Genomic DNA, 452,119 nt, shown 5'->3' with positions numbered 1-452,119 from the left:
CGCAAGACATCCGGCGCATGGTTGGGCTCTGAACCCTTGACTTCGTATTGCCTGAAGTACTCGCGCCGCGGGCCCGGCCAAACAGGGCCGATCAGATCATTGGCGCCATCAGTTCGACTTCTTCGCCGTCTTTAACAGCTGAGTAAAAACAGCTGCGGCGGTTGGTGTGACAGGCAGGTCCGGTTTGACGTACTTTCACAAGCAAGCTATCACGGTCGCAATCAAAGCGAAATTCGACCAATTCCTGTACATGACCCGAGCTTTCGCCTTTGACCCAAAACGCCTGTCGCGACCGGCTCCAATAGGTCACGCGACGAGAGTCCAGCGTTCGCATCACGGCCTCGGCGTTCATCCAGGCCATCATCAGCACATCGCCGCTTTCTGCGTCTTGGGCAATGGCAGGTATCAGGCCGGCCTCATTGAATTTTAGTGTCGCAGCATCAAATCCCATGTCGTCAAACCCTTTGCATATCGGATCGCCTCCTCTATCTAGAAAACAGACGACAAAGGAAACAGCCATGTCCGGCGAAAATGACCTGATCAAACTCTATTCGGGGCGCATTCTGGCGCTGGCGGCTGAAATTCCGCATACGGACCGGCTGGCAGCGCCTGACGCGACGGTCAAAAAACGCTCACCTCTGTGCGGATCGACCGTGACCGTGGACATCACATTGCATGACGGGCGCATCACCGAATTTGCGCAAGACGTCAAAGCCTGTGCCCTGGGTCAGGCCTCGGCCTCGGTTGTGGGGGCCAATGTGATCGGCCGCAGCCGCGACGAGATCGAAACCGCACGCGACGCGCTCAAGCGCATGTTGAAAGAAGACGGACCAACGCCGCCTGCGCCGTTTGACGGATTGGAAGTGCTGCGCCCGGCGCGGGACTACAAGAACCGCCACGCGTCGATCCTGTTGGCAGTAGAAGCGACGCTGGAAGCAATGGATCAGGCCGCTCAGGCCAACTGCGCCTGAATTCCCGCACCCCCACGAAAAAAAACCGCCGCACTTCCATAGGGAAGGCGGCGGAGGTTTGGTGCGTTCTTGTGTAGGACCCGGGGCCTTCGATTAGAGGGTTTGAGGCAGAACCCTAAGTCGGACTTGGGACAGGCAGTGTCAGTCTCGATGCATCAAAGTTGGGACAGGATGCGGTGAAGGAACCGGCACAAGAACGCTGGCAGAAATTCAGGCAATCCCCGGCACATGCAGGGCAACAAGCATCATCACGACCAGCACGAGAACACCCACAGAATCCTGAATCAACGTGGCACGGGAATTGCGGATCACGGTTTTGATCTGGGTCATCATGGGGCGGCTCCTGCTCGGATATTGCTTTTGTTGCCTCTTTGTTCTCATATCCTTAACGACCTGTAAAGAACTTTTTGAGAACATTTGCGAACAAAAAGAGCCTGACGGGACTAACCTACTGAAATCAAACGGATCGCCTGATCCTGTTCCATCAGCCACAAGAGAACACGCGCCGCCTGACCTCGGGGGCTGGTCAGGTCGGGATCATCATTCAACAATTTCCGTGCATCACTTTGGGCCACGGCCATCAAAGCCGCCTGTGCCTCCATATCCGCAATTCGGAACCTTGGCACTCCTGATTGCGCTGTTCCGATCAAATCACCAGCGCCGCGCATTTGCAGATCAACTTCGGCGATGCGAAAGCCATCTGTACTCTCACGCAATGTGGTCAGACGCTTTTGTCCGCCTTCGCTGAGAGGTGACTTGTACATCAACAAACAAGTCGATGCCTCGGATCCACGCCCCACCCGCCCGCGCAGTTGGTGCAATTGAGCAAGCCCAAAGATCTCTGCCCGTTCAATCACCATGATCGAGGCGTTTGGCACATCCACCCCAACCTCAATCACGGTTGTAGCCACCAGAACGCTGGTCTTACCGGCCACGAAACGTTCCATTGCCGCGTCTTTCTCGGCCGGCGGCATTTGGCCGTGCACCAATCCAACTACTTCATCCCCTAATGCAGCCCGAAGGTGTTTAAACCGTTCTTCGGCGGCGGCCAGATCCAGGCTCTCACTTTCGTCCACCAGCGGGCAGACCCAATAGGCCTGTTTGCCTTCACTCACAGCCTTGCGCAGGTGTTCGACCACCTCATCCATACGCGACGTGGTCACCATCGCTGTGGTGATCGGCTGTCGCCCGGGTGGTTTTTCATCCAGCACTGAGACATCCATATCACCGTACTGGGCCAGCGCGAGGCTGCGCGGGATCGGCGTGGCGGTCATCACCAGAACATCCGCCCCAGCGCCCTTTTTGCCCAGCTCCAACCGCTGGCGCACGCCAAACCGGTGTTGCTCATCAACGATGGCCAGTCGCAAATCGGCAAAGTGCACGTCGTCCTGAAACACCGCGTGGGTTCCGACAAGAATGTGGATGTCGCCACGCGCCAGAGCGGCCAGCTTGGCTTTGCGTTCCTTGCCCTTGTCCCGTCCTGTCAGAATTCCCAGAACCACGCCTGCGCTTTCGGCCAAGGGGCGCAGGCCCTGTAGATGCTGACGCGCCAAAATTTCGGTTGGGGCCATCATCACCCCCTGCCCGCTGGCCTCCACCGCCACCAAGAGCGCCATAAAGGCCACAAGCGTTTTGCCAGCACCCACGTCGCCCTGAAGCAAACGGTTCATGCGCAGCGGCGCTGCCATATCGCGGGTGATATCCTCGATCGCACGGCCTTGCGCCCCGGTGGGCGTATATGGCAACTGACCCAGTACCCGGCTTTGCAGCTTGCCCGTGCCTTCGCTGATTATCCCCTTGGCGCGTTGCAATTTCGCCCGTGCCAGGGCCAGCGTCATCTGATGGGCAAAAAACTCATCATAGGCCAATCGCTCGCGGGCCGGTGTGGTTGCGGACAGGTCTTTCAGCGATTGCGGGTTGTGCGCGGCCAGAACTGCCGCCCTCCAATCGGGCCATTTCGACTGAGATTTCTGCGTCGGATCAATCCATTCGTCCAGATCAGGGCTGCGGGCCACGGCCGATTGGGCCGCCTTGGACATGGTTTTGAGCGTCACACCCGAGGTCAGCGCATAGACCGGTTCAAAAGCGGGAATATCACCAGCCTCGTCCAGCGGTAACACGTGATCCGGGTGCACCATCTGCGCGACCCCATCGAACAGCTCAACCTTGCCAGAGACTATGCGCCGCTCTCCTTGAGGCAGCAGCCGTTGCAGGTAATCCCCACGCGCGTGAAAGAACACCAGCTGGAATGCCGTGCGGCTGTCTTCGACCGTTATACGATAGGCGCCCCCACGATTGCGCGCCGGGCGGTGCGCGCAGATCAACACCTCAACTGTCACCACGTCGGGGGCGTCGACGTCCAAAACCGAGTCTCGTTTCTGCCGGTCAACGCCGGAATACGGCAGTGAAAACACAAGGTCGCGCGGTTTTTCAACATCAATCTGAGCCAGATGCTGTGCGGTTTTGGGCCCAACCCCGTCAAGCGTGGTCAGGTCCGCAAAGAGCGGGAAAAGTTGCTCAGGTCGGCCCGTCATAGCCCCTCTATCAGGTCCAGCCAGGCCTGTTCATCAATGGTTTCCACGCCCAGATCCGCAGCTTTCTTGGCTTTTGACCCTGCCCCCGGGCCCGCGACCAGAATGTCTGTTTTGCCAGAGACCGACCCTGAAACCTTGGCCCCAAGACTTTCGGCGCGTGCCTTGGCCTCGGCGCGGGTCATCTGTTCGAGCGTTCCGGTAAAGACCACAGTTTTTCCGGCGACCGGGCTTTCGCTGGCGGGTGCGTCGGGAGGGATCACCGTCAAATGAGACACAAGGCGATCAATGGCCGCGCGCTCAACAGGGTTGGCCATGGCATCGGACAGGGATTGCCCAACCGTGCTTCCAATCCCGTCAATTCCAATAAGGTCATCCCATGCGGCACGGGACTCCGCGGCCACATCAAGGGACAACTCTGCCCGGTCGCGGCTATCTTTGATCCGGGCGCGACGGCCTTCGGCGTTTGCGGCCACGCGTTCCTTTGCCTCTGCCTCATCTGCAGCCCGGTTCGCGAGTGCGGCCGGACGCGCGAGATCCAAGGCTGCCACCAAGGCGTCCCATTCGCTGTAATGCAAGGCGAGATCCTTGGCAGCGACTTCACCCACATGACGAATACCAAGTGAAAACAACAGACGTGCAAAGGGGATACGGCGCTTATCGTCAATCGCGGCAAAGAGGTTGGCGGCACTCTGTTCGCCCCAGCCATGTCGGTTCTTGAGCCGGGTCAGCGTCTCGGAATCTCGAGCCTCCAACGTGAAAATGTCCGATGGTTCGCGGATTGGCAGAGTCTCGTCGTCGTAAAACATCTCAATCTGTTTGGCGCCCAGTCCCTCGATGTCAAAGGTCTTGCGACCCACGAAATGCCTTAACTTTTCCACGGCCTGAGCCGGGCAAATCAAACCACCGGTACAGCGGCGCACCGCGTCGCCTTCTTCGCGCACAGCAACCGAGTCGCATTCAGGACACAGCGTCGGGAACGCAAATGGTTCACTGTCATCGGGTCGCTTAGACAGGTCGACGTCGGCCACTTTCGGGATCACGTCACCGGCGCGGTAAACCTGCACCCAATCCCCGATACGAATATCTTTGCCGCCGCGGATTTCGGCGCCTTTGCTGTCGCGTCCTTCAATATAGTCTTCGTTGTGTAGGGTGGCGTTGGAGACCACGACGCCGCCCACTGTCACCGGCGTCAATCGCGCGACCGGTGACAAGGCTCCAGTGCGGCCAACTTGAATGTCGATCGCTTCCAGGCGTGTCCAGGCCAGTTCGGCGGGGAATTTATGCGCCACTGCCCAGCGGGGGGTCGTGGCACGAAATCCGAGCCGCGATTGCAGGTCCAGACGGTCCACTTTGTAAACGACGCCGTCAATATCATAGCCCAGAGTTGCCCTGCGCTGTTCGATCATGCGGTAATGCGCGATCATTGCTTCGGGTCCGTCGCAAAGCGCGGTCAAATCATTGGTGACAAACCCAAATTTTTTCAGTCGCTGAATCGCCTCCATCTGCGTTTCTGCTAGGGGGGCGCTCAGTTCACCCCAAGCATAAGCAAAGAAACGCAAAGGGCGCAACCGGGTGATCGCCGCGTCCAGCTGCCGGAGAGATCCGGCGGCGGCGTTGCGAGGGTTGGCAAAGCGGGTGTTCAGCCGTTTGCCTTCGGCGGCACGTACCGCATTTTCAGCTTCGATCCGGGCGTTCAGCGCATCAAAATCCGCGTGGCTCATATAGACTTCACCGCGCACTTCCAGAACGTCTGGTGCACCCGTGACGTGCTGGGGAACATCGGCAATCGTGCGCGCATTTTCGGTGACATTTTCGCCAACAGCACCATCCCCGCGCGTCGCGGCCTGAACCAAATGCCCGTTCTCATAGCGCAATGACAGGCTAAGCCCGTCTATCTTAGGCTCAGCCGTATAGGCCAACGCGCCGGTCTCTAGCCCCAGGTACTTGCGAATGCGATCATCAAAATCCTGCACGTCGCTGTCTTCAAACGCATTGCCCAAAGACAGCATCGCAACGGCATGGGTAACCTTGCCAAAGCCTTCGGAAGGTGCGGCGCCCACCTGATCTGACGGACTGTCACTGCGTTTGAGATTGGGAAACGCGGCCTCAATCGCGGCGTTGCGGCGTTTCAGGCGGTCATATTCGGCATCAGACAAGTCCGGCGCATCGGCGCCGTGATAGGCCGTGTTCGCCTCAGACAGACTCTCGGCCAGACGAGCAAGCTCGTCACGCGCCTGCTGTTCGGTCAATTTGAAAATGTCGATCTCGGCACTCACCGCTGCGCTCCCCGTCACTTTTGACTAGTGATAGGCGGCGGCAGCGGTCAGGTCCAGACTCAGTCAGGCCCGAAGTGCCAAACGTTCCTGATCTTCCAGCTCACCGGTCTGCGGGTCGCGCAGCACATAACCCCGCCCCCACACGGTTTCGATTTGGTTATCACCGCCCGTGGCTTCGCTGAGTTTCTTGCGCAGCTTACAGATAAATACATCGATAATTTTCAGCTCTGGTTCATCCATGCCGCCATAAAGGTGGTTCAGGAACATCTCTTTGGTCAGCGTCGCGCCTTTCCGCAGCGAAAGCAGCTCAAGCATCTGGTACTCTTTGCCGGTCAAATGCACAGGTTTGCCCTGAACGTCGACCGTCTTTGCATCAAGATTCACGGCGATTTCACCCGTTCGGATAATAGATTGCGAATGCCCCTTGGAACGTCGAATGATGGCGTGAACGCGCGCCACCAGTTCTTCGCGGTGGAATGGTTTGGTCAAGTAATCATCAGCGCCAAAACCAAATCCCTTAATCTTGCTTTCCGTGTCGTCCGCCCCTGAGAGGATCAGGATTGGCGTTTCAATCCGTGCCAACCGCAGTTGGCGCAGAACCTCATGCCCTGTCATATCGGGCAACCCAAGATCCAAAAGGATCAGATCGTAATCATAGAGTTTTGCCAGATCGACCCCTTCTTCACCAAGATCGGTGGCATAAACCTTCAAGTTCGCATGAGTGAGCATCATTTCGATGCTTTTCGATGTGGCAGGGTCATCCTCGACCAGCAAGACACGCATAACAAGGTCCTCATAACAAGTTCGGTTCGCCGTTAACCATGTCGAACAAAGGTTAACCGCCGGTTACTGTTATAGGGAAACTTATATATGCAATCTAAGGTTGTCTATACTTTTGCACGTTGGTGGCTTTCAGTGCCTCAATTCCATGCTGAGCGACTGCGCTGACCCATTCCTGAAACTCTTCCTCGCTTAGGCCATAGCGCTTAAGAGCATCACTTTGTGAAATCAGCCCGTAGAGCACCCCTCGCACCACCGCAGTTTTGCGCGATGCAACCCAGCGGCGTGTGTTCACTGGTGGCAAATCGGCCAATGTCATCACTTGCCCATCCGCTGTCGTTACCGTTCTTGGCCCTTCAACTTTTTTCAAAAACATACCCAAACCCTCACTTTGAGCACATGCTCGCGCATCAGGCTTAACGAGGCGTGAAACCACCCCTTGAGAGTAGTTAGGATTTTCCTATATTCTTGACGACTTCTGGTTGGAGCGACTCACATGGCGCTGGATAGCGACACAAAACTGAACTCATTGGGCTTTGCCAAACCACCCTCGGAAACCCGCGTGGTGGTGGCGATGTCAGGCGGCGTGGATTCGTCCGTTGTCGCGGCAAAGCTGGCGGATGAGGGCTATGACGTGGTTGGCGTCACGCTCCAACTGTACGATCACGGTGCAGCGCTTGCCAAAAAGGGCGCCTGCTGCGCGGGCATCGACATCCACGACGCCCGCCGCGTGGCCGAGGAAAAGGGCTTTCCGCACTATGTCCTGGATTACGAAAACATCTTTCAGGACGCGGTGGTCGATGAATTTGCCGACAGCTATCTTGCCGGCGCGACTCCGGTGCCGTGTATCCGGTGCAACGAGCGCGTGAAATTCAAAGATCTTCTGGAAACCGCCAAGGATCTGGACGCCGATTGTATGGCCACGGGTCACTATATTCAGCGTATGGTTGGTGCGGGTGGGGCCGAACTTCATTCGGCAGAAGACGCGCAGCGCGACCAAAGCTACTTTTTGTTTTCAACAACGCCGGAACAGCTGGAATACCTGCGCTTTCCGCTGGGCCATCTGCCGAACAAGGACGCGACGCGTGCTCTGGCCGCCGAGTATGGCCTGGCCGTGGCCGACAAGCCCGACAGTCAGGACATCTGTTTTGTGCCCAATGGTGACTATGCGTCGGTGATTGAAAAACTGCGTCCCGGCGCAGCAGAACCCGGTGACATTGTTGACCCGGACCGCAAGGTTCTGGGACAGCATGGGGGCGTCCTTCATTACACCATCGGGCAGCGGCGCGGCCTTGGTATCGGAGGTCTTTCAGAGCCTCTCTATGTGGTGAAACTGGACGTTGACGCCAAGCAAGTGGTTGTCGGACCGAAAGAGATGCTCTCGACCCGCATTATCCCTGTGCGCGAGATCAACTGGCTGGGCGATGAGCCCTTTGACAGTCGCGCGGAATGGCATGTGGCGGTTAAGGTCCGCTCTACCCGCCCACCACGCGAAGCGATTATCCGTCCAACGGGGCCGGATACGGCCGAAGTTGAACTGCTGACCCCCGAAGAAGGCGTGTCACCGGGTCAGGCTTGCGTGTTCTATGACACCGAGAGCAGCCGCATCTTTGGCGGCGGCTGGATTTGGCGCGGGTATTAAGATCAGACAGCGTCGGTGGCTGTGTTGGACAGCACATAGAGTCCCACGGCGATCATCGCATAGGGGCCTAACCGCTCGAGCCGTGCCAACAGGTGCTGGCTTTTGTGTACCGAGGCCGAGAGCGCCAAAGCCAGCGTACCAAGCCCGACCAATGCCATGCCAGCTCCGATCAGAACCGAGATCCGGTAGCCTGGAAGCGTGTCAGCCAAGAGTGGAGCAAAAACTGCAAGGCTGTCAGTGGAAAGCCCAAGGAACAACACCAGATACGCGAGGATCGTCCCTTTGGACCGAGGCGCCGGAACGCTACCTTCGGACGCCTTCCATTGGCCCCAAAGACCCCAAAGCCCCAAGGCCAGTGGGATCACGCCCAGATATCCCGTCCACGACGAAAAGGTGATCTCGGCCCCTTCGGCAAAGCCAGCGGCGATGGCAAGCACGATGAGCTGCGCCCCAAGAAATCCGGCCAAGGCCGACGTGCGACCCTTGGTCAGCAAGAGCGGCACCAGCACAGCCAAATTGTCGAGATTGGTCGCCAGAAGCGTCACTCCGCCCGAGGCAGCCAGACCAATTTGCACCCACATGTCGTCTTAGCCTTCCAGCCCTTCCAAGACCGCGCGCGCGGCACGCAATCCGGGATTTGCCTGACCTTTGCCCAGCGACTCCATCGTCAACGCCATCGCGCTGCGCTGTGGGCCGGGATTGTCGAGAACTTCCAACAAGGCAGGCGCAATCGCCTCTGGCTGAAACGCCGGGCCGAGGAATTCTGGCACTGCCCGCGTGTCGGTCACCAGATTGACCAGCGTGACCGTGTCGATCAGCGCCATGCGGCTCATGATCTGCCAACTCATCCAATTCATATCATAGGCGATGACCATGGGCGTGTCGCTGGCAGCCAGTTCCAAAGACACCGTGCCCGACGCCGCCAACGCAACGTCGCCCGCCCGAAACGCTGCCCGTTTTCGGGCCAGTGCGGCCTCTTCCGACAGGCCAGCCGGATCAAGAATTACCGGCGGATGCGGCCAAGTTGCTGTCAGCTCTTTCACCAGCCCAGCGACCGGCCCCGCTGCGGGCAACACAACCTGCAATTCGGGTTTGACCTGTTTCATTCGCGCGACCACCTCGCCAAAGGCTGGTGTCAGCCGCGAGACCTCGGCACGGCGAGATCCGGGCAAGGCGATCAACAAGGGCGCGTCACCAATGCCATGGTCTGCACGAAAGGCTGTGACCTCGGCGTCGCTGGCCACAGGTTCGTTGACCACCGGATGCCCGACAAAGTCACAGCGCATGCCCGCGGCCTCCATAAAGGGCGGCTCAAACGGTAAGAGGGCAAGCACCTGATCCACACCACGTGACATTTTTTGCGCCCGTTTCGGACGCCATGCCCAGACCGAGGGCGCCACGTAGTGCACGGTGCGGAGGCTACTGGCCTTTTTTACCTCGCGCGCGACCCGCAGGCAGAAATCTGGGCTGTCGATGGTGACCAAGACGTCCGGCTTTTGCTCCAGAACCGCATCCGCCGTCTGGTGCATCCGCTTCAAGAGATGGCGGTACTTGGGCAGCACCTCGGCAATGCCCATGACGCTCAGCTCGTCCATCGGGAACAGGCTGGACAGGCCTTGCGCCGTCATCAACGGGCCGCCAACACCAGAAAACGTCACCTCAGGACACAGGGTTTTAAGCCCCTCCATCAAGGCTGCGCCCAACCTGTCGCCCGACAATTCGCCTGCGATCAGGAAGACGTGCATCAGAGCACCCGGCCCATGAGAAACAGACCGGTCTCTTCCAGGGCCTGACGCGTGGCATCGTGATTGACGATCAGAACCTTACCGGCAGATGTCACAATTCCGGCAAGCCCTGCAGCCGCCGCGTTGTGAACCGTGTCTGGCCCGACCACGGGCATGTCGACGCGCAGGTCCTGTCCACGCTTTGGGGCTTTGACCAACACGCCGCCAGGTCCACGGCGCAAATGCGCGGGCGTTTCGGCAACAAAGCGCAAAAGCGCGTCAGTGCCTTGCAGGGTTTCGATCCCCAGACACAGCCCTTTGGACACCACAGTGCCCTGCCCCACATCCAGCGGTGACAGGGCCAAAAGGATATCTGCCGCCCGGCTGGCATCGGACATGTGGTCAGCGGTCGGCTCGGGGCCCGCAAATACCCCGTCGGGCACAGTCATGCCGGGCAACAACTCATGCGCGCCAACGACGATGAACCCCTGCTCTTCAAAGACGGCGATGATCAGGCGCAAAATGGCGTCATCCCCACCTTGCATCGCGGCCATCAGGCGCGGCGCAAGCTGCATCATGAACGGATCAAGTTGGCCCGGATCCAAAGCAGGGCGCGCCATGGCGCCCGCCAGAACAACACGGCTGACACCGCGCGCCTTTAGATCGTCAAACAGGCTGGAGAGCTTTTCAAAGCGATGCTCGGCAACAGGCGCCTCCATCGCGTTCTCGACCCCGTGAAACACCACGCGCACAGCGTCGGGATGCGCTGCGGCCAGCATGACGGGCAAAGCCCCATCACCCGAGAGAATGGCCAGATCCTGCATCGTTTTCTTTACCCCGGTGTCAGGTAGGAACGGTCGGTTTCGCCCAATACAAAATCAACGATTTCCTGCACGTATTCGCTGTCGAACTCTTCGCCCATGCGACGGGTGCGCTCCTGAAAGGCCCCCTCGCCCTGCGCCATCATCTGGAACGCAGCCCGCAAGGCGGTGATGTCCTCGCGGCTTACACCCCGGCGTTTCAATCCAACGAGGTTCAGGCCGTCCAGTTTTCCCCTTGGGCCCTGAACCAATCCATGTGGGATCACGTCGTTGGTAACCATCGACAGAGCCCCGACAATGGCGCCTTTGCCGATCCGCACCCATTGGTGAATTCCTGAAAGGCCACCGATTATGACATCGTCTTCGATCACACAGTGTCCGGCAACGGCGACCGAGTTCACGATCACAACCCGATTGCCCACATGCGCATCGTGGGCGATGTGGCAGCCCGCCATGTAAAGCCCGTCGTCCCCAATTCTGGTCACAGCACCCCCACCTTGGGTGCCGGTGTTCATGGTTACATGCTCACGGATGCGGTTGCGTTTGCCAATCTCAAGCCGGGTCTCTTCGCCCTTGAACTTGAGGTCCTGTGGAATTTCGCCAATGACGGAAAAGGGAAAGATCTCGGTCTCTTCGCCGATCCGTGTACCACCGCTGACCACCACGTGGGATTTGAGCACGACTCCGCGCTCGAGCACAACACGAGGCCCGACTACACAGAACGGCCCAACGACGACATCCGCGCTGATTTGTGCACCGTCCTCTATGACCGCGCTAGGGTGAATCTGCGCCTGTGGAGAAATGGCCATGCGCGTTACTCCTTGGGGAGGTCCATCATCGCCGTGAACTCGCATTCGCATGCCATTTCACCATCGACAGTCGCCACGCCAGAAAACTTCCAAACTTTGCCACCCGGTTTTCCACGCATCGTTTCAAGGCGCATTTCCAACACATCTCCCGGCACTACCATGCGACGGAACTTACACTTGTCGATCGACATGAAATAGACAAGCAACTCTTTGTCTTCCATGCCCATTGCAACCCCCACCATTACGGCAGCAGTCTGGGCCATCGCTTCGGCAATGGTGACGCCTGGCATGATTGGTTTGCCTGGGAAGTGCCCCTGAAAATGTGGTTCGTTCATGGTGACGTTCTTGATGCCGGTCGCCGACTTGTAGCCATCGATATCAATCACTTTGTCCACCAATAGGAACGGATAACGATGCGGAATAATCCGTTGGATCAAGCCAATATCAGCGTTTTGCAAAGTGTCGGACATTAGGGTCTCCCGGTGGATCGTGAACGTTCAGTTTGTACCTAGCCCTAGCAATCCATGCCGGGATGAGCAAGCACGCAGCCTATTGGTCGCCCGCGTCTCGGCTGCCGTCGCCAATTGCTCGGTTCAATCGCTCAATGGCTTGCTCGGTAATATCGACCGCATCAGTCGATACAAGTATGGTCCGGCGCTCAATAATCATACCTGCCCCAGCCTCGCGCATCAGTTCAATCAAGATCGGCCGCGCCGCCTGAATGAACACCGCTTGCTGACGGTCCCGCATTTCAGTGATGGCCCGACCCTTGGCATCCTGTTCGCGTCGAATATCTTGCACACGCGCATCAAAGGCATCAGCAATAGCCTGAAAATCCTCAGATGACATGTCTTTGCGTAAATCTGTGAGACGCTTTTCTTCGGTGGTCAATTCAGATTCGATGCGCCGGTTTTCTGCAAGCAACACCGACTGCTCGGCCTCTATATCCCGGGCGACCCGCTGACCAAAGTCAGACTCTGAAAACAGCCGTTCTGAATCAACCGCTAGGATCGGGCTTTGCGGTAACGCTCCTGACTGGGATTGTGACTGACTTAATGCTGGTGACGCAAAAGCCACCAGCAAAATGGCGATGCGAAGAAACCCTTTCAAACACATCGCCACAGCAATCAGAATTCAGCAGAGATCGTAAAGTCGAAATTGCGTTCCTCATCAAACTCTTCTTTTTGAAGCGCCTTAGTGAAGTTGAAACGCAAAGGACCAATAACCGTATCCCAGAAGAGCGAAAATCCGATCACGTGCCGCAAACTCATATCTTCGTAAAGAATTGTGCCGACACCGGACGTCCCGCCGTCCAGACCCCAAACAGTGCCGACGTCATAAAACAAACCACCATTTATCCCAAGTTCTGTCGGCAATCCCAAGGGGAATTCCGCCTCAAAACGGGCAACGGCGTAATAAGTGCCGCCTAAGGGATCATTCTGCAAAGTGCCACCGTCATATTCGCGTGGGCCGACGCCAAACGGTTCAAAACCACGAAGTTGGCGCGAGCTTAGGAAGAAGCGGTCAGTCGAGCGGCTGTCATTGTTGGGCGAGTACAAGGCCCCACCCTCAAATGTGGCACGCAGTGTAACTTCTTCCTGAAGAACTTTGGTTTCGGCAGACACCAATGCGGTCGTTGAGATGAACTCATAATCGCCGCCCAAGCCGCCAAAATCCTGCGAGAACTGCAATCGCACACCGCTATTGGGGTCTAGGCCAACACCACGTGTATCGTAACTGTAGGTGTACCCAACCGAGCTCTGCCAGACGCTGCCAACAGCGGCTTCCTGATCAATGACCGAACCGGGGATCGATGACACTGAATCCAGTTTCATCTTATTGTTCTTTCCGGTGTATCGCAGTCCCAACCGGCCGTACTCGCTAACCGGGAACTGCAGAGACGGGCGGAATTCGCCAACTGTATTGGTCCAACGCACCTGATCGGGCTCTCGATCTACGTAACGCAAAGCGAATCCGGCGCGAAGATCACGCCCCAAGAACGACGGCTCGTAGAAGGAGAAACGATAGTCGTTTTCCTCAGCAGCAGTTGAAAAGCCAAGACCAAGGGATTGTCCCCGCCCAAGGAAGTTCCGCTCGTCAAAGGAGACAACCAAACCGATCCCAAAGTCAGTCGAATACGTACCACCAAATTTCAGTGATCCGGTCGGTTTCTCGACAACGTCGACGTCGACAACAACCTGATCAGGCGTGGACCCTTCGCGGGCATTGACCTCGGCTGTTTCGAAGAAATTCAGGGCTCGGATGCGTTCGGCACTTTCGCGGATTTCCCGTGGATTAAACGGATCACCTTCCGCAATCCGGAACTGATTGCGGATCACCTTGTCCAGCGTTGCAGTGTTGCCCTCGACGTCAATCCGTTCAACAAAAATTCGTGGTCCGCGAACAAGCGCAAATTCGACGTCAAGCGTTAGCTCCCGCTCATTTCGCGTAATGATCGGGTCAACACGAACAAAGTCCTGCCCCTGCCGCAGCGCCAGTTTTTCAAGCCGTGTAATTGAACTTTCAACAAGCAATGGCGAGTAAACCACACCAGGTTTGATTTTCAGTTCGTCTAAATACTTGGCCGCGTCAATTGAATCAATTTCGCTGCGGACGGTGATTTCACCAAAGCTAAACTGCTGACCTTCCTGAACGTTGAACGTCAAGAAATACCCATCACGTTCGCGAGACAGTTCTGCGTTAACACCCGTCGTGCGGAAATCGACATAACCTCGCGACAGATAGAAGTCACGAAGGACCTGTTTGTCGAACTCAATGCGATCAGCAACAAACGTATCTTGACGGATGACAGCCCTCAAAAGCCCAGCTTGTTTAGAATCGACGATCCGGCGCAATCTGCGATCAGAATAGGCTTGGTTGCCGACAAAACTAATGCGCTCAACTTCAGTTGTATCGCCCTCGAAAACTTCGAAAACCAGGTCAGCCCGGTTGTCACTGCGCCGGATGATGCGTGGTGTCACCCGCGCCGCAAGTCGACCAGCCTGAGCATAGGCTTCGGCGATGGTCGCCGCATCTCGTTCGGCGACGGTGGGGTTCAAAACTTGGCGCGGCTTTGACTCTAGAAACGGTTCCAGAGCGTCATCCTTGAGGCGCGCGTTACCCTCGATACTGATCCGGTTGATAGTGGGGTATTCTACGACTTTGATGGTCAGTTGATTACCACGCGGTGTCAGTTCAACCGTTTCAAAAAGGCCACTCTCCAAAACCCGCTGGTAGGCGGCATTTAGTTGGCCTGCGCTAACCGTTTGTCCGGTATCGATTCCTGCATAGGTGCGGATCGCAGTGGATTCGATCCTCTGGTTTCCTTCAACCTTGATGGAATTGAACGTGTATTGCTGCGCAGCGGCCAGGCTCGGCAACACAACCAAAGCCGCTGAAATTAAAAAGAAAATTGCAATAATAAAGCGCCGCATTCCGGTCTCGTCGCGGACCGCTGCTTGCGTCACTGCCCTCTTATGGTTGCTCATACCCCAGATCCTGTGTGACATCCCTGTTGAGATGTGACTAACGAGTCTGAGCTGAGTTGTCAAAATGGCAAAGAGTCTATCCGGTCTGATGAGTTATCCACAGGCTTATCCACAAACGTGAAAGGACCCGCCTGCAAAAGCAAAACGGGTCACTCATCACCGTGGATCACGGGTTTGTTCAGAACAGTCCGCGCGAGCCGACGTAAGCCGCTAACATCAACCCCGCCAAGATCGCGGAGGGAAACAACAGGCGGTCCCAGTTGATATCCAACAACAGACTTATCGCTTTGTAGCCTTGCTCAATTGTGTGCATGGGTCCTGTCCCACTCTCTCATTGCTTTCCCAAGAAGTAGCCAAAGATTATGGCAAGAATGGGGCAGCTAGATGAAAGCTTGTTGTCGGGACACTGTCCAAGCGCCTAACAGCGCACGATATCGTTGAGCAGACCAAACGCCATAAGGCTCATGACGATCATAAGTCCAAGCGTCATCAGAACCCGTACGACACCGTCACTGGGCGGACGCCCTGCCACCGCTTCGTAGGCATAAAACACGAGGTGGCCGCCATCCAGCATGGGGATTGGAAACAGGTTCAGCATTCCGATGGCTGCTGAGAGCACCGCGATAAACCAGATAAAGCTCTGCACGCCCTGGCTGGCCATGGCACCCGACGTTTGCGCGATCCCAACCGGGCCTGAAAGGTTGCACGACGAAATCGCGCCAGTGATCATATGGTAGAGGCCCGAGATTGATCCCTGGATAATCCGATTAGTTTGAACCACCCCGCCATACAACGCGCTACCAAGCCCCAACGTCTCGGTCGCAGGCTCAAATGCCAAACCGCCGCCGATCCCGATCCGCCACGAGGTTTTGAACCCACCTTCGGCTTGCGGTTCATCCACGCGCCGCGGCGCCAAGGCAAACTCCAGCTCTTCTCCCATGCGCCAGACGGTCAGCAACAGAACTTCACCATTGCCGGTTTCAACCGCTTCCTTCAGCTCAGAAAAACCGACAATAGCCTGCCCGTTTACGGACGTTATGACATCGCCGACCTCAAGCCCGATTTCATAAGCGGCTGAGCGCGGTGACAAAGACAAAACGATCGGCGGATACGGGTAAGGCCCCTTCACGTCCAACACATCAGAACCGCGCTGGACGTTAAACGCCAAAGGCTGCTCTAGCGGGATCGCGTCCACAAAGGCGCTAAACCCTTCGCTATCTTCCAGGCCGGGGTTTTCCAGCCCTGCAATCGATAGAATTTCGTCGCCCGGCAACAACTCATGCGCCTGCGGAAGGCCATGCATTCCGCCAACCACCAATTTGTCGCCCACCTCGCCTTCACTCATAAAGACGGCGGCAAACACAAGTATCGACAGGATAAAGTTAAAGATCGGTCCCGCAGCAACTGTCGCTGTACGCGCCCACAAGGGGGCGCCATGCATCGTGTGACGGCGTTCTTCGTCGGTCATGGTCGACATCGACTCACCGTCCTTGCCCGAGGCAGCATTGGCGTCGCCCTTGAACTTGACGTACCCGCCCAGCGGAATGGCGGCGATCTGCCATTTGGTGCCGCGTTTATCGACCCGCGAATAGAGCACCGGACCAAAGCCCAATGAGAACACATCCGCTCCGATCCCTGTCCACCGTCCGACAATGTAATGGCCGTATTCATGGATCGCGACAATGATCGACAATGCGATAACAAAGGCGATCAGGATCCAGAATGTATTTCCAAAGCCGGAAAGCAGGCTAAAAATATCCACGTGTGTTCTCTCTTATTGCCGCTCTGCGATGACCGTTTCAGCCGTCTGACGGGCGATGTGGTCCGTTTCGTGCACGGTATCAAGGGTCATTTCGGCATTAATATGACATGCGCCGCCCCAAAGACGCGTCAAAACCTCTTCAACGACGCCAGCCATATCAAGGAACCCAATACGCCCTTCAAGGAAACCATCCAGAGCGATTTCCTTGGACGCATTAAAGGCCGCACCGCTCAGCCCGTCCGCCTCCATGACCTCATGAGCCAACCGCAGAGCGGGATAACGCTTAGGATCGGGCGCACGGAAATGCATCTGGCCGATCTTGGCAAGATCCAGACGTTCAACGGGCAGATCCCGGCGTTCAGGCCAATGCAGCGCGTATCCAATGGCGTGGCGCATGTCCGGAGGGCCGACATGTGCCATCAGCGCTCCGTCCTTAAACCCCACCAACGCGTGGATCATCGATTCCGGATGCACCAGAACCTCAATCATGTCATGCGGACACCCAAAAAACTCTTTGGTTTCAATTAACTCAAGTGCCTTATTAAACATGGATGCGCTGTCGATTGTGATGCGCTGCCCCATGTTCCAATTGGGATGAGATGACGCCTGTGCCGGTGTTGCACGCGCCATATCTTCAAGGCTCCAGTCGCGAAACGCGCCGCCGCTGGCTGTGATGATGATGCGCTCGACACTCGAGAAATCTTCGCCAACCAGCCCCTGAAAAACCGCCGAATGCTCACTGTCCACTGGAAGAATACGCGCGTTGTGTTTTTGGGCTGTACCCATGATCAGGGCCCCTGCGGTAACCAGAGACTCTTTGTTGGCCAGCGCCAATGTTGCGCCTTGTTCCAGGGCACAAAGCCCGGGTTTCAGGCCTGCCGCACCGACAATCGCGCTCATCACCCAGTCAGCCGGGCGACTTGCCGCGTCATCTATGGCATTTGATCCTGCGGCAGCTTCGACACTGCTTCCAGTCAAAGCCGCGCGCAAATCCTCGAACAAGTCTTCGTGAGCGGTGACCGCAACCTCGGCTTTTAGCCGGATTGCGTCGTCCGCCAGTTGCGCGATATTGCGCCCGCCGCTCAGTGCAACGACGTCATAGGCATCAGGATCACGGTCAATCAGGTCAATCGTGTTCTGTCCGATAGACCCGGTCGCGCCAAAGATCGAAACCTTGCGCATCTACTGGCCTGTCGGAAGCCCGACAATGGCCCCCATCAGCATGACAAACAAGGCCGCCCCCATCAGAGCGTCGAACCGGTCCAGCAATCCACCATGACCCGGGATCAGATGAGATGAGTCTTTGACGCCGGTACGCCGTTTGATGGCGCTTTCAGCCGCGTCCCCCATTTGCGAGAAGAAGGCCGTGGCCACGCTGACAAGGATCAAAGGCCAACTGCCAAAAAACGCACCAACTGCTGCGGCGGCCACCCAGCCCCCAACCGTGCCCGACCAGGTTTTCTTAGGGCTGACCTTGGGCCAGAACTTTGGACCACCAACGATGCGGCCGACGAAGTACCCGGCGACATCCGTCGCGATCACAACCAGTACCAGCCAAACAATCAGGCGAATGCCATTGAAGTCGCGAAGCAACATCAAACCCGTGCACGCCAGCATCAAGGTAACGGCATAAGCGCCATATATTAAACGATCTTTTTCGATTTGGGTCGCGCCAACTATTGCAGGTGCCAACAGAACTGGCAGCATCGCTTGGTGCGGCATTTCAGGTCCAATAAACAGGACAACTGCACTCAATACCCCCATTGGAATGGGCAACCGCGAGCTCGGAGATGTCATCATCCGGGTGAGTTCCCAGATCATGCCACCGCCAACTGCAGCGACAAGGGCATGGAACCAATAGCCACCCAGCCAAACCTCAACGGCACCGATTGCCACCATAACAATGGCCGACAGAATACGCGGCCCGAGATCGGCCCATTTCTCGGAAACTGCGCTCATGCTTTGATCCCGCCAAACCGGCGATCACGACTGCCAAAAGATACAAGCAACCGATGAAATTCTTCAGCTGAGAAATCAGGCCACAAGGTTTCAACGAATTCATACTCGGCATAGGCCGATTGCCATAATAGAAAATTCGAAATGCGTGCCTCTCCGCTTGTGCGGATCACCAGATCTGGGTCGGGCAGCACGCGCGTATCGAGGTATTTTGGCAGGGTTTCTTCATTTACGTCCTCGGGACGCAGCTTGCCATCTGCCACGTCACGGGCCAACCGCTTGGTGGCGCGGGCAACCTCGTCCCGGCTGCCGTAGTTTAGCGCAACGGTTAGGTTGGTTCCCGTGCAATGGCTGGTCAGCTCTTCGGCTTCATCCATTAGGCTACACAGTTTTTGGTCCAGCTTCACCCGGTCGCCAATAAACCGTACTCGAACATTGCGGCGCACGAATTCCTGCATTTCTTTGAAGATGTACCTCCGGAACAAGCTCATCAATCCCGCCACTTCGATTTGAGTTCTCTTCCAGTTTTCAGTCGAAAAAGCGAATATTGTCAGGTACTTGACGCCATTTTCCGGGCATGCCTCAACAATTTCCCGGACACGGCGAGCGCCGGCGTGGTGGCCAAACAGACGCGGCCGGTTCCGGGCCTGCGCCCAACGTCCATTGCCATCCATGATGATGGCGACATGGCGTGGACCGCCGGTTTCTTGGAATTCAGACCCCACGTTCGGACCCTCCGATACGCGCGATTAAACCTGCATGATCTCGCCTTGCTTGTTTTCAAGCGCAGCGTCGACATTCTTAATGTAAGTATCAGTCAGATCCTGTACTTCGGATTCCCAGATTTTCTGATCGTCCTCGGACATGTGACCATCGGTCTTGCCCTTCTTGATTTGATCCATACCGTCACGGCGCACGTTGCGGATCGCAACGCGGGCATGCTCGCCATATTGCGCAGCCACACGCGCCAATTCTGTCCGGCGTTCTTCGTTCAGTTCCGGAATGGGCAGCATCACGATCGTGCCGTTGGTTTGCGGGTTAATCCCGAGGCCAGAGTTCATAATCGCCTTTTCAACGGCGGAGACCAGAGACTTGTCCCAAACGTTGATCGTCACCATGCGCGGCTCTGGCACGTTGACGGTACCAACTTGGTTGATTGGCGTTTTCTGGCCATAAGCCTCGACCATCACAGGTTCCAGCATACTGGCAGACGCGCGGCCCGTCCGCAGCGAGGCAAATTCGGTCTTTAGCGCATTCATGGCGCCATCCATCCGGCGTGTCAGGTCATCAATATCAAGTTCAAAATCTTCGGACATGGGTTTGCTCTTGTGTTTTGCGACCAGATGGCCGGGATCATTTCGGTTAGTTTAAAGCGATCAGCCAACCTTTGTATAGGTGCCCTTGCCAGCAAGAATACCCCGGAAGCCACCCGGTTCATCCAGGCTAAAAACAATAATCGGTAGATTGTTGTCACGCGCCAAAGCAATGGCGCTGGCATCCATTACACCCAGGCGCTTGGCCAGAACATCATCATAGCTGACATGATCGTAGCGGACGGCGTCATCGAACTTTACCGGGTCCTTGTCATAAACCCCATCAACCTTGGTGCCTTTGAAAATTGCCTCGCAGGCCATTTCATTGGCGCGCAGTGTTGCTGCGGTGTCCGTCGTGAAATACGGGTTACCAGTCCCTGCTGCAAAGATGCACACGCGCTGTTTCTCAAGGTGACGCACGGCGCGGCGACGAATGTAGGGCTCGCAAACCTGATCCATTGGAATGGCCGAGATAACACGTGTGAACACCCCAATGCTCTCAAGTGCCGACTGCATCGCCAGTGCGTTCATCACGGTCGCGAGCATTCCCATGTAATCTGCCGTGGTGCGCTCCATGCCCTGTGCCGATCCGCTGAGACCACGGAAGATATTGCCACCGCCGATGACCATGCAAATCTCAACACCGAGGTCATGCACGGATTTCACTTCTTCAGCGATGCGCTGAACCGTCGGCGGATTAAGACCAAAACCCTGATCTCCCATCAGCGCCTCCCCCGAAATCTTGAGCATCACACGTTTGTAGGTGGTGTCGGTCACGGGGGTCGCGTCAGTCATGTTGCACTCCGGCTTCGCAAGGATTTAGGATCGCGCGCAAAATGTCGGAAAACCGGGTCAGGTTCAATGCGCGATTCGAGCACTATGCAGAAAATACCGGAAATGAGGCCATGAGCGCCCTTCCAAAGATCGCGACAGAGCAGCCGGTGTTGATCGCAGGCCCCACTGCGAGTGGAAAAAGCGCGCTGGCTTTAGAGATTGCCGAAGATCAGGGCGGCGTGATTGTGAATGCCGACGCGATTCAGGTTTATGACAATTGGCGTGTGCTAACCGCACGGCCATCGGCCGAAGACGAATCGCGCGCGCCTCACCTGCTCTATGGACACATCCCCGGCGACGCGGACTACTCCGTAGGCCATTGGCTGCGCGAGGTGGCTCCGCTGCTGACTGAGGGGGCGCGTCCGATCATCGTTGGTGGGACCGGTCTTTACTTTGCGGCATTGACTGAGGGATTGGCCGACATTCCGCCCACCCCTGCACACATTCGCTCCGAAGCCGATGCCCGCGTGCGTGACGAAGGTTTTGCCACACTACTAGAAGAGCTTGACCAAGAGACGGCCAGCCGGATTGATCGGCAAAACCCCATGCGCGTTCAAAGGGCGTGGGAGGTGCTGCGCACGACAGGGCGCCCGCTGGCTGAGTGGCAGGACAACACTCCACCTGCCCTTTTGCCTCTTTCAGACTGTGTCCCGATCCTGTTTGACGTCGACAAAGACTGGCTGAATGACCGGATTGCGCGGCGCTTTCAAATGATGATCGATATGGGCGCGCTGGACGAGGCCCGCGCCAACCTAGACACATGGGACCCGACGCTCTTGTCCAACAAGGCCATTGGTACGCCAGAACTGATTGCACATCTTCAAGGTGACATGGCCCTTGACGAAGCTGCCGAGGCTGCGACCATCGCCACGAGACAGTTCGCCAAGCGCCAACGCACATGGTTCCGCGCAAGAATGAAGGCCTGGCACAAATTCCAACCGCATGTGCTCTGAGCAATCCGCGTCCAGAACGCCACCACCGTCGCGCGCTGCATCTCGACCCAGATACACGCGGTTCGCAATTCTGGGTTTATTTCAGCGTCAGTGTATATTCCGGCCTGTCGCGCATAATCTCTTTTAGTCCGAATGACACAAGTTCTTCATCGTCCTTGCACGTGTAGTTGTCCCTCAGGATGTGCTTGAACTTGTTGTTCGGAACGCAGAACTTCCTGTCATCGTTTCCACTCCAATAGTAGCCGTCGTTGTCCTCGGCATAAAAAAGAAACTTTGCGCTGGAATACCGCCCAAAATTGCCATTGAACAGTTTGGAGCAATCACCATTGGGAATGTTACGCCACCCGGCAATGGTCCAGCTGTCATCGGTGTCCCCGGCCCGCCAAGCGTAAGCAACATCGACACTTGCCCCGGTTTCATTGCATATCGTGGCAGAATAATCGTCATTTCGTCTGCTTGAACTGTCGCTGTCGTCCGCAACGGCGCTGCTTGAGATGAGCGCGAAAGATGCAGCTGCCAGACAGGTTGCCCACTTTGATTTCATTTGCAAATTCCCCCTTACCTTCCAGAAGAATCAAAAATCATGCATTTTGGATTCGCAATATCTTTGTTGCGGTCGTCTGGTCTTCTTGTCCTTGCTCAGAGCATTTTTCGTCGCAGAACTTCTTTACGAAGTTTTCGGCGAGCCTCCGCTTGCGTCTTGCGCCTGCCTTGCCGAATCCGAACCGTGCTGGCATATCTGGGCGCCAATGTCCGAGAAGTCTTTACATATTCCATCATTCATGACCCGGCCCGGTCCAGGGATTGCCGCGCCAACAGGGATTGGAATGACGGCATCGGACCTCACTCAGACCAGCACCGCGACGCCGACGGCGCCCGTATCTGCGGTTAATGACAACCAAATTCGCATCATGACACTGGCGCAGATGACTCATAGCGGGACCTGGCAACTGGAACAGCTGCATCTCCGCGATCATCACCTTCTCTTGTGGATCACCCGTGGTCAGGGGCGGCTGCTGTTGCATGGGTTGCGCCGTGGGTTTGGCGCGCACAACGCAATTTTTATCCCGGCTGGAAAACTGCTTGCGATCGAGACCGGACGCCACATTCAGGGACAGGCGCTGATTATTCCGAACGACGGGCGCGTGCTGTTGCCCGACAGAACACAACAACTTCGGCTGCAAGACGGCCTCGCGCAGGCTGAACTGACCGGACTGCTAGAAGACTTGCGACGCGAAATTCATGAAAACCGCACCTACCTGACGGAATCGCTGACAGCGATAGCCTCGTTGGTTTCAATCTGGCTGCGTCGCCAGATGCAACTGCATGGCGCCCCACCCCGCGCCTCCTCTGCCGAGCGAATCGTGCGGCGGTTTGCGGATATTTTGGCCGAAACTTACTCTTCTGGTCGCCCAATGCAGGACTATGCGCGGGATCTGGACATAACGCCGACCCATTTAACCCGTGTATGCCGTCAGAGTTCAGGGTTGACTGCGGCAGATATGCTCAGCCAGGTCGTGCAGCATCAAGCTCGCATGATGCTGATCAAAACTTCTATTCCAATCAATGAGATAGCCGATAGTCTCGGCTTTGGAAGTGCCGCATATTTCACCCGCTTCAGCCAACAGCACTTTGGAGCGTCACCCAGTCAGGTCCGTAAGGCAGCGAGCCCACGCGACATCGCCTGACCGGGTAAGATTGTCGGGTTCCGACAGACCCAATGTCGCTTTTAGACCATTATTTGCCGATCAAGAACATTGACGTGTACCCCTTTCTCGTGCCGAATGCCCGTTACAAAATTTCTAAGCTGGGGCTCTGCACCGGCAAAAGAATGAATAACAGCGGTTGCCGCCGGTCTATTTGGCAGGATGATCGTACATCAGGGGGAAATACATGCTCGCACTCGCAAGCTGTTTCGTTGTGGCCAGTATTGGGCTGACGTGGGTTTTCCAAACCCAACCAAAGGCTGAGTCAATGGTGCAAAAATCTACCCGACGTTCCTCAGAAAAGACCTAGACGAACTGACACGCCGCCCCAATGTGGGCGGCTTTCATGCCTGTGGGGGAGACCGCATGGGGCTATCGAAACAGACCAACAGGGAAATTCATGGGACTGTTTATTCTTAGAAGGGTCGGAATGATGATCGTCACGGCAATTTGCCTGACCTTCATCGTGTTCTTTATGACCAACCTCTATCCAAACCTCGAAAAACTGGCAAAGACCCAAGGTAACTTCCGCATGTCGGAAGAGGCCGTGGAAAGCTATCTTGTTGATCGCGGATATTTGCAGCCAACACCGGTTAAATACTTGCAATGGCTGGGCGTCTTGCCCGGCTTTAAGCTGGTCAAAGAAGACGGCACTGTTCTGGGCAAATGCGTCCGCCCCGGTGTGTCAGCAGAAGACACCCCAAATTATTGCGGTATTTTGCAAGGTGATTGGGGTTGGTCGACTGTGTCCAAGGCGCCTGTCGGTGAAACCCTTGGCAAACGTCTGGCCAACACTGGCAAGCTGATGTTCTGGGTGATGGTCGTTATGGTCCCCTCAGCGCTGATCATTGGTGTTCTGGCAGGCATGAATGAAGGTAGCCGTACAGACCGTACGCTTTCGACCGTGTCGATCGCCTCTACCGCGACGCCCGAATATGTCTCGGGTGTTATCTTCATTGCGTTGCTGGCCTCAACAAGATTTGGTCTCGGACCCATCCTCCATGATTGGGGGTTGATCGAGGGCAAGGCCCTGTTCAAAGGCTCTGCCAAGACTGCAATGGACAATGTGACGTTGCAGAACTTTACCCTGCCCGTTCTGACCGTTGCGCTTTATGGCATGGGGTATATCGCCCGTATGACGCGCGCTTCGATGGCTGAGGTCATGACCGCACAGTACATTCGAACTGCCCGCCTCAAAGGCGTTAGCTTCCGCAACATCGTGATGAAACACGCGCTGCGAAATGCGCTGATCGCGCCCTTCACCGTTATCATGCTGCAGTTTCCCTGGCTGCTCAACGGCGTGGTGATCGTGGAAACGCTGTTCTCATACTCTGGCTTTGGCTGGCAGCTTGTGAACGCCGCGGGCAACAATGATATCGAGATGCTTCTTGCGGTCTCGGTGGTCTCGGTCGTCGTCGTTCTGGTGACTCAGCTGATCTCGGATATCGGCTATGTTTATCTGAACCCACGCATCCGCATTTCATAAGGAGGACCAGACTCATGGAACAATTGACCTGGACTGGTGCCCTTGGCCCATTTCTCAACCCGATATTCACTTACGTGGCCTACGCGTTCATCCTTGCGGTTGTCGCGCAGATTGTTGCCTCGTTCGTGTTCAAACCTGCCGCTGTCGGCGCGGTCATGGCCGGAACCGTAGCGGTTGGCCCCAAAGAATACGCCGACATGGCAGCAAAGTATCTGCTGCTCGCACTCATCGTCCTAGTCCTAATCTACCTTGCCGCAGGCATGGTGATGCCCTTTGGCAAGGCTGGGATCATCGGCGCCATCTCAGCTCGGTTTGCGCCGGTCTGGATCGCGCTTTTTGTGACCTTCACACTCTCGACTGTCTACAAGCGGCGGCTGGGACTGTACGGCAAATTGTTTGACTCGATGATCGGGATGATCGGCTTTGCCTTCGTGATGTTTTGGGTCTACACGGCGATCTTTGTCGGCGTGTTCAACATGATCAGCACCGGTGACGCGCTGACGCAGGTCTCGGGCATGAAGAACAAATTGCCTGGCACGCCCATTCGCGGTGTGGATCCTGAAACCTGCGGCACAGGTTGTTGGTATCTCTTAGGTGGTGACAACCTTGCGCGCGACGTCTTTAGCCGGATGGTGAATGGATCGGTCATCGTGATCGTGATTGCGCCCTTTGCAACGCTGTTTGCCTTTATGGGCGGCATCACTCTGGGCCTGCCGGCGGGTTATTTCGGCGGCAAGCTGGATACTTTCCTGTCCTTCCTTGCGAACCTGATCCTTGCCTTCCCGGTGATCCTGTTGTTCTACCTTTTGGTGACACCTGAGATCGTGGCGACAGGTATCCCGCATTACATGGCAATGGTTCTGTTCTGCTTCCCGATCGTGTTCCTGACGGTTCTGATCAACTCTCGCTTTTACACACGACCGTCGCTGCGCACGCCGCTGCTGGCGGGGATACTGGTTCTGGCGGTTTGGTTGTATCTTTCGGCCATCTCAGCACCCGGAACAGTCATCAATGTGTTGCCGGAATCCATGGACCTGTTCAACATTTCCAGCGGCATCCTCGTGGTGTTCGTCTCGGTGGTCTTTGTGAACTCGCCCACCGTGTTCAGGATCGTGCGGGGCCTCGTCTTGGACATCCAGACCCGCGATTATGTGGCGGCGGCGCAGACCCGCGGAGAAGGTCCTTGGTACATCATGCTTTGGGAGATCCTGCCCAACGCACGCGGTCCACTGATCGTCGATTTCTGTCTGCGGGTTGGCTATACCACCATCCTTCTTGGCACCTTGGGATTCTTCGGCCTTGGCCTGCCGCCGGAAAGCCCGGACTGGGGAACGACGATCAACGACGGGCGCAAGCTGTTGTCGATCTATCCGCACCCTGCTCTGGTCCCTGCCTTTGCCTTGTTGAGCCTGGTTCTGGGCCTCAACCTCTTGGCGGATGGTCTGCGTGAGGAAAGCCTGCGGGATTAATACAATGAAGACCGGGGGCCAGCCCCCCGGTCGCTCAACGTATTTGACCCGAGATAAAGAATAACGGGGCCAAGCCCCCAGAGCTCCAACAGGGAGACTGAACAATGAGTAAACTAGGTGATTATGACGGCCCGATCCTTGAGATCGACAAGCTGTCGATTTCATTCTTTACCCGCCTGCGCGAAATTCCCGCGGTGATGGACTTTTCGGTCCGTGTACAACCGGGCGAGGCCGTGGGTCTGGTCGGTGAATCCGGATGTGGTAAATCCACCGTGGCGCTGGGCGTCATGCAAGACCTTGGCAAGAACGGTCGCATCGTTGGCGGAACGATCAAGTTCAAGGGGCGCGATCTGGCCGAGATGTCCGATGAAGAGTTGCGCGACATCCGTGGCAACGAGATCGCCATGATCTATCAAGAGCCGATGGCCTCACTGAACCCAGCCATGAAGATCGGCAAACAGTTGATGGAAGTGCCTATGATCCACGAAGGTGTGGACGAGAAAGAGGCTTATGCTCGCGCACTTGAAGTGGTCACGGACGTGCGTCTGCCCGACCCCGAGCGCATGCTGAACTCATTCCCACACCAGCTTTCGGGTGGCCAACAACAGCGGATCGTGATCGCGATGGCGCTGATGTCCAAACCGTCGCTGTTGATTTTGGATGAACCGACCACCGCACTTGACGTGACAGTTGAGGCCGCCGTGGTCGAGCTGGTAAAAGATCTGGGCAAGAAATACGGCACGTCCATGTTGTTCATCTCACACAACCTTGGTCTGGTTCTGGAAACCTGTGACCGGCTCTGCGTGATGTACTCAGGAGAGGCGGTTGAGCGCGGCAGTATCGAAGACGTGTTCGACAACATGCAGCACCCCTATACACAGGCGCTGTTCCGGTCGATCCCCCTGCCCGGCGCTGACAAGAACGCCCGTCCGCTGGTGGCCATTCCGGGCAACTTCCCGCTGCCTCACGAACGGCCCAACGGTTGTAACTTTGGTCCACGCTGCGATTACTTCGAAGAAGGCCGCTGCGATGCCGGTGAAATCCCTATGGTCAACGTCCAAGGGTACGAACGCCACTCAACCCGGTGCCTGAAGTTGGAAGAGATCGATTGGAACGCCCCAATCGTGGCTGCCGAAGTCAAAGAAAAAGGCGAAATTGGCAAGGTCGTCCTCAAAATGGACAACCTCAAGAAATACTATGAGGTTGCAGCCAACGCGCTCTTTGGTGGCGGCGACAAAAAAGTGGTCAAAGCCAACGAAACGCTTTCGTTTGAGGCCCGCGAGTCCGAGACGCTTGCCATTGTGGGCGAGTCTGGCTGCGGTAAGTCGACATTCGCCAAGGTTCTGATGGGGCTCGAGACCGCCACCGAAGGGGAAATCCTCTTGGATGGCAAGAATATCGAGCAAACTTCGATCGAAGACCGCGACACCCAAACCGTCGCTGACGTTCAAATGGTTTTCCAAAACCCATTTGATACGCTGAATCCGTCGATGACGGTGGGACGCCAGATCATGCGCGCGCTGGAGATCTTTAAGATCGGCAACAGCGAAGCCGACCGGCGCAACCGCATGCTAGAACTGCTCGATCTGGTAAAGCTGCCGCGCGAGTTTGCAGATCGCATGCCGCGTCAACTTTCGGGTGGTCAGAAACAGCGCGTCGGCATTGCGCGCGCCTTTGCAGGTGGCGCACGCATCGTGGTGGCGGACGAGCCAGTGTCAGCGCTCGACGTGTCTGTTCAGGCGGCCGTAACCGACCTGTTGATGGAAATTCAGCGTGAAGAGAAAACCACGCTTTTGTTCATCAGCCACGACCTGTCGATTGTGCGCTATCTCTCGGACCGGGTGATGGTGATGTATCTGGGCCATGTGGTCGAGTTGGGCACCACAGATCAGGTGTTCTCACCCCCGTATCACCCCTACACCGAGGCGCTGCTGTCTGCGGTCCCCATCGCGGACACCTCGGTTGAGAAAACACACATCGTTCTCGAAGGTGACATTCCTTCGGCCATGTCGCCGCCTCCGGGCTGCCCCTTCCAGACGCGGTGTCGCTGGAAGTCCGAAGTGCCGGGCGGTCTGTGCGACCAAGAGGTGCCACCGGTCAAAACGCTGGCAGACGGCCACCAGGTCAAATGCCATCTGGCCGAGGATATCCTCGCCAAGATGGAGCCGGTCATCAAGATCGCTGCAGAGTAACAATCAGGATAAAACCCTGTTTTTGGGATTGGGGCCTTCGGGCCCCTTTCTTCTTTCTGGACGCCCGGCTATCGTCGCCTCATGTCACGCTTTGCCCCCATGCCCGACCCGCCCTATTACGCCGTCATCTTCACGGCCCAACGTACCGAAGGCGATCATGGCTATGGTGCCATGGCTGACAAGATGGTGGACATGGCAGCGGAACAACCCGGTTACCTTGGGATCGAGACAACCCGCGATGCCGCCGGGTTGGGCATCACGATCAGCTATTGGGAAGACGAGAACAGCCTGATGGGCTGGAAACAAGTCTCGGAGCACCTCTTGGCTCAGAAACTGGGCAAAGACAGATGGTATTCCTATTACACGCTGCGCGTTGCCAAGGTGGAACGGGCCTACGACGGCCCCGAGGGGCGCTAAGCTCTTACAGAACCTGAGACAGGAACTGACGCGTGCGCTCTTCTTTGGGCGCATCGAACAGCTGGTCCGGCGTGCCAGCCTCAAGGATTCGACCGCGGTCCAGGAAACAGACTTTATCGGCCAGTTCGCGTGCGAACCCCATTTCATGCGTCGCGAAGATCATAGTGATGCCTTCGGCCCGCACCGCGCGCAGCACGTCCAGCACCTCAGCGACCAGTTCCGGGTCCAGCGCTGACGTAATCTCATCAAACAGCAAGACCTCGGGCTGCATGGCCAGCGCACGGATGATGGCCACGCGCTGTTGCTGCCCACCTGACAATTGATCCGGGTAATGCCCCATGCGATCGGCCAGCCCAAAGCGTTCAAAAAGTGTGGTGACAGGCGCCTCAAGCTCCGCCTTGCTAAGGCCCTTTAGCCGGCGCGGGGCCAGCATCACATTGTCCGTCGCGCTCATATGCGGGAACAAGTTGTACGACTGAAACACAAGTCCAATACGCTTGCGAACTGGTTGCGGGTCCAGTCCCGGTTCGGAGATATCGACGCCATCCAACAGGATTTCTCCGTCGTCAATTGGCTCCAGCAGGTTGATGGTTCGCAACAGGGTCGACTTGCCTGATCCGGATGCTCCGATCAGACAAACCATCTCGCCCTTGGCGACATCCAGATCAATACCTTTCAGCACGTGATTGTCCCCAAAGGCTTTCTGAACGTTGGTCATGCGCAATAGCGGTGTCATTGTTCCAGCCTCCGACGCTTGTGCATCAGGTAATCGGCGTATCTTGTCGCCGGAATCGTGATGGCCAGAAAGATCAGCGCCGCACCAACATACGGTGTGAAATTGGCATAAAGCGATTTGTAGACACCGGCCTGACGGAAGATCTCTACCGGTCCAACAAAGGACAATAGCGCCACGTCTTTTTGCAACGCCACGACAAGGTTCATATTTGCTGGCACCACGTTGCGCAGTGCTTGCGGCAGGATCACAAACCGCATTGTGTCTGACGTCGTTAACCCCAGCGACAGGGCTGCAGACCGCTGGCTTTTGTGGATCGATTCAATGCCGGATCGGATAACTTCGGCTACATAGGCCGCATAGACCAGGATCAGCGCCAGCGAGCCCCAGATATAGGGTGAATTCCAGGGTCGCGGCAGTCCCAAACCGGGAATACCAAACCCAATGAGGTAGATCACGAGGATCACAGGAAGCCCGCGAAACACATCCGTATAGATGGTTGCGAATAGTCGCAGAGGGTATAAAGCCGGTCGCTGAATATCCCGGCAAATCGCGACCGCCAGCCCTAACAGGGCGATCAGTGGCAGCGACCACGCAAAAATCGCAATATCCAGAAGAAACGCATTTAGAAGCCCTGGAAACGTCTTGGCAAAAACACCACCATTGAAAAAGCTGCGCTTGACCGCCTCCCACCCTGGTGCCAGTGGCACCAGAATGACGATGGCGGCCACAACGGCCAAGGTCGAAAGCGCCGCAATCCGCATAGAGCGTTTGCGCAACGCGGCCTCGTAAGCCGCCCGCTTACCCTGCGGTGCGGGCGGTTTGATCGTTTCAGTCATTCTGATCGCGGTCCCGGATTACTTGATAACAGGTACGCCGGTCGCGGCTTCCAGCCATTCGGCTTCGAGTTCCGCCAGTTTGCCCGAGTCTGTCAGCGCTTGGATCGCCTCATCTACGCAGGCTTTGATTGGGTTGCCATCCTCCATCAGCGCCCCGAACTGATCCGGGTTCTGCGATCGATCGGCAGGAAACTGGCCCAGCAATGCCCCATCGTTCACAACAACAGCAGACAGGTACAGCGCTGTTGGCAAATCGAACAAGGCCGCATCGATCTGGCCCGCCTGCATGGCTGCCGTGACATCCGCGTTGTCGCTGTAAAGCAGTGTCGACTTTGTCGGGCCGACAACATCGTCGATCATGGTCGCGCCCGTCGTGCCCGCCATCGCACCCCAGATCAGATCCTTTAGCGCATCAGGAGCCGGGTCTCCGACCTTTTCAGCAATACTCTTTGTCGAGAGAATGGCCATTGGTGAAGAATAGTATGGGAGCGAAAAATCAACCATTTCCTCGCGTTCTGGAGTGATCGAGTATTGCTGCATGTTAAAGTCAAAGTTCTTTGAACCCGGCTGAATCGCTTCATCAAAAGATGTCCGGACCCAAGTCACTGCACTGTCGTCAAAGCCCATTTCATTGGCAATCGCATAGGCCACAGCGGCTTCAAATCCCTGTTTGCTTTCAGGGGCATCGTCCATCACCCAAGGGTAATAAGCCGGGTTTCCGGTCGCGATCGTCAGAACGCCGTCGGTCAGGGTTTTACCAACACTGCATTCGGCGCCAGCCGAAGCAGATGTGGCTACGAATGCCGCGCAGACGGCCGTCAGAACTCGTTTCATGTCAGATGCTCCCAGTGAAGTTGGATTTTGATTTCATGTCGCCACCTTTACCGGCCAGAGTCCAGATGTTTTTCTGGGTCATTCGCCCTGTCGCTGGCCGTCAGTCGCTTAACAAATGCTCATAGCGGGCATCGGTCAGCGTTCTCATGAAGGCCACAAGCGAATCGACATCGGTATCACTCAGGTCTTCACCTTTTATGAGTTCTGAGACCGCCAGCGTTTTGGGAACTTCGGGTATGCGCCAGCGTATGCCGGTGGCTGGATTGATTTGGCGGTGCTTCTCAAAGCTTGTGTATTTCAGATAGAAACGCACCACGGTCTCTAGGTCCTCAAAGACGCCATTGTGCATGTAAGGCCCCGTGACCGCGACATTGCGCAGCGTTGGGACTTTGAACCGTCCCGCTTGCGCCGGGTGGTCTACGTCGGGGTGCTCCAAAAGCCCGCGATCGACATAATTGTCTGGTTGCCCAGTGGCTTCGCGTACCGCGACATTCACCGGTGTTCCGATGTTGTGGTAGCCATAGTTGGTAAAGGTTTCGCGGCGGTCATCCGCGCGCAGCTGTGCCTGATGACAGAGGCTACAGTTTGTCCTGTCGGGATCAAAAAACAACATCCGGCCACGCTCTTCTTGTGCGCTGAGGCGTATTTCACCTTTCAGAAACCGATCATACTTTGAGTCAAACGGGGCAAATACATCTGTGCGCTCAAAGGCGGCAATCGCTTGGGTCATGGCGTCAAACGCAGCGTCCGGGTCCCGCCAGATGTCTGGGTCAAAAAGGGTGGTGAAGGCGGCGACATAATCGAGGTTACGTTGCAGACGATCAACGATGCTGGCGCGGTCTGGCATCGCCATTTCAATTGGGTTCAAAGGCGGCCCTGCGGCTTGCTCTTCCAACGACGCCGCGCGCCCGTCGTGGAAAAATCCTCCTTCATAGTTACCGCTTTCCGTGCGGCGAAAGTCTGGCGTCAGAGCGGCGTAAGTCAGAGTTGGCGCATTGCGGTCTCCCAAAGAGATATCATCGTCGCCGAGGGAGACAGCGCGACCCACTTCGGTTTCGCGGGGATCGGTAAATGCCCGTTCCGGATCGTGACAGCTGGCGCAAGCCAATGTGCCATTGGCTGATAGATCTGTGTCAAAAAACAAAGCTTCGCCAAGAGTTTCCAGCGACCAATCCCCGCCCTCGGCCATCACAAAAGACGCGCTCATCAGGTTTAAAGACAGGGTCAAGACAAGAACGTGTTTCACCAGCGGTGCTCCGGGTCAGATTGGCACAGATCTATCGTGCCATCCCTGCGGCGCCCTTGACCAATGACAATTCTGGGGTGACCTCCACGCAGATCAACTGCCCAGGATCACCCGAACATAGTTTTGAGTTTCTTTGTAGGGCGGCACGCCGCCATATTTGCGCACAGCCTGCGGACCCGCGTTATACGCTGCCAGCGCCAGGCGCCATGAGCCAAAACTGCTGTATTGCCGGGCAAGATACCGCGCGCCGCCATCAAGGTTCTGATAGGGGTCCAATGGATCGACATTCAGGTGTCTGGCCGTCTCGGGCATCAATTGTGCAAGGCCCAAAGCGCCTTTGTGAGACTTAGCCGTCGCGTTCCAGCCAGATTCTTGCTGGACCAGCTTCAGGAACATGTCGACAGGCACACCATTGCGCAAGGCCGCCTCGCGCGCCATCGCAAGATAAGGGCCATTGTATTTGCCTTGAAAGCTGCCATCACCCCATTTGGACGGCGTATAGACCTTGACCGGCTCCAAGCGCACCGCCGAGCGATATTGGTCCTTGGCCCGAGTATCGAGAACTTTGGTCTGAGAGCGGAACGTGGCCGACGCGGACTTGGACTTAAAGACCTGCGCCACTACGGGCCCTGACAGGCACAGGGATGCCAAAACAACGCAAAACACTGTGCGCGTACTGCCTCTGACAGCCTCAATTTTGTTCATCATGCCCGGCCCCACCGTAGATGTTGCGGGACTATATACCCAAAGTTTTCCCAATTTCCAGTTTCCTGAATCACTGTATTCCGTGAAAGCGCTGAAATTTGCCGACGCCTTGAAGCATTTTTCTTGCCAAAGTGACCCCATTAACCTTGTTCTAACCTTGTTCAGATGGTCTATGCTGAGCCGAACAACACAAGATTCTGAAGGAGCGGGCACATGACCGGATCGGTGAACAAAGTCATTCTGGTGGGCAATCTAGGAAATGATCCCGATGTGCGCACGTTCCAGAACGGCGGCAAGGTCTGCAACATCAGTGTTGCAACCTCGGAAACCTGGAAAGACCGCAACACCGGTGAACGCCGTGAACGGACCGAATGGCACCGCGTTGCAATCTTTCAGGAAGGTCTGGTCCGCGTGGCCGAGCAGTACCTGCGCAAAGGGTCCAAGGTTTACATCGAAGGTCAGCTGCAGACCCGCAAATGGCAAGACCAGTCCGGCAATGACCGCTATTCAACCGAAGTCGTCCTGCAGGGCTTTGGCGGCACGCTGGTAATGCTGGACGGCCGCAGCGGCGGTGGTGACGGCGGCGGCTTTGGCGGTGGTGGTCAAGGTGGCGGCTACGAACAAGGCGGTTATGGCGGCGGTTACGATCAGGGTGGCGGCCAGCCCAGTGGCGGTCAGGGTGGTGGCAATGCGCCTTCCCGCGACCTTGATGACGAAATCCCGTTCTAAGCCGGACCTTACCGATGACAGATTTTCCCGACTTTGACCGCGCTCTTGAAGCGCGGCTCGTTGCCTATTGTGCAATCGACAGCCAAAGCGATGAGATGTCCCCTACGCAACCCAGTACAGCCATTCAGCTGGACATGCAGCGCCACCTCATGGCCGAATTAGAGCATATGGGTGCCAGCGACATTGAACTGACTGAGTATGGCGCGGTTCTGGCAACTGTACCCGCCACGTCCGACACTGCGCCAGACATCGGGTTTTGCGCGCATGTGGATACGGCCCCGCAGTTCAATGCGACAGATGTAAAACCGCGTGTCTTTCGCAAATGGGATGGTCAGGACATCACCTTTCCTGATGCCCCCGATCTGGTGCTGAGCCCCAAAAACCTGCCTTATCTGGCCAGCAAGGCCGGCGATGACATCATCACGGCCTCGGGACTGACTTTGCTGGGCGCGGACGACAAGTCCGGTGTTGCGATCATCATGACCATGGCGGAACACCTTTTGTCGACGCCCGGGATGACCCACGGGCGTATCCGTTTGGCCTTTACCCCGGATGAAGAAATTGGGCGCGGTGTGGATGACCGGCTGCCTGCGGATATGGGCGTCGATTTTGCCTATACCTTGGACAGTTCGCGCGTGGGCAGCCTCGAATATGAGAGCTTTTCGGCTGATGGCGCCATCGTCAAAGTCACCGGTGTTTCGGCACATCCCGGGTATGCCAAGGACAAGCTGGTGAACGCGCTGCATGTGGCCGCCGATATTGTGGCACGCATGAACGTAGATGGCCAAACGCCCGAAACCACCTCGGGCCGCGAGGGATTTGCGCATGTCTATGCGATGGAAGGCGGATCATCTGACGCTGAATTGCGGGTTCTTTTGCGTGATTTCGAATTGGACGGGCTGGCAGCCCAAGGGGACCGTTTGAATGCGGCCTGCGCGGCGGCTGAATCTGCATTTCCTGGCGCAGTAGTGACCTGTGATATTTCCAAACAATACCGCAATATGCGCTATTGGCTTGAGAATGACATGACCCCCGTCGATATCGCCAAAACCGCCTTTGAGGCCGAAGGGGTCAAGCCTAAAGTGGACATCATCCGCGGTGGCACGGACGGGTCTCGGCTAACCGAATTGGGTGTGCCCTGCCCCAACCTATTTACGGGCATGCAGGAAATTCACGGACCGCTAGAGTGGATCAGTGTACAGGACATGGCCGTCTCAACACGGATATGCCTGAGACTGGTGCAGCACGCCGCCAAAACCTGAGTAAAAGCCAGAGACTTCGCTGCGTTTCTGTTTGGGTTTGCACAGATCAGGAAGCCATTCGTGGCTTTCCTTTGCTCAAACCCGTCGTTTCAGCTCATCCTGCAATAGCTTCAGGACCGCGTCTTTGGGCACATCCGACGTGACAAAGGCCTGTCCGATACCGCGCGCCAGAATAAAGCGCAGCTGGCCATCGATGACTTTCTTGTCTTGCGCCATAAGGTCCAAAAGCGCTTGGGCATCAGGCAGGTCGCCAGGAATGTCCTTGAGGTCGACCTTCATACCCATTTCGGCAAGATGTTGGCGCACGCGGCTGGGATCTTCTTGCGAACACAGGCCCAAGCGATAGCTCAACTCAAATGCCAGCGCGCAACCGATTGCCACGCCCTCGCCGTGCAATAGTCTGTCACCGAATCCCGTGGCGGCCTCAAGCGCGTGGCAGAACGTATGACCAAGGTTCAAAAGCGCTCGGTCCCCTTGCTCTGTCTCATCGCGGGCCACAATCTCGGCTTTCATCTCGCAAGAGCGTTTGACGGCGGCGATACGCGCCGCCTCGTCGCCAGCCGCAAGTGCCGGGCCCTGCCCTTCAAGCCACTCAAAGAATTCAGAATCTCCGAGCAAGCCGTATTTCACCACTTCGCCATAACCAGCCAGAAAATCACGTGGTTTTAGCGTACCCAGAACGTCAATATCGGCCAAAACCAGCGAAGGTTGGTGAAAGGCGCCTATGAGGTTCTTGCCTTGCGGGGCATTGATCCCGGTTTTGCCGCCGACCGAACTGTCAACCTGCGCCAAGAGCGAGGTTGGGATTTGCACAAAACCAACACCGCGTCGCAGCACAGCCGCGGCAAAGCCGGTCAGATCGCCAATGACCCCGCCCCCAAGCGCCACAACCAGGTCGCGCCGCTCGACCTTTTCGGCAAGCAACCATTCGACCGTGCGTTCAAAGTGCGGCCAGCTTTTTGTGCTCTCACCCGCGGGCAAGACCAAGGCTTCCATAGTGATCCCGGCAGCGGCCAACCCGTCTCTCAGGCTCTCCAGATGCAAGGGCGCCACATTCTCGTCCGTAACAACCCGGACCTGTGGACGCGCCAACATCGGTGCGATCAAGGCCCCGGCCTGGGCCAGAAGACCCGGACCGATATGGATGTCATAGGCGCGATCACCCAAGCCAACGTGGACAGTTTCACTCATGTGTTGGTCTCCAGAACATCTGGTCGTGTCAAAAGAACGTCGATCACCTGTCCGGCCATATCTTCGATTGAGAACGCGGCATCTGCTTTGACCGAAAGGTCCGCCAAGGTATAGATCGGAACACGTTGATTGTAGATCTCAGTGAGCGTGGCCTTGGGGTTATCGGTGCGCAGCAAGGGCCGTGTGTCCTTGTGCTTAACGCGGTTCCACAACAGCTCGAGGTCCACATCCAGCCAGACCGCAACACCCTTTTCAGAGATCATGCTGCGATTGCCGTCGGCCAGATAAGCGCCGCCGCCTGTCGACAGGATACCGCGCTCTTCATCCAACAGACGTTCGATCACCTGTGCTTCTTTGCGGCGAAAGAACGGCTCTCCATCACGTTGGAATATCTCGGCAATACTCATGTTTGCGGCTTTGACGATCTCGGCATCAGAATCCAGAAAGGACGCGCCCAACCGTGCGGCCAGCGCCCGGCCAACAGCTGTCTTGCCCGCACCCATCATGCCAATGAGAACAACCGTCTTTTTTAGCGTAAATGCCATGCGCCCCGTCGTGCATCAGCCAAAATCGGCTGAGCCTTGCCCAAAATTCAACTTTGGCCATTGAATGACGTGATCTTGCGCAAAAGGCCAGTTATAAGTTGGAAAAAACAACAGGCAGAACAAGAGCAGTTGCTGGGGATAAGCATGCGCAAACTCTTCATTTTTTTGATGATCCTCGTGGTTTTGGCGGGGCTGGGTCTTGTGGCCTATGCTTATGTCGGACCGATCCTGGGCGCCGATTTCTCGGCGCCCCAACAAGAGATTCGCGTTCCCGTGACGCTGACACCTGCAGATGGCAGCTAAAAACGCCCTTTTGCTCTGCGCGCTGGGTGCGGTTGCAACCTGGGGTGTTCCGGCGGCTAGAGCACAAGACAACCCGCCGCTTTCGGCCATTGAATGGCTGAACCAGACACCCACCGTGACGCTTGATCTGGGGTTAGAAGAACCGCCGGTGACTGCCACGGGTCAGCAACCTGACATCACCGTCGACACGCTGGACGCTCCGGGGCGCGATGCGGTTGGGCTGTTGCCCAGCCATGTCACGGGTCTACCGGATTCGTTGTGGCAGCACAGCCGCGCCGAAACGCTGGCTCAGTTGATTGCGGAGCAGCCAACAACTCAAGTTCCTGCAATGCAGGCGCTGCTATATACCTTGCTGCTGGCCGAAGCCAATGCGCCGTGGGACGCCGGTGAAAACGACCTGTTGTTGCTCGCGCGCATCGACAAACTGATTGAGATGGGCGCGCTGGAACAAGCCGCCGCACTGTTGGAGCGCGCTGGCCCAACGACTCCGCCCCTGTTCAGCCGTTGGTTCGACGTGACGCTGTTGATGGGACAGGAAGACGCCGCCTGTGCGGCCCTTGTTGCCTCTCCAAGATTGACCTCGGACTACGCGGCGCGGATTTTTTGTACGGCGCGCGCCGGGGATTGGAATGGCGCAGTCCTGATGTTGGAATCTGCCAATGCTTTGGATCTGATTACCGACGAAGAAGACGCCCTGCTTGTGCGGTTTCTTGACCCCGAGCTTTTTGAAGGCCAGCCCATCCTTGTGGCCCACTCCGCCCCAACCCCTTTGATTTACCGCCTTTACGAGGCAATCGGCGAACCGCAACCGTCGCGCGGGTTGCCGCGTGCATTCGCACATGCAGATTTGCGCGGCATTGTTGGCTGGAAGCCCCGGCTTGAAGCCGCGGAACGACTGGCGCGCACCGGCGCGTTGCCGGAAAACCGATTGCTTGGCATCTATTCTGAGGGAAAACCCTCGGCCTCTGGCATGATCTGGGACCGGGTCGCGGCGATACAGGCTTTTGATGACGCTCTGACGTCGGGCGACAAGATGGCGGTTGCCGACACGCTTCCGCGCGCCTGGACCGCCATGCAAAGCGTACACCTTGAGGTGGCCTTTGCGCGGCTCTATGGCTCACGCCTTCTCGCGCTGCCCTTGCAAGGCGTGACCAAACGTCTGGCGCGCGACATTGCCTTGCTGTCTCCCAGTTACGAACAAGCATCACATGCGGGGCCACGTGATTTCCTTGCTGGATTGGCGCAAGGCACCCCGCCCCGCACCCCAACAGATCCACAACAGCGTGCCATTTCCGACGGTTTCCACGAGGCCCGCGTGCCACAAGAAATCAGCGCGATGTTGGCGCGGGGTCAGCTGGGCGAAGTGATTTTGAACGCGATGTCGCTGATGGCCGATGGCGCCTATGGCAACCCCGCCGCCCTGACCGACGCACTTGCCATTTTACGCGCTGTCGGGCTGGAAGACACCGCACGACGGGCCGCCATGCAGGTCGCCCTGATCGACACGCGGGGATGAGCGATGAGTGACTTGCGCTGGATATCCTCGTTTATTGATGCCCAGGCTGCAGAACTCGGGGCCTCGCCCAACACGCAAGAGGCTTATGCTCGCGACCTTCGGGATTTCTGGGAGTGGTGCAGTGGCAAAGGTCATTCATTTGAAACGTTGGCACGCGAAGAGGTTGAGGCCTATCTGATCAGCTGCGAAGCACAGGGGCTCGCCAAATCAACCCGCGCCCGCAGGCTGTCGTCAATCAAACAAATGTTCCGCTTTGCTTTTGAAGAAGGGTGGCGCGAAAACAATCCCGCCCTGTTGATCCGGGGTCCCGGCAAATCCAAACGCCTTCCAAAAACGCTGGATGTGAGTGAAGTCGACAACCTGTTGGAAGCCGCGCGCAACTCTGGCCGGACCGAAACAGACCGCCAGCGCAACACCTGCCTGATGGAATTGCTCTATGCCACGGGGATGCGGGTCAGCGAATTGGTGTCCCTACCCGTTTCGGCAACGCGGGGCGACCCGCGCATGCTGTTGATCCAAGGGAAAGGTGGCAAAGAACGCATGGTGCCACTGTCACCACCTGCGCGCGAAGCACTGGCCGCGTGGCTGATGGCTTGGGACGCCTTGGCCGAACAATCCAAAGCGCAAGGTCAAAAGGCTTCGCCGTTTTTGTTTCCTTCTCGGGGGAAGTCCGGTCATCTCACACGGCACAGGTTCTACGCGCTGATCAAGGAACTTGCGGTCGCAGGCGGCGTGTCTCCGGCCAAGGTCACGCCCCACACACTGCGTCATGCCTTTGCAACGCATCTTTTGGCAAACGGTGCCGATCTGCGGTCGATTCAAACCCTCTTGGGGCATGCGGACATTGCGACGACCGAGATCTACACGCATGTGCTGGATGAACGGCTCAGCGAGTTGGTGCATACGCATCACCCGCTGGCGAAATCACCAAAATAGACCGCCAGACGCTTGAATGCGGCGCCTTGCGACCCCATAACGCCTGTCATGGACAGCACAATTTCTGACACGGCATCGCTTGCCGGCACCCTTGGCACCTCAGCCTTTGACAGCGCCTTTTGGATCACCTGTGGTGCCATTCTGGCATTGCTGGTTTTGTCGGGGTTCTTTTCTGGCTCGGAAACCGCGTTGACCGCTGCGTCGCGCGGCAAGCTGCGCAGCAAAGCTGATAAGGGAAATCGCGGCGCCAAACGAGCGTTGTCGATCACCGAGGACAACGAACGTCTGATCGGGTCAGTATTGTTGGGCAACAACCTTGTGAACATCCTCGCCGCGTCTCTTGCGACAGCAGCATTTACCAAGGTATTTGGTGAATCCGGAGTGGCACTGGCCACGTTGGTCATGACCCTCTTGGTACTGATCTTTGCCGAAGTTCTGCCCAAGACCTATGCTATTACCCGCCCAGAAGAGGCCGCCGCCACGGTTGCACGCCCTATTGGCCTGTTGGTGACAATCTTTGCTCCGATCGTGTCCGCCGTGCGCTGGTTCGTGCGGCTGGTGCTACGCGTTTTTGGTGTTGAGACCGATCCCGACAGCCACATCCTTGCGGTGCGCGAGGAAATTGCAGGCGCAATCCAGCTTGGCCATTCCGAAGGCGTGGTGGAAAAAGAAGACCGCGATCGAATCCTGGGCGCATTGGATCTGAGCGATCGCACGGTCGAAGAGATCATGTTGCACCGCTCAGGTATTGAAATGCTGGATGCGGATGACGATCCGGTCAGCATCCTCAACCAATGTCTTGAAAGCAACCACACCCGCCTGCCCGTCTTTAAGGATGATCCGGAAAACATCATCGGTGTAATCCACGCCAAAGACCTGTTCCGGTCTATGTACCGTCGTGTTGCCGATGCGGACACGACCTTGGAAAGCCTTGCCGCCTTTGATCTGCAAGAAGTGGCTAAGAAACCTTACTTCGTGCCTGAAACCACATCACTTGACGATCAGATGCGCGAGTTTCTGCGACGGCATTCGCACTTTGCCCTGGTGGTTGATGAATATGGCTCTCTACAGGGTCTGATTACGCTTGAGGACATTCTGGAAGAGATCGTTGGCGAGATTGCCGACGAATTTGACACCGATGAAGAGCCAGAGATTGCCAGATCCGAAGATGGGCAATTTCTGATCGATGGCGCCATGACCATCCGCGATCTCAACCGCGCGACCGACTGGCAATTGCCCGATGACGAGGCCAACACCGTGGCTGGTCTGGTGATTCACGAGGCCCAGATGATCCCGACCACCGGACAGGTGTTTTCCTTCCACGGCTTTCGCTTTGAAGTTATGGCGCGAGAAGCCAACCGGATCACCACCTTGAAGATCCGCCCGCTCTGAAGGCCCGCACCGCGGGCCTGCCTGCGGCGCGAGTATTTTTGGCATTACGAAGGCCAAAGGTCACAAAGACTGATAGGTGCCTTCACGAAATCCCATGTAACTTGTCGCAATAATGCTTGCAGCCGCGTGCAATTTGGCATCTGTGGAGCTTAACAAGTGAAAGGCTTCAAGCTCATGGACAACGTCCGCGGCATTTTTCTCATCATTTTCGCAATGGCAGGGTTCGCGATTGAGGACATGTTTGTCAAAATGCTCTCGGCCCCCATGCCGACAGGCCAAATCCTGATCGGCCTTGGGCTGGGTTCAAGCTTGATCTTTGCCGCGCTCGTGAAACTCAACCGGGAGCGCCTGTTTGCCCCCGCGGCTTGGGGACGCCTGCCATTGATACGCGCTTGCACTGAAGCCGTGGCCGCCGCAGCGTTCGCGGGTGCGTTGGCGCTGGTAGATATCTCGACCGTCGCCGCGGTGTTTCAGGCGATGCCTCTGGTCATCACGATGGGGGCTGCGCTGTTTCTGGGCGAACAAGTTGGCTGGCGGCGATGGACCGCCATCCTGCTTGGGTTTATCGGCGTGCTGTTGATCATCCGCCCGGGGATGGACGGGTTTGAACCAAATTCTCTGATCATCTTGATCGCGGTTTTCGCAGTCGCGGCGCGCGATCTTATCACCCGCCGCATCGATAGTGCCGTTTCGTCCTATGTGATCTCTTTTCAGGGATTTTCCTCGCTTGTGGTTGCAGGGTTGGTGATGCTGATTTTCACAGAAAAACCCTTGGGCGCTTTGGGCGTGTCAGAGGCACAGATGTTTGCAGGGGCCATCCTGTTTGGCGCCGCCGGGTACTGGGGCATCGTCACGGCCATGCGGGTTGGTGAAGCTTCAGTCGTGGCACCCTATCGCTATACACGCCTACTGTTCTCGCTGGTGATCGGTGTGTTTGTTTTTCACGAGCGCCCTGACTGGCCAACGCTGGCAGGGGCCGCACTGATTATCGGCACTGGGCTTTACACCTTCCTGCGTGAACGCCAACTGGCACGCCCGATTGAGCCCGCCCATCCCGACTTTCCCGCAGATTGACCCTCACCAACTGCGGAAATGTGTCACTGTTAGCCCTAACCGCTGCCCTTTAGCTATGTTAGCGCTATCAATGCTGGTTTACTTTCGCGCCTTCCCTGTTATAGCTCAGCGCGAAAACTGGAACCCAGTCCAAGGACCGATCTATCATGAGCACCATCATCGACATTCACGCCCGCGAAATTCTTGACAGCCGGGGCAACCCGACTGTTGAGGTCGACGTGATCCTGGAAGACGGCACAATGGGCCGCGCTGCAGTCCCCTCTGGCGCGTCAACCGGAGCGCATGAAGCCGTGGAAAAGCGTGATGGCGACAAGGACCGGTATCTGGGCAAAGGCGTTCTCGAAGCTGTCGCTGCCGTAAACGGTGAGATTGCCGAAGAGCTGGTTGGCTTTGATGCGACAGAGCAGGTTGCCATCGATATGGCGATGATTGAACTGGACGGCACCCCGAACAAGGGCCGCCTGGGCGCTAATGCCATCCTTGGCGTGTCGATGGCCGTGGCCAAGGCCGCCGCAGACTTTACCGCGCAACCTCTGTTCCGCTATGTCGGCGGCACCTCGGCACGCGTATTGCCCGTTCCGATGATGAACATCATCAACGGTGGCGAGCATGCGGACAATCCGATCGACATTCAGGAATTCATGATCATGCCGGTCTCGGCATCAAATATCCGCGAAGCCGTACGGATGGGCGCCGAAGTCTTCCACACCCTGAAGAAAGAGCTGACCGCTGCAGGCCTGTCGACGGGCATCGGCGATGAGGGTGGATTTGCGCCCAATATCGGTTCGACCCGCGACGCGCTGGACTTCATCAAAACGTCGGTCGAAAAGGCCGGCTACAAACTGGGTGAAGACATTTATCTCGCGCTCGATTGCGCGTCATCTGAGTACTATGTGGACGGCAAATACGAGTTGAAAGGCGAAGGCAAATCGCTGACTTCAGCCGAGAATGCCCAGTATCTGGCCGACCTCTGCGCAGACTATCCGATCATTTCGATCGAAGACGGTATGGATGAGGACGACTGGGACGGCTGGAAACTGCTGACCGAGATGATCGGCGACAAGGTGCAACTGGTGGGCGACGATCTGTTCGTGACCAACCCAGTGCGTCTGGCCGATGGCATTGCCCAAGGTGTCGCCAACTCGATGCTGGTCAAAGTGAACCAGATCGGGTCGTTGACCGAAACGCTCAAAGCTGTCGATATGGCCCACCGCGCACGTTACACCAACGTGATGTCGCACCGCTCGGGCGAAACCGAAGACGCCACCATCGCCGACCTCGCTGTCGCCACCAACTGTGGCCAAATCAAAACTGGCTCACTGGCGCGCTCGGACCGGCTCGCCAAGTATAACCAATTGATCCGCATCGAAGAATTGCTGGGTGAAACTGCCGAGTACGCGGGGCGCTCGATCTTGAAGCAAAGCTAAGTTAAGTTTCCTGAAAGAGACCTGAACACTGAAAACCCCGCCACACCGGTGGGTTTTTTTATTGGAACCGCGACGGACGGTAAGGACCCAGGAGGTCTGGTATGACACCTGTTTGCAACTCTGCACTAACCATCTCAGCCATGACCGCCGCCAGCGTGATGCCACTGTGCATGACACTCACGTAAAGCCCCTCGAGACCTGTTGGACCGACCACAGGCAGACCATCCCCCGGCACGGGGCGCCAGGCCAGTGTGACCTCTTCCAGAGACAAATCATGCTGCGGGAAATAGTGGCGAATACGATCCAGGGCTGAGTTGGCTATCTTGTCCGGCGTCTGCGTAATCTCTTCGGTGGTGTCTGCCTGATGGCCAACAGAGGTTGGCATCATGATCCGGCCATCGGCGAGTTGGCGAATTTCCCCCTCTGGCGTCACCAACACAGTGTCCAGCACCTTGGGGATCGGCACGGTCGTCAGCAACAGACCCGGACGCGGCAGCATCGGCAAGGCAACGTCTAGCGGAGACAACAACGGGTGACTTCCGACACCGGCAGCCAGCGTCACGCGGTCTGCCGGTATCACTCCTTGCTGTGTCCGGACACCCGTCACGCGCCCGCCTACTTCACAAATCTCAAGGGCTTTGACTCCGGTCAAAAACCGCGCTCCAAATGTCGCGGCGTCTCGGGCCAGGGCCTGTGTCACGGCGCTTGTCTCTGCAACACCCTCTTGTGGGAAGACCAGCGCCTCATCCGGAAGGCCGCTGATCCCGGGCAGCCTGTGTTGCAAGGCCTCTGCTTGCAGATGCGAGACCTCATAGCCCAAGCCACGCAATCTGTCGCGCTGAGCGGCAAGGGCCGCTCCTTGTTCTTCCCAACACACCGCGCCGCCCCATGAAATCGGCAAAGCCCCGCGTTCCGCTTCAAGCCGGCGCCATGCGGCGATGCCCTCGCATCGCAAGTGATAGTGGTGTTCATTGGCGTGAAAACTGGCATTGATCCAGCCAAACGATCGACCGCTGGAGTCGCCCGCAACACGTCCTGCATCCAGAACAACAACATCCGATCCGCCGGCAGCCAAGGCACATGCAATGCTGCACCCAATGATACCGGCGCCAATCACAATTGTTTTCTGAGCAGTCATATCAGGCCCTCCCCCATCAAAGGGCTATCGGCGGCAGCGCGGCATGGCAAGCACGATCCCCAAGAACAACACCGTTTGCAAGCCACCGCCCTGGCGCCATATGATGCCACTATGCAAAAGAAGCCAGCGCCCCAGGCCTTGATCTTTGATGTCTTTGGCACCTGCGTTGATTGGCGCAGGTCAATCGCGCAGACCGTGACCGAAGTATTGCCGGAAGTAGATGCGTTTGCGTTTGCCGACGCCTGGCGCGGGGAATATGACCCGGCAATGGCACGTATTCGAGCTGGCAATCGCGGCTATGTCGCCTTGGATGTGCTGCATCTTGAGAACCTGCTGCGGGTGGCTGAGCAGTTTGGCGTGACTTTGGAGGACGCAGAGTCGTTAAACTCGGCATGGGAACGATTGATGCCCTGGCCCGACGTGCTTCCGGGGCTTGAAAAGATGGCTGAAACCGCGCTCATAGCGCCCTGCTCCAATGGATCAATTGCCCTGATGGCGCGCATGGCGCGGCATGTGGGATTGCCTTGGCATGCCATTCTGGGTGCCGAACTGGCGCAAAACTACAAACCGCATCCATCCGTCTATCTTGCCTCTTGTGCAGCGCTGCAACTCGATCCTTCTGAGGTGGTCATGGTCGCCGCGCATAACGGAGATCTGCACGCGGCGCGCGGCGCGGGACTGGCAACAGCGTTTGTTCCCCGCCCCGTTGAACATGGCCCCAAGCAAACGACCGACCTACACGCTGAGGGGGATTGGGACTATCTCGCGCCGGATTTCGTCGCGCTGGCTGAAATGCTTTGAACCGCTCACGCAACGTCAGGGTTTTCCACGGTTCACCCCATCCTTAGTTTTGGCACATGACGCCAGAAATCCAGAAAACGCCGATTGGCCCATTCACGGCAACCGCATTGCGCTTTCCATCCAACGGGGCGCCTGTACATTTTTATCACGCAAACGGATTTGGGGCCGACTGTTACACGCCCTTTCTGACCCAAGTTGCACCGCGTTGCAGTCTCTCGGCTTTGAATATGCGTCCGCTTTGGCCAGATGGTCCGGCCCCTGTGCCCCGTCGTGGATGGGAACAGTATGGCGATGACCTGATCGCATGGCTTGAGGCAACACAATCCGAACCGGTTTGGGCCATCGGGCACTCGATGGGGGCCGCAACAACAGCGATGGCTGCCAACAAACGCCCTGATCTGTTTCGTGGACTGGTTTTGGTCGAACCTGCGGGTGTCACCTATCGCCTGTATCGGATGTTCCGGCTCGTTCCCTACCGCATGCGCCGCCGTATGGATCCAGCCCATAGCGCATTTCACCGCCGCAGCCATTGGCCCACCCGCACTGAAGCGCTCCAGGAGTTTCGTCGAGTTGGTGCCTATAAACGTTTTTCTGACTATGACTTAAAGAGCCTTGTTGAAGCGGTGACCGTTGCCGACAACACCGGGTTTCGATTGGCCTTTCCGCTGGACTGGGAAGCGCACAACTACGTGATGCCGCCCTATATTCTTCCGACCCTCAAACGCCTGAGCGTGCCAACACGGATCATTGCAGCGAAACCGTCACTCTTTGTCGATCCGAGCATTCTTAAGTCTCTTGCCAAGGCCCGCCCCGACATTCCAATCACCACGCTTTCAGAACACGGCCATCTGTTGCCTCTCGAGGCACCGTTTCCAACTGCTGACGCCGTAAATGCAGCTCTCGACGTCTTGCAGAGTGATGCCAATTCGGCGACAACACACGCATGACTGCTGATGAGATCATTGCCCGCCTGAACCTCGCCCCACATCCTGAAGGCGGACATTATCGACAGACATGGATTGCCCCGTCCGATGAGGACAGTCGCCCGGCTGGTACCGCGATCTATTTCTTGTTGAAAGGCGGAGAGGCCAGCCATTGGCACAAAGTGGATGCCACGGAGATTTGGCATTTTTACGCCGGCGCGCCGTTGGTTCTTTCAATTGCCGAGACCAATGCCGGCCCACGGCAGGACTTGACTTTGGGGCCAGATCTTTCAGCGGGCCAACAGCCACAACTGATTGTCCCAACGCATCACTGGCAGGCTGCAGCCACAACCGGGGACTGGACACTTGTCGGCTGCACGGTTTCACCGGCATTTCAATTCCAAGGGTTCACTTTGGCGGAACCGGGCTTCGATATTCCCTAGCCCTGCGGTTCGCTGACCACGCCACCTCCGACCAAAGCACGCACGCCTGTCGTTGTGGGGCATGACGTGGGCAGCCCTCGCGCCACACGTACGGCGAGATAGGCAAAGGCCTGCGCTTCAAGCATGTCACCGTCCAACCCCACCGCCTCAACCGGACGAACGGGGCAATCCAGACTGACCTGCAGCATCTCCATCAAGACCGGGTTGTGACGCCCACCGCCGGTGACCAGTACCTCTTTAGGGGGGGCCGGACAGTGAGGCATCGCAGAAGCAACACCAGCTGCACACATCGCCGTCAAAGTGGCGGCAGCATCTGCGTCCGACAATTCGCGCACCAAACCAACCATTTCCGCAAAATCGTTTCTGTCCAGAGACTTGGGAGGCATTCTTGCAAAGTACGGCTCGGCCAGAAACAGCTCTAACGCGCCTGTCTCAACCTCGCCGTTCAACGCGATTTTGCCATCAAGGTCGCAGTCCAACCCCAATCTTTCCCGCATCAAGTCATTGATCGGTGCATTCGCAGGCCCAGTGTCAAAGGCCAACAATGCCCCCTCGTTCTCTGGGGCGTCTTTGGATGGATCAACCCATGTGATGTTGCCCACGCCACCAAGATTGAGAAAGCAGACTGGCGCCTGCGCCTTGATCCACTTGGCACAGGCAAAGTGAAAGAACGGGGCCAAGGGCGCACCCTCTCCGCCCAATTGAACATCTGCACTGCGAAAGTCCCAAACCACTGGCAAATCCAAGGTTCGCGCCAGATTTTGGCCATCACCCACCTGACACGTCCCGCGACCACGCGGCTCATGTGCCAGGGTCTGACCGTGAAACCCAACAAGGTCGATGCCATTGAAACCCTGCAGCACTTCGATATGCGCCGCCTCGACCACCTCGGCTGCAGCTTCAGCCTTGGCACCGGCCCAAGTGCCCAGGGCTGCGTTCAGAACTGCGCGTTCTTCATCCCGGTAAGCGCGGTAGCCTGTATCCCCAAAACCGAAAATCCGCTCGCCGTCAGTTTCGACAACCGCAGCATCCACGCCGTCCAACGACGTTCCTGACATCGCCCCCAGTGCCGTCCAGCCCGCTTCACCCGACTTGGCCCTTAACATGGCCCTACCTCATTCTTGTTTGCATCAATGTGTTGGCCATCCGCACTCTATTGTCCACCAAATGTCAACGGTCCGGCATATAGCTACATATTCCTCACATCATTTCAGAATTGACTTTGACCTGACGCTATTTAGCGCTACCCTCGATCATATTTTAGCGCTACCCTCGATCATATTAAGGTGCGATTTCCGCTCAATGGCCAGCAACGTTTCTGCTCCAGAGTATTGTTTACAAAAAAATAATGTCGTTTCGGGGAGATTGAGAATGACAAGACTTCTAACCAGCGTGTTGGCGCTTGGGATCGGCGCGTCCGCTGCTTTCGCCGACGCCGTTCCCACCGAAGAAGCTGCACAAGGCGCCTTTGGGGACAAACCCTATTCACCGTATGCCAATCGGGATATTCCGTTGTTCCCGCTTTGGGGCGAAACGCACCTGCACACCGGCCTGTCGCTGGACGCTGGCGCCTTTGGGAACATTCTTGGACCAGATGACGCGTGGCGTTTTGCCAAGGGTGAGCAGGTCACATCGTCGACGGGCCAGCCCTTACGACTCAGCCGCCCCTTGGACTGGATGGTTCTGACCGATCACACAGACCTCATGGGCTTTGCACCGGACCTGCAAGCCGGAAAGCCTGAAATTCTCGCCGATCCGAAGGGATTGGAGTGGTATGAAGGCTATACCGCAGGTGGCGAGGCCGCCGGAAAATCCGCCTTTGATCTGATCACCAACTTCTCGCAAATGACGCTGCCTGAAGCGATTGTCGATGCCTATAGCCCTGGCGCTGATGCCTTTGCCTTTACTTGGGAAAAAATCGTTAACGCGGCTGAGGAGCACAATGATCCGGGCAAGTTCTCGGCCTTTATTGGCTTTGAGTGGACGTCCGTGCCCAAAGGCTTCAACCTGCACCGCAACGTGATGCTGCGCGATGGCGCAGTACGCGCTTTGCAGGTGGTGCCACCAGTCACGCAACCTCCCCTAGGCAGCACCGATCCACTGGATCTCTATGAATGGCTAGAAACCTATCAGGAAAAAACCGGTGGTCGCGCTGTGGCTTTCTCACACAACGGCAACCTGTCCAACGGCTGGATGTTCCCGACCGAGGGCACTTATGCCGGTGGAGAAGTTGATCAGAACTATGTTGATCTGCGAGCAAAGTGGGAACCACACTACGAGATCACCCAGATCAAAGGTGATGGCGAGGCGCACCCGGTCCTGAGTCCGGAGGATGCTTTTGCGGACTACGAGAACTGGGACATCGGTAACCTTGACCTTACTGAGCTCAAGACGCCTGAGATGCTTAAGGGTGAGTATGCCCGTGAAGCCTTGAAACAGGGCCTTGCATTGGAAGCGAAATTTGGGACAAACCCTTACAAATTCGGTGTGGGTGGGGCGACCGACAGCCATACTTCTCTGACAACCGCAGAAGAAGAAAACTTCTTTTCCAAATCCGTCAGCGTGGAACCCTCTCCGACACGTATCCAGCACCCGTTCATCAAGAGTGATCTGGGCGAAATTCCTGGACACAAGCTGGTTGCATCAGGCTACACAGCCGTATGGGCCACGGAAAACACCCGCTCGGCGATTTTTGATGCGTTCAAGCGACGCGAGACCTACGCCACCACCGGCCCCCGTATCGGGCTGAGATTTTTTGGTGGCTGGGACTTTACCGAGAACGATCTGCGCACCCGCACACCGGCTGTGACCGGCTATGAAAAGGGTGTTCCGATGGGATCCGATCTGCGCCCGAATGAAGGTGACGGCGCACCAAGCTTTATGCTTTTTGCCCTGCGTGATCCGATTGGTGCCAATCTTGACCGCATGCAGATTGTCAAAGGCTGGCTGGACGCCGAAGGCGCGTTGCATGAAAAAGTCTACGACGTGGCGTGGTCGGGCGACCGTCAGCCGGATTCAAAAGGTAACGTGCCCGAAGTCGGCAACACCGTAGACATCGAAACCGCAAGCTGGACCAACACCATAGGCGCGTCTGAGCTGACGACGGTCTGGACAGATCCGGATTTCGATGCCAACGAGCGTGCGTTTTACTATGTGCGCGTGCTGGAAATTCCAACGCCGCGCTGGGTCGTTTATGACAAATTGCGCTTTGGAATTGAGCTGCCACCAGAGGCGCAGCTGATTCATCAGGAACGCGCATATTCGTCGCCAATCTGGTACACACCCAGCTAAATTTCTAATATTCTAGCTAACAGGGGCCGCCTTAAGGGTGGCCCCTGATTCTGAAGAATTGATTATCATGACTGGTGAGCCCATGCGCCTGCTGCGAGAACCCTTGTTTCACTTTGCCATTCTGGGGGCCGCGTTGTTCGTCTGGTTCAACCAGATCAACCCACCCTCGCCCGAAGTTGCAGCACCCGATCAGATCCTCGTTGATACGCAAGACGTCGAGCGGCTTGGCCTGCGCTTTGAAGCGACGCGCCAGCGGCCTCCGACACCCGAGGAAACGACCCAATTGGTCGACGCTGCGATCCGTCAAGAAATCATGGTACGTGAAGCCCGCGCCTTGGGCCTGGATATCGGGGACGAGGTCATCCGTAACCGGCTCGTCCAAAAGATGGTGTTTCTACTCGAGTCTGGAGCCACCTCGCAGGCGCCGGATGATGCCGTTCTGGAAGCCTATCTTGGTGAAAACCCCGAAAAGTTCGTGCAACCCGGTTGGATCGCCTTTGAACAAGTCTATCTTGGGCAAGCTCCGGACCCTGAAACGGTTGCGAAAATCCGACAACAACTCGACGCGGGCGTCGACCCGCTACAACTGGGTGAACGCAGCCAGCTGCCCGCCTATGTACCCCCATCAAGATCAACGCAAGTTGACGGTGTCTTGGGCCGAGGGGTCTTTGCAAAGATTGAGCCCCTCCCGTCGGACGAATGGGCCGGCCCCATCCAATCTGGCTTTGGCGCGCATTTCGTCCGGATTACAGATCGCGAAGCCGCATCAACGCCACCACTAGCCAAAATCCGTGACAAGGTGCTCGCGGAATGGATGCGTGAAGCCGCCGACGCGCTTTCGGCCCAAAGATACGAAGCACTGCAATCCAAGTACGAGATCATTCGTCCTGAATTGGCAGGAGCCTCGGAATGATCGACAGGATTGTTGCCCTGGCCCTCACCGCTTGGCTGCTTTCTGTGGGCGCCGTTTTAGGACATGCACTGGAACCGGGTTTTTTGAGCCTCAAACAGCTTTCAGACACGTCCTGGCAAGTCGTGATGCGCAAACCGGATGTTCAGGGTCGCCCTATGGACATTGCCGCCACTTTGCCAGTGACTTGCAAAGCACCATTTTCACCGGTCCCGGTTTATGATGGTTCGGCCTGGATCAGCAGTTGGGTTGCCGATTGTGCAGCCCCAATCGTTGGCGACACCATCACAATTGACGGGCTGGTCGCGCAGCGCACGGATGTCTTGGCACGGGTCGAATACCGCGACGGCCGCTTTGACACCATTCGCTTAACGCCAGATGCCCCCAGTTTTGTGCTGACGGCGGCTCCGACAGCATGGGGCGTGCTCAGCAATTACCTCGCGTTGGGGTTTGAGCATATCCTCGAGGGCTGGGATCACCTGTTGTTCGTCTTTGCCCTATTGCTCTTGATCCGCGACACATGGCGGCTGATCGGGGCAATCACCGCCTTTACCATCGCGCATTCCATCACGTTGGGGCTGGCCGCCCTTGGCTATGTCAGCTTGCCCGGCCCGCCGGTCGAAGCCATCATCGCACTCTCCATCGTGTTTCTTGCCATTGAGGTTTTGAAACGTGATCCCAAAGCTCCGCGCCTGTCGGAACGCGCACCCTGGGTGGTGTCGTTCGGCTTTGGCCTGCTGCACGGGATGGGCTTTGCCGGAGCGTTGACCGAGATTGGCTTGCCTGCCACCGATATTCCTCTGGCGCTCTTGGGGTTCAACCTTGGTGTTGAATTGGGTCAGATCAGCTTTGTCATTGCCGTGATCGCTGTGCTGGCAGTGCTGCGTCGCGTCGTTACGCAATTTGTCCAAACCGGAGATACGCTCTCGGCACAGGCCTTTGCCCTCACGACCTATGCGGTTGGTGGCGTCGCGACCTTCTGGCTTGTCGAACGCATCTCGGGCTTTTGACCTCACGGGCTTTACAAGCAAGGGTCAGTTTGACAAGTACGAGCCTGAACTTTCCATCGGCTCGACATGGGCCAAGACACAAGGCCAAAAACCATGACCTACCACCCCAAGTCCGACTTTATGTCGGTGATGATCGAACGCGGTTTTCTTGCTGACTGCACCGATTACCAGGGCCTCGACGAGGCGCTGACCAAGGGCGTGGTTCCGGGATATATCGGCTTTGACGCTACGGCCAAGTCGCTGCATGTCGGATCACTGATTCAAATCATGATGCTGCGTTGGCTGCAAAAAACCGGCCATAAACCGATCACCCTGATGGGCGGCGGCACGACCAAAGTCGGCGACCCGTCTTTCCGTGCCGATGAACGCCCCCTGCTCACGCCAGAGATGATCGACGACAACATCAGCGGCATCAAACAGGTCTTTGCCAAATACGTCACATACGATGACAGCCCGACTGGCGCGTTGATGCTGAACAATGCCGAGTGGCTGGACGATCTGAACTACCTCGACTTCCTGCGCGACATTGGCCGTCACTTCTCGGTTAACCGTATGTTGTCGTTCGAATCCGTAAAATCGCGCCTTGATCGCGAACAGTCGCTCTCGTTCCTCGAATTCAACTACATGATATTGCAGGCCTATGACTTTTTGGAGCTGAACCGCCGCTACGGGTGCCTGGTGCAGTTCGGTGGTTCGGACCAATGGGGCAATATCGTTAACGGGATCGACCTGACGCGCCGCGTGATCGACAATCAAATCTTTGGCCTGACCTCGCCCCTCTTGACCACGTCAGACGGCAAAAAGATGGGCAAATCAGCCGATGGCGCGGTTTGGCTCAACGCCGACATGCGTAGCCCTTATGAATTCTGGCAGTTCTGGCGCAACACCACAGACGCCGACGTGGGCCGCTTCCTGAAGCTCTACACCGAGATGCCACTCGACGAATGTGACCGTCTCGGTGCACTTGCAGGGTCTGAGATCAACGACGCTAAGATCATCCTCGCGAACGCTGTGACCACCCTGTGCCACGGGGCCGAAGCCGCCTCGACGGCCGAGGCCACCGCGCGCGAAGTGTTCGAAAAAGGTGGCGTTGGTGACGATCTGCCCACACTAACGGTCTCGGCGGCTGATCTGCCTGTCTCGATCGTTCAGTTGATCGTAAAGTCCGGCCTTGCCAAGTCCGGCAAAGAGGCCAAGCGTCTCATTTCTGAGAACGGCGCCAAGCTGGATGATGCGCCTCTGAGCGATGCGGGGTTGATGATTGACGCCGCTACGCTGTCCTCACCGATCAAGCTCTCGGCCGGCAAGAAACGCCATGCCTTGGTGCAACTCGGTTAAGCCAACAAGAAAAATCCAAATGGAAGGGTCCTCACGGGGTCCCTTTCTTCATTTTGGCACAAATACTTCGGGGTGAATGGGCGCTTGACGCCCAGAGGGGCAGCGCCCCTGAAATCACTGGACACATGGCTTACCGTCCTGTTATTTGAACATACGTTCATTTCACGCCACAACGGGAGACCCCCATGAACATTGCCGACACCTGCGCCGTTATTACCGGAGGGGCTTCGGGCCTCGGAGAAGCCACCGCTCGTCAATTCGCTGCAAGCGGCGCCAAGGTCGCGCTGTTTGACCTGAACGAAGAGGTCGGGGAAAAGGTTGCTGCAGAACTGGGTGGCACGTTCCACAAGGTCAATGTGACGGATGAGGACTCGGTCGCCGCAGGCATTGCTGCCGCACGGGACGCGATGGGCACCATTAACGCCGCCGTGAACTGCGCAGGCATCGCGCCTGCCGCCACAACCATCGGCAAAAAAGGTCCCCACCCGCTGCATGTCTTTCAACAAACCATCGACATCAATCTGGTTGGGTCTTTTAACGTCGCACGCCTGGCCGCGGAAGTGATCGCCGAGAATGCCGCCGCCGATGATGGCGCGCGCGGGGTGATCATCAACACCGCCTCGATCGCCGCGATGGACGGCCAACGCGGGCAAGCCGCTTATGCGGCTTCCAAAGGCGGTATCGTCGGCCTTTCGCTTCCCATGGCCCGCGACCTCGCGCGCTCTGGCATTCGCGTCATGGCCATTGCACCAGGCATCTTCCTGACACCGATGCTTATGGGCCTGCCACAAGAGGTACAAGACCAACTGGCCCAGGACGTCACCTGCCCCAAACGCCTTGGCCGCCCCGAGGAATACGCCAAACTGGCCCAATTCATCGTCGAGTCCGGCTATCTGAACGGCGAAGTCATCCGCATTGACGGCGCGTTGCGGATGCAGTGATTGCTCCGACCAAGACACAGTGTAAGCCCTCGTTTCGCGGCGAGGGCTTTCCTTTTTGCCAGAAAACCAAAACTGGCTGCGAAACTTCGCTCTTGACCTCAAGCTGACTTGAACCTTTAGAACGTGCACCCGACCAACCAACATACGGGTTTCTCCCATGCACGTTCTTATCGTTTTCGACCATCCAGATCCCAAGTCCTTTAGCGCAGCCATCGCGCAAGAATTCATGCGCGGTGCAATATCCGCCGGTCACACCGTCGAGCTAGCAGATCTCAATGCCGAAGGCTTTGACCCACGCTGGACCCAAGTTGACATCGACAGCGATGAAAGCAACGGGTCCGCGCCTCCAGACATTCTCAAGGAACAGGACAGGATTGCGCGAGCCGACGCGATTTGTCTGATTTTCCCGCTGTTCTGGTGGGGCATGCCGGCCACGCTCAAGGGCTGGGTAGACCGGGTGTGGACTTGGGGATGGGCCTATGACCAACTGGACGATCCAAACAAGTCATTGCAACGCAATCGAAGCGGCCTCTTGCTTGTTCCGGCAGGCGCAAAGTCCCATGAAATGCGCGACAAAGGCTATCAAGACGCTTTGGAGACATCCTGGGTCGATGGTACCTTTGGCTACTTCGGGTTTTCCCCGCGAAAGTTGGAATTGCTGTGCGGCTCAACCGGATCCTTAGAGCGCAGGAAAAATCTGTTAGCCCGAGCGTATCAGGCGGGTCTTACCATGCCTCCTCCGGATCCGGACCGATAAATAGACGTTGCACGCGACACCTGCTTTCATCAAACTCACTCCATGCCCTTGCAAAACCGTGTCCAACCTACCGGAGAAATCCTCGCGCACCCTGCGCGTGGTGCCTTCATGGGCAACCGTGGCGTACTTCATGATGATCATCGGCATCTGACAAACGCGCGATGGCGACACAAGGCCTGGGTATGTTGCGTGACAGAATTCAAGGAACGTAAGCGGACGCTGATGACGCCCAATCGGTATACCGAATTGTTCTTTCACGACGAAGCCGTGGCCCTTGCAGCGGGGCATCGCCCCTGTGGGGAGTGTCGGCGCGCGGATTATGTCGCCTTTCTTGATGCAGCGAGTCACAAAGGCAAAGTCGCGGCGTTCGACTCGCGACTGCATGCAGCACGTGCAATCCCAAGGGTGTTTCAACAAAGACGCCATGTGGCCAATGCCAAAGACCTGCCGGATGGCACGTTTTTTATATCGGATCATGGGGCCAGCCTGATTTGGGAAGATGGAATTATTCTTTTTGATCCAAATGGTTATGGCGAAAATCTAAAGAGACCAGTAGGTTCCGTAGAGGTCCTGACGCCGGAACCAACACTAGAGGCCCTGCGCGCCGGGTACGTCCCGCAGGTCATCAGGTAAGTCGGACAAGTTTGTCCGACTTAAGCGGTTAGTTTTCGGCTTTTTCTTCTAGCGTCAGCCAGTCTTCTTCTGCTTCAGACAGGGCGGTTTGCCGCTCTACCAATGCTTCTGTGGCCTTTTGGAATTTTACGGGCTCTTTACTGAAGAGATCAGGATCCATCAGGAACTCTTCTAGCTTGGCAATCTCAGCTTCCAAACGTTGCATGATGCCCGGCAATGCCTCAAGGCGGTGTTTCTCGGTGAAACTCAGTCCTTCTTTGGCCGTGCTTTCTTGCTTTGACTTCTCGGCCTTAGTTTTTGATTTCTCTGCCTTTTGTGGAGCGTCCTTTTGGCGTTGTGCCTGATAGTCACTCCAGCCGCCGGCGTAAACGGTTGCCCGGCCATTGCCCTCCATCGCAACCGTGGTTGTCGCCACCCGGTCGAGGAAATCCCGGTCGTGGCTGACCAAAAGCACGGTACCATCGTAATCGTCGAGTATTTCCTGCAGCAGATCCAACGTTTCCACGTCCAGATCGTTGGTAGGTTCATCAAGCACCAAGAGGTTGCTTTCGCGCGCCATCAGCTTGGCCAGAAAAAGCCGCGCTTTTTCTCCGCCTGAAAGCGAGCGGACCGGCGCGCGGGCTTGCCCTTCGTCAAACAGAAACTCTTTGAGATACCCCACCACATGCTTGGGGTTTCCGCGCACCATGACCTGATCCGCTTTGCCCGACACCCGCATATCCGGGTCACCGGTCAGACTGTCCCAAAGGCTCATGTCCGGGTCGAGCTGGGACCGGGATTGGTCAAAGATAGCGGGATGAAGATTGGTGCCCAAACTCAAGCTGCCCTCATCCGGTGCGATCTGACCCATCAGCATTTTAATGACCGTGGTTTTGCCGACACCATTGGGCCCCACAAAGGCCACGCGATCACCGCGCTGGATGGTAATGGAAAAATCACGCACAATCTGTTGCGCATCAAAACCCTTGGACAAGCCTTTGGCATCAATCACTTTCTTTCCGGATTTTGGACCGGAAGCAAGCTCCATTGCTGCAGACCCTTGGCGTTTGATCTGTGAGGAACGTTCGGCGCGCAGCGCAATCAGAGCACGCACGCGGCCCTGATTGCGTTTGCGCCGGGCGCTGATACCTTCAACCGCCCAACGGGCCTCGGATTTGATTTTGCGATTTAGTTTGTGACGCTGCATATCCTCGTCGTCCCAAACCTTGTCGCGCCATTCTTCAAAGGCCTCGAATCCCTTTTCCTGACGCCGCACCGCACCCCGATCAATCCAGAGCGTTGCGCGTGTCAGGGCGCGCAAAAACGCCCGGTCGTGCGAAATCAGCACGTAGGCCGCGCGGGTATTGGCCAGTTCGTTTTCGAGCCAGGCAATCGCTTCGATGTCCAGATGGTTTGTGGGTTCGTCCAGCAGCATCAATTCCGGCGCCTCGGCCATCAGTCTTGCCAGAGCTGCCCGGCGACGTTCGCCTCCAGAGGCCGTGTCCACGGGGCGATCTGGATCAAATTTCAATCCTTCGCCTGCCCGCTCGACCTTGTAAAGCTCGCCTGGGTCCAATGCAGCGCTGGCAAAGTCGCCAAGTGTCGCAAATCCAGACATGTCCGGATCTTGCTCCATATAGCCGACTGAAACGCCTGCAGGCACAACGATATCGCCCTTGTCGGCCTCAACCAGCCCAGCCATGACTTTCATCAGGGTCGACTTGCCCGATCCATTGCGCCCAACCAGAGCCACCCGGTCACCGGGCTGAACCACAAGGTCCAAGTCGTCAAAAATCGGGTCACCGCCAAAAGTCAGCGATATTCTGTTCATCTGCAATAAGGGTACACGTGCCATGCGCCGGTGCTACTAGCCCGAACTATGAGCGTCAACCACTCTCTTTGGGCTCATTGTATCTGAAATGACTTAAACCGTGAGAGCTCTCAGAAGTCGTTTGCGCTCAGGTGGAATAGCACCCACTTCAAGTCCGGTAAAAACATGCAAAGTGTTCAGCTGAGCATCAACCACGGCATGGTCACTGACCCAGCCCCCCATCAGCAAATACGTGCGTAGCAAAGGCGGCATGCGCAGCAAGGCACGCTTGGGATCGGATTTGCGCCGCAACCGTGCAGCAAAGCGAAACACATTAGGGGCTTTGACCTTTGGCGACCAACGTTTCGGCGCGAGATGGTGATCCCGAAGCATTGCGAAAGCGTCAAAGTATTCCCCCGCATCCGTGCCAGAGAACGAGGAGCACCCGAATAGCATTTCCACTTTATTTTCATCGACATACGCGGTCATCGCTCCCCAAGCTACGCGCAAAATGTCGGCATCCTGAAGGTCAGGGTGAATGCAGAAGCGCCCCATCTCTACCATGCGGCCCTCAAAGTCGCACAACGCGCTCAACTCATAGTATTGCGCCGAATAACTGCGTTCGATTTCACTGCCGCACGTCAGTGCCAACGCCCGAAAGCAGCAGACTAATTGCCCTGTGGTACTGTCCTCAACCAGAAAGTGCGTACAAAGCGGATCATAGGCGTCAACGTCCGGCGCCCCGGCTTCGGTCGCAAGAAATGCCAGTTTGCGCAACCGTTGCGCCGCGCGCACATCATCTGCGCTTTCGGCAATTCGTGCTATGTATCGCCCGTGGTCCATCGTCATCGCCTTTGTCTCGCGCCGACTTATCCTCTCAACATAGCGAGGCATGTGTAACGGCGAAATGTCGGCGCCTCAGATCAGAAACCGACCGGACCGAAATTGCCGATATTGCCAAGGATTTGCTTGATAAAGCCCGGGTTTTCGACGTCGTTGTCGGTGATGCGCCGTGTCAAAGGCACCACGTTGCCGTCTTCGAGTGTAAACTCTTCGATGTTGCGAACCCGACCATTAGAATCAAACGTAATGGCAAGGAGACGGCGGTCGACAACTTTCGGTTTACGCGCACCATAGTGACGGATCTGAGTCCGCACATAATAATAGCCGCTTTCGTTCAGAACGCCCGAGGCAGACGGGGTGCCAACCGCTTCGGCGACACTTTCACGGGTATCGACGCCAACCTTGATCTTTTCAAGGTCTTCGGGCACAGGCACATACCCGTGGTTGCGATACTGCGTTGTACAGGCGACAAGCCCGACAAAACACAGAGCCAGCACTGCCCAACGCATTCGATTTAATCCACCGGTCATAACTGCCCTCTTGCCTTGGCTTCTGACGCCTTTTATCCCGATTACAGAATGAATGCCTTTGGTTCAAGTGAATGAAGCGATCACCCGATGACTGATACAGCAAATCAAGCCACCCAATTCCGTGTCGCCGACCTGCGCCAAAACCGCGAGACTCGGTTTGACCTTCGTCCTGACGCCAACTCATGTGAGGCTCTGGCAAAAGAATTAGGGGTGTTAGGGTTAAAAAAATTGCGCCTTGCGGGAAGTCTTCAGGCCTTGGGCAAATCCGATTGGGAAATCAAAGCCACCTTGGGTGCCACGGTCACACAGCCCTGCGTCGTCACTTTGGAGCCCGTGACAACACGCTTGGACGTGCCAGTTGAACGCCGTTTTATCGCCGGATTGGAATCGCCTGCGTCTGATGACGACGATGAGGACATTGAGATGCCCGAAGACGAAAACGCCGAACCTTTGGGAAGTATGATCGATATTGCCCAAGTCATGGCGGAAGCTCTGGCGCTGAACTTGCCGCTCTACCCTCGCAAGGACGAGGCAGACATAGGTGAAGCGGTGTTTACCGAGCCCGGAAAAACCGCCATGCGAGACGAAGATACGCGACCTTTTGCCGGTCTCGCCGAGCTGCGAAACAAGCTATCTGATGACGATCAAAAATAGAGCTTGCGTCAGCGGAGATTCGCAGTATTTTCGCGCGCTCATTGGAATTTAGAGTTGGACTTGGGCGCGCAGACCGCGTAATGCCTCGGGACGCTCAGGAAAACGGGCACGATGCATCGGCATCCCGCCCCAGAAATCGAAGGTTGCGACATGGCTGTCCAGCAGAACAAAGTATCGAAATCGCGCCGCAACAATCGCCGTGCACATGACGCACTGGTTGCAGCGAACCCGAATGAATGCCCAAACTGTGGCGAACTGAAACGCCCTCACCACGTTTGCGCGTCCTGCGGCCACTATGACGACCGTGAAGTCGTTGCGATGGTCGAAGACGTCGATCTGGACGAAGACGCGGCATAAGAGACGGGGATCCGGCCCGCATGACCGCTGAGAACACATCACGGAAAGCGGGTGCCGGGCGCACCATCATCTCTATTGACGCCATGGGTGGCGATCGCGGGCCGGCAGCTGTAGTTGCCGGCATTTCGCGTTCTGCCAAGAAGAACCCTGATATCGGGTTCATTCTGCACGGCCCTGCCAAAAAACTAAAAAACCTGGTCGCCAAGAAGAAGCACTTGGTTGATCGGGTTGAGATTCGCGACGCGAGTGGTGTTGTCTCAATGGAAGACAAGCCTCGTGATGTGATGCGCAATGGCAAGGACACTTCGATGTGGGCCGCCATTGACTGTGTCCGTGATGGTGAGGCAGACGCAGTTGTGTCCTGTGGCAACACGGGCGCGCTGATGATGCTGTCGGTGGTTCGTCTGCGCAAAATCCCCGGGGTCACCCGCCCGGCAATTGCCGTCCTATGGCCATCGCGGAATCCACAGGGTTTCAACATCATGCTGGATGCCGGTGCTGACATCAGCGCCGATGAAAATGACCTGCTGCAATACGCGCTGATGGGAGCGTCCTATGCCCGCAACGGCATGGAGTTGGCCCGTCCGCGCATCGGCCTGCTGAACGTTGGTACCGAAGAGCACAAAGGCCGTCCTGAACTCAAACTGGCGCATGAAATGATCCAGGAAAACGCCGATGCGGCGAATTTTGAATTTGTTGGCTTTGTGGAAGGACGCGATCTGCCTGGTGACTCGGTTGATGTGATCGTCACCGACGGGTTTACCGGGAATGTGGCATTGAAAACCGGTGAAGGCACTGCAAGCCTCGTTGGGGAACTGCTGCGCGAAGCCTTTAAATACACGCCGCTGTCTCGACTTGCCGCCCTACTCGCCTATCCGTCGCTCCGCCGTCTTAACAAACGCATTGACCCTCGCCGCGTGAATGGCGGGGTCTTTTTGGGGCTCAATGGCACGGTGGTGAAATCCCATGGCGCATCGGATGCGACGGGTGTGTCCGCGGCGATCAAACTGGCCTTTAAACTGGGGCAGTCAGGCTTTGCCGAAAAACTGGCAGCGCGGGTTGCATCCGCAGTGAGCCTGCCCCAAGATGCCGCGACGTCAGCGGACGACAGCCAATAACGGGACCCAAATATGACATTACGCGCCGTGGTCAAAGGCGTTGGGCACTATCTGCCCGAACGAGTTGTACCCAATTCCGAGTTCGAAAACTTTCTCGATACGTCGGATGAATGGATTCGCTCGCGCTCGGGCATTGAACGGCGTCATTTTGCGGCCGAGGGTCAGACCACCTCGGATCTGGGATTTGAGGCCTGCAAAGCGGCCCTGGCCGATGCAGGTATGGATGCCGACGATATTGACGGTATCGTCGTCGCCACATCGACCCCGGACCTGACCTTTCCATCTGTCGCCACGATGTTGCAAAACAAACTGGGCATGACACGCGGCTTTGGCTTTGATGTGCAGGCAGTTTGTGCCGGATTTGTCTATGCACTGACCAATGCCAATGCGTTGATCCTGTCGGGTCAATGCAAGACCGTTTTGGTCGTGGGCGCTGAAACCTTCAGCCGGATCATGGACTGGGAAGATCGTGCCACCTGCGTGCTGTTCGGAGATGGTGCAGGCGCACTGGTGCTGCAGGCCGAAGTTGGCAATGGCACCAGCGATGATCGCGGCATCCTGTCCGCAGATCTGAATTCCGACGGCCGCTACAAAGAGATGCTGTTCGTGGATGGCGGCGTCTCGACCAACGGAGAGTCGGGCAAATTGCGCATGCAAGGCAATGCGCTGTTCCGGCAGGCGGTCGAAAAGCTGACCTCGACCGCACACACGGCCTTGGACAAGATTGGCCTCACCGACGACTCGGTCGATTGGATCGTCCCTCACCAGGCCAATATCCGCATCATTAAGGGCACCGCCAAAAAGATGGGCGTGCCGATGGATCGTGTGATTGTCACGGTGCAGGACCACGGCAATACCTCGGCTGCATCGATTCCCTTGGCCCTCTCTGTCGGGGTTGCAGAGGGCCGGATTAAGACCGGAGATCTGCTTGTGACCGAGGCGATTGGTGGCGGTTTGGCATGGGGTTCAGTGGTCCTTCGTTGGTAATCCACCCCTTTTTCGCCCCAAACCTCTGAACAATTAGCGCTAAACCGCTGTTTCCAAGCGGTTCTTGTTGACTCGCAATTTTGCTTCCTCCTAATGTTGGGTCTAACTAATAGGGGGACTGACTATGAGCGAAAAGACTTTGACCCGGATGGACCTGAGCGAAGCGGTGTTCCGCGAAGTCGGTCTTTCGCGAAATGACTCGGCACAATTGGTCGAGTCGGTGCTCAACCATATGTCTGATTCACTGGTCCGCGGTGAGCAGGTCAAGATCTCCTCATTCGGCACGTTCAGCGTTCGCGACAAAGCCGCACGCGTCGGTCGCAACCCCAAGACCGGTCAGGAAGTTCCGATCAGTCCACGCCGCGTTCTTACCTTCCGTCCTTCGCATCTTATGAAAGAACGCGTCGCAGCCGGAAATAAGAGCTAAGGCAGGGTAAGCGCGATGGGCAAATCCAAAGACGCCTTTCGCACGATCAGCGAAGTTGCGGACTGGCTTGATACTCAGGCCCATGTCCTGCGTTTTTGGGAAAGCAAGTTTTCCCAAGTTAAGCCCGTAAAACGCGCTGGCGGACGGCGGTACTATCGCCCCGCAGACATGCGCCTGTTGGGCGGCATCAAGAAACTTCTGCATGACGACGGCATGACCATAAAGGGTGCGCAGAAACTGCTGCGCGAAAAGGGCATTAAGCATGTCTCTGCCCTGTCACAGCCCTTGGACGACGAAATCGAAGAAAAGACAGTGGCCGCAACGGTTGAAACCGAAGTTCAGCCCCCCGAGATTTCACCGGCTGAGGTCTTGGAGTTTGCCAAGCCCACCGAAGCACCAGAGGTAGATGAAGAGGATCTGAGCGAGGTCGCTGGCGATTTGTTCCCCGTTCAGGCCGCATCGAAAGCCGAAGGCGTGCAGGATCAGGATACTGCAACTGAACCAAGCGACGACACATCAGCTCCAACGCCCGAAGATCTTCCGTCACAGGACGAGATGCCCGCATTTTTGCAACGGGTCACTTTCGACACGGTCTCAGACGCTCCGGATGAGATAAAGGCCGACGACGCAGCTCCGGTTGAGTCTGATGACAACCAAGGGGATGCATCAGAAGACTCTGTCGCCCCCACCGCTGACGCGATCGCCGCAAAAATCGCAAGCGATACCCCTGCCCCCGAAGCCAAAAACAACAAACAATCAGAGCAGACCAATATGGAACCCGGAAAATCCCTGTTGCCCGACGTCGTTGCCACCCATGCAATCGACGCCAAAAACCGTTCCGAAGTGGGCGATTTGTTGACAAGACTTGCAGCCCTGCGCGAGCGGATCGCTGAAACCGGAAATGCCTAGGCAGGTTTCGCATTTTTTGACTTGCTCCCGTCCCCAAATTCGCTATGAACGCTCTCACGTCGGGCTATGGCGCAGCCTGGTAGCGCGTCCGTCTGGGGGACGGAAGGTCGCAGGTTCGAGTCCTGCTAGCCCGACCAATCAAAACCGCCCGTGTGCCGTAAGGCCCGGGCGTTTTTTGTATCCAGAGGGATGATGATGACCGGCGTAATACCCAGCCAAACGATTGAAAATATGCTAGTTTCTGGAGAGATCATTACAGATCTTCCAGCGGTAGATGGACAGGTTCAACCGGCCAGCCTTGACCTGCGTCTTGGCACCGTAGCCTACCGGGTGCGCGCCTCGTTTCTGGCAGGGCAAGATCGCAGCGTTGCAGATCGGCTGGAAGAGTTTGAAATGCACCGCATTGACCTCAACGGTGGTGCGGTTCTGGAAAAAGGCTGTGTCTACGTTGTGCCGCTGATGGAGAGCCTGAACCTGCCCGACGACGTGCAGGCCGTGGCCAATGCCAAAAGCTCAACCGGACGACTTGATCTGCTGACCCGCACAATCACCGACGGGGGTACCGAGTTTGATCGCATTCAATCCGGTTATCAGGGTCCACTCTATGCAGAGATCTGCCCGCGTTCATTCTCTGTCCTGGTGCGCCCCGGCATGCGGCTGAATCAAATCCGCTTTCGTCAGGGGCAAAGCATTCTCAGCGATCCCGACCTGCATGTGCTGCACGAACGCTCGCCATTGGTTGACGGCGACGCCGTGATTGACGAGGGGTTAGGGTTTTCGGTTGATCTGAAGCCTGCGTCCGGCACCTTGGTCGGCTATCGCGCCAAACCCCATACCGGCGTTATTGATCTCGATAACATTGGCCATTACGACCCATCGGAATACTGGGAAGAGCTGCATGCTTCGGATGGCATGATCATCCTTGATCCCGGTGCGTTTTATATCCTCGTCAGCCGCGAGGCAGTTCACATCCCCCCCGCCTATGCCGCAGAAATGGCACCCTTTTTGGCCATGGTTGGTGAGTTTCGTGTGCACTACGCGGGCTTCTTTGATCCCGGTTTTGGTCATGACGCTGCCGGAGGCGCAGGCTCGCGCGGAGTGCTTGAAGTGCGCTGCCACGAGGCACCTTTCGTGCTGGAACATGGGCAGGTTGTGGGCCGTCTGGTTTATGAGCGAATGGCCGACATTCCCGACCAGCTCTATGGCGCCGGTATCGCATCAAACTATCAGGGCCAGGGCCTTAAGCTCTCCAAGCACTTCAAGACTGTCTAACCCCGCGGTTGCTTTTTGCCTCAGATTTCTTAGCCTGTAGTCTTAGGGTTTGGGGGATGACAATGCGCAACTTTGGTTTTCGGACGCTCGTGGCTTGCTTGGCCATAAGTGGAGTTACGCCCGCGGTTTTGGCGGATGAGAGTAGCTTTGAACGCTGTGCACCCCTGTATCAAAAGGCGGCTGCGCACCGGTTGGAATGGGATGCCTATAAGCACGCAGAAGACCGTCTTTTCGACATTCGTGACTATATTGTGCGCCGGCGTGATATCGAAAGAGACGAAGTTGACCGGCTGGAGGCCATTCTCAAAATCATGCAGGACAGCGACGAGGTTTGGGACAAGTACCACCGGGCTTTTGATCGCTATGAGCGAGCTGAAAACGATTTAGAGAGCTTCAGCAACGAGGCCAGCGACATGTATGAAGAGGCCAGATGGCACTATGACCGCAGTCAGGAAACGTATTCAAGGATCTCTCAAGAGTGCCCCGACAAGATGAATTCCAGTTTTCTGGAGACGCGATGTTCCCAAGGAAACAGTGGTTACGACGCGATCTGTGATGCCTTTGGCATGTGACATCCCGATTTCATTTGACGTGATCCCCCTGTGACAGCTCGGGGCTGATCCCTGCTTGAACTCCGCGCTCCAAGTGAGTGGACAGAACGACATAAGTGCGCGTGCTGCGAACCCCTGGCATGTCATAGATACGCCACAGAAACCCTTCCATCGCCTCGGGGCAATCCATGCGCACCTTGAGGATCAGACCGGTGTCTCCGGTAACGGCATGCACCTCTTCGACTTCGGGCAACCGTGACAATTCCAAAATACCTTCGGTCTTGCCCCACCCTGCGGCCTCAACATGGACAAAGGCCAGAAAGTCCTTGCCCAAAGACGGTCCATGCAGATCCGCACTGGTGCGTTTAATCACGCCAGTGGCCCGCAAGCGTTTAACGCGCTCATGCACGGCAGGCGCAGATAGGCCAACTTCACGCCCCAAATCCGCATAAGAGCGGGTGGAGTCCTCGGACAGGGCACCTAATATTTTTCGATCCAACGCATCCAGCGGCTTGGACCGCGGGGCATTCTGCCGAAGATTATCTGTTTCTTTCCCGGTCTCAGTCATGGTCTCTTTCCTGAACACAATCTCCCCTTTAGGAGAGGTACCGAACCACATTCATCAATTCAAGGCTCTGACGGATGATCCTTTTGCTTATGCTCTGTGTCGGATTGATTGGCGCCAACTCATTGGTGTTGTCACCAATCGCCGCTGAAGTGGCCCAAGGCCTTGGAGTTGGCAGTGCCGCCGAGGTCATGACTGCGGCTGCAATCTATGGTTTTGGCGTCGCTCTGTCGGCCTTGTTCCTGGCCCCTCGCGCAGATCGCATTGGCGCGCCCAAAGCCCTGAAACAAGGGTTGATTCTGGTCATTCTTGGTATGGCTGCAAGTGGCTTTGCACCTTCTCTTCTGATCCTGAGCCTTGGTCAGGGCTTGACTGGGGCTGGCGTCGGCATTGCTCTCCCGGCGATTTATTCGCTTGCGGCGATTATCGCGCCGAAAGGGAAAGAAGCACGCGTTATGGGGCTGGTTCTGACAGGATGGACGCTCTCAATGGTTGGCGGTGTCACGCTTGCAGCGTTCATCGCTGATTTCTGGGGCTGGCGATCCGTATTTGGCCTGCTTGGCATCGGCATCGTGGCCATCTTTGTGCCAGTACACTATGCAAACTTCCCGCCTCACACTGTCAGTGACGTGACAACCTCGCCATTTAGCGCCCTCCAGGTACCCGGAATTTTGCCCGCATTGTTTTCGGTGCTGATGCTGGGAACAGGCTTCTATGGCGTCTACAACTTTCTCGGCGCCCATCTGACCGACAATCTGTCCCGCAATGTCAGCGATGCGGGATTGCTGACGTTGTCGTATGGGCTTGGATTCGGAGCGTCGACCTTACTGGACCCCTGGCTGGACCGCGTCGGCCCGCGCAGGGGGCTCTTGGCCGTATTCAGTGCTCTGGGACTGTACTATCTCGCAATGACTTTCTGGAGCGACACATACTATGTGCTCGTTGCGATGATGTTTGGTTGGGGCATCGTACAACACCTTGGGCTGAACCTGACCGTGGGTCGTCTCAGCCAATTGGATGCCTCTCAACGTGGCGCCGTGATGGGACTAAACTCGACTGTCATGTATCTGAGCGTATTTGGCGCAACATTGGCGTTCCGCCCGCTTTTTGAGGGCGGCGGATTGACGTTGTGCCTGATCGGCGCGTCGCTGCTTGCATTTCTCGGGGCCAGTGAAGCGCTGTTCGCGCGGCTGCGTGCTCGTCGCGATCTAATTCTGGAAAACTCTTAGAAGCGGGTCATTCTTCGCACCATGCGCGCGGATTGTTTCGCGCGTTTGGCGTCAAACTTAGGAGCCGCTTGTTTGGGTTGCCCACGGTCTTGCTGCGGCGTGGCACGACCCGCTGCGTCTGAACGGCTCATGGCTTTAGTGCCTGATTTAATGCCATAATTTACAGCTTTGCGCATAAATACACGCATGACCATGTTCATCAATTGGTTCGCATTCATTGGATGCCACCCTACTTTTCTTGACTGCCTCACCCATAATGTAATGTGAAATCGTGCAGAATTTAAGGCATCGCGCGGTAAACCGCCGCTCCAGAGCCTTAGGCATCAATCCTCGAACAGTTCTGACTGCCCTTCGCTGGCCTCTTCTTCTGCGTCTTCGCTCTCGCCCAGTTTGGGCATACTGCCCGGAGGGGGGCGGTTTTCCAACAGACCCGCGGCGCGCAGTTCTTTGAGGCCCGGCAAATCACGGGCGCTCTCAAGACCAAACTCGTCAAGGAACTGAGGCGTCACGACAAAGGTCACAGGACGCCCCGGCGTCATCTTGCGACGTCCAAAGCGGATCCATTCCATTTCCAAGAGCTGATCGACGGTACCCCGGCTGACACTCACGCCGCGAATTTCTTCGATCTCGGCGCGCGTGACAGGCTGGTGATAGGCAATGATCGCCAGCGTTTCGATCGCAGCGCGGGATAATTTCCGCGTTTCGACCATCTCTTTTTGCATCAGGAACCCAAGATCAGGGGCCGTGCGCATGGCCCAGGCATCACCGACTTTGGTCACATGCACGCCGCGCCCCTCGTATCGCTTGCGCAGATGCACCAGGGCCTCAGCGGCGTCGCAGCCATGTGGCATGCGGTCGTTCAGTTCTTTGACCGAAACCGGTTCTGCGCTGGCAAAAAGGATGGCTTCGCACATGCGTTCCTGTTCGGCCATTGGTGGCGCTTCAAACAGGCTTTCTTCTTTTTCTTCAATATCTTCAGGCATGGTCTTCATCTTTTTTGCGCAGCTGAATGGGTGCGAAACTCTCAGACTGGCGAATTTCGACTTTGCCTTCTTTGGCCAACTCCAGAGAGGCGGCAAAAGTCGAGGCCGTTGCTGAACGCCGTTTTTGTGGATCGTTCTCCCAGCCTGCGGGCAGGTAGCTCAATATGTCCGTCCATTCGCCTGCATAGCCAATCAGGCCGCGCATGCGTTCCAGGGCTTCTTCCATTGTAAAGACCGAATCCCGGTCCATCGTGAAGGGGCGAAAGTCATCACGGGTGCGAATGCGGGCATAGCCCTGCATCAGATCCAAAAGCGTCGCGGTATAGGTCACCCGGCGAATACGGGTGACATCCTCGGGAATGCCTCGGGCAAAGAAATCACGCCCCAGACGATCACGGGCCATGATCTTGGCGGCTGAATCCCGCATAGCCTGAAGGCGCTCAAGCTGAAAAGCGAGGTGTGCAGCCAGTTCTTCACCGCTTGGCCCCTCTTCTGATGGATCGGGTGGCAGTAATAGGCGCGATTTTAGAAACGCCAGCCAAGCCGCCATCACGAGGTAATCTGCCGCCAGCTCAAGCCGCAACTGTTTCGCCTTTTCTACAAAGGCGAGGTACTGCTGGGCCAGCTCAAGGATCGAGATTTTCCGCAGGTCCACTTTCTGTGTGCGCGACAAGGTCAGCAACAGGTCAAGCGGCCCTTCAAAGCCGTCCACGTCGACGATCAGCGCCTCGGCGGCAAGCCGTGCAGCCACTGCATCCGTCTGGAGTTCACTCGAGAATTCTTCGGCCATGCCCCTGCCTGTCAGATCAGGGTTTCAAGTTCGGCAGTGAGCGCCGGAATGTCAAGCGCGGGGCGCTCAGGGGCGGTGTCCAAAACCCTTTGAGCGCGAGCCTGAGAGGCGTGCCCCATATCCCCTATTGCGCTGGCCACAGCGATCCGTTCCGCAAGAGTTCCGTTGCAATGCAACACGGCATCACAGCCTGCCGCAATGGCGGCCGCGGCGCGTTCGGGCACGGTACCGGACAGGGCCTCCATTGAGATGTCGTCGGTCATGATCAGGCCGTCAAAGCCAATCTCGTCACGGATCAAGGACATCATAACCGGCGAAATCGTCGCCGGACGCGGGTCGATGTCTTCAAAGATCAGATGAGCGGTCATCCCCATGCTGAGATCATTCAGTGCACGAAAAGGTGCAAAATCCTGTTCAAGTGCTGCACGCGGGGCCGTGACACGCGGCACATCAAGGTGGCTGTCCACTTCGGCGCGCCCATGCCCCGGAATGTGTTTGACGACAGGCATCACACCACCATCCAAATGACCATCCGCCACCGCGCGACCCAAACGCGCAACCATGTCAGGGTCACTGGCATAGCAGCGGTCTTTCAGAAATGGGTGCGTCACATCGCAGGCCACATCGACAAGGGGCGCGCAATTGGCATCTACACCGCCTTGCCGCAGCTCATCGGCCGTAATCACACTGCGCAGATACATAGCGCGCTCGGCATTCGGATGCGCCTTTTGCACAAACTCAAGCGGTGGCAGCCACTGGGTGGCCAACGGTGGGCGCATGCGTTGAACACGCCCGCCTTCCTGATCGATCAAGACCGGAGCATGATGTCCGACGCAGTCGCGCAGTTCGTCCGTGAGGGATCGCATCTGTTCGAGACCGTCGATATTGCGCGCAAACAGAATGAACCCAAACGGATTAGCATCGCGAAAAAACGCACGTTCTTCGGGGGTCAAACGCAGCCCATCACAGCCGAAAATGGCCGCGTTAAAGCGGCTCAACGGACCGTGACCGGAATGCAATCGGCGCGCTCAGCCTTGAGCGCAGAGCACAGGCGCCGCGCATCGCTGAGGTCGGCAAACCCCATTGCGCGCAAACGGTAGAACACACGCCCTCCACTTGTAGCCTGTTGGATTACACGTGTCTTGTTGCCCAGATAATCATCGAACCGGACCGTCAACTTATCCCATTCACTGGCCGCGATGTCTTCGCTTGCGAAGGCGCCAAGCTGAACCAGATGCGTCCCTGCCGGGATCGCATCTGCATCGATCGCTTTGGGCGCAGCAGTCGTGTCTGCTGGCGCCGCAGAAGCCAATCGTGTGTCAGTGTTTCCGAGCCCTTCCGGGCGCAGAACCGGACGCAAGGAATGGCTGACGCCGTTGGTAAAGACCACCGGTTCGGCTTCCGGCTCTGTGGCTGCCGGCTCGGGCGTCGTAGTCGTTTCCGGCGTTGCCAGAGAGGTTTTGACCGGCTCAACTTCATCATTGGGATCACTGGCCAAAGGTGATGTCTCGGCGGCAATCTGGTTGGCCAACTCAGAAATCGCATCGATTTTGTCCGCAGACAGGGGCGGAGGAGCCACGATATCGCTGGTGTCTTGTGGCGCGGGCGCCTCGCGTGTTGTCGCGGGCTCAACCTGCGGCACACTTGCGGCGACCAGTCTTTCGTCTTCGGCGGTCAGATCAATCGGCTCTGGCGCCAGAACCAGACGGTCCGCAGGAGCAGCCGCAGCGCCATCCGCCGCAACCGCATTCACAGCCAACCCCTGATGCTCTGCCTGGCGTCCACCGGGATCATCTGGTTGAACACGCATCGGTCCTTCGACCGCTCGCACGACAGGAACGCCGCTCACGTCACGTACCAAGAGCTTGTAGCCCCACACACCTGCACCGGCGACCAGCGCCAGCGACGCCACGGCGCCGAACAGATTGATTAGGGGACCAAGTGTCCGGGGTTCTTCAGGAGTCATCCCCTGCCCCGACATCGGAATCTCTGCCATTATCGCCTCACTGCCACGACGATACAGTGTCGTCGGGGTTGTCTTGCCTATGCCTCTAACCCCGCGCGATGTGCAGCTTGATCACCGCATCTCCTGCGCAGGAGTTACGCCGAGAATACCAAGACCAGCAGAAATAACAACGGCTACGGCGCGCGCTAGGGCGATTTTCGCCTGTGATGTGGCCGGATCGCCCTCTTGGATAAAGCGCAGCGATGTCTCTTCGTTGCCCTTGTTCCAAAGTCCATGCAGTTCGCTGGCCAATTCGTAGAGGTAAAAGGCGACGCGGTGTGGCTCATTGGTACGCCCGGCAATCTCAACCAGACGCGGCCATTCGGCGAGTTTTTTGGCCACCGTGATCTCGGCCTCATGGTCGAGTTTTGCAAGGTCAGCGGCGGCGAGCGTCGCATCATCCGCAGCAATGCCAGCCTCGGCCGCCTTACGCAGCACCGAGCAAACCCGCGCATGGGCGTATTGGACGTAAAACACCGGGTTGTCTTTGGACTGCTCCAGTACTTTGTCAAAATCAAAGTCCAGCGGCGCGTCGTTCTTGCGTGTCAGCATGTGGAACCGGGTGACATCCGCACCAACCTGATCGACAACATCCCGCAGCGTGATGAAAGTACCGGCGCGTTTGGACATCTTGAACGGTTCGCCGTTCTTGTAGAGCTTCACCAGTTGCGTGAGCTTGATGTCCAGTGGCACACGGCCATCAGACAATGCCGACACGGCCGCCTTCATACGCTTGACATAGCCACCATGATCGGCACCAAACACATCAATAAGGGCATCGAAGCCTCTGGAAACCTTATCATAATGGTAAGCAATGTCTGGCGCGAAATAGGTCCATGCGCCATCGGATTTCTTAACCGGGCGGTCCACGTCGTCACCGTGTTCGGTCGACTTGAACAAGGTCTGCTGGCGTGGCTCCCAATCTTCGGGTTTCTTGCCCTTGGGTGGTTCAAGCACGCCTTCGTAAATCAGGCCCTTGCTCTCAAGCGTCTCTAGCGCAGCCTCAATCCGGCCCGTGCCATAGAGTGATTTCTCGGAATAGAACAGGTCCATCTCGACGCCCAGTGCCTTCAGGTCGGCACGGATCAGATCCATCATTGCTTCGGTCGCATAGTCGCGAACCTCGACCAGCCACACACCTTCGGGTTGGTTGACATAGGCGTCACCCACCTTGTCCTTCAGCGCCTCGCCAACCGGCACCAGATAGTCGCCGGGATAGGTCCCGTCCTCGAACGCGACCTCTTGGCCGTGCGCTTCGAGGTACCGCAGATACACAGAGCGCGCCAAAACATCGACCTGCGCGCCACCATCGTTGATGTAATACTCACGGGTGACGTTGAAACCGACGAAATCCAGCAATGAAGCCAGTGCATCGCCAAACACGGCCCCACGGGTGTGCCCCACATGCAGAGGCCCGGTCGGGTTGGCCGAGACATACTCAACATTTACCTTTAGGCCCTGCCCCATGTCCGAACGACCAAAATCTGCGCCGGACTCGATCGCCGATTTGACAAGACCCTGCCACAATGTCGGCGCCAGATGTAAGTTCAAGAACCCCGGGCCGGCCACTTCGGCACTGGTCACACGCACATCTTCGGCCAGCTTACCGGCAAGAGCTTCGGCGATGTCGCGCGGCTTCATTTTCGCGGGCTTGGCCAGCACCATGGCCGCGTTGGTTGCCATGTCGCCATGCGCCGCATCGCGGGGTGGCTCAACGGCCACGTTCTTGAAATCCAGATCGCCCGGCAACGAGCCTTCGGACTGCATGGTTTCCAAAGCGCTGATAACCAGCGCGCGTATGTCGGTGAAGAGGTTCATATGACCCATCCTGAATGGTTTGGCCGGGTTTTACACCCGTGGGCGGTCAGGTCAACCGAAGAGCCGCTCATGCTCCTGCAAAGCATAGCGATCGGTCATCCCGGCAAGGTAATCTGACACGATCCGTGCCACATGGGTTTTGTCTGGCGCCGCTGCGATGTCCGGTTGCCATTGGTTCGGCAAAAGATCGGTCTGATTCAAAAACAACGGGAACAGATCCTCAACTACGGTTGTGACTTCGGCGCGTTTTTCCATGACGGCTGGAGCCCGGTACATGCGGGTGAACAGAAAATCGCGGATTTGCCGCAGATCGCGCCACAGTGAGGGTGAAAACTGGATCACAGGCGCGCCATAGGCACGGATATCTTCCACAGACTTAGCATCGCTTTGAGTGAGCAGCGCTTGCGACGTGTCGATCACATCAGCCACCATTACGCCAAAGACGCGGCGCAAGGCCTCGTGGCGGCGACGCACCGGATCAAGGTCGGGGTAGCGGCTGTCAACGTCAGCATAGGCCTGCCCGATGATCGGCAAGTCGGTGATATCTGCTTCGGAAAACAGCCCCGCTCGCAAGCCGTCATGCAGGTCGTGGTTGTTATAAGCAATGTCATCGGCAAGTGCTGCAACCTGGGCTTCGGCGCTGGCATAAGTGTCCAGTTCAAGATCGTGCAGCGCGTTGTAATCGGATAGCGCATAGGGCAGATCTCCGACAACGGGACCATTATGTTTTGCAATGCCTTCAAGGGTTTCCCAGGTGAGGTTCAACCCATCAAACCCGGCATAGTGCCGCTCAAGCGAGGTGACAATGCGGATGGCTTGTGCGTTGTGATCAAAGCCACCATAGGGCTGCATCAGCGCGTCCAAAGCGTCTTCGCCGGTGTGACCAAACGGCGTGTGGCCCAGATCATGGGCCAGCGCGATGGCCTCAGTCAGTTCCGGGTTCAAGCCCAGAGCTCCTGAAATGGTGCGTGCCACTTGCGCGACCTCAATCGAATGGGTCAACCGTGTGCGATAGTAATCACCTTCATGCTCCACAAAAACCTGTGTCTTGTGTTTCAGCCTCCGAAAGGCCGACGCGTGAATAATTCGATCGCGATCCCGCTGAAAGCAAGAGCGAAAGGTGCTTTCCTCTTCCGCGACACGCCGTCCCCTGGCTGTCATCGGATCCGAGGCATATGGCGCTCGCATGGTTGTTGGTCCTTGTCGCCTGTCCCTTTGATTTCTATATTGCAGCTTGGCTGTCATGGAAACCGGCCAAATTCGCGCGAACCGCCTGTCAGGAGTGACAAAATGAACCTTCCGCCAAAAGTCACGGACCGTGCCTTTGAACGTCTTGCAGAGATTGGCGCCGCCGATCAGGGTCAGGCCCTGCGTGTCGCGGTCGAAGGCGGCGGCTGTTCCGGCTTTCAATACGAGATCAAGCTGGACGAACCTGCCGCGGACGACATGGTACTGGAAGGTAATGGTGAGCGGGTTGTGGTTGATGAGGTGTCGTTGCCATTTCTGGCCAATGCGGTGATCGATTTTAGCGAAGAATTGATCGGCGCGAGGTTTGTGATTGAAAACCCTAACGCCACAAGTTCTTGCGGATGCGGCACAAGTTTTTCGATTTAATTCAATTTCTTATCTGGAAAACCTTATGCGACGTATCCAAGAGAAACGTGGCAAGGACACCTGTGTATCCGGCTGCATTTGATCCCAGACCAGAAACACACCTGACCCAATGACGATGGCCACACCAAGGTAGATATTGGTGGCGGGCACCTCGCCAAAGAACACCGCGCCTAGCACAACCATCCAGACAAACTGCAAGTTCATCAGCGGCGTGACCGTGTAGGCTTTTAACAGACGCAACGACACCACCAAAAGCCGGCGGGCGGCAAACAAGAACACTGCATAAGCGGCGACCCAGACCAAATCGCTCAGAGGCATCGGCACAAAAACAAACGGCAGTACAAGAGCCATTGAGATCGACAGCGCAAGATTGGTGAACAGCACCTGTGACAGGGCGTTGTCTTCGTGACGGCCAATATAGCGCGCCAGAACCATTGAAAGTGTGCCGCACAGGCACGCGATCAGCGCGATGCCATGGCCAAAAGACACCGAAGACAGCCCAGCGGGGAACAGGCACAGCACACCGACAAAACCCGCCGCCAGCGCAGCCCAGGCCATGGGGCGGACGTGTTCAGACAATATTGGTGCCGAAAACAACCCGGCAAAAATTGGCATCAAGCCAATGAAAACAAAGACTTCCGCAAAGGGAAGATAGCGAAATGCGTAGAAAAAGGCGGCCGATCCAACAATCGTCAGGGCAGCCTTTAGAGCCATCGCGCGCGGGCAGGAGGTTCTGAGGGGTTGGCGTGTGCCCCCTGCCCGCGACGATACCCAGGCAAGGCCGACCACGATGGCACCACTCAGGGCAAAGAGTTGAGGTGCCGCATAGCCCTTGGCTATGAACTTTGTGATGGCGTCTGCCGAGGAAATCATCAGCGTGTAGAGCACCGCCAAACCGGTGCCCACGAGCGCTGTATTGTTAAAGCGTGTCATGCGTGCCCCGCCATTGAGCGACCGGAGCGAGCAAAGCCTTAGAAAAAATCACCAAATTTGTCACAGGAGGTCTCAGCCCAGCCAACAACCGCCTGCGCATCCTCTGAGAGATGGTCCAATACGACCCGGCGCATCACCTCCCAATCACCGGAACGATCAGGCAGTTTATACATGCATTCCGACAATTCACGCAGCGGACCTGCAACCCCGTCAGGGCGGAAGAACGCCATACGTTCGGATTTGACCGGCTTGGCAAAACTCTTGTGACCACAGACCGACATCATCCAGTTGCAAACCAGAAATTCATGGTAGCCGTCCATCGGCGTTGTCTGGCCACCGGTCTCAATCGCAAAGCGATGCGTGTGACGTACCAACCAGTTTTCCCAGACGACTGGCACGTCAAACCCGCCATACCGTAGTGCGATGCAAACCTCGGCCAAAAGATCCGCGTTTTGTTCTAAAAAGGCCAAAAGCCCGGTAAATTCCAGCGAGGTACGTATGTCACCGTCAAGCTGCGGGTCTTTGCGACCATATTCCGAGAGATAGAAAACCGCATGTGTCAGTTCATAGGCGGCCTTTTTGTTGGGCATGGAAAAGGTTGCAGACCGGGCAATGAAACGACGCATCCGTTCTTCGAGACTGCTGTCATTTGCCAGTGGGTCACATCCACGACGTGCCATAAGGCGGCGCGCCTCCATGCGCTGAAGATCAGAAAGTTCAGCGTGCGCAAACCCTTGTTCTGAGACCCATTTCGTGAGTTCTTCGCCTTTGGATCCATCCATTCCTAGGTCTTCGAGATCCAAACAGATCGACAAGAGAAACCGATAATACTGCGGAAAGAACCGCAGGCGGTCTTCGCCCTTGTCATAAAAGCCGCGATAGGCATCCAGCGCAACTTCGTTTGCCGACGCCCCAGAACATTCCAGAATGTTCAGAAGTTCGGCGTTTTCTTTAAGCCAGAACACATCGTCACCAAACCGACGGTAGCTGGCAAAACTGGCCATCAATGCCGCGTGATGGTCAGGCTGAGATTGCCGCTGGGACGGGACGTTGAGTTGAACAATGTTGGTCATGTCAGTCACCGTGGTATAGAGGGGGCGTCTCTCGGCGCCCCGTTCCCGTTGCAATCGGTCTTAAAGGCCCGAGGTGAAAAGCGCATTGCCTTCACCCGCTTCGGCTTCGGCCTTTTCTGTTGGCACTAAACCAGACGTAAAAATCTGCACCAGTCCGCTGGTGAACATTTCAGTGCCTTCGCCGGTTTCCACCGCATCGCCGGTTGCCGCGAGGCCCGAAGTGTACATTTCCACCAGTCCCGACGTGAACAGATCGGTGCCATCGCCGGCCTCTGTTGCGCTGCCGGTGGCGGCCAGGCCCGAGGTGTACATTTGTACAAGGCCGGATGTGAACATCTCGGCGCCATCACCGGCCATTGCGTCCTGTGCCATCTCTGGCGATAGACCAGACGTGAACATTTCCGTGTTCATACCGTCATGAATGCTTGTGCCAGAACGCTGCACCGCACGGTTTGCAAAGGTTTCGTTAACCATTTCAACAGATTTTTTTGCGAGCATAAGAAAGACCCTCCGAGTTAGGTTTCGTTTTGAAGTTTTGAGCCTCTTCAGGCTTGCACGTTAAACGGGTTTGCAAAATAATTTTTCTCGCATTTGGTGTTAGATCAATTTCAATCTCAGAACCACAAATCCCCCAACCATCTGTTTTTAAATTAAATTATTTGCATGTTGCTGGCTGCATTTTTTCGCCTTTTTTGCGCCTCATTTTCGCCACATTTCGAAAACTCAACCATAAAGTGTATCCGAATCTATCTGGGGGGATGCCGAATCCGAGCCCGGAATCGCACTGCCGACTCGAGAGATTCTCTACTCCTCTCGTCGCGGTGGCTTGTCTCTCCTCACGGAGTGAGGATAAATCTTAACAAAATCTGAGCAGGGAGAGCGCCGTGAAAATCGCCACATTTAACATCAATGGCATCAAGGCGCGGATCAACGCCCTACCCGACTGGCTGGATGAAGCGCAGCCTGACGTAGCTTTGCTCCAAGAGATTAAGTCTGTGGACGAAGCTTTTCCGCGAGAAATCTTTGAAGAACGTGGCTATCAGGTCGAAACCCACGGCCAAAAATCCTTTAACGGCGTCGCCATCCTGTCAAAACTCCCTCTGGAGGACATCACACGCGGCCTGCCCGGCGATGACAGCGACGAACAGGCCCGCTGGATCGAGGCTACCGTTATGGGGGATGTCCCTGTGCGGGTCTGTGGTCTCTACCTGCCGAATGGCAACCCCTGCCCCGGCCCCAAGTACGACTATAAACTTGCCTGGATGGAACGGCTTCACGCGCGCGCGCAGGAACTGCTGGCGATGGAAGAACCCTTCCTGATGGCCGGCGACTACAACATCATCCCCCAAGACGAAGACGCCCGGCGCCCCGAGGCGTGGCAGGAAGACGCCCTTGCCCGACCCGAAAGCCGCGCCGCCTTTCGGCGTCTGATGAATCTTGGCTTCACCGAGGCATTCCGCGCTCGTGTGCACGGCGCCGGTCACTATAGTTTCTGGGATTATCAGGCCGGGGCGTGGAACCGTGACGATGGCATTCGTATCGACCACTTTCTGCTCAGCCCGCAATGTGCCGATCTGCTGCGTGATTGCCAGATCGACAAAGAAATCCGAGGACGTGAAAAGCCCTCAGACCATGTCCCGGTCTGGGTTGAGTTGGCGGCCTAATGCGTCGGGATCAGTTCAAGTCATTGTCGAGCCAGTACTTGGTCCCTGTTGCCGTCGCAGCCACGCGCCAACCATTTTTGGATAGGTAATAGAACGAGCGACCTTCGACAAAGCGGGCTTGTTCCATGTCGTTGTCATTGCCCGTCATGCTGCTGGCTTCGGCCGTGGCGTCATAACCGTTGCGCACGAAATCATCAAAATGCCCGGCGGTTTCGAACAAGATCACGATCTGCCGCTCAAAGCCCCCAATGCCAAACGCCACCCCGAGGCCCCCTGTTCCCATGCTCATATATGAGCGCGCACCGCTTTCTTTCACGACCGCAACGCCACGACCATACCCGGCCGCCGCCCCTAGAATAGCAACTTGGCGCGCATCAAACACGGCATACCCATAGCTCTGATCATAAAGGATTTGCGCCTGCGGGTTCTCGGCCAGGAGTGCTGCCAGGGTTCTGGTTGCCCCGCTGTCAATACGCGCGCGGGTTTCAGCTGGTGTCGCCTCATCCGAAAGCATCTCAGAGGTCGAAGACACCGTGTTATCGATGGCTGTGCCGACATCATTTGCCGTGTTACCAACCGCTGTTCCCACATCATTCGCTGTATTGCCAACCGCCGTACCGGCGTCAGATGCGCCTTTCTTGACCTTGTTCCAAAGGCTTTCGGATGAGGCCATACCGGGTAAAAAGCAAATAAGGGACACACTCAGCAAGAAACGGGTCATTGGGCACTCCTCTGTCAAAGACTTGCGCAAAACCTAGCACGGATCACGAGAAGGCAAAGTGCTAAACGTTTGAGGTCGATTTGGGCAGAGGCGTTTGAACCGACTTTAGTTGTCTTTTGTCACGTCGTGACGATAGATCCAATCAAACTGCTGCAATAGCCGTTTTGGAGCCAGCTTGGACACCGCTCGCAGCCCCAGATGGGCACCCATACGAATAGGTGGGAAACTGAGGTGGTATTTCCAAGCATTTCCGCTGGCGGTCTCGATCACCTTGGTGGCTCGTTCAACGCGACGGGATTGATACGATTCAAGACCCACAGTCATATCATCGGCCTTGGCCAAAGCATCTGCCAGCACCCAGGCATCTTCCATCGCCATAACGGCCCCTTGGGCCATGAACGGCAGCGTGGGGTGCGCAGCATCCCCTAGGATGGCAACATTTTCGCCGATCCACTTCGGAGCAACAGGATGGCGGAACAGCCCCCAAAGCCCGACCTTGTCCACGCGCGCCAGCATTTTTGCAGCCTCACCGCTAAAATCTGCAAAAGCTTCACGCAAATTCGCAGGATCATCTTCGTGCATCCACCCTTCGTCTGCCCACTGCATGCGCTCCTGCACCATCACCAGATTGATGAGTTCACCACCACGCAAAGGGTAACTGACCATGTGCCGTTTTGGCGCCATATGCACACGCGCAACTGCCGGATGGTTCAGGTCATTGGGAATGGTCGCCCGCCAAGCCACCTGACGTGTAAAGAACGGGGCAATCGTGCCGTTCAGTGCCTTGCGCACGTAAGAGTGCAATCCATCCGCACCGATCGCCAGATCAGCTTTCATCACAGCGCCATTGGTCATCTGGATTTCGGGCACGACGCCGGGCCTCACAGTCTCTACATGCTGCAACAGCCGCAGACGGACGCCCGCGGCGCGCGCTGCCTCGGCCAACAGGTCAACCAGATCAGCGCGGTGTATGAAAAAATAGGGTTGGTCCTCGGGCAGCAGCCCGAGATCCAATCGCGCCACCAGGTTTGAGGCACGATAGTCGCGTAATTCGACTGCCTGCCCCCGAACCGCAATCGCGCGAAACGCGTCACCTAGCCCCAGCGCCTGCATCACGGCAAAGCCGTTGGGGCTGACCTGAATGCCAGCACCGACTTCGGTAATCGCCGGAGCTTGTTCCAAAATGGTCACCTTGGCGCCGCGCGCCTGAAGCGCTAAAGCCGCCGTCAGGCCGCCAATACCGCCGCCAACAATGGTGATTTTCTTGCCCGAAATACTCATAGCTGCCTTTTGAAACGAAAAACGCCGGGGATAAAGACCCCGGCGCAATGTATCTTTGTGATGATCCGCCAGGATCAATCGTCGCGATGGACCTTTTCACGACGCTCGTGACGTTCCTGAGCCTCAAGGCTCATGGTCGCAATCGGACGTGCGTCCAAACGCTTGAGTGAGATCGGCTCACCGGTGACGTCGCAATAGCCATACTCGCCTTCGTCAATGCGGCGCAGAGCCGAATCAATTTTGGCAACCAGCTTGCGCTGACGGTCACGGGTACGCAGTTCCAATGCACGATCAGTTTCTTCGCTGGCGCGATCTGACACGTCAGGAATGTTGCGTGTGCTTTCCTGAAGCCCCTCGATCGTGTCGCGGCTGCCATCCAGCAATTCTTCGCGCCAATCAACCAGTTTGCGGCGGAAATACTCGAGCTGACGCTCGTTCATGAATGGTTCATCTTCTGCGGGACGGTAGTCGTCGGGCAGGAAGTTCTCAGCTTTCATGTCTGCTCCCTCGATGTGGCTAACGTCCGTCGCTAAATTTCCTTCAGACATCAGACCCCCCTTCTCTATGGCCACGGCATTACTCCTGTTTCAGAAGATTGTCACTACCCTTAAAGTCGCAATGCGGTGAATTTTTGTCCTCATTAAAGCGTTTTGGGAAAACGCAAATTTTTTGGTCACTGTCAACCTCTGGTGGCCACTGTTGCTTAGTTCGCAGCGTCAAAACTTCTGGGACTTCACGTCAATTCAGAAACGCACTAGGGTGCGCCAAAGTTTGAACGCACGCGCAGGAAACATCCTATGAAATTCGAAGGCACGAAAAGCTACGTCGCGACGGACGATCTGAATGTTGCAGTCAACGCAGCCGTAGCGCTGGAACGACCGCTTCTGGTCAAAGGCGAGCCCGGTACAGGCAAGACGGAATTGGCCCGTCAGGTCTCAGAAGCGTTGGGGTTGCGCATGATCGAATGGAACATCAAGTCCACCACCAAAGCGCAACAAGGCCTGTATGAATACGACGCCGTCAGCCGTCTACGGGATTCCCAACTGGGCGAAGAGCGCGTCCATGACGTGAAGAACTACATCAAAAAAGGCAAGCTTTGGGAGGCCTTTGAAGCAGACGAAAAAGTCGTCCTGCTGATTGATGAGATCGACAAAGCCGATATTGAGTTTCCTAACGATCTTTTGCAGGAACTCGACAAGATGGAGTTCCATGTCTACGAGACCGGTGAGACGATCAAGGCAAAACATCGCCCGATCATGATCATCACATCGAACAATGAAAAAGAACTGCCTGACGCCTTTTTGCGCCGTTGTTTCTTTCACTACATCCGCTTTCCCGATCACGACACGATGCGCGCCATTGTCGAAGTGCATCACCCGGGCATTAAAGAGCAGTTGCTGACAACGGCCCTGACTCAGTTCTTTGAGATTCGCGAACAACCAGGGCTGAAAAAGAAACCTTCCACTTCAGAAGTATTGGACTGGCTCAAGCTGCTGCTGGCCGAAGACCTGGATGCCGAAGATCTTGCCCGCGATGGCGCCAATGCGTTGCCCAAATTGCACGGCGCCCTGTTGAAGAACGAACAAGACGTGCACCTCTTTGAACGCCTGGCTTTTATGGCGCGCTCAGGACGCTAACGCTGCAAACATGACCTTTAGAAAAGGCCCGCCGTTCTGCCGGCGGGCCTTTTTGGTTTCGTCGCTGCGCGTCAGGATCAATTTCCGAGGAACGCCCTAATATCGGCCGTGTATTCGTCCGGTGCTTGGAACATCGAGAAATGGCTCACGTTTTCCTGCAACACGAGAGTTGCACCGGGAATTGTTGACGCAATCATCTCTGCGTGCGCCATCAAAATGGCTTCGTCATACTGGCTTTGCACAACAACGGTTTTCACAGGAACCGAACCCAGTGCGTCCACGCCACCCGGCTTTTCAGTGCCCCACATGGCTGCCACACCGCCCAGAAAATCCTCAAACCCTTCGGGCGTAGGGGACAATTTGGCGTAATCCGCAGCCATAGCTCCGACGTAGGCGCCAAAGGTCTCGTTGGTTTCAACGGACGGATCGATGCCATCTAAGGTCACGTTGCCTGCATGTGCAAAGTGGGTGGCCAGTCTTTCTGGATTTGTCTGGCTGATCGAATAGCCAATATTGGCTCCATCAGACCATCCCACCAGATGCACCTTTTCAACGCCAAGATGATCCATCAGCGCGAGGTAATCCGAGGCCAAAAGCCCGTAGGAGTAGTCGCTGCCATCGTTGGTTGATCGCCCGTGTCCACGCGTATCTGCGACGATGACTTTGTAGTCTGCCATCAGATCGGCCACTTGGGCGCTCCAGATATCGGCATGAGCCAATCCACCGTGAATCATCAGGATGGGCGTGCCCTCTGCCTCGCCGTAGACGGCATAGTACATCTCAATACCGTTAACCGCTGCCGTTCCGCTGTTTGAGGTTTCGGGCATGGCCGCGGGTTGTGGAATAGAGGTCCACCGGCCCTCGGCGAGCGCCAGTGTTGCTGTAACCGCAACGATGGCGGCTGTGACCAGAGTTCGGATCATGACTTGCTCCCTGAATGTTTGTCTCATTTAATGATTGAAACACGCTAACAAGAGATTGGACCTTGGCGTTAAACCGTCAGCGCAATGCGTCTGGACATGAAGATGAAGAATTCGAAAGCGATTTCAACAAGTTGGTTCCCACGTTACGCATTTAGCGCAGCGTCTCCCAATCTATTGGATTCGATTTATTCGGATTTTGATCAGCAGTCCGAGCGGCTTTCCGGCCATGACCAATCTTACACACAGCTCACAGCAGGCGCCTTTCAGGGGCGATTTCTGAGCGGTCAGCTGGGACCGGATGTTGCGATTCACATCGAGTATTGCAACCAATCTCTTGAGCAAGAAGTCGTCAGCCCGCCTGACTGTTTCACCTTTGGCGTTCAGCTCAATTCGGGCCAACCGTTCCGTATCAACGGTCACGTGACGGATGCGACCGACATGTTTGTCATGTCTCCGGGGGCCTTAATGCATGTGGTCAGCCCGCAAGATGGCAGTGCTCTGGCGATCAGCGTGCAAAAAGACATGCTTTTGGCCCATTGCGCCTTTACCCCGGCCTTGACTGATTGGCTTATCGGGCTCAACGGGGATTTGGGTTTTCTGCCACAAAGCCCGTTGGCGCAACGCATGCGCGATGACTGTGTGCAGGCGCTAGAGAACGCGACGCAGATCACCCAAGCTGCGGGCTTGAGCACCTTAGGGCATGCGTTGGTGGCCAGTCTTGCAGCGCAGCTTGCGCTCTATTGGCCAAGCAGCGCGAGTGCTTCACATCAGGACGCCGTGCCGTCATTTGTTCGCTTCCGCCAGCATAGCCTTAACCTCTCTTCAACGCCCTTGTCTTTACCGGCCGACCCCTCTCTGGTCGCCGGAGCATCCGCCTCGCGACGTAGCCTGGAACAGGCATTCTCGACCCATGTGGCCATGGGACCGCTGACCTATCTTCGTGTTCAAAGGTTGCACGCAGTTCGCCGTGCGCTTGCGGCGCCGGAAAATGCCACTAGCACAATTGGCGATATCGCGGCGCAGTTTGGGTTTTGGGATTGGAGTCGGTTTTCGTCTCAGTTTCGCCGGCACTTTGGGATTTTGCCCTCGCAAGCCCGAACAGAATTTGGCGTCTAACTTACTGTCGTTCTTGTCTTGTTTCGGGTGCTGGATCATAGTGCCCCGACCTAACACCACAAAGTCGCCTTAACAGTTTCATACCAGTGTCCGGTTTTTTCGGCTATTTGTAAGCGGCGGATGAGGAGAGTCCCTGTGTCGACAGAAAAAAGCGCGAACATTAGACCCTTGGTTGCCGGGGATGAATCGCAGTGGCGCGCACTCTGGACCGGATACCTTGAGTACTATGAAACCTCGGTTCCTGAAGAGGTCTACCAAACCACTTTTGCGCGACTTCTTGGGGACGATCCTCAGGACTTTTCATGTTTTGTTGCAGAGCAGGATGGTCATCTGATCGGATTGACCCATTATCTGTTCCACAGACATGCGTGGAAGGTTGAGAATATCTGTTATCTCCAAGACCTCTATGCCGCACCAGAAGCCCGCGGCACCGGCGTTGGCCGGAAGCTGATCCAAGCAGTTTATGACGCCGCAGATGCAGCAGGCGCATGCAATGTCTATTGGTTAACTCAGGATTTCAACAAAACGGCCCGGACACTTTATGACCGGATCGGCAAACTCACCCCATTCATTCGGTATCAACGCTCATAATGCGCAAGACCTTTATTCTCCCTCTTGTTTTGGCCTTAAGTGCCTGCATGTCTTCGCCCCCAAGCGAGACTCCAAGCCGTGCAGACGTTGACGGTGGCACTCTTCCGCCAATGAAGATTTTTGCAGCTCCGACCGTGACGGCACCAAACCGGTCGAACCGCGACATTGCCCGTGACTTTCTGGATCTGTCTTTCATGATGGAAAGTGGTCGGGAACTGCCGATCCTTACGCGCTTTCAGGGGCCGATCACTGTTCGCGTTACCGGCAAGGCACCGGCCAGCCTGCAACCTGACCTGACCCGCCTGCTCTACCGGCTGCGCACCGAGGCCGGAATTGATATCACGCAGACAAAATCCGGCAACGCCAACATCACAATCGAAGCGGTGAGCAAATCAGAAATTCGCCGCAATCTTGCGCATGCCGCCTGCTTTGTTGCGCCCAATATCTCAAGTCTGTCGCAATACCGCTCGGCCAAGCGAACAGCCAAGACCAATTGGGGTTTGTTGGAAAACCGCCAGAAGCTGGCAATTTTCCTGCCCAATGACACCAGCCCGCAAGAAGTTCGCGATTGCCTGCACGAGGAACTGGCCCAAGCACTTGGGCCGCTCAACGACCTTTATCGCCTGTCGGACAGTGTCTTTAACGACGACAACGTGCATGCGGTTCTGACTGGGTTCGACATGACGATCCTTCGGGCTTATTACGACCCGGCCCTGCAAAACGGCATGACCCGAGGCCAGGTCGAAGCCCGCTTGCCCGCCATTCTGGCGCGTATCAACCCGCGTGGCGAAGGTCGCTCACCACGCTTTGCCAAATCGACCAACCGTGAATGGATTGATGCCGTGCAACGTGCGCTTGGCCCTGGCACTGGCCCAACAGAGCGACGAAATTCTGCCAATCGAGCCTTGAATGTGGCTCAGGCCGAAGGGTGGAACGATCATCGCCTTGGCTTTTCCTACTTCGCCCTGGGTCGACTCATGCAGGCGTACAGCGCCGAACGCGCGCTCAACTATTTCCTCTACGCCGATCGCGTATATGCGCAGACGCCCAACACCGCCCCACACCGCGCCTTTGTCGCCACACAACTGGCGGCATACGCCATCTCTGCCGGAAATGGCCAAGAGGCGCTTCAGTTGATTGATCCGCATCTCAGCGTGGCCGCGGCCCACGAGAACGCAATTCTGCTGTCAACCTTGATGCTGCTCAGAGCCGAGGCGCTCGATCTTTTGGGGCGTACAAGCGAAGCCAAAGCCGTCCGGCTGGACAGTCTGGGCTGGGCGCGATACGGCTTTGGTCCGGACTGGGCCGTGCGCGCAAAACTGCGTGAAATCGCATCGCTCAGCCCTGTCAAAAGGAGATACTGAGCCCCATGATCGTTCTCGGCAGCGCCATTCTAGGCGCTATCCTCGGCGCCCTGCAGGCGAAAAAACGCAAAGGCAAACCGCTTGATCTGCTGCAATATGCGGCCATTTATGCAATGATTTTCGCGGTTGTCGGCCTCTTTATCACGATCATCTTGCATCGTATGGCGGTCTGACGCATGTTTCTGCCGCTCTTTGAAAACCTGAGAGACGGAGGCGTGCCTGTTTCGTTGCGCGAATACCTGAGCTTTCTCGAAGGGGTCAAGGCCGGGTTGACCACCTATGACGTGGACTCGTTTTATTATCTGGCGCGTTCGGTCATGGTCAAAGACGAGCGTAATCTTGATAAGTTTGACCGCGCATTTGCTGCGACCTTTTCGGGGTTAGAAAACATCAGCATGCAGGATGTTTTGAACGCTGTTGATGTTCCCGAGGAATGGCTGCGCAAGATGGCCGAAAAGCACCTCTCGCCGGAGGAGATGGCCGAGATTGAATCGCTTGGTGGCTTTGAAAAGCTGATGGAGACGTTGCAAGAGCGTCTCAAGGAACAAGAAGGTCGCCATCAGGGAGGCAACAAATGGATCGGCACGGCCGGGACATCGCCCTTTGGCGCCTATGGCTACAATCCCGAGGGCGTCCGGATCGGCCAGAAAGAAAGCCGCCACCAGCGCGCGGCCAAAGTCTGGGACAAGCGAGAGTTTAAAAACCTTGATGACTCGATCGAGCTGGGCACACGCAACATCAAGGTTGCCCTGAAACGCCTGCGGCGTTGGGCCCGTGACGGCGCGCATGAAGAGTTGGACCTGGACGGCACCATCCGTGCCACGGCAGAGCATGGCTACCTTGACGTGCAAACCCGCCCTGAACGGCGTAATGCGGTGAAAGTTCTGTTGTTTTTGGATATTGGCGGATCAATGGATCCGCACATCCGCGTTGTAGAAGAGCTGTTCTCCGCGGCCAGTTCCGAGTTCAAACACATGGAGCATTTCTATTTCCACAACTGCCTGTACGAGGGTGTGTGGAAGGACAATCGTCGCCGCTGGGATCAACAGACCCCGACTCACGAAGTGCTGCGAACTTACGGCCCAGACTATAAGTGTATCTTTGTTGGCGACGCCTCGATGAGCCCCTATGAGATCGCCTATCCCGGTGGCGCCAACGAACATTGGAACGCCGAAGCCGGGCAGGTCTGGCTGGAACGCGCCCGCGAGCAATGGACGTCAAATCTTTGGATCAACCCGATCCCGGAAAAACACTGGCAATACACTCAGTCGGTAAAAATGATCCAGAACATCTTTGAGAACCGCATGGTGCCCATGACGTTGCAGGGGATCGAGCAAGGCATGAAGGAACTGACACGCTAGGGTCGGTCTTGACGCAAGGCCTGCGATCCGGTCATGCATCCCATAGCCGTATTCAAACACAGGCAAACCTATGGCCGACTGGCTGACAGACGCATTGCTGACATATGGCCCACTTTTGGTGGGGCTTTGCACATTTGCTTGCTGCCTGATTGTTCCCATCCCCGCCTCTTGGCTCATGCTGGCAGGTGGCGCACTCGCGTCTGGCGGCGCGATGTCCCTGCCCTTGCTCATGATCGTGGCCTTTGCCGGCGCAGTTTTGGGCGATCAAACGGGCTATTTCACGGGCGTGGCCATTCACGACCGCGTTCAGGCCTTTGCACAGCGGCATCGACGCAGCGCTCAGCTTTACAGGCGCGCCCAAGACTTGACGGACACCCGCGGTGGGCCGGGTGTGTTTTTCAGCCGCTGGTTACTCTCGCCGCTTGGTCCTTATGTGAATCTGATTTCAGGGGCCGCCGATATGACATGGGCGCGGTTCACGCTTTGGGCGTCACTGGGCAAACTGGTCTGGGTCGGGCTTTATTGCGGGCTCGGGTTTCTGTTTGCCCACAACCTTCCAAAGGTCGCGCGTCTCTTGGGCGGCGTGACATGGGCTTTGACGGGGTTGGCCATTGTTATAGTTGCGGCCGCGATCTACTGGCAAAGGCGTCAGAAAACCAAAGGGTGACTTGCCCCCGCGCGCGCGCTGCCCCATATCAGAGACATGTTGCGTTTTGCCCCCATTCTGCTTGCGATTATCTACGGATTGATCATGTTTCGCTTTTCAGCTTGGCGCACCTCGCGCGAGTTGGATGCAAAATCTACCGAGCTGGTTGATCCCACGTTGGTGCCGTTGATCAAAGATATGGCCAAAGCGCTTGATCTGCCCCGTATCAAGGTAAACATCTACGAAATCGAGCCCGTGAATGGTCTTGCCGCCCCGGATGGCCGAATCTTCATAACCCGCGGGTTTTACAACAAATTCCGCACTGGTGAAGTCACAGCGTCAGAAATGGCCAGCGTTATTGCGCACGAGTTGGGTCACGTTGCCTTGGGCCACTCCCGTCGCCGTATGATCGATTTTTCCGGGCAGAATGCCTTGCGCACGGCCCTGGCGATGGTCTTGGGGCGTTTCTTGCCCGGGATCGGCGTATGGATTGCAAACAGTGCCATTTCGCTGCTGGCGGCGCGTCTGTCACGCAGTGATGAGTTTGAGGCCGACGAATATGCCTCGGCATTGCTGACAAAGGCCGGAATTGGCACAGGCCCGCAAAAATCGCTGTTTGAAAAGCTAGAGCACCTAACCGGAGCGCATGGTGCCAAGACGCCTGCGTGGATGTTGAGCCACCCCAAAACGCCAGAGCGGATCAAGGCCATCGAGGCTTTGGAAACCAAATGGGGTATCTCGTAGGTCGGACAGCCTGTTCGGCCTACCCGAGCGCTTTAGCCAATCGCGGTAAACGCGCCTTTTTCAACAGCTTTCGCATGTCCCAGGTCTCGCCCGAGAGCCGATCAGCTTCAGCGCGGACCTTTTCTGCAACCTGTTCAACAGCCACTGGTGAGATGTCCCAGATCCCCCGCAACAGCGTATCGGGGTCAATCCGTTCCAACCCTTCTTCGGCCAGCAATCCACGCGGAAAATCCTTGGCATTCACTGTGACAATGGCATCTGCGGAACTGGCGATCGCAGCTGCTAGCACATGTACATCTGCGGGGTCGGGCAAATACAAACGATCCTCAAGCGAGGGCTTCCACGTCACCTCAGCGTTTGGCCAAGTGGCCCGCACCAGCGCAATTTCACCGCGTGCCTGAGCTTCGCCCGTAGGTCCGATTTTCCGCGCCGCACGCGCCCATTCCTCAAGAATACGGGTAGACCAGATCGGCTGAAAAGCTCCGGTCTGAGCCACTCCCAATAGCATTTCACGCATCACCGTGGGATAGATCACACAGGTATCCAGCAGGAGCCGTTTCACAGTCGGAAAAACAGTGCTTTGAGATAGCCGCTTTCGGCCAATTGCGGCATCAATGGGTGATCAGGGCCCGCAAAGCCTGTGTGGATCAATTGAGCTTGGCGCCCTGCCCGACCAATGCCGCGCACGGAAGCGCCACGAAATTTGGCGAGATCTGCCGCATGCGAACAGGAGCACAGCACCAGATAGCCGCCTTCGCGCACCAGTGGCGCCGATAAACGGGCAACGCGCTCATAGGCGCGCAAACCTTTTTCCAACGCCGGTTTTGACGGCGCAAAGGCTGGGGGGTCGCAGATGACCACGTCAAACTGTTCTCCCTCTTCCGCCAAGGCGGCAAGGGTCTCAAAGGCGTCGCCTTTGCGGGTGCTAAAGCGATCCCCAAAACCGGATACCTCAGCGCCCTGCTCTGCCAAGGCCAATGCCGGCGAAGACCCATCCACAGACAGCGCCGATTGAGCCCCCCCAGCCAAGGCTGCCAAAGCAAACCCACCCACATGGGAAAACACATCCAGAACCTTTGCATCTTTGCAAAGGTCAGCGGCAAATCCGTGATTGGGTCGTTGATCATAGAAAAGCCCGGTTTTTTGCCCCCCGGTCAGATCGGCCATATAGGTCGCGCCGTTCATTGTGACGGGGACCGGCGCATCAGGCGCGGACCCGATCAGAGTGGCACTGTCATCATCAAGCCCCTCAAGGCCACGCGCCCGACCGGACCCGCTCTTGAGCACAGTTGTGACGCCCGTGACGTCAACCAACGCCTGCACCAGTGGCTCTAACAAAACTTCAGCCCAGGCCGCGTTTGGCTGCACGACGGCAACATCGCCAAATCTGTCGATGACCACACCGGGCAAGCCATCAGCTTCGGCGTGGATCAGGCGGTAAAACGGCGCATCATAGATCCGCGAACGCAATTCAAATGCGCGGGACAGTTTTGCGGCCAGCCAAGCCTGATCAATCGACGCCTCAAGGTTACGATCCAGAACACGTCCCATGATGCGCGAATTTGGGTTCACGGCCACCAGTGCCATGGGGCGGCGGTCAGCATCCTCCAGAATGGCGATGCTTCCGGGCGGAATGTTGCGGGTACGGCGGTCAACAACCAACTCGTTGTCATAAATCCAGGGAAAGCCGTGACGAATGGCACGGGCATTGGCCTTGGGTTTCAGGCGGATCACAGGAAAAGAGGACGGCGTCATGCCGTCCTCTTAAAGATGTCTCGTAGCACTGAAAAGAGCTATTCAGATCAGATCGGCTGTACCGGTGTCATAGGGACCACCGTTGCAGTCACCCGACCCTTGGGTTCAACCCACCCAGTCGCAAGCGTCATCTCGTCTTGGATCACACGTGCCAGGTGGTTGGTGATGCGGAATTTCTGGGTCAGACCACGCGATTCAGCTTGGATCGCTTTTTCGCCGCCATAGCCAACAAGGTCAGCCCGGATCGTACGTGGCCCACGAACGACATTGCCAGTGGCCGCGTCGCGAATGGTCATAACGAATTCCAGCTCGTGTGTCCCACCAATCGAGTAACGGGTTTTTTCCGTCAAGGCGTGGAACTCTTTAACTTCGATTTCGACGATTACGGGCATTGCGCCGTTAAGCTGTCCACCACCCAATTGGATCGCGTCCTCGAAGATGGCTCCAACTTGCTGATAGCGGTTGCCATAGGGGTCACCGCGCCAAACGATATCGACCTTGGGTTTATAGGAGTTCTTTTCCGAAACAGTCAGGGTCGTCGGCACGTTTACGTCGAAGCCAGCAAGTGCGAAAGACGGCGCCGGAGCAGGCAACTCAGACTGAGTTTGCTCAATCGGCGTGTTTCGTGTTGCGGTCTCAACCGAGGCACAGGCCGAAAGGCCAAGCCCAAAAATCATCATTGCTGCTGTCAGTCGAACACGTTTCATGTCCAGTCTCCTTTGGACCCCCAGGTCCATTTACACGCGATCAATCTGCGCGCGAAATAGGGCAAGAATGAGACAAATTGTGTTCGATTCAGTGGAATTTTCGATGCAAATTTCCCGAAAATCCCTTGTTTCTATAGGCTAATTTCGATCCCGAGACCGCCAGCCACCGCGCCGTTTTGGACGGCAGATTTGGACAAGACCTTGCTCAAGTATGCTAGTCATGGGGTGGTCAGGTTGCGCCTCGCCGTAGATGGCCAGCATCGCATTCAGGCCATCGCGCGTGTCCAATCCCGACGGGATCGACAGGGCCCAATCCAAAAAGATCGACCGGCACTGAGACTCGATAATACCTTCAATCTGATAGGACTCCCGAATTAGCCCCTTGGGATCCCAGTCAATTTCGGCCATCGGTCTATTCCTTTGTCAACGCCCGTCCCAGAGCCATGTCGATGTGTTGTCCAGCGCGGGCTGCGGCCTGACCCAAAGCCGTTTCCAACTCTGACATCGTGCCCATCCCGGTTTCTCGCAAAAGAAACGCTGCACCACCTTCACCGATCACCTCAGGGGACAAATCCTGTTCACTCAGCAGCTTAGCCGCCACCTGTACCTGCCAGAAAAGCGCATAGTCGTCTTTGAGTGCTGTACTTTCCGCGGCATCGAGCCACCCAATCGCGACACCTGAACGCAAGGCTTGCGGGACAGTTCGGCGCGGGCTGCCCGCCAACAGCGCCGCCGTTTGCGACAAAAGCTCGATATCCTGCATCCGTCCCTTGCCGATTTTGGCCTCCCAGATCCCGCTGGGTGCTTTGGCCGAAGCAATCTTGTCGCGCATATCGGCCACATCTGTGCGGATCTTGGCGTCATCGCGTGGCAAGGCCAAAACACTGCGACGAAAGGCTACGATTTCACTCATCAAAGCGCCATCACCAGCCACCGGGCGCGCGCGGGTCAATGCCAGATGCTCCCACGTCCATGCCTCGTTCTCCTGATAATTCTTAAACGACGCGACTGAGGTGGCCACCGGTCCTTGCGTTCCTGAAGGCCGCAGCCGCATGTCGATCTCGTAGAGCCGCCCCTGGGCCATCTGAGCGGACACAGCCGTGACCATCGCTTGCGTCAAACGGGCATAATACGCACGGCTTGCCAGCGGACGGCGGCCTTCGGAGAAGTCGACACCGTCCGCGTCGTAGATCACAATCAGGTCCAGATCGGAATCCGCGTTTAGACGGCGCGCACCAAGTGAACCCATGCCCAGGACGACCGCACCGCGCCCCGGCATCTCGCCGTGTTTTTCGGCAAACTTGGCGACGACAACGGGCCAAAGCGCCGCGAGGCACGCACTGGCGAGATCGGCATAGTGCACCCCGGCTTCATCCGCAGAAATCACCCCACGAAGGTGATGAACACCGACACGGAAGTGCCACTCTTTGGCCCACCGACGCGCCGCGTCCAATTTACCTTCGTAATCGTCTCCTGCACTGATCAGCACATCAGCTAACTCTTCGCGCAGCCCCTGTTCACTCGGCCAAGCCTTAAAGAACGACCCTCCGATCACGGCATCGAACACGCCAGAATTTCGGCTGAGGTGCCGCGCCAGTGCCGGGGCTGTCCCAACAATATCCACAAGTAAATCAATGAGTTGCTGGTTTGCCTCAAGCAACGCGAAAAGCTGTACGCCCGCAGGTAGACCTGCCAAAAACCCATCCAGTGCCAGCAGCGCCTGATTGGGATGGGCGGTCTCCGCGAGGCGGTTCAGAATCTCAGGCTTCAGGCGTGCAAAGCTTTCGACCGCGCGTTCCGAGCGCAGGGCAGGATAGGTTTGCCAGCGATCAATCACGTCGCTGTCAAACTCATGCGTTGTCACGGTGTCGCCGGCATCAGGGGCAAAAAAGCCTTCGGTGAGTTCATGCACCTCGGTCAGACGGTCATGGATGTCCCGCGTCATTTCATCCAGATCACGTCCGGACAGACAGGCCAGGCGCTGCATGTTCTCATCGGATTTTGGCAAGTCATGGGTTTGCGCATCATTGACCATCTGGATCCGATGCTCGACCACGCGATGCGCGCGATAGTGATGCGATAGAATTTCAGCCGTTTCAGACGGCACCCAGCCCTTCTCGGCCAATCGCCCCAAAGCTGGCACTGTACGATTGTCGCGCAGGTATGGATCACGTCCACCAGCAATCAACTGGCGTGTCTGGGTAAAGAATTCGATTTCCCGGATGCCGCCGCGCCCCAGCTTCATGTTGTGGCCCGGCAAAGTGATGTCTCCGCCCAAGCCTTTGTGCTCACGAATACGCAAACGCATGTCGTGGGCATCTTGAATGGCGGCAAAGTCCAGATGTTTGCGCCAGACAAAGGGCGTCAGGGTCTTGAGAAATTTTGCGCCCGCATCAAGATCACCTGCTGAGGGCCGCGCCTTGATATAGGCCGCGCGCTCCCATGTGCGACCAAGGCTTTCATAGTAGCGCTCGGCCGCTTCCATCGCGAGACAAACAGGTGTCACCGCCGGATCGGGACGCAAACGCAGGTCGGTACGAAAGACATACCCGTCGCCGGTCAGATCGCTGAGCATGGCCGACATCTTGCGGGTCGCACGCACAAAAGAAGAGCGCGCGTCGTGAAAGTCATCCGGGTCAAAGCGGGTTTCGTCAAAGAGGCAGATCAGATCGATGTCGGACGAGTAGTTCAGCTCGTGCGCGCCCATCTTGCCCATCGCCAAGGTGACCATGCCGCCCGCAGTGGCCACATCATCTTCGGTCTGGCCCGGCAGTTTCTTGCGCTTGATCTCGTTGGCAATGGCGGCCTTTAGCGCCAGATCGCTGGCCAGATCGGCATAGTCCGTCAGGGCACCTGTGACTTGCTCCAGCGCCCAAACGCCTGCAAGATCAGCTAAAGCGGTGAGCAGCGCCACTCGACGTTTACCGCGACGCAACTCGACCGCAAGGCGGTCCGGCGCCATCTCTCCAAGGTCAGAAAACAGTGTTTTCAGCGCGGTTTCGGGATCGTCAAACGCCTCGGGAAGCCAATCGTTTTCTTTTTCGATCAACAGCTTGAGATACGGGCTGCTTCCCGAAGTTCCGTGGATCAGCTCTTTCAATTCAGTTGGCAGATCTGGCACCAATTCCACCGTTTCGTCGCCACGGTCAGTGTCATAAGCAAATGGAAGGCGGATGATGCGGGACTGAAAATTCATGCCAGCAAATGGACATGTTGCAGCGGCTTCGTCAATGGGGCGAAGGGCCTCGGGCGACAGCTTGTCGCCGCCTCTGGCGCGCCGTAAGGTCCCGTTATGCGCTGTCTCATTGTTCTTGCACACCCCCTGCCCCAATGCCTGAATGCTCATCTGGCCCAAGCTGTCCACGATGCGCTGACCGACGCCGGTCACGATGTGCAGTTCCTCGATCTTTACCGCGAGGGCTTTGATCCAGTGCTGACACCAAACGAACGTAAAGCGTACTATCAGGACACATTTTTGGATCAGGCGGGATTGGCCGACATCGAGATGTTGGTAATGGTGTTTCCCACGTGGTGGTTCGGATTGCCTGCAATTCTCAAAGGATGGATCGACCGCAGTTTCCTGCCCGGCGTGGCCTATGACCACGCAAGCGACCTGTCTGCCCTGACACCACGATTAACCAATATGAAGCATGCTTTGGCGATCACGACACTGGGGGCACCGGGATGGGTTGACCGCCTCATTCTGCGACGCCCGGTCTACCGCGCTTTGAAATGGGGTCTGATCAAGGCCTGCGCGCCCAAGGCGCAATTTCGTATGCTGTCGCTCTATGCCTCTGAGACGGTCGAGACAAAGCGTGTCGCAAAGTTCGAAGCAAAAATACAGGCAGCCCTAACGCGGATGACTTAGGTCACAGGCGTGTCCTGCGAAAAGCGATTGATCCACTGACCATCAATGCTCTCCCAGAGGGATGAAATCAGCATGGCCTGCCACTTGGTTGCGTTCGGTGTGCGATAATCGGCGCGGTATGCCAAAAGCACGCGACCGGGTCCAAATTCCATCAGGCGCGTCTCGGACAGTTGGAACTCTGCCATACTGGGCCCGTCTGAAAGCTGTTCCATGTGCCCGGCACGATCCGAAAAACCGCTTGGATAGACACCGAGGAAATCCGCACTCAACAGTGCGCCATCCGCTTCGGAATCACCGGACACAAGCGCTTGCCAAACTCGTGTCTCCAACGCGACGCAATCTTCTAAAGTAATATTATCCATGCCGACACTCTGGGTGGCACGGGTCTGCGGGTCAACGATGTTTACAAACCCAGTGCCCTTGGGTTTTCTAGAGCGACCCCCATGGAGACCGTTCGAATGAGCAAAAGCCTGAAACGCGTGCGTGCCGCCCTTGAAGCAGCTGGCCTTCCGAATGATGTGCGTGAGACGGACAGGGCCCGGACCGCACAAATGGCCGCGGAATCCATTGGGTGCGTGCTCGACCAGATTGCGAAATCCATCATCTTCCAAGGTGACTCAAGCGGAGAAGCTATTCTGTTTCTCACGGCTGGCGGCAATCAGGTCGATACGGTCAAGGCCAGTGCCTTGGCAGGTGAACGTCTGGGCAAGGCCGATGCCGACCTGGTGCGTGCGCAAACCGGCTTTGCCATTGGCGGCGTCAGCCCGGTCGGACACATCACCCCGATACGCGCTTTTATCGATTTAAGGCTGTTGGAGTTTGATATAGTCTGGGCCGCTGCTGGCACGCCGAACCATGTTTTTCACATCGATCCAAGCCTTTTGCCGGGATTGACTGGTGCGAAACCAGCAGATTTCATCGTATAACCCACCCAAAAACTCACTATTATTTGTTTTTTTACAATATCTTATTCAGATAATGTAAAAAACATTCACATAGCCACTTGCAAAAGCACCTCCACATGCCGATTTTGGGGATGTGAAGACGATTTACATTACAGACCACGGAGAGAAAAACATGACACCTTCTGCCACTGCCCCCGTCGCTTCCAGCCCAACCGGTTGGTTTACACGCAGCGTGGCCTGGCTTGACAGCAAAGGCAAAGGCGCTTGGATCGCCGCGATGATCCTAGGCTTTATCCTGTTCTGGCCCATCGGCCTGGCCCTAGTTTTTTACATCACCTACACCAATCGCTGGAGTTCAACCATGTTCAACAAGTCCTGCAGCCGCCGCCACCGTCATGCGATGCACGTGATGACCCCAACAGGCAACCGCGCCTTTGACGCTTACCGCGAAGAAACGCTGCGCCGCCTCGAAGACGAGCAGAAAAGCTTTGAAACTTTCCTCGAACGTCTGCGTGAAGCCAAAGACAAGGCCGAGTTCGACGAGTTTATGGACGAACGCGCCACAGCCGCCGCAGCAGAACGTGAGGCTCCGCAGGCTTAAGCCTGCCCCCACAAAAGACCCAGTGGCCCCGATCGGGGCCACTGAACTATTGTTGACATAGGACCCTACCCCAAAATGAGCACGACCGCCCAAATGGACTTTCAACTTCCAGATCCTGACACACAACCAGCGTTCTATGCAGATGTTCCCACAAAACGGTTGATCGCCTGGGTGATCGATCTGGTTGTCATCGTGGCAATCTCATCGGTGGTGGCGCTCTTTACCGTTGTGGGCCTGTTTTTCTTTGCGTTCATCCTGCTTATCGTCGGGTTTATCTATCGCACGATCACTTTGAGCACGCACTCGGCCACGTGGGGCATGCGCCTGACATCGATTGAGTTTCGCGACCGCACCGGGCGCCACTTTGACTTTGGCAGCGCCTTTTTACACACGCTGGGGTACCACGTGTCGATCTCGATCTTTCCGCTGCAACTGATCTCGATCGGGCTGATGTTGATGTCGTCTCGCGGCCAAGGTTTGACCGACCACGTTATGGGATCTGTCGCAATCAATCGTGCGGCACGCTACTAGGCCCTTGGCCTCGGGAAAATCCGTGCTATCGTCCTGATTGAGCTACTGATCAGGACGATATGCGTCACACACTTCCTCTTGCCCCGCAGTTCTACGTGACCGCGCCCCAGCCCTGCCCTTATCTTGAGGGGCGGATGGAGCGGAAGTTGTTTACGGCGTTGCAGGGTGAACATGCCGCGGCCCTGAACAACACTCTGTCGCATCAGGGGTTTCGTCGCTCACAGAATGTGCTTTATCGCCCGTCCTGTTCAGATTGTTCTGCCTGCCTTTCAGCGCGTATCAATGTGGCTAAATTTTCCTCATCGCGTAGCCAAAAGCGGATTATCAAGCGCAACAGCCATCTGGTGCGCAGAGCCACGTCACCTTGGGCAACCGAAGACCAATATGATCTGTTCCGCACCTATCTGGACAGCCGCCACGCTGACGGTGGAATGGCGGACATGGATGTCTTCGAATTCGCCGCGATGATTGAGGAAACCCCGATCCGCAGCCGTGTTGTTGAGTATACCGACCATGACAGCCATGATCTGATTGGTGTGTCGCTGACGGACATCCTCGATGATGGGGTCAGTATGGTCTATTCGTTTTACACGCCGGATGTTCCGCGCCAGAGCCTTGGGACCTATCTGATCCTGGATCACATAGAGATCGCGCGAGAGGCGGGATTACCTTATGTTTATCTGGGCTATTGGGTGCCTGGCAGCACCAAGATGGGCTACAAAAGAAATTTCTCGGGGCTGGAAGTTTACTCCGATGGACACTGGCAGGACATTGGCGAGCCAGAGCGCTTTGACAGCAAGCGACACCCGCTGCTGACAGACCCAATTGCCGAGCAGGTTGCCAATCTGTCTTTGCCCGACATTCGCGCACCCAAGGGCTGATCGTGCGTCACTTGCATGCCTTTTCTCTGATCGTTCCAGACTATGACAAGGCGCTGGGTTTCTATGTTGGCACCTTAGGATTCGACCTGCGCGAGGACACTGATCTTGGCGGCGGCAAACGCTGGGTTGTGATCGCACCGGATAGAACGGCCCAGACCAGCATTCTTTTAGCTCGCGCTGCGGACGACGCGCAAAGTGCCGTCATTGGCAATCAATTCGGCGGGCGTATCGGGTTGTTTTTGCACACCGATGATTTTGCCCGCGACCACGCAGATATGCTGGCCAAGTGTGTCACCTTTGAAGAGGAACCGCGTCACGAGCCTTATGGGACGGTTGCCGTGTGGCGTGACCCGTTTGGCCATCGTTGGGATTTGCTGCAGTTATCCTCCTGAGCCGATCCACCGCGATTCTAAGATCCGAGTGCGCAAACGAAAACGGGGGCCCAAAGGCCCCCGCTTGTACTTTGTCTATCCTCATCCGGGTCAGTTCGGGATCAGGTCCGGCAGGAAGGTCACGATGATCGGGAAGGACCACAACAAGGCCAGCCCCACCACCTGGATCAACACGAACGGAATGATACCTCGATAAATATGCCCGGTTGTCACCTCTTTCGGAGCAACGCCGCGCAGATAGAACAGCGCAAAGCCAAAGGGTGGCGTCAGGAACGAGGTCTGCAGGTTCACGGCGATCATGATGGTGACCCATTTCGGATCGAAAGTACCACCGTAGATCACCGGCCCGACGATCGGGATCACGATGTAGATGATCTCGAGGAAGTCGAGCACGAAGCCCAGCACGAAGAGCACCAACATCACGATCAGGAACACCGTGAACTCGTTGTCAAAGCTCTTGAGGAACTGCTGGATATAGTGCTCGCCACCAAAGGAAATCACCACCAGATTGAGCAACTGCGAACCGATCAGGATGGTAAAGACCATCGAGGTCACCTTGGCCGTTTCTCGTACCACCGGGGTCAGGATGCCGCCCTTGAACAGGACGTAGCACGAGAACAAAAGACCAAAGGCTGCGTAGAGATAGGCCGCATAGGCGAAGAAGAACGCCACCCAGCTTTCAAAGCTCACGTCGCCTTGGTTGATCCGCAAGTCAAAGTTAATGCCGATCAGGATACACAGCATGATCGCGACCGTAGAGAACAGGATCACTTTGCCACTGCGCTCTTCGTCCTGAAGACGACGGTAGGCCGCCAACATCAACGCACCCCCTGCCCCAAGCGCCGCTGCCGGCGTTGGGTTGGTGATGCCACCAAGGATTGAACCCAGAACAGCCACGATCAGAACCAGTGGTGGGAAGACCACACGGATCAATTCGTTCTTGGACATATAGCCTGCTGCGTGCGTACAGCCATACATCGTCAGAGCGAAGGGGATCAGCCACAGCACCACGCTGGCACCTGCACTGGTCGAAGGCGAAATCAGCACGATATCGACGATAAAGGCCAGGATTACCCCAACCGCGCCGATGATCAGCGGACGACGGTCTGCCGACGGGCTCACGCCGCGGGCAAAGACCAGAACCAAGGCTGCCATGACCATCAGGATCGAGATACCTGTTCCAATCGGGGCCGCGTTGGCCTCTTTGGTGGCGACGCGTTCGGCGATCTCTTCGTCCGACAGTTTCACACTCTGCTGAACACCGCCATCGGCTTCAATCGCGGCGGATTCAGCCACGGCCTCGTCCCAGGCTTCTTGTCCGTGCAGTTCTATCATCGACGCCTGACAGGCCTCGCTGACATTTGTGCGCAAAGAGGCGGCCTCACCGATGTCAGTATATGAGTCGACCTGCAAAGACTGCGAACCGATCACGTTGACATTGCCCAAGACAAAGAAACCCGCGATGAGCAGCACCGGAATACCAAGGAACCAGGTGAACGCTTCGTTACGGCTCACTGGTTCGGCATTGGTTGATCCCATTGCCACAGCAGGTGCTTTCGACGGATTGAATAGCGCGTAGCCAAAGGCATAGAGCGCATAAAGCAACGCCAGCATGACACCGGGAACCAGCGCCGCCTGGAACAAGGTTCCGACCGACACAACCGCTGGCTCACCCAGATAGGTCAGCGCATCGGTACATCCCGCAGTCTGCGCGCGTGCTTCTTGGGCAGCTGAATAGAGATCGCCTGCCAATGTACCCAACAGAACAATCACGATTGACGGCGGAATGATCTGCCCCAACGTGCCCGACGCGGCAATCACCCCCGTCGAAAGCTCAGGAGAATATCCGTTGCGCAACATGGTTGGCAGGGACAACAGCCCCATTGTGACCACGGTCGCACCAACGATCCCTGTCGAGGCCGCAAGAAACGCTCCCACAACAACAACCGAAACGGCCAGACCGCCAGGCAGCGGGCCAAAGACGCGCGCCATTGTGGTCAGAAGGTCGTTTGCAATTTTAGACCGCTCAAGCGTGATGCCCATGAGGACGAACATCAAAACAGCCAGAAGGGTTTCGATCGATTGACCCGCAAGAACACGCTCGTTGATCCGGTTCACGATGAAGGAAACGTTGCGATCCATCGCAACTTCCCATCCGCGTGGGAACACAGCTTCTTCGATACGCGGCAAGTCTGGGTATCGGAAGACCGAGATCGTATCGGCCTTAATCCCTTGCGAGACAAGGTCCGCATACATGGCTGACGATGTATCAATCGCCTGGTGAATCAGGATCCCGGCACTGTCGAGTGCTGCGATGATCCCGAAGGAAATAATCCCCGCTCCGCCGATGGCGAAAGCCACCGGAAAGCCCGAAAGGATGCCCCCGAAGAGGCAGAGGAAGACGATAATCAGGCCGATCTCGACCCCATCAAGTCCAAACAACATAGTAACTGCCCCTTAACTCAGTGTGTGCCTTCGTAGGCTTCTTCACCCTCGCCCAGCGTATCGCGGTCGAGGTATTTGCCGTCGCTTTCCATGCCTTCCTTGCGCTCAAGATACGAGCGATAGAAGAAGGCGATTGCGTGCAGGAAGACCATGCCAGCAAAGGCGACGAGAAGGATTTTGAACAGGAAGTACGCGGTAAATCCGTTCGGCGACGGGCCAATAAACTCGACGTTCCAGCGCATAGCGCGAGATTTCAACAAGAGACGGTCCAGCGTATCTGAAGCCGAGGGTTTCGGAACAATCAGGTGGCGCCACATGAAGTACCAGCCGTAAAGCCATGTCAGCACGGCCATGGGCATCATAAAGAACAAAGACCCGAACATGTCGATCGTCTTTTTAACCCGGTGCGACACTGCCGAATAGACCAGATCCACTCGCACATGTCCGCCTTGGACAAAGGTGTATGTCGCGCAAAGAGCAACGACCAACGCATTGTAAAGCTTCAATTCTTCAGCGTACCAGCTGATGTCGAACTGGAGCGGAACGCCGAACCCGAACACGATGTCCGGCCGGGTGAAAATCCGCTGCATAAACACGATGATGATCTGCTGCAGAACCATCAGAAGTCCTGCCCAGGCAAAGAAACGCCCGGTGGTGTTAGCAAACCCTTCCAGCACCCGAACACAGAGCCACATGAAAGAATTGCGCCACATTCCAATCGCGGTCACCACGAGGAACAGTGTGAACACAACAAAGAAAAACTCGACCGATCCGCCGTAATAAACAAACCGCATCACCGCTTCTTTATTGGACCAGTCCAGCCAGAGTTGCGGGTGCGTGATCGCATATCCGAAGTTGTAAAAGGCCATGCCGATGTTCTGGATGAACCACCAGATACCATCCAGAAGCGCGCCGAAGCCTGAGCCGCCGTCGTCCTGCATCTTGTCCCCCTAGGAAATTGTTGGTGGAGCAGGCGATTTTTGTTTTGACCTGCTCAGACCTGTTTGTGGGTCCCGGTACTCCGGAACCCACCTGTGTTTTGAAAGGGTGGCTTAGCCGCCCAGAACGCGGATACGCTGCTGAACGTAGTAGCCGTCCGATTTGTTGATCCAGCTTGCCGAGGTGGCCAGCGAAGCTTCGAACGAAGCACGGATCTCTGCGAACAGTTCGTCGCCCATGTTTTCGTCCATGACTTCGGCAGAAGCCGCGCCAAACGCATCCCAAACATCGTCCGAGAACTGAAGGGTCTTGACGCCCTGAGCCTGCAGACGGGCCAGTGCGGCACCGTTGTTGGCCAGAGTTTCCGACAGCTGAAGCTGCGTGGTCGCCATAGAAGCGTAGCGCATGATCGCTTTGTGCTGATCGCTCAACTCGTTCCAAACGTCGAGGTTCATGTTGGCTGCAAGCGCCGAACCTGGCTCGTGGAAACCAGCAGTGTAGTAGATCTTGGCAACTTCCTGGAAGCCGGCGCGTTCGTCAGCCATTGGGCCAACCCACTCCAGACCGTCCAGCGCGCCCGAAGAAAGCGCCTGATACAGTTCACCACCGGGGATGTTCTGAACAGATGCGCCCAGTTTACCCAGCACTTTACCGCCCAGACCAGGCATACGGAACTTGAGACCGTTGAAGTCTGCTGCCGAGTTAATTTCTTTGCGGAACCAACCACCCGACTGCGAGCCGGAGTTACCAGCCAGAAGGCCTTTGAGGTTGAAGATTTCGCCCAGCTTGTCGTGCAGCTGCTCACCACCACCGTGATAGTACCAGTTCGAAACTTCCTGTGCCGTGCCACCAAATGGAACCGCGGTGAAGTATGCATAACCAGGGTGCTGACCAATGAAGTAGTAGTCAGCCGAGTGATACATATCAGCTTGGCCCGACGACACGGCGTCAAACACTTCCAGCGCGCCAACCAGCTCGCCCGGTGCTTTCTTGTCGATGGTCAGCTGACCGTCCGACATTTCGCCAACCATGGTTTGCAGGTAGGTTGCGGCATCATCAAGAACAGCAAAGCCACGTGGCCATGATTGCACCATGGTCAAGGTGCGTTTGCCTGTTGCGTACGCCGGAGCCGCCAGAGTGGTAGCAGCGGCCGCGCCGCCCAGAGCAGAAGTCTTCAGAAAAGAACGACGATCCATATAGGTAATCCTCCCAGAATTAGTTCAGTCCGACATGCCTTTTGGCACACGGACGGATCGTTGCAAGTGACGGAAGGTTAGCTTTGCCTCTGACTTTAGGGAATACCAAGTACTACGTATTCTCAGACCGAACTGGCAGATTTTCTGACCAATTCCCTCCGTATTACTGCGTAAATCATGCATGAACCGCCTAAAAACTGGCAATCAGCGCTATGATTCGCACCGATTCCCTATTATCGAATCACAATGCGCAAACTGATGACGCTCCTGCGCCTGTCTTATGGGCAAAAGCTGTTTCTGCTGGCCACCGTACCGCTCATTCTGGCGGTTGCGGCGATTTCGCTCTTGGTGGCGAACCAGTCACGACAGCTGGCCGAGCGCGAGATTGCGACCTTGGAAGATCAGTTGATCGAAGCCAAAAAGGCCGAATTGCGCAACTATGTGACCCAGGCGCGTAACGGCTTTTATTATGTCTATGGTAGCGCCGCTCCAGACGATGAAGACGCCAAACGTCAAGTCATGCAGATCCTGGCAGCCATGATCTATGGCACCGACGGGTTCTTTTTTGTCTACGACTATGACGGCAAAAACCTCGTGAGCCCGCGCCAAACTGATATGATCGACCGGAATTGGTCCGGCCTGACAGATAGCGAAGGTACGCCTGTTGTGGACGAGTTGATCGCGATTGCCCGACAGGGTGCGGGATACCACAGCTATCTTTGGCAAAAGCCATCAACCGGGAAAGAAGCGCGGATGATCACCTATGTGACGTCTTTTCCCAGCTGGCGTTGGGCCGTGGGTACGGGGGTTTTCATTGACGATGTCCTGGCTTCGGTTGCCAAGGCGCGCGCAGATGTTGAGACACGCGTGCGTCAGACATCAATGTACATTCTGGCTATCACGCTGGCGGCTCTTTTGCTGGTGTTCATGTCTGGCCTCTTCATCACCATTCGCGAGCGCAGGTTGGCAGAAACCAAGCTCAAAGAACTGACTCAAAGGGTCTTTGATGCCCAAGAAGAAGAGCGCGGACGCGTGGCCCGTGAGTTGCATGACGGGATCAGCCAGCTTTTGGTTGGCGTAAGGTATGCACTGGACAGCGCTCGACGGCGACTTGGCGCGGGTGATCGCAGCGGTGAAGACATGTTGGACAAGGGCATCGACCATCTCTCAGGAGCCATTCAGGAAGTGCGCAGGATCAGCCGTGATTTGCGCCCCGGAGTGCTGGATGATCTTGGCTTGGGCCCTGCCCTCAAGGCGCTGACCGATGACTTTGCTACCCGCACCGGAATTGATGTGGACTTCAACACGGTGGTGTTTCGCAATCGTCTGGACCAAGACGCCAAGATTGCGCTCTACCGGATTGCTCAAGAAGCTTTGACCAATATCGAACGTCATGCCGGTGCCAGCAAGGTCACCATCGACGTGCGCGGCCACAAGAAAGGCGCCACGCTGCGCATTGCCGACGATGGCGGTGGCATCCCGTCCGAGACGACCTCGCAACCCGGCTCGGGACTTGGCTTGCGCAACATGCAGGAGCGTGTGGAACAGCTTGAAGGAACATTGCGCATCTTCTCGTCACGCTCGGGAACGGTTATCGTGGCCGAAGTTCCGCTGACACATATGCTGCAACCACAGGAAAACGCGACCGAGACCAGAAAGGCCCGCGCATGAGTGAACAGACCACAGTTGTTATTGTCGATGATCACCCAATGGTCGCCGAGGGTATTCAATCCGTGTTGGAGAGCTACGGTGATATTGCGGTGATCGCCACCCTGACCAATGGTCGCGAAGCCGTGGAACAAATGCGTGGTCTCAACCCGGATGTGGTGTTGATGGACCTCAACATGCCCGAGATCGGTGGGTTGACCGCAACCGAGATGCTGCTCGAGGCGAACCCCGACACGCGCATTTTAATCCTGTCGATGCATGACAGCCCGGAATACATTTCAACCGCTTTGGGCCATGGCGCGCGCGGCTACATCCTCAAAGATGTGCCAACCGAAGAGATCAAGATTGCCATTGATACGGTGATGCAAGGCGAACGTTACCTGTGCACTGGCGCCAAGGGATCTTTGGAACCATCGGGCGATGACATGCGCGAAAGCCTGACCAGTCGCGAGCAGACAGTTCTATTGCAACTGGCCCAAGGCAAGTCGAACAAAGAAGTTGCAAGTGCCCTCAATATCTCGGTTCGCACGGTTGAAACCCACCGCAAAAACATCAAGCGCAAATTGGGGATCAGCTCGACCGCCGGGCTGACGCGCTATGCAATGGAGCACGGCGTGCTGCAAGGCACGGGTGTAGGCCTTTAACGCCTAGAAGTGAGACCTGAAAGCTAAACCTGCTCAAGGGGCGCCGCCCCTCTCGTCGGTTTTAACGGGCAAAGCGAACGCTCACTCCGAAAAGCTTTTTTGGCCAGGAGAAGCAGAATCAGCACCCAACTTTCCTGTTTCTTCAGATCACACCTCGATCTGCGCAACTTTCGGAAAGATTTTCGACCCGAAGCGACACTTTCTGTGAGATTATTGCACTGCAGCGCAGATTTCCCTGTTGACGCCCTCTCCTGCCCTTAATAATGTCCGCGCACGCATTTTGAAGGAGCGCTTGCTGTGGAACAGCTAGTCGTCATCGTGGGAAATTGGCGCATGGGCCGGTAACGGACACCATAACGGTTCCCCATGCGCCCCCGTCAGACGATCGGGGGCTTTTTTATGCGTATGAAAACTGTGACGTTGTAAACGGAGAGACACATGACACGTCAGATGACCGGAGCGAGAATGGTAGTTCAGGCCCTTAAGGATCAGGGTGTGGACACGGTATTCGGATATCCCGGCGGGGCAGTCCTACCGATTTATGACGAGATCTTTCAGCAGAACGATATTCGTCACATCTTGGTGCGCCACGAACAGGGGGCCGTACATGCCGCCGAAGGCTATGCCCGCTCAACCGGCAAGGTTGGTGTCGCGCTTGTGACCTCTGGTCCCGGGGCCACTAACGCGGTAACCGGCCTGACTGATGCTCTGATGGACTCAATCCCGATTGTTGTGCTTTCTGGCCAGGTTCCGACATTCATGATTGGCTCGGACGCCTTTCAGGAAGCGGACACTGTTGGCATCACCCGCCCCTGCACCAAGCACAACTGGCTGGCCAAAGACACGGCAAACCTGTCTGGCCTCATCCATGAGGCGTTCCATGTCGCGCGGTCCGGTCGTCCGGGACCGGTTCTGGTCGACATCCCCAAGGATGTGCAGTTTGCCAGCGCCGATTATACCCCGCCTCAGGCGGCGAAAACCTCGCATTACCAACCTCAGATGAAGGGCGATATCGAGGCGATCACCGAACTCGTGGAAGCGATGGAAAAGGCCGAACGGCCTGTGTTCTATACCGGTGGCGGCGTTATCAATTCGGGCACGGCCGCGTCACAGCTGCTGCGCGAGCTGGTCGACACCACAGGCATTCCGATCACCTCGACCCTGATGGGTCTGGGGGCATACCCGGCATCTGGCAAGAACTGGCTGGGCATGCTGGGCATGCACGGATTGTACGAAGCCAACATGGCGATGCACGGCTGTGATCTGATGATCAACGTCGGGGCGCGCTTTGACGACCGGATCACCGGGTTGATCGAAGCGTTTTCGCCCAAGTCGAAAAAAGCACATATCGACATCGACCCCTCGTCGATCAACAAGGTCATCAAAACCGATATCCCGATCGTTGGCGACGTTGGCCATGTTCTCGAGGATATCCTCAAGGTTTGGAAAGCCCGCGGTCGCAAGACCAACAAAGAGGCGCTGACCAAATGGCACGGCCAGATCGACAAATGGCGTGAAACAGATTGCCTGAGCTTCAAACAGGAAGGCAAGATCATCAAGCCGCAATATGCGCTGCAACGGCTTGAAGCGCTGACCAAGGATCACGACCGCTACATCTGCACCGAAGTGGGCCAACACCAAATGTGGGCCGCACAATACTTGGGCTTTGAAGACCCCAACCGCTGGATGACCTCCGGTGGTCTGGGCACGATGGGCTATGGTTTCCCTGCGTCTATCGGTGTGCAGATGGCGCATCGCGATGCGCTGGTGATCAACGTGGCGGGCGAAGCCTCCTGGTTGATGAATATGCAGGAAATGGGGACCGCGGTTCAGTTCCGCTTGCCCGTGAAACAGTTCATCCTGAACAACGAACGTTTGGGTATGGTGCGCCAATGGCAGGAACTCCTGCACGGTGAACGCTATTCACACAGCTGGTCCGAAGCCCTGCCCGACTTTGTGAAACTCGCCGAAGCCTTTGGCGCCAAAGGGATTTATTGCGACAACCCAGATGATCTGGATGACGCGATCATGGAAATGATCAATCACGATGGTCCAGTGATCTTTGATTGCCTCGTTGAAAAGCACGAGAACTGCTTCCCGATGATCCCGTCGGGCAAGCCGCACAATGAAATGCTTCTGGGCGAGGCTTCGACGCAAGGCGCGATCGAAGCTGGCGGCGCGGTTCTAGTGTAAGGAGAACGGAAATGGCTGCTCTAAAAATCAAAAAAGGCTCGAACAAGCACTCCGCCTATAACCTGCGCCCAACGTTTTCTGACGTGCAGGAATCTCATACGCTGGCAATGCGGGTCGACAACGAACCAGGTGTCCTGGCGCGGGTGATCGGTCTGTTCGCAGGCCGCGGATACAACATCGAAAGCCTGACCGTGGCCGAGGTGGATCATCTGGGTCACCAGTCGCGCATCACCATTGTGACCACAGGCACGCCGCAAGTGATCGAGCAGATCAAGGCACAGCTGGGTCGGATCGTTCCGGTTCACGAGGTGCATGACCTGACCGTAGAAGGCGCTGCAGTTGAGCGCGAACTTGGGTTGTTCAAGGTTACCGGCAGCGGAGAAAAGCGCGTCGAGGCCCTGCGGCTGGCCGATATCTTCCGCGCCAATGTGGTGGATTCAACGCTGGAAAGTTTTGTGTTTGAAATCACCGGGGCGTCAGAGAAAATTGACGCTTTTGCCGACCTGATGCGCCCCTTGGGTCTGGTAGAAGTCGCCCGGACGGGAGTTGCGGCCCTATCACGCGGTGCCGAATAACAGTCAGAACCGATCAAGTGTTAAAAAAAGGGGACCAATAAACGGTCCCCTTTGCGTTTAGACAGCAACCAGTTCGCGGTCCGCTCTCTCAGTAACATGGGGGGTAAACAGAATCACGTCTGCCGAAGCTTGCGGCTTGGTCGCAGACCTGCCCATTTCATTTGGCTGGCGTGGCTTCGCAGCCTCTTGCAGCGCACCCGCCAAGCCCTCGTACGCCCCTTGTTCGATACGCCGAGGATTGTGGGCATAGCGCAGGTGCTTTTCTTGCTGAAGTTCGAAATGAACCAAGTCTCCGGCGTCCAAGTCCACCAGTTCTCGAGGCATGTAATTGTCCCCGTTAAAAAAAGCTAAATCGCCTTGATCTTCGCACCAGATAACCGCTTTTTTATCCGCATTATCACTCCACAGAACCACGCCAAGCATCTGAGTTCTAACTCCTTTTTGCCCTCCCTATGAGTTTCACAAAAGTTTCCCGACCTGCACATTGAAATTTGGGCGTCGGACACAACGAAATTGTGTCGACAAGACAAACTCCTGGTGCCAAACTGCATCACAGTGGCGCCAAATAGCGTCAATCTGCGCCAAGTATCGGATACAGTTGCGCCTTAAGCGCGAGTAAAACAAAAAAAATCAACCGGAGATTGCATTGACAAACGCCTCGGGAACCCAAGATTCTCAACCGTCTCCAGCGGAACTTCGGAAAATTTTCGGTGCAAACCTGCGGATTCTGGCGGACCGATATCCGTCTGTTTCCCAGCTGTGTCGGGAACTGGGCATCAATCGCACGCAATTCAATCGCTACCTCTCGGGCGAGAGCTTTCCACGACCTGACGTTTTGCACCGGATGTGCCAGTTTTTTGATGTGGATGCCCGCATCCTTCTGGAACCCATCAACAGCTTGTCCACCGAACGTGGTGTGCTCAATCATCCACTCATCGCTGACTTTGTCGGGACTGGAATGACTGACATTCCACAAGATGTCTTTCCGGACGGGTTTTATCGGTTTTCAAGACTGAGCTTCACCGAAGCTGATCTGATTATCATCGGTCTGGTCTATGTATTTCGCCAAGACAAACATACGTTTATCCGAGGTTATGAAGCCAAAGAAGGTATGCGCCAACAAGGGCTTCCCACAGATCAGAAAACGCGAGAGTTCCGCGGAGTCGTTTTGCCGCAGGAAGACGGTCTTGCCGCGCTTGTGTCCCACAAGAACACGATGGCGACTTCGTTCAACTATCTCAGCCGGGTCGCATCGTTTCAAAATCACTATTGGATTGGGTACGCCACTCGCACCGTACGGGAAACTGTTACCGGTTGCCGTGCGGCCCGTCTGGTCTATGAGCATCTTGGGTCAGACACTGGCGCCGTGCTAAGTGCTGCACGCTCGGTCGGGTTTTGCAAACCCGATGAGCTGATCCCCTATCACCGCAAGTTATTGCAACTGGATCGCCCGTTTTCCTGACGCCTATTAGCCCCGGTCAGAAACGAATTCGTGTCGCGAATCGCATTGTCGAGTCGCAGATCAGCAATTGACTGATGCAATTGCGCGTATGATTTGAGTCGCGGGAAACAGGAGCACAGGATGACACAGCCAAACCTTTCCGGGGTCATGCGCCCTATTGAGACTGCCAATGGTCTTGGCAATAAGTGGTACACTGACGCGAGCTGTTTCGAAGATGAGAAACAGGCCGTATTGCAGTCTACCTGGACCGGCCTCGCTGTCGCAGCGGATGTCCCGGAACCCGGCGACGCGGTGCCACTAAGCTTTCTGGGCATGCCTCTTTTGTTAATCCGTGACAAAGAGGGAGAAGTTCGGGTCTTTTACAACACCTGTCGCCACCGTGGCATGATCCTTGTTGATGAACCGCGTAAAATCGAAGGGGCCATCCGCTGTCCCTATCACTCCTGGTGCTACGCGACGAATGGGCGTCTGGTCACCACGCCGCATGTGGGCGGCCCAGGCCAAAACACGCATGATTGCATGAAACGCGAAGACCTTGGCCTGATCGAAGTGCGCAGCCATATCTGGCGCGACGTTGTATTCGTCAACGTCTCTGGCGACGCGCCAGCCTTTGAAGAGGTGCACGCGGATCTTCTCAAGCGCTGGTCGGAAGTGGAAAAGCCGCTTTATCACGGCGGCTCGGACAGCCGATTTGATCTGGAAGTTCAAAGCAACTGGAAACTCGCAGTTGAGAATTTCTGCGAGGCTTATCATCTGCCGTGGGTCCATCCGGGGCTAAACGCAATCTCGCGACTGGAAGATCATTACAACATTAACGAAGCAGGCCTCTACTCGGGTCAGGGCACGTTGGTCTATCAACAGCTCAAAGGCGACGATGGCACCACTTTCCCGGATTTTGAGGGACTCTCAGACCAATGGGACCAAGGCGCCGAATACATCGCCGTCTATCCCAACGTGTTGCTTGGCGCGCAACGCGATCATGCTTTCGCCATCGTACTGGAACCCTTGGCACTGGACCGAACTGTTGAGCATATTCACCTCTATTATGCCACGCCGGAAACCGATGCAGACATGCGGGGCAAAAACACCGAACAATGGCGGGTGGTTTTTGAAGAAGACGTTTTTGTTGTCGAAGGCATGCAGCAGGGTCGCCATGCACTGGGGTTCGATGGCGGGCGGTTCTCCCCCGCAATGGATGGGCCGACCCACTGTTTCCATTCCTGGGTCGCGTCGCGCCTGTCAGACCGTGACCTGCCGCAGGCGGCAGAGTGACGGACAGTCTCGACCAACGCTTACTGAAGGCCCATGCGAGCCATGACAGGGCGGCACTGGTCTCACTCTACACCGAGGCCGCAGATCAGGCGCAGGATGAGACTGAACTGGGGTTCTTCCTGACGCATGCCTATGTGTTTGCGTTGGAGATAAACGATGCACGCGCGGATGCGCTCCGCCAGCGCCTTAGACACATGGGGCGCGAGCAATAAACGGTGGTCAGGTAGTTTCTGCCAAATCCTCTTCGTCCACACCGGCCTCTTTCATCAGAGAATAGAGATGCCAGGTCGCGTGCCCCAACAGCGGCAAAACAATGAAAAGGCCCATAAACCCGGGAAGAAGCGACAGAAAGGTGAGCCCTGCAATAAGGGCCGCCCAAAATATCATTGGAATGAAGTTCTGTGAAACGGCCTGAAAACTGGTGATCATGGCGGTGACAAAGTCCACCTCGCGATCCAGCAACAAGGGCAAAGAGATCACGGTTATCATGTACAACAGCAACGCAAAGAGCGCGCCAACCACCGATCCAACCACCAACATCACCAAACCATTGCCGGTCAGGTAGACTTCAAAGGATGTTGAGACATTGGTCATGGTTGAAAGGCCCAGGAACAGTGCAAAAATCATATGCGCCAGAAAGAACCAGAACAGAAATACAATAATGATCACCGCACAGATAGACGGCAGTTGCCGTTTCCCCTGCCGCCCGATCACGCCAAAAATCGCGTAGATGTCCATCGCGCGCCCTTGTTCAAGACGCCGCGAGACCTCGTAAAGTCCCACTGCAGCAAAGGGGCCGATCAAGGGAAAGCCAATCGCGGCAAACACCAGCCAATAGGTATGACCGGTTTCCACCGTAAGCCACGTCAAAAACCAGCCAGCGATCACATAGAACGCCGAAAACACGAAACCATATCCGGGCCGAGCCAGGAAATCCTTCCATCCGCGCGCCAACGCCCCCCGCAACATCGCGAAAGTCACCTCTCCCAGCGGGGGTACGCCCAGTTCTGGCTTATCCGGCATCCACTCCTCCCAAAATGCATGTCGCCCAATGTTATGTGATAAGACCCTCTGGGCTTACACAAATCAACTGTTCTGAATATGAGCCCGACACTTTTGCGGCCAACCAGTAGTGTCGTGATAGGCTTGTGCCCAATTCAACAGGTCACGATCGCGTCCTTTGGCTGTGAACAGTTGTACCCCCATCGGCAATCCCCTGTCGCCAAAGCCAATCGGCAAACTGATGGCAGGCACGCCGGCCAGGCTGACAGGGACAACAACTTCCATCCATCGATGGTAGGTGTCCATCACCTGCCCATTGATTTCACGCGGCCAAGGAATGTCTGCATCAAAGGGCCAGACTTGGGACACGGGCAGCGCCAACGCGTCATAACGTTGAAGCACGTCCGCCAGAACTTCATACCAACGCGCCCGCAATGCACCTGCCTGGCTGATCTGCGACGCGGTTAGCGCCAGACCTCTTTCGGTTTCCCATTGCGCCTCTGGTTTCAGTTGTGCGCGGCGCTCTGAGTTTGAATAATCCGCAGCCAGTTCTGCCGATACGGCCCAATGGCGCAAGGTTGTCCAGCTGGACCATAAATCTTCAGCGGCAAACGGGGCGTCCAGCCCCTCCACATGAAAGCCAGAGCCTTTTAGCCCCGCTTCACACATCTCAAGAATGCCCGGTTCCATCGGATAGGCGCTGCCCCAATCACCGAGCCACCCGACCGATACGTTGGACAGCGACTGCGGCGGCTCAAGCGTCCAGTCCTGCACAGGGGCATTGTGTGGAACCATAGGGTTGGGCGCGGCAATCACCGACATCATCAACGCCATGTCACGTGGGCTGCGGGCCATCGGTCCGAGGGTGGAGAGTTGTTGAAGAAACGTTTCGCTTCCCGGTTCGCGGGGCACCACGCCCCAACTGGGGCGAAATCCATAGACATTGCAAAAGGCTGCCGGGTTGCGCAAAGACCCCATCATGTCCGATCCATCCGCCAGCGAAACCATTCCCGTGGCCAGTGCCGCCGCGGCGCCTCCGGACGAGCCCCCTGCTGCGCGCGTGGTGTCATAGGGGTTGCGTGTCACGCCAAAGACCGGATTGTAACTGTGCGAACCGAGACCGAACTCTGGGACATTGCTTTTGCCAACAAAGATCACGCCAGCAGCATGTAGCCGGGCTACCAATGTATCATCCTGCTGGGGTACCTGATCGGCATAGAGCGGCGAGCCTTGCGAATTAGGTAGGCCGACCAACGCGGCGAGGTCTTTGACGGCAAAAGGCAGACCATGAAGCGCGCCGCGCTCTTCACGCTGAACTTGATCGGCCGCGCGCGCCTCATTCATCAGTGTTGCGGAATCACGCAGCGATACCAAGGCGTTGACGCTGCCATTCACGGCTTTGATCCGCGCCAAGGTCTCGGCCATTAGCGCTTCACACGTCATTTCACCTGCGTGCAGCGCAGCCAGAATCTCCACCGCGTCCCGGTCCAGTATGTCCATTACTGCCTCCCTCAATGACAACAGGCTACCGTCCTCGCAGCTGCATGCAAGGTCCAGGCTTCTTTTGGCTCTAAATATCCCGGGGTGAATTGGCACCGGACCTTGTCCGGGGCCAAGAGGGGCTGGCCCCTGCCCTAGTCCTCGGATTGCGCGTCGGCGCGGCTCTTGCCAGAGGCGTCCATCGCAAGGGTGGCCGCCATGATCCCATCCAGATCACCATCCAGCACGCCCTTGGTATCCGAGGTCTCAAAGTTGGTGCGCAGATCTTTGACCATCTGATAGGGCTGCAACACGTAAGACCGGATCTGGTTACCCCAGCCCGCATCGCCAGCGTTCTCATGCACCTCATTGACCAGAGCAGACCGCTTATCCAATTCCATCTGATACAACCGAGACTTCAGCGCCTTCATGGCAATGTCACGGTTCTGGTGTTGGGATTTTTCCGAGCTCGTGGTCACGATACCCGTAGGATGGTGGGTAATCCGCACCGCCGAGTCGGTGGTGTTTACGTGCTGACCACCTGCGCCTGACGAACGATAGGTATCGATCCGGATGTCTGCGGGGTTCACTTCAATTTCGATATTGTCATCGACCACAGGGTAGACTTTTACCGAGGTGAAAGAGGTATGGCGCTTGGCGGCACTGTCAAAGGGCGAAATACGCACCAGACGATGAACACCGCTTTCAGATTTCAGCCACCCATAGGCATTGTGCCCCGAGATTTTGTAAGCGGCAGATTTGATGCCCGCTTCTTCACCGGCTGTCTCTGATTGCAGCTCGACCTTGTAGCCTTTTTTCTCAGCCCAACGCACATACATACGCGCCAGCATCGACGCCCAGTCACAGCTTTCGGTACCACCAGCGCCCGAGTTGATCTCAAGAAACGTGTCATTGCCGTCCGCTTCGCCGTCCAGCAAGGCTTCGAGCTCTTTTTCCGCAGCCTTCACAGCCAGTTTGGTCAAAGCCGCTTCGGCGTCGGCGACGACCTCTTCGTCTTCTTCCATTTCACCCAGTTCGATCAGTTCGACATTGTCGTTCATGTCAGTTTCAATCGATGTACAGGTCTCAATTGCATCAACCAGGTTCTGACGCTCGCGCATCAGTTTTTGTGCGGCTTCCGGATCGTTCCACAAGTCAGGGTCTTCGACGCGGGCGTTGAATTCTTCCAACCGAAAAGACGCCGTCTCCCAATCCATCCGCTGGCGCAAAAGCTCCAGAGATTTCTCGATCTTGGCAACAGTGTTCTGGGCTTCGGCGCGCATCGGGTCGGATCCATTCAAATTTGGTCAGGCTTGGGTGATAAACCACCCCATGAGCGCGGGCAAGGCACCAGTCGGTCTCGCAAAGCGATTGCTTCAAAATGCTGGAAGATGTGCCAGACGGAGTGATGCCCGTTAGTAAAGACCACCCGAACTCATGGTGCCAAACGTCGCTTTGGGTCCAACCACAGTGGTTTCGCCATCTGACGTCGTGACTTCGGTTCCGGTTGCATGCACCTCGTCGAACAATGGCAGGTTCGATCCCATCGCAAAGCCACCGTCAAAAGTGATACCAAAGATCGGCTCTTCGCCATCACGGAAGTACTCCGCCACAACACTCGGACCGGACGCATCATTGGCCAAACGCGCGCCAGAGTAGCGGTCGATCTTGATGAAATGTCCGCCCGGAGGCACGCGGAACTTACCGCCACCGTATTTCTTGATGGCCTCACTCATGAACTCTTGGAAAACCGGGCCACAGGTGGTGCCCCCATAGGTCCCTGCCCCCAAAGGACGTGGGCGGTCATGGCCGATGTAACAGCCTGCAACAACAGTGCTAGAAAAGCCGACAAACCAGACGTCTTTGGCTTCGTTAGTGGTGCCGGTCTTGCCCGCGATTGGCACAGGCAGCTGGACCTGACTGGAGGCCGTGCCGCGCGTCACAACACCCTGCATCATTGAAGTCAGCTGATAGGCAGTCACCGCATCCATCACCCGCTCGCGATTGGTCACAATACGCGGGCCACGGTTGGTGGCGATATCAGCCCGATCACAATCGGTACATTCGCGCTGGTCGTGACGATAGATCGTCTTGCCATAGCGGTCCTGTACGCGGTCCACCAGGGTTGGCTCAACCCGTTCACCACCGTTGGCGAACATGGCATAGGCCGCAACCATCTGGAAAAGCGTGGTTTCCTCAGACCCGAGTGAGTTGGCAAGGAATTTCCCCATATCGTCATAAACGCCAAAGCGTTCTGCATAGTCGGCCACGACTTCCATGCCGACCTCTTGCGCCAGACGAATGGTCATGAGGTTCCGGCTCATTTCAATACCGGTTCGCAGAGGGGTTGGCCCGTAGAACTTGTTGGTCGAGTTGCGCGGGCGCCATACGCCTTGCGGCGTATCAATTTCAATCGGCGCATCAATCACGATGGTCGCCGGGCTGTAACCGCTGTCCAGTGCCGAGGCGTAGACAAAGGGCTTAAAGGATGAACCGGGCTGCCGTTTGGCTTGTGTCGCGCGGTTAAAGACCGAATCCTGATATGAGAAGCCACCCTGCATCGCAATCACGCGGCCGTTGTTGACGTCCATCGCCATAAAGCCGCCCTGCACTTCCGGGACCTGCCGCAACGACCAGCGTACGAACTCGCCGCTCTCTTCTTTGGTAATCGCGCGCACCAACACAACGTCACCAACATCAACGAGATCTCCGGCCACTTTGGCCTTACGTCCACGGGTGCCATCTTCGTTCAGCTTACGCGCCCAGGTTACATCCTTGGCAGGAATCCAATGACCATCATCGTCGTCCTCAACACCTTCGATCCCGATGCGGGCATCGTTATTGCCAACCTCCAGCACAACTGCCGGATACCAATGGCCTTCGAGGTCTACATCGCGCGAAACCTCCAGTGCCCCAAGTGCTTCGCGCCATGTGGCCTCATCGGCCAATTGTTCCGCGGCCAGCTTTAAACCTGTTCCACGCCACAAGCCGCGCGAACGGTCATACTTTTCAAGTGCATGACGCAGCGCACGCGCCGCAATCTCTTGCATCTCTGGATCAATAGTCGCGCGCACGGTCATGCCACCGGTGAAGAATTCCTCTTCCCCAAAATCCACGCTCAATTGGCGGCGAATTTCATCGGTGAAATAGTCGCGCGGCGGCAGAGCAGATTTGAAACTGTCAAAGTCGCCATTTTGCACGGACCGCAGTGGCAACGCCTTTTCCGCTTCATAGGCCGCTTCGGTGATGTAACCGTTCTCGGCCATTTCTTTCAGAACAAAGTTGCGGCGCGACAACACGCGGTCATAATTGCGAACCGGGTGGAATTTGCCCGGCGCCTTCGGCATGGACGCCAATGTTGCCGCCTCATGCGGTTCAAGATCTGACAGGGATTTGTTGAAATAGGTCTGTGCGGCAGCGGCCACACCGTAAGAGTTCTGACCCAGGAAAATCTCGTTCAGGTAAAGCTCCAGAATTTGATCTTTGCTCAGTGTCTCTTCGACCCGTGTCGCCAAAATGATTTCTTTGATCTTCCGCTCGATCTTGCGGTCACCAGACAGGAGGAAGTTTTTCATCACCTGCTGCGTGATTGTCGAGGCGCCACGAACCGTCTGACCGCGCGAGCGAATGGCTTCGACCCCTGCTGCGGCAATCCCGCGGGCGTCATACCCTGAGTGATGATAAAAATTCTTGTCTTCCGCAGAGATGAACGCCTGTTTCACGAGATCGGGGATTTGATCTGAAGGCACAAACAACCGGCGTTCGCGGGCGAACTCATCAATGATCCGACCTTCGTTCGAATAAATACGGCTGATCGTTGGGGGTTTATATTGCGCCAAGCTTTCGTGGCTCGGCAAATCCCGCCCATACATCCACAGGACCGCCCCGATAGACAGAGCAACCACGGCGAGACCCATCGTCACAAAAGTGAAGATGCTGCCGAGAAATGTAAGAATGGCTCTTAGCACATTATGCTCCGGTATCGTGTACGTGGTCCTGAAAAACAGGTCTTTCGGTCTCTATATATTCCGTCGCGCACGGGGTCAAAACACATCGCCGACATCACTGCGCGCCTTTTTGCCAATAGGCTTGCCATTTCCCCAACGTCACTGGCGTGACAGACCCCGCAGGATTTTGTCTTCGGCGCGCCACGTCAGCAGGCCATCCCGGATCGCGCCAGCCATAATCGCGCGCCAAATCGGGTCTTGCAGGCGCTCCATATCTACATCTGACGACAAAAAGCCAACTTCGATCAAAACCGATGGAATGTCGGCGGCCTTAAGTACGGAAAACCCTGCCCGGCGCAGCGGCTTTTTGTTCAATGAGCCGCTGGCTTCGCGGATCGTGTTCACCAAGGCGCGCGCCAGAATGTCTGTCCGAGGCTGTGTTTCTTGACGGGCAAGGTCCAACAAGACATCGGCAACGCGATCATCGGCGCCACTGAGATCAACACCGGCAAGAATGTCCGAGCGGTCATGTCGCTCGGCCAGTATCTCCGAAGCTGCATCTGACGCCTCTTTGGACAGCGTATAAACCGTTGCGCCGCTGGCATGGCCCTTTTGCAAGGCGTCTGCGTGTAGCGAAATGAACACATCCGCACCTGCCTCATGAGCAATCGAAACACGACGCTCAAGCGAGACAAAAACGTCTTCGTCGCGGGTCAGGATCACTTCAAAACTGCCGGTCCGTCGCAAGGAATCGCGTACTTCACGGGCAAAGGATAACATCAGGTCTTTTTCCTGAGCGCCATCACGTTCTGCGCCGGGATCAATTCCGCCGTGGCCTGGGTCGAGAACAACCACAATCGGGGCCCAGTCGGGGCGCTCTTCGCGCGCCTCACCTACGTCAGCAGGCTCTGGCAAATCCCATCGTGGGTCGCGTGGGGCACCGGACTTGCTGGCGTAGTCTTCTTCAGTCGAGGGCATCAAGGACAGCTGCAAAAGCGCCTGCCCCGAGCTCTCGTCCAAGGTCATCCCTGCGGTTTCGACAACAAGTGGGCTGTCCAAATCAAGCACCATACGGCTCCAGCCGGGACGAAACTGGCCATGACGCACCTGTCCAATGCTCTCAACCTGTCCGAGCGCGTCCGCATCAAACCCCTGCCAGTCAATCTCGCGAAAATCCAAAACCAACCTGCGCGGGTCATCCAGTTGGAACACGCGCCACGGCACCCCCTGCGACAGGCTAAGCGTCAGGTCGACGCGATCCCTCCACGTATTTGTCAGGCTGCTTTTCTCAGCATCCACGCGGGCAAGGCCACTCAGATCCTGGGCGGCGGCCACGGTTGCGATCCACAACATCGCGAAAACTGCTAAAACTCTGCTCATTACCCTTGTCCGTTCGGGACTTTCGCGCAGTCTAGCCCAGCCAACGGCGCGGAACCAGCCCTGACCCAAGACGCCGCGGCTAGATAGCCCCGCGCGCGGTCATGAACCGTTTTAGTCGCGCAAGCCCTTCGGCAATGTCTTCGGTCGCCCGTGCATAAGAAAACCGCAGGGTCGTTGCCCCGCGCACCGGATCAAAATCCAGCCCCGGCGTGACGGCAACCCCGGCCTCTTCCAGAATTTCGCTGGCAAAGGCGCGGCTGTCTTCCGTGTAGCGGCTGACGTCGACGTAGACGTAAAAAGCCCCATCCGGTGGTGCAAAGCGATCAAACCCGGCTTTTGGCAATCCTTCGATCATCAAAGCCCGGTTCTTGCGATAGACTGCCATGTTGGCCTCAAGCTCTTCGTGGCAATCCATCGCGGCCAATGCGGTCACCTGACTGGCATGTGGAGGGCAGATAAACATGTTTTGCGCCAAACGCTCGATCAGACGCACGTGATCCTGCGGTACGACCATCCAACCTACGCGCCAACCAGTCATAGAAAAATACTTGGAGAATGAGTTGATGATGTACGCGTCATCTGTGACCTCAAGCGCGGTCACTGCCTTGGCTTCGTATTCGATGCCGTGATAAATCTCGTCGCTGATAAAGGCAGCCCCCTTTGCGGCTGTGGCGTCATAAAGCGCCTGCATGGCTGAACGGTCCAGCATGGTGCCGGTGGGGTTGGCTGGTGACGCAACCATCAGACCTTGCACATCCATGTTTGCAAAATCAGACGGCACTGGCTGCAAGCGGTTCGCGTCGGAGGTCTGTAAATCAACGGGTTGCAGCGACAAGGCTTTGAGGATTTGCCGGTATGACGGATACCCCGGCGCGCCGATCGCCACTCGGTCACCGGCCTCAAACAGCGCCGTGAAAGCGAGCAGAAAAGCCCCGGATGACCCTGGCGTGACGATCACACGATTGGGATCAAGGTCGACGTTGTACCACTCCCCATAAAGCTGCGCGATACGGGTGCGCAAGGCAGGCAATCCCAAAGCTACCGTATACCCGAGAGCGTCGCCCTGCATTGTCTCAGTCAACGCGTTTTGGGCGCCGCGCGGTGCGGCAGTACCGGGTTGACCCACTTCCATATGGATAATGTGACGCCCGTCGGCCTCGGCCAGACGGGCAGCTTCCATGACATCCATCACAATAAAGGGATCGACCTCTGAGCGTCTTGAGTTCCGCATGTTTTTCGTTCCTATTGGCCCCATGATCTTTCACCGTGAAACGGCGTTGCCGTCAATCCATACCTTTCGGCTTTCGGCGGCTTTGTTGCTGAGCGCAGTCTTGGTTCTGGTGACATTGCCAGCCCGGGCTGCCGGGCTCATACGGGATCCAGACATTGAGTTCGCTCTGACCAAAGTTGCCGAACCGATCCTATTGGCCTCGGGTTTGGGGCCAGGTGTTCGAATTATTTTGGTCAATGACCGTAGCCTCAACGCTTTTGTCATCGACAGCCAGCATATCTATATTCACCTCGGCCTTTTGAACCGGCTCGATAAACCTGAGATGTTGCAGGCTGTGATTGCTCATGAGGCCGCGCATATTACCAATGGCCACATAACTCGCCGACATTTGAACCTCGACAGCGCACGTAATGCCGCCGGGTTGGGCATGGCCCTGGCTCTTGCCGTCGCAGCGGCCACCGGCAGTGCTGATGCCGCCGCGGGGCTTGCTCTTGGCACCCAATCGGCGGCTCAACGCAACTTTCTGGCACACACACGCGCAGAAGAAGCCGCTGCGGACCAGTCGGGCGTTCGCTATATGGCGCGAGGCGGCGTGGACCCCCGCGGCGCCGTGGCCGTACACCAATTGTTTCGGGGACAGGAATTGCTGAATGTTTCGCGTCAGGACCCGTACATTCGTTCGCACCCGCTGACACGGGACCGGGTTCGCGCAATGCAGAACTTTGTCGATGGCTACACCGGCGAGGTCAAACCTCAGGCCGAGGCGCAATACTGGTTTGCACGGGCGCGCGGCAAAGCCTCGGCTTTTACGCGGTCGCCTAAATGGACTTTGCAGCGTTCTAAAGAAAGTCCGACCGAGGACATTCGAGCCATGCGCGAAGCTGTGGCCTATCTGCGTCTCTCCGACGCGTCTCGGGCCGTCTCGCGGATAAACCAAGCGCTGGAGTTGCGACCAAACGATGCGTTCTATTATGAACTCAAAGGGCAAATACTGCTGGAAACACGGCAGTTTAGCGCCGCAGTTGATGCCTACGAGCGGTCGGTGGAACTCGCTCCGCGAAACGCGCTGAACCTTGCGGGATATGGCCGCGCCTTGATGGCAGCCGGAAGAGACAAGGAGGCGTTAGATGCCCTTGAGCGTGCCCGTGCCCGAGATTTTAGGGATGCGCGGTTGCTGCGTGATTTGGGGCAAGCCTATGCCAAAAACGGCCAAAACGGCATGGCATCCTTGTCGACCGCCGAGCGATATGCTTTGCAGGGCCGGCTAAAAGATGCCGAAATTCATGCGCGTCGTGCTTCGGGCCTTTTGCCGCGTGGCTCTAGTGCGTGGCGCCGTGCAGAAGACATAATGATTGCTGCCGAAAGAACAGGTAAAAGACGATGACCTTTAACATACGGAGATCCAGATGATCCGATCCCTCTCACTTGCGGGCGCGTTCGCCCTGACCGCGCTGCCCGGATTGGCGCTTGATTTGGACAAGATGACCGACGAAGAGCGCGAAGTTTTCCGTGCCGAGGTTCGCTCATACTTGCTGGACAATCCAGAAGTCATCATGGAAGCCGTAGACCTGCTCCAACAGCGCGAGGCTCAGGCAGAAGCCGCGCATGATTTGGCGCTGGTCAAAGCCTATTCCGGAGAGATTTTCGACGATGGGTACAGCTACGTTGGCGGCAACCCAGATGGCGACATCACGCTGGTAGAATTTGTCGACTACCGCTGCGGCTATTGCCGGAAGGCTCACGAAGAGGTCAAGCAGCTGGTTGAAAATGATGGCAATATCCGCCTGATCTACAAGGAACTTCCAATCCTTGGAGAAGCCTCCGTTCTGTCATCACGCTTTGCCGTGGCTGTAAAACAAGTTGCGGGGTCAGAGGCTTATGCGATGGCGCATGATGCCCTTATCTCAATGACCGGTGAGCCCAGCCCAACAGCCCTGTCACGTTTGGCTGACGCTTTGGGATTGGATGCGACAGCCGTGTTGGCGCATATGGACAGTGCTGAGGTGACGGATGAAATTCGTGCCACCCGCGCCCTGGCTCAAAAACTAAGCATTTCAGGCACGCCGACCTTTGTCATGCAAGACCAGTTGCTGCGCGGCTATTTGCCTTTGAACACCATGACTGCGCTGGTCGAAGAAAAGCGCGGGTAAGTCCAGCATTTTTGGATCAGAGGGGCGCTGCCCCTCTGGACGCCCCGAAAGGCGTGCATTCACCCCGGAGTACTTCCGGCAATACGAAGTGTGGAGGATCAGAGGTCTTCGGGCTGGCTTTCGATTTGACCCGCTTCGATCTCGGCAGCGCGGCGTTCAACCTGTTCTACGATGTGGTCGACCATTTGGTCATTTGACAACTTGTGGCTTTGCTTGCCCGCCAAATAGACCATTCCGGACCCTGCCCCACCGCCGGTGAAGCCGACATCCGTCATCAGTGCCTCGCCGGGACCATTCACCACACATCCAATGATCGAAAGTGACATGGGCGTGTGGATATGCGCCAAACGGGTTTCCAAGGCTTCAACGGTCTTGATGACGTCAAACCCTTGCCGCGCACAGCTGGGGCAGGAAATGATATTGACCCCACGGTGGCGCAAACCCAGGGATTTCAGAATTTCGAACCCGACCTTGACCTCTTCAACCGGATCAGCGCTCAACGAGACACGCATCGTGTCACCGATGCCCATCCACAAAAGCTGACCCAAACCAATCGCAGACTTGATTGTCCCACTAACAAAACCACCCGCTTCGGTCACACCCAAATGGATCGGGGCATCCGTCACATCGGCCAACTGTTGATAAGCGGCGGCGGTCATGAAGACATCGGACGCCTTCACACTGATCTTGTATTCCCGGAAATCGTTGTCTTCGAGTATGCGGATGTGTTCGAGCCCGGACTCGACCATCGCATCAGGACAAGGCTCGCCATATTTTTCAAGAAGGTGCTTTTCCAGCGACCCGGCGTTGACGCCAATGCGAATGGAACACCCGTGGTCCTTGGCGGCCTGGATCACCTCTTTGACGCGTTTCTCATCGCCGATGTTGCCAGGGTTGATACGCAGGCATGCCGCCCCCGCCTCGGCGGCCTCGATGGCACGTTTATAGTGGAAATGAATGTCGGCGACGATTGGCACCGGGCTTTCGCACACAATTTCTTTCAGTGCTTGTGTCGACGCTGCATCCGGGGTTGAAACCCGCACGATGTCAGCGCCCGCCTCGGCAGCGTCCAGAATCTGTCCCAGCGTGGCTTTGACATCCGAAGAGTCCGTGTTGGTCATTGTCTGCACGGCGATCGGAGCGTCGCCACCAACCGGCACGTTGCCGACATGGATCTGGCGAGATTTACGCCGCTCAATGTTGCGCCACGGGCGAATGTGGTTGATCGACATGAAAAAGCCCCTCACCGACTAGGATCAGGGCTTATGTAGGCCGGTTCCCCAAGGGGGGCAATGGGGATTACTCGTCCGTTACGATTGCCGCGTCTGCTTCGGCCACGATCCGCGCCAGTTCAGGGTCACCGCCCAAATCAGCCAGATCATAAGTCTCTTGCAGTTGGTCGAGATCAAGCGCCAGATCGCCAATACGGTCTGCGCCATCGCCCGCCGGACCATACAGCGCGCCGTTGAGCTTGAAATAGACCGAGCCACTCATCCCAGCTGTCAGAACCGGAGCTTCTTCGGTTTGGGGCAATGTGAACTCTTCGCCGGCGTTGAGGATTTTTTCCAACAGAATTGACCCGTCAGCAGCTCGGACACGAACCCAGGCAGGGCGTACAGCCATCAATGTCAGTTCAGGTGCGTCGCTGGCCAGAACCTGCGGCACAGCGCGGTCAAGCTGTTCTTCGGCTTCCGCGGTTGAGAACGGAACATCCTGCGCAAAAAGACCAGTGGCGGAAGGGTCTAGCGTAGAGATCGGTGCGTCGCGTGCCACCATCACCGGGGCATCCAGTGCCTCGGGGCGATAGAGACGATCCAGCGCCTCGGGCGCTGTAAAGCCGCCTGCCACAACGTCGTCGCGACCTTGCGTAGCTTCGGCCAAAGGATCGAGGTCTGCGGCCACCACTGGGGTTTGTTCTACAGGTGTGAGTTTCACGCGCTGGATTTCATTCAGAACCGACCAGCCGCCATAGCCAATGGCAGCTATCAGCGCGACCAAAACCAGAGAGGATCCGATGGCGCGAGGCTCGATGCGGGACAGGATTGATTCCTGTTCAGGCGTAAAGGCCAGCACCGGATTTTCAAATGGATTGCTTTCACCACTCACCGCAGCTTTGCCGCCCTTGCGGATGGTCGAGGCTTCGGCGGACATACCATGCGCGGTAGCAAAACCGCTTTCGTCGCAAAACTGGTCAAAGGCAGACTCGGGGTCCATGCCAAGATAACGCGCATAGGACCGGACATAACCCGCGATAAACCCAGGCGTTTCAAACGCCGAAGGATCGCTGTTTTCGATCGCAGAGATATATGAGGCGCGGATGCGCAACTCGCGCTGAACGTCGAGAAGTGACTTGCCCAACGTGGCACGCTCGCCTCGCATCATGTCACCCAGACACAATGCGTAGTCGTCGAACCCTTTCGGTCGCTCGTCTACCTTTTCGGTATCGCGATGTCCCTTGCGCCTGATCATGCCATTCGCCTCACTGCAATGCCGATCCGTTTTCGTCCCCGATTCGGATCGGGCCCTTTGTTGAGGCTAATGTAACACAGTGCAACAATTATTGCACCTTTGGCGGGGCTTAGCCCGCCAACTCGGCACGATTCAGCGCACAGTGAGACCACAACTCATCCAGAGCACTTACCAGGCGATCCATCTCGTCCGGGCCATGAACAGGCGAAGGCGTAAAGCGCAGGCGTTCAGTGCCACGTGGAACGGTTGGGAAGTTGATCGGCTGCACGTAGATGCCAAACCTTTCAAGCAACATGTCCGACAACGCTTTGGTGTGAACGGGGTCCCCCACCATCACCGGAACGATGTGTGAGCCGTGATCAATAATCGGCAAGCCCAATCCCTTAAGGCGGGTCTTGAGAATCTTGGCTTGTGTCTGTTGCTGATCGCGACGGTCCTGATCTGTTTTCAGATGCTTGACCGAAGCAGCGGCACCGGCAGCCACCGCGGGCGGCAGCGAGGTGGTGAAGATAAAGCCCGGAGCATAAGAGCGGATTGCATCACACATCTTGTAGCTTGCAGCGATATACCCACCCATCACGCCATAGGCCTTGGCCAACGTGCCGTTGATGATATCAATCCGATGGGCAAGACGATCCCGTTCAGTGACACCGCCACCGCGTGGACCGTACATGCCAACGGCGTGCACTTCGTCGATGTAAGTCAGAGCGCCAAATTCGTCCGCAAGATCACAGATCGCTTCGATCGGGCCAAAGTCGCCATCCATCGAATAGATAGATTCAAAGGCGATCAGCTTGGGCGCTGCAGGATCGTCTGCCGCAAGCAACTCGCGCAGATGTTCGACGTCGTTGTGGCGGAAGATGCGCTTGGCACCGCCATTGCGGCGTACACCTTCGATCATCGAGGCATGGTTCAGCTCATCTGAATAGATAATCAGGCCGGGAAACAGTTTCGGCAGCGTCGAGAGCGTCGCGTCATTGGCGATATAAGCCGAAGTGAACAACAGCGATGATTCCTTGCCATGCAAGTCGGCAATCTCGGCTTCCAGACGTTTGTGATACGCGGTGGTTCCCGAAATATTGCGTGTGCCGCCCGACCCTGCGCCGGTGGCGTCAACCGCTTCGTGCATCGCATCCGTCACAACAGGGTGCTGGCCCATTCCGAGATAGTCATTGCCGCACCAAACTGTCACCGGCTGAGTTGTTCCATCCGGTTTATTCCAGACAGCATGAGGGAAGTTCCCTTTTTCCCGCTCGATGTTGATAAAGGTCCGATAACGACCTTCGTCATGCAGTCGCTGGATGGCGGCTTCAATCTGAGCATTATAGTCCACGGGTGTCCCCTCCGCATTTAATCACGAGCCCGGAGGATGCGCGTTTCCGGCTCATAATCATTCAAGTGTCTGAATGGATATATCGCGCACACCATTTGCACAACAGGTTACATTTTGCCGCGAGGCGGAACCTTGACACAAGTCAAGGCAACCACCCGGGCTTTCGGCACTGCTGGACAGTCCTGCAAACCCTGCTAGGCTCGCCCGGATTTTCGAGTTTAAAGACTGCAGAGGCGCACAGAACATGACACTAGAAACTGTACTTGAGCGTATTGATTCAGACATTGGCGAGGCCACGGATCGCTTGTTGGATTTGCTGAGAATCCCTTCGATCTCAACGGATCCCGCCTTTAAAGATCACTGCGACAACGCGGCAGATTGGCTGGTCTCCGACCTGCAAACTCTTGGTGTTACTACGGAAAAGCGCCCCACCCAGGGCCACCCCATGGTTGTAGGTCATGTCGATGGCCCCGGTCCCCACCTTCTGTTCTACGGTCACTATGATGTGCAGCCGGTTGACCCTTTGGACTTGTGGGACCGCGATCCGTTTGATCCCGCCATCGAAGAAACCCCGGCAGGCAAGGTGATCCGCGGACGCGGTTCATCAGACGATAAGGGGCAGTTGATGACCTTTATCGAAGCTTGCCGCGCATGGAAGGCCGTTCATGGCTCCCTGCCCTGCAAAATTACGTTTTTCCTCGAAGGCGAAGAAGAATCAGGCTCGCCTTCACTTGTGCCCTTCATGCAGGAAAACGCCAAAGAGCTGACAACGGATATTGCGCTGATCTGCGACACTGGATTGTTCGAAAGTGCGGTTCCTGCGATCACCACGCAGTTGCGCGGTTTGCTCGGGGAAGACTTTACCATCACTGGTCCCGACCGCGATCTCCATTCGGGCATGTATGGCGGGTTGGCAATGAACCCAATCCGGGTTTTGTCAAAAATCCTTGCCGGCCTTCATGACGAAACAGGTGCTGTCACGGTGCCGGGCTTTTACGAAGACGTGCCGGAACTCGCCGACGAGATTCGCGCACAATGGCAGGGCCTGAACTTTGACCACGAGACCTATCTGGGTGATGTAGGACTGAAAGAGCCTGCCGGCGAACAGGACCGCACGCCACTTGAACAGATCTGGTCGCGTCCCACCTGCGATGTGAACGGCATTTGGGGCGGCTATACCGGAGACGGGTTCAAAACTGTTCTGCCCAGTCAGGCCTCGGCCAAACTGTCGTTCCGTCTGGTGGGCCAGCAGGACCCGGATAAGATTCGCGAGAGTTTCCGCAATTACCTAGAAAGCAACCTGCCCGCGGGTTTCACGGTTGAGTATCGTACTGAAAAGGGATCACCCGCATCACAAATGACAATTGATGATCCGGCCTTTGAGAAAGCCCGCAAAGCTTTGTCAGACGAATGGCCACGTCCTGCGGCATACGTCGGCTGTGGTGGCTCGATCCCGATTGCGGGGTATTTCAAGGATATCCTGGGTGTGGATTCGATGCTGATCGGTTTTGGCAAGGACGACGATCAAATCCACTCGCCAAATGAGAAATACGACTTGGAAAGCTTTCACAAAGGCACACGGTCTTGGGCGCGCATTTTGCATGAATTGACGCGCTGACCAACCTATCCGGCCCTGCCAAATGTGTTTGACGGGGCCGCAACACTGTCCTCTGACAAAAAGGCTTTGGCGTTCTTAATGTGGCGCGCAATCAGCCGCGCCTGTTTTTTGCGATGTGGGATCGGCAGTGCTGACGGCGCGGCGTACGTCGGGCATTTGGCCATAGGGAAGTCCGCAATAACCTTTTCCCGAGACTCCTGCGTTATCGAGATCATCGATTGCGACGCCACCAGAAAACTCTCACAGGGTGCACCTTCGGCCAAAACGACGGCATGCCGTTCCAGCAGCAGGTGGTGGTACACGAATTGCTCTGCGGGCCCGACAAAGTCGACGCCCGGCGCACCGACAAACTGGTGCGCAGCGACAAGAACCTGCGCGCTGTCCAGCATACGCGAGGCAATTGGTGACGACACCATGATGCGGTGCTGGCGCGAAACAAATAGGTCCCGCTCTGGCATCCCCTCACCAAGGGCGCCTGCCTTGATGCAGATGGGGCGCAGCTTCAGATCCTTGCGCGCCTGATGCCCTGCGACCCTGCGCGACAAAACCTGGCGCACGGCAACAAGATTGCCAAAGGCGTCAAGCACAAGGTCACCGCGTTGCAAGTCTTCAACGGCGACCTCCCCCTTGGGCGTGGCGATGCGCGTTCCAGCGAGGAAGCAGGGAATATCCCCTTCGTTGGGGTCGGTCTGTGTGGTGTAGCCTCCGCCTGGCGTCCCTTCGAGGGATTCCCCGGCGCCGGCCTGACCAATCTGGGTCGACGTTTCGCCATCTGCAGCCCCACCGTTAGCCGTCACCGGTGCCCCGTCATCAAACGAGATGAACTGGTAGACCGTGCCATTCTCGCTGAGCGATACGGCTCCGCTTTTGTTCAGGCCACTAAATGTCGAGGAATCAACGTTGTTGATGATGTAAACATCAAAGCCATTGACGGTCGTGGCATAGGTCTCAAGCGTGTTGACCGTCCGCACCGACCCACCAGGATTGTAGACCGTGACCAGAATATCGCTGACATCTGTACCCTCATCGACCACGATCTCAATGAAATCGAGGCTTGGACCGCCGAGATACTTTACTTCAGAGATGTAAGGGTCTGCCATAAGGCGTCCGTTTTAAAGCTTTGTGTCAAACAAATCCTTAAAGGGACAAACGGCCACGATTGTGGCAGCTACCAGGCATTTTGTGTTGATTTCAAAATGAAAGTGGCGCGGTTGACGGGGCTCGAACCCGCGACCTCCGGCGTGACAGGCCGGCACTCTAACCAACTGAGCTACAACCGCGCATAGGTCTTTCGACGTGCCTTTCGGCAATGATCCGTTTGCCGACAGGCACCCCGGATCGGGGCTGGCAGCGGTGGCGCGGTTGACGGGGCTCGAACCCGCGACCTCCGGCGTGACAGGCCGGCACTCTAACCAACTGAGCTACAACCGCTCACTGCCCGCATCAGGGCGGTGCCCTTCAGCGTGAGCCGTGGTTTATGCCGCGCCGCATGGCACGTCAAGCGGATTAATCGAGGCGGTTTGAAATATTTTACCAGCAAGCCAAGAGCGTGTTTTTGCCCATGCGATTTGGGGTTTTGTTAAATCCATGATGCTATGCGAGTCACCTAGAATGAATAAGGATATTCCGCCATGCTGAGACCACTTGTACTAACATCTGCTACTGCGCTGCTTTTGGCCGCCTGTTCTACACCTGACCCGGAACCGGTCAACATGCAGCCCACCTTTGACAAAGCCGGCAATGCATACTGCATGGAAGGCTACAGCCTTATGAGTTCAGAAACCGGCGGCACGGTCTGCGCACCCGACAGCTGACCCAGAACACCCTTCGGCGGGGCCATGTCCTCGATCATAGCGTGGCCCCCGCCAAACACCCCCAAGCCCGTACTCGCGACCGCAGCCCTATTGCTCTGACAGGGCCTTGCCGGCAGAACAAGGCAGACTCTTGCAGGGTTATTTCATTGCCATTCAAGGCGTTGTAAAGTAAGATTTTCGCAAGTGGTACAGCCACATCGAGCGAAAAATTATTACGAGTTTGACGATGCGCAAGAAACTAACCAAAGCCATTTTTCCGGTTGCTGGTATGGGAACGCGTTTCCTTCCAGCGACTAAGGCAATTCCCAAGGAAATCATGACTTTGGTAGATCGCCCGTTGATCCAATATGCGATTGACGAAGCCCGTGAGGCGGGCATCAAAGAATTCATCTTTGTAACGTCCCGCGGCAAAAGCGCTTTGGAAGACTACTTTGACCACGCGCCTCAACTGGAACAGGAGCTTCGCAAGAAGGGCAAAGATGACCTGTTGCGTATTCTGAAATCCACCAACATGGACAGTGGCGCTATTGCTTACATTCGCCAGCACCGCGCACTGGGCCTTGGTCACGCCGTGCATTGCGCCCGACGACTCATTGCAAACGAACCCTTCGCCGTCATCTTGCCGGACGACGTCATCGATGGCGAACAGGGCTGCCTCAAGCAGATGCTTGATGTCTACGAGGAAACCGGCGGTTGCATGGTTGCGGCGATGGAAGTGCCGCAAGAAAAGACGTCATCCTATGGTGTGCTCGACGTTGCAGATGACATGGGATCTTTGGTGTCGGTCAAAGGCATGGTCGAAAAGCCCAAAGCCGAAGACGCCCCCTCAAACCTCGCCGTGATCGGGCGCTATATCCTGACCCCTGACGTGCTGCGCAATTTGAACAGGCAGGATGCAGGCGCTGGAGGAGAAATTCAACTCACCGATGCGATCGCCAAACAGATTGGTACCGAAAAAGGTGTGTATGGCTACCGGTTCCGCGGCCAGCGTTATGACTGTGGGTCAAAATCCGGCTTTTTGCAGGCGACAGTAGCCTTTGGTCTGGCGCGCGATGACCTGCGCGATGATTTGTTGAGTTATCTCGACGAAATCGCAGTTTCCCGAAAAGCCGCAGAATAATCCAAGGAGCAGCCCCGCGTGTCAAATGTGCTCGTCACCGGCGGCGCCGGTTACATCGGCTCACATGCCTGCAAGGCCCTGAAAGCGGCCGGTTTCACACCTGTCACCTATGACAATCTGAGTACCGGTTGGCAGGACGCGGTGAAGTTTGGACCTTTTGAACAGGGCGACCTGTTAGACCGTGCCCGGTTGGACGACGTATTCGCCCGGTACGCCCCAATCGCCGTCATGCATTTCGCCGCTCTAAGCCAAGTGGGTGAAAGTATGGCTGAGCCCGGCCTGTACTGGCGAAACAACGCTGGTGGATCATTGAACCTGATCGAAGCGGCAGCGGCGGCTGACTGTGAAAGCTTTGTATTTTCGTCAACTTGCGCCACATATGGTGAGCATGACAACGTGCTCTTGGACGAAACCATAGAACAGCATCCAATTAACGCCTATGGCGCCTCGAAACGCGCGATCGAGGATATGCTTAAGGATTTTGACGCCTCCTCTGGTCTGAGGCATGTCATCTTTCGCTATTTCAACGTGGCCGGTGGTGATCCCGAAGCTGAGGTCGGCGAATTTCATCGCCCAGAAACCCATTTGATTCCGCTGATGCTCGACGCAATTGATGGTCGTCGTGATGCGCTCATGATCTTTGGCACTGATTACGATACACCTGACGGCACCTGCATTCGCGACTACGTACATGTTAGCGACCTGATTGATGCGCATGTACTGGGTCTGAAATGGCTGTTGGACGGCAACCCGTCCGAAGTGTTCAATCTGGGCACTGGCAAGGGATTTACTGTGCGAGAAGTGATCGACCAATCCCGCGCCGTCACAAATCGCATCGTGCCCTACACTGAGGGTCCGCGACGTGCCGGGGATTGCACAAAACTTGTCTCGGGATCGACCAAAGCACAACAGCTGCTGGGCTGGTCCCCGTCCCGCTCAGACATGCAGACCATGGTTGCTGACGCCTGGCGCTGGCACCAGACAGGGCATTACGAGAAGTAACGGCTTTCGCCTCTGCAACAGAAATGCCGCGCAGCCAAGGTGGCATCTTCATTTTGAACTGTGGGTAAGAACGGTGGGTCGAGAGAGCCTCGAAATCTTCTTCACCAGATTCATCTCATTGATTTTAAACAATTTTCAAGAATGCGCCGCCGTTGATGTGTACTAGCGTTATGCACTAGTTTCGAAGCAGTCACCACTCAGATAATGCGATGGCGTGATTGTGGATTGACGTGCTGAAAGCTAATCGCTTTCCAGCATTTTCAATAAATTGTCTTTTGCCAATAAAGCATTTTGGTATGCGTGACCGTATATGTCATTTTCAAGCTTTGCTAAAGCTTGATCAACGCAAGAAAGTGCCTCTCTACAAGTATTCTCCCGCGCATCCCCATTGAGTGTTGTGGCCTCGACAAAGAGAATTGCTGAACGATTGACCTGAATTTTGGCCCAATAAATCGGGTTTTTGTCTACATCCACCAACGCTTCAGCAGCTTCAAGAAAGCCATTAGCTACTTTTAACATGTCTTCAGTAACGCGCCCTCCAGTTCTAAATGTATCCATGGAAAAATTAGCTAGGTCCAAACAAACGTTAAACAGTTCCCAATACATATTGTTTTCAATGTAATAGTCGTGCGCTGCCATGCCGTGTTGGAACGCAAGGCTAAGGTTTGGTCGTGATGTTTCAGGTTGCTCCAGAGTTTTCTCTACCAACCTACCATAGTCGGACACAAGGTTTTGGTTAACCATTGCGGGTTCTTTTGGAAAATCTTTGGCTGTGAAGACTTCCAGCGCCGACGTCCGTAGATTAATTGATTTTCTCAACAGCGCCATTCGCCTATTCCTATTTTTGTAGAAACGTGTGCGCAACTTCACAACGTTTGCCAAATTATTCTTGGCCATCGCCCCATTGAATACGTCGCTTAGTGGTGCGTTCTCGTCTGACAATTCTCCAGATTCTTTCAACACTTCTTCAAGATGCTTCTCAGACAATGAGGCGTATTTCTTTGCATCGTCTCCAACAGCGGTGTCTGTCAAATGCATATAAATATCTCCCAAGTCCATCTGGACCGCATGATATGCTTCGCGCTGTGAGCCTCGATCAATTTTTGAAGTGCATCTTTCATCAGCTTTAGAGAGTAGTCACAACCCTCCCTGCCAAAATGATTGCCGTACTCCGTAAGCATTTGCTCATAAACGCTTCGCATCATTACTGGCTGATCCGAACCCATTGCTAAGAAGCTATCTGCCGCGACAGAAAGTGTTCTGTAGGCACTTTCAACGTCCCCCTAAAACAATGCAATTCTAGCTTCGGTCAACAACAATTGAGCGTTTTGTAGAATTGCTGGCGCTAGAACATTCTCCCTTTTAACATCCTTTGCATTGGAAATTAGCGCCTCGGCTGCTTCCAAGTCCAACTGTCTCAATTTCGCCAATGCAGCTGAGTGGATATTGCCAATTCTCTCGCTGGCCCCCTTCAAGTCGTCAAGTTCAGATTTGAGGCTGGAAAACTGACGAGCTTTGACGGTCAGAAAGCTAACAATCTCTTCCTTGGTTTCAATATTTCTAGAGCCAAAGAGTTTCGTTAAAGCTTTATGTTCGTCTAGTGATAGCGTGTGTGAGTCCGCCACAGCATTCTCTAGGCTTCCCACTCGTTCCAATATTTCCTGCAAAGTGGCTTGTTGTTCTTCGCCTTGAGAAACCAGCTTTCTTAGCTGCGCCAACTGTTCTTTAGTGAGAGGTACTTCCAAAGCAGCTTTGAGCCTTCGGTCTCGGCACATTTCAGCTAGAATGGGTAAACACAAATCCCTTAGCGCGTCGAAATGCTCTTTTCGGAAGAAAGAATCTCGCGGAATTGAATTCGCGATCCGTTCGTAGATGGCGTCAGCTTCTAGCCCGCATTCGACAAACTCTGTCTCGCCGAGTTTTGATTTTTCCAGCATTTGTGGCAAAAGTTGACGGGCATCTATAGGTTTGTTGAAACGGGGCTTTCTGAGATCCTCATTGAAGCGTTTATCAGCTTTCTTCGCCAGCTTTAAGCCTTTGAGGAAAGCCGGCTCCAAAGCCTACGTATCTTCCCAGTAACCCATTGTCGTTCCGAGGCCATTTTCCAACTCATCTGCCGCATTCTTTCCACTTTTTAGGTCTCCCCTATTAATCTTCCCACCCTTCTCAACAGCGCCGACCAACAAAACTATGCGCCGCTCGGGCAGCACTACACATAAAGGGCGGAGCTGCTTGTGATCCCCCCTGACCTTCAATTCATTCAAGTCGGTAGTCTTGTACTTCTTCAGCCAGTCCGGGGGTAGGCTCCCAGCAATCCCTTCAATTGCACCAACCTTGGCATCCAACTTCGCCTGATCGCTAGTCGTTATATTTTTCGATCTCAACCATTCGCAGCAAGATGGGCCAAGGCCGTTATGCGGACAGTGTCGTGGTGCGGGTCTTCGAGTATCGTTTCCCCTATCACTCCAATGAGGTGATTTAGCAGGTCATTGTTTCAGATGAGCCAAAAATGAATTCTGACTAAGCCAAAAAGGCATGCACGGAAAGCTTGAGCTTGTGTTTCGATTATTGCAATTGCGTCAATTTTGTGGCAATCTTGCCCAAATTTCATTTTGGGCTGAGAATACCCAAAGTCATTTTGAAGTGTACAGGGGGAGATTGTTATGAGAGTTAGAAATGCACTATTTGCCTTGATTTTGGGTGTAATAGCCGTGCCGTCTGCAAATGCAGCTGTGATGAATTTCGATGGTGCAAATGGAAACCCGGACCCATGGGTGGAGAATGATTTTATCTTCTCACCAGTAAAGACATCCAATGACACAAAATGTTGGGGCGGGCGGTGCCTTCAGGAGATAACGCAGGGTGAGGTCACTACCATGACCTACGATGCACCAGTAGCAGACGCTACTCCTGATCCTTTCAATTTGGATTTCTTCTACTTTTCGCTGCTAGGTAATACTCCGCACGGTGACAATGTGTTGACTGTCATTGGCACGTTTGCGGATGCAACAAAGATCTCTGCGACGTTTTTCTTGGACGACCTGCTAGGAACGGTCTTGACTGACGCCACCACAAGTGTTGCAAAGCTGCACGGGGGAGAGACGAACAACACGCAAATCAAGAAGCAATCGGGCTATTGGGTCGATTTTGGTGATAGCTGGAACAATCTAATCTCAGTTGACTGGACCGGAAACACTCTTGCAAATGGGGAAATTGTCTATGGTAGAAACGGCAGTGTTCGCATCGATTGTGTGGGAGCGAATGAGAGTGTCACAGGTGCGAACAGCGGATGTAATCCTATTACGGTTGCCACTGTTCCAATTCCCGCAGCGGGACTGCTGCTCTTGGGCGCACTAGGCGGGCTTGGTTTTGCTGGTAGACGTCGCCGTAAGATTTAACCAGGCAGAAAATTATCGCTCTACCAAGGAGGACGGCCCAGTGGTCGTTCTCTTTTTGGTTATGTGTTGCTCCGAGCGGTCCTAATTGCTTGGTATGCGTACAACCTAGTCAGTGGACAATCTCCCCACCAAGAAGACCCCAATGAAAGCAACCATCGTTGTCTAGCTTGGTCTTTCCTCAGTATTCCTTCAGGTGGCCCTGCTTTTTTGGCGCATCCCAGACGCTCTTCTGAACGTCTCGCAACATCTCTTCGGTAAGCCCGTAGTCGTACACTTGAGAGACATCCCGTTTGCCTTCCTACCCACCCAGCTCCTTTATCCGGTCCTTCTGGCACACCAGCATGTCTCGCCACACTTCCTTGTCTAAAGGTACGACTTGATCTTTTGCATTTCACGAGCCAACCCCGGCAACATCGCATCACTCTTGCCATACCCATCAGCCGACCCTCCAGAAGCCCGCCCTGCAATGTACAGTTTTGCTGCTGTTGTCATTTCGCCGTCCATCGCCATGTCCTCAAAGAGGTGACGCCAACCATGGTTAGGCGCGGCTTCCTCGCGTGTCACCCCAACTTTAGACCGCACCCAGACCGACAACTCCTGCTGAGCCGTTCGCATGAACAACTTGCTCTGCGGATCCTTCCTGCACCCATCCACAAATTCAAGAAGGCCCTTGGCTAACAAATCGGGATGCACAGGCACTTTCCTGATGCTGTGTTCGTTCTTGAGCGTCTTTTTGCCTTTAGTTGTCAGCACGTAGAACCAATATCCTTCATCCATGAAGAAGTCCTTTGCGCACAATTGAGCAACTTCACTAACCCTCGCTCCAGAATAAGCCATCAACCAAGGAAGCCACCTCAAAGTTGGAGTTGCCTCTGCCCGTGCAGCCGTCAGGATAGCCCTTGCCTCATCAAGGCGAAGGGTTCGATCTTCACTCCGTACACCACGCTTATTTGGGCGTTTGACTACGTTCACCGGGTTCTGGTGTGCGTAAAGTTTCCGAGGGTATGTTGCTGGCCCCATTGCATCACCGTGCTGAGGTTCTGGAGGCGTTGAGCGATTGTGTTGTTGGCCAATTCCCCTTCTTCAAGGAGGTTAAGCTTCCAACTTTCCACGTCTTCAGCTGCAACCTAGGATGCATCCTCGCTTCCTCTATATTCAGCGAATTCTGTGGCCGCCTTGCGGAACTTCCTTAAGGTCCTCTCTGGCAATGGCTTTCCCTCTCTGCCTAAGGACCTGCGCCTATCTTCCTCATCAATGATTACAGAGGACGTCAGAACTTTAGGTGTTGGTGATTTGAAAATGTCACTTGCTGGCTGTTGTGGAATGAACTCTGGGTACTTGGCAGTCTCGCCACTATCGCTGTAATCCCCTTGTGCTTTTTTCAGGTTGACCGCGACGGCTTCGCTCATCGCCTCAGCTATCAGCGGCAGCAAGCGCGATCTCGTCTCAGCGTCCACCACCAAACCATGTCGCCGCAGGGCTACGTCAGCGAAGCCGCTGAAACGCCTCTCCAGCCCTGCTTTGTTGCATGGCGCTGGCAGCGGGCCCACCATCAGGTCTGCAAATGGGTGTGACCTCAATTGTTTGGCCTCGAAGTCCAGTGACTGAACGTGTCGCCACATTGCGGGGTCGCCGGGGTTCTCGTCCAAGATGGAGACCCAGTCGCTCCTCAACTCCCCCAGCAAGGGCTACGCACTGCTTGTGGGTTATAGCCTAGCAGGACCACATCTCAGCGCCCCCCCCCAGTGGGCGTCTACAGCCGCCAGCACTTGTGTAAACCGTTGCTTGGCTTCGTCGGCATCTGGAGACTTCAAAGACACTTTGACCACGTCTCCAACCTTCACTGTGACGAATTTATCGCCTACAAGAACGGCAATCATCGTCCCACGCGCGAACTCAGCAACATCATTAGGCACCCTGACGCGTAGATAGTAGGTTCGTCCGATCAATATTGGGTTGGGCATAACGTATCTCATTGTGTACCGCCTCTGTGTACTAGTTGAGGCAGCGCAACACCCTGATATACATGGATATGTGCGATATCAATGGGATAGAGTGGTGGGTCGTGAGAGGCTCGAACTCCCGACATCTTCGGTGTAAACGAAGCGCTCTACCAACTGAGCTAACGACCCGGTGAGCGGGTATTTAGACGGTGTTTCGATCATGTGCAAGAGGCAAGTTTCGCCTTTTTGAGAAATTGACATAGACGTCCAGACAGTGCGCAATAGATGCATGACTTTTGATCCCACGCAGCACCAGATGCTCCCGCCCCGCCCTTTCACGGACTTTCAAATCGGCGAGGTGTTTCGTGCCCCCTCGCGCACCATGACCGAGGGGGTCTTTGCATCGTTTCAAGCGGCAAGTGGCGACAATCACCCAATCCACTATGACCGCACCTATCTAAACCGCATGGGGCACAAAGATCTGATGGCGCATGGTTATCAGACGTTGATCCAAGCGGCGATCGGTGCCAGCCCTCTTGCGCATGAAATGGGCGAAGCGCTGATCGGCTTCATCGAGCAATCCTCTCGGTTTCTGAAACCGGTTTATTGTGGTGATACAATATACCCCGAGTTCGAAATCACTGCTCTGAAACCTGGCACAACAACCGGCGTGCTGACCGTGGCGATCCGCATTCACAATCAAGACGCCGTGTTGGTGGTCGAGGGGCATCAGTCCTACCTGATGCGGCTCTGATCCAAACAATTCGGGCGCTCACCGACAAAGGGAGCGCCCCGGAAAACTGGTGTATGATGAGAGATGTCTGCTTCTGACATCTTCGATCTAAACGAAACGTCCTACAGCTGAGCTATTCACCCAGTGGTGCAATCGTCGCCTCAGTCGGATGTGTCGGCAGGTCCCTGAGCGTCATCTTTCGGGGCCGTTGCCGCGGCGCCCGCTGTCTCAAGCGGTTGGCGGACGCGCGTCGTAATAACGGTGCCGTTGCTGACTTCTTTTGACTTCAGAACCTTAACCTTGCCCAACGGACGCAGATTTAGGCTGCGCCCCTCAGCCAACGCCTCTCCGAGCACAGCAAGGGCCGCCTCGATTGCTGGCTTGGCAAATTTCTTTTTGATGCCTGAACGTTCAACAACCATATCGACAAGATCGACCTTCTTCAGGTCAGGCGCACTGACCACCAGGGTGGATTCCTGCACAACAACCGGAGCGACTTTGGTCGCTGGCTTGGCGGTCTTTGGGGCCACGGGTGCCTTAGGAGCCGCTTTTCTGGTGGTCTTCGTGGTGGTTTTCTTTGTGCCCGCAGTCTTGCTGCGCGTACTTGTTGTTGCCCGAGCCATGCTTCGCCTCACCATTGTTGTTTATTTGGAAGCAACCTAACAGCGTAATGGAAACGTGGCCAGCCTGCATTCTGACGCGACAAGAGAAACGCGCGAGAAACCCCGCGCCTTTTGCTTTGTCTTTGTGTCGTCGATTTAGTGCGCTGTCGCGCCTGTCCCTGCCTCTTTGGCAAGAGCAGCCGCGGCTTCTGCGGCCTCATCCCATTCTACCGCTTCCGGCTCGCCCACAAGGGCCAGTTTCAGCACTTCGGAGACATGGGTCACAGGGATAATATCCAGACCTTCTTTGACGTTATCCGGAATTTCCGCGAGATCTTTCTCGTTTTCTTCCGGGATCAGAACGGTCTTGATACCCCCGCGCAATGCAGCCAGCAGTTTCTCTTTCAAACCACCGATTGGCATCGCGTTGCCCCGCAAAGAAACCTCGCCGGTCATGGCGATATCCCTGCGCACCGGAATGCCTGTCAGAACCGACACAATCGACGTCACCATCGCGAGACCGGCCGAAGGGCCGTCTTTGGGCGTCGCGCCGTCGGGCACGTGCACGTGGATGTCCCACTTTTCAAACTGCGGTGGTTTCACCCCGATTTTTGGGCTGATCGACCGCACATAGCTTGAGGCCGCATCGATGGATTCTTTCATCACATCGCCCAGCTTACCAGTGGTCTTCATCCGACCCTTGCCCGGCAAGCGCAGTGCTTCGATCGACAGAAGATCGCCGCCGACACTCGTCCAGGCCAGACCGGTGACAACACCCACCTGATCGTCCTGTTCTGCCAGCCCATAACGGAATTTCTTCACGCCAAGGAAATCATCAACATTCTCAGCCGTGACAGTCACGTGTTCGGCTTCTTTCTTGACGATCTGGGTGACCGCCTTGCGTGCCAGCTTGGCGATCTCACGCTCAAGGTTCCGCACGCCCGCCTCGCGAGTGTAACGCTGGATGACTTCGGTCAGTGCCTCATCGGTGATCTCGAACTCGGACTTTTTCAGACCGTGGTTCTTGACCTGCTTAGCGATCAGGTGCTGTTTGGCGATCTCGCGCTTTTCGTCTTCGGTGTAGCCGGCCAGCGGGATGACTTCCATCCGGTCCAGCAGCGGGCCCGGCATGTTGTAGCTGTTCGCCGTGGTCAGGAACATCACGTTCGAGAGGTCATATTCGACCTCGAGATAGTGGTCGACAAAGGTGCCGTTCTGTTCGGGATCAAGAACCTCGAGCATGGCCGAAGCAGGATCACCCCGGAAGTCCTGACCCATCTTGTCGATCTCGTCGAGCAGGATCAGCGGGTTGGTGGTCTTGGCCTTTTTCAGCGCCTGAATGATCTTGCCGGGCATCGAGCCGATGTAAGTTCGGCGGTGACCGCGAATCTCAGACTCGTCGCGCACGCCACCCAGCGAGATGCGAATAAATTCGCGCCCCGTGGCCTTGGCCACCGACTTCCCAAGCGAAGTTTTGCCCACGCCCGGAGGGCCGACAAGGCACATGATCGGGCCTTTCAGTTTTTTCGAACGCTGCTGCACGGCAAGGTACTCAACGATGCGTTCTTTAACCTTTTCAAGGCCATAGTGATCGTCATCCAACACAGACTGTGCTTTGTTCAGGTCTTTCTTGACGCGACCTTTCTTGCCCCACGGGATGCTGAGCATCCAGTCGAGATAGTTGCGTACAACCGTGGCCTCGGCACTCATCGGCGACATGTTCTTCAGCTTTTTCAGCTCTGCGTCGGCCTTTTCCTTGGCCTCTTTAGAAAGCTTGGTCTCAGCAATCTTCGCTTCCAGCTCGGCAACTTCATTTGAGCCATCTTCGCCATCACCCAACTCTTTCTGAATGGCCTTCATTTGCTCATTCAGATAGTATTCGCGCTGGGTTTTCTCCATCTGGGATTTGACGCGGGTTTTTATCTTTTTCTCAACCTGCAGGACGCTCATTTCGCCCTGCATCAGGCCATAGACCTTTTCGAGGCGCTCGCTGACGGACAGCGTCTCAAGCAACTCTTGTTTTTGGTCGACTTCAATCCCGAGATGACCAGACACCAGATCGGCCAGTTTGGCCGGCTCAACGGTTTCTGCAACGGCGGCCAGCGCCTCTTCGGGGATGTTCTTTCTGACCTTGGCGTAGCGCTCAAACTCATCGCCTACGGTGCGCAACAGCGCTTCGATCGTGGCGGCGTCGCCGGGCAGTTCGCTGAGATACTCAGCGCGGCCCTCAAAGAAATCTTCGTTGGTCAGGAATTCCGTGATCTGCACGCGTGCAACACCTTCGACCAACACCTTGACGGTGCCATCAGGCAGCTTCAGCAGTTGCAGCACATTGGCCAGCACCCCGGCGCGATAGATATCGTCGGCTTCTGGGTCGTCCTGTGCGGGATCAACCTGACTCGACAGCAAAATCTGCTTGTCGTCCTGCATCACCTCTTCCAGCGCCCGCACGGATTTGTCGCGACCGACAAACAGCGGCACAATCATATGTGGAAAGACCACAATATCGCGCAGCGGCAGTACTGGGTAGGATGCGTTAAGGGGTTCTAACATGCTCAGTCCTTGTTCTTGGCAAAACAGCGCAGGTCCCTGACATAGGCAACCTTTTGGCCATTTCCGTTTCCTGAATGATCAATTTGGGTTCTGTGCGCCGAATTTCAACCAATCCAGATGGTGGCACGCAGAATGCCCTCGCCAGAACAGAGGTGCAAGCACGCTTTGTGTTTAATCCACAGGAAAATTCGACCTCGACGAGATAGTCGCGGGGCGACTTGCGGCTTGCCTGCAAGCGCGCCGAACCACTGGTGCCTCACAAAGGCTCAATATCGCCTTGCGCACGTCCTTCGTGGAAATCCTTTTGCCACGCGTCAAACGTGCCCGCGGCAATTGCGTCCCGCATACCCTGCATGATCTCTTGAAAGTAATGCAGGTTGTGCCAGGTCAGCAGCATGCCTGAAATCATCTCATTGGCGCGGAAAACGTGGTGCAGATAAGCCCGGGAATAGTTGGAGCAGGCTGGACAACTGCAGCGTTCGTCCAAAGGACGCGGATCATCGGCGTGGCGGGCGTTCTTGATATTCACAACACCGTGCCGGGTAAAGACCTGCCCGGTTCGGCCAGACCGCGACGGCAATACACAATCCATCATGTCGATGCCTCGCGCGACGGCGCCAACAATATCATCCGGCTTGCCCACGCCCATCAGATAGCGCGGCTTGTCGGTTGGCAGCATATCCGGTGCATAATCAAGGCAGCCAAACATCGCCTCTTGCCCTTCACCCACCGCAAGGCCACCAACTGCATAGCCCTCGAATCCGATGGCCTTCAGAGCCTCGGCGCTTTCTTCCCGGAAATCCTGTTCCAGACCGCCCTGCTGGATACCGAACAGTGCGTGCCCCGGACGATCTCCAAATGCCACCCGTGAACGCTCGGCCCACCGCATTGACAGACGCATTGAGCTGGCTATCCGGTCGCGGTCGGCGGGCAGCGCGGGGCATTCGTCAAAACACATGACGATGTCCGATCCCAACAATCGCTGGATCTCCATCGAGCGTTCGGGCGTCAGTTCGTGTTTGCTACCGTCAATGTGGCTTTTGAAAGTCACACCCTTCTCGGTCAGCTTGCGAAGTTCTGCCAGCGACATCACCTGAAATCCGCCGGAGTCCGTCAGGATCGGACGCTCCCAGTTCATGAACTTGTGCAGCCCGCCCAATCGGTCGATGCGCTCCGCCGTCGGGCGCAACATCAGGTGATAGGTATTGCCCAGAAGAATGTCGGCTCCGGTTGCGCGCACCGACTCTGGCATCATCGCTTTCACAGTCGCCGCAGTGCCGACGGGCATAAAGGCAGGCGTGCGGATCTCGCCGCGGGGCGTGGAGATCACACCCATTCGTGCGTTGCCATCTGTGGCTTTGAGCTCAAAGGAAAACTTGCCCGACATACCTATCCTATCCCGCAAATCTGCTGATCGCTGCCTTTAGCGCCAATTGCCGCCCCTTGCCAAGCCCAGGGGACAATCAAAATCTCTGACCGCACTGGTCGCGAGGGCCGATTGCCGTGGCCTTGGTCGGATTTCTCGGCTAACGCTTGCGACATGCGCCTGTCCTTCCAACTGTCTCTCTTTGCCATCTTCCTGCTTTGGCTTGCGGGTCTGACAGCTGCCGCACAGTTCTCTAAAATTGCTGTGCCGTTTGATCTTGTGCAGGCCCTATATCCGCAAGCGGGGGCCTCAATCGGTTGGCTCTTAACCCTGATCAGCGCGCTTGGCGCTGGTTTGGGAATGGTTGCAGGTACCTTGGCCGGACAAGTCGGCAGCTTGCGCATCCTTGTCGCCGCGCTGTTGCTCGGTGCCATCTGTTCACTCTGGCAGGCCACGCTGCCTGCATTGCCCCTTATGATGCTCTCGCGCCTGATCGAAGGCCTGTCTCACCTCGGCATCGTTGTGGCGGCCCCGACTCTGATCGCTCAGATCAGCACTGATCGCATTCGCGGCGCGGCGCTTTCACTTTGGAGCACGTTCTTTGGTGTCAGCTTTGCCCTGACCGCTTGGCTGGGGTTGCCCTTGATTGACGTCGCCGGCCTCGAAGCGCTGTTCCTGCTGCACGCTATGGTTATGGCCGCGCTGGCGCTTGGGTTGGGGATGCTCCTGCGAGGCGCGGCCGCTCAGGCCGGGGTCCGCCCCTCGTTGTCCATGGGACATATTCTGCGACAGCACGCCCAATCCTACCGTTCGCCCTATATCTCTGCGGCCGCGCTGGGCTGGGTCTTTTACACGCTGACCTTTGTTTCGCTCCTGACCCTGTTGCCCCCGCTCTTACCCGTTGAGACGCGTGCGGTCATCATCGGCGCAATACCTCTGGCCAGTATTGCTGTTTCCCTCTTGTGTGTGCCGGTTCTGCTAACACGGATCGCGGCCGTGCGCGTGGTGGTCCTTGGGTTCGTCCTGTCTGTTTTGGTTTTGGGCCTTTTGCCTCATGGCGTTCCGGTCGGGGTGGTTGCTATCACGCTATTTGCAGCTCTTGGTCTGGTTCAGGGCGCAACCTTTGCAGCCGTTCCACAACTCAACGCCTCGCTTGAATCCCGCGCGCTGGCCAATGGGGCGTTGGCGCAAATGGGCAACGTCGGCAATCTCCTAGGCACCCCAATCTTATTGGCTTTGTTGGTGCATGGGGGACCAACCCTCGCTTTTACCTGCATCGCAGTTCTTTACGTGCTTGGCGCTGTCGCTCACGAATACCTGCACTTGCGCCGACGCAGGCTGGGAGAAATCCAAGGCCCCTGACCCCGCGAGTATCCCGGCAAGACAGCAAAAAAATCACGAGACTCAGCCGCCATTTCGCGACATACCTGTCTTGAAAACACCCGACTCAACCCCCATTTGTATACCAATGTATACCCAGTGGAGATTTTTTATGTCAGAAGAATTTATTCTAGATCTATTGACCGCCAACATTGTTTTGCTGCTTGGCGCCGTGCTTTTGATTGTCGTAGTTGTCAAAGGCATCAAGATCGTACCGCAATCCGAGAAATATGTGGTCGAGCGGTTTGGCCGCCTGCATTCGGTGCTTGGGCCCGGTATCAATTTTATCGTGCCGTTTCTTGATGTGGCGCGTCACAGGATTTCGATCCTAGAGCGCCAATTGCCGAACGCGACGCAGGACGCCATCACCAAAGACAACGTTTTGGTCCAGATCGACACCTCGGTGTTTTATCGCATTCTTGAGCCGGAAAAGACGGTTTACCGAATCCGTGACGTAGATGGCGCAATTGCGACCACCGTCGCTGGCATCGTGCGGGCCGAAATCGGTAAAATGGACCTTGATGAGGTACAATCAAACCGCGCCCAGCTGATCAACCAGATCCAAACGAGCGTCGAAGATGCTGTGGATGATTGGGGCATCGAGGTGACGCGCGCCGAGATTCTGGACGTGAATCTGGATCAGGCCACCCGCGACGCCATGCTACAACAGCTGAACGCTGAACGTGCGCGCCGCGCTCAAGTGACCGAAGCCGAAGGAACCAAGCGCGCGGTCGAGCTGAACGCGGATGCAGAGCTTTATGCCGCAGAACAAATCGCCAAAGCCCGCCGCATTCAGGCTGATGCCGAAGCCTATGCAACGGAAGTGGTTGCCAAAGCGATCCGCGATAACGGGATCGAAGCGGCCCAGTATCAGGTTGCGCTGAAACAGGTCGAAGCTCTGAACGCGCTTGGGGGTGGTGAAGGCCAGCAGACCGTGATTGTTCCCGCGCAAGCGTTGGAAGCTTTTGGGGATGCGTTCAAAATGTTGAAGGGTGGTGCCAAATGACTGCGCTGATGACGACATGGTGGGTTTGGCTGGCATCTGCATTGGTGCTGGCCATTCTCGAGGTGTTGGTGCCGGGCTTTGTCTTTTTGGGGTTTGCCATCGGCGCGGCCTTGGTCGGCCTGCTGCTGCTTGGCCCCGCTGCGCTGTTGTCGGTTCCAATGCTGTTGTTGATCTTTGCCGCCCTGTCGCTGGTGTCCTGGCTGCTATTGAAACGCTTTTTTGCATTGCCCAAAGGTCAGGTGAAAACCTTCAACCACGATATCAACGACAATTGAGTGGTACGAAATAGCGCGTTCACACCCTCTGGACCTCGTCGTGTCTAAACCCTATATGTTCACTCAGGATTGAGACAGGACCCGGACATGACCCAGGCAACCGACCCCATCGAGGGCACCCCATTGATTGCGCCCTCGAGCACAGACCACCCGTTGCACGAGGCATCGGTTGAGGCCTGCCGCAGCGTCTATGACCCGGAGATCCCGGTTAACATCTACGATCTGGGTTTGATCTATACGATTGAGATCTCGGATGAGAATGACGTGAGTGTCATCATGACCCTGACCGCACCTGGGTGCCCGGTTGCCGGCGAAATGCCGGGTTGGGTCCAAGAGGCGATTGCCGGTGTTGCCGGCGTGCGCAACGTTGAGGTTGAACTGGTCTGGTCTCCACCGTGGGGCATGGAGATGATGTCCGACGAAGCCCGCCTCGAGCTGGGCTTTATGTAAAACCGTCATCCAAACATCACCATTTCTTAACAGCGTTGCCATTGCGCTGTTACGCCCACGCGCGACTGCAAACACACGATCCTTTTCCAACAGGAGTGTTTCGCATGTTGCGCACTGTAATGCTGGCCGCTCTGGCCATTTCTCCGCTGCCTGCACTGGCAGCTGATGTCGACTTGGGCCCTCGCCCCTACTATCTGATCAATCAAATGCAGGACGGACCGCTGAAACAGCGCCTTCAGGCCTGCGAAAACATGGCAATGAAGCCACATCCCTTTTCAATCGGCCACCGAGGCGCGCCCTTGATGTTTCCCGAACATACCGTCGAGTCAAACCGAGCTGCCACACGCATGGGGGCTGCGATTCTCGAGTGCGACGTGACATTTACCAAGGATCTTGAACTGGTCTGCCGCCACGCTCAGAACGATCTTCACACCACCACCAACATTCTTGCCACAGATCTGGCCGCAAAATGCACCGCCGGGTTTTCACCTGCGAACGGTGATGCCAAGGCGACGGCCGAGTGCCGCGCCTCGGACATCACACTGGCCGAGTTTCGCACACTGAATGGCAAAATGGATGCCGCAGATGCCGCAGCCACAACGGTGGAAGCCTATATGGACGGCACCGCAGGATGGCGCACCGATCTATATGCCACCAAAGGCACGTTGATGACCCATGCCGAGTCGATTGCCCTGTTCCGGGATCTTGGTGCCAAGTTCACACCCGAGCTGAAATCGCCCTCGGTCGAGATGCCATTCAATGGATTTACCCAAGCTGACTATGCTCAGAAGTTAATTGACGAATACAAAGCAGCCGGAATCCCGGCATCGGATGTCTGGGCCCAATCTTTCAACCTCAACGACGTCCTTTACTGGATTGAAAACGAACCTGAATTTGGCCAGCAAGCTGTATTCCTTGATGACAGCTACAACATCGACGGCTTCGACTCGAACGACCCTGAAACCTTCCCGCATGACTTTGTCGAACTGCATGCCAAGGGCGTCAACTACATCGCCCCCCCGATGTGGATGCTGGTCACCGTTGAGAACGGCGAAATCGTTCCTTCGGCCTATACCAAAGAGGCCAAAAACGCTGGGTTGAAACTCATCACCTGGACACTGGAACGCTCTGGCCCGCTGGAAAACGGCGGCGGCTGGTACTTCCAGACCGTTAAGGACGTGACGGGCAGCGATGCCATGTATTTTGAGCTGCTACACGTTCTGGCGCAGGACGTCGGTATCGAAGGCATCTTCTCGGATTGGCCTGCTACCGTGACCTACTACGCCAACTGCATGATGCCCGACGCGTCGTAATCGCAACGAAACGTGACCGGCTCCGGCAGAGAAATCCGGCGGGGCCATCTTGATGCGGGGACAATCCTGACCTATTTTGTCACTCGAAACCCGCGAGGAACCCCACATGTTCGGCATTCCCGGCAAACAGGCCGTGACCATGACCCCAAAGGCGGCGGCACAAATTGCCCGCCTGATGGAGAAAGACGGCCATTCCGGCCTGCGTATCGGCGTCAAAAAAGGCGGCTGTGCGGGTATGGAATACACGATGGACTATGTGACCGAGACCGACCCTCATGATGAGGTGGTCGAGCAGGACGGCGCCGTGGTGATGATTGCCCCGATGGCGCAGATGTTCCTGTTTGGCACCGAGATTGACTATGAGGTGTCGCTGCTGGAATCCGGTTTCAAGTTCAACAATCCCAACGTATCCGAAGCTTGTGGGTGTGGTGAGTCGATCAAGTTCGACGATATTGAAACACTCGCCGCCAATCGCGATTATGGCGTTCCGAACCTCAGCTAAACTCTATTTGCTAAGTGTCGTTGGTTGCTGTGCGCCGGCAGGACCTGCCATGCGACGCAAGGCAGGCTTGACGCCCATGCCCTGAGCGCAGAAAACGGGGCAACAAATGGTTTCAGGGACATGACATGCGACGCAAACTGGCAGCAGGCAATTGGAAGATGAACGGTATTTCTGGCGCGTTGGAGGAGCTGCGCGCCATCGCCGCAACAGAGACCACACAGACCGACTTGTTGATTTGCCCCCCCGCGACGCTGATCTCGCGGGCCGCTGACGCCACCAATGGCTCAGCGCTGGCCATTGGTGGACAGGATTGCCACGCCAACACCTCTGGCGCCCACACTGGCGACACTGCGGCCGCCATGATCGCGGATGCGGGTGCCACACATGTGATCACCGGCCATTCCGAACGCCGCACGGATCACGGTGAGAGCAATGCCGACATCGCTGCCAAAACGGCTGCCGCGTGGGACGCCGGGTTGGTCGCCGTGGTCTGCCTTGGCGAAAGCCTCGTACAGCGCGAAGCGGGAGACACCATTGATGTGATCGGCACACAGTTGGCGGGCTCCCTGCCCGACGGCGCGACAGCCGACAATACTGTCATCGCCTATGAACCCATTTGGGCCATCGGCACTGGGCTGATCCCGTCGATGGAGCAAATCGAAGAGGTCCACAATTTTCTGCGCGGCGCTCTGATTGGGCGCTTCGGGAATGAGATCGGCGACGCCATTCGCCTGCTCTATGGCGGCTCAGTGAAACCCGACAACGCCGAAGATATCTTTGCGGTTTCCAATGTCGATGGCGCTCTGGTGGGCGGCGCGAGCCTGAAAGCGACGGATTTCGGGGCGATCGTTAAGGCATTGGATGTCGCCTAGGATTTGCATTGCAAAGAGACCTCTCACAGGGCAATGCAGCTAACCCAGCGCAGCCACCAGATAGGCACATCCCAGCCCTCCGGTTAGCAAGATCAGCCCCCATGACGCGACGGTGTTGAACTCATTGTCCGGGTGGCGCCGGAACAGAACATGCAAGCCGACGTGAAGTATTGAAAAGCCGGCGAGTCCAAGACGTACAGAGTTGACCGAGCTACCATCGCCGCCCCAGAGGATCAGCGTGATCAACGGCACATGGGCCCAGATGAACACCTGTGCGCCCACAGGGTCCGGCAGAAAGCTGGTTAACGGCAATATCCGCCATTCGTGACGCCGCACCGCATCCAATTCATGCGCCAGAAAAGCGCCGACCAAAGCGTAGTAGAGTACATCAGACATGTTGCCTCTTCATGGTCCCGTACCGCAGAAGACCAGCCAAGCACATTGGAAGGCGTTTCAAAGACGATTTCAAACGTCTTACTCAGCCCCCGACGCCGCGATTTTGAGCCCCCATGTCGTGGCACCATTGTCATCGGCAAATTGCATGCCGCGGAGTTCAGTGGCCCCACCCTTTAGCACGGCCATAACGACCTCATCACTCAGATGGCTCGACAACACCCAATGCCAGGTCTTGCCGGAAATGCCCGAAAGGTCTTGCAGTTTTGGCGCGAGGATATTGGCCAGCAAGGTAGACGCCTGTTTCGGCCCCATCTTGACCAGCGCCTTGCCATGTTCTCCGTCGATGTGGATAGGCTCAATCAATTCCCCACCTGCCGGCGCTTCTTTGGTCAGGATTACGTCGATGCCCGGCAGAGGGCTTTGGGACCGTTCAGACCCTGAGAAAGCCAGCACATGACCTGGCACACAGGCCGCTGCCCCCATCATCAGAAATTGGCGTTTGCTGAGGGTCATGAAAACCTCCCCTAAGTTTCGCGTCTCTGCTTGTTAGCACCCTGCCCGGCCCCAGACTTTGATAAATATCAGATTGCAGAGCCCAAAAACAAAAACGGCCCCGGAACATACCGGGACCGCTTCAATACTTTGTTTTTCCCTAGTGGGTTATGATCTCCGGCCCCATGAAGGTGTTGGGCAGGAAGGTCGAGATCACCGGAATGTAAGTCACCATGATCAGGAAGACGAACAGCACGGCCAGGAATGGCAAGGCAGCGCGTACGACACTCATCATCGGCATGCCTGCGACCCCTGACGTCACGAAGAGGTTCAGACCCACAGGTGGCGTAATCATCCCGATCTCCATGTTGACCACCATGATGATGCCAAGGTGGATCGGGTCGATGCCCAGCTGGATGGCAATGGGGAACACCAGTGGTGCAACAATCACCAAGAGGCCCGATGGCTCCATGAACTGTCCACCGATCAGCAGGATCACGTTCACCACGATCAGGAACATGACTGGTCCAAAGCCCGCGCTCAGCATCGCACCAGCGATGTGCTGAGGCACTTGTTGTTCGGTCAGAACATGCTTCAGGATCAGCGCGTTGGCGATCACGAACAACAGCGTCACTGTCAGTTTGCCAGCCTCAAACAACGTGTGTTTGGTGTCTTCGTGAACCAGAGCGGTAATCAGAGCATGCGGCTTGCGCAAAAGCTTGCCCTTACCATTGCCCCGGTCCGCCAGAGGTCCCATGTCTTTATAGATGAAAGACGCGATCAGGAACGAATAGACAGCGGCTACAGCAGCGGCTTCAGTCGGCGTGAAAATCCCGCCATAAATCCCACCCAGGATGATGACGATCAGGAACAGACCCCAACCAGCTTCTGCGCCGGATTCAAAGATCTCACCCCAACCGCGCCATTCACCTTTGGGCAGGTTCTTGACCTTGGCCATGACGTAGATCGTGACCATCAGCATGATGCCAGCCATAAGGCCCGGAATAACGCCTGCGAGGAACATCCGGCCAACCGAGACTTCTACTGCGGCAGCGTAAACCACCATCACGATCGAAGGCGGGATCAGGATGCCCAGCGTGCCTGCGTTACAGATCACACCGGCGGCGAATTCCTTGGTATAGCCCACCTGACGCATGCCCGCGATCACGATAGAGCCGATGGCCACCACCGTTGCAGGCGAAGAACCCGAAAGAGCCGCAAACATCATACATGCGAACACGCCCGCAATCGCTAGACCACCCGGCAGGTGCCCTACGCAGGCGATGGAAAAGCGGATGATCCGCTGCGCCACGCCACCGGTCGTCATGAACGACGATGCGAGGATAAAGAACGGGATCGCCAGAAGTGTGAAGTGTCCCTCAAAAGCTTCGAACAATGTACCCGCGACAGAGGCCAGCGTAGCGTCCGAGAAGAACAACAGGAACAGGATCGATGACAGACCCAATGAAACAGCGATAGGTACACCGATCAGCAACAGGCCGATGACCATCGCGAATAGTAGAACGACTTCCATCAGTCATGCTCCCCTTGCTGAGCTCGTACTTCTTCAATCTCGTCTTCGACTTCGTGGCTGGCGACCAGACGGTCGGTTTCACCGCGCCAGATCTGCATCGAGGCCTGTGCAAAGCGATAGAGCAACAACAGCATCGATACCGGCAACACGAGATATGGCACCACTTTGGGCAGCTTTTCGTATTCGTCGCCGTAATTGATCAGGTCTTCAAGGAAGCGGAAGATGCCGATCATCGGCACGTCCTGAACCTCGTAGAAACTTTGGCTGCGGAACTTGTCGGCAAAGCCCGTTGGGAACCAACGGCCCGAGGTGGGCGGCAGGTCCGCAAACACGGCCCAGTAATCATAAGCGCCCTTGACCATAAAGACCGAGAACAACAGGCAGGCCGCGACCGCGATGATGCCCATAATGCGTGCCACGCCTGCGGGTACCATGTTGATGATCGCATCGACACCAAGATGACTGTGTTTCTTGACCGCATAGGACGCGCCCAGCAGCACAAGCCAGCCGAACAGGAACACCGTAAGTTCCAGCGCCCAGAGAATATTTGAGTTAAAGCCGAACCGGGCAATGACGTTGGCAAAAGTAATCACCGTCATCAGCCCAAGGAGGATCGCAATCAGCGTCTCCTCGATCCGGTCCACGAAACTATGCTTGTGTTGCATGTCCCCATGTCCCCGAAATTTTGGTTAAGGCACAGCCATGTCCGGTTAGGTGATCCGGATTTTGTGTACTGCGCGTTCAAAAAAGGGCGGACTCGTTGGCCCGCCCAAAGTCGGGTGCGCCCTTAGCAGGCGCACCTCGCGATTACATGGCCGCGTTGATCGCCTGTGCGGCGTCGATGTTTTCCTGGCCTACGTCATCCGAGAACTTGTCCCAGACAGGGCGCATTGTGTCGACCCACTCTTGGCGCTGTTCTGCGGTCAGCTGACGGATGGTACCGCCTGCAGCCACGATCGACTCTTTCGCGGCGTTGTTCACAGCAGTCGACTCGGCGTTGCGAGTGGTGGTGACTTCGCCCAGGATCGTCAGGAACTGGTCACGTACATCTGCGTCCAGGCTGTCCAGCCAGTCAACGTTAGTCACAACCAGATAGTCGATGATGCCGTGGTTGGTCTCAGTGACACCGTCTTGAACTTCAAAGAACTTCTTGCCGTAGATGTTCGACCAGGTGTTTTCCTGACCGTCCACAACGCCCTGTTGCAGCGCGCCATACACTTCCGAGAAGGCCATTTTCTGGGGCGAACCGCCGATGGCTTCCATTTGGGCAACCAGAACATCCGACGATTGAACGCGGAATTTCAGGCCATTGGCGTCCGAAGGAGAAACCAGCGGTACGTTGGCTGACATCTGCTTCATGCCGTTGTGCCAGTATGCAAGACCCTGCAGGCCGCGGCGCTGCATCGAGTCCAAGAGACCTTGGCCAGCGTCCGACGCCTGGAATGCGTCAACCGCGTTCACGTCTTTGAACATGAAGGGCAGATCGAAGATGCGGAATTGCTTGGTGAACTTTTCAAACTTCGACAGCGAAGGTGCTGCCAGCTGAACGTCGCCCTGCAACATGGCTTCGAGAACCTTGTTGTCATTGTAAAGGGTCGAGTTCGGGAACACTTCCATGCACATGGTGCCGTTCATCTCGTCGTTGATGCGCTGCTCCAGCAGCGAGGCGGCGATGCCTTTGGGGTGCTTGTCGGTGTTGGTCACGTGGCTGAACTTGACGACGATCTCGCCGTCGTCACAACCAGCAAACGCGGCGGTGCCTGCGGTTACGGTCAGGGCCAGTGCGGTGGCAGCAGTTGTTAGATATTTCATAGGGTCTCCTCCCCAGTGTTTCGTAGCAATGTCAGTCACACCCCTCGCTCCACGGGGCGTTAACGAAACTGTGAAGCCAAGCAGAAAACCGCTCAACACTTTGTTTGTTTTTTGGCTGATGGGCGAATTTTTCGCCTATTTTCAAAGCACTGAAGAAAGAAACCTTTGCCCCACACATTCAGACTTTGCAATTCTGTGCGATTTCCCGCACGGGACCGACAGGCAACTGTGCGGATTTTCGCACACCCGCACACACTCCCTAACGAAAGTCCTCGGCGCGCAACCCATGTTTGCTGAGCTTGTCGTAAAAGGTCTTTCTCGGCAGTTTCAGGGCTGTGGCGGCGGCTGAAGCCCGCCCCCTTGCCCGGCGCAAGGCTTCCGTCAAAAGAGAGCGTTCCACCTGCGCCATTTGTTCGACCAAACCCAGATTGCCAGCCCCGGCTTCTTCGTCACCATCCTGCAGGCCAAGTGTAAACCGCATGGCGACGCTCATCAGCGCACGGGCATTGCCGGGCCAATCCCTCGCCATCAACTCTGCCAGCATATCGGGCATGATCTCAGGTGGGCTGAGCCCCGCTTGCTCAGCAGCCTGGGCCACGTAGTGTCGAAAAAGCACGGGGATATCCTCGGGGCGCTCGGACAGAGCCGGAATACGGACCTGCATCGCGTCGAGGCGATAGAACAGGTCTGCATGCAGTAACCCCTGTTCGACTGCGCGCCCCAGATCCGCTGTGCTGCCAAAGATCAGGCGGGGGTGATTGCCCTGCTCCATCATGGTCATCAGGGCAAACTGCGTTTCCATCGGCATCGCCGTGATCTCGTCTATGAACAAGCTGCCGCTCTTGGCGTCTTCGGTCGCACGATCAAATCGCGCCGGATCCATGCCTGCGGCAGAATACTTACCGAACGGTCCCTTGCTGAGGGGGGAACAGAGGTGCACGACCTCGGCCACCTTGGAAATGCCTGTCCCCGGTGCGCCAGTGACCAGAACTTCGGCGGTCGTGCGGGCAACATTGCGCACACGCATCCGAAGCGCCTCGGCCAGATCAGAAGTGCCAAACAGCATCCGTGCTGCCGGATCGCCAGTTTCCAGTTGTGCCTTAAGGCGGCGATTTTCCAACACCAGCGCACGAGTTTGCAGCGCCCGGTTGATGACACGCACGAGATCCTTGGGGGCGCAGGGTTTTTCAAGAAAGTCGAACGCCCCCTTGCCCATCGCCGCAACCGCCATGGGGATGTCCCCCTCTCCGGTCAACAGGATAACCGGCAATTCGCTGTCCACATCGTGCGTATAGCTCAGGAGATGAAATCCATCGCGCCCCGGCATGCGAATGTCCGACACGATCACCCCATCAAAATCTCGCGCAATGTGATCTTTGGCCTCAATGAAACTCCCCGCAGTGACGGCATCCAGATCAGCCAATTCCAGCGTCTGGCCCAGCGCCTCGCGCACCGCAAGGTCGTCATCCACCAAAAGTACTTTACGCGTCATGCGGCCTGTTCTCCGTCTTGTCTCTGGTCGTCCCAGTAATCCAGTTCCACGGTAAAGATCGCGCCCCCTTCGGGCGCGTTGGCTCCGCGAATATTGCCGCCAAAAGATTGCACCAGACCATAGGAGATCGACAGGCCCAGTCCCATGCCTTCGGCGCTGCCCACCTCTTTCGTGGAAAAGAATGGATCGAAGATCTTTTCTGGTTCAGCAATACCGGGCCCTGTATCCGAGACTTGAATGGTCACGCGATCCTTGGCGCTCACAGCAATTCGAATAACCCGGTGGTCGCTTTCCATCATGGCATCGGCGGCATTGGAAATAAGATTGACCAGCACCTGCCCCAATCGCACTTCGCCACCCCGAACCCAGATCGGTGCTGCGGGCGGTTGCCACTCGAGCGTGACCTGATCGCCACGTAGCCGCGCTTGGGTCAGTTCCAGCGAGGATTGTACAACTGAAACGATATCCACGCGCCCCATGGGTTCACTTTCATTTCTGGCAAAAGCACGCAAGTTGCGGATGATCCGAGCCATCCGGCCCGCCAGCGCTGAAATCCGCGACAGGTTTTCGCCGGCCACCTCGGTCTTGCCGCGCGCCATGAACTGCTCGCCATTCTCGGCAAATTGCTGAATGGCCATCAAGGGCTGGTTCAATTCGTGGCTGATACCGGCTGACATCTGGCCCAGCGCACTGAGTTTACCGGCCTGTACCAAATCTGCTTGCGCTTGCTTCAACGCGGCTTCAGCCTCTTGCCGCTCAGTGATTTCACGCCTTAGCTGGATGTTGGTGTCCGAGAGCGCTTGCGTGCGCAGCATCACACGTTCTTCCAGCACGGCGTTTGCTTCGGCCAACACACGACGCCGCTGAATAGCCTGATACAGGAACACACCAAAGGCAAAGATCAACGCCGCGACAGCCGCTGCCTGTAGGGATGCAATACGTGTTGCCGGGGCGACATCCAGTACGGCTTCGCCGCGCATGGCAATCACTGGCAATGGTTGCACCATATGCATGCCGCGGTCCGGGATATAAGGCCCCCAGTCCAGCCGCCACAATGTATGACCGGCCCGTTCATAGTCGTTAAAGGGCGGTGCGGCACCCTGAGGAGGCACCAGCCCGGTATCGCCGGGCCGACGCTCCCAGAACAGCATCTCATCCCGATTTGTGATAAAAACCAGACCTTGTTCGTCAATAAAGAACACCGCCGGGCCGTCGCCTTGCCAATTGCTTTCCACGTAGTCGATATCAACACTTACAGTCAGTACACCGCTGACCCTGTCGTCCTCGGCGAAACTGGGAGAGGCGAACAGGAAATGGCGCAAGCCGGTGGCCGTATCGCGGAAATGATGCACGCCCAGCGCGCCGTTCATCGCGCGTTCGAAATGCGGCGCACCGGTTGTTATCATGTCATCTGCCTCAAAGGCAGAGGCCAGGACCCTGCCCTCGGGATTTGCATAATAGAGGTTCAGTGCCGCCGTCTTGTCGGCTGCCTCTCGCAACAACGCGCGCGCGGCCTCTTGGTTCCCGCCATTTGGCAGGCTGGTTAGCGCCGGATGCGACGTCAAAAGAACGGCAAGTTCCTGATAGCGTTGCAGCTGCGCTGTCAGACGGTCCGCAGCAAGCGCAAGGTCGGCTTCGCCCCGTTGCGCCAATTGGTCCAGCGCCTGACCATAGCCAATGCGCCAAACCGCGCCCGGCACCACAGCCAGAAGCACGGCAAACACCGTCAGAATCGCTATGCGTTGGCAAACCCATCTCTTCATAGGGCTAAGATTAACGCCTGCCCCCTTGCAAAGGCCAGCCACTTGCCAAAGATGGGCCTCATGAAACGCCTGACCCAGCCCCCGACCGACCCCGCCTTTGTCCAGAACCCCTACTCGTTTTATGAAGAAGCACGACAGCATGGGGCGATGTTCTTTTGGGAAGACTACGACATGGTCTGCGCGCTCAGCCACGCCACAGTGTCGATGATCCTGAAAGATCGCCGCTTTGGACGCGAGGTTCCGCCTGAGATGGCCACAAAGCATCCTGCGCATCTCGACCCGTTTTACCGGATTGAGGCGCATTCCATGCTGGAGCTTGAGCCGCCGCGCCATACCCGCTTGCGCGGACTGGTCCTGCGTGCCTTTACGACCCGGCGCATCGCCGCGCTGTCAGAAGGCATCGAGAGCCTGTGTCACGAGCTGATAGACGCATTCCCAGAGGGTGAGTTCGACCTGATCGACGCTTTAGCTGCACCGCTTCCCGTCCGCGTGATCTGTCGTCTGCTTGGCGTGCCAGAAGACATGGGGCCGCAATTCCTGCAATGGTCCAACGCGATGGTGTCAATGTATCAGGCCCGCCGCACCCACGAGATTGAAATTGCCGCTGCCGAAGCCGCACAAGAGTTCTCTGACTACATCCGATCCTATGTCGATCAGCGCCGCAGCTCTCCGGGTGAAGATCTGATCAGCGAGTTGATCGCGGCCGAAGAAGACGGCGAAAAATTATCAACGGACGAGTTGATCACCACCTGTATCCTGATGCTGAATGCAGGCCACGAGGCAACCGTGCATTCCTTTGGCAATGGGGTGAAAGCTCTGCTAGAGCACGAGACGCCTCATAGTGCCTATATACCCGATGCCATTGCCCAGACGGTTGAAGAAGTGCTGCGATATGATCCGCCTCTGCATATGTTCACGCGTTACGCTTATGAGACGATAGAAGTTGGTCGCCACACGTTTCAGCGCGGAGATCAAGTGGCGCTTTTACTGGCCGCCGCCAATCGTGATCCCGGCCCGTGGGAGAACCCTGAGGATTTTCAGCCGCAGCGCCCGATCAAAACCAACTCCAGTTTTGGCGCGGGCCTGCATTTCTGCGTTGGCGCACCGCTGGCCCGCCTTGAGCTTTCGCTGGCTCTTCCCATCTTGTTTGAGCGATGTCCAAATCTACAGATCACCCAGACACCGCGTTATGCCAATGTCTATCACTTCCACGGGCTGGAACGGCTGATGGTGACTCGTTGATCAGATAATAATATCATCCAAAGCCTTGGGATGATCCGTTACCGCCTCCCATCCATCCTCAGTGATGATGAAACTGTCCCCCACTTGTGCGCGAAAATCCTCCACGGTGACGGACCCGTCCACGGCAAACACCATACCGGGCTGCAAAACGGTTGTGTCGCCTGTCACCAATTGCGGGGTTTCCAGGAAACTGAACCCGGTCGCGCGGCCGCAACGGAACGGATAGTCAAACCCGCCGCTCTGAATAACCTCGGCATAGGCCGCATGGACAGTTTCCGCCGTCACACCCGGTCGCAGAGCATCTAGCGCAGCGCGTTGGCTGGCGACGGCGACCTCATAAACATCCGCGTGGCGTTGGTTCCGGATCTCGCCAATCCAGAACGTCCGGTCAAAGCCCAGCTTAAAGCGGTGGAAATTGGTCATCCCACAGAAACACAGAAACACCGGCTCACCATGCCGCATGATCCGGGTAGACGCGCGGTGGTGCGTCTTGGTGATCTCGGATCCCGACGCCATGATCTGCAGGAAATGTGTATTGGGGGACATGTCTTTTTCATCGTAATGCGCCGCGAGCAACTCGGCGGCCTTGCGCGTCCCACCCTGAGACGTGGCCAGAGCAACCTCGAATTCCGGTACGCCGTCAGCGATCGCTGCGCGGCCCGCGTTCATCATGGCCATCGCGACCTGTCCTGCGTGGCGGGCCAGTTGCAGCTCTTGCGGGGACTTTATCATCCGCATCTCGGCCAAAAGCGGCGTGACACTGGTCGCCTGCTCCGCTGACACAAGAGTACCTACAAAGGCCCGCACCAAGGGTGGCATGTGGTCTGGTTCTATTCCGACCACCCCAGCGTTTTTTAACGCGTCCGGCAGTTCCTGGCGCCATTCCGCGCCCATTCCGTCATTCCACGCGGCAATCCGATCAACCTGCGCCGAAGCAAGTGCCGTGTTGAGGTCAAGGTTCGGAGTGATCAACAGGCTCTCACCGTCCCGCGACACCACAAGGATTGTTGGTCGTCCAAACTCCATGTGCAAATAGTCGTAGTAACCTGTCAGATAATAGACATTGTCGTCGTCGGTGATCAGCGCCACATCAATGCCCGCAGCGTCCATCCGCCTGCGAAAACCCTGCATCCTTTGGGTGAACATCGGTCAGTATCCTTCCTGCTCAGGCAACCTGTCCCGGACCAACGTTGTCCAGAACGCAGCGCCAATCGGCAAAATCGCGTCGTTGAAATCGTAGTTATCCGAATGCAACGGTTGCCCATGGGGCCCAACCTCACCATTACCGAGCATCAAAAAGCATCCCGGCACCGCCGCGCTGAAATGCGCAAAGTCTTCGGAGAAACTCATCGGTTGGCAATTCGAGATTGTCTCAAGCCCCGCCGACATCGCCGCTCGCACCACGGCTTCGGTTGGTCCTTTTGCGTTCATTGTCTCGATGAACTCGGCGTTGTAGCTCACGTCGACAGACACGCCATGCGCCTGTGCGATCCCGTTTGCGATCTGGCGCATGAACCCCTCAACCGCAATCCTGTCTTCAGGGCTGCGCGCCCGCACATCCCCCTTGAGCGTCGCGTGTCCCGGCAAGACATTGCGCTGCCCATCCGTCAGAAACTCAGTCACCGAGACCACAACGCCCGCGCCGGGTGCCAGCTTGCGGGATACGATGGTTTGCAAAGCCTGCACGATCTCGGCGCCAATGGTGATCGCATCTCGCCCCGCTTGCGGCATCGAGGCATGACCTCCCTGCCCAGTGATCGCAATCTCAAACAAGCTTTCCGACGAGCAAATCTGTCCCGGCCGGGTCAAGACCTGTCCAACTGGCGCGCCGGGTAAGTTGTGGATGGCATAGACCTCTTCGACTGGAAAGCGCGCGAGCACGCCTTCATCGATCATCGCCTTGGCACCCAGCCCATGCTCTTCGTTCGGCTGGAAGATGAAAACGACAGTGCCGTCAAATTCAGGGCTCTCAGAGAGGGCTTTGGCCGCTCCCAGCAACATGGTCATGTGTCCGTCATGACCACAGGCGTGCATGACACTGGGCGTTTGTGAGACATAGTCGTGCGCGCTGGCCTCAGAAATAGGCAATGCATCCATGTCTGCCCGCAATCCAATGGCACGATTACCGGTTCCGGCGCGCAGGATGCCGACAACGCCTACCCCTTCATGCACCTCAAGCCCCATGTCTCTCAGAAGGCTGGCAACTTTAGCTTTCGTGCGATCTTCTTGAAATCCCAACTCGGGAAATCGGTGAAACTCGTGCCGCAATGCGGACATCTGATCTGTGTCGAACCCCAAAAGCTTCTCCTCGCCATTTGGGGTCAGAATACTCGGATCATGTCGTTTCCCTAGTCAAAATGCGACATGGCGGGTTTTCAGGCGCGCTGCCCATAGCCCGCCTTGAAAACAATGTGCCAATTCAGCGTCAGGACGCGGCGCCGACCAAAGGCAGGTCCGTGGTCGATTTGATCTCTTCCATCGACAAAAGTGCCGTCACATTGTGGACCCGCACCTCGGAAATCAGTGTCTGGTAGAACACATCATAGGCGCGTGCATTGGCGACACGGACTTTCAGGATATAGTCGATATCCCCCGCCAGCCGGTGCGCTTCCTGCACTTCCGGACGGTCCTGCAAGGCTTTGAGGAACTTGGCCTGCCAATCAGCCTCGTGTTCGCTGGTGCGGATCAGAACAAAGAAACACGCCTCAAACCCCAAGGCCTCTGCATCTAGCAAAACCGTCTGACGCTTGATGATGCCACCATCGCGCATTTTGCGGATACGATTCCATACTGGCGTCTTGGAAGAGCCCACTCGCTTGGCAATTTCGTCCAAAGATTGCGCCGCATCGCGCTGCAGCTCCTCAAGGATTTTCCGATCCATCTCATCAATCCGCAACGCCATTCCAAATTCCTTTCCGTTTCAGAACAACAGGACACTTTCGAATTCAATTCGGAACGTCTGTTTCTATTTCTTCGCTCTACTAGCGCTAATATGGGAAAATTTCCTATATAACAATCAGAAACAGCAACAACTGACAAAGCCATGCCCCGCGATACGACACGAGATATGCCAGACAGCCAAGGCTCAGGCCACATCACCTTTGTTGGTGCGGGCCCGGGTGATGCCGAGTTGCTGACCCTCAAGGCGCTGAAAGCGATCCAAAGCGCGGACGTTGTGATCCATGATCGTTTGGTGGGTGAGGACGTGCTTTCACTGATCCCCGACCATATTCAACGGATCGACGTTGGCAAGACTGGCTTTGGTCCCTCTACGTTACAAGAACACATCAACGCACTGATCGTTGTGCACGCCGCCAGTGGCGCGCAGGTTGCGCGCCTTAAAGGTGGGGACAGCACGATTTTTGGCCGCCTCGACGAAGAGATTGACGCCGCAGATGCTGCTGGCATCTCGTGGCATATCGTACCTGGCATCACCGCGGCCTCGGCTTCGGTTGCAGCCATTGGTCAAAGCCTGACCAAGCGCGGACGCAATGCCTCGGTGCGCTTTCTGACCGGCCATGACATGCGCGGCTTTGCAGATCATGACTGGCGCGAACTTGCGCAGACCGGACAGGTCGCCGCGATTTACATGGGTAAGAAAGCTGCCCGGTTCATTCAGGGTCGCCTCATGATGCATGGCGCCAATCCCGATACACCCCTTACCCTAGTTGAAAATGCCTCGAGACCCAATCAGCGGGTCGTTTCCACGACGTTGGAACACCTATCCGCTGATCTGGCGGATGCTGCTCTCACTGGTCCGGCGCTTGCGCTGTTTGGCCTTACTCCCCGTGCGGCATCCGCCACCCTTTCCAAACCCCTTGAACAGGAGCTTGCCTGATGGCCCGAGCCTTTACCCCCAAAGTCATCACCGCCAACGCACTTATTGAGGGTGATGTGATCTATATGACCGATGCCGGAACATGGACTCGTGACCTGACCGACGCCGTGTTGCTGACCGATGAAGCCGACGCAGACCTGCGTCTACTCGAAGCTCAGCAACAGCCTGGTGAAGTTGTGGGCGCCTATCTGGCCGATGCACAATCCGGTCCCTTTGGCCCCGAACCGGTGCACTTTCGTGAAGAGTTCCGCGCCGCCGGCCCATCCAACTATTTCCACGGCAAACAAGCCCAAGGCGTCGCAGGCCACTAACCGCCTGCCCGAGAGAGGATCCCAGCCATGTATGCCTATAACGATTTCGACACCGCCTTTCTGGCCGAGCGCAACAAACAGTTCCGCGCGCAAGTGGAGCGCCGCGTTTCCGGCGCCCTGACCGAAGACGAGTTCAAGCCTCTGCGCCTGATGAATGGCGTCTACCTGCAGTTGCACGCCTATATGCTGCGCGTGGCAATCCCTTATGGCACGCTGAACAGCCGTCAGATGTCACAACTCGCGCTGCTGGCTGAAAAGTGGGACAAAGGCTATGGCCACTTCACCACTCGCCAGAACATCCAGTTCAACTGGCCGAAACTCTCGGATATTCCGGATATGCTGGACGCGCTGGCCGAAGTCGACATGCATGCCATTCAGACTTCGGGCAACACCATCCGCAACGTGACCGCCGACCATTTTGCCGGCGCTGCCGCGGACGAGATCGAAGACCCGCGCCCCATCGCCGAGCTGATCCGTCAATGGTCAACTGACCATCCGGAATTCCAGTTCATGGGCCGCAAGTTCAAGATCGCAGTATCGGCTGGTGAGAAAGACCGCGCCGTGCTGAAAGCCCATGACCTCGCTGTGCGTGTTGTACGCAATGATGCGGGCGAAGTTGGTTACCAAATCCTCGTGGGTGGTGGCCTTGGACGTACCCCGATGATCGGCAAGGTGCTGAATGATTTCCTGCCGCGCGCCGACCTCTTGCCCTACATCGAAGCCGTGGTTTCTGTATGGAACCAGATCGGCCGTCGCGACAACAAGTACAAAGCCCGGATCAAAATCACGGTGCATGAGCATGGTTTGGAGGATATCCGCGCCCGCGTTGAAGAGCGTTATGCCGCGATCCGCCCGACCTTTGAAGGCATTGACCAGACCCTCTTTGCCGACATCCAGTCGCATTTTGCAGCGCCGGACTTCCGCGACGCGCCGCTGGCCGCCTACGACATCGCTTATGACAATGACCCACTGTTCCGCAGCTGGGCTGACACCAACCTCAGCGAGCACCGCGCGCCGGGTTATTCGATTGTGACAGTTTCACTGAAGAAACATGGCGCAACACCTGGCGATGCCTCGGCGGAACAGATGCGTCTGCTGGCAGATCTCGCCAAGCAATACGGCCATGACGAGTTGCGCATCAGCCACGAGCAGAACGTGATATTGCCGCACGTCCACAAATCAGACCTGCCCATGATCTACGCCGCCTTGCAGCAGGCCGATCTGCACACCGCCAACATCGGCCTGATCTCGGACATCATTGCCTGCCCCGGTATGGATTACTGCGCACTGGCTACGGCCCGTTCGATCCCGGTTGCCGAGCAGATTGCGACGCGTTTTGACGAGTTGAAGCTCGAGCATGACATCGGTCACCTGCAGATCAAAATCTCGGGCTGCATCAACGCCTGTGGTCACCACCACGTTGGCCACATCGGTATTCTGGGCCTCGACCGAGCTGGTGTTGAGAACTACCAGATCACCCTGGGCGGCGATGCCACATGGGATGCGGCCATCGGCGAACGGGCTGGCCCCGGCTTTGCCTACGACGAGATCGTTCCGGCCGTGGAACGTATCGTCCAGGGCTATCTGGACCTGCGCCACGGCGAAGAAGAGACCTTTATCGAAGCTTACCGCCGTCTGGGCCTTGCACCGTTCAAGGCGTATCTCTACCCCGAGGTACAGGCCAATGCCGCTTGACGAAATCCAGACCGAGCTGGGGGCGGATCGTGCTGCCCTTAGCGCCAAGGTCGAGGAACTGAACGCCACCTATCGCCATCACAGTGCCACGGATGTATTTCGAGGCGCGCTTCAGGATGGCGGCGAGATTGCATTGGTGTCGTCCTTTGGGGCGGAATCCGTGGTGCTTTTGCACATGGCCGCCGTGGTCGAAAAATCCACACCCATCCTCTTTGTGGATACCCAGATGCTGTTCACCGAAACCTTGGTTTATCAGGCCGAGGTGGCCGAACGTCTCGGCCTGAGTAATCTGCGTATCATTCAGGCGGATTCCGATGACGTCGCCCGCGACGACCCCTACGGCGCACTGCACCTCAGTGACACTGATGCCTGCTGTACGTTACGCAAGACGATTCCCTTGCAGCGCGCCCTGAAAGGGTTTGATGGCTGGATCACCGGGCGCAAACGCTTTCAGGCGGGCAGCCGCGAAACGCTCGACTTTTTCGAGGTCGAAGACGGCACCGGGCGCATCAAGGTCAACCCACTGGCCCATTGGGCCCCGGAAGATGTACGCGCCTACATGGATGAAAACCGTCTGCCTCGGCACCCGCTGGTGGCCCAAGGTTACCCCTCAATCGGCTGTGCGCCATGCACCAGCCCGGTCAAACCCGGCGAAGACCCCCGAGCGGGCCGCTGGCGTGACCAGAACAAAGAAGAATGCGGCATCCATTTTGTCGACGGCAAAATGGTGCGGATAGGAGAACACGCATGACTGTTATCATCACCGATACCGGCTTTGGCACCGACGACTGGACCAAGGGTTTTGTACCCGCAAATGAGGCTGCAAATGATGTTGTCTCATTAGACGTGGCATCAGACGCCGACCCGGCCACCTTGACCGGACACCTGACCGGTGTTGAGATGATCCGCATCGACTTTCCGTCTTTTGCGGACGGGCGCGGGTTTACCATCGCCCGCCAATTGCGTCTGGCAGGATACAAAGGCCGTCTGCGCGCCAAGGGTCATGTCATTTCGGATCAATACGCCATGGCGCGCCGCTCAGGCTTTGACGAGGTGGAAATCAGCGATGATCTCGCCACCCGCCAGCCCGAGGCAGACTGGCTTGCCCGTGCCGATTGGCAGGCGCATGACTATCAGGCCCGGATGCGCGGCAACCGCTGACGCCGCGTAACAGATCGCAACTTTGCGATATGTCAAAGACATATCGTCGATATACCTTCAATTCCCTTGTGGACATGATAAAGGGGGGCAGAATGACCTGCCCCGAAACCCCGTGATGACAGAGCAAACACCCGTGACCGAAGCACAAGCCACTGCCGTACCCAAGGTACCCACCCTGCCCGACGCACAAACCGTGACCGAGGTGCAGCACTACACCGACCGCCTGTTCTCATTCAAATGCACGCGGCCAGCCTCGTTGCGGTTCCGCTCAGGCGAATTTGTGATGATCGGCCTGATAGGTGACCCACACCCCGAAACCGGCAAGCAAAAGCCGCTTCTGCGCGCCTACTCGATTGCCTCGCCTTCTTGGGACGAAGAGCTTGAGTTCTACTCGATCAAGGTTCAGGACGGCCCGCTGACGTCGAAACTGCAGCACATCAAACCGGGTGACGAGATCATCCTGCGGCCCAAGCCGGTCGGCACCTTGGTGCATGACGCGCTGATCCCCGGCAAACGCATTTGGTTTTTTGCCACCGGCACCGGCTTTGCCCCCTTTGCCTCGCTCCTGCGCGAACCACAAACCTACGAAGATTACGACGAGGTCATCATCACCCACACCTGCCGCGAGGCCGGTGAGCTGACCTATGGTCGCAACATCATTGAATCGCTGAAAGACGACGAGCTGCTCAACGAAGTGATCGGCGAAGGCTTCTGGAAGAAGATCAAATACTACCCGACCACCACCCGCGAAGAGAGCGCCAAGATGGGCCGGATCACCGACCTCATCAACTCGGGCGAAGCCTATAAAGATCTGGGCGTTGAGCCCCTTTGCCCCGACAACGACCGCGCCATGATCTGCGGCAACCTTGCGTTCAATCTCGAACTCAAAGACATGCTGGAAGCGGCCGGCCTTGAAGAAGGCGCCAACTCAAAGCCCGCACAATACGTGGTGGAAAAAGCCTTCCTCGACTGATCTAGACGTCAGTCAGAAAAAGAGTGAGCCCCGGCCAACGCCGGGGCTTTTGCTTTGGAATCAGTCGGTTGATGACTACAAAAGTCAGGCTCAGCCTGCCGTAGGGGATAAACTACCCAGCAACCAATCTCGAAACTCTAAGGCTTCGGGTTTGTCCTTGGCTATCGACACATAGTATCCTTCCTGACCCGAAATTGACGCGGGATGCGCGCGTTCGACAAGACCCGTTTGCAAGGCGTGGTCGGCGAGCAATTCGCTCACGAGCGCGACCCCGTTACCATTCGCTGCAAGGTGCAGAGCCATGCCATAGGTATCGGTGTAAAGCGACGGAGCCGACGTACCGCCAACCTCCTTTGCCCAGGATTGCCAACCGCTGGAAGTTCCGACGGCTTCGATCAATGGCAGATCTTGCAGGTCTCCGATGAGCTTTGGGGATTTCAACGCGACAAGACGGTTCGGCAAAAGCGGCTCGGCGTTGGCTCCGGCCTGCCGTTCTGACCCAAATCGGATTTCCACATCTGCTCGGGCGGAATGGAAATCATCTGACCAGATCGCGCTGAGAAGTCTCACTCTGAGGGTCGGGAACCGCGCTTGAAATTCTGGCAAGCGTGGCGCGATGATCCAATGGGCGACACTCACAGATGTGGCAATGGTTAACAGACCCTTGGCGGGCCCTGTGTCCACGGTATCCATCGCAGCAGCGAGGGCTTGCAGCGGCGCATCCACCTCGGGCAACAGGCGGCGGCCAGCATCCGTTAATGCCAATCCCCGCGCATGTCGCATGAACAGGGGCACGCCAAGCCGTGTTTCAAGCGATTTCACCTGCTGGCTGATCGCCGATTGCGTCAGGCTCAGTTCTTCGGCGGCAGCGGTGAAACTCAGATGCCGGGCCGCAGCCTCAAAAGACCGCAGCCAGCTCAGTGGGGGAAGGGATTTCGCCATGTGTCAAATCAGCCATTAGTGTTTCTAATAGCTAAGGGCATAATTCATTCGTTTGTCAAAAAATTTGTCGCTTCTTAACGTCTCTTGCAGCGAACAGGAGGATCACATGACGCCCGAAATCAGGAAAATCGTAACCTATGATGAAGAGGTTTTCATCGAAGGATACCGCGCGGCAGACAAGCCATGGCGGTTGTTTGCGGTTGCAGCTGTCGTGCGCAACCCTTGGGCCGGGCGATTTGTCGAAGACCTCACACCGGAAATCCGTGCCTATGGCCCCGTGCTGGGCGAAATGATGACCAAGCGGATGATAACGCTCGCCGGAAGCGGCGCAGCTATTGAAGCTTATGGAAAGGCCGCCGTTGTCGGGCTTGATGGCGAGATCGAGCATGCCTCGGGGCTGATCCACACATTGCGGTTCGGAAATTTCTACCGCGAAGCCGTCGAGGCCAAATCCTATCTGGCATTTACGAACACGCGCGGGCCCGCCAATGCGCCGATCATGGTGCCATTGATGGACAAGAATGATGCCGGACGTCGCTCGCACTATCTGACGATCCAGTTCTCAATCCCAGATGCGCCGCGGGATGACGAGGTTGTCATTGTGCTTGGGGCCGCGACTTCAGGTCGGCCACATCACCGGATCGGAGATCGCTATCAGGATTTGAAGGACTTGGGCCATGACCTCGACAACCCTGCCTCGGTCTGAGATTGCGGGCCTTTCCGCAATAGACGCAGGCGCAGGCAAGCCGGTAGTGCTGTTGCACGGCGTCGGCTTGCAGGCAGAGGCGTGGGACAAGCAGATCACGGCCCTTTGCGGTACCCATCGTGTGATCGCACCCAATATGCCCGGCCATGGCCAAAGCCCCTGCCCGTCTGGTTTGAGAACGCTCGCTGACTATGCTCAGGCCTATCTGCCCGTGTTGAAATCGCTTTCAGAGCCTGCGGTCGTGGTCGGCCACTCAATGGGTGCAATGATCGCGCTTGAACTGGCGCGCCTTGCACCTGAAAACGTCCGCGCTGTGGCGGCACTCAACGCGATATTCGAGCGCAGCCCACAAGCCGCAGAAGCAGTACAGGCCCGCGCGGACGCGCTTGACGGCGCTACCGTACCAGATCCGACCTCGACACTGGCGCGTTGGTTTGGTGACGCACGATCGCGTGAACGAAGCGCTTGCGAAAGCTGGCTTCGTGCCGCCAACCCTTTGGGCTACAAACTAGCGTACACGGCGTTTGCACAGGAAGATGGCCCAAGCCGACAGGCTTTGGAGGCTTTGGCTTGCCCGTCCCTCTTCGCAACGGGCGCGCTTGAGCCGAACTCAACGCCAGCCATGTCGCGCACCATGGCCGGGCTTGCCCCAAAGGGGCGCGCTTTGATCGTGGACGGCGCAGCGCACATGATGCCAATGACCCATGCCGACGAGGTCAACGACGCGCTCGTTCACCTTGCTCAGGAGGTCGGGCTATGAGTGTGTTCGACCCTCGTGCCCTGCGCAACGCCTTTGGCAGCTACATGACGGGCGTTACCGTTGTCACAAGCATAGCGCCTGACGGATCGCCGATTGGCTTCACGGCCAATTCCTTTTCATCCGTCTCACTCGACCCGCCTTTGTTGCTGGTGTGTCCCGGTAAATTCCTCTCTACTTACGAGAGCTTTGCCAAATGTGCGCAGTTTGCTGTCAATGTCCTCGCCGAAGGTCAGGAAGATGTGGCCAATGTCTTTGCCAGCTACAAAGGCGACCGTTTTGCGAAAGTCCCACACAGGCAAGACGCCTTGGGCAATCTGCTGATTGACGGCGCACTTACGCAGTTTTCCTGCACAACGCATAGGGTGATGGATGCAGGAGATCACTCCATCCTGATTGGCGAGGTGCAAGACCTGACCCAAACGTCAGGGCGGGGCCTCGGATATGCCGGTGGGCAGTTTTTCAGCCTTGGTCTGGAGCGCGCCGCACTGGAACATGCAGGCAGCACCGCGCTGGGTGGCGCCATCATCACCACGGGTGACAGCGTGCTGCTGGAACGGACCGAAACTGGCTATCGTCCGCCACAGGTTATGGCCGATAATCGGCACGACTTACGGCAAACCCTTGGGCAAAGCCTCACCGACCGCGCCTTACCGGTCTCACTCGGACCCGCCTATTCGGTGTTCGACGAGGGCAAAACGCATTGTTCGTATTTTCTGGCAACAACACAAGCCACAGACAGCGCCGCTTTTGAAACCCATCCGATCCATGACATTCCCAAACTGAAATTCGCCTCGCAACCCATCACCGACATGATGAACCGCTTCGCACTCGAAGCGCAGACTCGCAGCTTTGGTCTCTACATCGGTGATGCGCAGCGTGGCGATGTTCACCATTTGCCTGAAAGGACATAAAATGGAGTTCTCACTCTTTGTGCACATGGAGCGTCTGACGCCCGATCAATCACACGCGCAGCTGAACGAAGAGCTGATCGCGCTGTGTAAAATGGCTGATGATGCTGGAATGCGGGCCGTCTGGACAGGTGAACATCACGGCATGGAATTCACCATCGCGCCCAACCCTCTGATGTCGCTTGTAAATATCGCACACCACACAAAGAACGTGAAACTTGGCACAGGCACTGTGATTGCCCCGTTCTGGCATCCCATCAAGCTGGCTGGTGAAGCGGCCTCTGCCGATCTGATGACGGGTGGTCGGATCGAACTCGGGATTGCGCGTGGCGCCTATTCTTACGAATACGAACGGCTCATGCCGGGCATGGACGCTTGGGAGGCCGGGCAGCGCATGCGCGAGCTTGCCCCTCTCATTCCAAAGCTTTGGGCCGGAGACTGCGCCCATGACGGCGAGTTTTTTAAGTTCCCTGCCACCACCTCCACACCCAAGCCGTTACAAGAAGGTGGTCCTCCGATCTGGATCGCTGCACGCGATCCCAACAGCCATGAGTTTGGCGTGCACAACGGGTTCAACATCCAAGTGACGCCGCTGTGGCAGGGGATTGAAGAGATCGAAACCCTGATGAGCCGCTTCAACGCCGCTTGTGAGACTTATGACGGCCCACGTCCAAAGGTCATGCTGCTTCATCACACCTATGTCGGCTCTGATGCAGATGATGTGGCACTAGCCGCACAGGAGCTTTCGCGGTTCTATTGCTATTTCGGGGCCTGGTTCCAGAACAAGCGCCCGATCGAGCAAGGGCTGATTGCGCCCCTGTCGGACGAAGAAATGCAGGCCAACGCACTGATGGCACCCGAAAACATGGCGCGCGATTTGACAATCGGAACCTCAAGTGAGGTCATAGACAAAATCAAGCAATACGAAGCGCTCGGATATGATGAATACTCTTTCTGGATTGACAGCGGGATGAGCTTTGAGCGCAAACAAGCCTCACTTGCCCGCTTTATCAAAGATGTCATGCCTGCTTTCACATGAGGACCACGATGGCTTCCAAACCACACTATAAGCTCTTTATCGATGGCGCTTGGACTGAAGGGTCCGAAGGTCAGATCATGACATCGCAAAACCCTGCAACCGGGGAAGACTGGGCCACTTTTGCCTGTGCCTCCAAGGCGGATGTCGAACATGCCATAACAGCGGCACGCAATGCGCTGAATGACCCTGACTGGCGCGATATGACCCAGACACAACGCGGCAAGCTGCTTTATCGCCTTGCCGAGTTGATCGAAGAAAACGCTGCCAAGATCGGGCAGATCGAAACGAAAGACAGTGGCAAACTGCTGACGGAAACCGCCAGTCAGTCTGCCTATGTCGGCGACTACTACCGCTACTATGCGGGGCTTGCCGACAAGATCGAGGGCGCAGTCCTGCCGATCGACAAACCCGACATGCACGTTTTCACGCAACGCGAGCCAATTGGCGTCGTCGTGGCGATTGTACCGTGGAATGCCCAGATGTTCCTTACGGCGACCAAACTGGGTCCGGCACTTGCCGCGGGGTGTTCTGTGGTGCTCAAGGCCTCAGAGATCGCCCCTGCCCCGATGTTGGAATTTGCCCGACTGATTGAACTGGCCGGGTTCCCAGCCGGAGTTGTCTCTGTCATCACCGGAGACGCCGAAAACTGCGCTATCCCGCTCACACGCCACCCGGATGTCGATCGTATCGCCTTTACCGGCGGGCCGGAAACCGCGCGCCACGTCGTGCGCAACTCGGCTGAGAGTTTCGCAGTCACCACGCTGGAACTGGGCGGAAAATCCCCGATTATCGTCTTTGAAGACGCCGATCTCGATGGGGCAGCAAACGGTCTGATCGCAGGCAATTTTGGCGCATCAGGTCAAAGCTGCGTGGCTGGGACGCGAGGTTTGGTTCATCGTTCGGTTCTGAAAGCCGTGGCGCAGAAGATCGAAGAAAAGATGAAAGGCGTCGTGATCGGTGATCCGCTTGAACCCGGAACCCAGATTGGCCCGCTCTGCACCGCGGACCAAATTAACAAGATCAAGACCACGCTTGCGGCGGCCGTCGCTGACGGGGCGACGATCCGCTTTGGTGGGGCACCCCTCGAACGCCCCGGGAACTACATGGCGCCAACCCTCGTGGAATGCGCAAACGCTGACACTGAAACCCTCAAGGTGGAAATGTTTGGGCCTGTCATGTCGCTCTTGCCCTTCGACACAGAAGAAGAGGCCATCGAGATCGCCAATAGCACACCGTTTGGCCTTGGGTCTGGTGTCTTTACCGAGAATGTCGCGCGTGCGCATCGCGTGTCAAAACGGCTCAAGGCTGGCATCTGTTGGGTCAATACCTACCGCGCGGTCTCGCCTATTGCGCCCTTTGGTGGGTTCGATCAATCGGGATACGGGCGTGAAGCTGGCATTGAGGCCATCCACGACTACACGCGCACCAAAACGACCTGGATCAACACCTCAGATCAACCAATGGCCAACCCGTTTGTGATGCGTTGAGCTGTTCAGGAGGACGCAAGCGGTATTCAACAAAACTGGAGTCCCAGTTGTGCCTTAAACATCCCGCAGGGTCAGACGAGCCCCTGCGGGACGACAGCCTAAAGGTCCTCGCGGCAAATATCTGCCACACCCACAAACCGCGCCAAGCGGACCAGTTCGGCGTCGAACTTGGCAAGTCGCGCAGGCGTCCAGGTGACTTTGGGCTCAAGCCAGCGTTGTTTGACAACCAAGTGCCCCTTGGCCCGATCCGCCTTGATCTCAGCGCGGCCAATCATCCGGTCCCCTTCCAAAATGGGATAGACATAGTACCCCCAGATGCGTTTGGCGGCAGGGACAAACATCTCAACGCGGTAGTTGAAGCCAAACAGGAACTCTAAACGCGCGCGGTCGCGGATGACCGGGTCAAATGGATTGAGGATGCGTAGACGTGACGTCGGTTGCGACAGCGCGTCCAATCGCGCCTCAATATCAGGTAGGGCCAGCGCTTGTTTCCAAACCCGGTCGGCCCCTTCGATCTCAACTGGCACGAGTTCCGGCGTTGCGTCACACCAGGCACGCACCTCATTCGATGCCACGGCGTCCCAGAAACGCTGAATATCTCCGAAACTGCCAAACCCCATTCGGGACAAGGCCGCGCGGTTGAGCCAATCGACCTGATTGGCATCTGACATCCCTGTCTCTCGTAGGTGCTCAGGGAAAACACGTTCTGCCAGATCATAGAACTTCGTGAAGTTTACCCGGTGGCACGTCGCCAATTCGCCGGTGTACCACATGAAATCCAGGGCCAGTTTGTGCGGCGGGCGGCGCCACATCTCTTTCTTGCCTTCGATCTTGGTGTCAAAAGCGTGGGTCGACAGCGCGCCTTCTTGTTCAATGCGGGCCTTGATGTCAGCCCGGCCAGCAGCATCAGGCAGCCCCTTGAACCACCCCGCCTGCCCCATCTGCTCTGCCTTACGGCGGAACTGACGCTGCCACATGGGTAGGAACTCCATGGGCAACACGCTGGCATCATGGGTGAAATGCTCAAACACGCCGCGCTGGCGCAACAGTTTGTCCAGCATGGGCTCGCGGTAATGCTGGTTGCGGCTCCAGAGGATGTGGTGATGGGCGCGTGACACCACTTGGATCGTATCCAACTGCACAAATCCAAGATCGTGAATGATCCCGGGCAAATCCAGGGCACCTGTAGGCGGCGCTGCCAGGCCTTGCGCGTCAAGCCAGAGCGCGCGCGCCTGTCGATTCGGGATACGCAACACGGGCTTAGGTGGCATCCGGCACGCCGGCGAGATTTGGTTGCATGATCCGTCAGGTCCCCGTTTGTCGCGTGGATTAGATCATTTCGTCTGTGCGGGTCAGGAGCAAGCAAAAAGCCGCCCGCAACTGCGGACGGCTATCAGTTACTGCCGTTTTTTGGCAGGATTAGTCGGTGGTCGTTGGCAACTCTTCTGTCACGCTGTCAACAGCAGAGTCCGCAGCTTCCGTGGCCGCTTCGGTGGCGGTCTCAGTTGCTGATTCAGTCGCGGCTTCCGTTGCAGATTCCGTTGCGGCCTCGGTCGCGGCTTCGGTTTCTTCCATCACGTCGTTGACGGCATCTGTCACGGTATCTTCGGCCTCTTGAACCGCTTCATCCACCATGTCCTCGGCTTGTTCGGTCGCTTCAGTCACGGCTTCCTCAGCTTCTTCCGCAACTTCTTCAGCCATTTCTTCGGCGGTTTCTGTGGCGTCTTCAACCGCTTCGGTTACCGTCTCTTCTGCTTCTTCAACAGCGGTTTCCGCCTCGGTCGCAGCTTCTTCAGCAGGCGCCGATGCTTCAGGGGCCGATTGTTCGACCGCTCTGTTGCTATACGTGAAATAGGCAACCGCAGCCGCCCCTAAAAGAACAATCCCAACAATCAGGTTACGCATCTCGTTTTCTCCTCAAGTTCTCCCCACTCTGGGGCTATGTTTGCAGATGTAGAAGGAAGCCTTGTGCCACAAGGGGAAACTCGCCGGATTTCGCTCATTTCGCGCGATTAACCGCTTGTATCGCCCACCGCGCAGGCCTAAATTGACGCGCAATTGAACTGCACTATCGAAGGAACGAACCCATAGCCCGCAGACCCCACAATGCGCCTCCGCAGCGCGACACCGGCCCCCGCGTCAACGACCGCATCCGCGATCCCGAGATTCGCCTGATTGGCGCCGAGGGTGAAAACGTAGGAGTTGTAAGCCCTCGCGAAGGCATGCGCCTCGCAGAAGAGGCAGGTCTGGACCTGGTGGAAATCTCGCCCAATGCGAAGCCGCCCGTCTGCAAGATCATGGATTTCGGCAAGTTCAAATACGAACAGCAAAAGCGCGAATCCGAGGCCCGCAAAAAGCAGACCACCATTCAGGTCAAAGAGGTCAAATTCCGCCCCAACACCGACACGCATGACTACGATGTGAAAATGCGCAACGTCATCAAGTTCCTGGAAAAAGGCGACAAGGTAAAGATCACCCTGCGCTTCCGTGGTCGTGAAATGGCGCACCAGAACTTGGGGCGCGAACTGCTTGAGCGCGTGGCAGAAGATGTCAAAAATCTCGAGTTGGGCAAGATCGAAAACATGCCTAAGATGGAGGGCCGCCAGATGATCATGATGATCGGCCCGCTTCCAAAGTAAGTTTTGCCCTTGGCAACGTGAATTCAGACCCCCTCACCCAGACCGGGCGTGGGGGTCTTTCTTTTGGCCGGATCAACCTTAGGAGCTCGCCCATGTGGGAAGACCGTTATGCGTCCACAAATGACTTTGTTTTTGGCAAGGCACCAGCGCAGTTCCTGCTGGATCACGAGGCCTATCTGAAAGCCGGTCAAACCGCGCTGGCCGTTGCCGACGGTGAGGGCCGAAATTCGGTCTACATGGCTGAGAAAGGCCTGAGCGCCACAGCTTTGGAATTCGCGCCAACGGCGATTGAACGCGCGCAGGACCTAGCCAGTGAACGCGGCGTCACGGTGGATTTCCAACAATTGGATATCCTTGCCAAACCCTGGCCCGATCAAACTTATGATCTGGTGGCTGGAATCTTCATCCAGTTTGTCGGCCCAGATGGGCGGCGCATTCAATTCCAACGCATGAAAGACGCGACCAAACCGGGTGGTCTTGTCATGCTGCACGGTTACCGCCCCGAACAGCTGGATTACGGCACCGGAGGCCCGCCGTTTGCCCAGAACATGTATACTGAGGTGATCCTGCGCGCGGCCTTTGTCGGATGGGAGATTCTTGAATTGAAAGAATACGACCGAGAGGTGCAGGAAGGCCGTGGACATTCCGGCATGTCGGCCCTTATCGATCTTATCGCACGCAAGCCTATGCACTAAGCGATGGTTCGATCACCCCGCCACCACTTTATGGCGTCCGGGTAGTCAAACCCCAGTGAGATCAGGTTCACGACCAGCAAGACGATCACCGCAATGTCCTGCACATCGCGGGCGCCACCTCCGCCTTGTGCACGGATTGACCCAACCCAATCACCAACGGCGTCCACAACAGAATATGGGGAAAAGCCATGGCCTTGGAGAACCCGCGCTCGACCAGCAGGATCGGCAGGTTCAGCGCCATGCCACCCACGGCCAAAAGAGCAAACAGCCCCCAGAACGGCGCGCCATTGGCCCAGAACACCAAGGGCATCAAGTTCACCGGCATCAGGACAAGGGCCACCCAGAGCTGCACCCAGCCCGGCATCCGTCGAAAACTAGCCCATATCTCAGAATTCATCCTCAGGTCCTCCCAAAGACAAAGGGCGCCGCTGCCGTGCCGCCCCCGTCTTCATTTTGGCCAAAGTACTCGCGCCGCAGGCTGCGCCCCGACGGGGCGCAAACGCTCACTAGGCACAGGCAGCTACGGCACGACGTGTCAGAACCGCGACCAGATGTGCACGGTACTCTGACGACCCGTGAAGGTCCGAGATCATACCATCCGCCGACGGTGCTGCAGGCACCGCATCCGCAGAGAAATTCGCCGTCAGGGCAGCCTCTGCCGCTCCCCAGCGATGCACGCCTTCTTCTGCCGCACCGGTGACGGCTACCCGCACACCCGCTGCCGTCTTGGCGACAAACACCCCGACCAGCGCAAAGCGCGAGGCAGGCTGTTCGAACTTTTGATAGTTCGCCGCCTGAGGTTTGGGGAAGCTGACCGAGGTGATGATCTCACCTTCGTCCAGGGCCGTCTCAAACATGCCTTGGAAATAGTCATCCGCCGCAATCGATCGGGCATTTGTGGTGATCGTCGCCCCCAACCCCAGAGCTGCGGATGGGTAACAGGCCGAAGGATCGTTGTTGGCAAGGGAACCGCCAATCGTACCGCGATTTCGCACGGCTGGATCGCCAATATTGCCCGCAAGATCTGACAAGGCCGGGATCAAGCCACTGGCTGCTACGTCCGCATGCACGGTCGCGCCACCAACGCTGATGGCATCGCCATCATCGCAGACACCTTGCATTTCGGCGATCCCGGTCAGGCTCACCAATTTCGAGGGGCTGGCCAGACGCTGTTTCAGCGTGGGGATCAGGGTTTGCCCACCCCCCAGCGCCTGTGCGTCCTCTGTGGCCAGTGCCGCAACCGCATCAGCAATGCTGGAGGGCTTTTCAAAGTCAAAGTCATACATGGTCCGTCCTCCTTACTTGTTCATTGCTGCCCAGACGCGCGATGGCGACACAGGCATATCGATATGGCTCACATCATGGCCCCCGGATTGCAACGCGTCGACCACGGCATTGACCACCGACGGCGGCGACCCGATGGCCCCGGCTTCACCGCAGCCTTTTACGCCCAAGGGATTGTGCGTGCAGGGCGTCTGGCTTGAGTGATCCACCGAATAGAACGGCACATCATCCGCACGCGGCATGGCATAGTCCATGTAAGACGCACTCAAAAGTTGGCCATCACTGTCGTAGGTGCAGTTTTCCAACAGCGCTTGGCCAATTCCCTGACCAAGCCCGCCGTGCACCTGACCTTCGACGATCATCGGGTTGATAACGTTGCCGAAATCATCCGCGGCCGCAAAACGTTCGATCGTCACTTTACCGGTTTCAGGGTCAACTTCGACTTCGCAGGCATAGGCACCAGATGGGTAGGTAAAGTTGGCCGGATCATAAAATGCGGTTTCTTCAAGCCCAGGCTCAATGTCCTCGATTGGGAACTGATGCGGTACATAGGCTTTCAGAGCGACTTCGCCCCAGGCAACAGATTTATCCGTTCCGGCAACCGTGAACTGGCCGTCCTTCAACTCGATATCTGCGTCCGACGCTTCCAACATATGGGCTGCGATCTTCTTGGCTTTGTTGATGATCTTTTCCGTGGCCTTCACGACCGCAGAGCCACAGACTGCAAGCGAGCGTGATCCATAGGTCCCCATGCCAAACGGGATTTTGCTGGTATCGCCATGCACAATCTCGATCTGACCTTCGTCGATGCCCAGCATATCCGCAACAACTTGCGGAAAGGCCGTCTCGTGACCCTGACCGTGGCTGTGCGCCCCGACCATCACCGCCAGAGACCCGGTGGCATTCACACGCACTGTGGCAGCATCATAAAGACCGACACGCGCGCCCAGAACGCCAACAAGGTTCGAGGGCGCAATACCGCAAGCCTCGATATAGCTGTTCACGCCCAGACCGCGCAGCTTGCCACGCGCTTCGCTATCGGCACGACGCTTGGCAAACCCGGCGAGATCACCGATCTCTTCCAACTTGTCCATCACCGCATCATAATCGCCGATGTCATATTCCAGCGCGACAGGCGTCGTGTACGGGAACTGATCAGGTTTGATAAAGTTCTTACGACGCAGCGCAATGGGATCCATGTTGAGTTCACGCGCACATTTGTCGATGACGCGCTCAATGGAATAGGTCGCTTCAGGTCGCCCTGCCCCACGGTAGGCATCTACGGGTGCCGTATTGGTCAACACGGCCTTGAGGTTCACATAGACATGCGGAACCGTGTAATTCCCTGCCATCAGCGTGCCGTGAAGGAAGGTTGGCGTCACTGTCGCAAAGTTCGACAGGTACGCGCCGACATTGGCCAGCGTTTCCGTGCGAATAGCGATAAAAGTGCCGTCTTCTTCGGTCGCCAGTTCGATCTTGGTCACGTGATCGCGGCCATGCGCATCGGTCAGGAAGCTTTCCGACCTGTCCGCTGTCCACTTTACCGGACGACCAAGTTTCTTAGCCGCTGCAAGAACCAGCGCTTCTTCGCCGTAGTGGTAGATTTTTGAACCAAAACCACCCCCTACATCCGGCGCAATCACGGTCAGCTTGTTCTCGGGAATGCCCATCACAAAGGCCGAGATCAGCAGGCGCGTGAGGTGCGGGTTCTGCGACGTTGTGTGCAGCGTGTAATCGCCCGTGCCGGGCTTATAGTCGCCAATTGACGCCCGCGGCTCCATTGCGTTTGGAACAAGGCGATTGTTGACCAGTTCCAGCGTGGTTACATGCGGCGCATTTTTGATGGCCTCGTCGGTCGCGGCACGATTGTCCTCAATCCAGCCCCAGTCGAACACCATGTTGGTTTCGATCTCGTCATGAACCAGCGTGGCCCCTTCGGCCAGCGCTGCCTCGGCTGTTGCAACGGCTTGCAACTCTTCGATGTCAGCGTCGATAGCTTCTGCCGCATCACGCGCTTGTTCCAGCGTCTCGGCAATCACCGCGGCATAGGCATCCCCAACATGGCGAGCCTTGCCGTGGGCCAAAACCGGGCGCTTAGGCTCTTTCATTGGTGTGCCATCACGGCTTTCGATGTACCAGCCAGCAGGGTTGCCACCGACCTCGACAAAGTCTTCGCCGGTGAAGACGGCCAGAACACCTGGCATGGCTTCTGCAGCCGAAGTGTCGACAGATTTTATGACGCCATTCGCGACGTTCGAGCGGGCAAAAACCGCATAGGTTTGACCCTGTTGATTGATGTCATCCGTGTAGTTTCCCTGTCCGGTCAAAAACCGGACGTCCTCGCGCCGCTTTGAGCTGGCGCCGATGCCTCCATCTTTGGGCATGGTAGTCCTCCCCTAAATCATACGCATATCGCGTATTGGTGTTTTGATGCGCAGCAAACCTCCCCGCTTGCAGCGCTCATTTTCTAGTACGCGTTCCAGTAACCTTTGATCACGTCACGGGTTGCCAGACGTTCTGTCTCGCTGGCTTCTCCATGAACAACCAAAAGTGCACGTCGGTACTCGTTGTCATTTGTCGTGGAACCGGCACACAAAATGACCACATCCTGATCCCCTGGCTCCAGATCCCACGCAAAGACATTCCACGAGCCGGCGCTTACGCTATTTGCGCCAAGAGTATCTTTGTACCTTTCCAAGACGGAAACCGCGCGATCCATACACTCGGCTTTGTCATACAAAACCCCAAGATCCGATGTCGAATACCCTTCGGCCTGCGCGACCAACGGGCTCGACAAAGTCGCTGCCAATACGGGATACGCTAGGCGCATGCCTTTGCATCGCTTTGAGCTAACGATCCTACCTTCTTGTTTTAGCATGAAAATTCCCTCCCAAACGATAAATGTGTCGTGATTTCAAGTTCCGGTATTAGCAAGCATTTGCCTTAATATGCCTGCCAATACCCCTTGAGTACGTCGCGGGTTGTAAAGCGCTCCGTTTCGCTTTTGGCGCCGTGAATTACCAAAACGGCACGGTTCTCAACCTCCCCAGATGTTGACCCGACACAGGTGATCACAACGTCCTGATCGCCGGGCTCCATGTCCCAGCCGTAGACAACCCAGGTGCCCGAGCTGACACTAGAGGCGCCAAGCGTATCCTTGTATCTTTCAAGCACGGATTCTGCCTGAGCCATACAATCGCTCTCGCTGCTTGTTACGCCAAGATCCACGACGGAATACCCTTCGGCCAGCAGCGCAGATGGCAAAGCAAGCGCGGCGCTCAATCCTAACGCATTTAGCCAACTCATCATTCAGCCGCCACTGCAGAAACATCCTGACCGGACGCAGCCAGAATGGCCTTGACGATGTTGTGATACCCGGTGCACCGGCAGATATTACCTTCCAGATAATCGCGAATTTCCGCCTCGCTTGGCTTCGGATTATCCTTGAGCAGAGCTGCGGTCGACATCACCATGCCTGGGGTGCAGAACCCGCATTGCAGACCATGATGGTCCTGAAACGCTTGTTGGATCACGTTCAGGGATCCGTCAGCATTGGCTTGCCCCTCAATCGTGTCGACCGATGCACCATCGGCTTCGGCAGCCAGCATCGTGCAGGCTTTGACGGCTTCTCCGTTCACGTGCACCACACAGGCCCCGCATTGGCTGGTGTCACAGCCCACATGGGTTCCTGTAAGGTTTAGTGTTTCTCTCAAAAAGTGGCTTAGCAAGGTGCGGCCTTCGACATCGCCGGACGCAGTCTTGCCATTCACGGTCATTGTGACCTGTGACATTGGCTCCTCCCAGATTGTTCTTCTTTTTGGTCTTTATAGACCTCGAAGTTAAACACGGGGCGGCGACTCTGAGAACCTTTTTTTCTGAATGGTCAATAAATTCCCTTGCGATTGCCTATTTTTAAGCCTTCTAACCCCGCTCAACACGCTCGCGCGGCATGGGGCGAGTCGGGATTTCCTTGAGCAAGCCGCCGACTCCCATTGCAGCAATATCGGACGCCGTAACATCAATTCCGCAGATGATCCGTTCCAGAACCCAATCTGCGCCGTTCAGCGCCGGAGAGCGTGCACAACCCGGCAGCCCGATCACCGGACGCCCCTTGCAACGGCCCAGAAACAACAGATTACCCGGATCAACAGGCATGCCAAACCGCTCAATCTCGCCGCCCGCAAGACGCACGGCTTCAGGCGCCACATCATGCACATCAGACGTGGCAGAGGCAGTAAGAACAAAAACGATCTCGCCCGTGGCGCTCTGGATCGCATCCGCCAAAGACTCCGGGCGATGTGGCACCAAAACGCGATCCTGAAGCATCATGCCCATGCGCTGAACGCGCCCCAACATAGCGCTTCGCCCCTTATCAGACGGCGCCTCGGGCCCAACCGTTGTCTCGATAAGCGTGGCAGAACCAAAAACCGGCGGCGCTACACGCAGGCCACCCTGGGCAATGTCGCAGGCTTTGACCAGATTGGTCTCGGGGACCGCGTAGGAAATGATTTTGATCGTGGCGATCATCCCGTCAGCATCTACCCGGTGGAAATCGGGAACCGTAGCGATCGTTATCATCGGGTCAATCGCATTGATGGCGTTGATGATCTTTGCATCCACCCGGGCCACGCCGCAGCCCGTGGTATAGAGGTTGACCCGCCCGGCACCTGCGCCTGAGGCCCGAAGTCCATGCCCCTTAGACGCAGTCAGAATAGCCTGCGCGAGGCGTTCCGCTGCCCTGTCTTCAGGCACATCGCCAGCCTCAAGGAATGCCACAACCACAGTCTCGTGACCTTCGGCGGCAAGATCATCAATGTGGATTCGTGTAAGCCGTGTCCCCTTTGCAATTCGATAGGTCATTTGCATGTCATAAGGACGGTCCAAGGCACGCAGAGAATGGGCCAGAACTGCGCCCTCTGCCTGATCCAGCACGACAGGGCCAAACCTCATGCGCCCATCCTCAGAACCTGAACCATTTCAGACAGGATCGACAGGGCAATCTCAGATGGGCTTGCTGCCCCGATGTCCAAGCCAACGGGGCCGTGAATGCGTGCGATCTCAGTCTCTGAGAACCCAGCCTCGGAGAGCCGCTGCACGCGCGATGCATGGGTGCGTTTTGAGCCCAGCGCACCGATGTAGAACACGTCTGATCGCAGGGCGATCTGCAGCGCCGGATCGTCCAGTTTGGGATCATGGGTCAGCAAAACCAGCGCGGTTCGGGTATCCAGCCCAATCTGTTGCATGGCTTCGTCCGGCCAGTCTTCCAAGATGGTTTCGCCGGGAAACCGCGCCTCAGAGCCAAATGCACTGCGCGGATCGACGATAATTGGATCATAGCCTGCAATCCGCGCCATTGGGACTAGCGCCTGCGCGATATGCACGGCTCCGACAATGGCAACTCGCAAAGGCGGGTTATGAATGGCAACAAATTCGCCGCTCTCTTCGACGCCTGATCGGTCCATTCGAAACTGCGTTTCATGACCCTCGCAGGTCAACATCCCACCACCAGTCGACGGATCGCAGACATAGGCGACGGGGCGCCGCTCTGCCCGTGCGGTGACCAGCTCCTGCAAAACATCTTCTGCCAACACTGCGCCCACGGGTTCCACCAGAACCCGGATAGTTCCTCCGCAGGCCAGTCCAACAGCAAAAGCATCTCCGTCGCTGACACCAAACTCCAGCAACCGCCCCTTGCCATCCTCAAGTGACTCCAAGGCTTCGACCATCACCGCGCCTTCGACACAGCCGCCAGACACCGATCCCTCGATCTGTCCATCCCCGGAGACCACCATCTGAGACCCCGTGCGACGCGGTGCTGATCCCCATGTCTCAATCACAGTCGCCAGAGCAGCCCCACGTCCTGCGCGGTGCCAATCCAGTGCCAGTTCCGGGGCACCTCGTGCAGTGTGTTTCATGTCATCCTCATTCATAGAGCCACAAGATGGGCTTTGAGTGCGTTGAAGACAAGCCAGAGCTGCCACTCAACCCCATGGACATGGAATTGACATGAGACAAAAAGCTGACAAATTTTGGGGCAAACACGCTAGAGGACACCAGAATGCCTTACCCCATCTTGCACGCCGCTCGCCTTGTCCTGTTTTTTGCAATCGCAACACCCGCTTTGGCTGAGACCCTTGAACCTCAGTTGCAAGAGCAGCGTGAGTATTACTCAGCTCTCTCAAAACGCGCGTGCCAAGAAGATAGAGGTGCGATTGAGGAATTGCGTAGCAAAGCAATGATGGAAAACCATCCGGTTGCGATGAACAGCATGGCTTGGCTCATCCTGACCAAAAAATGTAACTACAAAGATTACCCTCAAAGTGCTGCAGTGGATTTACAATACGGGTCTGCGCAGGCTGGCTACCCAATCGCCCTGTTGAACTATGCCAAGCGACTTACCAAAGGGCTTTTGGTGGTGCAGGATCACGACTATGCGCATGACTATTTCTATCGCGCAATGCGACAGCAATATGGTGGCGCAGCGATCGCGCTGGGGCTTGAGTACGTCAGCGGGACGCACATGCCCAAAAATCCGACACGGGCTCGCGAGATGTTACACTTGGCGTTGGAGTTAGGGGCCGATGGAAAAGACATCGAACGGCTAAGAGATCAACTAGAACAGGCGAGCATCCCCACAAGCCGACCTCACCCCAATCAACATCCGTGGAGCTTCACCCAATACAGCACGCATTTCAGCGGCATGCGGATGGCCTATTGGGAATACTTCGATCGCGGTCTTCCATTGGGGCGGGTCTTTGTTGGTGTTGACCCCTTGTTCAATCGCTTGTTGCTGGGAATGAGCGTCGTCTCAGCCGATCCTATTGTGCGGTTTTTTGACGTCCACGTGGACCCTGGCAACGGTGATCTGGTTCAGATCCCTGTTATGTCCTGCCAGCAAGACAGTTGCATAACATCTGATAAAGACGCTGCGGGCAGCCAAATTCAGCGGATAGTGCTGACGCTTCCCCGAGACAGCAGGGAGTCTTCTTTGGAGGCCATCAAAGCCGGAGCCGCCATCGTTTTTCGCTTTCAGACCCGTGCAACAACGTCAAATGCTCAGGCCAGAACTTTTGCCTTTAGCCTCTTTGGCTCGCACGAGGCTATGGAAATGCTTGCCGAAAACTCGCAATAGACAAAAACGATGGGGGTTGTGGCTTTGGCCGGCTCCTGGGGGAGAGCCGGCCCAGATCCCGTAGATACCGGACCTGTGACCCTCTTGGTTGCGTCCCCTAGCAGGGTAACCCCACACCTAAAGCCCGAGGCCATAGCTGTGGGGCGGACAGACCCCAAGCGATGCCCGGGTACGCCCCCATAAGAGCATTTGACCAGCTATGTCGGCACCAATTGGAGGTCCCGAGAGTGACCTTGGCGCGGGAACGGATGTTCCGACGCCTCGCGCGTTCCATAACGGCCAAGGGTTCATTTAGAGCGACCGGCAAAGAAGACCATGCGCAACGTGTAACAAGGCACGTCCCCGGTCTTAACCTGCGCCGAGGCTCGCCATCAGACGCGCCTTTTCCCCGGCATCGTCGGGACGCGAAATCGCTGACGCAAGATCTTCCAAAGAGGCTATCGAATGGCCAGCTCGGAAACTGTCTACATGCGGCAGCATTGTTTGAATGCCCTGCGCTTTGGGGGCAAAACCATCCCAGCGTAACAAAGGGTTCAACCAGATCAGTCGCCGCGCACTCAGGTGTAATCGTTGCATCTCACGCGCCAAAGCCTTTGGGTCACCACGATCCAGACCATCGGTGATCAGCAGCACAACAGCGCCCTGCCCCATGACCCGTCGTGACCAATCGCGATTGAAGCTGTGCAGGCAATCGCCAATGCGGGTACCACCCTCCCAATCCTGAGCCTCGGCACCGGCCGAGGCCAGCGCGTGATCGACGTCACGGGTAGCCAAATGGCGCGAGATATTTGTCAGCCGGGTTCCAAAGGTAAAGCCATAAACACGCGCCCAGCCCGCGCCTTTCTGGTTCGCAACGGCATGAAGAAAATGCAAAACCATGCGGCTGTATTGGCTCATTGAGCCGGAGATATCGCAGAGCACCACCAAATTGGGCCAGCGAGGACGTGGCTTTTGCCGAGAGAGAGTCTGGATGTCCCCCCCCTGACGCATCGCCGCCCTCAGAGTCCGTCGCCAATCGGCGCGCGCTCCGTGCAGATCAGGTATCCCACGTCGCGACAGAATGGGTTTCACGGGCAGGTTCAGGCGCGCCAACATACGTTTGGCGGCGGCGATCTCATCGGTGCTCATCTGCTCAAAGTCGAGGCTGCGCAGACGTTCCTCGGACGACATGGTCAGTGACGCATCAATCTCGATCTGCGTCTCACCGTCATTTTCTTGCTCAGACGTCTTAGGCAAATCGCGCTCAACACCATCCAGCAATGCCTCGGCTGCCCGTTTTTCGCCCGCGTTGGCCGCACGCTCTTCCTGAACGCCGCGTACTGCAGGTAACAGTGCCGCCATCATATGCTCAAGAAACTGAGGATCGCGCCAATAGAGGCGAAAAACCTGAGCAAACACAGCGCGATGTTCGGGCCGGGACACAAAACAGGCGTGCAAAGTCCAATAGAAATCTTGTTTTGAGGTGAAACCTGCCGCCTCAACCGCGCGCACTGCGTCGATAATCCGACCCGGCCCGATACGCAGCCCGGCCTTACGCAACGCCCGTGCGAACCACGTGATATTGTGTGTGAGCCGGGGATCCTCGGGAATTTCTAGGTGGGCCGCTTCGGACATGCGCGTCAGGCTGGTTCGAGTGTCGCGCGCGCCTGATCCAGCACACGTTTCGCCTCGGCTCCCTGCAGTTTGGCAATGTCATCCTGATACTTCAGAATTGCCCCCAACGTGTCAGCGATCAATTCGGGGCTGAGCGTTATGACGTCCAGCGCCAACAGGCACTTGGCCCAATCAATCGTTTCCGCGACACCGGGTTTCTTGAACAGGTCCTCGCCACGCAAGGCCTGCACAAAGGCCACCACCTCGCGGCTGAGGGCTTCGGCAGCCTCGGGCGCGCGCGACTGCAGGATGGCGATCTCGCGATCAAAGTTCGGATAATCGACCCAGTGATAGAGGCACCGCCGTTTAAGCGCATCATGTACCTCGCGGGTCCGGTTCGACGTGACAATTACGATGGGCGGCTCAGGCGCTTTGATCGTACCAATCTCGGGAATCGTCACCTGAAAATCGCTGAGCGCTTCCAAGAGAAAGGCCTCAAACGGTTCGTCAGTGCGATCCAACTCGTCGATCAACAGAACCGGTGGCCCGGCAGGGTCTGGCTGCATTGCCTGCAACAGTGGCCTCTCAACCAGATAATCCGGGCCAAAGAGTTCCGCGTTCAACATGGAACGATCTGCCTGACCGGAGGCTTCAGCGGTGCGAATCGCAATCATCTGCGCGGCAAAGTTCCACTCATAAACGGCCGAAGACGCGTCCAAGCCTTCGTAACATTGCAGACGGATCAAGTTGCGCCCGAGAGCTGCGGCAATCGCCTTGGCAATTTCGGTCTTGCCGACGCCTGCCTCTCCTTCCAGAAATAGGGGTCGCCCCAGACGGAGGGACAGAAAAACAACGGTCGCAAGGGCGCGGTTACAGACGTATCCCTGTCGCTCCAGCCCTGATTGAACCTCGTCGATGCTCTCAAATGCCTGCATTTTGCCCCTCTCCTATTCCGCGTCAGGCTGCACGTGCCGCCCGGCGCGGTCAAGCGCGTGATCTTTGCAAAACCGCGCTCGGTTCCCTATTTATGCCTTATTGGCCCCCTATGTCAGAGGCATAGTGTAGGGCGCGCTGTGTCCAAGACCAGCGACCAGGGAATGAGTACATGCAGGACGCACCAAACGGCTTTGATACCCCCATGTTGGGATTGGCCACATCCGAGTGGCTGGAACACATAGAAGAGATTGCTGAAGAACACGGCTATTTTCAGCCCCTCGGCCCAGATCATTTCGCGACATTCGTTGAAGATAAGCCAATGCTTGTGGTCACATTTGAATCCATTGAGAGCATCCAGTCACGCGCAGATACCGGCCAACCGCTCGGATTTGAGCTTGTGCGCGAATTGGGATGGTCGCACCTTTGCATCTTGTCTCATGGCCAAAGCTGGTTCCGCGACCCAGCCGTTTATGCGTTTTTTGATCGCCTGTCAGATGACGGGTTCTTTGATGAGTTCGATCACGTACTGTTTTACGGTGCAGGGTCTTGCGGCTATGCCGCTGCGACCTATTCCCTCACGGCCCCCGGAGCGCGTGTGGTGGCCGTGAATCCCCATGCGACCTTGTCACCCGAGGTGGCGGGCTGGGACAAACGCCACAAGTCGGCCCGAAAGCTGTGTTTTACTGACCGCTATGGCTATGCACCGGAAATGATCGAGGCCGCCGAGAAGGCGCATATCATCTATTCTTCGGATGAGCCCGAAAACGCCATGCATGCGGCCCTGTTTCGCAAAGCCAATGTTGATGTGTTGACCATGCCGCCAATGGGCGGCCCGGCAGAAACCGCATTGATGAACATGCAAATCCTGTTGCGAATCATGGTGCAGGCCGGCGTGGGAACCCTCACCCGCGCTTCCTTTTACAAACTGCTGCGGGCGCGGCGCGATTATGGCCCATACCTGCGCACTTTGCTGCGACGTCTGCAAGCGAACGAACGGGTTTTGTTAACTGCAGTGCTCTGCGCCAATGTCACTTCTCGAATGACCGCACCGCGTTTTTCCAAGACCCTCGACAATCTTGCAAAAGACGCGGTGGACGGGCGATTGGCTGGATAACCACACCGCGCGGCGTCTTTGCCACTGGAAACACAAGCCGGTTTTGTGTAATCGGCCCTCATGAGCACATCCCTGACCATCGCCCGCCCCGATGACTGGCATCTGCATCTGCGCGACGGCGCAATGCTCAGCGCCGTCTTGCCTGAAACCGCCCGCCATTTCGCACGGGCGATCATCATGCCGAACCTTGTGCCTCCGGTCGTAACCGGTGCCCAGGCCGCAGCTTACCGCGAGCGTATCTTGGCCGCCATGCCGGACGGCAGCTCATTCGAGCCGTTGATGACATGTTACCTGACCGAGGACACCGATGCCGCAGATATCGCCGCAGCCCATGCCTCGGGTCTGATAAAGGCTGTTAAACTCTACCCGGCAGGCGCCACCACCAATTCTGCAAGCGGTGTCGCAAATTTTGACAACGTGCGCGATGTTCTTGAGAAAATGGCCGAGATCGGCCTGCCGCTTTGCGTCCACGGCGAGGTGACCGACGCCGAGATCGACATCTTCGACCGCGAGGCCGTGTTCATTGATCGCGTACTTGATCCGATCCGCCGCGCCACCCCTGGGCTGCGTGTCGTTATGGAGCATATCACGACCAAAGACGGCGCCGATTATGTTCTGGCCAATGACCACGATCTTGGCGCTACGATCACCGTTCAGCACCTGATCCTGGACCGCAACGACATGCTCGTTGGCGGCATGCGCCCGCATTATTACTGCTTGCCGATCCTCAAGCGTGGCCATCACCGTGAGGCTTTGCTGGCCGCCGCCACCTCGGGCGACACGCGGTTCTTTTTGGGCACAGACAGCGCCCCCCACCCGACACACGCAAAAGAATCCGAATGCTGTTCGGCTGGCTGCTTCACTGCACCCAACGCGCTCGCCATTCTTGCGCAGACCTTCGAAAAGGCAGGCGCGCTCGACAAACTCGAAGGCTTCATCTCGCGCCACGGCCCTGCCTTTTATGGCCTGCCTGTGAATGCAGACACGATCACCCTCACCAAGTCAGATACCGCTACAATCTTCCCGGCAAAGATCGACGCCGGAGAGCACACCGTTACCGTCTTTGACCCGGGATTCCCGGTCTATTGGGACGTGACCTGACCTTCATTTTGGCAAAAATACTCCCGCCGGAGGCATCTGCACGCACCACCGGCGCCAACCTCACAGGATGTTCTCATGATCCCCACCTCCTACCCCACGCCAGAGGAAATGGCCCGCCTTACGGCCCGTATGCTGCTCGAAATCGGCGCGGTGAACTTCAACACGGACGAGCCCTATACACTGGCCTCGGGCCTGCCCTCGCCCAGCTACATTGACTGCCGCAAGCTGATCTCATTTCCGCGCATCCGCGCGACATTGATGGATTTCTTGACCGTGACCGTTATGCGCAATGCAGGCTTTGAGGCCTTTGACAACATCGCGGGCGGCGAAACCGCGGGCATCCCCTTTGCAGCCCTCGTAGCCGAGCGCATGGCTCTGCCCATGACCTATGTACGCAAAAAACCCAAAGGCTACGGCAAGAACGCCCGCATCGAAGGCGCCATGAGCGAAGGCGAACGGGTTCTCTTGGTTGAAGACCTAACGACCGATGGCGGCTCAAAACTCAGCTTTGTCGACGCCATCCGCGAGACGGGCGCCACCTGCGGCCACACGGCGGTGATTTTCTACTACGACATCTTTCCCGAGACCACGAAGACCCTCGGAGATCATGGCGTCGACCTGCATTACCTTTGCACCTGGTGGGATGTTCTCGCCGAAGCCCGCGCGCAAAACGCCTTTAGCGAAGAGACCCTTTCCGAAGTGGAATCATTCCTCAAAGCCCCGCGCGCTTGGCAAGATGCGCGCATGAAGTCGTAAGTGCTTCTTAGGTCGGATAAATTTGTCCGACCCACCCAAGCCAGGATGGGCGCGCCCCCGCCTAACACCACTATTTGTGGACAGATCCTATCTATCAGCCCCCAAATGTGGTAGATAACCGACAGCCCTGACTTATCCACAGATCGTCCACAGGAACATACAATTTGCCCTTCGCGCTCGGCGTAGTCTAGAAGCTGAGATCAAGGGCAGTGAGGGACAAAATGAACGAGATCGCGAATATCAACGCAACTGGCACTGAGGCAGAAACCGAAGACCCGATGCCACACTCCATTGAGGCTGAACAACAGCTTCTGGGCGCGATCCTGACCAACAACGATATCTACGACCGCATTGCCGCAATCATCAAGGCCGAGCATTTCTACGACCCCGTACATGCACGTATTTTTGAAGTTGCCTCGGCCCGCATCGCCCGCAACAACCTCGCTTCACCTGTGACGCTGAAAACCTTCCTTGAAGATGATGAGGGCCTTAAAGAGCTGGGCGGCCCGGCTTATCTTGCGCGCCTGGCTGGCGCCGCGATCTCAGCATTTGCCGCGCGTGATTATGCGCAAATGATCTATGACATGGCGATCCGACGCGAATTGATCGGCCTTGGCAATGATATCACGACCCGCGCCCAGAAAGCCGATGTCGCGCTGGAGCCTAAAGAACAGATCGTCGAGGCGGAACAGGCACTCTACAAGCTTTCGGAACAGGGCAAAACCGACAGCGGTTTCGTGTCCTTCCTCAAGGCTGTGACAGAGGCCGTCAATGTTACCAACCAAGCCTATGAGCGTGGCGGCGGCATGGCAGGTGTGTCCACAGGGCTCACTGATCTCGACAAACAGCTGGGCGGTCTGCACCCCTCGGATTTGCTGATCCTTGCCGGTCGCCCTTCAATGGGCAAAACCTCACTTGCCACTAACATCGCCTTCAACGTCGCCAAGGCCTATAAAAAGGGTCTGAAAAGTGACGGCAGCGAAGGTGCGATTGACGGTGGCGTCGTGGGTTTTTTTTCACTTGAGATGAGTGCTGAACAGCTTGCCGCGCGTATCCTTGCGGAAGCATCTGAGATTTCCTCGCATAAAATTCGTCAGGGTGATCTGACCGAAGGCGAGTTTCGTCGCTTTGTCGATGCCGCCAAAGAGCTTGAGGCCTGCCCGCTTTTTATCGACGACACCCCAGCCCTGCCGATTTCGCAGCTCGCGGCCCGTGCGCGCCGTCTCAAGCGGACTCATGGTCTGGACGTGCTGATCATCGACTATCTGCAGCTTTGCCGCGGTACATCTGAGAACCGCGTTAACGAGATCGCCGAGATTTCGATGGGCATGAAGGCCATCGCCAAAGAGCTGAACATCCCCGTGATCGCTCTGTCGCAGCTGTCACGTCAGGTCGAAAGCCGCGACGACAAACGCCCGATGCTGTCGGACTTGCGGGAATCGGGATCAATCGAACAGGATGCCGACGTGGTGATGTTCGTGTTCCGCGAGGAATACTACAAAGAACGCGAAAAGCCCGGCGATCACGAACTTGAGCGCATGGCAGAATGGGTTGAGGCGATGGAGAGCCTGCACGGCAAAGCCGAAGTTATCGTCGGCAAGCAGCGTCACGGTCCCATCGGCACTGTAGACCTCAGTTTTGAGGCGCAGTTCACCCGGTTCGGCAACTTGGCCAAGTCCTGGCAACAGCCCTCCGACGACAGCTTCTGATGACACCAAGTCAACCAAGCCTGCGCGGGGTGAACCACATCACCCTGGTTTGCGCAGATTTGAATCGATCTATTTCATTTTATACCAATGCGTTGAATGCCACTCTTCGCGCAAAGTGGACGCGTGGGGCGTATGTCGAAATCGGCCCGCTTTGGCTGTGTCTTGAGCAAGGGCACCCAACGCGACGGGACGATGATAGCCATGTTGCTCTGGACTGCGCACAAGAGGATTTCGAGGCCCTGTCTGCTCAGATTTCCGCACGGGCCCTCTTGTGGAAAGACAACACCTCGGAAGGCGCCTCGCTCTATTTCCTCGACCCGGACGGTCACAAGCTGGAATTGCATGTCGGTTCACTTGAAACGCGACTTGCTGAGTATTTCGGTCGATCAGACGTTACCCTCTACTGAAGAGGCTTGACGGACCGCCCTCGGGCGCGTTCAACTCGCGTCATGGCACACTCATGTCTTTTCTTTGAACGGGCGACCCTGCCCCGCCACTTCGGTTTCCGTCGCAAACGCTTTGCGGGATAGCACACTCTCTGTTCGCCACCCTTTTGGAAAACGGAGAGAAGACCATGACAGAGTTCACAGATATTCCTGTAATTGACGCCTCGGCCCTGTACGATGGCGATCAGACCACCCTGATTGATGCCTTTCGCAAGGCCTATGGCACAACCGGCTTTGGCTACATCGTCAACCACGGCATCGACCCGGCGCTGGTTGAGGCGGTGTTTGACGCGTCCCGAAGGTTTCACGCCCTGCCGATGGACGCAAAAATGGCCATTAGCGTTGATCGAAACCACCGCGGCTATATCCCCATCGACACCTCGACCGATGTCAATTCCACGCTGGCCGAAGTCACCAAACCCAACCAGTCCGCCAGCTTTATGATGATGCGCGAGGATGCCGTTGAAATTCCCGGCCAATTTCTTTCTGGCCCCAACCAATGGCCCGACCTGCCCGAATTTCGCGGTGTACTTGAGGCTTACACCCAGGCCCTTTCGCAGCTGGGCTATGCGCTGATGCAGGTTGCTTTGCAGGCCGCGGGCGTGACCGATCTGTCGATTATGTTTGCGTTTGAGACCCCGACAACTTGGCTGCGCCTGTTGCACTATCCACCAGCCCCTGCACAGGCCCCAGATGATTTATTTGGGTCAGCCCCACATACTGATTTTGGCTGTTTGACGATATTGGCTCAGGACGATGTTGGCGGCCTGCAGGTACGCACCCCCGCAGGCAATTGGGTGGATGCGCCGCGCATTCCCGGCAGTTTTGTGGTCAATGTTGGTGATATGCTGCATCGTCTTTCAAACGGTCGGCTTTTGTCGACGCCCCACCGTGTCATCAACAGGTCGGGCCGCGAGCGCTATTCCTGCCCGTTCTTCTATGACCCAAACGTCGCTACAGAGATCTCACCGCAACCGGGCACAGGAACCGCGCGGTTCCAACCGATCGGCTTTGACGATTTTCTACGTGGCGAGTTGGAAGCCGCCTATGACGCCCACAAGGGTGCGCCCTGAGACACCGATTGCGTGGCTTTCCCCCTTGACCTCAACGCCCACGCGTTCGACAAACCCTCATGGCTACCGCGACCCTGACAATTGACCTCCCCGCCCTGATCGACAACTGGCGCGCGCTTGATGCGATGACCGCCTGCGAAACCGCTGCCGTGGTCAAGGCCGATGGGTATGGGTTGGGCGCCGACCGTGTGGCACGCGCGCTTTTGCAAGCTGGTGTCACCCGTTTTTTCGTGGCCGCAACCGAAGAAGGTGCGTCTTTGCGCGAAGCTTTGGGCCCGGGGCCGGAAATCAACGTCTTTTCCGGTCATATGTCCGGTGACACTGATATGATCGCGGACATGACTCTGACCCCGATGCTGAACAGCGCCGAGCAGATGCTGCGCCATTTTGAGGCCCTGCCCAACACGCCCTTTGGCGTGCAGCTTGATACCGGTATGAACCGACTGGGCATGGAGCCCGCCGAATGGGACGCTCTGAAAGACATTGCCTTGGAAATGGGACCAACGCTGCTGATGTCGCATCTGGCCTGTGCTGACGATCCAGAGCATCCGATGAACCCGCGCCAACTGGCAGCTTTCCACGAGATGACGGACGGGCTGGACGTGCCCCGCTCGCTTGCGGCCACGGGCGGCATCCTGTTGGGGGATGACTATCACTTTGACCTCACGCGCCCCGGTGTGGGCCTCTATGGGGGCCTGCCCTTTGTTGATGCGACACCGGTCGCACAGCTCGACCTTCCCGTGATCCAGATACGGGATGTCGAACCGGGAGAAAGCGTGGGATACTCAAATACATGGCTTGCAGAGCGCCCAAGCCGAGTCGCAACCATTGCGGCCGGTTATGCCGATGGCATCCTCCGTGCCATGGGCGAAAACGCAGTTCTGCACGCGCAGGATGACCCTTGCAAAGTCATCGGACGTATCTCGATGGACATGATTGGCGTCGATGTCACCGACCTTGATGAAGAGCCCACAAGCCTGCAGCTGTTGGGTACGCATCAATCGGTGGACACCGTGGCCGAAGCGGCGGGCACAATAGGCTATGAAATCCTGACGTCGCTGGGCGCACGCTATGGACGGCGGTACAAATCATGATCCTGACTGCCCCTCTTGCCGCACTCGGGCGCGCAACGATGGCCTTGTTTGCGCTGATCGGACAGGTGACGATTTTTGCGGTTTCGGCCATCACCCACATCTTCCGCCCGCCGTTTTATGGCCGTGAGTTTGCAATGGCGCTGTTGAACATCGGCTGGCTCTCACTGCCCGTTGTCGGTCTGACCGCCATCTTCACTGGCGGTGCCTTGGCGTTGCAAATCTTTGACGGTGGCAGCCGGTTTTCGGCCGAAGCTGTGGTGCCGCAGATCGTCGCCATCGGCATGGTGCGCGAGTTGGGCCCTGTGCTTGTAGGCCTCATGGTTGCCGCCCGCGTGACCTCGTCAATTGCGGCTGAGATCGCTACGATGAAAGTGACCGAACAGATCGACGCGTTGACAACCCTTTCCACCCATCCGATGAAATACCTGACCGCGCCAAGGCTCTTGGCCGCAATCCTTGTAGTGCCGGTGCTGGTGGCAATCGGCGACATCATCGGCATCTACGGCGGCTTTTTGGTCGGCACACAGCAGCTGGGCTTCAACCCTTCAACTTACGTCCGTAACACCGTTGATTTTCTTCAACAATCTGACATCATCTCGTCCCTCATCAAAGGTGCAGTCTTCGGTGGCATCGCCGCGACGATGGGCTGCTATTACGGCATGAACTCTGGCCGTGGCGCCCAAGGCGTGGGTCGTGCCACCAAAGCATCGGTTCAAGCCGCTGCCGTTCTGATCCTCGCCGCGAACTTCCTGCTCACATCGTTGTTTTTCACCACATGATTACCTTTACCGACGTTCATAAATCTTTCGGCCCCAAACGGGTTCTGCAGGGGGTCAACCTTGAGATCCCTAAGGGTGAATCGATGGTGATCATTGGCGGGTCCGGCACTGGCAAATCCGTGGCGCTGAAATCCGTTCTGGGCCTGATCACCCCTGACAGCGGCACCATCACCGTTGACGGCAAGGACGCCACCCAGGGCGACCGGGACGCCTTTCTCGCCCGCTTTGGCATGTTGTTTCAGGGCGGCGCGCTGTTCGATTCCCTGACCGTCTGGCAAAACGTGGCCTTCCGCCTGTTGCGTGGCTCGCTGAAGCGCCCCAAGGACGAGGCACGCGAGATCGCTGTTGAGAAACTGCGCCGCGTCGGGCTGACACCCGATGTTGCCGACCTCTTCCCCTCTGAGCTGTCCGGCGGCATGCAAAAACGCGTGGGCCTTGCCCGCGCGATTGCGGCAGAACCCGAGATCATCTTTTTCGACGAACCCACCACCGGACTCGATCCGATTATGTCCGGGGTTATCAACGAGTTGATCCGCGAAATTGTTGTGGAAATGGGCGCCACAGCAATGACCATCACCCACGACATGACATCTGTCCGCGCCATCGCCGACAAGGTCGCCATGCTACATGACGGCGTGATCCAATGGACCGGCCCGGTAGGCCAGATGGACAACTCTGGCGATCCCTATCTGGAGCAATTCATCTCCGGCAGCGCAGAGGGACCGATTGAGGCGGTAAGATGAGGCACATACGCCTCCACGTGTGCGGCGTTATACGTAGCAACAGTCTTTTGCTCTAATTAGGGCCTTTCCAAGCACCAACTGAGCTCGAAGTCACTTGAAAAGACTTCCAAAATTTTTGCTCTGCTTCCTCCTAACTTGACTACTGCGGTCACACCACGCAGCCATCAATCGACAATCCAGCAGGAGAGTGTCATCTTCTATCCAGACGATGATTGACGTGGGGGTCTTGTTTTGCTCATTCTCGGCATTCTCATTCTATTTGTACCGCCCGTGGTCACCGCTCTGACCGCCTATTTCGGCTATGTCATGCTGAAAACCCGGCGGCTTATCGGCAGTGCTCTTATGGGGCTTGCAGTTTACATGGGCCTGATCATGCTTTGGGAGTTTCAATATGACATCGGGATCGACCTGCCCGATCTCGACTGGATCCCTCCTGGACTGTCCGGCGATGCGACGCTTTTGGCAGTCGCGGGTTTGATGGCGCTTGGCTTGATTTTGGCGGTGATCAAATGGCCCGAGGGGCAACGCTTTCGCTGGCTCGCGATTGTGACGGCACTGTTGTGGGGCGCTGTGTGTTTTGCGGGACTTGTGCTTAGTCAGGTCAACTTTATGCACTAAGGCGTGGCGCAGAGTGCGCGATTTTCCCCATTGGGACGGCTTGAGGCGCGCGTCAATCGTGACTAGGTCGCCAAAACACTATCGAAAGTGCACATATGCTGCGTATCGCCAACCTTGCCCTCTTGATCCTGTTTCCCATCGCGTGGTTTGCTCCGCTGTTGCGGGCCGGGCTTTTGCCGATCTTCGGGTTGTCAGAAATCTCGATCATCTCAGGCCTGCAATCCTTATGGGACACGGACCCGGCGCTGGCGTTGTTGGTCACCTTCTTTGCGATTTTTGCGCCTTACATGAAGACCATTGGTCTGGCGCTCATTCACTTTGGGCAAATGCGGCGGCGGGTGCTGCCTGCGCTGGAAATCCTCGGGAAACTTGCGATGGCCGACGTCTTCCTGATCGCGCTTTACGTCGTGCTGGTCAAAGGGACGGGCTACGTCACCGTGGAAACCGGCTGGGGACTTTATCTCTTTACGGCCTGTGTTCTGGCCTCAATCGGCATTAGCCATTTGACGCGCAAGCGGTAGTGGTCCAAAACGAGAACATGGCAAAATCAAAAACCCAGTTCTCCTGCACCGCGTGCGGCAATATCACCAACAAATGGTCCGGGCGGTGTGACGCCTGTGGCGAGTGGAACACCATTGTCGAGGACACGCCCCTGTCGGCAGGCCCCGCCGCGGCCAGTCTGGGCAGCAGCAAGGGTCGCTCGATCACCCTGACCGATCTGCGAACCGAGGAAACTCCGCCCCCGCGCACCAATAGTGGCTTGGCGGAATTGGACCGGGTTCTGGGTGGCGGGTTGGTGCCTGCCAGTGCGGTGCTTGTGGGCGGAGATCCCGGCATCGGGAAATCCACGCTATTGCTTCAGGCGGCGGCAAATTTCGCCAAACAGGGCCTCAAGACCCTTTATGTGTCGGGCGAAGAGGCCAGCGCTCAGGTCCGCATGCGGGCGCAACGGCTGGATTTGACCTCGGCGCCCGTGCAATTGGCAACCGAGACCAATCTGCGCGATATCCTGACCACGCTCGAGGCCGAAAAGCCGCAACTGGCCATCATTGATTCCATCCAGACTATGTGGTCCGACAACGTCGGCAGCGCGCCGGGCAGCGTCTCACAGGTGCGCGCAGCCGCGCATGAGCTGACAAGTTTTGCCAAACGCAAGAATATGGCCGTGATCCTTGTGGGGCACGTCACCAAGGAAGGTCAGATTGCCGGCCCCCGCGTGGTCGAACACATGGTCGACACCGTTCTCTACTTTGAGGGCGAACGAGGCCACCAGTTCAGAATCCTGCGCGCGGTCAAGAACCGCTTTGGTCCTGCTGACGAGATTGGCGTTTTCGAGATGACCGGCAAAGGTTTGGCCGAGGTCACCAACCCCTCGGCGCTGTTCCTCTCGGACCGAGGGGAACCCAGCCCTGGAAGCGTGGTCTTTGCCGGGATCGAAGGCACCCGCCCAGTCCTGATCGAACTGCAGGCCCTTGTTGCGCCCTCTCCACACTCTCAACCCCGGCGCACCGTTGTGGGATGGGACAGTGGACGCCTCGCCATGATCCTGGCGGTTTTGGAAGCGCGCTGTGGCGTCCCCTTTACCGGGCTGGACGTCTACCTGAACGTGGCCGGTGGCATGAAAATCAATGAACCCGCCGCCGATCTCGCCGTGGCAGCCGCCCTTTTGTCTGCGCGGGAAGATGCTGCTTTGCCCGCTGACACTGTTGTTTTTGGCGAAATCAGCCTCTCAGGTGCCCTTCGGGCGGTCGGCCAGACAGAAAACAGGTTGAAAGAAGCGCAAAAACTTGGTTTCACGTCCGCAATCGCTCCGAAAGGTGGCAAGACTCCGGAAACCAGCGGCATATCGCTGAACCGAATGGGAGATTTGACCACTTTTGTTGGTGAGGTGTTTGGTGCAGGTTAAGGCCCAGGTGGGCTCAAGGATACGGAAAGCGCATGGAAGGTTTTACACTGATTGACGGCGTGGTGGCTGGTGTCATCATCGTCTCGGCCCTACTGGCCTATAGCCGGGGGCTTGTGCGCGAGGGCATGGCCATCGTGGGATGGATCGCTGCCGCTGTGCTTGCATTCATCTTTGCGCCACGCGTCGTGCCTCTGGTCAAAGAGATCCCGGTCGTCGGCGATTTTCTGGGCGAAAGCTGCGAATTGTCAGTGATCGCGTCCTTTGCGGCAGTGTTCGCACTGGCACTGGTCGTTGTCTCACTGTTCACACCATTGTTCTCTTCCCTCGTCCAGCGCTCGGCGCTCGGCGGATTGGATCAGGGCATGGGGTTCTTGTTCGGAGTTCTGCGCGGCATCCTGTTGGTCGCCATTGCATTTTTCGTTTACGAGACCGTGGCAACCTCACAGACATTCCCAATGGTGGACGACAGCCGGTCAGCCAAGGTCTTTAGCCGCATCACAGGCCAGATCGAAGAACGCGACCCGGCGCAGGCGCTGGGTTGGATCACCCAGCAATATGAGGATCTGGTGGGCAGCTGCGAATAGGCAATCGTTCCTACCCTCAAATACAAAAGCCCGCGCTGATACCGCGGGCTTTTACTATTCTTGGGGGTTACAGTGCCTAGGGGCGGCTAAACACGTCCTCCAGAACCTGACCCGCCGCCCCGCTTGGCATGGTTGTACCAAACATCGCGGCCAACGTGACAGCCACATCCACGGTCGCAATCTGACGCGCAACAATCGCAGGTTTGATCCCTGGACCCGAAAAGATCACCGGCACGTGGGTATCATAGCGCCACGGCGAGCCGTGCATCACCCCGATGGGCCCATCGTCCATAAGGAAGGAATACGGCGCTTGAGCGACATAGATATCACCCGACCGCAGCGGGTGAAAATTGCGCCGGATCGACTCTTCAAGATAATCCCCACGCTGCTCATCAAAAGGCACCGAAGGCATGGCCATGGCAATTCCGGGAGTCGCCAGAAGCTGATCAACGATAAACCGCTCTATTGCCCGGGTATCAGCGCCAACCGCGGCAATGGCCTCGTGATCCAGATAGATGTAGGGGCGAAAAATATCCTTGATAGCCTGATCCACACCAAACGCATCAGCAAGCCCAGTGTTCAACTCGGTTTTCAAGCCATCGTTGGTGTTGCGGTGCACCACATGACCCTGTTCCTGCATGAACTCGGCAAACTCCGGCATTCCGTGATCCGCAGACAAGACATAAAGCACATTGGATGCGCCCACTTCGCTGTCAACAAAGCTCAGGAACTCCGCGAGCGTGCGATCCAAGGCACGCACAACCTCTTCGTTCTCAAGGCTTGAAGGCCCAAAGAAATGGTTGGTGGCATCCACGCCGGAAAAGCTGACTGAAAGGTAGTCAGTATATTTGTCTTGGCCGAGGTCTTCGCCAACCAAAGCGGCCTTGGCAAACTCAGCCGTCAACACGTCGCCAAAGGGACTTACCAGAACCTGCGTATAGTAAATGCCATCCTCTGGGGCGCCATAGGGATGTGGAAAGGTGCGGCCAAAGCCTTTGAGGTCCGTCTCATAGGGGCGGTCATCATTTTCTGCCAAAAGGTAGCTGTCCAGCGGGCTCTGTAAGTCCCATGCCTTGCCCGCCATCGCATCCGCAGGCTTGGCCGCATTCCACGCCGCAGCCCACTCGGGATAGGCGTCGTGATAAAATCTGCTGGTTTGAAACGCGCCGGTTGACGTCGACATCCAATAGGCTTTGCCCACATGTCCCGCCATGGCTACAGCTGAGCGGTCCTTGCCGGAAATTCCGATCACCTTGGAGCGCCCATTGTTTGCTTTGTAAAGCTCATCCCCAAAAGTCGACGCCAGGATATTGACCGGCGAGCGCCCATCAGTGCCCGCAGCCGCCTGAGAAGGATCCACCTGAATCCCATCGCCGCCAAATCCCGGCAACGGCAACAAAGGATAATTCTCATCCTCGATGTTATAGCCCAGTCGCCCGTCTGAACGGTCAAACCAGGCATTGCCGATCATGCCGTGCTCAGAGGGATGCGCCCCTGTGGCGAGCGTCGCATGACCAACGATGGTTTCGGTATTGGCATGCATGTGATGGGCATCCGTGTACCAGACGCCATTGTCGATCAGGCGTCGAAAGCCCTCTTGGCCGAAACTGTCCATGTAGCGGTGCAGCAGGTCACCGCGCAGTCCATCCACGGTGATTTGCACAATCAACTTCGGTGTCTCGGACACGGCTATTCCGGGCACGGCCAGCGCGCCGACCATCATCAAACTACAAGTCAGGTTTCGGATCATGCTGTGCACTCCTGTTTCTTGGTCTTTCTTTGCTTTGCATCAAGATAGTGCGCCCTCAGCACAAGCACATCATTTTTCGGCCAAATTCCCGCCAGCGACATTCGCGACACTTTCGGATGTGATCCTTTCGTGACATATGGCGCGCAACCCCTTATGAGAGGCGCAAGCCTGCCAACACGGATTCGGAGCCACTCGCCTTGTCCAAGCATATGCCGCCTGCCCACCCGTTTGATGATGACAAGCTGAAAGAGGAGTGTGGCGTTTTTGGCGTCATTGGCCTCAAGGATGCTGCCAACTTCGTCGCCCTTGGTTTACACGCCCTGCAACACCGAGGTCAGGAAGCCGGAGGCATCGTTTGCCACCATCCCGAACACGGTTTCAACAATGCCCGCCGCTTTGGCTATGTGCGTGACAACTTTACCAAAGAAAGCCTGATGAAAACCCTGCCCGGTCCCTTGTCGATCGGGCATGTGCGTTACAGCACTGCCGGGTCCAAAGGCGCAGCCATCCGCGACGTCCAGCCCTTCTTTGGCGAGTTTTCAATGGGCGGAGCCGCAATCGCCCATAACGGCAACATCACGAATGCCGAAGCCCTGCGCAAAGAGTTGATTGAACGCGGATCAATCTTTCAATCTTCGTCCGACTCAGAGTGCATCATCCACCTGATGGCACGGTCCCTGCAGCGCAACATCCCCGAACGCATGGAAGACGCCCTGCGACGCGTTGAAGGCGCGTTTTCAGTTGTCGCGATGACCCGCACCAAGTTGATCGGTGTGCGCGACCCCCACGGGGTCCGCCCGCTGGTTCTTGGCCGCCTCGGCGAAGGCTGGGTGCTCAGCTCGGAAACCTGCGGTCTTGATATCATCGGCGCCGAATACCTGCGCGAGATCAAACCCGGTGAAATGGTGGTCATCACCGAAGATGGCGGAGTAGAGTCATCGTTCCCCTTCCGTCCTCAACCTTCCAAATTCTGTATCTTCGAGCACGTCTACTTCTCGCGCCCTGATTCCATCATCGGCGGGCAGTCGGTCTATGAGACCCGCCGCCAGATCGGTGTGGAACTTGCCCGTGAAAACCCCGTCGACGCGGATTTGGTCTGCGCCGTGCCGGACAGCGGCACCCCAGCTGCGATCGGCTTTGCCCATGAGAGCGGCATTCCCTTTGGCATGGGCATTATCCGCAACCAATACATGGGCCGGACCTTTATTGAGCCGACCGAGCAGATCCGCAACATGGGTGTGCGTCTCAAGCTGAACGTCAACCGATCGCTGATCCGTGGCAAACGCGTGATTCTTGTGGATGACTCGGTTGTGCGTGGCACCACCAGCCGCAAGATCAAAGAAATGATCCTTGATGCGGGCGCGGCAGAAGTGCATTTCCGCATTGCCTCGCCCCCCACGGCCTGGCCCTGCTTTTATGGCGTCGACACGCCACAACGCGACAAGCTGTTGGCGGCCACGATGACCGAAGACGAAATGGCAGAACATCTGGCGGTGGATAGCCTCAAGTTCATTTCGCTCGACGGGCTCTATCGCGCCGTGGGTGAAGCGTCCGGCCGTGACGCCTCTTGCCCGCAGTATTGCGATGCCTGTTTCTCAGGCGAATACCCGGTTGAGCCAGCAGACATGCTGAACAAAGGCTTTGAGATGAAGGCCGCCGAGTGAGCCTCCCGGCTCTTTCAGACCCAATTCAAAACGTCGTCGAGACGTGGCCAGAGCTTGCGCAAACCCGCTTTTATACCCTCCGCCAGATCATCCACGACACCGCCGCAACCAACCCGGACGTTGCGCCTCTGACCGAAGACCTGAAGTGGGGCGAGCCGTCGTTCCTGACCAAGACAGGCACCACGCTGCGCATCGACTGGAAACCAAAACACGCTGAAGAGATCGGCCTGTTTGTCATCTGTCGCACAGATCTTCTGGAGCAGGTGCGCAACCTCTACCCGGATACATTCCGATACGAAGGCACCCGCGCGCTGTATTTGCCGCTGGGCCAGCCCATCCCCGAAGAGGCAATTGCTTACCTTTCAAATCGCACACAGACTTACAAACTGTAATCCGGCCACGCGGTAACGTCTAAAATCCACCAGCAATGCTGCAGTGCGGCAAGAACCCGCCGACGACAGGAGCAGGCACTCTTTTCTTCCGCGCGCCCCCCTGATACCTGCCCGCCTCGACCCCATATCCGGGTCAGCGAACACAGGTATCTCATGAGCAACGACACCCCGAACACCGTGGCCGAAATGGCCACCCAGCAAGGTGCGCTGAAACGCGACACCCTGACCCTGATCGGGATCATGGGCGGAGCCACCACAATGCGGGCACTGATCATGCTGCCATCTGGCAGGGTTATCACTGCGAAGCAAGGTCAAAAGTCCAGCGTCGGAACGGTGGTCGGCATTGACGAGACCCGCGTAGTTCTGTTGCGCGGCGGCAAAGAGCTGACGCTGGAAATGCCTTCTTAGGCACGGCGCTGGTTGGTGAAGGTGTAGCGCACCAGCCTGCGCTTTGCTCCGGGAGGCTCAAGGTGCCGGTATTTGCCGCCAGAAAAGTAAGGCAAATCCACGGCGTGCCCATCCCGCACCATCTCTGCCGCAAGATCCCGGCCGTCTGGCAGAAAACAGGTGGCGACATAGCGGTCAAAGCTTGTTTCGCCATTCAGCCTTGCGGTCACAACATGTCCTTTGCACATCCTGACCATCGCCCATTTGGCCTTTTGACCGTAAGGTTCGTCGATTTCGGGGGCATCAATTCCCGCCAGACGTATCTTGGCACCCCGGATCACGATCGTATCGCCATCAATGACATAAACGCGCCCCGTAAGCTCAGATTGGACAGGGCGCGGCGCGATTTTCTGTCGCGCACGAGTCTGCCCCGCTTGTTGCCTCTTCCTTGTTTCCGGTTTGGCTGGCTTCGGCCTATTTGAACGTGGCTGTTGAGGCTTGGGTTTGACGTGGCTGCCGACAACAGCCCACGTCAGGCTAATGATAACCCCACCTACTAGAATGACTTCGATCATGAATTACTCCTGATGGCTCAACGCCATTCAGTTAGCCCCTTGGCAAACGTGAGTATTGTGATCCTGCGCCATCCTGATTTTTTTCGATGCCAGACATTTGCGCCCCAGACGTGCGTGGCTTCCCCCTTGACCTTGCCACCGGAACGCCGCACATGGGGGCATGACCGAAAAGATCGCACTTATCATGGGCGCGTCGCGTGGCCTTGGCGCCGCGATGGCCGAAGCCCTCGCCCCCGACTATCACATCGTTGCCGTCGCCCGCACGACCGGCGCGCTTGAGGAGTTGGATGACCGCATTCAGGCCAAAGGCGGCAAAGCCACCCTGGCACCAATGGACATCATCAACAAAGATGCGATGGCGCAACTGTGTCGCTCGATCCATGACCGTTGGGGCAAGGTGGATCTGTGGGTCCATGCTGCCGTACATGGCGCGCCGCTGACACCCGCCGGCCACATCTCGGAAAAAGACTGGGACAAGTCTGTGGCGATCAACGTCACGGCGATGGGCGTTCTGATCCCCTTCCTGACCCCGCTTTTGGGCGAGACAGGACATGCAGTGTTCTTTGACGACCCACGTGGCGGCGCCAAGTTCTTTGGCTCATACGGCGCCACCAAGGCCGCTCAAATCGCGCTGGCCAAAAGCTGGCAGGCGGAAAGCGTTAAGACCGGACCGCGTGTGTCCGTGGTACAGCCCGCCGAGATGCCCACCGGCACACGTGCGCGGTTCTTCCCCGGACAAGACAAAGACGCGCTGACACATCCGCGCGACGAAGCCCAACGCCTGATCACCGAACTGGACCTCTGATCGATACGGGCCGGACCGCATAAGGTTCGGCAGCCTCGCCAAGGCGCAAGGGGCACCCCTGCTCGCGAAGAGGCTCGTCCTTCTCAGCCAATGCTTGCCCCGACGCCCCTGCTCGCATAGACACGTTGCAAGAGCAGACAGGGGCAAAACATGCGCATTCTCATCACCAATGACGACGGCATCAACGCGCCGGGCCTCGCGGTCATGCATGCGATTGCGACCAAGATTGCAGGTGACGCGGGCGAGGTTTGGACCGTTGCCCCTGCGTTTGAACAATCCGGTGTTGGGCATTGCATCAGCTACACCCACCCAATGATGGTCTCGAAGATGGGCGAGCGCCGATTTGCCACCGAAGGCAGCCCGGCAGATTGCGTGCTTGTGGGCATCCACGACGTGATGAAAGACACCCCTCCTAACCTGATCCTGTCGGGCGTGAACCGGGGCAATAACTCAGCGGAAAACACGCTGTATTCCGGCACGATTGGAGCCGCAATGGAAGGCGCACTCCAGGGCGTCCCCTCTATCGCGCTCAGCCAGTACCTCGGGCCGGAAAACTATGACATTGACGATCCCTTTGAGGCAGCGTCCCGACATGGGGCCGAAACTGTGCGCAAAATCCTTGCGGCCACGCCCAAGGAAAACGCCGATTACCGCCTGTTTTACAATGTGAATTTCCCTCCTGTGTTGGCTGACAACGTCAAGGGCGTAAAACTGGCAACCCAAGGGTTTCGCCGCGACACCTGTTTCAGCGTTGAGCCGCACAACTCGCCGTCGGGGCGGCGCTTTTTGTGGATCAAAGGCGGCAACCAACGGATCATGACGGCGCCCGGCACGGACGCGGCGGCAAATCTCGACGGTTATATCTCGGTCACGCCAATGCGCGCGGACCTGACAGCCCACGACACTCTGGACGCATTGAAAGCCATCGAATGACCGACGCCCACAGCCTTGCCGAACGCAAAATGCAGTTCCTGTTTGCGTTGCGCTCCAAAGGGGTGACGGATCCGCGCGTTCTGACCGCGATGGAGCGCATCGATCGCGGGCCATTTGTCCGGGGTGTTTTTGCCGACCGCGCCTATGAAGACACACCTTTGCCGATTGCCTGCGGACAGACAATCTCGCAGCCCTCGGTGGTGGGGCTCATGACGCAGGCACTGGATATCTCGCCCCGTGACAAGGTTCTCGAAGTGGGCACCGGCTCGGGCTATCAGGCGGCGATCCTCAGCCAGTTGGCGCGCCGCGTTTACACGGTGGACCGACACAAACGGTTGGTCCGCGAAGCGCGGGCGATCTTTGAGGCGATGGACCTTGCCAATATCACGGCTTTTACATCGGACGGCAGCTTTGGTCTGCCAGATCAGGCGCCGTTTGACCGCATTATCGTCACCGCCGCGGCCGAGGACCCGCCGGGGCCCTTGCTGCAACAACTAAAGGTCGGCGGCATCATGGTTGTACCTGTTGGCCAGTCCGACACAGTGCAAAGTATGATCCGCGTGGTGCGCCACGAGAGTGGTTTTGACTATGACGAAATGCGCCCCGTGCGCTTTGTGCCATTGGTCGAAGGGCTTGCGCCGGACAACTGATTTGGGGCATACCCAAGCCTACAAGAGGCGAAAACGCCCGTTTCCTGGTAAAGAGTAAACCACGCCAACGGCGGAATCCTTTCGTAAGTTGGCAATTGAGGACATCGAGATGGCACATCCGGTAATGAGTCGGAAAATGGCCCGCGTGCTTTTGGCAGGCGCGGCGCTCAGCGCATTGGTCGCCTGCGAAGACGGGCTGGATTATGACTTGCGTGGCGGCTTTGGCGCCGACCTAGACACGACTGGCGCGGCTCAGACCGCAACGGCAACGCGGCCCCGCCCCGACAAACGCGGCATTATTTCTTATCCCAATTATCAGGTTGCCGTGGCCCGGCGTGGCGACACGCTGACCGATGTGGCGAACCGCATCGACGTGCCGGTCGCCGACCTGTCAAAATACAACGGTATCCGTCCGGAAGACACGCTGCGCCAGGGCGAGGTCATTGCCCTGCCCTATCGCGTCTCGGAACCGTCGGCGGCGACCGGAGGCTCTGGCGTTGTCACAGCGCCATCGGACGTTGACATCGCAGCGCTGGCCGGCGGCGCGATCAACGACAGTTCCGCAGCGGCCCCGCGTGTTGACAGCGAACCGCTCCAGCCTGCTCCGAAGAACGCCCCCAAGGGTGAAACCGGGTTTGAGCCCATCCGCCATAAAGTGAAACGCGGCGAGACTGCCTTTACCATCTCGCGGCTTTACAATGTCACGCCGCGCGCGTTGGCCGAATGGAACGGGCTCAACAGCGACTTCACCATCCGCGAAAATCAGATCCTGCTCATTCCCCCAGCCGCAGCGCCCAGTTCGGGCAGTGCTGCTGGAACCGCGGCCGCAGCAACCACCACGGCGCCGGGCCAGGGCTCACCAACCCCAACACCGCCAAGCGCGACGAAACCGCTGCCCGAGCCCAGTGCCACGGTCGATAAGCCAGAATCTCCGGACCTCGGCGCAACGCAAACCTCGACCGCTCAAATGGACTATCCGGTGGATGGCAGCATCATTCGCCCCTATTCCAAGGGTAAAAACAACGGCATCGATATTTCGGCACCCGCAGGCTCTGCGGTCAAGGCGGCCGCAAACGGCAAAGTCGCGGCCATCACCACCGATGCGGACAACGTCAAGATCGTGGTCGTGCGCCACGACAACAACCTGATGACAGTCTATTACAATGTCGACAACGTCAGCGTGAAAAAAGGCGCCAGCGTCAAGCGCGGTCAAAGCCTTGCCAAAGTGCCCTCAGGCGACAGTTTTGTGCATTTCGAAGTGCGCAAAGGCTTCGACTCGGTCGACCCGATCCCCTACCTCGAATGACCTGAGCCAGCCTCTCAGCTTTCGGACAAGGTTACTCCACGGCGACCCGCGAGGTCTGTAAAGTATTGCCAGGCCACGCGACCCGAACGGGCCCCGCGCGTGGCTTGCCATTCAATGGCCTCAGCCCAGAGCGTGTCTTCGTCAATCTCGACCCCATAGGCCCGGCAATAGCCCCGGATCATGTCCAGATACTCGTCCTGAGAACAGGGATGAAAGCCCAGCCACAACCCAAACCGGTCAGACAGAGACACCTTTTCTTCGACGGCCTCTGAAGGGTTGATCCCGCTAGATCGCTCGTTCTCAATCATGTCCCGTGGCATCAGGTGGCGACGGTTCGATGTGGCATAAAACACCACATTCTCTGGCCGCCCCTCTATACCACCGTCCAGCACGGCCTTGAGCGATTTATAGTGCTGGTCATCATGGCTGAACGAGAGGTCATCGCAAAACAGCAGAAACCGCTCGGCGCGCCCGCGCAAAAGGTTCAGCAACCGCGCCACACTGGGCAGGTCCTCGCGCTGCAACTCAACAATCTTAAGCGGCAGATCCTGCTTCAGAACCTCGGCATGCACCGATTTCACCAACGAGGATTTCCCCATCCCACGCGCGCCCCACAACAGGGCGTTGTTTGCCGGTAGACCCCGTGCGAATTGCAGCGTGTTCTCCAGCAACGTGTCACGCGACCGATCCACCCCGATCAACAAGGACACATCCACCCGGTTCACCCGCGTGACAGGTTCAAGCCGATCAGGGTCCACATGCCAGACAAAGGCTTCAGCCCCGGTAAAGTCCGGTGCACCAAGCGGCGCAGGTGACATGCGTTCCAGGGCATTGGCGATACGTTCAAGGGCATCTTGGGTCATGGTCGTCTCCGTACTGCCTGCGCTTCAAAGCATGTTCTGCGGCGTCCAACAAGAGGGGCACCAAATGAAAAGCGCGCCGGAAGAACCGACGCGCTGTTTCGCTCAATGCTTGGCAGATCAGGACTTGGGCGTCTCGTCAGCCTCGTCCTCGTCAAACTCTTTCATCAAAGGATCTTCGTCCTCGTCCTCGTCATCATCATCGTCGAACCACAGCCCCTCGGCCCGCAATTTCTTTTCCCGAGCCTTTTCGACTCGTGCGACCATGAAGATCGAAATCTCGTACAGGCCATAGACCACAACAAAGAGAATAAGCTGCGTCACCACATCTGGAGGCGTCACCAATGCGGCCAGCATCAAAATGCCAACCATCGCGTATTTGCGCACGCTGCCAAGGCCTGCAGCGCTGACCAGACCGGCCTTGCCCATCAGCGTCAACAGCACCGGAAGCTGGAAACACAGGCCAAAGGCCATGATGAATTTCAGCGTAATATCAAGGCTTTCGTTGACCTTACCAAAGAAAGTGACCTTGATCCCCTCTTGGGTTTCGGGGACCACCACGGCGTCTGCAGGCACGTCTGGCGTGGCTGAAGACAAGAGATTGGCAAAGATCGAGCTAACGTCAGCAAAGCCCAGGAAAAAGGCCATCGCCAAGGGTGTCACAACCAAGTGTGCAAAACTCGCACCAAGGATAAACATGAACGGCGAAGCGATTACAAACGGCAGGAACGCGCCTTTTTCATTGCGATACAGGCCCGGCGCAATAAAGCGCCACATCTGAAAGGCAATGACCGGAAACGCCATCGCAAAGCCAAACACCATCGAAATTCTGAAAAGCGTGAACAGGTATTCCTGCGGTGAGGTATATTGCAGCGTCGGAGACGGATCACCCAAGGCGCGCAGGGATTGCTCAATCGGCGACAGCAAGAAGTTCAGGATATGAACCGCGATGAAATCGCCACCAATTGGGATAAAGCAGATGCTGATCCCCACCACCAATGCCAGCACCGAGCGGATAAGCCGGGTGCGCAGTTCAGCCAGGTGTTCGATCAGCGGCGCGGTGCTGTCTTCGATCTCTTCTGTATTGCTCATGCTTTGCCCTTAGAGGTCGTATCCTCAGAGTCTGCTGCCTCTGCTGTCGCCGCCCGCGCAGCTTCAGCGCGGGCCTTGGCCTCTGCTGCGGCCTCTTCAGCGGCCTTGGCTTCGGCGTCCAGGCGCGCTTGCTCTTCGGCGTCCAGACGCTTTTGCGCCTTTTTGGCCGTGGCCTCTTGAATTTTCTTGGCCTTTTCAGCGCGATCCGCCGCCAGTTTTCCAGTGTTGCTTGTGGGGTCAATCCCGAGATCCGTGACTGATTTCAGCGCGTCATTGGCAGCATCCCGCGTGGCCTTCATCGGGTTCGCGGCTTTGCTAAAGGCATCCGATGTGCTTTTCAGCGTATCGGTCACATCCTTGACACCCGCCTGATCGGCGGCCTGGTTCATGGCGCTGGAAAACTCGCGCGCCATTCCCTTGGCCTTGCCGACAAACTTTCCGACTTGCCGGAACAGTACCGGCAAATCCTTTGGCCCCACAACGATCAGCGCAACAATGCCGATCACCAGAAGCTCGGTCATCCCGAGATCAAACATGGCGTTTCAGCCCCTTAGGTATTAGACTTTGTCTTTGTCTTCTTCTGGGGTCACGTCCTTGGCGGCGTCGGCAGCTTCCTGCTCCAGCTCTTCCTGACCCTCGTTGATACCCTTTTTGAACGACGTGATGCCTTTGCCCACTTCGCCCATCAGCGACGAGATTTTGCCGCGTCCAAACAGGACCAGTACAACAACAGCGATCAGCAGAAGGCCCGGCAGGCCAATATTTCCCAAACCCATGATGGTTCTCCTTAGCGTCGGAACCGCGTTGCGCGGGCCCCGGTTAAATGACCTGACCTAGATAAATCGTCACAGAGGGAACGGAAAGCGCCAAATCAGCCCAATCCCACCCTTTTTCGGCGGTTTTCGGCGTGCGCGATGTCAACAGCTTGTCAGTTGACAGGTTTTTGTCAGTAATGGGCAAAAAACAACAGAGAATCACCTGATGAAACGTTCAGACCGCCTATATGACCTGATCCAGATCCTGAAAGATGGCCGTTTGCACCGGGCCGAAGACCTTGCCCGCGACCTTGGCGTGTCGGTGCGCACCATTTACCGCGATATGGACACGCTGGCCGCCAGCGGGGTTCCCGTCGAAGGGGAACGTGGCCTCGGCTACTCTGCGAGGGCTGCCATCACCCTGCCCCCACTGAATCTAACCGAGACCGAACTTGAGGCCCTGCATCTGGGGTTGGCGGCGGTCGGTAACGGTGTGGAGGGCGAATTGAAAGACGCTGCCGAAAGCCTAAGCGCCAAGATCGACGCGGTTCTACCCGAAGACCGCCATGGCGCCCCGAAATCCTTTGGCTTTGCGATCTATCCCTTCGCCGATGCCGCACATGGGTTCAGGTTTCTAGGCGTCTTGCGCAATGCCATTCGCATGCGTCAGAAACTGCGCATAGCGATGCAGGACGGCGCGACACGGGATGTGCGACCTCTTAAGCTGGACTACTGGGGGCGTGTCTGGACCTGCCTTGTGTGGTGCGATACGCAAGACAGCTTTGCCACGCTGCGTGCAGACCAGTTTGAGAACGTGCAGGTTTTGCCCGGCTTGTTTGTCGACGAACCCGGAAAAAGACTTGAGGATTACGCCTCAGGCATTTGAAACTGCTTGAAATTCAGGACGCAGGAAAAACGAAACACCGGTCGCGCCGGATCGTAAGCCACAAGGGCGTTCCTTCCGCTGGTAGGAACACGTTTGGGACCGTCACTTTCAGCATTGAGCCGTCATAATCCATGCGGAACTCTACAAGGCTTTCGTTGCCCATAAAGCGCGCGCGCTCAACAATGCCTCGTGCTGCCACACCATCTGTTGGCGTTGGCGCAGGTCCTTTGCCGCCCCGATCAAAGTCCAATTTCAGGTGTTGAGGACGGATGACGATGTCGACATCTTCGCCGTCTTTAAGCCCTGGGGTGAGGAACCGTCCAAAGGGTGTTTCAGTCAGAGCACCATTGCTTACGCCGCGGATCACATTGATATCGCTGAAAAAGCCCAGAGCAGCCTTGTCGATTGGCGCGTTGTAGATGTTATAGGGCGCCCCCTGTTGAACGATCTTTCCGTCGCGCATCAAAGCAATTTCATCGGCCATGCGCATGGCCTCTTCCGGCTCGTGGGTGACCAGCAGCACGGCGGTGTCTTCTTCTTTTAGCACCGACAGGGTCTCATCGCGGATGTCATCTCGCAGGCGATTGTCCAGCCCCGAGAATGGCTCATCCATAAGCATGATACGCGGGCGTGGCGCCAAGGCGCGGGCCAGTGCAATGCGCTGCTGCTCACCGCCAGACAGAACATGCGGGAACTTATCCACAGCCCAGCTCAGGCCAACTTTGGACAGCAATTCCTCGACCCTCGCGCGTTTGGAATCTTTGGTCCCTTTAAGGCCAAAAGCCACGTTGTCGGCCACAGTCAAATGAGGGAACAGCGCAAAATCCTGAAACATCAGACCGATATGGCGACGTTCGGGCGGAACCCGAAACACTGTGTCACAGATCAGATTGCCATCGACATAGATCTCACCTGAGTCCTGCATTTCGACGCCGGCAATCATCCGCAATGTCGTGGATTTGCCGCAGCCAGAGGGCCCAAGCAGACAGGTCACATGACCCGGTTGAATGGTCAGCGAGACATCGTTGACCACGTCCCGGTCGCCAAACCGCCGTTTCAAATTCCGGATTTCGAGCCGGGGGGGTCCTGCTGCCACGTCTGCCTCACGCTAATGTCCGATGAAAACCATCGGAATTTTAAGAAGCCTTACCAGCCCCCCCAAAAAGCTGCAAGGGTTTGGGCGGGCCGCCAGCACGTCTCAATCAGCTGGCACAAGGTCAAACGGACGCTCAGCCAGAATGCGGCCGTTAACCTGCAAGGCCACCTTATGCGGTCCGGGATGCAGCTTAAACGTGGTCGCATTTCCCTTGAGACGATGAGATTTGGCCAGCGCCAGAGTGCCATCTTTCCCAATAACCGATTGTTTCAGCTTGAAAACCTTGCGCCCTTCCGTGCCGCTTGGGCGATGAAACCCCAACACGTAATCCACAAGCACTGGCGTTCCAACAGGACCTGCAAGAGTGACATCAAAGGCCAAAGACTGATCGATGACGACATGGTCTGAACCCAGATCAAAACGATCCACACGGATATCAGCATCAGCGCGATATCCCATCATTTCAAGCGCGCCGGGATGGCCTTGCTTCACCAGTGTTCTGAGCGCATGACGGGTCATCCACTGAAGCTCTTTCGCGTCTTGCTCTTCGGCTTTTTGCCACGAGGCAAGCCGCTCAAGCACGGCTTCTGGATTGATTTTGGCAATATCATTCAGGTGGTTCGCGACCGACCGCGTGACGTAACGCGTTGGATCAGCGTGAAGACGGTCCAACAAAGGCAGAACATCCAAAGGACTTGTGGTGATCGCCTTGGCCCAGGGCAACTTGGGGCGTGTGCCTTCGCTGACCAATCGGCGCACGTGGTAGTTTTCATCCCTTGCCCAGCGGTCCAAACGCGCAAAGGTTTCCTCGGGCCATCGGTTCAAAAACGGTCGGATGTAAAACTCCATCGAGAACCGTTTCGTCGCCGCATGAATGAGGTCCAAGGCGCGATCCCGATGTGCCTCTAACCCATGACGCACGGCCAGAATACCCGGTACCGCATGGATAAATCGGCCAAAATCATCATCCTGCAAGCTCGGATCCAATTCAGCAGGCATCGCGGCCTCAAGTGCCAGAGCCATGTTTGAAAAGGACGTTGGCAAACGCGCTTCGATACAATCAGCGATCCAGTCAAGACGCTCCATCAATTCGCGCCCTTGAAGCCCCGCAACCACTTGGCGGTGAAATGCTGCCCCATCAAAATCGGAAATGGCGGCAGAGTATTCTGCCGCCAAATCGCTTAAGGTTTCCACATTAAACAGCTGATCTTTCAAAGAAAAACCTTGCGACATCGTTACAATGTCGCGTTCACGTTTCCGCCATCCAAGAGGATGTTTTGCCCCACCATAAAGGCCGCAAACTGTGAGCACATAAAGGCGCAGGTGGCACCAAAATCACGCGGATTGCCATCGTGCCCGACAGGGATCGTGGCTTGGCGGGCGGCACGTGCCTCGTCAAAGCTGATGCCGGACTTTGCGGCAACACCGGTGTCCAATCCGTCAATGCGGTCGGTCGAGTGGCTTCCGGGCAAGAGGTTGTTGATGCAAACGCCGTTGGGTGCCACTTGCCGCGACATGCCAGCCACGTACCCCGTCAGGCCGGCACGCGCCGAGTTTGACAGACCCAGAACCGCGATCGGGGCTTTGACCGATTGCGAGGTGATGTTTACAACACGCCCCCAACCCTTGTCGATCATTCCAGGCACCAGCGCTTTCATTAGCGCAATTGGGGTGAGCATATTGGCATCCAAAGCACTGACAAAGTCGTCACGATCCCAATCCGTCCACATGCCCGGAGGCGGCCCACCCGCATTGTTCACAAGAATATCAACGCCTTGGGCGGCTTCGATCAGCTTGGCCTGCCCCTCTTCGCTGGTCACATCCACGGCCACAGTGTCGATTGAGACACCAAACCGGCCGCGCAGATCGGCGGCGGCGGCTTCCAGCGCCTCTGACCCGCGGGCGTTCATCACGAGATCAACGCCCGCTTCGGCCAAAGCCGTGGCACAGGCCAATCCCAACCCTTTTGATGACGCGCAGACCAATGCCCGCTTTCCTTTGATCCCCAAATCCATCATATCGCTCCTGTTCCTTGAATTCTGCACATGTAAATCACATTTTTAGCTCAGAGCCAGCAAATTGCCGAAGCACAGGCCACAAAGCGCCACATTTTCTGTGCTATGGTCAAAGCAACCAGACCAAACCACGAAATAGACCCAATGTCCCAAAGCCTTCCTTCCGCATCCCAGCCGTCGCAACGGTTGCCCGTTTACCGGGCCGAACAGTTGCGCGTGACGGATGGGGCAAACCTTGGGGATACGCTGTCTTTCGCAGAAGAGCTGGTGCCCGATGATGTTTACGAACTGAATTATGACGCACCTTTGCAAAGCCTGTCCATTCAGGTGGGCGAAGCAGATATTTACCGGATCGCATCAGACAGCGCTCTGGGGGGCGCGAATGCAGCGCTTGTCGCAGACAGCGTTCTGACCGTTATGCCGCCCACGGGTGAAACCATTGAAATCCTTGTTCTGGTTGAGGTCGACGCAGACGGGCACATTACCGAGATTTATGCCGCCCCTCTCAGTCCATTGAGTGAAAAACTGCCCTATTCCCTTGTTGGCATTGATCGTGCCACAGCACGTATTCGCATGGCCCAAATGGCTTGCGTCAGCTTTACGCGTGGCACCCGCATCACGCTGGCAACCGGTGAACAATGCCCGGTCGAAAAGCTGCGCGCGGGTGATCGCGTTCTAACCCGCGATGATGGTGCTCAGGAAATTCGTTGGGTCGGTCATGTGACCATGCGCGCTACGGGCGAGTTTGCCCCCATCCATATCAAGGCTGGCACGCTGAACAACGCCGGTGATCTTCGCGTCAGCCCCGATCACCGTCTTTTCATCTATCAGCGTCACGATCATATTGGTGCCGGACGCTCTGAACTTTTGGTGCGGGCGCGTCACTTGGTGAACGGTGACACTGTGCGCATCGCCGAAGGTGGCTATGTCGACTATTTCCAGCTGTTGTTTGACACACACCAGATCATTTTTGCCGAAGGTATCTCGGCAGAAACGATGGAAGCAGATCACCGCACCCGCCCGGTTTTGCCTGAAGACTTGAAAGAGGCTTTGACCCAGAGTCAGACCGGTCACAACTCCGGTCCGCGCCATCAGGCTTATGAGGTCAACGAGACCTTGCTTGACCGGCCCGACGCGGTTGAGCTTTTGCGCCGCGCCTCGTCCAAGTAATCCACACCGATCACTGGTATTGCCCCCCTGCGCCCGCCCGATTATACGGCGCACATGTTAGACGTGAAACCGAACCGCCCCGACCTGCCGGCAGAGATCGCCCGCCGCCGCACTTTTGCGATCATCTCGCATCCGGATGCGGGCAAAACGACCCTGACGGAAAAGTTTCTCCTGTATGGTGGCGCCATCCAGATGGCCGGACAGGTGCGCGCCAAAGGTGAAGCACGCCGTACGCGGTCAGATTTTATGAAGATGGAACAAGACCGCGGTATTTCGGTTTCGGCCTCGGCTATGTCGTTCGATTTTGGCAAGTACCGGTTCAATCTTGTCGACACGCCCGGCCACTCGGACTTTTCCGAAGACACTTATCGCACGCTGACCGCTGTGGACGCGGCCGTGATGGTAATCGATGGGGCCAAAGGCGTGGAAAGCCAGACACAAAAGCTGTTTGAAGTCTGCCGCCTGCGCGACCTGCCGATCCTCACCTTCTGTAACAAGATGGACCGCGAAAGCCGCGACACTTTTGAGATTATCGACGAGATTCAGGAAAACCTCGCCATCGACGTGACACCTGCCTCCTGGCCTATCGGTGTGGGGCGCGAGTTCATGGGCTGTTATGACCTGCTGAATGATCGGTTGGAGCTAATGGACCGGTCTGACCGGAACGTCGTCGCTGAATCTGTCGAAATCAAAGGGCTGGATGATCCCAACCTGGCTAAGCATGTGCCTGAACACCTGTTAGAACAACTTCTTGAAGAGGTTGAGATGGCGCGTGAACTGCTTCCCAAGCTTGACCCGCAAGCGGTCCTAGAGGGCCATATGACCCCAATCTGGTTCGGCTCGGCGATCAACTCGTTTGGCGTTCAAGAGTTGATGACCGGAATTGGCGATTTTGGTCCCGAACCACAGGTGCAATCGGCAGAACCCCGCAAGATCGCGCCGGAAGAAACCAAGGTTGCCGGGTTCGTGTTTAAGGTTCAGGCCAACATGGACCCGAAACACCGCGACCGTGTTGCCTTTGTGCGCATGGCGTCCGGCCACTTCAAACGCGGCATGAAGCTGACCCATGTGCGCACCAAGAAGCCAATGGCAATTTCGAACCCCGTCCTGTTCCTCGCCTCGGACCGCGAACTGGCGGAAGAGGCCTGGGCTGGCGATATCATCGGCATTCCCAACCACGGCCAATTGCGTATCGGCGATACGCTGACCGAAGGCGAAGCAATCCGTGTGACTGGCATCCCGTCTTTTGCGCCGGAACTACTGCAGGGCATTCGTGCAGGCGACCCGCTCAAGGCCAAGCACCTTGAAAAGGCGTTGATGCAGTTTGCAGAAGAGGGTGCCGCCAAGGTTTTTAAACCGATGATTGGTTCGGGTTTTATTGTCGGTGTTGTCGGACAGTTGCAGTTCGAAGTCCTGGCCAGCCGGATTGAGCTGGAATACGGGCTGCCCGTAAGCTTTTCACAAAGCCAGTTCACCAGCGCGCGCTGGGTGAGCGGCGAGCGACAAGAAGTTGAAAAATTTGCAGATTCGAACAAGCAGCACATCAGCTATGACCATGATGGCGACGTGGTGTACCTTACCCGCCTGCAATGGGATATCGATCGGGTAGAACGCGATTATCCTGACGTCAAACTGACCGCCACCAAGGAAATGATGGCCTGACCCACTGGGCGATTGCACGGCGCAAACCTCCGTGCAATCATGCGGCATGTCGAGCGATCCACTGACCTATTCCGACGGCCTGATCGGGCTAAGCGAGCGCTACAATGTGCGCCGCAAACCCTTTGTCTTTTACAAAGAAGACCTGCCGCCTTTGGGCGTTGATCTTGAAGCCCTCAAGGCCCGTATCGTGCCAGACACTGCGACCGCCTGGAAGGAAGGCGAGCCGATGAAAGGCTCAAGCTGGGCCACCAAACGTCGTGCCATTGCCGAAGAATTCGTTGGCAACACGGAACTGGCCTATCTCAACGCCATGCTGATCGCCAACCTGCGCAAGAAAGACGGCCCCACTCAGGCGGCACCGCTGTTTCTGCGCCTGTGGCAAGAGCAACATGAGCACCTGATTGACGCGCTTGATATGCGCTGGAAAGTGTCCTCGATCATGACCTTTGCAGACCACGGCGCAACCGACGTTCAGCGACAGGTTGGTCAGGCATTGCGCATGCTGTTCGGCATGATGAAGCTTTATGAATTTGAGCGCCTTTACAGTGGCTTGGATCCCAAAGTTCCTTTTGAGCTTGCCAACCGTATCCGGGCTAATCTGCCGATGCAGATGGACAAGTTTGCCCTGAACAAGGGCGGGTTGGACGTCAATATCATCGCACCTGTGTGGGAGCTGGCCCTGACGGACATGGGCATCGCACCGCTTGCCAACCACCTGATGGAAGAGCTGAACGCCGATCCCGGCACAGTGTTTCGACGGATCAAACACATGCGCAAGGCGCGCATGAAGCTGAAAGGCCTGGCATGACCCGCTGGGGGATCGTTGCGACGATCAAGGCCCCTGCCCGCGAGGTGCTGAGTTTCGTGGCCTACCATCTGGATCTGGGCGCGGATCACCTGTTCATCTATCTCGACAACCACAATCCCCGCGCTGAGGCCGCACTTGCGGCCCACCCCCAAGTTACGGTCACACGCACAGACGGCGACTATTGGGCCGCCCGCGGTCGCCAAAAGCCCGCGAAACATCAGGTCCGCCAGACGGTCAATGCCACCCATACCTATGCCACTGTGACTGACCTTGACTGGTTGCTACACATCGACGTGGATGAGTTTCTCTGCCCCAATCGCCCTGTGCACGAAATGCTTGAGGATCTGGCCCCGGACGTGGTCTGCGCCCGTGTGCATCCCGCAGAGGCGCTAGCCACGGACGGCCAAGATGGTCTGGACCCGAGCGCGACCTATTGCAAAGGCTGGATGAGCAATGATGTCGATCGGCGCAGATTAGAGCAAGAGCTCTACCCGAGTTTCGGCAAGTACATGCGAGGCGGTTTTGTCAGCCATTTCATCGGGAAAATCTTTGTCCGCACGGGTTTAAGTCCGCTGATGTTCCGTATCCACCGCGGCACCATCGACGGCGAAGAAATCGCACCACAAGTGGCGCTTCACGGTATCGACCTCTGCCACATGCACATCACGGATTGGGCCAGCTGGCAAAAAGTCTTTGATTATCGTCTGGACAAGGGCTCTTACCGCAGTGACCTGAACCCCACGCGCGACGCCGGGTCGGGTGGCCTCTCGATGCACGACTTGTTTTCGTTCCTGATCGAGGATGGTGGCGAGGCCGCCCTTCGGCGCTTCTTTGACGAAGTCTGCCTGGCGCGTCCCGAGTTGCTCGAAAGCTTGCGGCAACATGATTTGCTGCGGGTTCTCCATCTTGATCTTGATGCCAAGCGCAAACGCATTTTCCCTGATTGGCGCAAGTAACGGGCAAATTCGCGCGTAAATCTCTCCCAAACCGGCCAAGTGTTGCCGGAAAAGGGACAATCCCCCATGAAATCCGGGCTTTGATTGACCCCCATGGGGTTTTTCGTTACACACCGCCCGTGGGTCGCAACTGCGGCAAACCGCGGGGCCGAACGGGCCCGACCCCACCATACGCTACGGGCCGGACGTGTCCGTAAACCACGGATACACATGACAAAATTTTCCGATTTGAACCTTAACCCAAAGGTGATGAAAGCCGTCACCGAAGCGGGTTATGAATCTCCGACCCCAATTCAGGCTGGGGCGATTCCCCCGGCACTTGAAGGCAAAGACGTTTTGGGTATCGCCCAGACCGGGACAGGCAAAACCGCCAGTTTCACCCTGCCGATGCTGTCGCTTCTGGCGCGTGGCCGCGCCCGCGCCCGCATGCCGCGCAGCCTTGTACTCTGCCCCACCCGCGAACTCGCGGCGCAAGTGGCTGAGAACTTTGACACCTATTCCAAACACCTCAAGCTGACCAAGGCGCTGTTGATCGGTGGCGTCAGCTTTAAGGAGCAGGATCTGCTGATCGACCGGGGCGTTGACGTTCTGATCGCTACACCGGGCCGTTTGCTGGACCATTTTGAGCGCGGCAAGCTGTTGCTGACCGGCGTTCAGATCATGGTGGTGGACGAAGCTGACCGGATGCTCGATATGGGCTTTATCCCCGACATCGAACGGATCTTCTCGCTCACACCCTTTACGCGCCAGACGCTGTTCTTCTCAGCAACGATGGCGCCTGAGATCGAGCGCATTACCAACACTTTCCTGTCGGCTCCGGCCCGCATCGAAGTGGCCCGCCAAGCGACCGCGTCCGAGACCATCGAACAGCAGGTTCTGATGTTCAAAGCCAGCCGTCGCGACCGCGAAGGCAGCGAAAAGCGCAAAGCACTGCGGGCGTTGATCGAAAACGAAGGCGATGCCTGCACCAACGCGATCATCTTCTGTAACCGCAAGACGGACGTGGATATCACCGCGAAATCGTTGAAGAAATACGGGTATGATGCGGCCCCAATCCACGGTGATCTGGACCAATCCCAGCGCACTAAGACGCTGGATTCATTCCGCAACGGCGAATTGCGCATTTTGGTTGCCTCAGACGTTGCCGCGCGCGGTCTGGATGTTCCAAGCGTCAGCCATGTGTTCAACTTTGACGTACCTGGCCATGCCGAAGACTATGTCCACCGCATTGGCCGCACCGGCCGCGCAGGTCGTGACGGCAAAGCCTTTACCATCTGCACGCCGCGTGACGAAAAGAACTTTGATGCGGTTGAAAAGCTGATCCAAAAGGAAATTCCACGGGTCGAGAATCCGGTGAAACCTTCGGAGCCCCGCAAATCGGACGAAGAAAAGCCGGAGAAGGCACCCGCCAAGGCCAAGCCGCGCAAAGCCAAAGAAGAGGTCGTGGAGCAGCCCGTTGAAGCCAAGACCGAAGCTAAACCGCGGCGCGAAGAGACCAAGCAGCCAAAATCAGGCGGTGGTCGTGGCCGGGGACGTTCCGATCGCGGACGCGGCGACAACAACAAGGTTGTCGGCATGGGCGATCATATGCCCAGCTTTATCGCGCTCAGCTTTGACGAGCGTCGCACCGGTTAAGAAACTATGAGGTCGGGCCTGCGGGCCCGTCCCTTGCGTCCGAAATTGAGTTTCGGCCGCCACTGCTCTAAGATAGCAGATGCAGGCATTGGTCTTTTCGGCCTGCAGCACTCCAGAAAACATGATTGGAAAACTATGCTGACACATCGTTTTAACGATGCTCTTGTCTTTGCGTGTGACTTACACCGAACGCAGCTCCGCAAGAGTCGAAACACACCGTACATCTCACATCTCTTGGCAGTCTCTGGCCTCGTCATGGAAAACGGAGGCGACGAAGATCTTGCCATCGCCGCCTTGTTGCACGACGCGGTCGAAGATCAGGGAGGAATGGATACTGAGGCGATCATTCGCAAGAAATTCGGGGGATATGTTGCTGATATCGTTCTGGAATGCAGCGATCAAGTCACGGGCAAAGATGAACCCTGGTGGCCGCGCAAACGGGCCTATCTGGCCTCTATCCCCAGCAAATCCCAGGGCGCTGTGATGGTGACCACCTGCGACAAGATCCACAATGCGTCCACCGTTCTGGTCGATCTCAAACATGAGGGCCTGAGCGTCTTTGACCGCTTCACCACCGGGCAAGAGGGCACCTTGTGGTATTATCGAAGCCTTGCCGACACGCTTTTGGATCACGCTCCGACCCGATTGGGTCGTCAGCTGGATGACGTCGTCAGTCAGATGGAAGCCAAAGTGGCATCAATCAATGAGGGCATCTGAACGTAACCCGGCGCGTTCCAGATGCACCGGTAAAACACGCCCATATAGCTGCTTGGTGCGTTCAGGGGCACCGACCATGTCGGGCTCTTCCACATAAGAAAAAATCGCCACATAGCGCCGTTTTGGCCCCATCAGCGGCGCAACACGGTGCAGCGAATAGCGACCACGGAACAATTGCAGATCACCGGGTTCCAGATGCAGCACCGTCACCTTGTCTGACGTACCATCCAGAACTTTGCGAACCTCGGCGAAATTCTCATCGTCTTTGCGGATGCCTGCTGCATATTCAAACGCCCCACCCTCTTCCGCATTTTGAATGGCCAGCGTGACGGTGTAATTGTTGGTGTCAAAATGCCAGGGAAAGCCGTTGCCCTCTTCGGCCATGTTAACAATCACATCCGCCAATGGGTCGGCATAGCGATAGAACTGGTCTTCTTGCAGGCACGCGCGAATGAATTCATCGAACCCTGCACTGTCATGGATACGGCGCAATGGACCGTCGCGTTCAAAACAATCGGCTGCAATAAAAGTATTTGAGCGGTCATAAAACTGCCGCCGCGGATCGTCCCCGGGCAAAGTCGGGTCATCCGAGGTAAAGTAAGGGTTGGTTTTGCTGAAACTGCGATGGCCACGATCGGCCACGGCGTCGGCCTCGTCCGTTAAGCGGGCAATCGCCTCAGGACGCAGAAACCCTTTGAGGACAGCACAGCCATCCCGGGCCAGGTCCGCCTGAACCTGCGTCAACAGGGCATCACGGGCCGGGCCATCAAGGTGGATTGGATAGCGATCAAGATCAATCAGATCGTTGGCGATATGAGACATGACTTCCTCCCTCGTCATGCCTCATCCACGCGCGTTTCAGATCGCGTTTCTATCGTGTTTTCGTCAACTTGCGCGTCGCAAACAGGCCTTAGCTTAGTCTACTCACAATCACGGTCACCTCGGGCTTGCGCCCGATTTCATCCAAACAGGTGTTGCGTGCAATGCGACGGAGTTCCATTTCCAACTTGTCGTCGTCACCCAACGTCTTTTCCGATGCGCGCCCCAGAAACTGCGAGAGGTCTGCTTCCAGAACATCAATCACAGGGGCATTGCTGCGACCTTGCTCAGACAGCCCTTTGATCTCGCACCAGGCTTCGCCCAGCGGTTCGTCGTCATCATCAAGGATCACGGTGACCACGACATGGCCATTTAACGCCATGCGAATACGGTCGCGTACAACCCCGTCCATCGCACCGATGTGTACCGATCCATCCAGATAGGTGCGTCCGGTTTCTACAAAACCGCACACCATCGGGGCATCCCCGGTCAGGTCAACCATGGTGCCGTTCACCGCCACCAAAGACCCACGTCCACGCGCAAGGCTAAGTTTGGCGTGTTCCCGCAAATGGCGATGTTCGCCGTGGTTGGGAATGACCATTTGGGGCTGAACGATGTCCTGCAGACGTTCAAGATCCGGGCGATTGGCGTGGCCTGACACGTGGTAGGCGCCCGAGTTGTCATCCACGACATCCACACCCATTTCCGAGAACTGATTGACGATGCGGATCACGCCCCGCTCGTTGCCCGGAATGGTCTTTGATGAAAACAGAAACAGGTCGCCCTCTTTCAACTCGATCCCATTATACTTACCGCGCGCCAGTTGAGCACTGGCGGCCCGGCGCTCGCCCTGCGAGCCGGTCACCAGTAGCATCAGGTTTTCACGCGGAATGGCACGGGCATCTTCCGGGCTGACCACCTTGGGAAAGCTTGTCAGCACGCCAGTCTGGATCGAGGCTTCGATCATCCGGCGCATGGCACGTCCCATCAGGCAGATTGATCTCCCGGCCCGCTCCCCGGCCTCGGCAAGGGTTTTCACCCGCGCTACGTTGGACGCAAAAGTTGTGGCGACCACCATGTTCGGCGCGTCTGATACAAGTTTCTCAATCTCTGGGCCGACACTGGATTCAGACCGCCCGGCATGGGGTGAAAACACGTTGGTGGAATCGCAGATCAACGCTTTGACGCCGCCCTTGGACACGCTGGCCCAAAGCTCCGGATCAAAAGGTTCCCCCACAACCGGTGTTTCATCCAGTTTAAAGTCGCCAGAGTGGATCACCCGCCCGGCAGGCGTATCAATCACAAGGGCAGCGCTTTCAGGGATCGAGTGGCTGACCGGCAGGAACCCGACGGAGAACGGTCCGGCCTTGGTCACTTCGGGCCATGCGCTCACCGTCTGAATACCCTCTTCGGGCTGACCACGATCCGCCATCTTATGGCGGGCCAGGTTTGCGGTAAAGGCACGCGCATAGACCGGTACACCCAGACGATCCCAATAGTGGCCGACCGCGCCCACGTGGTCCTCATGACCATGCGTGATGAACACAGCTTCCAGCCGGTGCTTGTTTTCAGCCAGCCAGGTGATGTCAGGAAAAATCAGATCGACGCCGGGGCTGGTGTCCATATCCGAGAATGTCACGCCCAGATCGACAAGAATCAGACGCTCCTGATCCTCGGGGCCATAGCCATAAACATAGGCATTCATGCCAATTTCACCGGCCCCACCAAGGGGAAGATAGATCAGACGATCACTGCTCAATTGCCGTGTTCCTTATTATATTTGTGGATCACGGTCAGGCCGTGCATGGTCAGGTCTTCTTCGAATGTGTCAAACAGCTGTACGGATTGCTGAAACAACGGGGCCAACCCACCGGTCGCAATCACTTTCATTGGGCGCTCGCGCTCGGCCTTGATGCGGTCACAGATCTCACGCACAAGGCCAACATAGCCCCAGAACACCCCCGATTGGATACAGGCGACGGTGTTGGTTCCAATCACAGATTGGGGCTTGGCAATATCGACATGCGGCAGGGCCGCTGCCGCGTTGTGCAAAGCTTCAAGGCTCAGGTTCACACCGGGCGCGATCACGCCACCAATATAGGCGCCATCCTTGGCCACAACGTCAAAGGTTGTCGCGGTACCAAAATCCACAACAATCAGATCGCCACCGTGACGGTTATAGGCGCCTGCAGCGTTGACCAACCGGTCGGGACCGACACTCGTGCCTTCATCGACCCGCGCCTCAACCGGCAACAGGCATTCCGGCTTGCCCACCACATAAGGGCGACAGCCAAAGAAACGATCCGCAAAAACCCGCAGGTTAAACACCACCCGCGGCACCGTTGACGAGATAATGACCTCGGTGATGTCCAGATCAATCTCGTAGTGTTTGATCAGGGTCGAGAACCAGGTGAAATACGCATCCGCCGTACGGCTGTGATGCGTTGACGTGCGCAGGGTGCACAGGAATGTCTCGCCATCCCAGATGGAAAAGACGGTGTTGGTATTGCCGCAATCAATGGCCAGAAGCATCGCTAAGCCCCTTGTCCGTGGTTAAAAGAACACCTCTGCAGCCGGAATGGCGACAGATCCCCCATGAGTTTCCCCTGAGGTCTTCAACACCAGATTGCCTGCCAAGTCCACCGTTTCAAAGATGCCCACGGTTTCGTCACGTGACGTTCTGGCGGTGATCACCTCGCCCAGTTTCGCCGCACGCGCCAGCCAGGCTTCGCGGATCGGCGCAAACCCATAGGTGGTGAACTGTGTCTCATAGCGGGCATAGGCAGCGGCCAGAAGGGTCAGAAAATCTTCGGCGTCAATGTTCACGCCGGTTTCCGACAGCAAAGACACAGGCGCCACCGCGCGGGCCTCTAGCTGACCAGGGTCTGGCGCATGCTTCAGATTGACGCCAATGCCAATCGCAAGATGGCTGGCTTTGCCACCGGCGAACCCTGCACTTTCCAGCAGGATGCCTGCCACCTTGGCACCGTTTAACAACACATCATTCGGCCATTTGAGGGACAAGGCCTCGGCTCGCACACCGGCACCTACAAAGGCATCAAAAAGCGAGAGCGCGGCCACAAAAGACCGCAGCGCCACAACCTCGGGGCCCTCTTTGGGCTGCAGCACCAGAGTGCCCGCAAAATTTCCAGTCGGGTCCGACCACGGCCGCCCGCGTCGCCCGCGCCCCTTGGTTTGGCGCAGGCCCAATATCCACTCTGGCCCGCTCAGCCCCGGCGCAATACGCGCGGCTTCAGAGTTGGTGCTGTCCACCTCTGCCAATACCCGCCTGCCATATCCCACTGGCCAATCCGTCATGTCCAACTCTTCGTATTGCCCAAAATACTCTCGCCGAAGGCATATCCAAAAACAGCGACGCGCCCCATAGGGCGCGTCTCAATTTCCCAACAGCCAGTTTGCTGCTTACTTGACCAGCGTTGCCGCCGCCGCTTGCGCGATGCCTTCGATGCCAAACAGGTTCACAACCCCGATCAGCATGATCGCAGCTGAGCCCATCAACAGACCGTAAAGCACCGGCGATTTGCCATTGTCCAGCGCATCACCCTCTTCACCAAAATACATGTAGTAAACAATGCGCAGGTAATAGAAGGCACCAATCACCGAGGCGATCACACCCAGCACCGCGAGCCATGCCAGACCCGCATCATAAGCCGCGCGCAGCACGTAGAACTTGCCGAAGAACCCGACCAGCGGAGGCACGCCCGCGAGCGAGAACAACAGGATCAGCATCGCCATCGCCTTGCCCGAATTGGTGCGCGAATACATGTTCAGCGACCGAATATCGGTGACCGGCTGACCGTCTTTTTCCATCGAGAGGATAAAGGCAAAGGTGCCGATGTTCATGGTCACATAGATCGCCATGTAGATCAGCAAGGCCTGCACACCAAAGGCTGTACCAGCCGCCAAGCCCATCAGGGCATAGCCCATATGAGCGATCGACGAATATGCCATCAGACGTTTGATGTCGGTCTGACCGATCGCCGCCACGGCGCCAAGGAACATCGACAACACGCTCAGCAACGCGATGATTTGCTGCCAGTCGCCAACCACACCGCCAAAGGCGTCATGCAGCACACGGGCAAACAACGCCATCGCGGCCACTTTGGGTGCGGTCGCAAAGAAGGCGGTGATCGGGGTCGGAGCCCCCTGGTAGACGTCAGGCGTCCACATGTGGAACGGAACGGCCGAGACTTTGAACGCCAGACCACAGGCGATGAACGTCAGACCGAACAGCAGCCCCAACGAAACGTGGCCGTCGCCCGCCGCCTCGATGATGCCCGCAAACCCGGTGGTACCGGCAAAGCCGTAGACCAGCGACGAGCCATAAAGCAACAGACCCGACGACAAGGCGCCCAGCACAAAATACTTCATACCGGCTTCGGCAGATTTCGCGCTGTCACGGCGCATCGAAGCAATCACGTAAAGCGACAGGGATTGCAGTTCCAGCCCCATATAAAGCGCCATCAAATCGCCAGCCGAAACCATGACCATCATGCCGACAACCGACAATGTCACCAGCACCGGATATTCGAACCGCAACATGCCGCGGCGGCTCATATAGTCTTGGCCCATGATCAGCACTGCGGCTGCGGACAACAGGATCGTGACCTTGGCAAAACGCGCAAAACCGTCATCGTTGAACATGCCGTCAAAGGCGGCACGTTCGCCCTCGCCTGATAGTCCGATCCATGCGGCTACGATCACAAAGATCACAGCGGTCGCCCAGACCAGTTTGCCCGCGATTTTGTCTTTGCTGGTGTAAACCGCTCCAATCAGCGCCACCATCGCATAACAGGCCAGCAGGATCTCTGGCAGAATGATATTCAGATCAGCCTGGATCATTTTCTCAAGCTCTCCTTAATGCGACGCCATTGCCGCGTCCCCAATCGGGGACTGCGCCAATGCGGTTTCATAATTGTGGATCAGCGCCTCGACAGAGGGGCCAATGATATCGGTGATCAGCGGCGGGTAGACACCCAGGATCAGGGTCATGGCCACCAGCGGCGCAAAGATCCAGCGCTCGCGTGGTGTCATATCGCTGATTGTGCGCAGGCTCTCTTTGATGAGATCGCCAAAGACCACGCGGCGGTACAACCACAGCGCATAACCCGCTGAGAAGATCACACCAGAGGCCGCAAAGAGCGCGATCCATGTGTTGACCTGGAAGACCCCCATGATGGTCAGGAATTCACCGACAAAGCCCGAGGTGCCGGGCAGACCGACGTTGGCCATGGTGAAGAACATGAAGATCAGCGCATAGGCCGGCATGCGGTTCACAAGTCCACCGTACGCGTCAATTTCACGGGTGTGCATGCGGTCATAGATCACGCCCACACAGAGGAACAACGCACCCGAGATAAAGCCGTGGCTCAACATCTGGAAGATGGCGCCATCAATACCCTGCTGGTTGGCAGCAAAGATGCCCATGGTGACATAGCCCATGTGCGCGACGGATGAGTAAGCGATCAGCTTCTTCATGTCTTCCTGCACCAGCGCGACCAGTGACGTGTAGACCACGGCGATCACCGAGAGCCACAGGATAAAGTCCGTCAGCACCGCTGAGCCCACCGGGAACATCGGCAGTGAGAACCGCAAGAAACCATAGCCACCCATTTTCAACAGGATCGCGGCCAGAACGACCGAGCCTGCGGTTGGCGCCTGAACGTGCGCGTCCGGCAACCAGGTATGCACCGGCCACATCGGCATCTTCACCGCGAAAGAGGCAAAGAACGCTAGGAACATGATCGTCTGCATGCCGCCTACAATGTGGATGCCCAGAACCGAGAAACTCTCAGAGGCAAACTCGTGGTTCATCAGCATTGGAATGTCGGTGGTTCCCGCTTCGGCAAACATCGCGACCATCGCGACCAGCATCAGCACCGAGCCGAGGAAGGTATAGAGGAAGAACTTGAAGCTCGCGTAGATACGGTCTTTGCCGCCCCAGATACCGATGATCAGGAACATCGGGATCAGGCCCGCTTCGAAGAACAGGTAGAAGAGCACCAGGTCCAGCGCCATGAAGACGCCCAGCATCAAGGTTTCCAACAAGAGGAAAGCAATCATGTATTCTTTGACGCGATGCGTGACATTCCACGAGGCCGCAATCACCAGTGGCATCATGAAGGTGGTGAGCATGACGAACAGAACCGAAATCCCGTCCACGCCCAGTTTGTATTTCAGACCCATCAGCCATTCGCGTTCTTCCACGAACTGAAAGCCGGTATTCGAGGGATCAAACTCGAACAGGATAGCCAGCGACACGAGGAAGGTGATGACGGTCGCCACCATCGCAACCCATTTGGCATTCCGCTGGGCTGCCGCCTCTTCCCCGCGCAGGAAGATCGCAAGGATCGCCGCTGCCAGCGCCGGGATGAATGTGACAAGGGAGAGCAAGCTGTCGTTCATTAGTGCGCTCCTCCGCTGAGCGTCATCCAGGTGATTAGAACGGCAAGGCCGATCACCATGGCAAAGGCATAGGTAAAGATGTAACCGGACTGCGCGCGGCCCGCGAGGCGGGTGAACCAAGGCACGATGCCCATCGCCACGCCATTGAGGAAGCCGTCGATAACATTGCCATCGCCCTTCTTCCACAAGAAGCGTCCAAGCGCCTTGGCTGGGTTCACGAAGACATAGTCATAGATCTCGTCAAAGTACCATTTGTTCAACAGGAACAGGTACAATGGCCGCTGGCTTTCGGCGACTTTCGCCGGGAAGGCCGGGTTGACGATGTAGAAGTAGAACGCTGTCACAAAGCCCAGGAGCATCGCAATAAAGGGCGAAACCTTGACCCAAGTCGGGGCGTGGTGCGCGTCATCCATCACGTGATTGTCCGGGTGCATGAAGATAGCGCCTTGCGGGGCCTCACCGTGATGCACTGCGGCCATAACCTTGTGGTCAGGATCATCATGCATTTCGCCGTGATCGTCGCCATGTCCGTCTTCGGCGTGGGCGGTCTCTTCGGCGTGGCCAGTGTCAGCGGCCGCATGATCTGTCTCATCAGCGTGATCGTCGCCATGCACGGTTTCTTCGTGATGCGCCGGGATGCCAAAGAACTTGTTGACCGTGTTGTGGTCACCAAAGAACGAGCCGTACCAGATCATACCGGCAAAGATCGATCCCAACGCCAGAACGCCAAGCGGCACCAGCATTACGGTCGGGCTCTCATGAGCATGCTCGTGGGTGTGTTTGTCGCCACGTGCTTCACCATAGAAGGTCAGGAACATCAGGCGCCACGAGTAGAACGAGGTGAACAGCGCGGCAATCACCAGCATCCAGAAGGCATAGCCGCCTTGTGTGCCTGCCCATGCGCTTTCAATGACCGCATCCTTGGACAGGAAGCCAGCAAAGCCGATATGGGTCAACGGGATACCGACACCGGTGATGGCCAGCGTGCCGATCATCATCGCCCAGAAGGTATAGGGCAGCTTCTTGCGCAACCCGCCATAGTTCCGCATGTCCTGTTCGTGATGCATGCCGTGGATCACAGAGCCCGCGCCCAGGAACAACATCGCTTTAAAGAAGGCGTGGGTGAACAGGTGGAACATGGCCACCGAATAGACGCCGACGCCAGCCGCTACGAACATATAGCCCAGCTGAGACATGGTCGAATAAGCGATCACGCGTTTGATGTCGTTTTGCACAAGACCGATGGTGGCCGCGACAAAGGCGGTTGTGGCGCCCAGCACGGTGACAAAGGTCATGGCTTCGGGGGCGTATTCCATCAGCGGCGACATGCGGCAAACCAGGAATACACCCGCGGTCACCATGGTCGCGGCGTGGATCAGCGCCGACACCGGGGTCGGGCCTTCCATCGCGTCCGGCAACCAAGTGTGCAGGAACAACTGCGCCGATTTCCCCATCGCGCCAACGAACAACAAGAAGGCCAGGAGGTTGGCCGCATTCCAGTCGGTCCAGAGGAACGTGACGTTGGTTTCAGCCAGTGCAGGCGCTGCTGCAAAGATGTCGTCAAACTTGATCGAGTCGGTCAGGAAAAACAGACCAGCGATACCCAAGGCAAAACCAAAGTCGCCCACACGGTTGACCACAAACGCCTTGATCGCAGCAGCATTGGCACTTGGTTTCTTGTAATAAAAGCCGATCAACAGGTACGAGGCAACGCCCACACCTTCCCAGCCAAAGAACATCTGGATCAGGTTGTCCGAGGTGACCAGCATCAACATCGAGAAGGTAAAGAACGACAGGTACGCAAAGAAGCGCGCCTTGTAATGCTCGCCTTCTTTCCAGTTCTCGTCATGGGCCATGTAGCCAAAGGAATAGAGGTGCACCAGCGCCGAAACCGTGGTCACAACGATCAGCATGATTGCAGTCAGCCGGTCCAGACGAATGGCCCAAGCCGAGTCCAGCGTGCCCGATTGGATCCAGTCCAGAATATGGATGTATTGGGTCTGACCGTCATGGGTGAGGAACACGACCCAAGACAAGAGACAGGCCAGGAACAACAGGCCCGTCGTGACCCATTGCGCGCCCTTCTCGCCGATAAAACGCCAGCCAAAGCCGCCAATAAGGCTACCGATCAGCGGAGCGAACAGGATGATCTTTTCCATCTGTCTTAGCCTTTCATCACGTTGACATCTTCCACCGCGATGGTGCCGCGGTTGCGGAAGAAGGAGACAATGATCGCCAGCCCAATCGCAGCCTCAGCCGCGGCAACGGTCAGGATGAACAGGGTGAACACCTGCCCAACCAGATCGCCTGCGTAGCTTGAGAACGCCACCAGGTTGATGTTGACGGAAAGCAGCATCAGTTCGATCGACATCAACAGGATGATGACGTTCTTCCGGTTCAGGAAGAGGCCAAAAATCCCGATGACGAAGAGAACCGCCGCCACGGTAAGATAATGTTCAAGTCCGATCATTTTGTCCCTCGGTCCTTATTCTTCCAAGTGCGGGCGCTTAAACGCCCTGCCCCGGTTTCACGTCTTTCAGTTCCATCGCGTCTTTGGGATCGCGCCACATCTGGTGCAGCACGTTCTGACGTTTCACGTCACGACGGTGGCGCATGGTCAGAACGATGGCGCCGATCATGGCGACCAACAGGATCAGACCTGCCAGTTGGAACAGAAGGAAATATTGGTCATAGATGATGAGGCCCAGGGCTGCGGTGTTCTGCACACCCTCAGGCGCCACGGCGGCGCGCTGCGCTTCGGCCACATCCGACACCTGCCAGACGCCGATGGCCATGCCGAACTGCATCAACAGGATCACACCAATGAGCAGTGCCAGCGGCATGTACTGTGCCATGCCTGCCTTCAACTCTGCAAAATCGATGTCCAGCATCATCACAACGAACAGGAACAGTACGGCGACGGCTCCCACGTAGACGATGATGAGCAGCATTGCGACAAATTCCGCCCCCAGCAGAACAAACAATCCTGCCGATGACAGAAAGGCCAGGATCAGCCAGAGCACCGAATGCACAGGATTGCGGCTGACAACGGTGAACAGCCCGCCCGTGATGGCGCTGAGCGCGAAGAGGTAAAAGGCCAGAGCAACCATACTCATGTGTCACTATCCTCGTTTTCGGCCATGACACTTTCGGCAAGCTCAAGGGCTTTGGTCATGGCGGGTATGCCGGCGAACATCGACATCTGTCCGATGGTCTCGACGATTTCTTGTTTTGTCGCGCCCGCCTCTAACAGGTGGCGCACGGTCATGCGGATCTGGCTTTCGCCTTGGGCGCCGAGAACGGTCAGCGCCCCCAGCGTCAAGAGCAGACGGGTCTTAGCGTCCAGTCCGTCTTTGTTGATGGTGTTGCCAAAGAACATTTCCATCATCTCTTTGGACATGGTTGGCCACAGGTTCTCGAACCCTTTCGGGGTGAACGACTCCATCGCAGGGTTCATGGCCTTGGCCATGTCCTGATACTGCGCGATCATCGCTTCAAAGGGGTTCTTTCCATCGGTCATCGGTAAGGTGCATCCAATTCGAGGTTCTTGGCGATCTCGGCTTCCCAACGTTCGCCGTTCTCAAGAAGTTTTTCCTTGTCGTAGAACAACTCTTCGCGGCTTTCGGTGGAAAACTCGAAGTTCGGACCTTCGACAATCGCGTCCACCGGGCAGGCTTCCTGACAGAAACCGCAGTAGATGCATTTGGTCATGTCGATGTCATAGCGCGTGGTGCGGCGGCTGCCATCATCGCGGGGTTCCGCGTCAATGGTAATCGCCTGAGCCGGGCAAATCGCTTCGCACAGTTTACAAGCGATGCAGCGCTCTTCCCCATTGGGGTACCGACGCAGCGCGTGCTCACCTCGGAACCGAGGCGACAGAGGCCCCTTTTCGTGCGGGTAGTTGATCGTCACCTTGGGGCCGACAAAGTACTTCATCCCCAGCCGGAACGCCTTGAAAAAGTCGGTCAGCAGGAAATACCCAGCCGCGCGTTTATAGTCGATCTGAGTCATATCAGCCTCCAATCGCCCAGCGGGCATAGGCGCCGCCGAAGAGTTCGAATTTCGCAAGGAATGCGACCAGCACGACCCAGACCAGCGACATCGGCAGGAAGACTTTCCAACCAATGCGCATCAGCTGGTCATAGCGGTAGCGCGGCACGAGGGCCTTAACCATCGAGAACATGAAGAACGCCGCACCCATCTTCAGGATCATCCACAGGATGCCATCCGGCAGACCAGGAATTGGCGACAGCCAACCACCGAAGAACAAGAGCGAGACAAGCGCGCACATCAGAACCACGGCGACCAGTTCCCCGATCATGAACAAAAGGAACGGGGTCGACGAGTATTCCACCTGATAGCCTGCCACCAGTTCCGACTCCGCTTCGGGAAGGTCGAACGGCGGACGGTTGGTTTCTGCCAGCGCCGAGATGAAGAACAGGAACAGCATCGGGAAGTGCGGCAGCCAGTACCACGAGAAGATGCCATACGCGCCATCTTGTGCAGCAACAATGTCACCAAAGTTCATCGAGCCGGTCGAGATGATGATGCCGATGATGATCAGGCCCAGCGAGACTTCATAAGAAATCATCTGCGCAGCGGACCGAAGCGACCCGAGGAACGGGTATTTCGAGTTCGATGCCCAACCGCCCATGATCACGCCGTAAACCTCAAGCGAGGACACAGCGAAGACATAGAGGATCGCAACGTTGATATCCGACAGGACCCAGCCATCGTTGAACGGGATCACTGCCCAGGCGATCAGCGCCATAACAAGGCTGACCATCGGTGCCAGAAGATACACGGCCTTATCCGCACCCGCGGGGAAGACCACCTCTTTCACGATGTATTTCAGGAAGTCCGCGAAACTTTGCAGAAGACCAAAGGTCCCCACAACGTTCGGGCCCCGGCGCAGCTGAACTGCCGCCCAGATTTTGCGGTCCGCATACATCAGGAAGGCAAGTGCCACCAGCAGCGGAATGACAAGCAACAAGACCTGTCCTACCGTCAGCAGGAAGATCCCGAGGTTCGTGGTGGTAAAGAATTCAATCATGGGTCCTCACACCGTGGGTATTCCGTTGTCTTTACAGTCGGCAACGATGACTTCGGCGTCGATCGTCTTAAGACCGTCGGGCAGTGAGGAAGAGATGGTATAAGCCGCATCTCCGCTCCACGTCCCGTCATTAAAATTTGTCGTTGTCCGCAAATGACGGGCAAAGCCGTATCCACGGATCAGCGCGTACTGCGCCGCAGCGCATTCGGCATAGCGGGAGACGTTAGCCGCCGCGTTGGGGTCGTCCTTGTTGCCACGCATGGCAACATTGAATCGCACCAGATCATCTTCCAGCAACCGTGTCTCGACACCCAGATACAGGGCATCCGGCGTCTCGCCTCCAGCACAGGACACACCCTCTCCACAGGTCGGCGCACAGGCCGAAAGCCCCAGCGCAAGCGCCGGAACAAATGGGGATATGAGGGTGTTGAGATGCATCTGTCTTACTCAGCCGCCACTTTCTGGTTGGCCCGCGCGCTGGCGGCTGCCGACAGCTCTGCCATCAGCTCGCTTGCCCGTGCAATCGGGTTGGTCAAGTAAAAATCAGTGACCGTCGCAAAAAACTTGCCGGCCTTAAGCTCGGCCGCCGGTAGTGCCTCCCAGCCGTTGTCGACAACCTGATCGATCTTGGCAAGATGGGGCACTTCGGCCACCAAGGCCTGACGCAGTTGCGCCAGCGAGTCATACGGAAGCGTCGCGTCCAGTTCAGCACTCAGGGCGCGCAGGATGGCCCAGTTTTCCTTTGCTTCACCCGGCGCGAACCCGGCACGCATGGCCAGCTGTGGACGACCTTCAGTGTTCACAAACAGGCCGTTTTCTTCGGTATAGGCAGCCGCCGGCAGGATCACGTCCGCCCGGTGCGCGCCACGATCGCCATGGCTGCCCTGATAGATCACGAAAGGCCCTTCCGCGATTTCAACTTCGTCAGCGCCAAGGTTGTAAACCACCTCGGCCCCCTCGAGTGCACTATCCATGCCACCTTCGGTGACCGCGCCGATATCCATCGCACCCACACGGCTGGCAGCTGTATGCAGAACCAGCATCTTGCCGGTTAGTTTTTCTGTCAGCTCCATGCATTTGCTCAGAACCGCAATCCCGTCACCTTCGGTGATGGCGCCCTGCCCGACGATCACTACAGAGTTTTCCGACGCCTTAGCATTTTCCAGCATACCTGCGATCATCCGACGGCCTGGGCCGTGATGGATCGTGTCATACGTCAGGTCGCCGCTTTTCACGCCCACGGTGTGGATCTCGGCGCCGCGTGCCCAAGCCTTGCGAATCCGCGCATTCAACACCGGTGCTTCGTTGCGAGGGTTGGTGCCAATCAGGTAGATAACCTTAGCGTTATCAATGTCTTCGATAGCAGCATTGCCGACATAGGCCGAGCGGTTGCCCGCAGGCAAAACCGCGCCATTGGTGCGGCATTCGATGTTGCCTTCCAGACCGTCAACGATCTGTTTCAGGGCAAAGCTGGCCTCAACCGGCGCCAGATCACCAATCAGACCGGCAACCTTTTTGCCCTTCATCGCCGTAGCAGCGGCACTCAGGGCTTCGCCCCATGTTGCGGGCTTCAGCTTGCCGTCGACGCGCACATAAGGGCGGTCCAGACGTTGGCGGCGCAGCCCGTCCCAGACAAAGCGGGTTTTGTCGGAAATCCACTCTTCGTTAACGCCATCATGGTTGCGTGGCAGGATGCGCATCACTTCGCGGCCTTTGGTGTCCACGCGGATGTTCGACCCCAGAGCGTCCATCACGTCGATGGTTTCGGTTTTGGTCAATTCCCACGGGCGGGCGGTAAAGGCGTAAGGCTTTGAGGTCAAAGCCCCTACCGGGCACAAATCAATGATGTTGCCCTGCAGGTTACTGTCCAGTGTCTGGTTCAGATAGCTGGTGATTTCGGCGTCTTCACCGCGGCCGGTTTGGCCCATCTGTGTGATGCCCGCGACCTCGGTCGTGAACCGCACACAACGAGTGCAGGAAATACAGCGCGTCATCGTGGTTGAAACCAGTGGACCAAGGTCCAGATCGTCTACGGCGCGCTTGGGTTCCTGAAAGCGCGAATCCGAGATGCCATAGGCCACGGCCTGATCCTGCAGGTCGCATTCGCCGCCTTGATCGCAGATCGGACAATCCAGCGGGTGGTTGATGAGCATGAACTCCATCACGCCTTCGCGGGCTTTCTTGACCATAGGCGAATTGGTTTTCACCACCGGAGGCTGACCTTCGGGACCGGGGCGGAGATCGCGCACCTGCATCGCGCAAGAGGCCGCAGGCTTGGGTGGACCGCCAACAACTTCGACCAGACACATCCGGCAGTTGCCCGCAATCGACAGGCGTTCGTGATAGCAGAAACGTGGAATTTCCACGCCTGCCTGCTCACAGGCCTGGATCAGCGTCATCGCGCCGTCTACTTCTACTTCGGTCTCGTCAATGACGACTTTGCGCAGGTCAGACATGGTCTACTTCGCCCTCAATAGCGCGCCGATCGCGCTGTTCTTTGCAATTTCCGCGCGGCCGACCGCACAGAAGGTTTCCGGTTGTCCATAGATGGCGCCCTGAGACTTCAGATAAGCTTCGCCCTTGGCGCGCATCCGCTTTTTCTGAGCCTTGGACTCAACATGTTCTTTGATTTCGGCGTTGCTGTAGCCCAACTCATTGGCCCGTGCCTTGAGTTCCCAGGCTTCGCCCAGTGCCTTCAGCTTACGAGCCGAAATCTCTTCGCAGACTTCGCTGATTTCCCAGCCTACAGCCGCCGCAAGCAGTTTATCTTCGACTTCCGCCACTTCACTAAGTGGTGGTTTGGCAGCCGCGGCCGCCCCTGCAAACACAGTCGCAGCCAGTACAATTGGCATCATCACACGCATTGTCGCACTCCTTTTGCCGGGCGCGCGGATATCGCGCGCCTCTGCCCAAATCAGAGTGCGAGGACCGTGTGTTATGCAATAACGGCGGGTCATGGCTTGCAGTATCCCTCCATAATCAAGGTTTCGTCATCCAAGGTCAGAGCACTGTTTTCCTGATCCGGGCCGTTGACCCAGTCGATCTTGGACGTGCCATATTGTTCAATACAGTAACGGGTCCCAGCGTGGCGGCCGGCCTCTTTGGCGCCATCCAGAGACTGCGTTGCTTTGCGCACAACAGAAACAAAGTGGGTCCGATCCTCGCCTTCGGCCTTTTTGGCGCTGGCCTTGAATTCGATCCCATCAAAGGCAAACTCGGATTTTGTTCGATTGTTTTTCACGCGATTGCAGCCTGAAACAAGCACAAGCGACAGCACCATGCCGGCGCCAATCGCGCCGCGTAACAGGGATTTCCCAATTATCTTTTGCTGCCCCATCGTCACAATTCTTACTCCGCTGCCATCGCGCCCATGCGGCCGGTTTTCTGGGCCTTGATACGGTCTTCGATTTCCTCGCGGAAGTTCTTGATCAGACCCTGGATCGGCCAAGCCGCCGCGTCGCCAAGGGCACAAATCGTGTGACCTTCGACCTGTTTGGTCACGTCAAACAGCATGTCGATCTCTTCCAGTTCAGCCTCGCCCTTCACCAGACGATCCATCACACGCATCATCCAGCCGGTGCCTTCACGACAAGGCGTACACTGACCACAGCTTTCGTGTTTGTAGAACTTTGACAGGCGCCAGATCGCTTTGATCGGATCGACGCTCTTGTCCATGACGATCACAGCTGCGGTGCCAAGTGACGAGCCGACATCGCGCAGCGCGTCGAAATCCATCACCGCGTCTTTCATGTTTTCACCGCGCACACATGGCACGGACGACCCACCAGGGATGACCGCCAAAAGGTTATCCCAGCCACCGCGAATACCGCCGCAGTGCTTTTCGATGAGCTCTTCAAACGAGATCGACATCGCTTCTTCGACGACGCAGGGGTTGTTCACATGGCCCGAGATGCCAAAGATCTTGGTGCCTGCATTGTTGGGGCGACCAAAAGAGGCAAACCACTCAGGGCCGCGACGCAGGATTGTCGGCACAACCGCGATTGATTCCACGTTGTTCACCGTGGTCGGGCAGCCATAAAGGCCTGCACCCGCCGGGAACGGCGGCTTCATACGGGGCATGCCCTTTTTACCCTCTAGGCTTTCCAAGAGAGCAGTTTCTTCACCGCAGATATAGGCGCCCGCACCGTGGTGCAGGAACAGGTCGAAATCCCAGCCCGATCCGGCGGCGTTCTTGCCCAGCATGCCGGCCTCATAGGCTTCATCGATTGCGGCCTGCAGCGCTTCACGCTCGCGAATATATTCGCCTCGGATGTAGATATACGAGGTATGCGCATTCATCGCGAAAGACGCGATCAGGGCGCCCTCGATCAATGTGTGCGGATCATGGCGCATGATCTCGCGGTCTTTACAGGTGCCGGGCTCGGACTCATCAGCGTTGATCACCAGGTATGCGGGACGTCCGTCGCTTTCCTTGGGCATGAACGACCATTTGAGACCGGTCGGGAAGCCCGCCCCGCCACGACCCCGCAGGCCGGATGCCTTCATCTGGTCAATGATCCAGTCACGTCCGTTCTGGATGATCTTTGCCGTGCCATCCCAGTGGCCACGCGCCTGCGCGCCCTTAAGCGTGCGGTCGTGCATACCGTAGAGGTTGGTAAAGATACGGTCCTGATCTTTCAGCATCTCGTTACCCTTGCGTTGCCTGACGCGCGCGCCAGATCTGATAAACGTTCACCAGCGCCCAGACCAAACCGGCAATCGCGGCAAAGTCAAAAAGGAGCGCGTAGCGTCCCGGCAGGCCAACGGCCTTGCCAATAAACTGGGCGGCCATCCACAGGATCATGGTCCCGGCGATCACAAGAGCGACCATGCGCCCCTTGCGTGCCTGTTCCTGATCTCGTGTTGCCCCACCCGTCATTTCTTAGTCCTCGTCGTATACGCCGCCGTCGGCGACTTTCTTGGAGAACTCGGTTTCATCGCCAGACGCCAGTGTCTTGGCCTGTTCAATCCAACCATCACGCTCGATGCGCCCCTTGAAGGACAATTTGTCGTCCATCTCGGTGATGTCGTCGGGGCCCCAAGCAGCGATCTGAGCAAAGCTGGTCACACCGTTTTCGTGCAGCTTTTTCTCAAGCGCGGGGCCAACGCCTTTGAGCTGTTTCAAATCATCGGCGCCAGTGGCTGCAGCAGCTTTCTGAGCCGACGCCTTTTTCGCCTTGGGCTTTTCTTCAGGCACAGGCGCTTCTGCAGGTTTGTCTGCGGCTGGCTTGGCCGCGGCTTCCTTGGCTTCTTCGGCCTGCTTGACCGCGGGCTTCGGAGCTTCAGGCGCCTTGGGCGTCGGTGCCGATGCAACACGACCGGCCACTTCGCCATCTTCCCCCACCCAAGGTGTCGTCAATGGTACTTCGGTGCCATCAATGCGCTTTACTGTATCGCCAAGATCCGTCGCCAGCTGGGCCGAGGCATTATATTTGGTCTTGCCGCTATCATACTCTTTCAGCGACGTCAGACCCGAGAGCGGCTCCGAAGCAAAACGGCCATTCATCGGGCCCGGAGCGGGAACCTTGCCAGCCGCCAGATCGTCGAGCAATTGCGCGAAACCCTCGGTGGTCATGTCCTCGTAATAGTCCTTGCCGATCTGGGCCATCGGCGCGTTTGTGCAGGCGCCAAGGCACTCGACCTCTTCCCAGGAAAACTTGCCGTCCGCCGAAACAGTGTGCGGCGTTGGCGCAATCTTGCCCCTACAGACCTCCATCAGGTCTTCGGCGCCACAGATCATGCAGCTGAGCGTGCCACAAATCTGGATATGCGCAACAGATCCAACAGGTTGCATTTGGAACATAAAGTAGAACGAGGCCACTTCCAACACGCGGATATAGGCCATGCCCAGCATGTCAGCGACCGTCTCGATCGCCGGTTTTGAGAGCCAGCCCTCTTGTTCCTGAGCCCGCCACAACAACGGAATAACCGCCGAAGCCTGACGGCCCTCGGGGTATTTTGTCATCTGTCCCTTGGCCCAGGCCAGGTTGGCCTCGGTGAATGCGAAGCTTTCGGGTTGTTCGCTATGAAGGCGACGAAGCATCAGCTGCAACTCCCGGTATTGAGTATCAAAGTTTCATTCGCGCCGACGGACATAATCCCTTCGGCGATGTAGTCGGGGACAAGCTTGTCCAGCTTGTCAAAATCAAACCCAGCAGCGGTCAGCCGTTCGGCGGCGCCGTCATAGGCCAGCGAACAGCCGTTCTGTTCCAGGTAAGCCACCAGTGCTGCACGCGGCTCGGCAATCGGATCGGGTCCGGCCGTCCCTGCGCCTGCCGCCTGACAGACTTCTGCGCCAAACGTCAGCGTTGAGCCGCTGGCAGAGGCCTGCCCGGCCTCGATATAGAGGTTGGCCACCCCCTTCGTATCTGTGCGATCCAACCCCAGAGGCTCCATCGCCGCAACCGCAGCGTCCAGTTCAATCGAACATCCAGTCTCGCTGGCCAGTTCGATCAGGTACCCGCCCGGGTCGCGGAATACAGATTCTTGTGAAGTCTGATCCAGCCCTGCGCTGTAGAAGGTGCAGGCCTCTTCTGTCAGGCTGATCACCTTGTCATCCTCGGACAAGGTCACAAGCTCTTCGTTCTGAAGGAACGGGATCATTGGTGTGACCTCGTAATCCTTCATCCCGTGGGCATTCAGCAAGGACACGGATTCCAGTGCAGTCATCTGGCAGTTGTTGCCACCCAGCACCTTGAGGAATTGTTCTTTGAGCGGCTCACCTTCGTAGGCCGGGCATGGTCCGTCAAACACCTGCAGCGCACCGTCGTTGTTGCGCGCGCGACCGTAGTACAGCAACCGCGCAACAATGCCGCGTACTTCGTCACGGTCATTGAACCCGGCACCGGGCAGAATGTCGCCCGCGGATCCATTGGACAAACGACACTCATTGGCCGCGACAATGTCAATAAACGCATCCACACGATCGGGATCAACGGGCGCAATATCCGCCGCTGCCGCGCATGTGGCCACGCTCATAAGTGCCGATGCCAACGCCAATCGCGTCATGCCGCCCCTCCTGCGTTCAGATAGAACAGAGTGACCACAAGCCCCAAAACGGCCAACAGTCCCGAGGACGTATGCTTCATGTGCGGAAGCTTGGCCTTGGCATAAATCAAGCCGTCGCCCAATCCCATGATCGCGCCAGCGACACAGAACACAGCAACCATCTCCAGAGAGCCAAAAAAGATCAGCCCGATCTGGATCACCCCAACCGCAATGTAGCGGTCGATCATCACCAACGGCAGCTTCTCAGGACGGTGAGTCGCCTGTGCCATGCCCTGTTCCGGATCGGAATAGAACGCATAGGCCAGTGCGAACACCATCAGGGCACCAACGCCCAGAAGCAGCACAAGGATGATGGGCAGGCTTGTCACCTATCGATCTCCCCGAACACGATGTCGATGGTGCCGATGATGGCGGCCACATCGGCCAGCTGGTGGCCCTTCGTGATGTGATCCAGCGATTGCAGGTGGTTATACCCCGGCGCACGCAGTTTGGCGCGGTACGGACGGTTGGTGCCATCCCCTTGGATATACACACCAAATTCGCCTTTGGGCGCTTCCACGGCGGCGTAAACTTCGCCTTCGGGAACCTTGAAGCCTTCGGTGTACAGCTTGAAGTGGTGGATCAGGCTCTCCATCGAGGTTTTCATGTCGCCACGCTTGGGCGGCGTCAGCTTGCCACGTGCCAGCACGTCGCCGGTGGCTTCGCGCAGTTTCACGATGGCCTGACGGATAATGCTGGTCGACTGACGCATTTCCTCAACCCGCATGACATAACGGTCATAACAGTCGCCGTTCTTGCCGATGGGGATCTGGAAGTCGAACTCGTCATAGCACTCATAGGGCTGCGCGCGGCGCAAATCCCATGCGAGGCCGGCCGAGCGCAACATCACGCCGGAATAGCCATGTTCAAGTGCGGTATCGGTGTCGATAACGCAGATATCCACATTGCGCTGCTTAAAGATACGGTTCTCGGTCAGCAGCGTTTCAATGTCGTCCAGAACGTTGGGGAAATGGATTGCCCATTCCTCAATATCGTCCAACAGCGCATCGGGCAGATCCTGATGTACACCACCGGGGCGGAAATACGCCGCGTGCAAACGCGCGCCGCAGGCGCGTTCGTAGAAGATCATCAGCTTTTCGCGCTCTTCAAAGCCCCAGAGGTTCGGGGTCAGTGCGCCAACGTCCATCGCCTGTGAACAGACGTTCATCAGGTGGTTCAGAACGCGGCCAATCTCGCAGTACAAAACGCGGATCAATTGGGCACGCCGCGGCACTTCGGTGCCGGTCATCTTTTCGATCGCCAGGCACCATGCATGCTCCTGGTTCATCGGCGCCACATAGTCGAGGCGGTCGAGATACGGCAGGTTTTGCAGGTAGGTGCGGCTTTCCATCAATTTTTCGGTGCCGCGGTGCAACAGGCCAACATGCGGGTCGGCGCGTTCAACAATCTCACCATCCAGCTCGAGGACCAGACGCAAAACACCGTGGGCCGCAGGGTGTTGCGGACCAAAGTTGATGTTAAAGTTGCGGATTTTCTGTTCGCCGGCCAGAGCGTCGTGGCTGCCGTCTGAGAACTTGGAACCGTCCATCATTTCGCATCCCCCTTCTCGTCACCGGGCAGGATGTATTCGGCACCTTCCCATGGAGACATGAAATCAAACTGGCGGTAATCCTGTGTCAGTTGCACAGGTTCATAGACCACGCGCTTTTCGACCTCGTCATAGCGCAACTCGGTATAACCGGTGGTCGGGAAATCTTTGCGCAACGGATGGCCAGTAAAGCCATAGTCGGTCAGCAGGCGGCGCAGGTCCGGGTGATCGCTGAAGATGATCCCGAACATGTCAAAGGTTTCCCGCTCGGCCCAATTGGCACAGGCGTGAACACTGGTGATCGACGGCACCATCTCATCTTCGCGCACCGAGACGCGCAGACGAATGCGGTGGTTCTGATAGATCGACAACAGGTGATAGATCACCGTGAACCGCTTGGAGCGATCCGGGAAATCTGCGGCAGTCAGGTCGATCAGTGTGGCAAACTTGCAGGTCTGGTCGGCCTTCAGAAACTCGACAAACCCGACGATGTTTGCTGGGGCCACATCGACGTTCAGCTCACCAAAAGCCACGTCCCAGCCCAGGACACAATCGGGGCGCTTGGCTTCGATATAGGCGCCCAATTCGTTAAGTGCTTCGGTCATCTCTCAATCGTCCCCGTGCGGCGGATCTTGCGGTGCAGTTGCAGGACCCCATACATCAGCGCCTCGGCGGTCGGAGGACAGCCCGGAACATAGACATCGACCGGCACGATCCGGTCGCAGCCTCGCACAACGCTATAGGAATAGTGATAATAGCCGCCGCCATTGGCGCAGGACCCCATCGAGATCACGTAACGCGGCTCGGGCATCTGGTCGTAAACCTTGCGCAAGGCCGGTGCCATTTTATTGGTCAGCGTACCCGCGACGATCATCAAGTCCGACTGACGTGGAGAGGCGCGCGGCGCAGTACCGTAACGCTCAAGGTCATAGCGCGGCATCGAGGTGTGGATCATCTCAACCGCGCAGCAGGCCAGACCAAAGGTCATCCAGTGCAATGACCCGGTTCGGGCCCAGTTGATCATGTCCTCGGTCGAGGTCAGCAGAAACCCTTTGTCCTGCAGATCCTTGTTCAGGGCCTGAGTGACAACTTCTTTGTCTGCACCAGCAGTGTTGGCTCCGGTCATCACTCCCATTCCAGGGCTCCCTTTTTCCACTCATAGGCAAAGCCGATGGTCAGCACTGCCAGGAAGACCATCATCGACCAGAATCCCAGCATGCTGATGTCCTTGAACCCAACGGCCCATGGGAAAAGCATCGCAATTTCCAGATCGAAAATGATGAACAGGATCGACACGAGGTAGAACCTCACATCAAACTTCATGCGCGCGTCGTCGAAGGCATTGAAACCACACTCGTAAGCACTCACCTTCTCAGGATCGGGATTTCTTACGGCGAGGACAACAGCGGCGAGGATCAATACGAGACCAAGGGCAATGGCAATGGCCAGAAAGACGAGAATGGGAAGGTATTCCCTCAGCATCTCTTCCACGGGGTGGCTCCTTTCATGCACGGGTCAAATGACGTGCAGTCAGATGGCTGTTTTGACTACAGTGGGTTTACCCCTGCCCCATGTCAGGGTCAACCAAGCCAAGACACATTCAATTTCTGGAAACCGTTGCATTTTCCCATAGTATACAAAGGTATACGTGCGTATACGACGGGCATGCGGCAATTCGTCAACGCCAGATTATCGCAAAAAACCAGCCACTTACGTCAATGCCGGTCAAATGCATCGAAATTCGTGCTGAGCAGAGACCCGATTCAGGGCCACCTGCGACATTTGCGGCACTCTGGAAATTTTGCAGCATGGCTTGGATATATTACGGTGAATCACGGCATGCCACTGCATGCGCTCAAAGGGCACTGACAGAGTCGTTTTTGTCCCCTTGGCGGCATCACATCACCTGCAGGAACTTCAGGAGGTAACCCAAGCCGCCTTGCGCTTGGCAAAAAACGCGTTGATGCCCTCTTCGGCCTCGGGGCTTTGCCAGCGGGTCACAAGGGCCGCAATGGTCATATCAATGACGTGTTCATCAATGCGCGGCCCAAGAGCGCGCGCCAAGGCCTTGGACTCGGTAATCGCACCCGGAGCGCAAGACAGATAGGGCTGAATCTCGGCCTCTACAGCGGCGTCCAGATCGTCGGCAGGTACGACACGGGCCAGAATATCCAGATCAACCGCCTCTGCCGCCTTGAACAGCCGTGCGGACATGAAGACACGCCGCGCTTTGCCCTCGCCCATACGCGCCACCACGTAGGGGCCGATGGTAGCGGGGATCAGGCCCAGCCGGGTTTCCGTGAGACCCATCGTCAGGTGATCTGCACCCACGGCCACGTCACAAACGCAGGCCATACCGACACCACCACCAAAGGCATTGCCCTGTACTTTGCCAATCAGCGGCTTGGGCAGCGTGTTCAGCGCCTGCAGCATCTCGGCCAGCTTGCGGGCCTCTTGCCCGCGCACGTCTGGTGCCATGTCGCGTTGTTGCTGCATCCACCCCAGATCACCGCCTGCGCAAAAGGATTTGCCTGCCCCGGTCAGAACCACAACACGCACGCTGTTATCCGCGCCAAGCCTTGCCGCTGCGTCTTTCAGTTCAACCAGCATCTCGCCCGACATCGCATTGTGTTTGTCCGGACGGTTCAACGTCAGCGTTGCAACGCCGCGTGCATCGGTTTCAATGGTGATCGTGTCATACATATTCTAGTCTCCTACACGCATCGCGCGCGCCATATCTGCTGCCTCTTGCAAGATCGCCGTGTCCAGACCGGTCTGATACCCCAATCCGAGCAACAGAGCATTCACCGCCTCGGTCGCAACATTGCCCTTGGCCCCCGGAGCGTAGGGACATCCGCCCAGTCCTCCGACGGCGGCGTCAAAAACCCGCACGCCCAGCGCCAGGGAAGCTTCGATGTTCACCAACGCGCGGCCTGCCGTGTCATGATAGTGTCCGGCCAGCTTTTCTGCAGGTACTTCCTTCAGCACCGCCTCCAGCATCGCTGTGATGCTCTCTGGCGTGCCCTGCCCGATGGTGTCGCCCAGCGAGATCTCGTAGCAACCCATGTCCCGCAAGGCTGCAGCAACCTCCGCCACCTTCTCAGGTGGAGTCTTGCCATCATAGGGGCAATCCGTGACGCAAGACACATAGCCCCGCACCGGGATACCTGCGGTCTTGCCCGCGTCGGCAACTGGCGCAAAACGTTCCAGAGACTCTGCGATGGTGGCATTGATATTGGCCTTGGAAAACCCTTCCGAGGCAGACCCGAAAATGGCGATCTCATCAGCCTTGGCCGCCACCGCGCCCTCAAAGCCACGCATATTGGGGGTCAGAGCGGCATAGGACACGCCAGGCGCGCGAGTGATCCCCGCCAGCACATCGGCACTGTCGGCCATCTGCGGCACCCATTTGGGGCTGACAAAGCTCGCGACTTCAATTCGCCGAAACCCGGCCCGGCTGAGGCAATCCACCAGCGCCACTTTTTCGGCTGTCGGGATCAGACGCTTTTCATTCTGCAATCCGTCGCGCGGACCCATCTCAAAGATTTCGACAAATTCAGACATCCGCGGCCTCGTAAAACTCCTGTGTGTAAATCCTTTGCCCACCCACCGGCGGCAATGCACGTTGATAGGCGGGACGCGCCTCAACCCGCGCGGCATAAGCGGCACAGTTTGGCAGCGCATCAAACGAAGTGAATTTGCGCGCCAGAACCACGCCAAACCCAACCGCGCAATCCGCACCGCTGAACCCGCTGGCCATCAGGTAATCGCGACCGTCCCCCAGCATGCGCTCCATACGCTCCAGCACCTTGTGCAAGCGCCGCGCCTCAAGGTTCATCTGGGTCGGAGATCGCATCTCGGGCTTGTACAAGACGATATGCGCTTGGGTCAGGTTCGCCCCGTGCTGCCCGATGCTCTCGGCATAATGCAGCATATCAAGGTATTCCATGCGCTCGGGATCGCCCGCAGGTCGCCCCAGCCCCTTTTCGGGGAATATCTCGCACAGGTATTCTACAATCGCCCCACTTTCGCAGATGATCCGTCCGTCAATCTCCAGCGCCGGCACTCGCGCCGCCGGGTTGATCTCCAGATACTCGGGTTTGCGCAGCGACTTGTCGAAGAAATTGTGAACCACCAGCTCATAGTCCAACCCCATTTCTTCCAACAGCCACAGCACCCGAAACGAGCGCGCCTCGTGGGCGTGGTGCAAAGTAATCTGCATGGGTGTTACCCCTCCGGCACTGCGTAGAAGTCTTTCTTGTAAAACTCCTGTTTGCCGTCCTTCTCACGTGCCCGTTGATAGGCAGGTCGCGCCTCGATCCGGGCGCGATAGGCCGCAAGGTTCGCGAACCGATCCATCGCAACATAGTAAGGTGCCGAAAACAGGTTGAACCCCATCATCGTGTCCGCCGCCGAGAACCCGCTCTCCAAGAGCCAGTCTCGCTCGCCCAAAGTTCGGTCCATGGCCTTCAGCGTTGCGCCCAACCGGGCCGCCTCTAGTTTCAGCACAACCGGCGCTGCAGGGGTCGGGTCCCCCATGAACAAATGCTGCATGTTGAGCGAGGCAAGAATGCTCGCCTGCGTCTCAGCAAAGCCCAGCCACTCCAGATAGGGCACACGCTCTGCATCCCCGGCCAGACGTCCCAACCCATGATCGGGCCGCGTTTCGGCCAGGTATTCAACAATGGCACCGCTTTCAAAGATCGTCTTGCCGTCAATCTCCAGCGCCGGCACGCGCCCCACGGGCGAAATTGCCTTAAACTCTGACGCCCTAAGCGACCCATCGGTGATGGAGTAATGCTTTAGATCAGCCTCGAGCCCCATCTCTTCCAAAAGCCACAGAATGCGGAACGACCGCGAAAACGGAATATGGTGCAAGCGGATCACGCAACAGCCTCCTCTTCTTCTTCAACCAATTGGATCAGGGCAGCCCCTTCCTGCACTTGATCTCCTGATTGAGCAAGAACTTCGGCCACCACACCATCCCGTGCGGCCAACAGGGAGTGCTCCATCTTCATGGCTTCCAGGATCGCCAAACGGTCACCCTCTTTCACCTCTTGTCCGGCCTCAGCAAAAATCGCCTTGACCAATCCGGGCATGGGCGCCGCAATCACATTGCCCCCGGCACCGGCTTCGGCAGCACGGTCCAGCGGGTTGACCACATGGAAGACATAGCCATTGCCCCAGAACACGGTCAGCGTGTCTCCCACATAAGACGTGCGGGCCTGAACCTTGGTCTGATCGACAAACCACGCTCCGCCAGTGAAATGCACCACGTGCTGCACCTCGCCCACGTCGACCTGATATTCGCCTGTTCCCAATACGGTCACACGTACTGCAATCTCTTCCTCATGATGCGTCATCGAGATTGTGTGTGTTAGCGGCGTCCACAAGACCAATGCCGGTTTCGGCGCCCCATCCGGGGCCTGCATCAGGCCCAGCGCGGTCAGGGCCGCGACCGAGCGCGCCTTGGTACAAGCCACTGGTGCTGTTGCCAGCGTCGCCAGATGCCGTTCAATCAGGCCTGTGTCCACATCTCCCGCCACAAACCCCGGCTCTGCCGACAACAGGCTCAGGAACGAGACATTGGTGACCGTGCCACCCACGTCCGTATGGCGCAAAGCGCGTTCAAGCTGTTGCAAAGCGATGGCGCGGGTGGAGCCATGCACCACCAGCTTGGCAATCATCGGATCATACCATGGGCTGATGGTGTCGCCAGAGCGCACACCACTGTCGATCCGCGCCTCAGCCGGAAACGCCAGATGGGTCAGCGTGCCGGTTGCGGGCAAAAAGCCCTTGGGCACGTCCTCAGCATAAATCCGCGCTTCAAACGAGTGCCCGTTGATCGACAACTCATCCTGTTGTTTCGGCAAGGGATCCCCAGAGGCCACGCGCAGCTGCCATTCCACCAGATCAACACCGGTGATGGCTTCGGTCACGGGATGTTCCACTTGCAACCGTGTGTTCATCTCCATGAACCAAAATCCATCGGTGCGCAGCCCGTCCGAGCCATCCACGATGAACTCGACCGTGCCTGCGCCTTTGTAACCAATCGCCTCGGCAGCCCGCACACCGGCCTGCCCCATCGCTTCGCGCACTTCGGCCGTCATGCCCGGCGCGGGCGCTTCTTCGATGACCTTCTGGTGGCGCCGCTGTAGCGAGCAATCGCGTTCGAACAGATGTACCGCGTGGGTGCCATCGCCAAAGACCTGTACTTCAATATGGCGCGGCTGCGTGACGTATTTCTCAATCAACACATCCGGGTTGCCAAAGGCCGTGGTTGCCTCGCCCCGCGCACTGTCCAGGGCGTCGGCAAAATCTTCGGGCTTTTCAACAAGCCGCATGCCTTTGCCGCCCCCGCCAGCCACGGCCTTGATCAGCACCGGATAGCCAATCTCTCCGGCTTGCTCGGCTAGAAAACCTGCCTCCTGATTGGCACCATGATAGCCGGGCACAACCGGCACACCGGCCTCTTCCATCAGAACCTTGGCGGCATCCTTCAGACCCATGGCCCGGATCGCCTTGGCAGATGGGCCGATAAACACCAGCCCGGCCGCCTCAACTGCTTCAACAAATTCTGGGTTTTCCGACAGGAAGCCATAGCCCGGATGAATGCCCTGCGCACCACGCTCAAGCGCGGCAGCAATAATCACATCGCCTTTGAGGTAACTCTCGGACGGAGCCGCGCCACCGATATGCACCGCCTCATCCGCCATCGCCACATGTTTGGCCGCCGCATCCGCGTCCGAATAGACCGCGACAGTCTTCACGCCCAGTTTCCGGGCGGTTTCCATCACGCGACAAGCAATCTCGCCTCGGTTTGCAATCAGGATCTTATTGAACATCTCACGGCCTCCCGACCCAGTTCTTCATTTTGGCAAAAATACTCCGGGGGTGTGGGGGCTGGCCCCCACGTTGTCCTGCGTGTGGGGGCCAGCCCCACACACTTACATCCGAAACACACCAAACTTCGTTTCTTCTACCGGCGCATTCAGGCTCGCGCTCAAGCTCAAAGCCAACACGTCCCGCGTCTTGCGCGGATCAATGATCCCGTCATCCCAGAGACGTGCCGAGGCATAAAGCGGGTGGCTCTGATGCTCAAACATATCCAGCGTAGGCTGCTTGAACGCGGCCTCTTCCTCAGCCGACCATTCGCCACCCTGGCGCTCAATCGCATCGCGCTTGACGGTGGCTAGAACTCCCGCTGCCTGTTCGCCGCCCATAACTGAGATGCGGCTGTTTGGCCATGTCCACAGGAACCGGGGACCATAAGCCCGCCCCGCCATGCCATAGTTACCAGCCCCGAACGATCCGCCCACCAGCATGGTGATCTTTGGAACTTTGGTGGTTGCCACGGCGGTCACCAGTTTGGCGCCATGCCGGGCAATACCCTCGGCCTCATACTTCTGGCCGACCATGAACCCGGTGATGTTCTGCAGGAACACCAAAGGAATACCGCGTTGCGAGCACAGTTCCACAAAATGTGCGCCCTTGGCGGCACTTTCTGAATACAAAACCCCGTTGTTGGCGATGATCCCCACCGGGCAGCCTTTGACATGGGCAAAGCCGCAGACCAGCGTTTCGCCAAACCGCGCTTTGAATTCGTCAAAGCGGCTGCCATCCACCGTGCGGGCAATCACCTCGCGGATGTCATAGGGCGTGCGCAAACCACCGGGCACCACGCCGAGAATTTCCTCAGGATCATAGGCAGGCTCTTCCGGGCTTTGCCAATCCACGGTCTGTGGTTTTTTGCGGTTCAGGTATTCAACGGCCCGGCGCGCCAAAGCCAGCGCATGGGCGTCATCTTCGGCCAAGTAATCCGCCACGCCAGAGAGCCGCGTGTGCACATCCCCGCCACCCAGATCCTCAGCCGAAACAACCTCGCCCGTCGCCGCCTTCACCAGCGGTGGTCCGGCAAGGAAGATTGTGCCCTGTTCTTTCACAATGATGGTCACATCCGACATCGCAGGCACATAGGCGCCCCCGGCGGTACAAGACCCCATCACCACGGCAATCTGCGGAATGCCCTTGGCGCTCATATTGGCCTGATTGTAGAAAATCCGCCCAAAGTGGTCGCGATCCGGAAACACTTCGTCCTGATTGGGCAGGTTCGCGCCGCCACTGTCTACCAGATAGATGCAAGGCAGGTGGTTCTCTTCGGCAATCTCTTGGGCGCGCAGGTGTTTCTTGACCGTCATCGGGTAATACGTCCCGCCTTTGACGGTGGCGTCGTTGCAGACCACCATGACCTCTTGGCCGCTGACTTGGCCAATCCCGGCGATCACACCAGCACAGGGTGCTGCACCATCATACATGCCATGCGCCGCCGTCGATCCGACTTCAAGGAAAGGCGATCCCGGATCCAACAAGTTCGCAACCCGCTCACGCGGCAGCATCTTGCCCCGGCTAAGGTGGCGCTCGCGCGATCGCTCCCCGCCGCCTGCCGCTGCTGCCGCGGCCGCTTCTGCTACCACCGCCATCGCCTCAAGATGGGCGTCGCGATTGGCTTTGAACTCATCTGACGTGGTCAGGGCCTTGGAGTGTATTTTGGTCATTTATCTGTCCCCGAAAATCTAGTTCAGACCCTGATTGGCCTCAAGAAATAGTGCCTGTTGGGCTGTTTCATACACCAGGCACGCCAGCGTTGCCGGACCTCCGCCCGTTCCGCCGCCCCAAAGCGACCGCTCATAGTTGCACTTGGCATCACGGAAGGTGATCCACGCCCGCTGCATATCGCGCAGGGCCTCGGCTTGTCTGGGCGCGGACGAACCGATCTCGGCCATCTCAGCATCCATCGCCTTGGCCTCGGCGCGCACTTGTTTATAGGCCGCGTTCAGGCGATCATCCCAGAACCGGCGCTCGTGATCGAAACACGTGCTCTTACCCACCGTCGAATAGCCACCTGGCTGCTCCATGCAAGCATCAGCTGCAATCCCGACGCATTTGCCAAAAGCATCGCCGCCTTCACGTTCCTCGGAGAAACAGGCTTCGGTTGTCTCAGCAGAAAATGCCAAATCCTGAGCACTTGCAGGCGTCACAACCGCCAAACAGATAAATGCCGACAGACCATACCCTCTACACGCGCCGTCAAACGCTGAACAATGCAATCTATACCTTGCACGCAGCCCCGTTATGATCTTTCGTAATACCTTAATATTATCAATCATTTAGGTATCAATCCCTTCGAAAAACATTCCACTTTCCTGATTTATGTCAGGGAACTCACCAGCCGCAATCGGGACGGTCTGCCCATCCGTTTCATTATAGGTGACCTTATGTTCAAAACTTCCACGAGATTTGCTCTTTCCGCAGCACTCATCGCCCTTGCCGCCCCTCTCGCCGCACAATCCCAAGGAGACTGGACCCTCGGCGTCGGGGTTATCAACGTCAATCCGAAATCCGACAACGGGTCGGTCGGCGCCAACCCCATTACGATCGATGATGACACCCAATTGTCGTTGACCGTGGAGTACTTCATCCGCGACAACCTCGGCATCGAGTTGCTTGCCGCAACCCCGTTCTCGCACGATGTCAGCGTCGGTGGCACGCCGACGTTCTCGACCAAACACCTGCCGCCCACCTTGTCGCTGAACTACCATTTCGACACCAACTCCAACTGGAGACCGTTCATTGGTGCAGGTATCAACTATACCACGTTCTTTGAGGAAACCGGTGGCTTCTCTCTGAAGGACTCTTGGGGTCTCGCGGCGACTTTGGGCATTGATTACAAGGTCAAAGACAACGGCGCGTTGCGCTTTGAAGTCCGCTATATGGACATCGATACAGACGTCTACTCCGGCGGCGCTTACGTAACCACCGCCGAAATCGATCCGATCGTGCTGAACTTCGCCTACGTGCACCGTTTCTGATCCTCGAACACTGTGGGCAGCTGGCCTACCCGGTACTGTTTGAACACCCGCGCGTCCCCTCGGTCGCGCGGGTTTTTCTTTAGGCCTGCGCTGTCATCAATTCGCGGCCGATCAGCATGCGGCGGATTTCGCTGGTGCCTGCGCCGATCTCCATCAGCTTGGCATCACGGAAAATCCGACCAACCGGGTTGTCGCTCAGGTAGCCGGCGCCGCCCATGGCCTGTACCGCCTGATGCGCCTGGGTCATCGCCACTTCCGAGGCATAAAGACAGCAGGCCGCGGCATCCTGACGGGTGATCCGGCCATTGTCGCAGGCCTTGGCGCATTCATAGACGTAAGCCCGCGCCGAGTTCATCGCCGTATACATGTCGGCAATTTTGCCCTGCATCAGTTGGAAGTTGCCAATCGACTGACCAAACTGCTTGCGCTCAACCATGTAAGGCATGATCTCGTCCAGACAGGCAGCAATGATCCCGGTGCCGATCCCTGCCAGCACTACACGCTCATAATCCAGCCCCGACATCAGAACCGCGACACCGCGACCTTCTTCGCCAAGAACGTTCTCAAACGGCACCTCGACATCTTCAAAGATCAGCTCGGCCGTGTTCGACCCGCGCATGCCCAGCTTGTCAAAGTGGGGTGACGTCGAAAAACCCTTCATCTCTTTCTCAACGATGAACGCTGTGATCCCGCGGGGGCCCGCATCCATGTCGGTCTTGGCATAAACCACCAGTGTGTCGGCATCCGGCCCATTGGTGATCCAGTATTTGTTGCCATTGAGCACAAAGCGGTCATTCTTTTTGTCGGCCCGCAGCTTCATCGACACCACATCCGACCCCGCAGACGGCTCCGACATGGCCAGGGCACCCACATGCTCACCCGAAATCAAACCCGGCAGGTATTTCTGTTTTTGCTCTTCTGAGCCGTTCAGCTTGATCTGATTCACGCAGAGGTTCGAATGCGCGCCATACGACAGCGACACCGAGGCACTAGCGCGTGCAATTTCTTCGACCGCGATGACATGCGCCAAATAGGACATCCCTGCCCCGCCGTATTCCTCGGGCGTGGTGATGCCCAACAGGCCCAGATCACCGAACTCTTTCCACAACTCGTTCGGGAATTCGTTTTTTGCGTCAACCTCAGCCGCCATTGGCTTGATCCGCTCTTGCGCAAAACGATGCACCATCTCGCGCATGGCATTGACGTCTTCACCCAGATCAAACTCCATCGTGTGCATGAACATCGCTCGGTCTCCCCCGTTATTGAACGCTTGTTCATATAACTAGGCGAATTGCGATCACCGATCAAGAATTTTCCCGGCTCCCGTATTTTTACGGCAGGTCGAAGACCTAATTTCACGAGATAGACAAAGCTTTTGTTCTTGCACGGATGCCCCAGCTAGCGCGTCGTTCTCTAAGACGGCTTTGCAAAATCATCGGAGCTCGTTTTTCACAAAACGATACAAAGCCCCTGCGGGCTTTGTACAAAACGGTCAATTCAGCAGATATTGGTGCGTTACGCACCCTGCCAGACGGCGCTGACCTCGGCTCGGATGATCCGCGCAATCAACGCGCAGTCTTCCAGCGAAAAGGTTAATGGCAGCCGCATGTCGACAATGCCCTTCAGAACCCGGTCACTGGCGGGCATGGGCTCGGATGGGGCATAGAGCCACGAATCATAGCGCGAGGTGAACCCGGCAGGTTCCGCCCCCCCAAACCACTTCAATTCAACCCCGCGTGCCAGACAGCGGTGGATCACATCGTTCACCTTGTCTTCGCTCCAATCAAGCAACAGGAACTGGATGGACGAGCCGACATAACTCTCTTGGTCAGGGCGTTCGACAACGGTCAGCCCCGGCGTGCCCCGCAATCCGTCTTCGACAACGCGGTAGCGATCATTCCAACGTGCGCATTGGGTGTCCAGATCACGCAGTTGCGGCCTCAGGATCGCTGCCCGCAGATGGTCCATGCGCCCGGAAATATTGGGGGTGACGTATTTCACGTCCTCAAATGCCTCGACCGGAGGCCGCGCGAGATGCCGTTCATAGAGCATGTAGGACCCCGACAGCATAATCGCCCGCGCCATCAGCGCGTCATCATCCGAGATCAGCAAACCGCCCTCGCCCGAGTTCACATGTTTGTAGGTCTGGGTCGAATAGGCGGCCATTACGCCCTGCCGTCCGGACAGAACTCCGCTCCAGCGCGCGCCCATGGTATGGGCACAATCCTCAATGACTTTTAGCCCTTGCGCGTCACAAATCTCAACCAGCCGGTCCATATCGCACAGATGCCCGCGCATATGGCTCAGCATCAACACATCGGCCTGATCCGCTTTGGCCGCCAGATCTTCAAGGTCGATCACCAAGTCTTCGGTGACCCCAACAAAGACCGGAACCGCGCCCACACTGGCAATTGCGCCCGGCACCGGAGCCAGCGTAAAGGCATTGGTCAGCACCTTGTCGCCGGGTTTCACATCTAACGCGCGCAGGGCCGTGGCCAGAGCATAACCGCCCGAGGCAACCGCCAGACAGTATTTTGCCCCCATTTGGGCGGCAAAATCCTGCTCTAGCAGCGCAACTTCGCCCGCTTCGCCTTCGGCAACATTATAGCGGTGCAACCGCCCTGAGTTCAGAACTTCCAGCGCGGCGGTGATCCCCTCTTCGGGGATGGCTTCCTGCTGGGTGAAACTGCCTGTGAATCTGTCTGTCATGGGCGCAGCTTTGTCTGGCTTACCGCGCCTCGTCAACGGCCAGTTTTGCCCGTTTGGCCCATAGAACTGGCCTAAAATGTCGCGAACAGACCGCACGGCCCCTTTGCCCTTGTTAGGCTTGGGACAAGGAGAAGCCCATGACAAACCCGATTGATTTCATTCATGCCATGACCTGGGAAGACCTTGATCCGGCGTTGCAGAAACAGACCGAACTCGCCCTCCTCGACCTGATCGGGATCGCTGCCGCGGGCATAAAAACAAGGTCTTCTGCCAACACACGCGAGCTTGCCCACGAGGAATTTGGAGGCCCCATCCCGATGCTGTTCGACGGGCGCTCTGCCTCGGCCTCTGGGGCTGCTTTGGCGGCGGGCATCACCATCGACTCCATCGATGGACACGACGGATTCAACCCCGCCAAAGGCCACATCGGCGCCCCCCTTTTCCCCGCTACCCTCATGATCGGACACGCTGAGAACACCTCAGGAAAGTCATTTTTAGAAACGATTGCAATGGGTTACGAATTCGGCGCCCGGGTTAGCATTGCCCAACACGGCACCTGTCCCGACTACCACACCTCGGGCAGTTGGGGCGCGGTCGTGGCCGCAGCAGCCGGCGCGCGCCTGATGGGTTTGAACCGTGAGGCCACCCGCCACGCCCTCGGAATCGCCGAATACCACGGCCCCCGCAGCCAGATGATGCGGTGCATCGACCACCCCACAATGCTAAAGGACGGTGCCGGTTGGGGCAGCATGTGCGGGGTCTCCGCCGTGCGCCTTGCGGCCAAAGGATTCAGCGGCGCGCCCGCCATCACCGTAGAGGAAGCACCCGAATTCTGGGCCAATCTCGGTGCCCGCTGGTACGGGCTTGAACAATACTACAAACCCTATCCCGTCTGTCGCTGGGCCCAAGCCCCGATCGAAGGCGCCCTGAACTTGCAGCGTAAAAATGACGTAAACCATTCAGATATAGCGAAAATTGAGGTTCATACATTTCACGAATCCGTGCGTCTTGCCATGAAGCGCCCGGCCGAGGGCGACGCCGCGCAGTATTCGACGTCTTTTCCTGTGGCCGTCGCGCTTAAACACGGCGATGTGGCGCCGGAGCATCTTGTTGACGACGCGCTGAACGATCCGGATGTCCTGCGCCTGTCTGACGCGATGGAAATGATCGAGGACGACCACGCCAACCAAAACTTTCCAGCCAAGCGTTTTGCACGTGTCACACTGATCCTGACCGACGGCACAAAGCTGGAAGGAAACTGGATCGAACCACGGTGGGATCACACTGCACCACCATCCGAAGCCGAGTTGCGCGGCAAATTCCGCAAAATGGCCGAACCTGTTTTAGGAAAATCGCATGCTGACGCTATTGAGGACGCACTGGCGTCCCTTGTCGACACTCCGTTGTCAGCTTTGAGCGATCAGTTGTTGCGCCCGATCAGCGCCTGAACCACCGCTGGCAGGTCTGCATAGTCATGCAGCAAAGCTTCTGGCTTAAGTGCGGCCATATCTTCACCACTGGGGCCAAAGGTCACCAAAACCGAAGGTACGCCAGCATTGCGCGCGGTTTCGCGATCCGTTGTGCTGTCACCAATCAGAACCGTTTTTTCTGGATCACCCCCCAACCGCCGGGCCGTTTCAAACAAAGGCTCAGGGTCTGGCTTTCGAACAGGCAATGTATCGGCGCCGATCAATGCACCAAAGGCATCCCGCACCCCCAGCGATACCATGAGCGCCTCGGCAAGCGCTTCGGGTTTGTTGGTGCAGATACCCACACCATAGCCCTGTGCACTCAGGGTCGCGACAGCCTCCATCGCTCCGGGATACATGACTGTATGATGGTCCAGCGCGGCGCCATAAGCTTCTAACAACATGGGATAATACTGCTCGACCAATGTCTGATCCATGCGTCCCAACCGGGTTAATCCAAGCGTCAGCATCGCCTTGCCACCGCGCAAAGCCGTGCCAGCATCCGTCTCAGCCAGCAGCACATCGCCCTCGCCCATTTCGCGAAAACAGGCATTGGCTGCAGCCAGCAAATCACGGCTGGTATCGGCAAGAGTTCCATCAAGATCAAAGACAACCGTTCGCATTTTGCCCCCTTGAATGGCACATTTCCGCCCATCGCTGTTACACGCCGTAACGCCTTTTGATGGGCTCCGGCCTTGCGCCGATAGTGTGAACGGATAAAACGGACGCAGCTGAAATACAAAGAGAAAACACATGAGCACAGCCCTCGTCATCCTCGCCGCAGGCAAAGGCACCCGGATGAATTCGGACCAGCCCAAGGTTCTGCACCAGATTGCTGGCGCGCCAATGCTGGTGCACGCCATGCGCTCGGCAGAGGCGCTGGAGCCATCTCGGACCATCGTTGTCGCAGGCCACGGCCTTGTCGATGTTCAGGCGGCTGTTGCCGACTACGCCCCCGACGTCGAGGTGGTTGAGCAGGCCGAGCAAAAGGGGACCGCCCACGCTGTCGACGCAGCGCGGGAGGCCTTGGCTGGGTTCCAAGGCGATGTCATTGTGTTGTTCGGCGACACCCCATTTGTGCGCGCCGAAACGCTACAGAACATGGTTGCGGCGCGGGCAGATCATGCCGTCGTGGTGTTGGGGTTCGAGGCCGCAGATCCGGGCAAGTATGGACGCCTGATCATGAATGGAGATCAGCTCGACGCTATTGTTGAGTTCGCCGATGCCTCAGATGAAGAACGCGCAGTAACTTTCTGTAATAGCGGTGTAATGCTTTCCGAAAAGTCCGCATTATTTGAGATGATCGACGCCATCGAGGCTGAGAATGCCCAGGAGGAATACTATCTCACGGATGTCGTCAGCATTGCACGCAGCCGTGGTCTTTCAGTGACCGCTGTGGCCTGTGATGAGAGCGAAACGCTCGGTATCAACTCGCGTGCACATCTTGCCCAGGCCGAAGCGATTTTCCAGACCCGCGCCCGTACCGAATTGATGGACATGGGAGTCACGCTGCAACAGCCCGAAACAGTCATGCTGTCTTTTGATACGGTGATAGGTCGCGACACGGTGATTGAACCCAATGTGTTTTTCGGACCCGATGTCACCATCGAAAGCGGCGTGCATATCCGCGCGTTTAGCCACCTCGAAGGCTGCCACGTTTCACGCGGGGCCGTGGTTGGCCCCTATGCCCGCCTGCGCCCCGGCGCGGAGTTAGCTGAAGACGTTCGGATCGGCAATTTCGTCGAAGTGAAAAACGCAGCCCTAGATACAGGCGCCAAGGTCAATCATCTGAGTTACATCGGCGATGCCACCGTGGGGGCGGCAACAAACATCGGCGCGGGCACAATCACCTGCAACTATGACGGTGTGATGAAGCACCAAACCACGATTGGGGCTAACGCGTTTATCGGATCCAACACCATGCTAGTCGCGCCCGTTTCGGTGGGCAATAACGCCATGACGGGCAGCGGCTCTGTGATCACCAAAGACGTCGACGCCAATGCTTTGGCCATAGCACGCGCCGCGCAGGTCAATAAACTCGGCCTAGCTAGCAAATTGTTCGAATTATTAAAAATGAAAAAGAAAAACCGTTATCAGGAGGCAAAATAATGTGCGGTATTGTAGGGGTCCTCGGAAACCACGAAGCAGCGCCAATCCTTGTTGAAGCGCTAAAAAGGCTTGAGTATCGCGGCTATGACAGCGCCGGGATCGCCACGGTCTACAAAGGCGCGCTCGACAGACGCCGCGCGGTTGGCAAACTGGTGAATCTCAGCGATTTGCTGGTCCACGATCCCTTGCTTGGCAAGTCTGGCATCGGACACACACGCTGGGCCACCCATGGCGCCCCCTCGATCGACAACGCCCATCCGCACAAAGCTGGTCCCGTTGCCGTAGTCCACAATGGCATTATCGAGAACTTCCGGGAACTGCGCGCTGAATTGGCCGAGGCAGGTATTCAGTTCCTCACTGAAACCGACACTGAGACCGTCGTCCTGATGACTCAACGGTTTATGGACGAAGGCCTGTCCCCTGTAGATGCAGCTCGCCAAACCCTGACACGTCTGGACGGGGCTTTTGCACTGGCGTTCCTGTTCAAAGGCGAAGAGGACCTGATTGTTGCGGCGCGCAAGGGATCACCTCTGGCCATTGGACACGGTGACGGTGAGATGTTTGTCGGATCTGACGCCATTGCACTGGCGCCGCTCACCGATCGCATCACCTATCTTGAAGAGGGCGACAGCGCCGTCCTGACTCGTAACTCATTGGAAATTCGAAATGAATCCGGTGAGATCGCCAATCGTGAAATTCGCGAAATCCGTCTGGACCAGGCCCGCGTTGATAAAGGCGGACATAAACATTTTATGGCCAAAGAGATCGCTGAACAGCCTACAGTGATCGGCGAGGCTGTTCGACACTATTTGGCAAACGACGGCGCTTCGGTGTTCCTGCCCAATCCGGGGTTGGATTTCACCAAGATTGAACGCCTGACAATGGTCGCATGTGGCACAGCTTATTATGCCTGCGTCACCGCGAAATACTGGTTTGAACAGCTTGCAGGCATCCCGGTTGAGGTCGATGTCGCGTCTGAATTCCGCTACCGCGAGCCGCCGATTTCCAAAGGTACGGCAGCCGTTTTTGTCAGCCAATCCGGAGAAACCGCAGACACATTGGCGGCGCTACGCTATTGCGAAGGCAAGGCAGATCAGATCGTTTCAGTGGTCAATGTGCCGGAAAGTTCCATCGCGCGTGAGAGCGATCTTGTGTTGCCAATTCTTGCCGGAACCGAGATTGGCGTGGCCTCGACCAAGGCGTTCACCTGCCAGTTGACTGTTCTCTTGATGATGGCGCTGAAAGCCGCCACAGACCGCGGCAGGATGAGCCCAGAAGATGTTCAGGAGAAGTTGTCAGCCCTGCGCACATTGCCCGGAATTCTGAATGCAGGCCTCGAGCGTGAAGGAGAGCTGAGGGCTGTATCTCGCAAGCTGGCCGAAGCCCGCGACATTCTGTTTTTGGGGCGCGGCGTCATGTACCCCCTCGCCTTAGAAGGTGCTTTAAAACTAAAAGAGATCAGCTATATACACGCCGAAGCTTATGCGTCTGGAGAACTAAAACACGGCCCCATTGCCTTGATCGACAAGCATGTGCCTGTCGTCGTGCTCGCCCCGCGTGACAGCCTGTTCGACAAGACTGTCAGCAACATGCAAGAAGTGATGGCCCGCAATGGCAAAGTTCTATTGATCACGGATTCCGAAGGGGCTTCTGAGGGCAGCGAAGGCGTCTGGGACAAGGTGGTGATGCCGTCCATTGATCCGGTTCTGAGCCCGATCCTATACGCGATCCCCGCTCAGCTTTTGGCCTATCATACGGCCGTTGCGAAAGGCACGGATGTCGATCAACCACGCAATCTGGCGAAATCCGTAACGGTTGAGTAATTCACCCAGACAGGCGATGCTATCAAGCACCGGATCACCCGCGCGCTGCATTGGTCTTCGGCACAGAACTCAAGTGGACCATACACATGACACTGGAAGACGCCCTTGCCCAACTTCGCGCCGCTGCGGAGCCGGGTCGTTCCGATCAAAAGGCCAATTACCACAAACAGACGCGCCCGGTCATCGGTGTACCAAACCCGGACATCAATGACCTGACCAAAACCTGGCGGAACGCGCTGAGCGTCCCTGAACGAGTCACATTGGCTGACGAGTTGTGGAAGACAGACATCTTTGAGGCCCGCATTGCGGCCGGAAAGTTGCTAACCCAAGCCCGCATTCGTCCCGACGACGAGGTTTGGGCACTCATCCAATCCTGGGTGCCTCAGTTTGACAGCTGGGCGATTGCCGATCACGCCTGTACTGCTGGCCAAAAACGTCTGATTGCGGACCCTTCCCGTGTGGACGCCGTTGAGGCGTGGACGACGTCAGACCATATGTGGACACGGCGGGCGGCCCTCGTGACCACCCTGCCCTGGACCAAGCAAAACCATCCCAAACCTTTGGATTTGGAAATACGAGACAGGGTTCTGGGCTGGGCGGCGGGCTATGTCGATGATCCCGAGTGGTTCATTCAGAAAGCTGTGGCTTGGTGGTTGCGTGAGTTGTCGAAGCATGACGGACCGCGCGTCATCGCGTTTCTCAAGCAATACGGCGACCGGATGAAGCCCTTTGCCCAGAAAGAGGCCACGAAGCACTTTGCAAAACTCGGCCTAGAGCGCTGACACCGCAACCTCGGCCAGATCGGTCAACGGAATGCCCAGAGCTTGCATGGCATGCAGAGAAATGCGCGACCCGGCCCCGGCCTCTCCGTCGATCGGTATGAGATCAACATCGACGCTCTTGCCACCGTAAACCAGACGTCCCTTGGTCTGTGTCGAAACCAATGGCGTCTTAAGCCACAAACCCTGCTCGGACGGGGTGCCCAGCGACACGATGGTGACACCAAGCGGGCCAGAGGCCTCCACGCTAACCTGCTGATCTGAAACAACAACACTCTCAGGGCGAGCTTGGGGACGCGGGCTGTCACCTGTCCAAGTGTAGGGATCAGTTTCACCCGAACTCGCTGCGGGCTTGGACGTGATGTTCGCGCATGCGGACACCGAAACACCAACCACTGCGCTGATCGCTATCAGATTGCCTCGCATCCGCCCTTGCCCCTTAATGTCCAACGAACTACCTATAGCTCATGACTGCTCCCTTGATCGACCCGTTCCAGCGCACTGTCAATTACCTGCGCGTCTCCGTCACCGACCGGTGTGACTTTCGCTGCGTCTATTGCATGTCGGAAAACATGACCTTTCTACCCAAGAAAGAGCTTTTGACGCTGGAAGAACTGGATCGAATGTGCTCGACCTTTGTGCGTTTGGGCGTTCAAAAGCTGCGCATCACGGGCGGAGAACCGCTGGTTCGTCGGGACATCATGACGTTTTTTGAAGCGATGGGCCACCATCTGGAAAGCGGTGATCTGCAGGAACTGACACTGACGACCAATGGCTCGCAACTCGAACGGTTTGCAGATCAGCTTTATGCCTGTGGTGTGCGCCGGGTGAATATCTCGCTCGATACGATTGACGAGGCCAAGTTTGCTGAAATCACCCGTTGGGGCCGCCTGCCCCAAGTCATGCGTGGCATTGATGCGGCCCAAAAGGCCGGGTTGCGGGTCAAGATCAACGCCGTAGCGCTCAAAGGGTTCAACGAAGACGAGATGATCGCGATCACCGAATGGTGCGCAAGCCGCGATATGGACCTGACTTGGATCGAAGTGATGCCGATGGGCGATCTGGGCAACGAGGATCGGCTGGATCAATACTGGCCGCTTAAAGACCTGCGCACCAGTTTGGCGGAGCACTACACGCTGACGGATCTGGCGGAGCGCACCGGCGGGCCTGCACGCTACGTGCGACTTGAGGAAACCGGTCAGAAAATCGGCTTTATCACACCTCTGACGCACAATTTTTGTGAAAGCTGCAACCGCGTGCGGCTGACCTGTACCGGGCAGCTCTACATGTGCCTTGGTCAAGAGGATATGGCTGATCTGCGCGAGCCCTTACGTGCCAGCGCGCAAGGCGAAGGGTTGCTGGAAGATGCCATTCGCGCCGCGATTAAGCTGAAACCCCGCGGGCATGACTTTGACTATTCCCGTCATCAGGTCGATGGCCAGATGTCGCGCCACATGAGCCACACAGGCGGCTGATCTCCCAGCGCCGTTGACACGACTTACCGAACCTCGAACCTACGAAAAAAGGGCTACGCATGATGCGCAGCCCTTTTTTACCTTAGAAAGCCCGCCAGATCAGGCCGCAGGCATCCGTTGTTCAACGATTTCGGCCCACCAGCTGCAGCCGGCCGGGATCGCTTCGTCGTTAAAGTTGTACTCTGGGTGGTGAACCATCGCGGTGTCACCGTTGCCAACCAGGATGTATGCGCCGGGGCGCTCTTCCAGCATAAACGCAAAGTCTTCACCGCCCATCACTAGGGGCGCGTCTTCACAGGCGCCACTGACGGATTTGGCGACCTCAACGGCAAAGTCTGTTTGCTCTTCACTATTCACCATGACCGGATAGCCGCGATGATAATCGACTGCGACCGAACCGCCGAAAGTGGCTGCAACGCCGGTGCAAACCTCTTTGATGCGGGTCTCTGCCAGATCGCGCATGGCGTGGCTCATGGTGCGCACAGTGCCCTTGAGGTGCACTTTCTGCGGGATCACGTTGAAAGCTTTGGATGAGGTTTCAAACGAGGTGACCGAGACCACGATCTGATCAACCGGGTCAGCATTGCGGCTGGCAATAGTTTGCAAGGCGAGAACGGCCTGCGCTGTCATCACCGTTGTGTCCACCGTTTCCTGTGGCTTGGCAGCATGGCCACCTTTGCCTTCGAACTCGATGTCGAAGGTGTCTGTGGCCGCGAAAAAGGCGCCCGGACGGATGGCAAAGGATCCAACCGGTTTGCCCGGCCAGTTGTGCATGCCGTAGACCTCTTGGATGTTCCAGCGGTCCATCATGCCATCGTCACACATCTCTTTGCCGCCACCGCCGCCCTCTTCGGCTGGCTGGAAGATCACCACAACCGTGCCATCAAAGTTGCGGGTCTCGGACAGGTACTTGGCCGCGCCCAACAGCATCGCAGTATGACCATCATGGCCGCAGGCATGCATCGCGCCATCGGTCTTTGAAGCATAGCCCAACCCGGTGGCCTCATGGATCGGCAGCGCGTCCATGTCAGCGCGCAAGCCAATCACCTTGCCCGACGTGTCCGACTTGCCCTTGATGACGCCAACAACGCCGGTGCGACCGATGCCGGTGACAATCTCGTCACAACCGAACTCTTTCAGTTTCTCCGCGACCAGCGCCGAGGTGCGGTGGGTTTCAAACAGGATTTCCGGATGGGCATGGATATCGCGGCGCCATTCAGTGATTTCTGCCTGAAGTTCGGCAAATCGGTTCTTTACGGGCATTTGGGTTTCGCTCCTTTAACTCAGTCCATCGCCATACGGCGCTCGACCAATTCCGCAAACCAGCTGGACCCAGCCGGGATTGCGTCATCATCAAATTGATACTCGGGGTGGTGGCACATCATCGTGTCGCCATTGCCCATGAAGATATAGGCTCCGGGGCGCTCTTCAAGCATGAAAGCAAAATCTTCGGCAGGCATGATTGGATCGGTGTTCACGTCAACGTTCTCGACCCCGACAACCGCCGCGGCGGCCTCAATGGCGTATTGCGTTTCCTTGTCGTGGTTAACGGTTACGGGATAGCCATCCTCCCATGTCACCTCAGCCGTAGCACCGAAGGCTGAGGCGGTGTCCTCTGCAACGCGGCGGATGCGTTCTTCGGCCAAGGCGCGGTTTTCCGTATCCAATGTACGAACCGTGCCTTTCATACGGACCCGGTGTGCAATCACGTTCGAGGCCACACTGTCGGTCTCAAACGTGCCCACTGTAACCACGACACGGTGCACAGGATTAATCGTGCGCGCAACAATGGACTGCAACGAAACAACGATCTGCGCGGCAACCAGCGTGGTGTCGATCGCTTCATGTGGTGCAGCGGCGTGACCGCCTTTGCCCGTCACCGTGATTTCAAATTCGTCAGCCGAAGCCAAAAGCGCGCCAGGTCGGATGGCGAACTGTCCTACAGGAGTCCCGGGCATATTGTGCAAGCCATAAACCTCTTGGATGTTCCAACGGTCCATCATGCCGTCGTCGCACATGACTTTGCCGCCGCCGCCACCTTCTTCGGCGGGCTGAAAGATCAAAACGGCCGTGCCGTCGAAATTGCGTGTCTCGGACAGATATTTAGCCGCGCCCAAAAGGATCGAGGTATGCCCGTCGTGACCGCAGGCGTGCATCTTCCCGTCAATCTTGGACGCATAATCCAACCCCGTCGCCTCGTGAATCGGCAAGGCATCCATATCCGCGCGCAAGCCAATCACTTTTCCCTTGGTATCCTGACGCCCCTTGATGACCGCGACGACACCGGTTCTGCCAATGCCCGGGGTGATCTCGTCAACGCCGAATTCTTTCAGGCGGTCCTGAACGAAAGCCGCTGTTTCATGCACGTCGAACATCAATTCCGGAGTTTCGTGCAAGTGGCGGCGCCATCCTGTGACTTCATCATGCATTTCTGCAATGCTGTTTTTGACTGGCATCGGAGTTTCCCTTTAAATTTGCAAAACCTACAGATCAGGCCCCAAGCTGAGCTTTGATCCGTCCGTAAAGCGATTGAACCGGAAGCGCGTGAGATCATGCCCCACATCACCGCCGGTGACCATATCCGCCATGATCCGACCAAAGCCCGGGCCGATCCCAAAGCCGTGGCCACACATGCCCGTACAAATCGACAGACCCTCAATCGGGGCACGGTCTACGACTGGAACGATGTCGGGCATTGAGTCGATCATCCCCGCCCACGTCGCGGTGATATTGACCGAACCGACACCGGGCAGCAGAGCTTCAAAGCGTTTGCGAATGTCCTCGACCTTACCCGCATTGGGTTTGGGGTCGAGAATGCGCATCCGCTCAAACGGGGTTTCAGCCCCCCCGCCCCAATGACGGGCCGTGGTCCAGCCATCCGGATACCCCGCAGGCGCTTTGGGCAAATAGGTGCGGCCGCGAAAGTCGCGTTTCAGTTGCGGCAGGTAGTGGCCCAGATGCCGGAACGCATCCCAGCCAACAAACATCTCGTGAAACCCCGCCGCGGCCAACGTATAGCCTCCGTCCGAGCGGCGGCGAAACGCCAGTTTGCGATCCACGGCCCCTCCGGCATGTACCAACGGCAATTCGTTCGTGGCCGCGACCGTCGCCTTGACCGACAATTGCGGGATTTTGACGCCCTCGTTTCGCAGGAACAATGACGACCATGCCCCCCCCGCCACGATAACCTCGGGCGCTGCGATCGTACCCTGTTCCGTGACCACGCCACTGACGCGTCCGCCGTGTCGATCAAGGATACGCGCGGCACAGTTTTCCACAAAAACCGCGCCATGTCGCACGGCGGCACGCGCAATCGCCGGCACCGCCAGCCAAGGTTCGGCCTTCATGTCAGACGGCGTGTGCAGACCACCGAGGTATTTGTGATCGGCCATTCCTGGGATTAGGGTGTTCAACTCAGACACTGACAAGACACGACTGTCGACACCGGTCGGGGCTGCATCCCGCACCCAGGCCTCATACCGCTCCATTTCGGCGGCATCTTCGGCGAAATAGGTTAACCCGCAGCGCTCAAGCTCAATGTTTTCATCAAGGTCGGCTCCAATCTCACCCCAAAGCTGGTTGGCCTCGTTGGCGATGGGCAATTCGTCAAGGTCGCGCCCTTGTTGCCGTATCCAACCCCAATTTCGCGAAGACTGCTCGCCCGCAATGCGCCCTTTTTCCAGAAGCACCGGGCGCAGGCCCCTTTTGGCAAGGAAATAGGCTGTGCAAACGCCAATCACGCCGCCGCCGATGATGACAACATCCGCCGCAGGCGGGAGTGGCCCTTGGTGCTCAACTGCGTTGGCTATGGTGATCGGAAATCCCGGCATGACTCCTCAGGCGTACTTGTCGCCCACCTCTTCACGCAATGGGTGGGTGTCGTAATAGATGGTCATACACAAGATCCGATCTTGTTCGTCAAAAGCGTAGTGATCGACCCCCTCAAAAGTCACATCACTCCCATCCTTCAAGGTCCAGTCGTACCGGAACCGAGCCGCTGAAGTGCGTCCATCAACACCATGAAGGATGTCCAGTACAGTCAGGAAACTCCCGTTGGACGCCTCGCTCAGCTTGGCAAAAAACTGATCCGCTTTCATTACGCCGAGAAAGGGCGATACGACTTCACCATCAGGGTGAAACAGGGAAACGATGGCAGCCGTGTCGCCGTCGGTCAGAGCCTGGAAATAGCGTTTCAGGATGGCGGTACGTGTTTGGGACATGGGTTGTTAGCCTTTCAACATGTCCAATAATCGCTCCATGAACGCCTGTCCGGCCTCAAACTGGGCAACCGTCAGGTATTCGTTGGGCTGATGCGCCTGTGCGATGTCGCCCGGTCCGCAAATCACGGCTGAATACCCGGCGTTCTGAAAGTGCCCTGCCTCGGTGCCATAGCTGACAACACGGGCGGCATTGTCACCGGTTAGACGGCGCACGATCATCTCGGCCTCACCATCCGTTTCCGGGGTCAAAGCAGGCACACCAAAGAATTCTTCCAGCGCGATATGTGCGCTGGGTTGCACGGCTTGCATCTCGGCTTCAACCTCAGACACGCGCGCTTTGAAGCGATCTTTCCAGTCTTGCGAGCTGTCGCCCGGGACAAAGCGAAAATCGAGGCCGAACTTACAGTCCAGAGCGGTGATGTTATGCGCGGTCCCACCGCCAATCTGCCCCACGTGTAACGTGGTCCAAGGGGGATCAAACACTGCATCCATCTCTGACGGCTCCGCGTCCATATTGGCGGCGTTCATCTCATTGGCCCATTCGATCAGTTTGGCGCCATACATGATCGCGTTGACGCCGGTGTGCATGATTGATGAATGCACCTCGAAACCACGCATATGCACATGGAATCCAGTGCCACCCTTGTGCCCTGTCACCGCCTGCATCATCGACGGCTCTCCGACGATCACGGCACTGGCCTTTGGCAAGATGGGGGCCATCGCCTCAATCAATGGCGGGGCGCCTGTGCAGCCGATTTCCTCATCATAACTCAGCGCAATCTGCAGGGGCCGTTTGAGATCACAATAGCGCCCCTCGACCAAAGCCCAGATCGCCAGCGCATCAAACCCTTTCATGTCGCAGGTGCCGCGGCCAAAAAGTTTGCCGTCTTTTTCGACAACCTCAAATGGGTCCGTGCCCCAGGGCTGGCCCTCAACCGGTACCACGTCGGTGTGGCCGGACATCACCACGCCGCCCTCGATCTCGGGGCCAACATGGGCAAAAATCGCCGCCTTTTCATTGTCTTCGTTATAGTGGCGGTGTGCTGAAATACCGTGGCTCGTCAGGTATTCATCCACCCATTCGATCAGCGGCAGGTTGCTGTCGTGGCTCATCGTCGGGAACGACACCAGCTTGTCGAGGATCGCGCGGGGGGTAAGGCGCTGTGGCATGTATCAGTATCCGCTATCGGTTGTCAGAATTTTGTGGCCAGGCGAGACTTCGCGATACTCACTTGGCGCCGCTTCATAGCCGATCGGGTGGATCGGAGATGGGATTGGCTTGAAGTTCAAGTCTTTCTCGGACTTGCGCTTGCGCGGGTCGGCAATAGGAACCGCCTTCATCAGGGCCTGTGTGTAGGGGTGTTGAGGATTTTCAAACACTTCGCGGCGCGGCCCGATTTCCACGATCCGCCCTAGGTACATCACGCCAACATGGTGGCTGACACGTTCGACAACGGCCATGTCATGGCTGATAAAGAGGTAACTCAGTTCCAGTTCAGCCTGCAGTTCCATCATCAGGTTCAGAACCTGCGCCTGAACCGACACGTCCAGCGCCGAAACGGCTTCGTCCGAGACGATCATCTTGGGGTTCAAGGCCAGGGCCCGCGCAATCGCGATGCGCTGACGCTGGCCGCCGGACAACTCATGGGCATAACGTTTCATGAAACTGCGCGGAAGTTCCACACGGTCAAACAACATTGCCACGCGGTCCTGCAACTCGCTCCCCTTGTGGGTGCCATAGTTACGCATGGGCTCGGCCACTTGCTCCATCAACTGCATCTGAGGATTGAGCGAGGCAAATGGATCCTGAAAGATCATCTGCATGTCTTGGCGTACAGTGTGCAGGTCTTTCTGGTTCAATTCCAAAACGTCACAGCAATCAAACTCAACATGCCCCGATTGCGGTTCAACCAGTCGTAGAATCGAGCGACCTGCCGTGGATTTCCCGCAACCAGACTCTCCAACCAGAGACAGGGTCTGTCCCTTGTTCAGAGTGAACGACACGTCCTCAACCGCGTGAACATTGGCCACGGTCCGGCGCAAGAGCCCGCCCTGAACCGGAAAGCGTGTGGTCAGGTTCCTGACTGTCAGAATTGGCTCATCAGTGCCGGGGATATCCTCGATGACCTGCCCTTCATGGCCAAACAGTTTCATAGGACGTGGCAAGTCCGAACCAGTCATCTCGCCCAGCTTTGGCACTGCTGCCAAAAGTGCTTTGGTGTAATTGTGCTTGGGATCCTCGAAAATCTGCTCAACCGGGCCTTCTTCGACCTTTTTACCGCGGAACATCACAACCACACGGTCCGCCATTTGCGCAACTACGGACATGTCATGCGTGATGAACATCACAGCCGTGCCCGTTTCGCGCTTCAATCGGTCCATCAGGGCCAGAATTTCGGCCTGAATCGTCACATCCAACGCCGTTGTCGGCTCGTCCGCGATCAAAAGTCGCGGCTCACAGGCCATCGCCATCGCGATCACGACACGCTGACGCATCCCGCCAGACAATTCATGCGGATACTGGCGCAGGCGGCGTTCCGGCTCGGGAATGCGGACCTCTCGCAAAAGATCCAAGGCACGCTTTTCGGCATCGGTTTTGGACAGCTTCTTGTGAAGACACAGACCTTCGGTCAACTGTCGTCCGACGGTAAACACAGGATTAAGAGCCGTCATTGGTTCTTGAAAGATCATTCCGATCTCATTGCCGCGAATCGTACGCATCAAATCCTGGGGGGTATCAGCGAGGTCGATGTCGTCTGCTTCCTTGCGATCAAAGATCAGCCGTCCACCTGCAATCTTTCCACCGCCAAACTCGACAAGTCGCATCAAGGACAGGCTCGACACCGACTTGCCAGAACCTGATTCTCCAACAATACAAACGGTTTCGCCCGGATTAACCTTGAATGAAACATCCTCGACGCCAACCACCGTGCCAGACTTGGTTTCAAATTCGACACGCAGGTTTTCGATAGAGGCAATCGCGTTATCCAACATCGCCCAACTTCCCCGTTTCAACTTGGTGAGACTATTGCTGGACGCTAACGACACTGCGACCCCAGTGTCAAACAAGACGCGGGATTTCAAAAAGTTGGCGTTGGGTAAAGCCGATTCAAAGGGTTGCAATTTCTGCCCCCTTGGTCTGAGATACATGCAGTCGTGAGGGGACGTCTGCTAATCTTTGCGTGTAATGCGCGTGGATACTGCCGTGTTCTTTCACATGACACCTCAATCCCGAGCGGCAGACAATGCCGTCGGATAAAGGCACGAAAGTGCTCAACAAGGAGTGAATTATGAAGATCAAGTCACTGATGCTGGGGGCCGTTGCGGCCACAGCGCTGGCCCCCGCTGCGTTTGCAGAACGCGGTGCAGATGGCCACGTTAACATCATCTACTGGCAGGCACCTTCGATCCTGAACCCGTTCCTTTCGGGCGGTACCAAGGACATCGAATCAGCCTCGCTGGTGATTGAACCGCTCGGTCGATACGACCCGAATGGCGCACTGATACCCTATCTGGCCGAAGAAATTCCGACTGTTGCCAATGGCGGTGTGTCTGAAGACCTGACCTCGATCACTTGGAAGCTGAAGTCCGGCCTGATGTGGTCCGACGGCACAGCCGTGACCTCGGCTGACGTGAAATTCACCGCTGATTACTGCATGCACCCCGAAGGTGGTTGCGCCCAGCTGGCGAAATTTGATGGTGTGGACAGCGTTGAAGTCATCGACGACCTGACCGTAAAGGTCATGTTCTCTGAGCCCAAGCCGAACCCCTATGGCCCGTTCATGGGTGGTCAGTCACCCATCATTCAAGCCGCACAGTTTGCAGATTGCCTTGGCGCCAAAGCGCCTGAGTGTACTGACGCCAACTTTGCACCCATCGGCACAGGCCCGTTCGTTGTGGACGAGTTCAAGCCGAACGATGTGATCTCGATGTCGGCCAACCCGAACTATCGTGACGCGTCCAAGCCCGCTTTTGCTACACTGACCTTCAAGGGTGGTGGTGATGCAACGGCTGCGGGTCGTGCGGTTCTTGAAACCGGCGAGTTTGACTATGCTTGGAACCTCCAGCTGGCCCCCGATGTTCTCGCCAAAATGGCCGAGGGTGGCAAAGGCACGCCAATCGCAGCCTTTGGTTCGCTGGTTGAGCGTTTGGAAATGAACCTCACCGATCCATCGCCTAATCTCGATGCGGACACCCGTGCGACCGTCAAAGCACCGCACCCGTTCCTCAGCGAACTCAATGTGCGCAAGGCGCTGTCGATGGCCATCGACCGCAATCTGCTGGTTGAAGTGGGCTATGGTCAGGCCGGTCGTCCGACCTGTAACCTGGTTCCCGGACCAGCCGTTTACGCGTCTGACAACACTGACTGTCTGACCCAAGACATCGCAGGCGCAAACGCGCTTCTGGACGAAGCTGGCTGGGCCATGGGTTCGGATGGCGTTCGTGAGAAGGACGGTGTTCGCCTGTCGATCCTGTACCAAACCTCGACCAACGCTGTACGTCAGGACTTCCAAGCTCTGATCAAACAGTGGTGGAGCGAGATCGGTGTTGAAACCGAGCTGCGTAACCTTGATGCATCGGTCTTCTTCGGTGGTGATCCCGGTTCGCCCGACACGTTCCAGAAGTTCTATGCAGACGTGGAAATGTATGCCAACAACTTCGATGGCACCGATCCTCAGGCTTATCTGTCGATGTACCGCTGCGGCAACGAGCCAAAGCCAGAATCGCAGTGGCAGGGTGAGAACATCAACCGCTTCTGTGACCCAGAGTACGACAAGCTGATCGACGAGCTGTCACGTACTTCGGATCTGGAAACGCGCTATGCGCTGTCCAAGCAGATGAACGAGATGCTCACCAAAGAGACCTATACGATCGTACCTTTGGTTGACCGTGGTCGCGTGTCGGCACACGCCAACTCGCTCGGCGGCGTGGTTCTGAATACCTGGGATTCAGAACTGTGGAACGTAGCTGACTGGCATCGCATTAAGTAAGCCAAGTTAAAAAAGCCGCCCTCGTGTCTTGCACGGGGGCGTCTTTTCCTATTTGAGGCCGCAAACCTCACGCCTAAACACTACGATAAGACTGTTCAACAAGGGCGCCGTAGATGCTGACATTCACGATCCGACGACTGATCCTTTCAGTTCCGACGCTTTTATTCATCAGCCTTATCATTTTCCTGCTGCTCGAACTCGCCCCCGGCGATCCCATGGCACAGGTTCCGCTGACTGTTCCCCCCGAAGTCAAAGCCAAGATGCGCGAAGCGCTGGGACTAGGGGAACCGATGCATATCCGATATTGGAAATGGCTGGTTCAGTTCTTCTGGATCGAACCCCAGGTGCTGTTCGACAATATGTTCGGCACCACCTTTGCCGAAGGCAAACAGCGTATCCTCAGCTGGCAGACCCGCAGCCCCGTGATGGACATGGTCGCCCAGCGTCTGCCCCAAACTCTCTGGGTTGTTGGCCTGTCTTACATCGTTGGCATCCTGATTGCCCTGCCAATTGGTATCTACTCGGCCTATCGCCAGTACTCGGTGTTCGACCAGTCGGGCACATTCATTACGATGATCGGATTCTCGATCCCACCCTTCTTTACTGGTCCCCTGTTGATCATGATATTCGCCGTCCAGTTGGGGTGGTTCCCTTCGGTCTATGACACCACCCACGTGGTGAATGACTGGGACAGCTTCGTGATACAGCTCAGGCAAATGATCATGCCGGTGATGGTTCTGGCTCTGCAAACCACCGCTCAGATCAGCCGTTTTATGCGCGCTTCGATGCTGGACAACCTTAATCAGGATTACGTCAGAACCGCGCGCGCCAAAGGCCTGCCAGAGCACATCGTGGTCATGGTGCACGTGCTGCGCAACTCGATGATCCCTGTGGTCACGGCGATTGCCCTTGGTGTTCCGGGCATCTTTGGCGGCGCCATCATCACCGAGGTGGTGTTCAAGGTGAACGGCATCGGCGCCCAGTTGCTGAGCGCCCTGTTCGCCAACGACCTGCCCAGCGTGCAGACCCTAACCTTTATGATCGCGGTGCTTATCGTGGTCTTTAACCTGATTGCAGACGTCCTCTACGGCGTTCTTGACCCGAGGATTCGCTATGACTGAGCAGGATCAAAAAATCGAAGCGCTGCAGGACGACGGCCCATTGGAGCCTCCGCACTCGCAATGGAAAGACGTGTGGCACCAGTTCCGCAAACACAAGGGCGCGTTGATCGGCGGCAGCTTTTTGTTGTTGGTCACACTTGGCGTGCTGTTGGGGGAATACATCTGGACCATCGACCCGCAAAAACTGGATATTCGAAACAAGGACGTCCGACCTCTTTACACCTTTCTCTGGGACAGCGGCGCAAAGGTTCAGTGGGCTCACCCGCTGGGCACTGATAATCTCGGACGTGACGCATTGGCCAACATGATTGTTGGCGGGCGCACCTCGATGGCTGTGGGGTGGGTCGCGATGATCCTTGCCCTGTCTATCGGTACGACTGTTGGCGTGATCGCCGGGTACTTCCGCCGCTTGGACGGCCCGCTGATGCGGTTCACCGATCTTGTATTGTCGCTGCCTATTCTGCCGTTGTTGCTGGTCGCCGTGACCCTGTTCCGCGATCCCTTACGCGCCAGTTTCGGACCCGAGACAGGTATGTTCATCCTGATTGTCGGCGTCGTGGGCATCACCAGTTGGATGCAGACCGCGCGGATTGTGCGATCCGAAGTCTTGGCCCTGAAAGAACGCGAGTTCATCCTTGCTGCACGCTCTATCGGTACCACGCCGGGTGCGATCATTCGCCGGCACCTGTTGCCCAATGTGATTTCACCGATCGTGGTTTCGGCGACGCTGGGTCTGGCTACAGCCATTATCACCGAGAGCGCCCTGTCTTTCCTTGGTGTCGGGTTCCCGCCTGACTTCCCAACCTGGGGCAAAATGCTGGCAGATTCCGTACCACGTATGGATCAATATCCAGAACGCGTTGTCTTGCCAGGCATGGCGATCTCGCTCACCGTGCTGAGCGTGAACTATCTGGGCGACGGTCTGCGCGACGCGCTGGACCCACGGATCCGGGGACGCTGAGACCACAGAAAAGACCGTGTGTCTTACCAGGCAATCCAAGGCTGGGCAGAAGTGCTCGGCCTTTTTCAATTTCCGAGACGACGATGTCGGATACCCTGGCCTTTGAGAAAGTTTTCCCAGCCAACCTTAGAGCCGGCAAGGTCAGAACACTTGAACAGATGTGAATTTGTCTTCATGTGGGAAAAAATTCCAATACGTGAGACAAAACAATGTTTGAGTCCCTTGGCTTCGAAAACATGACTGCCCCTCAGGCCACAGTGTTCTTTGCTTTAGCTCTTGGCTTGGGCTTTGGCTTTCTTGCGGAGCGTACCGGATTTTGTCTGCGCCGCGCCTTGGTCGGCACGGATCGGCGCGCGGCCTTGGGCGTCTGGCTGACAGCGCTTGCGGTGGCCCTTGTCGGCACGCAGGCCGCCGTTCAGAGCGAACTCATCAGTTTTGCAGATCATCGTTACATGGCAGCGGACCTGCCTCTGGGGGCCTTGGTTTTGGGTGGCATCCTGTTTGGCATTGGCATGGTTCTGACCCGAGGCTGTGCCTCACGCCTGACCGTTTTGAGCGGCACTGGCAACCTGCGAGCGGTGCTTGTGATGCTGATCTTTGCCTTTGTCGCCCATGCCACGCTCAAGGGTGTATTTGCCCCGGCCCGTGTGTGGCTGAACAGCTTTACCCTTCCACTCGAGAGCGCCGCCCTGCCCGGCCCTGCACTGCTCTGGACCACGCTCATTGCGGCCATCGCTGTGGCCTATGCGCTGCGCTCAGGTAACGGCGGTCTGCGTCTTGCAGGCGCGGCTCTGCTTGGCCTCTTGGTGCCGCTTGGTTGGGTTGGCACCGGGTATGTGCTTTATGACGATTTCGATCCCGTCGCCTTTGAAAGCCTCGCCTTTACCGCGCCGATGGCCGACACGTTGTTCTATGGTATCGCGTCGTCGGCCGTGCCTGCGAACTTTGGTGTGGGTCTGATCGGTGGCACGATTCTGGGCAGCCTTGTGGCAGCGCTCTTGTTCCGCAGCTTCAAATGGCAGAGCTTTGAGACTCCCGCACAGACCGGCCGTTACATTTTAGGCGGCGCGCTGATGGGTTTTGGGGGCGTGCTGGCCGGTGGCTGCACCGTGGGCGCAGGCCTGTCCGGTATCCCAACGCTCAGCATCACAGCACTGGTCGCCATTCTGTCCATCGTGGCTGGGGGCCTGATTGCGGGGCGGTTGTTTAGTGCATCCGCTTCCGAATCCGCCGCACCATCCACCAGACCAGACCTACAACCGGCAGAGTAAGCAAGGCGGTCAGATATCCCTTGGACATGCCAATTGCGCTGGCCAGAGGATAGGCCGCATAGGACGCCAGAGAGACCGCGTAGTAGCTGATCGCAACCACTGACAGTCCCTCGACAGTTTCCTGCAAGCGCAGGGCCATATCCGCACGACGGTCCATGCTTTCCAGCAATGCCTGGTTTTGCGCCGAACGCGCCACGTCCACCTTGGTCCGCAACAACTCCCCCGCCCTCATCGCGCGGTCCGCCAGCGCTTCAAGCCGTGACTTGGTCGACGCGACAGTACGCATCGCCGGATCATAGCGACGCATCATGAACTCGGAAAAAGTCTGGCGCCCATTGTATCGTTTTTCGCGCAACACCTCGACGCGTTGATTGACGATGGCTTCATAAGCGCCCGTCGCGCCAAACCGGAACGAATTCTCGGCAATCATGTTTTCCAGCTCGGCAGAGGTTTGCAGCAACTCGTCCAATGTGGCATCGGGTGGTGCATCCCCGCGCGTGATCTCGGCCATCATCCGGTTCAACCGCCCCTCGATCTCCCCCATTGGGACTGACAGTTCACGGGTGCGGGCGAAGCCTAGCATCGACATGGCTTTGTAGGTCTCGATCTCACAGAGCCGCTGGATGATACGACCGACCCGTCGCTCGCCCGTGCCCGGTGACACAAAAGCCGCCATCCGCATATGCCCCTGTGGGTTGATGCGGAAATCTGTCGCGAGCACAGCCGCATCATCCAACACTTCGGACACCGCGAGGCTTTCCGGCACAAACCAGTCATTGAGGTCCTGACGCAGGATCTGCTTTTCAGGGCGTTCTTCAACGCGGATAAGAATTGAGGTCACACGCACCCCCGGTGCCGAGACCAACCAGTCTTCGGGAAAAACCTCAAACTCGCCCGGATCGAAGGGTCGCGCGCTCAGGCCAGACGTAAAGACAGTGTAGGTCACAAATTCTGTGTGCTGTTCCCATTTGAGAGTGTGACGCCCGATTTCGCCCGAGTAATGCGTTGCACCGGGCTGTGGATGAGGTGCGCCGTGGCGGTCCAAAAGGTCTGTCAGATGCGCGAGATCTGCCGCCCGGTCGCGCCCTACGGCTTCCACAGGCTGCTTAATCGCAAGAAAGACTGCCGTGCACGGGGCATCCAGAGAGGGAAACGGGCGCGCATGCAGCTCATTGGCGAGCTTGTAGCGCAAGGGGTGGTCTTGGATCGGGGTCATCACGGTCTCCTGATGACCGCAACCTACGCCCCTTGAGTAATTTGTAAAGAAAAATGTTATATTTCAATATGTTACCGGAATACAAACGTATACAAACTATGCAAACCCTTGCAATTGAACCAAAAACCAGCGCCCGCCGCGCGCACCAGAACGTGCTTCAACAACCAGAGTCTTTGGCGCAAACGAAAAAGGCGCCCCAAGCGGAGCGCCTTTTGTTTGTTTTTGAACGTGCCTTAGCTGATCAGGTTCAGCAGGCTGTCCAGCGATTGTTTTGCGTCACCGTAGAACATGCGGGTGTTCTCTTTGAAGAACAGCGGGTTCTCGATGCCGGAGTATCCGGTACCTTGGCCGCGCTTAGAGACGAACACCTGCTTGGACTTCCAGCATTCCAGAACCGGCATGCCGGCGATGGGGCTGTTGGGATCGTCCTGTGCGGCCGGGTTCACGATGTCATTGGAGCCGATGACAATAGCCACATCCGTTTCTGGGAAGTCGTCATTGATCTCGTCCATTTCCATCACGATGTCATAAGGCACCTTGGCTTCGGCCAAGAGCACGTTCATGTGCCCCGGCAGACGGCCCGCAACAGGGTGGATCGCAAAGCGAACCTCTTTGCCCTTGGCACGCAGACGGCGGGTTAGCTCGGCCACATTCTGCTGTGCCTGAGCCACGGCCATACCGTAACCCGGAATGATGATGACGCTGTCAGCTTCTTCCAGAGCGGTCGCAACGCCTTCGGCATCGATCGCGATCTGTTCGCCTTCAACTTCCATCTGCGGTCCAGCCGTGCCGCCAAAACCACCCAGGATAACGCTGACGAACGAACGGTTCATCGCCTTACACATGATATAGCTGAGGATCGCACCGGACGAGCCCACAAGCGCACCAACCACGATCAAGAGGTCGTTGCCCAGCGAGAATCCAATCGCAGCTGCGGCCCAACCCGAATACGAGTTCAGCATCGAGACAACCACCGGCATGTCCGCTCCGCCAATCCCCATGATCAGGTGATAGCCAATAAACAATGCGGCAATGGTCAGGATCAACAGCGGCAGGAAGGCGCCCGAGTTGAGGTACCAGATCAGGCACAAAACCGAGATACCCGCAGCACTTGCGTTCAGCATGTGGCCACCGGGCAGCTTGGTCGCGTTTGACGTCACCTTGCCCGAGAGCTTGCCGTAGGCAATGACAGAACCGGTGAACGTCACCGCCCCGATCCAGATGCCAAGGCTGGCTTCAACGCGCAGGATGTTGATCTCAACGCCTTCTTTCTTGGCCAGAAGGGCTGCAAACCCATCAAGACCAGCGGCCAGTTCCTTGGACAATGGCAGCATGCCATCCGGGCTCATCGCCATGACGTTGCCCAGCTCGAAATGCGCGTTGTAACCGACGAACACAGCTGCAAGACCAACCAGTGCGTGCATCCCGGCCACAAGTTCCGGCATCTGGGTCATTTCGACCTTGGAAGCCAGTTGATAGCCGATCATGCCGCCAGCTGCGATCAGGATGATCGACAGCCACCACAGGCCCGCACCGGGGCCGATGAGCGTGGCAAAGACCGCCAACCCCATGCCCACAATGCCGTACCACACGGCGCGTTTCGCGCTTTCCTGCCCCGAAAGGCCGCCAAGCGAGAGGATGAAGAGAACAGCTGCAACAACATAGGCAGCAGTGGTAAATCCGAATTCCATGATCCCGACCCCCTTACGATTTCTGGAACATGGCGAGCATGCGCCGTGTCACGAGGAAGCCGCCAAAGATGTTGATCCCGGCCATAAAGACCGAAAGCGCGGCAAGAAGGATCACCAGGAAACTGCCCGACCCGATTTGCATCAGGGCGCCCAGAATGATGATGGATGAGATCGCGTTGGTCACCGCCATCAGCGGTGTGTGCAAAGAGTGCGCAACACCCCAAATCACCTGGAAGCCAACAAACACGGCCAACACAAACACGATAAAGTGCTGCATAAAGCTGGCAGGTGCGATCAGGCCCACGCCCAGCAAGAGAGCGCCACCAACGGCCAACAGGGTCACCTGCTGCTTGGTCTGCGCCTTGAACGCGGCCACCTCGGCGGCGCGTTTCTCTTCCGGTGTGAGTTCCGGCGCGGTTTCCTTGGGCTTGGCTGCAATCGCCGCCACTTTGGGAGGTGGTGGTGGGAAGGTGATCTCACCCTGATGGGTCACGGTCGCACCGCGGATCACGTCATCCTCCATGTCGTGATTGATCTGACCGTCTTTCTCAGGGGTCAGGTCGGTCATCATGTGACGAATGTTGGTGGCGTAAAGCGTTGAGGCCTGCGCCGCCATCCGGCTAGGGAAGTCCGTATAGCCGATGATGGTCACACCATTGTCGGTCACGATCTTCTCGTCCATGACGGTCAGCTTACAGTTGCCGCCTTTTTCCGCTGCAAGGTCGACGATCACCGACCCCGGCTTCATCGCGGCAACCATGTCTTCGGTCCACAGTTCCGGCGCTTCGCGGTTCGGAATAAGGGCCGTGGTGATCACGATGTCGACTTCAGGCGCCAGTTCGCGGAACTTGGCAAGCTGTGCTTCGCGGAACTCTGGGCTGGATACGGACGCGTATCCACCGGTCGCAGCGCCGTCTTGTTGCTCTTCTTCAAAGTCGAGATAGACAAATTCGGCCCCCATCGATTCGACCTGTTCGGCCACTTCGGGCCGCACGTCGAACGCCAGAGTGATCGCACCAAGCGATGTCGAAGTGCCAATCGCGGCCAGACCGGCAACGCCAGCACCAACCACCAGAACCTTGGCCGGCGGTACTTTACCTGCGGCCGTGATCTGCCCGGTAAAGAAGCGGCCGAAGTTGTTACCAGCTTCGATAACGGCGCGGTATCCCGCGATATTGGCCATCGACGACAGGGCGTCCATCTTCTGCGCCCGAGAGATACGTGGCACCATTTCCATGGCGATCACATTGGCGCCCTTGGCTTTGGCCGCCGCCATCCCGTCTTCGTTTCCTGCAGGGTTAAAGAACGAAATCAACGTCTTATCTTTGGTCAGACGCTTGAGCTCAGTTTCGTTTGGCTGGCGAACCTTGGCGATAATATCGACCGCTTTCCACAAAGCCGCCGGGGTCTTGATGACCTCAACACCCGCCTCTTTATAAACCGCGTCAGAAAAGCCAGCATTGGCCCCTGCACCACTTTCAATGGCGCACTCATAACCCAGTTTCATGAGCTGTTTGGCCGAGTCCGGCGTCATCGCGACCCGGTTCTCCCCGTCAAACACCTCTTTTGGTGTACCGATTTTCACGTTCCCTATCTCCCTTCAGTCAAAGAGCAAGATTGTTGCGCGCAGCGAATGCTGCGGTTGCATAATGTTTTAACGCGCCCTTTTATGCTGCACAAGCAAAGTAACGACTCCCATAGTTCGTTCTGTCCCTGAGACATCACACCCACCTGCGAACCTTTTGGCAGTAACGTGCAAAATCCGCGCGAAACTTGATGCGCAGACGGTTTTCCTCGGGGATCACGAAACGGCGTTCGATGATCCAGAGAAAGACCGGCACAAGAACCAAGGCCAGAACCGCATCCCAATAGATCGACATCCCCAAAAGGATCAGAAGATCGCCAAGGTAGATCGGATTGCGCGTCCGCGAGAAGATCCCGCTTTGCACCAGCCGATTTGCCTCAAGATGGGGAACGATGGTGGTTTTCTGACGTCGCATTTCGCTTGCGGCCAGCGCGATCAGGATCACGCCGCCCCCGGTCAAAAGACCACCCACGAAATCTGCCCAGCGGCCACCCAGACTTAGGCCCAAAGTCAGGACCTGAGACTGGCACCAAGCCAACGCCAAAAACAAGGCAAGCCACACCGGTGGGATATCCAGCCAGCGCAACATGTTATACTTCACTTATTAAGTAACAACCCGCGATCGGTCCGACTTCAGACAAGAGGCAATGGTTAGTCTGCCCAGTAAGCATGCGGGATACGATCAGCATGGACCTGCTATGGTCAAGTCTTGTCACAAAGGCAAGCGGACACTGCGCCGCACAGCGGCCGGCAAAGCGTAGTTCGGAAATACGTAGGAGATTTGGCAAGCTGCATCTAAGGTCGTAGCAGCACGAAAAGACGGAGGTTTTCATGCGTGTTGGCGTTCTCGGTGCTCTACTTACGACCTTTCTGGCCGGTCAGGCGATGGCACAAAGCTATTCGAAACAAGAGAGCCTCTATATCCACTGTTTGACCGAGGCCGGAAATTTGCATGGTGGGATCAACTATCTTTCCCAGATCGGCGAGGATGTCGGTCCCGATGACGTCCGAAATGTGCGGGCCGTGTACTACGCATGGTTCATAATGGCTTACGACGTATTTCTCCAGGAACAGGGTGCGGGCACAGACGCGCTAGAAAGCGCTCTTGATGCCGGGGCGGCCCGCTTTAAGCAAGAGGTTGACCACACCAACCTCGAAGACCGCGTTGCCGAGGCCGAAGAGGCGGTGCGGATATGCATGGCTCAGATTGGTGAGGCCCGCACCTATGAAATGGTTGAGAAGTATTTGGCGGAACAGGACTGATCGCCCTTTTGTAGGCTATTCCCACTCCATTTCTTCAAAGACACGACCGGCGTTTTTGGTGGCCAGCTCTTCAAAGGTATCCAGATTGCGCCAACGCTCCTGGTCGACGTAATAGGCACCGGCCAGATCGCCGCCGTCGTCAATATGCACGCCAATCTTTTCACGCAAGTCTGACAGGTAGTCATAGGTATAGCGGCGCACCTGCGCGAGGTTGGTCGGGTGGCCGTGGCCCGGAATGACATAAGTGGGCGCCAATGGCTCCATCTTGGTTTCCCAGGTTTCCAGCCAGCAGCTGGTGCAGATCCCCTCAAAGATCGGCAGCATGCGTTCGTGAAAGGCAATGTCGCCCGCAATCAACAGACCCCACTGTGGCAGCCACACCTGTGTGTCACCGGGGTCATGGGCTGGCCCCATGTGCATGACATGAATCTCCACGCCCCCCAACGTCAGCTTGTGTTCGTCCTCGAAACTCAGGTTCGGCGTGACCGTGCGCGTGCCCTCGGCCTTGTCCCGGTTGTAGCGCTCCATGCCTTGCAGGATAAAGTCCGCTTCCGAGGTAAAGGCCTCGATTGCATCCACATGGGCCAGAATATCGACACCCTGATCCATCCAGTACGAGTTGCCCAGCATCGCATGCCCCTGCCCGTTCTCGTTGATCACCAAGACGACGGGCTGATCGGTCACGGCCTTGATCTCTTCATGCAGGGCCGCCGCCAGCCGCGCCGAAGCACCACCGTTCACGACAACCACGCCCTCATCTGTCACGATGAACGACAGGTTGTTGTTGTGGCCCGAGTTTTCATAGGTCGGCGGTGCCGTGGCACCGATTGCTGAAAACACATGCGGGATAACCTCGACCGGTTTTGAATAGAGCTCTGACTGTGGATACTGATCTGCGATGTCCTCGCTCGCGGCCACCATGCCTGCGCTCATGGCGATGGCCACAACATACCCTGTCACTCGAAACATGCCGAATCCTCCCGTACGATGCTTGCCTTAGCAATAATCAACAAATTCGCAAATGTGAATAAGTATTAAGTGACGGCACGGCGCACTTTCCAACATACCCGCGGGTATGTAGCCTGACCAAAATGCGAAAAACAGGGATTGAAACATGCATCTACAAGGAAAACACGCGTTGGTGACTGGTGGCGGAACCGGCATCGGGCTCGCGATTGCACGCGATCTGGCTAAGGCAGGAGCACAGGTGACAATAACCGGTCGCCGGGCGGATGTTCTGCATGACGTCGCAGGCAACGGCCTTCATGCACTGCAAATGGATGTCAGTGACGAGGCCTCGGTGGTTGAGGGCACGGCTGCCGCCGTTGAAGCCCGCGGACCGGTCCAGATTTGTGTTGCCAATGCCGGCATCGCTGAGGGTCGTGCTTTGCACAAGATGACGCTGGACGACTGGCGTTTCATGATGGGCATCAACGTCGATGGGGCCTTTTTAACCATCCGTGAAAGCCTCAAATCCATGGTCACCACGGATTGGGGCCGGGTGATCGGGGTTTCTTCGATCGCGGGTCTGCGTGGGCTCAAAGGCGCGCCCTGTTATGGCGCCTCGAAACATGCGCTGAATGGCCTGATCAAGTCGCTGTCCAACGACTACATCAATACGCCCTTCACATTTAACTCGCTCTGCCCGGCCTATGTCGACACCGACATCGTCACCGACAACACCCAGAAAATCATGAAGCGTACCGGCCTGTCCGAGGAAGAAGCGCGCCAATTGATGGTCGGGGTGAACCCCCACGGCCGTCTGATCACGCCGGAAGAGGTGTCCGAGGCCGCGATGTTTATCTGTGGTCCCAATTCCGACAGTTATCGCGGACAGACGTTGCAGGTCTCAGGCGGAGAATTGTAACCTGTCCGCATGACCCGCGACGAGTTCAACGCCTTTTGCGCGACATTGCCCGCAACATCCCACGTTGTTCAGTGGGGCAACTCGGACGTGTGGAAGGTCGCCGACAAGGTCTTTGCCATCTGTGGATGGAACGATGGCAAAGACGCCTTTACCTTCAAAGTGACGCCACTGGTCTTTGAGGTGTTGGGGGATCACCCCGGCATCCGCCCGGCGCCCTACCTCGCGTCGCGCGGGATGAAATGGTTGCAGCATTACGACACGCCCGGCCTGTCTGACCCTGATCTAAAGAACCATCTTCGCCTGTCATACGACCTCGTGGCCGAAGGCTTGTCAAAAAAGAAGCGGCGCGCGTTGGGTATACCGATCCCAGACGACACAGCCTGAGACCCCAACATCACAAATATTGATATTTGAAATCACAAGATTTGCTGGTGCGCCGAAAAATTTGATCCGTTAAGCATCGCTGACAGGAGGACCGCCATGACCGATTTTGCCGCCACCAAAGCCATGTTTCATCTCCCCGAGGGGATGATCTATCTTGATGGGAACTCATTGGGGCCCCTGCCCCTCAGCGCACCTGCCGATATGGAGCGTGTCCTGCGCGACGAATGGGGTGAGATGCTGATCACCGGCTGGAACAAGGCCGATTGGATGCAGAAATCCACCAGTATTGGCGACCGTATCGCCCGGCTGATCGGGGCCGAGACGGGCCATGTCATCATGGGCGACACGCTGTCGGTCAAAGTGTATCAGGCGCTGGCTTCGGCGGTTGAATTGAATCCGGACCGTCGCGTGATACTGTCAGACAGCGGCAACTTCCCCAGCGATCTTTATATGGCCGAAGGGCTGATCCAGTCCTTGGACAAGGGTCATGAGTTGCGCGTGGTGGCGCCCGAAGAAGTGGCCGACAATATCACCGATGAGGTCGCCGTCATGATGCTGACCGAGGTGGATTACCGCTCGGGCCGCCTGCACGATATGAAAGCGCTGACCCAAAAAGCCCATGACCACGGTGTCATCACGGTCTGGGACCTGGCGCACACCGCAGGTGCCACAGATGTCCAACTTGCCGCCTGCAAAGCCGATTTCGCCGTGGGATGCACTTACAAGTATCTGAATGGTGGTCCCGGCGCGCCGGCCTTTATCTATGTGAGCCCGAAATACGTCGATATCGCGCGGCCGGCGATGTCGGGCTGGTTGGGCCACGACGCGCCCTTTGCATTTGAACAGAATTATCGACCGCACACCGGCATCGAGCGCATGCGCGTCGGGACGCCGCCTGTGCTGGCACTGGCTGCCTTGTCTTCGGCGCTGGATGTCTGGGACATGACCAACATGGCCGACATCCGCGCAAAATCGAAGGTTTTGACCGATTTGTTCATTGCCGAAGTCGAAGCGCGTTGCCCGGAGTTGACCCTGGCCAGCCCCCGCGATGCAAACACCCGCGGCAGTCAGGTCGCATTTGCCTTTGAAGATGGCTATGCGGCCATGCAAGCCATGATCGCACGCGGCGTCATCGGAGACTTCCGCGCGCCCAACATCATGCGCTTTGGCTTTACCCCGCTTTACATCGACGAAGCGGACGTGATCCGGGCGGCGAAAATCCTTGAGGATGTGATGTCGAACCGACTTTGGGATCGTGATGAGTACAAGATCAAATCCACGGTGACCTGAGTCGGAAGGCCTTAGGCAGACTTCAGGTGTGAGATGGTCTGGCGTCCGTTGGCCCATGCGCGCACAGCATCTCCAAATGCCTCAAACAACGGCCGCGAGACCGGATCGTTGGCGGCGTCCCACTCGGGATGCCACTGCACGGACAGGGTAAATCCCGGGGCGTCCTTGATATAGGTTGCCTCAGGCGTGCCATCCGGAGCATGCCCATCCACGACAATACGCGCACCGGGACGTTTGATCCCCTGCCCGTGCAATGTGTTGGTCATCACCTTTTGCGCGCCCATCACGCGGTGAAAAACCCCACCTTCGCTGAACTCGACCGCGTGGCGCAGCGCGAATTTCTCTTCCAGGGTGCCATCAGGGGGCATGCGGTGATTGTCCCGCCCCGGAAGGTCGCGAATTTCAGGATAGAGCGAGCCGCCCATGGCGACGTTCACCTCTTGGAACCCCCGACATATGCCAAAGAACGGCTGACCACTTTCAACGCAGGCTCGCACCAGAGGCAGAACAATCGCGTCGCGCGCCCGGTCAAACTCACCATGCGCCTCTGTGGCGGCCTCGCCGTAGTGTTCGGGATGCACATTCGGGCGTCCGCCCGTCAGCAGGAACCCGTCACAGTGGGTCAGCAACTCATCGACCGAGACAAACCGCGGATCGGCAGGCACCAAGAGCGGCATGCACTTGGACACTCCTGCAACCGCTTCAGAGTTCATCGTCCCGCCCGCATGGGCCGGATACTGGTCATTGATCAAATATTGATTGCCGATAATACCAACGACGGGTCGCGCCATGTGTCCCTCATTTGCCTGTTCAAGGGTCAACATAGGCCGCCGCGCAGACAATGGCAAAGGGGTTGCGCAGCGTCAGGCCGCGCCAATCAGATTTGCCGCCGCAATTCCGGCCAACGCCGCTGCTGCATCGTTTTCAGAGGTATCCCCGGTGACACCCACGGCGCCAATCACGGTGCCTTTTTTGTCTTTAACCAGAACCCCACCGGGTACAGGCACCACTTGCCCGCCGTAGACGCCATTCAGGGCCACCCCGAAATGCGGGCGTTCTATTGCGATCTCGCCAATCTTCGAGCTTGGCACGCCGAGCATCACCGCGCCAAAGGCCTTGCCATGGGCAATCTGGAACCGCCCGGGTGCCGCGCCATCCTCGCGTTCGAACGCCAGCAAGTGGCCGCCTGCATCCAGCACCACGACCGATAGTGGATTCAGCTCCATCTCATGCCCTTTTTCAAAGGCTTTACGAATGATGGTGCGTGCTTTTCTGAGTGTGATAGCGGACATAAGGCTTTTCCTATCTAAGTTTGCCGCATTCTGCGCATCCAGTCGACAAACGACAATTCTTGTTTTTTAAGAAAGTGTAACCGCGGATGAAAAAAGGATCTTAAGAACGATGTCGTACGACCTGATGACCGGTTTGAGCCCAAAAAACCGGATGCTGCAAGGTCTACGAATAGCTGTTAGAAGGCGTTCTCCAGATTCTCCCAGCTGTTTCTGGATAGTACTCCGTTTTTGCGAAGCATTCTTCAAAAGCACGTTTTTAACCATCCGCAAAATGCGGATGATAGGTGTTGCACAGGTGGAGTTGTATTTCGTTGTACGACGTAATGTGATTGACCATTTATTACTGGATCACCGACAATTCTGATTGGGCGACCTGCCTTAATGGCTTGTTGCGCAAACCGTTCAAGCATTATGGCACAGCCGTTTTCTGCGGCGACCAGTTCACAAGCGGCAACAGAAGTATCAACGACAAGTTGCGGGGAAATGATGTCTGTTGGCAGGCCGTTGGCAGAGAGGTAGCGCGACCAATGGTCGTCAAACCCCAAGATATGGATCGTATCGCACTTCATCAAATCAGCGGGCGAGAGGATTTTTGTCGATGTCTGTTTGCCGCAAACGGGCACAATCCGCTCGTCAGAGAGCTTTGTCATGCGTTGGTCAGATTGGTTTTGCGAGGCCAACAAGATGTCGACATCAACGGGATGTTTCTCCAAATCGTTTTGCCACAGCGACGTTACAAGTTTGATCCCGACGCCAGGATACTCATCCTGAAAGGCCCCGAGTTTCGGGGATAGCCAAACAATCATTGCTGCAGAGGCACGCACTACGATGGTCGTTTCCAACTCTGGTCCGAAAAGCCCACTTGTTGAAAACTCAATGTGTGCAAGGGCATCGCGGACCGAAATCAGGTAAGCCTGACCGATCTCCGTGAGTTGCAGACTTCTGGCGCGTCGAATGAACAAGTTTTGACCCAACTTTGTCTCTAGTGCCTTAATGTGTTGGCTGACGGCCGTTTGAGTCAGGCCCAGTTCATGGCTTGCCGCCGTGAAACTAAGATGTCGCGCGGCGGCATCGAAGGTTCGCAACCAATTCAAGTTGAGGTTCTGCTTCATTCATCTGACATAAGTTTTTTATGCTCATGAAGGCAAATAGTTTCGTTTTTCTTCCTAATTTTGTCCGTTCTACAAAAGCAATTGTCCCATCTGGGCGGCCACCGGACTCACAGGAGAGCAAAATGTCAAAGATCGATCTTGGAACCGAAACTGACATGGCCCTGAACCTTGTTGATCTGGAGCGTTATCCAATTGCGGATCTGGATAGCGGTGAAGGCGCGGCGTTTCTGAAAGAGTGCCAAGACCAAATGGAGGCCCATGGCTGGTGCAATTTGGATGGTTTCATTCACGCTGGTTCACTTGCTGCCCTTGAGGATGAAGCAAGCGGCCTTTTGCCGGATGCAGAGGTTCTGACAATCAAGCGAAACATCTATCAGGGGGCGATTGACCCCTCTCTGCCACCAGATGACCCTAGACGTCGTGAGTATACGCATGTCGCGACCCAACTGGCCGACGATCAATTGCCCGCAGACACGCTGATCCAGCAACTATATAAGTCAGAGCTTCTCACTGAATTTGTCCGACGCGTGCAAAAAAAGCCAGTGCTGTACCGCTGCGCTGACGAGTTTCAGGCTTTGAACGTTGTCGCGCTCTACCCCGGTAGCTGGCACGCTTGGCATTACGACACGACCGAATGCACCGTAACACTGCTATTGAAAGCCGCTGAAAGTGGTGGTGACTTTGCTTTCCTGCCCAATTCCCGCACCGACGAGACCGAAGATCGCGAAGCTGTGGACCGTCTATTGGCAGGGGATATGTCACATGTGCAAAAGTTTGATCGCGGGGCCGGCACGTTCACTCTGTTTCGCGGCGGATATTCCTTACATGGTGTCACCGAAGTGTTTGGCGACCACCCCAGAATTACGGCGATTTTGACCTATGATGAACAAGAAGGACGTGTCATCAGCGACGACATTAACGTGCGTATCTATGGCCAGCGCGTCGAAAAAATACTCGCAGATCGCCAAGCTGCACTTACGCAGGCGAAAGAAGGATAAAGCTCGATGAAAACTGCTCTCCTCGTTATTGATGTGCAAATGGCGCTGGCGAATGATGACGCCGCGGGTGCCGCGCGATCTTGCCCAGAAGCGTCGGATAACATCGCGCGATTGTTGTCTCAGTTTCGCGAGTCTGGCGAAAAGATCATTCATGTCCACCACCATGGCAGTGAATTGGATGATCCGTTTCATCCAGATGCGCCCGGTGCTGCTGTCCAACCGTTTGCGGCCCCAAAAGGCGAAGAGCAGGTGATTATTAAACACGTCTCTAGCGCGTTTGGCGGCACTACACTTCAGTCAGATTTGCGGGGCGCGGGCATCGAACGCGTGATCATCTGTGGTGCAACCGCTAATCACTGCGCGGAATCGGCTGCACGTTCAGCCAGTAGCCTTGGTTTTGAAATGATCTATGCCTCTGATGCTGTTTGGGCGTACGACGCAACCGGTCCAGATGGGGTTGCCCACACGGCAGAGCAAATCCACTCTGTGACCCTTGCAAACCTTCATGGCGAATTTGGTTCGGTTCAATCAACCGATGAAATCCTCGCCGCTGCAAAATAACTTACTATCGGTCGCCACTTGCCGGATCACGGAGACGAACACATGCGCATTGGTTTTATCGGGCTGGGTACGATGGGTGGGGCCGCGGCCCTGAACTTGATTAGGGGCGGTCATCAGTTGGCAGTTTGTGATCTGGACCCTGACCGCGCAACTGCATCTCGAGCTTGGGCCGACCAGATGAAGAACACTTGGTGGCCGACATGATCGAGCTAGCCAGGCAATATGATCGATGCGGCTATCGCCGGGTTGCGGTCTTGCTGAGGGAGGCCGGTTGGTCAGTCAGTGATGGCCGCATCGAACGGCTCTGGAAGCGAGAGGGGCTGAAGGTTCCGCACAAGCAGCCGAAGAAAGGGCGCCTCTGGCTGAACGACGGGTCATGTGTTCGACTTCGGCCAGAGCATCGCAATCACGTGTGGTCTTATGACTTCGTTCATTGCCGCCCAGATGACGGAAAGGCCTTTCGTACACTGAACATCATTGATGAGTTCAGTCGGAAGTGCCTAACGATCAGGGTCAAGCGGAAGCTGAACTCCATCGATGTCATCGATGCTCTGACCGAATTGTTCATCCTGCGAGGCACACCGTCCTACATCCGTTCAGACAACGGCCCTGAATTTGTTGCACTGGCGGTTCGGGACTGGATTGCCGCTGTCGGCGCCGGGAAGGCATACATCGAACCGGGATCACCATGGGAGAATGGATATGACGAAAGCTTCAACGATCGAATGAGGGATGAGCTGTTGAACGGAGACATCTTCTAATCGCTCAGGGAGGCTCAAAACATCATCGAAGAAAGAAGGAAACACTACAACACCAAGAGACCAAACAGTGCATTGGGCTACAGCCCTCCGGCTCCGGAAACCATCATAACAATAGAACCAGGGCCGATCATGCACTAACAATCAACTTGGACCCGTCAGATAGAGCTGCTCAAGAGAGTTTAGCGGTGCCATCATCTTCATTTGCGCCCTCCAACAAGATGTCCGCGGCTTGCGAGAAGTTTGCGATCGAGGTTGCTCTTGCTTCGTGCTCCCTGATCTGTTCGGCCAACCAACCCGAGTTAGCGAGTTGTTTTTCAAGACCACTCAGAACAACGCGTTCAATCTCATCGGCGAGCATGGTCACACGGCCATTCGTCAAAATACAGCCCTGCCGGTGGCCGATCTCGTCCAGCCGGGCAATCTCGCCTTCTGCAAAAGCTGCAATATGTCCGCCTATTTCAGCGGTGAGTTGGGCGTCCCATTCAGGAAGTTCGGCGCCACCGGCAACATGGGTCAGCGAGAACTTGATGTCCTGGAGCGGGGAGTTGAAAAGTTTCATCGGCAGTCCACTTTGTAACAGGCAATTTCGGCGGCCGAGGCACGGCGGATGCCAGCGCATGTGAACAGGGTGTGGTTGACCCTGACATAGAGGTCATCGCAGGATTCCAGCCGGGCTGCCTTGGGCATATAACAGCTGGTCGGGTCGACATCTTCGCCCGCAGCCAACCGCTTCACGACCTCGGCAGGCCCGTGGCGAGTGCCGACATTGACCACATCGATTACCGCCCCATCATCGCTTTGCAGTGCATAACGCGTGTCCAGATGGGCAGCGCCTTCGGAAAATTCTTCTGCCAGTCAGCGCCGACATTCAGCACTTTGCCGGTGATGTCTAGCCCCATCGCCTCGCCATCGACAATCGGAATGATACGACGGTGACTCGCCCGCTCGAGCCCAAGATCCAGCGGGGTGGAAAGCTCGACCCGAAGGGTAAAGGAATGGCTAAGAGAGAGGACCGGGATCTGCACCTATTTCAACCCCAACAAACGGGCGGCGTTGTTCTTGGTGATGTCTTCGCTCAGCTCGTCTTTGATGTCGATCTGCTCAAACGCCGCCAGCCAGCGTTCCGGACTGATCATCGGCCAGTCAGAGCCAAACAACACCTTCTTCTTCAGAATCGAAATGTAGTAGCGCTCCAGGATCGACGGGAAGTATTTCGGCGACCAGCCAATGATGTTGAATTAGACATTGGTCTTGTGCTGCGCCACCGACAGCGCCTCTTCCTGCTGGGGAAAGCCAGGTGGGCGAGAATGTCAGGGAAACTCAAAAGCTTGTTTGGAAGGGTGGTGATGGTCGCGTCAATCAGCGGCAAGCGCCGCTCCTCGTCTGAGGTGGTGCGCTTGTTTTGGGTTTTTGCTGATTTTGTTTTAAGCATGGGCGTGTTTGCGCGAAGCTCCAATTCATGGAGACCCTTCTTTCCTTGTTTCAGGACCTGTTCAATAGGACGAGTGAGTCGTCACTCCAAGTGAGCTAAACCGGACGCGCCTCTTGTTCAGATGAGGCAACAAGGGACTGGTTCTGGTCCGAGAAGGCGACGGCCGCGTCCTGAACTTCGATCCGAACGTAATCTTGGCTGCGTTCTCCGTGGTAGGCAGAGTTTTCCAGCCAGGCTTCGACGACGGGCCCCGATTCAGGTTTGGTTTCTGAGATTTGCAGCCCTCCTAGCTGGGTCGCGATTTCGCCTTGATTCCCTTTGGCAGCGTGCCACTCGCTCTTGGGAATAGACACTTTGCCCAGCCCCTGTGCCTCGACAACTGGAGTGTCGCCGTTAGCAGCATCCACAAGGCCGGCTTGCGGGTGGTGTCATCTTTTCCTGCAGAACGCAGATCATCCTGCCATCTACAGACGGTCCAAACCAGTCGGCTGTTGTGGGCGGGTTAGGCGTGGCCATAAAAGGCCCTAGGTACTTAGCGGGCAACATCCTTGTCTGAAGTCTTTACGGTCAGCTTGTAGCTGGCATCTGGCCTTCCCGTAGACTGCTCGAAAGATGGTATGGCACTCCGGAATGAATTCTCAAGTTTTTGCAAATAGTGGAGTGGCCTTCATTCTCGTAAAGACAGAGAGACTCGATCGCACTAATCTCTAAGCACCTTAAGTTATTGTACTATTATTCTTTGCGGAACGACGAAGCCGAGGTAGAGAAGATTACCTCGAACCAAATTTCGGCCAAATCAAAAACTAAACGCGATGTTGAACCAAAGCGTGTCGCTTTCAAATCTGTTTTTTGCACCAAATTCAGTAAAGTACTTAAGTTTCAAAGTCGCATCATTTCCAAAAATTGTAGGGCCAGAATAGCTGATAACAGGCCCGACACCAAAGACTTGAGCTCTCAAACTATCCACGCCAAGAAATGCGCGGGTGGCATCGGCTCCGGACCCGGAATCATCACCAATCTGGGTGTAGGCATAGCCAGCAAGACCAAAGGCCCAACCAGACTTGGTGTGTTGAACAACGGCCGCCTCGAGGTTCAAAGCAGGTGCATTTTGATAATCTGTTGCGGAATTTCGCGTACTGAACAAAAGGCTGGCTGCCCCAGAAAACTCCAATCCCCGGGACGGATCAAAGTAGGTCGCGGCCAGAACGGGTTGCAGCGACCAGATGTTTTTACCTGTGTTCAAGGCGTTGATTGTCCGGCCTGGCACGTCGATTGAGGCGGTGTTGTAGCTGCCTGTTGGCGCGAACAATGACAAAGCCGCGCTGTAATGTAAGTTGCCGCGGTGCCAACCGACCAATGAGGTCAATGTGATGTCCCCGATCCCAGACGTCGTGTCTTCTATCGGGATGCCTACAATTGGCGGGGTTTCCCCAATGAATGACAGGCTTGCGTCCAGCACAAAGGGCACATTTATGTTGAACGCCGGCGTGCCTCCCCACAATTCCGTTTCCAAGACTTGCGTTACGCTGAGCTTTGCGAATGAGACCTTCAGGTCGGTTTCCGCTTTAATCGGTAGGCCGCCAAGGGAGAGGCCCTGAATGACACCTTCTGTATGAACCAAATCAATCCCGACATAGGTTCCAGGCTTCGGAACAATGCCCGCAAACCCTTCTCTGGACCCCAACAGATAGGCACCTGCACCGCCTTCAACCGCATGAGAGGTCGTTGCCGTTGTACACGCGATCATCAGTGCGCAACAAAACCTGAGCGGTTTACTCATTGTCAAAAACTCCCTACCGCCAATTGGCAATCATGATTTTGGAGAAACCCAAATGGGCGATCCCCAAGCGCGTTCCTGAATGATGGGTGCAACCTCGTTCAAAAGAGGCAGGTTGTTGCGAACCGCGTCATATGTCGTCCAGCGTGGCGTTGGAATCTCGATCGCTCGCGCGTAATAGAATGCACCATTCGACGGGTCATAGTCTGGATCAGACCAAATGCCGTACAACGTCGATGCGCCGATGTCGTTGGTGTAAAGCGCAGTTTTCAGATCGACGGTATTTCCAACCGGAGGCAGCTTGCCGTCTTCGCCGGGTGTGCGGTCGTCCGCCCATGTCACATCGATGATTTTTTCATGAATGTCGCCATTGGCATCAACCCAGCCCTTGATGATCTGGATACGGTCCAGATTGGCCCCCATCGGATCTTTTTCGGCATAAACTGTAAACGTTGGCGCCGCGTCGGATTGTGGGAGAACACCTCCCATCGGCGTTCCCTTGACGTAGCCTTCTTCGGCCATCGCACCAGGATCACCAGCACTCAGGCCTACGCCTCCAAACATCCGCACCTTTATGCGAGGGCCAGAGGTCGCAAAGGTTTCGCGACGCTTCATGGCATCCCAGATAGAGGCACGCGTGTTTTCTTCGGCCCAGACGCCTGCCAGTGACCCAATCGACAGGTCCACACCGTCAATCCAGCCTCCGACTCCGCCTTTGCGGCGCACTTCAGCCGTTCCATCTTCGGGGCCATGCCCGCCAGTGAAATCATCCTCTGCGACGTCGCTGGTCAAACCGTTGTGGTTGTCCGTGCCGCCAATAAACCCATACATATAGGGGTTCACGCCCAGTTTCTGTTCTTCGGCAAGGCCAATCTTCAACCCTTCGCGAACGAAGTCCCGTTTGTGAAAGTATCGGTTCGAGTTTTTCTGGATTGAGTTGGCATTCTCGAACCCGGCAAATTCATCAGCTTGCCAAAAGGCTTCGTGGACCTCGGAATTGCCCTTGATCTGCATCATTTCGATCAAAGGCTCCCACATTTGGCGCCGTTCCGCCCAGCTTGTTGTCAATTCATTTCCAAAGCTGTCCGTATCCGGGAACATCAACTGTTTTGACGCATTCGAGTTGTGCGGGATGGCCAGCACTGTCGATCCCGCATCAGCCGTTTTTTGCAGCCAATCCCAAAGGTCTTCGACTTTGTTGCTGTCATAACTGGAATAGGGAAGTTCAGGTGCAACGTCGTCGCGAAAAATCACGTTGCGATGCATGTTTCCGCCCCCAGGGGCGGCGGACCATTCAAAGGCCACAAAAGCTGTAAACTTGCCCGGTTCGTTATGTTCTTCGGCAGCATCCTTGATGATCTGCCAACCGGATTTCGTGGTTTCCGGCCCCATATAAAAGGGAGGATGCGATGGGTTATCGCTTCGATTGTTAGAAATGACGTACTTGTAGAACCACTGTTGCTTGTCCTCGAGCGTCTCAAGCGCGCGCAATTGCTTGAGGTCGTCTTGCATGTGACCGGGCGCATTAGGGAAAATAGTCGAGTACATCTCGCCCAGATACTCGACGTGGTCGCTTACCGCCGCAAAATCCAATGGACGGCTCAGCTGTTTGTGTCGGCCATCGATGATCACCGCAGCACCTTTGGCAAATCGCAAACTGTCCGAAGGCATCAGACGCGCACCACCGATGAAGGCATCCAGCGACAAAGCCGTGTGCATGTGAGTTTCCCCAAAGTAGGCATTACGCGTAACGCTTTCTTCGGCCAAGGAGGTTGTCGCCCAACCCAAGATTGTCGTCGCAATCAGCAAGCTTTTCATGATTTTATCCTTCAGGGCTGTACCAGATTGGGGATGTATATGCGCGTTCCTGGGTGATCATTTTCACCTCATCGGGCATCTTGATATCAAATCTGGCAGCGTCATATGCTGTCCAGCGCGGCGTCGGAATTTCGATGACGCGGGCGTAATAGAATGCGTGTTGGGACGGATCAAAATCAGGGTCGGCCCAGACCGTTGCCAATTCAGCTTTACCAATATCATTGGTCCAACTTGGAATGCTCAGGTCGACAGTATTTCCAACAGGTGGCAGCTTGCCATCGGCACTGGGGGCTCGTCCTCCCGACCAAACAACATCATAAACCTTTTCCTGTGTACTGCCGTCCGGCTGCGTCCAACCTTTGACGATTTGCACCCTGTCCAGATTTGCCCCAATGGGATCCCGCATCGCATAGACCAAGAAGGTCGGAGTATCCCCCGTAACATCCAGATCCCCACCCATCGGAACACCCTTTGTATATCCGACGCGCGCGAGATCGCGATGCTTCAGATCATCAATGTCAAAATCACCACCAAAGAACCTGACGGTGATCCGCGGGCCAGTCGTCGCATAAACCTCACGGCGTTCAAGAGCGTCAAACACCCCGGCTCGGGTGTTTTCGGTCGCCCACACGACGGTTGGCCCCGGCGTTGCGTATTGCCAACCCTTGTAACTGATGCCGAGTTTCACGTTACCTTTGGCAACGGAATTGGCCCGGGTTTCAGAGGGTTCCATCCATGTGAACGCTCCAAAAAAATTGTCGTCATCCTGAGTGGTCAATCCCGTATGGATATCCGAACCGCCCACAAACCCAAGCTTAAAGGGATTGATGCCCTTATCCTTCTCAAAGGTTAGACCTTTTTGCAGAACCGAGCGTACATACTCAAATGGCAGCATTTCCGGTGTCTTGGCTTCGGACACATCCAGATTTGCCCAATCCCAGTTCTCGTAGTCGGCAAACTCATCAGTAGGAGACAACAACGGGTGCGTTTCGCTATCCCCCTTGGTTTGGCCAATTTCAACCAACTTCTCCCATTGGGCCCGGGTTTTCAGGTACTCGGGGTCGAATTCGGCGCCATCTCGAAAGGTATCATTCGGGGCAAACATGATGCCGTTTGACAGGTTCGGGTTGTGCGGAATTGCCAGCACATCCCCGCCTGTTTTGTCTTCATAAGCCTGCATCCATTTCCAAAGATCGCGTGGATCGGGGCTGCCCATGGGGGGCGCCATCAAAAAAGGTGAAACCTGTAACGCACGGCTGGGACCATCGCGAAAAATCACATTTCGATGAAGATTGTTCCCGGCAACAAGCGACGTCCACTCATAGGCAATCATGGCGGTAAACACATGCGGCTCGTTAAACTCTTCAGCAGCTTGAACCAGATCTTTCCACGTATTGTCGTAGCCCTCGGAGCCGGGCTGATAGAGCAAGGCATCGCTTAAGGTGCCTTGGCTGAACTGGGCGATCAGATCAATGCTGGCTTGTTTGGCTGCCTCCCCCCCTTTCGCAAACTCTTCGTGGAATTTCTTACCCTGTTCATCCGCCATAATATTTGGCGCACCGCGCATGATATCAGTGATCACGCCCATACCATCGGTATGCTCAGTGAGCATGTAGAAATCGAAGGGCCGCGGCAGCTTCACCGGTTGTCCGGTATTCGAACTTACCTGTCCACCGCGTGCAAACCGATACATGTCGCGTGGCATCAAGGTGGTGCCGCCGCCACCGGCATCTGCTGACAACGCAGAATGAACATGTGTGTCTCCAAACAAAGCCATAGTTGGAAAGTCACGATTGGCATGTGGTGAATAGGCGGATTCTGCCGTGATTTCTTGAGTCCATGCAGGTGTTGTGAGGACCATCAAGCCGGTCGCACAAGCCAGTGATGTCATTTTGGTGCAAAGCTTAAACATTGGGTCACCTTTAAATCTTGGAGTAGGAAATAAATGTTTAGATAAACAGAGCATTTGGAGTTCATTCTCTTTCTCGTTTAGTTGCTCAATTCCTTAATATGCATTCAACATGTACATTAGTTACTCTAGTTAACAATGTTTGCAATAGATCCAGTTCCATTGGTAATGCAGCCATTCCCTTTGGCAGGCGCCAAAGCCAGCGATGCAGGCTGCGTTGGAGTTCTCCAAACGAACACCAATGACAGCTGCAAGAACTAAGAAGTACAATACTTTTATCGTGCGAAACCTAGCGAATGCCCACAGATCAGATTTGGGACGGAAGCAATAGACGGGACTGTCGAAGGAAGCAGAGCAACAACTGCAAGTAAATCTTGACTCGATGAAGCTTACTGAAGTTTGCCAACAACCTCACTGGCATTGAGAAAGGAAGAAATAGGAGTTGGAAACGACCGAAAGAATTCCGGATGCACTGAAGCCACTCTCGTGATCTCGAATCCTGGATGAATTAGGTTGCCAAGGCGTGGCTGCTGTTTTCTTACAATGGCGTAATCAAACCAACTATCCTTCTCTGTGCTAATCTTGACATGCTAACAATTGAGGAACGTATTGAAATGGCTCAGTCGTCGCTAAAACACGAAAGAGCCGGGTTTGTTACCCGATGGCCATATGACAATGTTTCTCGCGTTGGGGCGCATGATTTCTCACCAACTAGCAAAAAGGGACGTGTCGTTCTAATAATTCAACGCGCAGAGGAAGATGGCGCTTGCGCAAATGTGCAGCAATCGTCGTAAGGCTTCGACGTTGGGATGAGACACAAGATAGGTGCCGATATCTTCCAGAACAGTTTCGCGCGGCACCCCCAGAGACAGGGCCGCCGCATCCAGTACATCCCACGTCAGCGCGTCATCATAATGCAGCATCGCCTCAAAGTCGGAAAACCCCAACTCAGCCAAAGTCGCGATTTCGATCCAACGCTCGCGCCCATAACTGTCGCGGATAAAACATTGAACAGCCCTGTTGATCAGCCCATGCATGAACGGTGTCCTCTTTGAGACCGCAGTATGGGATGAGAGGGCTTAACAAAGCCCCAATATGATCAATTCTCAGGATTAAGCTCACGATCCCCCAGCCACAGGGCATTGTGACTGCTCGGGGCTACACGGAAATCCCCATCCAGAACGCGCTGCACGTCCGCGGGTTTCAGGCGTACCTTACCGCCGCGGGCTTTATCCACCAGATACCCGCCAACCACAAAGTCGCCCTCATCGTCGATCCAGACCGACAGGGCTTCATAGTCCCCGCCCGTGGAAGGCAGGAACAATACACCTTCGGGGTGTTCGGTACGCGTGTTGAAATTGTCCTGCAGCAACACACACCCCGGCTCGGTCTCGCGCTCGCAGGCGTTGACCCAATCCTTGAGACGAAAGTCCGGCAGTGTTGCCACAACATCCGGGTTCAATACCTTGTCAGCGGGCACCATTCGAATGCTCGCGATCAAACGGGCACGCAGGTTATCCCAATCCGGGTCACCCAAACGTTCGCCGAAACTGTATCGGTTGTCACTTTTGGCGGCCAAAGCAAGGGCGCGGTGCAGATCGGCATGCTCATCGGCAGGCAACGCCGCCAGACGCTCCAGCGCCCGCGTACCGGGTTTACCCCAGTCATGCGCCATTTCCCATATCGCGGCCTCTTTTGCAGTGACCTTGCCATCCATGTAGCGGGCGGCCTGCGACCTTGACGAGATCGCTTCGGCACTGAACACCGGGATCAACCAGAGCACACAAAGCCCCAGAACCACCCCTGCCATGATGATATTGCCACTGCGAATGCGAGCCATCCACGCGCCGCCTCGCAAGACCGACACAAAATACAACAACGCATAGGCCGTGATAATCACGGCGGCGCCCATCGCAGCCAACCGGTCGGGCGTCCAGCCATATTGCGCCACGCGCAACCACACACCCCAAATTGCCAGCCCGGCCAACACTGGCAGCAACAGCGCTACGCCCCGCACGGCCCATTGCATCCATCGCGCCTTGACCGCATCGGCATCGGACTTGTCCAGAGCGACGCTCACAAGGCTAATTCCGCCCAGCGCCACAGCCATCATTGTTCCCGCAGGCGACAATCCGGCAAACAACGTATTTGGATCGCTCATCGGCAAGGCCAAGACAAAGATCACCATGACTACCAACAGCGGCGGCAACAAAAGACGCAACAGGTGAAGCAGCATGTAAGGAGACAGGTAATCCCGCATCTCCCAAACCACGCGCAACGCAAGGCCAAAGACGGCGCCGACCAAAAGATAGGGCACCGGATCAATATCGATCAGGTCGCCGATCCAGTCTATCGACACCAACGACAACAGCGCATCCGACAGGAACACGACCAGCCAGAACAGCCCGACAAACAACCAAGCCGCCGTATAGCGCACCACGATGGACCATGAAAAATCAAACAGGTCCAGATAGGACGACCAATAGCGTCGATCCCAAACCCACACCGCCACAAAGGGCATGGACAGTCCAAGGAACAACATCCAGGCTATGATCGGAAACCGGGCATCCACAAATTCCTGGCCAGTCTCAAAGCCGAGGCTTGAAAGGCTCAAAAGAACCGCGCCAGCCAACGCCAAGACAGCCGCGCCTTTGGCCGAACGCAACAGCGACGTCGGTCCCGAGATGGCCAGAAGAACACAAAAAAACTGCCACGGCTGCAATGAGTCCCGTCAACACATGTGGGTTGGATACCAGATCAGGCAGGATTTCGATCAAGAGCCATGCGGCCAGCCCAGCCATAAGACCGGTTAGGGTCATCGCCCCACGGCCTGCAAGGATTGCGTTTTCGTCAGACGTCATGCTGCTCTCCCGCCGGTAGTTTGAGCACAGTTTAGGCGGGAACGGCGGCTCGTGATAGCCCTCACGTTACGTCCTGCGACGACGCGCGCACCTCATGTACCGGGCATCGAGACGAGGCAGTCCGGACATCAGAAATCAGTCGGTGCGCCACCCTCTTCTTTGCGTTTCGCGACAAAGGCCGCCAGCTCTTCTCGGATCGCGGCGTCTATTGCAGGCGCCTCAAAGGTATCGAGGATCTGCTGATAGATATTGTGAGCGCGTTCGGGCGTCCAAACGCTACCAGCCGCTTCCCACGCCTCAAAGTTTCGCCAGTCGGACACGAAAGGCTGATAAAAGGCCGTTGTATAGCGGTCTTGCGTGTGCTGAATACCAAAGAAATGGCCCGCATTTCCAACCGATCGGATCGCGTCCAGCGCGATTTCATCTGGGCCAGTGGCCGTGACTTCGGGTTCCATGTAACGCTGGATCATCTGCAACACTTCGCAGTCCATGATGAATTTTTCCGGTGAGGCGATCAGCCCGCCCTCAAGCCAACCCGCAGCATGATAGACCATATTGGCCCCGGACTGGACTGCCGACCAGAGCGAGTTTGAGGTTTCCCACATCGCCTGTCCGTCTGGCACGTTGGCTGCGCAAACCCCGCTGGCCCGCATCGGCAGTTTGTAAAACCGCGCCATCTGGCCAGTCATCTGTGTCGCACGCATGTATTCTGGCGTCCCAAAGGCAGGCGCGCCGGATTTCATATCCACATTTGACGTAAAGGTGCCTATCGCGCAGGCCGCGCCTGGGCGGATGTACTGCGCCAGTGCTACAGCGCAAAGCCCTTCGGCCAGAGATTGCGCAACAGCCCCCGACATGGTCACAGGCGCCATCGCACCGGCCAACGTAAAGGGGGTGACCACAAGACCCTGATTGCGCCGGGCCATACGCATCCAGCCATCCATCATCGGCTCGTCATGCTTCAACGGCGAGGTCGAGTTGATATTGGTATACATCTTGGGGCCGGCTTCGAACTCTTCATCACTCCAACCGCCCGAGATCCGCACCATCTCCATCGCGTCTTCAACACGTTCCTGACCCAACGAGTAGGTGTGCGCCACTTTGTCGGTCAGTGTCAGCTTGTCATACATCACATCAAGATGGCGAATGCTGGCGTGAATGTCCTGAGGCTCGACAGGGTAGCCACCAACAAAGTGGATACAGTTGAAATACTGGCTGAGCTTGAACAGGTTGGCACACATCTCGCGTGTCCCTGGCACTTTGCGCCCCAGAGTCATGTCCCAGTAATTGGGCGGCGACGACACATTGCCAAACGCCATGTGTTTGCCACCCATGGTGATGGCGCGATCCGGATTGCGCGGCGTCAGCGTCCAGGTTTCCGGCGCTTTGGACAACATCTCCATGACAAAGTCGCGGCCCATGCGGACATTGTCCCCATCAACCGTGCACCCGGCTTCTTTCAGGATTCCGCGCGCTTCGTCATTGTAAAACTCAATCCCGATCTCTTCCAGAATGCGCATCGCGCCGTCGTGGACGGCCTCAACGCCTTCCGGGCTTAACGGCTCGGTCGGGCGGTCCAGGTTGACAGGCTGTTGCCAAGGCATCTGCTCAATTACACCGGCACTGCCGCGTCGCGCTGCATTTCCCGCACGACCGCCGCCGCGCCGCCTGCGCCCCTCTGAATCCGCCATGACTCACTCCTTGACCTTAGACTTTCCTCAGGAAACACGAGAAGCACAGTCGCAAAATGCAGCTTTGCGACAGAAGCTGTCGTTTTCAGCGAGCCCCCTAACTTCATTTTGCCAAAATTACTCCGGGGGAGCCGTGCAAAAGCCATCGCTTTTGTACGGCGGGGGCAGCGCCCCAACCTGGATCAGGTCACAGTGTCTCTGTTGTTTCAGGCCGCCAGCCAGCCCGGAATATGTCCAATGTTGGGGAACACCACATCGGCATAAGGCGCCAGCTCGGCCTCAGTTGCCATGCCGGTCAAAACCGCGATGGTCTGCATGCCCGCCCGTTGGCCTGCAATCAGGTCATGTGTACTGTCACCAACCATCGCCACCCGGTCGGGAGAGAGCGTAAACCGCTCGGAAAATGCCAAAAGGGGGCCGGGATCGGGTTTCGCTCCAAACCCGCTGTCAAAGCCCAGGATCAGATCAAACCGCTCTTCGACACCAACACTTTTGAGATGCGCGCGCGCGGCATACTCCGTGTCGTTGGTCATGACACCCAAACGCAATCCGCGACCAGACAGATCATCCAGAAAACCCGCCAATGGAACCGCCTCGCTCAACGGCGCTTCTGACGCGGCATACATCAAGGTGTTCTCCAGTTCCGCGATGTCGCGATCGGGCAAGGCGCGTCCAACAGCTTCCGCCGCGTCTCGGTTTGTGCCAGCAATGATCGCGCTTTGCGGCAAGAAGCTGCCGGTGGCGAGGTCAAAATCCAGTTCCCCGGCAATCCGCGACGCCAAATGCGCATCGCCCTCGGCAAACTTGGCGATCATTCCCTTGGCAAAACTGTTCCAGGTCAACCCGAAGTCAAACAGGGTGCCATCTTTGTCGAACAACAGTCCATCTACACGCATCGTGACGCCTCATGGGTTGGTTTGCGCCACCCTGCCCGTGGTCTGAGCCCGTGACAAGAGGGCAAATACAGCCCGGTATCAGGTCCAGTGACGACCTGCCTCGCCTGCCAAAACATGCCGCGCCATCAAAGGGGTTTCGTAGGCGTGGCCCGCCTCATCGCAAAACGCGACCACCCAGGCGTCGTCCATCGTCAAAAACTCAAGAACCGACACCTGAAAGCTCGGATCTCCAGCTTGTGCCTTGAGATCATCTGCTGAGGCTCCGGTTGTTCCCAGAAACACACCGACCAAATCATCGTTGCCGACTAGCCAAGCCAATGCCTGAAGCGCCAAAACCTGCGCTGCCTCTTGGTTCATTGCCATTTTCATCACTTTCGCAATCTTTTCTTAACCAATCCGAATACAAACTGAATAAACCCAAATGCAAGCAACAGGTCGCCCCATGCCAGGCAAGATATTGATCTTTGATTCAGTGCCGACCAATCGGATCGTGCTCAAGGTCAAGCTTTCGGCTGCCTTCTATCAGGTTGTGCAAGCTGGAACACTCAAAGAAGTACAGATGTTGGTCCGGCGCGGAGCTCCAGATCTTATCCTGATTGGCAATGTCGCAAGCGGCACGCGTGAGAGGCTGGAAGATGTCCGCGTTTTGCGCCAAACGGCAGAGAGCATGCAAATTCCCATCCTGATGATTGCAGAACATGTGTCGCGCGATCTGCGCGTAAAGGCGCTCAAGGCCGGAGCAGATCACATTTTTGAGAAACCTGTGGATGAGTCTGCCTTGTTGGCGCGCATTCGCGCGCTGCTGCGATTGAGAGAGGCGAATGAAGACCTGTCGCCGCGTGCGCGTGTCGCACAATCGCTGGGGTTTGCCGAAGCGTCGCCGCCTGCCTTTGAAACGTGTGCACAAGTATTGTTTGCCACGTCCGAGGCGCGCCTTGGTCTGTCATGGTGCACTCGATTGAAACCGATTGTGCCTTATGCACTTAGCCACAAACCCGTTGCGGAAGCGCTTCAGGGTCTCCAGCGTCTGTCAGCTCCAGACAGTTTCGTGATCGCCCTTGACGAAGCCACGCCAGAGGACGGGCTGCGGCTTTTGGCCGAGATACGCGCCCGCGCCGCAACTCGTAACTGCGGCGTGCTTGTGGTTGTGCCTTTAGGGTGTGACAGCGCTCAAACGGATGCACTGGATCTTGGGGCCAGCGATGTGATGACCGAAGGGTTCGATCCGGAAGAGATGTCACTGCGCCTTGCTGCCATCATCAAGCGCAAGCGCCTGCGCGACACGCTGCGCCGCAACGTCCGCGAGGGCCTGGAGGCAGCCGTGACAGACCCGCTTACCGGGCTGCACAACCGTCGCTTTGCCCTGCCCCATCTGGACCGCGTCGCCGAGTTTAGTCGCCGTGGGCATCACAACTTCGCGGTTATGGTCGCCGATCTGGATCATTTCAAAGCCATCAATGACCGCTATGGCCATACAACCGGAGATGCGGTTTTGGTCGCCGTGGCAGAACGTCTGCGCGAAGCTCTACGCCCGATTGACCTCTTGGCACGAATTGGTGGCGAAGAGTTTCTGATTGTGCTTCCCGCTACCACTCTGGAAACCGCCAGATTTACAGCGACCCAGCTCTGCGCCCGGATTGGCGAAGATCCTGTGCATCTAAAAAAGAAAGACCTGCAGGTTCCTGCGACAATCAGCATTGGCGTCGCACTCGCGCAGGATAACGCCCGCGGAGCACTCTACAGTGGCGCCGACCTCTTGGACGAGGCTGACCGCGCGCTCTACCGCGCAAAGTCTACAGGGCGCAATCAGGTTTTTTTTACGTCGCAAAGCGCGCCAAACGCTTCTGGCGCGGCGATGCAGTCTTAGGGCTGTTTTGAAGGGCGCTTGTGTTTGCGCCAACTCTTGGGATCCTTGACCATCTCACGCATCCGTGCGGCATAAGCTACGCGAGCCTCTGGCGTCATCGTCTGCACATAGTCCAGCCAAGCCTCTTGCGCGATGCGCATACGCTGGGACACACGGTCAGTCAGCCCCTGATTGGCGACTCGCAACGCCTCAACATCAAGTGGTTCAGCCTCGAGCACAGCAATCAGAGTCTCATATGACGCGGTCTCAGGTTTTGCGGATTTGCCATCGTTTCGATAGGCTTTGCGGATGTTGCGGCCAATCTCGCGCCGGTCCTGATGCTCAAGCGCCCCCAGAATTGGCATGGACATGCGGTCCATGACATGCGGCGGCGGACCGGATCGGCCAAACTTTAGCGCGGCGCCACCGATAAGGCCGACAATGACAAGATTCAACGCCAGCGACAGGGTAAACACGACGCGCAGCCAACGTTTCATGCCCGGTTTGGTTTTGGTATCTTCACGCATCGTCACAGATCCTCAAAGTCGAAGTAGTCGTCAGCAGCAAGGTCTATCAGATAGCCTTCGACGTTCTCGGTCATCAGACCGCTTAGCCCATAGGGCAACATGGTTTCCGAGGCGTTGAAGCCAATCCAAACGCCCGCAACGGTCGCGGCCGCCAGTCCCGTCACCGATGGCCAGCCTCCGATCACCGCAACGAATTGCTTCCAGCGATGCCCGAACTTGTGAGCACGGCGCACTGGTTCATCGACGGTCGGCTGGTTGGCCTCAGCATCTGCCAGAACCCGTGCGATCAGATCCGAAGGCACCTCTTGGCGCGGATCTTGTTGTGCCGCACCAAACAGGTCGTCAAGCATTGCATTTTCACGTTCATTCTCAGTCATCGTGATACCCCAGTTCCTCTCGCCGCCCGGCCAAAGCCGCTGCAAGCGTTCTTTTTCCTCGCGCCGTTAGGCTTTCAACTGCCTCGACGCTAATCTCCATAACCTCGGCAATCTCAGGGTTTGCGAGCCCGTCGATATGTCTTAGCACAACCGCCTGTCGTTGACGCTCTGGCAACTGTGCAAGTGCTGCCTGAAGCGCATCAACACGTGCGCGATCTTGCATCTTGTCCACAACCGACGCCGTATCATCCTCGGGCTCAGGCACTGCATCCAGCGCCACTCCGCGCTTTTTGCGCAATCGGTCAGTGCAAAGATTGGCGACCACCCGATAAAGCCACGTGGTCACCTTTGCTTCACCCTGACGCCACTCAGGGGCGATTTTCCAAAGTCGCAGCATGGCTTCCTGTGCCACATCCTCTGCCTCGGCACGATCCCCCAACAGACGATTGGCATGGCCAAACACCCGCGGCGTCAACCGAAGGGTCAACACCCGCGCCGCGGCCGCGTCACCGTTGGCATAAAGCACCAACAACGCGTCGTCAGAGATATCGTCCTGAGCATCAAATGGCATCTGCATGGTTCCGATGGCCTAGCCTCTTACCGGCACGTTGGCAAATCTCAAAGAATGTCCGGGCACGAGGGGACGCTGGTGCCCGGACGGTCTCAGACTTAGTTCTCGACTGGAGCCTTCGACTTATCTTTTTTGCCTTGCCGACGCTCGGCCATCTTGCTGCGTGCTGCGTCGAACTCTTCCTGGGTAATGACACCGTCGCTGTCGGCGTCCATGCGCGCGAACATCTTGTCCTGACGCTTTTCGTTGGGCCGCATCTCTTCGAGGCTAAGTTTGCCGTCGCCGTTGGCATCCTTGCGTTCCAACATCTTGTCGCCGTGTTTGTCAAAGCGCGCCTCGATCTCTTTCACCATATGCGCTTTCATTTCTTCCATGGACAGGAAGCCATCTCCATCCGTGTCTGCTTCCGCGAAGCGCTGCTCGCCAAAGGCTTGCATTTCTTCCTTGGTCATCTGGCCATCACCGTTGATGTCAAGCTGCGAGAACTCCATCGGCATGGGGCCACGCGGACCAAAACCTTTGCCGAAACTTTTGGCTTGAACCGCGACCGCTGTCACACCAATCGCTGCTGCAACCACACCTGAGATAATCAATGCACGTTTCATGAGTTTACTCCTTGTTTCACTCGTTAAAACCGCCTCATCAGCTGGTTTTCGAAAGGTAATACGCAGCGCTCCTCGCTTTCCGTCGGAAAATATTTGGGCCTTGGAAAACGAGGCTAAATGGTCAAATCTTTGCGACATCGGGACGCAAGGCGATTTTGTCCCCTTTCATTGATGGGGTTTCGAACTCATGTTCTTGGCCTGAACACGCGAGGACATCATGACTGACATCACTGCCGACGTCGTTGAGCGCGAGCTCCGACCGGCCCTGTTTAAGGGTTGGCGACGCAAATGCCCGAACTGCGGCAATGGCCCCCTTCTCAAAGGGTACCTAAAAGTGCGCGACACGTGCTCTGTGTGCCGTGAGGATTTCACGCCGCAACGAGCGGACGACGGGCCAGCCTATCTGACCATTCTGATTGTCGGACACCTGATGGCCCCCCTATTGCATATCGTATTCGTGACATGGCGCCCTGAGCCCCTCATCATGTTCACGATTTTTGCGGTTGGATGCGTGGCGCTTTCCCTCTACCTTCTGCCAAGATTCAAGGGGGTCGTGGTGGCCTTTCAATGGGCTCGTCGTATGCATGGGTTCGGCGCAAAGGCCCCGTGATCCCGGCACAGACCGGGGGCATAATGAGCGAAGATAAGACAGCGGTGCGTAATGCGGCAACGGTGATCGTGCTGCGGGATCGCGCAGAGGATCCGCATATCCTGATGGGTCAACGCGGCGCCAAAGCAGCCTTTATGCCCAACAAATTTGTCTTTCCTGGTGGTGCCGTGGACAAGGCAGATGCCGACATCCCACTGGCCGCCCCCGTACCCGGCGTCTGTCAGGACCGCTTGCTGGAACAATCTGAGCCGGGCCTGAGCCATCCACTCGCTGTCGCTGCCGTACGCGAGTTATGGGAAGAAACCGGGCAGATATTGGGTCAAAAGGGCGATTGGAAGATTGATCCGCCCGAAGACTGGGTTACCTATGCCGCAACCGGCCATGTCCCGACCGCCCATGCGCTGCAATTCGTATTTCGCGCCATCACGCCTCCGGGTCGTCCACGGCGCTTTGATGCACGTTTCTTCCTGTTGGATGCGGCAGAGCTGTCGAGTGACCCTGATGATTTCGGGCAAGCCTGTGATGAGCTATCTCATCTGCAGTGGATCCCGTTGAAGAAGGCCCGCGAGTTTGATCTGCCCTTTATCACCGAAGTTGTCCTGGCCGAGGTCGAAGCCCGAGTGACAGATCCGACCCCGCCCGACATCGTGCCATTCTTTCGCAACACCGACGAAGAAGCGTTGTTCATGCAGCTTAAAGGGCGCATGCCCGATTGGCGGGACGAATAGGATTTTTCAGCCCTTAAAAGCGGCGGCAAAACACGTCAAATCCAAAGCACCAGTGCCAGGATCGATCCTGACAGCAACGCCATGCCCAATGCCTCTCGGCCAGTGATCTTCTCGCGGAAGAACAACACTGATCCGATGATGGCAAAGATCAATTCAATCTGACCCACGGCTTTGACGTAAGCCGCGTTTTGTAGCGTGAAGGCCGTGAACCAGCAAAACGATCCACCAAGGCTGGTCAGCCCGATCCACAACGCCGTTTTCCACGCCGCAAGCACCTTGGGGATTTCCTGCGGGTCTCGCACTTTGAGCCAGAGCGCCATGGCGACCGTCTGCATCGTGGTTACCGCCGCCAGGGTAACCAGCGCCCTTAACAATGGGTCCGTTGCCGCCACCTCAAGCGAAGCACCGCGGTAAGACACCGCCGAAACCCCAAACAGGGCACCGGCCAGCAATCCAAGGGCCGCAGATGGGCTGAGCAAACGGCGCCAGATCGGGCCGGTCCGTTCCAACGGGCCAGAGAGGATCAGAACGCCAAAAACGCCAATGACAATGGCGATCACCCCTTGGGAACTCAGCGTATCTCCAAGAACCACAAGGCCGATCAGCGCTGTCAGCAGCACCTCAACTTTGATGAAGGTGATCCCCACGGCAAAGTTGCGCCGCCCGAACAGCATGACAGTGCAAACCGTGGCCGTGATTTGCGCCGCCCCACCTATCGCACCAAAGGCCCAAAAGGATGCGCCCGGCATGGGGACCGACGCGCCCAGCGCAAACCAGAGCACCAAAGCCATAACAGCCAGCGGCGCTGAATACACAAATCGCGCAAAGGTGGCGCCCGCAGCCGACAGCGTAGCCTGCGCCAAATGCTTTTGCAGCATAAAGCGTATGGTTTGAAACAGGGCAGCTGCGATTGAGGCGGCGATCCAGAAGGTCATGCCGCCTTTAGATCACGGGGTTAGTCCTGCGGCCAGAGCGGATGTGGTACTGGGTCTTTGGCGCGGAAGAAGTAGCGCAAAAAGATGTCTTTGTATGACCGATAATAGTAGCTCTCATTGCGACTGAGATAACGCTCCCGGTTTTCCCGGAACAGTTTCGGCAGAGTGTACCACGCGACCTTGGGGTGCATGTGGTGGACGACATGCAGGCTGTTGTAGAGGAATATCCACGCCAATGGGCCGTGGTCTTCGATGATCACGGTGCGTCCGCGGCAGCGCTCATGCGCCTGATGTTCCAGAAAGGTGCGGATTTTGAGGATCGAAAGCGCCATGTAAGACGACAAGAGATACGCCCAGACCGGCAATGTGGACACGGACAGCATCCACCAGATCGCAAGCGCCACCGCCGGGATATGCCAGAGCCAGCCACGCAAAACAGCCCCGTCACCGGCGCGGATCAGTCGCCAGTCCGTGCGCATGAAGCAGGCCTGCCCCAACAAGGGTCCAATCAACAAACGCCCGAACAACGTATTGTTGAAGTTCCGCAAAACCCGCGCCCAGCGGGGCATATTCTGCCACACTGCAGGGTCGAGATAGTTGGACTCGGGGTCATCATAAGGATCAGTCAGTAGGGAATCGCGGTGGTGTGCCAAATGCGTGTCACGGAACCGTTGATAAGGGATCGCCAGGCCGATAGCCGGAAAAACCGTGAGGTCACTTAAGGCCTGATTTCGAAACGGATGCCCGTGAAGAACTTCGTGCGTCAGCGAGGAATGCAAAGCGATGCCCAAAGTGGTCAAGGCAATACCAAGTGGCAAGAACATCGCGCCAGCCCAGGTGGTGCCCAAGACAAAGGTGCCGTAGCACAAAAACAGCATGCCCAGCGTAGGCAATTCGATGAGCGGAGCTTTGCTGCGGGCTTCAGACATGACGCCCCCAGCGGATATTGGACCAGACACGCTCGTAGAGAATGTAGAGAGTAAACCCGATGGCCGTGTTGATCAGGGCCATTGCCCCGCCCACTGCGGCCGATCCGGTTGCGATCAGCCCGACAAGGCTCATCATTGCCAGCCCCATGGCATTCCAGATCACAGCTTTAAGCAGGGAGCGTTTGCGGGTTTCCATTCTGACCTCTTTTATTGGTGTTCACAGAACTGTTACTGCGAATAAAAGAGGTGCGGAATTCGGAATGTAATTCACAAAGTCCTCGTTTGGTGATAATTATAAACTTATGAGCACAAACATCGACAAACGCTTGCGCGCGGATCGCTTTCGCCAACGGCTGGCCACCGCCATGCGCAACAAGGATGTCAGTCAAAGCGCACTGGCCCGCCAAATCGGCGTAGACCGGTCCACCATCTCGCAACTTCTCAAGGATCAGGGCGCGCGTCTGCCCAATGCACAAGTGGTTGGCGAATGTGCCTCGGCGCTGGGGGTTTCAGCGGATTGGCTGTTATCGCTGACGGACCGCCCAGAAAGTGCCGCAGACATTCTTGCCAATTCACTCACCCTGACAGCTGCGCCGCGCGCGCTGGTGGATGAGCAGATCTTTAACTGGCACCTCGAAGCGGCGGGCTACAAGATCCGCCATGTCCCTGCCGGGTTGCCGGATATGCTCAAAACACGCGAGGTTCTGGAATGGGAATACTCCCCCCATCTGGGCCGCACCACGGAACAGGCCATTGGCGCGTCCGAAGACCGTCTGAACTGGATGCGGGCCAGTCAATCTGATTACGAAATCGCCTTGCCGCTTTATGAGCTGGCGAGCTTTGCCAAGGGGGTGGGCTATTACGAAGGGTTGCCTACCGATTTTCGGCACGCACAGCTTGATCACCTCATGTCCCTGACCACACAGCTCTACCCGCGTCTTAGGATCTACCTTTTTGACGCGCGTGCGCTTTTTTCAGCCCCAATCACGGTTTTTGGCCCCTTGCTGGCGGTGCTCTATCTGGGCCGAAACTATCTCGCCTTTCGCGACACCGAACGGGTGCAGGGCTTTACCGAGCATTTCGACAACCTGGTGCGACAGGCAACGATTACGGCCCGCGCGCTGCCCGAGCATATTGAGCGCCTTAGGCGCGAGGGGTAACAGGCTGCTTTTGCCCTAAACCTGCGGGTCAGGATTTACGGTGTGCCCATCCACGGCGATCACCTGCCCCGAGACAAACCGCGCCGCCTCTGAGCCCAGAAACACGGCCATCTCGCCAATGTCGCGCCCCTCGATAAAGCTGCCCATCGAGGTGCCTGACGCATAGCCCGCATAAACCTCGTCGCGCGTCATGCCCTTAGCCGCAGCCTCGCGCGCCAAAACACCTTCCATGCGCTCACCTTCGACCGAACCCGGACAAATCACGTTGCAGCGCCCGCCGTGCGGTCCCAACTCCATCGCGAGAGTCTTGGCCAGCCCGATCACTGCCCATTTCGCCGACGCATAGGGGGACCGGTTGGGATAGCCGTGTTGACCTGCCGTCGAAGAGGTCACAATGATCGACCCGGTCCCGGCCTCTTTCATCATCGGCACTGCATACTTTGCGGCAAGAAAAGCCCCGTCCAGATTGACCGAAACACAAGAGCGCCAGTCCTCTAATGGGATGTCTTCCACTTGCGCGGTTGGACCTGCCACGCCAGCGTTGGCGCAAAGCACGTCCAACCCGCCCCACTCGGCGCGCAACTGATCGTACATCGCCGCCATTTGCGCCTCGTCAATCACATCCACATGCGACTTGCGCCAATGATCAGGCGCCTCGTCCAACAGGCGTGCGTTCAGGTCACTGATCCAGACCTGATAGCCTGCCCGGTCAAAAGCCTCCCCCATTGCACGCCCGATACCGGATGCACCAGCCGTGATCAGAACCCGGCGTGTCATCGGGGAGCGCCTACATAGCGCCCCACACCATCTGGTGCGGGCAATGCAGCCTGCGCATTGGAAATCAGCGCAAGGTTGGCGACAATCTCATCCGAGGGCACCGAGGGGCGGCGGGTCTCAAGGCTGACGTGGATCAACACATGCTCGCCCGTCGCCAACAGATTGTCGCCGGCATACATCTCGTGCCAGAGATGCATTTTCTTGCCTTCTGCGTTCAACACCCGCGTGCGCACCTCGATCCGCGACCCCAAATGGGTTTCGTCGATATGGCGGATATGGGTTTCGGCGGTGAAATAGCTTCCACCCGTGGCGATATAGTCCTGATCGCAGCCGATGATCTCCATCAGCCGGTCACTGGCATCAGCAAAGGCCTGCAGATAGCGGCTCTCGGTCATATGGCCGTTGTAGTCCAGCCAGTCGATGGGCACCGCCCGCGTCACGGTCACAATTGGCTGGGACGGGTCAGCAATATCCGCTGCGCCTCGCACCATGCCACTCTCGGCTGCCAGCTTGACGTCATGGGTGTTCATCAACGCTCCGGCGCCCCAGTTCTGACCTTTGAGCGCGCGCATCATGGCCACAAGGTTGTTGTCGCGAATGCGCTCCATCTCGCGGATCTCCATATGCCCAGACTGTGCGTCAGACTGCCCGGCGATCAGGTCAACCAGCTCGTCATTGAACTCGGGCACATCCATCAGCTTGGTCCACGGCCACTTCAACGCCGGACCGAACTGCGCCATGAAGTGCTTCATGCCCGCCTCGCCACCGGCTACGCGGTAGGTGTCAAACAGCCCCATCTGCGCCCAGCGGATGCCGAACCCCATGCGGATCGACTCGTCAATTTCTTCGGTGGTCGCAACGCCATCTTTGACCAGCCACAAGGCCTCACGCCAGACGGCCTCAAGGAAACGGTCGGCGATATGCGCATCGATCTCTTTGCGCACATGCAAAGGGTACATGCCAAGACCCGAGATGATCTCTTTGGCGCGCGCCACAGCTTCAGGCGCGGTCTGTTCGCTGGGAACAATTTCGATCAGCGGCATCAGGTAGACCGGGTTGAAGGGGTGCGCGACAAGGATCTGTTCCGGACGTACGGCCCCCTCTTGCAATTCAGACGGTTTGAACCCGCTGGTCGACGAGCCAATGATCGCATCTGCCGCGCAGTGCTCTTGCAAAGCCGCATAGACTTTGTGCTTGATCTCCAACCGCTCGGGTACGCTTTCCTGAATCCAGTCAGCCCCTTTGACGGCGTCGCCCATCTCAGCATGGAAACTCAAGGCGCCTTCAGCAGGCAGGGCCGTGTCAGACAGACCCGGCATCGAGCGGCGCGCATTGTCCAGCACCTCACCAATCTTGCGTTCAGCCTCAGGGTCCGGGTCAAACACCCGCACATCCCAGCCGTTCAAAAGGAACCGCGCGGCCCAGCCGCCGCCAATGACCCCACCACCAATGATTGTTGCTGTCTTCATGGTCTTTCTACCTTTCCCGCAAGATTCGGGTCGCTGTAAATCCACGCGCCCAATAGCGTCTCCCAAGCCAAAGGAGATCGCTTATGTCCATTCTGTTCCAAGCCTTGCCCACCGATACTGTACAAGCCATTCGCGCCTCGGGCCTTGATGCCCACGGGCAGCCGGTTGAACGTCACCTTTCCGAAGGCTCGGCCTATCCTTGCCGCCACTGCCTTGGTGAAGCGCCGCACGGCCAGGACTACCTCATCCTCGCCCATCGCCCCTTTGAAGCGCAGCACGCCTATACCGAAACCGGGCCGATCTTTCTGTGTGCCGAAAACTGCAGGCGTGCCACGCCCAGCCCGAGGGTGCCCCCAATTCTTAAGGCGCCCAGCTACATCGTTCGCGGCTATGACACTGACGAGCGTATCGTCTATGGCACCGGTCAAGTGACCCCAACCAACCTGATTGCGGCCTATGCGGCGCAATTGCTGGACCGCCCCGAGATCGCCTTTGTCGATCTGCGAAGCGCCGCCAACAACTGTTTTCAATGCCGTGTCACGCGGGCGGATTGACGTTTCGGCGCTCACCGTTCGCAGACCAGAACGGCACGGTCGCGATATCGACGCATAGCCAATGTGATACTGATCTGCCATTCGGCGCGTGGAACAGGCATTCCCCATTTCGAGCGTCAGCCCTTAGGCACGCGTTTGGTCAGCCGCAACTTCTCCCGCACTTCAGCCGGGCCAATCACGCGCGCGCCCATGTTCTCGATGATGGTCGCGGCGCGTTCAACAAGTTGGTAGTTCTCGGCCAGAACGCCTTTTTCGAGCCACAGGTTGTCTTCCAGACCAACCCGCACGTTGCCCCCTGCCAACACAGCCGCCGCGACATAGGCCATCTGATCACGCCCTAACGAAAACGCGGACCAGTTCCATGTGTCCGGCACATTGTTCACCATCGCCATAAAGGTGTTCATGTCGTTCGGCGCACCCCATGGCACGCCCATGCAAAGCTGCACCAGCGCATCGGGTTCCAGAACGCCATCAGCCACAAGCTGCTTGGCGTACCAAAGATGGCCTGTATCAAAGGCTTCGATCTCGGGTTTCACGCCCAGATCGGTCATCATCTGGCCCATCGCGGTCAACATGCCGGGGGTGTTGGTCATGACATAGTCGGCTTCGGCAAAGTTCATGGTGCCGCAATCCAACGTGCAGATCTCGGGCAGGCATTCAGCAACGTGCGCCATGCGTTCAGTTGCACCAACCATGTCGGTGCCTGCAATGGTTGGCAGCGGGTTTTCCACACCGCCGAACACCATATCGCCGCCCATGCCGGCCGTCAGGTTCAGAACGGCATCAACCTCTGCGTCACGAATGCGGTCTGTCACCTCGCGGTACATGCCCAGATCGCGGCTGGGTGCGCCAGTTTCGGGATCACGCACGTGGCAATGCACCACCGCGGCCCCAGCTTTGGCGGCAGCAATTGCACTGTCGGCAATTTGCTTTGGCGAGCGTGGAACATGCGGGCTGCGATCTTGGGTACCACCCGATCCGGTGACGGCGCAGGTGATGAAGACCTCTTTGTTCATCTGCAAAGGCATGGCGATTCCTTTCAATTCCTCTGCCTCAGTATCTCTGGCTTGTATTTTTATATTTGGCAATTTACGTAAGATAATTGATGAAAGACGCAGAAAACCTGTTCCGACCACAAAATACTCCGCTGAACACGGCGGTTCTGGTGCTGGATCAGTGCAATACGCTGAGCTTTGCCGCCGCGGTGGACCCAATGCGCGCTGCCAATCGGCGCGCGGGGCGAACGCTTTTCAAATGGGACTTTTACACCGCAACAGAAGCCCCGGCGCAATTGACTAGCGGGCCAGAAATCGCTGGTAAACCCATTGCGAACCTGGATCACTGTGACCTCTTGGTGATTGTGGCAGGCTTTGACCTTGAAGAGCACGCGACCCCACGCTTGTTGGCGTCTTTGCGACGGCTTTGCACGTCCGGCACCATGATCGCCGCCTTGGATGGCGCTCCTTGGATTTTGGCGCGTGCGGGCGTGCTGGACGGCCATAGCGCGACAACCCATTGGGAAGACCTCGAAGATTTTGCTACCCGGTTTCCCGCCGTGGAAACCCGGCGCGACCGGTTCGTTATTGATCCACCTTTTGCCACATCAGGTGGCGCTGCGCCGGGGATCGACATGATGTTGCACCTGATCGAAAGATGGTTCGGGGCCTCATTGGCAACGCGCGTGGCCAGCGCTTTTGTCTATGACCCGGTGCCCGAAGGACAACAGGGGCCCGGCGCCCCACCCCGCCCCATTCGCCGCAACCCCCAGATCGCCCGGGCTTTGGACCTGATGGAGCGCCATATCGACGACCCGTTGAACATCGCGGACATAGCTCGGCACCTGTCCGTTTCCGTTCGAAGTCTGGAACTTCGGTTTCGCAGCCATTTGGGGCAATCCCCACATCAATACTATTTGCAGCTCCGCCTGAATGAGGCGCATCGACTGGCCATCGACACCTCGCTCAGTGTTCAGGATATCGCCACCACAACGGGATTTGCCTCGCAGTCCAGCTTTGCGAGGGCCTTCCGACAGGCGCACGGATTGTCGGTTCGGGACCTCAGGGCAAGTCTTCAGCGATAAGAAATTTGACAACCGGCAAGCCGCGACGCCACTCTGGTGGGGTATTTCAGATCACACAGGAGCGCGCAGTGCCCAATCTCAAACAAATTATTGGCAAGGCCACCCTTGCGGCCACACTTGTTGTTTCAACACTTTCAGCAGGCACCGAGGCCCACGCCACTGAGCCCTTCCTTGGTGAAATCCGCACCTTTGGCTTTAATTTCTGCCCACGCGGCTGGACCGCGGCAGAAGGGCAGTTATTGGCGATCAACCAAAACACCGCCCTGTTTTCGCTATTCGGCACTATTTACGGCGGTGATGGGCGGACCACCTTTGCCTTACCCGACCTGCGCGGACGCTTTGTCATGCATCTTGGCACGGGGCCCGGGCTCAGCCCGCATGACATTGGCCAACGAAGCGGAACGGAAAGCGAAACCCTGACCCAATCGCAGATGCCCGCGCACACACACGATGTGCTGGTCACCCAGTCCAACGACCAAGGCGACAATGGCGGCCTAAAGGTTGAACAGGCTTCTGAGACAGGGATGGCCAGCGGCGGCACTGCTTCTGTCGGAGGCGACCAGCCCCACAACAACATGCCACCCTATTTGGTGATGAACACCTGTGTCGCTCTGCAAGGGATATACCCTTCACGCAGCTAAGAAAAAGGGGCCGCGAGGCCCCTTTTTTTGTCTCGACTTAAGTCCGTGCATCCCGGATCAGGCGCAGGATGTCCTGCGCCGCTTCGGGAATGTTGGTACCCGGTCCAAAGATCGCTTTGACGCCTGCATTTTGCAGGAACTCATAGTCCTGCTGCGGGATCACGCCGCCACAGATCACGATGATATCTTCGGCGTCCTTGTCTTTCAGCGCTTCGATCAGTTGCGGGGCAAGGGTCTTGTGACCTGCGGCCTGTGACGAGATACCCACCACATGCACGTCGTTGTCGACAGCATCCTGAGCAGCCTCGTCCGGGGTCTGGAACAACGGCCCCACATCAACGTCAAATCCAATGTCGGCAAAGGCTGTGGCGATGACCTTGGCGCCCCGGTCATGGCCGTCTTGACCCATCTTGACCACCAAAAGACGCGGGCGGCGGCCTTCTTCTTCGGCAAAATCCTCGATGGACTTTTGGATCGCGGCAAAGCCTTCGTCGCCTTCGTAGGCGGCGCCATAGACGCCGGCCAGCGTTTTGACCTCGGCGCGGTGGCGCCCAAACTCTTCTTCCATAGCCATGCTAATCTCTCCAACCGAGGCCCGTGCGCGGGCGGCTTCGACAGCAGCGGCAAGCAAGTTGCCGCCTTCTTTGGCAGTGCGGGTTAGTTCGGCCAGTGCGGCCTCACAGGCGGCGCTGTCGCGTTCGGCGCGAATTTTTTCAAGCCGCGCGATCTGGCTTTCGCGTACGGCGACGTTGTCCACATCGAGAATGTCGATCACATCTTCTTTCTCTTTGCGGTACTTGTTGACGCCAACGATCACTTCGTCGCCTTTGTCGATCATTGCCTGTCGGGTCGCCGCGCTTTCTTCGATGCGCAGTTTCGGCATGCCGCTGGCCACAGCCTTGGTCATGCCGCCCATTTCCTCGACCTCTTCCATCAGCGCCCATGCCTTCTGGATCAGATCATCGGTCAGGCTTTCGACATAGTAAGAGCCTGCAAGAGGGTCGACGACGTTGGTCACGCCGGTTTCTTCCTGCAGCACCAGCTGAGTGTTGCGCGCGATGCGAGCCGAGAAATCGGTCGGCAGGGCAATTGCTTCGTCCAGCGCGTTGGTGTGCAGGGACTGCGTGCCACCCAGAACCGCCGACATCGCCTCGTAAGCGGTGCGGATCACGTTGTTATAGGGGTCCTGCTCCTGCAAGCTCACACCGGAGGTCTGGCAATGGGTGCGCAGCATCTTGGAGCGTTCGTTCTTGGCGCCAAACTCGGTCATCACACGATGCCAGAGCGTCCGGGCCGCGCGCAGTTTGGCGGCCTCCATGAAAAAGTTCATGCCGATGGCAAAGAAGAACGACAGGCGACCTGCGAATTTGTCCACATCCATGCCCGCGTTCATGGCTGCACGCACGTACTCGCGCCCGTCTGCCAACGTATAGGCCAACTCTTGCACAAGGTTCGCGCCCGCCTCTTGCATGTGGTAGCCCGAGATCGAAATCGAGTTGAATTTGGGCATCTCGTTCGAGGTGTATTCGATGATATCCGAAATGATCCGCATCGATGGCTCGGGTGGATAGATATAGGTGTTACGCACCATGAACTCTTTCAGAATGTCGTTCTGAATAGTGCCGGCGAGGACCGATTTGTCGTGTCCCTGCTCTTCGCCAGCCACAATGAAGCTCGCTAGGATCGGAACCACCGCGCCATTCATGGTCATCGACACCGACACTTTGTCCAACGGGATGCCGTCAAACAGGATCTTCATGTCTTCGATCGAGTCGATCGCCACGCCCGCTTTGCCGACATCACCAACCACACGTGGGTGATCGCTGTCATAACCCCGGTGTGTGGCCAAATCGAAAGCCACCGACACGCCTTGCTGACCCGCAGCCAGGTTCCGGCGATAGAACGCGTTGGATTCTTCGGCTGTTGAGAAACCGGCATATTGGCGGATCGTCCAAGGACGGCCCGCATACATCGTTGCCTTGACACCACGGGTGAACGGACCAAAGCCGGGCAATGTGTCCATATGGTCAAGATCAGCCGTGTCTTCCGCGGTATAAATCGGTTTGACCGGAATGCCCTCAAGCGTGTTCCATGTCAGATCTTCCAACGGGCGGCCACGCAGTTCTTTTTCTGCGAGCTTCGACCAGTCTTCTTTCTTGGTCATGTCCTTTTCCTCATCTGTGGGGACGATCCCAAGGGATCATGCCCATTCACTCTTTGAATTTCGTGCAAGCGGCATATATTGAGAACGACAGGAGATCCCGCCCATGCGCCGCTTGGCATTTGTTTTGATTACGTTTCTGGGAACCAGCGTTCTGGCCGCCGATGGGGCGACGACGGACGAAGACCCATTGTTTCGTGATGGCATTGAACTGACACTGGAAGAGTTCCAGTGGCTCAAACGCCCGATCGTGGTGTTTGCCGACAGCCCCAACGATCCACGTTTTCGCCAACAGATCGAATTGCTTGAAGCCGATACTGCTTCTTTGGAAACCCGCGATGTTATTGTTCTGACCGACACGGACCCAGCCGCCGACAGCGCGCTGCGCGAACAATTGCGTCCACGTGGGTTCATGATGGTGCTGATTGGCAAAGACGGCGTCGTATACCTACGCAAGCCGCAGCCTTGGAACGTGCGCGAAGTGACACGCTCGATCGACAAGCTGCCATTGCGCCAACAGGAAGAACGCGACCGTCGCGCCGACCCGATCCGGTAAGGCGCGCAATCCTGAACGGACAGATTCATGCTCTGCCCTGTCCAGTTATTTGCGCGCGCCTTACTCATCGGCTTATTCGAACTCCATGATGACGTCATCCACGGCAAGGCTGTCGCCTGCTGCGGCGTTGACCTTGGTCACCACGGTGGTCTTTTCGGCGCGTAGGATGTTTTCCATCTTCATCGCTTCCACGGTACAAAGCGCCTGCCCTTCCTGAACTTCGTCGCCAACTTCGACATCTACTTTGACAATCAGGCCCGGCATTGGGCACAGCAGCATTTTCGACGTATCTGGCGCGACCTTTCCGGGCATCAGCTTGGCCAATTCTGCCTGACGGTGTGTACGGACGTGCACCTTGAGATCAGCACCACGGCTGCGGATGCGGAACCCGCCCGAGATTTTGCCAACCTTCAGCACCAGCTTCTCGCCACCAACTTTCAGCGTTGCCAGCTGATCGCCTGGTGTCCAGTCACTGGTTACGCGCAGCTTGTCACCATCGGCGAACTTGACTGTCGAGCCCTTCTTGTCCGCCTTGATCTTTACAGCGAACTCTTCGTCTTGCAGGGTAACGACCCACTTTTTGCCAACGCGGCGTTCGTGGTTGTCCATGCGGCCCGATACGCGGGTCCGACGGATTTCCGCAACCCGGTGCATCGCCGCTGTCGCCGCTGCAATCCTGCGCAGAGTGTCCTTGGGCAGCGTCACGCCTTCGAACCCATCTGGATACTGCTCTTCGATAAAGGCCGTGGTCATTTCGCCTGACATGAAGATCGGGTGATCCATCACCGCGCTCACAAACGGCAGGTTGTGGCCGATGCCTTCCACCTCGAACCCGTCGAGCGCATTGCGCATCGCCTCGATGGCCTCGTCACGGGTCGGCGCCCAGGTACACAGCTTGGCGATCATCGGGTCATAGTACATGCTGATTTCGCCGCCCTCATAGACGCCGGTATCATTGCGCACGGCATACTCTTTGCCTTCAATGGCAACGTCAGCCCATTTGTCATTGTCCTGCATCGGACCGGCAGAGATCTCAGCTGGCGGACGATAGCGGGTCAGACGACCAATTGATGGCAGGAAGCCACGATAAGGATCTTCTGCATAAACGCGGTTTTCAATCGCCCAGCCGTTGATGCCCACATCGTCCTGCGTGATTCTCAGCGGTTCACCATTGGCGACGCGGATCATCTGTTCCACCAGATCGACGCCGGTGATCAGCTCGGTCACAGGGTGTTCCACCTGCAGACGGGTGTTCATCTCAAGGAAGTAGAAGTTCTTGTCGCCATCGACGATGAACTCCACGGTGCCGGCGCTGGTATAGCCTACGGCTTTGGCCAGCGCGACCGACTGTTCGCCCATTGCCTTGCGGGTGGCTTCGTCGAGGAACGGGCTCGGGGCCTCTTCGACAACCTTCTGGTTACGCCGCTGGATCGAGCATTCACGCTCGTTCAGGTAGATGCCGTTGCCATGTGCGTCGCACAGAACCTGAATTTCGATGTGGCGCGGTTGGGTCACGAACTTTTCAATGAAAATCCGGTCGTCACCAAAGCTGTTGGCCGCCTCATTTTTGGAGGACTGGAACCCTTCGCGCGCTTCCTGATCGTTCCAGGCAATCCGCATGCCCTTACCGCCGCCGCCAGCAGAGGCCTTGATCATCACCGGATAGCCAATCTCGTTTGAGATTTTCACCGCCTCATCGGCATCTTCGATCAGGCCCATGTAACCGGGGACCGTCGAAACTTCGGCGTCCTGAGCGATCTTTTTCGAGGTGATCTTGTCGCCCATCTTTTCAATCGCACCAACGGGCGGCCCGACAAAGGCGACGCCTTCGGCGGCCAGTGCTTCAGCAAACTTTGAGTTTTCCGACAAGAAACCATAGCCCGGATGCACAGCCTGGGCGCCTGTTTGACGGATTGCGTCCATGACTTTGTCGATCACGATATACGACTGGTTCGCTGGGGGAGGACCGATGTGCACAGCCTCATCCGCCATCTGAACGTGCAGCGCCTGCTTGTCGGCATCGGAATAGATCGCCACGGTCTTAATGCCCATCTTGCGCGCGGTCTTGATGACACGGCAGGCGATCTCGCCACGGTTGGCGATCAGGATCTTGTCGAACATTTCATGTCCCTTCTGGTTCTTGGCCCGCAGTTACCTGCAGACACTTGGATACAAAAAGACCACCGACTCCCATGACGGAGACGATGGTCTTGTGAAGTCGGTTGAGGCGCGCAAAGGCGCCCCGGAGAATTGGATCAGTTACACTTGCCGGGGTTTTCTTTGCAGTAAACCACGTTACCGGCGCCACCGACGACGGCGCCCGCAAGCAAGCTGCCATTGAGAACTGCGGCCGTGGCCACGCCTGCGCCCGCGCCAATGAGAGCTTGTTCTGGGGTGGTCTCGCCACAGGCGCCCAGGGCGATGAGCCCCGCCGTGCAAAGACCCGCGATTGAGAGCTTGTGCATGTTGAAATGCCTTTCCTGTTCTTTTCTGCCTCTGGTGCGCAGAATGCCGGTTTTTGGTCCGGGGAAAAGCGGATTTGGCCCGCGCGCCTGATTTGGGCGGCACCTCGCCGATCTGCTTTAAAATAGGGGGATCGAACGGAAAAAGCGGGTGTTCCGAGAGGGACACAATCGGAACACCCGTAAGGGGAAGGGTAACGGAAAATACTAATACGGGTGCGGACCCTGGTGTTTCCGCGAACGGTGAGATCAGTATTCTCAGACGTCACGCAGCGCGCAACTGGGATGCGTTCACACCCTGTCAAATGGGCCGCTTCCCGCGCATTTTGTGAGGGGGTCGGCAAATTCATGCCCAATCCTCCTCAAAGGCGTCCGGAAAGGAAATTCGGGCGACATCCACGTCAATCATCAGCAAAGCGTCATAGCTGGCCGGATCAAACGGGTCCTCGGCAGGGATCACTTCGCGACCAAACAGCCAGCTCAGTCGGCCTGCATCCAAGTTTCCGCGCTCAAAAGGTTGATCGCCAAACTGCTCCCACAGAGCCTGCATAAAGCCCGCATCCGCGCGCCGGTCTGCCGGGCGACGGTCACGGAACCGCTCACGCTTGATAATAGGCGTCACCCCTTTGGGGTTCGGTCGGCGAATGACAAATTGGAAATCAGTTCCGGACAGGCGTCCGGGAAAACCACGGTGCTTTAGCATGCCGCGCCCTCCCGTGGTGAAAGGTTGCGGTTGGTGTCGGCGGGCCACATCGCGGCCCGCCAGCCCGTTAGGGCGAAATTACTTGTATTTGCCGGTGTAGACGGGCTCTTCCGAGATGGGCTCGGGATCAACCACGACATACTCTTCAACCGGTGCTGTGTCTGCACAGGCTGCAACCAGTGCAACCAAGCCGACGGCCAGCAGTGCTTTGATACTGTTCGACATGTCTTTCTCCAGTTCTTTTTTACTCTTGCAACAAGGTCTTTTGACCCTGCCTGCCTCACTTTTTTACAAGCGGTTACTTGGGTGTAACCGAGCGGGAGAATACTGAATTCAGGCGTAAAAATATATAGATAGCGGCCCAAGCTCATGTCATGTGACCGCAAAGCCGCAATTTCCACATGCATTGGGGGTCGAGGCGCAAGATATTGTGGTGACATCAAAAACCCTCCCAGATGCAGGCGCCATTTTCGACGCTGTAAGCTTCAAAAAACTGGGTTGCAACATGGCTCACAGACCCAAATTCGGTTTCTCGATCGGCCAGGGAAATGATGATTTGATCCACAGTTTTGCCGCTGTTTTCCAGCGATCTGCGGGCGTGAACCTCGCATAGAAACAGGAAATCCGGCTCAACATCGTCAAAGGTGATCCCCTCTTGTCCGATGATCGGCATGATGTACCGGAACCGCGCCACGTTGCTGTTGTCCTGCCGGGTCTCATAGACAACCTCTTGCAGGCTCAACTCAAAGCCGGAGGGCACGGCAGGGACCTCCTCCAAGTCCCCTGCCATGGCCGCGCCACAAAGGGCCCCTCCTAACGCGGCAAATATCGTCAGACGCTTAAACATTGACCACCTCTCGGTGCGCCGCATAGCTGCTCCAGCGGTGGCGCAGGGCGGGATCAGCCAGCATCTCGGCGATACTGTCTTCTAGGCGGCGCTTGTTATGCACAGCGTCCACCCGGCCCCCGGCCACAATCCTGCAAGCTCCATTAACCCGCGTAACCTGAACAGCCGGCGCAAACCCCCGCAGGGTCTGCAACCGCCGCCACAGGTCCTGACGCACCTGCTGTGCCAGCCGCAAACGACTGCCATCGGGCATGGTGGTCTCGGCACGCACGTCAAAGCGCACCGGCAGGGCCCGTGTCATGGTGAGGATGTTGCCCTCACGCAGGATATGCCAATGGTTGCGGGTCAAACCGGGGCGTCCTCATCATTTGTCGGGAACTCTGCTGGCGAGATGATCTCGATCAGCTCCATATCATCGGAGTGACGGACCTCACGATGCTTGATGCCCGGTGGCTGTAAGACACAAGACCCGCTCCGCAGCATTTGCTCGCCCTGGCCTTCGTATTCGAACACCACCCAGCCCTTGTTGACATAGACCATCTGGAAATCAAGTTCGTGGCTATGCCACGCACCGGGACTTTCCATACCCGGAACCGCGCGGATCACATGCGCGCCAAACTTGCCCTGCGTTGCCTCTTTAATCCCGAGTTGCCGGTACTCAAAAACCGCCCGCAGCCCCTCGCCCTCGAACTTGCCATCATCGGCATGGGCGATGGAGAAGGCCTGATTTTTCCAGAGTTGGGTCATGGTTCCTCCGCAGGACGGGTTACAAGAGCACCGTGGCGGTCAGGTGGGCTACCCCCCTGACGCTTTTCCACGAACGGACCGCCTAGAGCGGAATGTTGTCGTGTTTCTTCCAGGGGTTCTCGAGCTTTTTGTTGCGAAGCGACGCAAAGGCCCGAGCCACGCGTTTCCGTGTGCCGCGTGGCTGGATCACCTCATCGATAAAGCCACGCTCTGCCGCCACAAAGGGGTTGGCGAAACGGTCTTCATAGTCCGCGGTGTGCGCCGCGATCTTTTCGGCGTCTCCCAGATCCGCACGGTGGATGATCTCGGTCGCCCCTTTGGCGCCCATCACAGCGATCTCGGCGGTCGGCCAAGCATAGTTAAAGTCGCCGCGCAGGTGTTTGGAGGCCATCACGTCATAGGCACCGCCGTAAGCTTTGCGGGTGATGACGGTCACTTTTGGCACGGTGGCTTCGCCATAGGCAAACAGCAGCTTTGCGCCGTGCTTGATGACGCCGCCATACTCTTGGCTGGTACCCGGCAGGAAGCCCGGCACATCGACCAGCGTCAGGATCGGGATCTCGAAGCAGTCACAAAAGCGCACAAACCGTGCGGCTTTGCGCGACGAGTCAATGTCCAAACAGCCGGCCAGCACCATCGGCTGATTGGCAACAACACCCACGGTCTGGCCCTCAAGGCGCATGAACCCGGTGATGATGTTCTTGGCATAGTCTTCCTGAATTTCGTAGAAATCGCCCTCGTCCCCGATCTTGGTGATCAGTTCCTTCATATCGTAAGGCGTGTTGGGGTTTTCAGGGATCAACGTATCAAGCGACGCCTCAAGGCGGCCCGGCTCGTCAAAGAATGGACGCACGGGCGGCTTTTCACGGTTGTTGAGCGGCAGGAAGTCGACAAGGCGGCGCACTTCGGCCAGCGCTTCGACATCGTTTTCAAACGCACCATCCGCAACCGAGGACTTCTTGGTGTGCGTTGAGGCCCCACCCAGCTCTTCAGCGGTGACAACTTCGTTGGTGACGGTCTTCACCACATCCGGGCCGGTCACGAACATGTACGAAGTGTCTTTGACCATGAAGATAAAGTCGGTCATGGCAGGCGAATAGACAGCACCCCCCGCACACGGCCCCATGATGACCGAGATTTGCGGCACGACGCCCGACGCCATGATGTTGCGTTGGAAAACTTCTGCGTATCCCGCAAGCGAGGCAACGCCCTCTTGGATACGGGCGCCGCCCGAATCGTTCAGGCCAATGATCGGCGCACCGTTTTGAACGGCCATATCCTGAATCTTGCAGATTTTTTCCGCGTGGGTCTCTGACAGCGATCCGCCAAACACGGTGAAATCCTGACTGAAGACATAGACCATACGACCGTTGATCGTACCCCAGCCTGTGATGACGCCATCACCTGCGGGCTTGTCCTTTTCCATGCCAAAATCAGTGCAGCGGTGGGATTTGAACATGTCAAACTCTTCAAACGAGTCCTCGTCCAGCAGCAGTTCAATACGTTCACGCGCCGTCAGCTTGCCGCGGCCATGTTGGCTGTCGATACGGCGCTGTCCGCCACCCAGTCGGGCTGTGGCGCGACGCTCTTCCAGTTCCTGAAGGATATCTTTCATGGTAGGTCCTCTCAAATTTGCCGTGACACTATGCGCTCAGGCGCGTGCTGCAAAGCAGAATCCCGCAAATTTGCAAAGTTTGGAAAATCATTGCTATGCTAATTGCAAACTTGAAAACTATCTCTGTCGCGACGTCGTGTTCTGCGCCGATGGACATTTCCGACGCCGAGGCCTAGCACTAGGGAATGGCGCAGAATTATAACGCGCGGTTTCTTGATCGTAGCACACCACCCCATATCTCGACTCTGATCCTGCTCGCGGGTCTGTCGGCGCTGAGCATGAACATCTTTCTGCCCAGCCTGCCGGGTATGGCGACGTATTTCCAGACAGACTATCGCATTCTGCAGCTCTCGGTCGGCGTCTACCTTGGGGTCAATGCGGTTTTGCAGATCCTGATCGGACCGATCTCGGACAAGGTGGGGCGACGACCTGTCGTGATCTGGGGGCTGATCCTGTTCCTCTTGGCGACTTTGGGATGCCTGTTTGCCCACAATGCCACGGTATTTTTGATTTTTCGCATGTCGCAAGCGGCCATTGTAACCGCCATGGTGCTCAGCCGCGCCATCGTGCGCGATGTCGTCCCTACGGATCAGGCGGCCTCAATGATCGGCTATGTCACCATGGGGATGACCGTGGTGCCGATGCTGGGTCCGGTCCTTGGCGGAGTCCTCGAGGCGCAATTTGGCTGGCACGCAAACTTCTGGATGCTGTTTGCCTTGGGCCTTGCGATCCTTGCCCTATGCTGGGCGGATCTCGGCGAGACCCGGAGGGCATCAGGGCTCAGCCTTGGACAACAGTTCCGCGAATACCCAGAGCTCATTCGCAGCCCGCGGTTCTGGGGTTATTCTATGGCGTCAGCTCTGAGTTCTGGGGCTTTCTTTGCCTATCTCGGTGGGGCGCCCTTTGTCGGTACCGTGCTTTATGGTCTGAACCCCGCCATGCTGGGTCTCTATTTTGGGGCACCGGCGGTCGGCTATTTCCTTGGCAACTTCCTCTCGGGCCTGCTGTCCGCACGGATCGGGGTCAACCGGATGGTGGAATGGGGCTGCCTGATCAATGTGGCAGGCGTCGGTACGTCGATGCTGCTGTTTGTCGCTGGATACGGCAGTGCCGAGGTGTTTTTCGGCTTCATGACCTTTGTTGGTCTTGGCAATGGCATGACCATTCCCAATGCCACGGCTGGTGCGCTGTCGGTGCGCCCACATCTGGCGGGCACCGCTTCGGGCCTTTCGGGTGCGATCATGATTGGGGGCGGAGCCGGGTTGTCGATGCTGGCAGGGGCGGTTTTGACCCGTGAAAGCGGGGCAATGCCGTTGCTGTGGATCATGCTGATAACCGGGGTGCTTGGGGTTGCGACCATTCGTCTTGTCATCTGGCGGGAAAAGGGACTGGCAGGCTAAAGCCTCGAAAAACCGGGTGACGTCGCGGCTTTGCAAAGCTACATTTGCAGGTGCAAACACGACCACATTGAACAACGCCACATTGCAGATGCTGCCGAGGACCCGATGGCCACTCAGAAACTTTATGCCGGAGCAAAACTGCGTGAAATACGCACGCGCCTTTCGATGACGCAAAAGGACTTTGCCCAAAAACTGGGCGTGTCCCTGCCCTATCTGAACCAGATGGAAAACAACAACCGCCCGGTGTCTACCACGGTGGTTCTGGCACTGGCACAAGAATTTGGGCTGGATGTCACCGAACTCAGCACCGGTGATAGCGAGCGGCTGGTTTCCGACATGCGCGAAGCTATGGCGGACCCAATTCTGGCCGAAAGCCCTGCGCCTCTGGCAGATCTAAGGCTGACCGCCTCTAACGCACCCGCCTTTGCCCGGGCTTTTTTGGAGTTGCACCGCGCCTATCGCCAGACCCATGAAAGGCTGGCGTCACTCGACGAAGCGTTGGGGCGGGAAGATGTGCAAATGCAGCCCAGCCCCTGGGATGAGGTGCGCGACTTTTTCCACTATTGCGACAACTACATTGATGCGGTCGACCACGCCGCGGAACACTTTGCGTCCCGGGCAACGGATCAAGGTGGCATTCGCGCTGCCGCGTTCCGGGCATTGAAAGACAAAGGGGTGGCCGTCGAGATCGTGGATGCAGACCGGCTACGTCACTACGACCCCGAGGCGCGTAAACTGTCTCTATCTGATCGCGCAGCGACCGAGACCCAAACCTTCCAAATGCTGCTGCAAGTGGCCTTGTTGCAGTCCGACAAGCTGCTCGAAGCAACGCTCGATCTGGCGCGATTTCAAACCGACGCAGCGCGCGCCATCGCCAAGATTGGCCTGGCCAACTATTTTGCCGGCGCGGCCATGATGCCCTATGGCCAATTTCTTGGGGCTGCACGCGATACGCGTCACGATCTGGAGGTCCTGGCCAACCGTTTTGGCGCGTCCATTGAACAGGTCGCGCACCGGCTGTCGACCCTTCAACGCCCCGGCGCCAAGGGCATTCCGTTCTTTTTTGTCCGCGTCGATCAGGCAGGAACCATTACCAAACGCCACTCGGCCACGCGGTTGCAATTTGCCCGATTTGGCGGCGCCTGCCCTTTATGGAATGTGCATCAGGCCTTTGAAACTCCCGGTCGCTTCTTACGGCAACTGGCCGAGACACCGGACGGGGTCCGATACTTCAGTCTCGCGCGGGATGTGTCCAAAACCGGTGGCCACTATGGCGCCCCTGTGCGCCGCTATGCGATTGCCCTTGGGTGTGAAATCCGCCACGCCGACGCGCTGGTTTATGCCGATCACATGGACATCTCGACCCCGGAAGCGTTTGAGCCGATCGGCATTTCTTGCCGGATCTGCGAACGTACCCATTGCCACCAGCGCTCTGTGCCGCCGCTTGAGCGGCGATTGAGCATTGATGAAAATCAGCGGGGCGTTCTGCCTTACGAGGTCGAATAAGAGATTTCATGCCTCCGGCGGGGATATTTGGAGCCAAAAGAAGATGAAGATATTGGTTCGGCTGGTGGTGATCTTGCTGGTGCTTGGCACCGGCACGGTGGTCTTGGGCAATCTGGCTGAGCGCTGGGTGATCTATCCCTTCGACGCGCGTGCCGTGGCGCCTGCAGATGTGGGGTTGAACGCCATCGAGGCGCGCAAGATTACGAGTGACGGGGCTGATCTGGTGGTCTGGGTGGCCGAGCCAAAACGCGGCAAGCCAGTGATCCTCTATTTTCACGGCAACGCAGGCAATCTGGCCAACCGCAAAGGCCGGTTTAAGCACTTTCTGGATCGGGGGTACGGGTTGGTTGCACCGGCCTATCGTGGCTCATCCGGCAGCAGCGGTACACCCTCGGAGGACGCCCTGATTGCGGATGCGGTGACAGTGCATCAAGCCTTGAGACTTAAGGACAAGCCGATTGCAGCGTATGGCGAAAGCCTGGGTACGGCAGTAGTGCTTGGGCTGTTAGAGGCTTTGCCCGAAGACGCGCGCCCACAAGCCGTCATCCTCGAAGCTCCATTTACATCGATCCCGGCCTTGGCTGAGCAGCACTATCCCGGAACCGGCGAGCTGGCGGAAAAAATCGAAAACACTTGGCGAAGCTTTGAGCGAGCAGAGGCGCTGACCATGCCGCTGTTGATCCTGCACGGTACACGTGATGACCTGATCCCAATAGATATGGGGCGGCAGATTTTTGCTGCCGCCCCATCAAAGGAAAAAGATTTCCACACCGTCAAAGGCGCCGGCCATACGGACCTGTGGCGGTCCGGCACAATGGCGCGCATGTGGCGGTTTATCGACGCCTACGCCTTGGATTTAAGATAGTTGTAGACCTCGTCTTTGACAGCACCGCGCCGTTTGCGCAGGTCAACCTCAGACAGTTCCTCGCGTGGCGCGACATTGGTCTCGGCAAGATGCACTTTGCGATTCAATTCGTGGTATTCGTCAAACATCTTGGCAAAGTGGGCATCTGACACCTTGAGTTCGCTCATCAAGGAAACAAATTCAGGGAATTCTTCGGCCAATTCGTGCGGGACGTGGGACATAGATGTGCGCTCCTTTTTCTAAAGTCGAAACGACCGTAGCTGGCGCTTTGCGCGCCCCGCATTGACAGGGATCAAACACGTGGCATTTTTTGCATGTTTTATCGTTGCGACGCTTCCCAATTTGGATTGAACCACGGTTGATCGTTGGAGGGCGCCAGCATCCCCCGTCCAAGAATATGATCCGAGGCTTTTTCGCCGGTCATAATTGAAGGTCCGTTGAGATTGCCGTTGGTGATGCGTGGGAAAATTGAGCTGTCGGCTACCCGCAGTCCGTCAACACCAATCACACGACAATCCGGGTCGACCACGCTCATCGGATCGTTCGCAGCGCCCATTCGGCACGTTCCACATGGATGATAGGCACTTTCGGCGTGTTCACGAATAAAGCTGTCCAGTTCGTCATCGGTTTGCAACGCATTGCCGGGCTGAATCTCGTGTTTCACGAAGGGCTTCATCGCGTCCTGACCAAAAATCTCGCGCGTCAGTCGCAGGCAAGCACGGAAATCGATCCAGTCCTGTTCCTCGGACATGTAGTTGAAGGAGATCTTGGGCGCATCCTTGGGATCAGACGACGCCAGCGTGACCTCGCCGCGTGACTCTGCCCGCATCGGGCCGGTATGGGCCTGAAACCCGTGCCCCTCGGCAACAGTCTGCCCGTCATAGCGCACGGCAATCGGCAAGAAGTGGTACTGAATATCCGGGTACTTGATCCCGGCGCGCGAGCGAATAAAGCCTGCGCTTTCAAACTGGTTCGATGCGCCCAACCCCTTTTTGGTAAAGAGCCACTGCGCGCCGATCAGCCCTTTGCCGATCAGGTTCCAGTATTTGTAGAGCGTTATAGGCTGCTTGCTCGCGTATTGCATATAGACTTCAAGATGGTCTTGCAGGTTTTGCCCGACACCAGGGCGGTCCGCCACAACGTCAATGCCATGTTCGGCCAAGTGCGCGGCAGGGCCAATACCTGACAGCATCAACAGTTTGGGCGAGTTCAGTGAACTGGCCGCAAGGATCACCTCGGCATTGGCACGGATCACCTCGACTTTACCGCCACGCTCAACCTCAACGCCAACTGCGCGACCCTCTTCGATCACCACTTTGCGGGCGAGCGCACGGATCAGATCGCAGTTATCTCGTTTCAACGCGGGCTTCAGATAGGCGTTGGCTGCGGACCAGCGCTGGCCTTTGTAGACGGTCATGTCCATCGGGCCAAAGCCCTCTTGCTGCTGACCGTTATAGTCGTCTGTAACCGGGTAACCTGCCTGCCGTCCGGCCTCAACAAAGGCGGCGTGCAGAGGGTTGTTGCGAGGGCCACGGCTGACATGCAGCGGACCGTCCTTGCCGCGCCATTCTGGGTCGCCGCCCTGCCCGCTTTCGTGCCAGTGCTCTTGCCGTTTGAAGTAGGGCAACACGTCGGCATAGCCCCATCCTGCAGCACCGCTGTCTTCCCAATGGTCGTAGTCGCCCGCGTGGCCGCGCACATAGACCATCCCATTGATAGACGACGAGCCGCCAATGACTTTGCCGCGTGGACAGACCAGCGTACGCCCACCCAGATGTGGTTCGGGTTGGGTTTTGTACCCCCAGTCGTATAGTGACATGTTCATCGGATAGCTGAGGGCTGCAGGCATCTGAATGAACGGCCCGGCATCCGTGCCGCCATGTTCAATCACCAGAACCGATTTTCCGGCTTCGGACAGTCGGTACGCCATCGCGCAACCTGCGCTTCCAGCCCCAACAATCACATAGTCTGCGTTCATGTCGCCCTCGAGAATTCAAGAATATGCCCGGCGCATATCAAGACGCGCCGGGCTGTTTTTTTAGTGAACGTTGTCGATCTTGTGGAAGTCGAGTTGACGATCTTCAGGAGAAGAGTCGATCGCCATGACTTCGGCCCGTTTGGTGGTCACGATATAGGCAATACATGCCACATAGAGACCAATCACCACGGTGCCGATCCACTGGATCTGCAGCCACTGGCTTTGGAACGCCAGCGTCAGGCCGAACAGGACAAGTGCGTTGCCCAGCACATAAGGCACTGTGCCAAAGCGCGCGACTGTCAGGTTCAGGTTGTCGGTATAAAGACGGATCAGTGAGTCAAACGAGTTGATCACAAAGATGATCCCAACAACCATCATCGACACATTGATCATCAGTGTCAGCTCAACGCTGTTCAGATGGTAGTAGTAAAGCACCGAGAACCACAGACCGAGCGGAATGGACGGGATCACCAGAAGTGCCGCCAGAACGTGCCAGGTTTTCAGGCCACCAACAAAGCGCGAGGTGAACTGACCGATCATGATCGACCACGCGAACCACCAGAACAGGTAGAACTCGTGATAGTCGGTCATCGGCAGGATGAACTTATGAATGTTCGTAAAGTAGCCGCCGATATTGCTGGCGCTGCTGGCCAGTCCGCCCAGACCCATGCCTGCAAATGCCCACATAAAAATGATGAGCGCTGCGAACAAGCCGGTGGATGCGATCGACAGAACCCGCACGTACTTGATGTCGGTAGACGAGAACGCTGCGAACAGGATCACCAGGAAAGTAATCACGTAGAACGCCGGGATAATCGTCTCACCGTCGCCCATAAAGGTCGCATAGTATGGCAGGTAGATCAGGAACAATGCGCCGGTAAAGGCGCAGGTGCCGATGATGACGATGTTGTTGATCAGCTTGACGATCGGAATTTCAAAGAACTTCACGCGTGGTTCGATCACGCAGAAATAGAAGGTCGTCAGGAAGTAGAACGCCCAGATCAGGAATCCCCAGAAGCCAAACTCCAACGCCAGAGGGTTGGTGAATGCATAGGCGGGCTCCGCTGCCGTGTCGGCATAAAGCGGGAAGTCCCACGCCAGTGGGAACATGATCAGCCCAACATCCAGACCGGATGTGAACAGGATCGCAATAAAGGTGAAAAGATGAACGGGTGTCACGCCAACGTTGCGGACGTTCCCCCATTTAATGACGCAGAATAATGCCAGCCCAAGGGCCATCAGAATTCCGAATGAGATAATGGCTGTCATGACTACCTCCCTATTTTTATCGAGCGTTTCTGGCTCTCATGACGGTGGGCGCAGGGAATATCACGAAATTCCTAAATCACATAACCATTTGTTGAATGACCATTTAAGAAACCTGCAGGAAAGCCGCTTGCGACCCGTCGAAAGACTTGCCAGAGTACTATCATGAGCAGACAGCGCATTCGCGATATCCGGCATGACGAGCTGATCGACGCCACGATTAAGGCGGTGCACAAACATGGCTATGCTGCTGTAACCATGACCGAAATTGCACGCGAAGCCGGGGCAACGGCCGCCAGCATCAACTATTACTTCGGCAGCAAAGAACGCCTGCTGGGCGCAACGATGCAACATCTCTTGTCCTTGTTGCGCGCCGCCGTCTTGCGGCGTGTTGCCATGGCCGCGACGCCACATGAACGGCTCATGGCGTTGCTAGAGGCGAATTTCGATGATTCCGTCTATACCACCGAGCAATGCTCTCTCTGGGTGCAATTCTGGGGCAGCGCGCCCTATGTGAAATCGCTTGCACGGCTGCACAATATCAACCGTCAACGGGTCACCTCAAACTTTCGCGCTGAACTGCGCGCCCTCTTGCCCGAAGATCGTCGCGAAACGGTACGCGAGGCGTTGCAAAGCTATATGGACGGCGTCTGGCTGGAAGCCACGCACAGTTCACAACCGCTGGATGCTGCTGCCGCTCGCGACGAAGCGCGCCGTGTAGCACAGCTCTTGTTGGATAGTGAAGTCTAGGCCATCCTAGCCCTTGGTGGCGTGCACGTTGGGCGTGACCTGACGCCGGTTCAACACCGCCTCGCGCCAGGTGATGAAACTGATCGCGGCGATGATCACTGCGCCACCGGTAATCACCCAGATATCGATGCTTTCGCCGAACATCAGCCACCCTAGCAAAACCGCCCAAACCAGTTGAAGAAATGTAACCGGCTGGGTCACGGTAACCGGGGCCGCAGCAAAGGCCAGCGTCATGGTGTAGTGCCCGGCTGTGGCAAAGCAGGCAACGCAAAACAGAATGACCAGATCCCAGAAACTCGGCGGCACCCAGACCGCGAAAGCAAGCGGCGCGAGCCCGATGGTCACGGTCACCGACAGCATGCCCACCACCACGACCGGGCTAACCTCGTCACTCATTTTCTTGGCCGTCAGATATCCCACTGAGAAAAACAGCGCGGTACACAGCATGGCTAGGTGACCGGGACTGAGCTCACGAAACCCCGGTCGCAAAATGATTAGCACTCCAATCACCGCCGCCACGACGGCCATAATGCGCCGCAACGCAAGGGTCTCTCCCAGAAACAACGCGGCCCCGATAGTGACATAGACGGGGGTCAGATATCCCATCGCGGTAACCTCGGCGATGGGCAACAGGCTCATACCGTAGAACCAGCAAACCACGCCCAAAGTGTGCACGACGCCCCGCAGAGAAAACAGACCCAGTTGCCGACGCGTCAGACGCGCGTTCAGGATCGGGCGGATCATCGGTAAGAGAAAGACGATACCAAGGATGTAGCGCAAAAAGGCCGCTTCAGCCGCTGGCACCCGTCCACCAAGCGATTTAACCAGTGCATTGACCGCCACAAAGCAAGCCCCTGTCACCAGCATCCAGAACACCCCAACAACAGGGCGATATGTATCCGTCACGCTCATAGGCGCATTAAAACGGTCCAGAAGGGAATGTCGAGACAGGAAACAAGTTAACAATGTTGGCCGACGGCACCCGCCTTGCTCGCTTGGGTTACGCCATCCAAAACAGCAGCTTTGCTGCTATGGCCCACATGGTCAGACCGACCAGCACATCCAGCACCTGCCAGGCCCTCGCACTGGTGAACATGGGCCGCAACAGACGTGCACCAAAACCGAGCAAAAAGAAAAACACAAAACTCGAGACGATGGCCCCGGCCCCGAAAGCCCAGTTGTTGTCGTACTGCGCAGAGATGCCTCCCAAGAGCACCACTGTATCCAGATAAACATGTGGATTGGCCCAGGTCAGCACAAGACAGGTCGCCACCGCGCCCGACAGGGACTTGGCTTTGCGACCCTCGTCCTGCAACGCCTCACCACCGCGAAACGCCGCACGAAAACTCATAGCGCCGTAGACCAGTAAAAAAGCTGCCCCACCCCAACGCGCAATATCCACCGCACCGGGATAGGCCTCGACCAGCACACCAAAGCCTGCCACCCCAGCGGCAATCAGGATCGCATCTGAGATCGCGCAGGTCATTACCAGAGGCAATACAAACTCACCGCGCAGCCCTTGCCGCAGGACAAAAGCATTTTGTGCCCCGATCGCCATGATCAGCGAAAACCCCAATGCGAACCCCGCCACTGCTGCCTGTATCATGTGTCTCTCCTGTCGATGCGACTTGCCTATGGGACTTCGGGACATTATTCCAATTAAAACATCTTACTTTGGATTAGCTATCCTAATGCACCTCGACTATGCACATCTCAGGGCCCTTGCCGCCATTTTGCATACGGGCAGTTTTGAGGCGGCGGCGTCTGAACTTGGAGTGACGCAGTCAGCCATCTCGCAGCGATTGAAAACGCTCGAGGACCGGGTCGGAACGCTCTTGGTGCACCGCGGCCAGCCTTGTTCAGGCACCGACGCAGGGCGCCGACTTGCTGCCCACGCCAACAACATCGGGCTATTGGAACAAGGCCTGTCCAAGGATCTGGACGCGCTTTTGCCGGGTCGGGATACACCGATCCGCATTGCCGTGAATGCTGACAGTATCGCCACCTGGTTTTTGCCAGCATTGGCGCGGGTCGAGGGTCTGTTGTTCGATCTGGTGGTCGACGATCAGGAATATTCCGCCGAATGGTTGCGTCGTGGTGAGGTTTCTGCCGCAATCACCAGCCATGACCGCGCCGTTTCCGGCTGCGATTGTCATGCGCTTGGAAACCTACGCTACATCGCGACCGCCAGCCCAGGGTTCATGGCCCGGTACTTCCCGCTTGGCGTCACCAAAGATGCGCTGGCCCAGGCACCAATGCTGCGGTTTGATCGCAAGGACTATCTGCAAAGCCGGTGGATTGAGACCTATCTGAGCAGCAAAGTCAGCCCCCCGAGCCATCGCCTGCCAACCTCGCAGGGGTTTGTTGATGCGAGTCTCTTGGGATTGGGCTGGGGTATGAACCCGGAACTCTTGGTCAGCGATCACATTTCCGCAGGAAACCTTGTTCCCTTGTTGCCCAACGCAACCTTTGACACACCGCTTTATTGGCAATGCTCAAGACTCTTGGGGGAGGCTTTGGCGCCATTGACCCGCGCAATTCGTTACACAGCGCTCAACACATTGCCAAAAGACTAAGAGCGCCGAAATCGGCGCCCTTTGTTGTACTACTTTGTCGTTTTCGACTTAGAGCTGTTCCATCACCTCGTCCGAGGCATCGAAATTGGCCGTGACGCGTTGAATGTCGTCATCGTCTTCCAGTGCATCAATCAGCTTCATCAGCTTCTGCATGCCCTCAAGGTCCATTTCGGTGGTGGTGGTCGGCTTCCAGACCAGCTTAGTGGATTCTGACTCGCCCAGCGCCGCTTCCAAAGCGTTTGAGACTTCGTTCAAATCGCTGTCTTCGCACCAGATAATGTGTCCGTCTTCCGAGCTTTCCACGTCTTCGGCGCCTGCTTCGATGGCGGCTTCAAAAATCGTGTCCGCATCACCAGCATCTGCGGGATAGCTGACCTCCCCCTTACGTTCGAACATAAAGCCAACCGAACCTGTCTCACCCAGGTTGCCGCCGTTCTTGGTAAAGGTCGAGCGCACGGTTGAAGCGGTCCGGTTACGGTTATCTGTCATGGCTTCGACAATCACTGCGACGCCGTTAGGGCCATAGCCCTCATAGCGGATTTCTTCGTAATCGTCGCCTTCGCCTGCGGTCGATTTCTTGATGGCGCGGTCGATCACATCCTTAGGCACAGATTGCGACTTGGCCTCTTTTACCGCCATCCGCAAACGTGGGTTTTTGTCGGGATCTGGGTCACCCATCTTGGCCGCGACGGTGATCTCTTTGGAAAGCTTCGAAAACAGCTTTGAGCGCACAGCATCCTGACGCCCTTTGCGGTGTTGAATATTTGCCCATTTACTGTGGCCGGCCATGTCGTCTCCGTTCGTCCTGATCTTTTCGGATTTCGGCAAGTCTATAGGGCAGAGACCGGGGCAAGGGCAAGGGTCACAGGGCAATTGCGCGTCATTGCACAGGGTCCCTGCGTTGCCTGGGCTGTTGTTTGGCCAAAGGCACGCTAGGTTTGGTGCAAAGGAGAAGCAAATGGGTGTGATGATTGACGGGGTGTATCAGGTCGAAGACCCGGCGCCACAGACCGACGCAGACGGCCAGTTTCGCCGTGCCGCCAGCACGATCCGTCATTGGATCACGCCCGAGGGTCCGTTTTACCCAGAACCCGGTCGCTATCATCTCTATGCCGCCTGGAATTGTCCCTGGGCGCATCGCGCATTGCTGGGACGGGCAGTGATGGGGCTTGAGAACCAGATCAGCGTGTCATACGCCCTGCCCCGTCGCACACCGCAAGGATGGGTCTTTGACGCCGAGGGCGCTTTTGCCGACGGCGAACTTGGGGTTTTGTCACTACACGAGGTCTATGCACGCCAATCCCCGTCCTATACCGGGCGCATCACGGTGCCCGTGCCCTGGGACCGGGACACGCAACAAATCGTCTCCAATGAAAGCGCAGACATCCTGCGCATGCTGGGGCAAGGGTTCGATGCGGCCAGCCGACTTTATCCGGCAGGCAAGGCCGAGGACATCGACCGGTGGAACGCCTCGATCTATCCAGAGATCAACAACGGTGTGTATCGCGCCGGGTTTGCCCGCACGCAAAGTGCCTATGATGAGGCGGTCATCGCCCTCTTTGAAGCTCTGGACCGCATCGAGGCCCATCTGGCGGACAGTGCATGTCTGGTCGGAGATCACGTGACCGAGGCCGACCTGCGCCTTTTCCCGACGCTGGCCCGTTTTGATGTCGCCTATCACTACGCCTTTAAATGCAACATCCGAAAGCTCTCAGAGTACCCGCACCTTTGGGACTATGCCCGTGCGCTCTATGCGTTGCCGGGTGTTGCCGCCACGGTAAAGCCCGAGATCTACAAACAGGGCTATTTCTCCCCATCCGAGTTGCGAAACCCCTTGGGAATTGTCCCCGCCGGGCCTATGGTCCACTGGGAGGGGCCCACCGAGCGCAAACTGACGTTGGCCCCGTAACCATTCCCCCTTGCAGGATACGTCTCTGCCGTTAGGCTGCGCCCATGACGACTGATCAGATCATCCTGTTTTCGCTTTTTGGTGGTGTCTTTGTTCTCCTGCTGTGGGGACGATTTCGCTATGACCTCGTCGCATTTACCGCCTTGATGCTGGGCGTCGTTTTGGGAGTTGTGGACACCAAAAATGCCTTTAGCGGCTTCGGCCACCCGGCCACAATCGTTGTGGCGTTGGTCTTGGTAGTCTCAGCTGGGCTGATGCGGTCGGGCGCCGTTTTTCTCATCACCCGCACGTTGGTGGACAGCGCACGTGGCTTGGGCAGCCATATTGCGCTCATGGGAGGCATCGGAGCTGTTTTGTCGGCGTTTATGAACAACGTGGCGGCGCTGGCTCTGTTGATGCCGGTCGACATACAGACCGCGCGCAAAGCCGGGCGATCCCCCGCCCTATCCTTGATGCCCTTGTCATTCGCCACGATCCTTGGCGGCATGGCCACGTTGATCGGCACGCCGCCAAATATCATCATCGCCGCAATCCGGGGCGAAGCGGTTGGGGAACCCTACAAGATGTTCGATTTCGCCCCAGTGGGCGGGATCACCGCGATTGCCGGGTTGATTTTTGTCGCGCTGATCGGCTGGCGACTGATCCCGGCGCGGGACGATGCGGGGAAAAAGGTCTCGGACCTCGACAGCTATATCGCGGAACTGACTGTCCCCGCTGAGAGCAAGCTGATTGATCTGCGTTTGGGAGAGTTGCAAGAAGAGGCCGACGAGGCCGATGTGGCCCTGATTGGACTGATCCGTGATGGCAAGCGTCGTTATGGCGCGGCGCGCAACACACGGCTCAAGGCGTCGGACACCTTGATTATCGAAGCGACACCAGATGCGCTTGATGAATTTCGCACGGCGCTGAACCTCAACTTTTCCGATGAAAAACGCGAGGAACACCTCAAGGCCGCGGGGGAAGGTCTCGACATGATTGAGATCGTGGTGCCGGAAACCGGACGTATTGTTGGCAAGTCAGCACAATCGTTGGGATTGGCTTGGCGGCAGGGATCGGTCCTGATGGGGATCTCGCGCAATGGACGCCGCATCACCAGCCAAATCCGCCGCACCGAGATAAAACCCGGAGACATCCTGTTGCTCTTGGTGCCCAAGAACCGCGGCAATGACGTGACCGATTGGCTGGGATGCCTGCCGCTTGCAGACAAGGGCTATGTGGTCACCGACAACAAGAAAGTCTGGCTGGCCATTGGCCTGTTTGGCGCGGCAGTTCTGGCGGCGTCATTGGGGGTGATCTACCTACCTGTGGCCCTCGGGATTGTGGTCGTGGCCTATGTGCTCACCAAGATCATGCCGATCTCAGAGCTTTACGATCACATTGAATGGCCGGTGGTTGTGTTGCTGGGCTCAATGATCCCGCTTGGGGCCGCGCTTGAGGACGCTGGCGGCACCAAGCTGATCGCAGACTCGCTGATTGGTTTGACAGCCGGCATGCCCGCCTGGGCGGTGCTGACCGTTTTGATGATCGTCACGATGAGCCTGTCGGACGTGCTGAACAACACCGCCACCACAATTGTCGCCGCCCCCGTCGGCATCCAGATGGCAAACAGTCTGAACGTCTCGCCTGATCCCTTCTTGATGGCCGTGGCCGTCGCGGCCTCGTCGGCCTTCCTGACGCCGATCGGGCATAAGAACAATACGCTGATCCTGGGACCCGGCGGCTATCGTTTTGGGGACTACTGGCGTATTGGACTGCCGCTTGAGATCATTGTGGTCGCGGTCTCAGTCCCGGCAATTCTGGTGTTCTGGCCCTTGTGAGACTAGCTGCGCGCCGCCATCAAGCGAGCCATATCCAGCATGCGGCAGGAAAAGCCCCATTCGTTGTCATACCAGCCAAAGACACGCAGCAAGCCACCAACCGAGACCGAAGTTTCACGTTCTGACAGGATCAGAGACTCGGGCCTCATCCGCAGGTCCGTTGAAACCAGTGGCTTTTGTGTCCAGCCAAGAAGGTGGGCCTTGTCCGTCTCGGCCCGCAGAAGCTTGTTCACACTGTCCGTCGTGGTGGGCTGGTCGGTCTGGATGGTCAGGTCAATAGCTGACACACTGGCGGTCGGCACCCGGATGGCCCGCGCCAGAACCCGCCCTGCGAGATCGGGCAGAACCGTGTCGATCAATCGCCCGGCACTGGTTGTCGTGGGCACCATCGACAGCGCTGCCGCGCGCGAGCGGGCCAAATCTCCACGTGGTTTGTCAACAGTTGGCTGGCTGCCGGTGTAACAATGCACCGTGGTCATGTGACCGCTGATCAGCCCATATTCCGCATCCAACAGCTTGAGCAGTGGGGCCAGCGCGTTGGTGGTGCAAGAGGCGTTCGACACGATGCGATGGGCGCCCAATTGATCCTCATTTGCGCCCATGACCAGCGTAATATCGGCCTCGTCTGATGGTCCGGAAATCAGGACCGATGCCGCCCCCGCCTCAAGCCCGCGTTCGGCCACGGCCCGCGTTCCGGCCATGCCGGTGCATTCCAACACCACATCGACATCCGAAAGATCAAGGTTCCGAAAATCGCGCACGTCGTGAAACGGGATGCTTTGCCCCTTCACAATCAGTGCCGCCTCGCCAGTCTCAACGGGACCAGAAATGGTGCCAAAGACACTGTCGTATTCAAAGAGGTAGGCGCAGGTCTCCAGCGGCTCGATATCGTTGATACCAACGATCTCAATATCCGGGTAACGCCCTTGCATGAGAATGCGCAAAAGCGTGCGCCCAATGCGGCCGAACCCGTTCAGAAAGATGCGAGTTTTGCGGTCTGCCATGATACCCTCCGTGGTCTGCCCTGTTATCTGCGGGAAAAGGACACAAAGGCCAGCGCAATTTTGTGATGCGGGGCATCAAGGGGCTTTGCCCCTCTTGGTCCCAAAGGACCAATTCACCCCAGAGTACTTTCGGCAATACGAAGCATTGGTGCCGGGGCAAAGCCCTAGCCGAGGCTCATATGCCGGTTCACGTCTTTGTAGAGCAGATAGCGGAAGTTGCCGGGGCCGCCCGCATAACAGGCTTGCGGACAAAAGGCGCGCAGCCACATGTAATCGCCCGCTTCGACCTCGACCCAGTCCTGATTGAGACGGTAAACCGCTTTACCCTCAAGCACATAAAGCCCGTGTTCCATAACATGGGTTTCCGCAAAGGGGATCACGCCACCCGGTTTGAAAGTCACGATGGTGACATGCATGTCGTGACGCAGGTCGGCCTGATCGACAAACCGCGTCGTGCCCCAGGTCTCATTCGTGTCTGGCATCCAAGCAGGATCGACATCACGTTCGTTGGTGACAAACGCCTCGGGCTTATCCAGGCCCTCAACCGTCTCATAACGTTTGCGAATCCAGTGGAATGTGGCTGGAGCATCGCTTGTGTTTGTTATCGTCCATTGGCACCCGCTGGGCAGATAGGCATAGCCACCCTCGCCCATCTCGTGACCCTGTCCCTCGATGGTGACCGTGATTGCACCGGAAACTACAAACAGGACTGCCTGAGCCTCGGCGTCCAACTCGGGGCGCGTGCTGCCGCCTCCCGGAGCCACCTCGGCAATATAGTGAGAGAATGTTTCCGCAAAGCCTGACATTGGGCGGGCAATGACCCAAAACCGGGCGTCGGACCAGAACGGCAGGAATGACGTTACAATGTCCGTCAGCGTCCCCTTTGGGATGACCGCATAGGCTTCAGTAAACACGGCGCGATCCGTGAGGATCTGCGTCTGGGGTGGCAGGCCGCCCTGTGGGGCATAATACTCAGAGGTGCTCATAATCGGGTCTCGTCAAATGGCGTTGCCCTATCATGGCTGCCCCACTCCGACAGGTCCAACCCCAAGGCGCCCGCGTTCTCATGAAGGATTAGTTTGAAAATCTTGAAAATCAGGTTGGATTTTCAGGCTGGTTTAACGGTTCGATGAGTTCCGGACCGCTGGCACGGTTGGAGTTTACGGCACGGTCCACCTGATGCCACGACAAGAGGTCATCAGGCGCAGATTGCATGAGCGTCGCCGCACCATGCCCCTGCTCGCCCAGCCACAACCCCCAGTCCGAAGGATCAAGGATCACCGGCATTCGGTGGTGAATAGCCGACATCGGCGCATTGGCACCCGTTGTGACAATCGCGCAGGTGTCCATCTGACCGTCTTCGCTTTGCCACGTCTGCCAGACCCCGGCCAGTGCCAGCGGACCGTCCGTATGGATGTACCAAGGCCAGCGAGTTCCGGCCTCGTCCTTGGTCCATTCATAAAATCCTGTCACCGGGATCAAACACCGGCGCGCGCGACATGCCGCGCGAAAGGCCGGCTTTTCTGCGATGGTTTCAGCCCGCGCGTTGATCAACAAAGGCCCACCGTCCGTAGCTTTGTACCAATGCGGCAAAAACCCCCAACGCATCGATACCAGCTGTCGCCCGGTTTCTGCGTGGCGCACCACATGAATTTGTGTGGTCGGACAGACGTTGTAATTCGGCACATTAGGCAAATCATTTGCAGGCGACGCCGCAAACAGCTGCGCCATCGCATCAGGGGGCAATGTGATTGCAAATCTTCCGCACATGGTTAAACCCTAGCATTGAGCAACCGGTTGCTCACCGATAAAATGCATATGTGCTCAGACCCCGTCGACAAGGAATTCTGCAATGGCCGTCACAGCTCGTCAACATTGGGAAAAAGCCGTCGGATTGCTGAACAACGGCAAGTTTGCCCAGGCTGCGAAAACAGCCAGTGCCGCGGGCAAGAAGTTTCCCAAGGACGCTGAACTGTTCAACATTGCTGGCACGGCCTATGCGCAGATGGGCAAGGCCCGCGAAGCTGTTTCCAGCTTTAACAAGGCACTCAAGCTGACACCAAGCAACGAAGGGTTCCAGAACAACCTGATCCGGGCCATGATCATGGCAGGCGAACACGCCAAAGCCGAAGCGTTGATCGACAAGCTGATCAACCGTCGCGAGAACCCGGCTGAGCTCTATCACTACAAGGCCGGCTCGATGACGGGCCGCAAGATGCCACAAGAGGTGATCGAAGTTTGCAACCAGGCCATCGCCGCAGACCCTATACATGCACAGGCCTACAATCTGCGCGGCATCACTTATTGCGAGATCGAAGAGTTCGAAAACGCTGTCGCAGATTTGCAAAAGGCACGCGAGCTGAGCCCAAAGGACCCGTCCTTCTTGTCCAATCTCGGATTTGCACTGTCCAGTCTCGAACAGCATGACGAAGCTCTGGACGCCATAAAAACAGCGTTGGAGATTGATCCGAAACACCTGTTGGCCCGTTACCGGTATGCGACGTCGCTAACGGATTCCGGACATTTGGAAGAGGCCATCGAAAACCACTACAAGGTTCTCGAAATCGACCCACTGCACGGGGATGCCTTTATTCAACTTGTCCACCTACAGTCGAAAGAGGACAATCTGGCGCTTGAGCCACGGTTGCGCAAAGCGTTGGCAAACGCACCCCGCAGATCACCGGTTCAGGTTGATCTGAAACTCGCTATGGGCAACCTTTTGTTTCAAAAAGGAGAGTACACAGAGGCCGCAAACTTTCTTGCTCAATCCAACGCGGCGGCAGCGCAATCCAGACCTTATGACCGGGCTGCTGCGGATGCAGAGTATGCCGAAATCTGCAAACGGTTTCCGATCGGTAGTGCTGATCAGATACCTGCACCAAATGACGGGCTGACACCCATATTTGTCATTGGCCAGCCGCGTTCTGGCACAACACTAACTGAGATGATCTTGTCTGCCCATCCAGATGTACAATCCTGCGGAGAGTTACCTGGTGGGATGACGTATAGCCGTGCCCTGCTGGATCAAGATGCGCCCCTAGAGCCTGAGCGGTTTGCCGAGGACTATTACTCGTGCGTTCCTGCTCTGAATGACGGCGCGCGAGCTTTTGTCGACAAGTTGCCACCAAACTATGCCTATGTCGGCTTTCTGCTGAGCGCGCTGCCCAATGCGCGCGTCATTCACATTGGCCGTGACCCACGTGACGTCGCTCTGTCAATGTGGCGACGCACGTTCAGCTCACCCAGCATGAACTACACGTTCGATCTTGGCGCAATGGCGCACACGGCCAATCTTTACAAACGCTACATCCAGCATTGGGAAGAGGTCTACGGCGACCGTATTCTGACGCTGGACTACCGCGAGGTTGTATCCGACGTCGAGGGCAGCTCAAAGCGGATGGCCGAACATTGTGGTCTGGAATGGGCACCTCAAATGGCGGCCCCGGAAAAAAACAAGGCGCGGGTCCGCACGGCTTCGGCGTCTCAAGTGCGCCAAGGTGTTCACCAAAAATCCCTTGGTGGATGGCATGTGGTCAAAGACGCTCTGAAACCCTTTGTCGACGGACTTGATCCCGAACTCTGGCCTGAATTGGACCATTGACCCCGACTGCACGACCGCGCCAACACGCCAAAATGGAAAGCCCATCATGACCCAAACACTGCAGCAAATCTCGGAAAAACTGACCGCACAATTGCAGGCAGGTCAGTTCTCTGCCGCAGCAAAACTGGCCAAACGCGCCGTAAAGAAGTTCCCCAGAGAGGCGCACTTTGCGACCATTGCTGGGACAGCACTGGCCAGCGCGGATCAGGGGCGTGAGGCGTTTCAATACTTCTTAAAAGCGGTGAAGCTTGAGCCAAACCACGAGGAATATCAAAACAATCTTGTGCACGCCTATATCGTCGTAGGGCGTCATGACAAAGCTGAAGCGCTGGCAAACCAACTGCTGGCGCGGCGCAAAGATCCCTCCAAACTGTGCCACCTTCTGGCCTTTAGTGCCGAACTGACGGCGCAACCCGACAAGGTCATTGCAGCAGCCACCAGAGGGCTGGACACAGCCCGCGAATATCGCGCCAATCTTTTGGTCATGCGAGGCGATGCTTACGCCATCCAGGAGAACCACGATCTAGCCGAGGCAGACTACCAAACCCTCCTGAACGAAGTCCCAAACCATCCGATCGCGACCGAAAAACTAACGCAGCTCTATTTGGACACGTTCCGATCAGACTTGGCACGCCAAACGCTTGCAGCTCCGCTCAAAGCCAACCCCGACGATACCCACCTCTTGATCGCGCAAGCAGATGTGTATTTGGCCTTGGGGCAGGTTGACGAGGCAAAGATCACCTTGACCCGCTCGCACCAGCTTGCGCCAGACACCATTGCCCCGTTAACCAAATTAGCTGGGATTGCGACACCCGATGAACGCCCCTCTCTGATTTTGGATGCTGAGAAAATGTTGACAATGCATGCCAAAGGCACCGACAGCTGGTGCCGTCTCTGCATGGCGTTGGGCAATCTCTATTTTGCCGAAAAAGATCACAAGGCTGCCGGAAAGTATTTGGCGAAGGCCAAGGCCGGGCTGGCTTATCTGTTTGTGCACCACCCTGAAAATGAGGCACGCGCATTTGAAGATACTCTGCAGGTAACACCTGCCGGACCGGCCGTTCTGACATCCGCACTAGCAGGTCGCCCCAGGCCCCTGTTCGTCGTCGGTCAGCCTCGTTCCGGCACTACGCTGACCGAAATGATCCTGTCAGCGCACCCGGATGTTACCAGTTGTGGCGAGCTTTCCGCAGTGCCACGGGCCTATCGCAAAATCCAAGATCAAGGCGGTGCGTTTGACCCGGCTCTCTTTGCAGAGACGTTTTACAAAAGCCTGCCTGCCCATGCCGCCAATGCCAGCGCGATCGTCGACAAGATGCCCGCGAACTATCGCTATATCGGCGCGATGCTGCACGGGATACCGGGCGCTAAGATCATCCATATAGAACGCGATCCGCGAGAAGTAGCACTGTCCATGTGGCGCCAGCATTTTAAAAGCGAATGGATGCGCTTCACCAACGATCTGCGCCATATCGCGCTCCAGGCGAACCTGTATCGGCGCTATATGAACCATTGGGCGTCAGAGTTTGAAGGGCAGTTCCTGACCATCCACTATCAAGACCTGGTGTCGGATGTTGAAAAATATTCGAAAGACATGGCCGCGTTTTGCGATCTTGACTGGGTGCCCGAGATGATGGCGCCGCAAAAAAACCGTGCACAGGTGCGAACTGCATCCGTCACACAGGTACGTCAGGGTGTGCACAAGAAATCGGTTGGTGGCTGGCGGGTTATGGAAGAACAGTTGCAGCCCTTCATTCGCAACCTCGACAAATCTCTTTGGCCTGAACTCGATCTCTAATCGGTCTTAGCGATAGGATTTCCGCGCCAGTTCAATCCGCGCCTCCATCATGGACATGTCTTTTAGGATGTCCTGACGTCGGGTGCGATCTGTGGTTTCACGCAACTCTGCGCGCAAAGCCGCCAGTTCCCGGCTAAGCGAGACGAACTCGGGCGCACCGCCGCTTTCGCGCACCAGACGGTTGATAAGCGCGTTTTCGGGGTCATCCACCTTAGGCAATGGTTTGCCCGCACCTTCCAGATTGTCAAAAAGGCCGTCTTCTTCAGCCTGAAGAATTTTCTGATTAATAAGATCGAACAGCGGGTGATCCATACCTGCCCCGTAAAAAAGCCCCCGCCAGTTTCCCGGCGAGGGCGTGCAAGGTCAAGCGACGTGTTACTTCATCGAGATACGCCCGTCCGTGTAAGGCGTATAGGGTGCGTTCTTGGCCATATACTCTGCCGTGACATCCGCCAAATCGGGACCATAGTCATAAGCATTGGCCGCGCTGCGGAACATCTTGTAGCCGTCGCCTCCGCCACGCACATAGTTGTTCGAGACCAGGATATAGGTCGCAGCTGGGTCAATCGGAGCCCAAGCGCCGTCTTTCATTACCATGACTTCAGCAACACGGCCTTCGTTTGCAGGTTTTGAACTGTCCCAGGTGAACTTCAGTCCCGCAACTTGCGGGAACCGGCCTTTGACTTCTTCCACCTGGCTCACGCCGTTTTCCAAGGCGTCAATGACTGTCTGTCCTGAGACCTCAAACGTCGAGAGGGTGTTCTGAAACGGTAGAACGGTCAGCACTTCGCCCATTGTCACTTCGCCTGCATCAATCGACGCGCGCAAGCCACCCGAATTGGCAATAGCGATGGTCACGCCCTGATCGGCCACGCGGTCCAGCATGGCGTCGGCCACCAGATTGCCCATCGCGCATTCCTGAACGCGACAGACCGAGCGGTCGCCCTCAATCGCATCAGCTGCCGAGGCCACGACACGCTGGCGAATTTCTTCCAGAGGACCCGCAAGTTCCGCAATCCGCGCCTTGGTGCCCGCATCTTCTTCGACCGAGGCATCCATGATGATCGGCTCACCGGTGGCTTCGATGATTTCTCCGGCATCATTAAAGGTCACGTTCAACTCGCCAAGGAACTTGCCATAAGCATAGGCCTGTACGATGGCCGTGTTACCGACCATGGTCGGATATGGACCCTTGGCGCGATCCGAAGTGTTGGAAAGGTATGTGTTGTCGTGGCCACCGACGATCACGTCCACACCAGTTGTGTTGGCGGCAACATGCTGGTCAACGCCATAGCCTGAGTGGCTGAGCACGATGATCTTGTTCACGCCCATTTCGGTCAGCTTGTCGACTTCGCCCTGAACGGCGGCAACCGGATCGGAAAAGGTGACATTCGGACCGGGGCTGGCCAGCTCATCGGTGTCTTCCGGGGTCAGGCCAATGAGGCCAATCTTTTCTCCGCCACGCTCAATGACCGTGGATTTTGCCAGCTTGCCCGCCAGAAGCTCTTCACCGCTGACGTCAGCGTTTGACATCAGAACTGGGAAATCAACCGCGTCCATAAACCCGCGCAGCACTTCGGGGCCATCATCGAACTCGTGGTTGCCGACGGTCATGCCGTCATAGCCCAGTTTGTTCATCATCTCGGCGGCAGCCTGACCTTTGTAATAGGTATAAAACAGTGTGCCTTGGAACTGGTCCCCGCCATCAACGAGGATCGAATTGTTTGAACGCGCACGCGCATCGGCCACGGCGGTGATAAGGCGCGCCGAGCCACCAAAGCATTTGCCTTCGGCGTTGCTGTCTTCCGAGCAGCCCGAGTCATATTTGCTGATGGGTTCAAATCGAGCGTGGAAATCGTTGGTGTGCAGAACGGTCAGCGAATAATCTGCCATCGCTGCGCTTGTGCTTAGGGCCACGGCTGCGGCACCCGTCATAAAACGGTAAAACATTGGTACTCCCCTGTTCTTGTCGGTGTCTGAGGGTATGGTGACTCTGTTTTGATGCACGAGTCAAAACTTCTGTCGCTTGACGTTGCGGACGCGGCGAGGCACACCGGGATCATGCTGATTTTTAAGATATTCCGGGCCGATGAATGGGCCGAATTGCGCGCAAACAGGGAAACCGCAGGCGCGCCGATTGATGTCACCGATGGCTACGTCCACTTTTCGACGGCTGAACAGGTGGCCGAGACTGCTGCCAAGCATTTTACTGCTGAAGAGGGATTGTTCCTTCTGGGGCTGGAAGCGGACGATCTGGGCGAAAAACTTGTCTGGGAACCGTCGCGTGGAGGGGCCCTTTTTCCGCATCTTTACAGAGTGTTACGCCTGGAGGATGTGGCATGGGCGCAACCTCTGCCCTTGGTCGACGGAGCGCATGAGTTTCCGGCAGGGCTGGGCATATGAGCATTTTAGAAACTCTTGGCATGAAGGCCCTGCGCTCGATTGATCCCGAAGCCGCGCATGGCTGGGCTATCCGGGCCTTGCAAATGGGCTTCGCACCAGCACCGGGCCAGATCACATCACCGCGCCTAAAGACAACATTTGCCGGAATGACGCTGGTCAACCCCGTGGGGCTTGCCGCTGGGTTTGATAAGAATGCCAACGCTTTAGATGGCCTGTCTAAGGCTGGTTTTGGGTTCTTCGAGGTGGGGGCTGCAACACCCCGGCCGCAACCGGGCAACCCCAAGCCTCGCCTATTTCGGCTGACTGAAGATCACGCGGCGATCAATCGGTTTGGGTTCAATAACGAGGGCATGGAGCCAATTGCCGCCCGGTTGGCGAAACGGCCCAAAGACGCGGTGATCGGGTTGAACCTTGGCGCCAATAAGGACAGCGAGGATCGCGCGGGCGATTTCGCTAAGGTCTTAGAATGTTGTGGAAAATACCTTGATTTTGCGACGGTGAACGTGTCGTCCCCAAACACTGAAAAACTGCGCGACCTGCAAGGCAAAGCAGCGTTGTCGGCCCTATTGGCAGGTGTCATGGAAACGCGCGATGCGCTTGAACGCAAAGTGCCTGTCTTCCTGAAAATCGCACCTGATCTGAGCGACGCAGAGCTGGAAGAAATCGCTGAGGTGGCGCGGGACTCTGGCCTGGACGCGGTCATTACAACCAACACCACGTTGGACCGTAAAGCATTGTCTTCACAACATAGAAATGAAGCAGGCGGCCTTTCAGGCGCACCGCTTTTCACCAAGTCGACACGGGTTTTGGCGAAGATGTCGAAACTGGTGGATGGCAAGATTCCATTGGTCGGCGTGGGCGGGATCAGCAATGCCGACGACGCCTATGACAAGATCTGCGCTGGCGCGTCGGTGGTCCAGCTTTACACGGCACTGGTGTTTGGCGGCTTATCGCTGACCGAAGAGGTCATTCGCGGGCTGGATGCCTTGTTGGAACGGGATGGATTTGCCAGTGTCGCCGAGGCTGTTGGTAGCAAACGAGAGGCCTGGCTATGATCACGATCTGGCACAATCCGCGATGCTCGAAGTCGCGCCAAACTCTGGCGATTGTTGAAGAAAAAGGCGTCGTCGCGATACGAAAATATCTGGAAGACACCCCCTCGGAAGGTGAAATTCGCGCCACACGGGACATGCTCGGGCTGCGCGCTATCGACATGATGCGCCCCAAAGAGCCCGAGTTCAAAGAGCTGGGATTGAGCCGGGATTCAGACGATGACACCTTGATCGCGGCGATGGCAAAATGCCCAAAACTCATCGAGCGCCCAATTGTCTTGGCAAATGGCAAAGCCGCCTTGGGCCGCCCACCCGAAGCAGTGCTGGATATCCTCTGAACCGAGCTAAACGTGCGTATTGCGCGAAATTGTTCGCCTATCGGACTTGTTTCAGGGGGTGTCAGCGGCCCGTTCCAGCGCCGGGTAACGAAACATCAACGTGACCCCGCGCGCGACAAATGAGATCAGCAGTGCGAGCCAGAGACCGTGATTGCCGAAGGGCGGTATCAGGACCACCACAGCGGCCACGTAGATCACCAAAGACACGGCCATCATGTTGCGCATATCGCGGGTGCGAGTGGCACCAATAAAGATACCGTCGAGCATCCAACTGGCGACCCCTAAAAGCGGCGCGGCCACCATGTAGGGCAGGTAGACACGCGCTTCGAACTGGACCTCGATTGACTTGGTGAGGATGTCGATGATCGCGCCGCCGCCAACCGCGAAAATCAGCGCAAGAAGCACAACCATGATCCCGCCCCAAAGACCGCTGAGCCATGCTGCGCGACGCAGGTTGGCGCGGGCCCGAGCGCCCAGCGCCTGCCCGACCAGCGCCTCAGCCGCAAAAGCAAACCCGTCCAGCGCATAGGCCGTGATGTGCAGGAACTGCATCAACACCTGATTGGCGGCAAGGGCTACGTCTCCGAACCGGGCACCGAGGAAAAGGAAGGACATAAAGATCGCCTGCAACATCAGGCTGCGCAACATGATGTCACCGTTGACCGACATCACTTCGCGCAGGCGGGCGCGGTCAAACACGCGGGTCCAGTCGCGCCAGGCGGGTTGCAGGAAGGCATCACGACACAGCCAGAGCCCTAGCGCCAGACCTGTCCATTCCGCAAGAAACGTAGCAAATGCGACGCCGGACACGCCCCAGCCAAGGCCCAGCACAAACCAAAGGTCGAGCACGATGTTGAGGCCGTTCATACAGACCTGTAGCACCAGAACCGCGCGGGTGCGTTCCAATGCAATGAGCCAGCCGGTGATCCCGTAAAGCCCGATCATCGCAGGCGCCGAGAAGACCCGGATCTGCAGGTAATCCTGTGCAAGGCTCTCGACCTCGGTGCTGGCAGGCGAAAGCTGGAATGCCAGCATAAATAGCGGGTATTGCAACACGATGATCAGCGCCGCGCCGGCAAACCCCAGCATCAAGGCGCGGGTCAACATGGCCGAAACTTCACCGTGGCGCCCTGCCCCATGGGCCTGTGACGTGAGGCCCGTGGTACCCATGCGCAGAAACCCGAACATCCAGTAGAGGCCGGTCAGGATGATCGCGCCGATGCCAACGGCGCCGATCGGGGCGGCTTCGCCCAGCTGTCCGACAACGCCAGTGTCCACGGCACCAAGAATGGGCACGGTGGCGTTCGAGATCACAATCGGGATGGCAACTTTCAGAACGCGCGCGTGTGTGACCGCCTTGGGGTCAGTCATCCTCGCCGACCGGCATCAGGAAATGGCCTGTGGCCTGTGCAAACAACTTGCCGCGTTGGTCCTGCCAGGCCTCGACATGGACCGAAGCATAGCGGCGTCCGGACCGATTCACCTTGGCGCGGGCATAAGCGTCGCGCGGCAGACCCGAGCGTAGGTAATCAACGTTAAAGTCGATGGTCTTTGGCAGTCGTGGCAGGTGCCCGATGGCCAGCTCTTCCGTGTCGATATTGCCGGATTCGATGTCTTCCCACAGCACCGACCACGCCAGTCCGATCACGGCCGTGGTCTCAAGAAACCCTGCAATGGCCCCGCCATGAAGCGCGGGCAGCATGGGATTGCCGATCAGCTTTTCGTCAAACGGCATCAATGCGGTCAACTCATCGCCCCGCCGGTCAAACTCGATCCCGAGGAACTGCACATATGGCACCCCGTGCACCAAGGCGTTCAGGGCGCCATCGCGACGCTGCTTCACAACCTGCACAGGTTCCGGACGCTTGAAACTCATTTCAGGCCTCCCACCGTAAAGGCACCGGCAGCTGTAGCAACGGGACGATCCGGGTCATCATCCAGCGCCGTCGCCCGCACAAAGGCCACAGACCGGGTGATATGATAGCATTCGGCGCGGGTGCGAATGGTCTGCCCGGGTGTCGCGGCGCGCATATAGTCGATGCGCAGATCGATGGTGGCGGTGGTCGCCGGGGACGCGGGGTGGCTCATTGCAGCGGCGCCACAACAGGTGTCCATCAGGGCCGAAACTGCGCCGCCATGCAGCACGCCCGTCTCTGGATCGCCTACGATGCGCAAATCATAGGGCAGCTCCATTTCGGCAAAACCATCACCGATACCGGTCAACTTCATGCCCAGCGCTTTGCAATGAGGAATCGCACTGATGAATTGTTCTGCCATTTCGGCTTTTTTGGAGTTCATGACCCGCTCCGTTGTTCTTGCAGTCTTTATGATCCGCATTTTGTCGCGACCGCAAGGGGGCGGTTGCACCACGCTGCAAGGCGGCATAGATTTGTGCCCAAGGGAGAATGCCAAATGTCCGATACGCGTCTGACCTTTAAGGAAATGTGTGCCAAGTTCGACGTGACGCCCAGAACGTTGCGTTACTATGAGTATATCGAACTGCTGCAACCCGACCGCGAGGGTCGCTCTCGGTTTTTTGGATCGCGTGAAGTGGCGCGTATGACGCTGATCATGCGCGGGCGTAAATTCGGCATCAAACTCGAAGACATCCGCCAGTGGCTCTTGATCTATGAACACGAAGGCACCGAAGCACAGATGCAGGCCTTTATTGAGATGGCAGACCGTCAATATACCGAACTGGAAGAGCAAAAACGCCAGTTGGAAGAGGGCATGAACGAGCTGAAAACGCTTCGTGATGAGACCGCCGAGGCCTTGAAGGCAACCGAAGCGGGGTAATTGCCCACCCAGTTTTTTGCTTGGCCTTGGAGATGAGCGCATGGACGGAAAGTCACCAAGCCCACTGCTGATCGTAGCCCTGTCTATCAGTGCGGCCATCGCCGCTTGGGGCATTTTGGATCCCCAAGGGTTGGGAGACCTCGCGGCCGCGGCGGTTGCCACACAATTTGACAGTCGCGGTTGGTTCATCATGCTGGAAACCAGCGCTTTGCTGGTTGTCGCCCTGTTTCTCGCGTTTTCACGGTTTGGCAACATTCGGCTTGGGCCGGACGATGCAAAACCCGAGTTCTCTACATTTGCCTGGATCGCGATGCTGTTTGCCGCGGGCATGGGCGTTGGGTTGCTGTTTTATGGCGCTGCCGAGCCCTTGACGCATTTTGAGCAGCTCCGACAATACACCGCTGATCCTCTGGCCGCTGGGTATGCCCTGTTTGTGACCTATCTGAATTGGGGATTTCACGCATGGGCGATCTACGGGATGGTCGGTCTGATCGTGGCCTATTTTGCCTTTCGCCGCGGTCGCACGCTGCTGCTGAGTGCCCCCCTGACTGACGCCTTGGGCCAAGCTGGTTGGGTAAAGGCGATGGGTTGGCTCTTTGATCTGCTGTCGATCGTCGCCATTGCCGTTGGCCTTGCCGGTTCGCTGGCGATGGGCGTGTTTCAGATTCAGACCGGGTTAGCCGGGCTGATCGGAGTTGACGACCCCGGCCTGCTTACAATTCCTGTGTTCATCGCAATGTGTGTCGCCTTTGTTGTTCCGCTGCGCCGGGACCTGGGGGACGGCATGGCCCGGCTCTCCAATGCCGCCATGATCATTGCCATCGGTTTGATGTCCTATCTGCTGATCCTTGGGCCGACCTCGTATCTCATGAACGGCATCGTGTCGGGATTTGGGCGTTATGTTTTTGGTGCCTTGCCAGCAGGGTTCTCAACCGCCGAATTCTTTGACGGCGCCGTGGTTGACTGGTTTCAGGATTGGACATTGAACTACATGATCTGGTGGTTGGCCTGGTCACCGTTTGTGGGGATTTTCATCGCGCGAATTTCGCGAGGACGGACAATCCGCGAGTTTCTGCTGGGCGTGATTGTCGCCCCTACCCTGTTTTCGATCCTGTGGTTCGGGGTGTTTGGCGGTCTAGGGTTCTTTGACGCGCTGCAAAACGACGGAGCCCTTTCGGCAGTCAACAGCGTGAACTTAGATGCGACGACCTTTGCGCTTCTTGAGAAGTTTCCTCTCGACGCGCTGACCCGGACAGTCACGGTCATCGCTGCGTTTTTGTTCGTTGTAACCAGTGTCGTCAGCGCCGGCTTTACGCTTGCGATGATCGGCACAGGTGGCGATGAAAACCCGTCACCACGTATCCGCACAATCTGGGGGGGGATCCTTGGCGCACTGGGTTTTGCGATGGTTCTGGTTGGCAACATGTCGTTGGTGCGTTCAATCATTGCGCTATCGGCCATCGCTTTTGTGTTTATCGTGCCGGTGCTGGTGATGTGCCTGTTGCGGTCCCTGCGTAAGGAGGCTGCACCATGAACAGTGAGTTGATTGACACGTTTTTGAACGTCACAGTGTTTGCCTATATCGGCTTTCTTGTCTGGCTTTGGCTTCGGCCGGACACCTGATCCCTGCCCGCGATCAAGCGCATTAGATCTGTGCAGATTTACCTTTGATTGGGCAAACCATCAAAAAGCCGTCACTTTACCTTCACGAACATCACGTAAACCATAAAGTGACGTAGCGTTTCACTTACGTCAACGTAAAGCTATGTTGTAATCCACAGATCAGTTTCCAAATGTCTGTGGACAGCACTGACGAGGTTGATGAGATGACCCACGACACAATGACCATCCGCGAGATGTGTGACGCGTTTGATGTAACGCCCCGGACCTTGCGGTTCTATGAGGCCAAAGAGCTTCTGTTCCCGATCCGCGAAGGCCAGAAACGCCTGTTTACCAAACGCGACCGTGGACGGCTCAAGCTGATCCTGCGCGGCAAGCGCTTTGGTTTTTCACTGGAAGAGATTCGCCAATTGCTGGACCTCTACGACATGGGCGACCAGCAAGCGACCCAGTTGCAGCGCACCTATGAGGTGGCGCAGGCCCGTCTGAAAGACATGGAAGAACAGCGCGATGAGCTGAACGAAGCCATCGACGATCTGAAAGAACAGCTGAAATGGGGCGAGAAAATTCTCGGCTCATTCAACACCACGAAAAAAGCAGCAGAATAATCAGGGAAGAGACTGATGCCGACCTATACCGCCCCCGTAAAAGACCTCCAGTTCGTTTTGCATGATGTGCTGAATGTCTCGCAATCCGACACCCCCGGCTATGATGAGCTGGAAGCCGATTTCACCAATGCTGTGCTAGAAGAAGCCGGCAAGCTGACCGGCGATGTGCTGGCCCCTCTGAACGTGGTCGGCGACCACGAAGGCTGCCGTCTGGAAAACGGTGTGGTTTATACGCCAACCGGCTTCAAAGACGCCTTTGAGCAGGTGAAAGAAGGCGGCTGGACCGGTCTGGACATGCCCGAAGAATATGGCGGCCAGAACATGCCTTATGTGCTGGGCACCGCTGTGGGCGAGATGTTCTCGTCTTCGAACCAGGCGTTCACCATGTATCAGGGCCTGACACACGGCGCGGCTGCCGCAATCCTGGCGCATGGGACCGACGAACAGAAGAACACCTATCTGCCCAACATGGTTTCGTGCGAGTGGACCGGCACCATGAACCTGACCGAGCCGCATTGCGGCACCGATCTGGGTCTGATGCGGACCAAGGCAGAGCCCGCCGGTGACGGCAGCTACAAAATCTCCGGTCAGAAGATCTTTATCTCGTCCGGTGATCACGACATGGCCGACAACATCATCCACCTTGTTCTGGCGAAAATCCCCGGCGGCCCCGAGGGCATCAAGGGTGTGTCGCTGTTCATCGTGCCCAAGTTCATCGTTAACGAAGATGGCACCCCTGGCGCGCGCAATGGCGTCTCAGTCGGCAATATCGAGAAAAAGATGGGTATCCACGGCAACTCGACCTGTGTGCTGAACTATGACGAAGCCACCGGGTATCTGCTGGGTGAAGAAAACAAAGGCATGCGTGCCATGTTCACCATGATGAACGAAGCGCGTCTGGGTGTTGGCATGCAGGGGCTTTCAGCCGCTGAAGTCGCCTATCAGAACGCCGTGGACTATGCCAAGGACCGCCTGCAGGGCCGCGCCGTAACTGGTGCCGAGAACCCCGATGGCCCGGCCGATCCGCTGATCGTGCACCCTGATATCCGCCGTTCACTGATGGACCAGAAGTCGTTTGCCGAAGGCGCGCGCGCGTTCATCCTGTGGGGCGCAACCATGATCGACGCAGCGCATCGCAAAGGCGACAAGGATGCCGACGGGCTGGTCAGCCTGCTGACCCCGGTCATCAAGGGCTTCCTGACCGACGAAGGTTACGACATGACCGTCAAGGCGCAGCAGATTTATGGCGGCCACGGCTATATCGAAGAGCATGGCATGAGCCAGTTCACCCGCGATGCTCGCATTGCGATGATCTACGAAGGCGCCAACGGCGTTCAGGCGTTGGATCTGGTAGGCCGTAAGCTGGGAACAGATGGCGGCAAACACGTGATGGCGTTCTTTGAGTTGGTCAAATCTTTCTGCAAAGACAACGGCGACGACGAAGTCTTGAAAGATTTCGTTGAGCCGCTGAAAGCCGCATCCAAAGACCTGCAGGCGGCTGGCATGTACTTCATGCAGAACGGCATGAAGAACCCCAACCACGCGCTGGCAGGATCAAACGACTTCATGCATCTCTTTGGTCACGTATGCCTTGGTTTGATGTGGGCCAAAATGGCAAAAGCCGCGACGTCACAACTGGCTTCCGGCACCTCTGACGCTGCGTTCTATGAGACGAAGCTGGCAACAGGCCGCTACTACATGGCGCGACGCTTGCCCGCCACGGCCATGCATCTGGCGCGCATTCAGTCGGGTGCTGACACAGTGATGGCTTTGGACGCGGAAGCGTTCTGAGACGAAGGCTAACACACTGAAAACAAAAGAGAGGACAGATGCCAAAACGTTTTAGACTGACCCGCCGTTTCAATGCAGCGATGACCGAAGATGGCTATCGTTCCCTGCGAAATTTCGCGCGCGAGGCGGGTCTGGACGAAGGCGAGGCGCTGTCCTTTCTGTTCGAAAATTTCAACGCCGTCACCGACGACGAAATGCTGGCCGTGAAACTGAGACAATTCAATTCCGAGCTTGAAGCGCGCAAGCGCTGATCCTTGGAACAGGAGAGACCCATGACATCTGCTTGGATGACCGACGAACACCAGATGCTGGCCGAAATGACGGCCAAGTTCATCAACGACGAATGGGCCCCCCGCTTCGACACATGGCGCAAACAGGGCGAGATGGATCGCAGCACCTGGAATGAAGCCGGTGAGCTGGGTCTTTTGTGCCCCTCTATCCCCGAAGAATACGGCGGCGTTGGTGGCGATTTCGGCCACGAGGCCGTGATCCTGATGGAGTCCAACCGCGCCAATCTGGCCAGCTGGGGCCACGGCATCCATTCGGGCATCGTCGCGCATTACATTCTGGAATACGGCTCGGAAGAGCAGAAACAACGCTGGCTGCCCAAAATGGCCACGGGCGAAATGGTGGGCGCGCTGGCGATGACCGAACCCTCGGGTGGCTCCGACGTCCAAGGCATCAAAACCCGCGCTGTGAAAGATGGCAACGCCTATCGGCTGTCAGGATCCAAGACCTTTATCACCAACGGCCAACATGCCGACCTGGTGATTGTAGCGGCCAAGACCGACCCCAAAGCCGGCGCCAAGGGCACCTCGCTGGTGGTGGTGGAAACGGCCAATGCAGAAGGCTTTTCACGCGGCCGCAACCTTGAGAAAATTGGCTGCCACGCGGCGGATACGTCTGAGCTGTTCTTTGACAACGTCGAAATCCCGCCGGAAAACATCCTTGGCGGCGAGGAAGGCCAGGGCTTTTATCAGATGATGAAGCAACTGGGCCAGGAACGTTTGGTCATTGCCTGCATCGCCCAAGGCTCGATGGAAGGTGCAGTTGAGCGCACCATCGCCTATTGCAAGGAACGCGAGGCCTTTGGTGGGCCGATCATACAGTTCCAGAACACCCGGTTCAAACTGGCGGAATGCCTGACCAAAACCAAGGTCGCACGCGCCTTTCTGGACGAGTGCATTTCAGAACTGATCGCGGGCAAGCTGACCGCCGAAAAGGCTGCAATGGCCAAGTACTGGATCACCGACACGCAAGGAGAAGTGCTCGACGAGTGCCTGCAACTCTTTGGCGGCTATGGTTACATGCAAGAATATCCCATCGGGGAAATGTGGGTCGATGCCCGCGTACAACGGATTTATGGCGGCACCAATGAGATCATGAAAGAGCTGATCTCACGCAGCTTGTAAGGAGAAAGAACCGCGATGCTGCACAGGGTCGAGAGTTCGGGATGCCTCCGGCGGGAGTATTTGGGCCAAAATGAAGCGTATGGCCCACTCTGCCACCCGGGTTCGGTCTGTCTAGGACGCACCCGAACGGGGCAGCAGAGCTTCACCTTGGGCGGCCATCGGCTCTCCAGCCTGTACCGCGCCCACGAGCCTAGGCCGTTAACCTTAAAGAGGTCTAAACCCCGGACTTCATTTTGGCGAAAATACTCCACGGGGGTACGGGGGTGTGAAACCCCCGCTGCGACAGCGACAATTGGGAGAGACACATGACCATCAAACTCTACTGCTTCGGCGAATCCGGACATTCCTATAAGGCAGCCCTTGCTCTGGAGTTGAGCGGATTGGACTGGGAACCTGTCTATGTCGACTTTTTCGCAGGCGAGACCCGCAGCCCTGAATACCGCGAGGCCGTTAATGCAATGGGCGAGGCCCCGGTTTTGGTTGATGGCGACTTCAAGACCAGCCAATCCGGCGCGATTTTGGCCTACGTCACAGAAAAATCCGGCAAGTTCGGCGGCAAGGACCATGCTGAGAACTACGAGATTTTTCGCTGGGTACTCTTGGACAATTCCAAGCTCAGCGCAGTGGCAGGTCCGACACGGTTCCTGATGAATTTCCTGCCCGAAGACAAACAGCCCAAAGAGGTGATCGCCTTTAATCAGGGCCGTCTCAAGGGGACCTATGCGATCCTCGACAAACATCTTGAGGGGCGCGACTGGATTGTCGGAGATGGCCTCACCAATGCTGACATTTCCTGCTGTGGATACCTGTTTTACGACGAACCCTTTGGGTTCAACCGTGCCGACTGGCCGAACATCGACCGCTGGCTTTCCAATATTCAAGCCCTCGCGGGCTGGAAACACCCTTATGACCTGATGCCCGGCAGCCCCGCTGACCGCGCCTGAATAGGAGAAGACTATGACCGAAGCCTATATCTATGACGCGGTGCGCACGCCGCGCGGCAAGGGCCGCAAGGACGGCGCCCTGCACGAAGTCACATCGGTGCGCCTGTCGGCAACCGTGCTGAACGCCTTGAAAGACCGCAACGGTCTGGACGGCCATGCTGTTGAAGACGTGGTCTGGGGCAATGTCACTCAAGTGAAAGAACAGGGCGGCTGCCTGGCCCGGACCGCGGTACTGGCCTCGGATCTCGACGAGTCGATCCCCGGTCTGGCGATTAACCGCTTCTGTGCGTCCGGCATGGAAGCCGTGAACCTTGCGGCCAACCAGGTCAAAGGTGGCGCGGGTGATGCCTATATCGCTGGTGGCGTGGAAATGATGGGCCGTGTGGCCATGGGCTCGGACGGAGCGGCGATTGCTGTCGACCCAACAGTGGCAATGGATCAATACTTTGTACCGCAAGGCATCTCGGCGGATATCATCGCCACCGAGTACGGCTTTAGTCGTGATCAGGCTGATGCATTGGCCGTTGAATCGCAGCGCCGCGCCAAGGCGGCGTGGGACGATAACCGTTTCGACAAGTCGATCATTGCTGTGAATGACGTGAGCGGTCTGCCGATCCTCGATCATGACGAATACATGCGTCCGCAAACCGACATGCAGAGCCTCGGCGCTTTGAAAGCATCTTTTGCCGAAATGGGTCAGGTCATGCCCGGTTTCGACAAGATCGCGCTGATGAAGTACCCGCATCTGGAAGAGATAAATCACATCCACCACGCGGGCAACTCGTCGGGCATCGTAGATGGCTCGGCCGGGGTGCTGATCGGCAACGAAGAGTTCGGTAAGAAATACGGGCTTAAACCGCGCGCGCGCATCCGCCAGACCTGTAAGATCGGCACCGATCCGACGATCATGCTGACCGGGCCTGTGCCTGCGACGCAAAAGATCCTTGCTGACAGTGGCATGAACATTGGTGACATCGACCTGTTTGAGGTCAATGAGGCCTTTGCCAGCGTTGTGATGCGCTTCCAGCAGGCCTTTGATGTCGACCCGGAACTGGTCAACGTTAACGGCGGCTCGATCGCCATGGGTCACCCGCTGGGCGCAACTGGTGCTATCATCATCGGCACATTGCTGGACGAGCTGGAGCGCTCGGACAAAGAGGTCGGTCTGGCAACCTTGTGCATTGCATCCGGCATGGGTGCAGCAACGATCATCGAACGCGTGTAAGGAGTTAAGGACATGAGCGATTTCAATCTCTCCGTAGACGCAGACGGCGTCGGGATCATCACTTGGAACACGGCTGGCAAGTCGATGAACGTGATGACGGAGCAGGCGTTTCAGGACTTGAACGCCATCATAGACACGGTGCTGTCAGACGACGCCATCAAAGGCGCGGTCATCACGTCTGGCAAAGAAGGCTCGTTCGCGGGCGGCATGGACCTCAATGTGCTGGCGGAAATGGGCAAACGCGGTGGCGACAACCCAGCCGCAGGCATGTTCGAAGGCGTGATGTCGATGCACAGCGTTCTGCGCAAGATCGAACGCGCAGGTATGGACCCAAAGACCAACAAGGGCGGCAAGCCGATTGCCTGCGTCCTGCCCGGCACCGCGCTGGGCATTGGTCTGGAACTGCCTTTGGCGACACACCGCATTTTCGCGGCAGACAATCCCAAGGCCAAGATCGGCCTGCCTGAGATCATGGTCGGCATTTTCCCGGGCGGTGGCGGAACAACCCGCATGGTGCGCAAGATGGGCGCTATGGCGGCCTCGCCCTTCCTGCTGCAAGGCAAGATGGTTGACCCCAAGAAAGCCAAAATGGCGGGTATCATCGACGAGGTCAGCGCAGACCCGATGGCGGATGCCAAGGCCTGGGTTCTGTCCGAGCCGAAGATTGTCAAACCTTGGGACGAAAAGGGCTATAAGATGCCTGGTGGGGAACCCTATCACCCTGCAGGGTTCATGACCTTTGTCGGTGCCAACGCGATGGTGCATGGCAACACATGGGGCGTCTATCCAGCGGCCAAGGCGCTGCTGAGCGCAGTCTATGAGGGCGCGATGGTGCCGTTTGACACGGCGATCAAGATCGAAGCGCGTTGGTTCACCAATGTGCTGATGAACCCCTCGTCCTCAGCCATGATCCGGTCCTTGTTCATCAACAAGGAGGCACTGGAAAAGGGCGCGAACCGCCCCGATGTACCCGATCAACGCGTCAAAAAGGTTGGCGTGCTGGGCGCGGGCATGATGGGCGCTGGTATTGCTTTGGTTTCGGCCAAGGCGGGTATGGATGTTGTGCTGATCGACACCAACCAAGAGGCAGCGGATCGCGGCAAGGCCTATTCCGAGAGCTTCATGGACAAGGGCATTAAGCGCAAGAAGGCCACCGAAGAGCAAAAGACCGCGATGCTGGCGAAGATCAACGCCACCACCGATCTGAACGCATTGTCGGACGTGGACCTGATCATTGAGGCCGTGTTTGAAGACCCTGCCGTCAAAGCCGAGATGACCAAAAAGGTCGAAGCGATCATCCCTGAGGACGCGATCTTTGCCTCGAACACCTCGACGCTGCCGATCACCGGTCTGGCCGAAGCGTCTGTGCGCAAGGAACAGTTCATCGGCATCCACTTCTTCTCGCCTGTCGAGAAGATGGCACTGGTCGAGATCATCAAGGGCCGCGAAACCGGCCCTCGTGCGGTCGCCAAGGCGCTGGACTATGTGCGTCAGATCAAGAAGACGCCAATCGTTGTGAATGACGAGCGCTTCTTCTATGCCAACCGCTGTATCATTCCCTACATCAACGAAGGTGTGATGATGGCTGGCGAAGGCGTTGCGCCGCAGCTTCTGGACCACGCGGCTCAACTCTTGGGCTTCCCTGTCGGACCGATCCAGCTGGTCGATGAGACTTCGCTTGATCTTGGCGCCAAGATCGCCAAGGCCACGATGGCGGCGATGGGCAATGCCTATCCAAAGTCGATTGCCGATGACGTGACCTTCTGGATGGTTGACGAGGGCCGCTTTGGTCGTAAAGCCAAGGCCGGGTTCTTTGACTATGACGAAAAAGGCAAGCGTCTGGGCTATTGGAAAGGCTTTGCCGACAAGTTCCCGCAGTTGGAAGAACAACCAGACGTGACTGAAGTTCAGCACCGCCTGATCTTCTCTCAGGTTCTGGAAGCGGTCCGCGCGTTGGAAGCAGACGTGCTGGAAGACATCCGCGAAGGCGACGTGGGCGCGATCCTGGGCTGGGGCTTTATGCCTTGGTCGGGTGGTCCGTTCTCGTGGTTGGACATCGTTGGGGCTGCCTGGGCTGCCGAGAAGTGCGATGAGCTGACCGCGAAATACGGTGAACGCTTTGCTTGCCCGCCGCTCTTGCGTGAGATGGCCGAGAAGAACCAAAGCTTCTATGGCCGCTTTGGTCAGCAGGCCGCCGCAGCCTGATAGCTTTGCAGCGCTCTAAAATTAAAACCGCCCGGAAGAAAACTTCCGGGCGGTTTTTTAACATGCAGCGCCTGTCCGGTGGGGGGGGGGGATTCAAGCGGTCGCGTAGTCTGCATAATCCGGGATATAGGTCATTTCCAATAACCGGATCGCGGCCGCCATGGGCAGCATGTTGTAATTTCCTGCGGCGCCGAATTTCGGCAAGATGCCCGCGCTCAGTCCCCAGTGGGACTGACAGAACATCAGTGCGCCGTGGTCTGCAAAAACCATCTGGTCCTCTTCAAAGACCGGCAGCACAACTTCGACAGTTCCATAGGGTTCGTGGCGCTCAACCCCTTCCAGCACTTCAAGCGCTGCGGCGGGGATCACCGCATAGGGATCACCCCAGCGGTCACTGATATCGTCACTTTCGATCAAAACGCCCTGATGCGGCATGACCAAAAGATCGTTTTGGTTGCCGATGGTCTCGGCTTCGACCAAGAGCGGCCACAGGGCTTCGGGACATTGATCCAGACCACTCCAGACCTCATCACGCAGAACCGCGGTGACCCGCTGCATTCCACCATCAAATGTCAGAACCTCATCTCCGGCGCGCAGGGTCTCGGCGGGTTGCCAGCCAGCTTGCGTGGCGACTTGTGTCCCCTCGACAATCCCGCAGCCCGCTCCCAATAACACTGGGTCGCGCAGAGCTTGCGTGGGTGCCACCGGTCTGGTGCGTGTTTCAGTTGTAGGTGTCCATCCAAACATTTCTTTCCCCTGAGCGTCTGGCGGTGGATTTAGCAGCAAGTTCATTTGTTTAAATTTGTAAGGATACCTTTGGCCTGAAATGAGGTCTTTTTGGGGCAGTGTTTCCAATGTTCGCACAATGGCATTTCCATAGGGGAATTGGCCTCAGATCAGACGGAAATACCGCCGCAATTAAGCGGCTCGAATCGTCAGGCTTACTTTGAGCGAATTGCGATAATCACGCCCGAAGCGGCGATCATGGCAATCCCGATGGCTTGCAATCCATTCACCCCCTGTCCAAACAACAGAAAGGCAAAGACCGGCCCGAACAGCATCACCGAGTACTCAAAGACGGCGACGTTTGTCGGCTCATCCATCTGATAAGCCCGGATAATCAGAAAAACCCCCGTCAAGGACCCCACGGCTTGCAAAAGGATGTAAGGCACGATGGGCCAAATCTCCCAGGATGGCGACCGGGTCAGGAAATCCTGTTGCTCTAAAGGTGTAATGCCAAGCAGCAGTGTCGCCAGCCCGCCAACCACCCACATGACGGCCATATTGGTCCCCAAAAGGGCTAAAGCGCTTTCACCAGCACACCAGCTACGGGTGGCAATGGACGAGACGGCATAGAACAGTCCCGCAGCCACAGGCATCAGCATCGAAAGCCCAAAGCCGTCGGTCCCCGGTTGCAGCACCAACAAGATGCCTGCAAACCCGATGAACACAGCAGCGATGCGCCAGGGGCCAATGCGTCGCCGCATAAAAACAAGGTTGATGAGCAACACCCAGATTGGCGAAGTGAACAACCCGGCAAGCGCCTGCGTGATCGGCATCAGGCCGAGAGAGCCAAAGTAAAGCACCATGGCGCAGGTGATGATTGTGGCGCGCGCCAGAACCGGACGCCAACGAACCGCCCAAAGCGTTCCAAGGCCAACTAGGGACATCAGGATCAGCAAAGGAAACATCACCGTTGAGCGCATCCAGATGAACTGCCAGACACTGACGTGCGCCGAGATTTCACCAACAAAATTGTCAATGAACCCAATCGTGGCCATTGCCGACAGCATCGAAAGCGCGGCAGCGACAGGACGGTTATTGACGCTTGCGGTCATTTCTGCCTCTAATTGTCTGACAATTGTCGGTTCCGCACTACACGAGGGGTAACTGACATGAATAGTCTGTCGTAAAGCGACATGAGCCGCAGAATCAAGGGAGGGATTTGATGGGCTGGATGGTTGATGAAACTGGGCTGGACAAATGCGCGGCAAATTTCGTGCCTTTGACACCGCTGTCGCACTTGCGTCGGGCGCGTGATGTTTTCCCCGATACCCTCGCGGTCAGCTATGGAAAGCACCGCAAGACCTATGCCGAGTATTACGAACGTTGCACTCGTCTTGCCTCGGCGCTGATCGGATTGGGGGTTCGCCCCGGAGACGTCGTTGCCACACTGATCCCGAACCTGCCGGCACAGGCCGAAGCGCATTTCGGCGTCCCGGCATGTGGCGCTGTTTTGAACACGATCAACACCCGGCTGGACGTCGACACCGTGGCCTACATCTTTGACCACGGCGAGGCCAAAGTTGTGCTGGTCGACCCGCAGTTCATGGACACGGTCAAAGCTGCGGTTGACGCGATGGAAGGCCCCAAGCCGATCATCATCGAGGTCGCCGACGATCAGGCGGGCTATCACGCCAGCGGGTCCTACACCGACTATGAGGCTCTGCTGGAAACCGGCGATCCAGCGTTCGACTGGATCATGCCAGAAGACGAATGGGAAAGCCTGTCGCTGAACTATACCTCGGGCACCACCGGGCGGCCCAAGGGCGTGGTCTGTCACCATCGTGGGGCATACCTCATGACCATGGGCACAGTGGTCAGCTGGCGCATGGTGCTGCACCCGGTCTTTATGGCGATTGTGCCCCTGTTCCACTGTAACGGCTGGAACCACACGTGGATGATGCCAATGATTGGCGGCACGCTGGTGTGCTGCCGCGATATCACCGCGCAGGCGATCTATAACGCCATCCACTACGAAGGGGTCACGCATTTCGGTGGCGCGCCCATCGTTCTGAATATGATCGTCAATGCATTGGATGAGGAACGACGCACTTTTGACCACACGGTTGAGGTCTTTACCGCAGGCGCCCCCCCTGCCCCAGCGACCCTTGCCAAAATCGAAGACCTTGGATTCAACGTCACGCAGGTCTATGGGCTGACGGAAACCTATGGTCATGTCACCGAATGCCTTTGGAAAGACGACGAGTGGGGAGCCCTCGACAAGCCTGAGGTCGCAACCATCAAAGCACGTCAGGGCATCGCCTTTCCGATGATGGAACACATCACCGTCATGGACGAAAACATGGCGCAAATTCCGATGGACGGAAAAACCCAAGGTGAGATTGTCATTCGCGGCAATTCGGTGATGAAGGGGTATCTCAAGAACCCCGAAGCCACGGCGGAAGCGTTCAAGGGCGGCTATTTTCATTCCGGTGACATCGCACTGCAACATCCCGACACCTATGTGCAGATCGCCGATCGCGCCAAGGACATCATCATCTCGGGTGGCGAGAACATCTCGTCCGTCGAGGTCGAAGGCACGCTGATGGCACACCCGGCCGTGTCAATGGCAGCAGTGGTGGCCAAGCCGGACGACAAATGGGGCGAAGTGCCCTGTGCCTTTGTTGAACTGCTTGAAGGGCAATCCGCAACCGAGGCCGAGATCATCGCCTTTTCCCGCGAAACTCTTGCCGGCTTCAAGGCGCCGAAACGCGTTGTGTTCCAAGAACTCCCCAAAACGTCCACAGGCAAGATTCAGAAATTCGAACTGCGCAAAGTTGCGGCAAAACTCTGAAGGATTGGGGCTCTGTCCCCGCCCCGAGCACGCTCGGACCTCCCCCGGGATACTTAAGGCCAAAAGAAGCAAGGGGTTGTTAACCTTAACGATCTACCCTGTTGGCGCGGTACAGGCGGGGACGCCGATGGCCGCGCCTGAAGAAGCTCCCTGACCGTCAGGTTGGGGAGTACTCAGGTCTTCTTTTGGCCCCAAATATCCCGGGGGAAACGGCGTCTTTGCCAAAAGACGGCGAGGGGGGCTGGCCCCCTTCTTCCACTCATTGCCCCATGGGGGCGTCCCATGTTACGGTTTGGTCAAACAGAGGCAGAGCAGCCCGGCATCACCCATGACCGCCCTAGACAAATATGATCGGATCGAAGCCAGTGCGTTGTGGCGCGCGGGCGCTGACGCGCAGCGTCGCGAAGTGATCGTCTCAATCGGGGACGCATCGCTGACAATCAGCGATCTTCAGGATCGCCCCCTTGCGCATTGGTCCTTGGCTGCCCTTGAGCGGGAAAACCCAGGCGAACGCCCAGCAATCTTCTTTCCCGATGGTGATCCCGACGAAATCCTTGAGATTTCCAGCGATGAAGCGCAAATGATCGACGCCATCGAGCAACTTCGCACCGCGATCCGGCGCAGGCGCCCGCGCCCCGGCCGTCTCCGGCTTGTAACCTTGGTAACCTCAAGCCTGTGTGTTGCCGCACTGGCGATCTTCTGGTTGCCCGGAGCCTTGCTGACGCACACCGTGACCGTCGTGCCAGACGTCAAACGCCAAGAGATCGGGCTGGCGTTGTTGGGACAATTGGAACGGCTGACAGGAAAGCCCTGTACCGACATTTTGGCGAGCCCGGCGTTGGGGCGGTTAACTGAACGTCTTGAAGCACGCGCTTTGATCGTCGTACGAGGGGGCGTGCGCGATACGCTGGCCTTGCCCGGTGGGAGCATCCTGCTGAACCGCGCCGTGATCGAAGACTATGAAGAGCCGGATGTGGCGGCGGGCTACGTGATTGCGCAACAGGTTGAACGCGTCGAGGTCGATCCGTTACGCCAAATGCTGGAACGGCTTGGCTTGCGTGCCAGTTTTCGATTGTTGACCACGGGTGAGCTAAGCGATGATCTGCTCCGGACCTGGGCCGAAGAAATGGTGTTGTTGCCGCATGTGCCGCAAGATCCGGACACCCTGTTGACCGCGTTTTCAGACAAGGACGTTAAGTCATCACCTTACGCTTACGCGCTGGATGCATCTGGCGAGACGACATTGCAGTTGATCGAAGCAGATCCGTTTCTGACCTCGCCCCGTCCGGTTCTCAGTGATGGTGATTGGGTCGCGCTGCAGGGTATCTGCCGCGGTTAAAATCGTGCTTAGTTGCGCACAAAGGCACCGGAATACCCAGCGTTCTGGGCTTTGGTCGCGGCGCGGCCAGCCTTGTCAGAGTTTGAAAAAGGTCCTGCCAAAACAATACGATAAGTCTGCCCAGCTATGTCATACTTGCCTATTTTTGTCGGCATGCCCAAGGCACGGACCTGACGTGCCGCACTTTGGGCAGCGGCCTTATCTGCGTAAGTCGCCACCTGAACATAGCGTTGACCGGAAAGCCGAATGGACTTTTCCGCCGGGGCGTTTTTTGTGGACAGGGTTGCCGTGTTTGAGGTGGACCCAGACGTCGAAATCACCGCTGCCGAGGTCGGATTTCTCAAGGTCTCGCGTGGCACGGTTTGGGACCAGATCGCATCGGTCGCGGCTTTGCCCGCAAAGGTCATCTCTGCGCGGTGCGGGTTTAGGCGTCCATCGTCAAAAACCCGCACGTAACCGGCAGGAACCTGTGTTTCGCGCATGGCATACTGACGGTTTTCATATAGGTGGCGCGGGATGACACGCACGTTCGAGGCAACCTCTCCTTCCCGCACAACCGTTCCCGGCGCAGGCGTGTAAGAGCTGACCAGGCTTGCGCCTTGGCGCTTGTAGATGATCCGCGGTGGTTCGGTGGTTGGGTTACCAGTGCCCGGTGTGTACGGCAGTTGGCTTTGCGGGCCACAACGCACGGTCTGGCTGCTTTCGACGCCTCCACGGCACGGCGCATTGTAGCCGGATTGCCGGGGTGTCTGGCCCAGAGTCCGCTTCTGACTGCTGCTTGTTGTCGTGGCCGTGGTGGTTGCAGGGGCTGGTGCAGTTGGCGCAGGTGCAACCGTTGTGGTTTTGGGTTTTGCGGCCGTTGTCGACGTTGTCGGTGTTGTCTCAGCTGTGGTGCTCGGAGGCTTCTTCCACCAAGGTGTCGAACTCTTTGGTTTGGTTGTTTTGGTTGTTTGCACCGGAGTGGAAGACGCGGTGGCCGCCGAAGAAGTGGTTGTCGTCTTGCGTTTTGCGGTCGTTGTCGTTGCCGTCTGAGTAGACGTCGTGGCCTTGGGCTTGGCCGTTGTTGTACTGGTCGATGGTGTGGTTGCCGCAGGCTTAAAAACCTTGTCGACAGCCGACGTCGTTGGCGCTGCCGCCGGCTCGATAAACACGACGTTCTTGTCCAGTTTTTGTGCCGAAGCCGTCGTGGGGGCGGCATTGGGGTTGGTCGGCTTGTAACCGCAAATTACTTTGCGGTCGCGCGTCATACGCGGCACCCATGTCGTGGCGCCATCCACTCCCGCGCGAATGTAGACACAGCCTTTGCTGTCCACATATTGCTTGCCTTTGTAGGACGTCGGCGGAAATTCGTTCGGCGTATCTACATTTTTCAGGGATTGCGCATGCACATTTGCCGCGAGTCCCAAGGATGCCGCGACCACGGTGATCGCGATGACTCTGGTCAGTTTCATTTTGCCCCCACAAGATGTAGGGGTCAGTCTAGACGCAAAACCCTATATGAGTAAACAGTCCATAGACGCAGATCTGCATCTAATTTGCGACCAAACCGCCGTGAAAACCACGGCGGTCCGAACGCGAAAATTACCTGTAAAACCGGCTATTTGGTGCCAAACATCCGGTCTCCGGCATCGCCAAGACCCGGCATGATATAGCCCTTTTCGTTTAGTTTTTCGTCCAAAGAGGCCGTAACAATCGGCACATCTGGGTGGGCTTCCTGCATGCGCTGAACGCCTTCGGGGGCGGCCAGCAGACACAAGAAACGGATGTCTTTGGCACCGGCTTCTTTCAGCAAATCAATCGCAGCGGCCGAAGAATTCCCGGTCGCGAGCATCGGGTCGACTGCAATGACGAGACGCTCGTCCAACTCGGAGGGCGCCTTGAAGTAATACTGCACAGGTTCCAGCGTTTCTTCGTCTCGATAGAGGCCAACAAAGCCGACGCGCGCAGAAGGCACCAATTCCAACATGCCGTCCAACAATCCATTGCCGGCCCGCAGAATCGAGACCAGGGCCAATTTGCGACCATCCAGAACGGGCGCGTCCATTTCCTGCATAGGGGTCTGAATACGCTTGGTGGTCATTGGCAGTTCGCGTGTCACCTCATAGGCCAGCAACTGGCTGATCTCGCGCAGCAGCCGGCGAAATTCGGCGGTCGAGGTTTCGGTACGGCGCATCAGCGTCAGTTTGTGTTGCACCAGCGGGTGATCGACAACGGTCAGGTGATCCATCAGGCAGACTCCAGTTTCTCTTTTATGCGCGTCTTTGTGTCAGCGTCGCAGAAGGCCGCGTCAAGCGCAGTCGCATTCAGCGCGCGGAAATCGGTTTCGTTCCAGCCAAAGGCCTCGGCCAGCATGTCATATTCGCGGGACATGGTGTTATGAAAAAATGGCGGGTCGTCTGTAGATACCGTCACCATAACTCCAGCGTCGCGCAGACGCTGGATCGGATGGCTGGGCAGATCCGGATAAAGGCCAAGGAAAACGTTCGATCCGGGGCAACATTCCAGCGTGATCTGACGCGCTGCCAACTCTTTTACCAACGAGGGGTCTTCGATGGCCCGCACACCGTGGCCGATGCGTTCGACATTGAGGTCGCGGATGGCTTCCCAAACGCTTTCGGGACCGCCAAATTCGCCCGCGTGGGTGGTCAGCCGCAGCCCGACCTCGCGGCCCATGTCAAAGGCATAGGCGAAATCACCCTGATGCCCCTGCCCCTCGTCGCCGCCCATGCCCAGACCGACGATCCAGTCGCCAGCCGTCTCTGCGGCGCAAAGGGCTGCGCGTTTGGCTTTCTCGGGGCCGAAATGGCGCACCGGCGTGACGATGCCGCGCAGGACGATGCCGAAATCCTGTTCCGCCTTGTCGGCGGCTTCCTGAATGGCGTGCAGGTACTCTTTCCACGCAGCCACATCGCCGCCGCCGCAGAAATCAGGACTGAGGAAGCTTTCGGTATAGACCACGCCGTGCGACGCGCTTTCCTGAAGGATCGCGCGGGTCAGGCGGGCGAAATCATCCGGTGTTTGCAGAACCGAGGTCGCGGCCTCGTAGACTTGCAGAAAATGCACAAAGTTTTCAAATGCATACGAGCCGTCATCGTTAAAGATGCGACTAAGGTCCGCTTTCTTTTCAAAAGCCAGCTGACGAATGAATTCAGGTGGGGCTGCGCCTTCGTGGTGCAGGTGCAGTTCGATTTTCGGTAGGGTTGCAACGCTCACAAAAAACTCTTTCCCAGTCCCTGTGATGGGACGCCCAGATGCGCCGCCACACTGGCCGCGACATCCACCATTTCGATCAAACCGGCACTGCCAAATCCCGCGCCCGCGCAAAGCACAGGCACACGTTCGCGCGTGTGGTCGGTTCCACTCCAGGAGGGGTCATTGCCATGATCAGCGGTGATGAGCAACAGGTCGTCTGGCCTGAGTTTCGACAGAACCTGACCAATCTCGGCATCGAACCATTCAAGATGTCTGGCATAGCCAGAGACATCCCGGCGATGGCCATAAAGACTGTCGAACTCAACGAAATTGGCGAAAGTCAGGCTGCCGTCTTCTGCGTCTTCCACGAGGCGATGCAGATAGATCATGAGGTCGGCATCTGCACCTTTTGTGCAATCATCGATCCCTGTCATGGAAAAGATGTCTCCGATCTTGCCCACACCATGCACTGCGCGGCCTGCGCCTTGCACCCAATTGGTGAGGATCGGTTCCGGTGGCGCAATCGCAAAATCTTTGCGGTTGGTGGTGCGGCTAAAGCCATTTTCCGCATCCCCCACAAAGGGACGCGCAATCACGCGACCGACTTTCATGTCATGCAAGGTTGGCGCCAGAGATTTGCACAAATACAAGAGCCTCTCGAGGCCGAAATGATCTTCGTGAGCGGCGATCTGAAAGACACTGTCTGCACTTGTATAGCAGATGGGAAAACCGGTTTTGACGTGTTCTGCGCCCAGCTCTGAAATAATCTGCGTTCCCGAGGCATGACAGTTGCCCAACACACCAGTGGTTCCAGCAATTTCGCAAACCTTGTCTGTCAGGCTCACAGGGAAAGACGGTGTAGCATCGGGAAAATAGGTCCAATCCCATGGAACCCGCAGACCCGCGAGTTCCCAATGCCCGGATGGGGTGTCCTTGCCCGCACTGCGTTCAGTCGCGGCAGCCCAAAACCTCACCGGTTCAGCCTCGAGTCCCGGAACCCTGTCGCCACTGGCAAGGCGCGTCGCAACCCCAAGGCCAAGCGCGTCGAGATGTGGCAATTTGAGAGGGCCGGTGCGCCCCTCTTCGGCCAAGCCGGAGGCACATCCTTGGGCGATATGGGCCAGTGTATTGGCGCCAGTATCAGGTCGGGCTCCGTTAAAGAACTGATCCGCGTCCGGCGCGCCACCAATGCCTACGGAATCCATAACGACAAGGAACGCGCGGGGCATCAACGTATCCTTTCATGGATTAGCGGTGGCACTTCGGGAGCGGAGCCCCCGATACGGATCGCACCAAGCGCTGTTCTGGCGGCGGCAGTGGCATGTTCTTCACGCGCTGCATGTACTCGCAGCAGAGGCTGGCCCTTTTGCACCTTATCGCCCAGCGACACGACGTCAGAAAAGCCGACCGAGGGATCAATCACATCGCTTTCGACCTGACGCCCGCCGCCCAATGCGACCACGGCCAGACCCAGCGCTTCACCGTCCATTGCCGTGACGTAGCCGGCTTCGGGGGCGGTCACTTCACGGATCACCGTGGCTTCGGGCAAAAACCGTTGCCAGTTCTCAACAAATTGCACCGGCCCGCCCATCGTGGCGACCATTCGGCCAAAATGCTCGGCCGCGGCACCGCTTTGCAGGACCTCAACCATCTTGGTCGTACCGGCCTCAATATCCGAGGCCAGTCCTGCGTTCGCCAGGCACACACCGCCCAAGGCAATCGACAGGTCCGCCAGCGCGCCACCCTTGCGCCCTGTCAGGACTTCCATGCACTCCGATACTTCCAAGGCATTGCCCAAAGCAGGCGCAAGAGGTTGATTCATATCAGAAATCACCGCGCTGGTCGGACATCCCGCAAGGTTTGCAGTTGTGACCAGAGAATCTGCCAGCGCCCGCGCGTCCTCCGGTGTTTTCATGAACGCGCCCGAGCCCAGTTTGACATCCAGCACCAGCCCATGCAGCCCCGCGGCCAATTTCTTTGACAGGATCGACGCGGTGATCAGATCAAGGCTTTCGACCGTGCCTGTAACATCGCGCACCGCATAGAGGCGCTTGTCTGCAGGCGCAATTTCTGCGCTGGCCGATACGATCGCACACCCAGCAATGTCGACAATTTGGCGAAACTGATCTTCGGACAGCGTGGTGCGCAGGCCGGGGATGGCCTCCATCTTGTCCAGCGTGCCGCCTGTATGCCCCAGACCTCGCCCCGAAATCATCGGAACATAAGCCCCTGCCGCCGCCAATGCAGGCGCCAGAACAAGCGAGACGCAATCGCCCACGCCACCTGTGGAATGCTTGTCGAGCGCAGGCCCCGGCAAGTCCCATGTCAGGCGATCTCCGCTGTCGCGCATGGCCAGGGTCAGGGCAACGCGGCCTTCTTCGCCTAATCCGCGCAGACAGACCGCCATTGCAAAGGCGCCGGCCTGAGCGTCGGACACAACCCCATCGGCCAGCCCGTTGGCAAACCAAGCTAATTCGTCGGCACTGGGCACCTCTCCCAAGCGCAATTTGGCAATAATAGCGCGTGCGTCCATGAGGTCAGGTATTCTCCATGTGGTGCTCGCCAAAGGCGCCGGGCAAAAGGTCTGCCAAAGTCATCTTTTCTTCGACACCCTCAAGGTTGGCGAGGGTCACCGTGACGTCGCCTGTCCCGAACTCGGACAGTTTCTGACGACATCCCCCGCACGGCGTGACGGGATGTGGGCTGTCGGCGACGACATAGACTTCGGTCAGGCGGGTCTCACCAGCCGCAATCATGGCTGCAATCGCCCCGGCTTCAGCGCAGGTCCCTTCGGGGTAAGCGATGTTTTCCACGTTACACCCGGCAAAGACGGTTCCGTCGGCGGCAAGGATGGCCGCCCCCACCTTAAAGTTGGAATAAGGGGCATAGGCGTTTTCGCGAACGGCCAGCGCGGCTTTTTGCAGGCTCATAGAGACCTCCGGGTTCGGGGTTGGTGGGCGGACTCGCTTGCGACCCTGTCATGCTGTATCGTTGCCCGGATAGACCGCATGGGCAAGTCCCTGTCTTTGGGACATCGACACCCGCCGAGATTGTGGTTCTGAACGAAGGGTTGCAAGAGGTCCTGACCTAAAGTCAATTCGCCCCATTTTCATTCCGAGATAAGTAGTTTAACACTAAACTAACCTGATACCGAGAGCAGAATCCGAGCAAATCCCATGTCCGATACCCCCAAAAAAACCGTCCGTCACGCCGCGCTGGATTATCATGAATTTCCAAAACCCGGCAAACTTGAGATCCGCGCAACTAAGCCGCTGGCCAATGGTCGCGACCTGAGCCGCGCGTATAGCCCGGGCGTGGCCGAGGCCTGTCTGGAAATCAAAGAGGACGCGTCCAGTGCATCGCGCTACACCGCGCGCGGCAATCTTGTGGCCGTGGTCTCAAACGGTACGGCGGTTTTGGGCCTTGGAAATATTGGTGCCCTCGCCTCAAAACCGGTGATGGAAGGCAAGGCTGTTCTGTTCAAGAAATTCGCCAATATCGACTGTTTTGATCTTGAAGTGGACGAAAAAGATCCAGAAAAACTGGCCGATATCGTTTGCTCCCTCGGGCCAACCTTTGGCGCGATCAACCTTGAAGACATCAAGGCGCCGGATTGCTTTATCGTCGAGAAACTGTGCCGTGAACGGATGAATATTCCGGTGTTTCACGACGATCAGCACGGCACCGCGATTGTTGTCGGCGCCGCGGCCACCAACGCGCTGCGCGTGGCGGGTAAAAAATTCGAAGATATCAAGATTGTCAGCACCGGTGGCGGCGCGGCGGGCATTGCCTGTCTCAATATGCTGCTGAAACTGGGCGTCAGACGGGAAAACGTCTGGCTCTGCGACATCGAAGGGCTGGTCTATGAGGGCCGCACCAAGGACATGACGCCACAAAAGGCGGAATACGCACAAGGCACCGTGCCCCGCACGTTGGATGATGTGATTGATGGCGCAGACATGTTCCTGGGCCTTTCGGGTCCGGGTGTTCTCAAGCCCGAGATGGTCGCAAAGATGACCAAGCAGCCGATTATCTTTGCGCTGGCCAACCCAACGCCCGAGATCATGCCCGACGCTGTACGTGAGGTGGCCCCAGATGCGATCATGGCCACTGGACGCAGCGATTTCCCCAACCAGGTCAACAACGTCCTGTGTTTTCCCTTTATCTTTCGGGGCGCGCTGGACGTAGGCGCAACCGAGATCAATGACGAGATGCAGCTCGCCTGCATCGACGGTATTGCCGAACTGGCCCGCGCCACCACCAGCGCTGAGGCCGCCGCCGCCTATAAGGGCGAGCAACTGACCTTTGGCCCGGAATACCTGATCCCCAAACCCTTTGACCCGCGCCTTGTCGGCGTGGTGTCGGCCTCGGTCGCCAAGGCGGCAATGGACAGCGGTGTCGCCACGCGGCCAATCCACGACCTGAAAGCCTATGTTCAGAAACTGAACCAGTCGGTGTTCAAATCCGCCCTGCTGATGAAACCGGTCTTTGAGGCGGCATTGGCGGCCAAGCGTCGGATTGTCTTTGCCGAGGGCGAGAACGAGCAGGTGCTGCGCGCCGCTCAGGCCATTCTGGAAGAAACCACCGAGACCCCGATTTTGATTGGCCGCCCGGACGTGATGGCGAAACGCTGCGCACGCTTTGGTCTAAAAATCCGACCCGATACGGATTTCGAAGTGGTGAATCCCGAAAACGACCCTCGTTATCGCGACTATTGGGGCACCTATCATGAGATCATGCAACGCCGTGGCGTGACGCCGGATCTGGCCAAAGCCATCATGCGCACCAACACCACGGCCATTGGCGCCGTCATGGTGCATCGCGGCGAGGCTGACAGCCTGATCTGCGGCACCTTTGGCGAATACCGCTGGCATCTGAACTACGTCAATCAGGTTCTGGGGGACCACGAGCACACCCCGCACGGTGCGCTGTCGCTGATGATCCTGGAAGATGGCCCGCTGTTCCTGGCCGATACCCATGTCTGGTCCCTGCCCTCGCCTGAGCAATTGGCAATCATCGCACAAGGGGCCGCCCGCCATGCGCGCCGCTTTGGGGTGGAGCCCCGCATCGCCTTCTGTTCGCAATCGCAGTTCGGCAATCAGGCCGAAGGCTCGGGCAAGCGTCTGCGCGAGGCGATTGCCATGCTGGACGCGGTAGAAACAGATTTCGAATACGAGGGCGAAATGAATGTGGACGCCGCATTGGATGAGAGCATCCGCATCAGCCTGTTGCCGGAAAACCGACTGTCCGGTCCTGCCAATGTGCTGATCTTTGGACACGCGGATGCGGCCTCTGCCGTGCGCAACATTCTCAAGACCAAATCCGATGCCCTGCCGGTTGGGCCCATTTTGATGGGAATGGGCAACCGGGCGCATATCGTGACGCCGTCGACCACCGCGCGCGGTCTGCTGAACATGGCGGCCATTGCCGGAACGCCGGTTGCGCACTACGGGTAAGTCGCGGGGCGCTGCCCCGCACCCCGGAGTACTTTGACCAAAATGAAGAGGGGCGAATCTGGCCCCCTTAAGTTTTGCAGTGAAATATTTGCAGATTTGCAAAAATGCATAAACTTCAAAGTCTTTCCGACAATATCGGGCGCTTTGCAAAACTTTGCAGGCAAATTTGCGCCAGTACTGCAAATATTTTGCGATAATCTGACGCGGCGTCGCGAAAGATGCTTGCTGCAAAGCTGTTGCCTTGCGTAACAGTTTCCCAACACATTTCGGAGGAGACTGTGATGTCCTATAAAGAGGTTTACCAAGGCTGGAAGAAAGACCCCGAGGGGTTCTGGATGGAGGCTGCCAAGGCGATTGACTGGGACGAGGCCCCTTCGAAGGCGTTGTTCGACAAAGGCGATGGTCTGTTTGAGTGGTTTGCCGATGCCAAGGTGAACACCTGCTGGAACGCGGTTGACCGCCACGTCGAAAACGGACGCGGTGAGCAGACCGCGATTATCTATGACAGCCCGATCACCCACACCAAGCGTGCGATTTCTTATATTGAGCTGCGCAACCGCGTCGCCAGCCTCGCCGGGGCGCTGCGTGCCAAGGGTATCGAGAAAGGCGATCGCGTCATCATCTACATGCCGATGATCCCCGAAGCGGTCGAGGCGATGCTGGCATGCGCGCGTCTGGGCGCAGTGCATTCGGTGGTGTTTGGTGGCTTTGCCGCAAACGAGCTGGCAGTGCGGATCGACGACGCCAAGCCCAAGGCCATCATTGCCGCGAGTTGTGGCCTCGAGCCGGGCCGCGTTGTGCACTACAAACCGCTGTTGGACGGCGCGATTGACCTCTCCGAGCACAAACCGGACTTTACCGTGATCTTCCAGCGCGAGCAGGAAGTGGCCCATCTGAAAGAGGGCCGCGATTATAACTGGCATGGGTTTCAGTATGGGGTTGAGCCAGCAGAGTGCGTGCCGGTTGAAGGCAACCACCCGGCCTATATCCTTTATACCTCGGGCACGACGGGCCAGCCCAAGGGCGTGATCCGCCACACTGCCGGTCAGCTGGTGGCGCTGAACTGGACGATGAAGAACCTCTACAATGTCGATCCCGGTGATGTGTTCTGGGCCGCTTCAGACGTAGGTTGGGTCGTGGGCCACAGCTATATCTGCTATGCGCCGCTGATCCACGGCAACACCACCATCGTCTTTGAGGGCAAGCCTGTGGGTACGCCGGATGCGGGCACCTTCTGGCGGGTGATTTCGGAGCATAACGTCAAGTCGTTCTTTACGGCGCCAACCGCCTTCCGCGCCGTAAAACGCGAAGACCCAGCTGGTGAGTTCGTCAAAAAGTATGACCTCAGATGTCTGGAGCAGGTGTTCCTGGCCGGGGAACGCGCCGATCCCGACACCATTGTCTGGGCACAGGATCAACTGCAGGTGCCGGTGATTGACCACTGGTGGCAGACCGAAACCGGCTGGGCGATTGCCGCGAACCCGGTAGGGATCGAGGAGCTGCCCATCAAGCTGGGATCACCCACCGTGCCGATGCCGGGCTACGATGTGACCATTCTGGACGATGCGGGCCATCCGGTTGAGGCCGGAACCCTTGGGGCGATTGCAATCAAGCTGCCGCTGCCTCCGGGCACCTTGCCGACGCTGTGGAACGCCGAAGATCGCTTCAAGAAAAGCTATCTCAACACTTTCCCCGGTTACTATGAGACGGGTGATGCGGGCATGATGGATGAGGACGGCTATGTCTACATCATGGCGCGCACCGATGACGTCATCAACGTCGCAGGCCACCGCCTGTCGACCGGCGGCATGGAAGAGGTTCTGGCCAGCCACCCGGATGTCGCCGAATGCGCCGTGATCGGCGTGTCAGACAGCCTCAAGGGTCAGATGCCCGTTGGCTTCTTGTGTCTGAATGCTGGCGCAGATCGTGACAACGCAGACGTGGTCAAAGAAGTGGTGAAACTGGTGCGCGAAAAAATCGGCCCCGTGGCGGCGTTTAAGCTGGCCGTGGTGGTGGACCGGTTGCCTAAGACACGCTCGGGCAAGATCCTGCGTGGCACCATGGTCTCGATTGCGGACGGCACCGAGTGGAAGATGCCCGCGACCATCGACGATCCGGTGATCCTCGACGAGATCACCGAGGCACTGCAAACGCTAGGCTATGCCAAGGGGTGAGCCCCGGCCGCAAGGCAAAAAAAGCCCTGCAGCGATGCTGGGCTTTTGGGCAAGCCCCTGTTGAGGCGAGCGCGTTGCCGGTAGTGGATCCGAGTTGTTCGCGCATTTGACCAAAACCATTGAAGCGAGAGTAAGGACCGGAGGCAATATCCGGTTTGATTGCAGAGCGATTGTTTACGAACACCTTCCTTATCGTTTGTCAGACTTACTGCGTTTTGGGCGGTGCCGGGAACGCTTCGCCCGCGTGCACTGTGCCCCAAATCCCGATGTCACGTATACGCTCCGGTGAAACGGTGAGGGGGTTTTCTTCCAACACTGTAAAATCAGCAAACTTTCCCGGCTCAATGCTTCCAATGCGGTCGTCCATGCCCAAAACATGTGCGGCGTCAATTGTAACCATGCGCAGCGCTTGCTCACTGCTGACGCGTTCCTCGGGTGCCAGCACCTCCCCAGCTTGCCCGAACCTGTTCACAGCAATCCACATCAACAACAGCGGGTCCGCCGGTGCGACCGGTAAATCTGAGTGTATTGTTGTGGGTAAATCGTATCGCAGCAGTTTCCCAAGCCGCGCAGCCTGCGCCGTGCGATTGCGACCGATATAAACGGCATTCAGGTCACCTCTGAGGTAGACGAAGCTGGGGTTCACGCTGGCCGTGGCGCCAAGCGCCTTCATACGCCGGATTTGAACAACAGATGAAAGTCCGATGTGTTCGAAGACGAACCTGTGATCAAACCTCGGGCGCACGTTTGGCATATGTGCGAGGGCGTTTAGAACGGCATCCTGCGCGGCATCCCCGTTGGAATGAATATGAATGCGAAAACCCGCCTCCCACCATGGCAACATGGAGTCGATCATGTCGCCGGGTTCGATGTTCCAGATCTCTTCAAGGTTCGGTTCGAGATATGAGCCCAATCTTGTCGTCAGGTTCAAGCGGAGCATTTGGTACTTTGGGCGGGAAGCGGCTATCGACGTATTCAGGTGAAGGTTGAAAAAGTTCCGCCTTGCTGACGTTCGGGCCCGCAAGTCAAGAAAGAAAATGAGGCAACAGAGATTACTCTTATTGCTCTAAACGCAGTCCCAATCATGGTCTAGGCCGTCTGTGCAGCCTTTAACTCCAGTCGACGCGCATGCAGTACGGGCTCTGTATAGCCCGAAGGCTGAATCCGGCCGCGGAACACCAGGTCACAGGCTGCCTGAAAGGCGATCCCTTCAAAGCCAGGCGCCATTGGGCGATAGGTTGCATCATCCGCGTTCTGACGGTCGACCACGGCGGCCATCTTTTGCATGGCGGCCATCACTTCGGCCTCACTCACCACCTCGTGGTGCAGCCAGTTGGCCAAGGCCTGCGAGCTGATCCGGCAGGTCGCGCGATCTTCCATCAGGCCGACATCGTTGATGTCCGGCACCTTGGAACATCCCACGCCATGATCGATCCAGCGCACCACATAGCCAAGAATCCCTTGGGCGTTGTTCTCTACTTCGCGCAGGATCTGATCTTTGGACCACTTGCGATAGGTCGCCAGCGGGATTTCCAGAATTCCATCAACATGTGCACGCCGCCCGCCAGCTTTGAGCTTATCCTGAACGGCAAAGACATCAACCTTGTGATAGTGCAGCGCGTGCAAGGTGGCCGCCGTAGGGCTGGGCACCCAGGCGCAGTTGGCGCCGGACTTCGGGTGTTCGATCTTTTGTTCAATCATCGCGCTCATCAGATCGGGCATGGCCCACATGCCTTTGCCAATCTGCGCCCTGCCCTGCAGGCCACATTCCAGGCCGATATCGACGTTGCGGTTCTCATAGGCGCCGATCCAGCCCTTGCGCTTGATGAAATCCTTGCGGCTAAAGGGGCCGGCCTCCATCGAGGTGTGAATTTCGTCGCCAGTGCGATCAAGGAATCCGGTGTTGATAAAGGCCACACGACTTTTCGCGGCACGGATGCATTGCTTGAGGTTGACCGAGGTGCGGCGCTCTTCGTCCATGATGCCGATTTTGACCGTATTGCGCGGCAGGCCGAGGATGTCTTCGACCCGGTCAAAGGTTTTGACGGCAAAGGCCACCTCTTCCGGTCCGTGCATCTTGGGTTTCACCACATAGACAGATCCATGCACTGAATTGCCGCTCTCGCGCTGCAAGTCGTGCATCGCGATCAGGGTCGTGATCATGGCGTCCATCAGACCCTCAAAGGCCTCATTACCGTTCCGATCCAAAATCGCAGGGTTGGTCATCAGATGACCGACATTGCGCACCAGCATCAGCGCGCGTCCTTTCAGAGTCAGGTCACTGCCATCGGCGGCTGAAAAGGTCAGGTCAGAGTTCAGCGCGCGGTTAAAGGACTTGCCACCCTTTTCAACCTCTTCTGTCAGGTCGCCGCGCATCAGGCCCAGCCAGTTGCCATAGGCCTGCACTTTGTCTTCGGCATCAACGCAGGCCACCGAGTCTTCGCAGTCCATGATCGCCGAAATCGCACTTTCCAGCCGCACATCCGCCAGCCCGGCCTGATCGTGACTGCCAATAGGATGGGCACGGTCAAACACCAGTTCGACATGCAAACCATGATTGACCAATAGGATCGCGTCTGGCGCCTTGGGGTTGCCACTGAAACCGGCGAACTTTTCTGGCTGCATCAGGGGCAGATCGTCGACCAACAGCGCACCATCGCGCACATGGTACCGCCGGGCATCTGCATGGCTCAGCCCCTCAACCGGAAAGCTCTCATCCAGAAATACACGCGCACGCGCAACAACACGGGCGCCATGACCTTTGTTATAGCCGCCTTTGGGTGCCGGTACGCCCATTGCGTCGGTGCCGTATAGCCCATCATAAAGGCTGCCCCACCGGGCATTTGCCGCGTTCAGCGCGTAGCGCGCGTTGGTGATCGGCACCACCAATTGTGGCCCCGGAACGCTGGCAATTTCAGGGTCGACATTGGCCGTCTCAACCTGAAACGCGTCCTCTTCGGGCAGCAAATACCCAATCTCTTCCAAAAACGCCTTGTAGCTTTCGTGATCGTGCGGCGCGTCGCGATTGGCGAGATGCCAAGCATCGATCTGACCCTGCAAGGCCTCGCGCTTGTCTAACAACGCCTGATTTTCAGGCCCTAGTTCGTGCAAGATGCCCGACAGTCCAGCCCAAAACGCACCCGCGTCAACGCCGGTACCCGGCAGCGCCGCCTCTTCGATGAAAGTCGCCAACACAGGGTCAACCTGCAGGCCGTCTCGGTTCAGTCTGTCGCTCATATCCGCTCCGGAATCTTTGGGTGCACGATGGTATACTGTGATCGATCTAGAGCAGAAGTTTCCTATAGGCAACAAACGCATCTTTTGGCTCTGCCTGATAATCTTTCAAAATTTGCAACAAACTGATGTCGATCCTTGGCATCGCCGCTTGCAGCCGCCCCTCGATTGGCTACATCTTTGACCACGGACCATCTCAGGAGACGGCAATGCGCGATGACAGCCCCAAGACGATCTATCTGGACGACTACAAACCCTTTGGCTGGATCATCGACGATGTTCACCTGACCTTTCGCCTGCACCCAACGGCGACACGTGTGATTTCGCGGATCCGGTTTCGCCCGGATTACGACGTGCATCACCGCCCTTTTTTCCTGCACGGAGAAGATCTGAAACACATCTCGATCAAGGTCGATGGCCACGAGGTCACGCCCAACCATGTTGAAGGCGGCATCGAGGTGGATGTCCCCGAAGCGCCCTTTAATTGGGAAGCCGAGGTTGAGATCAACCCACAAGACAACACCGCGCTTGAGGGTCTCTATATGTCAAACGGCATGTATTGCACGCAGTGTGAGGCCGAGGGCTTTCGCAAGATCACGTGGTACCCCGACCGCCCGGATGTGATGGCGCAATTCACCGTGCGCATCGAAAGTACGCAAGCACACACGCCTGTCATGCTGTCGAATGGTAACGGGCTTTATTCTTCGACTGACCTGACACAGGACGACGTGCCAACAGTCACAATCTATCAGGACCCCTGGCCCAAACCGGCTTATCTCTTTGCATTGGTGGCGGGTGATCTGATTGCGCATGAAGACAAGTTCACCACCATGTCCGGCAAAGAGGTGAGCCTTGCCATCTGGGTGCGCCCCGGAGACGAGGACAAATGCGCTTTTGGCATGGAAGCGTTGAAAAATTCGATGAAATGGGACGAAGACGTCTATGGCCGTGAATACGATCTGGACGAGTTCAACATCGTGGCCGTGGACGACTTCAACATGGGCGCAATGGAGAACAAGGGGTTGAACGTCTTTAACTCGTCCTGCGTGCTCGCCAGCCCTGAAACCTCGACCGACGGCAACTTCGAACGCATCGAGGCGATCATCGCGCATGAGTATTTCCACAACTGGACTGGCAACCGCATTACCTGCCGCGATTGGTTTCAGCTCTGTCTGAAAGAGGGGCTCACCGTCTATCGCGACCAACAGTTCACTGCCGATATGCGATCCGCCCCGGTGGCACGCATTTCCGATGTTCTGTCGTTGCGAGGGCGTCAATTCCCGGAAGACCAAGGCCCACTCTCCCACCCCGTGCGCCCGGAAAGCTTTCAGGAAATCAACAACTTCTATACGGCAACCGTCTACGAAAAAGGCGCCGAGGTCATCGGCATGCTGCGCACATTGGTCGGGCCCGAGGCTTACTCCAAGGCGCTAGACCTCTACTTTGAGCGACATGATGGGGATGCGGCCACCATCGAAGACTGGATCAAGGTGTTTGAAGACAGCACCGGACGCGACCTGACGCAATTTAAACGCTGGTATTCGCAATCCGGCACACCGCGAGTCGAAGTTCGGGAAGAATTTGATGGCGATACCTTCACGCTGCATCTGACGCAAACCACCGCCCCCACGCCCGGACAAGAGAGCAAAGAGCCACAGGTCATCCCGGTGAACCTGGGGCTTTTGAACCCCAACGGCGACGAAGTTTTGGAAACCCAGACGCTGGAACTGACCGAAGCGAGCCAGAGTTTCAGCTTTTCAGGGCATGCCACACGGCCGGTTCCGTCGATCTTGCGCGGGTTCTCGGCCCCGGTGATCCTGGATCATGACATCGACAGTGACCGGCGCGCATTTCTGCTGGCCCATGACACCGATCCGTTCAACCGCTGGGAAGCCGGGCGCATGCTGGCGCGCGACTCGCTGGTCTCTGCCGTAACCACGGGCAGCGCACCCAACCCTGATTATCTGGACGGTCTCAGGGCCGTGCTAAGAAACGAGAGCCTCGACCCCGCGTATCGCGCCCTGATGCTCGGCCAACCAACCCAATCTGAGTTGGCCGGCATTCTGCATGATGCCGGGCATGTCCCCGATCCCGAGGCAATTTACGCCGCTTCCGAGGCGTTGCGAGACGCCAAGGCCGAGGCATTGGGGGATTTGTTGCCGGGGCTTTATGCTGACAATCAGGTCGACGGCCCCTTCTCGCCAGAGGCCGGGCCTGCAGGCAGCCGGGCGCTGGCCAATGCCGTGCTGGCTCTGATCAGCCGGCAAGATGCAGGCAAACAGGCCACCGATCAGTACAGCAAGGCAGACAACATGACCCAGCAACTCGCGGCCTTGTCGTGCCTGCTGGACGCCGGGACCGGAGATGCTCAATTGGCCGCTTTTGAAAAGCAATGGGCGCAGGATCGTTTGGTGATGGACAAATGGTTCTCGTTGCAGGTCATGTCGGCCAAGCCGCAAGATGTGGTTGAAACCGTCAATAAGCTCACGCAACGCCCTGATTTTGATATGAAAAACCCAAATCGCTTCCGTGCGGCCCTGGGCGTCCTTGGCGCGCACCATGCCGGGTTCCATCACAAAAGCGGCGCGGCCTACACGCTGCTGACAGATTGGCTGCTGAAACTCGACCCCTTGAACCCTCAGGTCTCGGCGCGCATGTGCTCTGCCTTCCAGACATGGAAGCGCTATGACAGCGACCGGCAGGCCCTGATCCAGACGCAACTGGACCGGATTGCCGCACATCCTGACCTGAGCCGTGATACATCTGAAATGGTCACGCGGATCCGGGGAGCCTGAGCGATGCGAAAAATCTGCCTCATTACCGGCGCCAGCACCGGGATCGGCGCCGCGACGGCCCGCCTTGCCGCGGTCGAAGGCTATGACCTTGCCCTGACCTATCGAAGTGAAGCGGCGGCAATGGCGAAAGTCGCAGAGGCCTGTGAAGCCGCAGGCGCGCAGGTTCTGGTCTGTCAGGCTGACGTGGCGCAGCCCTCGGACATTGAGGCGCTATACGAGGCGATTGACGACCGGTTCGGGCGGCTTGATGCGTTGGTCAACAATGCCGGGATCGTCGATCAGGCGGTCAAAGTCACCGCGCTGACCCATGATCGCCTGCGCCGTATGTTCGACGTCAACGTCATTGGCGCCATGCTGGTCGCCAAAGAGGCCGTGATCAGGATGCAGAGGCAGGGCACCGGCGGCAGTCTCGTCAATATCTCATCAGCGGCCGCACGCCTCGGGTCAGCCAACCAATATGTGGACTATGCTGCCTCAAAGGCCGCCATCGACATCTTTACCAAGGGGCTGGCGGATGAGGTCGCGCTGGACAATATCCGCGTCAACGCAGTGCGGCCGGGGCTGATAGAAACCGACATTCACGCCAAAGGCGGCGAGCCGGGGCGCGCGCAACGGCTGGCGCCCATGGTTCCCATGCAGCGCACTGGGTCCGCCACAGAAGTGGCGCGCGCCGTTCTTTATCTTCTGTCAGACGCCGCTTCCTACGTTACCGGTACAACGCTTGATGTGACCGGAGGCAGATGATGCCCGACGCGCTGACACACAAGAACCGAGGTCGCAATCCCAAGACATTGGTTGGGTTGGCTGTCTATCTTGGCCTTCTGGCTTTTCTTTATTCCGTTGGAACGTTGGAATGGATCATCCTTGGGCTAGCCCTGTTCGCGGTGCCGGCTGCGATTGACCTCTTACGCAACCCGATCACCGATTTTGAGCTGACGGATACGCAGGTACACTGGAAAAACGGCGGCCAAGAAGCGGACCTGCCCCTCAGCCGCATTCAACACGCCCGGTTCGACACACGATGGGATTTCTCGGTGCGCGTGACCTTGATCTTGATAGATCAGTCCAAACTGCGCATTCCGCAAGATGTCGCGCCCCCTCATGAAGCGCTTGAGAAGGGCTTCAAGGACCGTGGAATTAAGACAGAACGGCACCATTTCCGCGTCATTTGAAAGGCCATTGTGGCGGCTTGTTGTCAATTCCAACCAAACATGTCCGCATGATACCCAAGCCCCGCCATTTTTCAGCCTGAAAGACCCGTCAATCTACGCTTAGTTTAGCGGAGTACATGTACAAATGACTTTTTTCTCGGACAAAAAGGCCCAGTTGGCCGGGTTGATGAAACCTGGCTCCAAGGGTCTTGCGCGGAAGTTGAATCTGCCGCGCAAGGAAGACACCGAGCTTCCCGATAGTGACCAACCAAATAAGACTTATCGTGATCTGACGGCACGGTTGCAAATTCCGGTGCATGTCAACACGCCCGACCAGATCGAGGGCGACAAAGCCCGTGAGTTCGGATTGCGCATGGCGCGACAGGACCGCTGGGAAGAACTGGCAGAACAGATAAAGCAACATGACAAATCCCGCTTGACCACACCTTCGGGCATTCCGCTCGCCGATCTGATGGCCTTTGGCGCGCGCTCCGACGTCGTGCGTGCCGCCGAGCATTCTCTGCTGCATGGTCGTCCGGCAGAAGACTCCGACTTCTTTGCAGGCGTTGAAGCCCTAGAAGCCGTGCTGATGGACACCCCCGATTGCTATGCCCTCGCGCTGATTGTGGCCCACATGCACATTGATATTGGCTGGGCTTGGCGTGGGGCTCGCTCGGACGATTCAATCGGCGACATTAATCGTGAAGCCTTTGAGGCACATTTTGATCGTGCCCGCGACATCCTTGCCGAGTTTTCGCCAACAACCTATCAATCTGCCGCCCTTTCGGCGGCCCGCTGCGCCTTGTTGCCCGGCAAAGTTGATCCCGGCGCGCACCTGATCCGCGAATTTGAAGCGCTGGTTGATCTTGATCCGCAAAACCCGCGTCACATGCGTGCGCTCGGCAACTACCTTTTGCCGCGGTGGTATGGCACCTATCAGGCCCTGGATCTGGAAGCTCGGCGCACAGCAGCCCGCACCTATCAGGAATGGGGTGCCGGAGCCTATGCCTGGGTCTGGTTTGACGCGCTTCTGGTGGACCCGGAAGGGTTTGATACTTTGGAGGTCGAGTATTTCCTGGATGGGGTGAAGGACATATTGAACCGTCGCCCGGATCAGCACATTGCCAACCTTGTGGCGGCCCACCTTTTCCAAAGCTGGCAAATCACCCGCGCGCGATATCACGAATCTGGTATGCGCCCAGAATTGCCTTCGGCCCTGCGTCACGGATTTGATCACGTAGTTCAAAATCACCTGCGTGAGTTGCATCCATTGGTTTGGGGACATGCCGAAATTGGCTTTGAAAACACCGCGCGCATCATCTCGCCCGAGCGGCTGGCCGAAAAGGGTCAGGAAACCGCTCTGACCGCAGTAGCCATGCCCTTTCTCAAGGCCCTGCAAGAGGGTCACACGGTGCGGTTTGACGCCGACGGGATCAGCCAAATACAGAACTGAGGCGTCTGCGCCCCCTTGCCCCTTGGCTATGGCTCACTTAGAACGCGAACCGAAAGCGTTGTAAGGAGTCCGGCCCATGCTCGACCTGACATATGAAACCCCCAAGCCCAAAGTCATTTCGGGCGCCAAACATGACTGGGAACTGGTCATTGGTATGGAGGTGCACGCCCAGGTTTCGACCAATGCCAAGCTGTTCTCGGGCGCCTCGACCAAATTTGGGGCTGAACCCAACAGCAATGTTGCGTTCGTGGACGCCGGCATGCCCGGCATGCTGCCCGTCATCAACGAAGAATGCGTGGCACAGGCGGTACGCACCGGACTGGGCCTCAAGGCTGAGATCAACCTGTTCTCGGCCTTTGACCGCAAGAACTATTTCTACCCTGACCTTCCGCAGGGCTACCAGATTTCCCAGCTCTACCACCCGATCGTCGGCGAAGGTGAAGTGCTCGTGGAAATGGGTGACGGCAGCGCGCGCACCGTACGCATTGAACGCATCCACCTTGAACAGGACGCCGGTAAGTCGATCCACGACATGGATCCGAACATGTCCTTTGTTGACCTGAACCGTACAGGCGTGGCGCTGATGGAGATCGTCTCGCGCCCGGACATCCGTGGCCCCGAAGAGGCCGCGGCCTATATCGTCAAACTGCGCCAGATCCTGCGCTATCTCGGCACCTGTGACGGCAACATGCAAAACGGCAACCTGCGGGCTGACGTCAACGTGTCGATCTGCCGTCCTGGCCAGTATGAGAAATACATGGAGACCCAGGACTTCTCGCACCTCGGTACCCGTTGTGAGATCAAGAACATGAACTCGATGCGGTTTATTCAGGCTGCGATCGAACACGAAGCCCGTCGCCAGATTGCCATCGTCGAAGGTGGCGGTTCGGTTGATCAGGAAACTCGGCTCTACGACCCGGACAAGGACGAAACACGCTCCATGCGCTCAAAGGAAGAGGCGCATGATTACCGCTATTTCCCTGATCCCGACCTTCTGCCGCTCGAGATCGAACAAGACTGGGTCGATAACATCGCCAAGGGTCTGCCGGAACTGCCTGACGCCAAGAAATCCCGCTTTATCGGCGATTTCGGCCTGTCGGACTATGACGCCTCGGTGCTGACCGCCGAAGCCGAAAGTGCTGCCTATTTCGAAGCCGTCGCGGCGGAAGCAGGCGACGGAAAGCTGGCTGCGAACTGGGTTATAAACGAGCTGTTTGGTCGTCTGAAGAAAGAAGACCACGACATCACCGAAAGCCCCGTGACCCCGCAACAGCTTGCGGGCATCATCAAGCTCATTAAATCCGACGCCATTTCCGGCAAGATCGCCAAAGACCTTTTTGAGATCGTCTATACCGAAGGCGGCGACCCCGAAGCCATTGTCGAAGACCGTGGTATGAAACAGGTAACGGACACCGGCGCGATTGAAGCCGCTCTGGACGAGATCATTGCCGCCAATCCGGCGCAGGTTGAAAAAGCCAAAGAAAACCCGAAACTTGCGGGGTGGTTTGTGGGTCAGGTCATGAAAGCCACAGGCGGCAAGGCCAATCCAAAGGCCGTGAACCAGTTGATTCAAGAGAAACTCGGCTGATAACGACACGATCTTGTAGGTCGGACAATCTTGTCCGACCTGCCCCAACGTTGCCGAGGCCTGATGATGTTTGACGCTCCTTTCCGTTCTTCTCCCATGTCCATCCGTCCCGAGTGGATTGACTACAACGGCCATCTCAACATGGCTTATTACAATGCGCTTATGGATCAGGGTGTAGACCAATTGTGGGAGCAGTTGGGGTTCGGCGAGGACTACATTCAGGCCAATGGCCACACGACGTTCTCAGCGGAATACCACATGCGTTACGTGCGTGAGGTTCATCTCGAGACACCCGTCGTCACGACATTCCAACTGCTCGACCACGACGAGAAACGCTTTCACTTCTGCCAGGAACTGCTGCACGCGGACGAAGGCTGGGTCGCGGCCCGAGGAGAAGGCTTGGGGCTGCATATCGACATGTCAGGCCCAAGGGTTGCCCCCATGCCGCCTGAGGTGCTGGCAAAGTTCGACGCGCTTGCCAAGGCGCACAGCCCATTGCCAAAACCCGACTGGGTCGGCCAACCAATGGGTATCCGCCGCAAATAGCGCGGTTTCCCGGTAAATCAGACCAAGACGCAGGAATGCAGCGCTGCTATAGTGGTGCTCATTGATGTTTTTCTGTGTGATTTCAATATGACTGCTTGGGAATATAAAGTTGTTGCGGCCCCGGCCAAAGGCCAGAAGGCGCGCGGCGTTAAAGGGCCAGAGGCCCGGTTTGCTTATGCGTTGGAAAGCGTGATGAACCAAATGGCTTCTGAAGGTTGGGAGTTTCAACGCACTGAAACCCTACCGTCTGAAGAACGCTCTGGGCTGACCTCTTCAACCACGACCTATCGCAATGTGATGGTGTTCCGACGTCCGCGCAAAGACGATATCAGCGCCTTTCGCCCGAAATTACTCGAGCGCCCAGCCTATGAAGAGCTGCCGGCGCCAGAGCTTGCCTCAGCTGACGCCGAGCCGGACGACACCACACCTGCCCCCTCAGACGAGCCCGTGTTTCATCCTGAAGCCGGAGAAGAAGAGCCCAGCGGCTTTCCGACAGCTCTAAAGACGCGTGCGCGCACTGTTGAGCCTGACAAAGATCAGGATACGGACGAGAGCGAACACGCCGCCCAGTGAACCAGAGCATGCACGCTTAGGCGTTTGCGCACCCCCATCACAAACGGGTGTCAGGCTCCAATATCCAGCGCCAGCGCGTGAATACGACCGACCAGATCGGCGCCAAGCGCCTTATGCACCGCCCGGTGACGCGCCACGCGGCTCATCTCGGCAAAAACGTCAGCACGGATCATGACGTTGAAATGGCTTTGCCCCCCCTCTTGATAGCCCGCGTGGCCCCTGTGGCTTTCACTGTCATCGACAACTTCAAGCGCACTCGGAGCGAAGGCAGTGGTCAATTTGTCGTGGATTTCCTGCTGCACTAACATTTTTTGCATCTGCCCTCTTCTATCTCGCGACGCATAGACTAAACTCTGCGCTCCGAGTCGAAAAGGTGAGATCATGCCCAAACAAGATCCCTTCGGATTTGATATGTCCGTGAAGTCCGCGAAAAAGAACAATCCGCGCGGACGCCGCACTATGTCGGGTGCACAGGAAACCTCAACCCGCGTGTGTGAACATGACGGGTGCGAAGAGGCTGGCAAGTATCGCGCACCTCGGGCACCGGACGTGCTGGATGAATTCAAGTGGTTCTGCAAGGACCACGTGCGCGAGTATAATCTCAAGTGGAACTTTTTCGACGGCAAGACCGAAGCCGAGATGAACGCGCAGAATTCCAAAGACAAGGTTTGGGAGCGGGAAACCAAGGCATTTGTGGACCCCGAAACCCGGGCTTGGGCGCGTTTGGGCATTGAGGATCCGCATCAGGTTCTGGGCGCCAACGCCACGCAGAACCCGGGCAAAGGGTCGGGCTCGTCAAAGCGTCTCCCGCCCACGGAACGCCGCGCCATCGACATTCTGGAAGCCAAGGATCACTGGTCCAAGGCCGAAGTTCGCAAGGCCTACAAAAAGCTCATCAAAGTATTGCACCCCGACATGAACGGCGGGGACCGCAGCCAGGAAGAGCAGCTGCAAGAGGTGGTCTGGGCTTGGGATCAGATCAAGGAAAGCCGCAACTTCAAGTAAGGGCGTGCATGACAGCAGGTTACTTGCTGTCGTGCACAAACACGCCGTTCCAGTCGACTGCCGGAGGCAGATCGACAAAAGCTTGGCACCGCTCGATATACACTTTTGCCAATGGGTCGTCAGGGTGACGTGCCGCGAATTCTTGAAACGCTGCGCAGGCCCTGCCCCAACTGCGAGCCTCATAAAGATCCATACAACCCTGCCAGTCCGCACAAAACTGCGCCGTGGAGTCCTTGCGTTCGGGTTGGACCGAGGTTGCGGCTATCAATTCAAATATCCGCACAGGAACCGATGTGCCCGCAGGCGTTGCCAAGTCCACCTGACGCAAGAAAAACTGTCCCTTGACCCGATCGGCGACATTTTCAGAGACTAAGACGTAAGTGCCGTATTGCTTGTTAAGACCCTCAAGCCGCGCCGCCAGGTTTACATCTCGCCCAAGGGCGGTGTATTGCATGCGCTTGTCTGAACCGACATTGCCCACGATGACTTCACCTACATGCAGGCCAAATCGGGTTTTGACCGGGAACAGGGTATCGTCCATGTCGGCTTGCGCATTCAACGCGTTCAGCCGCTCACGGCACGCCAAAACCGCACGACAGGCATTGGCCACATGGTCGGGATCAGATTGCGGTGCGTTCCACAGCGCCATCACCGCGTCTCCGATAAACTTGTCGACCGTTCCTTTGTGTTTCTGGATCACGTCAGAAACGGCTCCGAAATAGGTCGAAAGATCCCTGAACACGACTGACGAGGGCAGGCGTTCTGATTGCGAAGAAAAGGCTTCGATGTCGGTGAACATCATCGTCACTTCGCGAATATCCCCGCCGACCTCAACACCTTTGCCTGATGACAAAATGGATTGCACCAGTTCAACCGGCACAAAAGCCTTAAAGCCGCGTAACCCGTTTTTCATGTTGGCCACGGATTGCGACAGGTTGTCGATCTCAACAATAGGCGAGCGCAGTGAAAACGGTGCATCCAGCCGGAATTGGCGAATTTTTTCAGTTTCCGCGATGACCGAGCGCAAGGGTTGCGTGATACGACGCGAGAGTAAGGTCATCACCCCAATCGCCAAAAGAGTATAGACGAGTGCCACGACAATGGTCTGCCCAGTCGTTTGTCGAATGCCCTCAACCATCTCGCGCCGGTCAGCCAACACCCCAATGATCCAAGGCTTTCCAAACTCGGGCGGGAATGGACGAAACGCAGCCATCACTGGTCGCGGACCCTCCATGCTAAACCGCATTGTATTGGTGTCGCGGTGCAGGCGGATGGCCGCATCTATCCGCTGGCGCCCGATTACGCTTTGCCCGTCATGATCGATCGTGTCTTCATGCGACACGACGATCAGCTCGTCTTTTGCATTGATGATAAAGGTCCGGCCGTTGTCCCCCACGCGCTTCAGGCCAAGATACTGGGAAAGCCCCTCGAGCGTGATGTCTGCACCGACCACCGCTTGCAATGAGCCGTCTGACGCCATCGCCATTTGTGAGATCGTGATGCCTTTTTTTCCTGTACTCGCAAAGACATAAGGCTCGGACAAAGACAGCACACCCGTCTCGGCAGCACTTAGAAACCACGGACGTTCACGCGGCTCAAAGATGTCCAGCACTCGCGGCTTGGCCTTGGCCACCCAGTCATCATAGGACCATTCCAGCATGGCCCCGTTGCCAAAACGGGTTTCACGAATGACAAACTCATCCAACACGGGATCAATGTCCGCGTGATCCGACGTGGTCCGCATCACCTGCAGAAAGCGTCCCGTTTTTCCATAAGCTATGAACAGGCTGGCGACATCGGGCATGGCGCCCATCTGCCGCATCAGGAGTTGCACGGCCCCCTGCTCTGTCTGGCCCAACGAGTCCTTTTCCACAAGGAATGCCGTCCCGCGCACCGCGCGACTCACTGGGCGGAACAGGGCGTTGACGCTGACTTCGATATCCTCAGTCGCTTGCGTCATTGATCGCTGTGCCGTTTCAACGGCAAGATTTGAGGCGCTGTAGAACAGATACCCGATAACACCTGCGATCAACAAAAGCGTTGTGATCGAATAGGCTACTGCCAAGCCAATGTGAAACTTGATCCGCACGCGCATCCTGAACCCTGTTGATCTGTCATCCTCGTTCCAGACACTCTAGCCAATTAACCGGAAAAAGGCAGACCCGCGGGCAGTTTATTTCACTCCTATGTGGGAACGAAGACCAGACTCACCCCGTTGATGCAGTGACGTTTGCCCGTCGGTTTGGGGCCATCATCAAAGATGTGCCCCAGATGGCTGCCGCACCGGCGGCAATGACATTCGGTGTGCACGCCCCAAATCGTCCGGTCAGGCTTGGTCGCGATAGCATCGGGAAGCGCTTTCCAGAAACTCGGCCAGCCGGTGCCGCTGTCGTATTTGTGTTTGCTGGAGTAAAGCGGCAGATCACAGCCGCGGCAGGTGTATTTACCCTTGGTCGTGTTTTTGTCGAGCGGAGAAGACCCGGCACGCTCTGTGCCCTCTTTGCGCATCACTTTGTATTCCAGTGACGACAACATCGCGCGCCACTCTGCGTCGGTGCGCGTAATCTCAAACGCCTCGCTTGCTGCTTTGGCGTCTCGCATCAGCAACGGTGTCAAACTTGCGCCCGCCAGCAGTCCGGTCAGCATCACACGTCGGTTCATCGGCATTCTCCTTTTTCTTGCACACAACATGCGGACAGAGATCGCCGAAAACAATTAAACCCTGCGCACGGCCACGTGAGAATTGCAACAATCTCACGTGGCCACAGCAGCAAGTTACTCGGCCACCAGTCGCAGTTTGCTCAGATCCGGGCCAATGACGACATTGCCTTCGTAACCACTGTCCCGAACCGCTGAGACGTAATCATCGGCCGTCAGCCCGCCACCTTCAATCGGGTACGGCCCCTGTCGGGCAGCGCCCAAGGGGGGGATATGGTGGGTCAGCATCAGGTTGGCGACACCTGCCCGCATAGACATAGCGCCAAGATCGGTGGCGGTGGACTGCCGGTGATAAATCGGCGGCGGGAACCCTGATGTGCCATCCGGCCCCATCACAGGATGAATCACGGAATGCACCACAATGTCGGCCCCCTGTGCCAAAGCCTCAACCTGGGCCGAGGTTGAACTGTCACGGGGTGGTGCAGGTTTGTCATTACCCGCGTCTCCGCCAATCACAACGCTGCCTGCCGGACTATCGACCCGGTAAGATGCATGCCCTGCAACATGGCGCGATTGAACCGCTGTCACTGTCACATCGCCCTTCGACCAAACCACCTGAGCCTCAGGTGATGCTTCAAAGGTCATGATATTTAACAGTTCTGACGGCCCGCCGGGCAACCGTTTCGGATTTTCCGCAAGCCGTTGCGCCATTTCTCCCGACGCAATCAGGGCTGCACCGATGTTTTCCCCGAACCCGCGGCAGCTCATCGTGTAGCCCTTGGGCGTTGTCACGTCGTCACTACACACCATGTCAACTTTGGGTCCGGCAGAATTAAAGTGCCACCGCAGTTGCATCAACGCTGGCAAACCTTCGCTGTGATCCGAATGGATATGCGAGAAGAAAACCGCGGTGATCTTGCCGGCAGGCACACCAATCTTTGACAACTGCTGAGTCGTGCCGCGACCGGCATCAAATTGCAGCAAGACGTCAGAGCAATTGTTCTCTTCTGAGCCGTAGCGCACAAGCGTTCCCGCGCCTGCCTGTCCCATAAACACTGGCGGCCCGCCTTGGACCCCCGTCAGCACGACCTCAAGGCACGGCGCGGCCTGCGCCCCTCCCGAAACTGCCCCCATGAGTGCGATTAGTGCCGCCCCCAAAACACGTTGTTTTGATCTTTTCATAATTCATTTCCCTGTTTCGCACTCTCAAATTATCGATTTTTCTTTCGTTTGGCAAATTTCATCGTTTTATCTTCCACTCTCACTTCAAAATCGACGCAATTTCGTCGCCCGCCCTTTGCAACTGGCCTGCAAGATCTAAGTGTTTTGGACGGAACAGGTCGGTCGGAATTGCGCCATATATCGACCTGACGTCGCGCCGCATTCCCCTTGTGGTCGACGCTGAAATGAGGCACCACATCCCGGTATGAAAACATGACCGGGCTAATACCCGAGATAGAAGGACGACACAGATGGCCGACGGCACGATCGATATCAACGCAAAACCCACCGAAAACATCTCGGTGCGCGACGTGTTCGGCATCGACACGGATATGACGGTAAAGGGCTTTGACCAACGGGCTGACCGCGTGCCGGACGTTGACCCTACCTACAAGTTTGACCCGGACACCACGATGGCCATCCTTGCCGGCTTTGCCCGCAATCGCCGCGTGATGATCCAAGGCTATCACGGCACCGGGAAATCAACCCACATCGAACAGGTCGCTGCGCGCCTCAACTGGCCCGCCGTGCGTGTGAACCTCGACAGCCACATCAGCCGGATCGATCTGATCGGGAAAGACGCGATCAAACTGCGCGACGGCAAGCAAGTCACCGAGTTCCACGAAGGCATCCTGCCATGGGCGCTGCGCAACCCGGTTGCCATCGTCTTTGATGAGTATGACGCCGGTCGCGCCGACGTGATGTTCGTGATCCAGCGGGTTCTGGAAACCGACGGCAAGCTGACGCTTCTGGATCAGAACGAAATCATTAAGCCGCATCCGAACTTTCGCCTGTTCGCCACCGCCAACACTGTTGGTCTTGGCGATACGACCGGCCTCTATCACGGCACCCAACAGATCAACCAAGCCCAGATGGACCGGTGGTCGCTGGTCGCGACGCTGAACTATCTGTCGATCGACGCCGAAACCAATATCGTTCTGTCCAAGAACCCACATTACAACACCGAGGCTGGCCGTAAGACAGTGCATCAGATGGTCACTGTCGCCGACCTGACGCGGACCGCGTTCATGTCGGGTGATCTGTCGACCGTGATGTCGCCGCGGACCGTCATCACCTGGGCCGAAAACGCCGAGATCTTCCGCGACATCGGCTATGCCTTCCGCCTGACCTTCCTCAACAAATGTGACGAGTTGGAACGCCAGACCGTGGCCGAATTCTACCAGCGCCTCTTTGACGAGGAACTGCCGGAAAGTGCCGCGAGCGTGAGCCTCGGCTGACGCGCCTTTCGGCGCCCAAAAAGCCCTGCGGCGGCGCCGGGCAGCGCCCGACCCGCCCCCTCACAGGGCGGGCGCACTACGCCCACCCCGTCGGGCCGGACGCTGACAGCCTTGCAGGTCCCGACCAATCGGAATGACAACTGACACCGGATCTGCACGTGACAAAGCCTTCCCTCCATATCGGCCTGATCGGCGGCATCGGTGTTGCGGCCACGGTGGTCTATTACCAACGCCTGACGGCGGCGGTGGAGGCACAGGGCGGCAAGCTGGAGCTGACCATTGTTCATGCCGATGTCGAGGAATTGATCCGCACAAACTTGGCTGACGACTGTGAGACCCAAGCACGCACCTATGCAAAGCTGATAGACCGGTTAAAGGCTGCAGGCTGTGACTGTGCCGCGATCACCTCGCTTGGTGGACATTTTTGTTTCGATCAGACCGTGCCCCTCTCGTCTTTGCCGCTTGTCTCGGCGGTCACGCCGCTGGATGCGTATTTCGCGGCGCAGGGTCTCGGCACCGTTGGCCTGCTTGGCACCCGCGTGGTTATGCGCAGCGGTCTTTATGGCCAACTGGAGCAAACCCGCGCCGTGGCTCTTGAGGACGATATTGAAACCCTCGGCCAGACCTATCAGGACATGGCCGTTTCCGGCCACTGCACCGATGCACAGCGCACCACGTTCCTCGACGCAGGCGCCCGGCTTGTGCACAATGAAGGGGCGGATGCCGTTGTGCTTGCAGGCACCGACCTCAACTTGGCCTTTGACGGGCGAGAAACCGACTATACAGTAATCGACGCGCTGGATGTGCATGTGGCGGTCCTCGCCGATCTTGCAACCGGACGGACAAACCTAGAAGACGTGGCAGTATCGCGATGAAAAAACCGACCGACAACCCCGCCGATCCGTTCAAAAAGGCGCTGGCCGAAGCCACCAAAGTCATGGCCAATGACGCTGAGCTGAGCGTCACCTACACGGTTGATCCCTCGGGCGTGTCGGGTGAGCAGATGCGTCTGCCACAGGTGTCGCGCCGGATGACGCGCGACGAGGTTTTGCTGGCGCGCGGCACAGCGGATGCTCTGGCCCTTAAGGTAAAATACCACGACGGGGCCATGCATGCGAAATACGCGCCGGGTGATGGCATGGCGCGTGAGTTGTATGAATCGATGGAAACTGCCCGCTGCGAAGCCATGGGGGCACGCGACATGCCGGGCACCGCGGGCAATATCGACGCCAAGATCGAACACGAGGCACGCGGGCGGGGCTATGACCAGATCAAGGATGCGTCGGACGCGCCCTTGTCGGTGGCCGCTGGCTACCTGATCCGCCACCTCGCCACAGGCCGCGATATGCCGCCCGCCGCCTCTAACGTGATGAACCTCTGGCAGGGCTATATCGAACAGAACGCCGGCGACACGCTGGGCGATCTCAATGAGATGCTGTCGGATCAACAGGCCTTTGCGCGCTTTGCCCGTCAGGTCATTGATGATCTCGGCTATGGCGACCAACTGGGCGATGACCCGGACGCCGAAGACGAGGATCAGGAAGACGACGCCGAGGACTCTCAAGATCAGGACGATCCGGATTCCTCCGGAAATGACGACAGCCAGGATGACGAATCCGAAGCCAACCCAGAGCAATCGCAGGAAGAGCAGCAAGATATGTCCGAGGCGCAGGTCTCGATGGACGAAATGGCCGACGAGGAAATGGGCGACGAGATGGAGATGCCCGAGGGCGAGGCGCCGCTTGAGCCCCCTGCCCCTCAGCCCATCTCGGAAGCTGATCCCGACTATGTGGTGTTCGAGACCGAATTTGACGAGGAAATCGCTGCTGAAGATCTGGCAGAACCTGTCGAACTGGAACGTCTGCGGGCTTATCTGGACCAACAACTGGAACCCCTGAAGGGTGCGGTGTCGCGGCTGGCCAACAAACTGCAACGCCGCTTGCAAGCGCAACAGAACCGGTCTTGGGAATTTGACCTTGAAGAGGGCATTCTGGACGCCGGTCGTCTGGCGCGCGTTGTCGCCAACCCCACGACGCCCCTGTCGTTCAAACAGGAAAAAGACACCGAGTTCCGCGATACCGTTGTGACGCTCTTACTGGACAACTCAGGCTCAATGCGCGGTCGCCCGATTTCCATCGCGGCGATCTGTGCCGACGTTCTGGCGCGCACGCTGGAACGCTGCAACGTCAAGGTCGAGATCCTCGGCTTTACCACCCGCGCGTGGAAAGGCGGCCAAAGCCGTGAAAACTGGCTGAATGAAGGGCGTCCACAACAGCCCGGGCGCCTGAACGATCTGCGTCACATCATCTATAAATCCGCCGATGCGCCCTGGCGCCGGACCCGTCCCAACCTGGGGCTGATGATGAAAGAAGGCTTGCTGAAAGAGAACATCGACGGCGAGGCGCTGGAATGGGCGCATCGCCGTATGATCGGCCGCCCCGAAGTGCGCAAGATTCTGATGGTGATCTCGGATGGTGCCCCGGTGGATGACTCGACGCTTTCGGTAAACCCTGCAAATTACTTGGAAAAACACCTGCGCGACGTCATCGCAATGGTCGAGAAACGCAAGCAAGTTGAGTTGCTGGCGATTGGGATCGGTCACGACGTCACCCGCTATTACGAACGCGCTGTGACGATCACGGATGTTGAGCAACTTGCGGGCGCCATGACCGAACAATTGGCCAGCCTGTTTGACAGTGATCCCCGAAAGCGCGCGCGTGTTCTGGGCATGAAACGCGTCGGCTAAGGGGCGCCGCCCCTCTTGGCCCCGGAGCAGGTCCGGTGCCAATTCACCCCGGAGTATTTTTGGCAATACGAAGATGATTTGAGCTTGAGGGGCCCCATGTTTCAGAGTTTCGAGACCACATCCGATCCGTCCAAAGGGCATGAGCGACTGGCCACGGTGCGCGAATACATGCTTTCGGGTGGTACCAAGGGGCTGTTGGTGCCGCGTACCGATGCTTATCAGGGCGAGTACGTGGCGCCCCGTGACGAGCGGCTGGCCTGGCTCACCGGGTTCACAGGCTCAGCCGGATTTTGTGCCGTTCTGCCAGACGTTGCCGGTGTGTTTGTCGATGGGCGTTACCGCGAACAGGTGCGCGAACAGGTCGATCTGGATCATTTCACCCCGGTCAACTGGCCAGAGGTCAAGCTGGCCGACTGGCTGAAAGAGCACCTGCCCGAGGGTGGGGAAATTGGTATTGATCCGTGGTTCCATACCATTAAAGAGATCGAGGACCTGCGCAATGCGCTGGATGGCAGCGGCATCACACTTGCCTCTTACGAGGACCCGATTGGCAACAAATGGCCGGACCAGCCTGAACCACCGGTCGGCAGGGTTAGCGTCTATCCTGACGAGCTTTCCGGAGAAGATCATGCGAGCAAGCGCAAGCGCCTTGGTGCGGAACTGCGCAAAGCTGGCCATACCGCTGTGGTCCTGACCCTGCCGGACTCGATTGCCTGGCTCTTGAACATCCGCGGCTCAGATATTCCTCGCAACCCGGTGCCACATTGCTTTGCCTTTCTCTATGACAGCGGCCTCGTCACACTGTTCATCAATGATCGAAAGCTGAACGATGAGCTGCACGCGCACCTGGGATCCCAAGTAACCATCAAGCCAATTGATCAGTTCGAGGCTCAGATCGCCAAGAGCAATGGAACCTTGCGTCTCGACAAGGCCAGCGCGCCCGAGTGGATCCGGGAGCTTGCGACGCTGAACAAGGTTTCCGTGGCTTTTGGCAAAGATCCTTGTGTTCTACACAAAGCCCGGAAATCCGAGGCCGAGATTGCCGCCACGACTGAGGCCCATCTGCGTGACGGTGCCGCCATGTGCACGTTCCTGCACTGGTACGATGACAACGCGACCACAGGCATCACCGAGATCGACCTGGTGACCCGGTTAGAACAGTGTCGCCGAGACACCAACGCTCTGCTGGACATCAGCTTTGACACCATCGCCGGCTCTGGCCCACATGGGGCGGTGATCCACTACCGCGTGACCCATGAAACCAACCGCACTTTGGCGAATGGTGATCTGGTTGTGCTGGACAGTGGCGGGCAATATCTGGACGGCACGACCGACATCACGCGCACCCTGCCCGTCGGCGACGTGGGTGCGGAGGAAAAAGCCGCCTTTACCCGCGTACTGCAAGGGATGATCGCTGTGTCTGAGCTGCGCTGGCCCAAGGGTCTTGCCGGTCAACACATTGAAGCCATCGGCCGTGCGCCCTTGTGGCAGGCCGGGCAGGATTTTGACCATGGTTTGGGCCACGGTGTTGGCGTGTTCCTTTGTGTCCACGAAGGCCCGCAACGCCTTAGCCGTGTCTCTGATGTGCCGCTTCAACCGGGGATGATCCTGTCGAACGAGCCCGGGTACTATCGTCCTGGCGCCTTTGGCATCCGCATAGAGAACCTCATTGTCGTAGAAGATGCGCCGCAATTGGCCGGCGGTGACGCACATCGCCAGATGCTGCAGTTTCGCAATCTCACGTGGTGCCCGATTGATCGCCGCCTGATTGAGCAGACACTCTTGAGCAAAGATGAAATTGCGTGGATCAACGCCTACCACGCGACGTGCCGTCAGATTCTGGCGCCGCGACTGGCAAAAGACACGCAATTATGGTTGGATCGCGCCACTGCGCCACTCTGACCGGATTGAGCCCAGTCCAACCATCAAAGAGGGGCGCATCTCATGGCACCAAAGATTACCATCCGCAAAGCCGAAGGCACCTGGTCTGTCCGCGCAGGTGGCGCGGTCTTGGGCGAAAGCCAGAACGCGCTGGAACTCACCGAGGGGGACTATGCACCCGTGATCTATTTCCCCCGCGAGGACATCGCCACGGCCTTTCTAGACCGCACGGATCACAGCAGCCACTGCCCGTGGAAGGGTGACGCCAGCTATTTCTCGATTGTCACAAAAAGCCAGACCCTAACCAACTAGGTCTGGAGTTATGAAACCCCAAAAGAAGACGTGGCACGGATCAAGGACCATCTGGCCTTTTACACCGACGACACCGTGGCCGTAGAACGAATCTGAGGTCTATGCTTCTAACTGTGCTCTTCGGCAGCCGTCGCTGCCAAAGCACGGTTATAGGCCTTGAGTGCATCCACGTGGTGTAACGCCCCCCACAACTCGGGCGGTTGGCCTTCGCCCGCCAAAGTCACAACCGGGATAAAGGCCACACCCGCTTTGTCAAAGATCGGCATCGCAGCTTCCAGTGTGGCGTTGCCGTCAACATACACCCCATCCTCGACCATCTCCCAGCATGCCCCTTCCGGGGCGCATGTGGGGTCCTCTTTGCCCCGCATGATCGCAGCAACACGGAACATGCACAAAAGATAGGCCTGAGGCCCGGCCGCCACGTGCACATTGCGTCGTTCCAGCTGTGTGAGGAAGAACGACCTGTCCACGAGGCGCGAGCCGAGCGCCGTAGAGATCGATACGCTGACCAGAACCGCAAGGCCGGTTTGCCAGTCGCCCGTCAACTCGAACACAATCAGCGTTGTTGAGATCGGTGCGCCCAGCACGGCGGCGGCGACGGCGCCTGTCCCTGCTAGGGCATAAAGCGTTACAGTCCCGGAGACTTCGGGGAAAATACTGGTGGCCACCAAACCAAAAGACAGCCCGGTCAAAGCCCCGACCATCAACGCAGGTGAGAATACCCCACCACCCATGCGCCCAGCCATCGTAATAGAAACAGCAACAACCTTGAGCACGCAGAACACGATTGCCTCGTGCATCAAAAGCTCGCCGGTCAGCGCCGCCGAAGTCGTCTCGTATCCAACGCCGATGATATGCGGGAACCAGATCGCCAGCCCGCCCAGCATGGCGCCCGATATTGCAGGGCGCAGCCACCTCGGCAGACCCGTGCGGTCCTGAATATGGTTTGCCATGTCCTCGGACCAGAAAATGGTCCACATCAAAGCCACGGCCACAAACCCGCAAAGCCCTCCGAGAAGCAGAAAGGCGGGCAGCTCCTGGTAGAACTGCAATTGCGTGGTGTCTGGCAGGTGAAATTCAGTGACATTACCAAATTCCAGCCGGGAAATCACGGTTCCGGACACGGCTGCGATGGTGATCGGTGCAAAGGCGTGGACCGCAAAGTGGCGTAACACCACTTCAAGCGCGAACAAGGCCCCGGCAATCGGCGCGTTGAACGACGCAGACACCCCTGCGGCCACGGCACATCCCAAAAGATCGCGCCCGGTGATGCCGTCGGCGCGGATCCAGTTGCTGACCCAGGTCGAGATCACACCAGCCATGTGCACCACGGGCCCTTCTCGGCCCGTTGAGCCGCCGGAGCTGAGCGTGATGAGTGAGGCAAAGGCAGAGGCGACGCCAGCTGTGCGCTCGACCCTCCCCTCGCGCAGGGCAGAACCTTCGATTACATCCGCAACGGAACGCACACGCCCGTCTGGCGTAAACCGGTGCAGGATTAGGCCGACGATCAAACCGCCTATGGTTGGAATGATGACCAGCCAGTACCAAGGCAAACCGCCCGCAAAACTGTGCAGATGTGTCAGGTCATCGGTGCCATAGAGGGTCGATTGCAGCCAGTCGATCGCTTTGCGAAACCCCAAGGCGGCAAACCCTGCACAGACGCCAATAACTAGGCTGATCAGCCAGAATTGAAACTGGCTTGGTCCCTTTTCGACAAGCACATGCCAACCGCCACGGCAGGTCTCTGCCGCATCTTTTGCGCTGTCCTTCAGAAAGGAGCGAATGGAGTTCGCCATGACGTCGCCAGAAATGGTTGCTTAGATAAGCTCTACGCCGTTTTTCTCGTCAAGGCAAAGGCTTAGCCGGAGTTTAACCCAAAAGTGAGCGCGCGGCGGCGCGGGCTTCGTCGGTAATCGTATCGCCAGACAACATCCGGGCGATTTCATCGACACGGTCCGAGGTGTCCAGCGGCACAACGCTGGACAACGTCTGGTTTGCGACAACCCGTTTCTCGACACGCCAATGGTATCCGCCCAATGCCGCAACCTGAGGCGAATGCGTGACCACCAACACCTGTCCATCACCTGCCAAGGCTGCCAATCTGCGACCCACCGCATCCGCCGTCGCGCCCCCGACGCCGCGGTCAATTTCATCAAAAATCATGGTCACGCCGCTGGCATCTCCGGCCAGACACACTTTGAGCGCCAAGAGAAATCGGCTGAGTTCGCCGCCAGATGCAATCTTGGCCAATGGACCTGACGGCGCACCGGGGTTGGTCGCCACGGTAAAGGCGACAAGATCACAGCCATCCGGACCCGGATCGGCCTCTGTGATGTCCGTGCTGAACACAGCCCGCTCCATCTTAAGCGGAGCAAGTTCCTTGGTCACGGCGGCGTCCAGTTTCTTGGCCGAAGCGCGACGGGCTTTTGTCAACGCCTCTGCAGACTTTTCATAGGCGGCTGTCGCCTGCGTAACATCGGTTTCAAGACCAGACAATGCCTCGGACCCAGCATCCAGCGCAGAAAGTTTGCTGCGCAATTCCCCTGCAAAAACAGCCAGTTCGTCCGGTATGACCCCGTGTTTGCGGGCCAGCGCGCGAATGGCGAACAGCCGCTCTTCCACCTGTTCAAGATCCAGCGGATTGAAATCCAGAACCTCAAGACAACGCTCAACGCCATCCACGGCCTCGCCCAACTCTGACAAGGCTCGTTCCAGAGCGGCCAGAGGCGCCTCAAGGTGTCCAGCGGTGCCCTCAACCGACTCTTCAAGCCAGCGTAACGCGTCCCCGATCGCCCCTTCCGCCCCGTCCGAGCCCAAGGCACCATGCGCTCGCCCCACGCTTTCGCGCACCCTCTCAGCGCCCTGCATCATACGACGGCGCGTGTCGAGGTCTGCTTCTTCACCGGGTTGTGGATCAAGATCATTCAATTCCTGAACGGCGTGACGCAGGAAATCCTCTTCGGCGCGCACGGCCTCGACCTCGGCGCGCGCTGTGTCCAATGCCTTTTGGGCAGCATTCAGCGCTGACCAGCAGGCCCGCGTTATGGCGCGCTGTGGTTCCAACCCACCAAATTCGTCCAACAAATGGCGGTGCCCACGCGGGTTCAGAAGACCGCGATCATCGTGCTGCCCATGCAATTCCACCAAAGTCTCGGACAAGGCCCGCAATACTTCGCCCGAACACCGGCGATCATTGACCCAAGCCGTCTTGCGCCCATCGCGCGCATTCACGCGCCGCAGGATCAGCTCTTCACCACCGGGCAATCCTGCTTCGTCTAGTATCGCATGTGCCGCGTGCTCGCCTGGCAGATCGAAAACGGCCGTGACTTCGCCCTGATCGGCCCCTTGCCGCACCAGCTCTGCCCGACCGCGCCACCCAAGCACAAATCCAAGCGAGTCCAATAGAATAGATTTCCCGGCTCCGGTCTCGCCGGTCAGTACGTTCAGCCCCGGCTGAAACCCAAGCTCCAGCCGGTCGATGATCAACATATCCCGAATATCAAGTGACCGCAGCATGTCTGCTCCTTGACGGATGCATTCGGATCAGAGCCATGCCCCTTTAAGCGTCTGGCGATAAACATCGCTCAGCCAGCTTTCACCTTCTTCTTTCGGAAAGAGACCCTTGCTGGTCAAGAGACCATAGCTGTCTTCATACCACTCCGACGACTGGAAGTTATGCCCCAAAATCGCGCCCGCCGTTTGCGCCTCGGCATATAGGCCAAGCGACAAGTAGGCTTCGACCAAGCGGTGCAAGGCTTCCGGTGTTTGCGTGGTGGTCTGGAAGTCCTCAACAACAACGCGGAAACGACGGATCGCTGCGGTAAAGTGCTCGCGCCGCAGATAGTAACGTCCAACTTCCATCTCTTTCGAGGCCAGATGGTCAAACGCGAGGTCAAACTTCAGTTTGGACGAGTTGGCATATTCGCTGTCAGGATAGGTTTCGATCACGGTGCGCAGTTCCTGCAGCGCCTTGAAAGTCAGACCCTGATCCCGCCCCACATCATCGATCTGGTCATAATAGCTGAGTGCCAAAAGATACTGCGCATAGGCGGCATCGTCGTCCGCCGGGTAGAAGTCGATATAGCGCTGTGCCGCACTCCGGCTTTCCTCATAGAGCTTGTCGCTGTGGAAGGAATAGGCCTGCATGATGAGCGCACGCTTAGTGATCTCTGCATAGGGGTACAGCCGTTCAACTTCGGAAAAGAAAAACGCAGCATCTTCGCCTCTGTTGCGCGTGAGTTCATATTCACCGCGCTCAAAGATCTGTTCCGCCGTGAACCCTTCCATTGGGATTTCACCGCGGCGCACCTTGTCCGCCGAGCTCTTGTCCCCGCAGGCCGCCACAAGAGCGACAGCCAAAACCGCCGTTAGCATTTTCACACGCGAGCCGATGCCTGCTGACATGCTGCACAACCTCATATTCCGAAACGGCAGGCGATCCCTGCCCTTCCCCAAGCTGTTAGCACAGAAAATTGCGGTGCAAAACGTCTTTGGTTGGTTTTCCACCATCTAATGTGCCGGATGCTGGCCATGACATAGAAATAAATAACGCGGCCTACGTTGCCGTGGCTGCGTTAGATTGGACTTTGCATTGTATTTGGTGTGCAATCCAGCGGTTTGGCTGTTAGGCGACCGCTGGGATTTCCGCCAAATGCACGCCGACACCGGGCAAGCGCGCCGCGGTCGAGGCATCACACTCCACGATGCGAAAGGCACCGGGTGTCATGAACAGTTTGCGCAACAATTCGTTGGTCAGTGCGTGGCCCGCACGAACCCCTGTGTAACGGCCCAGGATCGGCGACCCGGCAAGATAGAGATCACCAAGAGCATCCAACATCTTGTGACGAACAGCTTCGTCTTCGTGACGTAGTCCACCGGGGCTCAATACCTCTTCGCCATCGACAACAACGGCATTGTCCAGCGTGCCACCCAACGCCAAACCATTGGCGAGCATGTCATCAACATCGGCCTTGCGGCAGAATGTGCGGCTGTCACAGAGTTCGCGAACAAATGTGCCATTCGACATAGTCAACGACTTGTCCTGTACTCCGATCGCCTCATCATCAAAGTTGATGTGGAAATCGATCCGTAAGCCATCAGCTGGGGCCAACGTGGCTGTTGCTTCGTCTCGGCGCACGGTTACCGGCTTCAAAATCTGAATCGCGCGAACACGTTCGTGCTGTGCCACAAGGCCAGCCTCCAGAATGGCGCGGACAAACTCTGCCGAGCTGCCATCCAGGATCGGCACTTCGGGGCCGTCAATCTCAATCAGGGCATTGTTGACACCGGTTCCGGCCAAAGCGGCCATGATGTGTTCGATCGTCGAGACCGAGACACCAGAACGGTTCACAATACGTGTGCACAGTGCAGTTTGCTCAACAACATCCCAGCGCGCCGGAATGATCGCATCCCCCAGCAATACGTCAGTACGACGGAACCAGATCCCGTAGTCAGCCGACGCTGGCTGAATGGTCATGCGCACCGTCTCGCCTGAATGCAGGCCGACGCCGGTGAATTGAACAGGTTGTCTTACTGTGTTCTGCACGTTGCACCTCAAGTAGCGCGGTAGGTCCCCATGCCTTGCCGCACCTTGGAGGTAATGGAGTGTCCGAGCTATCTCAACTCAAACAATGCTACCGTGTGAAACCTCTGTGACACGCATAGGCAAAACCTCGCCAAAATTCACTTAACTACATGATATAAAAAGAAAAAGGCCGCCTCGCGGGCGGCCTCGTTTTTGTAACATATGTTACAATTTTTAGTTTGCTTGGCGCCGCAAGAAGGCCGGAATCTCGATCCGATCCTGTTCTTCGTCCATTTCTGCCTCTGGTTGGGCGGCTTGAACAGTCGGCTGCTGGCGCATTTGTGGCTGAGCGGGACGTGGCGCTTCACCGTGACCGGTCATGCGACCAATCAGCGAGTTCAGACCAAAACCACCACGTTTGCCATCATCCGCGGCTTGCGGCGCAGGATCCGCCATACGTGGCTGTGCCGACGGGGCCTTGTCTGCGGCAGCCTTCAGGCGCTGCAGAACGTCTGGTGACGGTGTACCAAGTGGCGCTGCTTTGGGCGCGACATATCCCTCGAGCTCATCTTCTTCATAGTAAGCTTCGGGTTGAGGCGCAAAGGGGGCCACTTTTGGCTGGGCCTCATAAATCGGCGCGGGAAGCTCGTCTTCGGCGGCCACTTGTGGCGCTTCAAAGATGTCTTCCATTTGCTCTTCGGCCGCGACACGTTCTGCGTCCAACTCACCAAACAAGCTGGGTTCGGTTCCATTGCTCTGCGCGACTGCCGGAGTTTCTTCGACCTCGGCCACAACAGCCTCTGCCGGAGCTTCGACTTCAGGGTCCTTCAGAACATGAGGCTCAAGCGGTGCGCGCATCGGGCGACGAACCGGAATATCGGCCTGAACTTCTGCCGCGTCGATACCCGTGGCAACAACCGAAACACGCATGCCGCCCTCGATGCCCTCGTCCAGCGTCGAGCCGACAATGATATTGGCGTCCGGATCCACCTCTTCGCGGATGCGGTTCGCGGCTTCGTCCAGTTCGAACAGCGTCAGATCGTGGCCACCGGTGATGTTGATTAGCACACCCTTGGCGCCACGCAGGCTGATTTCGTCCAGAAGCGGGTTGGCAATTGCTTTCTCGGCGGCTTGGATCGCGCGATCTTCGCCGGTCGCTTCGCCGGTGCCCATCATCGCCTTGCCCATTTCGTCCATCACGGCGCGAACATCGGCAAAGTCGAGGTTGATCAAGCCCGGACGCACCATCAGGTCGGTTACACCTTTAACACCCTGGTACAGAACATCGTCTGCCATCGAGAACGCTTCGGTGAACGTGGTCTTCTCGGTCGCCAGACGGAACAGGTTCTGGTTCGGAATAATGATCAGCGTGTCGACTACCTTTTGCAGGGCCTCAACCCCGTCTTCGGCCTGCCGCATACGCTTGGCGCCTTCGAACTGGAAGGGCTTGGTCACAACACCAACTGTCAGAACACCCAGTTCGCGGGCGGCCTGCGCGATGATCGGCGCAGCACCCGTTCCGGTGCCACCGCCCATACCAGCGGTAATAAAGCACATGTGCGCGCCCGCCAGTTGGTCAACGATCTGCTCGATGCTTTCTTCGGCTGCTGCTGCACCAACGGTTGCCCGCGCGCCTGCACCCAGACCTTCGGTGACTTTCACACCCAGCTGAATGCGGCTCTTTGATTTGCTTTGCTGAAGCGCCTGCGCATCCGTGTTCGCGACGACAAAATCAACGCCTTCCAGCGATTTGTCGATCATGTTGTTCACGGCGTTGCCACCCGCACCACCTACACCAAAAACCGAGATACGGGGCTTCAGATCAGCCTGCTCGGGCATCGTCAGATTCAGAGTCATAATATCCGCCTGTCTATTTTTTCGGCCCACTTGTGCGAGCGCATTTACTGCCAATTACCCCCATTATTAACCGAGGCTCTTTGAATCGTCACGAAAAAAAGCACATATGACAACGATATATAGACAAATTTCGGTCACAATTCGCAGCATTTCGCCGAAGAGTGCAGATAAAGTGGGTCGTTATAGGGGCGGCCACAACAACACCAAAAGCCCCACGCGCAAAGCCCGTGAGGAATCGATTTGTCTTTCCAGAGACCACTGCTCGGCCTGACTGGTCCGCCTGTTCACGGCGGCTGTGGATAACTTTAGGATAAATCCCCTAAGACGTCACCCCCAAATCCGCCGAAACCTTGCTTACCAATTGTCCTTGAACCACTTCACCGCCTTGCGCAGCGACCTTGAGGGGTAGCGCTCGACTGGCAAATCGAAATCCCACCATTCATCCTGTGGGTGGGTTGCAAACAGACACATCCCAACGGCGCCGGCAAAGCTGGGTCCAGCCGCGGCTTGCGGCAGGCCATGTACCCGCATCGGGCGACCAAGGCGCACTTGTTGCCCAAGAATTTTTGAGGCAAGACCATCAAGGCCCGGAATCTGGCTGCCACCACCGGTCAGCACGATCTGCTGACTTGGCAGGCACTCAAATCCGGCAGCATCCAGACGCGCCCGCACCTCTTCAAGGATTTCTTCGACCCGCGGCCGCATGATTCCAATCAACTCTGCACGGCTAACCTTACGGCTGTCATGCTCCCAATCACCGGTTTCACCAGACAACTGGATCATCTCGCGGTCATCCATGCCGGTCGCGTGGACGCCACCGTAAAAGGTCTTGATCCGCTCGGCCGTAGCCGCAGGCACCTGCAGCCCCATTGAAATGTCGCTGGTGACGTGATCGCCCCCCATACGCACCGAGTCTGCATAGATCATGTGTTTCTTCATAAAGATCGACAGGCTGGTTGATCCACCTCCCATATCGATACAGGCTGCACCCAGTTCCTGCTCATCCTCGACCATTGCCGAGAGACCCGAGACATAAGCCGAAGACGCAATGCCTGCCAATTCCAGATCACATCGCTTTACACATTGCGCCAGGTTCTGAACCGCAGTCGCGTCGACCGTCAGCATATGCATATCCGTCGCCAATTGCTGACCCATCTGCCCGCGTGGATCCGCAAGACCCGAACGATTGTCGAGCGCAAAGTTCACCGGCTGCGCATGAAGCACTTCGCGTCCTGTGCCGTAGTCCGGCACATCACAAGCTGACAGCGCGCGCGCAACCTCTTGCTCGGTAACGATATGGCCTTCAAGGTCGATCTGCCCCGCCAATCCATACGAGCGCGGCTCGGCACCTGAGAAACAGGCAATCACATGGTCAACGCGGATGTTGGCCATTTTCTGTGCCGCTTGCAGAGCCGTACGAATGGCACGCTCGGTTTCCTGCATGGCATCAATCTCGCCAAACTTCACCCCGCGTGACCGTGTGGTCGCCGCGCCAATGACGCGAAAGCCGCTCTGACCCGCCATGGATCCGATGCCCTCAACCTCGGCCAATCGTTCTGACCCATCAAAGCGCAGTACCAGGCAGGCAATCTTGGAACTGCCAACGTCCAAAACCGCCACAACACCGCGTTGCATGGCTGCTTTGCGCATATTCCGCATGGCGCGTTGGGATTCGTATAGCTCGATCATTCTTCTGTCTTTCCAACTTCAATCTGGCGAATACGCCACCATTCTTCGACGGCCCGGTCCGAAATACGGATGGTCGGACGGTTGCCCAGCCGCATGTCTACGGTGACGATGTCCCGATCCAACATGTCCTGAGCTTGGCTAAGGGCGATGACGTGCTCTAAGGCCTGTACTGCCCCAGCTTCAGGCAAGAGGATGCGCTGCCCGCGATCCAGTACGACGTCCCAGCGCCGCTCGCCCATGCGGACAAGGCCGCGCATGCGGTGCGCCAAAGGACCAGCCGCCGTATAAAGCGCCAGCGCTTCGGTCACGTGATCCTCTGCGCCTTCGCCGGCCATCAGCGGCATGTCCTTGTGCAACTGCCGGGTCCGTGCCCGCGCCACTACGAAACCCTGATCGTCAACCAACTCCAGACCCTCTCGGGTGCGCCATAGAATGACCGGATCACGCTCGGTCACGGTGACCTGCATGATCCCACCAGGGCGAATACGCACTGTGACGCCGGCAATTGCTGGCAATTCCGCGATCCGGTCCTGAATCTGGCCAAGGCTCAGATCAAACGAGCTGATGGGAAAGTCGATCGGGACAATCTCACGAATGTCTTCGGCAATCCCGATGCTGGCGCCATCGATTGCCATCACATTGACCATGAACTCGGGGCGCGTCTCGATGCTGGTACGCAGATCATTGACCATCATCGCGAGGTGATCGCGACGGTCCTGATCCGCCAGCCAGACCCCTGCTGCGGCAAAGGCAATGAAAAACGGCAAGAACACACGCAGGAACAATCGAAACAGCGGTGTCAGCATCAACCGCTGATACCGCCACGCCCACTTTGAAGGGGCAGGATCGCATTTGGCGGCGCTTACCTGTTGCACGAGGCATCCTCCACCATCCATGCGCAGAACTCTGAGAAAGAAATACCCAGATGCGCGGCCTGCTCAGGCGCCAGTGAGGTGGGCGTCATGCCCGGCTGCGTATTGGTCTCAAGAAGGATCAACCCGTCTAACCCACGCGTGTCGTCCCAACGAAAATCAGTCCGGCTGACACCGCGACATCCCAAGGTCTGATGCGCGCGCAGGGCATAGTCCAAACAGGCATCTGTAATCTCTTGCGGAACATTCGCGGGGATCACATGGCGCGACCCGCCCTCTTTATACTTGGCATCATAGTCGTACCAACCGTCGGTGATGATGTCTGTTACACCCAAGGCCCTGTCGCCCATCACGGTGGTCGTCATCTCACGCCCCGGTGCATAGGTCTCGACCATCACCTGCTCTGGCATGTCATCCGACAGTTGCGGTGGGCCATTGGCCGCTTCATGCACGATGTAAATCCCGACGGACGAGCCTTCGTTGTTTGGCTTTGCAACATAGGGTGGCGGCATTACGTGGCGCGCCTTAACATCTTCACGGCCCGCTAGAACGCTTTCAACCACTGGCAATCCGGCGGCGCGATACACGTCTTTTGAACGCTGCTTGTCCATGGCCAGCGCCGAAGCCAGCACGCCGGAATGGGTGTAGGGAATACCCAGCCACTCTAACAGCCCCTGAACACAGCCATCTTCGCCCCAACGACCATGAAGGGCGTTGAAACAAACGTCAGGCTGGATATCAGAAAGGCGCGCAACCAGATCAAGGCCGGCATCGACCTCAATCACGTCATATCCTGCTTCCCGCAGCGCGGTTGCGCATTCACGCCCAGACGCCAGCGACACCTCGCGCTCAGCCGAGGGTCCGCCCATCAATACCGCCACTTTGGGGCTTGTCCTGCTCGACATACCCACTGTGCCTCAAGTCCCGGACCTTTTTGGTCCTGTTTTATTGGTGTCCGGCCGCTTTTGCCTGTGGCCGTGACATTTTATGCGCTCGGTTCACCGATGCGCTTGATTTCCCATACTAGCTCTATTCCGCTGTTTTGGAAAACCTTTTTTCTGACGTCTTCCCCAAGATTTTCGAGGTCTGCGGCGGTTGCGCCACCGGTGTTGATCATAAAGTTTGAATGCTTCTCGCTCATTTGGGCGCCACCAACGCGCGCGCCGCGCATGCCAGCGTCATCAATCAGCTTCCACGCTTTCAGATCGTGCACATCATCCGCCTGCCCTGTTGACGAAAATCCGGCCGGATTTCTGAACGTGCTGCCCGCAGTGCGGTCCTTGGTGGGTTGGGTCGCATCGCGCTTGGCCAGTTGCGCCTCCATGAGGTCCGCCAGCTCTTGCGGGTCACCGCTGGGGGCCTCGAAGGTCGCTTCAAAAATCACCCAACCTTCGGGCAAGTCGGTCTGGCGATATTGGAAATTCAGATCGTCTGCGGTCAGCGTCACGACCTCACCCGCGCGGGTTACGGCACGTGCCTCGACAAAGACATCGGCCACATAAGCGCCATAGCACCCTGCGTTCATACGTACCGCGCCACCAATCGCCCCGGGGATGGTGCGCAAAAAGGTCAGGTCCACACCGGCCTGGGCCGCCTTGCGCGCCACATGCGCATCCAGCGCGGCAACGCCAACCGTCACACGATTGCCTTCGACCTCGATGCTATTGAAACCACGTCCCATGCGGATCACCACGGCGCGCAATCCGCCATCCCGCACAATCAGGTTTGACCCGACACCCATCGGAAAGGTCGGCACAGAAGGATCAAGCGCTTTCAGAAAGGTGCAAAGGTCGTCCAAATCCGCCGGTTGAAAAAACCAATCCGCAGGGCCGCCGACACGCAACCACGTCAGATCGGCCAATTCCCGGTTTTCTGTCAGTTTCCCGCGCACTTGGGGCATCTGGGTCATGATTGCGCTCCTTGATTGCGGGCGGTTTTGCGGCACCGCTGGGCGAAACGCAAGGGATCAGCGCCCAATTCGCGCCTTGATCCAACGCCATGTATAAAGCACAGGCCAGCGCATCATCCACGCTCCGGCAAAGAAAAACACCAGCGCCAGCCAAATCCCGTGCTCCCACCAGAGATAGATCAGGATCGGCACGCCAATCGCAATCATGCCATAGGCAAAGCGCCACAAGTAATCTTTACTGGGAAACATGGCGCGGATATTGGCGGCAAGCATCCACAATAGGGCAAGTGTAATCGACAGGCTCATTCGCTGGGGATCTCCGGTTTTTCACCTTTGGCACGGCGCCACAAGTATCGCAGTGGGTTGCGCATCATCGACAGGAACCCAAGAAGGGCCGCGATGCCAAACCACATGCCATGTTCCCACCAGATCACGGCGATGAGAACCGGCGCCAGAAACAGCAATGTGCCACCAGGAACAAACTGCCGCCGCATGGGCAGCATCGCCACGACGGTCGCCATTAGTACCCAGAGGCACGCGAGGATCAGGGACAGGCTCATGCAAAATCTCCCAATGCGACGGCAAGCGCCGTCAAACTTGCCAGCATTCCCAACACTGGCACCGCGCGTGGCACCTGAAAGGCCGGGCTGACGTCGGATTTCAACTTCATACGCAATAGTGCAGCGTTGACCAAGACAAACACCATCAAAAGAACGGTGGCGCTGACTTCGGCCAATGTCGCCACGGGCAACCACAGCGCACAGAGGATCACCGCCACCCCAACCCCAAGGCTGCCCAGCACAGGCGTGCCTAGGCGTGGATGCACATGGTGAAACACCGCGAACAGACCACCCTGCCGCCCCAGACCAAACAACACCCGCGCCGCCATCACGATCTGCGCGAGCACCCCGTTCAGCGCCGCCGCAACCGCAATTGCCGACAGGAACACCGCCGGCGTTGTAGAATAGGCTTGCCAGACCAACACAAGGGGCCGGTCACTTTGCGCCAGAATTGCAGGCGGCACCGCGCGGGTCGCGGCAAAGGCCACAAGGGCATAGATCAGACTGACCAGTACCAGTGCCGCAATGATGGCGCGTGGCATCGTGCGTTCCGGGTCGCGTGTTTCTTCGGCCAGATTAACGATGTCTTCAAAGCCAACAAAAGCAAAGAACGCCAACGCCGAGGCAGCCAGTACCCCATATAGAACCGCATTGATATCCCCCGCTGCAGCAATCGCTTCGGTTGTTGGCGCCGCCGGTGCCGCAAGGAACCCTGCGCCGATCACGAGGATCAGGCCGACAACTTCGATCACGGTCAGAAGGGCGGCAAAACTCAGGCTTTCGACAACGCCCCAAATGGCAATCCCTGTCAGGATCAGCCCGAGTGCGATGATCGCAACCGGGGTGTCGATCTGCACAATCCCCGTCAGATACCCCACTCCGCCGCGCAAGACCGCCGCCGCCGATATTGTGCCTGCCAGAACCATTGCCAGTCCGACAAGTGCCGCCAACCAAGGCGCCTCAAAGGCCGCGCGCATATAGGCAGCCGCGCCCCCGGCTTCGGGCACCCGCGAGGACAACTCTGCGAAACTCAAGGCAGACGGCAGCGCGATCAGGCCAGCCAGCACAAACGCCAGCCAAGCCCAGGACCCCGCCTGTCCCGCAACAGCACCCACCAAGACGTAAATCCCGGCGCCGATCATCACCCCGACACCGTAAGAGGTCAGCAAGCCAAAGCCGACATTCCGTTTCAGATGTTCCGCCATGCGCGCCACCTCTCCTTTGCACGAGCCTCAGGCTTCGTATTGCCCAAAATACTCCCGCCGGAGGCGTCCGACATCAAGGCGTAACGCCGCGTCCGAGGCTCAGCCAGCCAGCCGTTGCGCCAGATTGTTGGCCCAGGCGCTGATGGTCCCGGCCCCAAGACAGACGACCATGTCACCCGGTTTGGCCTCGGCGCGCACCAGCGCCTCAAGGTCTTCTTCGGTATCAACCGCTATGGCGTGGCGATGCCCGTGTGCGACCAGCCCGGCCACCAGATCATCGCGGCTGGCTCCGGGGATTGGATCTTCGCCCGCGGCAAACACTTCGGCGATGCCGACAACATCGGCCTCATTGAAACAGGCACAGAAATCTTCGAATAGCGAATGCAGCCGCGTATAGCGGTGCGGTTGATGCACGGCGATCACTCGTCCGTCACAGGCTTGACGCGCAGCCTTCAAAACGGCTGCGATCTCAACCGGATGGTGGCCGTAATCGTCGATGATCGGAATGCCTTGCCATTCGCCAACCTTGGTAAAGCGACGATTGACCCCACCAAAAGCCGCAAGCGCCTCGCGGATTTCTTCGCGTTTCATGCCGAGATGTCGCGCCACGGCCACGGCACTCAGCGCGTTAGAGACGTTGTGATCTCCGGGCATCGGCAGGCTGCAATCTTCGATCATGCTGTCTTCGCTTTGCAAGGCGATGTCGAAATGTGCAACGCCCGCTTTGTAGGTCAGGTTCACCGCGCGCACATCGGCCTGCGCATTGAAGCCAAAGGTCACCACACGTCGATCCGTGATCTTGCCGACCAGCGTCTGGACGTCCGGGTCGTCGGTGCAGCACACGGCCAATCCGTAAAACGGGATGTTAGACACAAAGTCTTCAAACCCTTTGTGCAGCGCCTCTTCGGTTCCCCAATGCTCCATATGCTCGGGGTCGATATTGGTCACGATTGCAATCGTAGCAGGCAGACGGTTGAACGTGCCATCGCTCTCATCTGCCTCAACCACCATCCACTCTCCATCGCCTACGCGGGCGTTCGAGCCATAGGCGTGAATGATGCCGCCATTGATAACAGTCGGGTCATAACGACCATGATCCAGCAAGGCCGCAACCATTGTCGTGGTCGTTGTTTTACCGTGGGTACCTGCCACGGCGACGTTGGATTTGAGCCGCATCAACTCGGCCAGCATTTCGGCCCGGCGCACCACGGGTAAACCGCGGCGACGCGCTTCGTCCAGTTCCGGGTTGCCCGGCTTGATCGCGCTTGAGATCACCACAACCTCGGCGTTCTCCAGATTCTCAGCCTTTTGCCCGACGAACAATGTGGCGCCATGCTCGACGAGCCGCTGGGTGATCTTGGACTCTTTCAGATCCGAGCCCTGCACCACATAGCCGTGGTTCAGTAGCACCTCGGCGATACCCGACATACCAATACCCCCGATGCCCACAAAATGGATCGGGCCAACGTCGCCGGGCAGTTTGGTTGCAGCACTCATCTTTTATTCTTCCTTGCTTGCCAACATCTCAACCATCGCCACGAGGGTTTCAGTTGCCTCGGGCTTGCCCACTGACAAAGCTGCTCGCGACATCTGGCTGGCTCCGTCCGGGTTGGCGAGAATGGTAGTAATCTGGTCTTTTAGACTGTCGACGCTCAGTTTGCTCTCTGGGATCAGAATGGCACCCCCGGCCTCAACCAAACCGCGCGCATTGGCGGTCTGGTGGTCTCCGGTCGCCGCTGCAAAGGGGATCAGGATCGAGGGTCGCCCCACCACGCTGATATCTGCCACTGAGGAGGCACCCGAGCGTGAAATCACCAGTTGCGCCTCACTCATCCGCTTGGGCACGTCATGAAAAAACGGTTGCACGTCAGCGTTGATACCAGCTTCGGCATAAAATGCCGTCACCCGATCAAAATCTTCATCGCGCGCCTGATGGCTGACGCGAACGTTGCGCAGCAGGCCTTCGGGCAGCGCGGCAATGGCGCCGGGGACAGTGTCGCTGAGAATGCGCGCGCCTTGCGAGCCACCAATCACCAGGATCGACATGGGGTAATCGCCGGGTGCGATATAAGCGGCACCTGCGCGCTCCAGAACAGCACCACGCACCGGGTTGCCCGTGTGCGTGCCTTCGATCCCTTCGGGCAGTTTGGTTGGCCACGTGCCACAGGCTATCACGTTAACGCGGCTGGCAAATTTCTCGTTCACACGCCCTAGGATACCGTTCTGTTCATGGATCATGCGCGGCAGCTTTAACAGCCACGCCGCACCCATCGCCGGAATGCTGGGATAGCCGCCAAAGCCCACGACGACTTCGGGGCGGTCTTTGCGAAAGGTCATCGCGGTCTTCACGACACCGCCCAGAATGCGGAACGGCACCGCCAGCTTGGCCAAAAGACCGCCACGCGCAAAAGTCGCGCTGGACACTTCTTCGATCTCGACCGTGTGGGGGAAACCGCTGGTATAGCGCGCGCCGCGGGCATCGGTGGTCAGCTTGACCCGCCAGCCCTTGCGCAGCATCACCTCGGCCAGCGCCTGTGCAGGGAACATGTGTCCGCCTGTGCCGCCTGCCGCAATCACCAGCAATGGCTTTGGTCTCATCTTGTGTGTCCCCGAAGAATCTCACCGATTTCGCCCTGTGGGCGGGTGCGGGTAAACGCCAAAAGCATTCCGACTGCAATCCCCCCGGCAATCAATGACGATCCGCCATAGCTAACAAACGGCAGGGTCATGCCTTTGGACGGCAAAAGACGTACGGCGACGCCCATATTGATCATGGCCTGAACGCCAAACATTGCCGCAAGCCCGGTGCCAGCCAGCCGCGTAAACGGATTACGTTCGCGCATTAGGCGGAAAAAGCTGCGGACCACAACGATTGAATAGAGAGCGATCACTACGAGAACGAGGATCAACCCGTACTCTTCTGCAGCCACAGCAATAATAAAATCGGTATGCGCATCCGGCAGGGACCACTTCACCTGCCCTTCGCCAACACCAACACCATAAAGGCCGCCTTCGCGAATGGCATTGGTGGCATAGCCAATCTGGGTGGTCGGATCGACACTGCGATCCAGAAACCCGTCAATCCGGCGGGCAAAGTGCTCTGAATTCAAATAGGCAAACCGGGCGGCGGGATAGATCGAAATGATAATGGCCCCGATCAGCGTCATTGGCGCGCCTGAGACGAAATACATCACGGCCCAGCCGAATAGGATCAAGCTGGCCTGACCGAAATCGGGCTGCAACGCCAGGATCAAAACGATCGTGATCATCAACAAAAAGGACCACATCCGCCCCGGAGGACCGTTGATCTCTTCGTTCGCAGCCATCAGCCAGGCGGCAACAATCACGAAGGCGGGCTTCAGGAACTCGGAAGGCTGAACACTGGCAAACCCAAGAGAATACCAACGCGTCGCACCCTTGCCGAAATCGGTGCCGAAAAACGGCAGGCCCAGCAACGCAATGAACGACACGATAAAGCCGATTGTCGCCAGACGTCGCACCATGGTCGGGCTCATCATCGACGTGAGCAGCATGGCCACCAGTGCCGCGCTGCCGAAAATCACCTGTTTCTCAACATAGTGAAAGGCGTCAAAGCCGTTCTTTTCAGCCAAGGGAGGCGATGCTGCCATACCCAGCAAAAGACCAACGCCAAACAGCGCCAGAATGGCCACCATCGACCACTTATCCAGTGTGCGCCACCATTTAGGTAGGACCGGCTCACCCCCCTGAACAGGAAGCGTGCCATAAACCATCTCTGTCATCGGATACCCGCCGATCTGCCTCTCGAAACGCCCGTTTTCCGGGTCTGATCGAAACTTTAGCACGGGGTGAGACTCTTGCATAGAGTCGGCTGAAACCCAGTGGAAATTTGCCGATCCCAGAAATCGTGGGCATTTATGTTTGATACAGCGTTATCCGCCTCGCCGAGTTTTGGTGTCAGGGCACAACAGGACGGACATTATTATGAACTATGCTATTGGAATGGCCGCAGCACTCGCGATCGGTGCTGGTGGTGTTTATTTTGCTATGAACAGCCAAATTGGTGAGCTCAGGACAGACCTTGACGCGGTCAAGCAAGAGCTCGCTGACGAGAAAAAGAAACGCACCGCCGCTTATGGCGTGTTGAACAAGGTCAACCATATCGCGCTCTACACCGCGAAAACCCCGTTCAACTGCAAGTATCAGGACGGCGGCTTCCCCACCTTCAAAGGCGTCATTCGTTACTTCTGGGACTTTGAGCACGCCTATGGCATCGAGGTGCCGGACAATTACGTCTGGAACCTGGTTGAAGATCCGGCATCACCCGGTGTCGGCACGATCACCGTGCCACCGCTGAAACAACTGCGCCCCACCAAGATCGAATTCAGCAAGTTTGACGAGTTGGACTTTGCCGGCTCAAAACGTTTCCAGCGCATGTATGCTGATGTCCTGCCGATTGCGCGGGATCGCACGGATCTGGTTGGTGATGAGCGCCTCAAGATCGACGGCACCCTCTGGAGCCGGTCCGAAGCTGCTTTGGCAGACCTGATCCTGCCGCTGGCCAACGAGGCCCGCACCGCTGTGGACGAAGCCCCCCTGACACAAGTCGTTGTGAAGTTTGAAAACCGCCCGGCCTCTATCAGCGGAGTCGCGACCAAGTTCAGCGACGATTGCGCGATCAACTAAGCTCACGCAGGGGTCACCGCACACCTACGGCTCGTAGGTCGGACAATCTTGTCCGACCTACCTCTGCCTCTTGACCCCCACCGCAACATCAGGCACCCCGCCCCCATGCACTATGACACGATCATTCTTGGCGCCGGCGCCGCCGGTATGATGTGCGCCGGCCACACGGGCGGGCGCACCCTTGTCATTGACCATGCCAAAGCGCCGGGCGAGAAGATCCGGATTTCCGGTGGCGGGCGTTGCAACTTCACCAACATTTATGCCGGGCCAGAGAACTTTCTGAGCGCAAACCCGCATTTCTGCAAATCCGCACTCAGCCGCTATACGCAATGGGATTTCATCGATCTCGTCACGCGCCACGACATTCCCTATCACGAGAAAACGCTTGGCCAGTTGTTCTGCGATACCAGCGCCAAGGACATCATCGCCATGCTGCGCGCAGAGATGGACAAGGTTGGGGCAGAGCTGCGGCTCAACACATCGATCCTGTCCGTCACGCAAGATGGTCAGAGGTTCAAAGTTGTAACCAAGTCCCAAGGCGCACTTGTAACACTGACCTGCAGCAATCTGGTCTTGGCCACGGGCGGCAAGTCGATCCCCAAGATGGGCGCGACCGGGCTGGCCTATGACATCGCCCGACAGTTTGCCCTGTCCCTGACCGATACCCGTCCCGCATTGGTGCCATTCACTTTTTCAGAGACACCTTTCAAGCCCCTGTCCGGCACGGCCCTGCCCGTGCGCGCAAGTGCCGCAAATACGTCGTTTGACGAGGCCATGCTGTTCACCCACCGGGGCCTGTCCGGCCCGGCCATGTTGCAAATCAGCTCTTTTTGGCACGAGGGCGAGGACATCCAGATCAACCTGTTGCCAGACACGGACCCGTTTGAAAGCCTGAAAGCCCGACGCCAAACCGACGGGCGCCGCAATCTTTCAACGGTCCTGGGATACCTCTTGCCCGCCAAAGTGGCGGATTACCTCAGCCACGACTGGGCGCTGACCGGAAATCTTGCCGATCAAAGCGATGCAGCCTTACGGGAACTTTCAGAACGGCTGCAAAACTGGTCGCTGCGCCCCACTGCCACCGAAGGTTATCGCACCGCCGAAGTGACCCTTGGCGGCATCGATACCGACGGGTTGTCGTCGCGCACAATGGAAGCAAAGACTCAGCCCGGTCTCTATGTCATCGGCGAGGCGGTGGACGTCACCGGTTGGCTTGGGGGCTACAACTTTCAATGGGCGTGGTCTTCGGGCTGGGCCGCAGGCAAGGCCATTGCGGAACGCGTCGCCAAAACACCGCCCACAGGTTAGTGATTGGCTGTAAGCCTCAGGTTGTGCTAGTCTTTTGGTGTAGCGGGAGATTTGTGCAATGCCACAAACCACCAAGTTGGCGGCCGGGTTGCTGGCCTTATCGACGATGTGCGGCTCTCAGGCCTTGGCCGAGGGGTTCTATTTTGGCGCGGGCCTAGGCTACACGGATGCAGAGTCAGATGGCGGCGGCACCGGCACCCGCTATTCCGAGCTTGATACCGGGGCGCTTGGCTTGACGGGTGGGTATAGCTGGGACCTCGACGGAAGTTTTGCAGCGCTCGAGATCGACACCGACATCTCGTTTGGCAGCGACCTCAAGCAAAATGGCACGGGCGTCAAGTGTTCCTCCGGCACGTCTGCCCCCTATTTCTGTTCGCATGACGCCACTGTCCGTTTGCGTGGCACCTACGGCACCGAGGTCGCAAACGACTGGAGTCTGTTTGGCAGCCTTGGGCTTGGATTTGTCATGGGCGACAGCGCCGTGACCGTGCCAGGTGCCACCGACAGCGCCATTGTCGGCGGCTTAACCGCCGGGTTCGGCGCGCAAAAGCCTTTGGGCAGCGGGGTGCTGCGGGTTGAGTTTATTCACGACAATTTCAAAAATACGCTGGACAAGCCATCGAATGGGACCGTGACATACGATCCCAACTGGGAGGCCAACAGCGTGAAGGTGACCTACCTTCTCAAGTTCTGAACCCGCTCCGACGCGCCGGATCACCACATATCAATCGGGGTCTTCTTCTGCTCGTGCAGATCACCGCCGCTGATGCGGTCCCAGAACCGTCCACCAACCAGCTGCTCGGCATCATAGGTCTTGACCAGATAGTCCTCCAGCTCGCCATCCAACTGCTGGTTCTTCATCTCGAACGTCCAAAGCTTCAACCGCCCGCGAATATCCTCGGTCAAAACGCTTTTGACAAAGGCATGCGGGACCGGGATGTAGATCCCATACTCGTCATCCGCATCGCCGATGGTCTCGACCGCCTCGCCGAAATAGAACACCGGGCAATTCAGCACATAGGTTTCTAGTGTTTCTTCGCGCGCATTCAGTTCGCGGATCTTGCTTTCCAGCTCGCGCCAGATGCGTCGGTTAAAGTTCGGCACCTGCGGCGCCATGTTGGACAGCAGGAACGTCTCGCTGTTCTGGATTTCCTGCGTATCCTGATTGGCACTGGCCACCAGGTGCCCCCGGTCAAATCCACTGCCTCGGTAAGCATCCAGACTGGCCCGGAACCGGTGCGGAATGCGGGTATCGGCGCGAAAGTGGTCCCGGCGGTCCACATCGGTCAGCAAGTAATCGTTGCGATTGATGATCTCGAGTGTCCACTTGGACTGCCGGAAATACCAGGAATACCCAATGGTAAAATATCGCCCGGTCAGGATCTGGTCACACACCGGTGCGCCATAGCGCAACTCGGGTTGCATCTGAAAAGGATCGTTCATCAAAAATCTCCCCTAAAAAAGCAAAGCGTCAAAACGCAGGGGAGACGCAGAGTCTTCCCTGCCTCTATGAGTGTATCACGATTCTAGACAATTACTTAGAGCTGTGTTGCGCTCGTCTGACCTCGCGCGTCACAATGCGTACGATTATTCGGTCCGGGCCAACACTTGCGCTGTAAAGTCATCGCCGCGTTTTTCAAAGCTGTCATACTGGTCGAAACTCGCCGCCGCAGGAGCCAGCAACACGGTGTCACCATCTTCCGCATCGGCCACAGCCTTGGCCACCGCGGCCTCCATGGTTGTGCAGACTTCGGCGTCGATCCCCTTGAGCTGCATGGCAAATGCTGCAGCTTCCCGGCCGATCACATAGGCCTTGATCACCTCGCCCGCAGCCTCCACCAGATCGCCCAGACCGCCTTCTTTCTCTAGACCACCACAGATCCAGCGAATACGTTTGAACGCGCTCAGCGCCTTTGACGCGGCATCCACATTGGTGGCCTTGCTGTCATTCACATAAGTCACGCCCCCTGCCTCGGCGACAATCTGCGAGCGGTGCGGCAATCCGGGGTACGAGGCAAAGCCCTCTTCAATCACGCGCGGCGCCAGACCCAACGTACGGCATACGGCGTAGGCCGCGCAGGCGTTCTGATGATTGTGGGTTCCCGGCAGCCCTTTGATCGCGCGCAGATCAATAGATCCAGCCTGACGCCCCTTGCGGTACTCGCTCAGGAAACCTTTCTTTGAGAACACGTTCCAGCCAGGTCCTGTGAGTTTCCTGTCTACGGAGACCCGGATCACTCGATCATCTGCACGTCCCATTGAAAGCTGCCCGGCAAGATAGGCGCCTTCGGCGTCGTCTACGCCCACGACGGCCCGATCCGGTCCACCCTCGGAAAACAATCTTCGCTTGGCGGCAAAATAGCCACCCATGCCACCGTGCCGGTCCAGATGGTCGGGCGAGAGGTTGGTGAAAACAGCCACATCCGGTGTCAGGCTGCGCGCCAGTTCGGTCTGATAGCTGGACAGCTCCAGCACAACCACATCTCCGTCCTCTGCTGGCTCAACATCCAACACGCCCCGGCCAATATTGCCCGCCAGCTGCGTCCGTCGCCCGGCCTGATCCAGAACATGGTGGATCAGCGCCGAGGTGGTGGATTTACCGTTCGATCCCGTCACAGCCACCACTTTGGGCATAACTTCAAAATGGTTCCACTCGGATGTAGCAAAAGAGCGAAAGAACAATCCGATGTCATTGTCGACCGGCACACCCGCCGCCTGAGCGGCTGCCACAACCGGGTTCGGTTCAGGATACAAATGCGGAATGCCGGGGGACACGATCAACGTCGCCACATCGTCAAACGCGCCCTGTTTCATCAAGTCACTGCAGGTGAACTCTTCGGCCACGGCCCGTGCCCGCGCCTCTGGATTGTCGTCCCAGCACAGCGGCACCGCCCCGCCCTCGCGTAAAGCCCGCGCCGTCGCCAACCCCGAGCGTCCAAGCCCCAGAACCGCCACCTTCTGATTGTCAAACCCTCTGACCGGGATCATGCCAACGCCCTCATTTCATGCTGGGATATGGGTAACTGATTGGAATGCCGTTGGGAAGGTGGGTGGACGGAATGACCCACTGTCCACTTTCGTCGCGCCCAGCCCGAGAGGGTGCAGAACACGGCATCAAAAACCGCGTGCGATTCACCAGAACCTCGCCAAAGGGTGGAGACAAGAACTTGTACACAACGGTACAAATTGCTCTTAGCGCACCTTCAGTGTGGCGAGGCCGATCATGGCGAGGATCAGGGAAATGATCCAGAACCGGATCACAATCTGAGGCTCGGACCAACCTTTTTTCTCATAGTGGTGATGGATCGGGGCCATGAGGAATACTCGTTTGCCCGTGCGTTTGAAATAGAGCACCTGAATGATCACCGAAAGCGCTTCGAGGACGAACAATCCTCCAACGATTCCCAGAACCAGTTCGTGTTTCGTGGCCACGGCGATCGCACCCAAGGCCCCCCCGAGTGCCAGCGAGCCGGTATCTCCCATGAACACAGCTGCTGGGGGGGCGTTGTACCACAGGAACCCTAGGCCTCCGCCTGCGATTCCCGCTGTGAAGATAAGGATTTCGCCAGTTCCCGGCACGTAGTGCAGATCAAGGTATTCCGTGAAATCGACCCGCCCCACCGCATAGGCGATGATGCCCAAAGTGCCCGCTGCGATCATCACCGGCATGATGGCCAATCCGTCAAGACCGTCGGTCAGGTTCACCGCATTGGCCGCGCCAACAATGACAATCATTGCAAAGGGAACGAAGAAAAAACCGAGGTTGATCAGCACGTCTTTGAAGAAAGGCAAGGCCAGTCGCATTTGCATCTCTTCGGGCTGCAGATACGAGGCCCACCACGCGGCAAGTGCCGCGATGATAAAGCCCAGCAACAACCGCACCTTACCTGAAACACCCGCCGTATTCTGCTTGGACACTTTGGCATAGTCATCGGCAAATCCGATTAGCCCGTAGGCCAGCGTCACAAAAAGAACCAGCCACACAAAGCCATTATCCAGCCGCGCCCAGAGCAGCGTTGACGTGAGCAAGGCACCCACAATCAGCAAGCCGCCCATCGTCGGGGTTCCGGCTTTGACGAAATGCCCCTCAGGCCCGTCTTCGCGGATCGGCTGACCCTTGCCCTGTTTACGGCGCAATACGTTGATCAGCGGCCGCCCGAACATGAACCCAAACAGCAGTGCCGTCAGAAACGCCCCACCGGCGCGAAAGGTAATGTAGCGGAACAGATTAAAAAAATCGCCGCCATCCGACAGAGCCGTCAGCCAATAGAGCATTATGCGTCCTCATCACTTGATTGCGGGGCGGGATGGCCCAGTTTGCGGATCGCGTCAACCACCTTGGCCAATCCCATCGACAAAGAGCCCTTGGCCAGCACACAATCGCCGGCATCCACGAGGTTCCGAATGTTTTGGGCCATCTCGTCGCTGGTGTTTGTCCATGATCCGCGTTTATCCAATGGCAGCGCGTCGTGTAAGTGCTGCATCAACGGGCCAACGCAATGCACGATGTCGATCTCGTCCATTGCTGGATGGCGCGCCATCTCGGCATGCATCTGGGTCTCCAGAGGGCCAAGTTCTTTCATGTCCCCGACAAAGGCGATGCGCCGCCCCCGGCCAATGCGCCCCAATCCGTTCTTAGTTTCAGCTGCCGCCAGAACGTCCATTGCGGCCCCCAGTGAGGTCGGATTGGCGTTATAGGCATCGTCAATCAGGTCCAGCGTCTGATCGGTTTCGACCGGATCGAGCCAAATCGTTTCGCGCGCGCCTCGCCCCGTGAACGGCACCCAACGGCCGAGATCTGCCGTCGCAATCGCGAGATCCGCACCCAAGCCTTGCGCTGCCGCCAGTGCTCCAAGGCCATTCATTGCAAAATGGCGGCCCGCAGAGTTGATCTTGTAAATCAGGACATCGCCATGCGCCCTTGCCTGCGCAATCGTCTTGTCTCCGCTCAGCGTGACCTGTTCAAGAACCCAGTCCGGGGCAGTTTCCCCGAACGTTTCAACGGCGACACCAAGACTTTGCGCTTTTTCCATCAGGATTGATGCGGTCGCAATATCGGCAGGCAATACAGCGAGGCCGCCCGGCTCCACCCCATCCATGAGTGCGGCCTTTTCGATGGCAATCCCGTCCACGTTCGCAAAGGCCTCAAGGTGTACGGCGGCCACCGTCGTGATCAGCGCCACATGTGGTCGTGCCATTTTCGCCAGCGGTGAAATCTCACCGGGGTGGTTCATGCCAATTTCAATCACGGCAAACTCGGTGTCGGCAGGCATGCGCGCCAGCGTCAGCGGAACTCCCCAATGATTGTTGTAGCTGGCGACACTGGCGTGGGTTTGGCCCTGTCCCGACAAGATTGCGCGCAGCATTTCCTTGGTGGATGTTTTGCCCACCGATCCGGTTACTGCGACCACGCGCGCCTTTGTCCTTTCACGTCCGGCTTGACCCAACTTCTCAAGGCCTTCCAAGACGTCATCTACAATCAGCAAAGGCGCATTTTGAGAAACACCCTCGGGAATGTGAGAGACGAGCGCCGCCCCTGCGCCCTTGGCCAAAGCCTGAGCCACAAAGTCATGCCCATCTCTCGCGGCTTTCAGCGCGACAAACAGATCGCCGGGTTCAATCGTACGCGTGTCAATCGACACGCCTTCAACGCTCCAATTTTCGACTGCCTGACCTCCAGTCGCGGCGGCGGCCTCGGTTGCGCTCCAGAGGCTCATGCGAACCCTCCATCCAATGCGGCCACAGCCACGCTTGCCTGTTCAGCATCGTCAAAGGGCAAGACGTCGTCACCGATGATCTGCCCGCTTTCATGGCCCTTGCCCGCGATCAACAGGGCGTCACCCGGTTGCAAAGCGTCCACGGCGCGCAGGATGGCCTCGGCACGATCACCCACTTCGGTCGCGTCAGGCGCGCCCTCCATCACCATCGCACGGATGCTGGCCGGGTCTTCACTACGCGGATTATCGTCGGTGACGAACACCACGTCGGCGTTTTCGGTCGCAGCTTGCCCCATCAGGGGACGCTTTCCGGCATCCCGGTCCCCGCCCGCGCCGACAATGGCGACAAGGCGGCCCATGACGTGGGGGCGCATGGCCTGAAGCGCGGTTTTGACGGCGTCGGGTGTGTGAGCGTAGTCAACAAAGACCGCCGCACCATTCTCGCGCGTCGCCGCCAGCTGCATGCGTCCACGTACGGTTTTAAGCTCGCCCAGAACCTCAAAAACGCGTTCAGGCTCAGCTCCGCAAGCTATCGCTAAGCCGCTGGCTAGCAACACATTTTCCGCCTGAAACCCGCCAATCAGGTTCAACCGAACCATGTAGGATCTGCCCCGGAACGTAAAGCGAATGTCCTGGCCTGTGGCGTCAAAGCGTTGGGCGTCTAACACCAGATCGGCGCCATCGCGGCCAACGGTCATTACTTCTTGCCCACGGGCGCTGGCGATGGCGGCCATGTCCACGCCGCGTGCGTCATCGATGTTGATCACCGCCATGCCGTCTTCGGGCAACACACGGGCAAAAAGCCCGGCCTTGGCGGCAAAGTAATCGTCAAAGCTGTCGTGGTAATCCAGGTGGTCTTGTGTGAAATTGGTGAACCCGCCCGCCCGCAATTGCACCCCGTCCAAACGACGTTGTTCCAGCCCGTGCGAGCTGGCCTCCATTGCCGCAAACTCGACCCCTGCCTCACAAACCGCAGCTAATGTACGGTGCAAGGTGACGGGCTCGGGCGTGGTATGATTGAGCGGCGCCTGAAAGTCGCCTTCAACCCCGGTAGTGCCAAGATTGACGGCCTCAAGGCCCAATTCTTGCCAGATCATGCGCAGGAACGTCGCAACCGAGGTTTTGCCGTTGGTGCCGGTGACGGCGGCCATCACGCCGGGCTGTTCTGCGAACCACAAGGCAGCGGTATAGGCCAGTGCCTGACGTGGATCCTCGGCCACAACAAGCGCTGCATCCGACGCAGAAAGTTCAGTCGCTGCGAGTCGTGCGCCTTCGGCATCGGTCAGGATCGCAGTTGCGCCCATGCGCAGAGCATATTGAATGAACTCTCCGCCATGAACACGGGTCCCAGGAAGAGCTGCAAAGAGAAACCCGTCTTTCACCTCGCGGCTGTCCACGGCCAAGCCGGTGATTGTCGGATTGCGTGCGGCGCTGGCAGTCAGCCCCAGATCGGATAAAGGTTTTGCCGTCTCTGCCATCAGCCCTGCCCCTGTGCGTGCCGTTCTTCGGCGTTAGTTTGATGTCAGGGTTATACCAGCCAGTTGCCCGGGTTCAACTTCGGGACGCATTCCCAAAAGCGGTGCGATACGGCCGATCATTTCGGCGGCAACGGGAACGGCGGTCCAACCAGCGGTGCGGCGTGGTTCCGGGCCAGACGTCTCAACGGGCTCATCCAATGTCACGATCAGCACGTACTTGGGATCATGCGCCGGAAACATTGAGGCAAAAGTGGCGATTACCTTGTCTTCGTAGTACCCGCCCCCGCGTTCTTTGGGTTTATCCGCGGTGCCGGTCTTGCCACCCACTGCGTAGCCCGGAACCTCACCAAAGGATGCTGTGCCTTCGGTCACAACCTTTCGCAACATGACACGCGCCGCCTGAGCCGAGGCCTCGGACATGATGCGCGCGCCATCCTGAGGCGCGTCACGGCGCAGGATGGTTGGAACCACACGTTTGCCACCATTGGCAATCGCCGCGTATCCGGCGGCCAAATGCAACGGGCTGGAAGACAACCCGTGGCCATAAGAGATTGTCATTGCAGACAATTCTGACCACTTCTTAGGAAGCAAGGGTTGTGCGCCCTTGGCCTCAACCACTTCCAAAGGCGTGGGATCAAAGAAACCCAGGTCGCGCAGGAAATCCTGTTGGCGCTCTCCACCAATGACCTGTGCCATGCGTGCCGTGCCAATATTGGACGACTTTACAATGACCTTGGTCAGCGACAACTCAGAGCCGTAGTTGCGGAAATCGCGGATTTTGAACTTGCCCCATTTCAGCGGCCCTGCGGTTTTCACCATTGTTGAGGGGTTGGCAATGCCAATATCCATCGCTTGCGCGGCGGTAAAAATCTTGAACGTCGACCCAAGCTCATAAAGTCCCTGAACAGCGCGGTTGAACAACGGGCTATCACTGGGGTTGCCTTCGGTCGGTGGGCGCGGGCGCGCATTGGGGTCAAAGTCCGGCAGGCTGACCAGCGAGATAATCTCACCCGTGTGGACGTCCATCAGAACCGACGTGGCCCCTTTGGCATTCAACAGTTTCATGCCGCCGTACAGCACACGCTCTGACGCGGCCTGAACCGTGAGGTCCAGGGACAGCGTCAATGCCCTGCCACCGTTGGCAGGATCGCGCAGCGCCTCATCAAAATACTTCTCAACGCCGGCCACACCAATCAACTCAGCCGCGCGCACGTCCTCTTTGCCAAAGCTGGCGCCACCCAGCACATGTGCCGCAAGTTTGCCATTGGGATAAAGCCGCATTTCACGCGGACCAAACAACAACCCCGGATCACCGATGTCATGCACGGCCTGTTTCTGCTCAGGGCTGATTTTCTTCTTGATCCACAGGAACTTACGCTTCCCAGTAAAATCCTTTATCAGGCGTTCTTCTTTCAGGTCGGGAAAGATCGACACCAGTTCTTGGGCCACTCTTTCCTTGTCGATCATCTGGTGCGGCTGCGCGTAAAGCGAATGCGTTTCAAGATTGGTGGCGAGGATGCGGCCCTTGCGGTCAACGATATCGGCGCGTTGCGCAGCGATCTGCGACCCAGCAGCACTGGCACGGGGCTCTTGAGCTTCGGAGAACGCAAGCGCGCCCATACGCGCACCAACGGTCAAAAACCCAGCCAAAAACGCGATAGACAGAACCAGCAAACGCCCCTCGGCACGGTTGCGGGCCTTGTCACGCATTTCTTCATGACGCAGACGGATGTTTTCACGCTCAATTGCGTCCGGGTTCTCACCGGTATCACGCGCCCAAAGAATTCGGGCCAATGGACGAAGAGGTGTTCGGATCATGGCCAATCCTCCGCGTCGGTTTGCGAGGACACGTCCACAACACCGGTAAAGTCGATCTTTTCCGCGGGCGGATAGCTGACCTGATCAATCTTGCCGAACTGGTCAGGGCGCAATTGCAAAAGTTGCAACCGGTCAAAGTTCAGTTCTGCCAGATCTCGCAGACGGTCCGGACGGTTCAAATAGGCCCATTCCGCGCGCAACACGGCCAACCTTGACCGCGCTTCGCCAATCTCACGTTGCAACCGTTCGGTTTGGGCGATGACATCCTGCGTGCGATAGTTTTCGCGGTAAGCCCAAACAGCCAACCCAATCACAGCCAAAGTGGTCAAAAAGAAGATCATGCTCCGCATCAGCGGCGCCCTCCAAGTGTTGGCATTCCAATCTGTTTTTCATCGACGCGGCCCGGTTCTGCATCAGTGCGACGCGCGACGCGCAATTTAGCGGAGCGTGACCGTGGATTGATCTCCAGCTCATCATCTTCCGGGCCAACAGCCTTGCGTGTAATCAGCTCAAACGCCGGTGCCTCGCGCTCGGTTTCCGGCGCATAGCGGTTGACGTTGCCCGTGCGTCCCGCGCGGGCCTGCATAAAGCGTTTGACCATGCGGTCTTCGATCGAATGGAAGGTCACAACAGCCAGCAAGCCTCCGGGCTTCAATGCCCGCTCGGCAGCCATCATCCCACGAAACAACTCGCCATATTCATCGTTCACCGCGATCCGCAGCCCCTGAAAGCTGCGGGTCGCCGGGTGCGATTGTCCGGGCTTGGAACGCGGCAGGCATCCCTCAACGATCTCGGCAAGGCGCAAGGTTGATGTGATGCGGTCGATCTCGCGTTCTCGTACAATCGCTCGTGCGATGCGGCGACTTGCACGCTCTTCACCATAGTGGAACAGAATGTCCGCCAGCTCTTCGGCGGTGGCCTGATTGACAATGTCTTCGGCGCTCAGGCCGTCCTGAGACATGCGCATGTCCAAGGGACCATCGCGCAGAAACGAAAACCCACGCTCTGCCAGGTCCAATTGCATGGAACTCACGCCGAGATCCAGCACGACACCATCGAGGTCACTGGCGTATTCATCCATCCGTGAAAAGACACCCTGCACCATCTCGATGCGGCGGCCATAGCCTTCGACCCAGCTTGCTGCCATCTCAAACGCCAAAGGATCCCGGTCAACGCCGATCACCTTGTCCGCGCCTGCATCCAGCAAGGCGCGTGTGTAGCCGCCTGCACCAAACGTGCCGTCCAGCCAAACACCATCGATGGGCGCACAGTGTTTCAGGATTGCGTCGATAAGCACCGGGATATGTGCTTTGTCCTGGGCCATATCAGCCCTGATCCCCATCCAGATAGGCCGATGGGTCAAGCTCTGGGTCAAACCCCTCTTCGTCCAGAGCCTCAATCGAGGCGTCATAGGCATCGGGCTGCCAAATCTCGAACGTATCGCCCGAAGACACAAAGCGGGCCATGCCATCAAGGCCGATCTTTTCGCGCAGCTTGGCCGGAAGAACAATGCGTCCGGTCTCATCCACTACAATCTCAACAGATTGCGCAGAATAGAGCCGTTCCATCGCTTTACGCTTGGCCGAGCCGCGGGGAAATTTGGAAATCTTGTCGTCGACCTCATCCATCGCCTCAACGGTGAAGCCTTCGAGATAGTCACGGGTGGCGCCGCCATAGACAAGGATTAGGCGCGGCGCGAGACCATCGGTCCAGTCCGGGTCACATGCCTCGATCACACGCCGAAACGAGGCGGGGATAGACACCCTGCCCTTCGCATCGACCTTGTGGTCGCTTTCGCCTCTGAACCTGCGTGCCACTGCGAGCCGGTCCCTTCCTGTCCCCGTGCTTGTTGTTTCAGACCCCCTAGACGGGAAACGGCGGTTGATCTGCTGCCACTGATCAACCGCCGCCCTCGTCCCGTCTTAGCGGGGTGTCCAGCTGCGCGCGCCACCTGGGGGGATGTCTGCTCGCCCGCGCGCCGGATCTCTTGGTTCGATGAAAGCGGGTGCCTGTATGAAACCTGACTTGGGAGTTTTTCGGGGTCTTTGTCGCCCCTCTTTATTCCCGTCCTCATCGTGTGAATTAGGTATTGCATGGGAATAGATGGGAAACAACAACTTTTTTTGGGAAATCACACAATATCTTGTTCTCTGACCCCCTGAAAAACAAGGTATTGGGGTTAAAATCACAAATCTGACTACTAGATATTGTGGCTCCACGAAACAACCCAACCAAATAGAGGGTATTTGAGGCACTTACTTATGTGCCCGTAATTTCCCATCATTTTTACAAATTTCTGGAAAACTCTCATACCCGGGCGGGCTCTCAACCAATAACACCTGCAAGAAAACGCTTTTGATTCGCCTATTGAGGAACCAACTCCCATTTCAGGACCATAAATTCCCACACAGTTCTTTCAGGCAAAAGAAAGGGCGCAGTCGCCCGCGCCCAAATTCTTGAGATTGTCGTGGTGGACCTAGAGCATGCCGCGCTCATCCAGCACCTTTCGCGCCACGCGGAAGCATTCCAGAGACTGCGGCACACCACAGTAGATCCCGACCACATGAATGATGGCGCGTATCTCTTCTTTGGTAACGCCGTTGTTCAGTGCACCGTTACAATGGATTTCCCATTCATGCATTTTGCCGAGGGCGCCAATCATGGAGAGGTTCATCATCGATCGCGTTTTGGCATCGATGACGTCATCCCCCCAGCCAAACCCCCAGCACCAAGCAGTCATCGCCTCTTGAAACGGGCGGGTAAAATCATCTGCGGCAGCAAGGTTCTTTTCCACGTATTCCGCGCCGAGGGTGGATTTACGTTGCTCAAGCCCCTGTAGAAACAGGTCTTCGTCAAACAGGCTCATAGGATTTCCTTATTCCAGTATTTCAAAAAGAGAGCGTTCAATCTGGCCAGCGCAATAGCGTGGGTCACTATCCGCCCATTGCGCACGTAAGGCCGCGACCTCGGGGACTAAGGCGATACGATCCACGAGGCCTTCGACAGTTGGCGCCTGAACGTGCAGGAGGTCGCGCAGGGTCGGCAGACGGTCAATCATGGTGTGCCAGAGGGCTGCGAGCGACAGATCGGCAAGCATGGGACGATCTGCGCCGAACATGTACCCCTGCCCGGCCGTCGTGCCAAATTCGACCGCCAAGCGTTCGTGCAACTGCATCCATGTCTCAAGCCGTGGCAAAAACGCCTCCCAGGCTTCACGATCCCACATTTGCGCCCCGTGACCACGGGTGATCTCGAACAGGATGTCTGAACCGTCACAGATCAGGCGCAGGGTTTGATCGGGGTCTGACAGGAGATCATGTTTGCGGCCAAGATACATCATGATCGCCGGCAACTGACTGACCCAAATATCCTTTTCCTGATCGTGCAGGACAGGTGGCGCGATAAATGGATAGGGTTTCTCGGCAACAGGGCGATCCTTGAACGCCGCCATCTCCGGGAAATTCGGCTCTGTCCATGTCGCGCCAACGTAGGCCAGAACGTAGCGGATAAAATGGCCGCGGAACGGGATGGGCCAGTAGTGCAGTTCGTATGTGTCCGCCATCAGGACCCCCTTGTTACAACACGATGCGGTGCTCGTAGAGGTGATCATAGTGCGGTTTCATGCGGCGGTGTACCTGCCGAACGCGATCAGGCGTTTCATCAAGGTTCACGTATTTGCGCTTTTGCGGTTTGAGGCCAGTAGACTGCGCAAGGTTCCCATGGAAAGATCCACCGTCCCACCAGCTGTGGGCTGAGGGGTCTCCGCCCGGTTCCCAGCTAAGCGCCTGTGGGATAAAGGGGATTCCCACTGCTTTGCAAAACGCCTGTGTCATGTCATGGGGGTTCTCCAGCAGATCGCCACTGTCGATGACCGGAGGCGGGGTGCCGTTCAAGGCCCACAAAAGGTCGAACAATGCGCGTTGTTCGGGGAAGCCAACTTCGCCTTCGTGAAAGTCCGGCCACTTGGCAAACATCGACGTGATGGTCAGTGCGGGATCGCGGATCAGGAAGGCATGCGTGAAATTCGACAGAAAGTTGGGCGTCCACATGTGATTGATATAATGAGGAAAATCCTTGACGAAGACAGGCCCGTTTGTGGCGCGGTGCTGGATGTCCTGCCAAACTGAGTCCAACGTCAGGCTAGGGGTTGTGACCTCTCCCGGCGCGAAACGATGCCACATGGGATCCTCACCCTGATACCATGCCTCTCCAAAGGGTTCGTGCAGGCAGTCCATGTCACCGCGCTGACGCATCATCCATTCAAAGGCGGTGGAGGTCGAGCGGGGGACAGCCCAGAGGGCGACGATTTTATGCATTGAGGCTCTCCAGCAGCTGACCTTGCGGGGTTACGGGGCCAAGACCTAGGCTCTTGAAAATACGCCAGTAAAGCGCGGTGTCGTGGCCAATAACAGGTTTGCTCAGCGCGGCTTCGAGTTGGCGGGTCAAGTGCACGGGGCGTTGGGGTTGACCATGGGGACCCGAGCGGAAATTGCACATGCCGTTTATCAGATAGGCGTCGGCATCCGGGGCCTGTTCGGCGACGTAAGTGAATGATTTCATTGCCAAATCGCCGTCGAACACCCAACGGTAAGAATTCACTTCATCCTGATCTGTAAACCACCCCTGATCATGAAAGTTGCCTGCCCAGAGCACGTCAAACCCGGCCTCTTTCAGGAAACCGACCGTGCCCTGCCACCATGCGGGCCAGTGGTAAGCCGCGTTCAGGGCAACCTTTTCGACGTTCATTTCCCGTAGGGCTTCGACCATGGCATAGCCGGCCATGTGAAATCTAATCCCATGTTTTTCGGAGAGTTTTTCGCAATGGTCACGGATACCCTCGACGCCAAGTCCACTGGCATGCACCCAGTTTGACCCCACCTGTCCCGCCACATCGACGCCGTTGCGGGACATGCAGTGCACAAAGTCATCCAACATACCAAAGTTTTGTTTTCGTTGATCAAGCCCATGTTTGTAGTCCGGCGCATGCAGCATCCAGCCGTGCACACCCACGCTCTCGGGCGCCATGCGTAAGAAGTCAGAGGGGGCGGCGTCATAGTCAAATGGCGGACAAGTAAAGCCAACCTGATGCGGGAACAGCTTGTGCTCAGGGCGCCATTCAGAAGGCATTAACATTTGCGCGTTTCCTGTCCCTAGAGGCCAAAATGACCAAGTTGTACTACATTTTTTCGGAGGGTTCTCCAAGTTGTACAACATGGAGACCCCTGCTTTCTTAAGGGTTTCTTTATGAATCCACTGCTTCGCGCATCCATTGTTGCAAGCGCAAAATCGAGTGTTCGGAGCTGACGCCGCAGTTGGGATCAACCACCAGCGGACCGGGCTTGTAGCCCTTTGACCTGAGACCGCGCTGCACGCTTTCGACCAGACGGATGTCTTCCTCGACGGTGGTTTCGCGGTCCTGCACGGCGAGGTCCCGGATCACCGGGTCATCAATGCCGCCCACCGTGTACCAGCCGCGCCAGACCGTGCAGGTATCATGCGTGTCAGCGCGCCAGTGATAGGTGTTCAGGACGTTGCCCGGATAGCACTGGAATGAAAACATCGGCCACAGGAACCAGCTTTGATAGTCGCCCGCATGCGGCACGCTGAGGTCAATCGGATAGGTCATCTTTTCCGGTGGTTGGCATTCGGTAATATGGCGCAGCACATAGCCACCACCTGCATCAGGCTGAATGTCATAGGTTTCCGGTTTGATGACTCCCTCGGCAAAGGTCGCGTGATTCATCGGACAGTGGTAGCATTCGGAATAGTTTTCGACCGAGACTTTCCAGTTGCATTTTTCAGGACATTCGACCCATTCCAGCGGTGCCAGATCACGGATATGCGGCACGTATTCGGCGATTTCCTCGCGCACGCCGGGATACCAGTCGTCCATTGGCGCGGCGTCGTCGTCGAGATTCACAAAGAGGAAACCGTGGAAATCCTCAGAACGGACCTCGGTCAGGCAGATCTCGGATTTGTCAAAGCCCGGAACCGATTTGATATTCGGCCCGGCGCGCAAGTCCCCCGTCAGCTCATAGGTCCATGCGTGATAGGGGCAGACCACGACGCGGGTGTTGCCCGAGCCGGTCACCATTTCATGCGCCCGGTGCTGGCAGACATTATAGAAGACCCGCACAACCTCATCCCGGCCCCGGATGGCGAACAGGCTTTGATCGGCAATGGTAAACGCCTGATAATCCCCGGCATTCGGGATCTGCGACAGGTGCAGCGCGAACTGCCACGTGCGCGAAAGAAGGCCCTGCATTTCGTTCTCATAGATCGCAGGGTCAGTGTAATAACGGGCGTCCAGTGAATGGGTCAACGGTGCATTCATGACGGATCCTCATGGTAAATGCCGAGCTGATGGCGGCGTTGGTGGAATTTTTCGACACGGGTGACGATCTCAGGGCTGGCCGACGCAATAACGAAGCTGAGAAGCGTTTCCAAAAGCGCGATGGTCGAGACGGATGAGGGAAAGAATTGTGGCGTGTCCGCTGTCACCACAAATCCGAAATCCGCTGCCCGGATGATGGGCGACGCCAGTGAGTCCGAGATGCCGACCACCCGCATCCCCTGTTCTTTGGCGACCTGTACTGCTGAGACCACCTCTTGTCGGTAGGGCGCGCAGGTAATGGCAATCAGGACGTCCCGCTCATCCGCCCAGGCGATGTCATCAATCGGCGTTGAGCCGGGGCGTGGAATGGCGTGGAACTGCACCATGCCGGTCGAAGCGAGATAGGTGAAATTGCGGGCATTGGAGTTGTTGACCCCCACCCCGAGCGTGAACACCCGCCGCGAACCCCAAATGGCTTCGGCGGCAATGCGTAGGTCTTCTTCGGCGATCCCGGCAAAGGTTTCTTCGATGTTTCGCAAGGCACTGGTGACCATATCGGCGTAGAGGCCACCCAGTTCACCCTGAGCGCGAATGTCCTGCAACCAGCGTGCACGATCAGGAAACGACGCCTGCCCCCGGCGAATCGCCTCGCGGAAAGGTTCACGGAAATCGTCGTAGCCTTCGAACCCAACCTGACGCGCCATACGCACCACGGTGTTGGGTTTGACCTGTGCGGCCTCGGCAATTTCACGCACGGTACTGACCCCCACATCGCGTGGATTTTCAAGCACATAGCGTGCAGCCTTTTGCGCCTCGGGGGTGAGGTCTTCGTACTCGTTTGAGAGACGGGTCAGGACGGCATTTGATACATTTGTGTCATTCATGATTGACGATGGTACAAATGATTGCTTAGCCTGTCGAGAAGAAATGCGACTCGATTAACAGGAACTTTGAGATGTCGAAAAAAGACCTGCCCGCAACCGCGCGCGTTGTCATTGTTGGCGGCGGTGTGATGGGCTGCGGCCTTGCCTATCATCTGGCCCACGAAGGCTGGGGCGAGGACACAGTGCTCTTGGAAAAGGCCGAGCTAACCAGCGGCTCAACATGGCACGCAGCCGGGCAGATCACGCATTCGACCAGCTCTTACGGCTTGGGCAAGATGGTGGATTACAACATCGGTCTCTATTCCGGCGCGCTTGAAGCCGAGACCGGCCAGGCGGTGACATGGCATGGCTGCGGATCGTTCCGGCTGGCCTATACGACGGATGAGATGGACTGGCTGCGCCACACGCTGTCAGTCGGTCGTGCGCTAGGATTCAACATTGAGTTGGTGGGGCCGGACTTCATTGCCGAAAAGCACCCCTTCTATAATCTTGAGGGCGTTTTGGGCGCGCTATACACGCCGGATGATGGCCATGTGGATCCATCCAACGTGACTATGGCAATGGCCACAGGTGCACGTCAAAAAGGCGTGAAGATCTTCCGTCATTGTCGCGCCACCAACATCACGCAATCTGCCTCGGGCGAATGGGTCGTGGAGACCGAGAAAGGCACGATCACTTGCGAACATGTGGTCAACGCGGGTGGTACTTATGCCCGGCAAATGGGCGAATGGTCGGGCCTGCAACTGCCGATGACCTCGATGACGCACCATTACTTTGTCACCGAAGAGGTGCCGGAGTTTCAGAACCTTGACTGCGAGCTGCCGGTAATCCGCGATGACAAACAGGTCTCGGGCTATATCCGCATGGAACAGAAAAAGGGTCTGATCGGGATCTACGAGAAAGAGAGCTCGAATTCGGTCTGGCATGACGAATGCCCGTGGGACTATGAGAACTGGCTGTTCGAGGCGGATTATGACCGGGTGATGCCGTGGCTGGAAAACTCGCTGGAGCGGATGCCGATTTTTGCTGATCTAGGGATCACCCGCGAGGTGCATGGCGCAATCTCGCACCCGCCCGATGGCAACCCGATGGTCGGCCCGGCGCCCGGTGTGCAGAACTACTGGTGCTGCTGCGGCACGCAGATTGGTATTGGTTGGGGGCCAGGGCTGACCCGCGAGCTGGCAAAATGGATGGTCCACGGTGCGGCCGACTTCAACATGCGCGACTATGATCCGCGCCGGTTCGGGTCTTATGCCAAGAAGGACTGGCAGGTCATCAAGGCGCATGAGGATTACAAGCTGCGCCACGAGATCCCCTTTCCACATTTCAACAGGCTGGAGGGGCGACCAATCAAGCCCTCGCCACTTTATGAAATGCTGAAGCAAAAGGGCGCGGTCTATGAGGAGGTCTTTGGCCACGAACGCCCGCGCTGGTTTGCCCGTGACGGGGTGGCGCAACAGGACCACTATTCGTTCAAACGCAACGAGGTCTTTGACATGGTCGCCGCCGAGTGCCGTGCTGTGCGCGAGCGGGTGGGCATCATGGACGTGACCGCCTTTACCAAGGTGCAGGTGTCGGGGCCGGACGCCTACGCGCTGCTGGATCGCCTGACCGCCAACAAGATGCCGCAAAAGGATGGTTCGATCACCCTCACCCACATGCTGAACCGTCGGGGTCGGGTCGAGTTGGAAACCACAATCGTGCGTATGGCTGCGGACAAATACTACCTCGTTTGTGCGGCCTTCTTTGAACAGCGTCTGGTGGATCACCTGACCCACAACCTCAATGGCGCAGATGCCACCATCACCACGCTCTCCGAGGACTGGTCGGCGCTGTCGCTGAATGGCCCCCGCGCGCGCGATGTACTGGCGCAGTGCACCGATGCGGACCTCTCAAACGCTGGCTTCCGCTGGCTGTCGGCGCAGGAAATCACCGTGGCAGGTCAAAAGATCTGGGCCTTCCGCATGTCTTATGCGGGCGAGCTGGGCTGGGAACTTCATATGCCGGATGCGGCCTGTGTCGATGTCTACAAAGCGCTCTGGGCAGCTGGCGAAGCGCATGGCATCGAGAACTACGGCTCTTTCGCGATGAATAGCCTGCGCATGGAAAAGGCCTTCCCCGGTGCGAGCGAGCTTACCAATGAAGTTACCCTGCCCGAAGCCAATGTCATGCGCTTTGTCAAACTCGACAAAGACTACCTCGGGGTTGAGGCCACCCGCGCAAGCGCTGCAAGCCCGCAGCAACCCTGGATCTGTGCTTATCTGGAAATCGACCCCGATGGGGTTGAGGACGGTCACGGTGGCGAAGCCGTCATGCTGGACGGCAAGGTCGTCGGCTCCACGGCCTCGGTCGCCTATGGACATTCTGTCGGCAAGATTCTCGCCTTTGCATACCTCAAACCCCATGCCGCTTCCCCCGGCACCGAGGTCACGGTGATCGTTGCCGGAGAACCCCGTGCGGGCCGCATTCTAGGAGAAGCCAAGTATGACCCCAAATCCGAACGCCCAAGGGCAGACACGGTGATGGAGGCCGCAGAGTAACCAGCTGATCGTATTGCCAGAAATACTCCGGGGGAACCGCGCTTTTGCGCGATGGGGGCTGGCCCCTCCCCAGCCCGAAACAAAGGACAACGCGCATGACAATCCCAACCACAATGAAAGCCATGGTTCTGATGGGCCACGGCGATCTGGACCAATATCACTGGCACGAGGACTGGCCGACCCCCAGCCCAGCGCCGGGTCAGGTGCTGATCCGGGTTGGCGCCTGTGGGATGAACAATACTGACGTCAACACCCGGTCGGGCTGGTACTCTAAGGCTGTGGACGAGGCCACTACGGGCGGGGCCTTTGATGAGGTCGACGAAGATGACCCCACATGGGGTGGCCGCCCACTGACCTTCCCACGCATTCAGGGTGCGGATGTCTGCGGTGAGATCGTTGCTGTCGGTGAGGGCGTCGCCTCTGCCCGCGTTGGTGAACGTGTGATCACCGACAACTGGCTGCGCGATCCGGACGATCCAGACAACAAGGACAAGACAGGCTATTACGGCTCGGAATTGGATGGGGGCTATGCCGAGTACACGGTGATCCCGTCGACCAACGTAATCGCCGTGAGGTCCGATCTCAGCGACGCGGAACTGGCGACGTTTTCCTGTTCTTACTCGACCGCCGAAGGCATGTTGACCCGCGCCAATGTCGGCGCAGAGGATACGGTTCTGGTACCCGGCGCCTCGGGTGGTGTTGGCGGTGCATTGGTGCAACTGGCGAAACGCAGAGGTGCGCGGGTGATTGCCTTGGCGTCCGAGGCGAAACACGCGGATGTGGCCGAACTAGGTCCAGATCGCATCCTGCCGCGCGGACCGAAAGACCTGCGCGCGGCACTGGGGGATGAGAAAATCACCGTTGTGGCGGATGTCGTGGGCGGCGACTATTGGCCCACCCTGATCGATATCCTCGAACGCGGCGGGCGGTACACCTGTTCCGGTGCCATCGCCGGCCCAATGGTGAATTTCGACCTGCGGACGTTTTACCTGCGTGACCTCACATTCACCGGTTCAACCGTGATCGATCCCATCGTCACGCAAAACCTCGTCAAATACATCGAGGCGGGTGAAGTTAAGCCCGCGCTGGCAGCGACCTACCGCCTGTCAGAGCTGCGTGAGGCGCAAGCGGCTTTTATCGCTAAGAAACACACCGGTAATATCGTGGTGGTGCCATGAGTGGACTTGGGGCAGTGCTGGAGGCCGCGCGGCAATTGCATGCCAATCATGCGGATCTCAGAGATTACGCACCCTGGCCCGAGGATCTGGCCCCAGCCAACCTGCCCGCACGACCCGTCCCTGCCACGAAAATCATAGCCGAAACTCCTCTAAGGGGCATCGACATGACCCAGCCGCTGATCAACGCGGTGCGCGCGGCCTCGGGTGTGGCGGCCTGGAAACGCACCTACACCGAGGAAGAAGTCGGCGCCCACTTCCGCAACCACTATGGGTACTTCGAACTGTTTGGCCCGACGGGGCATTTCAACAGCTCATCCTTGCGGGGGTATATCGCCTATTGGGGTGAAGGTTTGAACTATGACTGGCACAGCCACGAGGCCGAGGAATTGTACCTCTGTCTGGCAGGCGGGGCCGAATTTCACCGTTCTGACGGATCGCTTACGCTGGAACCCGGACAGACTCGGGCTCATGACAGCAGGCAAAGCCATGCCATGACGACCCATGTTAAGCCCATCCTGACATTTGTGCTGTGGCGCGGTCCGGGATTGGCGGACCTGCCGAGGATGGACAGATGACCCACCCCGCGTTTCAAACCCTGCTGCGCGAATTCCGTGTGCTGCACAGCACCGAGCCCGCGTTGCAGGCGTTCTGCGATTTGCCCGAAGTACTGGCCCCGCAAGAGGTTATCCCCCACCGCATCCCCGCTGCCGCGCTGATGGAAGAGGACCCGAACCTGTCCGCCTTGCCCTCCACGGCGGCCCTGCGCGACGCCTTTATCGCGGCCAGCCCGCAAGCCCAGTGGCGCGAGACCTACAAGGGCACCCGCATGGGGGACGATTTCATGCAACGCTTTGCTTGTTACTGCCTGATTGGGGGGGGCGGGCCATTCGCGGCCCCCGAGATGGGCGCCTATGTCGTCTATATGCCGCCGGGACTTTATTATCCCTTCCACCATCACCCGGCGGAAGAGATCTATTACATCCTCGCCGGCGAGGCCGAGTTCCTGATGGACGGCGCCGCGCCCAAGACACTGGGTGCGGGCACCCATGTGTTCCACCCATCCAACCGCCCCCATGCCACCCAAACCCATGACACGCCTTTCATGGCGCTGGTGTTGTGGCGCGGCAATATGGGCGTAAAGCCGGTGCTGACCTACCCAGAGGGCGACAGATGAAGATCACTCGTATCCGCATCTATAAGACACCGCTGCCTTATTTGGGGGGCACCTATGGTTGGGGCGCGGGCAATGCCATCGACACGGCCATGGCCAGTGTTGTGGTAATAGATACAGACGCAGGAGTGCAGGGCTGTGGTGAGTTCACCCCTTGCGGCGAGAACTACATGGTGGCGCATTCCGAAGGGGTGGAAGCCTTTGCCCGCCTCGCAGCCCCAAAGCTGTTGGGCGAGGATCCGCGTCAGTTGGGCCGAATGGAGCGGCTGATGGACCACGTGGTTCAGGGGCACGGCTATGCCAAGGCGCCATTTGATGCCGCGTTCTGGGACATTCTCGGACAGGCAACGGATCAGCCCATCTGGATGCTGATGGGGGGCAAGTTGACCGATGGCGCACCGATGTATCGGGTGGCGCCCCAGAAATCCGTTGCCGAGACCATTCTGGAACTGGACCAGCACCGGGCCAGCGGCTACCGGCAGTTTCAGATCAAGGTGGGTGGCGACTGGGTGACGGACATCGACCGTATTCGTGAGGTCGTGCCCCTGTTGAAACCCGGTGAAAAGGCCATGGCCGACGCCAATCAGGGCTGGCGCGTAGACAATGCTATCCGTGTGGCGCGAGCGACGCGTGATCTGGACTTTATCCTCGAACAGCCCTGTCACACTTACGAAGAGTGCCAACAGGTCCGCCGCGTGGCCGAGCAGCCGATGAAACTGGACGAATGTGTCACCGGGATCGACATGGCTCGGCGCATCGTGAATGATCGTGGTGCCGAGATCTGTTGCCTGAAGATTTCCAACCTTGGTGGCCTGTCCAAGGCCCGCCGGGTGCGTGATTTCCTGATCGACCACGGCATTCCAGTTGTTTCAGAGGATACATGGGGCGGGCAGATCACCACCGCTGCCGTGGCACATTTTGCCACCTCAACACCGCCCGAGATGCTGATCAACTCGACCGACCTGATGAATTACAACACACGCAATACCGGGATCGGAGGCCCATCAACCATGGGCGGTAGGCTTTATGCGACGGATGTTCCGGGCCTAGGCGTTACGCCAGATTTCGACAGTCTTGGCGCACCTGTTGCAACATGGGGAGAGGCTGCATGAGTTATGATGCACAAACCTTCCCGCACATGGCGGAGGGCGGTGGTCTCGATCCACATTCCAATAGGAACAGAACGATTAGCAGTCGCCTGCGGGAACCTTCCCGCTTCACCCTCCTTAAAGAAGTGATGATGTCCGACTACTGCTTTCCATTGGTCTTCTCCGTTCTGAGGAGCGCTGTTTGGCACATCGCTCGCGCCACCGTCAACCCCCAAGCGAGGTCCACATGAAAATCACCCGCATCACAGTTTTCCATGTCGACCTGCCGCTCGAGCACCCCTATTGGCTCTCAGGCGGGCGACTGAAGTTCGAGGTGCTGGACGCCACATTGGTCAAGGTTGAGACCGACGCAGGATTGACCGGCTGGGGCGAAGGCACGCCTTGGGGCCACACATATGTGCCTGCCCACGGCCCCGGCATTCGCGCCGGGATCGAGACCATGGCCCCTTTTATCCTCGGGCTGGACCCACGTCGGGTGCTGGACGTCGAGCGCGCCATGGACCTTGCCCTGCCTGGCCATCTCTACGCCAAGTCCCCCATCGACATGGCCTGCTGGGACATCTCGGGCCAAGCCGCAGGTCTGCCGATTGCCGATCTGATGGGCGGCGGCAGCCATACGCCGCGCCCGATCGCCTCGTCCGTGGGGGCCAAAACTGTCGATGAAACCCGCGCCGTGATGGATCGTTACCGCCAGCGCGGCTATGTCGCTCATTCGGTCAAGATTGGCGGCGACGTGGAACGGGATATCGCCCGCGTCCGTGACGTGGAATCGATCCGCCTGCCCGGTGAGATCGTACTCTATGACGTCAACCGCGGCTGGACCCGCCAGCAGGCCCTGCGCGTTATGCATGCGACCGAAGACCTGCAGGTCATGTTCGAACAACCCGGCGAAACGCTCGACGACATCGCCGCGATCCGCCCGCTGCATAGCGCACCGGTCAGCGTCGATGAGAGCCTTGTCACCCTGCAGGATGCCGCCCGCATCGCCCGCGACGGGCTGGCCGAAATCTTTGGCATCAAACTGAACCGCGTCGGCGGCTTGACCAAAGCCGCCCGCATGCGCGACGTCGCGCTAGCCCATGGCATCGATATGTTCGTGATGGCCACCGGTGGTTCTGTGCTGGCCGACACCGAGGCGCTGCACCTTGCCGCCACCATCCCCGACGCCAACTGCCACGCGGTCTGGGCCTGTCAGGACATGCTGACCGTGGACATCGCGGGCGGACGTGGGCCGCGCAATATCGATGGCCACCTGCACCTGCCGGAAACGCCCGGTCTCGGGGTAGCCCCGGACGAGGACGCTCTTGGCGCCCCCGTTGCTTGCTACGAGATGCCCTGATGCTTCTTTTGGCCAAAAATATCCTGGGGGGTGAATGGACCAGAGGTCCAGAGGGGGGCAACGCCCCCCTGCCCCCAAAGGCGGCGCAACCACATGGAGACGCGCCATGAAACTCACCCGCATCACCGCCTGGGAATTGCCGCTGACCAGCCATGAAACCTATTACATGGCGGACGGCAAAACCTGTGACACCACGCTAACGGTCGTCGTAAGGCTCGACACCGACACCGGCCTTTCAGGCTGGGGCGAAGTCTGCCCGATCCCGCACTACCTGCCCGCCTATGCCAAGGGCGTGATCCCGGCCATCGAGGACATGATCCCCGTTTTGATCGGCGCTGACCCGGTCGGCCCCGAAGCCCTGATGGAACGCCTCAACAAACACCTGATCGGCCATGACTATGCAAAATCTGCGCTAGACACCGCACTTTGGGACCTGACCGCCCAGGCCGCCAACTTGCCGCTCTTTGCGCTGCTCGGCGGACGGGCAGTCAAGGACATGCCGCTGTACCACTCGATCACCTGCATTGCCCCGGACGAGATGGCACGCATGGCCCGCGACGCCTTTGACCAAGGCATGCGACAGTTTCAAGTCAAGCTCGGCGCCGATGGCGACTGGCAGGCTGACGTTGAGCGCCTGACCAAGGTGCGCGAGGCGGTGGGCCCCGGCCCGCTGGTCTATGGCGATTGGAATTGCGGTGCGGATGCGCTGACGGCCACCCGTGTAGGCCGCGCGGTAGCGTATCTCGACGTGATGTTGGAACAACCCTGTGCAACGCTCGAAGAATGCGCCCAGGTGCGCTCCGCAACGGGCCTGCCGATGAAGCTGGATGAGAGCGCCCATGACATGGCTTCGGTCATTGCCGGGCATCAGGCGGGTATCATGGATGCCGCCGCGCTGAAACTCTCAAAGATGGGCGGGCTTTCCAACATGCGCCGCATCCGTGATCTTTGCCTGACGCTCGGCACGCAGATGTGTATCGAGGATACGTGGGGCAGCGACATCACCACCGCCACTGTCCTACACCTCGGGGCGGCCACGCCCGAACGCGGCATCATGAACGTCTGTGATCTCTGCCACTATGTTGGCCCCCGCCTCGCCCCTGACCTGCCGACGCGGAAAAATGGTCGTATTCCCCCGCCAGAGGGTATCGGCCTTGGCATCACGCCAGACCCGCATGTGCTCGGCCAGCCCGCTGCCCTATTCGATTAACGCCTCCAAGGACCTAAAACCGATGGACGATCTCTCAAACGCTTACCCGACCCACGACCCCGAATGGGTGCGCGACATGCACGCGGACCACTACTTGCAAAGCTGGTCGAATCAGGGTGGGCGCCCACGCGTCATCACCGGCGCCAGCGGCTCCTGGTTCTGGGACAGTGATGGCAAACGGTACCTCGACTTCCAATCGCAACTGGTCAATGCCAATCTTGGCCACCAACACCCCAAGATCGTGCAGGCGATCAAGGATCAGGCCGACAAGCTATGCTATATCGGCCCCGCGATGGGGTCGGACGTGCGCAGTGAGCTGGCCGCGATCATGAACGAGATCACGCCACCCAATATCACCTCGACCTTTTTTACCACCGGTGGGTCCGCTGCCAATGAAACCGCCATTCGGCTCGCACGGCACTACACCGGGCGCACCAAGATCATTGCCCGCTATCGCAGCTATCATGGCGCTACCGGGGGCACGCTGAGCCTCACAGGTGATCCGCGTCATCATCTCACACGTGCCGACATGCCGGGCGTGGTGCGGATGCTGGACCCCTATCACTACCGCTGCCCCATGGGGCACGAGGACCCAACCAAATGCCCGGTCTGCCTGGGTGGACCACATCTGGAAGAGCTTTTGATGTATGAGAACCCGCAGACCGTGGCGGCGGTAATCCTTGAGACCGTGGTTGGCACCAATGGCATCATCCTGCCGCCGGACGGCTACATGCAGTCCATCGCTGACACCTGCCGCAAACACGGCATCCTGTTGATCTGTGACGAGGTCATGGCCGGGTTTGGCCGCACCGGCAAATGGTTCGCGCTGGATCACTGGGGCATTGAGCCCGACATCATCACCAGTGCCAAGGGCATCAACTCGGGCTATGTGCCGCTGGGCACCATGTCAGTGTCTAAGGACTTGCACGACTGGATGCGGGGCACGCCCCTACCCGGCGGGCTGACCTATGCAGGACACCCTTTGGCCTGTGCCAGTGGCGTTGCGGCCATCCGCGCCATGCAGGAAGAAGACACTCTGACCCATGCCACAACGATGGGGCAGAAACTGCGCACGGAATTGCACAAGCTGGCCGAGAAACACCCGTCGATCGGCGACATTCGCGGCCTTGGCATGTTCAATGGCATCGAACTGGTCAAGAACCGCGAGACCCGTGAGCCTTTGGTGCCCTTTGCGGCCAAAGGAGATGCTGCCAAACCGATGACCGAGATGATGAGTTTTGCCATGACCGAAGGGCTTTATCTGTCATTCTATTCCAACATCATCCGCCTGACCCCGCCTTTGAATATCTCTGAACAGGACTTGCTGATGGGCTTGGAGATTCTGGACAAGACCCTTGATATCGCGGACCGGCAGACGGACAGCTAACCCAGTCAATCTACGCGCATGTGGTGCGAAACTGCAGCCCAGACGCAATATTTTGTGAAGTTTTTGTGAAACTGGCTTGGCCGAAAGGCCAAGCTGAACTATCTTTGACATCAAATGAAGGGCAGAAAAACAGGCAGGCGCAAGAGCGGTATGACGCTCCATCTTCCCAAACAAAAGCCGATCCGGCTGCGCAAAGCGCGCAAGACCGACCTGCGGACGCAGTTTGGGGCGTTGGTGTATCGCGTGCGTGATGGCAAAACCCAGGTCCTGATGATCACCACGCGCCGCACCAAAAGCTGGTCTATCCCCAAGGGCTGGCCTATGAGCGGCAAAACACCCGCTGCTGCTGCCGCACAGGAAGCCTGGGAAGAAGCCGGCGTCAAAGGCACGGTCTTTGAACAGCCCGCCGGATTCTATACTTATGTCAAACTGATCGAAACGCGCCGGGGCATGAAAAAACTCCCGGTTTTTGTCTCAGTCTACCCGCTTGCGGTGCGCAAAGTGACGTCGGCCTACCCAGAAGCGCATGAACGTCGCCGCAAATGGATGAGCCCGAAAAAGGCGGCAGACCGGGTACGCGAACCGGAGCTGGCCCAGATTTTGCGCAACTTTGACGCTGAAAGCCTGAGCTGAGCATTCTGCTTGATCCGCCCCGGGTGCAGCCTTATCTTTAGTAGACCACGCATCAAAGCGTGTTTTTTGAGCTTACAAGGCGCCACCTCGCATGATCCAGTACACGCTGAAATGCCGTCAGGACCACCGGTTTGACAGCTGGTTTCAATCGGCTGAAGCCTATGACAAGCTCAAATCCGCGGGCATGGTCTCTTGCGCGATCTGTGGTGATACTGGCGTTGAAAAAGCAATGATGGCCCCCAGCGTGCGCCCGGCCCGCAAAGCCGCAACCGCACCAACAGAGCCCCAGGCAAACACCGATCCAGCCCCCGGCCCAACTCCCGGCCCGCTCAGCACGCCGTCCAATGACTTGGAACAGGCGTTGGCGCATATGAAAAAGCAGGTCGAGGAAAACTCGGACTACGTTGGCATGAACTTCGCAAAAGAGGCGCGCGCCATGCACGATGGCGATGCGCCTGAACGTGCGATTTACGGCGAGGCGAAGCTGGAAGACGCCAAGGCCCTGGTCGAGGACGGCGTGCCCGTCACACCGTTGCCCTTCCGACCGGGCCGCAAAACCAACTAGAGGAATTCGCAGATGCATGTGGTGATCACCGGCGCAAATCGAGGTATTGGACAGGCGCTGGACACAGGCTACCGCGCTGCCGGACATGTGGTGACGGGAACCGCCCGATCCGGCGGCGAATTCCTGCAACTGGATGTGACAAAACCCGCCGATCACACGGAGATGGCCAAGGCGCTCGACAGCCGCGCAGTAGATCTGTTGATCTGCAATGCCGGTGTCTACCCTGACAAAGGTCAGAACCTTGCCGACGGCTACCCGGCTGACATGTGGGCCGACACCTTTGCGGCCAATGTCACAGGCGTGTTTCTGACGGTGCAAAACCTGTTGCCCAATCTGCAGCTGGCAAGCCAGCCCAAGATCGCGATCATCTCATCGCAGATGGCAAGCCAGGAACACGCGCCCGGAGGCTCATATATCTACCGCGCCTCTAAGGCCGCCGCGCTGAACCTTGGACGCAACCTTGCCACTGACCTGCGCCACATCGGCATTGCCGTGGGCATTTATCATCCCGGCTGGGTCAAGACGGATATGGGCACGCAAAACGCCGACATCACCGTGGATGACAGCGCGGATGGGCTGATGGCCCGTTTTGACGATCTCGATCTGGAGAGCACCGGTTGCTTCCTGACATGGGACGGGCGCCCCCACGCGTTCTGATCCCCGAGTTCGTATTGCCAGAAGTAATCCGGGGTGAATTGGGCGCTCCAGCGGCCAAGAGGGGCAGCGCCCTTACCCGATGGTCCAAAAACTCGTAAAAGTTTTCCCCGCGACATCCCACCCCGCTTGCCTCTGAGGCCCCTTGCGCGTAAACCGCCCCCCGAACCAAGCGCAAGGAAGCTCCATGCCCGTTCTCGTGATGAAATTCGGCGGCACCTCGGTCGCCAATCCGGACCGCATCAAGCGGGCCGCAAAACGCATCGGCGTTGAGGTCGCCAAAGGCTATGACGTGATCGTCATCGTTTCGGCCATGTCCGGCAAGACCAATGAATTGGTCGGTTGGGTCAATGAAACTTCGCCCTTGTTTGACGCACGCGAATATGACGCCGTGGTCTCGTCCGGTGAAAATGTCACCGCGGGCCTGATGGCGCTGACGCTGCAGGAAATGGATGTGCCTGCGCGCAGCTGGCAAGGCTGGCAGGTGCCGGTGCTGACCACGTCCGCACACTCGGCCGCGCGGATCGAAGACATTCCCACCGACAATATCACTGCCAAGTTCAACGAAGGCATGCGTGTCGCCGTTGTAGCCGGCTTTCAGGGGCTCAGCCCCGAGGGCCGCATCACCACGCTGGGACGTGGCGGGTCGGACACCACGGCGGTGGCCTTTGCCGCAGCGTTCGGGGCCGAACGGTGTGATATCTATACGGATGTGGACGGCGTCTATACCACCGATCCCCGTGTGTCTCCCAAGGCCCGCAAGCTCGACAAGATCGCGTTCGAAGAGATGCTGGAGCTGGCCTCGCTTGGCGCAAAAGTGTTGCAAACCCGCTCGGTCGAGCTGGCGATGCGTTATAAAGTGAAATTGCGGGTGCTCAGCTCGTTTGAAGAACAATCCGATGAGGCCGGCACGCTGGTCTGCGATGAGGAGGAAATCATGGAATCCAATGTAGTTGCCGGTGTCGCCCACAGCCGTGACGAAGCGAAAATGACCCTCATCTCGGTTGCCGACCGTCCGGGGATCGCCTCGATCATCTTTGGGTGCCTGTCAGATGCAGGCGTCAATGTAGACATGATCGTGCAGAATATCTCGGAAGAGGGTCGCACGGACATGACCTTTAGCCTGCCCACCGATCAGGTGTCGCGCGCCGACAAAGCGATGGCCGAACTGAAGGCCTCGGGCGGGCTGAATTTTACCGAACTGGATGTCGATCTGGACGTCGCCAAAGTCTCGGTCGTTGGCATTGGCATGCGCTCGCAATCGGGTGTTGCCGCCAAGATGTTCAAAGTGCTGAGTGACGAAGGCGTCAACATCAAGGTCATCACCACCTCCGAAATCAAGATCTCGGTGCTGATCGACCGCAAGTACATGGAACTGGCTGTTCAATCGCTGCACGATGCGTTCGAACTGGAAAAAGCCTCCTAAGCTCAGCATCTAAAACTGTAGACAAAGCGCCTTGCGAATTGCGGGGCGCTTTGTGCTTGAAGATAAGGCAAAACCTCGCGCAAGCCGCCATTGCCACAGGGCGAGATCGAAAAACGCGTTTCGATTTGCATCGGCATGTGGTCTATTCAACCCAAAGAGAACCGACAGGGACAATACGGGGCACAATGGCTGAACGTACCGAGACCGAAAGCCGCAAGCTGCTGGGCCGTTTGCGCGATGCGCTGGCCGAAGACAGCGCGGGTCAGGCGCGCCTTGACCGGGTCACGCATCTGATCGCGAATTCTATGGGCACCGAAGTGTGCTCGATCTACCTGTTTCGCGACGACGAAACCCTTGAATTATGCGCCACCGAAGGCCTTAACCCTGAAGCGGTCCACCAGACCCGCCTGCGCATTGGCGAGGGTCTTGTGGGGCGCGTTGCCAAGACCTCGCGTATCGTGAACACCGCCGACGCCCCATCGGCCAAAGGCTTTCGGTTCATGCCGGAAACCGGCGAAGAGATATTCTCATCTTTCTGCGGCGTCCCGATCCAGCGCCTTGGCGACAATCTGGGTGTTCTGGTCGTGCAATCCAAGGACGCGCGCGACTATCTGGCCGATGAAATCTATGCCCTCGAAGTGGTGGCAATGGTTCTGGCCGAAATGACCGAACTTGGCGCCTTTATTGGCGACAATGCCGCGATGGGCGCGTTGCATCAGCAATCTGTTGTCTTTCAAGGCGGCAGCGCTCAGGAAGGCGCCGCCGAAGGCCATGTCTGGCTGCATGAGCCACGGGTGGTGGTCACCAATCCGATTGCCGAAGACCCCGAGGTCGAAGCCAAGCGCCTGAACGACGCGGTTGATCAACTGCGCGTCGGTGTCGACAAAATGCTCGACGGAGCGGCCGGTGGCGACAAGGAACAACTGCAGGTTCTCGAAGCCTACCGCATGTTTGCCAATTCCAAAGGCTGGATGCGCCGGATGGAGCATGACATCGCCCAAGGCCTTTCCGCTGAAGCCGCTGTAGAAAAAGAACAAAACACCGCCCGCACCCGGATGGAGCAGGTGACAGATGCCTATTTGCGCGACAGGTTGCACGATCTGGATGACCTGTCGAACCGGCTGTTGCGTATTCTGACGGGACAAGGCGCTGAGACCGGTGCGGAACTGCCCACCGATCCCATCCTCATCGCCCGCAATATCGGGCCGGCGGAACTATTAGAGTACGGCCGTAACCTCAAAGGCATCGTGCTGGAAGAAGGGTCTGTCGGAAGCCACGCCGCCATCGTGGCGCGCGCGCTTGCGATCCCGCTGGTGATCCACGCCGACCGCGTCACAACCGAGGCCCTGAACGGGGATCATGTGCTTGTTGATGGCGACGCTGGCTCGGTGCATCTGCGCCCGGACGAGAACGTGGTCACGGCCTTTCGTGACAAAATGGCGATGCAGGCTCAGGCGCAGCAGCGCTATGCTTCGATCCGCGACAAGCCCGCAATTTCTTTGGACGGGGTGACAATCCAGTTGCATATGAACGCGGGCTTGATGGCCGACCTTCCCAGCCTCGATGGGTCTGGTGCCGAAGGGGTTGGCCTGTTCCGCACCGAGCTGCAGTTCCTGATCCGCAACCAAATGCCCAAACGTACCGAACTGGCCGCGCTTTACTCGCGGGTGATGGACGCTGCCCACGGCAAGCGCGTGGTGTTTCGCACGCTTGATATCGGCTCGGACAAAGTCTTGCCCTACATGACCCCGCAAGACGAACCCAACCCGGCGTTGGGGTGGCGGGCGATCCGTGTTGGTCTCGACAAGCCGGGGATCATGCGGATGCAATTGCAGGCCTTGCTCAGAGCCGCCAACGGGCGTCCTCTTACGGTGATGTTCCCGTTTGTCGCCCAATCAGAGGAATACACCGCTGCACTCGCGGAAATGGAAAAAGCCAAAGAGCGCGAGCGTGTCTTGGGTCATCCATTGCCCGAAACGCTGGAACTGGGGGCGATGCTGGAAACCCCGTCACTGGGATTTGCGCCGCAGAAGTTCTTTGAAGAGGTTGGCTTCCTGTCCATCGGCGGCAATGACCTGAAACAGTTCTTCTTTGCCGCTGACCGTGAAAACGAACGTGTGCGCAAACGCTATGACACGCTGAATGTCAGCTTTCTGAGCTTCATCGAAGGCATCGTGAACCGCTGCAATTCGACTGAGAAACGCACCTCGCTCAGCTTTTGTGGTGAAGACGCTGGTCGCCCGATCGAGGCCATTTGTCTTGCGGCCATGGGCCTGCGCATCCTGTCGATGCGTCCGGCCTCAATCGGCCCGGTGAAATCTCTGATCCGACGCACCAACCTCGGCGAGTTGCGCCAGGTTATCGTGGATGCTCGCGAGCGTGGCGATCAATCGGTGCGCCCTGCAGTGATGGAATACCTGCGCGGCCCGAACTGAACATGCACCCCGGCGGGGTGCATGGCCTGCGGCGCGAGTATTTTTGGCAATACGAAGCATGCTTTGGCGCTACCCCGGCTGGCTTTACCTCTTGGTTGACGGATTTATCCTGCCGGGGCTTCGCTTTGCACGCCCATCGGCTCTCCAGCCTGTGGCGCTCTGAAAGATTGGAACAAATTGGTTAACCAAGCGCAAACGAGCCTTCGTATTGCCAAAAATACTCCCGCCGGAGGCTTCAAAACGGGCGTTAAACGCTGCCGCCCGTAAGGCGTGCAGGCTCCATGCGGCGCTTTAATTCCGCGACCAAGTGTTCATGTGAAACGCCGCTATCAATCGACAGCTTTCTAAGGCCAAAGTGCACGTGCGCGATTTCCTGGTAATAACCAAGATAGGAAAAATTCACCGTCGCCCCAGCGACTGCGCCCAAAACCGGCACCGCCTGGGCCGCGAGTTTTTGCCCCAAGACTACGGCCAGCTTAGGCGTCACCTTGGCAATCACCGTCTGCATCGTTCCACTGGTCAGCGCCAGCCGCGCCGAGACAAAGCCCATATCCGCGCCATCATCCTTGGCCAGCGGACCTGCGGCACCGAAAACCTGCACGCAGTCAAACTGGATGTTCTCCGAGGCCGGGTCAAAACCCAGCTTGGCCGCTTCGCCCTGAATGGCGCGCAAGAGGACGGTGGTAGTGATCGGGATTTCGGCCAAAGCGGTGGGCGCGCCGCCGACACCGCCAACCGCACCAAGCGCGCCGGCCACGGCGGCATTGAGCCACCCGACTCGATCGCCAACCACGCTGCGCGAGCCGTGTGCCAGCTTCATCGCCTTAAAGAGCGCCTTTTCCGTCGCGCCTTCGAGCCCGTCGCGCACAGGCGCTGGCAGCTTGTCGAGCAGGTCTTCTGCCTGCCCTCCCAGCGCATTCAAAAGTTCAAAACCGATGCCACCTGCATTGCGGTACCGGGCAATCAAACGCTCAAGTTCGGCGTCCGTTGCCGCGTTAAAGCCTTTGGGGGCCTGTAAAATCAAATCTTCAGCCATAGGGTATAGATTGGGGGCCAAAACGTTGGGTTCAACCCTTGTCCCAACGGATCACATCGCCCGCGACCCCTTGCCAGGCGCCCAAGTCCAACTCTTGACCCAGCACGCGGTCCGGGTTGGTCGGCGGCGGCATCACCACGCCTTGGAGCTTTTCAAAGCCAAAACGGCGGTAGTACGGCGCATCGCCCACCAACATCACCCGAGTCCACCTCAAGGGCCGCGCCAGCATCAGACTTTCGCGGATCAAGAGCCCGCCAAGCCCCTCTCCCTGTCGTGTGGGGTGCACGGAGACGGGACCCAACAACAGGGCATCATGGGTACCTACATGCACAGGCCAATAGCGAATTGCGCCACCCAGAACACCGTCCGCATCCCGCGCCACCAGAGACAGACCGGCCACCGGGGGCACACCATCGCGCAACCGGTAGGATGACAAGGCCTCACGTCCCGGCGCAAAGCACAAGTCATAGAGGGCCTCGACCTCCCACCAGTCGTTGTCTGTTTCCACTGTCAGCCGGTACACCGGACCTGCCCCATGTTCTTCTTTGCCATTTTTTCGTGGAAACCGCCCTAGCACGACGTTACCTGTTGGGCAAACCAAAGGAAAGTTAACAGATGTTCTATCGCCCCAAGGACGGTCACGGCCTGCCGCACAACCCCTATAACGCTCTGATTGCGCCTCGCCCAATTGCCTGGATTTCAACAGAAGATGCAGACGGCGTTAAGAACCTTGCACCCTATTCGTTTTTCAACGGAACCGCCTATGTGCCACCGCAAGTCATGTTTGCCTCAACCGGAACCAAGCCGGATCAGGAAAATGGCAAGGACACGCTGGCCAATATCCGCGCCACCGGCGTTTTTTGCATCAATCTGGTGGCCGAGGCGATGCAGGACGCCATGAATGTCTCGACCACAGGGTTTGACAAGGATGTGGACGAGTTTGCGCGGGCAGGTTTGACCGCGGCCCCTTGTGAGACCATTAACTGTCCCCGCCTGATCGATGCGCCTGCAAGTATGGAATGCGAAGTCACGCAGATCCTGCAGATGAAAGGCGAGAACAACTATGTCGTCCACGGGGAAGTGGTGGGCATACACATGCGAGACGACTGTATCGTCGATGGGCTGTTTGATGTCTCGACCTTTCGCCCATTGGCACGACTGGGCTATCGCGACTATTCTGTAGTCGACAACACATTTACCCTTGCCCGACCGGACGACTGACCATGCCTCTGCCAGACCCGTCACGCCGTTATCCAATTACGCTACCGGACGGGTCGGCCCATGCGGGTACGGTGTTTCTGTCTGAGGCCATCGATCACCCACGATTTCAGGCTGGCGCGTTCAGCTATGCCTCGGACTTTGAACCGCCGGAGGATTGGGCCCATCGCCTAGCGCCCTATCTGTTTGCCTGTTCCGAAGAATCGCTAAGCATCGGCAAGTTTTGCCAGATTGCGCATGGCGTGCGATTCCTGACCAGTTCGGCCAACCATTCGACCGATGGGCTAAGTTACTATCCATTCCCGATCTTTGATCCTGACAATATGGAAGCGTTTCAGCCTGACACCCGCGATACGGTGATCGGCAATGATGTCTGGATTGGGTATGGCGCGCTGATCCTGCCGGGGGCCGAGATCGGGCATGGCGCCATTATCGGCGCCGGATCAGTAGTGCGGGGCACTGTGCCGGACTATGCCATCGTGACCGGCAACCCCGGACAAGTCGCCCGCAAACGATTTGACGACGACACCATTGCGCGGCTTATCGCCTTGGCGTGGTGGGATTGGCCGGTTGCCCGGATTGAAGCGGCGCTGCCGGCTATCCTTGCGGGTGACATTGGCGCGTTGGAAGACGTGTCATGCTGACGATTTGGGGACGTAAAACCTCATCCAACGTGCAAGCCGTGATGTGGGCCGTGGGCGAATTGGGGCTGGAGCACGTACGCCATGACGCGGGACACACTTACGGTGTTGTGGACAGCGTCGCCTTTTATACCCTGAACCCCAATCGCACGGTTCCCGTGATTGAAGACGACGGCATCGCGCCTTTGTGGGAGACCGGGGCAATCCTGCGCTATCTCGGACGGCGGTATGGGCAAGGAACGCTCTGGCCAGTTGATATGGTGGAACAGGCTGAGGTCGACAAATGGGCCGATTGGGCCAAGCTGAATGTCGCGATGAATTTCACTGTGCCGGTGTTCTGGCGCGCGGTGCGCACGGCACCGGACCAACAGGACACGGACGCGATTGCCGTGGCGCTGGCCACGCTGGAGGACAAGCTGGCCATCGCTGAAACACAACTGACAAAGCAGCGCTATCTCGCGTCAGGCACCCTGACGCTTGCAGATATTCAACTCGGCCATGTGCTCTATCGCTATTTCGACATCGACATTCCACGCCCCAACTTGCCAGCGCTCGAAGCGTACTTCGAACGGCTTACAGAGCGCCCCGCATTTCGCGAGCACGTGATGGTCTCGTATGATGAGCTAAGAGTGACGTAACACCCGCACAATCCGATCTAATGACCGCCGCCGAGAATGCCTGTGCGGACTGAATAATCCACGGCAATCTCGTATTCAGGATCATCGTCGCTGTCGATCATCAGATGACCTGCTCGGCTGAGCAATTGGTGACAGTCGCGGCTGAGGTGGCGCAGGGCCACTTGCTTGCCTGCGGCCTGATACTTGGCGGCCACGGCCTCGATCGCTTGCAGGGCCGACTGATCCGCAACTCGGCTTTCTCTGAAGTCGACGATCACGTGGTCGGGATCATGGGCAATGTCGAAGAGCTCGATGAAGCCTTCGGAAGAGCCAAAGAACAACGGGCCTTGAATCTCATAGACCTTGGCACCTGGATCACTCTCAGATTCGCGGGTGATGGCGTGGATGCGACGAGCGTTTTGCCACGCATAGGCAAGCGCCGAGACAATTACGCCGACCACAACGGCGACGGCGAGGTCTTCCATCACAGTCACAACGGTCACCAGCACGATGACAAATGCGTCCATCAAGGGCACGCGGCGCATGATCTTGAACGAGTTCCACGCGAATGTGCCGATCACCACCATGAACATCACTCCGACCAGAGCGGCCAGCGGGATCTGTTCAATAAGCGGGCTGGCGGCAACGATGAAGAGCAACAGAAAAAGCGCGGCTGCGATGCCTGCAATCCGCGTACGACCGCCGGATTTCACGTTGATCATCGACTGACCGATCATGGCACAGCCACCCATGCCACC

At 57.3% G+C, this 452,119-nt stretch carries 448 protein-coding genes, 4 tRNA genes and 4 pseudogenes (2 of these 456 cut by a window edge); 200 read left to right on the top strand and 256 right to left on the bottom strand.

The window, feature by feature from the left end:
* Positions 1–32, top strand: partial view of a tRNA glutamyl-Q(34) synthetase GluQRS gene (gluQRS, locus tag Q0932_RS05735; protein ID WP_299350443.1) — the final stretch only. Its footprint begins 808 nt before the window's first position; the window shows 32 of its 840 coding nt (coding positions 809–840); its start codon lies off the left edge, out of view; the stop codon is at positions 30–32.
* 59 nt (positions 33–91) lie between these two features.
* On the opposite strand, the gene hisI is transcribed toward gluQRS, so the two are convergent.
* Positions 92–451 carry a phosphoribosyl-AMP cyclohydrolase gene (gene hisI / locus Q0932_RS05730; RefSeq protein ID WP_299350441.1) on the bottom strand — a complete coding sequence of 120 codons (360 nt, stop codon included), beginning with the start codon at positions 449–451 and terminating at the stop codon, positions 92–94.
* 67 nt (positions 452–518) lie between these two features.
* On the opposite strand from hisI, the gene Q0932_RS05725 reads away from it, so the two are divergent.
* Positions 519–971: an iron-sulfur cluster assembly scaffold protein gene (locus tag Q0932_RS05725; RefSeq protein ID WP_299350439.1), complete on the top strand. Its 453-nt coding sequence runs from the start codon at positions 519–521 to the stop codon at positions 969–971.
* 210 nt (positions 972–1,181) lie between these two features.
* Here Q0932_RS05725 and Q0932_RS05720 read toward each other — a convergent pair whose 3' ends face one another.
* From Q0932_RS05720 to Q0932_RS05700, 5 genes are all read right to left on the bottom strand, one after another.
* The gene (locus tag Q0932_RS05720; RefSeq protein ID WP_299350437.1) at positions 1,182–1,304 is read right to left on the bottom strand and encodes a hypothetical protein; all 123 of its coding nucleotides are present in this window, start codon (positions 1,302–1,304) and stop codon (positions 1,182–1,184) included.
* A 110-nt stretch (positions 1,305–1,414) separates the two neighbouring features.
* On the bottom strand, positions 1,415–3,505 hold the full coding sequence (recG, locus tag Q0932_RS05715; RefSeq protein WP_299350436.1) for an ATP-dependent DNA helicase RecG: 2,091 nt from the start codon (positions 3,503–3,505) through the stop codon (positions 1,415–1,417).
* Positions 3,502–5,754, bottom strand: coding sequence for an NAD-dependent DNA ligase LigA (ligA, locus tag Q0932_RS05710; RefSeq protein WP_299350644.1), 2,253 nt, complete (start codon positions 5,752–5,754; stop codon positions 3,502–3,504). The genes recG and ligA overlap by 4 nt, the downstream gene beginning before the upstream one ends.
* Positions 5,755–5,844: 90 nt before the next feature.
* Entirely contained in the window at positions 5,845–6,564 is a 720-nt protein-coding gene (gene ctrA / locus Q0932_RS05705) for a response regulator transcription factor CtrA (protein WP_299350434.1), read from the bottom strand.
* Positions 6,565–6,658: 94 nt separating this feature from the next.
* A complete protein-coding gene (locus tag Q0932_RS05700; RefSeq protein WP_299350433.1) occupies positions 6,659–6,937 on the bottom strand; it encodes a DUF1153 domain-containing protein in 279 nt (92 codons plus the stop codon).
* A gap of 120 nt (positions 6,938–7,057) precedes the next feature.
* Between Q0932_RS05700 and mnmA the strand changes: the two genes are divergently transcribed.
* Positions 7,058–8,203 carry a tRNA 2-thiouridine(34) synthase MnmA gene (mnmA, locus tag Q0932_RS05695; protein ID WP_299350431.1) on the top strand — a complete coding sequence of 382 codons (1,146 nt, stop codon included), beginning with the start codon at positions 7,058–7,060 and terminating at the stop codon, positions 8,201–8,203.
* Between the two features lie 2 nt (positions 8,204–8,205).
* Here mnmA and Q0932_RS05690 read toward each other — a convergent pair whose 3' ends face one another.
* The 14 genes from Q0932_RS05690 to pyrH form a co-directional block, all read right to left on the bottom strand.
* On the bottom strand, positions 8,206–8,784 hold the full coding sequence (locus tag Q0932_RS05690) for a hypothetical protein (RefSeq protein WP_299350429.1): 579 nt from the start codon (positions 8,782–8,784) through the stop codon (positions 8,206–8,208).
* 6 nt (positions 8,785–8,790) lie between these two features.
* Positions 8,791–9,948 carry a lipid-A-disaccharide synthase gene (gene lpxB, locus Q0932_RS05685; protein WP_299350428.1) on the bottom strand — a complete coding sequence of 386 codons (1,158 nt, stop codon included), beginning with the start codon at positions 9,946–9,948 and terminating at the stop codon, positions 8,791–8,793.
* Complete coding sequence (lpxI, locus tag Q0932_RS05680; protein ID WP_299350426.1) at positions 9,948–10,751, bottom strand: UDP-2,3-diacylglucosamine diphosphatase LpxI; 804 nt, start codon at positions 10,749–10,751, stop codon at positions 9,948–9,950. The genes lpxB and lpxI overlap by 1 nt, the downstream gene beginning before the upstream one ends.
* A gap of 8 nt (positions 10,752–10,759) precedes the next feature.
* Positions 10,760–11,557, bottom strand: a complete 798-nt coding sequence (gene lpxA / locus Q0932_RS05675; protein WP_299350425.1) for an acyl-ACP--UDP-N-acetylglucosamine O-acyltransferase — start codon at positions 11,555–11,557, stop codon at positions 10,760–10,762.
* A gap of 5 nt (positions 11,558–11,562) precedes the next feature.
* A complete protein-coding gene (gene fabZ / locus Q0932_RS05670) occupies positions 11,563–12,027 on the bottom strand; it encodes a 3-hydroxyacyl-ACP dehydratase FabZ (RefSeq protein WP_299350423.1) in 465 nt (154 codons plus the stop codon).
* A gap of 79 nt (positions 12,028–12,106) precedes the next feature.
* Positions 12,107–12,667, bottom strand: a complete 561-nt coding sequence (locus Q0932_RS05665) for an OmpH family outer membrane protein (protein WP_299350421.1) — start codon at positions 12,665–12,667, stop codon at positions 12,107–12,109.
* A gap of 17 nt (positions 12,668–12,684) precedes the next feature.
* Complete coding sequence (gene bamA / locus Q0932_RS05660; protein ID WP_366141389.1) at positions 12,685–15,045, bottom strand: outer membrane protein assembly factor BamA; 2,361 nt, start codon at positions 15,043–15,045, stop codon at positions 12,685–12,687.
* Between the two features lie 178 nt (positions 15,046–15,223).
* Positions 15,224–15,358 carry a hypothetical protein gene (locus Q0932_RS05655; RefSeq protein WP_299350419.1) on the bottom strand — a complete coding sequence of 45 codons (135 nt, stop codon included), beginning with the start codon at positions 15,356–15,358 and terminating at the stop codon, positions 15,224–15,226.
* A 105-nt stretch (positions 15,359–15,463) separates the two neighbouring features.
* Positions 15,464–16,807, bottom strand: coding sequence for an RIP metalloprotease RseP (gene rseP / locus Q0932_RS05650; protein ID WP_299350418.1), 1,344 nt, complete (start codon positions 16,805–16,807; stop codon positions 15,464–15,466).
* 12 nt (positions 16,808–16,819) lie between these two features.
* Positions 16,820–17,989, bottom strand: coding sequence for a 1-deoxy-D-xylulose-5-phosphate reductoisomerase (dxr, locus tag Q0932_RS05645; RefSeq protein ID WP_299350416.1), 1,170 nt, complete (start codon positions 17,987–17,989; stop codon positions 16,820–16,822).
* The gene (locus Q0932_RS05640; RefSeq protein WP_299350414.1) at positions 17,990–18,766 is read right to left on the bottom strand and encodes a phosphatidate cytidylyltransferase; all 777 of its coding nucleotides are present in this window, start codon (positions 18,764–18,766) and stop codon (positions 17,990–17,992) included.
* Complete coding sequence (locus Q0932_RS05635) at positions 18,763–19,488, bottom strand: isoprenyl transferase (RefSeq protein ID WP_299350412.1); 726 nt, start codon at positions 19,486–19,488, stop codon at positions 18,763–18,765. Before Q0932_RS05635 ends, Q0932_RS05640 begins: the two co-directional genes overlap by 4 nt.
* Positions 19,489–19,512: 24 nt before the next feature.
* Entirely contained in the window at positions 19,513–20,079 is a 567-nt protein-coding gene (gene frr / locus Q0932_RS05630) for a ribosome recycling factor (protein WP_299350410.1), read from the bottom strand.
* 60 nt (positions 20,080–20,139) lie between these two features.
* Positions 20,140–20,871: a UMP kinase gene (gene pyrH, locus Q0932_RS05625; protein WP_299350408.1), complete on the bottom strand. Its 732-nt coding sequence runs from the start codon at positions 20,869–20,871 to the stop codon at positions 20,140–20,142.
* Positions 20,872–20,981: 110 nt separating this feature from the next.
* On the opposite strand from pyrH, the gene miaA reads away from it, so the two are divergent.
* Positions 20,982–21,863 carry a tRNA (adenosine(37)-N6)-dimethylallyltransferase MiaA gene (gene miaA, locus Q0932_RS05620; protein ID WP_299350407.1) on the top strand — a complete coding sequence of 294 codons (882 nt, stop codon included), beginning with the start codon at positions 20,982–20,984 and terminating at the stop codon, positions 21,861–21,863.
* 76 nt (positions 21,864–21,939) lie between these two features.
* Here the strand turns inward: miaA and Q0932_RS05615 are convergent, their stop codons facing one another.
* Positions 21,940–22,407: a DUF1036 domain-containing protein gene (locus Q0932_RS05615; RefSeq protein ID WP_299350405.1), complete on the bottom strand. Its 468-nt coding sequence runs from the start codon at positions 22,405–22,407 to the stop codon at positions 21,940–21,942.
* On the opposite strand from Q0932_RS05615, the gene Q0932_RS05610 reads away from it, so the two are divergent.
* From Q0932_RS05610 to Q0932_RS05590, 5 genes are all read left to right on the top strand, one after another.
* Entirely contained in the window at positions 22,358–23,551 is a 1,194-nt protein-coding gene (locus Q0932_RS05610; RefSeq protein WP_299350403.1) for an AraC family transcriptional regulator, read from the top strand. The genes Q0932_RS05615 and Q0932_RS05610 overlap by 50 nt on opposite strands.
* Before the next feature lie 418 nt (positions 23,552–23,969).
* Positions 23,970–25,055 carry an ABC transporter permease gene (locus Q0932_RS05605; RefSeq protein ID WP_299350401.1) on the top strand — a complete coding sequence of 362 codons (1,086 nt, stop codon included), beginning with the start codon at positions 23,970–23,972 and terminating at the stop codon, positions 25,053–25,055.
* A gap of 14 nt (positions 25,056–25,069) precedes the next feature.
* The gene (locus Q0932_RS05600; RefSeq protein WP_299350399.1) at positions 25,070–26,524 is read left to right on the top strand and encodes an ABC transporter permease; all 1,455 of its coding nucleotides are present in this window, start codon (positions 25,070–25,072) and stop codon (positions 26,522–26,524) included.
* A gap of 104 nt (positions 26,525–26,628) precedes the next feature.
* On the top strand, positions 26,629–28,716 hold the full coding sequence (locus tag Q0932_RS05595) for an ABC transporter ATP-binding protein (RefSeq protein WP_299350397.1): 2,088 nt from the start codon (positions 26,629–26,631) through the stop codon (positions 28,714–28,716).
* Positions 28,717–28,797: 81 nt separating this feature from the next.
* On the top strand, positions 28,798–29,133 hold the full coding sequence (locus Q0932_RS05590; protein WP_299350396.1) for an antibiotic biosynthesis monooxygenase: 336 nt from the start codon (positions 28,798–28,800) through the stop codon (positions 29,131–29,133).
* A 4-nt stretch (positions 29,134–29,137) separates the two neighbouring features.
* Here the strand turns inward: Q0932_RS05590 and Q0932_RS05585 are convergent, their stop codons facing one another.
* The 5 genes from Q0932_RS05585 to Q0932_RS05565 all read right to left on the bottom strand — a co-directional run bounded on the left by Q0932_RS05585 (position 29,138) and on the right by Q0932_RS05565 (position 33,493).
* Complete coding sequence (locus tag Q0932_RS05585; protein WP_299350394.1) at positions 29,138–29,869, bottom strand: amino acid ABC transporter ATP-binding protein; 732 nt, start codon at positions 29,867–29,869, stop codon at positions 29,138–29,140.
* Complete coding sequence (locus Q0932_RS05580; RefSeq protein WP_299350393.1) at positions 29,866–30,705, bottom strand: amino acid ABC transporter permease; 840 nt, start codon at positions 30,703–30,705, stop codon at positions 29,866–29,868. Before Q0932_RS05580 ends, Q0932_RS05585 begins: the two co-directional genes overlap by 4 nt.
* A gap of 18 nt (positions 30,706–30,723) precedes the next feature.
* Positions 30,724–31,539 (bottom strand): ABC transporter substrate-binding protein, encoded by an 816-nt coding sequence (locus tag Q0932_RS05575; protein ID WP_299350392.1) that lies wholly within the window; start codon positions 31,537–31,539, stop codon positions 30,724–30,726.
* Between the two features lie 100 nt (positions 31,540–31,639).
* A complete protein-coding gene (locus Q0932_RS05570) occupies positions 31,640–32,785 on the bottom strand; it encodes a cytochrome c peroxidase (RefSeq protein WP_299350391.1) in 1,146 nt (381 codons plus the stop codon).
* Positions 32,786–32,878: 93 nt separating this feature from the next.
* Positions 32,879–33,493: a lytic transglycosylase domain-containing protein gene (locus Q0932_RS05565; RefSeq protein ID WP_299350390.1), complete on the bottom strand. Its 615-nt coding sequence runs from the start codon at positions 33,491–33,493 to the stop codon at positions 32,879–32,881.
* 210 nt (positions 33,494–33,703) lie between these two features.
* Here Q0932_RS05565 and ssb point away from each other — a divergent pair, with 210 nt between their 5' ends.
* Both ssb and pepT read left to right on the top strand, forming a co-directional pair.
* Positions 33,704–34,219 carry a single-stranded DNA-binding protein gene (gene ssb / locus Q0932_RS05560; protein WP_299350389.1) on the top strand — a complete coding sequence of 172 codons (516 nt, stop codon included), beginning with the start codon at positions 33,704–33,706 and terminating at the stop codon, positions 34,217–34,219.
* Positions 34,220–34,233: 14 nt separating this feature from the next.
* Positions 34,234–35,481 (top strand): peptidase T, encoded by a 1,248-nt coding sequence (gene pepT, locus Q0932_RS05555; RefSeq protein WP_299350388.1) that lies wholly within the window; start codon positions 34,234–34,236, stop codon positions 35,479–35,481.
* Between the two features lie 75 nt (positions 35,482–35,556).
* Here the strand turns inward: pepT and aroB are convergent, their stop codons facing one another.
* Entirely contained in the window at positions 35,557–36,672 is a 1,116-nt protein-coding gene (gene aroB / locus Q0932_RS05550; RefSeq protein WP_299350387.1) for a 3-dehydroquinate synthase, read from the bottom strand.
* Positions 36,669–37,217, bottom strand: coding sequence for a shikimate kinase (locus Q0932_RS05545; protein ID WP_299350386.1), 549 nt, complete (start codon positions 37,215–37,217; stop codon positions 36,669–36,671). The genes aroB and Q0932_RS05545 overlap by 4 nt, the downstream gene beginning before the upstream one ends.
* 144 nt (positions 37,218–37,361) lie before the next feature.
* Here Q0932_RS05545 and Q0932_RS05540 point away from each other — a divergent pair, with 144 nt between their 5' ends.
* The 6 genes from Q0932_RS05540 (at position 37,362) to eno (ending at position 43,865) form a co-directional block, all read left to right on the top strand.
* The gene (locus Q0932_RS05540) at positions 37,362–37,520 is read left to right on the top strand and encodes a hypothetical protein (RefSeq protein ID WP_299350385.1); all 159 of its coding nucleotides are present in this window, start codon (positions 37,362–37,364) and stop codon (positions 37,518–37,520) included.
* Positions 37,510–39,036: a hypothetical protein gene (locus Q0932_RS05535; RefSeq protein ID WP_299350384.1), complete on the top strand. Its 1,527-nt coding sequence runs from the start codon at positions 37,510–37,512 to the stop codon at positions 39,034–39,036. Before Q0932_RS05540 ends, Q0932_RS05535 begins: the two co-directional genes overlap by 11 nt.
* 3 nt (positions 39,037–39,039) lie before the next feature.
* Positions 39,040–39,972 (top strand): site-specific tyrosine recombinase XerD, encoded by a 933-nt coding sequence (locus tag Q0932_RS05530; RefSeq protein WP_299350383.1) that lies wholly within the window; start codon positions 39,040–39,042, stop codon positions 39,970–39,972.
* 48 nt (positions 39,973–40,020) lie between these two features.
* Positions 40,021–41,364, top strand: coding sequence for an HlyC/CorC family transporter (locus tag Q0932_RS05525; RefSeq protein ID WP_299350382.1), 1,344 nt, complete (start codon positions 40,021–40,023; stop codon positions 41,362–41,364).
* A gap of 174 nt (positions 41,365–41,538) precedes the next feature.
* Complete coding sequence (locus Q0932_RS05520) at positions 41,539–42,438, top strand: DMT family transporter (RefSeq protein WP_299350381.1); 900 nt, start codon at positions 41,539–41,541, stop codon at positions 42,436–42,438.
* A gap of 146 nt (positions 42,439–42,584) precedes the next feature.
* The gene (eno, locus tag Q0932_RS05515; protein ID WP_299350380.1) at positions 42,585–43,865 is read left to right on the top strand and encodes a phosphopyruvate hydratase; all 1,281 of its coding nucleotides are present in this window, start codon (positions 42,585–42,587) and stop codon (positions 43,863–43,865) included.
* 58 nt (positions 43,866–43,923) lie between these two features.
* Here eno and Q0932_RS05510 read toward each other — a convergent pair whose 3' ends face one another.
* On the bottom strand, positions 43,924–45,003 hold the full coding sequence (locus tag Q0932_RS05510) for an FAD-dependent oxidoreductase (RefSeq protein WP_299350379.1): 1,080 nt from the start codon (positions 45,001–45,003) through the stop codon (positions 43,924–43,926).
* 111 nt (positions 45,004–45,114) lie between these two features.
* On the opposite strand from Q0932_RS05510, the gene Q0932_RS05505 reads away from it, so the two are divergent.
* Genes Q0932_RS05505 through Q0932_RS05495 form a run of 3 tightly spaced genes read left to right on the top strand, consistent with a single transcriptional unit; the run spans position 45,115 to position 47,170 of the window.
* Positions 45,115–45,804: a haloacid dehalogenase type II gene (locus Q0932_RS05505; RefSeq protein ID WP_299350378.1), complete on the top strand. Its 690-nt coding sequence runs from the start codon at positions 45,115–45,117 to the stop codon at positions 45,802–45,804.
* Positions 45,805–45,860: 56 nt separating this feature from the next.
* On the top strand, positions 45,861–46,751 hold the full coding sequence (locus Q0932_RS05500; protein ID WP_299350377.1) for an alpha/beta hydrolase: 891 nt from the start codon (positions 45,861–45,863) through the stop codon (positions 46,749–46,751).
* Complete coding sequence (locus Q0932_RS05495) at positions 46,748–47,170, top strand: cupin domain-containing protein (protein WP_299350376.1); 423 nt, start codon at positions 46,748–46,750, stop codon at positions 47,168–47,170. Before Q0932_RS05500 ends, Q0932_RS05495 begins: the two co-directional genes overlap by 4 nt.
* On the opposite strand, the gene Q0932_RS05490 is transcribed toward Q0932_RS05495, so the two are convergent.
* Positions 47,167–48,276 carry an anhydro-N-acetylmuramic acid kinase gene (locus tag Q0932_RS05490; protein WP_299350375.1) on the bottom strand — a complete coding sequence of 370 codons (1,110 nt, stop codon included), beginning with the start codon at positions 48,274–48,276 and terminating at the stop codon, positions 47,167–47,169. The genes Q0932_RS05495 and Q0932_RS05490 overlap by 4 nt on opposite strands.
* 265 nt (positions 48,277–48,541) lie before the next feature.
* On the opposite strand from Q0932_RS05490, the gene Q0932_RS05485 reads away from it, so the two are divergent.
* From Q0932_RS05485 to Q0932_RS05455, 7 genes are all read left to right on the top strand, one after another.
* On the top strand, positions 48,542–50,461 hold the full coding sequence (locus Q0932_RS05485) for a DUF3604 domain-containing protein (protein ID WP_299350374.1): 1,920 nt from the start codon (positions 48,542–48,544) through the stop codon (positions 50,459–50,461).
* Positions 50,462–50,528: 67 nt separating this feature from the next.
* Positions 50,529–51,374, top strand: coding sequence for a peptidylprolyl isomerase (locus Q0932_RS05480; protein WP_299350373.1), 846 nt, complete (start codon positions 50,529–50,531; stop codon positions 51,372–51,374).
* Positions 51,371–52,381 (top strand): HupE/UreJ family protein, encoded by a 1,011-nt coding sequence (locus Q0932_RS05475; RefSeq protein WP_299350371.1) that lies wholly within the window; start codon positions 51,371–51,373, stop codon positions 52,379–52,381. Before Q0932_RS05480 ends, Q0932_RS05475 begins: the two co-directional genes overlap by 4 nt.
* Before the next feature lie 93 nt (positions 52,382–52,474).
* On the top strand, positions 52,475–53,719 hold the full coding sequence (tyrS, locus tag Q0932_RS05470; protein WP_299350370.1) for a tyrosine--tRNA ligase: 1,245 nt from the start codon (positions 52,475–52,477) through the stop codon (positions 53,717–53,719).
* A 185-nt stretch (positions 53,720–53,904) separates the two neighbouring features.
* Positions 53,905–54,660: an SDR family oxidoreductase gene (locus tag Q0932_RS05465; protein WP_299350369.1), complete on the top strand. Its 756-nt coding sequence runs from the start codon at positions 53,905–53,907 to the stop codon at positions 54,658–54,660.
* A gap of 157 nt (positions 54,661–54,817) precedes the next feature.
* The gene (locus Q0932_RS05460; RefSeq protein ID WP_299350367.1) at positions 54,818–55,417 is read left to right on the top strand and encodes an NAD(P)H-dependent oxidoreductase; all 600 of its coding nucleotides are present in this window, start codon (positions 54,818–54,820) and stop codon (positions 55,415–55,417) included.
* Between the two features lie 189 nt (positions 55,418–55,606).
* Positions 55,607–56,050: a hypothetical protein gene (locus Q0932_RS05455; protein ID WP_299350365.1), complete on the top strand. Its 444-nt coding sequence runs from the start codon at positions 55,607–55,609 to the stop codon at positions 56,048–56,050.
* A gap of 28 nt (positions 56,051–56,078) precedes the next feature.
* Here the strand turns inward: Q0932_RS05455 and Q0932_RS05450 are convergent, their stop codons facing one another.
* From Q0932_RS05450 to bamE, 3 genes are all read right to left on the bottom strand, one after another.
* Positions 56,079–57,884 (bottom strand): ATP-binding cassette domain-containing protein, encoded by a 1,806-nt coding sequence (locus tag Q0932_RS05450; RefSeq protein ID WP_299350363.1) that lies wholly within the window; start codon positions 57,882–57,884, stop codon positions 56,079–56,081.
* A gap of 69 nt (positions 57,885–57,953) precedes the next feature.
* Complete coding sequence (locus Q0932_RS05445; protein ID WP_299350361.1) at positions 57,954–58,688, bottom strand: GNAT family N-acyltransferase; 735 nt, start codon at positions 58,686–58,688, stop codon at positions 57,954–57,956.
* Positions 58,689–58,762: 74 nt separating this feature from the next.
* Complete coding sequence (bamE, locus tag Q0932_RS05440) at positions 58,763–59,212, bottom strand: outer membrane protein assembly factor BamE (protein WP_299350359.1); 450 nt, start codon at positions 59,210–59,212, stop codon at positions 58,763–58,765.
* 87 nt (positions 59,213–59,299) lie between these two features.
* Between bamE and Q0932_RS05435 the strand changes: the two genes are divergently transcribed.
* The 9 genes from Q0932_RS05435 (at position 59,300) to Q0932_RS05395 (ending at position 65,508) form a co-directional block, all read left to right on the top strand.
* Positions 59,300–59,866 (top strand): DUF177 domain-containing protein, encoded by a 567-nt coding sequence (locus Q0932_RS05435; RefSeq protein ID WP_299350357.1) that lies wholly within the window; start codon positions 59,300–59,302, stop codon positions 59,864–59,866.
* Positions 59,867–60,016: 150 nt separating this feature from the next.
* Positions 60,017–60,223, top strand: a complete 207-nt coding sequence (gene rpmF, locus Q0932_RS05430; RefSeq protein WP_058311355.1) for a 50S ribosomal protein L32 — start codon at positions 60,017–60,019, stop codon at positions 60,221–60,223.
* A 20-nt stretch (positions 60,224–60,243) separates the two neighbouring features.
* Complete coding sequence (gene plsX / locus Q0932_RS05425) at positions 60,244–61,341, top strand: phosphate acyltransferase PlsX (RefSeq protein WP_299350355.1); 1,098 nt, start codon at positions 60,244–60,246, stop codon at positions 61,339–61,341.
* Positions 61,342–61,353: 12 nt separating this feature from the next.
* A complete protein-coding gene (locus tag Q0932_RS05420) occupies positions 61,354–62,328 on the top strand; it encodes a beta-ketoacyl-ACP synthase III (RefSeq protein ID WP_299350353.1) in 975 nt (324 codons plus the stop codon).
* A 124-nt stretch (positions 62,329–62,452) separates the two neighbouring features.
* Positions 62,453–62,755, top strand: a complete 303-nt coding sequence (ihfA, locus tag Q0932_RS05415; protein ID WP_299350351.1) for an integration host factor subunit alpha — start codon at positions 62,453–62,455, stop codon at positions 62,753–62,755.
* A 15-nt stretch (positions 62,756–62,770) separates the two neighbouring features.
* Positions 62,771–63,664: a MerR family transcriptional regulator gene (locus tag Q0932_RS05410; protein ID WP_299350349.1), complete on the top strand. Its 894-nt coding sequence runs from the start codon at positions 62,771–62,773 to the stop codon at positions 63,662–63,664.
* 60 nt (positions 63,665–63,724) lie between these two features.
* Positions 63,725–63,801 (top strand) — tRNA-Pro (locus Q0932_RS05405).
* Between the two features lie 58 nt (positions 63,802–63,859).
* Positions 63,860–64,936, top strand: a complete 1,077-nt coding sequence (locus Q0932_RS05400) for a 2'-deoxycytidine 5'-triphosphate deaminase (protein ID WP_299350348.1) — start codon at positions 63,860–63,862, stop codon at positions 64,934–64,936.
* 62 nt (positions 64,937–64,998) lie between these two features.
* Positions 64,999–65,508, top strand: a complete 510-nt coding sequence (locus Q0932_RS05395; protein ID WP_299350346.1) for a hypothetical protein — start codon at positions 64,999–65,001, stop codon at positions 65,506–65,508.
* A gap of 10 nt (positions 65,509–65,518) precedes the next feature.
* On the opposite strand, the gene Q0932_RS05390 is transcribed toward Q0932_RS05395, so the two are convergent.
* Positions 65,519–66,055: an Lrp/AsnC family transcriptional regulator gene (locus Q0932_RS05390; protein ID WP_299350344.1), complete on the bottom strand. Its 537-nt coding sequence runs from the start codon at positions 66,053–66,055 to the stop codon at positions 65,519–65,521.
* Positions 66,056–66,129: 74 nt separating this feature from the next.
* Here Q0932_RS05390 and Q0932_RS05385 point away from each other — a divergent pair, with 74 nt between their 5' ends.
* Positions 66,130–67,281: an MFS transporter gene (locus tag Q0932_RS05385; protein WP_299350342.1), complete on the top strand. Its 1,152-nt coding sequence runs from the start codon at positions 66,130–66,132 to the stop codon at positions 67,279–67,281.
* Here the strand turns inward: Q0932_RS05385 and Q0932_RS05380 are convergent.
* The 7 genes from Q0932_RS05380 to Q0932_RS05350 all read right to left on the bottom strand — a co-directional run bounded on the left by Q0932_RS05380 (position 67,278) and on the right by Q0932_RS05350 (position 74,065).
* Positions 67,278–67,499 carry a hypothetical protein gene (locus Q0932_RS05380; protein WP_299350340.1) on the bottom strand — a complete coding sequence of 74 codons (222 nt, stop codon included), beginning with the start codon at positions 67,497–67,499 and terminating at the stop codon, positions 67,278–67,280. The two genes, Q0932_RS05385 and Q0932_RS05380, sit on opposite strands and share 4 nt — an antisense overlap.
* A 105-nt stretch (positions 67,500–67,604) precedes the next feature.
* Positions 67,605–68,264, bottom strand: a complete 660-nt coding sequence (gene scpB, locus Q0932_RS05375) for an SMC-Scp complex subunit ScpB (protein ID WP_299350339.1) — start codon at positions 68,262–68,264, stop codon at positions 67,605–67,607.
* Positions 68,257–69,054: a ScpA family protein gene (locus tag Q0932_RS05370; RefSeq protein WP_299350337.1), complete on the bottom strand. Its 798-nt coding sequence runs from the start codon at positions 69,052–69,054 to the stop codon at positions 68,257–68,259. The genes scpB and Q0932_RS05370 overlap by 8 nt, the downstream gene beginning before the upstream one ends.
* A gap of 11 nt (positions 69,055–69,065) precedes the next feature.
* Entirely contained in the window at positions 69,066–70,052 is a 987-nt protein-coding gene (locus tag Q0932_RS05365; protein WP_299350335.1) for a glycoside hydrolase family 3 N-terminal domain-containing protein, read from the bottom strand.
* On the bottom strand, positions 70,049–71,050 hold the full coding sequence (locus Q0932_RS05360; protein ID WP_299350333.1) for an SPOR domain-containing protein: 1,002 nt from the start codon (positions 71,048–71,050) through the stop codon (positions 70,049–70,051). The genes Q0932_RS05365 and Q0932_RS05360 overlap by 4 nt, the downstream gene beginning before the upstream one ends.
* A gap of 81 nt (positions 71,051–71,131) precedes the next feature.
* Complete coding sequence (gene argS, locus Q0932_RS05355; protein ID WP_299350332.1) at positions 71,132–72,877, bottom strand: arginine--tRNA ligase; 1,746 nt, start codon at positions 72,875–72,877, stop codon at positions 71,132–71,134.
* Positions 72,878–72,928: 51 nt separating this feature from the next.
* A complete protein-coding gene (locus tag Q0932_RS05350; protein ID WP_299350330.1) occupies positions 72,929–74,065 on the bottom strand; it encodes a deoxyguanosinetriphosphate triphosphohydrolase in 1,137 nt (378 codons plus the stop codon).
* A gap of 102 nt (positions 74,066–74,167) precedes the next feature.
* On the opposite strand from Q0932_RS05350, the gene Q0932_RS05345 reads away from it, so the two are divergent.
* Positions 74,168–74,491, top strand: a complete 324-nt coding sequence (locus tag Q0932_RS05345) for an iron-sulfur cluster assembly accessory protein (RefSeq protein WP_299350329.1) — start codon at positions 74,168–74,170, stop codon at positions 74,489–74,491.
* A 9-nt stretch (positions 74,492–74,500) separates the two neighbouring features.
* Here the strand turns inward: Q0932_RS05345 and Q0932_RS05340 are convergent, their stop codons facing one another.
* From Q0932_RS05340 to Q0932_RS05330, 3 genes are read right to left on the bottom strand one after another with little or no spacing between them, the layout of a single operon-like run.
* Complete coding sequence (locus tag Q0932_RS05340) at positions 74,501–75,424, bottom strand: DMT family transporter (protein ID WP_299350327.1); 924 nt, start codon at positions 75,422–75,424, stop codon at positions 74,501–74,503.
* 38 nt (positions 75,425–75,462) lie between these two features.
* Positions 75,463–76,497 (bottom strand): hypothetical protein, encoded by a 1,035-nt coding sequence (locus tag Q0932_RS05335; RefSeq protein ID WP_299350326.1) that lies wholly within the window; start codon positions 76,495–76,497, stop codon positions 75,463–75,465.
* 60 nt (positions 76,498–76,557) lie between these two features.
* Entirely contained in the window at positions 76,558–76,995 is a 438-nt protein-coding gene (locus Q0932_RS05330) for a DUF6749 domain-containing protein (protein ID WP_299350324.1), read from the bottom strand.
* Between the two features lie 386 nt (positions 76,996–77,381).
* Between Q0932_RS05330 and xth the strand changes: the two genes are divergently transcribed.
* Positions 77,382–78,161 carry an exodeoxyribonuclease III gene (gene xth, locus Q0932_RS05325; RefSeq protein ID WP_299350322.1) on the top strand — a complete coding sequence of 260 codons (780 nt, stop codon included), beginning with the start codon at positions 77,382–77,384 and terminating at the stop codon, positions 78,159–78,161.
* Between the two features lie 10 nt (positions 78,162–78,171).
* On the opposite strand, the gene Q0932_RS05320 is transcribed toward xth, so the two are convergent.
* The 3 genes from Q0932_RS05320 to dksA all read right to left on the bottom strand — a co-directional run bounded on the left by Q0932_RS05320 (position 78,172) and on the right by dksA (position 80,660).
* A complete protein-coding gene (locus Q0932_RS05320; protein ID WP_299350321.1) occupies positions 78,172–78,882 on the bottom strand; it encodes a hypothetical protein in 711 nt (236 codons plus the stop codon).
* A gap of 105 nt (positions 78,883–78,987) precedes the next feature.
* The gene (locus Q0932_RS05315) at positions 78,988–80,163 is read right to left on the bottom strand and encodes an FAD-dependent monooxygenase (RefSeq protein ID WP_299350319.1); all 1,176 of its coding nucleotides are present in this window, start codon (positions 80,161–80,163) and stop codon (positions 78,988–78,990) included.
* A gap of 74 nt (positions 80,164–80,237) precedes the next feature.
* Positions 80,238–80,660, bottom strand: coding sequence for an RNA polymerase-binding protein DksA (gene dksA, locus Q0932_RS05310; protein WP_299350641.1), 423 nt, complete (start codon positions 80,658–80,660; stop codon positions 80,238–80,240).
* 300 nt (positions 80,661–80,960) lie between these two features.
* Here dksA and Q0932_RS05305 point away from each other — a divergent pair, with 300 nt between their 5' ends.
* Positions 80,961–81,800: a MoxR family ATPase gene (locus Q0932_RS05305; protein WP_299350317.1), complete on the top strand. Its 840-nt coding sequence runs from the start codon at positions 80,961–80,963 to the stop codon at positions 81,798–81,800.
* Positions 81,801–81,877: 77 nt separating this feature from the next.
* Here Q0932_RS05305 and Q0932_RS05300 read toward each other — a convergent pair whose 3' ends face one another.
* Positions 81,878–82,723, bottom strand: a complete 846-nt coding sequence (locus Q0932_RS05300; protein WP_299350315.1) for an alpha/beta fold hydrolase — start codon at positions 82,721–82,723, stop codon at positions 81,878–81,880.
* Between the two features lie 102 nt (positions 82,724–82,825).
* Between Q0932_RS05300 and Q0932_RS05295 the strand changes: the two genes are divergently transcribed.
* The 7 genes from Q0932_RS05295 (at position 82,826) to Q0932_RS05265 (ending at position 88,545) form a co-directional block, all read left to right on the top strand.
* Positions 82,826–83,839 (top strand): helix-turn-helix domain-containing protein, encoded by a 1,014-nt coding sequence (locus tag Q0932_RS05295; RefSeq protein ID WP_299350313.1) that lies wholly within the window; start codon positions 82,826–82,828, stop codon positions 83,837–83,839.
* A 135-nt stretch (positions 83,840–83,974) separates the two neighbouring features.
* A complete protein-coding gene (locus tag Q0932_RS05290; protein ID WP_299350312.1) occupies positions 83,975–84,430 on the top strand; it encodes a GNAT family N-acetyltransferase in 456 nt (151 codons plus the stop codon).
* The gene (locus tag Q0932_RS05285) at positions 84,430–85,794 is read left to right on the top strand and encodes a DUF2927 domain-containing protein (RefSeq protein WP_299350310.1); all 1,365 of its coding nucleotides are present in this window, start codon (positions 84,430–84,432) and stop codon (positions 85,792–85,794) included. Before Q0932_RS05290 ends, Q0932_RS05285 begins: the two co-directional genes overlap by 1 nt.
* Positions 85,795–85,799: 5 nt before the next feature.
* The gene (locus Q0932_RS05280; RefSeq protein ID WP_299350308.1) at positions 85,800–85,967 is read left to right on the top strand and encodes a hypothetical protein; all 168 of its coding nucleotides are present in this window, start codon (positions 85,800–85,802) and stop codon (positions 85,965–85,967) included.
* A 3-nt stretch (positions 85,968–85,970) separates the two neighbouring features.
* Complete coding sequence (locus tag Q0932_RS05275; RefSeq protein ID WP_299350306.1) at positions 85,971–87,155, top strand: VWA domain-containing protein; 1,185 nt, start codon at positions 85,971–85,973, stop codon at positions 87,153–87,155.
* Between the two features lie 70 nt (positions 87,156–87,225).
* Positions 87,226–87,822: a VTT domain-containing protein gene (locus Q0932_RS05270; protein ID WP_299350305.1), complete on the top strand. Its 597-nt coding sequence runs from the start codon at positions 87,226–87,228 to the stop codon at positions 87,820–87,822.
* 36 nt (positions 87,823–87,858) lie between these two features.
* The gene (locus Q0932_RS05265; protein ID WP_299350304.1) at positions 87,859–88,545 is read left to right on the top strand and encodes a M48 family metallopeptidase; all 687 of its coding nucleotides are present in this window, start codon (positions 87,859–87,861) and stop codon (positions 88,543–88,545) included.
* A gap of 19 nt (positions 88,546–88,564) precedes the next feature.
* Here the strand turns inward: Q0932_RS05265 and Q0932_RS05260 are convergent, their stop codons facing one another.
* From Q0932_RS05260 to Q0932_RS05240, 5 genes are all read right to left on the bottom strand, one after another.
* Positions 88,565–89,107, bottom strand: a complete 543-nt coding sequence (locus Q0932_RS05260) for an RSP_2648 family PIN domain-containing protein (RefSeq protein WP_299350303.1) — start codon at positions 89,105–89,107, stop codon at positions 88,565–88,567.
* Positions 89,104–90,300 carry an RSP_2647 family RNA methyltransferase gene (locus Q0932_RS05255; protein WP_299350301.1) on the bottom strand — a complete coding sequence of 399 codons (1,197 nt, stop codon included), beginning with the start codon at positions 90,298–90,300 and terminating at the stop codon, positions 89,104–89,106. The genes Q0932_RS05260 and Q0932_RS05255 overlap by 4 nt, the downstream gene beginning before the upstream one ends.
* Positions 90,301–90,347: 47 nt before the next feature.
* The gene (locus tag Q0932_RS05250) at positions 90,348–91,007 is read right to left on the bottom strand and encodes a DUF6778 family protein (protein WP_299350299.1); all 660 of its coding nucleotides are present in this window, start codon (positions 91,005–91,007) and stop codon (positions 90,348–90,350) included.
* Between the two features lie 138 nt (positions 91,008–91,145).
* Positions 91,146–91,415, bottom strand: a complete 270-nt coding sequence (locus Q0932_RS05245) for a hypothetical protein (RefSeq protein WP_299350298.1) — start codon at positions 91,413–91,415, stop codon at positions 91,146–91,148.
* Between the two features lie 4 nt (positions 91,416–91,419).
* A complete protein-coding gene (locus Q0932_RS05240) occupies positions 91,420–94,203 on the bottom strand; it encodes a glutamine-synthetase adenylyltransferase (protein WP_299350640.1) in 2,784 nt (927 codons plus the stop codon).
* A 96-nt stretch (positions 94,204–94,299) separates the two neighbouring features.
* Here Q0932_RS05240 and Q0932_RS05235 point away from each other — a divergent pair, with 96 nt between their 5' ends.
* Positions 94,300–94,875 (top strand): NAD(P)H-dependent oxidoreductase, encoded by a 576-nt coding sequence (locus Q0932_RS05235; protein ID WP_299350296.1) that lies wholly within the window; start codon positions 94,300–94,302, stop codon positions 94,873–94,875.
* On the opposite strand, the gene Q0932_RS05230 is transcribed toward Q0932_RS05235, so the two are convergent.
* Positions 94,872–95,237 carry a nuclear transport factor 2 family protein gene (locus Q0932_RS05230; protein ID WP_299350295.1) on the bottom strand — a complete coding sequence of 122 codons (366 nt, stop codon included), beginning with the start codon at positions 95,235–95,237 and terminating at the stop codon, positions 94,872–94,874. The genes Q0932_RS05235 and Q0932_RS05230 overlap by 4 nt on opposite strands.
* A 96-nt stretch (positions 95,238–95,333) precedes the next feature.
* On the opposite strand from Q0932_RS05230, the gene Q0932_RS05225 reads away from it, so the two are divergent.
* The 5 genes from Q0932_RS05225 to Q0932_RS05205 all read left to right on the top strand — a co-directional run bounded on the left by Q0932_RS05225 (position 95,334) and on the right by Q0932_RS05205 (position 98,185).
* Positions 95,334–95,801 (top strand): YbaK/EbsC family protein, encoded by a 468-nt coding sequence (locus Q0932_RS05225; protein ID WP_299350294.1) that lies wholly within the window; start codon positions 95,334–95,336, stop codon positions 95,799–95,801.
* 151 nt (positions 95,802–95,952) lie between these two features.
* The gene (locus Q0932_RS05220) at positions 95,953–96,381 is read left to right on the top strand and encodes a DUF2852 domain-containing protein (RefSeq protein WP_299350293.1); all 429 of its coding nucleotides are present in this window, start codon (positions 95,953–95,955) and stop codon (positions 96,379–96,381) included.
* Between the two features lie 75 nt (positions 96,382–96,456).
* Positions 96,457–96,912 (top strand): RDD family protein, encoded by a 456-nt coding sequence (locus Q0932_RS05215; RefSeq protein WP_299350291.1) that lies wholly within the window; start codon positions 96,457–96,459, stop codon positions 96,910–96,912.
* Between the two features lie 59 nt (positions 96,913–96,971).
* Complete coding sequence (locus Q0932_RS05210) at positions 96,972–97,793, top strand: arginyltransferase (RefSeq protein WP_299350290.1); 822 nt, start codon at positions 96,972–96,974, stop codon at positions 97,791–97,793.
* 2 nt (positions 97,794–97,795) lie between these two features.
* Complete coding sequence (locus tag Q0932_RS05205; protein WP_299350288.1) at positions 97,796–98,185, top strand: VOC family protein; 390 nt, start codon at positions 97,796–97,798, stop codon at positions 98,183–98,185.
* Positions 98,186–98,275: 90 nt separating this feature from the next.
* On the opposite strand, the gene Q0932_RS05200 is transcribed toward Q0932_RS05205, so the two are convergent.
* From Q0932_RS05200 to Q0932_RS05190, 3 genes are all read right to left on the bottom strand, one after another.
* Positions 98,276–100,630, bottom strand: a complete 2,355-nt coding sequence (locus Q0932_RS05200) for a TRAP transporter large permease subunit (protein WP_299350286.1) — start codon at positions 100,628–100,630, stop codon at positions 98,276–98,278.
* 17 nt (positions 100,631–100,647) lie between these two features.
* Positions 100,648–101,571: a TRAP transporter small permease subunit gene (locus Q0932_RS05195; RefSeq protein ID WP_299350284.1), complete on the bottom strand. Its 924-nt coding sequence runs from the start codon at positions 101,569–101,571 to the stop codon at positions 100,648–100,650.
* A 111-nt stretch (positions 101,572–101,682) separates the two neighbouring features.
* Complete coding sequence (locus Q0932_RS05190) at positions 101,683–102,765, bottom strand: TRAP transporter substrate-binding protein (RefSeq protein WP_299350283.1); 1,083 nt, start codon at positions 102,763–102,765, stop codon at positions 101,683–101,685.
* A 246-nt stretch (positions 102,766–103,011) separates the two neighbouring features.
* On the opposite strand from Q0932_RS05190, the gene Q0932_RS05185 reads away from it, so the two are divergent.
* From Q0932_RS05185 to ilvN, 4 genes are all read left to right on the top strand, one after another.
* Positions 103,012–104,436, top strand: coding sequence for a cache domain-containing protein (locus Q0932_RS05185; protein WP_299350281.1), 1,425 nt, complete (start codon positions 103,012–103,014; stop codon positions 104,434–104,436).
* Positions 104,433–105,077: a response regulator transcription factor gene (locus tag Q0932_RS05180; protein WP_299350279.1), complete on the top strand. Its 645-nt coding sequence runs from the start codon at positions 104,433–104,435 to the stop codon at positions 105,075–105,077. Before Q0932_RS05185 ends, Q0932_RS05180 begins: the two co-directional genes overlap by 4 nt.
* Positions 105,078–105,515: 438 nt before the next feature.
* Positions 105,516–107,270 (top strand): acetolactate synthase 3 large subunit, encoded by a 1,755-nt coding sequence (locus Q0932_RS05175; RefSeq protein ID WP_299350277.1) that lies wholly within the window; start codon positions 105,516–105,518, stop codon positions 107,268–107,270.
* Positions 107,271–107,281: 11 nt separating this feature from the next.
* Positions 107,282–107,845 (top strand): acetolactate synthase small subunit, encoded by a 564-nt coding sequence (ilvN, locus tag Q0932_RS05170; RefSeq protein ID WP_299350276.1) that lies wholly within the window; start codon positions 107,282–107,284, stop codon positions 107,843–107,845.
* A gap of 57 nt (positions 107,846–107,902) precedes the next feature.
* Here ilvN and Q0932_RS05165 read toward each other — a convergent pair whose 3' ends face one another.
* Positions 107,903–108,268 (bottom strand): hypothetical protein, encoded by a 366-nt coding sequence (locus Q0932_RS05165; RefSeq protein WP_299350275.1) that lies wholly within the window; start codon positions 108,266–108,268, stop codon positions 107,903–107,905.
* Positions 108,269–108,491: 223 nt separating this feature from the next.
* Between Q0932_RS05165 and Q0932_RS05160 the strand changes: the two genes are divergently transcribed.
* The 3 genes from Q0932_RS05160 (at position 108,492) to Q0932_RS05150 (ending at position 110,791) form a co-directional block, all read left to right on the top strand.
* Complete coding sequence (locus tag Q0932_RS05160) at positions 108,492–109,307, top strand: helix-turn-helix transcriptional regulator (RefSeq protein WP_299350273.1); 816 nt, start codon at positions 108,492–108,494, stop codon at positions 109,305–109,307.
* A gap of 120 nt (positions 109,308–109,427) precedes the next feature.
* Positions 109,428–110,579, top strand: coding sequence for an aromatic ring-hydroxylating dioxygenase subunit alpha (locus tag Q0932_RS05155; protein WP_299350272.1), 1,152 nt, complete (start codon positions 109,428–109,430; stop codon positions 110,577–110,579).
* Complete coding sequence (locus tag Q0932_RS05150; protein ID WP_299350270.1) at positions 110,576–110,791, top strand: hypothetical protein; 216 nt, start codon at positions 110,576–110,578, stop codon at positions 110,789–110,791. Before Q0932_RS05155 ends, Q0932_RS05150 begins: the two co-directional genes overlap by 4 nt.
* Before the next feature lie 7 nt (positions 110,792–110,798).
* Here the strand turns inward: Q0932_RS05150 and Q0932_RS05145 are convergent, their stop codons facing one another.
* From Q0932_RS05145 to Q0932_RS05120, 6 genes are all read right to left on the bottom strand, one after another.
* Entirely contained in the window at positions 110,799–111,602 is an 804-nt protein-coding gene (locus Q0932_RS05145; protein ID WP_299350268.1) for a DUF2189 domain-containing protein, read from the bottom strand.
* A 63-nt stretch (positions 111,603–111,665) separates the two neighbouring features.
* On the bottom strand, positions 111,666–113,081 hold the full coding sequence (locus Q0932_RS05140) for an amidase (protein WP_299350265.1): 1,416 nt from the start codon (positions 113,079–113,081) through the stop codon (positions 111,666–111,668).
* A 134-nt stretch (positions 113,082–113,215) separates the two neighbouring features.
* Positions 113,216–114,343, bottom strand: coding sequence for a peptide chain release factor 2 (prfB, locus tag Q0932_RS05135; protein WP_299350263.1), 1,128 nt, complete (start codon positions 114,341–114,343; stop codon positions 113,216–113,218).
* A gap of 132 nt (positions 114,344–114,475) precedes the next feature.
* The gene (locus Q0932_RS05130) at positions 114,476–117,028 is read right to left on the bottom strand and encodes a PBP1A family penicillin-binding protein (protein WP_299350261.1); all 2,553 of its coding nucleotides are present in this window, start codon (positions 117,026–117,028) and stop codon (positions 114,476–114,478) included.
* Positions 117,029–117,166: 138 nt separating this feature from the next.
* Positions 117,167–118,387, bottom strand: coding sequence for an N-acetylmuramoyl-L-alanine amidase (locus Q0932_RS05125; RefSeq protein WP_299350260.1), 1,221 nt, complete (start codon positions 118,385–118,387; stop codon positions 117,167–117,169).
* 79 nt (positions 118,388–118,466) lie between these two features.
* Positions 118,467–119,618, bottom strand: coding sequence for an aminotransferase class I/II-fold pyridoxal phosphate-dependent enzyme (locus Q0932_RS05120; protein ID WP_299350258.1), 1,152 nt, complete (start codon positions 119,616–119,618; stop codon positions 118,467–118,469).
* Here Q0932_RS05120 and Q0932_RS05115 point away from each other — a divergent pair.
* A complete protein-coding gene (locus Q0932_RS05115; protein ID WP_299350256.1) occupies positions 119,617–121,002 on the top strand; it encodes a M48 family metalloprotease in 1,386 nt (461 codons plus the stop codon). The genes Q0932_RS05120 and Q0932_RS05115 overlap by 2 nt on opposite strands.
* A gap of 22 nt (positions 121,003–121,024) precedes the next feature.
* Entirely contained in the window at positions 121,025–121,768 is a 744-nt protein-coding gene (locus Q0932_RS05110) for a DsbA family protein (protein ID WP_299350254.1), read from the top strand.
* 98 nt (positions 121,769–121,866) lie between these two features.
* On the opposite strand, the gene ispG is transcribed toward Q0932_RS05110, so the two are convergent.
* The 3 genes from ispG to hemA all read right to left on the bottom strand — a co-directional run bounded on the left by ispG (position 121,867) and on the right by hemA (position 125,570).
* Complete coding sequence (ispG, locus tag Q0932_RS05105; protein ID WP_299350252.1) at positions 121,867–123,000, bottom strand: flavodoxin-dependent (E)-4-hydroxy-3-methylbut-2-enyl-diphosphate synthase; 1,134 nt, start codon at positions 122,998–123,000, stop codon at positions 121,867–121,869.
* 67 nt (positions 123,001–123,067) lie between these two features.
* Positions 123,068–124,237, bottom strand: coding sequence for a helix-turn-helix domain-containing protein (locus Q0932_RS05100; RefSeq protein WP_299350250.1), 1,170 nt, complete (start codon positions 124,235–124,237; stop codon positions 123,068–123,070).
* Positions 124,238–124,346: 109 nt separating this feature from the next.
* The gene (hemA, locus tag Q0932_RS05095) at positions 124,347–125,570 is read right to left on the bottom strand and encodes a 5-aminolevulinate synthase (RefSeq protein WP_299350248.1); all 1,224 of its coding nucleotides are present in this window, start codon (positions 125,568–125,570) and stop codon (positions 124,347–124,349) included.
* Positions 125,571–125,814: 244 nt separating this feature from the next.
* Between hemA and Q0932_RS05090 the strand changes: the two genes are divergently transcribed.
* Positions 125,815–127,188 (top strand): M20/M25/M40 family metallo-hydrolase, encoded by a 1,374-nt coding sequence (locus Q0932_RS05090; protein ID WP_299350246.1) that lies wholly within the window; start codon positions 125,815–125,817, stop codon positions 127,186–127,188.
* A 5-nt stretch (positions 127,189–127,193) separates the two neighbouring features.
* Here the strand turns inward: Q0932_RS05090 and Q0932_RS05085 are convergent, their stop codons facing one another.
* The 3 genes from Q0932_RS05085 to Q0932_RS05075 form a co-directional block, all read right to left on the bottom strand.
* Positions 127,194–128,288 carry a Hint domain-containing protein gene (locus Q0932_RS05085; RefSeq protein ID WP_299350244.1) on the bottom strand — a complete coding sequence of 365 codons (1,095 nt, stop codon included), beginning with the start codon at positions 128,286–128,288 and terminating at the stop codon, positions 127,194–127,196.
* A gap of 103 nt (positions 128,289–128,391) precedes the next feature.
* Positions 128,392–128,468, bottom strand: a tRNA-Asp gene (locus Q0932_RS05080).
* 74 nt (positions 128,469–128,542) lie between these two features.
* Positions 128,543–128,619, bottom strand: a tRNA-Asp gene (locus tag Q0932_RS05075).
* A 200-nt stretch (positions 128,620–128,819) separates the two neighbouring features.
* Between Q0932_RS05075 and Q0932_RS05070 the strand changes: the two genes are divergently transcribed.
* From Q0932_RS05070 to galE, 3 genes are all read left to right on the top strand, one after another.
* On the top strand, positions 128,820–129,002 hold the full coding sequence (locus Q0932_RS05070; protein ID WP_299350242.1) for a hypothetical protein: 183 nt from the start codon (positions 128,820–128,822) through the stop codon (positions 129,000–129,002).
* Between the two features lie 226 nt (positions 129,003–129,228).
* On the top strand, positions 129,229–130,122 hold the full coding sequence (gene galU / locus Q0932_RS05065) for a UTP--glucose-1-phosphate uridylyltransferase GalU (RefSeq protein WP_299350240.1): 894 nt from the start codon (positions 129,229–129,231) through the stop codon (positions 130,120–130,122).
* A gap of 18 nt (positions 130,123–130,140) precedes the next feature.
* Positions 130,141–131,124, top strand: a complete 984-nt coding sequence (galE, locus tag Q0932_RS05060) for a UDP-glucose 4-epimerase GalE (protein WP_299350238.1) — start codon at positions 130,141–130,143, stop codon at positions 131,122–131,124.
* Between the two features lie 240 nt (positions 131,125–131,364).
* Here galE and Q0932_RS05055 read toward each other — a convergent pair whose 3' ends face one another.
* Positions 131,365–132,162, bottom strand: coding sequence for a hypothetical protein (locus Q0932_RS05055; RefSeq protein WP_299350237.1), 798 nt, complete (start codon positions 132,160–132,162; stop codon positions 131,365–131,367).
* Between the two features lie 245 nt (positions 132,163–132,407).
* Positions 132,408–133,181 carry a hypothetical protein gene (locus Q0932_RS05050; protein ID WP_299350236.1) on the bottom strand — a complete coding sequence of 258 codons (774 nt, stop codon included), beginning with the start codon at positions 133,179–133,181 and terminating at the stop codon, positions 132,408–132,410.
* Positions 133,182–133,787: 606 nt separating this feature from the next.
* Here Q0932_RS05050 and Q0932_RS05045 point away from each other — a divergent pair.
* A complete protein-coding gene (locus Q0932_RS05045; RefSeq protein ID WP_299350234.1) occupies positions 133,788–134,522 on the top strand; it encodes a VPLPA-CTERM sorting domain-containing protein in 735 nt (244 codons plus the stop codon).
* Positions 134,523–134,885: 363 nt separating this feature from the next.
* Here the strand turns inward: Q0932_RS05045 and Q0932_RS05040 are convergent, their stop codons facing one another.
* The 4 genes from Q0932_RS05040 to Q0932_RS05025 form a co-directional block, all read right to left on the bottom strand.
* A complete protein-coding gene (locus tag Q0932_RS05040) occupies positions 134,886–135,299 on the bottom strand; it encodes a hypothetical protein (RefSeq protein ID WP_299350233.1) in 414 nt (137 codons plus the stop codon).
* A 350-nt stretch (positions 135,300–135,649) separates the two neighbouring features.
* Positions 135,650–135,955 (bottom strand): hypothetical protein, encoded by a 306-nt coding sequence (locus Q0932_RS05035; RefSeq protein ID WP_299350231.1) that lies wholly within the window; start codon positions 135,953–135,955, stop codon positions 135,650–135,652.
* A gap of 273 nt (positions 135,956–136,228) precedes the next feature.
* Positions 136,229–136,486 carry a DUF6538 domain-containing protein gene (locus Q0932_RS05030; protein WP_299350230.1) on the bottom strand — a complete coding sequence of 86 codons (258 nt, stop codon included), beginning with the start codon at positions 136,484–136,486 and terminating at the stop codon, positions 136,229–136,231.
* 92 nt (positions 136,487–136,578) lie between these two features.
* Positions 136,579–136,654: transfer RNA gene (locus Q0932_RS05025), tRNA-Val, on the bottom strand.
* Positions 136,655–136,754: 100 nt separating this feature from the next.
* Here Q0932_RS05025 and Q0932_RS05020 point away from each other — a divergent pair.
* Complete coding sequence (locus tag Q0932_RS05020; RefSeq protein ID WP_299350229.1) at positions 136,755–137,219, top strand: MaoC family dehydratase; 465 nt, start codon at positions 136,755–136,757, stop codon at positions 137,217–137,219.
* A gap of 140 nt (positions 137,220–137,359) precedes the next feature.
* On the opposite strand, the gene Q0932_RS05015 is transcribed toward Q0932_RS05020, so the two are convergent.
* From Q0932_RS05015 to tgt, 3 genes are all read right to left on the bottom strand, one after another.
* Positions 137,360–137,821 carry an HU family DNA-binding protein gene (locus Q0932_RS05015; RefSeq protein ID WP_299350228.1) on the bottom strand — a complete coding sequence of 154 codons (462 nt, stop codon included), beginning with the start codon at positions 137,819–137,821 and terminating at the stop codon, positions 137,360–137,362.
* Positions 137,822–137,956: 135 nt separating this feature from the next.
* Entirely contained in the window at positions 137,957–140,353 is a 2,397-nt protein-coding gene (lon, locus tag Q0932_RS05010; protein WP_299350227.1) for an endopeptidase La, read from the bottom strand.
* Between the two features lie 256 nt (positions 140,354–140,609).
* Positions 140,610–141,740 carry a tRNA guanosine(34) transglycosylase Tgt gene (gene tgt / locus Q0932_RS05005; protein ID WP_299350225.1) on the bottom strand — a complete coding sequence of 377 codons (1,131 nt, stop codon included), beginning with the start codon at positions 141,738–141,740 and terminating at the stop codon, positions 140,610–140,612.
* 153 nt (positions 141,741–141,893) lie between these two features.
* On the opposite strand from tgt, the gene Q0932_RS05000 reads away from it, so the two are divergent.
* The 7 genes from Q0932_RS05000 to tpiA all read left to right on the top strand — a co-directional run bounded on the left by Q0932_RS05000 (position 141,894) and on the right by tpiA (position 147,517).
* Positions 141,894–143,081, top strand: a complete 1,188-nt coding sequence (locus tag Q0932_RS05000) for an MFS transporter (protein ID WP_299350223.1) — start codon at positions 141,894–141,896, stop codon at positions 143,079–143,081.
* A gap of 130 nt (positions 143,082–143,211) precedes the next feature.
* Positions 143,212–144,105 carry an SPFH domain-containing protein gene (locus Q0932_RS04995; protein WP_299350221.1) on the top strand — a complete coding sequence of 298 codons (894 nt, stop codon included), beginning with the start codon at positions 143,212–143,214 and terminating at the stop codon, positions 144,103–144,105.
* Positions 144,102–144,380, top strand: a complete 279-nt coding sequence (locus Q0932_RS04990) for a hypothetical protein (protein WP_299350219.1) — start codon at positions 144,102–144,104, stop codon at positions 144,378–144,380. Before Q0932_RS04995 ends, Q0932_RS04990 begins: the two co-directional genes overlap by 4 nt.
* Positions 144,381–144,467: 87 nt before the next feature.
* The gene (locus Q0932_RS04985) at positions 144,468–144,830 is read left to right on the top strand and encodes an SUF system Fe-S cluster assembly protein (RefSeq protein WP_299350217.1); all 363 of its coding nucleotides are present in this window, start codon (positions 144,468–144,470) and stop codon (positions 144,828–144,830) included.
* Positions 144,831–144,949: 119 nt separating this feature from the next.
* Complete coding sequence (locus Q0932_RS04980; protein WP_299350639.1) at positions 144,950–146,143, top strand: glycerophosphodiester phosphodiesterase family protein; 1,194 nt, start codon at positions 144,950–144,952, stop codon at positions 146,141–146,143.
* A gap of 106 nt (positions 146,144–146,249) precedes the next feature.
* Positions 146,250–146,645: an iron-sulfur cluster assembly accessory protein gene (locus Q0932_RS04975; protein WP_299350215.1), complete on the top strand. Its 396-nt coding sequence runs from the start codon at positions 146,250–146,252 to the stop codon at positions 146,643–146,645.
* Positions 146,646–146,770: 125 nt separating this feature from the next.
* On the top strand, positions 146,771–147,517 hold the full coding sequence (gene tpiA / locus Q0932_RS04970) for a triose-phosphate isomerase (RefSeq protein WP_299350213.1): 747 nt from the start codon (positions 146,771–146,773) through the stop codon (positions 147,515–147,517).
* A gap of 39 nt (positions 147,518–147,556) precedes the next feature.
* Here the strand turns inward: tpiA and Q0932_RS04965 are convergent, their stop codons facing one another.
* The 7 genes from Q0932_RS04965 to Q0932_RS04935 all read right to left on the bottom strand — a co-directional run bounded on the left by Q0932_RS04965 (position 147,557) and on the right by Q0932_RS04935 (position 155,006).
* Positions 147,557–147,913 carry a DUF6713 family protein gene (locus Q0932_RS04965; protein WP_299350211.1) on the bottom strand — a complete coding sequence of 119 codons (357 nt, stop codon included), beginning with the start codon at positions 147,911–147,913 and terminating at the stop codon, positions 147,557–147,559.
* 78 nt (positions 147,914–147,991) lie between these two features.
* The gene (locus Q0932_RS04960) at positions 147,992–148,426 is read right to left on the bottom strand and encodes a hypothetical protein (protein WP_299350210.1); all 435 of its coding nucleotides are present in this window, start codon (positions 148,424–148,426) and stop codon (positions 147,992–147,994) included.
* Between the two features lie 139 nt (positions 148,427–148,565).
* Positions 148,566–149,939 carry a TRAP transporter large permease gene (locus Q0932_RS04955; protein ID WP_299350208.1) on the bottom strand — a complete coding sequence of 458 codons (1,374 nt, stop codon included), beginning with the start codon at positions 149,937–149,939 and terminating at the stop codon, positions 148,566–148,568.
* A complete protein-coding gene (locus tag Q0932_RS04950; protein ID WP_299350206.1) occupies positions 149,939–150,604 on the bottom strand; it encodes a TRAP transporter small permease in 666 nt (221 codons plus the stop codon). The genes Q0932_RS04955 and Q0932_RS04950 overlap by 1 nt, the downstream gene beginning before the upstream one ends.
* A 142-nt stretch (positions 150,605–150,746) precedes the next feature.
* On the bottom strand, positions 150,747–151,751 hold the full coding sequence (locus Q0932_RS04945) for a DctP family TRAP transporter solute-binding subunit (RefSeq protein WP_299350204.1): 1,005 nt from the start codon (positions 151,749–151,751) through the stop codon (positions 150,747–150,749).
* A 259-nt stretch (positions 151,752–152,010) separates the two neighbouring features.
* Entirely contained in the window at positions 152,011–153,243 is a 1,233-nt protein-coding gene (locus Q0932_RS04940) for a sigma-54 dependent transcriptional regulator (protein WP_299350203.1), read from the bottom strand.
* Positions 153,240–155,006: an ATP-binding protein gene (locus tag Q0932_RS04935; RefSeq protein ID WP_299350201.1), complete on the bottom strand. Its 1,767-nt coding sequence runs from the start codon at positions 155,004–155,006 to the stop codon at positions 153,240–153,242. The genes Q0932_RS04940 and Q0932_RS04935 overlap by 4 nt, the downstream gene beginning before the upstream one ends.
* Before the next feature lie 60 nt (positions 155,007–155,066).
* Here Q0932_RS04935 and Q0932_RS04930 point away from each other — a divergent pair, with 60 nt between their 5' ends.
* Positions 155,067–156,248, top strand: a complete 1,182-nt coding sequence (locus Q0932_RS04930) for a cytochrome P450 (protein WP_299350200.1) — start codon at positions 155,067–155,069, stop codon at positions 156,246–156,248.
* Here the strand turns inward: Q0932_RS04930 and Q0932_RS04925 are convergent, their stop codons facing one another.
* From Q0932_RS04925 to Q0932_RS04915, 3 genes are all read right to left on the bottom strand, one after another.
* Entirely contained in the window at positions 156,249–157,394 is a 1,146-nt protein-coding gene (locus Q0932_RS04925) for a Xaa-Pro peptidase family protein (protein ID WP_299350198.1), read from the bottom strand.
* 3 nt (positions 157,395–157,397) lie between these two features.
* On the bottom strand, positions 157,398–158,525 hold the full coding sequence (locus Q0932_RS04920) for an amidohydrolase (RefSeq protein ID WP_299350638.1): 1,128 nt from the start codon (positions 158,523–158,525) through the stop codon (positions 157,398–157,400).
* A gap of 148 nt (positions 158,526–158,673) precedes the next feature.
* On the bottom strand, positions 158,674–159,150 hold the full coding sequence (locus Q0932_RS04915; protein WP_299350197.1) for an Lrp/AsnC family transcriptional regulator: 477 nt from the start codon (positions 159,148–159,150) through the stop codon (positions 158,674–158,676).
* 183 nt (positions 159,151–159,333) lie between these two features.
* On the opposite strand from Q0932_RS04915, the pseudogene cobA reads away from it, so the two are divergent.
* From cobA to Q0932_RS04885, 6 genes and pseudogenes are all read left to right on the top strand, one after another.
* Positions 159,334–160,086 (top strand): annotated as a pseudogene (cobA, locus tag Q0932_RS04910) (uroporphyrinogen-III C-methyltransferase); the annotation flags it as partial.
* The gene (locus tag Q0932_RS04905; protein WP_299350195.1) at positions 160,086–160,397 is read left to right on the top strand and encodes a DUF2849 domain-containing protein; all 312 of its coding nucleotides are present in this window, start codon (positions 160,086–160,088) and stop codon (positions 160,395–160,397) included. The pseudogene cobA and the gene Q0932_RS04905, both read left to right, overlap by 1 nt.
* A 27-nt stretch (positions 160,398–160,424) precedes the next feature.
* A complete protein-coding gene (locus tag Q0932_RS04900) occupies positions 160,425–162,092 on the top strand; it encodes a nitrite/sulfite reductase (protein ID WP_299350194.1) in 1,668 nt (555 codons plus the stop codon).
* Positions 162,082–162,843: a phosphoadenylyl-sulfate reductase gene (locus Q0932_RS04895; RefSeq protein ID WP_299350192.1), complete on the top strand. Its 762-nt coding sequence runs from the start codon at positions 162,082–162,084 to the stop codon at positions 162,841–162,843. The genes Q0932_RS04900 and Q0932_RS04895 overlap by 11 nt, the downstream gene beginning before the upstream one ends.
* Complete coding sequence (locus Q0932_RS04890) at positions 162,840–163,253, top strand: DUF934 domain-containing protein (protein ID WP_299350191.1); 414 nt, start codon at positions 162,840–162,842, stop codon at positions 163,251–163,253. The genes Q0932_RS04895 and Q0932_RS04890 overlap by 4 nt, the downstream gene beginning before the upstream one ends.
* A gap of 115 nt (positions 163,254–163,368) precedes the next feature.
* Positions 163,369–164,226: a ferredoxin--NADP reductase gene (locus tag Q0932_RS04885; RefSeq protein ID WP_299350189.1), complete on the top strand. Its 858-nt coding sequence runs from the start codon at positions 163,369–163,371 to the stop codon at positions 164,224–164,226.
* A 90-nt stretch (positions 164,227–164,316) separates the two neighbouring features.
* On the opposite strand, the gene Q0932_RS04880 is transcribed toward Q0932_RS04885, so the two are convergent.
* On the bottom strand, positions 164,317–165,168 hold the full coding sequence (locus Q0932_RS04880; RefSeq protein WP_299350187.1) for a LysR family transcriptional regulator: 852 nt from the start codon (positions 165,166–165,168) through the stop codon (positions 164,317–164,319).
* Between the two features lie 106 nt (positions 165,169–165,274).
* Between Q0932_RS04880 and Q0932_RS04875 the strand changes: the two genes are divergently transcribed.
* The 5 genes from Q0932_RS04875 to Q0932_RS04855 are packed head-to-tail and all read left to right on the top strand — an operon-like array spanning position 165,275 to position 170,068.
* A complete protein-coding gene (locus Q0932_RS04875; protein ID WP_299350186.1) occupies positions 165,275–165,874 on the top strand; it encodes an amino acid synthesis family protein in 600 nt (199 codons plus the stop codon).
* Positions 165,846–166,634, top strand: a complete 789-nt coding sequence (locus Q0932_RS04870) for an alpha/beta fold hydrolase (RefSeq protein ID WP_299350185.1) — start codon at positions 165,846–165,848, stop codon at positions 166,632–166,634. The genes Q0932_RS04875 and Q0932_RS04870 overlap by 29 nt, the downstream gene beginning before the upstream one ends.
* Positions 166,631–167,545, top strand: a complete 915-nt coding sequence (locus Q0932_RS04865; protein ID WP_299350184.1) for a flavin reductase family protein — start codon at positions 166,631–166,633, stop codon at positions 167,543–167,545. Before Q0932_RS04870 ends, Q0932_RS04865 begins: the two co-directional genes overlap by 4 nt.
* A gap of 1 nt (position 167,546) precedes the next feature.
* Positions 167,547–168,581: an LLM class flavin-dependent oxidoreductase gene (locus tag Q0932_RS04860; RefSeq protein ID WP_299350182.1), complete on the top strand. Its 1,035-nt coding sequence runs from the start codon at positions 167,547–167,549 to the stop codon at positions 168,579–168,581.
* 8 nt (positions 168,582–168,589) lie between these two features.
* On the top strand, positions 168,590–170,068 hold the full coding sequence (locus tag Q0932_RS04855) for an aldehyde dehydrogenase (RefSeq protein WP_299350181.1): 1,479 nt from the start codon (positions 168,590–168,592) through the stop codon (positions 170,066–170,068).
* A gap of 98 nt (positions 170,069–170,166) precedes the next feature.
* Here the strand turns inward: Q0932_RS04855 and Q0932_RS04850 are convergent, their stop codons facing one another.
* A complete protein-coding gene (locus Q0932_RS04850) occupies positions 170,167–171,339 on the bottom strand; it encodes a crosslink repair DNA glycosylase YcaQ family protein (protein ID WP_299350179.1) in 1,173 nt (390 codons plus the stop codon).
* Between the two features lie 148 nt (positions 171,340–171,487).
* A complete protein-coding gene (locus Q0932_RS04845; protein ID WP_299350177.1) occupies positions 171,488–171,973 on the bottom strand; it encodes a hypothetical protein in 486 nt (161 codons plus the stop codon).
* Positions 171,974–172,155: 182 nt separating this feature from the next.
* On the opposite strand from Q0932_RS04845, the gene infC reads away from it, so the two are divergent.
* On the top strand, positions 172,156–172,707 hold the full coding sequence (infC, locus tag Q0932_RS04840) for a translation initiation factor IF-3 (protein ID WP_299350636.1): 552 nt from the start codon (positions 172,156–172,158) through the stop codon (positions 172,705–172,707).
* Positions 172,708–172,799: 92 nt separating this feature from the next.
* Entirely contained in the window at positions 172,800–173,402 is a 603-nt protein-coding gene (locus Q0932_RS04835; RefSeq protein WP_299350175.1) for a class I SAM-dependent methyltransferase, read from the top strand.
* Positions 173,403–173,487: 85 nt separating this feature from the next.
* On the opposite strand, the gene Q0932_RS04830 is transcribed toward Q0932_RS04835, so the two are convergent.
* The 8 genes from Q0932_RS04830 to Q0932_RS04795 all read right to left on the bottom strand — a co-directional run bounded on the left by Q0932_RS04830 (position 173,488) and on the right by Q0932_RS04795 (position 180,601).
* Positions 173,488–173,799 carry a hypothetical protein gene (locus tag Q0932_RS04830; protein ID WP_299350173.1) on the bottom strand — a complete coding sequence of 104 codons (312 nt, stop codon included), beginning with the start codon at positions 173,797–173,799 and terminating at the stop codon, positions 173,488–173,490.
* 109 nt (positions 173,800–173,908) lie between these two features.
* Positions 173,909–174,688, bottom strand: a complete 780-nt coding sequence (locus Q0932_RS04825) for a xanthine dehydrogenase family protein subunit M (protein WP_299350171.1) — start codon at positions 174,686–174,688, stop codon at positions 173,909–173,911.
* A 12-nt stretch (positions 174,689–174,700) separates the two neighbouring features.
* Positions 174,701–177,070 carry a xanthine dehydrogenase family protein molybdopterin-binding subunit gene (locus Q0932_RS04820; RefSeq protein ID WP_299350170.1) on the bottom strand — a complete coding sequence of 790 codons (2,370 nt, stop codon included), beginning with the start codon at positions 177,068–177,070 and terminating at the stop codon, positions 174,701–174,703.
* A gap of 83 nt (positions 177,071–177,153) precedes the next feature.
* Positions 177,154–177,564 (bottom strand): hypothetical protein, encoded by a 411-nt coding sequence (locus tag Q0932_RS04815; protein WP_299350168.1) that lies wholly within the window; start codon positions 177,562–177,564, stop codon positions 177,154–177,156.
* Between the two features lie 65 nt (positions 177,565–177,629).
* Positions 177,630–177,992 carry a hypothetical protein gene (locus Q0932_RS04810; protein ID WP_299350167.1) on the bottom strand — a complete coding sequence of 121 codons (363 nt, stop codon included), beginning with the start codon at positions 177,990–177,992 and terminating at the stop codon, positions 177,630–177,632.
* Positions 177,992–178,477: a 2Fe-2S iron-sulfur cluster-binding protein gene (locus Q0932_RS04805; RefSeq protein WP_299350166.1), complete on the bottom strand. Its 486-nt coding sequence runs from the start codon at positions 178,475–178,477 to the stop codon at positions 177,992–177,994. The genes Q0932_RS04810 and Q0932_RS04805 overlap by 1 nt, the downstream gene beginning before the upstream one ends.
* A 130-nt stretch (positions 178,478–178,607) precedes the next feature.
* The gene (locus Q0932_RS04800) at positions 178,608–179,636 is read right to left on the bottom strand and encodes a molybdopterin-binding protein (protein WP_299350165.1); all 1,029 of its coding nucleotides are present in this window, start codon (positions 179,634–179,636) and stop codon (positions 178,608–178,610) included.
* Positions 179,633–180,601 (bottom strand): XdhC family protein, encoded by a 969-nt coding sequence (locus tag Q0932_RS04795; RefSeq protein WP_299350163.1) that lies wholly within the window; start codon positions 180,599–180,601, stop codon positions 179,633–179,635. The genes Q0932_RS04800 and Q0932_RS04795 overlap by 4 nt, the downstream gene beginning before the upstream one ends.
* A gap of 143 nt (positions 180,602–180,744) precedes the next feature.
* On the opposite strand from Q0932_RS04795, the gene Q0932_RS04790 reads away from it, so the two are divergent.
* Positions 180,745–181,818 (top strand): hypothetical protein, encoded by a 1,074-nt coding sequence (locus tag Q0932_RS04790; protein ID WP_299350161.1) that lies wholly within the window; start codon positions 180,745–180,747, stop codon positions 181,816–181,818.
* 348 nt (positions 181,819–182,166) lie between these two features.
* Here Q0932_RS04790 and Q0932_RS04785 read toward each other — a convergent pair whose 3' ends face one another.
* Complete coding sequence (locus Q0932_RS04785) at positions 182,167–183,432, bottom strand: VWA domain-containing protein (protein WP_299350159.1); 1,266 nt, start codon at positions 183,430–183,432, stop codon at positions 182,167–182,169.
* Between the two features lie 5 nt (positions 183,433–183,437).
* Positions 183,438–184,346 carry a MoxR family ATPase gene (locus Q0932_RS04780; RefSeq protein WP_299350157.1) on the bottom strand — a complete coding sequence of 303 codons (909 nt, stop codon included), beginning with the start codon at positions 184,344–184,346 and terminating at the stop codon, positions 183,438–183,440.
* 170 nt (positions 184,347–184,516) lie between these two features.
* Between Q0932_RS04780 and Q0932_RS04775 the strand changes: the two genes are divergently transcribed.
* The 13 genes from Q0932_RS04775 (at position 184,517) to Q0932_RS04715 (ending at position 196,270) form a co-directional block, all read left to right on the top strand.
* Positions 184,517–185,461: a phosphoadenosine phosphosulfate reductase gene (locus tag Q0932_RS04775; RefSeq protein WP_299350155.1), complete on the top strand. Its 945-nt coding sequence runs from the start codon at positions 184,517–184,519 to the stop codon at positions 185,459–185,461.
* A gap of 60 nt (positions 185,462–185,521) precedes the next feature.
* Positions 185,522–186,562, top strand: coding sequence for a dihydroorotase (gene pyrC, locus Q0932_RS04770; protein ID WP_299350153.1), 1,041 nt, complete (start codon positions 185,522–185,524; stop codon positions 186,560–186,562).
* A 75-nt stretch (positions 186,563–186,637) separates the two neighbouring features.
* Positions 186,638–187,318 (top strand): orotate phosphoribosyltransferase, encoded by a 681-nt coding sequence (locus Q0932_RS04765; protein WP_299350152.1) that lies wholly within the window; start codon positions 186,638–186,640, stop codon positions 187,316–187,318.
* 221 nt (positions 187,319–187,539) lie between these two features.
* Positions 187,540–189,027, top strand: coding sequence for a replicative DNA helicase (locus Q0932_RS04760; protein ID WP_299350150.1), 1,488 nt, complete (start codon positions 187,540–187,542; stop codon positions 189,025–189,027).
* A complete protein-coding gene (locus tag Q0932_RS04755) occupies positions 189,027–189,434 on the top strand; it encodes a VOC family protein (RefSeq protein ID WP_299350148.1) in 408 nt (135 codons plus the stop codon). Before Q0932_RS04760 ends, Q0932_RS04755 begins: the two co-directional genes overlap by 1 nt.
* Positions 189,435–189,601: 167 nt before the next feature.
* Positions 189,602–190,546, top strand: a complete 945-nt coding sequence (locus tag Q0932_RS04750) for a 2OG-Fe(II) oxygenase family protein (protein WP_299350146.1) — start codon at positions 189,602–189,604, stop codon at positions 190,544–190,546.
* A gap of 59 nt (positions 190,547–190,605) precedes the next feature.
* A complete protein-coding gene (gene alr, locus Q0932_RS04745; protein WP_299350144.1) occupies positions 190,606–191,640 on the top strand; it encodes an alanine racemase in 1,035 nt (344 codons plus the stop codon).
* Entirely contained in the window at positions 191,637–192,419 is a 783-nt protein-coding gene (locus Q0932_RS04740; RefSeq protein ID WP_299350142.1) for an ABC transporter permease, read from the top strand. The genes alr and Q0932_RS04740 overlap by 4 nt, the downstream gene beginning before the upstream one ends.
* Positions 192,416–193,162: an ATP-binding cassette domain-containing protein gene (locus tag Q0932_RS04735; RefSeq protein ID WP_299350140.1), complete on the top strand. Its 747-nt coding sequence runs from the start codon at positions 192,416–192,418 to the stop codon at positions 193,160–193,162. The genes Q0932_RS04740 and Q0932_RS04735 overlap by 4 nt, the downstream gene beginning before the upstream one ends.
* Before the next feature lie 231 nt (positions 193,163–193,393).
* Positions 193,394–193,780 carry a hypothetical protein gene (locus tag Q0932_RS04730; protein WP_299350138.1) on the top strand — a complete coding sequence of 129 codons (387 nt, stop codon included), beginning with the start codon at positions 193,394–193,396 and terminating at the stop codon, positions 193,778–193,780.
* 95 nt (positions 193,781–193,875) lie between these two features.
* Complete coding sequence (locus Q0932_RS04725; protein ID WP_299350137.1) at positions 193,876–194,301, top strand: paraquat-inducible protein A; 426 nt, start codon at positions 193,876–193,878, stop codon at positions 194,299–194,301.
* 17 nt (positions 194,302–194,318) lie between these two features.
* On the top strand, positions 194,319–195,686 hold the full coding sequence (gene radA / locus Q0932_RS04720) for a DNA repair protein RadA (protein WP_299350134.1): 1,368 nt from the start codon (positions 194,319–194,321) through the stop codon (positions 195,684–195,686).
* A gap of 32 nt (positions 195,687–195,718) precedes the next feature.
* Positions 195,719–196,270 (top strand): CvpA family protein, encoded by a 552-nt coding sequence (locus Q0932_RS04715; protein ID WP_299350132.1) that lies wholly within the window; start codon positions 195,719–195,721, stop codon positions 196,268–196,270.
* Between the two features lie 76 nt (positions 196,271–196,346).
* Here Q0932_RS04715 and Q0932_RS04710 read toward each other — a convergent pair whose 3' ends face one another.
* Entirely contained in the window at positions 196,347–198,020 is a 1,674-nt protein-coding gene (locus tag Q0932_RS04710) for an alkaline phosphatase family protein (RefSeq protein ID WP_299350130.1), read from the bottom strand.
* Positions 198,021–198,229: 209 nt separating this feature from the next.
* On the opposite strand from Q0932_RS04710, the gene purF reads away from it, so the two are divergent.
* The 3 genes from purF to Q0932_RS04695 all read left to right on the top strand — a co-directional run bounded on the left by purF (position 198,230) and on the right by Q0932_RS04695 (position 200,484).
* On the top strand, positions 198,230–199,684 hold the full coding sequence (gene purF / locus Q0932_RS04705) for an amidophosphoribosyltransferase (protein ID WP_299350634.1): 1,455 nt from the start codon (positions 198,230–198,232) through the stop codon (positions 199,682–199,684).
* Complete coding sequence (locus tag Q0932_RS04700) at positions 199,681–200,076, top strand: DUF1801 domain-containing protein (protein WP_299350128.1); 396 nt, start codon at positions 199,681–199,683, stop codon at positions 200,074–200,076. The genes purF and Q0932_RS04700 overlap by 4 nt, the downstream gene beginning before the upstream one ends.
* Before the next feature lie 153 nt (positions 200,077–200,229).
* Entirely contained in the window at positions 200,230–200,484 is a 255-nt protein-coding gene (locus tag Q0932_RS04695) for a hypothetical protein (protein WP_299350126.1), read from the top strand.
* On the opposite strand, the gene Q0932_RS04690 is transcribed toward Q0932_RS04695, so the two are convergent.
* A complete protein-coding gene (locus Q0932_RS04690) occupies positions 200,481–201,038 on the bottom strand; it encodes a thermonuclease family protein (RefSeq protein WP_299350124.1) in 558 nt (185 codons plus the stop codon). The genes Q0932_RS04695 and Q0932_RS04690 overlap by 4 nt on opposite strands.
* Positions 201,039–201,198: 160 nt before the next feature.
* Between Q0932_RS04690 and Q0932_RS04685 the strand changes: the two genes are divergently transcribed.
* The 4 genes from Q0932_RS04685 to Q0932_RS04670 all read left to right on the top strand — a co-directional run bounded on the left by Q0932_RS04685 (position 201,199) and on the right by Q0932_RS04670 (position 204,732).
* The gene (locus Q0932_RS04685; RefSeq protein WP_299350122.1) at positions 201,199–201,843 is read left to right on the top strand and encodes an SDR family oxidoreductase; all 645 of its coding nucleotides are present in this window, start codon (positions 201,199–201,201) and stop codon (positions 201,841–201,843) included.
* Between the two features lie 150 nt (positions 201,844–201,993).
* Positions 201,994–202,776: a 5'/3'-nucleotidase SurE gene (gene surE, locus Q0932_RS04680; RefSeq protein ID WP_299350120.1), complete on the top strand. Its 783-nt coding sequence runs from the start codon at positions 201,994–201,996 to the stop codon at positions 202,774–202,776.
* Positions 202,773–203,426: a protein-L-isoaspartate(D-aspartate) O-methyltransferase gene (locus Q0932_RS04675; RefSeq protein ID WP_299350118.1), complete on the top strand. Its 654-nt coding sequence runs from the start codon at positions 202,773–202,775 to the stop codon at positions 203,424–203,426. The genes surE and Q0932_RS04675 overlap by 4 nt, the downstream gene beginning before the upstream one ends.
* 109 nt (positions 203,427–203,535) lie before the next feature.
* Positions 203,536–204,732: a peptidoglycan DD-metalloendopeptidase family protein gene (locus tag Q0932_RS04670; protein WP_299350117.1), complete on the top strand. Its 1,197-nt coding sequence runs from the start codon at positions 203,536–203,538 to the stop codon at positions 204,730–204,732.
* A gap of 14 nt (positions 204,733–204,746) precedes the next feature.
* Here Q0932_RS04670 and Q0932_RS04665 read toward each other — a convergent pair whose 3' ends face one another.
* From Q0932_RS04665 to tatA, 4 genes are all read right to left on the bottom strand, one after another.
* Entirely contained in the window at positions 204,747–205,595 is an 849-nt protein-coding gene (locus Q0932_RS04665; RefSeq protein WP_299350116.1) for an ATP-binding protein, read from the bottom strand.
* A 117-nt stretch (positions 205,596–205,712) separates the two neighbouring features.
* Entirely contained in the window at positions 205,713–206,684 is a 972-nt protein-coding gene (locus Q0932_RS04660) for a twin-arginine translocase subunit TatC (protein ID WP_299350114.1), read from the bottom strand.
* Positions 206,681–207,220 (bottom strand): Sec-independent protein translocase protein TatB, encoded by a 540-nt coding sequence (gene tatB, locus Q0932_RS04655; RefSeq protein WP_299350112.1) that lies wholly within the window; start codon positions 207,218–207,220, stop codon positions 206,681–206,683. Before tatB ends, Q0932_RS04660 begins: the two co-directional genes overlap by 4 nt.
* Before the next feature lie 21 nt (positions 207,221–207,241).
* Positions 207,242–207,460 carry a twin-arginine translocase TatA/TatE family subunit gene (gene tatA, locus Q0932_RS04650; RefSeq protein WP_299350110.1) on the bottom strand — a complete coding sequence of 73 codons (219 nt, stop codon included), beginning with the start codon at positions 207,458–207,460 and terminating at the stop codon, positions 207,242–207,244.
* A 205-nt stretch (positions 207,461–207,665) separates the two neighbouring features.
* Between tatA and Q0932_RS04645 the strand changes: the two genes are divergently transcribed.
* Positions 207,666–208,325 carry a YafY family protein gene (locus tag Q0932_RS04645; protein WP_299350108.1) on the top strand — a complete coding sequence of 220 codons (660 nt, stop codon included), beginning with the start codon at positions 207,666–207,668 and terminating at the stop codon, positions 208,323–208,325.
* Positions 208,326–208,338: 13 nt separating this feature from the next.
* Here the strand turns inward: Q0932_RS04645 and Q0932_RS04640 are convergent, their stop codons facing one another.
* The 3 genes from Q0932_RS04640 to Q0932_RS04630 form a co-directional block, all read right to left on the bottom strand.
* Complete coding sequence (locus Q0932_RS04640) at positions 208,339–209,421, bottom strand: ABC transporter ATP-binding protein (RefSeq protein WP_299350107.1); 1,083 nt, start codon at positions 209,419–209,421, stop codon at positions 208,339–208,341.
* A gap of 102 nt (positions 209,422–209,523) precedes the next feature.
* Positions 209,524–210,636, bottom strand: a complete 1,113-nt coding sequence (locus Q0932_RS04635; protein ID WP_366141383.1) for a DNA alkylation repair protein — start codon at positions 210,634–210,636, stop codon at positions 209,524–209,526.
* A 20-nt stretch (positions 210,637–210,656) separates the two neighbouring features.
* Positions 210,657–211,436, bottom strand: a complete 780-nt coding sequence (locus tag Q0932_RS04630) for an SDR family oxidoreductase (RefSeq protein ID WP_299350103.1) — start codon at positions 211,434–211,436, stop codon at positions 210,657–210,659.
* A gap of 144 nt (positions 211,437–211,580) precedes the next feature.
* Here Q0932_RS04630 and Q0932_RS04625 point away from each other — a divergent pair, with 144 nt between their 5' ends.
* The 6 genes from Q0932_RS04625 (at position 211,581) to Q0932_RS04600 (ending at position 218,384) form a co-directional block, all read left to right on the top strand.
* The gene (locus tag Q0932_RS04625; protein WP_299350101.1) at positions 211,581–212,606 is read left to right on the top strand and encodes a Hint domain-containing protein; all 1,026 of its coding nucleotides are present in this window, start codon (positions 211,581–211,583) and stop codon (positions 212,604–212,606) included.
* Between the two features lie 54 nt (positions 212,607–212,660).
* Positions 212,661–214,268 (top strand): peptide chain release factor 3, encoded by a 1,608-nt coding sequence (locus tag Q0932_RS04620; protein ID WP_299350099.1) that lies wholly within the window; start codon positions 212,661–212,663, stop codon positions 214,266–214,268.
* A 46-nt stretch (positions 214,269–214,314) separates the two neighbouring features.
* Positions 214,315–215,076 carry a hypothetical protein gene (locus Q0932_RS04615; RefSeq protein ID WP_299350098.1) on the top strand — a complete coding sequence of 254 codons (762 nt, stop codon included), beginning with the start codon at positions 214,315–214,317 and terminating at the stop codon, positions 215,074–215,076.
* The gene (locus tag Q0932_RS04610; RefSeq protein ID WP_299350096.1) at positions 215,073–216,032 is read left to right on the top strand and encodes a glycosyltransferase family 2 protein; all 960 of its coding nucleotides are present in this window, start codon (positions 215,073–215,075) and stop codon (positions 216,030–216,032) included. The genes Q0932_RS04615 and Q0932_RS04610 overlap by 4 nt, the downstream gene beginning before the upstream one ends.
* Positions 216,033–216,242: 210 nt before the next feature.
* Positions 216,243–217,667 (top strand): DEAD/DEAH box helicase, encoded by a 1,425-nt coding sequence (locus Q0932_RS04605; protein WP_299350094.1) that lies wholly within the window; start codon positions 216,243–216,245, stop codon positions 217,665–217,667.
* Between the two features lie 6 nt (positions 217,668–217,673).
* Positions 217,674–218,384, top strand: coding sequence for an HD domain-containing protein (locus Q0932_RS04600; protein WP_366141382.1), 711 nt, complete (start codon positions 217,674–217,676; stop codon positions 218,382–218,384).
* Here Q0932_RS04600 and Q0932_RS04595 read toward each other — a convergent pair.
* The 32 genes from Q0932_RS04595 to Q0932_RS04440 all read right to left on the bottom strand — a co-directional run bounded on the left by Q0932_RS04595 (position 218,364) and on the right by Q0932_RS04440 (position 248,445).
* Complete coding sequence (locus tag Q0932_RS04595) at positions 218,364–219,206, bottom strand: phytanoyl-CoA dioxygenase family protein (protein ID WP_299350090.1); 843 nt, start codon at positions 219,204–219,206, stop codon at positions 218,364–218,366. The genes Q0932_RS04600 and Q0932_RS04595 overlap by 21 nt on opposite strands.
* 88 nt (positions 219,207–219,294) lie before the next feature.
* Complete coding sequence (locus Q0932_RS04590) at positions 219,295–220,962, bottom strand: ribonuclease J (protein ID WP_299350088.1); 1,668 nt, start codon at positions 220,960–220,962, stop codon at positions 219,295–219,297.
* Complete coding sequence (locus Q0932_RS04585; RefSeq protein ID WP_299350086.1) at positions 220,959–221,735, bottom strand: type III pantothenate kinase; 777 nt, start codon at positions 221,733–221,735, stop codon at positions 220,959–220,961. The genes Q0932_RS04590 and Q0932_RS04585 overlap by 4 nt, the downstream gene beginning before the upstream one ends.
* 21 nt (positions 221,736–221,756) lie before the next feature.
* Positions 221,757–222,521: a biotin--[acetyl-CoA-carboxylase] ligase gene (locus Q0932_RS04580; protein ID WP_299350084.1), complete on the bottom strand. Its 765-nt coding sequence runs from the start codon at positions 222,519–222,521 to the stop codon at positions 221,757–221,759.
* 105 nt (positions 222,522–222,626) lie between these two features.
* Positions 222,627–224,066: an NADH-quinone oxidoreductase subunit NuoN gene (nuoN, locus tag Q0932_RS04575; protein WP_299350082.1), complete on the bottom strand. Its 1,440-nt coding sequence runs from the start codon at positions 224,064–224,066 to the stop codon at positions 222,627–222,629.
* Between the two features lie 15 nt (positions 224,067–224,081).
* Positions 224,082–225,629, bottom strand: a complete 1,548-nt coding sequence (locus Q0932_RS04570) for an NADH-quinone oxidoreductase subunit M (protein ID WP_299350080.1) — start codon at positions 225,627–225,629, stop codon at positions 224,082–224,084.
* Positions 225,629–227,788: an NADH-quinone oxidoreductase subunit L gene (gene nuoL, locus Q0932_RS04565; RefSeq protein ID WP_299350078.1), complete on the bottom strand. Its 2,160-nt coding sequence runs from the start codon at positions 227,786–227,788 to the stop codon at positions 225,629–225,631. Before nuoL ends, Q0932_RS04570 begins: the two co-directional genes overlap by 1 nt.
* Before the next feature lie 5 nt (positions 227,789–227,793).
* Positions 227,794–228,099 carry an NADH-quinone oxidoreductase subunit NuoK gene (gene nuoK / locus Q0932_RS04560; protein WP_299350077.1) on the bottom strand — a complete coding sequence of 102 codons (306 nt, stop codon included), beginning with the start codon at positions 228,097–228,099 and terminating at the stop codon, positions 227,794–227,796.
* Between the two features lie 37 nt (positions 228,100–228,136).
* Positions 228,137–228,745, bottom strand: a complete 609-nt coding sequence (locus tag Q0932_RS04555; RefSeq protein WP_299350075.1) for an NADH-quinone oxidoreductase subunit J — start codon at positions 228,743–228,745, stop codon at positions 228,137–228,139.
* Positions 228,742–229,149, bottom strand: a complete 408-nt coding sequence (locus tag Q0932_RS04550; protein WP_299350073.1) for a carboxymuconolactone decarboxylase family protein — start codon at positions 229,147–229,149, stop codon at positions 228,742–228,744. Before Q0932_RS04550 ends, Q0932_RS04555 begins: the two co-directional genes overlap by 4 nt.
* The gene (gene nuoI / locus Q0932_RS04545) at positions 229,146–229,640 is read right to left on the bottom strand and encodes an NADH-quinone oxidoreductase subunit NuoI (protein ID WP_299350071.1); all 495 of its coding nucleotides are present in this window, start codon (positions 229,638–229,640) and stop codon (positions 229,146–229,148) included. The genes Q0932_RS04550 and nuoI overlap by 4 nt, the downstream gene beginning before the upstream one ends.
* A 1-nt stretch (position 229,641) precedes the next feature.
* Positions 229,642–230,682 carry an NADH-quinone oxidoreductase subunit NuoH gene (gene nuoH, locus Q0932_RS04540; RefSeq protein WP_299350069.1) on the bottom strand — a complete coding sequence of 347 codons (1,041 nt, stop codon included), beginning with the start codon at positions 230,680–230,682 and terminating at the stop codon, positions 229,642–229,644.
* Positions 230,683–230,688: 6 nt separating this feature from the next.
* Entirely contained in the window at positions 230,689–231,120 is a 432-nt protein-coding gene (locus Q0932_RS04535) for a hypothetical protein (RefSeq protein WP_299350067.1), read from the bottom strand.
* Between the two features lie 5 nt (positions 231,121–231,125).
* Complete coding sequence (nuoG, locus tag Q0932_RS04530) at positions 231,126–233,138, bottom strand: NADH-quinone oxidoreductase subunit NuoG (RefSeq protein ID WP_299350065.1); 2,013 nt, start codon at positions 233,136–233,138, stop codon at positions 231,126–231,128.
* 3 nt (positions 233,139–233,141) lie between these two features.
* Entirely contained in the window at positions 233,142–233,546 is a 405-nt protein-coding gene (locus Q0932_RS04525; RefSeq protein ID WP_299350063.1) for a DUF5333 domain-containing protein, read from the bottom strand.
* An 89-nt stretch (positions 233,547–233,635) separates the two neighbouring features.
* Positions 233,636–234,019: a hypothetical protein gene (locus tag Q0932_RS04520; RefSeq protein WP_299350061.1), complete on the bottom strand. Its 384-nt coding sequence runs from the start codon at positions 234,017–234,019 to the stop codon at positions 233,636–233,638.
* A gap of 11 nt (positions 234,020–234,030) precedes the next feature.
* Positions 234,031–235,326, bottom strand: a complete 1,296-nt coding sequence (gene nuoF, locus Q0932_RS04515) for an NADH-quinone oxidoreductase subunit NuoF (protein WP_299350059.1) — start codon at positions 235,324–235,326, stop codon at positions 234,031–234,033.
* Positions 235,327–235,330: 4 nt separating this feature from the next.
* A complete protein-coding gene (locus Q0932_RS04510) occupies positions 235,331–235,561 on the bottom strand; it encodes a DUF5337 domain-containing protein (RefSeq protein WP_299350058.1) in 231 nt (76 codons plus the stop codon).
* Positions 235,562–235,564: 3 nt separating this feature from the next.
* The gene (locus Q0932_RS04505; RefSeq protein ID WP_299350056.1) at positions 235,565–236,725 is read right to left on the bottom strand and encodes an NADH-quinone oxidoreductase subunit E; all 1,161 of its coding nucleotides are present in this window, start codon (positions 236,723–236,725) and stop codon (positions 235,565–235,567) included.
* Positions 236,725–237,690: a hypothetical protein gene (locus tag Q0932_RS04500; RefSeq protein ID WP_299350055.1), complete on the bottom strand. Its 966-nt coding sequence runs from the start codon at positions 237,688–237,690 to the stop codon at positions 236,725–236,727. The genes Q0932_RS04505 and Q0932_RS04500 overlap by 1 nt, the downstream gene beginning before the upstream one ends.
* Positions 237,687–238,058 (bottom strand): hypothetical protein, encoded by a 372-nt coding sequence (locus tag Q0932_RS04495; RefSeq protein ID WP_299350054.1) that lies wholly within the window; start codon positions 238,056–238,058, stop codon positions 237,687–237,689. Before Q0932_RS04495 ends, Q0932_RS04500 begins: the two co-directional genes overlap by 4 nt.
* On the bottom strand, positions 238,055–239,278 hold the full coding sequence (locus Q0932_RS04490; protein ID WP_299350632.1) for an NADH-quinone oxidoreductase subunit D: 1,224 nt from the start codon (positions 239,276–239,278) through the stop codon (positions 238,055–238,057). The genes Q0932_RS04495 and Q0932_RS04490 overlap by 4 nt, the downstream gene beginning before the upstream one ends.
* Entirely contained in the window at positions 239,278–239,883 is a 606-nt protein-coding gene (locus tag Q0932_RS04485; protein ID WP_299350053.1) for an NADH-quinone oxidoreductase subunit C, read from the bottom strand. Before Q0932_RS04485 ends, Q0932_RS04490 begins: the two co-directional genes overlap by 1 nt.
* A complete protein-coding gene (locus Q0932_RS04480) occupies positions 239,880–240,404 on the bottom strand; it encodes an NADH-quinone oxidoreductase subunit B (RefSeq protein WP_127112436.1) in 525 nt (174 codons plus the stop codon). The genes Q0932_RS04485 and Q0932_RS04480 overlap by 4 nt, the downstream gene beginning before the upstream one ends.
* Positions 240,404–240,769, bottom strand: a complete 366-nt coding sequence (locus tag Q0932_RS04475; protein ID WP_299350052.1) for an NADH-quinone oxidoreductase subunit A — start codon at positions 240,767–240,769, stop codon at positions 240,404–240,406. The genes Q0932_RS04480 and Q0932_RS04475 overlap by 1 nt, the downstream gene beginning before the upstream one ends.
* Before the next feature lie 426 nt (positions 240,770–241,195).
* Entirely contained in the window at positions 241,196–241,981 is a 786-nt protein-coding gene (locus tag Q0932_RS04470) for a crotonase/enoyl-CoA hydratase family protein (RefSeq protein ID WP_299350051.1), read from the bottom strand.
* Positions 241,982–241,984: 3 nt separating this feature from the next.
* Positions 241,985–242,842 (bottom strand): hydroxymethylglutaryl-CoA lyase, encoded by an 858-nt coding sequence (locus Q0932_RS04465; protein WP_299350049.1) that lies wholly within the window; start codon positions 242,840–242,842, stop codon positions 241,985–241,987.
* Complete coding sequence (locus Q0932_RS04460; protein ID WP_299350048.1) at positions 242,835–243,500, bottom strand: glutathione S-transferase family protein; 666 nt, start codon at positions 243,498–243,500, stop codon at positions 242,835–242,837. Before Q0932_RS04460 ends, Q0932_RS04465 begins: the two co-directional genes overlap by 8 nt.
* 5 nt (positions 243,501–243,505) lie before the next feature.
* A complete protein-coding gene (locus tag Q0932_RS04455; protein WP_299350046.1) occupies positions 243,506–244,165 on the bottom strand; it encodes a glutathione S-transferase family protein in 660 nt (219 codons plus the stop codon).
* On the bottom strand, positions 244,162–246,123 hold the full coding sequence (locus tag Q0932_RS04450) for an acetyl/propionyl/methylcrotonyl-CoA carboxylase subunit alpha (protein ID WP_299350044.1): 1,962 nt from the start codon (positions 246,121–246,123) through the stop codon (positions 244,162–244,164). Before Q0932_RS04450 ends, Q0932_RS04455 begins: the two co-directional genes overlap by 4 nt.
* 102 nt (positions 246,124–246,225) lie before the next feature.
* On the bottom strand, positions 246,226–247,833 hold the full coding sequence (locus tag Q0932_RS04445) for a carboxyl transferase domain-containing protein (protein ID WP_299350042.1): 1,608 nt from the start codon (positions 247,831–247,833) through the stop codon (positions 246,226–246,228).
* An 18-nt stretch (positions 247,834–247,851) separates the two neighbouring features.
* Positions 247,852–248,445, bottom strand: coding sequence for a lysozyme inhibitor LprI family protein (locus Q0932_RS04440; protein WP_299350040.1), 594 nt, complete (start codon positions 248,443–248,445; stop codon positions 247,852–247,854).
* Positions 248,446–248,553: 108 nt separating this feature from the next.
* On the opposite strand from Q0932_RS04440, the gene Q0932_RS04435 reads away from it, so the two are divergent.
* On the top strand, positions 248,554–249,147 hold the full coding sequence (locus Q0932_RS04435; RefSeq protein WP_299350038.1) for an OmpW family outer membrane protein: 594 nt from the start codon (positions 248,554–248,556) through the stop codon (positions 249,145–249,147).
* 79 nt (positions 249,148–249,226) lie between these two features.
* Here Q0932_RS04435 and Q0932_RS04430 read toward each other — a convergent pair whose 3' ends face one another.
* Positions 249,227–250,390 carry an isovaleryl-CoA dehydrogenase gene (locus Q0932_RS04430; RefSeq protein ID WP_299350037.1) on the bottom strand — a complete coding sequence of 388 codons (1,164 nt, stop codon included), beginning with the start codon at positions 250,388–250,390 and terminating at the stop codon, positions 249,227–249,229.
* A 272-nt stretch (positions 250,391–250,662) separates the two neighbouring features.
* Complete coding sequence (locus Q0932_RS04425; protein WP_299350036.1) at positions 250,663–251,856, bottom strand: aminotransferase class I/II-fold pyridoxal phosphate-dependent enzyme; 1,194 nt, start codon at positions 251,854–251,856, stop codon at positions 250,663–250,665.
* 137 nt (positions 251,857–251,993) lie between these two features.
* Here Q0932_RS04425 and Q0932_RS04420 point away from each other — a divergent pair, with 137 nt between their 5' ends.
* A complete protein-coding gene (locus Q0932_RS04420) occupies positions 251,994–253,304 on the top strand; it encodes an MmgE/PrpD family protein (RefSeq protein WP_299350034.1) in 1,311 nt (436 codons plus the stop codon).
* On the opposite strand, the gene Q0932_RS04415 is transcribed toward Q0932_RS04420, so the two are convergent.
* On the bottom strand, positions 253,277–253,948 hold the full coding sequence (locus Q0932_RS04415; RefSeq protein WP_299350032.1) for an HAD-IA family hydrolase: 672 nt from the start codon (positions 253,946–253,948) through the stop codon (positions 253,277–253,279). The genes Q0932_RS04420 and Q0932_RS04415 overlap by 28 nt on opposite strands.
* Positions 253,949–254,078: 130 nt before the next feature.
* On the opposite strand from Q0932_RS04415, the gene glmU reads away from it, so the two are divergent.
* The 3 genes from glmU (at position 254,079) to Q0932_RS04400 (ending at position 258,039) form a co-directional block, all read left to right on the top strand.
* Positions 254,079–255,434 carry a bifunctional UDP-N-acetylglucosamine diphosphorylase/glucosamine-1-phosphate N-acetyltransferase GlmU gene (gene glmU, locus Q0932_RS04410; RefSeq protein ID WP_299350030.1) on the top strand — a complete coding sequence of 452 codons (1,356 nt, stop codon included), beginning with the start codon at positions 254,079–254,081 and terminating at the stop codon, positions 255,432–255,434.
* Positions 255,434–257,257, top strand: a complete 1,824-nt coding sequence (gene glmS / locus Q0932_RS04405; RefSeq protein ID WP_299350029.1) for a glutamine--fructose-6-phosphate transaminase (isomerizing) — start codon at positions 255,434–255,436, stop codon at positions 257,255–257,257. Before glmU ends, glmS begins: the two co-directional genes overlap by 1 nt.
* Positions 257,258–257,343: 86 nt before the next feature.
* A complete protein-coding gene (locus tag Q0932_RS04400) occupies positions 257,344–258,039 on the top strand; it encodes a DNA alkylation repair protein (protein ID WP_299350028.1) in 696 nt (231 codons plus the stop codon).
* On the opposite strand, the gene Q0932_RS04395 is transcribed toward Q0932_RS04400, so the two are convergent.
* Positions 258,028–258,462, bottom strand: coding sequence for a D-galactarate dehydratase (locus Q0932_RS04395; RefSeq protein WP_299350027.1), 435 nt, complete (start codon positions 258,460–258,462; stop codon positions 258,028–258,030). The genes Q0932_RS04400 and Q0932_RS04395 overlap by 12 nt on opposite strands.
* A 41-nt stretch (positions 258,463–258,503) precedes the next feature.
* Between Q0932_RS04395 and moaA the strand changes: the two genes are divergently transcribed.
* Positions 258,504–259,511: a GTP 3',8-cyclase MoaA gene (moaA, locus tag Q0932_RS04390; protein WP_299350025.1), complete on the top strand. Its 1,008-nt coding sequence runs from the start codon at positions 258,504–258,506 to the stop codon at positions 259,509–259,511.
* Between the two features lie 99 nt (positions 259,512–259,610).
* Here moaA and Q0932_RS04385 read toward each other — a convergent pair whose 3' ends face one another.
* Genes Q0932_RS04385 through Q0932_RS04360 form a run of 6 tightly spaced genes read right to left on the bottom strand, consistent with a single transcriptional unit; the run spans position 259,611 to position 266,725 of the window.
* A complete protein-coding gene (locus Q0932_RS04385) occupies positions 259,611–260,774 on the bottom strand; it encodes a M20 aminoacylase family protein (RefSeq protein ID WP_299350023.1) in 1,164 nt (387 codons plus the stop codon).
* 20 nt (positions 260,775–260,794) lie between these two features.
* Positions 260,795–261,967: a M20 aminoacylase family protein gene (locus Q0932_RS04380; protein WP_299350021.1), complete on the bottom strand. Its 1,173-nt coding sequence runs from the start codon at positions 261,965–261,967 to the stop codon at positions 260,795–260,797.
* Positions 261,968–261,994: 27 nt separating this feature from the next.
* Entirely contained in the window at positions 261,995–263,341 is a 1,347-nt protein-coding gene (locus Q0932_RS04375; protein WP_299350020.1) for an FAD-binding oxidoreductase, read from the bottom strand.
* 6 nt (positions 263,342–263,347) lie between these two features.
* Entirely contained in the window at positions 263,348–263,731 is a 384-nt protein-coding gene (locus tag Q0932_RS04370; protein WP_299350018.1) for a nuclear transport factor 2 family protein, read from the bottom strand.
* 6 nt (positions 263,732–263,737) lie between these two features.
* Complete coding sequence (argE, locus tag Q0932_RS04365) at positions 263,738–264,901, bottom strand: acetylornithine deacetylase (RefSeq protein WP_299350016.1); 1,164 nt, start codon at positions 264,899–264,901, stop codon at positions 263,738–263,740.
* Between the two features lie 3 nt (positions 264,902–264,904).
* Positions 264,905–266,725, bottom strand: a complete 1,821-nt coding sequence (locus Q0932_RS04360) for an ABC transporter ATP-binding protein (protein WP_299350014.1) — start codon at positions 266,723–266,725, stop codon at positions 264,905–264,907.
* Between the two features lie 296 nt (positions 266,726–267,021).
* On the opposite strand from Q0932_RS04360, the gene Q0932_RS04355 reads away from it, so the two are divergent.
* The 4 genes from Q0932_RS04355 to Q0932_RS04340 all read left to right on the top strand — a co-directional run bounded on the left by Q0932_RS04355 (position 267,022) and on the right by Q0932_RS04340 (position 272,075).
* Positions 267,022–268,722 (top strand): peptide ABC transporter substrate-binding protein, encoded by a 1,701-nt coding sequence (locus Q0932_RS04355; protein WP_299350013.1) that lies wholly within the window; start codon positions 267,022–267,024, stop codon positions 268,720–268,722.
* Positions 268,723–268,835: 113 nt separating this feature from the next.
* Positions 268,836–269,843, top strand: coding sequence for an ABC transporter permease (locus Q0932_RS04350; protein ID WP_299350011.1), 1,008 nt, complete (start codon positions 268,836–268,838; stop codon positions 269,841–269,843).
* Positions 269,836–270,804 carry an ABC transporter permease gene (locus Q0932_RS04345; RefSeq protein ID WP_299350009.1) on the top strand — a complete coding sequence of 323 codons (969 nt, stop codon included), beginning with the start codon at positions 269,836–269,838 and terminating at the stop codon, positions 270,802–270,804. The genes Q0932_RS04350 and Q0932_RS04345 overlap by 8 nt, the downstream gene beginning before the upstream one ends.
* A gap of 209 nt (positions 270,805–271,013) precedes the next feature.
* Entirely contained in the window at positions 271,014–272,075 is a 1,062-nt protein-coding gene (locus Q0932_RS04340; protein ID WP_299350008.1) for a YeeE/YedE family protein, read from the top strand.
* On the opposite strand, the gene Q0932_RS04335 is transcribed toward Q0932_RS04340, so the two are convergent.
* From Q0932_RS04335 to Q0932_RS04320, 4 genes are all read right to left on the bottom strand, one after another.
* Complete coding sequence (locus Q0932_RS04335) at positions 272,011–273,291, bottom strand: DUF3422 domain-containing protein (RefSeq protein WP_299350006.1); 1,281 nt, start codon at positions 273,289–273,291, stop codon at positions 272,011–272,013. The two genes, Q0932_RS04340 and Q0932_RS04335, sit on opposite strands and share 65 nt — an antisense overlap.
* A gap of 233 nt (positions 273,292–273,524) precedes the next feature.
* Positions 273,525–274,982, bottom strand: coding sequence for an NAD(P)(+) transhydrogenase (Re/Si-specific) subunit beta (locus Q0932_RS04330; protein ID WP_299350004.1), 1,458 nt, complete (start codon positions 274,980–274,982; stop codon positions 273,525–273,527).
* 13 nt (positions 274,983–274,995) lie between these two features.
* Entirely contained in the window at positions 274,996–276,567 is a 1,572-nt protein-coding gene (locus Q0932_RS04325) for a Re/Si-specific NAD(P)(+) transhydrogenase subunit alpha (RefSeq protein WP_299350002.1), read from the bottom strand.
* Positions 276,568–276,703: 136 nt separating this feature from the next.
* On the bottom strand, positions 276,704–277,156 hold the full coding sequence (locus Q0932_RS04320) for an isoprenylcysteine carboxylmethyltransferase family protein (RefSeq protein WP_299350000.1): 453 nt from the start codon (positions 277,154–277,156) through the stop codon (positions 276,704–276,706).
* Positions 277,157–277,398: 242 nt separating this feature from the next.
* Between Q0932_RS04320 and Q0932_RS04315 the strand changes: the two genes are divergently transcribed.
* A complete protein-coding gene (locus tag Q0932_RS04315; protein ID WP_299349998.1) occupies positions 277,399–277,830 on the top strand; it encodes a hypothetical protein in 432 nt (143 codons plus the stop codon).
* 15 nt (positions 277,831–277,845) lie between these two features.
* On the opposite strand, the gene Q0932_RS04310 is transcribed toward Q0932_RS04315, so the two are convergent.
* Positions 277,846–278,799 (bottom strand): MBL fold metallo-hydrolase, encoded by a 954-nt coding sequence (locus tag Q0932_RS04310; protein WP_299349997.1) that lies wholly within the window; start codon positions 278,797–278,799, stop codon positions 277,846–277,848.
* A gap of 145 nt (positions 278,800–278,944) precedes the next feature.
* Between Q0932_RS04310 and Q0932_RS04305 the strand changes: the two genes are divergently transcribed.
* The 3 genes from Q0932_RS04305 (at position 278,945) to kynU (ending at position 281,371) form a co-directional block, all read left to right on the top strand.
* Positions 278,945–279,697, top strand: a complete 753-nt coding sequence (locus tag Q0932_RS04305; RefSeq protein WP_299349994.1) for an SDR family oxidoreductase — start codon at positions 278,945–278,947, stop codon at positions 279,695–279,697.
* A 9-nt stretch (positions 279,698–279,706) separates the two neighbouring features.
* Positions 279,707–280,081, top strand: coding sequence for an MmcQ/YjbR family DNA-binding protein (locus Q0932_RS04300; protein ID WP_299349993.1), 375 nt, complete (start codon positions 279,707–279,709; stop codon positions 280,079–280,081).
* A gap of 96 nt (positions 280,082–280,177) precedes the next feature.
* Positions 280,178–281,371, top strand: a complete 1,194-nt coding sequence (gene kynU, locus Q0932_RS04295; protein WP_299349992.1) for a kynureninase — start codon at positions 280,178–280,180, stop codon at positions 281,369–281,371.
* A gap of 11 nt (positions 281,372–281,382) precedes the next feature.
* On the opposite strand, the gene Q0932_RS04290 is transcribed toward kynU, so the two are convergent.
* The 4 genes and pseudogenes from Q0932_RS04290 to Q0932_RS20535 all read right to left on the bottom strand — a co-directional run.
* Positions 281,383–282,162, bottom strand: coding sequence for a gamma-glutamyl-gamma-aminobutyrate hydrolase family protein (locus Q0932_RS04290; RefSeq protein WP_299349991.1), 780 nt, complete (start codon positions 282,160–282,162; stop codon positions 281,383–281,385).
* 72 nt (positions 282,163–282,234) lie between these two features.
* Positions 282,235–282,663 carry a heme-binding protein gene (locus Q0932_RS04285; RefSeq protein WP_299349990.1) on the bottom strand — a complete coding sequence of 143 codons (429 nt, stop codon included), beginning with the start codon at positions 282,661–282,663 and terminating at the stop codon, positions 282,235–282,237.
* A 242-nt stretch (positions 282,664–282,905) separates the two neighbouring features.
* Complete coding sequence (locus tag Q0932_RS04280; protein WP_299349988.1) at positions 282,906–283,505, bottom strand: LysR substrate-binding domain-containing protein; 600 nt, start codon at positions 283,503–283,505, stop codon at positions 282,906–282,908.
* 84 nt (positions 283,506–283,589) lie between these two features.
* Positions 283,590–283,775, bottom strand: a pseudogene (locus tag Q0932_RS20535) (LysR family transcriptional regulator); the annotation flags it as partial.
* A 122-nt stretch (positions 283,776–283,897) separates the two neighbouring features.
* Here Q0932_RS20535 and Q0932_RS04275 point away from each other — a divergent pair.
* The 4 genes and pseudogenes from Q0932_RS04275 to Q0932_RS04260 all read left to right on the top strand — a co-directional run.
* Complete coding sequence (locus Q0932_RS04275) at positions 283,898–284,773, top strand: hypothetical protein (protein WP_299349986.1); 876 nt, start codon at positions 283,898–283,900, stop codon at positions 284,771–284,773.
* 6 nt (positions 284,774–284,779) lie between these two features.
* Entirely contained in the window at positions 284,780–285,334 is a 555-nt protein-coding gene (locus Q0932_RS04270; RefSeq protein ID WP_299349984.1) for an isochorismatase family protein, read from the top strand.
* A gap of 42 nt (positions 285,335–285,376) precedes the next feature.
* The gene (locus Q0932_RS04265; RefSeq protein ID WP_299349983.1) at positions 285,377–285,538 is read left to right on the top strand and encodes an NAD(P)-binding domain-containing protein; all 162 of its coding nucleotides are present in this window, start codon (positions 285,377–285,379) and stop codon (positions 285,536–285,538) included.
* A pseudogene (locus Q0932_RS04260) lies at positions 285,505–286,233 on the top strand (IS3 family transposase); the annotation flags it as partial. The gene Q0932_RS04265 and the pseudogene Q0932_RS04260, both read left to right, overlap by 34 nt.
* A 31-nt stretch (positions 286,234–286,264) precedes the next feature.
* On the opposite strand, the gene Q0932_RS04255 reads toward Q0932_RS04260, so the two are convergent.
* The 14 genes from Q0932_RS04255 to Q0932_RS04190 all read right to left on the bottom strand — a co-directional run bounded on the left by Q0932_RS04255 (position 286,265) and on the right by Q0932_RS04190 (position 298,842).
* Positions 286,265–286,654 (bottom strand): hypothetical protein, encoded by a 390-nt coding sequence (locus tag Q0932_RS04255; protein ID WP_299349982.1) that lies wholly within the window; start codon positions 286,652–286,654, stop codon positions 286,265–286,267.
* Positions 286,651–286,875, bottom strand: coding sequence for a DUF3237 family protein (locus Q0932_RS04250; RefSeq protein WP_299350627.1), 225 nt, complete (start codon positions 286,873–286,875; stop codon positions 286,651–286,653). The genes Q0932_RS04255 and Q0932_RS04250 overlap by 4 nt, the downstream gene beginning before the upstream one ends.
* Complete coding sequence (locus tag Q0932_RS04245) at positions 286,875–287,120, bottom strand: DUF3237 family protein (protein ID WP_299349980.1); 246 nt, start codon at positions 287,118–287,120, stop codon at positions 286,875–286,877. The genes Q0932_RS04250 and Q0932_RS04245 overlap by 1 nt, the downstream gene beginning before the upstream one ends.
* Positions 287,121–287,324, bottom strand: coding sequence for an amidohydrolase family protein (locus tag Q0932_RS04240; protein ID WP_366141392.1), 204 nt, complete (start codon positions 287,322–287,324; stop codon positions 287,121–287,123).
* 298 nt (positions 287,325–287,622) lie between these two features.
* Positions 287,623–287,934 carry a hypothetical protein gene (locus Q0932_RS04235; protein WP_299349978.1) on the bottom strand — a complete coding sequence of 104 codons (312 nt, stop codon included), beginning with the start codon at positions 287,932–287,934 and terminating at the stop codon, positions 287,623–287,625.
* Between the two features lie 389 nt (positions 287,935–288,323).
* Positions 288,324–289,307, bottom strand: a complete 984-nt coding sequence (locus tag Q0932_RS04230) for a transporter (RefSeq protein WP_299349976.1) — start codon at positions 289,305–289,307, stop codon at positions 288,324–288,326.
* Positions 289,308–289,337: 30 nt separating this feature from the next.
* On the bottom strand, positions 289,338–291,122 hold the full coding sequence (locus Q0932_RS04225; RefSeq protein WP_299349975.1) for a DUF3604 domain-containing protein: 1,785 nt from the start codon (positions 291,120–291,122) through the stop codon (positions 289,338–289,340).
* Positions 291,123–291,126: 4 nt separating this feature from the next.
* Positions 291,127–293,034 carry a DUF3604 domain-containing protein gene (locus tag Q0932_RS04220; protein ID WP_299349973.1) on the bottom strand — a complete coding sequence of 636 codons (1,908 nt, stop codon included), beginning with the start codon at positions 293,032–293,034 and terminating at the stop codon, positions 291,127–291,129.
* A gap of 731 nt (positions 293,035–293,765) precedes the next feature.
* Positions 293,766–294,068 carry a heme NO-binding domain-containing protein gene (locus Q0932_RS04215; RefSeq protein WP_299349971.1) on the bottom strand — a complete coding sequence of 101 codons (303 nt, stop codon included), beginning with the start codon at positions 294,066–294,068 and terminating at the stop codon, positions 293,766–293,768.
* 62 nt (positions 294,069–294,130) lie between these two features.
* Entirely contained in the window at positions 294,131–295,669 is a 1,539-nt protein-coding gene (locus Q0932_RS04210) for a DUF4153 domain-containing protein (protein WP_299349969.1), read from the bottom strand.
* On the bottom strand, positions 295,620–295,892 hold the full coding sequence (locus Q0932_RS04205) for a hypothetical protein (RefSeq protein WP_299349967.1): 273 nt from the start codon (positions 295,890–295,892) through the stop codon (positions 295,620–295,622). Before Q0932_RS04205 ends, Q0932_RS04210 begins: the two co-directional genes overlap by 50 nt.
* A 128-nt stretch (positions 295,893–296,020) precedes the next feature.
* Entirely contained in the window at positions 296,021–297,583 is a 1,563-nt protein-coding gene (locus Q0932_RS04200) for a trimethylamine methyltransferase family protein (RefSeq protein ID WP_299349965.1), read from the bottom strand.
* A gap of 206 nt (positions 297,584–297,789) precedes the next feature.
* Positions 297,790–298,479, bottom strand: coding sequence for an HAD family hydrolase (locus Q0932_RS04195; protein WP_299349963.1), 690 nt, complete (start codon positions 298,477–298,479; stop codon positions 297,790–297,792).
* Between the two features lie 78 nt (positions 298,480–298,557).
* Entirely contained in the window at positions 298,558–298,842 is a 285-nt protein-coding gene (locus Q0932_RS04190; protein WP_299349961.1) for a DUF3572 domain-containing protein, read from the bottom strand.
* A 79-nt stretch (positions 298,843–298,921) separates the two neighbouring features.
* Here Q0932_RS04190 and Q0932_RS04185 point away from each other — a divergent pair, with 79 nt between their 5' ends.
* Positions 298,922–300,346, top strand: coding sequence for a diguanylate cyclase (locus Q0932_RS04185; protein WP_299349959.1), 1,425 nt, complete (start codon positions 298,922–298,924; stop codon positions 300,344–300,346).
* On the opposite strand, the gene Q0932_RS04180 is transcribed toward Q0932_RS04185, so the two are convergent.
* The 4 genes from Q0932_RS04180 to Q0932_RS04165 all read right to left on the bottom strand — a co-directional run bounded on the left by Q0932_RS04180 (position 300,343) and on the right by Q0932_RS04165 (position 302,405).
* On the bottom strand, positions 300,343–300,852 hold the full coding sequence (locus Q0932_RS04180) for a periplasmic heavy metal sensor (protein WP_299349957.1): 510 nt from the start codon (positions 300,850–300,852) through the stop codon (positions 300,343–300,345). The two genes, Q0932_RS04185 and Q0932_RS04180, sit on opposite strands and share 4 nt — an antisense overlap.
* A 2-nt stretch (positions 300,853–300,854) precedes the next feature.
* Positions 300,855–301,229: a hypothetical protein gene (locus Q0932_RS04175; protein ID WP_299349955.1), complete on the bottom strand. Its 375-nt coding sequence runs from the start codon at positions 301,227–301,229 to the stop codon at positions 300,855–300,857.
* On the bottom strand, positions 301,222–301,806 hold the full coding sequence (locus tag Q0932_RS04170; RefSeq protein WP_299349954.1) for an RNA polymerase sigma factor: 585 nt from the start codon (positions 301,804–301,806) through the stop codon (positions 301,222–301,224). Before Q0932_RS04170 ends, Q0932_RS04175 begins: the two co-directional genes overlap by 8 nt.
* Positions 301,807–301,898: 92 nt before the next feature.
* The gene (locus Q0932_RS04165; protein ID WP_299349953.1) at positions 301,899–302,405 is read right to left on the bottom strand and encodes an EF-hand domain-containing protein; all 507 of its coding nucleotides are present in this window, start codon (positions 302,403–302,405) and stop codon (positions 301,899–301,901) included.
* A gap of 217 nt (positions 302,406–302,622) precedes the next feature.
* Here Q0932_RS04165 and Q0932_RS04160 point away from each other — a divergent pair, with 217 nt between their 5' ends.
* Both Q0932_RS04160 and Q0932_RS04155 read left to right on the top strand, forming a co-directional pair.
* Complete coding sequence (locus Q0932_RS04160; protein ID WP_299349952.1) at positions 302,623–303,015, top strand: DUF983 domain-containing protein; 393 nt, start codon at positions 302,623–302,625, stop codon at positions 303,013–303,015.
* A gap of 23 nt (positions 303,016–303,038) precedes the next feature.
* Entirely contained in the window at positions 303,039–303,743 is a 705-nt protein-coding gene (locus Q0932_RS04155) for an NUDIX hydrolase (protein WP_299349951.1), read from the top strand.
* Between the two features lie 35 nt (positions 303,744–303,778).
* On the opposite strand, the gene Q0932_RS04150 is transcribed toward Q0932_RS04155, so the two are convergent.
* Genes Q0932_RS04150 through Q0932_RS04140 form a run of 3 tightly spaced genes read right to left on the bottom strand, consistent with a single transcriptional unit; the run spans position 303,779 to position 305,803 of the window.
* Positions 303,779–304,678 (bottom strand): DMT family transporter, encoded by a 900-nt coding sequence (locus Q0932_RS04150; protein ID WP_299349949.1) that lies wholly within the window; start codon positions 304,676–304,678, stop codon positions 303,779–303,781.
* Positions 304,679–304,698: 20 nt separating this feature from the next.
* Entirely contained in the window at positions 304,699–305,607 is a 909-nt protein-coding gene (locus Q0932_RS04145) for a fatty acid desaturase (protein ID WP_299349948.1), read from the bottom strand.
* Complete coding sequence (locus Q0932_RS04140) at positions 305,600–305,803, bottom strand: DUF2061 domain-containing protein (protein WP_299349946.1); 204 nt, start codon at positions 305,801–305,803, stop codon at positions 305,600–305,602. The genes Q0932_RS04145 and Q0932_RS04140 overlap by 8 nt, the downstream gene beginning before the upstream one ends.
* 106 nt (positions 305,804–305,909) lie before the next feature.
* Here Q0932_RS04140 and Q0932_RS04135 point away from each other — a divergent pair, with 106 nt between their 5' ends.
* Positions 305,910–306,767, top strand: coding sequence for a helix-turn-helix transcriptional regulator (locus Q0932_RS04135; RefSeq protein ID WP_299349944.1), 858 nt, complete (start codon positions 305,910–305,912; stop codon positions 306,765–306,767).
* Between the two features lie 15 nt (positions 306,768–306,782).
* Here the strand turns inward: Q0932_RS04135 and Q0932_RS04130 are convergent, their stop codons facing one another.
* Both Q0932_RS04130 and Q0932_RS04125 read right to left on the bottom strand, forming a co-directional pair.
* On the bottom strand, positions 306,783–307,544 hold the full coding sequence (locus tag Q0932_RS04130) for an SDR family oxidoreductase (RefSeq protein WP_299349942.1): 762 nt from the start codon (positions 307,542–307,544) through the stop codon (positions 306,783–306,785).
* On the bottom strand, positions 307,541–309,013 hold the full coding sequence (locus Q0932_RS04125) for a carnitine 3-dehydrogenase (protein ID WP_299349940.1): 1,473 nt from the start codon (positions 309,011–309,013) through the stop codon (positions 307,541–307,543). Before Q0932_RS04125 ends, Q0932_RS04130 begins: the two co-directional genes overlap by 4 nt.
* 83 nt (positions 309,014–309,096) lie before the next feature.
* On the opposite strand from Q0932_RS04125, the gene Q0932_RS04120 reads away from it, so the two are divergent.
* Positions 309,097–309,567, top strand: coding sequence for a DUF1203 domain-containing protein (locus Q0932_RS04120; protein ID WP_299349938.1), 471 nt, complete (start codon positions 309,097–309,099; stop codon positions 309,565–309,567).
* Between the two features lie 116 nt (positions 309,568–309,683).
* Here Q0932_RS04120 and Q0932_RS04115 read toward each other — a convergent pair whose 3' ends face one another.
* Positions 309,684–310,595 carry a 3-keto-5-aminohexanoate cleavage protein gene (locus Q0932_RS04115; RefSeq protein WP_299349936.1) on the bottom strand — a complete coding sequence of 304 codons (912 nt, stop codon included), beginning with the start codon at positions 310,593–310,595 and terminating at the stop codon, positions 309,684–309,686.
* A gap of 77 nt (positions 310,596–310,672) precedes the next feature.
* On the opposite strand from Q0932_RS04115, the gene Q0932_RS04110 reads away from it, so the two are divergent.
* Together Q0932_RS04110 and Q0932_RS04105 are read left to right on the top strand one after the other, a co-directional pair.
* On the top strand, positions 310,673–311,647 hold the full coding sequence (locus tag Q0932_RS04110) for a GlxA family transcriptional regulator (RefSeq protein ID WP_299349935.1): 975 nt from the start codon (positions 310,673–310,675) through the stop codon (positions 311,645–311,647).
* Between the two features lie 68 nt (positions 311,648–311,715).
* Positions 311,716–312,288: a tail fiber protein gene (locus tag Q0932_RS04105; RefSeq protein ID WP_299349933.1), complete on the top strand. Its 573-nt coding sequence runs from the start codon at positions 311,716–311,718 to the stop codon at positions 312,286–312,288.
* 37 nt (positions 312,289–312,325) lie between these two features.
* On the opposite strand, the gene scpA is transcribed toward Q0932_RS04105, so the two are convergent.
* Positions 312,326–314,452 (bottom strand): methylmalonyl-CoA mutase, encoded by a 2,127-nt coding sequence (gene scpA / locus Q0932_RS04100; RefSeq protein WP_299349931.1) that lies wholly within the window; start codon positions 314,450–314,452, stop codon positions 312,326–312,328.
* A gap of 103 nt (positions 314,453–314,555) precedes the next feature.
* Between scpA and Q0932_RS04095 the strand changes: the two genes are divergently transcribed.
* Positions 314,556–315,005 carry a DUF4174 domain-containing protein gene (locus tag Q0932_RS04095; protein WP_299349929.1) on the top strand — a complete coding sequence of 150 codons (450 nt, stop codon included), beginning with the start codon at positions 314,556–314,558 and terminating at the stop codon, positions 315,003–315,005.
* Positions 315,006–315,077: 72 nt separating this feature from the next.
* Here the strand turns inward: Q0932_RS04095 and Q0932_RS04090 are convergent, their stop codons facing one another.
* The 8 genes from Q0932_RS04090 to Q0932_RS04055 form a co-directional block, all read right to left on the bottom strand.
* Positions 315,078–317,126: an acetyl/propionyl/methylcrotonyl-CoA carboxylase subunit alpha gene (locus tag Q0932_RS04090; protein WP_299349927.1), complete on the bottom strand. Its 2,049-nt coding sequence runs from the start codon at positions 317,124–317,126 to the stop codon at positions 315,078–315,080.
* 134 nt (positions 317,127–317,260) lie between these two features.
* Positions 317,261–317,470, bottom strand: a complete 210-nt coding sequence (locus Q0932_RS04085) for a hypothetical protein (RefSeq protein WP_299349925.1) — start codon at positions 317,468–317,470, stop codon at positions 317,261–317,263.
* A gap of 343 nt (positions 317,471–317,813) precedes the next feature.
* Positions 317,814–318,170, bottom strand: coding sequence for a hypothetical protein (locus tag Q0932_RS04080; RefSeq protein ID WP_299349924.1), 357 nt, complete (start codon positions 318,168–318,170; stop codon positions 317,814–317,816).
* Between the two features lie 78 nt (positions 318,171–318,248).
* Positions 318,249–318,395, bottom strand: a complete 147-nt coding sequence (locus Q0932_RS04075; protein WP_299349922.1) for a hypothetical protein — start codon at positions 318,393–318,395, stop codon at positions 318,249–318,251.
* Between the two features lie 214 nt (positions 318,396–318,609).
* Positions 318,610–319,017 (bottom strand): DUF6497 family protein, encoded by a 408-nt coding sequence (locus tag Q0932_RS04070; RefSeq protein ID WP_299349921.1) that lies wholly within the window; start codon positions 319,015–319,017, stop codon positions 318,610–318,612.
* A complete protein-coding gene (locus Q0932_RS04065; RefSeq protein WP_299349920.1) occupies positions 319,010–319,366 on the bottom strand; it encodes a hypothetical protein in 357 nt (118 codons plus the stop codon). The genes Q0932_RS04070 and Q0932_RS04065 overlap by 8 nt, the downstream gene beginning before the upstream one ends.
* A complete protein-coding gene (locus tag Q0932_RS04060; protein WP_299349919.1) occupies positions 319,363–319,764 on the bottom strand; it encodes a cupin domain-containing protein in 402 nt (133 codons plus the stop codon). Before Q0932_RS04060 ends, Q0932_RS04065 begins: the two co-directional genes overlap by 4 nt.
* Positions 319,765–319,846: 82 nt before the next feature.
* Positions 319,847–321,379, bottom strand: coding sequence for an acyl-CoA carboxylase subunit beta (locus Q0932_RS04055; RefSeq protein WP_299349918.1), 1,533 nt, complete (start codon positions 321,377–321,379; stop codon positions 319,847–319,849).
* Positions 321,380–321,564: 185 nt separating this feature from the next.
* Between Q0932_RS04055 and Q0932_RS04050 the strand changes: the two genes are divergently transcribed.
* The 3 genes from Q0932_RS04050 (at position 321,565) to Q0932_RS04040 (ending at position 325,150) form a co-directional block, all read left to right on the top strand.
* Positions 321,565–322,779 carry a multidrug effflux MFS transporter gene (locus Q0932_RS04050; protein WP_299349917.1) on the top strand — a complete coding sequence of 405 codons (1,215 nt, stop codon included), beginning with the start codon at positions 321,565–321,567 and terminating at the stop codon, positions 322,777–322,779.
* Positions 322,780–322,884: 105 nt separating this feature from the next.
* Positions 322,885–324,285, top strand: a complete 1,401-nt coding sequence (locus tag Q0932_RS04045; protein WP_299349915.1) for a helix-turn-helix transcriptional regulator — start codon at positions 322,885–322,887, stop codon at positions 324,283–324,285.
* 43 nt (positions 324,286–324,328) lie between these two features.
* Complete coding sequence (locus tag Q0932_RS04040; protein ID WP_299349913.1) at positions 324,329–325,150, top strand: alpha/beta hydrolase; 822 nt, start codon at positions 324,329–324,331, stop codon at positions 325,148–325,150.
* Here the strand turns inward: Q0932_RS04040 and Q0932_RS04035 are convergent.
* The 3 genes from Q0932_RS04035 to Q0932_RS04025 all read right to left on the bottom strand — a co-directional run bounded on the left by Q0932_RS04035 (position 325,129) and on the right by Q0932_RS04025 (position 328,397).
* Complete coding sequence (locus tag Q0932_RS04035; RefSeq protein WP_299349911.1) at positions 325,129–325,371, bottom strand: DUF465 domain-containing protein; 243 nt, start codon at positions 325,369–325,371, stop codon at positions 325,129–325,131. The genes Q0932_RS04040 and Q0932_RS04035 overlap by 22 nt on opposite strands.
* A gap of 98 nt (positions 325,372–325,469) precedes the next feature.
* The gene (gene betA / locus Q0932_RS04030; protein ID WP_299349909.1) at positions 325,470–327,128 is read right to left on the bottom strand and encodes a choline dehydrogenase; all 1,659 of its coding nucleotides are present in this window, start codon (positions 327,126–327,128) and stop codon (positions 325,470–325,472) included.
* A 60-nt stretch (positions 327,129–327,188) separates the two neighbouring features.
* Positions 327,189–328,397, bottom strand: coding sequence for a BCCT family transporter (locus tag Q0932_RS04025; RefSeq protein ID WP_299349908.1), 1,209 nt, complete (start codon positions 328,395–328,397; stop codon positions 327,189–327,191).
* 162 nt (positions 328,398–328,559) lie between these two features.
* Between Q0932_RS04025 and betI the strand changes: the two genes are divergently transcribed.
* On the top strand, positions 328,560–329,144 hold the full coding sequence (betI, locus tag Q0932_RS04020) for a transcriptional regulator BetI (protein ID WP_299349906.1): 585 nt from the start codon (positions 328,560–328,562) through the stop codon (positions 329,142–329,144).
* A 6-nt stretch (positions 329,145–329,150) separates the two neighbouring features.
* Here the strand turns inward: betI and Q0932_RS04015 are convergent, their stop codons facing one another.
* Together Q0932_RS04015 and Q0932_RS04010 are read right to left on the bottom strand one after the other, a co-directional pair.
* Positions 329,151–330,056: a DMT family transporter gene (locus Q0932_RS04015; protein ID WP_299349905.1), complete on the bottom strand. Its 906-nt coding sequence runs from the start codon at positions 330,054–330,056 to the stop codon at positions 329,151–329,153.
* 88 nt (positions 330,057–330,144) lie between these two features.
* Positions 330,145–330,750: a LysE/ArgO family amino acid transporter gene (locus Q0932_RS04010; RefSeq protein ID WP_299349904.1), complete on the bottom strand. Its 606-nt coding sequence runs from the start codon at positions 330,748–330,750 to the stop codon at positions 330,145–330,147.
* Between the two features lie 85 nt (positions 330,751–330,835).
* On the opposite strand from Q0932_RS04010, the gene Q0932_RS04005 reads away from it, so the two are divergent.
* A complete protein-coding gene (locus Q0932_RS04005; RefSeq protein ID WP_299349903.1) occupies positions 330,836–331,720 on the top strand; it encodes a LysR family transcriptional regulator ArgP in 885 nt (294 codons plus the stop codon).
* 48 nt (positions 331,721–331,768) lie between these two features.
* Here the strand turns inward: Q0932_RS04005 and Q0932_RS04000 are convergent, their stop codons facing one another.
* Positions 331,769–332,509 carry a YebC/PmpR family DNA-binding transcriptional regulator gene (locus tag Q0932_RS04000; protein ID WP_299349901.1) on the bottom strand — a complete coding sequence of 247 codons (741 nt, stop codon included), beginning with the start codon at positions 332,507–332,509 and terminating at the stop codon, positions 331,769–331,771.
* A gap of 169 nt (positions 332,510–332,678) precedes the next feature.
* On the opposite strand from Q0932_RS04000, the gene Q0932_RS03995 reads away from it, so the two are divergent.
* Together Q0932_RS03995 and Q0932_RS03990 are read left to right on the top strand one after the other, a co-directional pair.
* Positions 332,679–333,629 carry a glutathione S-transferase C-terminal domain-containing protein gene (locus Q0932_RS03995; protein ID WP_299349899.1) on the top strand — a complete coding sequence of 317 codons (951 nt, stop codon included), beginning with the start codon at positions 332,679–332,681 and terminating at the stop codon, positions 333,627–333,629.
* Between the two features lie 44 nt (positions 333,630–333,673).
* The gene (locus tag Q0932_RS03990; RefSeq protein WP_299349898.1) at positions 333,674–335,446 is read left to right on the top strand and encodes an SLC13 family permease; all 1,773 of its coding nucleotides are present in this window, start codon (positions 333,674–333,676) and stop codon (positions 335,444–335,446) included.
* A 2-nt stretch (positions 335,447–335,448) separates the two neighbouring features.
* Here Q0932_RS03990 and Q0932_RS03985 read toward each other — a convergent pair whose 3' ends face one another.
* The 3 genes from Q0932_RS03985 to Q0932_RS03975 form a co-directional block, all read right to left on the bottom strand.
* The gene (locus Q0932_RS03985) at positions 335,449–336,450 is read right to left on the bottom strand and encodes a glyceraldehyde 3-phosphate dehydrogenase NAD-binding domain-containing protein (protein ID WP_299349897.1); all 1,002 of its coding nucleotides are present in this window, start codon (positions 336,448–336,450) and stop codon (positions 335,449–335,451) included.
* A 164-nt stretch (positions 336,451–336,614) separates the two neighbouring features.
* Positions 336,615–337,436: a bifunctional allantoicase/(S)-ureidoglycine aminohydrolase gene (locus Q0932_RS03980; protein WP_299349896.1), complete on the bottom strand. Its 822-nt coding sequence runs from the start codon at positions 337,434–337,436 to the stop codon at positions 336,615–336,617.
* A 109-nt stretch (positions 337,437–337,545) separates the two neighbouring features.
* Positions 337,546–338,220 carry an SOS response-associated peptidase gene (locus Q0932_RS03975; RefSeq protein ID WP_299349894.1) on the bottom strand — a complete coding sequence of 225 codons (675 nt, stop codon included), beginning with the start codon at positions 338,218–338,220 and terminating at the stop codon, positions 337,546–337,548.
* Positions 338,221–338,302: 82 nt separating this feature from the next.
* On the opposite strand from Q0932_RS03975, the gene Q0932_RS03970 reads away from it, so the two are divergent.
* A complete protein-coding gene (locus Q0932_RS03970) occupies positions 338,303–340,051 on the top strand; it encodes a tetratricopeptide repeat-containing sulfotransferase family protein (protein WP_299349893.1) in 1,749 nt (582 codons plus the stop codon).
* A gap of 46 nt (positions 340,052–340,097) precedes the next feature.
* Complete coding sequence (locus Q0932_RS03965; protein ID WP_299349892.1) at positions 340,098–341,849, top strand: tetratricopeptide repeat-containing sulfotransferase family protein; 1,752 nt, start codon at positions 340,098–340,100, stop codon at positions 341,847–341,849.
* Positions 341,850–341,855: 6 nt separating this feature from the next.
* Here the strand turns inward: Q0932_RS03965 and Q0932_RS03960 are convergent, their stop codons facing one another.
* Together Q0932_RS03960 and Q0932_RS03955 are read right to left on the bottom strand one after the other, a co-directional pair.
* Positions 341,856–342,161: a DUF1992 domain-containing protein gene (locus Q0932_RS03960; RefSeq protein WP_299349891.1), complete on the bottom strand. Its 306-nt coding sequence runs from the start codon at positions 342,159–342,161 to the stop codon at positions 341,856–341,858.
* Positions 342,162–342,224: 63 nt separating this feature from the next.
* Positions 342,225–343,799: a bifunctional metallophosphatase/5'-nucleotidase gene (locus tag Q0932_RS03955; RefSeq protein ID WP_299349890.1), complete on the bottom strand. Its 1,575-nt coding sequence runs from the start codon at positions 343,797–343,799 to the stop codon at positions 342,225–342,227.
* A gap of 111 nt (positions 343,800–343,910) precedes the next feature.
* On the opposite strand from Q0932_RS03955, the gene Q0932_RS03950 reads away from it, so the two are divergent.
* From Q0932_RS03950 to arsC, 3 genes are read left to right on the top strand one after another with little or no spacing between them, the layout of a single operon-like run.
* Positions 343,911–344,252, top strand: coding sequence for a DUF952 domain-containing protein (locus tag Q0932_RS03950; protein WP_299350625.1), 342 nt, complete (start codon positions 343,911–343,913; stop codon positions 344,250–344,252).
* Positions 344,249–345,307 carry a quinone-dependent dihydroorotate dehydrogenase gene (locus Q0932_RS03945; RefSeq protein ID WP_299349889.1) on the top strand — a complete coding sequence of 353 codons (1,059 nt, stop codon included), beginning with the start codon at positions 344,249–344,251 and terminating at the stop codon, positions 345,305–345,307. The genes Q0932_RS03950 and Q0932_RS03945 overlap by 4 nt, the downstream gene beginning before the upstream one ends.
* Positions 345,304–345,642, top strand: coding sequence for an arsenate reductase (glutaredoxin) (gene arsC, locus Q0932_RS03940; protein ID WP_299349888.1), 339 nt, complete (start codon positions 345,304–345,306; stop codon positions 345,640–345,642). The genes Q0932_RS03945 and arsC overlap by 4 nt, the downstream gene beginning before the upstream one ends.
* Positions 345,643–345,693: 51 nt before the next feature.
* Here the strand turns inward: arsC and Q0932_RS03935 are convergent, their stop codons facing one another.
* From Q0932_RS03935 to Q0932_RS03925, 3 genes are read right to left on the bottom strand one after another with little or no spacing between them, the layout of a single operon-like run.
* Entirely contained in the window at positions 345,694–347,013 is a 1,320-nt protein-coding gene (locus Q0932_RS03935; RefSeq protein ID WP_299349887.1) for an MATE family efflux transporter, read from the bottom strand.
* On the bottom strand, positions 347,006–347,518 hold the full coding sequence (locus Q0932_RS03930) for a PaaI family thioesterase (RefSeq protein WP_299349886.1): 513 nt from the start codon (positions 347,516–347,518) through the stop codon (positions 347,006–347,008). The genes Q0932_RS03935 and Q0932_RS03930 overlap by 8 nt, the downstream gene beginning before the upstream one ends.
* Positions 347,515–347,940, bottom strand: coding sequence for a PaaI family thioesterase (locus Q0932_RS03925; RefSeq protein ID WP_299349885.1), 426 nt, complete (start codon positions 347,938–347,940; stop codon positions 347,515–347,517). Before Q0932_RS03925 ends, Q0932_RS03930 begins: the two co-directional genes overlap by 4 nt.
* Before the next feature lie 114 nt (positions 347,941–348,054).
* Here Q0932_RS03925 and Q0932_RS03920 point away from each other — a divergent pair, with 114 nt between their 5' ends.
* The 9 genes from Q0932_RS03920 (at position 348,055) to Q0932_RS03880 (ending at position 358,243) form a co-directional block, all read left to right on the top strand.
* Positions 348,055–348,438, top strand: a complete 384-nt coding sequence (locus Q0932_RS03920; protein ID WP_299349884.1) for a MerR family DNA-binding transcriptional regulator — start codon at positions 348,055–348,057, stop codon at positions 348,436–348,438.
* A gap of 40 nt (positions 348,439–348,478) precedes the next feature.
* Complete coding sequence (locus Q0932_RS03915) at positions 348,479–349,972, top strand: BCCT family transporter (protein ID WP_299349883.1); 1,494 nt, start codon at positions 348,479–348,481, stop codon at positions 349,970–349,972.
* 292 nt (positions 349,973–350,264) lie between these two features.
* Positions 350,265–350,666, top strand: a complete 402-nt coding sequence (locus Q0932_RS03910; RefSeq protein WP_299350624.1) for a MerR family DNA-binding transcriptional regulator — start codon at positions 350,265–350,267, stop codon at positions 350,664–350,666.
* A 15-nt stretch (positions 350,667–350,681) separates the two neighbouring features.
* Positions 350,682–352,457, top strand: coding sequence for an acyl-CoA dehydrogenase C-terminal domain-containing protein (locus Q0932_RS03905; protein WP_299349882.1), 1,776 nt, complete (start codon positions 350,682–350,684; stop codon positions 352,455–352,457).
* Between the two features lie 38 nt (positions 352,458–352,495).
* Positions 352,496–352,708, top strand: coding sequence for a hypothetical protein (locus Q0932_RS03900; RefSeq protein WP_299349881.1), 213 nt, complete (start codon positions 352,496–352,498; stop codon positions 352,706–352,708).
* A 21-nt stretch (positions 352,709–352,729) separates the two neighbouring features.
* Complete coding sequence (locus Q0932_RS03895; RefSeq protein ID WP_299349880.1) at positions 352,730–353,869, top strand: acyl-CoA dehydrogenase family protein; 1,140 nt, start codon at positions 352,730–352,732, stop codon at positions 353,867–353,869.
* A gap of 305 nt (positions 353,870–354,174) precedes the next feature.
* Positions 354,175–354,813, top strand: coding sequence for a glutathione S-transferase (locus tag Q0932_RS03890; protein WP_299349879.1), 639 nt, complete (start codon positions 354,175–354,177; stop codon positions 354,811–354,813).
* A gap of 13 nt (positions 354,814–354,826) precedes the next feature.
* A complete protein-coding gene (locus Q0932_RS03885) occupies positions 354,827–356,038 on the top strand; it encodes an acetyl-CoA C-acetyltransferase (RefSeq protein WP_299349878.1) in 1,212 nt (403 codons plus the stop codon).
* 12 nt (positions 356,039–356,050) lie between these two features.
* Positions 356,051–358,243, top strand: a complete 2,193-nt coding sequence (locus tag Q0932_RS03880; RefSeq protein WP_299349877.1) for a 3-hydroxyacyl-CoA dehydrogenase NAD-binding domain-containing protein — start codon at positions 356,051–356,053, stop codon at positions 358,241–358,243.
* A gap of 93 nt (positions 358,244–358,336) precedes the next feature.
* On the opposite strand, the gene Q0932_RS03875 is transcribed toward Q0932_RS03880, so the two are convergent.
* Together Q0932_RS03875 and Q0932_RS03870 are read right to left on the bottom strand one after the other, a co-directional pair.
* Positions 358,337–358,990, bottom strand: coding sequence for a Hint domain-containing protein (locus tag Q0932_RS03875; RefSeq protein WP_299349876.1), 654 nt, complete (start codon positions 358,988–358,990; stop codon positions 358,337–358,339).
* 194 nt (positions 358,991–359,184) lie between these two features.
* The gene (locus Q0932_RS03870) at positions 359,185–360,081 is read right to left on the bottom strand and encodes a DMT family transporter (RefSeq protein WP_299349875.1); all 897 of its coding nucleotides are present in this window, start codon (positions 360,079–360,081) and stop codon (positions 359,185–359,187) included.
* Between the two features lie 110 nt (positions 360,082–360,191).
* On the opposite strand from Q0932_RS03870, the gene Q0932_RS03865 reads away from it, so the two are divergent.
* Together Q0932_RS03865 and Q0932_RS03860 are read left to right on the top strand one after the other, a co-directional pair.
* The gene (locus Q0932_RS03865) at positions 360,192–361,820 is read left to right on the top strand and encodes an AMP-binding protein (protein ID WP_299349874.1); all 1,629 of its coding nucleotides are present in this window, start codon (positions 360,192–360,194) and stop codon (positions 361,818–361,820) included.
* 328 nt (positions 361,821–362,148) lie between these two features.
* Positions 362,149–363,159 carry a hypothetical protein gene (locus Q0932_RS03860; protein WP_299349873.1) on the top strand — a complete coding sequence of 337 codons (1,011 nt, stop codon included), beginning with the start codon at positions 362,149–362,151 and terminating at the stop codon, positions 363,157–363,159.
* An 8-nt stretch (positions 363,160–363,167) separates the two neighbouring features.
* On the opposite strand, the gene Q0932_RS03855 is transcribed toward Q0932_RS03860, so the two are convergent.
* The 6 genes from Q0932_RS03855 to Q0932_RS03830 all read right to left on the bottom strand — a co-directional run bounded on the left by Q0932_RS03855 (position 363,168) and on the right by Q0932_RS03830 (position 369,281).
* Entirely contained in the window at positions 363,168–364,610 is a 1,443-nt protein-coding gene (locus tag Q0932_RS03855) for an SPOR domain-containing protein (protein ID WP_299349872.1), read from the bottom strand.
* A gap of 146 nt (positions 364,611–364,756) precedes the next feature.
* Positions 364,757–365,389 (bottom strand): uracil phosphoribosyltransferase, encoded by a 633-nt coding sequence (upp, locus tag Q0932_RS03850; RefSeq protein WP_299350623.1) that lies wholly within the window; start codon positions 365,387–365,389, stop codon positions 364,757–364,759.
* A complete protein-coding gene (locus tag Q0932_RS03845) occupies positions 365,386–366,372 on the bottom strand; it encodes an adenosine deaminase (protein WP_299349871.1) in 987 nt (328 codons plus the stop codon). Before Q0932_RS03845 ends, upp begins: the two co-directional genes overlap by 4 nt.
* The gene (locus tag Q0932_RS03840; RefSeq protein WP_299349870.1) at positions 366,369–367,580 is read right to left on the bottom strand and encodes a phosphopentomutase; all 1,212 of its coding nucleotides are present in this window, start codon (positions 367,578–367,580) and stop codon (positions 366,369–366,371) included. The genes Q0932_RS03845 and Q0932_RS03840 overlap by 4 nt, the downstream gene beginning before the upstream one ends.
* Entirely contained in the window at positions 367,580–368,884 is a 1,305-nt protein-coding gene (locus Q0932_RS03835; RefSeq protein ID WP_299349869.1) for a thymidine phosphorylase, read from the bottom strand. Before Q0932_RS03835 ends, Q0932_RS03840 begins: the two co-directional genes overlap by 1 nt.
* A 4-nt stretch (positions 368,885–368,888) precedes the next feature.
* Entirely contained in the window at positions 368,889–369,281 is a 393-nt protein-coding gene (locus Q0932_RS03830) for a cytidine deaminase (RefSeq protein WP_299349868.1), read from the bottom strand.
* A 246-nt stretch (positions 369,282–369,527) separates the two neighbouring features.
* Here Q0932_RS03830 and Q0932_RS03825 point away from each other — a divergent pair, with 246 nt between their 5' ends.
* Complete coding sequence (locus Q0932_RS03825; protein ID WP_299349866.1) at positions 369,528–371,807, top strand: NADP-dependent malic enzyme; 2,280 nt, start codon at positions 369,528–369,530, stop codon at positions 371,805–371,807.
* 281 nt (positions 371,808–372,088) lie between these two features.
* Positions 372,089–373,981 carry a propionate-CoA ligase PrpE gene (prpE, locus tag Q0932_RS03820; protein ID WP_299349865.1) on the top strand — a complete coding sequence of 631 codons (1,893 nt, stop codon included), beginning with the start codon at positions 372,089–372,091 and terminating at the stop codon, positions 373,979–373,981.
* Between the two features lie 205 nt (positions 373,982–374,186).
* Here the strand turns inward: prpE and Q0932_RS03815 are convergent, their stop codons facing one another.
* Together Q0932_RS03815 and Q0932_RS03810 are read right to left on the bottom strand one after the other, a co-directional pair.
* The gene (locus Q0932_RS03815) at positions 374,187–374,921 is read right to left on the bottom strand and encodes an amidohydrolase family protein (protein WP_299349864.1); all 735 of its coding nucleotides are present in this window, start codon (positions 374,919–374,921) and stop codon (positions 374,187–374,189) included.
* 149 nt (positions 374,922–375,070) lie between these two features.
* On the bottom strand, positions 375,071–377,218 hold the full coding sequence (locus Q0932_RS03810; protein ID WP_299349863.1) for a malate synthase G: 2,148 nt from the start codon (positions 377,216–377,218) through the stop codon (positions 375,071–375,073).
* Between the two features lie 206 nt (positions 377,219–377,424).
* Between Q0932_RS03810 and pepN the strand changes: the two genes are divergently transcribed.
* From pepN to Q0932_RS03775, 7 genes are all read left to right on the top strand, one after another.
* Entirely contained in the window at positions 377,425–380,010 is a 2,586-nt protein-coding gene (pepN, locus tag Q0932_RS03805; protein WP_299349862.1) for an aminopeptidase N, read from the top strand.
* 3 nt (positions 380,011–380,013) lie between these two features.
* The gene (locus Q0932_RS03800) at positions 380,014–380,754 is read left to right on the top strand and encodes an SDR family oxidoreductase (protein ID WP_299349861.1); all 741 of its coding nucleotides are present in this window, start codon (positions 380,014–380,016) and stop codon (positions 380,752–380,754) included.
* Positions 380,754–381,182 (top strand): hypothetical protein, encoded by a 429-nt coding sequence (locus Q0932_RS03795; RefSeq protein WP_299349860.1) that lies wholly within the window; start codon positions 380,754–380,756, stop codon positions 381,180–381,182. Before Q0932_RS03800 ends, Q0932_RS03795 begins: the two co-directional genes overlap by 1 nt.
* A gap of 124 nt (positions 381,183–381,306) precedes the next feature.
* Positions 381,307–382,614, top strand: coding sequence for a hypothetical protein (locus Q0932_RS03790; protein ID WP_299349859.1), 1,308 nt, complete (start codon positions 381,307–381,309; stop codon positions 382,612–382,614).
* Between the two features lie 76 nt (positions 382,615–382,690).
* Positions 382,691–384,202 carry an Asp-tRNA(Asn)/Glu-tRNA(Gln) amidotransferase subunit GatB gene (gene gatB, locus Q0932_RS03785; protein WP_299349857.1) on the top strand — a complete coding sequence of 504 codons (1,512 nt, stop codon included), beginning with the start codon at positions 382,691–382,693 and terminating at the stop codon, positions 384,200–384,202.
* 63 nt (positions 384,203–384,265) lie between these two features.
* Positions 384,266–384,748 carry a thioesterase family protein gene (locus Q0932_RS03780; protein ID WP_366141381.1) on the top strand — a complete coding sequence of 161 codons (483 nt, stop codon included), beginning with the start codon at positions 384,266–384,268 and terminating at the stop codon, positions 384,746–384,748.
* Positions 384,749–384,835: 87 nt separating this feature from the next.
* Positions 384,836–385,321: a DUF4177 domain-containing protein gene (locus Q0932_RS03775; RefSeq protein WP_299349855.1), complete on the top strand. Its 486-nt coding sequence runs from the start codon at positions 384,836–384,838 to the stop codon at positions 385,319–385,321.
* A 50-nt stretch (positions 385,322–385,371) separates the two neighbouring features.
* On the opposite strand, the gene Q0932_RS03770 is transcribed toward Q0932_RS03775, so the two are convergent.
* On the bottom strand, positions 385,372–385,629 hold the full coding sequence (locus tag Q0932_RS03770) for a BolA family protein (RefSeq protein WP_299350619.1): 258 nt from the start codon (positions 385,627–385,629) through the stop codon (positions 385,372–385,374).
* Between the two features lie 73 nt (positions 385,630–385,702).
* Between Q0932_RS03770 and Q0932_RS03765 the strand changes: the two genes are divergently transcribed.
* Positions 385,703–386,326: a DnaJ domain-containing protein gene (locus Q0932_RS03765; protein WP_299349853.1), complete on the top strand. Its 624-nt coding sequence runs from the start codon at positions 385,703–385,705 to the stop codon at positions 386,324–386,326.
* Between the two features lie 19 nt (positions 386,327–386,345).
* On the opposite strand, the gene Q0932_RS03760 is transcribed toward Q0932_RS03765, so the two are convergent.
* The 3 genes from Q0932_RS03760 to Q0932_RS03750 form a co-directional block, all read right to left on the bottom strand.
* Positions 386,346–388,421, bottom strand: a complete 2,076-nt coding sequence (locus Q0932_RS03760; protein WP_299349851.1) for an adenylate/guanylate cyclase domain-containing protein — start codon at positions 388,419–388,421, stop codon at positions 386,346–386,348.
* 89 nt (positions 388,422–388,510) lie between these two features.
* Complete coding sequence (msrB, locus tag Q0932_RS03755) at positions 388,511–388,927, bottom strand: peptide-methionine (R)-S-oxide reductase MsrB (RefSeq protein ID WP_299350617.1); 417 nt, start codon at positions 388,925–388,927, stop codon at positions 388,511–388,513.
* A 174-nt stretch (positions 388,928–389,101) separates the two neighbouring features.
* Positions 389,102–390,166, bottom strand: coding sequence for an MBL fold metallo-hydrolase (locus Q0932_RS03750; protein ID WP_299349849.1), 1,065 nt, complete (start codon positions 390,164–390,166; stop codon positions 389,102–389,104).
* Between the two features lie 290 nt (positions 390,167–390,456).
* On the opposite strand from Q0932_RS03750, the gene cobS reads away from it, so the two are divergent.
* The 5 genes and pseudogenes from cobS (at position 390,457) to Q0932_RS03725 (ending at position 396,478) form a co-directional block, all read left to right on the top strand.
* On the top strand, positions 390,457–391,443 hold the full coding sequence (gene cobS / locus Q0932_RS03745) for a cobaltochelatase subunit CobS (protein ID WP_299349847.1): 987 nt from the start codon (positions 390,457–390,459) through the stop codon (positions 391,441–391,443).
* 158 nt (positions 391,444–391,601) lie between these two features.
* Positions 391,602–392,318 (top strand): aspartate/glutamate racemase family protein, encoded by a 717-nt coding sequence (locus tag Q0932_RS03740; RefSeq protein ID WP_299349846.1) that lies wholly within the window; start codon positions 391,602–391,604, stop codon positions 392,316–392,318.
* On the top strand, positions 392,315–394,189 hold the full coding sequence (gene cobT, locus Q0932_RS03735) for a cobaltochelatase subunit CobT (protein ID WP_299349844.1): 1,875 nt from the start codon (positions 392,315–392,317) through the stop codon (positions 394,187–394,189). Before Q0932_RS03740 ends, cobT begins: the two co-directional genes overlap by 4 nt.
* Positions 394,190–394,285: 96 nt before the next feature.
* Entirely contained in the window at positions 394,286–396,091 is a 1,806-nt protein-coding gene (locus Q0932_RS03730) for an aminopeptidase P family protein (protein ID WP_299349843.1), read from the top strand.
* 42 nt (positions 396,092–396,133) lie between these two features.
* Positions 396,134–396,478 (top strand): annotated as a pseudogene (locus tag Q0932_RS03725) (DUF427 domain-containing protein).
* An 11-nt stretch (positions 396,479–396,489) separates the two neighbouring features.
* Here Q0932_RS03725 and Q0932_RS03720 read toward each other — a convergent pair.
* The 15 genes from Q0932_RS03720 to ftsW all read right to left on the bottom strand — a co-directional run bounded on the left by Q0932_RS03720 (position 396,490) and on the right by ftsW (position 413,759).
* Positions 396,490–398,178 (bottom strand): chloride channel protein, encoded by a 1,689-nt coding sequence (locus Q0932_RS03720; RefSeq protein ID WP_299349841.1) that lies wholly within the window; start codon positions 398,176–398,178, stop codon positions 396,490–396,492.
* 73 nt (positions 398,179–398,251) lie between these two features.
* A complete protein-coding gene (gene recN, locus Q0932_RS03715) occupies positions 398,252–399,898 on the bottom strand; it encodes a DNA repair protein RecN (RefSeq protein ID WP_299349840.1) in 1,647 nt (548 codons plus the stop codon).
* A 27-nt stretch (positions 399,899–399,925) separates the two neighbouring features.
* On the bottom strand, positions 399,926–400,786 hold the full coding sequence (locus tag Q0932_RS03710) for an outer membrane protein assembly factor BamD (protein ID WP_299349839.1): 861 nt from the start codon (positions 400,784–400,786) through the stop codon (positions 399,926–399,928).
* Between the two features lie 220 nt (positions 400,787–401,006).
* Positions 401,007–401,927: a UDP-3-O-acyl-N-acetylglucosamine deacetylase gene (gene lpxC, locus Q0932_RS03705; protein WP_299349837.1), complete on the bottom strand. Its 921-nt coding sequence runs from the start codon at positions 401,925–401,927 to the stop codon at positions 401,007–401,009.
* Positions 401,928–402,140: 213 nt separating this feature from the next.
* A complete protein-coding gene (ftsZ, locus tag Q0932_RS03700) occupies positions 402,141–403,763 on the bottom strand; it encodes a cell division protein FtsZ (RefSeq protein WP_299349836.1) in 1,623 nt (540 codons plus the stop codon).
* A 354-nt stretch (positions 403,764–404,117) separates the two neighbouring features.
* Positions 404,118–405,452 carry a cell division protein FtsA gene (ftsA, locus tag Q0932_RS03695; protein ID WP_299349834.1) on the bottom strand — a complete coding sequence of 445 codons (1,335 nt, stop codon included), beginning with the start codon at positions 405,450–405,452 and terminating at the stop codon, positions 404,118–404,120.
* The gene (locus Q0932_RS03690) at positions 405,449–406,348 is read right to left on the bottom strand and encodes a cell division protein FtsQ/DivIB (RefSeq protein WP_299349833.1); all 900 of its coding nucleotides are present in this window, start codon (positions 406,346–406,348) and stop codon (positions 405,449–405,451) included. The genes ftsA and Q0932_RS03690 overlap by 4 nt, the downstream gene beginning before the upstream one ends.
* The gene (locus Q0932_RS03685; RefSeq protein WP_299349831.1) at positions 406,315–407,235 is read right to left on the bottom strand and encodes a D-alanine--D-alanine ligase; all 921 of its coding nucleotides are present in this window, start codon (positions 407,233–407,235) and stop codon (positions 406,315–406,317) included. The genes Q0932_RS03690 and Q0932_RS03685 overlap by 34 nt, the downstream gene beginning before the upstream one ends.
* 74 nt (positions 407,236–407,309) lie before the next feature.
* A complete protein-coding gene (gene murB, locus Q0932_RS03680) occupies positions 407,310–408,233 on the bottom strand; it encodes a UDP-N-acetylmuramate dehydrogenase (protein ID WP_299349829.1) in 924 nt (307 codons plus the stop codon).
* Positions 408,234–408,290: 57 nt separating this feature from the next.
* Positions 408,291–408,539 carry a DUF2484 family protein gene (locus tag Q0932_RS03675; protein WP_299349828.1) on the bottom strand — a complete coding sequence of 83 codons (249 nt, stop codon included), beginning with the start codon at positions 408,537–408,539 and terminating at the stop codon, positions 408,291–408,293.
* Positions 408,536–408,793 carry a DUF2484 family protein gene (locus Q0932_RS03670; protein ID WP_299349827.1) on the bottom strand — a complete coding sequence of 86 codons (258 nt, stop codon included), beginning with the start codon at positions 408,791–408,793 and terminating at the stop codon, positions 408,536–408,538. Before Q0932_RS03670 ends, Q0932_RS03675 begins: the two co-directional genes overlap by 4 nt.
* The gene (locus Q0932_RS03665) at positions 408,790–409,998 is read right to left on the bottom strand and encodes an amino acid permease (protein ID WP_299349826.1); all 1,209 of its coding nucleotides are present in this window, start codon (positions 409,996–409,998) and stop codon (positions 408,790–408,792) included. The genes Q0932_RS03670 and Q0932_RS03665 overlap by 4 nt, the downstream gene beginning before the upstream one ends.
* 99 nt (positions 409,999–410,097) lie before the next feature.
* Positions 410,098–411,495, bottom strand: coding sequence for a UDP-N-acetylmuramate--L-alanine ligase (gene murC / locus Q0932_RS03660; RefSeq protein WP_299349824.1), 1,398 nt, complete (start codon positions 411,493–411,495; stop codon positions 410,098–410,100).
* Between the two features lie 3 nt (positions 411,496–411,498).
* Positions 411,499–412,596: a UDP-N-acetylglucosamine--N-acetylmuramyl-(pentapeptide) pyrophosphoryl-undecaprenol N-acetylglucosamine transferase gene (locus tag Q0932_RS03655; RefSeq protein ID WP_299349822.1), complete on the bottom strand. Its 1,098-nt coding sequence runs from the start codon at positions 412,594–412,596 to the stop codon at positions 411,499–411,501.
* Positions 412,593–413,759: a putative lipid II flippase FtsW gene (gene ftsW / locus Q0932_RS03650; protein WP_299350615.1), complete on the bottom strand. Its 1,167-nt coding sequence runs from the start codon at positions 413,757–413,759 to the stop codon at positions 412,593–412,595. Before ftsW ends, Q0932_RS03655 begins: the two co-directional genes overlap by 4 nt.
* 202 nt (positions 413,760–413,961) lie before the next feature.
* Between ftsW and Q0932_RS03645 the strand changes: the two genes are divergently transcribed.
* From Q0932_RS03645 to Q0932_RS03635, 3 genes are all read left to right on the top strand, one after another.
* Positions 413,962–414,663, top strand: coding sequence for a hypothetical protein (locus Q0932_RS03645; RefSeq protein ID WP_299349820.1), 702 nt, complete (start codon positions 413,962–413,964; stop codon positions 414,661–414,663).
* A 105-nt stretch (positions 414,664–414,768) separates the two neighbouring features.
* On the top strand, positions 414,769–415,971 hold the full coding sequence (locus tag Q0932_RS03640; protein ID WP_299349818.1) for an NAD(P)/FAD-dependent oxidoreductase: 1,203 nt from the start codon (positions 414,769–414,771) through the stop codon (positions 415,969–415,971).
* Between the two features lie 58 nt (positions 415,972–416,029).
* Positions 416,030–416,665: an outer membrane beta-barrel protein gene (locus tag Q0932_RS03635; protein ID WP_299349816.1), complete on the top strand. Its 636-nt coding sequence runs from the start codon at positions 416,030–416,032 to the stop codon at positions 416,663–416,665.
* Between the two features lie 20 nt (positions 416,666–416,685).
* Here Q0932_RS03635 and Q0932_RS03630 read toward each other — a convergent pair whose 3' ends face one another.
* The 15 genes from Q0932_RS03630 to Q0932_RS03560 form a co-directional block, all read right to left on the bottom strand.
* Positions 416,686–417,414, bottom strand: a complete 729-nt coding sequence (locus Q0932_RS03630) for a DNA/RNA non-specific endonuclease (RefSeq protein WP_299349814.1) — start codon at positions 417,412–417,414, stop codon at positions 416,686–416,688.
* 144 nt (positions 417,415–417,558) lie between these two features.
* A complete protein-coding gene (gene murD, locus Q0932_RS03625; RefSeq protein ID WP_299349813.1) occupies positions 417,559–418,959 on the bottom strand; it encodes a UDP-N-acetylmuramoyl-L-alanine--D-glutamate ligase in 1,401 nt (466 codons plus the stop codon).
* Positions 418,960–419,163: 204 nt separating this feature from the next.
* The gene (gene mraY / locus Q0932_RS03620) at positions 419,164–420,246 is read right to left on the bottom strand and encodes a phospho-N-acetylmuramoyl-pentapeptide-transferase (RefSeq protein WP_299349810.1); all 1,083 of its coding nucleotides are present in this window, start codon (positions 420,244–420,246) and stop codon (positions 419,164–419,166) included.
* The gene (gene murF / locus Q0932_RS03615) at positions 420,246–421,688 is read right to left on the bottom strand and encodes a UDP-N-acetylmuramoyl-tripeptide--D-alanyl-D-alanine ligase (RefSeq protein ID WP_299349808.1); all 1,443 of its coding nucleotides are present in this window, start codon (positions 421,686–421,688) and stop codon (positions 420,246–420,248) included. Before murF ends, mraY begins: the two co-directional genes overlap by 1 nt.
* Positions 421,685–423,166: a UDP-N-acetylmuramoyl-L-alanyl-D-glutamate--2,6-diaminopimelate ligase gene (locus Q0932_RS03610; protein ID WP_299349806.1), complete on the bottom strand. Its 1,482-nt coding sequence runs from the start codon at positions 423,164–423,166 to the stop codon at positions 421,685–421,687. The genes murF and Q0932_RS03610 overlap by 4 nt, the downstream gene beginning before the upstream one ends.
* Before the next feature lie 33 nt (positions 423,167–423,199).
* On the bottom strand, positions 423,200–424,984 hold the full coding sequence (locus tag Q0932_RS03605) for a penicillin-binding protein 2 (protein WP_299349804.1): 1,785 nt from the start codon (positions 424,982–424,984) through the stop codon (positions 423,200–423,202).
* Positions 424,981–425,334, bottom strand: coding sequence for a cell division protein FtsL (locus tag Q0932_RS03600; RefSeq protein ID WP_299349802.1), 354 nt, complete (start codon positions 425,332–425,334; stop codon positions 424,981–424,983). The genes Q0932_RS03605 and Q0932_RS03600 overlap by 4 nt, the downstream gene beginning before the upstream one ends.
* Positions 425,334–426,308 carry a 16S rRNA (cytosine(1402)-N(4))-methyltransferase RsmH gene (rsmH, locus tag Q0932_RS03595; RefSeq protein WP_299349800.1) on the bottom strand — a complete coding sequence of 325 codons (975 nt, stop codon included), beginning with the start codon at positions 426,306–426,308 and terminating at the stop codon, positions 425,334–425,336. The genes Q0932_RS03600 and rsmH overlap by 1 nt, the downstream gene beginning before the upstream one ends.
* 1 nt (position 426,309) lies before the next feature.
* Positions 426,310–426,801 (bottom strand): division/cell wall cluster transcriptional repressor MraZ, encoded by a 492-nt coding sequence (gene mraZ / locus Q0932_RS03590; RefSeq protein WP_299349798.1) that lies wholly within the window; start codon positions 426,799–426,801, stop codon positions 426,310–426,312.
* Positions 426,802–427,460: 659 nt separating this feature from the next.
* Entirely contained in the window at positions 427,461–427,850 is a 390-nt protein-coding gene (locus Q0932_RS03585; protein ID WP_299349796.1) for a carboxymuconolactone decarboxylase family protein, read from the bottom strand.
* Between the two features lie 9 nt (positions 427,851–427,859).
* Positions 427,860–428,546, bottom strand: a complete 687-nt coding sequence (locus Q0932_RS03580) for a hypothetical protein (RefSeq protein ID WP_299349794.1) — start codon at positions 428,544–428,546, stop codon at positions 427,860–427,862.
* Positions 428,547–428,559: 13 nt separating this feature from the next.
* Positions 428,560–429,300, bottom strand: coding sequence for a sulfotransferase family protein (locus tag Q0932_RS03575; protein ID WP_299349792.1), 741 nt, complete (start codon positions 429,298–429,300; stop codon positions 428,560–428,562).
* A complete protein-coding gene (locus Q0932_RS03570) occupies positions 429,293–430,117 on the bottom strand; it encodes a hypothetical protein (protein ID WP_299349790.1) in 825 nt (274 codons plus the stop codon). The genes Q0932_RS03575 and Q0932_RS03570 overlap by 8 nt, the downstream gene beginning before the upstream one ends.
* Positions 430,118–430,226: 109 nt before the next feature.
* Positions 430,227–431,318: an aromatic ring-hydroxylating dioxygenase subunit alpha gene (locus Q0932_RS03565; RefSeq protein ID WP_299349788.1), complete on the bottom strand. Its 1,092-nt coding sequence runs from the start codon at positions 431,316–431,318 to the stop codon at positions 430,227–430,229.
* A complete protein-coding gene (locus tag Q0932_RS03560; RefSeq protein WP_299349786.1) occupies positions 431,315–432,202 on the bottom strand; it encodes a MurR/RpiR family transcriptional regulator in 888 nt (295 codons plus the stop codon). The genes Q0932_RS03565 and Q0932_RS03560 overlap by 4 nt, the downstream gene beginning before the upstream one ends.
* A 71-nt stretch (positions 432,203–432,273) precedes the next feature.
* Here Q0932_RS03560 and Q0932_RS03555 point away from each other — a divergent pair, with 71 nt between their 5' ends.
* From Q0932_RS03555 to ptsP, 13 genes are all read left to right on the top strand, one after another.
* Entirely contained in the window at positions 432,274–434,742 is a 2,469-nt protein-coding gene (locus tag Q0932_RS03555) for an FAD-dependent oxidoreductase (protein ID WP_299349784.1), read from the top strand.
* A gap of 95 nt (positions 434,743–434,837) precedes the next feature.
* Positions 434,838–435,920: an alcohol dehydrogenase family protein gene (locus Q0932_RS03550; protein ID WP_299349782.1), complete on the top strand. Its 1,083-nt coding sequence runs from the start codon at positions 434,838–434,840 to the stop codon at positions 435,918–435,920.
* The gene (locus Q0932_RS03545) at positions 435,917–436,495 is read left to right on the top strand and encodes a dimethylsulfonioproprionate lyase family protein (protein ID WP_299349781.1); all 579 of its coding nucleotides are present in this window, start codon (positions 435,917–435,919) and stop codon (positions 436,493–436,495) included. The genes Q0932_RS03550 and Q0932_RS03545 overlap by 4 nt, the downstream gene beginning before the upstream one ends.
* On the top strand, positions 436,492–437,094 hold the full coding sequence (locus tag Q0932_RS03540; protein WP_299349779.1) for a dimethylsulfonioproprionate lyase family protein: 603 nt from the start codon (positions 436,492–436,494) through the stop codon (positions 437,092–437,094). The genes Q0932_RS03545 and Q0932_RS03540 overlap by 4 nt, the downstream gene beginning before the upstream one ends.
* On the top strand, positions 437,091–438,203 hold the full coding sequence (locus Q0932_RS03535; RefSeq protein WP_299349777.1) for a mandelate racemase/muconate lactonizing enzyme family protein: 1,113 nt from the start codon (positions 437,091–437,093) through the stop codon (positions 438,201–438,203). The genes Q0932_RS03540 and Q0932_RS03535 overlap by 4 nt, the downstream gene beginning before the upstream one ends.
* A 223-nt stretch (positions 438,204–438,426) precedes the next feature.
* Complete coding sequence (locus Q0932_RS03530) at positions 438,427–439,539, top strand: enolase C-terminal domain-like protein (protein ID WP_299349775.1); 1,113 nt, start codon at positions 438,427–438,429, stop codon at positions 439,537–439,539.
* 106 nt (positions 439,540–439,645) lie between these two features.
* The gene (locus tag Q0932_RS03525; protein ID WP_299349774.1) at positions 439,646–440,749 is read left to right on the top strand and encodes an enolase C-terminal domain-like protein; all 1,104 of its coding nucleotides are present in this window, start codon (positions 439,646–439,648) and stop codon (positions 440,747–440,749) included.
* Positions 440,694–442,136 carry an aminotransferase class III-fold pyridoxal phosphate-dependent enzyme gene (locus Q0932_RS03520; protein ID WP_299349772.1) on the top strand — a complete coding sequence of 481 codons (1,443 nt, stop codon included), beginning with the start codon at positions 440,694–440,696 and terminating at the stop codon, positions 442,134–442,136. Before Q0932_RS03525 ends, Q0932_RS03520 begins: the two co-directional genes overlap by 56 nt.
* Before the next feature lie 150 nt (positions 442,137–442,286).
* Complete coding sequence (locus Q0932_RS03515; RefSeq protein ID WP_299349770.1) at positions 442,287–442,769, top strand: NUDIX hydrolase; 483 nt, start codon at positions 442,287–442,289, stop codon at positions 442,767–442,769.
* A gap of 91 nt (positions 442,770–442,860) precedes the next feature.
* Positions 442,861–443,334: a DUF1178 family protein gene (locus tag Q0932_RS03510; protein WP_299349768.1), complete on the top strand. Its 474-nt coding sequence runs from the start codon at positions 442,861–442,863 to the stop codon at positions 443,332–443,334.
* Positions 443,335–443,346: 12 nt separating this feature from the next.
* Positions 443,347–443,991 (top strand): SDR family NAD(P)-dependent oxidoreductase, encoded by a 645-nt coding sequence (locus tag Q0932_RS03505; protein ID WP_299349766.1) that lies wholly within the window; start codon positions 443,347–443,349, stop codon positions 443,989–443,991.
* A gap of 184 nt (positions 443,992–444,175) precedes the next feature.
* Positions 444,176–445,414: an aspartate kinase gene (locus Q0932_RS03500; RefSeq protein WP_299349764.1), complete on the top strand. Its 1,239-nt coding sequence runs from the start codon at positions 444,176–444,178 to the stop codon at positions 445,412–445,414.
* Between the two features lie 185 nt (positions 445,415–445,599).
* The gene (gene ptsP / locus Q0932_RS03495; protein WP_299349762.1) at positions 445,600–447,849 is read left to right on the top strand and encodes a phosphoenolpyruvate--protein phosphotransferase; all 2,250 of its coding nucleotides are present in this window, start codon (positions 445,600–445,602) and stop codon (positions 447,847–447,849) included.
* 247 nt (positions 447,850–448,096) lie between these two features.
* On the opposite strand, the gene Q0932_RS03490 is transcribed toward ptsP, so the two are convergent.
* A complete protein-coding gene (locus Q0932_RS03490) occupies positions 448,097–448,885 on the bottom strand; it encodes an EcsC family protein (protein WP_299349760.1) in 789 nt (262 codons plus the stop codon).
* 31 nt (positions 448,886–448,916) lie between these two features.
* Positions 448,917–449,408 carry an N-acetyltransferase gene (locus Q0932_RS03485; RefSeq protein WP_299349759.1) on the bottom strand — a complete coding sequence of 164 codons (492 nt, stop codon included), beginning with the start codon at positions 449,406–449,408 and terminating at the stop codon, positions 448,917–448,919.
* A 92-nt stretch (positions 449,409–449,500) separates the two neighbouring features.
* Here Q0932_RS03485 and Q0932_RS03480 point away from each other — a divergent pair, with 92 nt between their 5' ends.
* Genes Q0932_RS03480 through Q0932_RS03470 form a run of 3 tightly spaced genes read left to right on the top strand, consistent with a single transcriptional unit; the run spans position 449,501 to position 451,382 of the window.
* Positions 449,501–450,106: a flavin reductase family protein gene (locus Q0932_RS03480; protein WP_299349757.1), complete on the top strand. Its 606-nt coding sequence runs from the start codon at positions 449,501–449,503 to the stop codon at positions 450,104–450,106.
* Between the two features lie 2 nt (positions 450,107–450,108).
* Positions 450,109–450,747 carry a CatB-related O-acetyltransferase gene (locus Q0932_RS03475; protein ID WP_299349756.1) on the top strand — a complete coding sequence of 213 codons (639 nt, stop codon included), beginning with the start codon at positions 450,109–450,111 and terminating at the stop codon, positions 450,745–450,747.
* Entirely contained in the window at positions 450,741–451,382 is a 642-nt protein-coding gene (locus tag Q0932_RS03470) for a glutathione S-transferase (protein ID WP_299349755.1), read from the top strand. Before Q0932_RS03475 ends, Q0932_RS03470 begins: the two co-directional genes overlap by 7 nt.
* A 17-nt stretch (positions 451,383–451,399) precedes the next feature.
* Here the strand turns inward: Q0932_RS03470 and Q0932_RS03465 are convergent, their stop codons facing one another.
* Positions 451,400–452,119, bottom strand: partial view of a SulP family inorganic anion transporter gene (locus Q0932_RS03465; protein WP_299349754.1) — the final stretch only. Its footprint extends 951 nt past the window's final position; 720 of the gene's 1,671 nt are visible here — the last part of the coding sequence; its start codon lies off the right edge, out of view; the stop codon is at positions 451,400–451,402.

Origin of the sequence: uncultured Shimia sp. (genome assembly GCF_947498095.1) — a bacterium.
Taxonomy (GTDB): Bacteria; Pseudomonadota; Alphaproteobacteria; order Rhodobacterales; family Rhodobacteraceae; genus Shimia.
This window is presented reverse-complemented; position numbering and strand designations above follow the sequence as displayed.

What these genes read in the sequence shown, in the direction of transcription:
- dksA (WP_299350641.1), bottom strand. Translation starts at nt 80,660, where the DNA reads ATGAAAGCTGAGAACTTCCTGCCCGACGACTACCGTCCCGCAGAAGAT.
- Q0932_RS04750 (WP_299350146.1), top strand. Translation starts at nt 189,602, where the DNA reads ATGACAGAGTTCACAGATATTCCTGTAATTGACGCCTCGGCCCTGTAC.
- Q0932_RS05235 (WP_299350296.1), top strand. Translation starts at nt 94,300, where the DNA reads ATGCGCTGTCTCATTGTTCTTGCACACCCCCTGCCCCAATGCCTGAAT.
- Q0932_RS05485 (WP_299350374.1), top strand. Translation starts at nt 48,542, where the DNA reads ATGACAAGACTTCTAACCAGCGTGTTGGCGCTTGGGATCGGCGCGTCC.
- Q0932_RS05460 (WP_299350367.1), top strand. Translation starts at nt 54,818, where the DNA reads ATGCACGTTCTTATCGTTTTCGACCATCCAGATCCCAAGTCCTTTAGC.
- Q0932_RS04415 (WP_299350032.1), bottom strand. Translation starts at nt 253,948, where the DNA reads ATGCGAACGGTTGTCTTTGATCTTGATGGAACTCTTGCCGATACCAGC.
- nuoK (WP_299350077.1), bottom strand. Translation starts at nt 228,099, where the DNA reads ATGATCGGACTTGAACATTATCTTACCGTGGCGGCGGTTCTCTTCGTC.
- Q0932_RS04835 (WP_299350175.1), top strand. Translation starts at nt 172,800, where the DNA reads ATGTGGGAAGACCGTTATGCGTCCACAAATGACTTTGTTTTTGGCAAG.
- Q0932_RS04425 (WP_299350036.1), bottom strand. Translation starts at nt 251,856, where the DNA reads ATGACAGACAGATTCACAGGCAGTTTCACCCAGCAGGAAGCCATCCCC.
- ctrA (WP_299350434.1), bottom strand. Translation starts at nt 6,564, where the DNA reads ATGCGTGTCTTGCTGGTCGAGGATGACCCTGCCACATCGAAAAGCATC.
- Q0932_RS03605 (WP_299349804.1), bottom strand. Translation starts at nt 424,984, where the DNA reads ATGATCCGAACACCTCTTCGTCCATTGGCCCGAATTCTTTGGGCGCGT.
- Q0932_RS05575 (WP_299350392.1), bottom strand. Translation starts at nt 31,539, where the DNA reads ATGAAACGAGTTCTGACGGCCGTCTGCGCGGCATTCGTAGCCACATCT.
- tatA (WP_299350110.1), bottom strand. Translation starts at nt 207,460, where the DNA reads ATGGGTTTGGGAAATATTGGCCTGCCGGGCCTTCTGCTGATCGCTGTT.
- Q0932_RS03875 (WP_299349876.1), bottom strand. Translation starts at nt 358,990, where the DNA reads ATGTTTGGATGGACACCTACAACTGAAACACGCACCAGACCGGTGGCA.
- Q0932_RS04080 (WP_299349924.1), bottom strand. Translation starts at nt 318,170, where the DNA reads ATGCTAAAGCACCGTGGTTTTCCCGGACGCCTGTCCGGAACTGATTTC.
- tgt (WP_299350225.1), bottom strand. Translation starts at nt 141,740, where the DNA reads ATGTCGGGCAAGTTTTCCTTTGAGCTCAAAGCCACAGATGGCAACGCA.
- Q0932_RS03630 (WP_299349814.1), bottom strand. Translation starts at nt 417,414, where the DNA reads ATGAACGATCCTTTTCAGATGCAACCCGAGTTGCGCTATGGCGCACCG.
- mraY (WP_299349810.1), bottom strand. Translation starts at nt 420,246, where the DNA reads ATGCTCTATTGGCTGACGGCTCTGTCGGATGGCGGCGATTTTTTTAAT.
- Q0932_RS03840 (WP_299349870.1), bottom strand. Translation starts at nt 367,580, where the DNA reads ATGCCCCGCGCGTTCCTTGTCGTTATGGATTCCGTAGGCATTGGTGGC.
- Q0932_RS04975 (WP_299350215.1), top strand. Translation starts at nt 146,250, where the DNA reads ATGTTCGGCATTCCCGGCAAACAGGCCGTGACCATGACCCCAAAGGCG.
- prpE (WP_299349865.1), top strand. Translation starts at nt 372,089, where the DNA reads ATGTCCTATAAAGAGGTTTACCAAGGCTGGAAGAAAGACCCCGAGGGG.
- bamE (WP_299350359.1), bottom strand. Translation starts at nt 59,212, where the DNA reads ATGACCGGTGGATTAAATCGAATGCGTTGGGCAGTGCTGGCTCTGTGT.
- Q0932_RS04330 (WP_299350004.1), bottom strand. Translation starts at nt 274,982, where the DNA reads ATGGAATTCGGATTTACCACTGCTGCCTATGTTGTTGCAGCTGTTCTC.
- Q0932_RS04050 (WP_299349917.1), top strand. Translation starts at nt 321,565, where the DNA reads ATGGCGCAGAATTATAACGCGCGGTTTCTTGATCGTAGCACACCACCC.
- Q0932_RS04670 (WP_299350117.1), top strand. Translation starts at nt 203,536, where the DNA reads ATGGCACATCCGGTAATGAGTCGGAAAATGGCCCGCGTGCTTTTGGCA.
- Q0932_RS05445 (WP_299350361.1), bottom strand. Translation starts at nt 58,688, where the DNA reads ATGACGATGGACCACGGGCGATACATAGCACGAATTGCCGAAAGCGCA.
- Q0932_RS05335 (WP_299350326.1), bottom strand. Translation starts at nt 76,497, where the DNA reads ATGACCAACATTGTTCAACTCAACGTCCCGTCCCAGCGGCAATCTCAG.
- Q0932_RS04890 (WP_299350191.1), top strand. Translation starts at nt 162,840, where the DNA reads ATGACTGTTATCATCACCGATACCGGCTTTGGCACCGACGACTGGACC.
- Q0932_RS04755 (WP_299350148.1), top strand. Translation starts at nt 189,027, where the DNA reads ATGACACCAAGTCAACCAAGCCTGCGCGGGGTGAACCACATCACCCTG.
- Q0932_RS05345 (WP_299350329.1), top strand. Translation starts at nt 74,168, where the DNA reads ATGAACCTTCCGCCAAAAGTCACGGACCGTGCCTTTGAACGTCTTGCA.
- Q0932_RS03885 (WP_299349878.1), top strand. Translation starts at nt 354,827, where the DNA reads ATGACCGAAGCCTATATCTATGACGCGGTGCGCACGCCGCGCGGCAAG.
- Q0932_RS03525 (WP_299349774.1), top strand. Translation starts at nt 439,646, where the DNA reads ATGAAACTCACCCGCATCACCGCCTGGGAATTGCCGCTGACCAGCCAT.
- Q0932_RS04525 (WP_299350063.1), bottom strand. Translation starts at nt 233,546, where the DNA reads ATGCGTGTGATGATGCCAATTGTACTGGCTGCGACTGTGTTTGCAGGG.
- Q0932_RS04320 (WP_299350000.1), bottom strand. Translation starts at nt 277,156, where the DNA reads ATGTTGCGCTGGCTGGATATCCCACCGGTGTGGCTTGCCTTGTTTTTG.
- Q0932_RS04460 (WP_299350048.1), bottom strand. Translation starts at nt 243,500, where the DNA reads ATGCAGATTACTTTGCACCACGCCCACGAGGCGCGCTCGTTTCGGGTG.
- Q0932_RS05700 (WP_299350433.1), bottom strand. Translation starts at nt 6,937, where the DNA reads ATGTTTTTGAAAAAAGTTGAAGGGCCAAGAACGGTAACGACAGCGGAT.
- Q0932_RS04960 (WP_299350210.1), bottom strand. Translation starts at nt 148,426, where the DNA reads ATGACCCTCAGCAAACGCCAATTTCTGATGATGGGGGCAGCGGCCTGT.
- tpiA (WP_299350213.1), top strand. Translation starts at nt 146,771, where the DNA reads ATGCGACGCAAACTGGCAGCAGGCAATTGGAAGATGAACGGTATTTCT.
- argE (WP_299350016.1), bottom strand. Translation starts at nt 264,901, where the DNA reads ATGCCACAGCGCCTTACCCCCCGCGCGATCCTCGACAAGCTGGTGTCG.
- Q0932_RS03585 (WP_299349796.1), bottom strand. Translation starts at nt 427,850, where the DNA reads ATGAGCCTGTTTGACGAAGACCTGTTTCTACAGGGGCTTGAGCAACGT.
- prfB (WP_299350263.1), bottom strand. Translation starts at nt 114,343, where the DNA reads ATGCGCGCCGAAGCCCAGAACACTGTTGCCAAGATCGAGAAATCTCTG.
- Q0932_RS05100 (WP_299350250.1), bottom strand. Translation starts at nt 124,237, where the DNA reads ATGATCAGGCGCAAGGGACATCGCGATACCGAAAAGGTAGACGAGCGA.
- Q0932_RS04665 (WP_299350116.1), bottom strand. Translation starts at nt 205,595, where the DNA reads ATGACCCAAGATGCCCTTGAACGTATCGCCAATGCCCTGGAACGCATG.
- Q0932_RS03990 (WP_299349898.1), top strand. Translation starts at nt 333,674, where the DNA reads ATGACGACTGATCAGATCATCCTGTTTTCGCTTTTTGGTGGTGTCTTT.
- Q0932_RS03600 (WP_299349802.1), bottom strand. Translation starts at nt 425,334, where the DNA reads ATGCGGAGCATGATCTTCTTTTTGACCACTTTGGCTGTGATTGGGTTG.
- Q0932_RS04825 (WP_299350171.1), bottom strand. Translation starts at nt 174,688, where the DNA reads ATGTATGACTTTGACTTTGAAAAGCCCTCCAGCATTGCTGATGCGGTT.
- Q0932_RS04395 (WP_299350027.1), bottom strand. Translation starts at nt 258,462, where the DNA reads ATGCGAGGCAATCTGATAGCGATCAGCGCAGTGGTTGGTGTTTCGGTG.
- Q0932_RS04685 (WP_299350122.1), top strand. Translation starts at nt 201,199, where the DNA reads ATGACCGAAAAGATCGCACTTATCATGGGCGCGTCGCGTGGCCTTGGC.
- ptsP (WP_299349762.1), top strand. Translation starts at nt 445,600, where the DNA reads ATGGCTGAACGTACCGAGACCGAAAGCCGCAAGCTGCTGGGCCGTTTG.
- Q0932_RS05520 (WP_299350381.1), top strand. Translation starts at nt 41,539, where the DNA reads ATGGACAACGTCCGCGGCATTTTTCTCATCATTTTCGCAATGGCAGGG.
- Q0932_RS04615 (WP_299350098.1), top strand. Translation starts at nt 214,315, where the DNA reads ATGTCGAGCGATCCACTGACCTATTCCGACGGCCTGATCGGGCTAAGC.
- Q0932_RS05530 (WP_299350383.1), top strand. Translation starts at nt 39,040, where the DNA reads ATGAGTGACTTGCGCTGGATATCCTCGTTTATTGATGCCCAGGCTGCA.
- Q0932_RS05220 (WP_299350293.1), top strand. Translation starts at nt 95,953, where the DNA reads ATGACACCTTCTGCCACTGCCCCCGTCGCTTCCAGCCCAACCGGTTGG.
- Q0932_RS04205 (WP_299349967.1), bottom strand. Translation starts at nt 295,892, where the DNA reads ATGACGTCTGACGAAAACGCAATCCTTGCAGGCCGTGGGGCGATGACC.
- Q0932_RS04285 (WP_299349990.1), bottom strand. Translation starts at nt 282,663, where the DNA reads ATGTCCGCTATCACACTCAGAAAAGCACGCACCATCATTCGTAAAGCC.
- Q0932_RS05580 (WP_299350393.1), bottom strand. Translation starts at nt 30,705, where the DNA reads ATGACTGAAACGATCAAACCGCCCGCACCGCAGGGTAAGCGGGCGGCT.
- Q0932_RS05640 (WP_299350414.1), bottom strand. Translation starts at nt 18,766, where the DNA reads ATGAGCGCAGTTTCCGAGAAATGGGCCGATCTCGGGCCGCGTATTCTG.
- Q0932_RS03530 (WP_299349775.1), top strand. Translation starts at nt 438,427, where the DNA reads ATGAAAATCACCCGCATCACAGTTTTCCATGTCGACCTGCCGCTCGAG.
- Q0932_RS04420 (WP_299350034.1), top strand. Translation starts at nt 251,994, where the DNA reads ATGACAAACCCGATTGATTTCATTCATGCCATGACCTGGGAAGACCTT.
- Q0932_RS04120 (WP_299349938.1), top strand. Translation starts at nt 309,097, where the DNA reads ATGTCCATTCTGTTCCAAGCCTTGCCCACCGATACTGTACAAGCCATT.
- Q0932_RS03545 (WP_299349781.1), top strand. Translation starts at nt 435,917, where the DNA reads ATGAGTGGACTTGGGGCAGTGCTGGAGGCCGCGCGGCAATTGCATGCC.
- Q0932_RS05040 (WP_299350233.1), bottom strand. Translation starts at nt 135,299, where the DNA reads ATGGATGAAGGATATTGGTTCTACGTGCTGACAACTAAAGGCAAAAAG.
- Q0932_RS05215 (WP_299350291.1), top strand. Translation starts at nt 96,457, where the DNA reads ATGAGCACGACCGCCCAAATGGACTTTCAACTTCCAGATCCTGACACA.
- murB (WP_299349829.1), bottom strand. Translation starts at nt 408,233, where the DNA reads ATGACCCAGATGCCCCAAGTGCGCGGGAAACTGACAGAAAACCGGGAA.
- Q0932_RS05180 (WP_299350279.1), top strand. Translation starts at nt 104,433, where the DNA reads ATGAGTGAACAGACCACAGTTGTTATTGTCGATGATCACCCAATGGTC.
- Q0932_RS03645 (WP_299349820.1), top strand. Translation starts at nt 413,962, where the DNA reads ATGAACTATGCTATTGGAATGGCCGCAGCACTCGCGATCGGTGCTGGT.
- Q0932_RS03830 (WP_299349868.1), bottom strand. Translation starts at nt 369,281, where the DNA reads ATGAGCCTGCAAAAAGCCGCGCTGGCCGTTCGCGAAAACGCCTATGCC.
- Q0932_RS04355 (WP_299350013.1), top strand. Translation starts at nt 267,022, where the DNA reads ATGAAGATCAAGTCACTGATGCTGGGGGCCGTTGCGGCCACAGCGCTG.
- Q0932_RS03710 (WP_299349839.1), bottom strand. Translation starts at nt 400,786, where the DNA reads ATGTCAGCAGGCATCGGCTCGCGTGTGAAAATGCTAACGGCGGTTTTG.
- Q0932_RS05195 (WP_299350284.1), bottom strand. Translation starts at nt 101,571, where the DNA reads ATGCAGGACGACGGCGGCTCAGGCTTCGGCGCGCTTCTGGATGGTATC.
- Q0932_RS05165 (WP_299350275.1), bottom strand. Translation starts at nt 108,268, where the DNA reads ATGCTTGGCGTGGTTCTGTGGAGTGATAATGCGGATAAAAAAGCGGTT.
- Q0932_RS04830 (WP_299350173.1), bottom strand. Translation starts at nt 173,799, where the DNA reads ATGAATTCTGAGATATGGGCTAGTTTTCGACGGATGCCGGGCTGGGTG.
- Q0932_RS03750 (WP_299349849.1), bottom strand. Translation starts at nt 390,166, where the DNA reads ATGAAAAGATCAAAACAACGTGTTTTGGGGGCGGCACTAATCGCACTC.
- purF (WP_299350634.1), top strand. Translation starts at nt 198,230, where the DNA reads ATGCCGCCTGCCCACCCGTTTGATGATGACAAGCTGAAAGAGGAGTGT.
- Q0932_RS05315 (WP_299350319.1), bottom strand. Translation starts at nt 80,163, where the DNA reads ATGAGTATTTCGGGCAAGAAAATCACCATTGTTGGCGGCGGTATTGGC.
- bamA (WP_366141389.1), bottom strand. Translation starts at nt 15,045, where the DNA reads ATGAGCAACCATAAGAGGGCAGTGACGCAAGCAGCGGTCCGCGACGAG.
- Q0932_RS04895 (WP_299350192.1), top strand. Translation starts at nt 162,082, where the DNA reads ATGCCGCTTGACGAAATCCAGACCGAGCTGGGGGCGGATCGTGCTGCC.
- Q0932_RS03610 (WP_299349806.1), bottom strand. Translation starts at nt 423,166, where the DNA reads ATGGCAGAGACGGCAAAACCTTTATCCGATCTGGGGCTGACTGCCAGC.
- Q0932_RS05535 (WP_299350384.1), top strand. Translation starts at nt 37,510, where the DNA reads ATGGCAGCTAAAAACGCCCTTTTGCTCTGCGCGCTGGGTGCGGTTGCA.
- Q0932_RS04075 (WP_299349922.1), bottom strand. Translation starts at nt 318,395, where the DNA reads ATGTCGAACAGTATCAAAGCACTGCTGGCCGTCGGCTTGGTTGCACTG.
- Q0932_RS04445 (WP_299350042.1), bottom strand. Translation starts at nt 247,833, where the DNA reads ATGACCAAAATACACTCCAAGGCCCTGACCACGTCAGATGAGTTCAAA.
- Q0932_RS05030 (WP_299350230.1), bottom strand. Translation starts at nt 136,486, where the DNA reads ATGCCCAACCCAATATTGATCGGACGAACCTACTATCTACGCGTCAGG.
- Q0932_RS03970 (WP_299349893.1), top strand. Translation starts at nt 338,303, where the DNA reads ATGGCCGTCACAGCTCGTCAACATTGGGAAAAAGCCGTCGGATTGCTG.
- Q0932_RS04095 (WP_299349929.1), top strand. Translation starts at nt 314,556, where the DNA reads ATGCGCCGCTTGGCATTTGTTTTGATTACGTTTCTGGGAACCAGCGTT.
- Q0932_RS04900 (WP_299350194.1), top strand. Translation starts at nt 160,425, where the DNA reads ATGTATGCCTATAACGATTTCGACACCGCCTTTCTGGCCGAGCGCAAC.
- Q0932_RS04580 (WP_299350084.1), bottom strand. Translation starts at nt 222,521, where the DNA reads ATGACGGATTGGCCAGTGGGATATGGCAGGCGGGTATTGGCAGAGGTG.
- Q0932_RS04190 (WP_299349961.1), bottom strand. Translation starts at nt 298,842, where the DNA reads ATGGCAATGAACCAAGAGGCAGCGCAGGTTTTGGCGCTTCAGGCATTG.
- Q0932_RS05540 (WP_299350385.1), top strand. Translation starts at nt 37,362, where the DNA reads ATGCGCAAACTCTTCATTTTTTTGATGATCCTCGTGGTTTTGGCGGGG.
- Q0932_RS03860 (WP_299349873.1), top strand. Translation starts at nt 362,149, where the DNA reads ATGACCGCCCTAGACAAATATGATCGGATCGAAGCCAGTGCGTTGTGG.
- Q0932_RS05605 (WP_299350401.1), top strand. Translation starts at nt 23,970, where the DNA reads ATGGGACTGTTTATTCTTAGAAGGGTCGGAATGATGATCGTCACGGCA.
- lpxA (WP_299350425.1), bottom strand. Translation starts at nt 11,557, where the DNA reads ATGGCCATTTCTCCACAGGCGCAGATTCACCCTAGCGCGGTCATAGAG.
- murF (WP_299349808.1), bottom strand. Translation starts at nt 421,688, where the DNA reads ATGAGCCTCTGGAGCGCAACCGAGGCCGCCGCCGCGACTGGAGGTCAG.
- Q0932_RS04470 (WP_299350051.1), bottom strand. Translation starts at nt 241,981, where the DNA reads ATGTATGACACGATCACCATTGAAACCGATGCACGCGGCGTTGCAACG.
- Q0932_RS04760 (WP_299350150.1), top strand. Translation starts at nt 187,540, where the DNA reads ATGAACGAGATCGCGAATATCAACGCAACTGGCACTGAGGCAGAAACC.
- Q0932_RS03535 (WP_299349777.1), top strand. Translation starts at nt 437,091, where the DNA reads ATGAAGATCACTCGTATCCGCATCTATAAGACACCGCTGCCTTATTTG.
- kynU (WP_299349992.1), top strand. Translation starts at nt 280,178, where the DNA reads ATGACCGATTTTGCCGCCACCAAAGCCATGTTTCATCTCCCCGAGGGG.
- Q0932_RS05210 (WP_299350290.1), top strand. Translation starts at nt 96,972, where the DNA reads ATGCGTCACACACTTCCTCTTGCCCCGCAGTTCTACGTGACCGCGCCC.
- Q0932_RS05435 (WP_299350357.1), top strand. Translation starts at nt 59,300, where the DNA reads ATGACTGATACAGCAAATCAAGCCACCCAATTCCGTGTCGCCGACCTG.
- cobS (WP_299349847.1), top strand. Translation starts at nt 390,457, where the DNA reads ATGGCCGACGGCACGATCGATATCAACGCAAAACCCACCGAAAACATC.
- Q0932_RS04375 (WP_299350020.1), bottom strand. Translation starts at nt 263,341, where the DNA reads ATGCCGGGATTTCCGATCACCATAGCCAACGCAGTTGAGCACCAAGGG.
- Q0932_RS05190 (WP_299350283.1), bottom strand. Translation starts at nt 102,765, where the DNA reads ATGGATCGTCGTTCTTTTCTGAAGACTTCTGCTCTGGGCGGCGCGGCC.
- Q0932_RS03855 (WP_299349872.1), bottom strand. Translation starts at nt 364,610, where the DNA reads ATGAAACTGACCAGAGTCATCGCGATCACCGTGGTCGCGGCATCCTTG.
- ssb (WP_299350389.1), top strand. Translation starts at nt 33,704, where the DNA reads ATGACCGGATCGGTGAACAAAGTCATTCTGGTGGGCAATCTAGGAAAT.
- Q0932_RS04535 (WP_299350067.1), bottom strand. Translation starts at nt 231,120, where the DNA reads ATGCATCTCAACACCCTCATATCCCCATTTGTTCCGGCGCTTGCGCTG.
- Q0932_RS05525 (WP_299350382.1), top strand. Translation starts at nt 40,021, where the DNA reads ATGGACAGCACAATTTCTGACACGGCATCGCTTGCCGGCACCCTTGGC.
- Q0932_RS04645 (WP_299350108.1), top strand. Translation starts at nt 207,666, where the DNA reads ATGAAACGTTCAGACCGCCTATATGACCTGATCCAGATCCTGAAAGAT.
- Q0932_RS04985 (WP_299350217.1), top strand. Translation starts at nt 144,468, where the DNA reads ATGACCCAGGCAACCGACCCCATCGAGGGCACCCCATTGATTGCGCCC.
- arsC (WP_299349888.1), top strand. Translation starts at nt 345,304, where the DNA reads ATGATCACGATCTGGCACAATCCGCGATGCTCGAAGTCGCGCCAAACT.
- Q0932_RS04715 (WP_299350132.1), top strand. Translation starts at nt 195,719, where the DNA reads ATGGAAGGTTTTACACTGATTGACGGCGTGGTGGCTGGTGTCATCATC.
- nuoG (WP_299350065.1), bottom strand. Translation starts at nt 233,138, where the DNA reads ATGTCTGACCTGCGCAAAGTCGTCATTGACGAGACCGAAGTAGAAGTA.
- Q0932_RS04145 (WP_299349948.1), bottom strand. Translation starts at nt 305,607, where the DNA reads ATGTCTGAAGCCCGCAGCAAAGCTCCGCTCATCGAATTGCCTACGCTG.
- nuoI (WP_299350071.1), bottom strand. Translation starts at nt 229,640, where the DNA reads ATGACTCAGATCGACTATAAACGCGCGGCTGGGTATTTCCTGCTGACC.
- Q0932_RS04690 (WP_299350124.1), bottom strand. Translation starts at nt 201,038, where the DNA reads ATGATCGAAGTCATTCTAGTAGGTGGGGTTATCATTAGCCTGACGTGG.
- Q0932_RS04610 (WP_299350096.1), top strand. Translation starts at nt 215,073, where the DNA reads ATGACCCGCTGGGGGATCGTTGCGACGATCAAGGCCCCTGCCCGCGAG.
- Q0932_RS03865 (WP_299349874.1), top strand. Translation starts at nt 360,192, where the DNA reads ATGGGCTGGATGGTTGATGAAACTGGGCTGGACAAATGCGCGGCAAAT.
- Q0932_RS04735 (WP_299350140.1), top strand. Translation starts at nt 192,416, where the DNA reads ATGATTACCTTTACCGACGTTCATAAATCTTTCGGCCCCAAACGGGTT.
- aroB (WP_299350387.1), bottom strand. Translation starts at nt 36,672, where the DNA reads ATGAGTGAAACTGTCCACGTTGGCTTGGGTGATCGCGCCTATGACATC.
- Q0932_RS05015 (WP_299350228.1), bottom strand. Translation starts at nt 137,821, where the DNA reads ATGGCTCGGGCAACAACAAGTACGCGCAGCAAGACTGCGGGCACAAAG.
- Q0932_RS03790 (WP_299349859.1), top strand. Translation starts at nt 381,307, where the DNA reads ATGACTTTTTTCTCGGACAAAAAGGCCCAGTTGGCCGGGTTGATGAAA.
- Q0932_RS03825 (WP_299349866.1), top strand. Translation starts at nt 369,528, where the DNA reads ATGTCCGATACCCCCAAAAAAACCGTCCGTCACGCCGCGCTGGATTAT.
- Q0932_RS04780 (WP_299350157.1), bottom strand. Translation starts at nt 184,346, where the DNA reads ATGCAGGCATTTGAGAGCATCGACGAGGTTCAATCAGGGCTGGAGCGA.
- plsX (WP_299350355.1), top strand. Translation starts at nt 60,244, where the DNA reads ATGACCGCTGAGAACACATCACGGAAAGCGGGTGCCGGGCGCACCATC.
- Q0932_RS04115 (WP_299349936.1), bottom strand. Translation starts at nt 310,595, where the DNA reads ATGCCTTTGCAGATGAACAAAGAGGTCTTCATCACCTGCGCCGTCACC.
- betI (WP_299349906.1), top strand. Translation starts at nt 328,560, where the DNA reads ATGAGCAGACAGCGCATTCGCGATATCCGGCATGACGAGCTGATCGAC.
- Q0932_RS04585 (WP_299350086.1), bottom strand. Translation starts at nt 221,735, where the DNA reads ATGCTTCTGGCCATTGATTGCGGCAATACCAACACCGTCTTTTCCATC.
- Q0932_RS03655 (WP_299349822.1), bottom strand. Translation starts at nt 412,596, where the DNA reads ATGAGACCAAAGCCATTGCTGGTGATTGCGGCAGGCGGCACAGGCGGA.
- Q0932_RS05020 (WP_299350229.1), top strand. Translation starts at nt 136,755, where the DNA reads ATGACTTTTGATCCCACGCAGCACCAGATGCTCCCGCCCCGCCCTTTC.
- Q0932_RS04905 (WP_299350195.1), top strand. Translation starts at nt 160,086, where the DNA reads ATGGCCCGAGCCTTTACCCCCAAAGTCATCACCGCCAACGCACTTATT.
- Q0932_RS03500 (WP_299349764.1), top strand. Translation starts at nt 444,176, where the DNA reads ATGCCCGTTCTCGTGATGAAATTCGGCGGCACCTCGGTCGCCAATCCG.
- Q0932_RS03810 (WP_299349863.1), bottom strand. Translation starts at nt 377,218, where the DNA reads ATGAGCGACAGACTGAACCGAGACGGCCTGCAGGTTGACCCTGTGTTG.
- Q0932_RS03905 (WP_299349882.1), top strand. Translation starts at nt 350,682, where the DNA reads ATGCCGACCTATACCGCCCCCGTAAAAGACCTCCAGTTCGTTTTGCAT.
- Q0932_RS05410 (WP_299350349.1), top strand. Translation starts at nt 62,771, where the DNA reads ATGGGCAAATCCAAAGACGCCTTTCGCACGATCAGCGAAGTTGCGGAC.
- Q0932_RS03945 (WP_299349889.1), top strand. Translation starts at nt 344,249, where the DNA reads ATGAGCATTTTAGAAACTCTTGGCATGAAGGCCCTGCGCTCGATTGAT.
- Q0932_RS03870 (WP_299349875.1), bottom strand. Translation starts at nt 360,081, where the DNA reads ATGACCGCAAGCGTCAATAACCGTCCTGTCGCTGCCGCGCTTTCGATG.
- Q0932_RS03505 (WP_299349766.1), top strand. Translation starts at nt 443,347, where the DNA reads ATGCATGTGGTGATCACCGGCGCAAATCGAGGTATTGGACAGGCGCTG.
- Q0932_RS03925 (WP_299349885.1), bottom strand. Translation starts at nt 347,940, where the DNA reads ATGAACTCCAAAAAAGCCGAAATGGCAGAACAATTCATCAGTGCGATT.
- Q0932_RS05340 (WP_299350327.1), bottom strand. Translation starts at nt 75,424, where the DNA reads ATGACACGCTTTAACAATACAGCGCTCGTGGGCACCGGTTTGGCGGTG.
- Q0932_RS04045 (WP_299349915.1), top strand. Translation starts at nt 322,885, where the DNA reads ATGGCCACTCAGAAACTTTATGCCGGAGCAAAACTGCGTGAAATACGC.
- Q0932_RS05465 (WP_299350369.1), top strand. Translation starts at nt 53,905, where the DNA reads ATGAACATTGCCGACACCTGCGCCGTTATTACCGGAGGGGCTTCGGGC.
- tatB (WP_299350112.1), bottom strand. Translation starts at nt 207,220, where the DNA reads ATGTTTGATCTCGGGATGACCGAGCTTCTGGTGATCGGCATTGTTGCG.
- Q0932_RS03815 (WP_299349864.1), bottom strand. Translation starts at nt 374,921, where the DNA reads ATGCTCCGCTTGAACCTGACGACAAGATTGGGCTCATATCTCGAACCG.
- Q0932_RS05285 (WP_299350310.1), top strand. Translation starts at nt 84,430, where the DNA reads ATGCGCAAGACCTTTATTCTCCCTCTTGTTTTGGCCTTAAGTGCCTGC.
- scpB (WP_299350339.1), bottom strand. Translation starts at nt 68,264, where the DNA reads ATGCCTGAAGATATTGAAGAAAAAGAAGAAAGCCTGTTTGAAGCGCCA.
- ftsW (WP_299350615.1), bottom strand. Translation starts at nt 413,759, where the DNA reads ATGACAGAGATGGTTTATGGCACGCTTCCTGTTCAGGGGGGTGAGCCG.
- Q0932_RS04385 (WP_299350023.1), bottom strand. Translation starts at nt 260,774, where the DNA reads ATGCCCGTAAAGAACCGATTTGCCGAACTTCAGGCAGAAATCACTGAA.
- Q0932_RS04310 (WP_299349997.1), bottom strand. Translation starts at nt 278,799, where the DNA reads ATGTTTCGAGTGACAGGGTATGTTGTGGCCATCGCCATGAGCGCAGGC.
- Q0932_RS04980 (WP_299350639.1), top strand. Translation starts at nt 144,950, where the DNA reads ATGCTGGCCGCTCTGGCCATTTCTCCGCTGCCTGCACTGGCAGCTGAT.
- Q0932_RS04220 (WP_299349973.1), bottom strand. Translation starts at nt 293,034, where the DNA reads ATGTTTAAGCTTTGCACCAAAATGACATCACTGGCTTGTGCGACCGGC.
- Q0932_RS03675 (WP_299349828.1), bottom strand. Translation starts at nt 408,539, where the DNA reads ATGAGCCTGTCGATTACACTTGCCCTATTGTGGATGCTTGCCGCCAAT.
- Q0932_RS03575 (WP_299349792.1), bottom strand. Translation starts at nt 429,300, where the DNA reads ATGCATAAAATCGTCGCCCTCTGGGCTGTCCCCCGCTCGACCTCCACC.
- Q0932_RS03985 (WP_299349897.1), bottom strand. Translation starts at nt 336,450, where the DNA reads ATGGCAGACCGCAAAACTCGCATCTTTCTGAACGGGTTCGGCCGCATT.
- Q0932_RS03475 (WP_299349756.1), top strand. Translation starts at nt 450,109, where the DNA reads ATGCCTCTGCCAGACCCGTCACGCCGTTATCCAATTACGCTACCGGAC.
- rpmF (WP_058311355.1), top strand. Translation starts at nt 60,017, where the DNA reads ATGGCTGTCCAGCAGAACAAAGTATCGAAATCGCGCCGCAACAATCGC.
- Q0932_RS03580 (WP_299349794.1), bottom strand. Translation starts at nt 428,546, where the DNA reads ATGGCGGACACATACGAACTGCACTACTGGCCCATCCCGTTCCGCGGC.
- Q0932_RS04815 (WP_299350168.1), bottom strand. Translation starts at nt 177,564, where the DNA reads ATGCTAAAACAAGAAGGTAGGATCGTTAGCTCAAAGCGATGCAAAGGC.
- Q0932_RS04275 (WP_299349986.1), top strand. Translation starts at nt 283,898, where the DNA reads ATGTCAAAGATCGATCTTGGAACCGAAACTGACATGGCCCTGAACCTT.
- Q0932_RS05400 (WP_299350348.1), top strand. Translation starts at nt 63,860, where the DNA reads ATGACCGGCGTAATACCCAGCCAAACGATTGAAAATATGCTAGTTTCT.
- Q0932_RS04435 (WP_299350038.1), top strand. Translation starts at nt 248,554, where the DNA reads ATGTTCAAAACTTCCACGAGATTTGCTCTTTCCGCAGCACTCATCGCC.
- lpxI (WP_299350426.1), bottom strand. Translation starts at nt 10,751, where the DNA reads ATGCAGGATCTGGCCATTCTCTCGGGTGATGGGGCTTTGCCCGTCATG.
- Q0932_RS04660 (WP_299350114.1), bottom strand. Translation starts at nt 206,684, where the DNA reads ATGAGCAATACAGAAGAGATCGAAGACAGCACCGCGCCGCTGATCGAA.
- Q0932_RS05385 (WP_299350342.1), top strand. Translation starts at nt 66,130, where the DNA reads ATGATCCTTTTGCTTATGCTCTGTGTCGGATTGATTGGCGCCAACTCA.
- Q0932_RS03570 (WP_299349790.1), bottom strand. Translation starts at nt 430,117, where the DNA reads ATGTTAATGCCTTCTGAATGGCGCCCTGAGCACAAGCTGTTCCCGCAT.
- Q0932_RS04315 (WP_299349998.1), top strand. Translation starts at nt 277,399, where the DNA reads ATGCGTGTTGGCGTTCTCGGTGCTCTACTTACGACCTTTCTGGCCGGT.
- Q0932_RS04595 (WP_299350090.1), bottom strand. Translation starts at nt 219,206, where the DNA reads ATGTCTCATATCGCCAACGATCTGATTGATCTTGATCGCTATCCAATC.
- Q0932_RS04995 (WP_299350221.1), top strand. Translation starts at nt 143,212, where the DNA reads ATGTCAGAAGAATTTATTCTAGATCTATTGACCGCCAACATTGTTTTG.
- Q0932_RS04025 (WP_299349908.1), bottom strand. Translation starts at nt 328,397, where the DNA reads ATGACAGCCATTATCTCATTCGGAATTCTGATGGCCCTTGGGCTGGCA.
- Q0932_RS04010 (WP_299349904.1), bottom strand. Translation starts at nt 330,750, where the DNA reads ATGATACAGGCAGCAGTGGCGGGGTTCGCATTGGGGTTTTCGCTGATC.
- Q0932_RS05265 (WP_299350304.1), top strand. Translation starts at nt 87,859, where the DNA reads ATGTTGCGTTTTGCCCCCATTCTGCTTGCGATTATCTACGGATTGATC.
- Q0932_RS04155 (WP_299349951.1), top strand. Translation starts at nt 303,039, where the DNA reads ATGAGCGAAGATAAGACAGCGGTGCGTAATGCGGCAACGGTGATCGTG.
- Q0932_RS03470 (WP_299349755.1), top strand. Translation starts at nt 450,741, where the DNA reads ATGCTGACGATTTGGGGACGTAAAACCTCATCCAACGTGCAAGCCGTG.
- nuoN (WP_299350082.1), bottom strand. Translation starts at nt 224,066, where the DNA reads ATGATCCAGGCTGATCTGAATATCATTCTGCCAGAGATCCTGCTGGCC.
- Q0932_RS03515 (WP_299349770.1), top strand. Translation starts at nt 442,287, where the DNA reads ATGACGCTCCATCTTCCCAAACAAAAGCCGATCCGGCTGCGCAAAGCG.
- recN (WP_299349840.1), bottom strand. Translation starts at nt 399,898, where the DNA reads ATGCTGCGGTCACTTGATATTCGGGATATGTTGATCATCGACCGGCTG.
- Q0932_RS05360 (WP_299350333.1), bottom strand. Translation starts at nt 71,050, where the DNA reads ATGGCAGAGATTCCGATGTCGGGGCAGGGGATGACTCCTGAAGAACCC.
- Q0932_RS04740 (WP_299350142.1), top strand. Translation starts at nt 191,637, where the DNA reads ATGATCCTGACTGCCCCTCTTGCCGCACTCGGGCGCGCAACGATGGCC.
- Q0932_RS04625 (WP_299350101.1), top strand. Translation starts at nt 211,581, where the DNA reads ATGTCCCAAAGCCTTCCTTCCGCATCCCAGCCGTCGCAACGGTTGCCC.
- lpxB (WP_299350428.1), bottom strand. Translation starts at nt 9,948, where the DNA reads ATGCACGTCTTCCTGATCGCAGGCGAATTGTCGGGCGACAGGTTGGGC.
- Q0932_RS04765 (WP_299350152.1), top strand. Translation starts at nt 186,638, where the DNA reads ATGATCCCCACCTCCTACCCCACGCCAGAGGAAATGGCCCGCCTTACG.
- Q0932_RS04380 (WP_299350021.1), bottom strand. Translation starts at nt 261,967, where the DNA reads ATGCCAGTCAAAAACAGCATTGCAGAAATGCATGATGAAGTCACAGGA.
- Q0932_RS04675 (WP_299350118.1), top strand. Translation starts at nt 202,773, where the DNA reads ATGACCGACGCCCACAGCCTTGCCGAACGCAAAATGCAGTTCCTGTTT.
- Q0932_RS03880 (WP_299349877.1), top strand. Translation starts at nt 356,051, where the DNA reads ATGAGCGATTTCAATCTCTCCGTAGACGCAGACGGCGTCGGGATCATC.
- Q0932_RS04945 (WP_299350204.1), bottom strand. Translation starts at nt 151,751, where the DNA reads ATGAAATATCTAACAACTGCTGCCACCGCACTGGCCCTGACCGTAACC.
- ispG (WP_299350252.1), bottom strand. Translation starts at nt 123,000, where the DNA reads ATGTCGATCAACCACATTCGCCCGTGGCGCAACATTGAGCGGCGTAAA.
- Q0932_RS03915 (WP_299349883.1), top strand. Translation starts at nt 348,479, where the DNA reads ATGGACGGAAAGTCACCAAGCCCACTGCTGATCGTAGCCCTGTCTATC.
- Q0932_RS04510 (WP_299350058.1), bottom strand. Translation starts at nt 235,561, where the DNA reads ATGACGGGTGGGGCAACACGAGATCAGGAACAGGCACGCAAGGGGCGC.
- Q0932_RS05475 (WP_299350371.1), top strand. Translation starts at nt 51,371, where the DNA reads ATGATCGACAGGATTGTTGCCCTGGCCCTCACCGCTTGGCTGCTTTCT.
- Q0932_RS03730 (WP_299349843.1), top strand. Translation starts at nt 394,286, where the DNA reads ATGTTTCAGAGTTTCGAGACCACATCCGATCCGTCCAAAGGGCATGAG.
- Q0932_RS05585 (WP_299350394.1), bottom strand. Translation starts at nt 29,869, where the DNA reads ATGACACCGCTATTGCGCATGACCAACGTTCAGAAAGCCTTTGGGGAC.
- pyrH (WP_299350408.1), bottom strand. Translation starts at nt 20,871, where the DNA reads ATGACTGACGCGACCCCCGTGACCGACACCACCTACAAACGTGTGATG.
- Q0932_RS03895 (WP_299349880.1), top strand. Translation starts at nt 352,730, where the DNA reads ATGACATCTGCTTGGATGACCGACGAACACCAGATGCTGGCCGAAATG.
- Q0932_RS04370 (WP_299350018.1), bottom strand. Translation starts at nt 263,731, where the DNA reads ATGTCCCAAACACGTACCGCCATCCTGAAACGCTATTTCCAGGCTCTG.
- Q0932_RS04860 (WP_299350182.1), top strand. Translation starts at nt 167,547, where the DNA reads ATGGAGTTCTCACTCTTTGTGCACATGGAGCGTCTGACGCCCGATCAA.
- Q0932_RS05110 (WP_299350254.1), top strand. Translation starts at nt 121,025, where the DNA reads ATGATCCGATCCCTCTCACTTGCGGGCGCGTTCGCCCTGACCGCGCTG.
- Q0932_RS04600 (WP_366141382.1), top strand. Translation starts at nt 217,674, where the DNA reads ATGAGGTCGGGCCTGCGGGCCCGTCCCTTGCGTCCGAAATTGAGTTTC.
- lon (WP_299350227.1), bottom strand. Translation starts at nt 140,353, where the DNA reads ATGTTAGAACCCCTTAACGCATCCTACCCAGTACTGCCGCTGCGCGAT.
- Q0932_RS04270 (WP_299349984.1), top strand. Translation starts at nt 284,780, where the DNA reads ATGAAAACTGCTCTCCTCGTTATTGATGTGCAAATGGCGCTGGCGAAT.
- Q0932_RS05225 (WP_299350294.1), top strand. Translation starts at nt 95,334, where the DNA reads ATGAGCAAAAGCCTGAAACGCGTGCGTGCCGCCCTTGAAGCAGCTGGC.
- moaA (WP_299350025.1), top strand. Translation starts at nt 258,504, where the DNA reads ATGACTGCTCCCTTGATCGACCCGTTCCAGCGCACTGTCAATTACCTG.
- Q0932_RS05125 (WP_299350260.1), bottom strand. Translation starts at nt 118,387, where the DNA reads ATGAGCAGAGTTTTAGCAGTTTTCGCGATGTTGTGGATCGCAACCGTG.
- Q0932_RS03800 (WP_299349861.1), top strand. Translation starts at nt 380,014, where the DNA reads ATGCGAAAAATCTGCCTCATTACCGGCGCCAGCACCGGGATCGGCGCC.
- Q0932_RS04465 (WP_299350049.1), bottom strand. Translation starts at nt 242,842, where the DNA reads ATGTCTGAATTTGTCGAAATCTTTGAGATGGGTCCGCGCGACGGATTG.
- Q0932_RS03490 (WP_299349760.1), bottom strand. Translation starts at nt 448,885, where the DNA reads ATGGCTGAAGATTTGATTTTACAGGCCCCCAAAGGCTTTAACGCGGCA.
- murC (WP_299349824.1), bottom strand. Translation starts at nt 411,495, where the DNA reads ATGAGTGCTGCAACCAAACTGCCCGGCGACGTTGGCCCGATCCATTTT.
- Q0932_RS04790 (WP_299350161.1), top strand. Translation starts at nt 180,745, where the DNA reads ATGCCTTACCCCATCTTGCACGCCGCTCGCCTTGTCCTGTTTTTTGCA.
- Q0932_RS05305 (WP_299350317.1), top strand. Translation starts at nt 80,961, where the DNA reads ATGAAATTCGAAGGCACGAAAAGCTACGTCGCGACGGACGATCTGAAT.
- Q0932_RS04350 (WP_299350011.1), top strand. Translation starts at nt 268,836, where the DNA reads ATGCTGACATTCACGATCCGACGACTGATCCTTTCAGTTCCGACGCTT.
- Q0932_RS04550 (WP_299350073.1), bottom strand. Translation starts at nt 229,149, where the DNA reads ATGACCGATGGAAAGAACCCCTTTGAAGCGATGATCGCGCAGTATCAG.
- Q0932_RS05000 (WP_299350223.1), top strand. Translation starts at nt 141,894, where the DNA reads ATGCGCCTGTCCTTCCAACTGTCTCTCTTTGCCATCTTCCTGCTTTGG.
- Q0932_RS05510 (WP_299350379.1), bottom strand. Translation starts at nt 45,003, where the DNA reads ATGACTGCTCAGAAAACAATTGTGATTGGCGCCGGTATCATTGGGTGC.
- fabZ (WP_299350423.1), bottom strand. Translation starts at nt 12,027, where the DNA reads ATGTCCGACACTTTGCAAAACGCTGATATTGGCTTGATCCAACGGATT.
- frr (WP_299350410.1), bottom strand. Translation starts at nt 20,079, where the DNA reads ATGTCCGAAGATTTTGAACTTGATATTGATGACCTGACACGCCGGATG.
- Q0932_RS03720 (WP_299349841.1), bottom strand. Translation starts at nt 398,178, where the DNA reads ATGGCGAACTCCATTCGCTCCTTTCTGAAGGACAGCGCAAAAGATGCG.
- Q0932_RS05270 (WP_299350305.1), top strand. Translation starts at nt 87,226, where the DNA reads ATGGCCGACTGGCTGACAGACGCATTGCTGACATATGGCCCACTTTTG.
- Q0932_RS04005 (WP_299349903.1), top strand. Translation starts at nt 330,836, where the DNA reads ATGCACCTCGACTATGCACATCTCAGGGCCCTTGCCGCCATTTTGCAT.
- Q0932_RS05505 (WP_299350378.1), top strand. Translation starts at nt 45,115, where the DNA reads ATGCAAAAGAAGCCAGCGCCCCAGGCCTTGATCTTTGATGTCTTTGGC.
- Q0932_RS05610 (WP_299350403.1), top strand. Translation starts at nt 22,358, where the DNA reads ATGAGCGCGAAAGATGCAGCTGCCAGACAGGTTGCCCACTTTGATTTC.
- Q0932_RS05390 (WP_299350344.1), bottom strand. Translation starts at nt 66,055, where the DNA reads ATGACTGAGACCGGGAAAGAAACAGATAATCTTCGGCAGAATGCCCCG.
- Q0932_RS03480 (WP_299349757.1), top strand. Translation starts at nt 449,501, where the DNA reads ATGTTCTATCGCCCCAAGGACGGTCACGGCCTGCCGCACAACCCCTAT.
- Q0932_RS04290 (WP_299349991.1), bottom strand. Translation starts at nt 282,162, where the DNA reads ATGGCGCGACCCGTCGTTGGTATTATCGGCAATCAATATTTGATCAAT.
- Q0932_RS04485 (WP_299350053.1), bottom strand. Translation starts at nt 239,883, where the DNA reads ATGACCGAAGCACTTAACGAATTGGGCGCCTATATCGAAGCCAAGCGC.
- Q0932_RS05320 (WP_299350321.1), bottom strand. Translation starts at nt 78,882, where the DNA reads ATGACCCGTTTCTTGCTGAGTGTGTCCCTTATTTGCTTTTTACCCGGT.
- Q0932_RS05350 (WP_299350330.1), bottom strand. Translation starts at nt 74,065, where the DNA reads ATGCGAGCGCCATATGCCTCGGATCCGATGACAGCCAGGGGACGGCGT.
- Q0932_RS03670 (WP_299349827.1), bottom strand. Translation starts at nt 408,793, where the DNA reads ATGAGCCTGTCCCTGATCCTCGCGTGCCTCTGGGTACTAATGGCGACC.
- Q0932_RS03550 (WP_299349782.1), top strand. Translation starts at nt 434,838, where the DNA reads ATGACAATCCCAACCACAATGAAAGCCATGGTTCTGATGGGCCACGGC.
- Q0932_RS05590 (WP_299350396.1), top strand. Translation starts at nt 28,798, where the DNA reads ATGTCACGCTTTGCCCCCATGCCCGACCCGCCCTATTACGCCGTCATC.
- Q0932_RS04500 (WP_299350055.1), bottom strand. Translation starts at nt 237,690, where the DNA reads ATGACGCGATTGGCGTTGGCATCGGCACTTATGAGCGTGGCCACATGC.
- alr (WP_299350144.1), top strand. Translation starts at nt 190,606, where the DNA reads ATGGCTACCGCGACCCTGACAATTGACCTCCCCGCCCTGATCGACAAC.
- Q0932_RS04955 (WP_299350208.1), bottom strand. Translation starts at nt 149,939, where the DNA reads ATGGAAGTCGTTCTACTATTCGCGATGGTCATCGGCCTGTTGCTGATC.
- Q0932_RS04965 (WP_299350211.1), bottom strand. Translation starts at nt 147,913, where the DNA reads ATGTCTGATGTACTCTACTACGCTTTGGTCGGCGCTTTTCTGGCGCAT.
- Q0932_RS04605 (WP_299350094.1), top strand. Translation starts at nt 216,243, where the DNA reads ATGACAAAATTTTCCGATTTGAACCTTAACCCAAAGGTGATGAAAGCC.
- Q0932_RS03955 (WP_299349890.1), bottom strand. Translation starts at nt 343,799, where the DNA reads ATGTTTTACCGTTTTATGACGGGTGCCGCAGCCGTGGCCCTAAGCACA.
- Q0932_RS05655 (WP_299350419.1), bottom strand. Translation starts at nt 15,358, where the DNA reads ATGCACACAATTGAGCAAGGCTACAAAGCGATAAGTCTGTTGTTGGAT.
- Q0932_RS04805 (WP_299350166.1), bottom strand. Translation starts at nt 178,477, where the DNA reads ATGTCACAGGTCACAATGACCGTGAATGGCAAGACTGCGTCCGGCGAT.
- Q0932_RS04555 (WP_299350075.1), bottom strand. Translation starts at nt 228,745, where the DNA reads ATGAGTATGGTTGCTCTGGCCTTTTACCTCTTCGCGCTCAGCGCCATC.
- surE (WP_299350120.1), top strand. Translation starts at nt 201,994, where the DNA reads ATGCGCATTCTCATCACCAATGACGACGGCATCAACGCGCCGGGCCTC.
- Q0932_RS05380 (WP_299350340.1), bottom strand. Translation starts at nt 67,499, where the DNA reads ATGAATGCGAACCAATTGATGAACATGGTCATGCGTGTATTTATGCGC.
- Q0932_RS04855 (WP_299350181.1), top strand. Translation starts at nt 168,590, where the DNA reads ATGGCTTCCAAACCACACTATAAGCTCTTTATCGATGGCGCTTGGACT.
- Q0932_RS03540 (WP_299349779.1), top strand. Translation starts at nt 436,492, where the DNA reads ATGACCCACCCCGCGTTTCAAACCCTGCTGCGCGAATTCCGTGTGCTG.
- Q0932_RS05120 (WP_299350258.1), bottom strand. Translation starts at nt 119,618, where the DNA reads ATGCGGAACTCAAGACGCTCAGAGGTCGATCCCTTTATTGTGATGGAT.
- Q0932_RS04930 (WP_299350200.1), top strand. Translation starts at nt 155,067, where the DNA reads ATGAAACGCCTGACCCAGCCCCCGACCGACCCCGCCTTTGTCCAGAAC.
- Q0932_RS03960 (WP_299349891.1), bottom strand. Translation starts at nt 342,161, where the DNA reads ATGGATCACCCGCTGTTCGATCTTATTAATCAGAAAATTCTTCAGGCT.
- Q0932_RS05245 (WP_299350298.1), bottom strand. Translation starts at nt 91,415, where the DNA reads ATGGCCGAAATTGACTGGGATCCCAAGGGGCTAATTCGGGAGTCCTAT.
- Q0932_RS05420 (WP_299350353.1), top strand. Translation starts at nt 61,354, where the DNA reads ATGACATTACGCGCCGTGGTCAAAGGCGTTGGGCACTATCTGCCCGAA.
- Q0932_RS04820 (WP_299350170.1), bottom strand. Translation starts at nt 177,070, where the DNA reads ATGCCCAAAGATGGAGGCATCGGCGCCAGCTCAAAGCGGCGCGAGGAC.
- Q0932_RS04185 (WP_299349959.1), top strand. Translation starts at nt 298,922, where the DNA reads ATGCCAGGCAAGATATTGATCTTTGATTCAGTGCCGACCAATCGGATC.
- Q0932_RS05145 (WP_299350268.1), bottom strand. Translation starts at nt 111,602, where the DNA reads ATGCCGGATAAGCCAGAACTGGGCGTACCCCCGCTGGGAGAGGTGACT.
- scpA (WP_299349931.1), bottom strand. Translation starts at nt 314,452, where the DNA reads ATGACCAAGAAAGAAGACTGGTCGAAGCTCGCAGAAAAAGAACTGCGT.
- Q0932_RS05070 (WP_299350242.1), top strand. Translation starts at nt 128,820, where the DNA reads ATGCTGAGACCACTTGTACTAACATCTGCTACTGCGCTGCTTTTGGCC.
- Q0932_RS04060 (WP_299349919.1), bottom strand. Translation starts at nt 319,764, where the DNA reads ATGACCCAACTCTGGAAAAATCAGGCCTTCTCCATCGCCCATGCCGAT.
- Q0932_RS05330 (WP_299350324.1), bottom strand. Translation starts at nt 76,995, where the DNA reads ATGCTCGCAAAAAAATCTGTTGAAATGGTTAACGAAACCTTTGCAAAC.
- Q0932_RS04090 (WP_299349927.1), bottom strand. Translation starts at nt 317,126, where the DNA reads ATGTTCGACAAGATCCTGATCGCCAACCGTGGCGAGATCGCCTGCCGT.
- Q0932_RS04125 (WP_299349940.1), bottom strand. Translation starts at nt 309,013, where the DNA reads ATGAAGACAGCAACAATCATTGGTGGTGGGGTCATTGGCGGCGGCTGG.
- pepT (WP_299350388.1), top strand. Translation starts at nt 34,234, where the DNA reads ATGACAGATTTTCCCGACTTTGACCGCGCTCTTGAAGCGCGGCTCGTT.
- Q0932_RS05690 (WP_299350429.1), bottom strand. Translation starts at nt 8,784, where the DNA reads ATGTGGGTGCAAATTGGTCTGGCTGCCTCGGGCGGAGTGACGCTTCTG.
- mnmA (WP_299350431.1), top strand. Translation starts at nt 7,058, where the DNA reads ATGGCGCTGGATAGCGACACAAAACTGAACTCATTGGGCTTTGCCAAA.
- argS (WP_299350332.1), bottom strand. Translation starts at nt 72,877, where the DNA reads ATGAACCTCTTCACCGACATACGCGCGCTGGTTATCAGCGCTTTGGAA.
- Q0932_RS04845 (WP_299350177.1), bottom strand. Translation starts at nt 171,973, where the DNA reads ATGCGTAACCTGATTGTTGGGATTGTTCTTTTAGGGGCGGCTGCGGTT.
- Q0932_RS05725 (WP_299350439.1), top strand. Translation starts at nt 519, where the DNA reads ATGTCCGGCGAAAATGACCTGATCAAACTCTATTCGGGGCGCATTCTG.
- Q0932_RS05500 (WP_299350377.1), top strand. Translation starts at nt 45,861, where the DNA reads ATGACGCCAGAAATCCAGAAAACGCCGATTGGCCCATTCACGGCAACC.
- Q0932_RS05085 (WP_299350244.1), bottom strand. Translation starts at nt 128,288, where the DNA reads ATGGCAGACCCTTACATCTCTGAAGTAAAGTATCTCGGCGGTCCAAGC.
- Q0932_RS03950 (WP_299350625.1), top strand. Translation starts at nt 343,911, where the DNA reads ATGCTGATTTTTAAGATATTCCGGGCCGATGAATGGGCCGAATTGCGC.
- Q0932_RS04885 (WP_299350189.1), top strand. Translation starts at nt 163,369, where the DNA reads ATGACAGAGCAAACACCCGTGACCGAAGCACAAGCCACTGCCGTACCC.
- Q0932_RS04695 (WP_299350126.1), top strand. Translation starts at nt 200,230, where the DNA reads ATGAGCAACGACACCCCGAACACCGTGGCCGAAATGGCCACCCAGCAA.
- Q0932_RS04570 (WP_299350080.1), bottom strand. Translation starts at nt 225,629, where the DNA reads ATGAACGACAGCTTGCTCTCCCTTGTCACATTCATCCCGGCGCTGGCA.
- Q0932_RS04230 (WP_299349976.1), bottom strand. Translation starts at nt 289,307, where the DNA reads ATGAGTAAACCGCTCAGGTTTTGTTGCGCACTGATGATCGCGTGTACA.
- Q0932_RS04920 (WP_299350638.1), bottom strand. Translation starts at nt 158,525, where the DNA reads ATGTCCGCATTGCGGCACGAGTTTCACCGATTTCCCGAGTTGGGATTT.
- galU (WP_299350240.1), top strand. Translation starts at nt 129,229, where the DNA reads ATGCGCAAGAAACTAACCAAAGCCATTTTTCCGGTTGCTGGTATGGGA.
- Q0932_RS04915 (WP_299350197.1), bottom strand. Translation starts at nt 159,150, where the DNA reads ATGGCGTTGCGGATTGATGAGATGGATCGGAAAATCCTTGAGGAGCTG.
- Q0932_RS03765 (WP_299349853.1), top strand. Translation starts at nt 385,703, where the DNA reads ATGCCCAAACAAGATCCCTTCGGATTTGATATGTCCGTGAAGTCCGCG.
- murD (WP_299349813.1), bottom strand. Translation starts at nt 418,959, where the DNA reads ATGATCCCGGTCAGAGGGTTTGACAATCAGAAGGTGGCGGTTCTGGGG.
- Q0932_RS05155 (WP_299350272.1), top strand. Translation starts at nt 109,428, where the DNA reads ATGACACAGCCAAACCTTTCCGGGGTCATGCGCCCTATTGAGACTGCC.
- Q0932_RS03760 (WP_299349851.1), bottom strand. Translation starts at nt 388,421, where the DNA reads ATGCGCGTGCGGATCAAGTTTCACATTGGCTTGGCAGTAGCCTATTCG.
- ilvN (WP_299350276.1), top strand. Translation starts at nt 107,282, where the DNA reads ATGGCTGCTCTAAAAATCAAAAAAGGCTCGAACAAGCACTCCGCCTAT.
- Q0932_RS05230 (WP_299350295.1), bottom strand. Translation starts at nt 95,237, where the DNA reads ATGGATAATATTACTTTAGAAGATTGCGTCGCGTTGGAGACACGAGTT.
- cobT (WP_299349844.1), top strand. Translation starts at nt 392,315, where the DNA reads ATGAAAAAACCGACCGACAACCCCGCCGATCCGTTCAAAAAGGCGCTG.
- Q0932_RS04400 (WP_299350028.1), top strand. Translation starts at nt 257,344, where the DNA reads ATGACACTGGAAGACGCCCTTGCCCAACTTCGCGCCGCTGCGGAGCCG.
- Q0932_RS04150 (WP_299349949.1), bottom strand. Translation starts at nt 304,678, where the DNA reads ATGACCTTCTGGATCGCCGCCTCAATCGCAGCTGCCCTGTTTCAAACC.
- radA (WP_299350134.1), top strand. Translation starts at nt 194,319, where the DNA reads ATGGCAAAATCAAAAACCCAGTTCTCCTGCACCGCGTGCGGCAATATC.
- nuoL (WP_299350078.1), bottom strand. Translation starts at nt 227,788, where the DNA reads ATGGAAAAGATCATCCTGTTCGCTCCGCTGATCGGTAGCCTTATTGGC.
- Q0932_RS04300 (WP_299349993.1), top strand. Translation starts at nt 279,707, where the DNA reads ATGACCCGCGACGAGTTCAACGCCTTTTGCGCGACATTGCCCGCAACA.
- Q0932_RS04130 (WP_299349942.1), bottom strand. Translation starts at nt 307,544, where the DNA reads ATGACACGCCGGGTTCTGATCACGGCTGGTGCATCCGGTATCGGGCGT.
- miaA (WP_299350407.1), top strand. Translation starts at nt 20,982, where the DNA reads ATGAGCGCCCTTCCAAAGATCGCGACAGAGCAGCCGGTGTTGATCGCA.
- Q0932_RS04140 (WP_299349946.1), bottom strand. Translation starts at nt 305,803, where the DNA reads ATGGAAACCCGCAAACGCTCCCTGCTTAAAGCTGTGATCTGGAATGCC.
- Q0932_RS04225 (WP_299349975.1), bottom strand. Translation starts at nt 291,122, where the DNA reads ATGAAAAGCTTGCTGATTGCGACGACAATCTTGGGTTGGGCGACAACC.
- Q0932_RS05545 (WP_299350386.1), bottom strand. Translation starts at nt 37,217, where the DNA reads ATGGCATTTACGCTAAAAAAGACGGTTGTTCTCATTGGCATGATGGGT.
- Q0932_RS04480 (WP_127112436.1), bottom strand. Translation starts at nt 240,404, where the DNA reads ATGACCGGAGCCAACACTGCTGGTGCAGACAAAGAAGTTGTCACTCAG.
- glmS (WP_299350029.1), top strand. Translation starts at nt 255,434, where the DNA reads ATGTGCGGTATTGTAGGGGTCCTCGGAAACCACGAAGCAGCGCCAATC.
- Q0932_RS03560 (WP_299349786.1), bottom strand. Translation starts at nt 432,202, where the DNA reads ATGAATGACACAAATGTATCAAATGCCGTCCTGACCCGTCTCTCAAAC.
- Q0932_RS05490 (WP_299350375.1), bottom strand. Translation starts at nt 48,276, where the DNA reads ATGTTAAGGGCCAAGTCGGGTGAAGCGGGCTGGACGGCACTGGGGGCG.
- Q0932_RS04620 (WP_299350099.1), top strand. Translation starts at nt 212,661, where the DNA reads ATGTTAGACGTGAAACCGAACCGCCCCGACCTGCCGGCAGAGATCGCC.
- Q0932_RS04055 (WP_299349918.1), bottom strand. Translation starts at nt 321,379, where the DNA reads ATGAAAGATATCCTTCAGGAACTGGAAGAGCGTCGCGCCACAGCCCGA.
- Q0932_RS03835 (WP_299349869.1), bottom strand. Translation starts at nt 368,884, where the DNA reads ATGGACGCACGCGCTATTATTGCCAAATTGCGCTTGGGAGAGGTGCCC.
- Q0932_RS04340 (WP_299350008.1), top strand. Translation starts at nt 271,014, where the DNA reads ATGTTTGAGTCCCTTGGCTTCGAAAACATGACTGCCCCTCAGGCCACA.
- Q0932_RS05140 (WP_299350265.1), bottom strand. Translation starts at nt 113,081, where the DNA reads ATGGACATACTGGACCGGGACGCGGTGGAGATTCTGGCTGCGCTGCAC.
- Q0932_RS05045 (WP_299350234.1), top strand. Translation starts at nt 133,788, where the DNA reads ATGAGAGTTAGAAATGCACTATTTGCCTTGATTTTGGGTGTAATAGCC.
- Q0932_RS04040 (WP_299349913.1), top strand. Translation starts at nt 324,329, where the DNA reads ATGAAGATATTGGTTCGGCTGGTGGTGATCTTGCTGGTGCTTGGCACC.
- Q0932_RS04160 (WP_299349952.1), top strand. Translation starts at nt 302,623, where the DNA reads ATGACTGACATCACTGCCGACGTCGTTGAGCGCGAGCTCCGACCGGCC.
- Q0932_RS03635 (WP_299349816.1), top strand. Translation starts at nt 416,030, where the DNA reads ATGCCACAAACCACCAAGTTGGCGGCCGGGTTGCTGGCCTTATCGACG.
- Q0932_RS04800 (WP_299350165.1), bottom strand. Translation starts at nt 179,636, where the DNA reads ATGAGGTTTGGCCCTGTCGTGCTGGATCAGGCAGAGGGCGCAGTTCTG.
- Q0932_RS04925 (WP_299350198.1), bottom strand. Translation starts at nt 157,394, where the DNA reads ATGTTCACCCAAAGGATGCAGGGTTTTCGCAGGCGGATGGACGCTGCG.
- Q0932_RS03995 (WP_299349899.1), top strand. Translation starts at nt 332,679, where the DNA reads ATGGGTGTGATGATTGACGGGGTGTATCAGGTCGAAGACCCGGCGCCA.
- Q0932_RS05300 (WP_299350315.1), bottom strand. Translation starts at nt 82,723, where the DNA reads ATGATCCGAACTCTGGTCACAGCCGCCATCGTTGCGGTTACAGCAACA.
- Q0932_RS03795 (WP_299349860.1), top strand. Translation starts at nt 380,754, where the DNA reads ATGCCCGACGCGCTGACACACAAGAACCGAGGTCGCAATCCCAAGACA.
- Q0932_RS04775 (WP_299350155.1), top strand. Translation starts at nt 184,517, where the DNA reads ATGCAGGACGCACCAAACGGCTTTGATACCCCCATGTTGGGATTGGCC.
- Q0932_RS04865 (WP_299350184.1), top strand. Translation starts at nt 166,631, where the DNA reads ATGAGTGTGTTCGACCCTCGTGCCCTGCGCAACGCCTTTGGCAGCTAC.
- Q0932_RS04440 (WP_299350040.1), bottom strand. Translation starts at nt 248,445, where the DNA reads ATGATTGATAATATTAAGGTATTACGAAAGATCATAACGGGGCTGCGT.
- glmU (WP_299350030.1), top strand. Translation starts at nt 254,079, where the DNA reads ATGAGCACAGCCCTCGTCATCCTCGCCGCAGGCAAAGGCACCCGGATG.
- Q0932_RS04000 (WP_299349901.1), bottom strand. Translation starts at nt 332,509, where the DNA reads ATGGCCGGCCACAGTAAATGGGCAAATATTCAACACCGCAAAGGGCGT.
- Q0932_RS04795 (WP_299350163.1), bottom strand. Translation starts at nt 180,601, where the DNA reads ATGAAACACACTGCACGAGGTGCCCCGGAACTGGCACTGGATTGGCAC.
- Q0932_RS03910 (WP_299350624.1), top strand. Translation starts at nt 350,265, where the DNA reads ATGACCCACGACACAATGACCATCCGCGAGATGTGTGACGCGTTTGAT.
- Q0932_RS04710 (WP_299350130.1), bottom strand. Translation starts at nt 198,020, where the DNA reads ATGATCCGAAACCTGACTTGTAGTTTGATGATGGTCGGCGCGCTGGCC.
- Q0932_RS04450 (WP_299350044.1), bottom strand. Translation starts at nt 246,123, where the DNA reads ATGTTCAATAAGATCCTGATTGCAAACCGAGGCGAGATTGCTTGTCGC.
- msrB (WP_299350617.1), bottom strand. Translation starts at nt 388,927, where the DNA reads ATGCGAGACGCCAAAGCAGCAAGCGAGGCGTTTGAGATTACGCGCACC.
- Q0932_RS03920 (WP_299349884.1), top strand. Translation starts at nt 348,055, where the DNA reads ATGTCCGATACGCGTCTGACCTTTAAGGAAATGTGTGCCAAGTTCGAC.
- Q0932_RS03935 (WP_299349887.1), bottom strand. Translation starts at nt 347,013, where the DNA reads ATGACTGACCCCAAGGCGGTCACACACGCGCGCGTTCTGAAAGTTGCC.
- Q0932_RS05250 (WP_299350299.1), bottom strand. Translation starts at nt 91,007, where the DNA reads ATGAAACGTGTTCGACTGACAGCAGCAATGATGATTTTTGGGCTTGGC.
- Q0932_RS04195 (WP_299349963.1), bottom strand. Translation starts at nt 298,479, where the DNA reads ATGCGTGTAGATGGACTGTTGTTCGACAAAGATGGCACCCTGTTTGAC.
- ftsA (WP_299349834.1), bottom strand. Translation starts at nt 405,452, where the DNA reads ATGATCGAGCTATACGAATCCCAACGCGCCATGCGGAATATGCGCAAA.
- nuoF (WP_299350059.1), bottom strand. Translation starts at nt 235,326, where the DNA reads ATGCTGAAAGATCAGGACCGTATCTTTACCAACCTCTACGGTATGCAC.
- rsmH (WP_299349800.1), bottom strand. Translation starts at nt 426,308, where the DNA reads ATGGCCCAGGACAAAGCACATATCCCGGTGCTTATCGACGCAATCCTG.
- Q0932_RS04630 (WP_299350103.1), bottom strand. Translation starts at nt 211,436, where the DNA reads ATGGATTTGGGGATCAAAGGAAAGCGGGCATTGGTCTGCGCGTCATCA.
- pyrC (WP_299350153.1), top strand. Translation starts at nt 185,522, where the DNA reads ATGAGCACATCCCTGACCATCGCCCGCCCCGATGACTGGCATCTGCAT.
- gatB (WP_299349857.1), top strand. Translation starts at nt 382,691, where the DNA reads ATGCTCGACCTGACATATGAAACCCCCAAGCCCAAAGTCATTTCGGGC.
- Q0932_RS04785 (WP_299350159.1), bottom strand. Translation starts at nt 183,432, where the DNA reads ATGTCCGAAGCGGCCCACCTAGAAATTCCCGAGGATCCCCGGCTCACA.
- Q0932_RS04850 (WP_299350179.1), bottom strand. Translation starts at nt 171,339, where the DNA reads ATGCCACCTAAGCCCGTGTTGCGTATCCCGAATCGACAGGCGCGCGCG.
- Q0932_RS03665 (WP_299349826.1), bottom strand. Translation starts at nt 409,998, where the DNA reads ATGGCGGAACATCTGAAACGGAATGTCGGCTTTGGCTTGCTGACCTCT.
- Q0932_RS04170 (WP_299349954.1), bottom strand. Translation starts at nt 301,806, where the DNA reads ATGCAGATGCCATTTGATGCTCAGGACGATATCTCTGACGACGCGTTG.
- Q0932_RS04935 (WP_299350201.1), bottom strand. Translation starts at nt 155,006, where the DNA reads ATGAAGAGATGGGTTTGCCAACGCATAGCGATTCTGACGGTGTTTGCC.
- Q0932_RS04305 (WP_299349994.1), top strand. Translation starts at nt 278,945, where the DNA reads ATGCATCTACAAGGAAAACACGCGTTGGTGACTGGTGGCGGAACCGGC.
- Q0932_RS04505 (WP_299350056.1), bottom strand. Translation starts at nt 236,725, where the DNA reads ATGCTTCGTCGCCTTCATAGCGAACAACCCGAAAGCTTCGCATTCACC.
- Q0932_RS04870 (WP_299350185.1), top strand. Translation starts at nt 165,846, where the DNA reads ATGACCTCGACAACCCTGCCTCGGTCTGAGATTGCGGGCCTTTCCGCA.
- Q0932_RS05240 (WP_299350640.1), bottom strand. Translation starts at nt 94,203, where the DNA reads ATGAATTTTCAGTCCCGCATCATCCGCCTTCCATTTGCTTATGACACT.
- Q0932_RS05280 (WP_299350308.1), top strand. Translation starts at nt 85,800, where the DNA reads ATGATCGTTCTCGGCAGCGCCATTCTAGGCGCTATCCTCGGCGCCCTG.
- Q0932_RS03565 (WP_299349788.1), bottom strand. Translation starts at nt 431,318, where the DNA reads ATGAATGCACCGTTGACCCATTCACTGGACGCCCGTTATTACACTGAC.
- Q0932_RS05055 (WP_299350237.1), bottom strand. Translation starts at nt 132,162, where the DNA reads ATGCATTTGACAGACACCGCTGTTGGAGACGATGCAAAGAAATACGCC.
- Q0932_RS05255 (WP_299350301.1), bottom strand. Translation starts at nt 90,300, where the DNA reads ATGACGCCGTCCTCTTTTCCTGTGATCCGCCTGAAACCCAAGGCCAAT.
- ihfA (WP_299350351.1), top strand. Translation starts at nt 62,453, where the DNA reads ATGAGCGAAAAGACTTTGACCCGGATGGACCTGAGCGAAGCGGTGTTC.
- Q0932_RS04135 (WP_299349944.1), top strand. Translation starts at nt 305,910, where the DNA reads ATGAGCACAAACATCGACAAACGCTTGCGCGCGGATCGCTTTCGCCAA.
- Q0932_RS04725 (WP_299350137.1), top strand. Translation starts at nt 193,876, where the DNA reads ATGCTGCGTATCGCCAACCTTGCCCTCTTGATCCTGTTTCCCATCGCG.
- hisI (WP_299350441.1), bottom strand. Translation starts at nt 451, where the DNA reads ATGGGATTTGATGCTGCGACACTAAAATTCAATGAGGCCGGCCTGATA.
- Q0932_RS03555 (WP_299349784.1), top strand. Translation starts at nt 432,274, where the DNA reads ATGTCGAAAAAAGACCTGCCCGCAACCGCGCGCGTTGTCATTGTTGGC.
- Q0932_RS03965 (WP_299349892.1), top strand. Translation starts at nt 340,098, where the DNA reads ATGACCCAAACACTGCAGCAAATCTCGGAAAAACTGACCGCACAATTG.
- Q0932_RS05600 (WP_299350399.1), top strand. Translation starts at nt 25,070, where the DNA reads ATGGAACAATTGACCTGGACTGGTGCCCTTGGCCCATTTCTCAACCCG.
- Q0932_RS04255 (WP_299349982.1), bottom strand. Translation starts at nt 286,654, where the DNA reads ATGAAACTTTTCAACTCCCCGCTCCAGGACATCAAGTTCTCGCTGACC.
- Q0932_RS03930 (WP_299349886.1), bottom strand. Translation starts at nt 347,518, where the DNA reads ATGAGTTTCAAGCGTCCGGAACCTGTGCAGGTTGTGAAGCAGCGTCGC.
- Q0932_RS04430 (WP_299350037.1), bottom strand. Translation starts at nt 250,390, where the DNA reads ATGTTCATGCACACGATGGAGTTTGATCTGGGTGAAGACGTCAATGCC.
- tyrS (WP_299350370.1), top strand. Translation starts at nt 52,475, where the DNA reads ATGACCTACCACCCCAAGTCCGACTTTATGTCGGTGATGATCGAACGC.
- dxr (WP_299350416.1), bottom strand. Translation starts at nt 17,989, where the DNA reads ATGCGCAAGGTTTCGATCTTTGGCGCGACCGGGTCTATCGGACAGAAC.
- Q0932_RS04360 (WP_299350014.1), bottom strand. Translation starts at nt 266,725, where the DNA reads ATGTTGGATAACGCGATTGCCTCTATCGAAAACCTGCGTGTCGAATTT.
- nuoH (WP_299350069.1), bottom strand. Translation starts at nt 230,682, where the DNA reads ATGATTGAATTCTTTACCACCACGAACCTCGGGATCTTCCTGCTGACG.
- Q0932_RS05565 (WP_299350390.1), bottom strand. Translation starts at nt 33,493, where the DNA reads ATGATGAACAAAATTGAGGCTGTCAGAGGCAGTACGCGCACAGTGTTT.
- Q0932_RS04875 (WP_299350186.1), top strand. Translation starts at nt 165,275, where the DNA reads ATGACGCCCGAAATCAGGAAAATCGTAACCTATGATGAAGAGGTTTTC.
- Q0932_RS03900 (WP_299349881.1), top strand. Translation starts at nt 352,496, where the DNA reads ATGCCAAAACGTTTTAGACTGACCCGCCGTTTCAATGCAGCGATGACC.
- Q0932_RS05370 (WP_299350337.1), bottom strand. Translation starts at nt 69,054, where the DNA reads ATGGCCGAAGAATTCTCGAGTGAACTCCAGACGGATGCAGTGGCTGCA.
- Q0932_RS05450 (WP_299350363.1), bottom strand. Translation starts at nt 57,884, where the DNA reads ATGGCACGTGTACCCTTATTGCAGATGAACAGAATATCGCTGACTTTT.
- eno (WP_299350380.1), top strand. Translation starts at nt 42,585, where the DNA reads ATGAGCACCATCATCGACATTCACGCCCGCGAAATTCTTGACAGCCGG.
- Q0932_RS03690 (WP_299349833.1), bottom strand. Translation starts at nt 406,348, where the DNA reads ATGGATGGTGGAGGATGCCTCGTGCAACAGGTAAGCGCCGCCAAATGC.
- Q0932_RS03980 (WP_299349896.1), bottom strand. Translation starts at nt 337,436, where the DNA reads ATGAGCACCTCTGAGTATTATGCCCCACAGGGCGGCCTGCCACCCCAG.
- betA (WP_299349909.1), bottom strand. Translation starts at nt 327,128, where the DNA reads ATGAACGCAGACTATGTGATTGTTGGGGCTGGAAGCGCAGGTTGCGCG.
- pepN (WP_299349862.1), top strand. Translation starts at nt 377,425, where the DNA reads ATGCGCGATGACAGCCCCAAGACGATCTATCTGGACGACTACAAACCC.
- ftsZ (WP_299349836.1), bottom strand. Translation starts at nt 403,763, where the DNA reads ATGACTCTGAATCTGACGATGCCCGAGCAGGCTGATCTGAAGCCCCGT.
- Q0932_RS05275 (WP_299350306.1), top strand. Translation starts at nt 85,971, where the DNA reads ATGTTTCTGCCGCTCTTTGAAAACCTGAGAGACGGAGGCGTGCCTGTT.
- Q0932_RS04950 (WP_299350206.1), bottom strand. Translation starts at nt 150,604, where the DNA reads ATGCAACACAAGCATAGTTTCGTGGACCGGATCGAGGAGACGCTGATT.
- Q0932_RS05295 (WP_299350313.1), top strand. Translation starts at nt 82,826, where the DNA reads ATGAAGAATTCGAAAGCGATTTCAACAAGTTGGTTCCCACGTTACGCA.
- Q0932_RS04175 (WP_299349955.1), bottom strand. Translation starts at nt 301,229, where the DNA reads ATGACTGAGAATGAACGTGAAAATGCAATGCTTGACGACCTGTTTGGT.
- Q0932_RS05115 (WP_299350256.1), top strand. Translation starts at nt 119,617, where the DNA reads ATGTTTTTCGTTCCTATTGGCCCCATGATCTTTCACCGTGAAACGGCG.
- Q0932_RS04520 (WP_299350061.1), bottom strand. Translation starts at nt 234,019, where the DNA reads ATGGGGCAGCAAAAGATAATTGGGAAATCCCTGTTACGCGGCGCGATT.
- Q0932_RS05480 (WP_299350373.1), top strand. Translation starts at nt 50,529, where the DNA reads ATGACTGGTGAGCCCATGCGCCTGCTGCGAGAACCCTTGTTTCACTTT.
- Q0932_RS03770 (WP_299350619.1), bottom strand. Translation starts at nt 385,629, where the DNA reads ATGTTAGTGCAGCAGGAAATCCACGACAAATTGACCACTGCCTTCGCT.
- Q0932_RS03890 (WP_299349879.1), top strand. Translation starts at nt 354,175, where the DNA reads ATGACCATCAAACTCTACTGCTTCGGCGAATCCGGACATTCCTATAAG.
- Q0932_RS05175 (WP_299350277.1), top strand. Translation starts at nt 105,516, where the DNA reads ATGACACGTCAGATGACCGGAGCGAGAATGGTAGTTCAGGCCCTTAAG.
- Q0932_RS05395 (WP_299350346.1), top strand. Translation starts at nt 64,999, where the DNA reads ATGCGCAACTTTGGTTTTCGGACGCTCGTGGCTTGCTTGGCCATAAGT.
- Q0932_RS04165 (WP_299349953.1), bottom strand. Translation starts at nt 302,405, where the DNA reads ATGAAACGTGCATTGATTATCTCAGGTGTGGTTGCAGCAGCGATTGGT.
- Q0932_RS03975 (WP_299349894.1), bottom strand. Translation starts at nt 338,220, where the DNA reads ATGTGCGGAAGATTTGCAATCACATTGCCCCCTGATGCGATGGCGCAG.
- Q0932_RS05090 (WP_299350246.1), top strand. Translation starts at nt 125,815, where the DNA reads ATGACACTAGAAACTGTACTTGAGCGTATTGATTCAGACATTGGCGAG.
- Q0932_RS04085 (WP_299349925.1), bottom strand. Translation starts at nt 317,470, where the DNA reads ATGCACAAGCTCTCAATCGCGGGTCTTTGCACGGCGGGGCTCATCGCC.
- Q0932_RS05495 (WP_299350376.1), top strand. Translation starts at nt 46,748, where the DNA reads ATGACTGCTGATGAGATCATTGCCCGCCTGAACCTCGCCCCACATCCT.
- Q0932_RS03775 (WP_299349855.1), top strand. Translation starts at nt 384,836, where the DNA reads ATGACTGCTTGGGAATATAAAGTTGTTGCGGCCCCGGCCAAAGGCCAG.
- Q0932_RS03510 (WP_299349768.1), top strand. Translation starts at nt 442,861, where the DNA reads ATGATCCAGTACACGCTGAAATGCCGTCAGGACCACCGGTTTGACAGC.
- Q0932_RS04990 (WP_299350219.1), top strand. Translation starts at nt 144,102, where the DNA reads ATGACTGCGCTGATGACGACATGGTGGGTTTGGCTGGCATCTGCATTG.
- Q0932_RS04810 (WP_299350167.1), bottom strand. Translation starts at nt 177,992, where the DNA reads ATGAGTTGGCTAAATGCGTTAGGATTGAGCGCCGCGCTTGCTTTGCCA.
- Q0932_RS04200 (WP_299349965.1), bottom strand. Translation starts at nt 297,583, where the DNA reads ATGGCGGATTCAGAGGGGCGCAGGCGGCGCGGCGGCGGTCGTGCGGGA.
- Q0932_RS04940 (WP_299350203.1), bottom strand. Translation starts at nt 153,243, where the DNA reads ATGACGCGTAAAGTACTTTTGGTGGATGACGACCTTGCGGTGCGCGAG.
- Q0932_RS05595 (WP_299350397.1), top strand. Translation starts at nt 26,629, where the DNA reads ATGAGTAAACTAGGTGATTATGACGGCCCGATCCTTGAGATCGACAAG.
- Q0932_RS05185 (WP_299350281.1), top strand. Translation starts at nt 103,012, where the DNA reads ATGCGCAAACTGATGACGCTCCTGCGCCTGTCTTATGGGCAAAAGCTG.
- Q0932_RS04335 (WP_299350006.1), bottom strand. Translation starts at nt 273,291, where the DNA reads ATGACCCCGATCCAAGACCACCCCTTGCGCTACAAGCTCGCCAATGAG.
- Q0932_RS03780 (WP_366141381.1), top strand. Translation starts at nt 384,266, where the DNA reads ATGATGTTTGACGCTCCTTTCCGTTCTTCTCCCATGTCCATCCGTCCC.
- Q0932_RS04015 (WP_299349905.1), bottom strand. Translation starts at nt 330,056, where the DNA reads ATGAGCGTGACGGATACATATCGCCCTGTTGTTGGGGTGTTCTGGATG.
- Q0932_RS04345 (WP_299350009.1), top strand. Translation starts at nt 269,836, where the DNA reads ATGACTGAGCAGGATCAAAAAATCGAAGCGCTGCAGGACGACGGCCCA.
- Q0932_RS04215 (WP_299349971.1), bottom strand. Translation starts at nt 294,068, where the DNA reads ATGCATGGGCTGATCAACAGGGCTGTTCAATGTTTTATCCGCGACAGT.
- Q0932_RS04180 (WP_299349957.1), bottom strand. Translation starts at nt 300,852, where the DNA reads ATGCGTGAAGATACCAAAACCAAACCGGGCATGAAACGTTGGCTGCGC.
- Q0932_RS04110 (WP_299349935.1), top strand. Translation starts at nt 310,673, where the DNA reads ATGAAAGACGCAGAAAACCTGTTCCGACCACAAAATACTCCGCTGAAC.
- Q0932_RS04070 (WP_299349921.1), bottom strand. Translation starts at nt 319,017, where the DNA reads ATGTTTAAGCGTCTGACGATATTTGCCGCGTTAGGAGGGGCCCTTTGT.
- Q0932_RS04880 (WP_299350187.1), bottom strand. Translation starts at nt 165,168, where the DNA reads ATGGCGAAATCCCTTCCCCCACTGAGCTGGCTGCGGTCTTTTGAGGCT.
- Q0932_RS03640 (WP_299349818.1), top strand. Translation starts at nt 414,769, where the DNA reads ATGCACTATGACACGATCATTCTTGGCGCCGGCGCCGCCGGTATGATG.
- Q0932_RS04035 (WP_299349911.1), bottom strand. Translation starts at nt 325,371, where the DNA reads ATGTCCCACGTCCCGCACGAATTGGCCGAAGAATTCCCTGAATTTGTT.
- Q0932_RS05720 (WP_299350437.1), bottom strand. Translation starts at nt 1,304, where the DNA reads ATGATGACCCAGATCAAAACCGTGATCCGCAATTCCCGTGCCACGTTG.
- Q0932_RS04490 (WP_299350632.1), bottom strand. Translation starts at nt 239,278, where the DNA reads ATGGACGGTTCCAAGTTCTCAGACGGCAGCCACGACGCTCTGGCCGGC.
- Q0932_RS05200 (WP_299350286.1), bottom strand. Translation starts at nt 100,630, where the DNA reads ATGTTGTTTGGACTTGATGGGGTCGAGATCGGCCTGATTATCGTCTTC.
- Q0932_RS05615 (WP_299350405.1), bottom strand. Translation starts at nt 22,407, where the DNA reads ATGAAATCAAAGTGGGCAACCTGTCTGGCAGCTGCATCTTTCGCGCTC.
- Q0932_RS04265 (WP_299349983.1), top strand. Translation starts at nt 285,377, where the DNA reads ATGCGCATTGGTTTTATCGGGCTGGGTACGATGGGTGGGGCCGCGGCC.
- recG (WP_299350436.1), bottom strand. Translation starts at nt 3,505, where the DNA reads ATGACGGGCCGACCTGAGCAACTTTTCCCGCTCTTTGCGGACCTGACC.